Raw genomic sequence first — 435758 nt, forward strand, 5'->3', positions numbered from 1 at the left:
CATCCGGAATCGTCTCGTGAGTGGCTGCACCTCGCCTCAGTGCGGGGTGCAGTTTCTTTTCGTAATCCAGCTTTAGACATGACGCGTAAGATAGCATTGGGCTCAAGGCAGTCATCTGAGTCTTTTGGTCAGGTGACTGCTTAGAATGGGAAAGCGGGCTTAGAGTTTTGCAAACCTTTAATTTGTACCACACAGAATTTTGCCTATCCACGCGGTCTCACTCCTAAATGGCCTATTGTTTGACCCGCCCCCAATCCCAACACTCAAATTAACAATGGAGGATAAAATGGGGGATGAATATAAGACATATACTATTAATATATTGATTTAAAATAATTAAATTGAGTTTAATGGCGGAGACGAAGGGATTCGAACCCTCGAGACGGTTTCCCGCCTACTCCCTTAGCAGGGGAGCGCCTTCGACCACTCGGCCACGTCTCCGCTGGCCGGTATATCCTCGGCGGTGGACCAGATACAAGGCGATTTTCCCGTGCATCGTCAATTTTCTGGAAACCGGCACCTATTTGATATCCGTCGTCCCGAAACCTCTGCCAATCCTATGAGAATAGGTCTGAAGATCGGGGCGAATTATGGCCTCCTCGGACGAGCAAAAGTAACCAACTTGCCAAAACCACGGTGTTTAAGGCATATTTGGCTAGACATATTTTCAGCATCAATAAAAAACACGCGATTTTCCAGAGGCTAAAACCGGGCAGTGAGCGCATCGCTCACGACATAATCTATTTGGGGGAATAGAAGCTTGGCCTGGTTCAGAGTATTCATAATTGTTTTGTGTATTTCGCTGGTGCCCGCAACGGCATTTTCCAATATCGGCACGGTTATCGGCGTCAAGCAGGGCGCCGAGATAACACGCGCTGGAGAATCACGGCCGCTTCAATCCGGTATGGAGGTCGCATCAGGAGATGCGATTTCAACAGACGGCAATGGATTGGTCCAACTCGTTTTCGTGGATGAGACCAAAATCGCCATTGGTCCGAACGCCAGCATGATTCTGGACGTGACGATGCTGCGCGGCAACCGCAAGGCCAAGTCTTTTGCGGTTCAAGCCTTGGGCGGCAGCTTTCGTTTCATCTCGGGCAAAAGCAAGAAACGGGCCTATTCGATCCAAACACCGACAGCGACAATGGCCGTTCGTGGCACGACGTTCGACATGTGGGTGGTGCCCGGCACCCAAAGTGCAATGTTGGTACTGGAGGGCAACGTTGAAATGTGCAGCCTGAGTGGAAGCTGTCGGTCAACCGGGCGCCAGTGCAGCCTGTTTGCCACGAGCCAGCAGGGAAATGTCGGGCGCCCCGTGGATCAGGAGCAATATGAACTGGCTCTGCAAAACGGTTTCCCCTTTATCCAATCGCAGGAAAACCTGCTTAGTCCGCTGCAAATCGATATTGGCGGATGTGCCGGAGAGCTTGCGCCTGTTCCGGTCCTGAAATCTGACGCACCGGTTCCAACACCTGTACGGCGGCAAAGGGCTGCATTCCGAGAAACCCCGGCCCCCACCAGCAGGCCACAGTCGCCTGAGCCTCGGTCACCTGAACCTCGGACGCCAGAGCCGCCTACACCTGAACCACCCACGCCAGAGCCGCCGACGCCAGAGCCACCGACGCCAGAGCCACCGACGCCGGAACCGCAAACCAAGACAAACCGCTCGGGTCACGGGGACGGCAGCAATCCGGGTGGGCAAAACAGAAACGCTCGTGGCTTTGGGAACCCCGGAAAGGGCAAAGGGCCGGGCAACGGGAAGGGGAAAGGCAATCAAGCAGCGCGTTAACATGGGCATCGCCCAGTGACTTCGGAGGTTAACGTGACCGTGAAGCCCAAAGAAAAGATTGGCCGGAGGCGCGGCTTTCGGTTGGTGGGTCTGGGCCTGATCCTGATCGGCTGTTTCATCAGGGTCATGGACCCCTACCCCGTGCGAATGACCCGGCTGATCTACTTTGACATTCTTCAGCGCATCATGCCGCGGGAATACAACCCGGATTTGCCGGTCCGAGTTCTGGACATCGACGAAAAGTCACTGGCGAATTGGGGCCAATGGCCGTGGCCGCGAACAATTCTGGCACAGATGGTTGAAAACCTGGGCGAATACGGTGCCGCGGCGATTGCGTTTGATATGTTGTTTGTTGAACCAGACAGGTATTCGCCGGCTCGGTTGCTTAACGATCCTGCCCTCGCAGGCGTTCTTACGGTAGAACGTCGCGCGCAAAAGATGGACTACGATGTTCTGTTCGGGCTGGAAGTCGCCAACTGGCCCGTCGTGATGGGAACAGCGGCGCGGCTTTCGCATGAAGGCAGTCAGGTGACCCCGAAAACCGGAATTATCGAAATCGGTGAAAACCCGACTGCCGGGCTGATTGCTGTCCCCTATTGGACTCCGATCGCGCCGCCGCTCGACCGCAGCGCAGCCGGGATCGGCGGAGTGAATGTATCCCCGCTGGGTGGAACGGGAATTGTGCGGCGTGTTCCGGTGCTGTGGGGCGGCCCAAATGGTCCCCTCCCCGGTCTGGGGATCGAAGCCTTGAGGGTTGCAATCGGCGCACCATTCATTCTGGCCGAAGGTGCGCCCGATGAAAAAGGGATCATGCTGGCGGTCGAACTGGGTGATTTTCGGTTGCCGACGACCGAAAACGGCGAGGTCTGGGTTCGGTACCGGCAAGACAGGCCCGAACTTTACCTCTCGGCCGATGATGTCATGCAAAACCCGGACGACCCTGCGCTGAGGGCGGAAATCGAGGGCCGGATCATTCTGGTCGGCACTTCGGCGGCCGGTCTGTTCGACATGCATCAGACGTCGCTGGGGGAATCTGTCCCGGGCGTTTCGATCCATGCACAGATGCTGGAACAGATAATAACCGGGGAAATGCTCAGCCGTTCGGACGTCACCGCCGCGCTCGAATTGCTGTCCTTCGTGCTGCTTGGCCTGATTGTAATCGCGGTCATGTCCAGCTTTGGTGCGGTTGCCTCTTTTGTCGCGGGCGGCGCGGCCGCCGCAGTTGTTCTGGGCACCAGTTGGCTGGCCTTCCAGAACCAGCTTGTCTTGTTCGACGTGACATTTCCACTAATGGGTGGGATGGCCAATTTTGGCTTGCTCGCCGGGTATCTGTTCGTTTCGACCGAGCGGGAAAAACGGGAAATCCGACAGGTCTTTTCGCATTATGTCGCCCCCGAGATACTGGATGAGATGGAAATTTCAGGCCACAGTCTGCAACTGGGCGGCGAGACTCAGGAGATCACGGTGATGTTCTCGGACATCCGGGGGTTCACACCGCTGTCCGAGTCCGTGTCGGCCACCGACCTTGTCGCGTTGCTGAACGAGCTTTTTTCACAGGTGGGCGACCAGATTTTGAAGGAAAGGGGTACGATCGACAAGTTCATCGGGGATGCGGTCATGGCATTCTGGAACGCGCCCCTTCCGGTCGAGGACCATCCGTGTCGGGCTGCGCACGCAGCGCTGTTGATGCGCAAGGCGCTGGTGAGGTTCAACGCGTCGGACGTCATGCAGGACCGGCCGCCCATCGCCTTGGCAACAGGATGCGCGACAGGTCAGGCGTGCGTTGGCAATATCGGCTCGCGCAGCAGGTTCAACTATACCGTCATTGGCGATGTCGTGAATGTCGCGGCACGGATCGAGCAGAGTTGCCGTCATGTCGATTACGATATCTTGGTCTCAAGCGCGGTCTACCGGGCAGCACGGCAGGATTTGGCCATGCTGGAGGCAGGGTTTGTCGATCTCAAGGGCAAGTCCGACCTCGAGGCCGTGTATGCTCTGGTCGGTGACAGAACCCTGATTGACAGTCCAGAATTCCAAAAGCTGTCACAGGCACATGCTGATCTGATCGCGGCAGTACGCGAGCGCCATTCGCACTTGCGTATCGAACGGATGTGCCACCGTTGCGCGGCAATGGCGGCGGATATCGAACCCGGCCTGCGACAGTTTTATCTGACGCTACCGGGGCGGGCTGCGGATTTCCGGTCGGATGTCCAGTCGAGTCAGGTCGTCTTCAGCCATCACGGTCACGCACGGCGACCCTCTGCCTGAGCCGAGGCGTCCAGTACACTCCAGACATCCCAAAATCGGCGAACCCTGCCGCCTGCGACGCGCCGTCTTAGCGCGGTTCGTTCAGACCGAGTGTATTTTCAACGAGAAACTGGGCTGCTGGCTCCAATTCTTCACCGATCAATATCGAGCGGAACCGGGAGTTCAGCACGTCCGTTTCCCAAGACTTCGCGGCAAGGGCAATCCAGACAGCAAGCGAGGCGTCTTTCTCCAGCTCACGCTCGAAGATTCTAAGGATTTGAGCTTGATGCTCGAACCGGGCGGTCCCACCATCTGTCAGAGCTTGAACCAAATCCCGCTTGGCTTCGAGCGCGTGGTTGGATTGCGTCAAGGCACCGCCAATCGCCTCGATTGCCTCAGAGCCATCCACCTCGATGCCTGCAAGCGCCCAATCATAAAGGTTCAAGTCGCCGACGCGCAGCGCCGTGCGGTACCGCGTTCTGACCGCCTGCGCAGCTTCGGGGCCGGATTGCAGGCCCAGCAACCTTATGATCGCCGGGGCATACGCGAGGCGGTTTCTATCATTCAGCTCATGCAACAGCGGAGAAATCGGGTGCGGAACGCGCAACTGCCTGACAATCTCATAAGGTGCGCGGTGAAACTCGATCAGTGCCGCGTTCCGCAATACGGCGTCTTCGTGCCCCAGAAAGCTGCCGAAGAACGACACACGGGCAGGATCAGCCGATTGTCCAAAAGCCCAGGCGCGTCCCTGTTCGCGTATCGCCGATACGAACTCCGCGCGTTCTGGTGTCATCAGGAACCCTTTGCTCCAGCCTGTTGAAAGGCTGCGACCGGCTTTGTCCCGCAATCCGTCTCCATAGATCATGAGAACGGTTCTGTTCGGATCTACGCGAAACGCGGATCTGGTCACGCTGTCGACCAGATACGGAATGTCCGGCAAGCCAGAAACCTGCTTTGGCGTCCCTTTCAGGATCGAAACAGGCGAATACCTGAAGGGGTTTTCCGGTGTTGGCGCCGCCAGCACGATCACGCGCGCCGACAGGATGCGGTCAGCCAACGAATATTCTGGCAGGGTGATGCAGACAGGACAGGCCAACGTCGGACGCGGAGCGACAACGCCACCCGCGAGGAACGCCAAGACCGAAACCGTCAGCAACGCGGATCGCATCGCTTACCCTCCCTTGTCCTTGCCCGGAGTGCGCGACGGCATTCTCGGGCCACGGGAACAGGCTACCCGATCACTGGCATCTGGGCGACAGTTCTGTGCAGGTGATCAGACGGGTTGAGAAATCCGTGCCCGCTCCTCCTGCCGTCCGCAAGGCTACATCAGGTCGTTTTCAACATCCTCGGCTGAGATACCAAGCGAATCCAGACCATTCTCAAGGTGGTCCGACAGGTGCGGCGTTCCGATCAGATAGTCCGCGCACGGAGTAGACGCCTCGGCCTTGGCGGTTGCGATGGCTTCGGCCAGATCCTCGGCGAAAAAGCTCTCGCGCCCGATCCACATGACGGCAACCAATTCGGCCTGTTCATCCTCGCTCATCCGGTCGATGAAAGCGCGCAATTCGCCCTCGGCCCGGTTCAGTTCCCGCCCCATCATGGCGACCTGAGCGACTTTTCTTGCCGAGATTTCCAACATGACCCAACTCCTTCGTGTTCGCGGTTTCCATTCTACCACAAACACTCGGCGTGGCCTGAGTCTTTGATCTTACGCAAATAACGCCCGCTTATGGCTCGCGGACCCGCGAGATTGGATGTTCCGGGACAGGAGCGGTACGAAACGGGCGAAACCGGGCCTTTTTCAGTTTCAGTTTCAGCGCCTGCCACAGGATCAGGACAAACGCGCGCCGCGCGCCAAACGGTCTGCGTATCAACGACCAGAGGATCGCTCGGTCCGTCAGCGCAGCACGTGGGCCGGTAAGCGTTGCAATCAGCCCGCCATTCTTGCGTCCGTAATCTATCCAGACGCCAACCCTGTCGGCACGGAAGTCAAACCGGAACGTATAGGTGCCTTCGATCTTTTGGAACGGAGACACATGCATCAGCTTGTCGGCCACAATCCGGTCCGACGGTTGAATCGGCGCAAAGTTTGGATTGTGGCACAGATAGCTGTGGCGCGTGCTGTAGGTATTGGTCACTTCGGCCACAACAGCATAAAGCACGTCTTCCGCGTCAAAGCAGAACCAGAAGCTGACCGGGTTGAACACATGGCCGAAAACGCGCGGCTGGGTCAACAGCATGATCCGGTTCGGCTGTGTGACCCCGAGGTCATGGAACTGCTCGCGCAGCCACGCGGCACCGCGCCCTTTGCCGGGCTCTCCACCGTGATCGCGATCCCGCCAGTTCGTTACGTTTGCCCCGTTGACAGAGAACAACGCGGGCGTGGGCCCGGTATTTTCCGGGTCCAGCAAGATGTAGTCGAGCGAATACCGAAAGGCGTTTTCAATCGACCCTTTCCGCCCGTGATACGTATGCCCCGCAATGTGATCGACCCGCTTCATGCGACCTTTTCCATTCTGTCTGTAAACCGTTCAAACGGCGGCCTTTTCCTCAGACCTTATACAGATATTCTACGAAGCGAATGCCCATATGGATTATTATTTGCCACAGAAAGTGATCCGCCTTGGGCAGCCCCGCGTAATGTGGTTATGTTTACCGAGATCGATACCGCGAGCTTGGATGAACCGGTGGCCGACGGGCCCCTAGCAAAAACCTGGCACGCGAAAGAACGTACCAGGGGCAGGCCGGTGAACGAAGCAAACGGCAGTTGCAATACCAAGACCGAGTGGGTTGGACATGTGACCCGCATTCGGGATGCGCAGGATCAGGCGGCCTTTGCCGAGCTGTTTCAGTACTTTGCGCCGCGCATCAAGGCATTCCTGATCAAATCGGGGTCTGATGCGGCGATGGCCGAGGAATGCGCGCAAGAGGTGATGGCGACCTTGTGGCACAAGGCGCATCTGTTCGACCCCTCGCGCGCGACCGTGGCCACTTGGGTCTTCACGATCGCACGGAACAAACGCATTGACGTCCTGCGCAAGCAACGGCGGCCGGAACCCGAGGATTTGGGTTGGGGTCCCGAGGCAGAACCGGAACAGCATGACGTCGTTGCGTTGCAACAGGAAACCGCGCAACTGCGCGACGCATTGTCAGCGTTGCCAGAAGCACAGAGAGAACTGATCGAAAAGGCGTATTTCGGCGACCTGAGTCACCGAGAGATTGCGTCTCAGACCGGGTTGCCCTTGGGAACGATCAAATCACGCATACGGCTGGCGCTGGACCGCTTGCGCCACGCGATGAACTGAGATGATGACGATGAGCAACAAGATCAAACATCACCTGACAGATGACCTGCTGATGGCCTATGCCGCAGGCGGTCTGCCAGAAGCATTCGACCTGATGGTCGCAACGCACCTGTCGTTGTGCGACCACTGCCGCGCGCGCGCCGAAAGTTTCGAGGCTGTCGGCGGGTGTGTCTTGCAGGATCAGGATGATAGTGCGGCGCTGAGCGACGGTTCGCTGGCCGCGACCATGGCGCTGATCGCCAAGGGTGCACCCGTTGCCAAGCCTGCGCGCCCCGGCTGTTCCGTGCTTCCCGCGCCGTTGCAGGATTATGTCGGCGGTGACGTGAATGCCATCCAGTGGCGCTCGATCGGGATGGGCGTTAAACAGGCGATCCTGCCCACAACGCGCGAAGCGACAGCCCGATTGCTGTTTATCCCGGCAGGGGCCGCCGTGCCCGATCACAGTCACAATGGCATGGAACTGACGATGGTCCTGCAAGGGGCATTCTCGGACGAAGTCGACCACTTTGCACGCGGCGATGTCGAGATTGCGGATGAAGACCTGCACCACATGCCGACGGCGGACATCTCTGAGGATTGCATTTGCCTGGCCGTGACGGATGCGCCGCTAAAGTTCAGCAAGCTGATGCCGCGCCTGTTCCAGCCCTTTCTACGCATCTGACCTGAACAGCCGTTTTGTGCTACACTGAGACTTCGACCCTGCAATCGGAGGATGTAGTCATGAAAGCACTTGCCCTGACCCTTGCCTGTATCGGGTTCGCCACGTTTGCCAATGCACAGAGCGTTGCCGACGTGAAGTTTGAGACAGGCAACTATGGCACAATGGTCAACGGAACCGTTACGGGCAACGAGTATTTTGACTACCGACTGGGTGCGAAAGCCGGGCAGGAACTGTTCGCAGAACTTCAGGTCAGCGACACCAACGGGTATGGTGTAATCTATTTTAACGTCCTGCCGCCGGGCAGTGACGGCGCAGCAATCTACAACGGGTCCATCAACGGGAATACCGCGCGGGTTGAACTGCCAGAGGACGGAGATTACACGATCCGCGTATACCTCATGGGCAATGACCGGGACACCGACAAGACGGTTGGGTACAATCTGGACCTCTCGATCCAGTAGCGCTTAAGCCTCACTTTTACCAAGCGGCACCACGTTGGCGTGATCGTCCGGCGCGAGTTCCTCGAAATCAAAATTGTCCAGACGCTGCGCGCGACGTCCGGCTTTTTCGGCGCTGATCTTGATATCCGAGATATCCTTGGCCGCCTGTCCAAAGTGACGGTCCAGATTGGCCACGCGATCGCCCAGCCGTTCGACATCCTTGTGCAGCATCCCCAATTCCTTGCGGATGGCCCCCGCCTGTTCCCGCATCCGCGCGTCTTTCAGGATCGCGCGCATAGTGTTCAGCGTCGCCATGCAGGTGGTGGGCGAGACGATCCAGACTCGTTTTTTGAAACTCTCCTGCACCAGTTCGGGGAACTTGGCATGCAACTCGGCATAGACAGCCTCGGACGGTAGGAACATCAGCGCGCCGTCGGCGGTTTCGCCGTCCAGAATATATTTTTCGGCAATATCGGTGATGTGTTTGCGCACCGTGCTGCGGAACATCTGAACGGCGGCCTTCAGCTCCATGTCATTTGTCGCACCGATCAGCGCTTCATACGCCTCCAACGGGAATTTGCTATCGATCACGATCGGCCCCGGCGGGTTCGGCAAATGGATCAGGCAATCCGCCCGACGTCCGTTCGACAGCGTCGCCTGCAACTGAAAACTGTCCGAGGGCAGCGCCTTGGACACGATATCGTTCAACTGAATCTCACCAAACGCACCGCGCGTCTGCTTGTTCGACAGGATATCCTGCAACGACAGCACATCGCCCGACAGTTTGGTGATATTGTCCTGCGCCTTGTCGATGGCGGCCAGCCGTTCCTGCAATTGCGTCAGCGAGGTCGCGGTCTGTTTCGACGAACCATGCAGCGATTCCTTCATCCTCTCCTGCATCTCGGCCAGCGCGCGGGCGGACTTCATCGCGTTGTCCGCCAGCCTGTCATTCATCTGCTGCTGGACCGAGGACAGCCGCGCCTCAACCGTCTGGATCACCTGAACCTGCGCATTGGCCTGCGTGTCCGAGACATGCTGGAGGCCGCCGCGCAACTGTTCCTGCCCTTGCCCCAACTGCTGCACATTCTGTCCCAGATGCGCCATCTGCCGCGCCAATGGCTCTGCCATTCGCGCCGAGCGGTTGGCTGCACGCAAAGACAGGAAAAGCAATAGCAGGATCAGCGCGACAATGCCGCCGCCGATCAGGATCACGGGGTCGTTCAATGCAATCTGGGTGCCAGCAATCTCGATCATGTCGCCTCGGGTGTTCTTGTTTTATTCTTTTTACCGCGCAGCGCGCGCGGGATCAACTGCGCCCGAACAGACGTTCGATATCGGCCAGTTTCAGTTCAACATAAGTTGGCCGCCCATGGTTGCACTGCCCGGAATGGGGCGTCGCCTCCATCTCGCGCAGCAAGGCGTTCATCTCCTCTGCCCGCATCCGACGGCCCGACCGGACCGAGCCATGGCAGGCCACCCGGCTGAGGATCGCCTCGATCCGCGCCTGCACGGTTTGGCTTTCGCCCTGATCCGCCAGCTCATCAAGGATATCCAGGATCATCGCGCGGGCATCGACCTCACCCAGAATGGCAGGGGTTTCGCGCACGGCGATAGCCCCGCCGCCAAAGGGCTCCAGCGTCAGGCCAAGGCGTGTCAGGTCGTCGGCCACGGCCATCAGGCGCGCGCAGTCGCTTTCGGACAGCTCCACGATCTCGGGGATCAGCAGCGCCTGCGCAGCCACGCCATTTTCAGCCATCTGACGTTTGAGCTTTTCATAGACCAGACGTTCATGCGCCGCGTGTTGGTCCACGATCACCATCCCGTCGGCAGTCTGGGCAATAATGTAGTTCTCATGCACCTGACCGCGCGCCGCGCCCAACGGCAAGTCCTGCGCCGGAGGCTCTTCTGTGACCACGGGCGCAGGTTCCACAATACTGCCACTGTAGTCCTGCGACAGTTCGGCAAACCCCGGTGCTTGCGCCTGATATGCCACCTGTCGCGCGACCTGAGAAGGGCGGTCCATCTGATAAACGCGCGCTGGTGCAGGCTGCGCCGGTTCGGGCTTCATCGCGCCCAGAGTGGCATTGGCCACGGTTGAGGATGCCCGGTGCCCTGCCTCGGCCAGCGCGTGCCGCAAGGCCGAAACGATCAGCCCCCGCGCCACGCCCGGATCGCGAAACCGAACCTCGGATTTCGCCGGGTGGACATTCACATCCACCAGCGTCGGGTCACAGTCGATGAACAGCGCCGCAGCCGGGTGGCGGTCGCGGCTGAGGAAATCGAAATACGCCGCCCGCAGGGCGCCGGTCAGCATCTTGTCGCGCACAGGGCGGCCATTGACGAACAGATACTGCGCCACCGCCGCGCCCCGAGAATAGGTCGGCAAGGCGGCATACCCATACAGCCTGATCCCCTCGCGCGTGGCGTCGATCTGCAGGGCATTCTCGGCAAACTCGCGCCCGATCACGCGGGCAAGCCGGGCGTGCAGCGCATCGAACAGGTCGCCATTCTCGCGGTCGGCGCGAAACGTCACGCGCCCCTCGCCCCCGCCCGAGACATCGCGCAGGGTGAAGGTAATCGCAGGCTCGGCCATCGCCAAACGCTTGACGGTGTCGGTGATCGCCTGCGCCTCGGCCCGGTCGGTGCGCATGAATTTCAGGCGCGCGGGCGTGGCAAAGAACAGGTCGCGCAGTTCAACCACCGTACCTGCACGCAGAGCGGCGGGTTTCACGGCCTCCATCTTGCCGCCCGCGACATGGATCGAAGCGGCCTCATCCCCCGCTACGCGGCTGGTGATTGTCAGCCGCCCTACCGCGCCCAACGATGGCAGCGCCTCGCCCCGGAACCCGAAAGTATGAATGTTCAGCAGGTCGGACCCGTCGATCTTGGACGTCGCGTGGCGAGACAGCGCCAGTGGCAAATCCTCGCCGGAAATACCACACCCATCATCGGTGACGCGAATGAGTGTCTTGCCGCCGTCGGCAATATCTATCGCAATTCGTGTCGATCCCGCGTCGATCGCGTTCTCGACCAGCTCTTTCACAGCAGAGGCTGGCCGTTCGACAACCTCACCCGCCGCAATACGATTGATCGCCGCGTCGTCAAGCTGACGAATGATGGGTCGCGTTTCGCTGATATTGTGGTTTGCCTGCGCCATACCCCTAGAGCTAGCACAGCCGCATACGATTCTGCCACAGGTTTGGGATGGTCAATTTTCTGGCGAGGGGGCGTTCGGACAATCGCGTCGCGTTTGCGAGAGGCGGCGAACATCGTCGCAATTGTCCGAACGAACCGTTGTGAGTGGTGGACGTTCTTTAGCAATACGTGGTTCGTAGCACGAAGAACCGCGTGTGACTCTTAAACTCTGGACAGCGTCATATCTTGGGCGGAGATCAGCCGATAAACCATATCCTGACACAGCAAGATCATGCCGAATCATGCAGCGCCGGGCGCGCCGGTCCGTGTCCGGCACGGCCCCCAAACAGCGGTACAGGCAAGGATCAGGCCGGATACGGTCGCAATCATTCCGGCCGCGCTGACCGCATCCGTCGCGCCCAGCCACAAAGGTCCGTAGCCTGCCAGAACATACCCGGCAACGGCCGAAATCACCGCGAAAACCACGCTCCACCCGATTTGAGTTTCCAGCCGGTTGGTCATCATGCGCGCCGCCGCAGGAGGGCATATGAACATTGCGATCACGATGATCGAGCCTACCGCATCAAACGCCGCAACAGCCGCAATCGCCGCGACAATCACCAACGCCATGCCAAGGGCTCCGGTCCTGATGCCGATCGTTCGGGCAAACCCCTCGTCAAAGGTAGAGATTTTCAGCGGCCGCCAGAACAGCCAGGTAAACAAGGTGACTCCGGCCAAGGTCAGCGCGATGCGGGGCAATTCCGGCGGCAAGCCAGCCAGCGCCTGAATATCCCACAGTGATGTCCATCCCACCGCGTCCAACCAGATCAGGCTTTCCAGATTGCCATACAGTGCGTGTTCGACGTCCAGATGAACGGTCGAGGTGTCGGTTTGTTCCAGCAGCAGCACCCCGCCCGCAAACATGGTGGTGAATACAACCCCCATTGCCGCACCGGGTTCAATCTGGCCCAACCGCCGTATGGCCTCGATCATCATAACGGCGACAACCGCCGCGCCTGCTGCGCCCAGCATCATCGGCCAGGTCGAGATTGCTCCGGTCAGCAGGAACGCCACAACGATACCAGGCAGAACAACGTGGCTGATCGCATCACCGATCAGCGCTTGTTTGCGTAGCACAAGAAAGTTGCCCGGCAGGGCGCAGGCGATGGCCGCGAAAGTCCCGATCAAAAGCGGCGTCAGGGATAGGGGGACGAATTCTTCTCCGCTCATGGGTTCACTCCCTGCGGCCCACCGATCTGACGGTCAATTTCGATGATCTGATCCCGTGTCAGAACGGTTTCAATGTCGCGCAACCCGTCATACAGAACCGCCGTGGCCTCATGCGCCTGATCCGCGCGGACGATCTCCCACCGTTTTTCGTCGCGCAGCGCCTTCGCTGCGCGCGCCCTGCCCGCCTCTGTCGCAACCCCATCGGCCCGTACCAGCCCGGCGCTGCGCAACAGCCGAAGCGTCAACGGTTCGTATATCTTTTGCCCCTGCGCCAGCGCCAAAAGACCTTGCCTGATGTGAACCTGGCGCTGAAAGCGCAGGTGGCGAAGAACGGCAGCCAGAACGCCCCTGACAGGCGCAAACAACAGGGACAGGGCAAACAGGGCGAAACTGACCAGAACGATGATCGGTCCCGTGGGTAAGTTGGGGGCCGAGGCCGACAGCGCCGCACCCAGATAGCCCGAAAGCCCGCCGGTCAGCCCGGCCAACAGCACAACACGCTCTGATCGCTCGGTCCAGAAGCGCGCAGCAACGGGTGGGATGATCAACAGCGCAACGATCAGGATCAACCCGACGATTTTCAGCCCCACAACCGTCACGGCCATGACCAGCCCCATCATCGCAAGATCAATGCGATGCACCGCATGCCCTTGTGCCGCAGCATATTCCGCGTCGAACGCCACCAGTGTCATGGGACGGCGAATGATCAACACCAGCGCCAGCGTCGCTGCCCCTCCGACGGCTATGATCAGAGCGTCGGCCCACAGCATTCCCGCGGTCGAACCCAGCAGAAACCCCTCCAGCCCCGCCTGACGGCCCACGCCCATCGTCTGAATCACCGTCAGCAGGACGATACCGAACCCAAAGAACACGGACAGGACTGCGCCGATTGCGGCGTCCTCGGCCAGCCTCGTGTACCGGGTCAGCCAATTCATACAAAGAAGGCCAACCCCGGCGGACAGAGCCGACCCAACCAGAAGGCCAATCAGGTTGCGCCCGTCGCCCCCAAGCGCGACCAGAACCATAAAGGCCAGACACACGCCCGGCAGGGTCGCATGGCTGATCGCGTCGCTGACCAAAGCGCGCTTGCGTAGAAACAGAAAAGTTCCGGTAACCCCCGCAGAGATTCCCAACAAAGTCGCACCGACAGCGACCAGCGTGGCATTATAGCCAAGCTGCAGGGTCAGGGCATCCCAAAGCATATTTACCCCAGCGCGCGTGAGATCTGGTCGATTTGAGCGGTGGCCAGACGGCCTCCATACGCCGATTGCAGAGTTTCGGCGGTGAACGCCTCGGCCACCGGCCCTTCGGCCACTTTACGCGTGTTGATCAGGAAGACGTGGTCGAAATAATCGGTGACGGTCGCCAGATCGTGATGCACGGCGACGACTGTCTTGCCGGCCTCTCTCAACGATTTCAGCACGGCGATGATCGCCTTTTCCGTGGCCGCGTCAACGCCTGCGAAAGGCTCATCCAGCAAATAGAGATCGGCATCCTGTGCCAAGGCACGAGCCAGAAAAACACGTTGCTGCTGCCCTCCCGACAACTGACCGATCTGGCGATCCGCAAAGTCACGCATGCCGACACGCTGCAGACAGTCCATCGCACGCGACATATGGCGTGCCCTGATCCGGCCCAACAGACCGAGTTGTCGCGACAAACCCATCAAGACCACGTCAATCACACGGGTCGGAAAATCCCAGTCGACACTGGCCCGCTGCGGGACATAGGCGATCCGTTCGCGCTGTTTTTCCAGCGGTTTGCCGAACACCGTGACCTGCCCCGACAACGGTGAGACAATACCCAAAGCCGCCTTTAGCAGTGTCGATTTCCCCGCGCCGTTCGGCCCGATAATCGCGGTCATAGCACCCGGCTGCACGGTCATGTCTACCGAAAACACCGCCGGTTTCTGACCGTATGAGACCGTCAGGCCACGAACAGCCAGAGGGCTTTGGTCAAGGCCGTGCTCTGATTTTGAAAAACCTTGTTCAGCCGCCAGCTCGAGCATCACTCAAAACCCCGCCGACAGCTTTCCGTTCATGCCGCGGTCAGGCACATCCGCGCCCAGCGCCCCTGCAATCACGGTAATGTTGTGATCCAGCATCCCGACATAGGTGCCTTCGTAGGTTCCCGGCTCGCCCATCGCGTCAGAGTATAGCTCGCCGCCAACGCCGACCTCATGACCCTTTGCAGCAGCACCTTCAATCAGGGCGCGCATCGACCGGTCAGAAACCGAGCTTTCGACAAATACCGCCGTAAGCTGTTGATCCACAAGTGTGTCGACCAGTTCACCAATCCGGTTCAGACCGGCCTCGGACTGGGTCGAGATCCCCTGAATACCCATCACCTCGTAACCGTATTCAGCACCGAAATAGCCGAACGCATCATGGGCCGTGACCAGAACGCGATTGTTTTCGGGGACAGAGGCAAGAGCCTCGGCAGCATAATTTTCAAGCTGGGAAATCTCGGCCAGATGTACCTGAGCATTGACGGCAAAGATGTCTTTGGCTTCGGGTCGCGCCTCGGTCAGCGCCGCCTGAACCTCGATCACTACGTCACGCCACAGGGCTGGGCTCATCCACAGGTGAGGGTCGAATTTGTCGGCATAGTCGTCATGCGCGCGCAGCTTGGACTTTTCAACGCCCTCTGCAACCGCCACGACAGGACGTTTGCGGCCAAGATCGTGAAAGAAATCCTCCATCTGCGCCTCAAGATACAGCCCGTGCCACAGGATCAGATCGGCCCGCGTCATGGCGACAATGTCACTGCGGGTCTGCCGATAGGCGTGCGGGTCCACACCGGGACCCATCAGACCCTTGACCTCAACGTGATCGCCGCCGATCTGACGTGCAGCATCAGCGATCATACCGGTTGTGGCGACCACTTTCAGCGGTGCTTCGGCCCAAGCCGTAAATGGCAGTGCAGCGGCAAACGCCAACGCTGCAAGAAAGGTGCGACGAATCATGTAAGACCCCGATTTGGTATCCCCTTGAGAATGAATATGCGAACCATTCGCAACTAAGTCAACGCTATTGCGAATTATTCGCAAGAAAACGCCCAAATTTGTCCATCTGGTCAAAAAAGTTGCCTGCGAGAGACCGGTTTGCCTTTCATTTAAGCGCAACCCGTGCGAATTTGGCCCGAAATTCCCAAAGGATGTGAAGATGGATACGCAGAGCTCAGACAGCCCAGTGCGCACCGCGCATCTGCCGCAAGTGACCGAACCCAGAAACCCCGGAATGGACCTTGATCTGGACTGGGTGCGCAGTGTTCAAGCCAACACCTCGGCTATTGAACGCCGCGCCGCCACTCTGCCCGGTCGACGGTCGGTCAAGAAAGACTACCAAGCCGCGTGGCTGCTGAAGGCGATCACGATGATTGACCTGACGACTCTGTCCGGCGATGACACTGTGGGGCGCGTGCGCCGTCTGTGCGCCAAGGCCCGGCAGCCGGTCGCACCCGCGCTGTTGCAGGCGATGGACATGCCGCCGATCACAACCGGGGCCGTCTGCGTCTATCACGATATGGTCGAAACCGCCGTAGATGCCCTAAAAGGCACCGGCATCCCGGTCGCCGCCGTCTCAACCGGGTTTCCGGCGGGACTGTCGCCATTTCACCTGCGCGTGGCCGAGATTGAGGAAAGCGTCAAAGCGGGGGCCGAGGAAATCGACATCGTTATTTCTCGCCGCCACGTCCTGTCGGGCGATTGGCAGGCTTTGTATGACGAGATGAAGGCGTTCCGAACCGCCTGCGGTGATGCCCACGTCAAGGCCATCCTCGCGACCGGAGAGCTGGGTAGCCTGCGCAACGTCGCGCGCGCCTCGGTCGTGTGCATGATGGCAGGGGCGGATTTCATCAAGACGTCGACCGGTAAAGAAAGCGTCAACGCCACTCTGCCCGTCACCCTCGTGATGATCCGAGCGATCCGCGATTACTATGACCGCACCGGCTATCGCGTCGGTTACAAACCTGCGGGCGGGATTTCCAAGGCGAAAGACGCTCTGGTCTACTTGTCGCTAATTAAGGATGAGCTGGGCGACCGCTGGCTGGAACCGGACCTGTTCCGCTTTGGCGCGTCATCGCTGTTGGGCGATATTGAACGACAGTTGGAACACTATGTCACCGGGGCGTACTCCGCTAGCTACCGCCACTCCATGGGCTGAGGAAAGAACAATGACAGTCAAAGAAATCTTCGAGACCATGGATTACGGCCCCGCCCCCGAAAGCGCCGCCGAGGCGTTGGCATGGCTGGTCGATCAGGGCGGGAAATTCGGCCACTACATTGACGGTGCCTTCACCAAGCCGGGCAAAGGCTTTGAAAGCCGCAACCCGGCGACCGGAGAGGTTCTGGCCAAGCTGACCCAAGCCAAGCAAGGTGACGTGGACGCCGCCGTTTCCGCCGCCCGCAAAGCCCAGCCAAAGTGGGAGAAACTGGGCGGTGCTGGCCGTGCACGATACCTCTATGCCATTGCGCGGCTGTTGCAGAAACATTCGCGCCTGTTCGCGGTGCTGGAAAGCCTCGACAATGGCAAGCCGATCCGGGAATCGCGCGACATCGACATCCCTCTGGTCCAGCGGCATTTCTACTATCACGCAGGCATGTCCCAGTTGATGGAGAGCGAGCTGCCCGACGCGCAGGCCTTGGGTGTGTGCGGTCAGATCATTCCGTGGAACTTCCCCCTGCTGATGCTGGCGTGGAAAGTGGCCCCCGCTTTGGCGATGGGGAACACGGTGGTTCTGAAACCGGCCGAATATACCTCGCTTACCGCGCTGCTATTTGCCGATATTTGTTCGCAAGCAGGGCTGCCCAAGGGCGTGGTCAATATCGTCACCGGCGACGGTGAGGTGGGCGAGATGATCGTCGCCTCGGATGTGGACAAGATCGCCTTTACCGGCTCGACCGTTGTGGGGCGGCGCATCCGCGAAGCCACGGCAGGCTCGGGCAAGGAGCTGACGTTAGAGCTGGGCGGCAAGTCCGCATACATCGTCTTTGACGACGCGGATATTGATTCAGCCATCGAAGGGCTGGTTGATGCGATCTGGTTCAATCAAGGTCAGGTCTGCTGTGCAGGCTCGCGTCTTCTGGTGCAGGAAGGCATTGCTGATCGCTTTCATGCCAAACTGCGCGCGCGGATGGACAACCTGCGCATTGGCGACCCGCTGGATAAATGTATCGACGTCGGCGCGGTCGTGGACCCGGTTCAGTTGCAGACCATCAAGGGAATGGTCGAAAGCAACACCGCAGGGGACCTCTACCAAACCAATAGCGCGCTGCCCGAGAATGGCTGCTACTACCCGCCGACGCTGATTTCGGGGCTGGAGACATCCGATCCGCTGATGCAGGAGGAAATCTTTGGCCCGGTTCTGGTGTCGTCCACCTTCCGCACCCCGACCGAGGCGGTCGAGCTGGCCAACAACACACGCTACGGGCTGGCCGCGACGGTCTGGACCGAGAATGTGAACCTCGCGCTGGACATCGCGCCAAAACTGGTTGCAGGCGTGGTCTGGGTGAATGCCACCAACCTGTTTGACGCCGCCGCCGGTTTTGGTGGCGTGCGCGAAAGCGGGTTCGGGCGCGAAGGCGGCTGGGAGGGTCTGACCGCCTATACCAAGCCCAAGGGCAAGACCAAGGCGCTGACGAAACTTGACGCCACCACCGGCGAGGGTGCGCCAGTCGATCCAATCGACCGCACCGCAAAAATGTATGTCGGCGGCAAGCAGGCGCGGCCCGACGGAGGTTATTCCAAGCCCATTTGGGGCAAATCCGGCCTATTGGGGCATGTGGGTCTGGCGAACCGCAAGGACGTACGCAACGCGGTCGAGGCTGCGGCGGGTGCAAAAGGCTGGTCCGAGACCACGGGCCACCTGCGGACGCAGATCCTGTATTATATTGGCGAAAACCTCTCGGCCCGAGCGGATGAGTTCGCCGCACGGATCGACGCCATGACCGGCGGCAAAACCGGCGCGTCAGAGGTCGAAGCCTCGATTCAGCGCCTGTTCACTGCAGCAGCATGGGCCGACAAGTATGACGGTCAGGTTCACGGTGTCCCGATCCGGGGCGTGGCCATTGCGATGAAGGAACCCGTGGGCGTGATCGGCGCGCTTTGCGCGGATGAGGCACCATTGCTGGGTCTGGTCTCGGCCATGGCACCGGCGATCGCGATGGGCAACCGGGTGGTTCTGGCCGCGTCCGAGCCTTACCCGCTGGCTGCAACGGATTTCTACCAGATCCTTGAAACCTCGGACGTGCCCGCAGGCGTGGTCAACATCCTGACCGGCAGCCATGTGGAACTGGCGAAACCGCTGGCATCGCATCTGAACGTGGATGCGGTCTGGTCGTTCTCATCCTCGGACCTGTCAAAAGAGATCGAGGTCGTCTCGGCCGGAAACCTCAAACGCACATGGGTCAACAACGCCAAGGCAACCGATTGGAGCGTGGACCATACGCGCCGGTTCCTTCAGGCTGCGACCGAGGTCAAGAACATCTGGGTGCCCTACGGAGAATAGGGCTCCCGCCTAAAGGCAGGCGTTGATCAGATCACCCGCACCCTGTCCATGGAATGGGGCGTCGATGTCCCCATTGGACGATGGGGCACCGTTCAGGACGTGGCCAATGCCTGCCTGTTTCTCAGCTCGGACATGGCCAGCTATATCAGTGGGACTGTTCTATCCTTGGATGGCGCACTTTATCAGCGCGGGTCGGGAAAGTTCGGGCAGATGCTGCGCGCTGCCGCAGGGAAAAAGGGCTAAGCAACGCTCAGCCCCGTTTGCATCAGTTCGTCGTTTCCAGACCTTCAGGCTTGCCGACAACGGTGAAATGCAGCCCTTCGGGGTCAAGCAATTCACTGGCCACGCGGTTCACGTCTTGCAGCGTGACCGCGTTTACCTTGTCGTTGCGGGTCGAGATGTAGTCAATCGGCAGGTCGTCCATCTGCATCCCGACCATGATGCTGGCAATCTGGCCGTTCCCGTCAAACCGCAGCGGATACGCCCCGGTCAGATAGGTCTTGGCATCATCCAGCTCTTTCTGCGTCACCCCTTCGGACGCCGCGCGTGCCCATTCGTTTCGGATCACGTCAACCGCCTCGGCGATGCGATCATTCGCGGACGACACCGACCCCAGATAGACCGAGGCCAGGTCCTTGGGCACGAGATAGGTCGCCACGCCATAGGTCAGCCCACGCTTTTCACGCACTTCCTGCATCAGGCGGCTTTCAAATCCACCGCCACCCAGAATGTGGTTCAGAACAAACGCGGCAAAGAAATCGGGATCGTCGCGATCAATTCCTGCATGCCCGAACAGGGCGACTGACTGCGGAGTGTCAAACTCAACGACGCTGACACCGCCGGGAATAGTAACCTCGGCACGGTCAGGAATTGGCTTTCCGGTCTCGGGCAGATCGGCCAGCAGTTTATCCAGCAGAAAACCAAGCTCCTCGGCCGTGATGTCCCCTACGGCACCTACATACAGTCGGTCCTTCGCAAACACGTTCGCAAAAGCGGTGGCAACGTCATCCCGCGTCAGAGCGGTCACACTGTCGATGGTGCCTTTCCCCTCGGACCCATAAGGATGATCCCCATAGGCCATGCGCGCAAAATTGCGCCCAGCGATGTCATTTGGGTCTGTCTGGTCCGAACGCAGACCCGATAGGACCTGCGCCCTGACACGATCGACGGCATCCTGATCGAACCGAGGTTCGTGGAGCGTGGTGTGCAGCAGATCAATCACGTCATCCCGGTTTTCGGTCAGAAACTGAGCTGAAACCGAAACCGTGTCGTCGCTTGCGTTATATCTGAACGAAGCCGCCAACGATTCCAATTCGCGCGCATAGGTGCGAGCGTCCATGTCCCCGGCCCCTTCTTCGATCAGGCCGCTCATCAGATATGTGGCCCCGCGCTTGTCGGGATCATCCAGAGACGTACCCCCCCGAAAGCGCAGTTCCAGCGCGGTGAAGGGGATCGAGTGATCTTCGACCAGCCAAGCCGTGATCCCGCCGGGTGACGTGACCTCCTGAATCTCAATCTCGGCCCATGCGGGCAATGCGATGACAAATGCGATCAGGGTTGCGAAAATCCGTTTCATTGCGTCACCTCGTCGTCACGCATCAGCCAACCGGTTACAGAAGCCTCGGGCTGGAACACTTCACGGGCCGCAGCGATGATCTCGTCACCAGTCACGGCCTGAAGGATATCGGGCCACGCCTGCACATCCTCGACCGTCAAACCGCTGGTCAGGGCACGGCCATACCGGTTGCCAATACCATCCACATTGTCTCGCGCATAAGTTTGCGAAGCGCGAAGCTGCATCTTGATCCGGTCCAGATCCTCTTGGTTCACACCTTCGGCAATAAAGTCAGCCACGGCCTGATCCATAGCATCTTCTGCTTCCTGCAAGGACACGCCCTGTGCGGGTACGATCAGCAGGTCAAAGGTTGTATCGTCCAGTGACACGCCGCGATAGAAAGCGGCTGTATAAACGGCTTTCTGCTGCTCGAATTGCAGCTTTTCGTTTAAATAGGCTGTGTTTCCACCGCCCAGCAATTCTGCCAGCAAGAACAGCGCGGCCGCTTTTTCCTGCGCGCCGGGGTCACGCTCGGGCGCGAGGTAGCTGCGCTGAACATAAGGCTGCGACACGCGCGGGTCTTTGTAGGTCAGGCGACGCTCAGCGGTTTGCGGTGGTTCCTGAGACCGAACCCGTTCGGGCAGGTCCGGGTTGGCGGGGATCACGCCATAATACTGATCCGCCAGTGCCTTGACCTCGTCAGGCTGCACATCACCAGTGACCACAAGGATCGCGTTGTTTGGCGCATAGTGGGTCTGGTAGAAGGACAGCGCGTCCTCCATGTCCAGCGTTTCCATCTCATGCCGCCAGCCGATGATCGGAACGCCGTAACGGTGGTTCAGGTACTGCGCGGCGTTCATCTGTTCGCCAAACAGGGCACGCGGGTTGTTTTCGGTGCGCTGGTTGCGTTCTTCAAGGATCACGTCACGCTCGGTGCGGATATCTTCGTCGGACAAGCGGATGTTGCGCATCCGGTCCGCTTCCATCTGCATCATCAATTCCAACCTGTCGGCTGCAACACGCTGAAAATAGGCGGTATAGTCATACGACGTGAACGCGTTGTCATTGCCGCCATTGGCAGCGACGGTTGTAGAAAACTCACCCGGAGCCAGCGTATCCGTACCCTTGAACAGCAAATGTTCCAGGAAATGGGCGACGCCGGACGAGCCTACGGGCTCGTCAGCTGACCCTGCGCGATACCAGACCATATGCTGCACGACCGGAGCGCGGTGATCTTCAACCACGACGACATCCATGCCGTTATCCAGCGTGAAGGTGGTGACCGCCTCAAGGCCATCTTCGGCAAAAACCGGTGTGGCGGCGATCAGGGCGGCCGACAATGCCAAGGCCCGAACCATAGGGCATCCTCCGTTTCGTTTTGTGATGTTCAAACTACGGTGGTGCGGCGCAGGTTCAAGGCCGATGACGAAAAGTTAAGGATTATTCATCGACCGGTGGCGAGGAAGGCGTTTCTATACCCGCACGCCGCGCAGCTTCGTTCTGAAGATCGGCATCAAGGGCTTCGCGACGATATATCTGCGAGTAACGGTCCACCTTGAACAGGCGCAACCGGGTCCAGCGACCCTGCTTCTTACGGAACGCGGCGTCTTCGGATTCAACGACCTGCCGTGTGTTCGATGGCACACCATAACGGCTTGAGGCGGTCACAAGCGCCGCATCAGTCGACGGGATAGGCGTGTTCGGGTTCAACGCCGCGGCACTACCGCCCAGCGCCACGACCGCGTCCGCGTTGGGCGTCGGGTCCGTCAGATTGCCACCCCCGGGTGTCGGGGCTGGCAGAAACTGGTAGTCCTTTGGCTGCGTCAGCGGCTTGACCGGCAAGACCGAGAATTCATCCGGCCCCGGGCCCGGCGCCTCAAGATGGCGCAAGCCGATATCGGAACATCCCGCCGTGGCAACGGCCAATGTCACTGCAATAATGGAACGCGGCAACCGCATCAAAGTCTCCAGCCTGTTTGAGGGGCTTTTATCGCATTTCCCCGGGCGCGTCACGAGTGCTTTTTGCCATCGAACAGCATCAAACCGATCGCTCCTGCAAAAATGAAGACATCTGCAAGGTTGAACACAAAGGGATTGTCGATACCGCAGCAGGACATGTTCAGAAAATCCAGAACATAGCCGTAGAGAACACGGTCAATGACATTTCCCAACGCGCCTCCAATCAGAAGCCCGCCGGACAGCAGCACTATTCGCGAAGGGGCAGAGCGTAGCAACCAGATCAGAACGGCGACGGAAATCACCAGTGAAATGCCGATCAGAGCCCACCGAGAAGCGTCGCTGTCCCCTTGGAACAACCCGAAATTGATGCCCCGATTCTCGCCGTACTTGAACACCAGCAGGGGCGGCAGAACATCGATACTGCCCTCGGCCACGCGCATGACATGCACGACCAGATACTTGCTGATCTGGTCGATCGCAATCGCGCCTAGCGCGGCCCAGAGCAGTAGACGATACCCCATCAGTGGCGGAAATGGCGCATGCCGGTGAAGACCATCGCAAGACCGGCCTCGTCCGCCGCTGCAATCACCTCGTCATCGCGCATCGAGCCGCCGGGCTGGATCACGCAGGTCGCGCCAGCTTCTGCCGCCTCCATCAACCCGTCGGGGAAGGGGAAGAACGCGTCCGACGCCACCGCCGAGCCGATGGTCAGCGGTTGGGCCAAGCCCAGCACGTCGGCCATGCGTTCAGCTTTCTTGGCCGCGATCAGGGCCGAGTCCACGCGGCTCATCTGGCCTGCGCCCACGCCTACGGTCGCGCCATCCTTGACGTAGACGATGGCGTTGGATTTGACGTGCTTGGCCACTTTCCACGCGAACAGAAGATCGCGCATCTGTTCCTCGGTCGGGGCCTTCTTGGTGACGACTTTCAGGTCGTCCATGCCAACAAAGCCGTTGTCCTTATCCTGCACCAGCAGGCCGCCGGCCACCTGACGCACGGTCTTGCCGCCTGCGGTCACATCCGGCAGCGCCTCGGTCGTCAGCAGGCGCAGGTTCTTCTTTGCGGCGAAGATCGCCTTGGCTTCGTCCGAAGCGCCGGGGGCAATCACGACCTCAGTGAAAATCCCGGTGATCTCTTGCGCGGTTTCCGCGTCCAGAGGCTGATTCAGCGCAACGATCCCGCCAAAAGCCGAGGTGCGGTCGCAATCGAAGGCAGACTTGTATGCCTCTAGCAGAGTTGCGCCCGTAGCAACGCCACACGGGTTGGCATGCTTGATGATGGCGCAGGCCGCCCCTTTCGCCGGGTCAAACTCAGCCACCAATTCAAACGCCGCATCGGTGTCATTGATGTTGTTATAGCTCAGTTCCTTGCCCTGATGCTGTACGGCAGTCGCCACGCCGGGGCGGTTTGTGCCGTCCGTATAAAACGCGGCCAGTTGGTGGCTGTTCTCGCCATAGCGCAGAGTTTGCTTCAACTCACCGGCGAAGGCACGGCGCTTAGGCGCCTCAAGCTGCAATGCATCGGCCATCCAATTCGACACGGCGGTATCATAGGCAGCGGTTCGGGCATACGCCTTTTGCGCCAGCCATTGACGGAAGCCCAGTGAGGTCTTGCCGTAGTTTTCCTCTAGCTGATCCAACAGCGACGTGTAGTCTTCGACATCGACCACAACATTCACAAAAGCATGGTTCTTGGACGCCGCGCGGATCATCGCCGGGCCGCCGATGTCAATGTTTTCGATGCACTCATCATAGCCCGCGCCCTTGGCGACAGTCGCCTCAAACGGATAGAGATTCACCACCAGCAGGTCGATCGCGCCAATGCCGTGTTCCTCCATCGCCGCGACATGGGTGTCATTGTCGCGCAGGGCCAGCAGCCCGCCATGCACCATCGGATGCAGGGTTTTCACCCGGCCGTCCATCATTTCGGGAAAACCGGTAACCTCGCTGACATCCTTGACCTCAAGCCCCGCATCCCGCAGCGCCTTGGCGGTTCCGCCGGTCGACAACAGCTCGACCCCGCGCTCGGCCAGCGCCTTTCCCAGGTCAATCAGCCCTGTCTTGTCGGAAACGGAAAGCAACGCGCGGCGCACGGGGTGAAGATCGGTCATGGGTCCAAAGGTCCTTTTGGCGTCAGTCGAATACGGGCTCGTCCCGGTGCACGTCGCGCACGGCATAGGCTGTATCCTGCGCCTTGCTAAACGTCCACTGGATGCGCGTCGCATACTCCATCGCGCGGCCAGATAGAACGATCTGTTTTGTCGCGCGTGGCTTCAGACGCCCTTTCTCAAGGTAAACGCTTGGTTCAACAGATAATTTAGAAACCCCGTCGTGGCGGAATACCCAAATTTCACCACTCTTGAGGGCCATCGACACCGCCGCACCACCCAGATCAATGGCCGCATCCACATCAGGATGCAGATGAAACCTAACGTCAAACTCGATTCCCTGGAGTTTCGAGGCATCCATCGCCTTGTTGAACTGACGCTTGGCCTTGTCGGTCGCGGTCAGCAGGATGTCTTCACCCGTCAATTCACGCCCGTCAAAGCGCAACTCGAACGTGCGCGCATGAGTCAGCCCGAAAACCTTGGCATAGCCATCGTGCCCTGCCATGAACCGTCTGCCTTCAAAAGCGTCCTCGAACTCGACCGGCACGTCCTGCGGCGCGTCAACCAGAGCCTCTTTTTCGGTCCCCGCGACCGGGTCCGTCAAGCGAGCGCTGGAATAGCCGTCCAGACACAAAGTCGAATGAGACGGCGTAGCGCGCCCGGCCCGACGCCATTCAAGCCCGAAACTCTCACCCGCTCCGCAATTTACGATCAGCGGCCGCCGACCGGACGTCATTTCAAACGCCAATGTCGACGCATGTGCGTTGTAGGACGCAGTCCCTTTCGGAGGCGGGCTGGCATCGACGATCACGCTGGTCCGTGCCGCGTACAGCCTGGCGAACCCCATCGTCAGCCCGTCCGCATGTTGGGGCCGAACCCCGCTTTGGGCCAATGCTTGATCCAGTCTCCCCTCCAACCCGCGACCGCCCCCATGAAACCGCGCCAACGCGCCGTCCGAATGTCGTAGATTTCGCAAGGTGGGCGCGATCCGTTTGATCGCGTCGGCCTGTGCTGCTGGCGTGCCCCGGCCCAACTCACTGAGCGCAGCCGATGTCCAGGCAAGCAACGTAAACACTTCCAGCAATTCTTCGGGGTTTCGCGTCGATATACCGCCCTTTTGGTCAATCTGCTTTTCGCATTCTCGCGCAAGGGCGCGAAGGGCCGGATCAGCCATCTGCTCTAGGCCCTGCAGCGCCAGCCCCGCCTGCACCAGCCCCGCCAATGCCTCGAACCGAGGCAGCCCGGGTGTCGCGGCCCGCCACCGTTTGGACAGGAACCACGATTGCTGTGCCAGAGACCGAAAGAATGCTCGGGTCTGCTTTTCGTCCATTCCGCGCAGCAGAAACGCCGAATGGTTGATCCAACGTAAAACGCGTCGACCTGTCAGGTCCGGTGCCCAGCCCGGCCCCTGACCGCGACCATGCGCGTCAATCCAGCCCCAAATCCAGCGTTGCGCCTTTTCGCGCGCCCGCATATCCCCGACGGCGGCCAGATCATCCAACCATGCAAACCCGTGGCGTTCGCTATCGAAACCGGCACTTGGTGCGGTCACGTCCCACAAGCCGGTATCCTGCGCCTCGACCAGAAATCCGGCGAACAGCAGGTTACCCGCCACAAGCTGCCGACCGCGTGCGAACGAGCCTACTGTGCGCGGCTCGGGCTCTCTCACAAACCCGGCGACGGCTTTACGCCGCTGACTAAACCGCGCGTAAATACGGTTCTGAAACCGCGTCCATCGATTGGCCATGGTATCTGAGTTCGACATGCCGCTCGTTACTCTGCCTCTTGCGCTCTGCTGGCGCCTGAGACCCAACGATAGACCGCCCCGCCCGTCAAGTCACCGAAAAGCGTCGACCTATGCCGATTTGTTCAGACAGGCGATATAGAACCCATCCATTCCACCGCGATCCGCCCAGTAATCGGGACGCAGACGCAGGCCGCCTTCCTCAGTGATCCAGTCATTTTCGACCCCAGCCACCATGACGGCCTCGCGATCGACCTGCATGTCGGGATATTGGGGCAACGCCTCCTCGATCTGAACCTCACCCTCGTCGGGCAACAGGGAACAGGTGCAATAGACCAGCCGCCCGCCCGGTTTCAGCAGGGTCCAGGCGTGTGCCAACATCTGGGCCTGAAGCTCAATCAGCCCGCCGAATTCCGATCCGTCCTTGGCAAAGGGCAAATCAGGGTGCCGACGAATGGTGCCGGTAGCGGAACATGGCGCATCCAAGAGAATGGCATCGTACTGGCCCTGATGCTCCAACGCATCCCCGGCGATGACTGTGGCCTTCAGCCCGGTGCGCACAAGGTTTTCCCGCACACGCTCGAGCCGCGACTCCGAGATGTCCAGCGCCGTGACTTCGGCCCCTTCTGCGGCCAACTGCAAAGTCTTGCCGCCCGGTGCGGCACACAGGTCCAGTATTTTCTCGCCCGGTTTGGGTGCCAGCACGCGAACCGGCAGCGCCGCAGCCGCGTCTTGCACCCACCAGTCGCCGCGATCATATCCCGGCAGCGCCGAGACCTGACCCGCATCACGCACCCGACGCGATCCGGTCGGCAAAGCCTCACCCGGACCAGCGACATTAGGTTTGGCGGATATATCCAGCGGAGCGCCGTCGAAATGTGCCTTTTCCATACCAGCTACCGCCTCGGCACCCCAAGCCATGACAAGCGGATCGCGCAACCATTCGGGCAGGCGCGGCACACGCATCTTTGGCCAGGCGTCCGGCCCTTCGGCTGCGACTTTGCGCAGAACTGCGTTCACCAACCCCTTGAGGCGGCCGTGCTTGCGCGAGCGGCCCACAATTTCGACCATGGAATTGACGACACCATGCGCCGCCTCACCGTGGCACAGCTCAACCGCGCCAAGACGCAGGGCGTTGTGGACCGTCAGCGCAGGTGTCCGGTTCAGGTGATTGTCCAGCAGACGGTCGGCCCGCTCTAATCCGCGCAGGGTTTCCAGCGTCAGGCGCTGCGCCCGCGCGCGATCTTCTGGGCCCAATCTGTCCAGTGCGCCGGCGGCCAGACACTCGGGCAGAAGCCGTCCTTCTCCTAGGATCTGATCCAGCAGATAGATCGCGCTGCGTCGCGCTGCCGTTGCGTTGTCGGACATGGAATCGCCTTTCGATACGCCGCGCTTGCATTGCCAAGCGGGGACGGGGGCGTATATCAAGCCCAAGCACGGAAAGGAACCCGATGTCATGAGCGACGACAGCAAAGACCTGCCCCCTGCCGCCCAGCGCGCTTTGGCCGAAGCCGAAGAACGCCGCCGCAAGGCCGAGGCCAAGGGAAAAGAGATGCCAAAGGAGCTGGGCGGGCGCGATGGCCCCGATCCGGCGCGTTATGGCGATTGGGAAAAGAAAGGCATCGCGATCGACTTTTGATTGCCTAGCCGCGCAGCGCTTCCAGAAAATCCCATATGAGGGCGCGTTGCTTTTTTGACTTTAACCGATCCTCTGGCCAGGTCAGCCAATACCCGTCTCTGGTTTCAAGCTCCGGCAAGTCCAACCGGCATAGCTGACCGTTCTGCAGGTTGCCCCGGGCCAATGGGACAGAGCCCAGAACAACCCCCATTCCCTGCCGCGCAGCGACAATGGCGTGGCCCATTGAATCAAAGCTCACCGGCATTGGCGGCAGGTCTTCCACTCCGGCTTTTCGCGCCCAATCCCGCCATCCCGGTCTTTCACCGCGCTGATCGACAAGAGGGGCACCCCATTCAACACCGGGCGCAGCCATGGGAACCAGCACTTCTTGCGCGATCAACGCCGCTTCGCGCCCCGGCCAAGCCCCTTTGCCGTACCGGATCTGCAACCAGGTCTTTTCTTCATTCAGTGATGACCTGCGGGCCATTGAATCCGTCAACACCCGGACCTTGGGGCGCATTTCCAGAAAACCTGGAATACGCGGCAATACCAAGGCGTAAATATGCGAGGATAACCCCGCCACGCGCAATTCGCGCGGCGATTTTCCGAAAAGATCCTCGGTATTACGCTCTAACGCCTGAAGGCTTTCCTGAACCAAGGGCAGATAGCTTTCCCCCTCAACCGTCAGCGACACACCGCGCGCCTCACGTACGAACAAGGTCCGGCCCAACCACGCCTCAAGGTTCCCGATGCGCTGACTGACGGCCGCCTGCGTCAACCCGAACTCGCGCGCTGCGGCTGAGAACCCTCCCAGTCGTCCGGCTGCCTCGAACACGCGCAGCCAGTCCAAAGGCGGCAATCCGATCTTTTTCTTAGACATAAGATTTTCCAACCCTCAGTAGAAATAAGGATTAATTGTGGTAATGCCATAACAGGCGTATCTGCTCAACCAGAGACCGCGCCGAACAGGAGAGACCCCATGCTGCGCTCCGTCACCCATGAACCTTCCGTCGTGACCGTTGAATTTACCGACGGGACCAGATCGCGTTTTCATGCCATCTGGCTGCGCGACAATGCCCTTGATCCAGAAACGCGCGCGACTGGCAATGGCCAGCGCCTGATCACCATAGGCGACATACCGGCCGAGACCTCGGTCAGCGCAGCCGAAATTGCAAACGGCGATCTTCGGGTCACGTTCCAGCCCGAGGATAAAACCGTCTCTTTTCCGGCCAACTGGCTTGCCACCCACAGCTATGACCGGGACCGGAAAGGCACTTTCGGGCGCATTTCCCCAGACCTGACGACTTGGGAGCGCGGCATGGCAGCGCCCAGCGCAGACTGGACCGAGGTGCACACCGACCCCGCGATCAAGCGCGACTGGCTGGCCTCTGTCGCCGAATACGGGTTTGCCAAACTGACCGCAGGCCCGACCGAGCCTGAGTCGCTGCTCAAGGTGGCGGAACTGTTTGGATATGTGCGTGAAACCAACTACGGCCCATATTTCGAGGTTCGGACCGAAGTGAACCCGACAAACCTGGCCTTTACCGGCCTCGGGCTTCAGGCGCATACCGACAACCCCTATCGCGATCCTGTGCCGACACTTCAAATTCTCTACTGCCTCGAAAACAGCGCCGAAGGCGGGGATTCGATCGTGGTGGACGGGTTCCGGGCCGCAGAACGGCTAAACAGGGAAAATCCCGAAGGGTTTGCATTGCTGGCGGGCTACCCGGCTCGGTTTGAATACGTAGGTTCCGACGGGGTTTGCCTGCGCTCACGCCGACCCATGATCGAGCTGTCACCGGACGGAGAGCTGATCGGCATCCGTTTCAACAACCGCTCGACCGCGCCTCTGGTCGATGTCCCGTTCGACAAGATGGAAGCGTATTACACCGCCTACCGCCAACTGGGTGCGATCATCGACGATCCTGCGATGGGCGTGTCGTTCAAGCTGGAACCCGGCGAGAGCTTTATCGTCGACAATACCCGCGTCCTTCATGCGCGGCTGGGATATTCTGGGGCGGGGTCGCGTTGGTTGCAGGGCTGCTACGCGGACAAGGACGGCCTGCTGTCGACCTTGGCGGCAATGGACATGGGACAACAGGAGGCAGCGGAATGAAACCGGATTTCTCAACCCTGAACCGCGATAACATCGTCGCGTTCATCGGCGATATCTTCACGCGTCGGGGCGGCGAAGAGTATTTGGGCGAGCCCGTCACGATGGCCGAGCATATGCTTCAGGGCGCAACGATTGCCGAACAGAACGGCATGGCCGAAGAAATCATCGTCGGGGCGTTGCTGCATGACATCGGTCATTTCACGTCCGAGTTCGGCACCTATCATCCTGACGACACCGAAGACCGCCACCACGAGGATGCAGGCGCAAAGGTGCTAGAGCAGTTCTTTCCCTCGGTCATCACCGATTGCTGCCGTTACCACGTTGCCGCCAAGCGGTATCTATGCGCCACAAAGCCGGACTATTTCAGCCGTCTGTCCGACGCCTCCGTTCACACTCTGGAATTGCAGGGCGGACCGATGAGCGCCGAGGAAGTCGCCGAATTTGAAGCCAATCCAAACCTGAAAGAGATCGTTCAGGTCCGGTATCTAGACGAGGCCGGCAAGCGGCCAGACATGGAAACACCCGATTTTTCCCATTTTGCGCCGATGGTGCAGCGCATGGTCGACAAGCATATGGAGGTCGCATGAACGCCCCGGAATACATTTTTGAAGCCAGCTCCAAGCCCTCGCTACCCTGGCACGAAGTCCCTCTGATCCGTGCCACCGATGAGTCGGTCAAGGGCTATGGCTGTCTGGTCGATGATCCCGAGGGGTTCGAGATCGAAATCACCCGCTGGCCGCAACAGGGCTGGCGTCCCATCGACGAAGGAACGGGTGACGAAGGCGGCTGGGTCGAAGGCACATTCAGCGGCGAGTGGAAGGGCGATGTGCTTTACGGCAAGAACGAAGCGGTGGGCGGTCACTATGTTCTCGGCTGGTCGACGGACCCGCAGCAGGCACAGGCGGACAGCCAGACTGCTCCGCGTGATCAGGTGTTGCTGTGGCATATGAACTACCACCCGGACGGGGGGCAGATGTTCTGGCCGCTGGACAACAAGCCCTTTATCGTTCCCGCGGCCCTACCCGGCGACAACCTGACGCCAGACAAGGTTGTGGCGTTCTGGTGCGACGGTTCGCGCGGGCTTTATATCCATCCCGGCATCTGGCACGAAGGGATTTTCCCCGTGGAAGACAACCAGCGGTTCCTTGACAGACAGGGCGCAGTTCATGCGCGGGTCAGCGCGGATATCGGAAAGGAATTCGGGGTTTACCTCGCCTGCCCACTTCGTGCGGACAAGATCAAGTCGCTTTAGGGTTCGACCACAGAACAGCCTGTCGACCGAATTCAGTCGAAGTTCAGCTCGGTTATCGCCGTGTCCTCGTAGTGGGTACCTGGGTAGATATCCGTGATCTCGAACAAGATCCACGAAACAGGCCCGTATTTGGCCAGCGCCGAAGTGCTCTGCCAGTCGGGAGTGTCATCCAGCGTGAAGAATGTCTGACGACCATCAGAGAATGTCAGCCGCAGTTTCCGCACCCGGCTATTGCGTGAAAATGACTTTTGCGACTTGGCGTAGCCGTTGCGCAGGCTCCAGGTGTCTACTTGGGTCGGCTCGTCGAAGACCAACACAAAGGCTTCGCCGACGCCTTGGCCCGACGCGCCTTCGACCCAGGCGGTTTGATGATCTCCGTCCGTTGCGGATGAAGGGCCATATCTGTTGCTGCCCTGAGCTGCCAGAACCGAACTGAAACACAGGTCTGCCCAGCTCCCGAGAACCGCGACACCGGTACAACTTCCCATGGCCCGGCGGGGCGGTGGCGGCGCTGCTGGCTCGGGGGGCTGAACAGCCGGGGTCGTGTCGGCCGGTGCCTGCCCCTTGCGCCGCATCCATCCGCGTTCGACCGCCGCAAGACGCTGGTGTTGTGGCGGGTGGGTGGACGACCCTTCTGGCGGCAACGTCGCCCAGAGAGACTGCGCCTCTATCAGGGTCGCGCCCAGCGCGGCCAGCACGAAGCCGGCATACTCGTCCGCCTCAAGTTCAGTCGGAGGACGCGAGCCGCCTTCCGTGATGGTATGGCCCTGTAGGTGATGACCAACCTCATGCGCTATGACACCATAAAGCTGCCAGTACGCATTCGGGTCAGCCTCGTATTGCGCCAGCCAATCGGGATTGAAGGCAAGAAACCGTTCTTCGCCCAGGATAACCGCAGCGGCGTTGCCTACCTCGTAGGTTTCCACAACCTGGAAATTCGGCAACAGCCCCGACACGGACAGGATCTCATCCACTACGCCCCAGACCTGCTGCACCGAGAAAGCGCTGGCATCGCTGTAGCGCGGTTTTTGCAGCGAAATTTCCTTGCACCCTTCCACCGTGCAAGCCACCTGCGGCTGAGCAGTTTCATCCGCCCGGGCGCCACCTGCGATCACCGCAAGCACAAACGCCATTGCGACAGTTCTGACCAAATCACTCTACCTCTCTACATAGCAACTCGGGTTTGGCCGAGTATCGGAAGAAGGTAAAGCCAAATTGATAAAATCCTTTGGTTGTGTGGAGTTAAAGCCCCAGTACATCCACCATGTCATACTGACCCGGAGCCTTCCCCTGCCCCCAAAGCGCCGCCTTGAGCGCGCCTCGGGCAAAGATGGCGCGGTCGGTGGCGAGGTGGCGCAGGACGATGCGCTCGCCGGGGGCGGCGAACAGGACGTCATGTTCGCCGACAATGTCGCCACCGCGAATGGCGTGGAACCCGATATCCCCACGCTTGCGCGCACCGGTGATCCCATCGCGGGCGCGGTCAGATACGTCGGCCAGATTGACACCACGCCCTTCGGCGGCGGCCTCACCCAGCATCAAAGCCGTGCCCGAGGGGGCGTCGACCTTGTGGTGGTGATGGCCTTCGATCACCTCGATATCGAAATCTTCGTCCAGCGCGGCGGCGACCTTTTTGGTCAGTTGCACCAGCAGGTTCACCCCGAGGCTCATGTTGCCCGCCCGAACAATCACAGCGTGGCGTGCGGCAGGCTCCAGCGCGGCGATCTGTTCGTCCGTCATCCCCGTGGTGCCGATCACATGGACGCAACGTGCCTGCGCCGCCAGCGCAGCAAATTCCAGCGTCGCTTCGGGCGCGGTAAAGTCGATGACGGCCTGCGCCTGTGCAAATGCCTCAAGCGGATCATCTGTCACAGTCACGCCCAGCGCCTGCCCGCCCATGGCCGTACCGACGTCCTGACCGATCCAGTCATGGCCCTTACGCTCGACCACGCCGACCAGACGCGCCTGATCGCTGTCCGTCACGGTCTTGATCAGCATCTGACCCATTCGGCCCGAAGCCCCTGTGATGACGATCCCCGGAATATGGGTCATGGCGTTCTTTCCCTGTTTCTGTCGGCTCAAAGCCTCCTACCCGGTTCGGGGCCGCTTGGCAAAGGCCGGATTTGGGCTTAGATCGAAGACATGGCAAAGAACAAATTCCACGATGGCCCCGGCCCGTCCCAACGACAGCTACGCGTCGGCGAACTGATCCGCCGCACTCTGTCCGAGGTTCTGGCGCGCGGAGATGTCCACGACCCTGACCTGAACCGCATGTCAATCACCGTGGGTGAGGTGCGCACCTCGCCCGATCTGAAGATCGCAACTGCCTATGTGCTGCCCTTGGGCGGCAAGGGGCAGGATGATGTGATCGAGCTGCTGGCCCGCAACAAGGGTGAGCTGCGGCGCGTGATCGGCAAGAAGCTGAATCTGAAATTCTCGCCCGATCTGCGGTTCCGTCTGGATGACACGTTCGACCGTCTGGACGACACCCGCCGCATGTTTGAACAGGACGCGGTGCGCCGCGATCTGGACGAGTGATCCGCACGCTGGCCACGATTTGCGCGGTTTTCTGGGCCTCGCAAGCCTCGGCCGTGACCTGTGAAAAGGTGACCCACGGGCAAAAGCGGTACACCATCTGCGAAGTGGATGCCGCCAACGAAGACCTGCGTTTGTTCCTCAAGGATGAAAGCGGCTCTGTTCTGGGTCATTTTTCCTCGGTGAACGATGCGCTGGCCAGTGAGGGCAAGCGACTGGCCTTTGCGATGAACGCCGGGATGTATCACGACGACCGCTCACCCGTGGGCCACTACGTTGAGAATGGTCAGGAACAGATGCGCGTCATCGCCAATCCCGGCCCCGGCAATTTTGGCCTGCTGCCCAACGGCGTGTTCTGCATCCGCGAGGGCCGCGCAGATGTGTTCGAGACGTTGGATTTCGTTGATCAATCCCCTGACTGCGCGTTCGCGACCCAATCCGGCCCCATGCTGGTGATCGACGGAGAGTTGCATCCACGGTTTCTGCCCGACTCGACCTCTCGCTATGTACGCAATGGTGTGGGCACCAGTTCCGATGGCACGCGGGCTGTGTTTGCGATCTCGGACGACTATGTCACCTTTCACGAATTCGGCAGCCTGTTCCGGGATGTGTTGGAAACTCCGAACGCGCTGTTCTTGGACGGTAATATTTCGCGGATGTACGAAAGGGCCAGCAATCGGTCGGACGTTGGCTTTTCGCTTGGGCCGATCGTGGGCGTGGTCGAGGATGCACCCTGAAATTGACAGGGCTTTTATGATCCGCTAACTCGCGCGCCTTAGCAAGATTCAGGGTGCGATATGGGACGCAAACGCAAGGGCCGCGACATTTCCGGTTGGCTGGTGGTGGACAAGCCTGCTGGCATGACCTCGACCGCAGTGGTCAACAAGGTGCGTTGGGCAATGGACGCCAAGAAAGCGGGTCACGCAGGCACGCTGGACCCCGAGGCAACCGGCGTTCTGGCCGTGGCCTTGGGCGAGGCAACCAAGACGGTTCCCTATATCACCGACGCGTTGAAAGCCTACACGTTCACCGTGCGTCTGGGTCAGGCCACCAATACCGACGATGCCGAGGGCGAGGTGATTGCACAAAGCGATGCACGCCCTTCGGACGACGATATCAAACAGGCGCTGGCCCCGTTTCTAGGCGATATCATGCAGGTGCCGCCGAAGTTTTCCGCCGTGAAGATCGACGGCCAGCGTGCCTACAAGCTGGCCCGCGATGGCGAGGATGTGGAACTGTCCGCCCGCCCCCTGTGGGTTGAGGAACTGATCCTTGTCGATCGCCCCGACGATGATCATGTCGTGCTGGAAATGACCTGCGGCAAAGGCGGATATGTCCGCTCCATTGCCCGCGATCTGGGCGCGGCTCTGGGATGCCAGGGCCACGTCAAAGAGTTGCGCCGCATCTGGTCCGGCCCGTTCGAGGTGGAAGATGGCCTAAGTATCGAACAGATCGACGAGATGGCGAAGACCACTGCTTTGGACGACTACCTGCACCCGCTGGAAACCGGCCTCGCCGACCTGCCTGAATTGAAATGCACTCCCGAGGGTGCCACCCGTCTGCGCAACGGCAATCCGGGCATGGTTCTGGCCTCGGACGTGGAATACGGAGACGAGGCATGGGCATCTTTGGATGGCAAAGCCGTGGCGGTTGGCGTCTATAAATCCGGCGAACTGCATCCCAGCCGGGTGTTCGTCGCCTAGGCGCCGTGTTAGGCCGTGGGCATGATCACCCGAACGCATACCAAGGGCGATGCGCCCTCGACCGCCATCTATTCGGATTGCGAAAACTACCGCTATAGCCTGACCCGCGTCTGGGATGAGGGCGGACGCAAGGCGCTGTTCGTTATGCTGAACCCGTCCACCGCGACCGAGGTGCAGAACGACCCAACCGTCGAACGCTGCGAACGCCGCGCGCGCGCGTTGGGGTTCGGGGCGTTTCAGGTCACCAACATCTTTGCTTGGCGCGACACCGACCCGCGCAAGATGCGCGCCGCCGCCGATCCTGTAGGGCCGGAAAATGACGCAGCCATTCTGGACGGTGTGCAATGGGCCGATCAGGTCATCGCAGCATGGGGAACCCACGGCGCACATCTAGACCGTGGACCGGCGGTTGAAACCTTGCTGCGCGGCACCGGGCAACCTCTGTTTCATTTGGGGCTGACCAAGGACGGCCACCCCAAACACCCTCTGTATATCGCATATACCCAGCAGCCCGAACCATGGTGATCAAAGGTTAACCACAAGCTCAAATCAGCTTTGACCAACCAACTGGCAACATGAGACAAATCACCCTCGATGCAGCGCGCTTGCGGAGGGATGTCATGTTTCTGTTCGGATTGCTGGGCCTTGCCGCAGTCGGCGGCGCCGCCTTCGCGATAAGCGATGTTTTTGAGGCCGACGACGACCTTGAGGACGAGGAAATCGTCGAGGATGAGGCTGAGGACGTTTCAGAAGGCAACCTGCTGGATGTTGGCGAAAACATAGACACCCCCACAGAACCGTCGACCGGGACAGTGATATCTGAATTCCAGGATGATCTGATCATTGCAGGCTCAGAGGGTCAGGATCTTTTGACGGGGCAGGACGGCAACGACCAGATCAACGGGTACGGCGGCAACGACAGTGTAATCGGCGGGGAAGGCAACGACACTCTGCATGGTGGGGCCGGTGAAGACCACGTTCTTGGCGAAGGCGGCAATGATGTCCTGCACGGCGAAGGCGGGGCAGATCAGATTGCCGGGGGCGCGGGGGATGACGCGCTGTTTGGGCATTTCGGCGACGACATTCTGGACGGTGGCACGGGTAATGACGAGCTATATGGCGGGCAGGACGACGACACTCTGACCGGTGGCGAAGGCGATGATGCTCTGCATGGCGGCTATGGGGACGATCATCTGGACGGTGGCAAAGGGCAGGATGTCCTGTTCGGCGGAGATGGCAACGACGTCCTGATGGGTTCGGACGGTAGTGTGGATTTCCTGAACGGCGGCACCGGGGATGATACGATTTTGGCCGATAGCAACGACATCGTGACAGGTGGTGAAGGCGAAGACGAAGTCGTCGTCCAAGCGTCTCAGGACGGCACGGCTGCGACCGTGATGGATTTTCAACCCGGTCAGGACAAACTTCTGGTTTCATGGGAAGGCGAAGAAAATCCGGTTGTTCAGGTCGAGCCTGATGCCGAGGATGAAAACCTGACAAATGTGATGATCAACGGCCAAAACGTCGCTCAGTTGCTTGGGGCCGAAGGTTTGACCCCGGATGATATTCAGTTGATCGGCGCATTCGACCTGACGCAGCTAAGTGCGCTGGGCTGATCCAACAGAATCCTTTTGCCATTCGCCGCAAATACGCTTATACGCGCGCATCCGTACCGGAATCGGTGCGGTTTTCTCCATGGGCCTGTGCTGGACGACATCCCGGCCTGCGCCATCAACTCTAACCTTTTACAAGGAGACCCCGATGTCGATTACTGCCGCTGATAAAGCACGCGTCATGAAAGAATTCGCAACCAAGGACGGCGACACCGGTTCGCCTGAAGTTCAGGTTGCAATCCTGACCTCGCGCATCAACACCCTGACCGAGCACTTCAAGACCCACAAAAAAGACAACCACGGTCGTCGCGGTCTGCTGAAAATGGTCGCCCAGCGTCGTAAGCTGCTGGACTACCTGAAGGGCAAAGAAGAAGCGCGCTATCAGGACCTGATCAAAAAGCTGGGCATCCGCCGCTAATCGCCACTTTGCGCGATTATCCGGGCCAGACCCCAGATTTACGATTTGTACGCCCACCCTTGCGGTGGGCGTTTTCATTTTTTAGCGCGTCGTGATTGCCCCCTGATCCGGCAGCGTGTTTTTCAGCATCAAATCTCACGAATTTTTTCGCAGGCGACCACAATTCCTTTGCCGGCATTTGCGACGGCCCTATGATTCCAGTTAGTCCGAAAAACGGGCCGCCATGTAAAATGTGAATTGTTTGAGGAGAGTTTGAATGAGGAAATTTGCCCTCTTGTCCCTGATACCATTGGTGCAGGTGGCTCCTGACTTGGCGTATGCGGACAATTCTGCGGCTGCAAGCGCTTTTCAGGGCGCATATGCGGGATTGGAACTAGGGGCAGCAACAGCCGACGGAATGACTGATTTCCCAGTTTTGTCGGGCGGCACGAGGAACACTTCATTCGACCCTGACACAGGCCGCAGTTTCGGGGTGGCGCTGGGATATAATATGCAGCGCGGCGACATGATCTACGGTGCGGAAGTCAGGTACTCGAACCTGTCGCACGTTGTGGAAAAGGGCAACCCGGAAACACGCGAAGTCATGGACTTTGCGGACTTGCGCGGTAGGGTCGGCTACGTGAACGGTGATTTCATGTTTTACGGCGCCCTTGGCTGGTCGTGGTCCAGGCTGCGGGTCCACCCAAGCGCTCAATTTGACCGGGACAGCCAAACCACGCTGGACGGGTTCAACATCGGTCTGGGCATGGAATACAACATCAATGACCGGTGGTCCTTGGGCGCAGATTATACCTATAGGGACGTAAGCGGCGAGTTTGACGACGCGCCCAATGACTCGGATTTCGACCTCAGCACGCTCACCGCCAGAGTCGCCTATCGGTTCTGAGCGAACACCCACGTGGCAGGCCAGATGTTGTCTGGCCTGCCACGTCACCCGACGACACGAATTCGGCGCAGTCCAAACGGATCATTCGGTTTCCCTGCGCCATGATGGAAGTCCAATGCCCATATTTCCGAACATCAAAGTGATATTTGTACACATCCCGAAATCGGGCGGCTCAACGGTGACGACAGTATTGAAGCGTGATCGCTTCTTGGGGCGGCGGGTGAACCCAAGAGATCCGCGCGATACCGACATCGACTATATCTCGCAGTATTTCGATTTGCTTGGGAATGAAGCCAACGACTATTACAAGTTCAGCTTTGTGCGGAACCCTTGGGATCGCTTCGTGTCTGGCTATCACTACGTCTGTCAGCGACGGCCGGAAATCACAGAGGTCAGCTCTCACGGATCATTTGCCGAGTTTGTTCACGCCTTTTCGCAAGAACCGGACAAGTTTCTCAAAATCCGCTATTTTCAACCACAACATATCTACCTGACCGACAGTTCAGGAAAGATGCCCATTGATTTCGTGGGCCGCTTTGAACGGTTTGACGAGGACCTCAAGGTCGCCTTGAAGCAGATCGGTATGCGAAGGGCGCTTGTTCGCCACCGAAAACAATCAAAACGCACTGACTACCGCGACTACTACGACCAAGAGACTCAGGACATCGTTGGGCGCGTTTATGCGAAAGATGTGGACCTGCTCAGCTACAAGTTTGATGACGGTCGCCGCCGCGAGAAATCAGGGCTGTTTGGGATGCTGAAATAGCCCAGCGACCCCAGTTGCTCTCGCGCTTCTATCAGCGACCGCAACAGCCGAAATCATCTGCTGCGTAAATGGTACCCGTCACTCGACAAACGGAAGGCTGGTGTATGCACCGACTTCGTTATTTCCCGATCGTTCGTTGAACGCCTCGATCATGTCGTTGGTGGCTTTTGCGGCATCCAAATCAATACTCTCAAGGTCGAACTCGGAGAACGGGAACTCAGCCGCAGAATCTGGCGGCTGTTTGACCATCTGAACTGGCGCGGGAAAGGATTCTTCGTTGGGGATGCCCTGGCGGGTGCGGATGCTATCTTTGGTGACGTTCCACGTCATGAAATCGGTCGCCAGATCAAGCGGGCCGTCATAGGTTTCCCGAATGGCCGAGTAGACCGCCAACGCAATGTCGTGGTCGTTCTGAAAATGGTAACAGACAGCCAGTCTTGGCTCTGTATCTGACATGATTTTGCCAAATGCCTGCGCAGCGGTGTGACCTTGCGATCCGACAAAAATCGCCTCGGAGGGCGCAAAACCGTATTTTTCGATCATGAATTCAGGAGGCGTGAAGCACTCGTGAATCGCGAGGTCCGCACCGGCCGCGTGTTCTCTCCACCACCGGGTCGGCAGCGTGTCGGAAGAAAAGGCAAATGTCAGATCGTTCCATTCCAGAAGAAAGCTGACAGCCTGTTCGCCGTGAATAGCGGGAAGGGTTCTGACCTGAACGCCATTTTCGTCATAGACGACGTTGTTCACAGCCTTCCAGTCGAACTCATTCACCTCAAGCTGCAGGCCGCGCGGATCAACGGCTGCGCCTCTGGTTGCTTCTTCCCATGCCCACATCTTCATCATGTGATCGGCCCAAGCCTTTGTACCCCATTCAGGCTTAATGCCTTCCGGACCCCAAAGGCGCACAGGTGTGAGGCGGTTATTCACCGGGCCGGTGAAGTAGAACGCGGGGAAATCGCCTGCGTGGTCAAGATGCAGGTGACCCAGGAACACCTTGTCGAGTTGATCCAGAGGAATTCCAAGCGCCATGATCCGTTCAAAGGACCCTTCCCCCATGTCGAAGATGAATTTGTCGCCGTTCCCCAGCTCGACCAGGAAACAGGCCGCAGCCTGTTTCAGGCGCGGCTGTGGCATGCCCGTTCCGCAGGCAACGACCCGCATTTCGTCCGGACCCAGCGTTTCAGTGCCGGGATAGTAAACGGTTTGGTTGGGGTAAGGTTCGGTGCGCGACCATGCCTTGGGTTCAGAAGATTGTGCCATTGCTGTTCCTGTCGCGGTGACAGCAAACGCCGCGCCAAATAGCGCTGCTCTGATCAGTCCTGTGTTCAAACGCATCCAAAATCCCCCCACGCAACCAAACGTAATGCTCAAAGATATGAGAGCACTATATCAACAACCGGGAATTTTTGAATACTTTTAGCAGCTATACGCGATGGAAGCGCCCGCCATAGGACAGGCGCTTCGCTTTGTTTCGTTTGGCCTACATTTTGGCTTTCTCTGATTTCAGCGCCAGCCACAGGCAATAGCACATGACCAATACGACCAACGTAAACGGAATACCCGTTGAAACCGCCGCACCTTGAAGGGCAACCAAGCCGCCTCCCAGCAAGAGGGCGATTGCGACCAGCCCTTCCAAAGTGCACCAGAACACGCGCTGGATCACCGGGGCATCCATCTTGCCGCCCGCGGTAATCGTGTCGATCACCAGTGAACCGGAATCCGACGAGGTCACAAAGAACACCACGATCAGGATCAACGCGATTGGCGCGACGATACCATAGAGCGGAAGCTCTTTCAGGAAGCCAAACAGCGCGCCTTCGGGGGCATAGCTGTCGATCACGGTGGCGCGGACACCTTCTGCTCCGCCTGCGTTCAGCATGTCAATCGCGGCACCGCCGAAGGTTGACATCCACAGGGCGCAGACCGCCGTGGGCGCCAGCAACGCGCAGATAACGAACTCTCGCACCGTGCGGCCCTTTGAGATACGCGCGATGAACATGCCCACAAACGGCGACCATGCAATCCACCACGCCCAGTAGAAGGTCGTCCAGCCGTGGAAATAGCTGGTGTCTTCACGCCCGAACGGGTTGGACAAGGCCGGCAGGTGCAGCACGTAATCCGTCATCACGTTGAAGTACCGTGCGATGGCCGTTCCAATACCGGTGACTGCGATCACGAACAGGAATAGGCCGACGGCCATGATCATGTTAATCTCGCTCAGCCGTTTGACACCTGCATCCATGCCCAGAAGGACCGAGCCCAGCGCAATCATTGTGATCCCGATGATGAGAAGCACGACAACCGTCGGGCTGGGTTCGATGCCGAACACCTCGTAAAGGCCCGCGGCTACCTGCTGCGCGCCCAATCCAAGCGAGGTTGTCAGGCCGAACAGCGTAGCAAATACGGCCAGGGTATCAATGATGTGACCCCACCAGCCCCAAACGCGTTCACCCAGGATCGGGTAGAACGCCGACCGCAGGGTCAACGGCAAGCCAAGGTTATAGCTGAAGATGGCCAGCGCAAGTCCGACGGCCGCGTAAACGGCCCAGCCCTCAAGCCCCCAATGGTGGATCGTACCGACGATACCTGCATATTCATTGCCGGGCACCGCAATATCAATTCCCAGTGGAACAGCATTCCCGTCCTCGGCAAAGTTGTAGTACACCGGCTCCATCACGCCGAAGAACAGCAAACCAATCCCGATCCCGGCCGCGAACATCATCGCGATCCAGCCAGCATAGGAATAGTCGGGCTTGGCGTCCTTACCGCCGATCCGCACCTTGCCGACGGGTAAGACGATCAGCACCAGACAGAACAGGGTGATTGCATCCACGGAAAGAACAAGGAACCAATCGAACGTACTGGTCAGCCATGGCCGGAGCCATCCAAAGAAGGTCGCTGCGGCCTCCTGATTGGCCAATGCGATCAGGACGAACGCAAAAATGAGGATACTTGAGATCAGGAAAACCGGGTTGTGGATGTCCAAACCGAACGGTCGGACGTTGTCTTGCCCAAGTTCGTATTCGGTTTCAAAGTCATAGATCCGGGGATCCGGATCCAGCATTTTCTTTGTCTGAGCCATTCGACTGCCCCTCTGTCCGCTAGGTGCAAACGCCAAGGTATTCGGTCGACTGACGGATATGAGTATTGTACCCCCTTGGCGCGTTTCCGTCTTTTCGACCGCGGGTTCAGTGGTAACATCTTACACTGACATCATATTTTTACAAAACGCATTCAAGTTATCGCATTTGTTTGGTCAAATTCACATAAAAGCCTGACTATCTCGACAATGCTGTTCCAACCGGTGGAATGGCCGTCAACTGTGCCACTATGCGGTTTCTCTTTCCTTTGAGAGGAATCTCATGTATGCGCGCAGCATCTGAGACGTTGTGCCCTGACCCCGGCACTCGAACGGAAGATAAAATGGGGTCGGCGGCAATGGGGCCGCCATGCAAAACGGGAGACCCGGAGGGCCGGGAGTGCTCCCTTTTAGGATACGCAAATGTTTGATGTAACAAAGAAATCGATGCAGTGGGGCGAAGAGACGCTCACGCTGGAAACCGGCAAGGTTGCGCGTCAGGCCGACGGCACCGTGATTGCCACGCTGGGCGAAACCAGCGTCATGGCGAACGTGACTTTTGCCAAGCAACAAAAGCCCGGTCAGGACTTTTTCCCGCTGACCGTGCACTACCAAGAGAAATACTATGCCGCCGGTAAGGTTCCGGGCGGCTTCTTCAAGCGCGAGGCGCGCCCGACCGAGAAAGAGACGCTGACCGCGCGTCTGATCGACCGTCCGATCCGCCCGCTGTTCGTTGACGGCTTCAAGAACGAAGTTCTGGTGATGTGCACCGTGCTGTCTCACGATTTGGTCAACGATCCCGACATCGTTGCGATGATCGCAGCATCCGCTGCTCTGACCATTTCCGGCGCGCCGTTCATGGGCCCGATCGCCGGTGCCCGCGTTGGTTTCGTCGATGGCGAATACGTCCTGAACCCGACCGTGGACGATATGCAGGACCTGCGCCTGAACCCTGAACAGCGTCTGGATCTGGTTGTGGCCGGTACCAAGAACGCCGTGATGATGGTGGAATCGGAAGCGTACGAGCTATCCGAGGCCGAAATGCTGGGTGCCGTGAACTTTGCGCACGAGCAGATCCAGCCGGTTCTGGACCTGATCATTGATCTGGCCGAAGAAACCGCGAAAGAGCCGTTCGACTTCCAGGCCCCGGATTACTCGGACCTGTACGCCGCTGTTTCGGCTGCCGGTGAAGAGCAGATGCGCGCCGCCTTCGCAATCACCGACAAGCAAGAGCGCACCGCCGCTGTTGCCGCTGCGCGTGAAGCGATCAAGGAAGCGCTGACCGAGGAACAGCTGGAAGACGCCAATCTTGGCTCGGCGATGAAAAAGCTGGAAGCCGGCATCCTGCGCGGTGACGTCGTCAAAGGCGGCAAGCGCATCGACGGTCGCTCGACCACCGACATCCGTGGGATCGAAGCCGAAACCTCGATGCTGCCCCGGACGCACGGTTCGGCCCTGTTCACCCGTGGTGAGACACAGGCGCTGGCCGTGACCACGCTGGGCACCGGTGATGATGAGCAATTCATCGACGCGCTGCACGGCAACTTCAAATCGAACTTCCTGCTGCATTACAACTTCCCTCCGTATTCGGTGGGTGAAGTGGGCCGCGTGGGTGGCCCCGGCCGTCGCGAGATTGGCCACGGCAAGCTGGCATGGCGCGCCCTTCAGGCGGTTCTGCCTGCGGCAACCGACTTCCCCTACACGATCCGCATCGTGTCGGAGATCACCGAATCCAACGGTTCCAGCTCGATGGCGTCGGTCTGCGGTGGTTCGCTGTCGATGATGGATGCAGGCGTTCCGTTGAAAGCACCGGTTGCCGGTGTGGCCATGGGTCTGATCCTGGAAGATGACGGCAACTATGCCATCCTGTCAGACATTCTGGGTGACGAAGACCACCTGGGCGACATGGACTTCAAAGTGGCGGGTACCGAAAACGGCATCACCTCGCTGCAGATGGACATCAAGGTCGCAGGCATCACGCCCGAGATCATGGAGAAAGCCCTGGCGCAAGCCAAGGACGGCCGGATGCACATCCTGGGCGAGATGGGCAAAGCCCTGTCCGAGACCAACGAATTCTCGGTTCACGCCCCGCGCATCGAGACCATGAACATCCCGACCGACAAGATCCGCGAAGTGATCGGCTCGGGCGGTAAGGTCATCCGCGAAATCGTCGAGGTTTCGGGTGCCAAGGTCGACATCAACGACGACGGCGTGATCAAGATCGCCTCGCCGGACGGAGAGTCGATCCAAAAGGCATACGACATGATCTATTCGATCGTGGCCGAGCCGGAAGAAGGTCAGATCTACACCGGTAAAGTGGTCAAGATCGTCGACTTCGGTGCCTTCGTGAACTTCTTTGGCAAGCGCGACGGCCTGGTCCACGTGTCCCAGATCGAAAACCGCCGCCTGAACCATCCGTCGGATGTTCTGAAAGAAGGTCAGGAAGTAAAGGTCAAGCTGCTGGGCTTTGACGACCGGGGCAAGGTGCGCCTGTCGATGAAAGTCGTCGATCAGGAAACCGGCGAAGAGATCGTGCCCGAGAAGAAAGAAAAGAAAGAAGACGCAGAATAATCTGCGCCTCTTTCTGAACAGCGAAAGACCCCGGTTTTGGCCGGGGTCTTTTGTTTAGTGCGCCACGCCGGACGGTCCATGCTTCATGATATGCCACTGGCCGAAGCTGTCGTTCAGATCCAGCTTGATCGCGGCATTCGCCTTGGTCGACGCACTGCCAATTTCCGCCAGAGTGAATTCGATCCCGCCGGGAAGGTCGATCCGAACCCGATGCTCACCGCCCCCATGCGGTGCCTGAATCGGGCGACCGGTCGAGTTTAGCACATCGCCTATAGTGACCTTGGCCGTGCGGCCTTCCATATCCATCTCGAAATCAATTGGCAGATACAGCGTCTCGTGAACGGTTTTGCACATCGCCCGAAAGACGAACCAATGGGTCGCCATTTCTTCGGTCTCTTCGCCGTGAAAGACCTTTTCCAACGCAGATCGCTGCGCGTCCGAGGCGCTTGGGTCGATGATAACCTGCATCTCACCACCGCCCTCAAATATCGGACCGGGCCAAGCGTAAATCAACGCAGCCTTCGCCCCGACAAGGTCCGTGTCGCCGAAATGTCCCTTGGAAATATTCAGAACTTCAAACCCACGGCAATTCCCATGGGTCGGCACTTCCTCGAACTGGCAAGGGCAGGCATAGCCGCAATTGCAGTTCCCGAAAGCCTCACCTTCGACATACCAATCTGTAAATGCCATCGTCTTCTCCTGTGATGCACAGTGTGAATGCTCGATGTTTGTGGCCTTGCGCCTGTAGCTCTGCTGAACAGACATACCCTACCATAACTGGCTGGATTCACGAACCGAGCAACATTTCCCGATGCGAGAAAGGCACCCGGGAATGAGTTCTAAAACAAGGTCATCCAGTCCCTTCGGCACGCCATTCGCACATGTCTTGGGTGAAATCCTGCGTCCACCAAGACCTATGATTGTATTTTGGCTCTCTTACCCACTTGTTTCTCTTTCCCAGATTGCGCTCGTGTTCTATGCACTTGGGCATGCGCTCTTTCGTAATTCACATGTCCTCAAGTACGGCCCGGCGGCCTAACGCAGAAAAGCTGTGCGCTGACCTGCCAAACGCCGAGTTGTTCGAGGCCGTGAATGGGCGGAATTCTGACCAGATCGCGAATGTCGAGCTGTTTCCCGGCAATTTGCATCAGCCCGAATACCCGTTCAATTTGCGACCTGCTGAAATTGGTGTTTTTGAAAGCCACCGCCGAATCTGGCGCAAGCTGGTCGATGAAAAGATAGACATGGCTATCATCACCGAGGACGACCTGCGCGTTGACCCGTGCCGGATGACCGAGGCGCTAAAGATGCTCGCGCCGATCGCAACACCGGATCACTATATCCGCATTCCCGTGAAACAACGTGAGATCGCCGCCCAGGTGCTGGTGAAACACAACGACATGCGATTGATCCTGCCCAAAGTGATCGGGCTGCAGTGTGTGTGCCAGTTGGTCGGTCGGCGCGCGGCCGAACGGCTGCTTGAGGCAACCAACAAAATCGACCGTCCGATTGACACGTTTCTGCAAATGCACTGGTTGACGGGCCAGCCGATCCTGGCACTGCTTGGCAGCGGCAATCAGGAAGTTGCCAACGAGATTGGCGGGTCAACCATTCAGGCCCGCCCTCCGCTGGGCGACAAGATATCCCGAGAGTTCAAGCGCGCGGCTTATCGCGCGAAGCTCTACCAACACCCACAGCGACCGGCCGCCTGATACGCAAAGTGGTCAACCGGGGCATATAGCCCCGCTTTCTGTCTTAGCTGGGCGCTTTGGTCTTGCGCAGGTACGGGAAGATCGTCTCAAACTCGCCGAACTTTTCCTTGGCTTCTTCGTTGGAAACCGCCGGAGGGATGATCACGTCTTCGCCCGGCACCCAGTTTGCAGGGGTCGCAACGCCCTTGCTGCTCATCTGCAAACCATCCAGTGCGCGCAGGATTTCCGCAAAATTGCGGCCTACGGTCATCGGATAGGTCATCGACAGCTTCAGTTGCTTATCGGGACCAATGATAAAGACCGAACGAACAGTGGCGCTGTCAGCCGGTGTACGGCCATCCGGCAGGTATGCTTCGGCCGGTAGCATGTCGAACGCCTTCGAGACAGCCAGCCCGTCATCCGCGATGATGGGGAAACCGGGGTTGGCATTGCCATATGCCTCAATGTCCTTTTTCCACTTCTTGTGGTCCTCGACTCCGTCGACGGAAACACCCAGGACTTTCGTGTTTCGCGCGGCCCATTCGTCGTTCAACTGAGCAACAGCCGAAAATTCGGTGGTGCAGACAGGGGTAAAATCCTTGGGGTGCGAAAACAGAATGGCCCAGCTGTCACCAATCCAATCGTGGAATTGAATGGTGCCCTGATCCGTTTCTGCCGTGAAGTTGGGAACCGTGTCGTTGATGCGCAAACCCATGAGGCATCTCCTTTTCTGCTGATGAGCGTGATCGGTTGGTGCAAACTTAATCACTTTGCAATCAAGTTAAACCGTTCTTTTGTGACTTGCCGGATATTTCCCTAGCCCAACGCGCAGCGTCACGTTGAATTGTTACTTGCCCCTTTTGGGACAGAGTGACAGAGTGCCCCACAAAACCGACCGGGCGGTCGAAATAACTCAGTTCAAAAGGTGGAGCCATGATCGACAAACGCAATTTCTACATCAACGGACAATGGGTCGCTCCGGCGCAGGCCAATGATTTCGAGGTGATCAACCCCTCGACCGAAGACCCGTGCGCGGTCATCTCACTGGGCGGGGCAGAGGACACAAATGCAGCCGTCGCCGCAGCCAAAGCCGCATTGCCCGGATGGATGGCCACTCCGGTTGAGGACCGCATCGCGCTGGTTGAAAAGCTGGTTGAGATCTACCTATCTCGCTCGGAAGACTTGGCGCAGGCAATGTCGCTGGAAATGGGCGCTCCGATTGACATGGCGCGTACACAGCAGTCTGGCGCCGGTGTCTATCACCTGAAAAACTTCATCCGCGCCGCCAAGGCGTTTCAGTTTGATCGCCCCTTGGGGGATCACGCCCCCAACGACCGGATTATCTACGAAGCCGTGGGTGTTGCCGCCCTGATCACGCCTTGGAACTGGCCGATGAACCAGATCACGCTCAAGGTGGGCGCGGCTGCGATCGCGGGTTGTACCATGGTTCTGAAACCGTCCGAGCAAAGCCCGCTGAATGCGATGATCTTTGCCGAGATGATGGACGAGGCCGGGTTCCCCGCCGGTGTGTTCAACCTTGTAAACGGCGACGGCGTGGGCGTCGGCTCGCAACTGTCGGCGCATCCGGATGTGGATATGATCAGCTTCACCGGCTCGACCCGCGCGGGTACGGCGATTTCCAAAAACGCCGCAGATACGTTGAAGAAAGTGCATCTTGAGCTGGGCGGCAAGGGTGCAAACGTGGTCTTTGCCGATGCCGATGAAAAGGCCGTCAAACGCGGCGTGCTGCATATGATGAACAACACCGGTCAAAGTTGTAACGCCCCAAGCCGCATGCTGGTGCAGCGCCCGATCTACGATCAGGCGGTCGAGACGGCCGCGCAGGTGGCCAACATGGTGTCGGTCGGGAACGCTCAGGAAGAAGGGCGGCACATTGGCCCGGTTGTGAACGAGCTTCAGTGGAACAAGATTCAGGATCTGATCCAGAAAGGGATCGACGAAGGCGCGCGCCTTGTCGCGGGCGGCACCGGTCGGCCCGAAGGTCTGAACAAAGGCTATTATGTTCGCCCCACGGTCTTTGCCGATGCCAACAACCAGATGACCATCGCGCGCGAGGAAATCTTTGGCCCAGTTCTGACCATGATCCCCTTCGATACCGAGGAAGAAGCCGTCGAGATCGCCAACGACACGCCGTATGGGCTGACAAATTATGTCCAGACGCAGGACGGAAGCCGTGCCAACCGCATGGCGCGTGAGCTGCGTTCGGGAATGGTCGAGATGAACGGCCAGTCGCGCAGTGCGGGGTCTCCGTTCGGTGGGATGAAACAGTCCGGTAACGGGCGCGAAGGCGGCGTCTGGGGTCTTGAGGATTTCCTTGAGGTCAAGGCGGTCGGCGGCTGGGCCGCTGAATAACCGCGTACTTACATGATCCAGTAGTGAGGCACCCAAGGGTGCCTCGCTTTATTTTCAGGCATCTGCTTGCGCTGCTTCATAGGCAAGCATGGCGCGTTTGACCGGCAAGCCCCAGTGATACCCGCCCAGACCGCCTGACTTCCGCAAGGCGCGGTGGCAGGGGATCAACCAACTGACCGGGTTGCGCCCAACTGCCGTGCCCACGGCGCGGACGGCTTGCGGCGATCCCACCCGCTGCGCAATCTCGGAATAGGTCGTGACCTGACCGGACGGGATATGCATCAGCGCCTCCCACACTTTTATTTGAAGCGGTGAGCCGATCAGGTAGAGAGGTGTCGGCTCCAAACGGTCGCTTACCGATCCGAATGCGCTTAGCACCCAAGGACGCAACCGCATCGGATCCTCTACGAAATCCGCAAGGGGCCAGCGTGAGAGCATATCCTCCATCGCCGCTTCCTCACCGGATTCTGCGGCAAAGGCCATGCCGCAAATGCCATTGTCTGTTCCCATCACCAACGCAGGCCCAAAGGGGCTTTCAAACCAGCCCCAGTAGATCGTAAGACCCGCGCCCTTGCGAGCGTATTCGCCGGGGCTCATGGATTCCCATTTCAGAAACAGATCATGCAGGCGACCGCTGCCAGACAGACCTACGTTATGCGCAGTCTCAAGGGTCGTGAACCGTTCGCGCAGCAACGCCTTTGCATGGCCCAGCGTCAGATACTGCTGATACCGTTTCGGCGACACTCCGGTCCAGCGCGAGAACAGACGTTGGAAATGGGCTGGGCTCATATCCATCTGACGCGCCAACTCCTCCAGAGACAGGGATTCTCCGCCCTGATCAATCAATTCGATCGCGCGGCGCATGACGTTATAGTGGTATCCGCTTTCGGGGGTCTGGACGTTCATTTCGCACCTCATCTGCTGAACCGAACCATAGCGCGTTGGTCGTATCCGAGCGACCCGGAACGTGCGCATTGGCTTAGGGCTTGTGTCACCAGCCCTTGGGCGGCATTAAGGCCTTGATGGCAAAGCAACTCGATTATCATACGATCCGCGAGATCTTTACTCGTTTTCAGGACGCCGACCCCGAACCCAAGGGCGAGTTGGAGCATGTGAACGTCTATACTCTTGTCGTGGCCGTGGCGCTGTCGGCGCAAGCCACCGATGCGGGCGTCAACAAGGCCACGCGCGAATTGTTCAAGATCGCCGACACGCCGCAAAAGATGCTTGATCTGGGCGAAGAAGGTCTGATCGAACATATCAAGACCATCGGCCTGTTCCGCCAGAAGGCGAAGAATGTCATCAAACTCAGCCGTATACTGGTCGAGGATTACGGCGGCGAGGTGCCCAATTCCCGCGCCGCGCTGCAATCGCTGCCGGGTGTCGGGCGCAAGACGGCCAATGTGGTGCTGAATATGTGGTGGCGGCAACCGGCGCAGGCGGTGGATACGCATATCTTCCGCGTCGGCAACCGCACCGGCATTTGCCCCGGCAAGGACGTGGACGCGGTCGAGCGTGCCATCGAAGACAACATCCCCGCCGATTTCCAACTGCACGCGCATCACTGGCTGATCCTGCATGGCCGCTATCACTGCAAGGCGCGCAAACCTTTATGCGGAACCTGTATCATCCGCGATCTCTGCCAATTCGAGGACAAGAACCTATGAAAACCTACCAGCTCACCGGTATCGGCAACGCCGTCGTGGACGTGATCTCTCAGGCCGATGACAGTTTTATAGAGCTGATGGGCATCGAGAAGGGCATCATGCAACTGATCGAGCAGGAACGCGGCGAGGTTCTTTATGCGTCGATGGAAGGGCGCGTGCAAACGCCCGGAGGTTCGGTCGCCAACACCATCGCGGGTGCAGGTGCGTTGGGTCTGGATTCGGCGTTCATTGGACGTGTGCACGACGATGCATTGGGTCGGTTCTACGCGGACGCGATGAACGAGGATGGCGTCGATTTCGTGAACCCTCCGGTCCCAGGTGGGGAACTGCCAACCTCGCGCTCGATGATCTTCGTGTCGCCGGATGGTGAGCGGTCGATGAACACCTATCTGGGGATTTCCTCGGAACTGTCATCGCAGGACGTGTCCGCAGATGTGTCGGGCAACAGCCAGATCATGTTCCTTGAGGGTTATCTGTTCGACAAGGAAAAGGGCAAGGCTGCATTCCTTGAGGCCGCGCGCACCTGTCACAAAGGTGGCGGCAAGGCCGGGATCGCCATTTCCGATCCGTTCTGCGTGGAACGCCACCGGGTCGATTTCCTTCTGCTGATCGAGAACGAATTGGACTTCGTGATTGGCAATGAGGCCGAGATCAAATCCCTGTTTGAAACCGATGACCTTGAAGATGCGCTGGCGAAAACCGCCGCGATCTGCCCTCTGGTGGTGTGCACACGCTCGGGCGATGGTGTGACGGTGTTGCATGAGGGACAGCGCATCGACGTGCCCGTTGAAAAGGTTGTGCCGGTCGACGCCACTGGCGCAGGCGATCAATTCGCCGCCGGGTTCTTGTTTGGTATGGCCACAGGCCGCGACTACGAGACTTGCGCCAAAATCGGCAATGTCTGCGCGCGCGAAGTGATCAGTCACATCGGCCCGCGCCCCGAGGCAAACATGTTGGAACTCCTGCGCGAAGAAGGCTTGCTGTGATTCATCAGAACCGCGTCCCGGGCTCAGGGACACCCAAGCGATTGCTGTTCGCGATGACGGCTGTTTTCATGATGCCCGCCCTTACACCCGCACAAGCGGTCGATGGCCCCTGCGAAGGCTGGAAGGAAAGCGGCGACAAACCCTATTGCGGCGCGTTCCTTGAATGGTTGCCGCAATTCGCCGAGGATTTCGACATTCGGAACACCGAAGGCAGATATGCCGTGGACTGTTCGGCCCCCGGTGGCATCGAACTGTCCGGCACAGGTCCGGGTGAGACGTTTGGGCTGGTTGTGGATGGCGCGCGCATCCCTGATGTGGAAATGTGGGTCAGCTACTACGGCAACCAAAGCAACCCGATCACCTTTGTATACGGCCTGTGGCCAGAATCTTTTTCTTACGGGCTGGTTGTCAACGGCGATCAGGGCGGGTTCTACATTCTTGAGGACAAAGAGAGCGGACACCGCCTGAGCCAGTGCCTCGACTAAGGCTACGATCCGGTTGCTGCGTCGTTCAACGCCCAGTCATATTTGTAGGCACTGACGCCTGACACTTGCTGCAACCGCGCGCGCAGTTCCGGATCTGCCGCCGACTGGAGGTAGGCCAGAACCGATTTCTCATCCCGCCCAAAATCCTCGCGGAACCAGATAAAGATTTTGGACAGGATCAGCCGTCCGCGATCATCGAAACGCACTCCGCGCGGGTCGTTGATATAGGTGCGCCCGGCTGCGGCAAGATCGCGTTCCAGAGTTTCAGCCTGCCATGCGCGCGCCATCAGGTTCGGGCACCCGACAGCCGCACAGTTCAGGGCATAGTGGATGCGCGGTTCCTCATAGTTTGGACGAATGACGCGGTGTTCTATGTCGTTCAGGCTCAAGCTGTTCCCGGAAACCTGCACCAGAGGACGGTTCCACGGACCAATAGAAAACGGCCCGTCTTTAATATCTCTGATCGATTCAACCGGATAGCTGTCCAGAACCACAACCACCGTTGCCGCGTTGTAGAGGTTGATCCAGTAGGCCAGTTGCTGTTCGCGGGTCAGGCGACCGGGATCGACGGATTGAAGCTGGGTCAAATACCCATCCAACGCGTCCCGATCAGCTTGCGTCACCTGCCCATAAGCCAATCGGTTCACACCCTGCGCATCCTGAGAAATGTAGCGGCCCAGAAATACCGTCCATGCCGTGTGATCCACTTTTTGCCCCGCTTGAGTGGAGGCACGGGTCAAAGTGGTGTCCGGCAAAGGGGTGGCCGAGGGCAAAGCCAGACGTTCAACGCTGGCACAGGCAGCAATCAGAGGCAGCAGTAAGATCAGTAGTATACGCATAAGGTGGCCCCCGATCATTGACGATAGACCGGGGGCAACGCCGCAAGGTCTGGCGGATACTCATCAGTTAGAGGCAAGCCCCGGACAGGGCCACGCCCCCTCACGCCAACGTGCAGGACGGTGATCGCATCACCCGCAACATCCGCCTGATTGACGTGTCTGGACCGATGTGGGGGCTTCGTTCTGGTTGGCTCCTCGGCCTAACCAGGTGCGGTCGGCCAGATAGAAATCTGTGAACCGAACGGCAAAATCTTCGGATACCGACTTTTGAGGAATCCCCGTCGCCATCACAGCCTGTTGCCATGCCTTGACCCTGGGATAGTGCGCCAGCATGTCATGACCACTATGCGCTTCGACAATCGAGGCGCGGTGCAGCAACGGCAGCCACGCCATATCGACATTGCCCAGCGCCTCTCCGCCAAAGAAGGGGCCGCTGCCCAATGTCTGTTCAGCCCTTGCAAAGGCGGCGTTCAGTTTTGACATACGCTCGGCAAACGTCGCCATATCGGTGCTTTGCATCGCGCTGCACTGGACAAGATAATGCTTGCTGGCCTGATAGCTCCAGGCGCGGTTCAGGGCGCGTTGCTCGGGCATCAAGTCGGATTGCAAAGGCGCTGAGATGTCATCGAGATATTCCGCAATCGCATCAGACTCGAAAAGTGGCGTGCCGCCATCGGTGACCAGAACGGGCACCTGACCTGTAGGCGAGAGCTCAAGGAACCAGTCGGGTTTATCGCTGAGACTGATGTAGTCGATCTGGTAAGGTATCTGCTTGGTCTCAAGCAACGCGGTTACGCGCTGCACGAAAGGGCAGATTTTAAAGCTAACGATACGGATCATCTTTGTTTCCTTTTGGTGGTTTCATCTGTCAGACGAAGCCCGCGCCAAAAAGACGACGTTCAGATCAACATTTTTTGCAGCTTTCCGATTTTTCCTGCACATCCGCGATGTTTCCACGCGCATCCATCGTGATGTCGCAGCAGTTTTCAAACGCTTTGCGCAACTCGGCCCGACCTTTCTGCACGCGGGATTTGAGTGTCGAATACGGGAGACCATGCGCCATCGCGTAGTCATTCTGAGACATGCCGTTGATGTCGATGGCCATCAGCATATCCGCCGTTTCCGCGGGAAGACCGCGAATAAACGGCTCGACGCAGCGTTCCAGATCCTGCCGGGTTTCGGGGTCATCGCGGTGATACCACAGGTCATCCGGGTGCGCCTGCGCGCGGCCGGACTTACGGTAATAGTCTATGATGGTGCGATCAGCGGTCTGAAAAAGCCACGGCTGCAACTTGGACGGATCATTCAGCGCAGGCAAACCTGTAAACACTTTGACCGAAATCTCTTGCAGCAAGTCGTCCACATCTGCCGCATTCGAGACACGAGAGTGCAGAAACGCCTTCAGGCGCGCACGGTATTTGGGCCAGATATCCTCGATGCGCATGGCACTTTATGACAGGTGTTCGGCAAAGGCGGCAACCACCTGCTGGTAGACCTCACGCTTGAATGGCACGATCTCGTTGATCAGGTTGCCTGGCTCCTGCCATTTCCAGCTGGTGAACTCGGGGTGTTCGGTCTGAATGTCGATTTGATCATCGCGCCCGGTAAAGCGCAGAAGGAACCATTTCTGTTCCTGCCCACGATAGCGCCCTTTCCAGATTTTCGGGACGATATCATGGGGCAGATCATAGGGCAGCCATCCGGGGGTTTCGGCCACAACCTGCACCAGATCGGCGGTGACGCCGGTTTCCTCCCAAAGTTCACGCAGGGCCGCATCGCGAGGGTCTTCGCCCTTGTCCACGCCACCTTGCGGCATCTGCCAGGCCTCGGCGTGGCGGTCATTGCGCTGGCCCACGAAAATCTTGCCCTCGGCATTCATCAACATAAGCCCGACGCAAGGACGGTAGGGCAATTTGGCAATCTGGTCCGGGGTCATTGGCGGCCTCATATCGGTGTCCCGGTTCGTCTGTATCAAGTGCCGCAGCGACAGCAAAGACTTTGACGCTAGGTTTCGCGTGACAATGTTGACGCGAAGGTCAATCTAACGCTGCAATTCCGGGAGGGAGAGTTCGCCATGACTGCGTACCCAAATATGCTGGCCCCGCTTGATCTGGGCTTTACGACCTTGAAAAACCGCGTGCTGATGGGCTCGATGCACACTGGCCTTGAAGAAACCGGCGATTGGAACCGGGTGGCCGAGTTCTATGCCGATCGCGCCCGCGGTGGTGTGGGCCTTATGGTGACAGGCGGGATTGGTCCGAACCTTGAGGGTTCGGTCCTGCCGGGCGCATCAATGATGACCAATGACAAAGAGGTGGCGAACCATTCCATCGTCACCCAGCGTGTGCATGAGGCGGGCGGCAAAATCGCCATGCAGATTCTGCATGCGGGCCGCTATGCCTATGGCCCCAAATGCGTGGCTCCCAGCCCGGTGAAATCGCCCATCTCTCCTTTCCCGCCGAATGAACTGGACGAGGACGGGATCGAAAAGCAGATCAGCGACATCGTCAACGCTGCTGCGCTGGCCCAAAAAGCGGGCTATGACGGGGTCGAGATCATGGGCTCCGAAGGGTATTTCATCAACCAGTTCCTCGTGACGCACACCAATAAGCGTGAGGATCGCTGGGGTGGCTCGTACGAAAACCGCATGCGCCTACCGATCGAAGTCGTGCGCCGCACGCGCGAGGCCGTAGGCACCGATTTCATCATCATCTATCGCCTGTCGATGATCGACTTGGTCCCCAACGGCTCGACCTATGATGAGGTGGTCGAGCTTGCACAGCGAATCGAAGAAGCGGGCGCCACGATCATCAACACTGGTATCGGCTGGCACGAAGCGCGGATTCCGACCATCGCCACCAGCGTACCCCGTGCGGCCTTTGCCTGGGTTACGAAAAAGCTGATGGGTCAGGTGAACATTCCGGTAATCACCTCGAACCGGATCAACACGCCCGAAGTCGCCGAAGAGGTTCTGTCGACCGGCTGCGCCGACATGGTATCGCTGGCGCGCCCAATGCTGGCGGATGCAGATTTCGTGAACAAAGCCATCGCAGGACAGTCTGCCCAGATCGCACCTTGTATTGCCTGCAACCAAGCCTGCCTTGATCATACGTTCGGCGGCAAATTGACCTCGTGTCTGGTCAATCCACGCGCCTGTCATGAGACCGAGCTGGTGATCGAACAGGCCGAAACCCGCAAGACCATCGCCATCGTCGGCGCAGGTCCGGCCGGTCTGTCCACCGCAATGACAGCCGCCCAGCGCGGACATGACGTAACCCTGTTCGACCGCGCCGCCGAAGTTGGCGGGCAGCTCAACATGGCCAAGCAGGTTCCGGGTAAAGAGGAATTCTGGGGTCTGGTCGACTGGTATCGCACCATGATCGCTGATCTGGGTGTGAAGGTCGAACTGAACCGCGAAGTCAGCGCCGATGACCTGACCGGTTTTGATGAAGTCGTCATCGCCACCGGCGTCAACCCGCGCGACCCGGAAATCCCAGGGCAAGACCGCGAGAATGTCATCAGCTACATCGACGTTCTGCGCGACAAGGCCGAGGTCGGCAAATCCGTCGCGGTGATCGGTGCCGGCGGCATCGGGTTCGACGTGTCCGAGTTCCTGCTGGAAGACGGTCACAGCATCACCACCGACCTGCCTGCGTGGATGAAGGAATGGGGCGTGACCGACCCGGCCAAGCACCGCTCGGGCCTGGCCCCCGAAGGACCGCAGCCAGCGGCCCCGGCGCGCGAAGTGACGTTACTGCAACGCAAGAAACAGGCGCATGGTAAGGGTCTGGGTAAAACCACCGGCTGGATTCACCGCGCGACGCTCAAGATGAAAGACGTGAACTTCGTTGGCGGCGTCAATTACGAGCGTATCGACGACGACGGCCTGCATGTCAGCTTTGGCGAGGAGCGCGCGGACCCAACCGTTATCGCGGCAGATACAGTTGTTCTGTGCTCCGGTCAGGTCTCGGAACGCAGCCTTGCGGATGCGCTGATCGAACGCGGCATCACTCCGCATGTGATCGGCGGCGCGGATTTGGCCGCGGAACTGGACGCAAAGCGCGCGATCAACCAAGGCACACGCTTGGCCGCTACTTTCTAACGCGACGATAACTTTTGCACCCAGCGAAGCCGCCTCGAATGGGGCGGCTTCCTAATGTTCGTCTGCTATTGGCAGAGGTGCAGAGTGACCCTTCGCGATCTGATCAAGCAAGGCGGAATGCGCGCCTCCTACTCGACCGTGATCGTAATCACATCTGACACAATCGGCGTTGCGTGCGGCACATGCCCGGCATCGCCAAGCACCAGTTGCAGCGTATGCTCGCCCGCGGCAAGGTCCAGTGTCACTTCGGTTTGTCCACCGCCGAAATGGATGTGGTTGTCATCGGCAGGCAGACCATAGGCCAACTCATCTGCGCCATCTTCCCCCTCGCCCAGCGGCGGACGGTCGATCAGAAGGTGGTGGTGGCCCGTGTTTTCTTTCTCTGTACCGGCTGGGGCGACGCCCATTCCGCTTAGGCCGAACACGATCGTTACCGGTGAGTTTACGGTATCTCCATCCGACAAATTCACGAAATAGACCGTGGCATCCGGATTGGAAGGCGTCTCACCCCCGGCCTGAGCAAACGTGGCTGAAAGGGTCAGGGCGACGATGGCGAAAAAGGCTTTCATGATCTCCTCCGTGGTCACAAATTTGCCATTCTCATCCTAACATATTCACGCAAAATCTACTAAAACCCTACATGTATTGAGTTTGTGGCGATTTAAGAAACCACCGTTTCCGCGTTTCCTATACGCAAACGATCCGAATTAAATCCCTGATATTATCCCATGTCTGCCCAGTTTCCGCCCAGATTGGCCAGCAAGATCGGTCAACGAACCAAGACCTGGGGAACGAGTATGGACAGACTGACCGAAATGGAAGCCTTTGCCAATGTGGTGGACCAGGGTGGCTTCACGGATGCGGCCAAGAAAATGGGCATCTCCAAGTCGGCCGTGTCAAAGCACGTATCGAGCCTGGAAGCCCGCCTGGGCGCCCGCCTGTTAAACCGCACGACACGCCGCGTTTCGCCGACAGAAATCGGCCTCGCCTACTATGACCGGGCACGTCGTGTTCTGAATGACGCGGGCGAAGCCGACGCTTTGGTGACCTCGATGCAATCCGCACCATCCGGGCTACTTAGAATCAGCGTCGCGACAGATTTCGGCGTGAATCACCTGTCACCGGTTTTGTCAGGATTTCTGGCGGCTTACCCGGATATCACGGTGAACATGGTTCTGAACAACCGGTATGTAGAGCTGATCTCGGAAGGCTTTGACGTGGCTGTACGAATCGGTGAGCTGGAAGACAGCACCCTACGCGCTCGCAAGCTGACCGAAACCGTTAAACGCATGGTCGCCGCCCCAAGCTATATCGAGAAATACGGACGCCCGCAGAAGATCGACGACCTAAACGAACACAAGCTGTTGCACTATTCCAGCCAGTCGTCGGGCAACGTGTGGAAGCTGACCGCGCCTTCGGGTGAAAAACGTCAGGTCCGCACCGCAGGGTGGTTGAGCGTCAACGACGGTCAATCCCTGCTGAACGCGGCGATCTCGGGCCTTGGGATCGCCCATCTGCCCAGCTATCTTTATGCCGACGCGCTGAAAACAGGTCGCGTTATGGACGCAATGCCGTCACTGCCCGACGAGGTTCAAGGCGTCTATGCTGTCTACCCGCCAGGCCGTTTCACGCAGCCCAAAGTACGGGCATTCATTGATTTTCTGGTCGAGTCCTTCAACGACAAAGGTCCGATGGATTGGTAATTTCTCCCCGGTGAAGACTGTACGACCCGCGCTTCCTGTGCGGGTCTTTTTTTATTCAAACGGCACCGTCAAACCCATATCCCGTGCAACTTTGCGCAGAGATTGCGTCAGAATATTTCGGCCTTGCAGGTCGTCTTCCCCTCGGCGCGCCAACAACGCGATATCGCGGTTGGCATTGGGAATGGCCAAGGGGCGCAACCGAACCTCATCGCGGTAGATCCCCTGCCGGCGCGCGTATAAGTCGGGCAAAACGGCAACGCCAACTCCCGACGCAGCCATCAGAACGATCGAATCCAGCGTTGTTCCTTCATATTCGTCTGACACCACCCCACCGCATTCGGCAGCCAGAGCGTACACGATCCGGGACAGGCGATGGCTTTGATCCAGCGTCAGAATCAAACGGTCGCGCAGGTCTTCGGCGGTGACGCCGTGCAAATCCCGCGCCAGCATGTCGTCAACGGCCACGCCGATCCACAAGGTTTCGTTGAACAGACGTTGCTGCATCGTATTCGGATGATCCTCGGGCGTCGAAATGATCAAGTCAAAGCGCCCTGATTTGAGTCCTTGCTCAAGGTCACGCGTGTTTTCCTCACGCACCACGATACGCAGGCCCGGACGCTCCTGATGGATTTTCTTGATGGCCTGCGGCAACAGATAAGGACCGATTGACGGCAACACGCCCAGTCTCAAACGTCCACCCACCGGCGCATCGCTGGTCACGGCGTGGCGTAGGTCCTGAACCTCGGCCAATATCTTCTGGGCGCGTGAAATGAACTCCTCTCCTTTGGCTGTTGCGTGAACGCCGCCCCGATTGCGTTCAAAGATGCGCAGGCCAAGCTCTTGTTCTACAGCCGATATCTGCGCCGAAAGGCTGGGCTGACTGACATTCAGCACGTCCGCCGCAAGCCCGAACCGGCCAAGGCGACTGACTGTGACGACATATTCAAGTTGGCGCAAGGTTGGGCGCATTTCATAGCCTTAAACTATATTAAATTTAGTAAGATAATATTGGGATAATGCAATTCGGCAAGGCACCTAGCCCAAAAACCGGGACAGGAGCCGCAAATGCCCAGCGTAATCGAAACACTGTCCAGCAATTTGCTGGTGCCTACGATCCTTTTCTTCGCGCTGGGATTGCTGGCCGCCTTTGTGCGCAGCGATCTTTCGATTCCCACGGGCGCGGCCAAATTCATGTCTCTGTATCTGCTGCTGGCCATCGGATTCAAAGGCGGCAGCAATCTGGCCGAGCATGGCATCCACCTGGACTTGTTTCTAACCTTGCTGGGTGGTGTGGCGCTGTCCTTCGCCATTCCGTTCGTTGCCTTCGGGTTGCTGCGGGTCATGACCCGGCTGGACCCGCTGAACGCGGCTGCGGTCGCCGGGCATTATGGGTCGATTTCGATCGTTACCTTCGTGACCGCCACAAGCCTGCTGGACCTTGTCGGTCTCAGCCATGACGGGTTCATGGTCGCTGTCGCTGCGGCGATGGAGGTGCCCGCCATCCTGTCCGCGCTGTGGCTTGCCCACAGATCAAATGGCAACGGCATCATGGACAAAGGGCTTTGGCGCGATCTTCTGGCGAACGGGTCCATTGTTCTGCTGACCGGCGCCTTCCTCATCGGAGCCATCACGGGCGGTGAAGGCATGCAAATGATCGCGCCGTTCATCGTGACGCCCTTTACCGGAATCCTCTGCCTGTTTCTTCTGGACATGGGCCTTTCAGCCGGGCGGAGCCTGCTGAGTAACCGCGATAAACTGTCGGTGGGGCTGTTCGGCTTTGGCGTGCTGATGCCCCTGATCGGAGCGATGATGGCCTGGGTCGTCGGTGCAATGATCGGCCTGTCCGAAGGCAGCCTGTTCCTGCTGATGGTACTGTCTGCGTCGGCCTCTTACATCGCGGTGCCAGCGGCAATGAAGATCGCGCTGCCCAAGGCCGAATCCGGGATTTACCTGACCCTGTCACTGGGCGTTTCGTTCCCGTTCAACATCACGGTTGGTCTGCCGCTTTACCTGTGGTGGGTGATGTGACGGATCAGTTGACCAGCAAAATCGCCTCGACCCGGCGGTTCAGGTCCCTGCCCTCGGGCGTGGCATTTGAGGTCAACGGGGCAAGATAACCGATGCCGCGCGCCTCAAGCCGGTCTGCCACGACACCGTATTTTTCAATCAAACGGACGCGAACCGCCTGCGCCCGGCCCGTGCTGACCGAGATGTTTGCCTCGAGCGTGCCGGTGTCATCTGTGTTACCCACAAGCGCCATCCGTACGTCCGGGTTTTCTTTCAGGTATGCTGCGATCAGGGCAAGCGACGCAAAAGGGCCGTCGCCCAGAGTGATCTCACCGGTGCGAAAATGCAGATCGTCCAGAATGACATGGCCGTTCTGTTCGAGATCAGCCAGCAGCCCCTGCGACTGCTCCACCGTCTCTTCGATGACAAGCGGCGGAGGGGCTTCGGCATCCGCAGGTGTAACGCGGATCATCTGAACATAGCCATCTGGCGGGTTGCGGCTGACCAGAAGGCTCAGCGCCTCGTCCCCGCGGGTGGCGGACAGAAAGCGATAGTCCTGAATGGCCACATACATGTCTGGCGTTGGCACGACCTCGGTTCCAAAACGAAAGTCAAAGCCGCCGCAGGTGCGCGCCTCGCATTCAAACAGCACGTCGAACCCTTGCGCCTGAATCTGATCCCGCAGCGGCTCGAGCAACTGCAGCGTCGTGCTGGACCCCGCCTGCAAACGCCACGTCAAACGCTCGACCCGGCCCTCGACCGTTCGGACAGGCACAGAGCCATCGGCAAAAACCCCGGTCGGCATGTCATAGCTGTCCAAGGCACTGGTCCGGTCGCTGACCTGACGCGCACCAGAAGGCAGTGTCAGGTCTTGCGCGGCAACCGGCCCGACCCAAATTAGGGCCAGTATGAGGGTGAGGTTTCGGATCATCGGGCCTGCGCGTGATACTCATCATTGGGGGCCATCGCCGTGGCGCTGGCAACCCGGTTCGACATGTTGAAAAAGCCGGTCACATTGGCGATGTCCCAGATATCACGATCCGAAAAACCCTCGTCGCGCAAGCGCTGACGATCAGGTTCTTCGATCTCGGTACTGGCGGTCGTCATCTTAGCCGCAAAGTCCAGCATCGCGCGCTGACGCGCATTCAAAGGGGCGACACGGTAGTTCATCACCAACATCTCACCCAATTTCGGATCGCCCGATAGTTGCCGGACCGCCGCGCCATGGGCTACAAGACAGTAAAAACACTTGTTGATGGCCGAGACCACAACGGCGATCATTTCACGTTCCAGCTTGGACAGCCCGCTGTCGCCCAGCATCAGGTCGTTATACATCCCGGTAAAACCGTTCAGCTTGTCGATATCGAAGGCATACGCCTTCAGCACGTTTGGCACGAAACCCAGCTTTTCAACGCAGATATCAAAGTATTTTTGGGTTTCAGGCGGCAGCGGGTCGGCCATCGGCAGGTTCAGCGCGGTTGGTAGTGTTTGATCGGTCACGTCGGGCTCTCTCCTTGGGTAAGCTGACGGTAATGGTATTCTCCGACGATCTCCATCCCGAGCGCATGATAGAGACCATTGGCCCCATCATTGGCCTTGGTACAGATCACGCTGAGCGTTTCAACGCCTTGCTCCTGCGCCCAGAACGCCGCAGCGCGCATCGCCCACCGACCCAAGCCGTGACGACGGTGCGACGGCAAAATCTCTAACGCGTGCACCATGGCAATCGAGCCATGCACCGCGACAAAGGCAGTACCCGCAGGCTGATCCGCGCGGCGCAACAGCAGTCCGGTTTTCGGCCCGGGTGCGCGATCCATCACGGCCAGACGGCCGGGGCCGATACCTCCCTTTGCCCAGATTTCATTCATGATTGCCAACGGATCCCAGATGGCAAAGGCCGTGACACGGGGGACTGGAATACCCGTCAGATGCTCGACCGGGCAGGAATAGATGTTGACCGGATCAAGTATGTCGTATCCACGGTCGGCAAGCTGATGATCCAGCGCCTCGTCGCCCGGCCAAATACAGAAAATCCGCTTTTGCCCCATGGACCGCATCGCGGCTTCGGCGGCGTCGATCTCAGTCTCGCTCGCTTCACCCAAGGCGCTTGCGGCCGACACGCGCGATCCCCCGCCCAATCCTTGCCGCAGCCGGAATGGACCCAGCCGATCATAACGCGCGGCAGGCCATGTGCCATCGACTACATCCGCCCAGCTCGGGGTCACAGGTCCAGCTCTTTCGCCAGTCGGATAGTGGCCGCGTCAACCTGCGCACCGTCGGTTCCGCGAATGACGACGTTTGACCCGAACACGCCGTTGACCTGAAACGGATAGCTGCCAATGGAGAGGTCCGGGAAGTCATCGGCCAACACGGATAATGTTCCGGCGATATCCCCTTCGCCCCGGTCTACCCGCAAGGTTTGAGACAATAGCGGTCTGCCTCCGCTCAGGCCGTGCAGAACGCTTGCAACCATGGCCTGGAAAACCGTCGGCACCCCGGCCATGACATGCACATTCTCAAGTGTAAAACCCGGCGCGGTCGAAACCGGATTGTCGATCAGCTCTGCCCCGTCCGGGATACGGGCCATGCGCAAGCGGGCTTGGTTCAGTTCCAGACCCGAGTTCTTGTAGTGCGTCTCTAGCAGGGCGCGGGCATCCGCGCGCACGTCGATTGACGCCCCAAAAGCTGCTGCGATGCAGTCAGCCGTGATGTCATCATGGGTCGGACCGATGCCACCGCTTGTAAAGACGTGATCATGGGCACCTGACAACGCCTTGACCGCAGACTCGATCGCGGCAGCATCATCGCTGACGATACGCACTTCCTTGAGGTCGATGCCCAGCTTGGTCAATTCTCCGGCAAGGTAGTGCATATTGGCGTCCCGGGTGCGTCCTGAGAGAATTTCATCCCCGATCACAAGCATTGCAGCGGTTGGATTGGCCATGGCGCGTGCCCCCTCTTGATCGACCCTTGGGGCAGGTATAGGCCGTTGGACATGCGATTTGAAACCCCTCTTGTCCCCGCCCGCCTGATCCGCCGCTACAAACGCTTTCTGGCCGATTGCACACTGGAAGACGGGCGCGAGGTGACAGCCCATTGCGCCAATCCGGGGTCAATGATGGGGCTGGCAGAACCAGAGCAGAAAATCTGGCTGGAACCCAACGATGACCCGAAGAAAAAGCTGAAATACGGCTGGCGGCTTGTGGATCACGAAAACGGTCACTTTACAGGGGTCGATACCTCGGTTCCCAACAAAGCCCTGCGCGCGGCACTGCTGGCGCGTGAAATCTCCGAACTGGCTGTCTATGAAACCATCCGGCCCGAGGTGAAATACGGCGAAAACAGCCGCATCGACTTTCTGCTGACCCAACCCGGCCTGCCGGATGCCTATGTCGAGGTCAAAAGCGTGACCCTGTCGCGCCAACCGGGTCTGGCCGAGTTCCCCGACAGCGTCACCGCACGCGGCACCAAACATCTGGGCGAACTTTCGGCGATGGCGGCACAGGGCCACCGGGCGATCATGCTGTATCTCGTGCAGCGCACCGATTGTGACCGGTTTGCATTGGCCGCCGATATCGACCCGGCTTATGCCGACGCCTTCAAGGCTGCACAGGCACAAGGGGTTGAGCGCCTTGCCATCGGCACCCGGATTTCATCCGAAGGCGTTTGGGTAGATACGAAGCGATTCAACTATGAACGCGGCTAGCTGACTGACCCAAAGCTCTGTTGCGTTCAACTTGGCGCGCGACATACAAAGGTGGTGGACGCAAGCGGCATCGTCATATCGCTGGCCTCAAATTGCGACCGAAGCGCCGACAGCAATTCGGTCACAACCTCGTCCGGGTCGACACCCCCGCGCGCCCTGATTTCGTCAATCATCGGGTTCCCGTAAACCAGAGCAGTGGCAAACCTCTCGGGATCAACGATCGGTTTGTTGATCCTGATGGTTTCATGAGTGACGTCCTTCCATCCTGCTTCCCGCAGATCCTCAAGGACAGCTTCCGGGTCGCCATAGTGAAACGGAACCTTGTAAAATCCCGGCGGGTCATCAGGGAAGAACCGCGCCGCCGCATTGTGCGCCGTCTCTGAGAAAGGGTTCTCTGCCATAGAGTTCCAGACGTTAAAGACATAGCGGCCGCCGGGTCGCAGGACACGCGCCGCCTCACGGTAAGACTCGGTTTTGTCCGGAAAGAACATCACGCCGAACTGACAGACCATCAGGTCGAATGAATTGTCGTCAAATGGCAACTCCATTGCGTTGGCGACCGAAAACTCAACATTATCCCGGTCTGAAAACTTGCCTTTGGCTATTTCAAGCATCGGAGCGTTCAGATCGGTAACAACCAGCGAGGTCTGCGGGTGCAACTGATCCCGCAATTTACGGCTGACAATCCCTGTCCCCGCAGCAAGTTCAAGTACCTGCCGCGCGTCCAGCCCGCCGCACAGCGCTGCAATCTTATCTGCATAATCCACGAATATATTTGGACCCAGTCCTTGATCGTAATGGGCCGGAATATCACCAACAAATTCTGCCGAATTACCTGACATGACCACCCTCCCAAGTGTTCGCAACCAGTTAAAAGTCGCTAGTCTATCCCAGTTTCCGAGTTTAGGCGAACACAGCAGGCCGCGTCCGGCCTTGAACTTTGCCCTGTCAGAACCATTTGAACGGTTGAAAAAGCCCGCGACCCATCGCCCTCTGGTACTTTCTGCACAAGCAGCGTAAAAGAAATGCCGCGCGAAACATTTGGAGCCTCGCACCGATGAAGGAACATCGTGGCCGTCTGACAAAGGACGGTATCCGCATCTATGAACAGGGCGACTTTGCCGGCATGCACGCGGCAGGGGCCTTGGCTGCGCGGATTCTGGATGACATTGCAGAGCATGTCTTTCCCGGTCAAACCACCGGCGCGATAGATGGCATGATCACCCAGATGGTCGAGGACGCAGGCGCGACATCGGCAACCATCGGTTATAAAGGCTATCAGCACGCAAGCTGCATCAGCGTCAATCATGTGGTCTGCCACGGCATTCCCGGCGACAAGCGGCTGAAGGATGGCGATATCCTGAATATCGACGTCACCGTCATCGTCGACGGCTGGTTCGGCGACACGTCGCGCATGTATGTGGCGGGCAAACTGCCTCGCAAGGCGGAACGCCTGATCCAAGTGACACACGACGCCCTGTTCAAGGGGATTGAGATGGTCAAGCCGGGCAACACGTTCGGCGATATTGGCCACGCGATTCAGGCGTATGTCGAAGCACATCGTATGAGCGTTGTGCGCGACTTCTGCGGCCATGGACTGGGCCGTGTTTTCCACGCGCCGCCCAACGTCCTGCACTATGGCCGTCCGGGGACCGGGGCGGTTCTGGAAGAAGGCATGTTCTTCACGATCGAGCCGATGGTGAATCTGGGGCGGCCTGAAACCAAAACCCTGTCCGATGACTGGACAGCAGTGACGCGGGACAAGTCCCTGTCCGCGCAGTTTGAACATTCGGTTGGCGTTACGGCAGATGGGGTAGACATCTTTACCCTATCACCGGGCAACAAGTACCATCCGACCTATTCGTCCTGATCGGCGGCCTGATCCCGCAAGAGTTTCAACAGCAGTGTTTCAGCCCCCCACGGCGTCACCGCGTCGTGGATGAAGATAGGCGCGCGCATCGGTGTGCGCTCGGGGCCGGTATCGGCTGCGGCCACCTGTGACGATGCCCAGATCGAAGGGGTCAATGCGCGGTCCATGAACGCAGCCTAACACATTCGGTCGACTTCCCCAAAAACCCGGACGCGGCACGCAGGAAAGCCCGGCCTCATGCGTCCGAGGCACCCTTCCACATCAACGTGATATGCGTATCGCCATATTTGCGGCTGTCCTGCAGTGAAAACCCCTCGGGCGGCTGCATCGGGGCGTTTTCTTCCCACACGATCAGCGCGCCTTCGGATATCCATCCGCCGGACAAAGCGGCCAGAGCCTTCTGTCCCATGGATTTCCCATAAGGAGGGTCCAGGAAAATCAGGTCATAGGGCGCGTCTGGGTTTTCGCCCAACCGGGTCGCGTCGCGGCGGATCAGGTGGGTCTGGCCAGAGCTACGGGTCAGGTCGATATTCTTGCGGATCAACCCCTGCGCCACACGCCCGTCATCCACGAAGGTCACATGGCTCGCGCCGCGCGACAGCGCCTCCAGCCCCAGCGCACCTGTGCCCGCGAACAGGTCCAGCACGCGCAGACCGTCAAAGTCGATCTGATGGGTCAGCACGTTGAACAGGCTTTCGCGGACACGATCCGTTGTGGGCCGCAGATGTGCGCCCGCGTCCCCTTTGCCGACCGAGGCCAATGCGCGGCCCCGGAATTCTCCGGCGATGATCCTCACGCCTTGAGCAGCGGCTTGAGGTCCGCTTCGGGGTCGGCAACCACGGCTGGATCGGCGGTTTTTCCTGCGTCGATCAGGCGTTTGCCGACCATATAGGCGCGCGGGTCGTTCATCGCGTCCACAGCGATCAGCTGATCGCCTTTGTAGTACCAGAAGGACACCGTTGCGCCCTCACCCTGCCGCGTCACAACGCGATCATAGCCGGTGTTCAGCCCCGCGATTTGTAGTTTGACGTCATACTGATCCGACCAGAACCACGGTGTCGCGGTATAGTCCTTTGCCGCGCCCAACATGTTCTGAGCGACGACCTCGGCCTGATCAATCGCGTTGGGCACGCTTTCCAGCCGGATACGCCCCCCGGCATGGGGGAAAGACGCGCAATCGCCCGCCGCCCAGATCGAGGGGTCCGAGGTGCGGCCATGGGCATCGGTCTTGATGCCATTGTCCAGCTCCAGCCCGGCCAATTCCGCAAGAGCGGTCGAGGGGGCGATACCCACGCCAACGACGACAAAATCGACCTCTAGTTCGGTCCCGTCCGTCAGGATCGCACCTGTGACCTTGCCGTCCTCGCCCACCAGACGATCCAGACCGACGCCCTCGCGGATATCCGCCCCGTATTGCGTGTGCAGGGCGCGGAAATAATCGCTGGTCTCTGGCGCGGCGACACGTTGCAGGATGCGGTCGGCCATCTCGACCAGAGTCACCTTGACCCCGCGCTTGGCACAGACCGCCGCGGCCTCAAGCCCAATATAACCGCCGCCCACGATCAACGCGCGGGCACCGTTGGTCACGCGCGGTTCCATCTCGTCGATATGGGCGAGATCGCGCACCACATGTACACCCGCCAGATCGCCACCGATGGCAGAAGGCAGGCGGCGCGGGTCAGACCCGGTGGTCAAAGCCAGTTCGTCATAAGAAATGACCTCATCACCCAACGAAACGGTCTTGGCCTGAGGATCGATCCCGGTCACGCGCTGGCCCAGACGAAGGGTGATGTTTTTCTCGGCATAAAAGCTCTCGGGGCGCAGAAACAGGCGTTCCAACTCCATCTCGCCCAGCAGATAAGCCTTGGACAATGGGGGGCGCTGATAGGGCAGATGCGGTTCGGCCCCGATCAGGGTGATGCCACCTTTGAACCCGTCTTTGCGCAGCTTTGCGACAAGCGATGCGCCCGCTTGTCCGGCACCGATTACGACAATATGGCTCATCTTCCCCTCACCCTGTCGAATTCCCGTGGTCTCCTCCACGCGTCCACCTATATTGCGGCAAAGCCCGACTCTGCAAATCCAAATGACAGGAGCACAAAAATGATTTCAACAGGTGATATGCTGCCCGACGCCACGCTGATCCAGATGGGTGCAGATGGCCCCGAAGAAGCGCGGGTTTCCGACAAGACCAAAGGGCGCAAGGTCGTAATTTTTGCCGTCCCCGGCGCGTATACTGGAACCTGCACAACCGCGCATGTGCCAAGCTTTATCCGAACCAAGACCCAATTTGACGCCAAGGGCGTTGACGAAATCATCTGTATCTCGGTCAACGACCCGTTCGTCATGGGTGCATGGGGCGAGTCGACGGGTGCGACGGCCGCCGGGTTGTCGATGATGTCCGATCCCGCATCGGAGTTCACCAAGGCCATCGGAATGGACTTTGACGCCCCGCCCGTGGGCTTGTTCGGCCGCTCAAAGCGCTATGCGATGCTGGTCGAGGATGGCAAGGTTACCGCCCTGAACCTCGAAGAAAACCCCGGCGCATGTGAGATTTCGGCCGGCGAGGGTCTGCTCGAGACGATCTAAGCAAGCATGGCCCCGGCCCCGGTCGGGGCCATGAATTCTATTTAACTTGATGCAACGCCCTGATGCGCGAATACTGATCCTATTCGTTCAGGGAGTTCTGTGATGAAACTAAGGGTATTTACTATCTTCCTCGGCGCGGCAGGCGCTCTGGCGGCCTGCGGGCCTGCCCCCACTCCACAGCAGCAAGCGGCGCGACAGCATGAGATCGCCTGTCTCAGCGGTACGCTGGGCGGTGCACTGATCGGAGGAGCCATCGGCAACCAGTTCGGCGGCGGTTCGGGCCGCGACATCCTGACTGCGGCAGGCGCCGTTGCAGGCGGCCGGGGCGGTCAGCTTTACGCATGCTGAGGAGGACGAAGATGAGACTTGGATATGTGGCGCTTGCTGCCATTTTGGTGGCCGGGGCAGTTTCAGCCGAAACAGCGGCCGAGCTGCACGAACAGCAACTGAACGCGATCGACGCGAACAATGACGGATTTCTGTCCAAAGACGAGTTCAACGCCTTTTCCGACTATGCGTTTCAGGCGATGGATGAGGACAAGAACGGAACCCTCGGGCTGAATGAAGCCAAGCCGTTTCTGGACATAAAACAGTTCCAAAGCGTTGACCGCAATCGGGACAACCTTATCTCTCGTGCAGAATACGACGCGCAGATGAATGATGATTTTACATCCGCGGATCAGGACGGCAACGGGCTGTTGGACTAGCACCCGTCGAACCGAACAGGAGCGTGCAATGAACAAATGGATTTCTCTGGGCGTTCTTGGCGTGCTTGCGGCCTGCGATGTGCCACAAGCACCCGTGGTCACAGGTCCGGGCGGCCAACAACAGATCCAGATCAGCACCAGCGGTCTGACGTGTTATGAGTCGCGCTGCCTCGACATCAACCCGGCCGCCCGGTCCGTGCGCATGGTCGGGAACCGAAGAACCGGAATTCCCGGCAACATCGATGTCAGCGACGGCACGATTACCCCTGCCGAATTCAGGCGTCTGGGTGAAGTCGCGAGCCTTGCCGGAGGCATGGGCTCACGCGGGGATCGCGGCTAGGCCAGACTGTCCATCTTGCGGGCAAGTTTTGCGTCAAGCGACGACAACCCGCCGACGTCATGCGTTGAAAGTGTCACCTCGACCGTGCGGTAGACATTGAACCATTCAGGGTGGTGATTCCACTTTTCAGCAAAGATCGCCACCTGCGTCATCCAGCCGAACGCGTGGACGAAATCCTCGAAAATGAAGGTTTTTGTAATCGCATCCCGGTCCTTGACCATGGTCCAGCCGTTCTTGAACAGCGGGTCCAGAAGGGGGCCGCGGGTCTCGGTCGACAAAAGTTCGGTCATTGCTGTTCCTCCGGGTTCGATTTTCTGAACGGACCGTAATCCGTTAGAATCTCGATCTCTTCTCCCACTGCGGCTGCCTCGGCGTCCAGATATTTCTTGATCGCATCGGCAAAGCCGGGGTCGTTCACCCAATGCAGGCTATGCGTGCGCGTGGGCAGATAGCCGCGTGCCAGCTTGTGTTCCCCCTGCGCACCGGCTTCGACCCGCGCCAAGCCCTGTGAGATGGCGAAGTCGATCGCCCTATAATAGCACAGTTCAAAATGCAGGCAGGCATGGTGTTCGACGCACCCCCAATAGCGGCCAAACAAAGTCTCGCGCCCGATGAAGTTCAGCGCTCCGGCAATCGGGTATCCGTCGCGCTCGGCCAACACCAAGGCCATGTCACCAGTCATGGTTTCATGGGCGATATCAAAGAATTGCCGCGTCAGATACGGCATCCCCCATTTGCGCGAGCCCGTGTCCTGATAGAACCGCCAGAACGCATCCCAATGTTCAGGCCGCAGGTCATCGCCGGTATAGGTGCGGATCTCACCGCCAAAACTGCAAGCCTGTGCGCGTTCCTTGCGGATATTCTTGCGCTTGCGCGACGACAGCGCCGCAAGAAACCCGTCAAAGTCACCGTATTCGTCATTCAACCAGTGGAACTGCTGGGAATGACGAACCATCAGGCCCATTTCTTCGCCCACAGCGGCCTCTGCTTCGGTGCAGAAGGTCGCGTGGATGGATGAGACCTGATTGTCCGCCGCCAGTTGCACCGCCCCCTGGACCAAAGCGGACATACCGACGCCTTCATAGCCCGGCCGCACCAGAAACCGCCGCCCCGTGGCGGGCGTAAAGGGCACCGCGATCTGCAGCTTGGGGTAATAGCGCCCGCCCGCGTTTTCATAGGCATGCGCCCAGTTGTGGTCGAAAATATACTCGCCCTGAGAATGCGACTTGGCATATATCGGTGCCGCACCGATCAGCATCCCATCCAGATAGGCAGTCAGATATTGTGGCTGCCAGCCGGTGCCACGCCCGACTGAACCGCTTTCCTCCAGCGCCAGCAGAAACCGATGCGTGGTGAAAGGATCAAACGGGCGACCCCCGTCCAAGGCTTCGGGGCAGGCGCAACTGTCCCATTCAGCCGCAGGTATCTGCGCGAGTGAATTCAGTACCCGAACCTCGATCTGTGCCTGATCCATGTGCCCTCCGCGTCTGGTCTTTATCTGTGACGGACGGGGTTGGGTTCAACCCGGATGGGCGGCCAAATACCCCTCGAAGGTCACATTATCGGCAACCTTGCGGGCCTCTGCCTCTTGTTCGGGCGTGCGGATGGTCCAGCACAGGATCGGAACGCCCTGCGCCTTCAGCTCGGCCACGCGGGGGCGCATGAGGTCGGCGGCTTCGTGACTGATAAAGCTGGCTCCGACCCGGTCGAAATCCGGAATGCCACGCAGATGGTCGCACACATCCTGCGGTAACAGCTCGACCTTCGGCTCATAGGCGCAGGTTGTGATCCCACGCGGCAAGCGCGGAGCCAGACGCGCAAGCTCCGCCACCGAATTGGGGTTGAACGACATCAGAGCCACCGGGCCTTCATAGCCCAGCAAGGCGCGGACAGTGTCGTGCTCTAACGGGCCGATATTAGGACCCATCGCGCCATCCTGATCCTTGAGCTCGATCAAAAGGGGAACCTGACCCGCAACGATGTCCAACACCTCGTCCAGTGTTGGAATACCGTCATCGCCAAACAACAATGTCAGCTTTGAGGCCTCAGCCGACGAAACCTGCCGGATGGGACCCGACTGGCCGGTCAAACGCGTCAAGTCATAGTCGTGGAACACCACAGCCCGGTCATCTGCAGTCAGTTGCAGGTCGATCTCAATTCCATACCCAGCCCGGATCGCCGCACGAATGGCCGCCCGGCTGTTTTCCGGGCGGTTGTCCGAGATGTCATGCAAGGCCCGATGCGCAATCGGAGCCCGCAGGAAAGCGGCTGGTAGGGCAGGCGTCATGCGATCTCGAAGATACCTTCGATCTCAACCGCAACGCCCAGAGGCAGCGACGCGGCGCTGACAGCCGAGCGCGAATGACGGCCCGCTTCGCCCAGCGCCTCGACCAGAAAATCGGATGCACCGTTGATGACCTGCGGCTGCGCAGTGAAATCAGCGGTCGAGTTCACGAACCCGGTCAGCTTGATCACGCGCACCAGCTTATCGATATCCCCGCCGCAGGCCGCCTTGACCTGCGCCAGCAAGTTGATCGCGCAGACCTTGGCGGCGGCGGCTCCGGCCTCGACACCCATATCATCGCCCAGCTTGCCGGTGATCAGGTCGTCATCCTTGGAAATCTGGCCCGAGACATAGACAATGTTCCCGACGCGCACGAAAGGGACGTAATTCGCCGCCGGAGCAGGCGCGTCCGGCAAAGTGACGCCCAGGCTTTCCAGTTTTGCTGCGATGCTCATGTGATGATCCTCACCTAAATTCGACTCGGTCGGACGCTAACCGGGTTCAGGGATTTGGAAAAGCACGAAACCGGCAGTTTTGTTGCTGCCCGCGCACTAAGCATAACTTCTCTTATTCGGGACGCTTCCATTCTGGTCACTTTACCTTGACCCTAAGCGCAGGTTAAACGCTGGCTGTTTCTGTGTATTTGTGAAACATCTGAGTGACGTCGAATTGTGCCGCCTCAAACGGCCAAAGGCAGTATTGATTAAATGTTCGGGCGCATCGTCCCCGAACAGGTTGGAGTGGCAAAACCCGTGTTGAGCAGAATTCGCTTGAAGCCCCTGATCGTCCTGTCCGTTATGACAGTTCTTGGTGCATGTGCCACGCGCCCGCCCGAAGGAACGCCTCCGGGGGAAACATTCGATCCGTATGAAAACGCCAACCGGGGCATCCACAAGTTCAACCTTGGCGTCGACCGGTTTTTGTTCCGTCCGGCCTCGAAGGGCTATGTCAAGATTGTGCCCGATCCGATGGTCACCAGCTTCAACCATTTCGCCGAAAACCTGACGATGCCGGGTCAGGCGCTGGATTACCTGCTGCAAGGCAATATCAAACAGTCCGGGAATGCTCTGCTGCGGTTCGCGATCAATACGACGGTCGGCGGCGCGGGCCTGTCCGATCCCGCCAGCGAATTGAACCTGCCGCCGGTGGACACGGATTTTGGCGAGACATTGCACCTGTGGGGCGTGGGTGAAGGCGCTTATGTCGAGCTGCCGTTCTACGGCCCGTCAACCCAGCGGGATTCGATTGGCGTGATCGTCAATCTGTTCTCGAACCCCATCAACTTTACGCCCGTTCGCCCGGTCGACAATATCGGCGTCTACGCCGAGGTTGTGCGTCGCATGGGGGATCGCGGCCGGTTCTCGGATACGGTCGATTCGATCCTGTATGAAAGTGCCGACAGCTACAGGCAGGCACAGACCATCTACCTGCAAAACCGGCGCTTTGAACTGGCAAGAGACGATGAAGACGCCTATTTGGGTCTGTATGATGACCCCTATGCCGAAACCGGGACCGACCCAGTCAGGGACCCCTACCTAGACCCTTACGAGGACCCCTATGCCGAGTAACCACTTGAACCGACGCGGTTTCGTCGCCACTGGCCTTGCCGGTGCGCTGATGACCGCCCTCCCCGCTTTCGCCCAGACCGAAGCCAGCGCCAAGGCTTTGGTTGTCAGCGTCGTGGACGAAATCAACCGCGTGATCGCCTCGGGTAAGTCCGAAAAAGCGATGATCCGCGATTTTGAGAAAATCTTCGTCAAATATGCCGACGTTCCGATTATGGCGCGCTATGTGCTGGGCGCTGACGGCCGTTCGGCCAGTTCATCGCAGCTAAAACAATTCACCAGGGCGTTTCAGGGCTATATCTCAACCAAATACGGCCGCCGTTTCCGAGAATTCATCGGTGGTCAGGTTACAGTTCGGAACGCCCGCAAGATCAAGGCCGGGTACGAGGTTCGTACGTCGGTCAAGCTGCAGGGCTCGTCCCCGTTCGAGGTGACCTTTCTGGTGTCCGACAAGTCCGGGCGTGATCGGTTTTTCAATATGTTCATCGAAGGGGTGAACATGCTGCTGACAGAACGGACCGAGATCGGCGCTATGCTGGATGCGCGTGGCGGTGATCTGAACCGACTTATCAAGGACATGAACCAGAATAAGCTCAGCTAAACTGGCCCATAGATGCAAAAAGCGCCGCGCGCCCCAATCGCGCGGCGCTTTTTCGTTCTGCTGCCTTAGTTCAGGCGCTCACCGGTTTCCTTGGCGAAATAGGAAACTTTGCTCATGTCAAAGGCCAGATTCAACATCTTGCCCGCCCGCGCGCTGGTTTCCGCGTGAAGGCGCGCGGTGACCTGCTTGCCTCCCAGTTCTGAGACCACATAGGTGTCAGCCCCCGCCGGTTCGACCATATCGACAAGGCACTCGGCTTCTTGCACGCCATCGCCTGCGCGGAACCCGGCCTCGGCAATATCCTCGGGGCGCAGGCCAAGGATCACATCCTGCGGCAGCGACAGATCGCGGGCATCGTTCAGCACCAGAGTCTCACCACTATCGCGTGCGATGGCGATCTGGGTACCCGGTCCGTTCTTGCGCGCCTGCGCCGGGATCAGGTTCATCGCGGGGGAGCCCATGAAATCGGCCACGAACAGGTTGGCCGGGTTGTTGTATATCTCGGCCGGGCTGCCGATCTGCTGCACGATTCCACCCTTGAGAACAACGATCTTGGTGGCCAGCGTCATCGCCTCGATCTGGTCGTGGGTGACGTAGACGATGGACGCATCCAGTGTTTGATGCAGTTTCTTGATCTCGGTCCGCATCTCGACCCGCAGCTTGGCGTCGAGGTTCGACAGCGGCTCGTCGAACAGGAACAGCTTGGGGTCACGCACCAGCGCCCGGCCCATCGCAACCCGCTGACGCTGACCGCCCGACAACTGGCTGGGGCGGCGGTTCAGCAGAGGTTCAATCTGCAACAGTTGGGCAACCTCTTTCAGCTTGGCGTCCTGCGTCGCCTGATCGACCCCGCGCACCTTCATACCAAAGGTGATGTTCTTGGCGACGGACATGGTCGGGTACAAAGCGTAGGACTGGAACACCATCGCAATGTCACGGTCCTTGGGGCTGACATGGGTCATGTCGTTCCCACCGATGGACAACGTCCCGCCGGTGATAGGCTCTAGACCTGCGATACAATTCAACAGGGTGGATTTGCCGCAACCCGATGGGCCGACCAACACCAGGAAATCACCCGGTTCGATCGAGATGTTGATGTCCTTGAGAATCTCGGTCGCGCCGTAATTCTTGTACAGGTTTTGGATATCGAGGATCGGGGCCATGATTTATCCCTTCACGGAACCAGCGGTCAGACCGCGGATGAAATACTTACCGGCAACGACATAGACGAGCAGCGTCGGCAGCCCCGCGATGATCGCGGCAGCCATGTCGACGTTGTATTCTTTGACGCCGGTGGTGGAGTTTACGATGTTGTTCAGTGCCACGGTCACGGGCTGCGTCCCCGCTTGGCTGAAGGACACGCCGAACAGGAAGTCGTTCCAGATCTGCGTGAACTGCCAGATCACGGTCACCACGATGATGGGCAGCGACAGCGGCAGGAAGATCGACCAGAAGATCCGCAAGAACCCGGCCCCATCGACGCGCGCAGCCTTGGTCAGCTCGGCCGGGATGGTAACGTAGTAGTTGCGGAAGAACAGCGTAGTGAAGCCCAGCCCGTAGATGACGTGAACAAAGATCAGTCCCGGAATGGTTCCGGCGATCCCCATCAAGCCCAGCAGGCGCGCCATCGGCAGCAGAACCACTTGAAACGGGATAAAGCAGCCAAACAGCATCAGCGAGAAGATGATGTTCGCCCCTTTGAACCGCCACTGCGCCACGACATAGCCGTTTAGCGCGCCCAGCAGGGTCGAGATCGCCACCGCAGGCACTGCAATCAGGACCGAGTTCCAGAAATAGGGCCGCAGACCTTCACACTGAATACCGGTGCAAGCGCCGGACCATGCCGTTTTCCAAGCGTCGAAACTGACCTCACGCGGTAGAGAAATCAGAGACCCGGTTCGGATTTCCTCAAGGCTTTTCAGCGACGTGGTCAACATCACGAACAGCGGCATCAGGTAATACAGCGCAAACAGGCCCAGCAGGACATACAGCAACCAACGCAGGGCAATCTTGCCAGCGGCACTTTGGCTACGGGGTTGAGTTCGGGATTGGGGCATCGACAGATCAGTCATTTTTCGCCCTCAGCTCTGAGTAAAGATAGGGAACCACGATGGCAAAGACGACCAGCATCATGATCATCGCAGACGAGGCCGCCTGACCAATATCGCCGCGCGAAAACGCCATTGCGTACATGTAGGTTGCCGGTAGATCGGTCGCGTAGCCCGGACCGCCGCCTGTCAGGGCAATGACCAGATCAAAGCTCTTGATCGCAAGGTGCGCCAGCACGATGAAAGCCGACAGGAAGATCGGGGCCATCGAAGGGATGATGATCGCGGTATAGATGCGCCATGTGGGGATGCCATCGACCTGCGCGGCCTTGATGATCTCACCATCCACGGATCGCAGACCGGCCAGGAATAGCGCCATAACGAAGCCCGAGCTTTGCCAGATCGCGGCCATCACGATGGTGTAGATGGCGTAATCTGGGTTCACCAGCCAGTCGAACTCGAAGTTTGTGAACCCCCAGCCCTGCACCATGGATTCAATGCCCAAACCGGGGTTCAAAATCCACTTCCACGCCGTGCCGGTTACGATCATCGACAGCGCCATAGGGTACAGGTAAATCGTGCGGATCGCCCCCTCGACGCGGATTTTCTGATCCAGCAGGATGGCCAGCAACAGGCCCAGCACCATCGCGATCACGATGAACAATGCGCCAAAGATATACAGGTTGTTAATCGCCGTATCCCAGCGGGGCGAGTCGAACAGGCGTTCATACTGAATGAAGCCCTTGATCTCGTATTTCGGCAGCAGTTTCGATCGAGTCAGCGACACCCAAGCCGTCCATCCGATAAAGCCGTAGACAAAGATCAATACGGCAATGAACGACGGTGCCAGCACCACCTTGGGCAGGTGGTTTTCCAGCCATTCGGACATTTTTTCCTCCGGGAGAAAAGAGGCTCTGCCCCACAGTATAGGGGCAGAGCCGGTTCGGATCAGTAGCTGTTTGCCACCGCGTCCGCCAGTTGCTGAACCGCGTCAGCCGAGGACATTTCCGAGTTGAAATGTGCGGTTACAACATCGGTAATCGCACCGGACTGAGACCCGCGCAGTGCCATGCCATGCGCATAAGACGGCAGCAGCGACCCGGCCGCCGAGGTCGAGCCCATGTCTTCGGCCGACAGGTTGGCGCAGATGTCGAAATCATCCAGCGCCACGTCGGTACGCGCCGGGATCGAGCCTTTGTTCAGGTTGAACACCTTCTGGAAGTTCGGCGCGACGATCAGCTTGGCCAACAGATCCTGTCCGGCTTTCTTGTCATCTCCGTCCACGTTGAACATGGCAAAGCTATCGACGTTGTACAGATAGCCGTCACCGGGGGTCGAGGCACACAGGAAGTCCTCACCCGGCTTTTTGCCAGCCGCCAGGAACTCACCCTTGGCCCAGTCACCCATGATCTGGAAGGCTGCTTCGCCGTTCATCACCATGGCCGTCGCAAGGTTCCAGTCACGGCCCGAGAAGTTTTCGTCCACGTAACCGCGCAGGGTGCGCATCTGGTCAAACACCTGCACCATTGTGTCCGAGGTCAACGCCTCGGGGTCCAGATCGACCAGCGCCTTTTGATAGAACTCAGGCCCGCCGATGCCCAGCAATACCGCCTCGAATACGGTCGCGTCCTGCCAGGACTGGCCACCATGGGCCAGCGGGATCACACCGGCATCCATCAGCTTGACGGCAGCCGCGTTGAACTCGTCCCACGTGGTCGGCATTTCGATTCCGTTGGCGGCCAGAACGTCCGCATTGGCCCAGATCCAGTCCACGCGGTGAACGTTTACAGGCGCGGCGCACCATGTACCTTCACACATCATATGACCCGCGATCGAAGCAGGCAGAACATCGGCCCAACCTTCGGCTTCTGCAACGGATGAAATGTCGGCCAGAACGCCCTCTTCATACCATTCCTGAATCGCCGGGCCCTTCAACTGAACAGCGGTCGGCGCGTTCCCAGCCAGAACGCGGGCACGCAAGGCGGTCATCGCAGCATCACCACCACCACCGGCAACCGGCATATCGGTCCAGGTGCCGCCATTCGCTGCAAACTCCTCCTGCAGAACGGCTACCGACTTGGCCTCACCGCCCGACGTCCACCAATGCAGAACCTCGGCCTCGGGTCCGGCCAACGCTGTCGACCCGGCAACCACGGCCAATGTCGAAACGGTAGCAAATGCAATACGCTTCATTTCCTGTCTCCTCCCTGGAAATTCGGAGCCGCTGTCAAAGCGGCGATGACGGCCATACTGATGCGCACAGGCCGTCTGGCAACGTGGAATCTTTCGCAACATGCAGAAATAGCCCAAATTTTCACCGCTTTTGTTACAGCGTGTTACGTTGACATTGAATCCGTTTCCGTTCGTTACAATTGACGACGCCGGAGGAGCAGAAACAGGGAGGACAAGCCGCGTGAGCATTCCGCGACTTTTGGTGGTGGACGACGACCCAGAGATGCGGTCGATGATGACGCAGTTCATGCAGCAAAATGGTTTCATCGCCCTGCCCGCCCGATCTGAATCCGAAATCCGTGATCATCTTACCTCAGGCCGTATCGACCTGATCCTGCTGGACGTGATGCTGGGGGATGAAAACGGAGTCGAGATTTGCGCCCGTCTCAGAGCCGAACAGGATGTGCCGATCATTCTGGTTTCAGCCCTGTCCGCCGATCACCAAAGAATGGCCGGATACGAGGTCGGGGCCGACGACTATATCGCCAAGCCGTTCAACCCCCAACTGCTGCTGGCGCGTGTTCGCGCGGTAATGCAGCGCGCACGTCGGACGCCTTCGCTGGCCTATCGCCGCCGCACACGCAGTTTCCGGTTCGACGGGTGGCTTTATGACGGCAAGCGCGACGAAGTCTTCTCGCCCGAAGGTTATCTTGTTTCCCTGTCGCAACGGGAAACCGCGCTGCTCAAGGTTTTGCTGGCCAACCCCCACATTCCCCTGACCCGCGACGAGATCGTGGCCGCTCTGGACGTGACAGGCGACAGCGACAAGCCCGAAGCGCAAGGTCGCGCGATTGACATGCTTGTCGGGCGATTGCGATCCAAGATCGAGGCGAACCCGAAAGATCCACAGATGCTGCGGACAGAACGGGGCGTCGGATATGTCTTTGCCGCCGAAGTCTCGGTGCAAGAGGAATGACATGGCGTCTGCGCAACTTGGGCTGGCTGTGGGTTCTTTCGGCCTTTGCCGCAGGATTGCTTTCTGCCGGGTTATGGTTCGCCTCTGCCCGTGCCTGGAACCAATTCCTGACGCGCTCTTTCGTCGCCGGATTCACCATCTATGAAGACCTGCGCACCGGTATGGCCTCGTCCACTGCGTTTTCAATAGAACCCCTGTCACCGCAGGATTCGTCCCTGGCGGAATCGGGTGATTTTCAGCAGTTGCCGGGTTTCGCCGGCCGGCGTTTGGTGACCAATCTTTCTATCCTGACAGACAGTTCATCCCCGCTTAGTGGGCGCGAGCTGACTCTGGCTATCCTGTCCGACCGGCTGGTCTATCCGGTATCGGACATCGTCTCTGGCACGGATCAGACCGGCCCCGAGAAGATGGGCAATCTGACCCGTCTACTGGCCACCTACTGCAGCGAGCCGATACTGATCGCCCAATTCGGACGCGGGCGGTGGTACAGGGTAGACGGAACCTCGATCTGGGGCTGCGGGGCCGCTCCGGTTGATCTGCGTCTGCCCGCCATCTTGTTGGGCATCGTTGCGCTTGCCGTGATCCTGACCTCGGTGGGCAATGTGTCCGATACGTTCACCCGCTTTGCCCATGCCCTGCGCGAGAGGCGGCGGCGCGGTGGACCGGAAAGCTATGACACGGATGGCCCCGAAGAGTTGCGCGACATCGTCTCGGCCGTGAACGCACATCTTGAAGCCGAGCGCATCCAGCTTGAAAAACGCGCCACTGTCCTGTCCGGGGTCAGTCACGATTTGGGAACTCCGGCGACCCGCGTTCGCCTGCGCGCCGCCCTGATTGCCGATGACGAACTGCGCGAAAAGCTCGAGGCTGACGTCGATCAGATGACCGGCATGATCGAAAGCGTCCTGACCTACACGCGGTCCGAGCTGAGCGTCGAGGAACCGCGACAGATCTCGCTGACATCGCTGGTCGAGTCGGTCGTGGCCGACTATCAGGACATGGACCTGCCCGTCACGCTGCAAAAGGTTGATCCGGTCGCGGTCGAGGGCGCTCCGTCGGTCTTTATGACCCGGCGCGGACATGGATCGCTGCCGGAGACTCGGCGCATGTTGGTTACTGGGCGCCCGATCTCGCTGAAACGCGCGCTGACCAACCTGATCGACAACGCCCTGAAATATGGCCGCCACGCCGAGGTGCAGCTGGAAACTGATGCGCACACAGCAACCATTACCGTCGAGGACAAGGGTACGGACTTGTCTGTCACCGACATCGAAGCGCTGATGGCCCCGTTTCGGCGCGGCTCGAACACCGGATCGTCTGACGGGTTTGGCCTTGGCCTGACGATTGCCGCCACAGTCGCCGAGCAGCATGGCGGCGAACTAACCTTCGAAGCAGGAGATCGCGGGCTACGCGCGCGCCTCCAGATCACCCGGCAATAATCCTTCAGCTCATATAGCTGCGCACCAGCGCTCCTGCGATCAGGGACCACCCATCCGCGATGACAAAAAACGCCAGTTTGAACGGCAGTGATACCGTTGCCGGCGGCACCATCATCATCCCCATCGACATCAGCACCGCAGCGACAACCAGATCAATAATCAGAAAAGGCAAAAAGATCAGAAACCCGATCTGAAAAGCCCGAGCAATCTCGGACAGCATGAAGGACGGCATCAGGATCGAAAGCGGAGCTTGCGGCGACAACGCTGCGGTGTCGCCCTCGGGCCGCAAGGCTGCCATCGCGTGAAACGTATCCGGGTCCAGGCGCGCAGCCATAAAGACGCGAAACGGCTGAATGGCTCGTTCCAGCGTCAAATCCACTTCCAGTGTCTCTTCGACCATAGGCCGGATACCGATCGTCCATGCTTCGGTAAAGACCGGCTCCATGATGAAGTAAGTGAGAAACAACGCCAGACTGACGATCAGCATGTTAGGAGGCGATTGCTGAAGCCCGATGCCTTGCCGAAGGATCGCCAAAACAGTGATCAGGAACGGAAAACACGTGATCATGATCGCCAGTCCCGGCGCAAGGCTCAGCACTGTAACCAACAGGATCAACTGAATGGTCCGTGCTGAAATCGAACCGCCTTCCCCCAGCGAAAGCGACACCTCCTGCGCCGCGGCCAGCGACGGGCACAACATTACCGTTAAAGCGATCAGCCCGGGCAACCAACGCATCAGCCGATTCCGTTTTGCAAATCCGCGATTTCAGTCAACCGCACGGCCAGTTGCCCTGCTTGATCGCCCTCCATTTCTTCAAGCAGACCCCGTGCCACAAGTTGATCCCCGACATAGAGTTCAACCGGATCCTCAATACGTTTGTCCAGGGTCAGCACGGCATTCTCGCCCATGCTCAACAGATCGCGGATCAGCGGTCGCGCGCGCCCGACCGAGACGGTGACCTCGATAGGGACATTTTCAAACGGGTTCGTTTTTTCGGGTCGCTGGGTCTGGGTATCACTCATTGGTCAATGCCTTTTTTGCCTCGAATACATAGGCGTCGAACGCCCCGGAAATGGCGGCAAGCAGATCGGTGCAATCCACCTCGCGCCTGTGCACTCCGACCTGCAACCTTGCCTGCCCTGCCTCCAGCGACGGGTCTTCAACGACTTGGGTGGACGGGGACAGCTCTGCCGGAACCATCTCGTCAACTTCCGCCACGCAGCCAACGGGCACAAATATCTGCATAGGCTGGCCAATGTGGTCGCGCGCCATTTCGGTCAGTTGTTCAGCCAGTCGCGTTGCAAAACCTCGATCCAACGTTTCAGGCAGGACAACCTCAACAAGACTGTGGAACATGGGTTTCAGCGACATGGTCATCCTCGCCAAGGCTTCCTGGTAGGTGAACGACATATCTCCGAGCGCTTTGGCTAGGTCCGCCGAGACCTCTCCCTTGTCCTGTGCCTGCGCCTTTACCGCGTCTTCCCAACCGGCGCTGTAGCCTTGCTCGAATGCTGCAAGCCGCTGTTCTTCAAGCGCGTCTTCATCCAGAAGGAGCACTTTGGCTGTGCCGGCCTGTAGTGTAAAATCCTCAAGAAGGTGGGCAATCGACATCAGACGCGTTCCTCACCTTCTTCGAGCCAACTGCGCAGGATTTCTACGGTTTCCTCCTGCTTGTCGCCAATCATTGCGCGCAACCTTTCGACGGGATCAGCGCTCTGCTGCGCTGTAGGCGCGGGAAGTTCTTCCTGTGCAGCCTGTCCCGGAAGCGACGTGAAACGACCGGCTTCGTCCGTGGCAATCTCTCCGGTCAGAATGGTCTGGGGGTCAGAGGGCGCAGCCGCAGGTAACAAGGGGGGCGCCGCCTGAGGTTTTGTCAGGATCGGACGGATCACGAACAGCCCGAGAACCAAAGAGACAATGGCCAACACCGCCATCTGGATCAGCGACATCGCGTCAAAATGCACGTTCTGCCAGATCGAAGCCGACGCAAGCGTTCCCTGTGGTTCAACCGACGGCAGATCCATGGATTTCAACGTGATCACATCTCCACGTTCTGCGTCAAAGCCGACCACCGAAGCCACCAGCTCTTTCAGGGCTTCCATCTCAACCTCGGGCATCGGGACAAAGGTTTCGACACCGGCAGCGTCCGTTTCCCGCGACCCGTTCACCAGCACGGCCACCGTTAGTCGCCTGATCGCGCCCGGGGCATTGTGCACCTCAAACTCGGTCTCTGATACTTCGTAGTTCACACGTTCACGCGTCTGGGTGGCATTCGAGTTTGATTCGTCGCCTCCCGCTCCGTCCCCATCCGGCAGGTTCGATGCCACAGTGACATCGGCGGATTGGTTGCGCGCACTGTCCGAACGCTCTTCGACATCCGTGCTGATGGCAACACGACCATTGGGATCAAAACGCCGTTCGCGGATGGATTCCGTCTTGGTGACAGTATCCACGCTGACCTCTACCACGGCATTTCCGGCCCCGACCCGCGCTTCGACCAAACGTAGAACACGCTCTCGCATTTGACGCGACTTGTCGTCAGCCGTATCGGATGCAACCGCGTTCTCCTGCGCGCCGATCACTGATCCATTGGAATCGACAACTGTCACATTCTCGGGCGCAAGGCCGCTGACAGCCGACGAAACCAGAAACCGGATCGCCTTGGCCTGATCCGAGGTGATGTCCGCACCAGACGATACCAAATAGATCGACGCCGTCGGAGCAATGCTGCGCTGAAACGGGTTCGTCGATCCATTCGCAATATGCACCCGTGCCTGGCTGATATGAGGGCTGCCAACAATCGTCCGGGCGAGCTCACCTTCTTTCGCGCGCCAATAGGCGGCATCGAACATCTGCGACGTGGTGCCGAAACCGCTGAGTGAATCCAGCAACTCATACCCTTGGTTTCCGTTCGCAGGCAGTCCCTCACTGGCAAGAGTCATACGCAGCTCATCCCGTTGCGACCCCGGGACGTAAATTGAACCGCCGCGAATCTCGTAAGCCACTCCGCGCTGATCCAACGAGCGGACAATGTCCCCCGCAGCACCACTTTCCAGCCCTGCATAAAGAAGGGTCATCGACGGCGTGGCGACCAGCCGCGACATCGCAAGCACCCCCAGAAACACCAGCACAACCGCACCGGCAACGATGATTTGTTTACGCCTGTCCAAATTAGCCCAGACAGTTCCGATCTGCTGCACGCTCACCTCCGACTCGCCGACATTCTGCCCGGCGCATCCCCTGTTTGGACGATTGCCCTTAACAATCGGTTAGTCCCTGCCGGGTTATGACAATTGCAGAACGGATGAATGAGGACGTCATGACCGACGCGACCGCTGAACAGGCAGAAGCCCCTAAGAAAACGGGGAAAAAGGGAATGATCATCGGGCTGATTCTGGCGGTGATTGGCGCAGCAGGCGGGTATTTTCTGACCGCCTCAGGCGCGCTACCGATTGGGAGTGAATCCAGCGCGCAAAATGCCAAGGATAAAAAGGATGACACGCCTGAAAAGGCATTGCCCGACGTCGGATTCGTCGATCTTCCACCGGTGATTGTATCGGTGAATACAGGTGATTCCCGCCACCTGAAATTTCACGCTCAGCTTGAGGTGAACTCCGAATATCTGGGCGACGTCGAAAAAATGAAGCCGCGAATCATGGACGTCCTGAACGGATACCTGCGCGCAGTCGAAATCTCTGACCTCGAAGATTCGCTCGCGCTGATGCGCATCCGCGGGCACCTGCTGCGGCGCATCGGCATTGTCGTAGGAGAAGATCGCGTGCGCGATGTTCTCGTGATGGAATTTGTACTGAACTAGGAGGCAAAGTTGGAATTGATCGCGGATATCTTGCTGGTTGCCGGAGCTTTGGGCGCAGGCCTCTATTGTTTCGTCCTGTCCCGGCGCCTCAAACGCTTTGCTGACCTCGAAAAGGGCGTTGGCGGTGCGGTGGCTGTTTTATCGTCACAAGCAAACGAACTGAAACAATCGCTGAATGCGGCACGCGAGGCGTCCGATCAATCGGGGGTCGCCCTGAAAGACCTGACAAATAGGGCAGAATCAGTCGCGCAACGATTGGAACTGATGATGGCGTCAATGCATGACGTCATAACCGAAGAAACAGCCCCGGACGAGCCGGTCAGAGACGAGGAAACCGCCCCGCCGGATGAAATCATTCAGGAAGAATCCGAACCGAAGCAGGCAGTAAAGCCGGAAAGCACCCAATCGGCCAAGCGGCCCGCCGGGTTGATGTTCATGAGGCATGGACGCAAGTCTGATGAGGCCGCAGCATGACGGGAAAGCCCACAAAGCGACCTAAAAACGGTGTTCTTGCGGTGATCTCTTTGTTGATGATCGGTTCCGCTGTGATCCGCGTGGGTCTGGAAGCTGGTCCTGCGCCTGCCAAAAGCTCTGATTCTCTCACGTTAGAGCCTGAAATTGCGCAAAGCGACAAACCCGGTGCGCAGGAATTGTTGACCCAGTTGCTGCGCCGCGAAGAAGCATTGGCAATTCGCGAAGCCGCCCTGCGGGACAAGGAAAAAGCCCTGCAAATTGCGGATCAGGCAATCGAAGGCCGATTGGCTGCACTGCAAGAGGCCGAAGAGAGTTTGCGCGAGACGCTGGCCTATGCCGAGAAAGCGGCCGAGACCGACCTGACGCGCCTTACGGACGTCTATCAAAACATGAAGCCAAAAGACGCAGCGGCCTTGTTCGAGACGATGGATCCAGGGTTCGCGGCGGGTTTCCTATCCCGCATGCCGCCTGACGCCGCCGCTGGCGTGCTGGCTGGGCTCAGCCCCGAATCTGCGTACACAATCAGCGTCATCATGGCCGGTCGAAACGCAACCGCGCCTCAGGAATGACTGACGACGTCTATCAACCCCGCTTTTGCCTCTCTGGAGATCGCACATGATCGGATTAATCGGAATTGTCGTCATTTTCGCCATGGTTTTCGGCGGCTATCTGGCTGCGGGCGGCAAAATGGCCATCATTCTCAAATCACTCCCGTTTGAAATGATGATGATCGGGGGTGCGGCTGTCGGTGCCTTTCTGATCAGCAACGACATGAGCGCGGTCAAACACACCGCCAAGGACATTGGAAAAGTCTTCAAGGGTCCCAAATGGAAGCCCGAAGACTATCGTGATCTGTTGTGCCTCTTGTTTTCACTTATCCGCGTCGCCAAGGCCAACCCGGTCGAACTGGAACAGCATATCGAAGACCCCAAGGCGTCGTCACTGTTCTCGGCCTATCCAAAGATTCAATCGGACAAAGAAGCGGTCGACCTGATCTGCGACACGATGCGCTCGGCCTCAATGAACTATGACGACCCGCATCAGGTTGAGGAGGTGCTGGAGAAACGGATGGAGGCCAATTTCCATCACGCCATGCACTCAAGTCACGCGCTGCAAACGGTCGCAGATGGACTTCCGGCCCTGGGTATCGTGGCCGCTGTTCTGGGGGTGATCAAAACGATGGGATCCATTGACCAGCCCCCCGAGGTTCTGGGCAAACTGATTGGCGGAGCGTTGGTCGGAACGTTTCTTGGCGTCTTCCTGGCCTATGGGCTGGTCGGGCCGTTTGCCGGAAAACTGAAGGCTGTGGTCGAAGAAGACAACCACTTCTACCAGTTGATCAAAGAGGTGCTGGTCGCAAACCTGCATAACCACAATCCGGCTATGTGCATCGAAGTCGGGCGTCAGAACACTCCAACACATAACCGCCCGGGATTTCCGAACTTGAAGACGCGCTGAAAGAGCTGAAACAGGCTGCGGCATGAAGAAGTTGGGGTTTCTTGTTGCTGGCTTTTTGGCGATCGCAAACTTGGCAAACGCGCGATCGGTGACCGTTAGAACCGGCGAGCACGACGGCTACACGCGGCTGGTCGTTCAAGTTCCAGCTGGTACTGACTGGACACTGGCGCAAACTAGGAACGGCGCAAGATTGAGTGTGGCGCTGGAAGACGTGACCTTTGATACGGGCTCTGTTTTTCAGCGACTCACGCAAAACCGGCTGGCGGCCATATCGCAGAAAAGCCCCGGTGAGGCTTTGGAGATGCAGTTTGGCTGCGACTGTGTCGCGTCATCTTTTCTGTACAAAGACACGATGATCGTCGTCGATATCACCGCGGCTAAAATTCAACCGGCGATCAGCTCCGATATTCCTCCGCCCCTGCTGCCCAAAGCTGTACCAGCCCCAAATCCCCTGGACAGTGCGCAGCCTTTGAAGGCGCTGTCATTACCCGTTGTGAACTTGAACGCACGGCTCCTTGAAAGTCAGCTTTCCACGCGGCTGCTGCAAGGCGCTGACCGTGATCTCGTAGACCTTGAACTCGCTCCGGTCGGTCCAAGGGCATCGATTGCCAAAGACGTACAGCAACCGGCGTTTGATCTGAACGCGAATATCAACGTGACCTCGATTGCCGACGAACTGAACGATCAGTTCGGCGCGCGTTTGATGCCCATTGAACGGCATCCCGCGTGTTTTACCAGTGCTGACCTTGGTTTCGGCAAATGGTCTGAGGCAGATCCGTTTCCGTTGCAGTTGGCCGAACTCCGCACCACATTGTTTCAAGAGTTTGATCACCTCGATGCAGATTCGGCCCTAAAACTTGCAAAACTGTACGCGTTTCACGGGTTTGGCGCAGAATCGCTTCGGATGCTGGAGCTTTTGGGCAAGGTATCATCGCCCGAGACGACGCGGATCGCCGCGATTGCGCAATATTTGGATCGCGGTGAAGTGTCTGAGGCCAACCCGTTTGCAGGCATGCAATTTTGCGACAGTGACGCGGCATTGTGGTCTGTGCTCACCGAAGGCGTCTTGGCGGAGGATGCAGCGCTCAACGCCATCGAGCAGTCCTTTGCACGTTTGCCCCGCCACTTGCGACGTCACCTTGGCCCCGAACTGTCAGAGATTTTAGTGAAGGGCAAGGAACTGGAAGCCGCCCGGCGGGTAATGCGCGGTGTTGGCCGCGTCCAAACCAATCCCAGTGCAAGCGCATCGAATGCCAATGCCAAAATCGCGGCTTCTGACGGCGACGGGCCGCTGGCTGAAACGCTGCTGACCGATGCTATGTCTGCACCCGGATCCACGTTGGAGGCTCCGGTTGCTCTGGTTCGCCTTGTCGACAAACGGTGGACGGATCGGGGGTCGGTTTCCGCCAAGGAGGTGGCTCTGGCCGCCTCATTCGCGGCCGAGTTGCGCGAGTCTTCGCTTCAGCCAGTGCTTCAACGCACGCATGCGGTTGCCCTTGGTTTAAGCCACGAATTTGATCAGGCTCTGGATTTTCTGGAGGAGATTCCGAAAGGGCCCGAACACGACGCGGGGCTAAACCAGATCACGCAGGTTCTGACGGAACGCGCCGACGATACAACTTTTTTACGGCGCGTTTTGACGATGTCAGCGGAACATAGGAATGCTCTGACGACCAGCACGGCCATAGCCGTGGCAGATCGATTGGTATCTCTTGGTTTTGCGCGCCCGGCGCATGTTTTGGCCAGCCGATCTCAAGACAAGGCTCGCGCTGCAGATCGGGCACGTTTGCGCGCACATTCCGCCCTGCTGTCCCGCCGCCCGCATCAGGCTTTGCTAGAGTTGGCCAACGACTCGTCAGAGACAGCGACGCAAATCAAGCTACAGGCACTCCAGTCCGTCAATGACTATGCGACGGCCGGAAGTCTTTCCTTGGCGTTTGGCAACTACGACGAAGCCAACCGCTTCTTTTGGCTGGCCGATCTGCCCGATGAAGTCGACGCGGTGCAAGGTCCACGATTTGGCCGGATAAGCCAAACAACCCAAAACCTGTCAAGGCAACCTGGTCGCATGCCCGGAAAACCATTGGCTGATGCCAGAACCCTGCTGCAAGACAGCGCAGAAACCCGGCAACAAATCGCGGAACTATTGGCAGCGGTTGTCAGATAGAACTCGCAGTTTTGCAGAATTCAGCCGTGTTAGAGACAAAAACTCAGTGTTTGAGCCTGCATTTCGCCTATTGCTCGATGGGATCAAAAAGCCATTGCGCAAGGTCGGTATACCGGCTTTCTGGGTCGCTCCAGCCCAAGATGGCATCTCGGATCGCGTCCGCACGGGCGCGCCCGAGGACCGGCTCGGTGAACTCCGTGTACTTGCCGATCACCTCATCACGGCGGATGGGCGCTTCGGGGCCGCCGCGCGCATGGATATCACCAGATTCGAGTACTCGACCATCTGTGGTTTCGATCCTGACATCCGCCCATCTACCATTTGGAAAGCGCGCGGAATGACGTTCAGCACTGGATACTTGGATACGCCGCATGAAGTCGGCCACATCAAGATCGGATAAACCAGACCCCGAAATATGCTCGACCCCGATCCGGCCGTAAATCGCCTGAACCGCAACGGCGAAGGGAAGGGAATACTGCGCCTGAGACGTCGTTTCCGGCATTCCAGCGTACAGGCACGCTGCTTCGTGAAAGCTGTTGATCCGTATTGACTGAATCTGATCGTGTGTCAGGCTGTTCGACGTCATGACCGCGCGAACCGCGTCAATCGCCGCATGTGCCCAACGGCAGATCGGGTAGGGTTTTATATATTGATGTTCGACCTGCCAGAACTGCCCCAGATCGGCCCAATGAGACGCCGCAGACTGGGCTTCGATCGTGATGGCCGGAGCGCCGGTAAATCCCTTTTCGGCAAGAACCGCAGCGGACAGGCCAACCAGCGCACCCCAGCCAGAGCCATCGTGAAGCATCGTCGGGTTCGCAATTTCCCGCATCATCTGACTGCGCGGGCCGTGATATTCGGCGATCCCCATCGCCTGTCGCAATTGTTCCGGCGTATGCCCTCGCAGGCGCGAGGCCATTGCCGCCACACCCAGCGCATTCCACGCACCCGATGTGTGATAGTCGCTGACCGACGCGTGCAACGACAACCCGGCGCGCCCGGCAACCTCGTACCCGGTGATCACGGCGGCCAGCGCCTCGGGCCCGGTCAGGTCGGGGCAATGCTCGGCCAAGGCAACAAGCGCAGGCAAGACGACAACCCCGATATGCCCCTTGGTCGGGTTGTACCCGTCATGCCCGTCCAGATTGTCGGTCTGAGTCGCCATGGCATAAGCCGCCCCTGCCATGCTGACCCGTCGACCATCGAACATCATGCGCGCGCTATACGCTTCCTGCGTGCTGGCATACAGCAAAGACGCCGTTTCACGGGCGATCACCCCAGCCTCCATCGGACCAGAGGCGATCAGGATACCCATCGTGTCCAGCATCATCAGAGAGGCTGCGTCCATCGCGCTTTGCGGCATCTGATCCGCTGTCCGGCGTAGCGCAAAATCCGCGACTTGGTCGAACGTCCCTGTCATTTTACCGGGTCCATGACCGGTTGCTTCACATCCCGAAGGCGCTGACCAGACGGGTCAAAAGGCGGCTCGGACAAAATCGTGGCCTTGTGCGGTTTTCCAAGGATGAAAATAGTCACCGTATCTCCGGGTTGGGCAACCTTGGGGTCGGCATAACCAATCGCCAGAGACTTCCCGACGCTGTAGCCATATGCGCCAGAGGTCACCCGCCCAACCGGTGTTCCATCCGGGGTGAATATCGGCTCGCCGCCGGATGCATCGGCATTGGTTGCGTCCACTTCAAACATCGACAAAACCTCACGCGGGGCATTGTCTTTGACGGCCAGATACGCGTCTTTGTGCAAGAAGTCCTTGTCCAACTTGATCAGCCCGGCCAACCCAACTTCTTGCGGCCAATATTCCTGAGTATACTCCCGCCCCCAGGAACCGTATCCCTTTTCAATCCGCAATGACCCCAACGCGCGACCGCCGACTGGACCCCCACCCAAGTCATGCGCGGCTTCCAAAAGCGCTGTATAGAGCCTGATCTGGTCTTCCTCGGCGCAATGAAGCTCCCACCCCAAGTCACCCGTAAAGCTGACGCGGATGGCTAGGCAGGGCACACCTGCAACCTCGATCCGGCGGGACCGCATAAAGCGGAACCCCTCGTTTGAAAGGTCCGCATTCGTGAGGCGCTGCAACACGTCGCGCGACTTTGGCCCTGCCACGTTGAACCCTGCAATTCGGTCTGTGGCGACGTCGAGCGTCGTACCTTCGGGCAACTCGATCATGTTGAAGAACCGCTGGTGATAGCGTTCGGCCATGCCCGAACCGATCATCATGTACTCATCCTCGGCGGTTTTGGTGATGGTGAAATCGCCCGCAACGCCCCCACGGACCGAGATCAGAGGGGTCAGACAGGACCGCCCGATCTCGGTCGGCACGCGGTTGGCGACCAGACGATCCAGCCAAATATAAGCGCCGGGTCCCTTGATGACGTAGTTGGCGAAGTTCGAGATGTCGATCACGCCCACATGGTTGCGCAGCATCCGCGCCTCGCGGCCCACGGGTTCCCACCAGTTCTGGCGTGTAAAGCCGTTGGTGTCGGTCGCTCCGGGTTGGTCGGCAAACCACAGCGGATGTTCCCACCCGCAGTTCAGGCCAAAGACGCAGCCCATATCCTTTTGCAACTGATAAACGGGGCGCACACGGGCGGGACGGCCTGCGCTGCGTTCTTCGTTTGGGAAATGGATGGCGAAGCGGTGCGTATAGGCGTCTTGAACCCGTGCCTTAGTGAATTTCTTGTCGGCCCAATCGCCAAATCGCGCCAGGTCCCACGCGAACATGTCGTATTGCGGCTCACCCTCGATCATCCATTGCGCAGACAGCAAGCCAAGACCACCAGATTGCGAGAATCCGGGGATGATCCCGGTGCAGCAGAAATAGTTCTGCAACTCGGGCACCGGCCCCCAGATCGCGTTGGAATCGGGCGACCAGATCATCGGGCCGTTGATCACTCGTTTCACCCCTGCGGTCGCGGCGACTGGCACACGTTCGGTGGCACGAATGACGTTTTCCATGATCCGGTCCAGATCGTCGGGGAACAGATCGTGGGCGAAATCCAGCGGTGTGCCGCTTTCGGCCCAGAACTTCATGTCTTTCTCGTAAGCACCGATCAGCAGCCCGTTGCCTTCCTGCCGGAAATAATACTCACCGTCCCTGTCAGCGATGGACGGCAGGCGGCGACCCAAGGCTGCGACCTCATCAATGGCTTCGGTGACGAAATACTGATGCTCGGTCGGTTGCAAAGGCAGTTCAATCCCGGCCAGCGCCGCAACTTCACGCCCCCAGAGACCGCCTGCATTGACCACCCATTGCGTGTGGATGTCCCCTTTCTCTGTGCGCACGATCCACGACCCATCCGGCTGCTGTTCAGTCCCTATTACGGGGCAAAACCGCTCAATCGTGGCCCCCATCGCGCGGGCACCGGCGGCGTAGGCATGCGTCACACCCGAAGGATCGACATTGCCGCCATCGGGTTCAAACATGATGCAGCGAATGTCGTCGAACTGCGCCAGCGGGTGCAGTTCCAACGCCTGTTCGCGACTGATCTCATGGAAATTCAGACCGTAGAACTTCGCCTTGGCCTCTTGCAGACGCAGTTGGTGTTCGCGGTCCTCAGTCTGCGCCAGATAGAGCGATCCCGACTGGAAAACACCACAGCCCTGCCCGGTTTCCTTCTCCAGCTCTTTATACAGGTTCATCGTATAATGCTGGATGCGGGTGATGTTGTTGTTGTCGTGCAGCCCGTGGATATTGGCCGCCGCGTGCCATGTGGACCCGCTGGTCAGTTCATCGCGTTCCAGCAGGACAACATCGGTCCAGCCGAGCTTGGCCAGATGATACAGGATCGAGCAGCCGACCAGCCCCCCTCCGATCACAACGGCCTGAGCGTGGGTTTTCATGGGCTGACCTCCTGCTTGCGAACTTGGCGCTTGCAGGAAAGTCAGCCACAGGTCAGGGGCGGCTTATGCTCTGTTCCCGACGTGAAATGTCGAAAACAGGGCGTGAATGGCCGGTTTTGATCAGTAGGGTGCCTCGACATCGTTCATCGAGACATAGACGGTCTTCATCTCGCTGAAATGGTTGATCGCCAATTTCGAGTTCTCGCGCCCGACGCCCGACATCTTGGAACCGCCGAACGGAGCCTCAACCGGGGCCAGGTTGTAGGTGTTGATATAGCAGGTGCCCGCCTCAAACCCGGCCACGATGCGATGGGCGCGGGTCAGGTCGTTGGTAAAGACGCCGGCGGCCAGGCCGAACTCGGTATCATTGGCGCGGGCCAAGACTTCTTCTTCGGTGTCGAAATCCAAAACGGACATGACGGGGCCAAAGATTTCCTCACGCGCGATGGTCATGTCGTCAGTGACATCGGCAAAAACGGTGGGCTGCATGTAAAAGCCGTCGCCCTTGATCCGCTCGCCGCCATAGACCAGCCGTGCGCCCTCGGCTTTGCCTTTTTCGATATAGCCCAGCGCGATGTTCATCTGGTTTTCGCTAACCATAGGGCCGAAATTCACGCTCTCATCCAGCGGGTCGCCGATTTTCGCGGTGGCCAGACGTTCGGACAGGCGAGCGAGGAATTGTTCCTTGATGCCTTTCTGTACAAAGACGCGCGTGCCGTTGGAACAGACCTGGCCCGAGGAATAGAAGTTCCCCAAAATCGCGCCCGAAACGGCGTTTTCGATATCGGCATCGTCAAACACGATCATCGGGGACTTGCCGCCCAGTTCCATCGTCACGTGTTTCATGTCAGCTGCGGCGGCGGCATAGACCTTGCGACCGGTGGGCACCGATCCGGTCAACGAGACCTTAGCCACGCGCGGGTCCGTCACCAGCGACGCGCCGACATCTCCGTACCCTTGCACGACGTTGTAGATGCCTTTTGGGGCACCGGCTTCAATCAGAATCTCGGCCACTTTCAATGCGGACAAAGGCGTGGTTTCCGACGGTTTGAACACCATCGCATTGCCACAGGCCAGCGCGGGCGCACCCTTCCAGCAGGCGATCTGGGTGGGATAGTTCCACGCACCGATACCAACACAGACGCCCAGCGCCTCGCGGATGGTATACACGAAGTCACCACCGCCCAGCGGGATATGCTCACCGGTCAGCGATCCGGCCAACCCGCCGAAATATTCCAGCGCATCGGCCCCGCTGGTGGCGTCGGCGACCAGCGTTTCCTGCAGAGGTTTTCCTGTGTCGTGCGTTTCAAGGAGGGACAGCGCGCGATTGCGTTCGCGCATGATGTCAGCGGCACGGCGTAGAACCCGGCCCCGCTCGGTTCCCGATAGCGCAGCCCATTCGTTTTGAGCCGTTTTTGCGCTGTTTAGAGCCTGTTCAACAACCTCTGGCGTGGCGGAATGCAGCCGGGCGATAATCTCTCCGGTTGCGGGAAAGATAACGTCGATGGGGGCACCATTGGTGTCTTCGACGTATTCACCATTGATGAAATGGCTCGCCTTGGGCTGGAATTTCATGACCGGGTCCTTTTCAGAAGTCTTTCCACCGGCTTTAGCTTTTGTTGATTGATCAGTCAATAAACGTGAATACGGCAAACTCTCGCCGATGTGAATCACCGTCCTCTTGAATAGAAAAGTTAATGTTCCATTTATGTTCTACATGGTCAGAGGAACATTCCGATGTCTTACGCCACTCAAAATACTGCTCTGAACGGCCCGTCGAACGACTATCATCTGCTGCCTGTCACCGATCGGCAAATGCGCTATGCGCGCGCGATCGCTCAACAAACAGCTTTGGAAATCCCCGTCGAGGCGCAACGGGATCGCTGGGCCATGTCACAGTGGATTTCAGCACACAAACCGCATGATCCATCGCCCTTTGCCAATTATCCAACCGGCAAGCAGGTGGCCTATGCCGAGCGCATTGCCCGCGGCAAACGCAGGCAAATCCCGCAAGAGTGTTTTCGCGACAAACACGCGATGTCGCTATGGATCGATCACAACAAATAGCGGATCAGTTGTCGCTGTGTGAACGGGCGTAAAGCCCAACCGCTGCGGCCACAAACAGGCCCAACAGGATATAGCCGGTGATAGCCTCGGCCACGGCCAAACCGCGACACATTCCGGCAGGGTGCAAATCCCCGAACCCAACCGTCGTGAAGGTCACATAAGAGAAATACAAAACGTCCGTTGGGCCGCGCGCGCCTACGACGCACAGGTCGTAATAGCCGAACGATCCATAGACAGCCGCGAATAGAAAGGGGACGACCTGAATGAAGGAAATCCCCATCAACAGCAGTTGCCGACGGGGTGATTTGACCTGAGTCATGTAGTACCAGGTCTGCGAAACAAGCCAGATCGTCAGCAGAACCGTTGTAGCTGTGCCGATCTTGTCGCCTGCCGTGGTCTCGCTCAGCCGCGACAGCCCGTACCACGCGATGAAACTGGCGACCACCAATCCCAAGGCGGCGACCAAGGTTGATTTCCACTCTTCCAGAGTAGTCGGGTCGCGGTGCATGAAACCTCCGTCAACATAAGACACGGTCAATCATCGGGTCAGACGCGCATACCCGCAACCTGAAAAATCAGAGGTTTAGGTCGTGCCCAGATGCTCATGCCCGCGTTGACGCGCCAGACCGATCTGTTTCTGCCGCTCGCGAAAGCGCATTTTGTCAGCCTCGGACGTTTCATTGATGCACCGGTGGCAGGACACGCCATGCTCGTATTCCGGGCGCTTCATGTCTTCGGGCAGGATCGGACGTCGGCAGCCGTGACACAGATTATGTGGCCCCTCGACCAGCCCGTGTCCGACGGACACGCGGTTGTCGAACACGAAACACTCGCCTTGCCACGTGCTGTCTTCGGCAGGCATTTCCTCAAGATAACGCAGAATGCCACCTTTCAGGTGATAGACATCCTCAACCCCCTGCCCCAGCAGGAAGTTGGTCGATTTCTCACAGCGGATGCCGCCGGTGCAGAACATGGCAACGCGCTTGTTGTGGAAGCGGTCCTTGTTTTCCTCCCACCATGCCGGGAATTCGCGGAAACTGGCGGTTTCAGGGTCTATTGCGCCTTCAAACGTACCAATCGCAACCTCGTAGTCGTTGCGCGTGTCGATCACCACCACATCGTCCGAGCGGATCAGGTCGTTCCAATCCTCAGGCTCGACATAGTTGCCAACGCGGGCTCGCGGATCGACATCCGGCTGGCCCATGGTCACGATCTCTTTCTTCAGGCGCACCTTCATCTTGCCAAAGGGCGGATGATCGGCGGTGGCCTCTTTCCACTCAAGGTCCACGCATCCCGGCAAAGCCTTGATATGCGCCAGCACCGCGTCGATTCCGGCGCGGGGGCCAGCAATGGTGCCATTGATCCCCTCTCGCGCCAGCAGCAGAGTGCCTTTGACAGCTTGCGCGCGGCACAGCTCGAGCAATGGCTCGCGCAGGGCAGCGTGATCCGGGAATCGGGTGAAGTGATACAGAGCAGCGATGGTATACATGCGCGCGGTCTAAACCTGCATTCAAAGAGTCGCAAGGGACCGGATTGACGCCCCCCTGCTTGCCGCCTACCGATAGGACAACGCAAGGAGGCCGCAATGACCCACGCCCTGATCGTAATCGACGTCCAGAACGACTTTTGCCCCGGCGGTGCGCTGGCCGTGCCCGGCGGAGATCAGATCATCGCCCCCATCAACGCGATGATGGGTGATTTCGACGCGGTGATCCTGACACAGGACTGGCATCCGGCGGGACATTCGTCTTTTGCCAGCTCTCATACGGACAAAAACCCCTTTGACGTGACCGAGATGCCTTATGGCCCACAAGTGCTATGGCCAGATCACTGCGTTCAAGGCACTGAAGGCGCCGCGTTTCATCCCGATCTACGCACTGATGGCGACTTGATCATCCGCAAGGGGTTTCGCAGAGCGATCGACAGCTATTCGGCCTTTTTCGAGAATGACCAGACCACACCAACGGGTCTTGACGGCTATCTGAATTCACGAGGGTTCACGAAACTGACGATGGTTGGATTGGCCACCGATTTCTGCGTCCATTTCTCAGCGGTCGACGCGGCTCGGCTTGGATATGACGTGCAAGTGCGCATGGACGCGTGCCGGGCGATTGATCTTGATGGATCACTGGGTGCAGCCGAAACCGCGATGCGCGACGCAGGCGTTACACTGATCTAGGGCGCTGACCCCGATTCAGCCAGGTACTTGAGGATTACGAAGATAACCACTGCCAACCCCAGCGCCAGCCCGATCCGGGCCGGAACCGTGCGGCGTTCGGGCTTTTCCATAGAGCCACTGCGCGGCTTGGGCGTCCAGTCCGCGACTTGCCGACGCTGACCATTGCGCGGCCGGGCGGTTTTGACATCCATTAGAAACTGCCTGAAATCGAACTCACCACAATATTCGCCTTTCACTCCCATCTCTCGGATATTGGCGAACAGGGCACGCAGAATTCTTTCGCGTTCTGCTTCGTCGCGAGGGCGATACAACCCGCTGGACAACTCGCTTCCGGTTGCGTCCAGGCCAAAGCCTGCATCCTGAAAAATCTTGCGAATTTTAGGTGAGGTAGCACGCAATGCATCAGCCGTTTTCACGTTGCGAAACATCGCACGCAAAACCGGTTTTTTCACAAAACCGTCACGGCCGGACTCTGCCCCCCCATCCCCCGGGTCGACTACAACGATGTCAAAATCGTACTCGAGAACCATTCACTATTTAAACCTCGTCTTCCCTTCCCACTTCTCACTAACAAGCGAAAAGATTTCACAATATGCTCGCTTTGTGACCTGACATTGTCATTGTCCCCAAACCAGCGACTCTTGCCATTCAACGCACCGATTGATCTAACAACGGAAATCGCAGGAGTTCCCCATGGTCGATATTGCGGCGCGCGTGTACAATCATAAATGGCAGATTGACCCGATTGTCCGGTCTTTAATCGACACAGATTTCTACAAACTGCTGATGTGCCAGTCAGTGTTTCGAAATAAGCCCCAAACGGATGTGGTGTTTTCGCTGATCAACCGGTCGAATCACATCCCCCTCGCCCAGCTTATCGACGAAGGTGAACTGCGGGAACAGTTGGATCACATCCGCTCGTTGAGCCTCAGCCGAGGCGAAAGCACATGGCTGCGCGGCAATATGTTCTACGGCAAACGGCAAATGTTCCGCTCGGATTTCATGGAGTGGTTCGAGAACCTGCGCCTGCCGCCCTACCATCTGGAACGCAAGGGCGACCAATATGAGCTGACCTTTGAAGGGAAGTGGCACGAGGTCATGCTGTGGGAAATTCCCGCTCTGGCCGTTCTGATGGAGCTGCGGTCGCGCGCCGTGCTGAACGACATGCGCCGGTTCGAGCTTCAGGTGCTCTATGCCCGTGCGATGACCCGCGTTTGGGAGAAAATCGAACAGCTCCGCGGGATTGAGGGGTTGGGCATCGCCGATTTCGGAACGCGTCGCAGGCATTCCTTTCTTTGGCAGGACTGGTGCGTCCAGGCCATGATCGAAGGGCTGGGACCTGCGTTCAGCGGCACGTCGAACTGCCTGATTGCCATGCGGCGCGAAGTTGAAGCCATCGGCACCAACGCGCACGAGCTGCCTATGGTTTACTCGGCGCTGGCAGAAACCGATGAGGCACTGGCGCAGGCCCCTTATGATGTCCTCAGTGACTGGCATGACGAACATGACGGTAATCTTCGCATCATCCTGCCTGACACTTATGGCACACAGGGTTTTCTGGATCGCGCCCCTGATTGGCTGGCCGGATGGACAGGTATCCGCGTGGACAGCGGCGATCCGGCCACTGGCGCAGAAACTGCAATCCAATGGTGGAAATCACGCGGCGAGGATCCAATGGAAAAGCGGGTGATCTTTTCTGACGGGCTGGACGTAGACAAGATCCGCGAGCTACACGGCCAGTTTGCAGGACGCACCAAGGTGTCGTTTGGTTGGGGCACGCTCTTGACCAATGATTTCCGCGGACTGGTGCCCGATGACGCGCTGGCCCCGTTTTCACTGGTGTGTAAAGCTGTTTCGGCCAATGGCCGCCCAACGGTCAAACTGTCGGACAACCCTGAAAAAGCCATGGGTCCGGCAGAGGAAATCGACCGCTACAAACGCGTGTTCGGAGTAGGCGCGCAAGAGTCGATCGAGGTGATCGTTTAGGCTCTAACCATGGAAACTTGCCACTGTTTTGAGTTGTGAGAACCCAAACAGCGCCTCAAATCCCTTTTCGCGGCCATGCCCGGATTTTCCCACCCCGCCAAAGGGCAGTTCCACACCGCCACCGGCCCCGTAATTGTTGACGAAAACCTGACCCGAGCGCAGACGTTTCGCCAATCGCATCTGACGCGCACCATCGCGGGTCCAGATGCTGGCCACTAGGCCATAGTCGGTTCCGTTGGCAATCCGCACGGCGTCTTCCTCGGAATCGAAGGGAATCAAGACCTGCACGGGGCCGAATATCTCGTCCCGGGCCAGCGCGTGTTCAGGCGGAACGTCAGCAAACAGAGTCGGGCAGACATAAGCCCCATCAGTCGGTGCGTGTTCAACAATGCGACCCTGCGCGGCGATTTTCAGGTCCGCACCCTTGGACAGAAACCCTTCGACGATATCCTTTTGACGGGCTGAAATTAGGGGGCCGACGCGCAAATCCTCATTCGCTGGCCCAACGGTTAGATCGGTGTAGGCGTCGGCCATGCGGGATTTGACCTGCTCATACACCCCACGCTGCACCAGAATCCGGGACGAGGCCGAACAGGTTTGTCCCGCGTTTTGAATTCCTGCGTTCACCAGAAACGGCAGGGCGGCGTCCAGATCAGCGTCGTCAAACACCAGTTGCGGGGACTTCCCGCCCAGTTCCAGCGTCACCGGCACCACATTGCGGCCAGCCGCCTGTTGTACCAGCGCACCTGTGGCGACCGACCCGGTGAACGAAATATGATGCACGCCCGGATGACCGGACAATGCAGCACCAGCCTCGGCACCCAATCCGGGCACCACGTTCAACGCACCTGCTGGCAACCCGGCCTCTTGCGCCAGATGTGCGAAGGCAAGCGCCGTCAGACAGGCTTCTTCGGCAGGTTTCAGGACACAGGCATTGCCCATCGCCAGCGCCGCCCCGACCGAGCGGCCAATGATCTGCATGGGGTAATTCCACGGCACGATGTGACCCGTCACCCCATGCGGCTCGCGCAAAGTATAGACGGTATAGCCCTCCAGATAAGGAATCGTCTCGCCCATGACCTTGTCGGCGGCACCGCCGTAAAACTCGCAATACCGCGCCAGCGCCACGGCATCGGCGCGGGCCTGTGTCAGCGGCTTGCCAACATCCATCGCCTCCAAAGCTGCCAGATCATCGACCCGTTCCAGAACCAACTGACCCAGACGCGTCAGGATGCGGCCCCGCTCCAGCGCTGTTTTACGGCCCCAGTCGCCGTCCAGGGCCGAGTGCGCAGCCTGAACCGCACGGTCGATATCTGCGGCCTCACCGCGGGCGATGCGACAAATCTCAACCCCATCGGAAGGGTTAACCAAAGGCAGCGTGGACCCCGAGGCAGGATCGACCCATGCGCCTCCAATCAGGCAATGGGTTGGGTTGAACCAGAGAGGATTGGGCATTTCGATCTCCTATTTCGGCTCTAACATTGGGGTTTGGGCCACCTGACTGCCAATATCTGGCAGGATGGGCGCGGCGTTGATCAGGGTTCGGGTATAGGGATGCTGCGGATCAGAAAAGACCTGCTCGGTCTCACCCTGCTCAACAATTTTACCGGCCTGCATCACCATAACGCGGTCGGTTATCGTTCTGACAACGCTGAGATCGTGGCTGATGAACAAATAGGTCAGGTCATACGCCGCGCAAAGCTCGGCCAGAAGGTCGAGGATTTGCGCGCGTACGGACACGTCGAGCGCCGAAACCGCCTCGTCAAACAGGATCAACTCGGGCCGGATGATCAAGGCGCGGGCAATGGCAATGCGCTGCCGCTGACCGCCGGAGAATTCGTGGATGTACTTATCGGCATCTTTGGGGCTGAGGCCCACGGCACTTAGCATTTCGGCGATCAAGTCCTGACGCTCGGTCCCTTTGGGGGGAGTGTCCAATACGTGAAACGGCTCTGTTATCAACCGCGCGACCCGGTGACGGGGGTTGAAACTGCCGTAAGGGTCCTGGAACACCACCTGCATTTTTCGCCGAACGGCTGGGTTGGGCTTGTGGCCCGCAAAAACGGGTTCTCCGTCCAGTCGGATTTCCCCGGCCTGAACCTCCTCTAGCCCCAATATTGCCCTTGTTAGGGTCGATTTTCCGCACCCAGACTCGCCGACCAACCCCAAACGCTCGCCACGATTGAGGGTGAAACTGACCTGATCGACGGCGCGGTGATGACCGGGTGCATTGAACAAGCCTTTCCGGGGAAGGCGGTAGTCGCGGACGACCTGCGCAACCTCCAGCAACGGGCGCGGGCTTATCGTGTCGGGCAGGGAAACCTTGTGGCCAGACGCCTCGAACAGCATGCGCGTGTAGGGGTGCTGCATGTTGCGCAATAGGTTTTCCGTGGCCCCTTCTTCAACAACTTCGCCGTGACGCATAACGACGATCTTGTCGGCCAGATCCGCCACAACCGCCAGATCATGGGTGATCATCAGCAGACCCATGCCATACTCGCTGACCAACCCCCTAAGCAGATCGAGGATTTGCGCCTGCGTGGTGACATCCAGCGCTGTCGTGGGCTCATCCGCGATCAACAGCGTTGGGCGCAGTGCAATGGCCATGGCGATCACGACGCGCTGGCGCTGACCGCCCGACAACTCGTGCGGATAGCGGGTCAGGGGGAACCGATCAGGCGGCAGGCCCACGCGGGTCAGAACCTCCTCGGCGCGTTCGCGGGCTTGCGGGCAGGGCATCGCCTTGTGGATCAGGATTGTCTCCATCACCTGATCCCCGATGGTCTTGACCGGGTTCAGAGCGGTCATCGGCTCTTGAAACACCATTCCGATCGAGGCACCGCGCAGGGCGCACATGTCCGCCTCGGGGCGGGTCAGCAGGTCAAGACCGTTCAGCCGGATCGCGCCCTGCGTTTGCGCCCCGTTTGGCAGCAGGTTCATGACGGACAGGGCCGTCATGGACTTGCCCGAGCCGCTTTCACCCGTGACGGCCACGATCTGACCCGGGTCAATGGACAGGCTGACCTGTTTCAGGATTTCAACCCCGTGGATCGACAGGGACAGGTTCTTGATGTCCAGCAAGCTCATGCGCGCGCCACCCTTATCCGCGGATCCAGCCAATCACGTAGGCCGTCCCCCAAAAGGTTCAGGCCCAGCACGGTCACGATAATCGCAAACCCCGGAATCAGAGCCAAATGCGGGGCAAAACTGACCATTGTCTGTGCGTCGGCCAGCATCCGACCCCAACTGGGCGTTGGCGGTTGCGCCCCCAGGCCGACATAAGACAGGCCCGCCTCGGCCAGTATCCCAAGCGAGAACTGAATGGTCCCCTGAACGATCAGCAAATTGGCGACATTGGGCAGGATGTGTTCGGCTGATATCCGGGCCGCGCCCTTGCCCGACACGCGCGCGGCGAGGATGAACTCACGCTCCCACAGGGACAGCGCCGCGCCGCGAGTGATGCGGGCGAAGACGGGGATGTTGAAAATGCCAATCGCTATGATCGCGTTGACCGCTCCGGCCCCGAACACGGCGGTGATCAGGATCGCGATGACCAGTGAGGGAAACGCAAATACCAAATCGTTGCCGCGCATGATTAGCTCATCCAGCCACGATCCTTTGCGCGCTGCTGCCGCCAATCCAAGCGGCACGCCAAGCGCCATACCGATTCCCACCGCGACCAAGGCCACTGCAATCGACGTTCGGGCTCCGACCATGATCATGGAAAACATGTCACGGCCAAAATGATCCGTTCCGAACCAATGCTGCGCATTTGGCGGTTGCAGCTTGTCCGGGATGCTCAGCGCCGCATAGTCGTAGGGTGTCCAGACAAACGAGACCAACGCCGCCAGAACAACCAGCGACGACAAAGCCGCGCCAAGGATCAGGTTGCGGCTCATGTCCGGCTCCTCAGGCGGGGATCGACGGCGGCATAGGCCAGATCGACCAGAAAGTTCACGGTGATGACTGCAAACACCAGCAGCATGACCACCGATTCCACCACGATCAGGTCCCGGGCAGAGATCGCCTGAAACACCAGCCGCCCGAGGCCCGGAAGGTAGAACACCTGTTCGATGATGATCGAACCGGCCAGCAGGAAAGAAAATTGCAACCCGATAATCGTCAGCACCGGAATCAGCGCGTTGCGCACGCCATGCCTCCACAATGCCTGTCGGCGCGATAACCCCTTGGCACGCGCCGTCCGCATGAAGTCTTCGCCCAGAATATCCAGCAAGGATGACCGCATCACCCGCGCGAGAATCGCCGCTTGCGGTAGGGCCAGCGCGATGGCGGGCAGGGTCAGGGAATGCAGGCCAATCCAGAACCCGGTGTCCCACCCTGCGAACCCTCCGGCGTTAAACCAGCGCAGGTTGATGGCGAAGATCAGCACCAGCATCATCGCGAACCAGAAATTGGGGACCGCGATGCCCAGTTGCGTCGCGCCCATCACGGTCAAATCCCCCGGCTTGCCCCGGCGCGCGGCGGCGTAGATACCAGCGGGAAAGGCGATCAGGGTCGACAGGGTCAGCGCGTATAACGCCAAGGGCAGCGACACCCACAACCGATCTGCGATCATCTGTGAAACCGGTGTGCGATATGTGTACGAGGTTCCGAAATCCCCCACCAGCATCCCGCCAACCCAGCTAAAGTACCGCTGAAGTTTCGAGCCATCCAACCCAAGTTCTTCACGCAGCGCGGCCAGCGTGTCCTCTTGCGCGTTGACGCCCAGCATAAAGGACGCGGGATCGCCGGGGGCAACCTCGATCACCGCAAAAATGACCACCGAGGCCACAGCCAGGCTGATCATCAGAGACATCAGACGTTTCAAAGCATAACGGAGCATTGAAGCCACGTTAGGGTCACATATGGCGCGGGTCCAGCACCTAAGGTATCAGAAGATAGGCAAAAACCGCGTAACCGACGATGGCCGCATAGCCCAGCGGGTAAATCCACTTGATCGCATAATTGTCCAGTTTGCGCGCACCGTTTTCCCGACCTGATACTTTCAGCTTTCGCAGGGCCACGTTGAACACGATCAAAGCCCCGGTCATCAGGAACATGCACTGCAGAACGAAATCCAGGAAGGTCAGGTATCCCAGCTTGGGCAGATCGGCCGAGATTGCCCAGTTAAAGGCCACAAACACCAAAAGGTTGCCTCCGGCGATTTCGATCCGCCTGCGGTATTCGTCCAGAAAGAACAGCGCCCAGCCGACCGTGATCAGCACCAGCATCGGCAGGAAAACACGGATCACATAGTAGGTCAGGTGACGGCTGCCTTCAAAAACCAGCGCAATCTGATCACTTTCCTGCCCCGACAGTCCCGGAACCGTCGATACTTCGACACGGGCATTTCCAAGAACCCATTCTTCCTCGCCCAGCATGTCGCCCAGGCCCGAGTGGTCCTCAAGTGGATAGTAGGACACGTAGTCCGAGGGAAAGATCGAGACGACTTCAAAGAAGAAATCCTGCGTGTCGAACGGGTATTTGCGAAAATCGAAATGCGGAGCCTGCAACGTCAGATTGGACTTCTCGACATAGACCACCCGACCGTCATACCGCAGCGAGGCGGCGGACTCGTGTATCCACTTGTTGGATTGCTGGTTGTGAATGACAAAGGCGGGCAGCACGGCCCCGATATTTGCCGCATGGTCGGCAAGGGCAGGCGGACTAAAAACCCTGATATCACGACCCAATGCCTGTTGATCAAAGGCTAATGCGGGGTCCGTCCATTCCACGCGCAACACAACAACCGCGCCGTAATTCTCGGCCTTCTGATCGACGCTGGTGATCTGGTCGATCCAGATGCCGATGCCAACCTGCAGTGGGTTTTCCGGCGTGCCCGCCAGCGCATCCAATCGCCCCCCAAGCGCGTTTTGCGCCTGAACCTGACCGAGAGACGAAAAGGTCAGAAACGCGGTCGCAACAAATAGGCAGAATATGCGAAATACCGTCATAGCAAGGCTTTTTCGGCAATTGCAGTTTACCGGGGCCGCCTATTGCGGCCCCGAAGCGATTACTCGGACCAACTGATCGCCGTCAGGTCAATGGCGGCCGTTGGCGCGTTTTCCCACAGACCCTGAACCCCGGCTTTGGCGACGCCGAGTTTGGCAAGCTGGAAAAGGTATCCGTTGACATAGTCATTTGAGATCAGGCGCTGAGCTTCACCCAGCAGCTTTTTACGCGCATCCGGATCAGTGGTGCCGTTCAGAGTCTCCATCAATGTCTGGAAGTCGACGCTGTCATACTGGAAATAGTAGTCAGGCCGCGCATAGATACCGATGTCCATCGGCTCGGTATGGCTGACAATCGTCAGGCCAAAATCCTTACCCTTGAACACGGATTCCAGCCATTGCGCCCATTCCACGTTGATGATTTCCGCCTGTATTCCAACTTCGGCCAGTTGGGCGGCGATGATCTCTCCGCCACGGCGCGCGTAGGAAGGGGGCGGCAGGTGCAAAGTGGTTTCAAACCCGTCTGCGTACCCAGCCTCAGCCAACATCTGTGCCGCCATCTTCGGGTCGTATGCCGAGTTGCCCGTCAGATCGACATAGGCCGGGTTGTGCGGAGCAAAATGAGTTCCAATCGGCGTTCCGTAGCCAAACATGGCTCCGTCGATTATGGCCTGCCGGTCAATCGCATGAGCCATTGCCTGCCGCACCAAAATGTCATCGAAGGGTGGCTGCTTGTTGTTGGTCGAAAGGATGGTCTCACCTTCGGTTGATCCAACGAGCACCTGAAACCGCGGGTCGGCCTCGAACTGAGGCAAATTTTCAGGCGCTGGGAAGTTGTCAAACACATCCACATCTTCGGCCATCATCGCGGCAAAGGCGGCGGTGGGGTCCGAAATGAATTTGAATGTGGCAGTCTCAAGCGCTGGTTGTTCGCCCCAATAATCCGGGTTGCGGTTCAGCGTGATGCTGTCGCCCTGAACCCATTCGCCAAAGGTAAATGCGCCAGTTCCGACAGGGTTGGTCTTGATATTATCGATACTCTCGGGGGCCACGATCACCGCGTCACCCCAAGCCAGATTGAACAGAAAGTTCCCGTTCGGAGCCGACAGCGTGACCTTAACGGTCAGGGGGTCCACGACCTCGACGCTTTCGATGCCGGCAAACAGGGCTTTTTGCGCGTTGGCGCTGTCTTCGGCGGTGGCGCGATCAAGGGTGAACTTGACGTCTTCGGCATCCATCGCCGTGCCATCATGAAACGTAACCCCGTCATGCAGCTTGAAGGTGTAAACCGTGCCGTCCTCGGAAATCTCCCAGCTTTCGGCCAGGCCGGGCACGACAGAGCCATCCCCCATGAACCGCGTCAGACCTTCAAATATATTCGTGTACACAACCGAATCGATAGCCTGCGCCGCGGCGCTGGTCGGGTCCAGATGCGGTGGTTCCAGTTGCATGGCGATGGTTATGTCGGACTTGGCCAAACCCTGCGTCGCGAACAGGCTGACGCCCACCGCAAGGGCCGAGGCGAAGGACCGAAACATCTGCTTTGTCATAGAAATAACTCCCCACTGAATATCCGCGGCCCCGTATTTTTTCGGGCCTTTCCAAGACCAATGTCACTTTAAACCTTAGGTCAATCAAGGGATTGTTGGCGCAACCGGGGTTTCTTAGCCCGTGTCCGATCTGCTATGCCGCGCTGCAACATGAATCCCGGAGGAGCGATCATGAGCGCCACCGCCCGCAAAAAGGCACCAAACGCAGAGGATATCCGCGCCCGCAAAGGGGGCGAACCTCTGGTCAGCCTGACCGCCTATACCACGCCGATGGCACGGCTGATGGATGACCATTGCGACTTTGTTCTGGTGGGCGACAGCGTCGGTATGGTGCTGCACGGTCTGGAATCGACCCTTGGGGTGACGATGGAGATGATGATCCTGCATGGTCAGGCCGTCGCGCGCGGTTTGAACAACGCGATGATGGTCATTGATATGCCTTTCGCCAGTTACGAGCATTCGCCAAACGAAGCTTTCCGCAACGCTGCCCGCCTGATGGCTGAAACGGGCGCGGGCGCGGTCAAGTTGGAGGGCGGCGTCGAGATGGCGGAAACCATCCGCTTTCTGGTCAAACGTGGCATCCCGGTGATGGCGCATATCGGCCTGACGCCGCAATCCATCAACACGCTGGGCGGCTACAAGGTGCAAGGCCGGGACGACCAGGCCGAAGCGGTGCTGGCCGATGCCCGCGCCGTTGCCGAAGCAGGCGCGTTTTCCGTTGTGCTTGAAAAAGTTCCACAACGGCTGGCCGACCGAATTACGGCTGAAATCGCAATCCCCACGATCGGCATCGGTGCCTCTGCCGGGTGCGACGGTCAGATTCTGGTGGTGGATGACATGGTCGGCTTTTTCACCGCATTCAAACCAAAATTCGTCAAACGCTATGCCGAGCTTGGCCCGCTGGCGGAATCGGCCATCGCTGAATACGCCGCCGACGTCCGTGCGCGGGCTTTTCCGGCCGAAGAACACGTGTTCTCAGATCAGGCTCCGGCCAAAGGACAAACTAAATGACTGCCCCAATACTGCACCGCCTGACGGATCTGCGCGCTTTGACAACTCAATGGCACAATGATGGTGAAACGATCGGCGTCGTACCCACGATGGGCGCACTGCATCAGGGGCATCTGTCGCTGGTCGCGGCGGCCAAAGCGGGCTCGGACCGGGTGATCGTGACCATTTTCGTGAACCCCAAACAATTCAACAATCCCGAGGATCTAGCCAAGTATCCGCGCACCGAAAACGAGGACGCGCAGAAACTGGTCCCTTACGGCGTCGACGCGATCTACGTGCCCGAGCCCGAGGAAATCTATCCTCAGGGATTCGCCACCACCGTTTCCGTCGCAGGCCTGACCAATGTGATGGAAGGCGAGTTCCGTCCCGGCCATTTCGATGGCGTGGCCACCGTGGTCGCCAAACTGTTTCTGCAAACGCAGGCGGATCGCGCGTATTTCGGGGAAAAAGACTATCAACAACTGATGGTCGTGCGCCGCATGGCACGTGATCTGGACATTCCGGTCGACGTGATCGGCTGCCCCACGGTTCGCGAACCCTCGGGGCTGGCGATGTCGTCGCGCAATCTGCGCCTATCACCGGAAGGGTTGGACATTGCCGCCAACAAACACCGGATCATGCGCGACCTTGCTAAGGAATTGGCCGATGGTGCGCAATTTGACACTTTGGGCGCTCGGGCCGAAACCGAACTGCTGGCCGCGGGGTTTACGCAGGTCGAATATATTCAGCTACGCTGCGCCGAAACGCTTGAGCCCTTGACCCATGCATCACGCCCGGCGCGCCTGTTTGCAGCAGCCTGGGCGGACGGTGTTCGGTTGATCGACAATATTCCTGTCTGATCGCTCTGGTAGGTTCGTAACCGTTTGCGCTAAAGTCCCGCAAAACGAAACGGGAGGGACGCAGGCGTGACCTTTATTCTTGCCATTGATCAGGGCACTACATCATCGCGGGCCATTTTGTTCGACGCGGATATGCAACGCGTGGACACCGCTCAGCATGAGTTCACGCAGCACTTTCCGCAGGAAGGCTGGGTCGAACACGACCCCGAGGAAATCTGGGACAGCGTTCTTCGCGTCTGCCGCGAAGTGATGGACAGTGCCGGTGTGACGCCGGATCAGATCGCAGGGATCGGGATCACCAATCAGCGCGAAACAACCGTCGTATGGGATCGCGCCACGGGCAAGCCGATCCACAATGCCATCGTCTGGCAAGACCGCCGCACCGCCGAGATATGCGCCCGTTACAAACAAGCTGGATGCGAAGACGATATCACCGTCCAGACTGGTCTGCTGCTGGACCCGTATTTCTCGGGAACCAAGGTCAAATGGTTGCTGGATACCGTGCCGGGTGCGCGGGACAAGGCCGAAGCCGGAGAGCTGATGTTCGGCACCATCGACTGTTTCCTGATCTGGCACCTGACCGAAGGCCGCAGCCACGCCACCGACGCCACCAACGCCGCCCGAACCCTGCTGTTTGACATACACAGGGGCGAATGGAGCGCCGAGATTTGTGATCTGCTGGATGTTCCGATGAATATGCTGCCCGAGGTGCACGACTGCGCCTCGGACTTTGGAACAACAACCCTGTTGGGCGGCGAGATTCCCATTCTGGGCGTTGCAGGTGATCAGCAGGCCGCGACGATCGGGCAGGCGTGTTTCAAACCGGGCATGATGAAATCCACCTATGGCACCGGGTGCTTTGCGCTTTTGAACACCGGGTCACAGCCGGTGGAATCCAAGAACCGCTTGCTGACAACCATCGCGTATCAGTTGAACGGTCAACGCACTTACGCTCTGGAGGGGTCAATCTTTGTTGCCGGTGCCGCCGTGCAGTGGCTGCGCGACGCGTTGCAGATCATCGAGTCTGCAGCCGAAAGCGGTGAGCTTGCGCTGCAGGCGGACCCAAACCAGAACGTCGTGCTGGTGCCTGCCTTCACGGGGCTGGGTGCGCCCTACTGGAAACCGGATTGCCGGGGTGCTGTTTTTGGTCTGACGCGCAACTCTGGTCGCGCCGAATTTGCACGCGCCACACTTGAAAGCATCGCCTACCAAACGCGCGACCTATGGCACGCCATGCAAGGGGACTGGGGCCAAGACACCAAAGTCACACTGCGCGTGGACGGCGGGGCCAGCGCATCGGACTGGGCCATGCAGGGTCTGGCTGACTATCTTGGCGCAGCGGTCGACCGCCCTGTCATGCAGGAAACGACGGCGCTGGGTGCTGCGTGGCTGGCCGGAATGCGTGCGGGTATTTACCCAAAACAGCATGAATTCTCAGAAACTTGGGAGCTGGACCGCAGATTTGAACCCGAACTGTCCGAGGAAGAAAGGGATGCCGCTTACGCCCGCTGGCAGCGCGCAGTTTCCGCAGCAATGGCATTCTAAGGCAGCAGAAGGGTCAACTGTGATCCTTCAGCAGCCGCTGCTTTTGACGTGACCAGTCGCGCTTGGCCTGCGTTTCGCGCTTGTCGTGGGTCTTTTTACCCTTGGCGATACCGATCTTAATTTTCGCGCGGCCCTTGTGATTGAAATACAGAACCAGCGGCACCAGCGTCATGCCCTTGCGCTGAGTCGCGTTCCACAGGTTCGACAGATCTTTGCGCGATACCAGCAGCTTGCGACGGCGGCGTTCCTCGTGCTTGAAGACTTTGGCCTGCTCGTAAGGCGCAATGTAGCTGTTGATCAGCCATAACTCTCCGTCGTCGACCGACGCATAGCTTTCCGCGATATTCGATCCGCCAGAGCGAAGCGATTTGACCTCGGACCCCTCCAGCACGATGCCGCACTCGATATCTTCCTCGATCGCGTAATCGAAGCGCGCACGCCGGTTTTCGGCGATCACTTTGTAATTCGGGTCTGTCTTCTGCTTGGCCATGACGCGTTGATTTAGGCGGCTTGGCCGGACCTTGCAAGCCCAGAGCGGCTTGCGATCGTTCTGGACGGTAAGACGTCGCCTCTGCCTATCGCCTTATCCGAAAACTCGTCCAAGGTGAAACGCCAACCCAAAAAAGCGCTCAGGACTTGGCCGAGATGATCAGATCGGGGCCAAATATGGTGTCAGCGTGGTTGTGAAGATATATCTTCAGCCACGGCGTGAACCGGGCCGGATGGCGCTGAACCTCTGCCAGAAGATCGTGATAATCGATCCATCGGGTGTCCATCACTTCGTCTGGATTGGGCTCTACTTTCAACGGGCCGCGGACATGGGCCAGAAAAATATCGACCACCTCATGTTCGATCATGTTGTTGCCGACATCCGCGTGATATTCCAGCCGGTGCCGGTACTCGGGGTATAGCCCGGTGATCCCCAGTTCTTCACGCAGACGACGAACAGCACATTCCGAGGGCGTCTCACCCCAGTCGGGATGGGTGCAACATGTGTTGGCCCAAAGGCCGGGTGTGTGGTACTTGCCCATCGCCCGACGCTGCAGCAGAATTTCTGTCCCTCGGACGACAAAGACAGATACCGCCTTGTGCCGCAGTCCTTTTTCGTGCGCCTCGAGCTTGTCCACAGGGGTCAACTCGCCATCAACCCAGGCCGGGATCATGATTCCCATTTGGTGTCTCCTGCTGCCGATCCCTCTGAACGGCCGGGTTTCATATTCTGGCCGTGACCGGACCGACTTGGCTTTGCGGCTCCATGCGCGGGGCGCATGTTGAACCGCGCAAAACCAAGGTGGCGCTGATCCATCTGGTTATCAACCGCACGAAAGGCCGCAGGTGCTGCGGCCTTTTGGTTTCTTACAGGTTGCCCGGTTTCAGACGTTATTCACCCGAAACGCTGACGATATAGGCGTAAACGTCCTCGGCGCCCGACTTCAATCTGAACGTCATCTTGGACTTTGCAGACGTTTCATCCAAATAGGATTTCAGGAATGCCTTGGGGTCCTGCGCGTACTCGACAAAGGTCGTTTCGTCCCAGACCAGACCCTTTTCACCTGCGGCAACAAGGCTGTCACCGTATTTGAACCCGTCGACAGTGCCCGCTGTGCGGCCCGCGATACCATAAAGGTTCGGACCGGTTTTGCCGCCTTTGACAATCACTTCTCCTGCAGGGTCGGCGATCAGGTGGCATGACTTGCACTTGTTAAACGCCTTTTTGCCTGCTTCTGCGTCGCCTTCAGCATAAGCGGGGATGGCCAGCAGACCCATAATTGCGGTGGCGAGGATGCGATTCATTGCTTTGCTCCGATACAAATTGGCTGTTCCGAATGGAACCCTGCACAGGCACAGAGTCAACGCGCAGATTGCCGCGTACGAAGGTCGGATTTCGCTTGCGTCACGAGGTGGAATCGTCCTGGCCATTGTGCTCGGACCAGCACGGCAAAAGGTCTCCTGGCGCGGGCGTCGCCAGATAAACGGCGCGGGCGATTGCGCGCGCCAGGCAGATCGAAGCCGCATGACCTATCATACCCAACTCGGAAGGATCATGGCCAATCTCGCGCGATCCAGTGCTAACCCCAAATACCAAATCGCCGTCCCCTGGCGTATGCGCCGGAACGATGGCCCGTGAGATACCGTCATGCGCGGCTACGGCCATACGCTGACATTGTGTCTTGGACAGAGCGGCATCCGTCGCGACGATCGCGATCGTCGTGTTCGCGTCTTCTGGCGAGGCCGGATGCATGGCTTGCGCCTTGCGGCTGAGAACTGCCCGCCCCAGACCCGAGGAGCTGTCAGGGCCGCACCCGCCGAATTCATCCTCGATTTCAAAGGGAGCGGCCCAGAAATGCCGCTCGCCCGGCGTGGTGACACTGCCCAAGGGGTTCGCAGCGACCAAGGCACCCACGGTCACACCGCAGGACAACACAAGCGAGGCTGATCCCAATCCACCTTTATGCATCGCTGCCAGCGCCCCGGTTCCTGCACCGACACTTCCCAGTTTGAACTGTTCTGCGGCGACTTGAAATGCGCGTTGTCCCAATCCTCGGTACGGATTTTCAGCCCATGTTTTTTCGCCGCCGTTCAGCAGGTCAAACAAGATTGCGCCGGGTACGATGGGGACGACGGCGCGACCCACCTGGAACCCGCGTCCTTGCGCGTGCAGCATGTCCGAAACGCCGGAACAAGCGTCCAGACCAAAGGCCGAGCCACCGGACAGAACAATCGCATCCACCCTGTCCACGGATTTGTCCGCAGCCAGCAGATCAGTCTCGCGCGTGCCCGGTGCGCCGCCCATGACATGAACTGACGCTGTAAACGGCGACTCGGCGGTTAAGACGGTCGCGCCGGATTTCAGGGTATGATCCTGCACGTTGCCGACCAAAAGGCCGGGGACATCGGTGATCAGGTTCTTTGGTCCAGGGGTCATGTGTTTCTTTGACGTTCAGGCCAGTAAGCGCGCAAGCGCGCTGCCTCCGGCGGGGATATTTTTAGCCAGATGAAGCGCGGATCAGATACAGCGGCCACCGTCGACCTCCAAAGCGGTACCGGTGATCATGCTGGCCTCGTCCGAGCACAGGAAACACGCTGCGTTTGCCATGTCTTCCGGTGTGGAAAACCGGCCCAGCGGTATCGTTGACAGAAACTTGGCGCGTTTTTCGGGCGTGTCCTCGCCCATGAAGGATTTCAGCAGGGGCGTTTCCCCCGCGACCGGGCAGATCGCGTTGACACGCACGCCTGAGGGCGCAAGTTCCACAGCCATCGTTTTCGTTGCAGTGATCATCCATCCCTTTGACGCGTTATACCAGTTCAGGTTCGGTCGCGGTGATAATCCGGCGGTCGAGGCTACGTTCAATATCGCGCCTTGCTGTCGCGTCTTCATTTGCGGAACAAAGGCGCGAGCGGTCAGGTAGACTGACTTCATATTCACGCGGTAGACCCTGTCAAAGTCGTCCTCGGCCACATCCTCGAGCGGGGTCGGCAGATGCGTAACACCCGCGTTGTTCACCAAGATGTCCAGATGCCCGAATGTATCTGCCACAGTGTCCGCCATTGCCTTAACGGACGCGCCATCAGCCACATCGACCTGTTGCGCGCTGGCCTGCGCCCCGAGTGACGCAGCCATGTCATGGGCTGCTTCGCCGTTGATATCAGCGATCATCACGCGCGCGCCTTCGGACAGGAACTTTTGGACGATACCTGCCCCAAACCCCGAGGCACCGCCGGTCACGATAGCGGTTTTTCCTTCTAGCCTCATAACCTTGCCTCCCAGTCGTCTTTGCGCGCCAGAGTAGCAAGGCACCGCGAACTTTCCAGATTAATCTTCCGACACCCGACCCCGCAGCGCCTTAACGTCAGAGCGTGCCTTTTTCGCTGCCAGTCGCCGTTTCACCGAACCGTAAGTGGGTTTTGTCGCGATACGCCGTTTCGGTTTCACAAGCGCGCGCGCGATCAGTTCTGCCAACCGAGCGCGGGCAATCTCTCGATTGCGCGCCTGCGATCGAGTTTCCTCGCATTGAATGATGATTGCGCCATCCTTGGTCCACCGACGCCCGGCCAGCCGTTTCAGTCGGTTTTTGACTGGATCAGGCAACGAGGGCGAGCGCGCCGCCTCGAACCGCAGTTCAACCGCAGTTGAAACCTTGTTCACGTTTTGCCCACCGGGACCGGATGAGCGGACGAAGCTCTCGGTCATTTCCCAGTCTTGCAGGATTATTTCGTCGGTAATGCGCAACATGGGGCGGACCTTAACGGGCGGACACGAAAACAGAAAGGGCCGCCCCGATGGGACGGCCCTACGAAAGTTCAGGAGGTGGGTCGGTTAGATCAATCGACCAGCCGAAGCGAGCGCTCCGCCAAGGGCTGCCTTAACAGGCGATCCCCCCGGTTGTTCCGACACCTCTCTCCAATCTCTTTCTCGACACTGGATCACCTCCTTATCTATCTGTTGCGGTTGATAAGGATGGTGACACAAGATGCGCCATTCTCAAAGCACTTTTTACGCGGGCTGCGCGGACAACCGCGCAACGATCACTTTGAACGGGATCAGTGCGATCAGCGCCAGCGACAGTTTCACCAGCCAATCAGCAAAGGCCAGCGTGACCCACAGCGGCGCCATCGGCCCCGACAGCATGAAGGGCACCGGTTCCCACGCCCAGTTGATCGCGGCATCGGCATCTGCGCCGAAGAAGGTGACCGAGGCTGAGAAGGCCAGGGTGAAGAAGATCGCGGTGTCCAGCGCAGATCCGACCAACGTCGAGACCAGCGGCGCGCGCCACCAGCGACCGCCGCGCAGCGAATTGAACACGGTGACGTCGGTCAGTTGGGCGATCAGAAAGGCAGTGCCCGAAGCCACGGCGATGCGCAATGGCACGGCGGCATAGGTAAAGCCGTCGCCTTGCAGCATGATCTGGCTGCCGATCAGCGAACAGATGATGCCGGTGACAAAACCAGCGAATACGACCTTGCGGGCCGGACCCACGCCATAGACGCGGTTCATGATGTCAGTGACCAGAAAGGCCAGAGGATAGGTGAAAGCACCCCAGGTCAACAGACCGTCCAGGATGAGGAACTGGACCAGGATGTTCGAGGCCACAACAATGGTGGCCATGGCAAGAATGCCGGGTAGATAGCTGCGTTGCATTTTCAGATGCCCGTTTTGACAAGGTAGCGGCGACTTGGCCAAGGGACCGTCCCAAGGCAAGCCGCGCTTCTAGACGCTTGATCGGTGGCTGTCAATCAGGCAGCAGGTATTCCACCAGTTCGGTGCGCTGCAGCGCGAGGAAGTTGTCATCTGACACCATAGTGGCGCGCAGGCGGTCTTGATCGTCGCGCCAGATCGACAAGCCTTCGAGGTTGTCATGCTTGCCCGCGCCAGTCGTGAACAACACCTCTTCTCTGGTTGGCATGTCAGCTTCAATCTGCCACCGGCGCAGGCGTGAGCGGAACCCTGTCACAAACACCGAACGCTCCAGAACGTAGAGACGCCCGTCAGGGCCGAAATCGGCGGAAACAGGCAGGAACTTTCCCCTTTGCGGCAAAACAAATGGCGTCGACCAACCTTGCCCGTCCCAGCGATAGACCGGTATGTCCCCGTCCTCGGTCCGGCTTTTTTCAGTCAGTGTAAACAGCCGCCCCTGACCGTCGATCGCCAGTCCCTCGAACGCGCCGTTAAGACTCAGCTGATCCCACGCTTCTGGGCGGGGCAGCACATGCGCCTTTGATCCGGGGGCCGAATAATGAGCGACGCGATGCACGCCTTCAAAAGAGATGTAATAGCTGCCGTCGGCGATGGTCGCCAGCCCTTCGGAATCTCCGGCGATGCCGGACAATCGCTGGCCGGTGCTGGACAGAACTGGCCAATGTCCCGTGATCTCAACACCTGCGATACCATCGCCCTTGCGCTCGATTTCGGCGTGCACAAGCCGCGCCCTGTCACTCAGCGCGATCAGATGCCGACCATTATCCGAGAGGTGGAGAGCGGAAAATCCACCGAACCACTCATCCAGATGGTGCCAGGCAAAGGTCCCATGTTCCGAGGCCGATTTGACTTCGACTGCCCAGATGGGTCCCGCCAGAAACAGCGCGGCTATCAGTTGGATTGTAAAACGGTGGTACATTGTTGGGGCAGGTCCGCCATACGATATTCTCTACGCTTTTTGGGTGCAGGTGCATTTGGGTCGGGAGGCGGCGGGTTCAGGATGTTGTTCACCCACTGCTGCGCTTCGGCGCACCCGTCACCCTTGGGCGGTGGGTCCTGATTGACGCACCCTCTGGATCCGCGTGGGCAGGCAAGCCGCACGTGGAAATGGTAGTGATGTCCCCACCATGGCCGGATCTTGCGCAGGTAGGCCCTGTTGCCTTTTTCCTCTTTGCACATCTGCACCTTCGCACCGGGAAAGACGAATATTCGGGCAACCCGTTTATCCTTGGCCGCTTCACGCAGAACGGCGTGATGCTGCTTGGTCCAGTTGCCATTGACGAACGCCCCGTTTGCACGGCGCAGGGAAATGGACGAGATATTCTCACGCGCCTTTCGGCTGAGCCGCATGTCATTGCCCGGAAGCATCCAGATATCGATATCTAGACCCAGTTGATGCGACCGGTGCCCCGATGTCATCGGCCCGCCCCGAGGCTGGCTGATATCCCCGATATAGAGACCATTCCACCCCGGTTGCTTGGCCGCAAACCGGCTGAGGTCTTGCACATAGTCAATCGCCACCGGGTGCCCCCAGTTGCGGTTGCGCGACAGGCGCATGGCCTGCCATGTCGGGCCTGTTTCGGGCAACTGCACCGACCCGGCAGCGCATCCGCGCGAATAACTGCCGAAAGCGGCGGGTTTTTGTTGTGAACTTTGCTTTTGAGCTCCGAATAATTGCTTGGCCAGGGGTTGCGCCCCTGCGGAGCCTGCCAGTGTGATTAAGGCCAAAATCGCCAAAAAACGCTGTAATATCATCTGCTCTGATCCCCTTCCGGTTTCACCCAGCGCATCAGTATTAGACCCAGAATAAACAACAGAATGATCGGTGACACCCCCAGACGCGCGCTGCCGGTCACGGTTGTGGCAATCCCGATCAATAGAGGTGCGGCAAAGGCCGTAGCGCGACCCGACAAGCCATAGAGACCAAAGCTTTCCACCGGGGTTTTGGGATCGGTGTGACGCACCATCATTGACCGGCTGGCCGACTGCAAAATGCCGCCCATGCCGCCAATCAGGATGCCGCAGGCAAAGAACACAAGATCCGGCAGTCCCGATCCCTCGGGCAAAGCAATGCCGAAAACCTGTGTCCGGTCCATGGAAACGATCGTGACACAAACCAGGATCAGAACCCAGATACTGACCAGAATGACCGGTTTAGGGCCGTTTTTCTTGTCCAGCTTCCCGCCTACCCACGAAAAGGCGGCGGCGGCCAGAACGCTGACGATCCCAAAGACGCCGATCTTGATGAGGTCCCATTCCAGCACCAGCCGGGCATAGACACCGCCAAAACTGTACAACCCATTCAGCGCATCGCGGTAGAACATGGACGATCCCAGATAGCTGGCAAGACTGAGCCGGTGCCGCAAGTTGGAAATCGAGTGTGCCAGCAGGCCCAGCGCGTCGCTGACCGAGCCGCGTTTCTTGGCAGATGAATCGTCTCGCACCCACAGGAAATACGGCACCATAAACAGGATAAACCATCCCGCAGTGAACGGACCGACGAACCGGGTGCCCTGCTGCTGCGCTGCATCCAACCCAAAAGCGGGGTCCAGTCCGATCAGCGTTTTGCCGTTGGCCTGCTCGACAAACAGCAACAGCATGATCGCCAACGAGATCAGCCCTCCGAAATAACCGAAGGCAAAGCCCGAGCCGGAAATTTCACCCACTTCCTTGTCATCGCCCAGATCGGGCAACTGCGAGTTTATGAAGATCAGCGCATATTCCGCGCCGACAAATCCAAGACCAAAGGCCGACAGCATCAGCCACATGTTTGAACCATCCGGCAGCGTGTACCACAGCGCCGCAGACCCCACGACATACATGACGGAAAACCCGAAGATCCACGGAATGCGCCGCCCTGACACATCTGCCATCGCGCCCAAAAGCGGCGCACCAAAGGCGATGATCAGCCCGGTGATGGTCAGGCAGTTCGCCCAAACCGTCTGCGCCCGTGCAGCCGCAGCTTGTGAGTCCAGTCCGGTTCCTGCGAAATACCCCGCAGCAACCCCGGCGAAATAGGGTCCAAAGACGAAGGTGACCAGAAGGCTGTGATATGGCTGCGTCGCCCAGTCGAAAAACCACCAGCCCCAGATGCGCTTGCGCTTGGAAATCTCTGCCATGACCGCCCCTGTTCTTGTTATTTTTCATAAGACGGGGCTTTGGACGGTTTCGCAAGCGTTCTGTTGGCGCAGACTTGCTCTTTGGAGCGTGGGCGCTTACGTCTCGTCTGACGCAAATACCGGAGGCCCCATGCTGTCACTGATCCAAATCCTGCTGCTGATCCTGGACATTGTCTGGTTCATCATTCTGGCCCATGTGATCATGAGCTGGCTGATCAACTTTCAGGTTCTCAACCTGCACCAGCAGTTGGTGGCGCAAATCTGGTTTGGCCTGAACCGGATACTCGAACCCATCTACGGCCCGATCCGCCGGGTTCTGCCGAATATGGGCGGTCTGGACCTGACGCCTCTGGTCGTTCTGGTCGGCGTCTATGCGCTGCGGATCATCCTGATCAACAATATGGTCTATTTCGTCTGACCTCTTGTTCACCGAATCTTAGTATGTGATTGTCCTGCCCTAAGAGCAGACAAACCTAAAAACAGGGCAATCCCCACATGTTCGACGCCGCGCCCCTGCTGCGAGATGTCTTTGGATTCGACGACTTCCGACCGGGTCAGGAGGAGATCGTCGATGCCGTGACTGTGGGCGAGAACGTGCTGGCCATCATGCCCACGGGCGGCGGAAAATCCCTGTGCTTTCAACTGCCTGCCCTGTTGCGCGATGGCCTGACGGTGGTGATTTCACCACTGATCGCCCTGATGCGCGATCAAGTGCGCGGGTTGCAAGAGGCCGGGGTCGAAGCTGGCGCTCTGACTTCTGGCAACACTCCTGCAGAAACCGACGCGGTGTGGGAGGCGCTGGAGGCCGGGCGGCTCAAGCTGCTCTATATGGCGCCCGAACGTCTGGCCGCCGGGTCCGCGCTGGGGATGCTGCGGCGGATCAATGTCAGCCTGATCGCCGTGGACGAGGCGCATTGCGTCAGCCAATGGGGTCACGATTTTCGCCCGGATTACCTGCGGATCGGAGAGCTGCGGCGCGCGTTGAACGTGCCCTTGGCCGCCTTCACCGCCACAGCGGATGCGGAAACGCAGGATGAGATCGTCGAGAAACTGTTCGACGGCACCGCGCCCCGCAAATTCCTGCGCGGGTTTGACCGACCCAACATCCATCTGGCCTTTGCCGCCAAGGACGGGCCACGCAAACAAATCCTCGATTTCGCCGCCGCGCGCAAAGGGCAATCTGGCATCGTCTATTGCGGCACCCGCAATAAGACCGAAGTGCTGGCCCAAGCCCTACGCGCCGAGGGGCACGTCGCCTGCCACTATCACGGCGGCATGGACCCCGAAGATCGCCGCATCGTCGAAACCCGCTTTGCGCGTGAGGACGGGCTGATCGTCGTCGCCACCGTTGCTTTTGGCATGGGGATCGACAAACCCGATATCCGCTGGGTCGCCCACGCTGACCTGCCCAAATCCATCGAGGCTTATTATCAGGAAATCGGGCGCGCCGGGCGCGATGGCGGCCCGGCCGAGACACTAACCTTGTTCGGCCCCGACGACATCCGCCTGCGCCGCTCGCAAATCGACGAAGGGCTGGCCCCGGCTGAGCGTCGCATGGCCGACCATGCCCGTCTGAACGCTCTGCTTGGATTGGCCGAGGCGCTGGCCTGCCGCCGCCAGACCCTGCTGGGCTATTTCGGCGAACAGGCCTCGCCTTGCGGCAAATGCGATCTGTGCGACACCCCGCCCGAGGTGTTCGACGGCACCACGCCGGTTCGCATGGCCCTGTCCGCCATCCTGCGCACCGAAGAATGGTTCGGGTCGGGCCATCTGATCGACATCCTGCTGGCCAATGAAACCGACAAGGTCCGCGCGCGACGCCATGATGCTCTGTCCACATGGGGCATCGGCAAGGACTGGTCCCGCCCACAGTGGCAAGCGATTTTCCGGCAGATGATGGGGCACGATCTGGTGCGCCCCGACCCTGACCGCTACGGCGCGTTGCGCATGACCGAGGCCGCCAAGCCCATCCTGAAAGGCGAGGCGCAGATCAACTTGCGCAAGGACACGATCCGCAAAGCCACCCGCCGCTCCGCCGTCAAAGCGATGGTGGCCGAAGAAGACGCGCCGTTGCTGTCGGCGCTCAAGGCCAAGCGTCGTGCACTGGCGGAATCGCAACGGGTGCCTGCCTATGTCATTTTCCCCGACCGCACCCTGATCGAGATGGCGGAAACCCGCCCCATGACTCTGGACGACATGGCCCGGATCGGCGGTGTGGGGGCGAAAAAACTGGAACGCTATGGCGATACGTTCCTCGAGGTCATCACCGGAGAGGTTGAGGCAGTACATCCCGCCCGCCGCAAACTGGCGGGTCGCGAACAGGGTGACATCTACGATCAACTGCTGGCCGTGCAGAGCGATCTTGCACGTGGGCCCGAGGGGATCGACAAGCCGCTGACCTGCTCGGCCGCGCAACTGGCCAAGGTCGCGCAACTGCGCCCCGGCGATCAGCGCGGGCTGGAACAGGTGCTGGGGGATCGTCGGCACGAAAGGTTTGGGGCCGCTTTTCTGGACGTGCTGGAACAGGCGGGCTAGGTACGCACTATAAGGCAAGGAGTTAGGGCGGATATGCTGGTAGTGATTTCCCCGGCCAAACGGCTGGACTGGGCCGAGCGCGATGTGACGGCGACTCAACCCGATTTTCAGGACGACGCGATCCGGCTGTCGAAAACCGCCCGCAATCTGACGCTGGGCGATCTGAAAAAACTGATGGACCTGAGCGACGATCTGGCCCGCCTGAACCGCGACCGTTACCGCGCCTTTTCCGATGCGCCGGAGGGTGACCAGACCCGCCCCGCTGCGCTGGCCTTTGCCGGTGACACCTATCAGGGGCTTGAGGCTGCATCCCTGGATGCCGATGAAATAGCCTGGGCGCAGGACCACCTGCGTATCCTGTCGGGCTTATACGGCGTGCTGCGCCCTTTGGATGCGATTCAAGCCTATCGGCTTGAGATGGGCAGCAAGCTGAAAACCCGGCGCGGCAAGAACCTTTATGAATACTGGCGCGATCACCTCAGCAAGGCGCTGAACGCGCAAGGCGCGCAGATCGGGTCGGACGTGCTGGTGAATTGCGCCAGTCAGGAATATTTCGGCGCGGTCGATCCCAAAGCGCTGAAACTACGGGTGGTCACGCCTGTTTTCATGGAGGACAAAGCCGGCACACCCAAGATCGTCAGCTTTTTCGCCAAGAAAGCACGCGGCGCAATGGCGCGATACATCATCCAGCACCGCCTGACCGATCCGGCGGGGCTGTTGGATTTCGACTCCGGTGGCTATGAATACCGGCCTGATCTGTCGACCGAGGACAAACCCGTTTTCGTGCGCCCCTATCAGGCCTGAGTCAGCATTGACTGGTCGTAGGCGACCAGTTCAACCGTGTTGCCCTCGGGGTCTTCGGTGAAAATGCCGCGCCAGCCAATCCAGCCGAATTGCTCGACCCGGTAGGGCTGTCCAATGTGTTCATACCAACGCAGGACGGCGTCCTGTTCTTCAAAGGGCAGCGACAGGGCGATGTGATGCAAAGCCGACGCGCCGCCGGTCACCGGGGATTGATCACCTGTGGGATGCAGGCCGGGACGTGGCGCGGCTGTATGGTGGAACAGGGCCAAAACCTGAGTATGCCCGCCAAAACCCTGCGCGATCTCAAAGAAAACGATCGCGCTGTCATGGTCGCCGCTGAGACGCCGCAAGCCGATCACTGTTTCGTAAAACTCGACCATCGCCGGCATATCGGCGCATCGAATGGCAATCTCGCCCAGCGCGCGAGGCTGAAAACCGCGTTCATCTGACATACGCTCAGCCTAATTCGGTTAGGGCTGTCCGGCAACGACTGCCTGAGTGCCCTCGGGTTGATGCGTCAGGATTGTCTGATGGATTTTCTGTTTTTGCAGAGGTTTGGTCAGGTAATGGTCCAAACCTGCCGACAATATCCCCTGATCATCCCCTGACATCGCATGCGCGGTCAGCGCAACAATCGGAACATGGCGGCCCGTCTCAATCTCGCGCCGCCGGATTTCACCGGTGGCCTGCTTACCGTCCATTTTCGGCATTGAGATATCCATGAAGATCAGATCCGGATCGAATTCACGATGGGCTTCAACAGCTTCAAGCCCGTTTCCAGCAAATCGCAGGTCGATGTTCAGATCCTTGACCATTTTTTCCAGAATCAGTTGATTTGTCCGGTTATCTTCAGCGGCCAGAACGCGCATCACACGCCCCTGCGAGGCCGCCTGAGACTGTTCGACCTCATCGGTTTTCGGGATCACCTTTGAAACGATAATTGGCCGTGGTTTTTGGGCCAAGGCGGTCAGACTGGAATACAGCTCGGCCCGGGGAATAGGTTTTTGCAAAACACCTTCGATCAGGTGGCGGGCCGGGTTTGCGTGGATGACGGCTGGGTTGGCCGACATCACCACAACCGGAAGATCATTCCAGCCGCGATCCTTCAGGGTGGTTGCCAATTCCAGCCCATCCATGTCCGGCAGGTCGTGGTCGCACAAAAGGAGGTCCACGGTTTCGTCAACTGCGGTCAATGCTTCTCCGCCAGAAGAACACACGGTGACGCGCGATCCCAATCGGCCGAGCTGTTTCGACAGAATGGCCCGGTTCACCGCCAAATCCTCGACCACCATCACATGGTGCAGCCCCCCGCCCAGATCCGGAGGGGCAGGCTGCACACCTTCAACCGTCGGCATCGGCACGCGGAACCCAAAACACGACCCACGCCCCGGTTCGCTTTCGACCCAGATCGTGCCGCCCATCAGGGTGATAAGGCGTTTCGTGATAGCCAGACCCAGCCCGGTCCCCTCGAACTGGCGGTTCCGCTCATCTTCGACCTGATTGAACTCACCAAATATGTGGTCGATCTTGTCCTTTTCGATTCCGATTCCGGTGTCTTCGATGGCCACGTGGATATCGCAGGTCTTGGTATCAGAGTTGGGCACCCCGGTGACGCGGATCAGCACATGGCCGTTGGCGGTGAACTTCACCGCATTGCCCACCAGATTTGTCAGAACCTGACGAACACGCCCCGGATCGCCCACAAATAGCGTTGGAAGAAACAGGTCGTAGTCAACCAGCAGCGTCAGACCCTTGTCGCGGACACTTGGCTGTAACAACATCGCAACCTCAAGAATACAACGCTCAAAGTCGAATTGTTCAGGGTGCAGGATCAGCTTGTCCGCCTCGATCTTCGAGTAATCCAGAACGTCGTTGATGATGACCAGCAACGCCTCGCCCGAATTGCGGATCGTATTGAGATAGAGCCTTTGTTCTTCGTCCAATGGGGTCTCGGTCAGCAGGTCGGTCATCCCGACAATGCCGTTCATCGGAGTGCGTATCTCATGGCTCATATTGGCCAAAAACGCGGATTTGGCACGGTTGGCGGCTTCGGCGCGTTCGCGTGCTGCCGTCAACTCGGCCTCATGCCGGACCGAGGCCGAGATGTTCAGAGCCAGACTTACAACATCGCCACCATTGCCCCGCTGGTCCATCAGCTTGAAATAGTGTCCGTTCCAAAGGCGGATAACTTCCGCGTTCAGGTTCGGTTGCGCCCATCTTTCAAGCATCCTCTCAATCCAGTCCGATGCGGCCTCGGACCCGAGATCAATCAACCCCTCAACCGTCAGAATCTCAAGTATCCGTGGATATGCGATGCCCGGCGCAATTTCGTCGATCCCGTCAAACAAGCTAAGGTAGGCCGTATTCGCCCCGATCAGGCAGTTTTCCCCGTCAAAAAAGGCGAACCCGTCCTGAAACGTCTGAATCGAATGCCACAAGCGCCGTTCGGCCACTTCGATCTTGGCATTGGCCAGCGTCAGGTCGGATTTGACCTTTTCGTTCTCACCCCGAACCGTTTCCACCTCGGCCTGCGTTTCGCCGATGCGCTTGGTTAACGCCATCGCGTGCAGGCCCAGCTTGCGGTTGGCAGCAGACAATTCGGCCTGCTTCATTTCCAAAAGACGCTCTGCCGCCAGACGTGCGCGTCGTTCCTGTGCCAGTTTTGCTGCAAGACTCATCTTTGGTGATCCCGAACTATCCCGACATCAACATCCAGTCAGAGCATGAAGAAGTGTTTAAGCGATCCCTGGGCAGTTCGGGTCACAGGTTTGGGCCGTCAGCGACGCCCCTCGCGCAACCAACCGCCCAGCAGGAAGCCGCCTGCAAGAACCAGCGCCAACCACGGCGGCAGCAGACCGGCCTGCGTCACGTCCCGGGTTTCGTAGGCGTCGCGCGGCGTCAGGCCAATCCAACCACGCCCGGATGCCGGTCGTCCGGCCCGCACGTTGCGAATGGCGGGCAGACCATCCTCTAGCGTGATCGCCCCACCGCGCAACTCGGCCAGCAGCGGATCCAGAATGTCCGAGGTTGCGATGGTGCGCTCAAACTCTTTCGGCGCGGCCGGACCCAACCCGATAACGGCGGACAACTCGCCTTCCTGCAAACGGTAAAGTCCGATTTCTGGCCCGAAATACTGTGCCTCAAACCGGCCGGGAGAGATCATGTCCAGCGTGATATCCAGCGTTTCCCCATTCGGGCGCGTGACCGTGACCGGCCCGACCTCATCCTCAAGGGTCTGCCGAATGATCCGCATGATCTGGCCGTTGGCTTCGGCCCACAGCGCTTCTTCCTCAAGCTCGGGTTCCTTCATCATCCAATGCGCCAACCGACGCAGCAGTTCAAGTTGCGGCCCGCCCCCCTCGAACCCGCGACTCCAGAGCCACGCGTGATCCGAGGCCAGCATCGCCACGCGGCCTTCGCCAACACGATCAAGGACCAGCAGCGGCCGGTCATCAATCCCGGTCATCAGCAACTCGCCCGAGCGGTGCTTTACGTCGATCTGGCGCAGCCAAGCGCCCCATTGTTCGGAATCCCCAAGGTCGGTCGTAACCGGATGGCGATGCCCCAGACCGGTCACCATCGGGACAAAGCGTTCCTCGATCACCCGCGCGGTTGGCTGCGCAGGCAGGATCGGGGCCAGAGGGGAACGAAAGATACTGTCCGCGCTGGCAAAGTCAGGCCCAGCCGCGATCAGAACGGCACCACCTTCGTTGATATAGTTGTTGACGTTGTCCAGATAGATCGCCGGCAGAATGCCCCGCCGCTTGTAACGGTCAAAGATGATCAGGTCGAAATCGTTGATCTTTTCCAGAAACAGCTCTCGTGTCGGGAACGCGATCAGCGACAACTCTTCCACCGGAACGCCGTCCTGTTTCTCGGGCGGCCGCAAGATCGTGAAATGTACCAGATCGACCGAGCTGTCGGATTTCAGCAGGTTGCGCCAAGTTCGGCCGCCGGGATGAGGCTCGCCCGATACCAGCAGCACGCGCAAACGATCACGAACACCGTTCATCTGGATCAGCGCCGTGTTGTTCCGATCTGTCAGTTCGCCTTCCGCTTCGGGTACCGTGAACTGAATCACATTGCGCCCACCATGAGGAAGGCTGACGGGCAATTCCACGTCGACGCCAATGGGGATCGAGAATTGCTGAGGCTCGGCCCCGTCGACCGAGATTTCAAGCGGGGCGCTGGTCGCGCCAGCAGGGGCTGCGCCGCTATCCTCAACGCGCAAGGTCAGGGTCACCGGCTCGCCGATAATGGCAAAGGCCGGGGCATTGCGCACAATCAGGCGGCGGTCCCAGTCGGTGGCACGCCCGGTTTGCAGCAGATGCATCGGCGCTGGCAGGTCAGGTGCCTGATCTGCATCGTGCACAATCCCGTCCGAGACCACGAGAATTCCCGCAATCCGCGCGCGCGGTTCCTCGGCCAACGCCTCGTTCAGCGCGGCCATGACCTGCGTACCTTCGTCGCCGTCACCATCACCGACTTTGATCCGGCGCAGCTCGGTATTGTCGCGCGACTCGATCTCGGCGGCCAGTTCTTCAGCCGCCAGCGCGGTCTGCTCGGCCCGGTCCGAGAGGGTCTGACTGGCGCTTTCATCCTCGATCATCAGCACGATGTCCGTCAGGGGCGCGCGGTCCTCGATCTGATAGACCGGACCAGCCAGCGCCCCAATCACGACAAGGGCCGCCAATCCGCGCAAGGCCCACCCGGACAGCCCCCGCCACAGGGCCAGAACCACCCCAGCAAGGGCAATCGCGGCAATGGTGGCCAAAACGGGCCACGGGATCAGGGGATCAAAGATAACGGTTCCTGTCATTGTCCCAACCTGTCCAGCAAGGCAGGCACGTGCACCTGATCGGATTTGTAGTTCCCGGTCAGAACGTGCATGACCAGATTGACACCAAAGCGGTTGGCCAGCTCTCGCTGACGCTCACCTGCATAGCCGCGTCCGACGGGCAACAACGCCTGACCGTTGCGGTCAACAGCCCATGCTCCGGCCCAGTCGTTGCCACCGATCACCACCGGCGTCACGTTGTCGTTGAGGTTGCGGAACGGCATCCCCTCGATCTGTTCGGCATCCAACGGCGCGGCCTCGACCCAGACCTCGGTTCCGGCGTAGCGCCCCGGAAAATCCTGAAGCAGATAGAAAGCGCGCGTCAGTACATGGTCACGCGGAACAGGCTCTAACGAAGGGATGTTCAAAGGCGCGGCCAACTGCTGCAACTTGCGCCCATTGGGGCTGGAGGCGCCAAATCGCGCCACGTCCGAATCCCGCGTATCAAACAGGATCATCCCGCCCGAGCGGAGGTAAGCATTGAGCTTGGCATATGCCTCGTCGGACGGTTGCGGCTGCTGAGGGGTAATGGGCCAGTAGAGCAGCGGGAAAAAGGCCAGTTCGTCCCGTTCCAGATCAACGCCGATCGGCTCGGCCGGTTCGACAGACGTGCGATAGAACAGGGTTTGTGCAAGACCCCGCATTCCGGCACCCGCAACGTCATCGACCTGCGCGTCACCCGTCAGGACATGCGCCAGCACCAGTTCCTTGGTGGCGTTCAGGGCAAAATCGGTGTCCGCTGGCGACTGTGCGTCTGCTTGGGGCACAAACAACAAAACTCCGACCGCCGTGGCCGCAGCCTTGGCCAATCCCAACCGTCCTGACAGCGCCAGAGACGCAATGACATCCACGGTCAGCAACAGCAGCGCAAGGCTTAGCAAGATACCCCCGATGGGCGTTTCGGTACTGACCTCCTGCCCCTTGATGGGCACATCCGGCGGCCAGATAGCCGGGCTGAGTACCGTGTCGCTGGTCAGGACATTCAGCGCCAGCTTTTGCTTGCCGCTTTCGTACAGCCCCGGACGCAGATCCGGGCCAATTGCACCGGACACAAGATCGACACCATCGACGCCCGACAGATTGCCAGCATCAGACAAGGTGCCAAACCCATCCATCACCTGAATTGGCTCCCACGTGGTGCCTTGCAACTGGGACTCCTGCCGAGACTTCGCGGCCGAGGCGACGGCCAGCCGATCCAGCATTTCGACAAACAGACCAGACAGGGGAAGGCTGGACCATTCTGCGTCAGCCGTCACGTGGAACAGCACAACTTGACCCAGCCCAAGCGCCTTGCGGGTCACCAGTGGCGTTCCGTCCGACAGCGATGCAATCACGCGATCCGCCAGATTAGGGTCTGGTTGCGCCATGACCTGCGTGGTGACAGATACATCTCCGGGCACTTTCAGCCCGTAAAAGGGAGAGCTTTCGGGGAACGGCGCCAGCCCCTTGGCCTCACCCCAGCTCATCGCGCCGCCGACGGAGCGGCCACCGCTGCGCAGGCGGACAGGCAACAGGATATCTTCCTCGTCACGGCCCAGATCGCTGGCGGCCATGCGCGGCCCCGCAAACCGCAGCAACAAGCCGCCTTCTTCGACCCATTCGACCAGCGCCGATTGTTCGCCCCCGGACAGTTTGGCAACATCAGCCAGAACGATCACATCCGGGTTGGCTGGCAGTACATCCAGCAAACCGCCATCAACAAAATCCGCAGTCGGGATCAAAACCTGCGTCAGATAATGCAGCGGTGACAGCAGCTCCAACCCCTCGCGATTCAGCGTTCCGGCGATCAAGGCAACTTCGCGCCGCCGCAGGCTGTCATCGGTCAGCGTCACGGCCCCGGCAGACCGCTGGCCCTGAATTTCAAACCGCGTGATCCGGGCGCGCAGCTCTGACGGCAGGGCCAGTTCTATCTGGGCCTGGGTTTCGTCACCGGCAAATTCCACCTCGGCGGATTGCAACACCCGCATCGCCCCCGCCGGATCGCGGCCCTGCGCCAGAACCGTGATGCGCTCAGCCGAGCCAGCCTCGGCCCGTTGCGCGGTCAACTGAATGACACCGTCCTGATAGCCAGCCGGCAATAACCCAACAACGGACGAGGGCGACTGATACACGGTCACACCGCCGCGCGCCTGCAAAGCCGCAAGCATCGCATCACTGCCCTCAAAGGCCAGACGATCACTGAACCAGTGCGTTTCAAACCCACCATCCACCTGATCCAACGCGGCCAGAGCCTGTTCAATCTGTGCCACCGTGGGCTGCCACGGCATCGGAACCAAACCCGGCAATCGACCGCTCCACGCCTCGGCAGCCTGGAATACAGGAACTTCGGGATCTGTCAGGTTAAGGATCGCGACCGTGCGCCCGGCACGCCCGGCCTCGGTCAGTTGCGCGTCGATCTGATCCAGCGTCGAAGACCAGCGGGTTGCGCCCGCCCAGCTTCCGTCAAGCACCAACATCAATGGCCCTGATCCGGCTTGCTCTCGCGATGGGTTCAGAACTGGGCCGGCCAACCCGATGATAATCGCCGCCGCCGCCAGCATGCGCAACAGCAGCAACCACCACGGGGTGCGGTCCGAAACGCTTTCTTCATCCTTCAGCCCAAGCAGTAGCGTGACCGCCGGAAACAACCTGCGGATCGGCGCGGGTGGCACGGCGCGCAGGATCAGCCACAGGATGGGCAGGGTCAAAAGACCCAGCAACACCCACGGTGCGGTAAATCCAATACCCGCCAGAACCGTCATGCCGTTCCCCCGTCCAGCGCACGATAGAGCCACAACAGAGCCGCTTGCGCGCTGTCACCCGTGTGGTGCAGACCAAGCTGCCATCCGGTCGCGCGACACAGTTGCGTCAGCGCGTCCTTGCGACTGGCGAGCCGTTCAAGATAGCGATCCCGCAGCTCTCCGGCCTTGAGGGTTTCGTGCCGCGCTGTGCCGCCAACGCTTTCAAATATGGTCCGCCCACGATAGGGAAAGCTCTCCTCGGTCGGGTCCAGAACCTGCAACAGAACACCGCGCACGCCCCGGTCGGCGGCTTTGGTCAGGGCCAGTTCGACCTCATCCATTGGCCCGAGGAAATCGGAAATGAAGACGGCGCGTGCGTGTGGGATCATGGCCCTGTGTTCGGGCGGGGCGTAATCGGCCTCGGCATCTTCGGACCATGCCTGCGCCAGCCGCACGATCTGCGCGTTGCCGCGCCGGGGCGGAAGGGTTGTTCCGGTCAGACCAACGCGTTCCCCGCCGCGCACCAGCAGGATCGCCGTTGACAGACCAAGCAGGCGCGCCCGGTCCGCTTTGGTGTGCAGGGATTTGTCGGACGCAAACCGCATCGACGCGCCCTGATCGACCCAGAGCATCACCGATTGCGCGATCTGCCATTCGCGTTCGCGCACAAATTGCTGATCCCCCCGCGCAGATCGCCGGTGGTCGATCATCCGACGGCTGTCACCGATCTGGGCCGGACGGTATTGCCAGAAATCATCACCCAGACCCGAGCGTCTGCGCCCATGATCGCCCAACAGAACGGTTCCCGCCAGATGTTCGGCGCGCGCCAACAGGGGCGGTAGCCGGGACGCCTCGGCCTCGGATCTTTCGCGAAGGGTCAGCGCGGCATTCACGCCGCGGCCTCGGCACGGATCAGGCCGGCAGCGGTGGATTCGATCAGGTCTGCAAGGCTGTCACCCCGCGCACGCGCCGCAAAGTTCAACGCCATCCGGTGGCTGAGGACAGGGCGGGCCATATCCAGCACATCCTCGGCATTCGGGGCCAGCCGCCCTTGCAGCATCGCTCGTGCCCGCACCGTCATCATCAGCGCCTGCGCCGCTCGCGGACCCGGTCCCCATGCGACGGTTTCGGCAACACGTTCCGACACGCCAGCCTCGTCCGGGCGGAAGGCGCGGACCAGATCGAGGATCAGCTCAACGACCGAGTCGCCCACCGGCATCCGACGCAGCAGCACCTGAGCGGCCAGCAACTCCTCTTTGGTGAAAATCTCATGCGCGTCGTCTTCCTCGACGCCCGTGGTGGCCAACAGAATGTCACGCTCGGTCTCGCGATCCGGGTATTCCACGTCGATTTGCACAAGAAAGCGGTCCAACTGCGCCTCGGGCAGCGGATAGGTGCCCTCCTGCTCGATCGGGTTCTGCGTCGCCAGCACGTGAAACGGCGTTCCAAGCGAACGGTCTTCACCAGCGACCGTCACCGTGCGTTCCTGCATCGCCTGCAACAGCGCCGATTGGGTCCGGGGGCTGGCACGGTTGATCTCATCGGCCATCAGGAGCTGGCAAAAGATCGGGCCGGAAATGAACCGGAAATGACGGCTGCCATCTTCTGCGGTGTCCAAAACCTCGGACCCCAGAATATCGGCAGGCATCAGGTCCGGCGTGAACTGTATGCGATTGCCGTGCAGACCCATTACGGTCGACAGCGTCTCAACCAATCTTGTCTTGCCCAGACCGGGCAACCCGATCAGCAGCGCATGCCCACCGCACAGCAGCGCGGTCAGCGTCAGGTCCACGACCCGTTCCTGTCCGATAAAGCGGCGGGTGATCGAGGACTTGGCCTCTTGAAGTTTCGATTCCAGCGCTTCGATCTCGGACACGAGGTCGGCAGGTTCGGTCATGACTTTCCCTTCCGTGAACTAATATGGTTGAAGTGTATCGCGCGAAAAGGAAATGGCAAAAGTAATGAGCGGACAAAAACCTGTGACACCTTCCCCTGATGGCATTGCGGCATCAGTCAAAGCCGCCAAAACCAAGGGCTTACCCCCGGTTCACCTGTGGAATCCTCCGTTTTGTGGCGATCTGGACATCCATATCGCCAAAGATGGCTCTTGGTCTTATCTAGGGTCACCGATCAACCGGTTCGAGCTTGTGAAGCTTTTTTCCTCAATTCTTAAGAAAGAAGAGGGGAAATATTACCTCGTCACCCCGGTCGAGAAGGTGGGAATCACCGTCGAGGACGCTCCCTTTGTGGCGGTCGATTTCGATGTTGCGGGCACAGGCGCGGCGCAGGTGCTGAAATTCACGACCCATGTGGGCGATACCGCCGTCGCAGGGGCGGATCACCCGATCCGCATTGTCATCGACCCTGAAACGGAAGAACCCGCGCCCTACATATTGGTGCGCGCCAACCTCGAAGCGCGGATCGACCGCAAAAGCTTCTACCGGCTGGTCGACATTGCCGAACACAATGGCGAATGGTTTGGCGTCTGGTCAGATGGGCAGTTTTTCCCCCTGATCCGGTCCGAGGACCTGCCGGATTAAGCCCGGCGCGCCACCCGACGGTCTTGCGCCAGCACTACGGCCACAGCCACGATCCCCGCGCCCAGCGCGCGGGTCCAGTTCCACTCGTCCCCCAGCACAAGCATGATCAACATCACGTAAAACGGCGCGATGTTGATGTGGAAAGACGCCAGCGCCACGCCGAGTTTCCCGACCGAGGCGATAAAGAACACCTGACTCAGCCCCATCGAGATCAGCGCATAGATCACCAGCATCCCCGCCTGCTGCATGTCGACCCGAGCTGTGGGGATGACGTCCAACCCCAACTGCCCTGCCGTGAAAAACAGGATGACAGCCACGACCAGCCCGCCCACGAATGTAATGGTGCTGCGCCCGGTCTGGCTGAGTTCTGGAAAGTCCCGCGCGGTTGCCATGCTTGCCCAACAAAACAGCCCCGTCGACACAATGGCACACCCCGCGCCCAGCCCCAGTTGCGCAGGGGCCACCGCGCTGGTCGCGATCAACCCTCCGACGATCGACACGACGACTCCGATGGCAAAATTCCACCGCAAGCGTCGCGCGCCCGTCGCCAGCTCAAGCAGAGTCGCAAACAAGGGCGCGCACGAGGCGATGATGGCAACGGTCACCGGGTCGGTCAGCTTTTGCGCCAGAATGATCAGGAACATCCCCGCCCCCAGCGTTCCGCCGACCAGCATCGCATGTCCCCAGCGGGCGCGCAGCACCCGTGATGGTCCGTCAAACAGCACCCAGATCGGCACCATCACCAACACCGCAATCGCTAGCCGCGCCACCAAAAGCGCAACCGGCGGCCAGCTTTGCAACAGCACCTCGGCCGCCGGAAAACCAGCCGCCCATGTCAGCATGCTGGCCACGGCCAAGCCATTGCCGGGCAAGGCAGAACTGCGCCCGGCAGACACAGAAAGAGTGTTCCCGCGCACGGGGTCAGGGCTCATTGCCATGGTGTCAGACCTTCTGTTGGAACGGCGACCGAAAATGATTCGCCGCATTGTCCCGAATGTCTCTGAATTGCCGCGGGCGATCTGGCCGATTTTCGACAATCTGTCGTTTTCAGTCCCTTTCCCTGAAATCACCCGACAGCTATGGTCCGGTCACCAAATATCCGGACCTGCCAATGCCTAAATTTGCCGCAAATATCTCACTGCTTTTTGCAGAACTTCCCTACCTCGACCGGTTTCAGGCGGCGGCGGAGGCCGGATTTCAAGCCGTTGAGATTCTGTTTCCCTATGATCTGGCCGCCAAGGAAACCCGGCGGGCCTTGCTGTCCAATGGGTTGGATCTTGTCCTGATCAACGCGCCACCACCGAATTACACGGGCGGACAGCCGGGCTATGCGGCGGTCCCCGGCGGCGAAGCGCGGTTTCAATCGGATATTCGTCGCGTGATGCGTTACGCCGATGTTCTAAAACCGGGGCTGATCCACATCATGTCCGGCTATTCTGCCGGGACGGACGCGCTGGACTGTTTCGTAAAGAACCTGAAATGGGCCGCCGATTTCGCACCTCAGCAACAGTTCACGATTGAACCGCTCAACCCGGTTTCACAACCAGACTATTTCCTGAACGACTATGATCTGGCAGCGGATGTTCTAAATCGCGTGGACCGTCCAAATATCGGCCTGCAATTCGACAGCTTTCACGCCCACATGATCCACGGCGACGCGCTGGGCGTGTGGACCCGGTTCCACGCAAATGTGGTCCACGCCCAGATCGGGGCCGCACCGGACCGGTCCGAACCCGGGCACGGACCGACAGATTTTCCCACCCTGTTCAACGCTATCGACGATGCAGGCTACAAAGGATGGGTCAGCGCCGAGTACCTGCCTTCGACACCGAAAACGGCTGACAGTCTGGACTGGATGCGCGCCTAGCACTGGAATTTTTGCGAAAAATCCCTCAGATGAATGGCGTGGAGTCCTTTAGGAATTGACCAATGATCCCTAACCGCTATGCCCGCGCTCTGTTCAGCCTGATCATGTCGGGCCTGATGTCGTGCATCGTGACGGGAATTGCGACGGTTAAGGCCATCGGGTTTGGACCCAGCACGATGGGCGACTGGATGGCATCGTGGGCCTTTTGCTGGCCAATCGCATTCTCGGTCATTCTGATTCTCGGGCCTGCCGTGCAACGGTTGGTCAATCGCCTGGTCAGGCCGCAGGACTGACGCGCTGCGAAGAGGGTCCATCGGACCTGATGAGAAGCGCCCCGCCGAACCTCAGTGCGCCTCGGCCCAGTTCGCCCCCTGCCCGGCATCAACGCTCAGCTTGACGTCCAGCTTCACCGCCGGGTCCGATGCGCCTTCCATCACGTCGCGCGCGACGCCGATCACCTGATCCACCGCATCTTCGGCCACTTCAAACAGCAATTCGTCATGCACCTGCAACAGCATTTTTGCAGGCAGCCCGTTGATGGCATCTGGCATCCGCACCATCGCGCGCCGGATCACATCCGCCGCCGTTCCCTGAATCGGCGCGTTGATCGCCGCCCGGCGCGAGAAGCCTGCGTGCGGCCCCTTGGCGTTGATCTCAGGCGTGTGAATTTTGCGACCAAACAGCGTCTGCACATACCCATGCTCTTTGGCAAAGGCGACCGTGTCGTCCATATAGGCTCTGATACCCGGGAATCGCTCGAAATATCGGTCGATAAAGCCCTGCGCCTCGGCCCGCGGAATACGCAAGTTGCGGGCCAGACCAAAGCCCGAAATCCCATAGATCACACCAAAGTTGATCGCTTTGGCCTGACGGCGGATATCCGGCGTCATCTCGTCCAGAGGCACGTCAAACATCTCGGACGCCGTCATGGCGTGAATGTCCAACCCATCCGCGAACGCCTGTTTCAGCGCCGGAATATCAGCGACATGGGCCAAAATCCGCAGCTCGATCTGGCTATAGTCGAGGCTGACCATCACGTTACCCGGCTCGGCGATAAACGCCTCACGAATACGGCGGCCTTCTTCGGTGCGCACCGGAATGTTTTGCAGGTTCGGATCGGTCGAGGCCAGACGGCCCGTGTTCGCCCCCGTGATCGAGTACGAGGTATGCACCCTTCCCGTATCTGGATTGATATGGGTCTGCAGCGCATCCGTATAAGTCGATTTCAGCTTGGAAAGCTGCCGCCAGTCCAGCACCCTGCGCGGCAACTCGTGTTCGGTGGCGAGGTCTTCCAGAATATCGGCCCCGGTCGAGTATTTCCCGGTTTTGCCCTTCTTTCCGCCCTCAAGCCCCATCTTGTCGAACAGAATCTCACCCAACTGCGCGGGCGAGCCGACATTAAAGGTCTCACCGGCCAGCTCGTGAATTTCAGCCTCTAACCCGGCCATTTTCTGCGCAAAGGTGTTGGACATACGGCTGAGGACATCGCGGTCAACCTTGATGCCGTGCATCTCCATTTCTTTGAGAACCGGCACCAGAGGGCGCTCCAGCGTCTCATACACCGTTGTCACCTGCACCTGATGCAGTTGCGGCTTGAACAGTTTCCACAGGCGCAGCGTGATATCCGCATCCTCGGCGGCATAGGCGGTGGCCTCATCTATCGGCACCTTGTCGAAAGTGATGGCCGATTTGCCCGAGCCCAGCAGCGGCTTGATCGGGATCGGCGTGTGGCTCAGATAGCGCTCGGACAGAGTATCCATCCCGTGCCCATGTTCGCCACCATGCATGGCGTAGGACATCAGCATCGTGTCGTCGATCGGCGCCACTTCCACGCCATAACGCGCAAAAATCTTGGCATCATATTTCATGTTCTGCCCGATTTTCAGGATCGACGGGTCCTCAAGCATCGGTTTCAACAGTGTTAGAGCCTCATCCAGCGGCATCTGCCCTTCGGCCAGCGCATCTGACCCGAACAAGTCATCGGCGGCCCCGTCACGGTGCGTCAGTGGGATGTAACAGGCCGAACCCACCTCAACGCACAGTGAAATGCCCACCAGATCGGCGATCATCTCGTTCAGGCCCGTCGTCTCAGTATCGACGGCCACCCATCCGGTTTCATAGGCGCGGTCGATCCACGTCTGCAAAGCCGCCGCATCCCGCACACATTCGTATTTTGAGGCATCGAACGGAACCGCCTCGGCCTCTGATACAACCTCGGGCGTGGGGGCTTCCGGGATCACAGGAGAGTCAACACCGAGCTTATCGGCAATCCGCTTCGTGAGGGTGCGGAACTCCATCTCGGCCAGAAAACCCATCAGCGTGTCCGGCTCGGGGTCTTTCACCTCAAGATCGTCCAGCGTGAAATCCAGAGGCGTGTTTTCGTCCAACTGCACCAGCTTCTTCGACAGCTCGATCTGGTCGCGCTTTTCGATCAGGGTCTGGCGGCGTTTGGGCTGCTTGATCTCTTCCGCGCGGTCCAACAGGGTTTCCAGATCGCCGTATTCATTGATCAGCAAGGCGGCAGTCTTGACCCCAATGCCCGGAGCGCCCGGCACGTTGTCCACAGAATCCCCGGCCAGCGCCTGCACATCGACCACGCGTTCCGGCCCAACGCCAAATTTCTCGAACACGCCATCGCGGTCGATGCGCTTGTTCTTCATCGCATCCAGCATCTCGACGCCGTCGCCCACCAACTGCATCAGGTCTTTGTCGGAGCTGACGATGGTCACCCGCCCGCCTGCCTCACGCGCCTGCACCGCAAGCGTCGCGATGATGTCATCGGCCTCGTAGCCTTCCAGTTCCTTACAGGCGATGTTGAAGGCGCGCGTCGCCTCGCGAGTCAGGGGCATCTGAGGGCGCAGATCCTCGGGCATCGCCTCGCGGTTGGCTTTGTAAAGGTCATAGAGGTCATTGCGGAACGTGTGCGAGCCTTTGTCAAAGATCACCGCCACATGCGTCGGCGCATCAGGGCCATCATTCCCTTCGACATATTTCTGCAGCATGTTGCAGAACCCCGAGACCGCCCCGATCGGCAGCCCGTCAGATTTGCGCGTCAGCGGAGGCAGCGCGTGATAAGCCCTGAAAATAAAGGCCGATCCGTCGATCAGATGAAGGTGACACCCTTTTCCGAAATTGCTCATGCGCGCTCTCCCTGTCGGTCAGATGTGGTTCTGCCACAGGGGCGCGTAGGAGACCAGCCAAGAACGTGGGTTGACGATCAAACCGATCCCGCGGGGCCTTAGGCTTCGCTGAACGCTCGGGCTGCCTTGTCCCAATGCAATCCGGTCTGCGTGGCGATCAACTGCATCTGCTTGTTCAGGGACCGATCGTTCAACCGGCGGCTCAGGCTACGCAAGGGCACAAGATTGCGCTCGCCATAGCCGTCGATCAGGACAAACATCGGCACATCGTCGCGCAGACCGTAAACCACGTTCTGCGCATGGATATCACGGCCCACGATTTGAAAATCAAACAGCTTTTGCACAAAGCTGTTCAGCTTGGCCAGCGTCTCGGGGTCAAGCGGACCTTGCGCGCACAGCGCCTTGAGGTCATGCGCCAACGCACCATCTGCGCCATCCATCCGCTCAACCACAACCCCCGGCCCGACATCTGTCTGCACCACACCAAATGATCGCGCCAGAGGCAGCCGGGCGACATCAAGCCCGCTTTTCAACGCGGCTTTCATCTCGCACTCCAGCTCTTTCAGCGCGTTGCGATAGGTTGAATCCGGCAACAAACGCCGCACCAGTCGCTTGGAAAATGACCGATTTCGCCGTGTGCGCGGCCGCGTGACCTTAACCAGCAAGTCAGGATGATCGGGGCAGGCGTAAACATTCCGGTGCCCACCCGTGGCCACAAGGTCATGATCCGTCAGGTGCAACAGGCGCACTGAAAAAGGCATTTGGGATCCGTTTCAAAAAACACAAAATCTAGAGGGCTTGGTACACCAAATCCTGCCGAGCGTCAGCCTCTGTAACAGTTTTGCGTCAGAAACGTTAATCCTTGCCCTTCAGGACATATTTGCAGTCGCAATAGGGGCATTCGACCCAGCCGGTATCTTCTGGGATTTGCAGCCAGACACGCGGATGGCCCAACGCACCTTCGCCGCCATCACAGGCAACTCGGGTGGATTCCACGATTTTGGTTTCCGGCGCTTCGATGGTCACGGCTGGCGATCCTTCTTCGGTTGTCGGCCTCGCGGGGCATATATCACTGCGTTTATGAGCGATGCGCAAACCGGGGGCAAGTACCGCATGCGCGATGCGGCAATCAGGATCATCGCTGGTTGGCAAAGGCATGTAGCTGCGCCCTCAAACAGGTTAAATGCGGTCGATCCGCGCCTGGTAGCAGTTGTTTCGCGCAGACCGAACGTGAATATAGGCGACATCTGACCGGGCGAATATCCCCTCAACCGCTGTCGCGATGCCCTGCGCCGGGGCAATCACCCCGGTGCCATAGACAATCCGGTCGTCCCCTCCATACCCCTTGATCAGATAGTCCGGCGCGGTGGTCAGGATTTCGGGCATTGCGTCGCCTTCGTACCGGTCGCACGGGCTGCTGCACAAAAAGATCGGGCCGGTTTCTGCGTAAGAATGTGTCTCTAAAAAGGGGCGATACGCCAGTATCAACATGCCTTCGCCCTCCGGAATGTTCTGCAAACAGTGCCGGCAGGGATTGCCTGCACCGGTTGAAATGGCCCGTTCGGGCGCAGTGCCGTAAGCGTCCGGCCCACCGGCTAGGAGGGCGCGCACCTCGTCGGTGGGCAGTGCAGTGATCTTGAACATGTCAGGCCTCTCTTTTTGCCCACCCTGCCCAGCGTCGCAAAGCCAAGCGACCCGTTTCCTGCGCAAAGGACTCGAAAAAGAACAAAAGGTGAATATAATATGGAATCGCCATGTATGCCGAGCTGTCGATCACGTCGAATTTCACCTTCCTCACCGGAGCGTCCCACCCCGAGGAATACATGGAGCGTGCCGTCACCCTGGGCCTGCCCGCCATCGCGATTGCCGACGACAACTCGGTCGCCGGGATCGTCCGCGCCCACACCCAAGCGCGCGAGATCGCCCGAAAGGTGCGCGAACGGTTGGAGTGGGAGGCGCAGAACACCTCTGTCGGCCCACCCTGCCCCGATCACATCCCCAAACCGCCTTCATACCCAATCCACGCGGTCCCCCGCCTGATCCCCGCCGCGCGGCTAATCTTTACAGACGCGCCCACCGTCACCGTCCTGCCCCTGAACCGGCAGGGCTGGGCCAACCTGTGCCGCATCCTGTCCGCAGGTCGCCTGCGGGCCGAGAAAGGTGACTGCATCCTGCATCTGTCCGACCTGATGGAGTTTTCCGACGGCCTCCACCTGCTGCTCTGGCCACAGGCGACCCCGTCACAGGGCGGCGCGGACGGATGGCGGACACAGGCGCAGCAGTTGACGCGCCGCTTTGCCGGGCGGATGCATCTGTTGATGCATCCCAGGTATGACGGTGCGGATAGCACATATTTTCCCTTATTAGAGACTGAATCAAGGCAACTGAGCATCCCCACCCTCGCCAGTGCCGCGCCGATGATGCACCACGGCACCCGCCGCAAGCTGGCCGATGTCCTGACCGCCATCCGCCTCCGTCGCAAGGTCGATGATCTGGGCCGCAATGCGCTGACCAATGGTGAACAGCGCCTGCGATCCGAGGCCGAAATGCTACGTATCTTCAAGGGTCATGAGGGCGCTGTCACCCGCGCCCATGCGCTCAGCGAGCAGCTCACCTTTTCACTCGATGAGCTGCGCTATGAATACCCCAGCGAGGGCAGCGAACAGGAAACCCCGACCGAACGCCTTTACCGACTGGCGCATGAGGGGTTGAAATGGCGCTATCCGGCAGGCGCATCGGAGAAAGCGCACAAAATGCTGGCGCATGAGCTGACCCTGATCGGCAAGCTGAAATATGAACCCTATTTCCTGACCGTCCGCGATATCGTCCATTTCGCCCGCTCGCGCGGCATCCTGTGTCAGGGGCGCGGTTCAGCGGCCAATTCGGTGGTCTGTTTCTGCCTCGGCATCACCGAGGTCAGCCCCGAGATGGGCACGATGGTTTTTGAGCGTTTCGTCTCTGAGGCACGGGACGAGCCTCCCGATATCGACGTCGACTTTGAACATGAACGCCGCGAAGAGGTGATCCAGCACATTTATGACCGCTATGGCCGCGAACGCGCGGGGCTCTGCGCCACGGTCGTGCACTATCGCGGCAAGCGCGCCATCCGTGAGGTCGGCCGCGCGATGGGCCTGACCCAGGATACGATCTCGGCACTGTCCTCGCAGCTCTGGGGGTTCTTCTCGGCCAAAGGGATCGAGGCCGAACGGATGCGCGAAATCGGCCTCGACCCCGAGGATCGACGGCTGAAACAGACTCTAATGCTGGTCAATGAGATCGACGGCTTTCCCCGTCACCTCTCGCAGCATGTGGGCGGCTTCATCATCACCGAAGGACGCTTGGACGAGCTTGTCCCCATCGAAAACGCCACGATGGAGGACCGCACGGTCATCTGCTGGGACAAGGACGACATCGACAGCTTGGGTATTCTGAAGGTCGATGTGCTCAGCCTTGGGATGCTCACCTGTATCCGCAAGGCGTTTGACCTGATCACACAGCACCACCAGACGGGCTATACCCTCGCCACCCTGCCGCCCGAGGATCCGACGGTCTATGACATGCTGTGCAAGGCGGACAGTGTCGGCGTGTTTCAGGTGGAATCACGCGCCCAGATGAACTTCCTGCCCCGGATGCGGCCCCGTAACTTCTATGATCTGGTGATCGAGGTCGCCATCATCCGCCCCGGCCCCATTCAGGGCGACATGGTCCACCCCTATATCCGCCGCCGGAACGGAGAGGAGGAGGTCAGCTTCCCCTCGGACGCGCTGGGCGAGGTGCTGGGCAAAACGCTGGGCGTGCCGCTGTTTCAGGAACAGGCGATGCAGATCGCCATCGTGGGCGCGGGGTTCACCCCGGAACAGGCCGACCGGCTGCGGCGATCGCTGGCGACGTTCAAAAAGCACGGCAATGTCAGCGAATTCCGCGCGCTGTTCCTGCGCGGGATGAAGCGGAACGGCTATGACGACGACTTTGCCGAGCGCTGTTTTTCCCAGATCGAGGGCTTCGGCTCCTACGGCTTCCCCGAAAGTCACGCGGCCAGCTTTGCGCTGCTGGTCTATGCCTCGGCCTGGATCAAATGCCACCATCCGGGCATCTTTGCCTGCGCGCTGCTGAACTCACAACCGATGGGGTTCTATGCTCCGGCGCAAATCGTGCGCGATGCGCGTGAACATGGCGTACAGGTGCGCCCGGTCTGCATCAATGCAAGTTTCTGGGACAATGTGATGGAACCCGACGGCCATGGCGGGCTGGCCCTGCGGCTGGGGTTCCGCCAGATCAAGGGCCTGAGCGAGGAAGACGCCAGTTGGCTGACCGCCGCGCGCGGCAATGGCTACCATCAGGTCGATGACGTATGGCGGCGCGCCGGGCTTGGCCCTGCGGTGATCGAAAGGCTGGCCGAGGCTGATGCCTTCGCCGCCTGCGATCTGACCCGGCGCGAGGCGTTGTGGCAGGCCAAGGCGATTGCCACCGCGAAACCCCTGCCGCTGTTCTCGCAGGATCTGGAGGGCGAGGCGCTGGATGAACCCGAAGCCTATCTGCCGCAGATGTCTTTGGGCGAGCAGGTGGTCGAGGATTACGTGGCCACCCGCCTCAGCCTCAAGGCGCATCCGGTGGCCCTGATCCGGCATCTGCTGACGCCCGAGCCGCGCGACAAAACCACGCCTGTTGACTAAACGCACAGCCGGGTATCCCCGAAACAGAGCCGAAACCCGAGACACAGATGACCCGACCCACCCTGCCGCCGCGCTTCCCTGCGACACCGGACCAGATCAACGCACAGGTCCGCGCCTTCTATGCCCGCGTGCGCGAGGATGCGGTGCTAGGACCGGTCTTCAACAAACACGTCCACGACTGGCCCGCGCATGAGGACAAGATCGCCGCCTTCTGGCGCAACGCCATCCTGTATGAGCGCAGCTATGACGGTAATCCGCAGCGGGTTCATATTGAACGTCCAGACGTTCAACCCGAGATGTTCGCCCATTGGCTCGACCTGTTCGAGGAGGTCGCTGCCCATACCCTACCGCCTGAAACCGCCACCCCGTGGGTCGCGCTGGCGCGCAGAATCGGCGTGGGGATGAAGGCCGGGGTGCAATCCGCGCGCCAGCCAAAGGACGCGCCGCCGATCCTGCGATGACCACAGATCATGGCGGCTTTGCCATGTTAGCGATAAAATAAGGGCTATGCGCCTCGCCAAATTGGGTTTAATCAACACAAAAGACAGCCCGGGGAATTCGTCCGCGCTGTAATGGCAGATCGCCGCCACACCGACCCAGTGACCGAGACCACAGCAATGAGCACTCAGAACACCACCCTCCGGGGACTTGGCTACGCGTTTCTTGGCTTTGCGGTTTTTGCCAGCCATGACGCGTTGATCAAGGTGCTGGGTGGCACCTACTCGGTGATGCAGATCATCTTTTTCGCCACGCTTTTCTCGTTCGTGCCAATGGCGGTGACGATCCTGACCGACCGGACCACCGGGAATTTCCTGCCGCACCACCCGTGGCTGGTGCTGTTGCGGTCCGGCCTGATGGTTACGGCAATGTCCTGCGCGTTCTACGCCTTTTCAGTCCTGCCACTGGCCGAGGTGTACTCGCTGCTGTTTTCCTTCCCGCTGATCGTAACAGTCCTGTCGATCCCCATTTTGGGAGAGGTCGTGCGCGCCCAGCGCTGGGCCGCTGTCGGCGTTGGTCTGATCGGCGTGCTGATCGTTTTGCGCCCTGGGGCGACAGACATCACGCTTGGCCATCTTGCCGCCCTGACAGCCGCGTTTTGCAGCGCGTTTGCGTCCGTTCTGGTGCGCAAAATCGGGAATGAGGAACGCTCGGCCGTGCTGATCCTCTACCCGATGCTGCTGGCCATCGCGGTGATGAGTCTGGCCCAACCCGCCGTCTACCTGCCGCCCTCGCTGTTGCATCTGGCGATGATGGCGCTGGTTGGAGTGTTTTCAGTCATCGCCCAGCACCTGATCATTCTGGCCTACCGCGCCGCGCCCGCCGGAGTTGTCGCACCCAGCCAGTACAGCCAGATCATCTGGGCCACACTGTTCGGAATGATCTTTTTCGGCGAACGACCCGACGGCTGGGTCGCGGTCGGGGCCAGCATCATCATCGCCTCGGGCGTCTTTGTCGTCTGGCGCGAAAGTCGGGCGAATACCTCATCGGTCAACACTCCGGTTCTGCGGGTGCGCTCGCCTCGGTCGGATACGGGGGCATCGCGACCGGGGTCATGAAGTAAGATTGAAAACGTCTCTTCCGCTAATTACCCATATGCTGGAGAATCTGGATCCCGGATTTTCACAACAATCTAAAGCCGACAACTTCCATTCTAGGTCTTCGAAATTGTCCCAATCTGTATTCGCGTAAATGAGAAGTTCATCAACGTTCGAGCTACACTTCTTTGCTTTTGAATAAATTGCCTTCTGAACCAGCCTACGAAAGTTACATTTTCGCTCTGGGTTCATTAAGTCAATTTCGCGAGTTACCGGATCGATGCTGGATTGAGCTCTTTTTTCAAAGGCAGTCCATTCTGCTTGTTCACTCGGATCGCTGGCCTCAACAACTTCAATTCCTATTTTACAATCCCGATTGATTAGTAGGAAATCTGGGTTTTCGCTCTCTTCAACTCGCACAGGGAACTTTAACATGTTGTTGTTGTTCTGAAACTCTAACAGAATCCGAAAGCAAAACCTTTCGAGCTCTTTCTGCCGCCCCCGGCGCTGCAAACGTGGAGGAGCCGAGATCCCCCACGTTTTTAGTACCAGCCTCAGTTCGTCGCTGTCACGCGCAACGAAAGCCTCAGTCATCAGTATACTACGACCGACCGGATGCTCTCACCCTTATGCATCAGGTCGAACCCGTGGTTGATGTCGTCCAAACCCATGGTGTGCGTGATCATCGGGTCGATCTCAATCTTGCCGTCCATGTACCAATCGACGATCTTGGGCACGTCGGTCCGGCCACGCGCACCGCCAAAGGCCGTACCGCGCCACGACCGCCCGGTGACCAGTTGGAACGGACGGGTTGAGATTTCGGCCCCCGCAGGTGCCACGCCGATGATGATTGATTCACCCCAGCCCTTATGCGCCGATTCCAGTGCGGTGCGCATCACGCCCACATTGCCGGTGGCGTCAAAGGTGTAGTCACCGCCACCCTTGGTCAGATTAACCAGATAGGGCACCAGATCGCCCTCGACCTCGGCCGGGTTCACGAAATCGGTCATGCCGAATTTGGTCGCCATTTCCACTTTGGCGGGGTTCAGGTCAACGCCGACGATCTGATCGGCCCCGGCCAGACGCAAGCCCTGAATCACGTTCAGGCCAATACCGCCCAGACCGAACACGATGGCGCGGCTGCCGATTTCCACCTTGGCGGTGTTGATGACGGCTCCGATACCGGTGGTCACGCCGCAGCCGATATAGCAGATCTTGTCGAAAGGCGCGTCCGGGCGCACCTTGGCCAGCGCGATCTCGGGCAGAACCGTGTGGTTGGCGAAGGTCGAGCAGCCCATGTAGTGCAGGATCGGATCACCATCCAAGGTCGAAAAGCGCGAGGTGCCGTCTGGCATTAGACCCTTGCCTTGCGTTTCGCGGATCGCCTGACACAGGTTGGTCTTGGGGTGCAGACAGTATTCACACTCGCGACATTCGGGGGTGTAGAGCGGGATCACATGGTCGCCCGGCTTTAGGCTGGTCACACCCGGACCGACCTCAACCACGACTCCGGCACCTTCATGGCCGAGAATGGCGGGAAACAAACCCTCTGGGTCGGCACCCGACAGGGTGAATTCATCCGTGTGGCAAATACCGGTGGCTTTGATCTCGACCAGAACCTCACCCGCTTTTGGGCCTTCAAGGTTCACTTCCATCACTTCCAAAGGTTTGCCCGCCTGAACGGCGACGGCGGCGCGGGTACGCATTGTACTTATCTCCGTGTCTGATTTGCCCCGACCCTGCGTTAATTGCAGGGTATTTTCAACTATGCTTTCGTGACAGATTGGCTAATTGTTTGATATTGCAGTAACGACGTTGTCAGTAGGAGAAACGCCAATGCATCGATTTTTTCCCGCGCTGGTCCTGTTGGCAGCCTGTGCTGAGACACCCGCGACCGAAGATGCCGCGACCCAGCCCGAAGCCGCGCCCGTTGATCTGGCCTTCTGTCAGGGCGAGGCATTTGCCGATTCCGTCGGCCAACCGGTCTCAACCATTCAGGCGCAGTTGCCGGAACGGTCGCGCGTTCTTGGCCCCGATGATATTGCCACGCAGGATTACCGTATTGACCGGTTGAACGTGTACATCAATGGCGCAGGGATCATTCAACGCCTGACCTGCGGGTAAGCGTGGACTCGGGGCGTGATTCTCGGATAAGAACAAAATGGGAACATTTTGATGTCTGCCGATGCCCAAACGCCGAATACTCTCACTCTGGTTCCCCCGTCTGGGGGCTGAACGGCTGGTACGCGCTGCGCGGGGGCTGCAGGATGGGCCTTTGGTTGTGGTGGCTGAACAGTCGAACATGCAGGTTGTCACCTCGCTGAATGATCAGGCGCAGGCCGCCGGGTTGCGCGTGGGCCAACCGGTGCGTGATGCCCATGCCATGTGCGCCGCCCTGATCACCCGCCCCCGAAACGCCCCGGCCGAGGCTGCCTTTCTGACCGCGCTGCGCCGCTGGGTGGGCAAGTTCAGCCCGTGGGTGGCCGAGGAAGCACCGGATGGCCTGATCGTTGACCTATCAGGCTGCGCGCATCTGTTCGGCGGGGAAGAGGCGTTGCTGAACGTGATCGAAACCGACTGCGCCGATATGGGTCTGAGCGTACAGATGGGCATCGCCGACACGCTGGGTGCGGCCTGGGCGCTGGCGCGATACGCGGGGCAAGAGGCCACGTCCGACCGCAATGGCGACGCCATCAGCCAAGAGGCCCGCGCCACCCGCGCCCGTGCCACCAAGCGACGGCACTGGACCAAGGGCGGGGCCGCACCGCAGGTGATGGCATTGGGCGGGGGCGCACGCATTGCGGCACCGGGGCAATCTTATGGCGCGCTCAGCCCCTTGCCCATCGCAGCGCTGCGGCTTGAGGATCAGGTGGTGGCACAGTTGAACCGTCTGGGCCTGCGCCGGATCGGGGATTTGCTGGGCCAACCACGCGCGTCATTGGCGCGGCGGTTCGGGCGGGGGCTGGTATTGCGGCTGGATCAGGCGATGGGCAGCGCGCCCGAGCCGGTCTCACCCGCCCGCCCGCCACATCACTTTGCGGTGCGGATGACCCTGCCCAACCCGATTGGCCTGACCGAGGATGTGATGGCCGCGATCGACCGGGTTCTGCCGACGCTCTGCACCAAGCTGGAGGAGAAAGCGCGCGGGGTACGAACATTGCGGCTTGAGGCGCATCGCGCGGATCAGGCAGCCGAGGTTATCGAGGTCGGTCTGGCCCGTCCGACTTATGATAAACACCGTATTCGGCCTTTGTTAGAGATGAAAATTGACAAGATCGACGCGGGCTATGGCATCGACATGTTGCGGCTTGAGGCGGTGCAGACCGAACCGATCCACGCCCGCACCATGACGGGCCATGCCGAGGCACGCCGCGCCGTGCGCGAGCGGCTGGACGGCAACACCGCCGTCGAGGATCTGATCGGCAAACTGGGCGCGCGGGTCGGGCTGGAGGCGATCACACGGCGGCACCCTGCGGCCTCACACATCCCCGAGAAGACCGCGCAGATACTGGCCGCCGCATGGTCAGAGCCCGCGCGCGACTGGCCTGCGCCGCCGCGCCCGCGCCCCTTGCAGATGTGGCAGCCCGAACCGGTGATGGCCCCGGACACTCCGGACGTGCCCAGCGCCTTTCGTTGGCGTGGGCGCGACTGGCAGTTGGCGCAGGCGACCGGCCCGGAACGGATCGCGCCGGAATGGTGGCTGGACGATCCCAACTGGCGCAGCGGCGTGCGCGATTACTGGGTGGTGGTGACCGAAGAAGGGGAACGGCTCTGGCTGTTCTACGGACATGGCGGCACCATGTCAGCGGGTTGGTTTTGCCACGGTCAGTTTTGTTAGAGTCTATTTTCCGCGATAAACAAGAATATCCGGCAGATAGTCGATCAATCGGATCACCCAAGAAAACGGAGCCGGGAAATCGGTGCGGAACCGACGCCGCGACATTGCCTTGACCACGCGCGCGGCCGCATCCTCGGGCGTCATCAGCATCGGCATCTTGAAACTGTTCTTCTCGGTCAGGCGGGTTTTGATGAAACCCGGATTGACGATCCGCACCGTTACGCCGGTTCCAGCCAGATCGTGTCGCATGGTTTCCGCCAAGGAAATCAACGCCGCCTTGCTTGCCCCATACCCGATAGCGGCCGGCAGACCGTGATAGCCCGCCAAAGACCCGATCAGGGTGATCTCACCGCGACCGGCTTGAACGAATCCCGGGACAGTTTCCCCCAACACCCGAACGGCACCCAGATAGTTGACATCGCTCATGGCCAAGGCCGCTTCGGTGTTCCAGTCAGCACTGCGCATCGGATCATAGGCGCCCGCATTATAGACCAGCCCATCGACAGGCCCGGCCTTGGCCACTGCGCCACGAACAGAGTCTAAATCGGTTACATCCATCGGAATCGGCCGGGCATTTGGAAGCGCTGCGCAGATTTCGTCCAAACGGTCCGCATTGCGCGCGGACAGGATCAGATGCGCCCCCTGACAGCCAAGCGCGTCGGCCAGAGCACGCCCCAAGCCTTCGCTTGCGCCGATAATCCAATAGGTTTTTCCATCAAAGCTGCTCATGCGCCGACCGTTTCGTTCCGTGTGATGCTTTTACGGCCACGCCAAGGCAATGGATCACGCGCCGGGACCGGAAATGGGCCTCAACGCCTAAAGATTTTGCAGTGCTCATAGCTGAATTTCTCATAACCCGATTGATCCACCCCGGCCCAGTCTGCGTATCTTATTGTAAAATGTCACATAACGAGGCTTGAATGTTCGATGAATCCCGGGGCGTCCGGAAAAAAATCGCAGTAATTGGCGCAGGAATCTCAGGTCTCTCCGCAGCTTACTACCTTTCAGAAAACAACGACGTGACCGTCTTTGAGGCCGAGCCCAGACTGGGTGGCCACGCCAGAACGGTGATGGCGGGCAAGAATGGCGATCAGCCGGTGGATACCGGTTTCATCGTCTTCAACTATGTGACTTACCCCTATCTGACCAAACTGTTCGATGAGCTGAATGTTCCCGTCATCAAGTCGGAAATGAGTTTTGGTGCGACAATCGACAATGGCCGCATCGAGTATGGCCTGAACAATCTGCGCACGTTGACGGCTCAGAAACGCAATCTGGCGCGTCCGGCTTATTACAAGATGATCGCGGACATCCTGCGGTTCGGCAAAGAGGCCCCCATCGCCGCGCAGGACGATGACACCACTATTGGTGAGCTGGTCGACCAACTGCGTCTAGGTCACTGGTTCCGCCACAATTACCTGATGCCGATGTGCGGTGCGATCTGGTCCACGCCAGTCGAGTTCGTGGATCAGTTCCCGGCGCGGTCTCTGGTGCAGTTTTTCCGCAACCACGCGCTTTTGGCCAGCGGACGCGCCAAACAGCACCAGTGGTACACGGTCAAAGGCGGCAGTATCGAATATGTCCGCCGCATAGACGCCGCCTTGCGCGGGCGCGGCTGCGACATCCGCCTGGCCGCACCCGTCGATCACGTGCAGCGCGACGATACCGGTGTCACGGTTCACAGCCAGGGTCAGATCGACCAGTTTGACGAGATCATTCTGGCCACCCACTCTGATCAATCGCTGGCCATCCTTGGAGACAGCGCGACACCGGCCGAAAGGGACGCTTTGGGCGCGATCCGGTATCAGCCGAACACCGCGATCCTGCATTGTGACCCCCGCCAGATGCCCCGGCGACGCGCGTGCTGGTCCAGCTGGACCTATCGCTCGCAGGCTGGAAACGTGGGCGTGACATACTGGATGAACCGCCTTCAGAACATTCCCGACAGCGATCCATTGTTTGTATCGCTCAACGCGGGTTCAGAAATTCCTGCGGATAAAATCTATGACCAGGTCGAGTTCGCCCATCCGGTGTTCGACAAGGCAGCCCTGAAAGCACAAGGGCAAATCCGCGAGATGCAGGGACAGAACCGAACCTGGTTTGCCGGTGCTTACAACCGGCACGGTTTTCACGAAGACGGGATCGCCAGTGCGATGCATGTCGTCGGGCTTTTGAACGGCGCCCCGCAAACCCTCGGAGCTGAAAATGGCATTCTTGCAAAAGATCCGGCCATCCCTGTCTCAGCGGATCTGTGATACGTCACGCGCTGCGCTGGTCTGCCTTGTCGTGCTGATACCGGGCGGGCTGGCGGCCTCGCCGATCTCGCAAACCCTATCCAGCCCGCAGCAGATCGGCAGCGCGACCTTCCGGTTTCTGGGCATACCGGTTTACGACGCCCAGCTTTTCACTCCGAACGGCGCGGCGTTCAGTTGGGACGCCGATTTTGGCCTGAAGCTGACATATCGGAAGACGCTAAAGCAAAAGGCTCTGGTCGAGTCCACGTTGGAGGAGATGGCGCGGCAGGGAAACCCCGCGCCGTCGCAAAGCGCGCTTCAGCAGTGTTACAAGGCGGTCGGCAAGGGCGATAGCTATATCGCGATATCCGAAGGCCCCAACAAGGTCGGGTTCTGGCGCAACGGCCAAAAGACCTGCACCCTGTCCTATCCCGGCGCAAAACGCGCCTTCATGTCCATTTTCCTTGGCGCAGACACGCGAAGCGCCAGCTTTACCCGCCAGTTGAAGGGTCAGTGATGCTGTACCCGCGCGTCAGTCTCTATGCGCTGATGCTCGCTGCGGCGGGTATTCCGCTGTACATTCACCTGCCGCGTTTTGCTGCCGTCAATCTGGGCATTGGGCTGGGGGTCATCGGAACCGTGCTTTTGGTAATCCGTCTGGTGGACCTGATACAGGATCCGCTGATCGGCTGGGCCATAGATCGCTGGCCGCGGGCGCAGGCGCTGTTTGCGACACTTGCCGCACTTGGCCTCGCTGTTGGGTTTCCATTGCTGTTTTCCCTGCCCGATGGGGCAAAGCTGCCTGTGTTAGTGTCTGTTTTGATACTTCTCTTTTCCGCCTACAGCCTTGGGACCATCCTTCTATACGGCCGCAGCGCGACGCTGGCGAAACGCGCGGATGCCAAAGACCTGATGACCCTTGCGGCCTATCGCGAAGGCGGGCAACTGGCCGGAGTCGTTCTTGCCGCAAGCGCACCCGCCCTGTTTGTGGCCTTTGGCGCAAGTGCGCAGGGCTACCCTGCTTTCGGTCTGTTTCTGGGTGTTCTGGCAATCGTCACGCTGATCGTGACCTTTCCCATCTGGCAGCGCACCCCGATCACCGGTCAGGGATTGTCGCTTACCGGGCTAGGACAGTCCGGAGCACTGCGTCTGCTGGCGCTGGCACTGATCAACAGCTTGCCCGTTGCGATAACCTCGACTTTGTTTCTGTTTTTTGTGGAAGACCGTCTGCAACTGCCCGGCAAGGCCGGTCCACTGCTGATCCTGTTTTTCCTCAGCGCCGGGGCAAGCGTTCCCTTGTGGGCACGACTCAGCAATCGAATTGGCCCGAAACAGACTCTGATGATCGCGATGCCACTGGCGATTGCGGGGTTTATCGGCGCGGCCTCGTTATCCGCCGGAAACCTGACAGGATTTGCCCTGATCTGCCTTGCCTCAGGCGCGGCGTTGGGCGCGGACATGGTCGTGCTGCCCGCTATGTTTTCGGTCGCCCTGACCCGTGCTGGTCTGAACGCGTCCGCTGCGTTTGGCATTTGGTCTTTCGCTGGCAAGCTGGGCCTTGCGCTCGCGGCCTTCTTCACTCTGCCGTTGCTGGAACGCAGCGGCTTTACACCAGGACAAACCAATTCGGCGGCGGCGTTGCAGACGCTCAACCTCGCCTATGCCGTTCTGCCCTGCATCCTGAAACTCGGCGCGTTTGGAATGGTCCTGACGCTGCCAACTGAGGTATCAGCCAAATGACTTTCATTGCCGCCCTTCTACTCACCATCCTCGCCTTTCTCATCGCCAGAGGCCGCTTTCTGAGCTTTCGCGCGCAGTCGCCTGCGGACTATGCCGGGACCGGACCCACGTTCAAAATGAAAGAGGCTCTCAACGGAGAAATCCTGTCCGAAGGTCTGATCTATGGGCCCAACGGCAAGATGTCGAACAGCTTTGTCGCCCGCATGGTCGGGGAATGGGACGGAAACACCGGAACGCTGTCCGAATACTTCACTTACTCCAATGGCAAGGAAATGACCCGCAAATGGTATCTGACACTGGGCACCGGGAACACCTTTACCGCAACAGCGGATGATATCGTGGGCGAGGGGAAAGGCACGATTTCGGGCGCGACCGTCAAACTGACCTATCGCATCATGCTGCCAGAAGACGCCGGAGGACATACGCTGGATGTAACGGACTGGATGTACCTGACCGAAAACGGGGTGATCATGAACAGGTCCGAGATGCGAAAATTCGGCTTCAAGGTCGCTGAACTGGTCGCAACGATGCGCCCCGCACCCGAGGCAAAGGCCGCCCATCTGAACGGCGCGAATGGGTATGACAACGCGTCAGAAGCGAGGGCGGTTCAATGAACTGGCGGCGCTTTCTGATCTCGGCGATTGCAATTGTCGGCGTGACCGTTCTGGCATCCTGTTCGGCCAAACCCCGCGTGCCCAAAACCTTCTTGTCTGATCGCCAGTTGAACCTCGAGGAGTTTTTTGAAGGCAAGACCGTTGCATATGGCCAGTTTCAGGACGTTCTGGGCAACGTCCCCCGCCGGTTCACCGTCGATATCCAAGGCACTTGGGACGGTGAAACTCTGACGCTGGTTGAGGATTTCGTCTATGACGATGGGGCCACGGAACAGCGGATCTGGACGCTGACCAAAACGGGTGATGACACCTGGACCGGCACCGCACCCGGCGTTCTTGGAACCGCCAGCGGAGTAGAGCGTGGAGACACGTTCAACTGGAAATACAAGATCGACCTGCCCGTCAAGGACGGCACGATGCGGGTCAATTTCGATGACTGGATGTGGCTGCTGTCGGACGATCGCCTGCTGAACCGCGCCTATGTCTCTCGGTACGGCGTCCGACTGGGCGAGGTCATTCTCTTTTTTGAAAAGAAGTAGAAGGTTGAAACAAGAAAGGGCGGGTCCGAAGACCCGCCCTTGAACCTTGATGGTTCAGGTCAACTTAGAAGTTGAACTGAGCACCGAAGTCAGCACGGATACGGCCATCGTCGTCACCGTCCTTGATTTCGCCGACTGCGCCGCGCAGCGATGCACCGCCGCCCAGGTCGTAGATGGCGCCAACACCGATGTTGCGGGTGTCGTCGTCAGCCGAACCGTCGCCGTAAACCAGCTGCAGGGTGGTCGCTGCGCCCAGGTCGTAAGCAACCGAGAAACCGTATGCGGTGCCGTTTTCTGCGTCTTCGATGACGTCATCGTCTGCAACGAACAGGGTGCCGTAGAAGTCGCCCAGTTCAGCGCCCAGCGTGAAGACGGTCAGGCTTTGGTCTTCGCCGTCAACCAGATCGGTTTGACCGTAGGCCAGCGATGCGGTGATGTTGTTGAAGACGTAGCTTGCGAAGATGTCCCAACGGTCTGCGTCTTGCGGTTGACCCGCCAGAGCCAGGGTGCGCTGGTCATACGAAGCACCGAACGACAGGTCGCCAACTGCGTACTGGAAGAACACGCCGTTTGCGCCCGAACCGGTCGAGCTGTACTCGAGGAACGAGTAGTTAACGCCCGAGTACTGACCCAGGAACTGCTCCAGGCCCGGCTCGGTACCGAAGTAGTCACCCAGGTTGTCGAACGAACCCGAGACGTTGCCAGCGTCAACACGCAGGCCGCTGTAGATGACCGAGAAACGTGCGCCGTTCAGACCGGCTTCGTTTTGCTCACCATTGCCCGCGTCGTCGTCAGCTTGCAGACGAACACGACCCTGGAATTCAACGCCGCTGTCGGTTTCTACGTTTGCGTCGATGTTCAGACGGAAACGCGAGACCAGGATGGTGCTGTCGGTGTCGACTTCTGTGGCTACTGCGTCAGGGTCAGCTACACCGCCGGCTCCGCGGACGATGTCGCCGCTTGCGGTGGTGGTGAAGTTCGCAACTGTACCAGTGCGATCTTCTTCATAGCCAAGACCGAAGCGGCCGTAACCGCTGAACCGGATTTCCGCTGCGGCAACGCTTGCGGTTGCAAGCAGCGCAGTCGATGCAAAGAGAACTTTTTTCATGGTTAGTCCATAAGTTTTTTGAGAGGAGTATAGCCGCGCTAGAGCGGCTGCCCGCGTATTCGTTCAAATTCGCCATGCGCACAATGGACGCGCACAAATTCTTTCCCTCGGCGTCGGATTCTGTTGCAACCTTGCACATACCCATAGTCCACACCGCGGAAACCTAAGCGCATGTTTATATAGGGTTTTTCCTGCATCTATGCGATTGTTACAAAAAGTTGACTAAAAAAATATGATACCCCCTCTTTAAATCACTTTGGGACTACCAGTGTTACGCCAAATCGGAGTTTGTGATCACAAGCGTATAAGGCGAAGAACATCGTTAAAAACAAGATTCGTGGCGTCGTGCAGCCAGAGCGACGGTTCGACTGTCGCAGCGGGTAAGACGCGTTACGACGCAAGAGTCAGAGCATAGTCAGTTACTCGTATAGAAAAACGACAACTTGCGGCTCGCACCACCTGGCGGAGGTGGAAATGGAGACGCCGCGCGCACCTGTGCCTTGGCCGCCCGGTCAACCTCGGGTGATCCTGAACTGTCCACCACGTCGACCCAGGCCAAGGTGCCATCTGGATTAATCTCGAAAAAGACCTGCGCAAATCCACGAGCTGACACGAACACGACCGGTGCCCTGTTGAGATGCACCAGAACCCGCCCCGCATAGTTGGTGGTGTTCGAGTTTCCAGGGCCGCGGCCACCTGAACGTGTTCCGGTATTTCCCGAAGTGAAAGCGTCAATCCCCCTCCGCTGATAGGTCGTCAAAGGTGACTCGATCTCTTGCGACGGGAACCGAAGGTTGCTGAAGTCCCGCGCCCCGTTCGGAACCCCTTGCCTTTGTGTGGCAGCGCTGCGTTCGGGGCGCTGTGGTCGTATCGAAGATGTCACGGCCAGCTCCGAGGCTTCGTCTGCCGTTTCCGGGTTTGATGCGTCCGGTACGTCCGGTTCAACGGCCTCACTTTCCAGCGGAACAGCCGGTACCGTCGAAACCTCCGGAATAGGAGCCACTTCTGGCGCTGGTAAAGCCGCGAGTTGCTGCGAGGGTGCGACCGGCTGGGTTTCATCCGGACCGGCTGCGGAGTCAGGCTCACCTTGTGGCGTTTCAACCACCTCCTGCGGCGCAACCGGCGGTGTTTCGTCGATGTCCTCGCTGGCGGTCTTGTCACCATCGGACGTGCTCTCGGTTTCGGCAACGTCAGGCTCGACCGGTTCGGTCGCCACGGGGTTCACCACCTCTGCAGAGCCCAGATCAGGCGAGGGTGTAACTTGCGGGTCCTCCGACGCCACGAGCGCTTCGCTGACGGGGACTTCCGGCGGTTCCGGGGGTTCTTCGGCCAACGGCTCGGGGGCTTCATTCGGTTCTGGTTCAACCGGCTCAATGCTGTCTTCGGCCAACTCCTCGAACGAATTTCCCAGCTCGACCTTGTTGTCCGGGCTTGCACCTGCCGGTTGCTCGGCCAGTCTTGGCGCAGTGAATGTCAAACCCATCACGTGCAGAAGCAGAGACACAAGTATGGCGACAGCCGCTATGACGACCGATCGCCGGATCATTCCAGCGCCTTTTCAGTAACGACATACACGGACGTTGCACCCAGCCTGCGCAAATCCCCCGTCACCTCGACCAGACGCGGACCAGAGGCCGCCCGGTCGGGCACAATACGCACCGCTCCGGGTTCGCGACCGTCCATATAGCTTTGAAGGTCGATGTCCTTGCCGCGAAAGGTGATCCGACCGTCCCTGTGAAGAACAAGGGCGTCCGGCGGCTCTCGCCCCTGAAGGTCCGATGTGTCCACGAGATTCAGGTCGGGATCAAGCGGCGACGCCACGGTTCCCGCGATGAGAAAGAAGATCAGCATCAGAAATATGACGTTGATCATGGCAATGGTAGAGTCGCGCTTGCGGCGAGGGCGTTTGAAACGGATCATTCCAGCACCAGAACTCTAAGCCCATCGCGTCCGCGCAGCCGGACCAGCAGGTCAACCAATCGCTGCGCCGTCGTGTCGGGGTCAAGGCTGACAAGGACCTGCCCTGTTTCCACCTGATCGCCCAGCTCATTCAATGTTATAGGCGCGCCGTTCAAGTCCAGCCGTTCGGCACCGAGCTGCACGAAATGCCGTTCGGCCTGTGCCTCGGAAGCGGCTCCGCCGCCTGTCGCATTGCTCAGCTCGATCTCGCCGTATTTGGAGAATGTCGAGGATAGCATGAAAAACAGCAGCAGCAGAAAGATCACGTCGATGAGCGGAGTCATCGACAATGGCCTACGGACAAAGGGTGCCCGGTTACGCATGTTCAGCCGCGGCTAGCGCGGCTTTGGTCTCGGCCGGGTTGGACATACCCTGACCCGGCACCAGCACCGTGCGCAGCGCCTTGTCCGCGAAAACCCGTTCCCGGGCCGTGCGGCTTTCAAACCATGAAAGAACCATCGACGTGGGCATCGCAACCGCAAGTCCGACCGCCGTTGTCACCAGCGCGACCCAGATGCCTCCGGCCAGCAAGGATGGATCAACCGATGACCCCGCAGACTGAAGGCTCTGGAAGGCTTCGATCATCCCAAGCACCGTTCCGAAAAGCCCCAGCAGGGGCGCAAGCTGCGCCACCGTGTCCAACAGTCGGAACCCGCGCTCAAGCCCGGCAAGGGCAAGCCCCGCCTCTGCATCCAGTCGTTGATCAAGACCGGGCGCGGCAGGTGCATCCATAGCGGCCCCAACCAAGGGGGCAAGGTAGCTGCGGCTTTCGGCCAATCGCGCCCGAGCACCCTGCGTGTCGCCGTTGTCCCATGCAGCCAGCGCCTCAGACAGAACACGGTGGCGACCGACACCCGAAGCCGCAAACTGCCATAGTTTGTAAAGGGTAACCGCAAGCGTCACCACGGACATTGCGATGAGAATTCCAACGACCGGCCCGCCAAGGGCCAGTATATCACGAAGGGCGATCAGCGGGCTCATCCAAGCAACTCCACATCAGTCCGGCTATTCAGCTTTAGCGCGTCATCACAAAGCTGACTGTCTGTCCCGGCAACAACACAGGTGTTTGCCCCATTGATCAACGCTTGGCCCAGCCCATCACAGGTCAGACCCGGCAAATCAAACTGGCGCACACGGGGTCGGTCAACCGGCAGGTCACGGAAATTGAACAGCGACAAGCGGACCACACTGCCGGACGCATCGAAAATCACCGTTTCAAAACTGACCGAGTCGATTGCCTCTCCGGTCTTGTTGTCGACCAGAAAGGTAAGCCGGCAGGCACCCTCGACATCCTGAACGGTATTCAGCTCCATCAAAAGGCCGGACTGCGCCGCCCCTTCGGATTGCGCCTGCGCTATCATTGGAAAAGAAACGGTTATCGCGGCAAGAGCCAAACGGCGAAACGTCATTTATGCGCTCCCAGTTGTGCAACACAGGCATGGACGACCGGCGCGCATCGCCGACGCTTTAACCGTCATATCCAAGACGAACAGAGCGCGAAAGGGCAACCGACGCCATTGTGATTAAAGGCACAAGACAGATGTTTCACAAACCACAGCGCAAGCCGTCCAAAGGGGGCCGTGCGCAGGGGTACAAGGCTGGCTGAATTGGCGCGAATGAAAGGTCGGGCAGCGTCACTTACCCATGATTTACTGCGACGGCTCCTGGGCTTGATAATTGACCATTGCGCAGGCAATCAGCCATTCCATCACGTTGGCCTTGATGTCATGCTCTGACGCCTTTGCGATCGTTCGGCTTTCAAATATCTGAGCGTATATCGGCCAGGCCAGTTGGTCAGCCGGATAGATCGACCCTTCTGTCTTGTGGCGCTCCCATTCATACAATGTGCCGCCTGTCACTCCAAAGCTGATTAGGCCAGGAATAGGCGGTTTTCCCCTTCCGTCGAGATACAGCGGGTCGGCATAATCCCTATGCCCCAACCCCTGAACGAAACTCACGTTGGAAGGATTGCAGCCTAGCCCGAACCACATACCTTCGATCACGGCGTCCCGCATTTCAGCCGGAATCTCACCATTGGCTGCGTAGTACAGCGCGTAGTGCGCAGCCCTCCAGTTAGAGCCCGGCCCGAAACGGAGCCATCCAAGACCCCATGGGTATGTGGCCGTACTGTGCAGCCCAAAATCACGACCCATGCGTTCCGAGTTCTTGATGCGATTTACTGTCCACCATTTGATCGCATTGACGATATCGGGCTTGGTGGGCCTGCCTTCCTTGGCGGCCTGCAGATATTCGAAATAGGAAAACTGAAGGACTTCCCGTTTTATGTACTCAATCGGCTCGTCCGACATCGGGGCAAAGGGATTGTAGTCCTCAAATACCTTCTGGGCGGCCGCGTCTCCGCTGGCGCGAAAGACACCTGCCGCAGCAGCGACGCGCGCCCGTGAAACGACGCTGACCCATCTTTCGCGCTCTGGGTCGGGTTCTTGTTGCGCGGTCGTATCCTGAGTCTCTGACGCCTCCTGCACAGGTTTGGAAAGCGCGCCGTAGGGATCCTTGGACAGAAATTCCTGTTCTGCCCAATTCCATGCGCGCAGAGATTCCTGTATGAGCTCATCGCCAAGCGCGTGGTCGCCGCACACCTGCTTGATCACAAGCCCAAGCTTTGCCGCACTGCGTGCAAACAGATATCCAGCCCAATCTTCCGGCCCGTAGCAGTAGGTAATCTGAACGGGATTCCACGAAACAGAGCCGAAAATCCCAGATTTTGAGTACTCAACACCGCCGCTGACTCCGCCGTCTTCGCGCTGTGTTCTGCGCCAAAGCGAAATACCCCAAAGCGCCTCGTGAATGAGATCAGGCAGAACCGTTTCTCCGTCACCCCGATCCGAGTCATTCTTACGTGCCTTGACGCTGTCGTCGGCAAAGGACCTGCCGCTTTCGGGGATGTTCAGATCCAGAGAACGCGCATACTCGAACGTCTCGATGATATGAGCCATGTGATAGATGACTTCCGTATGCTGAATACGGCGATCCCAGTCTCCGGCGTCGTGCCAGCCGCCCCAGGCGTTGGGATTAAGGTGCTCGGACCAAGCTGCTGTTGCCCCCTGCGCACCGCTGTTCCCGTGTGGTTGTTCACGCAGCGCCTTTTCTGAACTGGCCTCGCCGTACCCGTCGGTCTTATTTCCAATCAGCACATCCGTCTGCCACACCAGTAAACCGTCTTCGGGGTGGCCGTTGCGAGGGCGCGTTCTGCCTTCTCCGTATGGTTCCGCAATTTCGCATCCTGACCGCTGATGAAAATACCATCGCGCCACCAGCCTAAGCGCCTCGGCATAAGGAGCAGCCGAAATCTTGAAGGGGAATGAGACTCCCAGCTCATTCACTTGCAAACGGTATTCGCCTTCACCATCCAGATCCGAAAAGTCAGCCTCGTAAATATCACAACCGTTGAAGTTGTCCTCGCCCCGGTGCGGCTCGGTCGCTGGCTTTGCCAATTCAAGCGTTCCCGTGCGCACAACCGTGCCATCTTGTTCGTTTATGACGCTCCACCCGGTTTGGTTTGAAAGGATTGCATCGGTGTTACCGCTGTTGCCGTCCTTGTCATGCCCCCACCACTCTCCGACATATCCCTTTTTGGGTCCGGTCAGCGGGTATCCGGCGTGGCAGACATGTACGGCTTCGCTGAAGGCCGTTTTTGACTTTTGGCTTTCGATTTTTGAAACGGATGGGCCTTCCACCGAGATGGTAGCGCCGTCCGGCACCGGTCGGTCCAGAATAAATGTCAGGATGTGCCGCTTGGTGCTGTCCCAACGGCCCACATCCAGAGCCACAGTGCGAATTGGAACGGATTTGCGATAGACCACCAGGACATTGACTGCTGCGCCGTCGACGAGAACCGTCCATTTCGAGGGCTGGTCCGCCAATGATCGCTTCTGGTGCGGTTCGGGTCCGGTGCGAAAGCCTGACAGCCTGCTTCCCGGCACCTCTGTCGGCCAGGCCATGAACAACTGGGGCTGCGTCACGTTCGCGTCGCCCGAGAAATACCCCTTCTGCCCATTGAGCCGGCCGACAGAGCCGAACGAGTCGTAAGGATCAGGAGCCCATTCCCGCGTATCACCCGGTTTTACCTCGACACTCTGCGGGTGATCAAAAAGCGTGTCTACCAAGGTGACCTGGACGATGTCACCCCCAACAAAGCTGATCGCGGGTTCAACCGAAATACCCGGATTCAGGACTGAGGCCAACGCACTGGCGAAGGGCGCGGCAAGTGCCAGCGCGGTGCCCTGAAGCAAAATGGCACGTCTAGAAAACGTCATCTGCCGCATCCTCCTCTCGGCTCAAACTCTGTGACCCTAACTTATTTCCCTGTTCGCTCCAAACTCTGCAAAAAGCGCCAGATCAAACGGGGGCGCAAAAGGCTGTCAGGGTACAGAACGGCCCCGCACGCGCCTTCAAAAAGGGCGGTCGACTTGCGCCCGTATTGGTATTGATTGCGGACACCCGACCAGAACACGTCGATCTGTCTGGCTCGCAAAAGGGACCCGAGGCGCGGACCAAACCTTTCCTTCATTGACGGGTTCACTGCCACTTTCTCGATACACGGCGCTCGATGTGCAAAGACCGGGCCGCGCGCGCGGAAATTCGCGCCGCTGGCAACTTGCCGATAGTTCAACAGCGCCGGTCCCGGAACTACGGTGAAAACACCCAGAAGGGCGACGCGGCACCAGAACTCCCAATCCTCGCCATTGACAAGGGCTTCATCAAACCCGCCGCTTTGCCGCGCGATGTCCGTCCTAAGAGCCAACGCTCCTCCGTTGACCACAAAGTTCTTTCGCAACAACGCGGCCAGTTGATCCTGCGCGGGAACAAGCTCACGGTTATCCGCCCCCCGCATGGGTTGCCCATTCACGTCTATCCTTTGCACACCCGCCACCGCCCCGACCGCGTCAGTTGTCGTCAGTGACGATTGGAATTCGTCCAGCGCCCGCCGATGCAACAGATCGTCGGCGTCCAAGAAAAGCACGAAACGACCTTTGGAAAGCTCTAGCCCCATGTTCCGAGCCGCACTGACGCCCTTGGCCGGACCTGCCACCGCACGAAACCTGCTATCCAGTTGCGCAAAATTGTCAGCGATCTGGCGCGTCCCATCCGTTGACCCGTCGTCGATGCAGATGACCTCGAATGCGTCAAAGGTCTGGTCACGCACGCTCTGCAGCGTTTCCTCAAGAAATCGTTCCATGTTGCGCGCGGGAACAATGACCGAAAATACAGGGTCCGAGGATGCCCGAGCCATTCTCATCCCTCCTCTACCCGATCGACCTTGACGGCCGTGCTGCTGTATTCAGCGAAGTTGAAATGCAACAGACCTGCGACCATGCCAGCCCCCCTCAGAATTTCGAGCCAACCCCGATACCATCTGGCCCGAGAACCGAAGCCAAGGCAGAGACACATGATCCCGCCCCACCCAAGGGCCGCAACACTTTTCGCGGCGCGCAGCGCAACGCCCTGCCGCCTGATCAACGCAATTCGGCTTAGCGTATTGCCCATGCGGAACCACCTTCGACCCAGCCAACGCAAGGTCGTCCGGTTTTCGGGCACGTCATCCCAGACCAGCGCACCCGCAGCCGCCCTGATTGTTCCGCCACCGGCGCACAGTCTCGTGAAAAATTCCTCGTCTTCACCGCCGGTTATGTTGAAACGCGGGTCGAACCTGAATCCCCGCTCACGAATGACAGAGGCATCAACCATCGAATTGTTTGTTGCCGCAGACACCAGCTTGGCCCCTTGGTCATAGGGACCCATGCGAAACAGGTTCAGCGCCTCGATCCAATCCGGTGGCTTTTGCCGGTATCGCGGCTCAACCGGGCCTTGGACGGCCACGGTGTCTGGCAACCCCATCGTATCCAGCATCTGGATCAGCCAGCCCTCAGACGCTTGTTCGTCATCGTCGAGAAAGGCGATGAAGTCCGCATCCATCGGGGCTTCGCTTAACGTTCTGTTTCGCGCTGATACAATTCCACGCTCGTATTCAAAGACATAAACAACCGGCCAACGGCTGAGCTGCTGAATATCACCCAGCATGCCGCTTGCGGGCGTTTCTGGGGCGTTGTCGGCGATCACAAGTGTCACCTGAACATTGCGACCCTGCATGTCCTGCCTGTTCAGACTTTCAATGAGGGATTGCAAACCCTGCGGCCGCAGAAAAGTGGCGACACAAATGGCGATATGCGGCGCAGCGTTGTCCCGACGGCCAGAGGTCATCGCTGCCACACCTCGCTGATCTCGCGGCTGGGGCCATTGGGGCCGACGCTGTCAGAGTTTTGAGCCGCCAATGATCCCTGCATCACTATCCCTTTTGCTCGGCACTGGCCGGCCGCGTTTCGCTCCAAGTGGACCAGGGCAGGCTTTGGCGGCCGGTCAGTTCCGCCACATATTCCATGTCGGGCCTGAACTGGTTCGCAAGCATCTCACGTGTCTCTGACGTTGGCGGCGGGACCATGATCTTCAGATGCTGCTTGTTCATCGACAGCACCTGCTTCAACCCCGGAAGGGCTTTGAGTTTTTTCACCCCACCTTCCATACCCAGAGATCGCATAACATCGCCTCCGAACCGCAACGACTTTTGAAGAGTCTGGTTCTTGTAGGTGACGTTTTCGTGAAATCTTTCTGAAATCGCATCCGAGCCGGATCCGGGCGAAATACCAAGATGCTTGCAAATTTGGTCATACGACTCGTCTGGATTTGCGGCGACTTCTTCCGAGAACAAAACCAGCAACGCATCCCGGTCAAAATAGGTCAGCCAGTTCTCTAGATTTGCCTTGTACTGGCTTTGCTGCACATAGGCGGGGTTGCGCGCCAAACCTGCTTCAACCGACGTTGACGGCGCGATGTGGCCCTTGCGAATTTCATGCAGGTGATTGGAAAAAACCCGCCCGATCGGATCCCGGAGGATGCAGATCAGCTTGAGGTCCTTGTTATAGTCGCGGGCGCGGCGAGGCGCGTCAGAGCTGAAGAAATAGGTGGGCGAACATTCTCCGCATAAATTGCCAGAAGGGGAATCCGCGAAACAGCTTTCATACCACGTGTAGCCGCGATCATAGTTCGCCGTGAAGAAGTTCAGTTCCTTGGCTTCGTTCGTCGTTACGGACTCGTGCTCTGAAAGAACATGGTGCAGCCAAGTCGTTGCAGCCTTCTGCGCACCAATTCCTATGAAGTCCACCTTCGCCACACAAAATCCCCTATGAACAAATCAACCTACAAACACCGCTGGCAAACGTCGGGATATTCTGCTTGGCCAGCCTTTGCGCACCTCATCACCGCTGGGTGCGTTTGAACACATCTTTCTTCAGGACAATGCCCAGCGCGCGTGGGAACCTGTTAAAATGCCTCTTGCGAATATGCCCAGGACCGGTCGCGGTGCGATGCAGCCATTCTAACCCAATTTTCTGCATCCACACAGGCGCGCGCGCGTAATCTCCGACGACATAGTGAAAACAGCCGCCGCAGGTCACAACCCAGGCACAATGCGTCAATCGGGGCGCGATGCGGGTGGAAAAAAGCTGTTCCTTCGGTTTGCCCAGCCCAACCCAGAGGATGTCAGCCTTGCTTGCATTGATGTCATCAATGACCAATTCGACTTCGGATTCATCAAAGTAACCGTTTCGCCGTCCCGCGATTTTCAGACCGGGATGAAGTTCGGTCAGCTTTTCGGCACAGGCGCGATTGATCTCTTCGGTGCTGCCCAGAAGATAAAATCCCACGTCATTCTCGGCAGCCGCGGCCGCGGCGGAATGGATGAAATCGGTCGTTGCGGTGCGCTCTGGTATTGCGTGCGACCCACGCTTTAACTTGGAAGCCCAGACCACGATCTGTCCGTCGGCGTGAACGATGTCGGCCGAATCTATGACCTCGGCGAATTGCGCATCTTCGTCATAAAGCGATATGCCGTATGCGTTAGCATCGAAAACCGTCAACGCCCGTTGGTTACGGCCGCTTCTGCGCCCTTCGACATCGTCCAGCATGGCAGAGGTCAGTTCAGCGTCGCTGACCAGTGCGACCGGCATTCCTGCTACAATCGTATGCGACAAACGTTTGTCGATAATCTGATTCATCTCACAACCAACTCGTCAAAATAACAAATACGCGCACAGGTTATCAGTATTGCCGATTCTCGCGAATACCTTCTCACCGCATTGCCAAGTTTATCGGTGCACATGGGACCAAAACGGCAATCGGGCCTAATATCCTATCTTTTAGTCGCTAAACGTGGTTTTCTAGGCCCATTGTTGACGCCAAATGTTGTTTTCACTGTTGATGTAGGGCCACTCGCCGTATGTTTGGACCTATCCATACCGCACGTTGTTATTAGTTATGACTGATCAGTATCGCAGAGGATTGGACGTGGAACTCTCGGGGGTGGGCCTAGCTGCGGCAGGTGACCCAGAGCTTAGAACGCTGTCCAACATAGCATGGGCCATCAGACGTTCGCTGCCTTGGGTCGTGGCACTTGGGTTTATCGGCGCGGTCATAGCTTATGTTCTGACTTACACCTTGGACACCAAATATACGTCCAGTGCGAAAGTCATGATGGAGACGCGCGTTCAGACCGAAACGCAGTTCACGCCGCATGTTTCGGGCCTGCCGCTGTCGCTGACTTCATTGGAAAGTGAATTGGAACTGCTGCGTTCTACGGATCTGATCGAAAGCGTTGTCGACCGGATGCAGCTGCAATCGGACCCGGAATTTTCCGGAGAAGGCACAGGCGTCAACCTGTCTCCGATCACGTTGGCGCGCCAGATCAAGGATAGTTTGGTCAGCGCCTTGAGCGGAGGCGAACAGACTGAAACCGAGCTGGGCTCTGAAGAAGAACTGCTCCGCGAAACGACAATCGAGAACCTGTCGCAAGCCACCCGCATCGAACAGGTGGGTGAAATTTCGGCGGTTTACCAGATCCGCGTTACGTCCAAGTCACCACAAAAGGCCGCCGACATCGCCAATAACCTGGCGGGTGAATACCTGTCGAACCTGACCGCGATGAAACGCAATGATCTCGGCCAATCTCAAAGTTGGCTAACCACCCGGATCGGGCAATTACGCGAAGATCTGAACAAGTTGAGTTCCGACCTCGAAACCCATTCCATCGAAACGCCTTATTCCCCGGATGAATACGCGACCATCAAGGCGCAGCGGATTAAATCCGAAAGGCGAGCGGCGCTTGCTGAAAAGGAACTGGCCCGGATTCGGGAACAGGCGAATACAATCCAAACCCTTCGGGCGCAGGGCAAGTCGCAGGACGCGATTGAGTTTGCGACCCAGATCGGGATGTTGCCCCCGGATATCAGCGAAGCGGCCGGCTCGGAAGAGGCGCTGCAGCGCCTGAGCGCGGCGCAGGACATCGCCGAAAAGCGGGTAGAGCAGTTGGAAAACCAGCTGAACGATCTGACGCGAAGCATTGAAGTTTTCAAAGAGCAACAGGCCGAACAGGTCCAGCACGATTCTGTCACCAAACGGATTGAAAACGAAATTCTGGTTACAGAAGCGATTTATCGTGACTTTGTATCCCAGCTTGGACGCCGGGCGGAACAAGGCGATTATCTGGACGCCGGGGCGCATCTTATTGAGCGGGCGCGCGTATCTGTCGATCCGTCAGAGCCAAAGCGGTCGCAGACATCCATCGCCGTTATGTTCGCGATTATTTTCCTTGGTCTGGTCTGGACCGTACTCCGCGAAATCTTTCAGAAGCGGCTTAGAACCACGCACGAATTTGAAAGTGCAACCGGGGTAAAGCTGTCGGCCATCCTTCCTGAAATCAAACATGTCCCGCAGTTTGAAGCCTTCTTCACCAGCGAAGGCAGGCTGGACCCAGAATTCATGCGCTACGGAAAGAAACTGCTGGCCAGCAGCGATGTCGGGCTGCGGTCGTTGCGGCAACAGGATGAACCTTCATTTTCGCAGGCTGTCGAGTTCTTTTCAAAGAGCCTGGATGGTAAGCCCAACCAGAACTTGCCGAACAATGGATGTGTGATCTTCTCGGGGGCATCCGCATTGCCGGACGAAGGTAAAACGTCTTCTCTGTTGCTGATCGGGTCTGTCTGCGCCAAGACCAAATTCAGAACCTTGATCATTGATTGCGATACCGTCTCGTCTGCGTACCAGGACTTGTCGCAGCTTTCAGTTGACGAGCTTAAATACTGCACGTCGAACCCTGCGTCTTTCATGGATCACATCGTTGCAACCCCCCAGGACGGGCTTGATATCCTGCCGCTTGCGGGCAGTCAGGATACGGGCACGCAGGTCGCTCTGGTGGAAGAATTCCTGCGGTCTCCGGGATTCATCAATCTCTTGATTGCCTTGTCGGATGTGTACGAAGTCATCCTGCTGGATACTCCGCCCCTTTTGGCAGCCGTGGAATCTGCGTATCTGTCCCAGCTTTCTCAGCGTGTCATTCTGTTCACCCGGTGGAACAAAACGCACAGAAATGCCGTTTACCAGGCAATTCGAGAGCTGGACAACGCTGACGTGCGACCATCAGCTTTGGTGGCGACGCGGGTCGATATGAAGCAAGCCAAACGGTATGGCGACCCAAATCTTGGTTAACGAAATGCGGTTTGCGCGATCCGTTGGCCTCGAACGCCAAGGCGCGCTTTTATTTTGCGGCTTTTTTGGCCCCCAAGATCCGGCGCGAAAATAGAAAGTTGATGATCATCCCGGCAAGGGTCGACGGCACCAAGGCCAGAACCGGATAGGCACCAGCTATTTCGTTAAGCCGGATCAACGCGACGAATACCGCGTAATTGACCGCAAGACCGAAACTCATGGCCAGAACGTAGCTTACGAACTCTTTCAAAGTGGGGCGGCTTGCCGTTGTGAACGTGTATGTCCGGTTCAGGTACCAAGTTGTCGTTACCGCCCCGAAGAACGAAAAGATTCGCCCTATCTCGGGCGGCAGGTTCAACAGTTCGGTTGTAATCAACAACAAACCAGCGTCCACGAGGAAAGCGACCCCGCCGACAATCATGAATTTCAAGAACTCTGAGGAAGGCATTTTCCGAATTCCGCCCCCGCAACTGATATTAGCTTCTGCACGTGATCCCGTTTCGCATGTGCCCCACAAAGCAAAGCAGGAGGATCGCAGCAAATTGGTCTCATCAAGGGTTAGAGCTTTGACCCTTATGTCAATTTTTCTTTTGGCATATGTGATTATCTGGTATCCCAAAACATATTCTGTCAATCCATGAATTTTCGATTTTTTGGAGGAAGGATACTGTGTTTAAAGAGGAAGTGACGTCAAATCTGCAGGGAGGCATCCCGGATCATGTTGCTTCTGATGACGCGTATCGGATTGCAGTCATTCTGCCCTGCTACAACGAAGAAGCCGCAATCGAACTCACCGTTTCCGAGTTCAAAACCGCGCTGCCGGATGCAGACGTCTACGTGTTCGACAATAACTCGTCAGATGCCACAATCGAAGTCGCGCAAAAGGCAGGCGCGACCGTCCGCTCCGAACTCAACCGGGGCAAGGGCAATGTGGTCCGGCGCATGTTTGCTGATGTCGAGGCCGACGTTTACGTCATGGCGGACGGCGACGCCACATATGACGCCAGCAATGTCGGTGACCTGATCGCGCTTTTGCGAAACAACAATCTGGATATGGTGAACGGCGCGCGAAAACACTCTGACGACGCCGCGTACCGCCCTGGACACAAGTTCGGAAACCGTTTGCTGACGTTTATGGTCAAGCTGTTTTTCGGCAGGAATCTGGGCGATATGTTGTCGGGGTATCGGGTTTTCAGCCGACGGTTTGTCAAAAGCTTTCCCAGCATGTCCAGCGGCTTTGAAATCGAAACGGAACTGACTGTCCACGCCCTTCAGATGCGGCTTCCGATTGATGAGGTTCAGGTCAAGTATCGGGCGCGGCCCGAAAACTCGGTCTCGAAACTGTCCACCTATGGGGACGGGCTGAGAATCCTGAAAATGATTGGGTTTCTTGTGAAAGAAGAAAAACCAATGCTGTTCTTCTGCTCGTTGGCAGGGCTGGTTTTCATACCCTCCGGCCTGGTGTTTCTTTCGGTGTTCCTGGAGTTTCTTGAAACCGCGGAAGTCGACCGCTTTCCGTCGCTATTCGCGGCCCTGACAGGTTTCCTGGTTTCGTTTATGTGCGTTGCCTGCGCTCTTATCCTGGACACAGTATCGCGCGGCAGGCGAGAGGCGCGCCGCCTGAGTTACCTTCAACTAAGCGCGCCCAAGCCCTAGATGTTCGGCGGCGGGTCTTCCCACACCCAAAACCGCGCTCGTCACCACAGCCCATACTTTGCCTGTCATCAGACAGGGTTCCACAGAATGATCAGGTTGGGTTTACTCGGTTAACGGAGCCTCGGGCGCCATTTCCTCCACCGAAATTTCCAAGCTGTCGCCGGGAAGTAGCCGGGTCAGCTTGTCCGCCGGAAATAACTTCAGTTCACCGTCAACAAGGCGGTAAATCTCGACCGTGTAATCGATGTCCGTGATCAGGCTGTCTACACCGATCTCGCTGGATGCTCCGGCCAGATATTTGGCGATCGTGTCCATTTGCAAACTGGCATCTCGAATGGCCAGGTTCGCGACCCGCCGTTCTTGCAAAAGCCGCAGCGACCGTTCCTGTTCGTATTGCTCGCGATCGCGCCTCAACCTGGTCAGAACCAGACTGGTTGTTGCAAGGTCTTCTTCCACGTCCAAAAGCCGCGTTGCGGACAGAACCGTCGTGCGGCGTGTATCCGCAATACGAGACCCCGGAGCCAACCCACGGTCAACAAGGCTTATCACCCTTGCCTCTTCTTCCTCATCGGCGGCGAGTGCCTTGGCCAGCTCGAATTTCTGTTTCTGCAGAATCGAAATCCGCTGCCCCGCCTGTTGTTGAGCTTCTTCAAAGAAGTGCCGCTCACCGGTTTCGTTGGCAAGGTTTATGGTGCGAATCTTGACTTGCTCGGTGATCAAGTCCTCGAGGACCTTCTCTGACACTGACACATGATCAATAAGCGGCTGTGGATGCGACATGTCATCCAAGAGCTCCGAGGTGGTGCGCCACTTCTGAACCAGGGCTTCCGCATGATCCAGCGCGGCCTGACCATAGGCCGTCTGCCACCGCATCAACTGGATGGGATCAATGCTGACATCATCCGTCAAAAGCTGGCTTCTGACGCCACCTGCCAGCGCAACAGCTTCGCGCGCGGTGACGCCGGGACGGTAATCTACCTGACCAGTACGCGCGACGTCGCCACCGATGATGATTGGCCTGTACCCGTTCCGGGAAATCTCGACTTCATCACCATCCAACTGAATGATGAAAATCTGCCCGTCACCGTTGTATTGCTTTACAATCTTCCCTGCAGCGTCCAGTCGGACACGCTGCTCCAACTCTTCCAGGGATATACCTTGCGCTTTGAACTGCCCCAGCCATTGCAGGTTCACAAAACCATCCACGTCAATCAGCGATTCAAAAGACAGGGCAGACAAGCCAGTAAACGTCACCTGAACCGTATCACCGGGCTCAAGATCAAAATCCGCCAGAGCGGCCCCGGCGTTAAACAGGAATAAACCAAATACCGCGCCACGACCCAGAAACCGAAATTGATTTCCAACCCAGTCCGACGCTTTTCCTAACAAATCACTCTGTACCAATTTCATAACGGTCACCACGTTTCCTACTGGCAACACTTCCCGCACATTCAGTATCCGGTTGCGTTGCAGACCGCCCCTACGGTGCGGAACAGTATTTTCAGATCAAACCAGAACCCAATTTTCCGGGCATAGTCGCTGTCAAAAACTGCGCGATGCGAAAACTCTACATCGTTGCGGTCCGACACCTGCCACAGACCGGTGATGCCCGGCTTCATCAGGCCATATTCCCGGCCCGGATAAAGAACTTGCTGCTCGGGCAGCATTGGCCGTGGACCAACAAGGCTCATGTCGCCGACAAGCACATTCCAAAGTTGCGGCAGCTCGTCCAAAGAGGTCATCCGAATGAAACGACCGAATTTCGTGACGCGCGGATCATGCTCAAGCTTTTGATGCTTGTGCCATTCTGCCGCAGCCGCCGGACACTCTTTGAGATGCTTTTCCAACATCAGATCCGCATTCGGCACCATCGAACGGAACTTGAGAAAATCAAATTCCTTCCCGCCGATTCCAATGCGTCTTTGACGATAGATGGCAGGACCGCCATCCAGTTTAACAAGTATCGCGATGCCCAGAATAAGCGGCAAAACGAATGGAGCGCCGACAAGGATGAGAAAAATATCCAGCAGACGTTTGCCTTTGACGGCGTAGAAACTTTTTAAATTGTAGAACTCGACAACTTCAGAAATAGAGCCTTGATTTGGTTTGCAAATTTCAGAATCTTCTATCCGAATAGAACTTCGAACATGGTTCATAATAACCCCCAGGACAACACAACAACTACACGGCGCGCGCATTCAAAAGACACAACGCAAAACGCCTCGCTGCGCGCTTGGCCCTTAAGCTAGGCTGCCGCGGCAACGTATTAATATTATTTGCTCGATATTGGGGTCTACGCACCAAGTGCGAATTCCCACCCACGTATTCCCCGACTCAGCTATAACGCTTTCCGGGATATTTGCCCCGCGATATGATCGCACTTATACCTAAAGGAAACAACTTATTTGTTGGGGATTTGCGCTTGTCTTGGGCATTTGCCCATTTACCGGGCAGCCGTCAAACCGGCCTAAAACACGAGGTCGATCCAACGTCCCGTTTACGGCTTTCTAACGGAGTTTCGCCTGTTCTCTCACTGCCCGATTTTCGAGGGCAGTTTTCTGAACACTTTCAAGCGCATCTTGCGGCTGAACGCGAATTGCAGCACAGCAACCAAAAGCGGTGTCAGGCATCCGATGATGAGACTGCCAAACACAAGTGTCCCGGTGCTTGCGCCGGAAAGATAAAACGCGACGAAGCACAAAAAAGCGACCAGCGGTCCTGAGAGTAGGTATACTATAACCATCTAGTACGTTGCTCTTTTTCGGTCTTTCTCATTTTCTTCTGCACCTGCCCTTGTTGACCTCATGCTCTCGTGTTTTCGGGCGGCTTGGTTTGATTATAGATCAACCCGCCTGATTGGCCATGAAGTGACACAAAATCTTGAGGTCAGTGACAATCTAACATCATATTCAGCCAACCACGAGGCGTCTCACAGCCTGAGCCAAGAAACGCATTGGAACTGGGCAAGAATACGCCAATTCATGGCAAAAACATTGGCATCACCTATGTTAACGGATTGTTAACAAAACATTATTTTTGAGATGCGGATTTGGCTAGGAAACGCGGAATCTTGCTCTTTCCCAAACCGTCACAGCGGCAGTCTGGCGAATGGCAACCAGAACCGCAAACATGACCAATGTGCCCAGCACGAGCAATGCGAATTGAGTCGTCAGTTCAGAGGACGATTCAGCCAACAGGCCGAACGGCACAAATACCAGCGCGGCAACCAAGGCTTTGGTCAATTCCTGAACCGGCACTTTAAGTGGATCAACCTTGCGCCCAACATGGTAGTAGACGAGGAAACTAACGAACGCGCTGAACAAAAAGGCGTAAGACGCGCCGGGTGCACCGAACAGATAGATCACGCCTAATGACAGCAAGGCGTGCACGATCAGCGTACCGAACGTGATTACCAATTGCAGCCCGGTCTTTTTTGACCTCATGAACGAATAGCTGAAATAGGCGCCTTGCAGCCCGGTGACAAAGGCCGCGATTGCCAACACACGCAGGTAACCAGCGGTTTCCACAGCAAAGCCCTGATCAAAAAGCAAGTTCGCGAACACGTCGGCCGCACTGATCAAGGCAGCAACAATCGGTATCGAAATCAGCATCAGAAATGAAAAATACCGCTCAAGAACCCTGTCGGACTGAGCGATACCCTTAACTTCATGCGCCTCGAACACAGAGGGTGCGACCACGTTTGAAAGCGTGCTCATCGTCAGCACCAAAGACCTCATCGCCAGGGCTTGCGCAGCAGCGAAATAGCCTGCGGCCTCAATCCCAACGAGAACCGCAAGCAGGGATTGCGTGGACATCTCGCGGAAAACCGAAGCAGAGCCGACAACGGCAAGCGGAAAGCCGAAAAACAGATAGGTCTTTGCTTCGGTGCGTTTCGGAAAGTAAATGCCGGATCGCTTGACGGTTATTACCAACGCGTAAACCCCGGTCAGAGCGGCACCCAGCGACATGCCGATCACGGCACTCTCGTAGCCGCCACCGTTCATGATGAAAGCGACCGCCAGAGACACGCCCAGAGCGTGCCTCAGCAACGTAACAGCGGCAAATCTCGGCCCTTCTTCATATTGCCGCAGGCACACCGCACCAATTTCGTGAACCGCGTGACCGAGGCAGAAAACGGCTGCGAACAAAAAGCTGTTTGCCCGGTCAATGGGCAGGACCAGGTAAGCCAGACCGACAATCGCCGAAAGAAAAAGCGCGACAAGTATGGCAGAGCCAAGAACTGTTCCGATTGTCCGGCCTTCAAACTCTTTGGCGTGGTGAAACCGGCCCACCGATATAACCAGCCAGAAAAACGTGAAGGAAAACAGAAGCATCCCCACCAGTAGGGTCAGTGTATAGCGACCGAACTCGGCCGGGCCCAACACGCGCGTCATGACCACGAGAATCGCGATCGCCATGAATGCGGACACCATCCTGGGGACAAAGTACCAAGTCATGAAAGACCGCTTAGCATGATCAGTGGCAATGCACTCATTAAACAACCCAATGGCCAGATGCCGAAATCGACTCAAACAAAATAAACTCACCACTGCCCAAAACGCCCAGCCGCGCCGAATTGACCAGGGTGTTTGCCGTGCTGGGGAAACGCGTCGCGACAAACCTTGGCAGAAGCCGCGTTCGTTAAATCATATTCACTGCTGATTGTCGATTTTCCGATTGCGTCGGTCGGGTTGGGTTTCGACCCAAAGTCCGCGCGGCACTTCGCGACGAGATAGACAGGTCCACGTCAGATTTGTAAGTTTTGCTATATAGAGATCATTCTGATCTGCTGAATCGCGTTTTTCTGAGTTTTGTTTTGCTGGGTGTGTTTACTGTGGAATGACGATTTCCCATCGAAATATCCCTTATCAGCAGACCGTGGGAACCTCGTTCCATCACGTTGTCCTGGCGGTTTGCATGGTATTTCTGATCATTGTCGGGACAGATATCCTTGGCGTTATCCTGTACGGCAACACCATCGCCAACAAGATTGAGATCCTGACCACCGTTCCAATACTGGCCACTACGATGCTGTATTACCGGCACCTCCTCAGAGGCGCTTTTGCCTCGCCGGAAATCGCGATCATGATCATTCTGGTTGTCCTGTCGACGTTCTGGAGCAACTACCCATTGCTGACGATGGAGCGTGCCGTTCCCCTTGTCGTAACGACACTCTTTGGTCTCGCTCTGGGCAGCATGATGTCCCTGCGTGGCTTGCTTTTGTTTCTTGCAACCTATTTCGCGATCTCCATGTTTTTGTCGCTCGCCGCCGTTATTGCGCTGCCGCAGGCCAGGGGCCTGGATACTTGGGAAGGATTCTGGACCGGTATCTTTCTGCACAAGAACGAGTTGGGCGCGAACTCTTTGCTGGCCATTCTGACATGCTGGTTCGCAGCCCAAAAAACAAAAGGAAAACTACGCACTTTCTTCCAACTGACAATTGTTGTCGCCGTCGTTCTATTGATCGCATCCGATTCCAGGACCTCACATATTATCGGCGCTTTCCTTCTTTCCGGATTTTTCATCAGCAAGATCGCACCGCGTTTGGAATACCTTTGGGCATCGGCGTTCCTTCTTTTTTCGGCTTTTGTGATTGGCTTTTCCGCTTTGATCCTCGCCTCGGACATAGCCGATCCGCTTTTTGCGTTGATCGGACGACAGCCGACCTTGTCCAACAGAATTCCTCTGTGGGAAATTGCGTGGCCCTATCTCATGGATCGATTTTGGCTCGGATACGGGTATGCAGCATACTGGCACAGCGAGGCGCCATATATGCGAGTATACGAAAGCCAGGCCAAACTGGGGTTTTCGCCTCACTACTCTCATAACGGGATGCTTCAGACCTGGTTCCATATCGGGTTTATCGGAGTGGCTTTGCTGTTCATTGCATTGATCCGGTTTTTTGGGTCCATTTTTTACTGCATGCGCCACTTGAAAGACCGGGACGATCTGGTTCTTCTGTTTGTTCTGGGCCTGAGCTTCATCTTTTTGAACATCACAGAAAGCTCTGTCCTAAGCCGATTGAACGGCCAGTGGATTATACCGGTTATGTATATGACCAAGGCGAATCTCATCGCCAAAGCCTTACGTGCCAGCAGTCGCTTGCGGGTGAGAGAAGCCGCATGAACATTAAACTGCTTGTCATACCACGAGAACGAAAATCAAAGAGTCGTTATTTTACTCACTGTTTCCCAACCCAGAACAATTTCCATTGTCGCTCGGGCCTTCAATGATTGACAGCAACCCGTTCTGTGTTGTGGACTTTATCCATTCGTACTTTTGAATCTTTTGCCAGTTCTTGTATCCGTTGGGGAGGCACCATTGAAAACAGCCATTTTTGCAGGTGGTAAGGGGTCTCGTCTGATCGAGGAAACCCGCGTTCGCCCCAAGCCACTGGTCGAGATCGCCAACCGGCCGATCCTGTGGCACATCATGCAGCATTACTCGACCTATGGGCATAATGAATTCGTGCTGGCCCTTGGCTACATGGGCGACCTGATCAAACGCTATGTTTCCGATCTCTGCCAATACGACGGGAATCTCAGGATCGACTTCGCCAAGCGCGAGCTGTTTGGCGAACCCGACTATCACAACAGTGTTCTGGACGCGCAGATGCCGCCCTGGACAGTCGATCTGATCGACACCGGGACGGAAACCATGACCGGCGGGCGGCTGGCCCGTCTGCAACCGTATCTGGGCGACGACACGTTTATGCTGACATACGGGGACGGTGTTTCAAACGTCGATCTGGACGCGCTTGTTGCCTTTCACAAATCGCATGGAAAGCTGGCCACGATCACGATGGTGCGCCCGCTGACCACGTTCGGGCATCTGCAGGTGCGCGAGGACGGATTGGTGGAAGGATTCGTCGAAAAACCCGAAACTGCAGCCGACTGGATCAATGGCGGGTTCTTTGTGCTTGAGCCCGAGGTTTTCGACGCCGTCGCCAGCGTGAATGGCGATGAGATCATGTGGGAAGAAGGACCCCTGCCCAAGCTGATGGAGTTGGGTGAGTTGATGGCCTACCGCCATCCTGGTTTCTGGTATTGTATGGACCATCTGGCGGACAAGCGCCGGCTTGAGGAGATGTGGAAAAATGGCAACCGACCGTGGGCAACATGGGAGCATTCAAAAGGTCCTGTTAACGGGTCATCTCGGCTACGTGGGGACGGTCACCGCCCCGGTATTGGCCGAGGCGGGAATCCAGGTGACTGGGTGCGATATAAATCTCTTTGACCGGGCTGATTTCGCGCCCGGCGGTGCTGTTCCCACGATCCCGAACCTGGGTAAGGACATTCGCGACCTGACGGTTGACGACCTCAAAGGCTTTGACGCGGTGGTGCATCTGGCGGCGCTGTCGAATGATCCGTTGGGACAGCTTCGCCCCGGCCTGACGCAGCAAATCAACCACGAAGGCACAATCCATGTGGCGAAACAGGCCAAGGCCGCTGGTGTGCGGCGGTTTGTTTTCGCGTCATCCTGCTCGAACTATGGTCGGGCCGGAGAGGATTTTGTCGACGAAGACGGCCAGCTTAACCCACAGACGGATTACGGCGTGTCCAAAGTTCTGGCCGAGCGGGATCTGAAACCGCTGGCAGATGACAGCTTCACGCCCACTTTCCTGCGCTTTGCCACCGCCTATGGTGCAAGTCCCCGAATGCGGTTCGACATCGTACTGAACAACCTGATTGCACATGCCTATACTTCGGGTCGCATCCTGATGATGTCGGATGGCACGCCGTGGCGTCCGATCATCCACGTCGAAGACATGGCCCGCGCCTTCCTCGCCACGCTCCAGGCCGACCCGGCCGAGATTTCGGGCGAGGCGTTCAACGTCTGCCGAACCGAGAACAACTATCAGATCCGCGATCTGGCCGAAATCGTGGCCGACACGGTTCCGGGTGCGAAAATCGACTATGCGGCCGATGCCGGACCTGACAATCGATCATACCGGGTCAGCTCGGCCAAGATCGAAAAATCTATCCCGGGCTTTCAACCCAAATGGGACGCGGTCCGGGGGGCGCAGCAATTATATGATGCGGTCAAAGCCTGCGACCTGCAGGTCGAGGATTTTGAAGGTCGCAAATACAAACGACTGGCCCAGTTGGAGGCCCTATTGCGGGAAAACCAACTGGATCAGGACTTTCGCAGAACCGTGCCGATCGCTTCGTGATCGGCGCGCGCTGCGTTAGACGGCCTGAAGTTCTTGAATGACGTTACGGGCGCCGCGCTCACCGGATTTGAACGCCTCGTCCGTCCACTGATAGCCCCATTCTCCGAACCGTCCGACATAGGTAATGCCAACCTCGTCCAGCCACTTGTGAACGATGGGCAGCACCTCTTCGCGATCAAGATCGAAGATGATGTTGGCGTGGGTAATCAGACGGGCATCCGTGTGCAGAATCTTTTCGTCCTTGGCGATCAGGCCGATCTTGACGAGGTCATCGATCACCGGCTGGATCAGTTCTTCGGGCGTGACGTCCAGCGGTCTGTATTTATGTGAATAGTAGCATTCCGCCTGAATAGAGCCACATCCCGGCGGGCAGGTCTGGGTCGACATCTTGTGCGGGAAGCTCAACCGGGTAAAGACGATGTCCTCGTCATAAATATATGTCCAGGTTGCAGGCGTGAAATCATCGCGCGCCAGCCCGATATTCACAGTTACACAGGTGGTACAGGCCAGTTTTGCCGCCGCATCCAGAACATGCTGGGGCGCACCTTTGACCATGGGGATCAGATCAGGCAGCGGGATGGATGAAATCAACTTGCCATATTGTTCGGTCACGCCGTTTTCAAAACGGACAGTTTTTGCAACGGGATCAATGGCAACAACCTTGTGATCCAGATGCAGGTCGGTCTTTTTCATGAACGGCTTGAGATAGGAAATGAATCCACCTTCGGTCGGGTAGCGGAAGTCGGTGATATAGTGCACATCCGGCGTTTCCGCGAAAACCGCGCCGCGGATCACCTCTTCCATCGACGGGCGGTACAAACGCGGCCCCATCCAAACCGTGCTCATCTGATCGGCGTCGACGGTATGGTATTTCTTGCCATAAACTGCCGGGAAATGGGTGGCGAACGTCTCACCAAAGACGGAAATCAGCCATTCCAGATAATTGGCGGGTTTTTCCACCACGTCCTGCTTTGAGGCTTCGATAAAGTCCAAAATACACTGGGTTTTCAGCTCATCCGGCAGGTTGTGCAGGTTCGCCTGAGCCGGATGTTTGACCCATGCGCCGTGGTAATAATTGTTCACGTAAGCCTGCAGTTTCTCAAACTTGCCATCCACATTGCTTGAGAACAGCTCTTGAATGCGGGGGTCTTTCGAGAACGAGATATGCGGACCGTCGTCAAAGATGAAACCGCTGTCATGGGCGAAGGTCGCGGTATGACCACCGGGGAACGGGTTCTTGTCATACATTCTGCTCGAAACGCCCTGAGCATGCAGATGATGCGCCGCGCCGAGTCCGGCCATGCCGGAGCCAAGGATAACTATGTTCTCGTTACTCATATCAGGTTTCTTTCACAATTTCGCGGCGCCACCATGCGATGGTATCCGCAACTCCGTTTTCCAAATTATACTTCGGGGACCAGCCCAGTTCACGACTCAGGCGCGTGTTGTCGGCCTCGACCAAAGGCGGATCACCCGCCCGGGCTTCGCGTGCGCCCAAGCGAACCAAATCTTCGGCACCGATCTGTCGGGCGATCTCGGTTATCAGGTCGGCCAGCGGGATCGCGGTGCCGCTGCCGATATTCAGCGGGCCTTCCAGATCGCTGCCCAGCAGATCAACCAGTGCGCGGGCAACATCGTCAACATGCAGGAAGTCCCGTTTCTGACGGCCATGCGTGCACAGGGCTTCGCGCCCTTCCAGCAGCGAAACAATCACATCCGCCGCAAGCCGCTTTGGGCTTTCGCCCGGCCCGTACAGGAAGAACGGCCGCGCCCATGCTCCAGATAGCCCCAGCGCAGCACACATCCGGTCAAACGCAACCGAAAGGCCAGCCTTGGCCGCTCCGTATTCCGTTGCCGGAACCAGCGGTGTCACACCTTCGCGCAGTTTGACGGGCGCGCTCCAGTCATACTCCATGCACGAGCCGCAAAACACGACGCGCTGTCCCCCGGCCTCGGCGAACGAGAACAGCAAATCAATCGAATGCTGTATCCAGCGGAAGTTTTCCAGCGACTGCTGGTTGCCCGGCCCCATATACCACGCCAAAGCCAGCAAATGGCTGGGCTGCTGGCGCTGCAACAAGTCCCCGACTGCAGCGGTATCCGCCATGTCGATCTTTACCCATTCCACATCGCCATCCATTGGCGGGGGCGGATCGGTTCGATAGGTCGCGATAACCCTGTACCCTGCGTCAGCAAGGTTTCGCACACAGGCCCGACCGATAAAGCCAGAGGCACCAGTGACCAGCACTTTTGAATTTTGGGCCTTCAAATTCATCTGGGTTCAAGCTCCGGTCACAGAATCTGTGGGCTGTTACGTTTCAAGCAAAGGCCAGGATGCATCCTTTTCGGAAACAATCACGGCAGAAATGGGCCATTGTATCCCAAGCGCGGGATCATCGTATCGAATCCCCCCCTCCACTCCGGGTGTGTAGAATTCACTGGCCGAATAGAACGCCTGCGCACCGTCCGTCAGTGCAAGATAGCCATGCGCAAACATCTCTGGCACATACAGAGCGCGACGGTTCTGCGCGGACAGCTCAATTCCGAAATGCTGGCGATAGGTCGGGCTGCCCGGTCTCAGGTCCACAATCACGTCGTAAATCGCACCCGAGATACAGCGCATGAACTTGGCCTCAGCCGCAGGCGCTTGCTGGTAATGCAACCCACGGATCGTTCCCTTTTTCTCATTGAATGAAAGGTTTACCTGCGCAATCGTCGGTTTGAGGCCATGCCGCTCGAATTCTTCAGCGCAAAAGGCGCGGGCAAAAAAGCCGCGATCGTCCGAGATTTCCTGAAGGTCAATTACGAACGCGCCCTGCAAAGGCGTTTCAGTAAAAATCATAAACCACCCGCCTGTTCCAACGGCCACCAAATATCCATCGGCCCGCATCCTGAAACCAGGCAAGGATCCCAAGTAAAACTGACCCTTGAAGAAAGCCCGTACAGCGAACCGGACGCAAAAATCTAATCAGACAACGCATATTATTTCCATAGTTTTTGAACGGGGCAGCCGATATCGTTCCGGCAACGCTCAAATCCCGGTCACTGGCTTTGATCATTCGATCAAGGGGAAGGTTTTGAGGAAAAATTCTTTGAATAGGCGATCATCTGATTGTGAAATAGATTCGATCTGGAATTCTTTAAAAGGAATACGCGTTTGACCAGCCCATCCCAGCCCGCAGAAACGCCCAGAGAGGTCTTGATTTTTTCCCAGCGGAGCTTGAACGACAACGTTTCACGTTGTTCCGGGTTCGAGTTTGAAGACGTCATAGCCGAAATCGAGAATGCCGAGGTACTGGCCCCAAAACACGTCAGGGAGCGCCGCTTTCCGATTAACCCCAAGAGATGGCTGTCCAAACGCACCGATCTTTTCAGGTACTGGCCGTCCGGCGTACAAAAAACCAATCTGGATCGCGACTACGATGTGTTTTTCTGCGATGCCCAGAAACCAGAGGAGCTTTTGGCGCTTGATGCCGTGCCAAATTGGCGGGAACGGTGCCGTCTTGCCGTATGCGTTCTCGAGGAAGTTTGGACGAAAGAGCTGGACCTCCACGCACCGCTCATCACGTCACTGGCGCAGTTTGACCTGATATGCTGCGCGTTTGCCGAAACCTGCGATGAGCTTCAGCGCAGGACGGGCAAGCCGGTCATTCACTTGCCGGGCGCGGCGGACATGGTTCGATTTGTTCCCGAATCTTTGACCGCCGACAGACCAGTGGACGTCTACTATATGGGGCGCAGACGCCCTGAATTGCATGACAGATTGCTGCAAAGGATCAAGGAACGCGCTGGTTTCTACCTGTATGACTCCGCGACCAAGCCTCCGATCACGGCTCAACATGCCGTGCATCGGGATTTGCTGGCGAACTTGGTTCAACACGCCAAGCTGTTCATGGTGGATATCGCCAAGATTGGGCACGCGGATCAGGTCAAAGGAAATATCGCGTGGGGGCCGCGCCACGTCGAGGGCATCGCAGGCGGTGCCGCCCAGGTTGGGTACGCGCCCAAAACGGACGACTATGTTCAATATTTCGACTGGCCGGAATCGGTGGTTCGATTGCCAGAGGACCCGGACGCCGCCATTGAGAAGATCGTAGCCCTTCTTGACGACAGCGCCGAACTGGATCGAATGCGCAAGGTTAACTTGGCTGGCGCTTTGCGCAAACACGACTGGTTGCACCGGTGGGCTCAAATTCTGAGCCATCTGCAACTCCCCGAGACTCAGGCGATGGTCAATCGGCGTCAGCGTCTTGCCGAAATCGAAGCTGGTTTGCTGGCCGGTGCAGGCGCACAACCTGATTTGGCAACAGTCGCTTCCGCGACCTGACACACAGGCCACCGCCCTAGAGTATTATCTGCGATAAGGTGGAAAATCGCGGGGCGGCAAGTTGCACTCTACAACCCCCTCTGACCAGCTAAGAATAAACTGGTACGCGCTCAAAACCATAACATGCCGCCCACATGAAGATGATGACATTGTGGCAAAACTGTGTCCACGATTCTTGCGGAAACGGATTGTTGCCAATTTGGAAACGCTTATTTTTCAGAGTCCTACTTTGAAAACGTGGTACCATCCAAACGGTCGATTCGCAGAATGAATCCATTCGTGAATTACTGTTGCCATTCAGAAAACAGTTAGCGTCACCAAGGGGCTTGAACACGCAGCACGGGTGAAAGGTGTTCGCCTATTCACCGGTCATATACTTGTCTACCAATGCCTTTGTCCCTCGGATATTGCCTGCGCTGGAGGCCCCGAACACGATTGATTCAACGCCTGGAAGTTCTGAAATCCAGTGGATTGCTTCATCGGCCGGGATCGCTCCTGACGCGTAAACCGACATGGCAACGGCACGCAAACGGCCGGATTTCAGCGCATCCAGATAGGCATCAAACCCTCCGGACATCCGAAAACCGATCTTGTTGATATTGGAACAGATTATCGGGCGCTCGATACCCTGCCCCTCAAGAACGTCCAGAAGCATAGGCATATTCATCGTGATATAGGCGGGTTCCGCGCCGTATTTCTCTTGTATGTGATCGTGGAAGATGCGGAACGCCCGGTGGAATCCCATGCCCATCAACAAATCGGCAAAAACATTCTGAATAAAGATGACCGGGGTTTTCGTGCCCGCGAACATCTTCATTTCCATGTCGATCATCACCTTCGCGATGCCGTCCACTTCTTTCGAGGCCAATGCCTTTGTCCCTGCAAGCGCAGTCGTCAACAGCCCGTCATTGGGGATAAAGCTTCTGACGGCCCCCAACATTCCATGCTCGGTCACGGCATTCGCGTATTTATGCGCGTAGGGCATGCACGGGTAAAACTGAAAGTCGCCATAGCGCTCGGGATTCGCGCGCACACGATCGGCCACGTTTGCAATACGATCATGCGTCGTGCACATGAACGTACGGATCCCTTCGTCATAGGCTACATCCAGAACGTCCATGATTGCGTCTGTCCGCTGAAAGCGCATGGCCTGCGCCCGAGCCTTTTCTTCGGACATGTGGTTGATACCGAAGAACTGATTATCGCCGAAAAGCAACTTGTCCACGTCTTGCACTCCTTAACGACGAAACCATCCGCGCCGTTTCGCGGGTGCGGGCTGTGTGACTGTTGGGGCTTCACCCGTGGGCGTACCGGTATCGGCATTGGCAAGAATCATCGACATGGTCTTGTCCGTCTCGGTGGCAGACGCAAAATCATTCTCAACCGGAGCTGACTTGCCTTGGGCCACCGCAGTGATGAAATCATCAAGCTGGGCCGAATACTCCTCGCCACGCAGATAGAACCACGCGTCTTCTGTCAGTTCCGTTGTGTATTTGACATTCCAGCCTTCGGTATAGCCCGGCAGAGCGGGATCAGCACTGCGCAGATAAACCTGGCACTCCTGCCGGTCTGCAAACAGGCGCCCTTTGGTTCCGATCATCGTGATCTTGGTAGACATTTTGCGATGACTTTCGTCAGACCAGTTGACCGAAAGCTGCGCCGTCGGACCATTGTCCCAGCGCAAAGTCGACATCACCTGATCATCCGTGCCTTCGGAAAAAATCTGGGTCAGCACTGATCCCGATACCTGCGACGGAGCGCCGAAATACCAGTTCAACAGGTTCAAGGGATGGGCCGCGTAGTCGTACAAGCATCCACCACCCTCGGCCTTGTCCGTACGCCAGGTCGTGCGCTTGGGGCGCAGAACCACGGGGCCATATGCCTCGGCCTGAACGTGCGCGATAGTGCCCAGCGCTCCTGAGTCCAGGATCTTTTTCACCTCTTGGAAAGCGCCAACATATCGGTAGTGATAGCCGACTTGGTTAACGACGCCTTTTTCTTTGGCGATCCGCGCAAGGCGCTCTCCGTCCTGCCAGTCCAGGCAAAACGGCTTTTCGCAAAAGACATGCAAGCCTTTGTCCAGGGCAGACGTCACCATAGGGGCATGCAGACGGGACGGCGTCGCGATCACGACCGCATCCAAGTCCTGAGTGGCGAGCATCTCGGCGTAGTCACTGTGAATGGTCACGTCGGTGTTCTTGGTCAGCACATCACGAATGAACCGAGCACCATCACAAGCCACCGTATTGGCCAACGGATGCATATTGACCATCGCGAAATGCGACAATCCCATCTTCCCGAGGCCGACCACGGCAATGTTGATTTTGTCCGTCATCTTCCGGCGCACCCCAAACTCGTTAAGAAAAACACAGTATGTTACCGCGAGGGTAGCACAAACGCAGAGAATTACAGTATTTTACACTACTAAACGAGTTTCAAAGTGTCATGCAGAGTTGTTTTCGGTCCCACGCCTCTCGGGGTGCCTATTTCTACTACACAAGTCTGCCGTTCGCAGACCATGCAGGACCGGCTGCCAATCAAAGTCGTGAATTTTCAGGCTCTGCTAACCTGTACGGTACTTCGCCCCTCGAAGTCAGCCAACGCACAACCCCAGAGCGGCCTTCGCCACTTTGTCCTCTGCCAATCCAGTTGCCGCGGAAACGACGACCTAAATTTAGAAACAATACAAAGATTTTTTCTCACTATGTATCTATTTAAGAAACACAAGAGAGCAGAATCACCCACAGATGCCGACTGAAAATCTACCACCAGTTTCTCGCGCGGTAATTTGTTAAACGTCGCGAAATGTGCCGAGCCTGCAGAAATCGGTTTCGTCACTCGTGCCCCCGTTAGTTGTGAAACGTCTTAGCTCCGTCGGCGAATTCATACAATTCCTGGGGTTATCAAATGCTCAAAAAGTCCAAAATCTTCTCATCGAGATTTCGAGGCGGCGCTCATGGCTGCCAAATCAATCATCGCCACGGGCTTGGTTTGCAACGCGGTTACGCTGCTAGACGGTATTTTTGGCAACAAAGTGAAGCTGCTTCAGCGTTCGTATAGGTCATTCTTTGCCAATATGCAGACTAGGGCAGAAGATTTGTCGGCTCATAGCCAAAATGTTCGATTTCACGATGGAACACACGTCTGATGATATCACTTGCCTCATTGCTAATCTTTGCCGTAAAACTTGGTCAGGTCGCTGGTTCTTCCGGGTCGCTGTTCCGACTTCATACGGGTATTTCCAATATCGAAAAACGGAATCCTATCGGCTGCGGCAAGTTCAAAGAGTTGCTCGCGCAGTTGAGAATATTCCAGCACGATGTCGACTGCGATTTGCCCATTTGCCGAGTAAAGGCCAAAGTCACTGAAGTGTCCCAAACGCGGGCCAGACACAAAATTGAAGAACTGTTCCTCAACGGTTTTACCGGGAAATGTACCGCGCCGTTTCGTGAGCCAAAAAAAAGCGGACACGGCTTTGTCCCACGGGTTTCGTTCAACGCAAAATCTGAAATACCCTTGCGTGTCATCAGAGAAGTATGTGTCGATAGTCGAAACAGGTAAGTGTGGATTTCGCGGACGGACATCTTCTATGCGCGTTCGTAACTGCCGTGCAAAAGAACGCGCCAAGCGGTTCGCCCGCTTGTCATGCTCTTTTAACGGAGACAACCAGTCATTCCGCGCTAAAAGCGGTGCCAGAGCAACTTCGATTGAAGTACCTGCGGTTTTCCTTGTTTTGATGAAACAGAAACGAAACGAATGAGATACTATCATTTAGGCCCGTTTAAATTCGCCCCTTTGTTTCGACATGAATGACAGAATACACTCTCTTTGAACAGCTCTTCTAGTCGGTGATGTACACCATCTTTCATAGGTGCGCTTTTTTCGCGCCGTCGGCATCTTCGGACAATCGCAAGGTCCCTTTGAAAGCCCCGCTCCTTCCCGTTCAAGTACCAGGTACCGCCCTTTTTTCCCGCTTTCGGTTTCTATGTCGTAGTGCACGATCAGGTATCCATTGTTGACCGAAAATCCGACGTCCTCCTCAAATACGCCCGGCAACTCGACGGTAATGTGATAGGCTTTGTCATCAGTCGACGCAGCACTGGCCGATTTCAACCAATCTGCCATTCTGTACCCAAAGTTGTGCAGCGAGTCTTACCGGGGATCGAGTAGCGAGGGCCAGCGGCTATCCTCAGAATGTATCTCGATCAGAACCTTCAGCGTTATAGCGATCCACTAGGCACACATCAGTTTATGCTGCAGCGCTTCCGTATTGATTCCGGCCGCCCGCAAATCGCGTAGTACGGTCTACTCGATCTTAGTTAAACATGTTCTTTCATGTAAAAAAGTGGTGAGCCGTGCAGGATTCGAACCTGCGACCCACTGATTAAAAGTCAGTTGCTCTACCAACTGAGCTAACGGCCCACTCTTTTGTTTGGATCTTTTCGATCCGTGGCGCTCTCTAAGGCATTTCCCCAACCGGGTTCAAGACCTTTTTTGCACCTCGTTTCGCCAGCAATTTCTTGCGTTTCGGCGTCCCGATAGGCGGCCTAATTAGGCAGGTGGCGCGGGGGGGTCAACCCCTTTTTTGAGGAATCTGCACCGCAGGGTGGATTCCCGTCTTGCGCAGCGTTATATGCCCGCCATGCAACAGAATCTGCACACCGGGTTGCCCTTCATGAAAATGCACGGGCTGGGCAATGACTTTGTCGTTGTGGACGCACGCGCGCATTCCGCCGAAATTTCCCCCTCACTGGCAAAAGGAATCGGCCACCGTCAGTTCGGTGTTGGGTTTGACCAATTGGCCGTCATCGAAAACGGCGAATCGGACGCGCATCTGGTGTTCTACAATGCGGATGGGTCGACCTCGGCGGCTTGCGGCAATGCTACGCGCTGCATTGCGCGGTTTCTGATGCAGGAAACCGGAAAATCCGCCCTGACCCTGACAACCGAGCGTGGGACGCTCTATGCGCAAGATGCAGGTGATGGCCTGACGTCGGTCAATATGGGACATCCTCAAACCGATTGGCGCGACATACCATTGGCCGAGGATGTCGACACGCTGGAACTGCCAATCGAAGGCGGGCCAACGGCCACGGGCATGGGCAATCCGCACTGCACATTCTTTGTCGAGGACGCCGAAGCCATTCCTCTGACCGAATTCGGCGCGCGCTACGAATATCACCCGCTCTACCCCGAACGCACCAACGTGCAAGTGGCACAGGTGATCGGTACAGATCGCATCCGTATGCGAGTTTGGGAGCGGGGCGTAGGCATCACTCTGGCCTCAGGTTCGTCATCCTGCGCCACGGCGGTGGCCGCCGCACGGCGCGGCCTGACAGGGCGCAAAGTTCAGATTGAACTCGATGGCGGTACGATCTGGATCGACTGGCGCGAGGACGGTGTCTGGATGACCGGTCCGACCTGCCACGTGTTCTCGGGCACCCTGACGCCCGAGTTCCTAAGGACGCTTGGATGAGCGCGCCCAAATTCACCACCTTGGGCTGTCGCCTGAACGCCTATGAGACCGAGGCGATGAAGGAACTGTCGCAGCAGGCAGGGCTAAGCAATGCCGTCGTGGTGAATACCTGCGCCGTAACCGCAGAGGCCGTTCGTAAAGCCCGACAGGAAATCCGAAAGCTGCGCCGGGAAAACCCCGATGCGCGCTTGATCGTGACCGGCTGCGCCGCCCAGACCGAACCCGAAACCTTCGCCCGGATGGATGAGGTCGACGCGGTCATCGGCAACACCGAAAAAATGCAGCCCGACACCTGGAAAGGCATGGCCGCCGACTTCATCGGCCAGACCGAGGCGGTGCAGGTTGATGACATCATGTCCGTGACCGAGACCGCTGGCCACCTGATTGACGGCTTCGGCACCCGCTCTCGCGCCTATGTGCAGGTTCAGAACGGCTGCGATCACCGCTGCACGTTCTGCATCATTCCCTACGGCCGCGGCAACTCGCGCAGCGTCCCTGCGGGCGTGGTGGTGGACCAGATCAAGCGGCTAGTGGACCGGGGCTACAATGAGGTGGTGCTGACCGGCGTAGACCTCACCTCATGGGGCGCCGACCTGCCAGCACAGCCCAAACTGGGCGATCTGGTGATGCGTATCCTGAAACTGGTGCCAGACCTACCGCGCCTGCGGATCAGCTCCATCGACTCGATCGAGGTGGACGAGAACCTGATGCAGGCCATCGCGACCGAGCCACGCCTGATGCCGCACCTGCACCTGTCGTTGCAACATGGCGACGACCTGATCCTGAAACGCATGAAACGCCGCCACCTGCGCGACGACGCCATCCGTTTCACCGAAGAGGCCCGCAAGCTGCGCCCCGACATGACCTTTGGGGCAGACATCATCGCAGGCTTCCCCACCGAATCTGACGCCCATTTTGAAAACTCGCTGAAACTGGTCACGGATTGCGACTTAACCTGGCTGCACGTCTTCCCCTATTCCAAACGCGAAGGCACCCCGGCAGCCCGCATTCCGCAACAAATCAACGGCAACATCATCAAAGCCCGCGCCGCCCGCCTGCGCGCCGCCGGAGAAGCTCAGGTCGCCAATCATCTGGCTGCCCAACTGGGTAAAACCCATCACATCCTGATGGAAAACCCCACCATGGGCCGGACTGAACAATTCACCGAAGTCACTTTCGCCACCCCCCAAATCGAAGGCCAGATCGTCACCGCCACGATCACGGATCACACCGACAGCCAACTCAAAGCCTGATCCGCGCTTCATCTGGCCAAAAATATCCCGGGGATGAATTGGCCGCAGGCCAAGAAGGGGCTGGCCCCTTCACCGCGCCCTCAACAAAAACCCCCGCTACCGGATGGCGCGGGGGTTCAAATTTTTTAGCTGTCGAAAACCTTAGACGGTCTTCTTACCTTTCACACCGGCCCACAAGCGCTTGTTGACCAGATACAGAAGCACCGACAGAACTGACAGGAACAACACGCCGACAAAGCCGGAATATTTGCGCTCCATCATTTTCGGCTCAGCCGTCCACATCAGGAACGCAGCAATATCTTCCGACATGGCTTCAACCGTGGCCGGGTGACCATCGGCAAACTCCACCTGATCCTCGGCAAGCGGCGGTGCCATCGAGATCCATCCACCCGGGAAGGCTTTGTTCTCATAAAGGACTGTACCAGCTTCTTCCTTTTCCTCACCGGTATAACCATCCAGCAACGAGGCGATGTATTCCGCACCGCCCATACCTTTGAACAGCTGGTTGATGCCCAGACCATAAGGGCCGTGGAACCCGGCGCGCGCCTTTGCCATCAGGCTCAGGTCAGGCGCGCCGACGCCGTTGTTCTCCGGGAAGTGGTCGGTCGGGATCGCCGGGCGAAAATCATCCAGCTCGGGATCGAACACTTCAAAGTTGGACGCAGAATACGCGATCACTTCGTCTTCCGAGTATCCCAGCGCTTCGAGATCACGCAGAGGTACATATTTCAGACCGTGGCAAGCCGCGCAGACCTCGGTGTAGATCTGAAGACCGCGCTGCAACTGGTTCTTGTCCCAGGTGCCGAACGGACCTTCAAACGAAAAGTGGAAATCCTCGATATGCTGCTCGCCGCCGCCTGCCGCGAAAGACGCAGCAGGGGTAAGGGCGATGGCAAACGCGGCACCGATTGCAAGTTTCTTGAACATGTTTCCGGTCCCTCTTCTTACTCGGCCGGCGTGGCGTCGGCGTCAGCCTTGCCATAATGCGCGTTGAAGTCTTCTTCGATCGTCTCCGGCTGGGCATCGGGTTTTTCGATGACACCCAGGATCGGCAGGATCACGAAGAAATAGGCGAACCAGTAGGCGGACGCGATCAGCGAGAAGGTCGCATAGGGCTCCTCGGCGGGCATCGCACCCAGCCACATCAGGGCAAAGAAGTCGATGATCAGCAGGTAGAACCACCATTTGAACATCGGACGGTATTTGCCCGAACGCACGGTCGAAGTGTCCAGCCACGGGGCCAGCGCCATCGCCAGGATCGCACCGAACATCGCCAGAACACCAAAGAACTTGGCGTCGATGATGCCACCAGTGATGAAGCTGGCGAACTGCACAACCCAGACCTCGCCGGTGAAGGCACGCAGGATCGCGTAGAACGGCAGGAAGTACCATTCAGGCACGATGTGAGCAGGCGTGACCAGCGGGTTGGCCTCGATATAGTTATCGGGGTGGCCCAGATAGTTCGGCATAAAGCCTACAACCGCCCAGAACACGACCAGAATGACAGCCAGCGCGAACAGGTCCTTGATCACGAAGTACGGCCAGAACGGAAGCGTATCTTTCTCGGCCTCGGCTTTTGACCCGCGGCGCACTTCAACACCCGTGGGGTTGTTGTTGCCAGTGGTGTGGAAAGCCCAGATATGCACGATCACCAGCGCCGCAATCACGAACGGCAGCAGGTAGTGCAGCGAGAAGAAGCGGTTCAGCGTGGCGTTATCCACGGCGGGTCCGCCCAGCAGCCATGTCTGGATCGCATCACCCACAAACGGGATCGCACCAAACAGACCGGTGATCACGGTCGCGCCCCAGAAGGACATCTGACCCCAAGGCAGAACATAGCCCATGAAGGCGGTGCCCATCATCATCAGGTAGATCAGCATCCCGATGATCCACGTGATCTCACGCGGGGCTTTGTACGAGCCGTAGAACAGGCCACGGAAAATGTGGATGTAAACCGCAACAAAGAACAGCGACGCGCCGTTCATGTGCAGATAACGCAGCATATAGCCGCCATTCACGTTGCGCATGATGTGTTCAATGCTGGCAAAGGCCAGATCAACATGCGGGGTATAGTGCATCACCAGAACGATACCGGTGACGATTTGCAGCGCCAGGCAGAACGCCAGGACGATGCCCCAGATCCACCACCAGTTCAGGTTCTTGGGGGTGGGGATCATGATGGTGTCGTAAATCAGGCCGACGATGGGCAGGCGGCTGTTCAGCCACTTCTCGCCGTTTGTCTTCGGCTCGTAATGATCGTGGGGAATTCCGGACATCTGGGTCTCCCTTAGCCGAGTTTGATGGTGCTGTTGTCTGTCCATTCCGCAGGCGGAACAGGCAGGTTTTCAGGCGCGGGACCCTTGCGGATACGACCGGCAAGGTCATAGTGCGAGCCGTGGCAGGGGCAGAACCAGCCGCCAAAGTCACCGGCATCGCCCAGAGGCACACAACCCAGGTGCGTACACACGCCCATCTGAACCAGCCACGCGCCGGGTGCCTCACCTTCGGGCGACGGCATCACGCGGTTTTCGTCGGTCGCGGGTGCATCTGCTGCAATATTAAAGTTGCGCGCCAGCGGATCAGGCAGGGCGCCAACGCCTTCTGCGTCCTGTTCCTTGGCTTCCTGAATCTCGGCACCGGTACGGTGACGGATGAATACGGGTTTACCCAGCCACTTCACCGTTAGCTGCGTACCCGGCTCAACTCCGCTTACATCCACGCGGATCGAGGACAGCGCCTGAACGTCTGCCGAGGGGTTCATTTGGTTGATCAGGGGCCATACGGCTGCACCCGTCGCAACGACACCTGCGCCGCCAGCGACGTAGTAGAGGAAATCTCTGCGGGTGCCTTCGTGGTCTTCTGCGTGGGACACGAGGTTTTCTCCGATTCCGGCGCCCGCGGTTGCGGGCAAACATGCATCAGCACCGCATCAAAGCGGCGTCTCATCGCGGCTATCTATCCGGGAGAAATCGGTTCGTCCAGCGGTCATAGGCGCGCACTACGCCGCATCTGGGCATTCATGTCACAACGTAACGACAATTTTTCAAGATATAGGCTGGTTTTGCAGACAAATTCCGATGTTCCCCACAGCGTGATTCGTACCCTGCAACACCACGCAACCGACCGCGCCGCCAGAGCCCGGTGCATCGGACAATCTGGTGCTACCGGTTTTCGCCCCAGAAGTGGCTATCAATCGCTCTACCTTTACGAGCTTTTGGTGCCTTTAAATATTGAATTTAAAATAGATATTTCTCACGCCCTGAAAACTGAAAATTTCGATTGCACTTTAAACGGGAATGGGTGAAAGGCCGCAAAAGATACTCGCTTAGCAGGACGTTTCCCATGTCAAAGCACTTGGCCCCCCTCGTGATCTTCGCACTGACCGTTTCTTCCCAAGCCACCGCCAGCGGTGACCCGGAAAAAGGCGAAAAACTATATAACCGCTGCTCATCCTGTCATGCGATCATCAAAGACGGTGAAGTTCTGGTCAAAGGCGGTATTACCGGGCCGAATCTTTACGGCGTCGTTGGCCGGATCGCTGGGTCCGAACCCGACTACCTGAACGGAAGCGAGCGTTTGCCAATCGGGATGTTCACCGACGACATGATCCGGGCAGGTCAGGAAGGGCTGGTCTGGACGCAGGAAAACATCACCGCCTATTCCGAGAACCCCATTGAATTCATTCAGGACTATCTGAACGACGACTCCGCACGACCGAACATGAGCGTCAAACTGAAAAAAGGCGCCGAGGATATAGCGGCATATCTGGCCACCTTCACCCATTGAATTGGGCTGCCTTCAAGTTTCCCGCATGAGGGCAGCCAATTCCCGAACCTCGATGCCTAAGCTGTCAGCTTCCACATGTTCGGCGGCGGCGGCGCGCGCGCTATCCGGCTTGTTCTGGTTCAGCTTCCAGGTGCCCTGAATATCATCAACCCGCATCCGGCAGGGCACGATCATGCGCTTCATCCGTTCCAGAGCGTCGGGCGTCATCTTCGCAGCACTCCAAGGCGGTTTGGGCAGCAAGCGGCCTTCGTAAAACGCGGATTGCCGGTCAAGCAGGTCGCCCAGTTCGGCCTGCGGTCTCAACTCCAACTGGCCCGACAGATGAACGGCCACATAGTTCCAAGTCGGCACCTGATCGTCGATCCCATACCAGTCCGGCGACACATAGCCATCCGGCCCTGACACAGCGATCCGGGCAGCGCACGGTGTATTCAGCACTCGGACAATCGGATTCGACCGCACCAGGTGCAGTTCGGCCACCGATCCGTCCTCGCTCAGCAGAAAAGGAACGTGACTCAGCAAAGGGGCGGTTTCCGCTGAAATCGCCAAAACCCCAAAGGCGCGGTCTCGCGCAAAGGCAATGTGGCGGGCGCGGTCCTCGGCGCGAAAAGCGGGATTTGGGTGCATGGCATGTCTCCTAACGGAACGCCTTGCAGATTCGCTTGGTCCTTGGCAAGGTCTGCCTCGTTCTCAGGGCGGGGCGAAATTCCCCACCGGCGGTATGCGGGCCATGACCCGTAAGCCCGCGAGCGGTCCCGGACCATCCGGGATGACAAGCAGATCTGGTGAGAGACCAGAGCCGACGGTTACAGTCCGGATGAAAGAGAACGTGCAGTGCGCCGGCCTTGCCGCGCGCCTGCCCGTGATCGCCTTGGGTGACGTGTCTGTTGCGAAAGGAGATCATAATGACACACACCCGCTATGCTTTTGTCAAAGCCAACTGGCATTCCGATATTGTCGATCAGGCGTTGGAAGGATTTCAGCAGCTTATCCCCGCCGATCAGATTGACGTTTTCGACGTGCCCGGCGCGTTCGAGATGCCATTGCTGGCCCGCGATCTGGCCCAAACCGGCAAATATGCCGCGGTTGCCTGTGCCGCTTTCGTGGTGGATGGCGGCATCTACCGGCACGATTTCGTGGCGCAAGCCGTGGTTGACGGCCTGATGCGCGCCGGAATGGATACGGGCGTTCCGGTCCTGTCCGTCTCGCTCACACCCCACCAATATCAGGAAACCGACCACCACAACGCCATCTACCGCGCGCATTTCGTGGAAAAGGGCCGCGAAGCCGCGCAAGCCGCGCTCAAAATCACCGAAACCCGCGCGGCACTCCTGGAGCCGGCCTGACCCTTCTTCTGTTCAAAAATACTTCGGGGGAATCGCGGCTTGCCGCGATGGGGGCAGCGCCCCCTCCCCACGCCTCGGACGCAAATCCGCTTGAGGCCCAAGGCTCTCCCCGCTAATCACAACCCTCAAAGGAGCACGCCCCATGTCGATGAACAGCTTTGGACACCTCTTTCGCGTCACCACTTGGGGTGAAAGCCACGGCCCAGCCTTGGGCGCCACGGTGGATGGTTGCCCTCCCGGTGTCACCATCGACGAGGCTATGATCCAGCACTGGCTGGACAAGCGCAAACCGGGTCAGAACAAATTCACCACCCAGCGGCGCGAGCCCGATCAGGTGAAAATCCTGTCAGGCGTATTCGAGGGCCAGACCACAGGGACCCCCGTGCAGCTTATGATCGAGAACACCGATCAACGCTCCAAGGACTACGGCGATATCATGGACAAGTTCCGTCCGGGTCACGCCGATATCACCTATTGGCAGAAATATGGCATCCGCGATTATCGCGGCGGCGGGCGCAGTTCCGCACGTGAAACCGCGTCGCGCGTTGCTGCGGGTGGGCTGGCGCGCGAAGCGATCAAACAGATTGCCCCCAATGTGCAGGTCACCGGCTATATGACCCAGATCGGCCCTCACAAGATCGACCGCGCCAAGTTTGACTGGTCGCAGATCGAACAAAACCCTTTCTGGACACCCGATGCCCAGGCCGCTGACGATTGGGCCGCTTATCTGGACGACCTGCGCAAGTCCGGCAACTCGGTCGGTGCCGTGGTCGAGGTCGTGGCCCGCGGCGTCCCCGCCGGGATTGGTGCTCCGGTTTATGCCAAGTTAGACACTGATCTGGCCGCCGCGATGATGTCGATCAACGCCGTAAAAGGCGTTGAGATTGGCGAGGGCATGGCCGCCGCCGAACTGACCGGCGAGGCCAACGCAGATGAGATATTCATGGGTCAGAACGGCCCGCAATACAGCTCCAACCACGCGGGCGGTATCCTGGGCGGCATCTCGACCGGGCAGGACATCGTGGTGCGGTTTGCCGTCAAACCGACCTCGTCGATCCTGACCACGCGCAAAACGATCACCAAATCGGGTGAAGAGACCGAGATCATCACCAAGGGCCGCCACGACCCCTGCGTCGGCATCCGCGCGGTGCCGGTGGGTGAGGCAATGATGGCCTGCGTGATCCTTGACCATCTTCTGCTGCATCGCGGTCAGATCGGAGAAAACCGTGGAAGGATCGGCTGATCTACGCAGCCGATTGCGCAGCATTGTTGCGCAACGGATGGAGACAGACCCAGCGCACGATCTGGCGCATCTGGATCGCGTCTGGGTGAATGCCAGGGCAATCGCAAGCGACACGACCGACCTGCGGGTGCTTTTGGCCGCAAGTTACCTGCATGACCTTGTCAATTTGCCCAAGAACGACCCGGACCGTCACTTGGCCTCTCGCCTTTCAGCCAAGGATTCAGAGTCTATTCTAGAGAATTTGGGCTATTCCCCGCGCGAGATCCAAGCGACGCAACACGCCATCGCCGCACATAGTTTCTCGGCCGGAATCCCCCCAGAAACACTCGAAGCAAAGAGTCTGCGCGATGCTGACAGGTTGGACGCGTTGGGCGCGATCGGCATAGCGCGCACATTCTCGGTGTCCGGTGCGCTTGGCCGGGTTCTCTATGATCCCGCTGACCCGTTTGCGGAGAACCGGCTATTAGACGATCTGGAATTCTCGATTGACCATTGGAAAGTGAAACTTCTGGCTTTGTCTCAGGACATGCTGACAGACGGCGGCAAGGCTCTTGCCAAGGAAAGAACGCACCGAATGATCCGGTTTCTGGAAGACTTCGCCGAGGAAATCGGTAGTTCGCTGCCCGAAGACTGGTTAAAACTCAGCCCTTCGCGTTGATATTTGCGCCTCAAAAGCGCAGGGTCGCGCCAATGGCGAAACCCCTCACATCACATAGGCCAATGTTGGCCGTGGCGCTGAAACTTAGCGCCCTTTTTTTGTTCATGGTGATGCAAGCGCTGGTCAAAGCTCTGTCCGATGACTTTCCTCCCGGTGAAATGGTGTTCTTTCGCTCGCTCTTTGCCGTGCCTGTCATCATCGGCTGGCTGGCCTGGCGCGGAGAGCTTTCGCAGGGCTTGGTGGTCAAAAAGCCAATGGGCCACTTCTGGCGCGGAGTGTTGGGCACCAGCGCCATGGGCCTGACTTTTACCGGCCTCAGCCTGCTGCCTTTGCCCGAGGTAACGGCCATTGGCTATGCCACGCCGATCTTCACCCTGATTCTGGCGGCGATCATGCTGGGGGAACGCATTCGCATGATCCGCATTGGTGCGGTGGCTATTGGTTTGCTGGGCGTATTGATCATGATCTGGCCACGTCTGGGCGGCAACAACATGGATACGGCCGCGACAATCGGTGCGCTGTGCGTGCTGGCCGCAACGATGGCGCGGGCCTTTGTGCAAATCCACATCCGACAACTGGTTCAGGTCGATCACCCCGCTGCGGTTGTTTTCTACTTTTCGATTACTGCGACGCTGCTCTCGGCACTGACCGCCCTTTGGGGATGGGCAATACCAACCTTGGAACAGACCCTAATACTGGTCGTTATGGGATTGATCGGGGGTGTCGCACAAATTCTGGTGACATCTTCATATCGGTTCGGACAAGCCTCGATGCTCGCACCCTATGACTACACCACCATGTTGTTCGCCATTGTCATCGGATATGTCTGGTTCGACGAATTGCCGACACTGGTCATGTTGGGCGGGGCCGCTTTGGTCATCGCCGGAAATGTGCTGCTTATCCTGCGCGAGCGGCAACTGGGATTGGACCGAGGCAAGGCGCGTCAGGCAACGGACCCCAAAGCCTGATCTTTACCTTTTGAGAACTTCACCTAGTTTGGGTCCAAAATCAAAAAAGGTTCCCAAGATGAGCGACGCAAAAGACCACAAGGAAAAGATGCAGAAGGTGCAGGCCCAGCACCGCAAAAAGGTATCCGAGGCCGTCGATCCCGAACGCGGACTGGTGCTGATCAACACCGGCAAAGGCAAAGGCAAGTCGTCGGCGGCGTTCGGCGTGGTCATCCGCGCTCTGGGTTGGGGTCAGAAGGTTGCCGTGGTCCAGTTCATCAAGGGCAAGTGGAAAACCGGCGAGAGGCGATTCTTCGAGGAGCGGGATCTGGTGACCTGGCACACGATGGGAGAAGGCTTCACCTGGGACACCCAGGATCGCGAGCGCGACATCGCCGCCGCCAATGCCGCCTTTGACAAGGCGCGGGCGCTGATGGCCAGCGGCGACTACGATCTTGTGGTTCTGGACGAAATCAACATCGCCTTGCGCTATGAATACCTTTCGGTCGAGCAGGTGATTGATGGGCTGAACGGTCGGTCAGACAAAACCAGCGTGTTTCTAACAGGCCGGGACGCGCCGCAGGCGCTGCGCGACTATGCCGACCTGGTCACGGAAATGACCGAGGAGAAACACCCGTTTCAGGCCGGAATCAAAGCTCAGCGCGGTGTGGATTTCTGAGGTTTAGACTCTATTCGACGCCCTGACCAGCGGCCCGAGCCTATCATTCGGATCGGCTGGCGTTCGGCTATCGGGTAGTTGGCAGGCCGCCGGATTCTATCGCCAAGGCCCCCTCGTCCCAGCCATAGAAAAACCCCCGCAAAATGCGGGGGTTCTTCAATAATCCAACTTCGATCAAGCGCGAACAAGCGCCTCATAGTCCTGCGCGATCTCGCGCGTGATATCGCCAACCTCAAAGGTGTAGTCGCCAATCTGACCCACCGGGGTAACCTCGGCCGCTGTGCCTGTCAGCCAGCATTGCTCAAAATCAGCCATTTCTTCGGGCATGATGTGGCGTTCGTGAACGGTGATGCCTTTGTCTTTCAGCATCTGGATCACGGTCTGACGGGTGATGCCGTTCAGGAAGCAATCGGCCAGCGGCGTGTGGACTTCGCCATCTTTGACAAAGAACACGTTGGCACCGGTCGCTTCGGCGACATAGCCCCGGTAGTCCATGAACAAAGCATCCGAACAGCCCTTGGCCTCGGCCTTATGCTTGGAGATGGTGCAGATCATATACAGACCCGCAGCCTTGGCGTGAACCGGGATGGTTTCGGGGCTGGGGCGTTTCCATTCCGCAATGTCCAGCTTGGCGCCCTGCATCTTGGCGTCGCCGTAATAAGCGCCCCACGGCCAGACGGCGACGGCCATGCGAACCGGGTTCTTGGCCGATGCCACGCCCATGTCATCGCCCGACCCGCGCCAGACAAGCGCCCGGATATAGGCGTCCTGCAATCCGCTGGCCTTCAAAGCCTCTTGCTTGGCGGCTTCGATCTGATCCACCGTATAGGGCATCGGTATATCCAGTGCCTCGGCCGACGCGATCAGACGCTCGGAATGCTCACGGCTTTTGAAAATCTTGCCGTTATAGGCACGCTCGCCCTCGAATACAGACGAAGCATAGTGCATTGCGTGCGTCAGAATGTGCACCTTGGCGTCGCGCCATGGCACCAGCTCACCATCCAACCAGATGACACCGTCACGATCGTCATACCCCGCCATGCGCAACCTCCTGATCCGGGCTTGATTTATGATTATTGCGCCAATTAAGTCCGAACCGGACATAATGTTGCGCAAAAACTGCGATTCGATACCTGCCCACTCTTGGAATGTCAATAACGCTGACATAAACTCGGTACCGAGTAACCAATGAGGCCAAATATGTCCGACACCCGTCCCGCTCAGGTCTTTGGCGGTGAAAGCCTGTTGTTTCTGACAGATGAGCAACTGCGGCAGGGTATCGAAGCGATGTTCTTCGCTTATCGCGGTTTCACGGCGGACCCGGACCGCATCCTGTCTGAACTGGCCTATGGTCGGGCGCATCATAGGGCCATCCACTTTGTCAACCGAGCGCCGGGAACAACCGTAAACAACTTGTTGGCGATTCTAGGTGTCACCAAACAGTCCTTGAACCGCGTTCTACGCACCCTGATCGACGATGGTCTGGTGGAAAGTCGCGTGGGCACCGTGGACAAACGCGAAAGACACCTATTTCTGACAGACAAGGGAAAAGAGTTGGAGGCCATACTGTCCGAAGCCCAGCGCGTGCGGATGCGTGCCGCCTATAAGGACGCCGGCCCCGAGGCCGTTTCGGGTTTTCGCAAAGTACTTGAAGCGATGATGGATGCTGATATGCGTCATGCCTATAAGAAACTGCGGGATACCACCTCATGAGCGATATGGACGCCCATCTGCTGATAGTTGACGATGACGAGCGCATCCGTGATCTGCTCAAGAAGTTTCTGATGCGGAACGGTTTTCTTGTCACCGCCGCGCGGGACGCAGCCCATGCGCGACGTGTATTGTCAGGTCTGGATTTCGACCTGATCGTTCTGGATGTCATGATGCCCGGCGAAGACGGTGTCAGCCTGACCAAGGCGCTGCGCGAGACACATGCAACCCCGATCCTGCTGCTGACCGCGCGCGGTGAAACCGAACACCGCATCGCGGGGCTTGAGGCTGGGGCCGACGATTATCTGGCCAAGCCGTTCGAGCCGAAGGAACTGTTGTTGCGCATCAACGCTATTCTGCGGCGGATGCCCGAAACACCTGCACAGGAAGCGGCAAGCAAGATTCTGATCCTTGGGCCGATCCGGTACGATGTGGAACGGGGCGAGATGTGGCAGGGAGAAGAGCCCGTGCGTCTGACCGCAACAGAAAGCCAGCTGATGAAGATTTTCTCGGCCCAGCCCGGAGAACCCATCAGCCGCGCCAAACTGGTCGAGGATCTGGGCCGCGACAAAGGGCAGGCACAGGAACGCGCGGTGGATGTCCAGATCACCCGGCTGCGGCGCAAGATCGAACAGGACCCCAAGCAACCCCGTTATCTGCAGACGGTCCGCGGGGCGGGATATATGTTGGCCCCGGATTGATTTTGCCGCTGCGCGGCGATTTTATGCCTTCGGCGAGGATATTTTTAGCCAGATGAAGATCGGATCCTGATGAAGACTGCTCTGTTGACTCACGCGGATTGCCTTGAGCATGTGACCCCGGACGGACACCCCGAACGGGTCGCGCGGCTTGAGCATATTCTTCATGCGCTGGAATCGCTGGATCTGGACCGAAGGACGGCTCCGCTTGCTGCGGATGATGATCTGCTGCGCATTCACCCCGAAAGCCATATTCGGAATATTCGCAGCAGTCGCCCGACGGAAGGGTACAGGCAGATAGACGGCGATACATTCATGTCGCCGGGATCGGTGGATGCAGCGTATCGTGCGGCGGGCGCTGTGGTTCGGGCGGTCGACTTGGTCTTGAGTGGTGACGCTCCGAATGCGTTTTGCGCGATCCGACCGCCGGGGCACCACGCCGAATCCGAGACGGCGATGGGGTTTTGTCTGTTCGGCAATGCGGCGCTGGCTGCCAAACATGCGCTGGATCACCACGGGTTGAAACGCGTGGCCGTGGTGGATTTTGACGTGCATCACGGAAACGGCACGCAGGATTTGTTGTGGGACGAGGCCCGTGCCCTGGTCATAACCAGCCAGCAGATTCCGTTGTGGCCCGGCACGGGACGTCCGGATGAAACAGGGGCCCACGATACGATCCTGAATATTCCGCTGCCGCCCCGATCCGGTGGGGCAGAGATGCGTGCTGCCTATGAATCCCAAGCCTTCCCGCGGCTGCGTGCGTTCAAGCCCGAATTGATCATCATCTCGGCGGGTTTCGATGCGCATCAGGACGATCCGCTGGCGGAGCTTAACTGGTCGACCGGCGATTTTGCTTGGATCACGGCTGAGCTGTGCAAGATTGCCGGTGAAGTATGTGACGGTCGTATCGTCTCGACTCTGGAAGGCGGGTATGATCTGAACGCACTGGCCGAGGCCACCCGCGCCCATGTGGAAGAATTGATGAAGGCAGCCCGATGACCGATACTCCTGTAGATCAAATGACTTTTGAACAAGCGATGAAAGAGCTTGAGGCCGTCGTCGGCCAGCTTGAGCGCGGCGATGTAGCACTGGATCAGTCCATTGCCCTGTATGAACGCGGAGCGGCCTTGAAAAAGCGCTGCGAAGACGAGTTGAAGCGGGCCGAAGAAAAGGTGGCCGCGATCACGCTGGACGCGGATGGTCAGCCAACCGGGACGTCTCCTGTCGAAGGTCTGTAAATGTTTCAGGACATTCTGGCACGGGATGCCGCGCGGATTCAGAAGCAGTTCGATCTGGTTCTGGGCGCGCTGGATGATCTGGATGTGACCCGTGCGATGGCCTATGCCACCGAAGGCGGCAAGAGGCTGCGCGGGTTTCTGGTTCTGGAAAGCGCACGGCTGCACGGTGTGGACCCGGCGCAGGCCATTTGGCCCGCAACGGGGATTGAAGCGCTGCACGCTTATTCGCTGGTTCACGATGATCTGCCTTGCATGGATGACGATGACCTGCGCCGGGGGCGTCCGACGGTCCATGTGAAATGGGATCAGGGAACGGCGGTTTTGGCCGGGGATGCGTTGCAGACCCTCGCGTTTGAGATGTGCACCCGGCCCGAGGTCGGGTCGGCCGGGATACGCGCGGAACTGGCTCTGACATTGGCCAAGGCAAGCGGTGCCCAAGGCATGGTGCTGGGTCAGGCGCTGGATATTGCTGCGGAAACAGCAAAATCGCCTTTGTCACTGGACCAGATTACGCGGCTTCAGGCTGGCAAGACTGGTGCATTGATAGAATGGTCAGCCTGCGCCGGTGCGCGTTTGGCTGGCGAGGATCCCGACCCCCTGCGCCGATACGCGCGGGATCTTGGGCTTGCTTTTCAGATCGCTGACGACATCTTGGATATTGAAGGAGACGCGGCGATCGCCGGAAAACGTCTTCAAAAGGATGCAGAGGCGGGCAAGGCAACCTTTGTGTCGCTGCTGGGTTTGGACACCGCCAAGAGCCGGGCGGCCGAGCTGGTGGATCGGGCCTGCGACGCGCTTGAAGGTTACGGGGCACCTGCGGAAACCTTGAAGGACGCCGCGCGCTTCGTTATTGCCCGGGACAGCTAAGCCAGGAACGCGCCAAATGTCAGATCGCCCGAACACGCCCCTGCTAGACCTTGTGAGCCGCCCTGCGGATCTCAAGCAGTTCTCGGATGCGCAACTCTGTCAGGTTGCGGATGAGCTGCGGGCGGAAACGATCTCGGCCGTGTCGGTCACTGGCGGGCATCTGGGCGCAGGGCTGGGCGTGGTGGAACTGACCACGGCGCTGCATGCCGTGTTTGACACACCGCGCGACAAGATCATCTGGGATGTTGGGCATCAGTGCTATCCCCATAAAATCCTGACCGAACGGCGCGACCGCATCCGTACTTTGCGCATGAAAGACGGGTTGAGCGGTTTCACCAAGCGCAGCGAAAGCCCGTATGACCCGTTTGGCGCGGCGCATAGCTCGACCTCGATCAGTGCCGCGCTTGGTTTTTCGGTCGCGCGTGATCTGGGCGGCGTCACGCCCGAAGGATTGGGCGACGCGATTGCCGTGATCGGTGACGGTTCAATGTCGGCGGGCATGGCGTTCGAGGCGATGAACAATGCAGGTCACCTCAAGAAACGCCTGATCGTGATCCTGAACGACAACGAGATGAGCATCGCCCCACCGGTTGGCGCGCTGTCCAGTTACCTGTCGCGGATTTATACCGAGGCTCCGTTTCACGACCTGAAAGCCGCTGCAAAAGGTGCTGTTTCTCTGCTGCCAGAGCCTTTCCGAGAGGGCGCGAAACGGGCCAAGGAAATGCTCAAGGGTATGGCGGTCGGCGGCACCTTGTTCGAGGAGCTGGGGTTTTCCTATATCGGCCCGCTTGACGGTCACGATATGGACCAGTTGCTACCGGTTTTGCGCACGGTCAAGGCGCGGGCGACCGGTCCGATCTTGATCCATGTGCTGACCAAGAAGGGCAAGGGATATGCCCCTGCGGAACAGGCGCGCGACAAGGGCCATGCAACGGCCAAGTTTGATGTCGTGACGGGCAAGCAGAAGAAAGCGCCGTCAAACGCGCCCTCTTATACCTCGGTCTTTGGCAATACGCTGGTGGATGAGGCCGCGCGGGACGACAAGATCGTTGCCGTAACCGCCGCGATGCCGGATGGAACCGGCCTGAACCTGTTTGCCGAACGCTACCCCTCGCGCTGCTTCGACGTGGCGATTGCAGAACAGCATGGCGTGACTTTTGCTGCGGCCCTTGCCGCAGGCGGGATGAAACCGTTCTGCGCGATGTATTCGACCTTTTTGCAGCGCGGCTACGACCAAGTCGTCCACGACGTGGCCATTCAGCGCCTGCCGGTGCGGTTCGCGATTGACCGCGCGGGCCTTGTGGGTGCGGACGGAGCGACCCATGCGGGGTCGTTCGACATCGCCTATCTCGCCAATCTTCCCGGCATGACCGTCATGGCCGCCGCGGATGAGGCCGAACTGGTGCACATGGTTGCCACGGCAGCGGCCCATGATGACGGGCCAATCGCTTTCCGCTATCCGCGCGGTGAAGGGGTCGGCGTGGATCTGCCCGAACGCGGCGAGATTCTGGAAATCGGCAAGGGGCGCGTGATCCGGAAAGGAGCGCGTGTGGCGCTGCTGTCGTTTGGCACCCGTTTGACCGAAGTGCAAAAGGCGGCCGAGGCTCTGTCGGCCCGCGGGATCACGCCAACAATTGCAGACGCCCGGTTTGCCAAGCCGCTGGACCGCGAGTTGATCCTGGACCTTGCGGCCAATCACGAGGCGCTGATCACCATCGAAGAGGGTGCGATTGGCGGTTTTGGCTCTCATGTGGCGCAATTGCTGGCGGACGAGGGCGTGTTTGATCACGGCCTGAAATATCGGTCGATGGTTCTGCCCGATATCTTCATTGATCAGGCAAGCCCGGCGGACATGTATGCCGTGGCGGGAATGAACGCGGAACAGATCGAAGCCAAGGTTCTTTCAGTGCTGGGCGTCGCGTCAATTGGTGAAAAGCGCGCCTGATCACGCTGCGTTCACTTGAATGTACTGAGGAAAGTGGTGCCTCAAGAGGGCACTGAACAAAGTAATCACCAAGCGTCATTGTCCATCACAAGGTCAGAAAATTTCGCATAATAATAAAGTATTTATAGGATTACCCCGTCACAGTGCGTCAAGATACATCTTGATACCGCAGAAAAAAGAGGGGATAAAGCGGGGGATAAGAAGCGCCAAGAGGGGATATGGCCGGAAGTCTCTATAAGCTGAGCGCCGCAAAGGTTCGGAGCGCGGGCATTGGCAAGCACAGTGACGGGGGTGGTTTGTACCTGTACCGGCTGGCCACAGGTAACCAATGGGTGTTTCGCTTCACTATCTCAGGAAAGCGCAAGGAAATGGGTCTAGGTGGCTTCCCTGGCGTGTCGTTGGCGCAGGCCCGTGAAATGGCTGATGCCTATCGCTGGATCGTTAAAAGCGGCGGCAACCCGATAGAGGTACGGAAAGCAGAGAAAGAACAGGCTGCGGCGGACCAGATAGCCAATGATCCGAAGGCCCGCGAAGAGCGACTGCTGAAGAATATCGCCCCCTTGGCCTTTGAGGCGCGCAAAGTGCAGCTAAAAGGTGATGGGGAAGCTGGCCGCTGGTACAGCCCGATTAAGACCCATGTACTGCCCGCGCTGGGCGATACGCCGGTCGAGTATATCACCGGCACCGCGATAGCCGATGCACTACGCCCGATTTGGCATACCAAGACTGACGTGGCCAGAAAGTCACTAACCCGGCTCAAAGCCTGCCTGAGCTATGCAAGCGCCAAACGATACGAAATCGACCGTCATGCGGTAGAGGATGCCCGCGAACTGCTAGGCAAACAGATTCACAAGCCCGAGAACATACCGTCGATGAATTGGAGGGATGTCCCGGCGTTTTATCAGAGCCTTGAAGGCGGCGGCACGGTTCAACTCGCTTTGCAATTGCTAATCCTGACAGGGCTACGGTCGAAGCCTATCCGGTTTGGGCAAATTAGCCAGATTGAGAACAACCTCTGGATCATACCGGCAGAGCTTGTGAAAGGCCCGCGCGGCAAAACGGATGATTTCCGCGTACCGCTGTCAAAAGAAGCAATACGGATCGTGGAATTGGCTGAGAAGACTGCCCGCGATGGATTTTTGTTCCCTGGAGCGCGCAAGGGCGTCATCAGCGATGCCAGCATGTCCCGATATATGGAGCGGTTGGGGCTTGAGGAGCGACCTCATGGATTCCGCGCCAGCTTCAGGACGTGGGCTGACGAAGCGACCAGCACGGATTATGAAATCAAAGAGACCGCGATAGGCCATAAGGTCGGATCAGCCGTTTCGCGCGCCTACCAGAGATCTGACTACTTTGACGAACGTCTGCTGTTGGCTGAACGTTGGGCCGCTCACGTTACAGGACAAGAGGTCGTTTCGATTCGGGGGACTGCGAATGCGTGACCATTGGCCAATTAACCACGGCTTATCCACAGCTTATCCGCAAAATCGACCCTTAATCCCCCTGTATATTGTGGAAATCATGTAACCTGTCATCAAGGTGTTGCGGTCCAAGATGCGCGGGGTTTATGGTAACAGTACACTTCACGATTGCTTATGAAGCATCATCGCAGAGGGTCGCCCTCACCTTCCAAAGTTCCGGCGACTCCCCTGCTCCAACCGAAACCTTAGCGAAAAGGCCTCGAATAGAATGCAATTCTCAGGAGAACATCGCGGCTCAAAATTTCAGCCGACTATTCTTTGCTTCTCCCTCTCGTCATACGTTTTTATGACGACTGCGAGAAAAATTGGCAAGGATAAATGTCCGCTGTTGCGGACACTATTCTTGTCAATGTCCTTGGGAATTCGGCGTTCTATTCCTGGTTTTTTCCTTTTTTTCAAGGAAAACTAGATGGCAGAGCAGAACACAAATACCGCAAACCTGATCCGTCTTACGGACGCTATCAAGCGTTACTCGTTGAGCCGGTCCACATTCGACCGAGCAGTCAAAAAGGGTGCCATTACAAAGCACACCGTAGGGCGTGCTGCGTTCGTGGACACCCATCAGATTGATGCCTGGATCATGGGTGAAAGCCTGAGCGCATAACGAAAACCCGCGCCAATGGGACGTCATCGGACACGGGTGATTTCGTTTTCACACTGTAGAAAATCTACACTCGAAATCTATCGTGTTTCGTCCCTCCGCGCAAGCGAGGACAGAATACATGAAAATAGTAAGCAACTACGACTCAAAACAGGCCGCTTCCAAGAAACCTAACGAGCGCCGATACTACTGGTCGCCTTTGAGTCATTCGGTTGAACAGGTGATCGTACGGAAAGGACGGGTCGAGCATGGCTAATATGTCCTTTTTCAAGTCGAATTGTACCAGCAACGACAGGGGGCCAGCCATTGGCCCTCTTACCCGAGCCGTTCATCGTGAAACTGCTGAGAACTACAGCGGCGAAGTTTTTCGCCATTTTGTCTTCCGCGTTGCCGTCTGCCGGGACGTCATCCAATGGCTGTTTCAGCGTCAGAGACCCCAAATTTCGGCCGGGGGAGCGTCCTGGGACACGCTCCGGTACTGTCCGTCCAGATCCGGCCTAATCCGGCTCGTCCGGGCACATATCGGCTGTGACATACCCGAACTGCATACCTTGCCTGAGCACTTCCAGCGGAGGTGTCGCGATGAGTAGGCGCCGATCTCCCAAAGGCAAACGGTCAGATGAGGGCCAGTTCGTCTATCTGCCCTACGCCATGATCAAGTCCCCGGCTTGGCGGGCTCTGTCCGGACCTGCAGTGAAACTCTGGCTGGAGCTTCACACCCGCTTTAACGGCGGCAACAACGGCAAGGTGTTTCTGTCGATGAACGAAGCGGCAGGGATCTTGGAAATAGGCAAGGCCACGGTTCAGCGGGCTTTCGAAGATCTGCAGGACAAAGGGTTCGTTGTGCTCGAGCAGGAAGGCAATTGGTATCACCGGCGCGCCCATGAGTGGCGGTTGACCACCAAGGCTATGCAGACCCGGTCCGGCAAGAAAGCCGCCACCCATGACTGGCGGTTCTGGCAGCCCCAAAAAACAAAAGGCGGTTCTGAGACGGACCCGTCAGCGTCCTCTGTGGTTCCGTTTGAGAACCCAAAGACCTCCCATGGTTCCAAATCAGAACCCGTTAGGCCGGTTTCTCTCCGGTCCTTCGGTTCTGATTTGGAACACTAATACTAACCACTCTGTGAGAAGCAAAAAGACATACGAAGGAACAATGAAGGTCAAGCAAGGAGTAGGCCAGCGCATCATCTCAACGCCGGGGGGGTGGGTCAGTCATCGTCGCTTTCGCACTGCATACCGACCCATCCGCTGTTTACACATATCCGCAATTCAGAAATTCGAGGTACAGAATGCCCAGACCAAAGACACCACTTGGCAAGGCGATCCTGACAGGCGCCGCAAAGAAAGACCCCCAGCGGTACAGAGGACGGAACGAACCGGAAGGTCTAGGCGAGCTCGGTGGGCCGCCGGATTATCTCAACGAGACTGAAAAGACGGCTTGGCGCGCCTTTGCAGAGGAATTGCCTTGGTTGGTGTATAGCGATCGCGCCTTGCTGGAATCGGCGTGTATTCTGAGGGCTAGAGTACAGGTCCATGAGGACCTCAGCGCGGCGCTATTGAGAGAACTTCGTTTGCACGTGAGCGCATTGGGTGGGTGCCCAACCAACCGTAGCAATATTCAAGTTCCTAAAACGGAGGCGGAATTCAATCCATTTGATCGGTTCGCGTAGAGTAAAAGCGTTAAGGATATCCAGTTTTGGAGGCTGCTTTCTCGCGAGAGGCAGCCTTTGATCAACGAGCAGCGCCAAAAATTAGGCAGATATTTCCAAGTTTGTAGGTATGGAAGTCAAAGAAGGTGGGCAGGCATTTTCGGCAACGTCAAAACTGGGGGGCGGCACGATGACAAAAAGTAGCAGCAACCTCATGGACCCTACGAAACTGTTCAGGAATGCGCCCAGATGCGCAGCCACAGCAAAGTCTACCGGCCAGCGATGCCGCGCTCCTGCCGTTCAAGGTTGGAGTGTCCGCGGCATGCATGGCGCCAAAGCGGTCATTGAAACACCGCGCAGCGAATGGCTGCTTGGAGCCCAAACCGACACGTTAGGTTCAGTGATTTAGAGGTCATTGCGATGCACCCTTCCATCCTTCATGACAAAACGGATGATCGACGGGAATAACCTAGATTCGGTTAGGATTTACACAATCCAGAATTTTCTGAGCAGCTAACTGAACCGACTTTCTCAACTGCATGATCTCTGAGTTCGCAGCCAGCCGGGCCTTCATCTCCGCGTCCCCAAGGAGTTGGTTAATCGAATTATCCAACTGATCCGGTGTCCAATCCCATCGATTTACCCTGAGTCCGACACTGGTCTCAACTGCCCGCTGGGCGTTATCGTGTCCGTCCCAGCAATAGGGAAGGATCAGCGACGGGACCCCGAAATACAGCGCTTCGCAAAAGCTGTTGTTGCCGCCGTGGTGAATAAACAGATCGCATTGTTCAACCACGGAAGGCTGCGGGAACCATTCCTGCAGATGAACATTGTCTGGGACTCTGGAATAGGCATCGATTTGGGCCCCGACATTGACCAGAAACCTCATGTCCATTGTCTTGAATACGTCGAACAGGCTCTCAAAGAATGGGACATCCATGGCGCCCAGACTGCCAAAACTCACGTACACCAGAGGCCCGTCGTTACGGGGCATTTGAGGTACACGGTAAGGACCTTCCTGGCGAACGCAGCCTTCGAGAAAGGTGAATTGTCCAGAGTCCAGCACCTGATCACGATCATGGCGAATGATAGATGGCGCTAAAAGAAGGTTTTGATGCGGTGATGTTTCTAGGAACTCACCTTCAGGCAATAGCTCAAGCCCCTTATCCTGGCGAAATTTGTTGTAGCGAGCATGAATTGGGCCAAGGGTCTCCAGGTACTGGTCTCGAAATGCCGCACACCCGGCAGCGTCAGATGCCAGCAGACCGGACAGGTACGGCGGTAGGCAGTTGTCTGGCAACTCGGTTTCCGCGCAAGAAATAACCCTGACCCATGGGCACTCGGATCGTACGATGGCCGGGAACATGATGACGTTGTCGAGGACGACGACATCTGGGTTGATCCGCTCTAGCGCCGTTTCCAACCCCTGTTCGACCGATTCCGCTGTCTCGACGATTGCGTTCCAAACGGGCTCTACATAGGTGGTTAGTTGGTCAGTTGGATGCATGTTAAAATGCGGCAGATGATGGCTCAGGAATTCCTGCCAGTAGGTCTGGGTTTCCTCTTCTGTCAACTCTGACTGAACAGGGACGGCGAACTCGTCAAAACCGTAATCTGCGAATACGCCACCAAAGCCACCGTGGGTGAGGAAAACGGGGTGTGCACCCATTGCGCGAAGTTCCTGAGCGATCCCCACACAATTCAGTGCAGCCCCAAAACTAGCTTCGGGGAAAAACGCGATTACGGGTGCTTCCTTGCGGTTCATCATTCACTCACCGGATTGACCCGCGGGTTGCTTGGACTAGCGCCGGAGCACCACGATTGGCGACGCTGGGCCTTTGGTGCATTGAAAGCCGCAAGTGCACCCTCATCTGATCCGCCGCAAGATCGAAATGATCCTGTTCGATGAAATCAAGGATACGCAGATGTTCATCGAGCGCCTGCCTCATCCGAAAGTCGATCATACCGAATGATCCGCCTGGCAGGTGGCGCAACCCATGATGGGCCATGAGAGCAGAAGCTAGATACTGGTTTCCGGACGATCGAGCGATGAGCTTGTGAAAGGCAAGATCCGCGTCTTGGAAATCCTGGCTATTGAAAGAGTTTTCCGACTGCGCCAGAAGCGCTTCGGTCTGGCTGCGGACCAGATCGGCGCGCTTGGTGTCCAACTTGAAACCGTCGGACAGAATGGCCTGCGGTTCCAGTATCAGACGAAATTCGTAGCTCTCTATTCGTCCGGAGCGGTCTCCCGGCATGCGCGTAAAAACCCAGGATTGACCTTCGGCTTTCTGAATCACGCCTTGGGCCAGGAGGGCTTCGAGCGCACGCTGTGCAGCGCTGCGGGAAACCGAATATCTGCGGATCAGGTCTGTGACATTGATGGCACCGTCCAGGCGTCGGGCGCCGCGATCTCGTAGGATGGCACCAGCGAGATCCACGCCTGCTCTGACCGCATGCTGGTTGAGTATCGAATGCCCCTTTTCGGGTTCGCATTCTAGGACAAACCCGCCTTCTGCCGCTTTGCGTGCCATCCCCTCCTTTTCCAGCAGCCTCAATGCGGATCTAACCGGAGTGCGAGAGACGCTGCACGAATCAGCAAGGGTTTTTTCCACCAGTCTGTCGCCCTGATGCAAATCGAGATCCATCGCAACATCCAGTATTTTTTGAGCAAGTTTCAAGTATTTGCTTGGTGGCATAAGAAGACGGCTTTCGTCACACTCAGTTAATATACAATAAAAACGGTATCTTAAATGGCTTCTCCGGGCCATACAAAAATGATTCAAAAAATTGTTGAGTTTTATTTCATCAAAAAATACCGTGATTGCATTATATATCTCGCCCCAGAAGCGAGCGCGGATGTCAAGGGAGGAAGACATGACCAACAAGTTCACCAATTCGTTCCGTTTGCCATTTGCTTGGCTCACCGCCGGGGCGACCTGCGCACTCAGCGTATTCGCCGGAGCGGCCCAAGCAGAAAAAATCGTGATCTCGAACTGGGACGGCTACATGCCGCCGGACCTGCTGGAGAATTTCACCAAGGAAACCGGTATCGAGGCCGAGCTCTCGGTGCATGGCACTAACGAAGAAATCATGGGCAAGGTCGTAGCCGGTGGAGGAAAGGGCTACGACGTTCTTTTCGTCTCGTCGCCTTTTGCCGAGGCGTTAAACAACCTGGGGCTGGTGGCTGCAATCGACCACGACAAGGTTCCGAATGCCTCTAACCTGTACGGCGAAGCTAAAGAACTAGCCCATGATCCGGGCAACAACTATTCAATGCCATACGCTTGGGGCACGACGGGCTTATGCTACCGGTCAGACCTGATGCCAGAGCCAACTTCGTGGAACGATCTGCTCAAACCCTCTGACGACCTTAAAGGCAAAGTGACAATGCTCTCGACGGATCGCTGGCTGATGGGGGCTGCTGCGCTAGCCCTCGGAAAGTCGCTGAACGATACGTCGGATGAGACGTTGGCGGCTGCAAAGGACCTGCTGGTTGCGGCGAAGCAGGATCTGCTGGCCTACGACGACGCAACTTTTTATCTGAAGTTGGTATCGGGCGAGGCAACGATGGTTCACGCCTGGGATGGCTGGTGCAACTACGGCATCGGTGAAAACGCGGACATCAAGTACACGATACCATCAGAAGGATCGGATCTGTGGGTAGATGCGCTAGTCATCGCGGATGCATCTGAAAACAAAGATGCGGCGCATGCCTTTGTGAACTATGTCTTGGGCGCGGACGTCGGTGTCTGGGTTGCCAGCAATATCCTTTACAAAACGCCGAACAAGGCTGCAATGGAGGCGCTGGACCCCTCCTTGATCGAAACCTTCCCGAACATGGGAATGTCGCCTGCAGACCTTACCAAGTATGAGCAGTTGCGCGATCTCGGCAATGGCCAGAAACCCTTTGCACGGACCGTGACCGAAATCATGGCCGCACAGTAAGTGATCAAACCCTGAGCAAAACCCGACCCGAACAAAGGGTCGGGCCTGTACGACATCACTCCACAGATTGCCAAGAATATGACCAATCGACTGAAATCGGTGATCTTGCTGGGGCCGGGCTTGGGCTGGCTTGCGCTTCTTATGGTGGTGCCGTGTGGTCTTATTTTTACCTATGCGTTTTTTGAACGCGGTATCTATGGCGGCATCGACCACGTCTTTACATTTGAAAATTTTGTGCGGGCCGCCGATCCTCTTTACCTTGGGATCTTCTTACGCTCGGCCAAGATCGCATTTCTAGCCACGATAATCGCGATCCTGATCGCCTATCCGGCGGCCTATGCCATCACGCTGGCGCCGCGCCGTTGGCAGACCGGTTTACTGATCTTGGTGATCCTGCCGTTCTGGTCCAACTACCTAATCCGCACTTACGCCTGGATCGTGATGCTTAACCGCGAGGGCTTGATCAATAATACTCTCCAGGGGGCAGGCTTGATCGATGAGCCGCTGTCTCTGCTTTATAACAATTTCGCGGTGATCGTTGGGCTTGTCTACAACTACACCCCCTTTGTGGTTCTGGCGATCTATTCGTCGCTGAACCGCATAAATGTCGAAACCATAGAAGCCTCGGAAGATCTTGGAGCGCCCGCTTGGACCACTTTCTACCGGGTGATACTGCCACAGACCGTTCCCGGCATTGCGGCAGGTGGTGTCTTTGTTTTTGTATTGTCGATCGGCAATTTCATTACGCCCGATTTGCTTGGTGGCGGGCGACTTCAGATGGTTGGAAACCTGATCTATGACCAGTTCCTGAGCGCCCGCGACTGGCCGTTCGGAGCAACGCTGTCGATGTTCCTGATTGCGATTATGATGGGGCTTTTGTTCGCACAGGCGGTATTGGCCAATCGAGCAGCGGGACAGAGAGGGCAGGACTGATGCGGGACCGATCCAACATGGGCCTGAAGCTGCACCTGGTTTTGTTTTACACCTTTCTCTATGTGCCGATCCTTGTGCTCATGGCGTTAAGCTTTAACCGGGCCGGACTTCCAACTGTATGGACCGGGTTTTCGTTGGAATGGTACGGCAAGTTGTTTACCGCGGATCCAATACTGTCGGCGGCGCGCAACACGCTAATCGTGGCCTTAATCTCGACCGTTCTGGCGACAATAATCGGCACGCTTTTGGCGGTCGGTGTCGAGACACGGCGTAATTCTTCAGTTCTAGACGCGGTTCTGTTCGCACCGATGATCATCCCCGACATAGTTCTGGCCATCGCGCTCTTGTCCTTTTTCACCCTACTCAACATGACGCTGGGGCTTCATTCGATCATCCTCAGCCATGTCGTTTTTAACATAGCCTTTGTTGTCGCCGTGGTGCGTACGCGGATGCGCAATTTCGACCATTCGATACTTGAGGCCAGCGCCGACCTTGGGGCCAGCGAATTTACCACCTTTCGCCGCATCCTGCTGCCCGCCATCGCGCCGGGGGTTATCGCCGGGGCGCTGTTGTCTTTCACCCTGTCTGTGGACGAATTCATTATTGCCTTCTTTACCGCCGGTGCTGGGCAATCCTCGACCACGTTGCCGATGCAGATTTACGCAATGATCCGATTTGGCGTCACGCCGGAAATCAATGCGATGGCTACCATCGTCATGTTCGTTTCGTTCACGCTGGTCTTCTTCGCGCAGCGTGCCGACAAAGAGGTTTTCAGTCGATGAGCCAAGGGATTCAACTCAGGAATATAACAAAGCGATACGGTTTGGTGACCGCGATCGACAATGTTTCACTGGATATTCGCGATAACGAGTTCTTTGCACTTTTGGGCCCATCGGGCTGCGGCAAGACCACACTATTGCGGACGCTGGCAGGATTCGAAACGCCACAGGAAGGACAGGTAATCGTTGCCGGGCAGGACGTGACAAACATACGTCCCAGCAGGCGGCCCCTGAACCTGATGTTCCAATCCTATGCCTTGTTTCCGCACATGAGCGTCGAAAAAAACATCGCCTATGGGTTAGAAATGGAGAAATTACCCATGGACGAAATAGCCACGCGAGTGGCCGAGGTTCTGGAAAGTGCGAAACTTTCGGGATTTGCCGGGCGCAAGCCGGATAAGCTTTCTGGTGGGCAGCGACAGCGGGTTGCTTTGGCGCGCGCGCTGGTCAAAAGGCCAAAAGTCCTGTTGCTGGATGAGCCCCTTTCAGCTCTGGACAAGAAACTACGAGAAGAGATGCAGCTGGAGCTCAAACGGTTGCAGCACGAGGTGGGGATTACATTTCTAATTGTGACCCATGACCAGGAAGAGGCCCTAGTCATGGCCGACCGGATCGCGGTCTTGCATGATGGCAAGCTGGCGCAGGTCGGTACTCCTCACGAGCTCTACGAACACCCCGGATCGCGCTTTGTTGCAGATTTTATCGGCGTGATGAACTTTCTGGATGGTAACGCCGTCGACGGCGGTGTCGATGTCGACGGGGCGGGAATGCTGAGGGGCGTTTCCGAGCTGCGCGGTGCTGCAACGATCGCTGTGCGCCCGGAACGGGTCAGCCTGATGCAGACCGCCCCTCAAGATGGACGCAACTGCCTTCCCGGCACTGTTGAAGAAGTCGCCTATCACGGGTCAGACCTGGGTGTGCATGTACGCGTTTGCGGCGGGAGGAGCACCCTTTCCGCCCGCGTTCCCGCCAGCCAAGCCGACCGTGAAAATATCCAGCCGGGTCAGGATGTCCACTGCGTATGGGACGCGAAACATTCCCGCATCCTTCCCAACTGCTAAGCCAAATCTAACCGGAGACCTACAATGTCACAGAAAACCATCGCCTTCTTCCCCGAAGCTGCCTTTGGCCCTGCGCTGAATTCGGTTGGCATCGCGCAGGCCTGCGAGAAACTGGGCCATAAGGCTGTATTTCTAAGCGATCCCGGCTTTGTCGAGGTATATGAAGGTTATGGGTTTGAGGCGCATCCTGTTGCCCTGTCCGAGCCGATGGAACCCGAGGCGATGGCAAAGTTCTGGGAGGATTTCATCAACGGTCACATCCCAAATTTTCGCAAAGCCCCGATCGACCAGATCGATAACTACGTCAAGGATTGCTGGGAGGCGATCGTCGACAGCGCAAAATGGGCGCAAAAAGATCTGCCCGAGGTATTGGCAAAAATCAAACCAGATATGATCTGCGTGGATAATGTCATTATGTTCCCAGCCATCAAGCAGTTCGGCGTACCGTGGGTGCGGATCATCTCATGTTCCGAAAACGAAATCCCGGACCCGATTGTGCCGCCGCACTTGTCGGGCTGCCGGGTGGATGACCGCGAGGGCATGGAGGCCTATGAGGCAAAGTTCCACGATGTGATCAAGCCGATCCACGACGACTACAATGCGTTCCTAGCCAGATGCAACGAAGACGCCTATCCGATTGGAGAGTTTTTCGAAGCGTCGCCCACAATGAACCTTCTGCTTTATCCCGAGCCGGCAAAGTACGAACGGCAGAACCCACTGGACCCAAACCGGTTTCAGTATCTTGAAGGTTGCGTGCGCGAAGAAGAACCCTTTGAGGTGCCAACGTTTAAGTCCAACAATGACAAACCACTTCTCTATGTATCTTTCGGGTCGCTTGGCGCAGGCGACACCGACCTGCTAAAGAGGATCATTTCGACCATTTCCAGGTTGCCCTACCGGGCGCTCGTAAATGTCGGGGATTACATTGACGAATACACAGACATTCCCGACAACGTGCACATACAGAGCTGGTATCCCCAGCCTTCGGTAATTCCGCAGGTTGACGCGGTGATACATCATGGCGGTAACAACTCGTTCACAGAGTGCCTATATTTCGGCAAAGCAGCAATCATTATGCCCTATGTCTGGGACGGCCACGATAACGCCACCCGTGTTCAGGAAACCGGCCACGGGTTCGGGTTTCACCGATACGACTGGACCGATGATGAATTGGCTATTGCCCTCGACAAATGTATCAACGATCCAGGAATGCAGGCGAAGATGGCGGCAACCTCTGCTCACATGCAGTCACGGCATGGCCCGACCAAGGCAGCTGGCATTCTCGACGAAATCCTGAAAGCCGCGGAATGAGCAGCGCCCCGCATCTTTCGGAAATCTCGACCCGCACCGACCTCACGGACTGGGGGCTACAGCCGGACATGATTGAAGGCCAGTCGCATTCATCGGGTATGCTGGTTCACAAGGGTCCTGACAACCGGCCGGAGATCGGCGCATGGGTCTGTACTCCAGGCCGCTGGCGCCTAACGATACCGCGTGACGAGTTCTGCTATTTTGTGCAAGGCCGCGCGGTCTATCGGTCGGATGCAGGCGAAAGCATCGAAGTTACGCCCGGAACGGCCGTACTATTCCTCGCCGGTTGGGTAGGGGAATGCACTGTCGAGGAAACATTGCGCAACACCTACTACCTAACGGATCGCGAACCTGAAACATGACCACGCCACGTATGCAAAACCCGCTCCAGCAGACTGATCTTGTCGATTGGGGGGTAATCCCGACGATGATTGAAGGGCAATCCCGCACCTCGGGAAAGTTGATCCACAAGGGGCCTGACGGCCAGTCAGAATGCGGCCTTTGGGTCTGCACTCCCGGTAAGTGGGAATGTCACGTCACCAAGGACGAGTTCTGCCACTTTCTGGAAGGCCGCTGTACCTATGTCCATGAAAGCGGCGAGGTAATTGAGATTACGCCCGATACGGCGGCCTTTTTTCCGCAGGACTGGAAAGGCGTTTGCACTGTCCACGAGACGGTCAAGAAAGTGTACATGATCCGCTAACGGCTCAATGCCTGTCAAATAAGGAGGCTGCCAAATGCGTGACCCGTTCAAATCCAGCTACTACCTTAACCCCAAGCATGTGCCATTGGAGGGTGGTGGGACCACTCTGTTCAACCCGTCTACCTTGCAGCCCGTCGGGGTTTTTGGTGAACCGTCGCCGCAGATCGTGGACCAGGTTCTGGACCGGGTCAATGCGGCGCAAAGGAAGTGGTCTGCAATGGACTGCAAGTCTCGCGCGCGGGTATTGCACCAGATCGCCAACGACATCGATAGCGGCGACATGACTGAGATCGCCCGCTTGATGACACTGGAAACGGGCAAACCTTACCCTGAATCGATCGGCGAGATTGCGAACATCCCGCCGGTTTTCCGGTACTATGCCGAGATGGCGCGCAATGACGCTGGCAAGATCGCCGGCACGATGCAAACTGGATCTTTTCAGTATCAGACATTCGAGCCCTACGGCGTATCCGTGCATGTGGTTCCGTACAATTTTCCCCTCATTCTTGGCTGCTGGTCGATGGCCGCATCACTTGCCGCAGGTAACGGTGTAGTGTTGAAAGCCTCACCCGCAGGAACTTTGTGCACGATGGCGTTCATGGAGTTTTTTCGAGCGTTGCCCCAAGACCTGATAGCTTGCCTGCCGGGGGGGGCAGACGTGGGCAAACAGCTGATTGCCAGCCCCAAAACCCATGTGGTCGCTTTTACAGGGTCCGTGCCGACAGGTCGTGCAGTCGCAGTGGCCGCAGCAGAGAACCTGAAACCCGCAGTGATCGAGGCTGGGGGAAGCGATCCACTGATCGTCAGTAAACACGCCGACATCGCGGTCGCTGCCGCCGGGGCGGTTACCGCTGCATTTTTGCAGTCGGGCCAGGTTTGCACATCGTCTGAACGGATTTTTGTAGTGGATGACGTGTACGACGATTTTGTCGATGAATTCGTGACCCGAACCCGGAAACTGCGCATCGGTGACGGCATGGGGGTGGCGGAAATCGGACCTTTGGTCTCCAAGAGGGTGCGCGACAAGGTCGAGCGGCTAGTGCGCGATGCAACTGAGAAAGGCGCGGTGGTTGAGGTAGGAGGCGGTATCCCGGATGACGTCGGGCCGGGTTGGTTTTTCGAACCAACGATCCTGACCGGCGTCACGACGGACATGGCGCTAACTCAGGAAGAGGTCTTTGGGCCAGTCGCCTCGGTCATTCGGGTGAGCGACTTTGACCAAGCGCTTGAAATGGCAAACGCGTCACAATTCGGTCTTGGCGGATGCCTGTTTACCGGCGACTTGGACGAGGCATTTCAAGGGGTGAACAAGCTACAGGTGGGGATGGTCTGGGTCAACAACCCGCTCGTAGACAACGATGCCTTGCCTTTTGGCGGCGTCAAGAATTCTGGGCTTGGGCGCACGCTAGGCCTTCAAGGCCTCGAGGCTTTCAGACGACCCAAGATGGTCGTGATTGATCCAAAGGCGAAGGAGGCGGATTGGTGGTATCCATATCCCGACGACTGGTTCTATTCAGATGACGTACAGGGCGGGAGAAAGCACACCGGCTAGGGTGATCGGTGCGACCTGATCGACTCTACAACTGAAGATGAGATAACGGCAGGATTGTCCGCGTAGCAGACATTCAATGAATTCTGCCGAACGTCTGCTCCGAGCCCGGTGCGGACGCCCGACCCAAGTCAATTGAAGGTGTTTCGCAGAAAAGTCAGTCTTCATAAACAGGCTTGGTATTTTGGGTCGTCGGTTGGCCACAGGTGGGGCAGCGATCGACCTGCGGCACCGTTTCGGCATGCACGCGATTTCGTATGTGGTCAGCAGCGCGGCGCGACAGGCCCAATTGCTTGCGAACGGCGTCAATAACGGCCTCGTCCGCCTCACAGATATCGCCGTCTTCTAGGGCTTTTCGAAATTCACGCTCTAGGCTTGCGCGTCGGCGGTGCAACTGGTCATTTAGACCGCTTGCGATGATCCCTGCAGGCAATGCGGCCATACCTATGCCGATCACCGTGATCGCTGCTCCGAAGACCTTCCCCGCGACCGTGACCGGGGTCACGTCGCCATAGCCAACGGTCGTAAGTGTCGCCATAGCCCACCACATTGCCGCCGGGATTGAGCCGAACGCATCTGGTTGCACCTCATGCTCTGCCAGCCAAGCACCGCTTGCGGCAAATATCAGCATCACCATCAAGATAAAGAAACCGGCGAAAAAAGCGCCAGCCTCTTCTTCAAATACAGCGAGAAGCATGCCGAGCGCAGGCGAGTACCGAGTGAGTTTGAGTAGCCGCAACATACGGAAAGTTCGAAGCAGTCGCAGGTCAACCGGAAAGATCAGGTAAAGCAGCGCAGGCAGCACAGCCAGTAAGTCGATGATCGCGATCGGAGACACAGCCCAGGAGGCGCGCGTTTTATAGCTTGGGTTCTCGGTCGAGACCCAAAGTCTGGCAACGTATTCGACCACGAACACGAACAAGGAAAGGCCTTCGAACAGGTTAAGCGCGAAACCCCAACGAGCATAGATGGAAGCGACCGTCTCAAGGATAACTGCAGCTACGTTCAGCGTGATCAGTGCGATCAAAGCTATTTCCAACAACCAAGGGCCTGTGGCTGCCCGGTCTGGGCGCTCCAGCCACCAATAGACCCTCTGCCTCAAATAGCTTGAATCTGTCACAACCTCACTCATCTCGGAACTTCATCCATGCGCGCGTCAAAGGTATCGCGATCTGTGATAGCAAAGCTGTCCCCCAGATCAGGTTACCAACCAATGAAGGAACATGTGGGACGATATAGAAACAGGCAATTGCCAGAACGATCCCAAACACTCGGATATCCCAGCGCCCGAAGTCTGAGGCCAAGCGGTGCTCAATGACGTTCTGAAGCACCCAAAGCATGGCTATGTAACCTGCAAGACCAAAACAGCCAATGGCTGCATATTCGGTTGGGTAAGGTTCCCAAAACCCGACCTTGACCTCCGCTGCAAGTGCCACGCCAACCATGACTCCGCACAACATCAGTACCAGATGCGCAAGCCACCAGATTACTAATGTCGACACTTTTTTGTCTTTTGGTTTGGCATTACCGACAAAGTCGAAATAAATCCAACACATCACAAACATCGAAACGCCGCCGATAACAAAGTTGACCAGAACGTCAGGCGAAACTTTATAGATTCCCTTCTCTGACAGAGTGACGACCAGTTTGAAGAACCCTTCGCCTAAAACGATCAGTGTCAAAAGGGCAAACCGCTCGGCCATGTGGCCAAGGCGTGGGACGAAGCGCTCAAAGCGCAGAACAGTGACGCCGGGGATCATGTACATCGCCTGCGTGGCAACCATCGCGGCCGCAAACACCCAATACGCAAGTGGTGCGGGAAGAAACGCCGTGATGGCAAAGATCACTGCAAAGACCGAGAAGTTGCGGATCTGCGCCGTCGACATCGACTCGCCTGATGAATTGGCCCGCCTGGCGCGATAATACAACGCCGCGATCATGCCCCGGTTTGCGGCAAAACCCAACGCAAAGAAAACCCAGCCTTTGCCGTCGATGGCCGGGATCGCCGCGGCCATAAACATCACCGTGCAGATCATCACGGCCATGACCAGGCGATGCCAGAAATCAGTACTGACGTAGATCGAGTTGAAAATACTGAGCTCACCCCACGCGTACCAGAGCGTGATGAAGACTCCGGCGAACACAAGAAACCCATGCAGATCGAGGTGATGTGACAGATAGTTGCCCAGCAAGAATATCGTCACGACATGGATCAGGTCATAGAACAACTCGGCCCAGTGGACATGGTCATGCGCGTGGTCGAGGTCTTGATGATGTTGCGGCTTTCGCCACATGGGGTGGTCATGCAGTGCCATAAATTGGAAACTCTTGAAAGTTGGCAGACTGTAGTGGCCGGCATGCGGCCACTTTGATTGAGTTGCTATTTAAAGACGAAGGTTGTCGTGGAGACCAAGACCTTGCAACCCCCGTAACGGTTGTTAAGCGAGGGCATGCCGGACGACATCAATCTAATCGCGCGGCAATCACGCAACTCGGGCCTGTACTCACCGGCCTCACGCGGCCCTGTTATCTTGCAGATGTATCAGGATGCGGGCGTAGTTTTCTTCGCCTTGCGCACCAGTTACAAGGTGACGTTGGTCGAACACCATTGCCGGAACACCTTGAACGCCTTGGCGGATCCAGAACTCCTCTTTCTGGCGCACGCCGTCGGCCCGTTCTCCGCTTTGCAACATGGCCAGCGCATTGGCGCGGTTCAGCCCGATGCCAGCGGCCGCGTCGGCGAGAACCTGCATGTCCGAGACATCCTCGCGGTGCGTAAAGAAGGCCGCAAAAAGGGCCTGCTTCATCTCGTGGCCTTTGCCCTGCTCTGTGGCCCAGTTGATCAACTGATGCGCGCGGAAGGTGTTATACATCCGCATGTCATCGGCGTAGTTGAACGTGAACCCAAGTGCTGCGCCCATCTCGGTGAGGCGGGCACGCGCCTTGATCGATCCTTCCAATGTGGTCCCGTATTTTGCCGCCAGGTGTTCGCGCAGGTTCTCCCCACCCTCGGCCATCTGCGGATTCAACTCGAATGGATGCGAATAGATATCCAGTTTGGTCTGGGTGTCGCGCGCGGCTTTGGCAAGTTGGTGGTAGCCGATCACACACCAAGGGCAAACAACGTCTGACACGATATCGACGCGAATGGGCAGAGCAGCTTGCACGGTTCAGGTTCCTTTCACATCGCTGGAAAAGCGCGACGCGTTTTCCTTGGCAAAGGCGCTGGCATCTGCGTTGGCATCCCAGAATTGGGGGTTGGCCTTTGGGATGGTCAACGCACGCTGCACGGCCGGCCGGGCATCAATGCGGTCGAACCAAGCATTCAGATGCGACAGGTCCGACACATCTACCCTTGCCCAGACATATGCACGAGCCCACGGGTACAGCATCATATCGGCAATGGTGTATTCGTCTGCAGCGATCCATTCGCGCCCGTCCAGACGCGAGTTCATCACCTCCATCAAGCGGCGGCTTTCATCCACGTAGCGGCGGATTGAGAACGGCTCTTCATGGCCATTGGGCGCGGCGATGTGCTGGAAATACATCGCCTGTCCCATCATCGGTCCTACGTGACCAACCTGAAACAGCATCCATTGCATGACCTCGGACCGTTTGACCGGGTCCGATGGCAGAAATTTTCCGTATTTTTCGGCCAGATACCACAGGATCGCGCCGGATTCGAAAATCGCGCGCCCTTCCGAACGGTCTTCGATGGTCGGGATCTTTCCGTTCGGGTTCAGCGCCAGATAATCCGGCGCTTTTTGTTCCTGTTTGGAAAAGTTGATGTGAGTCAGGTCGTAGGGGATCCCTGCCTCTTCCAAAAAGATAACTGGCTTGTAGCCGTTCATCGTGCCGGCGGTATAAAGATGGATATCAGGCTGGGACATGTTCAACCTCGGCAAATGTGGTTTTCAGATGCTTGTCAAATCGAGCGAAATCGGCGTCGATTTCCGGGTTCTTCATAACATCGAACGCAGCAAAGGTCGGCAGGGGCTGCATGGCAAGGAATTTTGCGTTCAGATGCATCGGCGTCAGCAAGTCGTCGACGCTGCCACCGGCAAAGAACGGCTCGGATTCATTGTTAAACGCTTCTTTCGGGGCGTTGAACGTCACTGAAAGCATGTAAGTCTTATCGCTCAGCGCGCCTCCCATCCCATAATTGGCCTTCGGTGCTTCTGCCGTCCGACCGTCACCGGTACTTAGCCGTCCATCCATTCCAGCGGTGTAAACTTCATCCATGTATTTCTTGAAAACCCACGGAACTCCCATCCAATTCACCGGAAACTGCATGATGACTGTGTCGGCCCATAGGTGCGCCTCAACCTCAGCATTCGCGTCATAGCCTTCGGCGACAGTTGCCACGCGTACCTCGTGACCCATTGCGGTCAGCATGTCGCGCGCGCGCTCTGTTAGGCTGGCGTTCAACTGTCCGGGGGCGAAGTCGTAGGGCTGCGTACCGTTCACGATCAGGATTTTGCTCATGTCCATATCCTATTTGTGTAATCTTGAACCCTTGACTTTCTTGGGGCTCAGAGAGCATTTGATGGTACAGGTGTTGAAAATCAACTAGTATACTTTTGGTAACCTAGCTATCTGGGCGAAAGGACGACGATGCGGGCACGAATTGATGAGGATGCAAAGGGGCGCCGGAAGGTCACGGAGGCCTGTCTGGAGCCATGTGCAATCGAACGCGGTATGCGGATCATCGGCGGAAAATGGACTGGGTCTATCTTATGGCACCTCAAAGATGGTCCTGTGCGTTTCAACGATCTGTCGCGCATGATCGGCGGGGCAAGCAAGAAGATGATCACCGAGCGATTGCGTCAGCTTGAGGAGCAGGGCCTGGTGCGTCGGCAGGTTATGGATACGTCACCTGTTTCAGTGCAATACTCGGTGACCGAGTTTGGTCAGACTGCTCTTTGTTTTCTTGATGAACTTCGAAAGTGGAGCGAAGAGCTGCCTAACGGCTTACAATGATGACTTTAGTCAGTGTTCAATGATCTGAAGGCTGGGGTTTTTCTGACTGCGTACCGAACGAGGTTTCCACAAATTTGCGGATGAAGTGACAAGGTTACTTGCAACAGTAGTCCAAGAGTTTGCTTTTTCGAAGAAAGTAGTGCGAACAAATTTCTGCCGGCCGCTCAGTGCCATTTGAACCGACAGGTGACGTAACAGCTGTCCCGCAGGAAACTAGGTTTATTGAACTAGGTTCTGGTATCCACAGCGAACGGCTGCTTTGGCGGCCGCACCGCGGCAGCGGCTTTGCCAAGTAAGCGGCAGCAAAGACCGGTCGATATGCATTGCGATTTCCGCTTTGTCCGCAAAGCAGTCATTCATGACAAGTGCAGCGAACGACTGTTTTGAGCCCAATGTGACCGATGCTTCATGGCAAACAATTTTCGGAGTGGGTGAAATGCAGACGTTCGCTACACTTTGTCATCTCCCAGCAAAGCGGGACAAACTGGTCGCCATCCGAATTCAGCTCAATCTTTCAATGTTGCGAGATATGCAATGATATCCACGCGATCTTTTTCATTTTCAATTCCGAGCATCACTTTGGTCGTCCCGGGTACAAACTGATATGGGCTAGCGAGATAGCTATTCAGTGTATCTGCATCCCACACCAAACCTAATTCGCGCAAATAACTTGAATAAGAAAACTCGGGATCGGACGCAGTGGGTCGTTCGAATACTCCCCAAAAGTTGGGCCCATTATCACCTGTTATCCCCGTCGACGAAGGTTTGCCGTGGCAGACTTCGCACCCCTTGGCTAGAAACTCTCCATTTGAAACATTGGCACCTTGCAACTTATCGGCAATCGGTTGGCTCTCTACTCGCTGTGGCGCTCCCGCTTCGATGAGCACCTCGGCGATTTCCATGTGCCCCGCTCTCAGCGCCTGATGCAAAGGAGTTGAGATATATGGTTCATAGCTGGCTGGATCCGCCCCAGCCTCAATGAGCACTTTTACTACTTCGATATGACCATACCCGGCCGCATGGTGGAGAGCGGTTCCAACCGTATAAATATCATTTCCCTGATAGAAAAAAATTGTGGGATCGGCACCTCGCTCAAGAAGAAGTTCAACCAACTCAGTATGGCCGAATTTTGCCGCAACAAAAAGCGGTGTAACGCCCGGTGCACTTGTCATGTTCGTACTGCGAAGTTCGAGCGGCACACCCTTGTCTAGCTCTGCGAGAACGCCCTCAATATTTCCACGTTTGGCGTGAAGATGGATGATTTCCGCCAATGCCTTCTCAAACGGAAAGATGAACAGCGACAGAGTAACTATAATTAGTCGAAACATATGCGCCTCCGAATTCAACGGCTTAAGCCAATCATAAGCAGATTGAGTCGTTGTACCAAATTCTACGGAAGAAATGGGTTCCTGTGCGACGTTCGCGCCAGTTCGTCAGCTTTGTGGTCGCTCGCAAAAGAAGTATTACCACCATCGCAACGCATGATGGCTAAGCGGGCTGCATCCGCAGCAATTGAGTCAATTTATGGATGTCGGCTCGGAGTCAATTTCGAGGGCCTGCTGCTTCGCACAGAACGACAGCATTTTCCGCACTGCGGTCGTTGAGTGGAATTCACTCAAAGTCTCCACTGAGCCCAAAGTACCGGATACTGCGCAACGATCACTTGGCGGGTTCTGCACCGTAGTCTGCCTCCGATCGGTCTCAGGTCGAAGGTGCAACATTTTTGGTGCATACTTCCCTGCCTGTTTGCATTTGCGCGCGCTTACATCGCCGTGTGCTAGCTACAACTGCGTGACACCGGCACCCGGCTCTGTTTATCCGTCGAGCATCGCGAGCACGGCGTCGCGTTCGGACAGGACCAACAGCAAGGCAAGATCACCCGGTTCCAGCTTTTCCAATATCATCGAGGCAGCTAGAGAGGGCGAAGATGCTCTCAGGACTTGTTGCGCGTCATATCCCTGTTCTAAGGCGGATTTTTTGATCAGGTCCGGGATTTCTCCCAATTCGCGACCTCTTAAATACCCTTCCAGTTCGGCTGCGACGACCACGTCGGGCTGGAAATTTAACGCCGTCGCGGTAACGTCCCGAATATCCTGATCCGACCGATCGCCAGCATGGCTGAGCATAATGTAACGCCGTTTCGCCGGTAGGCTTGACAGCGCATCGCAAACGGCCGAAATCGAATGCGGGTTATGCGCAAAATCCACAAAAACACGCGCATTATTGTAACTAAACTCGTTGCAGCGTCCGGGGTTGTCCTTGGCGTCGGGTTTGAACCCGGCCAACCCATCCCGAGCCCCCTGAACGGGCAAGTCCAGTGCCAAGGCAAGGCACAGGGCCGCCAGCGCGTTCAGGATATTGTATTTCGCAGCGCCGCCCATGGTCAGGGGAACATCGGAAACTGCAATGACTACCTGTTCGACCGCACCGTCGAAAAAGACGATATCTCCCTCCTGCACATAGGCGCAGCACTTGCCCGCATCACGCGCCTGACGGACAAGGTTGTTCTGCGCATCCAGCGAGAACCACCAGATATTTGCGGATGTATTTTCCGCTTCTGCGCGGACATACAAGTCATCGGCATTCAGTGCTAGCACGCCACCCTCGGCCAGCGTGCGATGCACGGCGAATTTGGCCTGAGCCAGTTCCGGCACCGTGTTGACCCCGTATTGCCCCAGATGGTCGTTTGCCACATTGGTGACCGCCGCTGCCGTTGCCGCGCGGGTCGGCAGCCCCCGGCGCAGGATTCCTCCGCGCGCGACTTCCAGACAGGCGACCTCCAGCCTTTTGTCACGCAACAGCATTCGCCCGCCGCCGGGGCCGGAATAATCGCCACGGTCGAGAATGTCGTCTCCCACCCGCACAAATTCGGTCGAGGTCAGCCCGGCAACCTTGCCCGAAGCGCGCGCGATCGCCTCAAGTAAACGGGTTGTGGTTGTTTTGCCGTTGGTTCCGGTTATGAAGGCCACCGGGATATTGTGCAGAGCCGACCAGTCCAAGTCATCGGGGGTAGGCAGCGCATCGACCGGCCAGGTCTGACTGCCAGTACCGTGCCCGATCGACACTTCGTCATCATCGCACAGGATATCCACACCATGCGCTTCTGCTGCCGCAATCAGGGCGATCAGCGCGGGATTGGCTTCTTTCTCCATAACGCTTTTGACATCCGCAACCATCTGATCGAAATCGCCGGGCTCGGATGCCAACAGTTCGGCAGCACAGAAATGCCAGACGGTTTGCACCGCGAAGATAGCGGAATAGAGCTGATCCATCGGTGCTGAAATCGCCAGATTGACGCCACCGGTGAAACTGCGGTGGGTTACGTCCTGATCCTGCCAGCCAAGTGCGTCCAGCACGCGGCGCGCGTGTTTTTCCCACAAAGCAGTGACCTGCGCGGTGCCGGTATCGGTGAAAAACACATCCATCACCGCGCCGGGGCGGTTCCACAACAGTCCCGGCCCAGTCAAGCGTCGGGCATCGTCTACCCGGACATGATCGGCGTACGCGCTTTCAATTGTCAGCGCGTTTTCAAGCTCTTCTATCCGGTCCATTCCGGTACCCCCGCTTAATCCGCGTCTTCGCTGATGTCGCGGGCTAGGCGCACGCCGCGCGCATCCCGGATCAGGTTCTGGTCGCTTTCGAACATGTCCTCGAACGAGGTGTCGATGGGGCTTGCCACCGGCGCAGCCTCTGTGACCGGCGCTTCGCTATCGGAGTTGAAATAGATGATCTGCTTCCAGCAGCGCGTTGTGTCATCACCGAAAATCACCAGCAGATCGCCCGGTGCGGCCCGTTCCAACGCTGCAGTCACCGCTTCGACCTCATCCGGGATGATCGTGATCGCGGCATCATCGACGCCGTTGTCGATCAGGGCCTGCCGCATCATTTGCGGTACTTCGTCGTGTCCACGGCCCCGGCGGCGGTCATCTGCCTTGCAGATGAAATGATCAAAATGCCCGGCCAATGCGGCGGCCCCGTCGATGATATCCTCATCGCGCCGGTCGCCGGGCATCGCAACAACGCACAGCCTTCGGCCCTTGACCTCCAACTGATCGGCCAGAGCCGCCATCGCCTTGAGCGCGGCAGGGTTGTGGCCATAGTCGAGGATCACCTTGAAGGGATGCTCGTCATAGACATTCATCCGCCCGGGTGCCTGGAAATAGCTGGTGTCGAAGGTGCGCAGCCCATGGCGGATATTGTCCAGATCCACTCCGAAACTATAGGCCATCGCGGCGGCGAACATCGCGTTCTGGACGTTGAAAATGGCCTTGCCTTCCAATGCCGCCGGGATCAGATGCGACCACAGCACCGGGATATGAAGACCGTTGTCATAAATGGTCAGCATGTCACCATTCATGCCCTTTTCAAGCACAATTGCCTTGCCGCCTGCCTTGATATGTTCCTTGACCAGGCTGTGCCCCGGATTGGTGGTGACATAAAAGATCTGATCTGCACCGGCATAGTCGGCCATTTTCAAACAGTTGATGTCATCGGCATTCAGAACTGCCGTGTCGGTGGCGCTTTCCACCACCACGCGTTTGACAACGGCCAGTTCCTCAACCGTGTTGATGCCGCCAAGACCCAGATGATCTGCCGAGACGTTCAGGCAGGCCGCTACGTTCGAGCGCTGATAGCCCAGACCCGAGCGCACAAGTCCGCCGCGTGCGGTTTCCATCACCGCAAAATCGACAGCCGGGTCGCGCAGAACGATCTGTGCCGACTTAGGTCCCGTCATGTCGCCCTTCACGCTCAGCTTGCCGTCAACATAAACGCCATCGGTCGAGGTCATGCCAACGGTCTTGCCGCTGGTTTTCATGATGTGCCCCAGCATCCTTGAAGTGGTCGTCTTGCCGTTGGTTCCGGTGATTGCCGCGATGGGAATGCGGGTTTCCTCGGTGGCCGGAAACAGCATGTCGATCACTTTGCCCGCCACGTCGCGCGGCTGACCTTCGGACGGTGCCACGTGCATCCGGAAACCAGGGGCGGCGTTCACCTCGACAATCGCGCCGCCGATATCCTTGTAGGATTTGGTGATGTCGTCGATCAGGAAATCGACGCCGCCCACATCCAGCCCGACGGCCATGATGGCACGCTCGGCCATGTCACGGTTGTCAGGGTGCACCACATCCGTCAGATCTATGGCCGTGCCGCCAGTCGACAGGTTCGCGGTTGATCGCAGATAGAAGACCTCGCCGTCAGGCAGCACAGTTTCTTCCGTCACGCCCGCATTTTCCATCAGGCGGTTGGCCTGATTGTCGATCTCCAGCATGGTCAGCACTTTTTCATGCCCGATGCCACGGCGCGGATCCTCGTTCACGATATCGACCAGTTCGGCAATCGTGTGCGTGCCATCGCCCACCACATGGCCCGGCACGCGCTTGGCTACAGCGACCAGCTTGTTGTTCACCACCAGCATCCGGTGATCGAACCCGGTGATGAAGCTTTCCACCAGAATGGCGCGGCTGCGGGAATGTTCCTTGGCTTCGGCAAAGCCTGCCTCGACCTCTTCATCCGAGTTCAGGTTGATCGAAACACCACGCCCATGATTGGCATCGAGCGGTTTGACCACCACCGGGTGCCCGATCCGCGCGGCGGCGCGCACGGCTTCACGCGCGGAATAGATCATGCGTTGCTGCGGCACAGGCAGGCCCAGATCGTTCAGCAGATTGTGGGTGTCTTCCTTGTCGCAGGAAATCTCGACCGAGATATGCTTGGTCTCAGAGGTTATGGTTGCCTGAATGCGTTTCTGGTATTTACCGTGCCCGAACTGAACCAGTGACCCAGAATTCAGCCTGATCCAAGGGATGTCACGCTCTTGCGCGGCCTTAACCAATGAGCCGGTTGAGGGACCAAACTCCTTGCGCTGCGCCCGCAGCACAAAGCTACGCAACTCGTCATCCCAGTTGAATTCCGGGTCGAAGTCGTAGTCCACCTGTTCCTTGAGGGATTGCGGCAATAGATGCATCAGCAGCCGCATTGCAAGCTTGCCTGCGTCCAGACCAACATCGCGCTGGCGGTATTCGTAAACCATGTTGTATTGGCCGGGTTCGCCTGTGCCGCGCGTGCGGCCAAAGGTTACATCCGAACCGGCCACGTTCTGCACTTCGATGGCACAATGTTCCAAAACATGACCAAGCCAAGTGCCTTCATCTTCGCGCAATCGGCGGATGAAACCACCGGGTTCGCGGTAGGAACAGCCATGTTCCGCCAGACCGGGAAGGGCCTGGGTCAATGCATCAATAAACTCGGAACCAATTTTGGCCGAAGGCCAATCTTCCAGAACGCCCAGATCAATGACGTGGCGAATGACCGGAAAACTTGCCCAGACATTCGGGCCGACAAAGATATTGGTCGAGATTATTTTCATGAGGCTCCCCGTTGGTTAGCTTATTGTTTCCCCCCGTTGGCGGCCTCATCCTCGGACAGATCCGGCAATGTGCAGAACGCCATATGCTCATCTGGCGGAAAAGCCTGGCGAGCCGTCAGATCATAACGGCACCCTTCACCCAGAACGTCAAGCCGAAGTCCAAGAAGGCTGAGTGCTTCGCCGCGACGGGCATCCCACATCGAAGAATGGGTCAAATGGCTGGCATCCACCACGGTAACCGTTCCGCTGCCGATTACTTCAAAGACGTTATCGGGCCCAATGAAGGCCGCCGTGTCTTCGTCAACGCCCAATCCGATTAGAAAAGGGTTAAAAGATGAAGCGGTTAGCAATCGACCCAGGCGGTTGCGTTGGGTGAAGTGCTGATCAATGATGACGGCGTTGGTCAGACCCATACCGGGAGCCAGCGTGATGTTACCTTCGGCTGGACCAGAGTTGCTGCTGCCACCTGCTACCATATGCTCGGACATGATCGAAGCACCGGCCGATGTTCCTGCAACCGGCACCCCTGCCGCGTTTCGGCGCCGGATTTTCTGGGCGACCAGCGTGCCTCCAAGAATCGCTGACAGGCGCAACTGGTTCCCACCGGTCATAAAAATTCCGGTAGCACGATCCAGCATCCCCGCGTAATCCGGGTTGTCGCAATCGGCGCGGCGCGAGATAGGCAGGAATTCAACCTTGCCTGCACCAAGCTCGGAAAAGATGCGGTTATAGTCCGGTCCGGTTTCTTCCAGCATCGAGGCTGTCGGGATTACGACGATATCAGCGTCGGCACCGCCGGACAGTTCTACGAACTTTCGGTGAATCTGCATTTCCTTTACGCGGTCTTCACCGCCGCCGATCGGAATGATGAACCCGCGCGGGGTTTCTGCATCAACGGGTGCAGGGCACATATCTTAACTACCTTCCGGTGCTATAGCGGGCAGCCACCGGGGACCGCGCGGACGCTCAAACCTGTTCATACATGCCGCGTCGGGCTATCTGGCCGTCGCGTACATGCCATTCCCCCCGGGCCATCACATGCCGCACGGCAGTGTTTTCGTCAAGAACGACCAAATCAGCGTCCATACCCACGTTCAGACGACCTTTTTGGTGCAGCTTCAGCAGGTCGGCGACATTTGAGGTCAGCGGAGCCAGCGCTTCGGGCATTGGTACTCCTCTGTTGGTGAGTTCGCGCAGCGTGTCCGGCAAAGTGTCCGACAAACCCACACCAAACCGTGTCAGATTGCCTTCATGGTCAAAGGCGGGCAGGCAGCCACCACCGTCAGAGCTGATGGTGAACCGGTCGGCGTGACCGCCCAAATCGCGAAACTGAATGTAGGCCTCAGTAGCAGAGATGCCCGGCTCGACATGTCCGCAGGGGAATGCGGTAGCGTCGATGTAACATCCGTGCCGTGCTAGCGCCACGGCCTGTTCGAAGAGTGGTTTGTTGCGATTGACATGGGTTGGATTGAAGACGCGTGCGGGGATTTCGCAGGTCGCGATAGCTTGTTCCAACATTGACAGCCCTCGCTCGCCATCTCCCATATGGCAATGCACAATCCCCGCCTTGCCAGTCATCAGGCCTGCGACATGCGCTTCGCTTGCGATCCGCAGAAACTCGTCCAATGTCGGTTGGCTCGACCGGTGATCACTGATCGCCAGTTCCCCAACACCGATGACCGGATCAAGGAACACAATGTCTCCACGGGCTGAACCGGTGAGGGTGGTCAGTGGGACGTGATAGCCACCGGTGTGACACCAGGCTGAAAGTCCTTCTTCGCGCAACCCATAGGCCTGTTGCACCAGCGTCTGCGTGTTGCGGGTCAGATCGTCCGTGCCCAATACTCCAACGACTGAAGTGACACCGGCACGCGTGAAAGAGGACAGGACAAGCGGCGGCACCCGACTGGCTGGTCCGGTTTCACCGCCACCGCCAGTTATATGCGCATGCCCATCAATAAAACCCGGAACAACCGCTGCGCCTTCGACGTCAATGATCTCTGCCTGAAGCTGGACAGGCAATTCGGGTTTATTGCTGCCGAGGTAAATGATGCGTTCACCCGCAGTGAGAATATGGCCCAAACCAACAGGTTCAGGTGAATAGAGGCGCGCATTCTTGATGAGCTTCAACACGTTGCAAATCCGTCAGTAGGAGCGAAGACGTCCTTCTTTGCACCAAATGGCAGCAGAATAACCATCCCCTTTTTCGGGGAAAGCGTAGATGTCGGTCGTACGCCACTAGCAGACAATGAGAAAAATGAAGCGGATGGCAAGGTTGTCCGCGAAGTAGTCGTGTTTAAGGGTTGCGGCGAACGGTTGCTCCGAGCCCAATCTGTCTTATGCTGCGGAACAGCCGAATGTCCGCTTTTCTCCCGGGCGACCATCACGGTACGCGCCATCGCAATGACCTTAAGCCAGCGTGGAATAAACCTCGGCAACTCGCTGAAAGGTCCAATAGCAGGCGATAGCCGCACATCGTATACCGTTTGGGATCCGAGAACGTCTAGGGTGAATTCCAAATCCGGATTCCTGGACCCAAAACAATTGAGATTGTAGAAAAATTACGTCGCTTTCAGCCTCTTAGGTCGAAAACAGCGTAGCGCCATCTGTGCGTTTTGGCAAAATCCAGTTCCAATCAAAAATGGTGTACAGAATGCTGGAAGTTCATTCGATTCCCGGTGCATTTACCGCGCGGGAATGTGAGCAGATTGTTGCTGCATCACAAAAAGCCCCGGCGAACGAGGCTCTGCTTGTCGGGCAAAACAAGGATCATAATCTGCGCAGAGCGGATGTGACCTGGCTGGACGACGTCGAAGGCTCTGATTGGGTGATGTCACGCCTGATCAATGTTGTCCGTCGCTCCAACACCGACAAGTTTGGCTTTGATCTGAGCGAGTTCGCCGAAAGTCCGCAGATTGCCTGCTATAAAGCATCAGATGGTGGTCATTTTGCGTGGCATTCCGATATCGGCGACGGGCCTGTTGCCCGAAAAAGAAAGCTGTCGCTGGTGGTTCAACTCAGCAAACCCGGAATGTACGACGGCGGAGACTTGGAGATAATGCCGGGCGCTTATGCTGTAACGGCCAGCCGACATCAGGGCAGCGCGACCATCTTTCCCAGCTTCTTGTTGCATCAGGTGACACCGGTTGAGAATGGTGATCGGTATTCGTTGACGGTCTGGGCGCATGGCCCGACGTTTCGGTGATGATTTCCGTACTCGTTTGATTAAGAGTCCGAGACTACAAGGCTAACGGTTCCTTTCGTGTAGGAAACAGAGTCGAAAGAGTTAAGCTTGCCTTTAACACATTCGCTGAAATGGCATTTCTTGTAGTCCAACGTCTCTGCTAAATCCTAGAAGCTGCACGGTACTGACGCCTGAGTTGCTTTGGTCACTCAATGGCTGGCTTCTATTATGTATCAGTCGGTAAGCGACTGGCGACTGATTTCTCATGGACTAAGTTTGGCAGGCTCACCATATCAGAAGCAACTTTGCCAGCTTCCTTTGAAGTACTTTCGATAGATATGCGTGTCTGGCCCAACCGGGGGTGCAGCTTACGAGCCAGAACCCACGTCCAAAGCAAACCTGCGCCACCCGCAGCGAACACGCCAGAGAGCGGTGCAGCGAGAAGAACCAGCCAGGCGGCACCAGGTGTAATAATACCCGAAACGTCGCGAAAGCTCGCGTATATTGCTGACATCTCAGTTCGTTCGGAAGGTTTGACTGCGAGAAGGAACGGCAAACCAGCGGAAACATCGAGCAAGATCAGGAAAATCGAGCCCATCATTAAGAATGCGATTGTGACTTCAGGGATTCCGAATGGAACTCCAGCAAAAAGAAACAGCAGCCCGGACATGAGGAATCCGGTTCTGACTGCTGCGCGTACCGAACTGCGCTGCATGAAACGAAGCATCAGTGGGGTGCAAAACAGGGCGGCATTGGAAATCGATAAAGCAATCCCTCCAAGCTGGCTGCCTAGCCCGTTCTGAACCGCATAGATGGGCAGGTATACGACATAAATCCACCACCCACAGGAACGAACGACCGCGAATACCCATCCGGCAACCAATCGCGGTTGCGCAAAAAACCTCCCGAAATAGGCGAACGGATTTGCGGGAGCGCTTTGGCTTCTGGTGATGAGCCTGCCGTTTCCGAGGCGCATAACAAGAAAGATGAGCAGCATGACAATCGCCGCACCGGCTGCAATCAGGAACGGCGCTGGTCGCCACCATTCGTACAATATCGCGCCAAGTGCAGGCCCAGCCGTCCAACCCAGCGCACTGTAAAAAAGCCGCGATGTCTCAAAACGTCCCAGTTCAATCCTGGCAACATGGTCGAGTACATAGGCGTTGAAGCACACAAATGTCGTCACAACGGCGAAAGTCGTGAGTGCGAGCCCCGCAATAACGGCAGCAGGGGTCGCAACGGTCGTCACAACCGCACCCGCGACGTACGAAAGAGTGCCGAACACATAGACCCATCTCCGTGGGACAAACCGGATCAGGTAGGGAACCAGAAGACCGATCAAGAGTGATACCGCGCCAATGGCGAAATAAATTTCGGATACAAATCGCGCATCCTTCAGCGCGTTGTACATCGCTACCGGAAAGACAGAGATCAAAATACCCCTGGCAATCGCCTCCGTTCCCGCCAGAATGGCGAATCCCCGCACGCTGGGTGCTGGCGCATGGCGAAGCCATTCTGGTATTCGACGTTCGTGCATGAGAAGTGCTCAATGGACTGGGAACTAGTCAAACCTGTTTCCTCATTTTATCTTTCCTGCCAGCGACCCGATGTCGTTTTTGCTAATCGTGCAAGTTACAAAAATTCAAAAACGGAATTTCGTTTTCTCTTTTTGGGAGCCCGCTTCGCTGGCGTTCAATTTTCAACGCTGATTACACCGAAAGGATAGCTTGAACTCGGGCTGGATTGGCCCAGTAGAATGGCCGCAAACCGGAAATCATTGTTCGACCGAAAAATCTACCGCTGCGGATGCAAGCACTTTCAGTATGAGCAATAGTCGTGGCTACAAAAGTCGGTTTTGTCCGCAAAGCGGTCAGTTAAAGTCGGGAGTGCGATACCCGCCCGATCCAGGTATGGATGAAAGCCTTTGTGGCGCGCGGTCAGAGTGGCCTGGCAAGGTCACCAATATCCCAGAAAAGACCGGCCATTGCCCGCAATGCATCACGCGACACCGACTTCAACACGTGTTCGTTTGGCGCGTGCTGTGAACAGCCACGATAGGAATGAGGCACCCAAATCGTTGGGAGGCCGAGCACATCGGAAAAGACCTCATTGGGCAGGGAACCGGCGAGATTTGGCAGAATATGTGGCCGCTTTCCAGACGTTTCTTCCAGCGAACGCGCGACAAACGACACCCAAGAATGCTCCGGCGATGTCCGCGTCGCATCGAAAAATCCGCGGTCGTGAGGTTTGATCTTAACGATCTGAAATCCTCTTGCATCAAGGTGGCGACGAAGGGCCGACAGGATACCGGCTTGATCGGTGCCAACAACGAAGCGGAGCTGACAGGCGGCCTTGGCATATCCCGAGATCGCGTTAACCGGCTCTTCGGGGACACCGCTTTTCATTGCGAGGATCGCAAAGCTGTTCCAGCCAAAGACCCGTTCGGCCGGTGTCAGACTTTCTTCGCCCCAGTCTTCGTCAATCTTCGGACCGCCATCTCCGCCTACCGGCAAATTGCGCAGGGTATGCCGGATGTCTTCGGTTAGGCTGGTCGGCCGCCACTCTGGTATTTGGATTTGGCCCCTCACATCGGTGATCGTCGAGAGGGCTTGCGCAAGGATCATCGCGGGGTCGGCAAGCAAACCGCCCCAGTTACCGGAATGATGCGCGCCGTCTCGAAGGTCAACGATGAGGTCGAACGAATTGCCGCCCCGTGCACCCATGAACATCGTCGGCGTGTCTGACTGAAGGCGTGGTCCGTCCGATGCGATCAGGACATCCGCGGCAAGGTTTTCTTTGTGCGTGGCGCAAAACTCCGACAGCCCCGGCGACCCCATCTCCTCACCCATTTCAATAAGGATTCGAATGTTGAAGCCGAGTGATCCACGAGCGTCGATGACGGAGCTCAACGCAGCCAAGTTGATGAGGTGTTGTCCCTTGTTGTCAGCGGTACCGCGTCCGAAGAGGCGATCGCCCTCATCCACAAGACGAAACGGGTAAAGCCCGTTGCGCCACTGATCGGTTTGGGCGCGGATCACGTCGCCATGCCCATAGGACAGGATCGTTGGGCCTGTGTCGTCCTCGATGCGTTCAGCGACAAGGATAGGACCTGCATCTGGCACAGGGTTCGGGTGTATTGCACAGGAGAACCCAAGACTGTGCAGGCGCGGAACGAGGGCTTCTTCAAGATAGCGCGGAAGTTCCGCCGCTTTCTCTGGTGTCTGGCTCTCCGTCTCATGGGCAACCAGTTCGCTAAGATCGGTTGCAAATCGACCGCTGTCAAAATATTCGGCGACGTTGTCTATGGCAGCAGCGCGGGTCATGTTCACTTTCCCTCAGACAGGTGGGCGCACGTCTGCAGGGATCGGACATGTGTACGGCGTTTCGCCCAGATGGTCTTGATGCGTCGCGCGCGCAGCATCGATGCGTGACGGGTCCTCAACCAGTCGACAGGCTGTCGCGGCCATTGCCTTTGCGGCGTAGATCATGCCTTTGTGCGCTGCGGGTGCCTTGCCTTGTGCAACTGTTTGCCAGGTATGAAATGGCGTTCCAATTGCGCAGGTCGCGACCCGAGCCTGAACCGTCGGAACAGCCCAACTCACATCCCCGACATCTGTTGAGCCTTCGCCACCATCGCTGTGGCGATCAAGAGGTGCGATGAAGTCGCAGAGTGCGAGATCCTTTCTGGGCTTAGCTCCGATCCGCTTGAAGGTCGTGTTGATGTCAGCCGTGGTCAATGTAGTCTGAATCTCACGGGCAAAGCTGAGGTCTGACTCGTCAAAGGCGACGGGTCCGAGTTTCTCTAGCTCGTGCTGCATGGTTTCTTCCAAAGGACGGTTTCCAAGCAGGTTTGAAACGCCGGAAAAGACCTGACTTGTGACCTGCGTTCCGGTCATCAGCGCCGCACCATCTGCGATCTTTCTGACACGCGTAACCAGATCGGCGAGGTCGGGTAGCGAACTGGCGCGGACGAGCTGGCGCACCGTGGCCTTGGCCTGCACCACGTTCGGCGCAACACCACCTGCATCGAGATAGGCGTAGTGCACCCGGGCGCTGTCGGGCATGTGCTCGCGCAGGTAATTTACACCGATGTTCATCAGTTCAACCGCATCAAGCGCCGACCTACCCAATTCCGGTGCACCCGCCGCATGGGCAGCTTTTCCATGAAAAGTGAAATCGATCCGGGTGTTTGCGAGCGATCTGGCCTCATTCACGCCTGTGAAGGTCGCTGGATGCCACGAGATGGCTGCGTCGACATCATCGAACAGTCCTTCACGCACCATGTATGTCTTGGCCGCGCCCCCTTCTTCAGCGGGGCAGCCATAGTATCGCACACGGCCCTTGATGCCGTTTTCGGCCAGCCAGTCTTTCACCGCCGTCGCGGCCAAGAGTGCGGCGGCCCCTAACAGATTGTGACCACACCCATGCCCGTTGCCGCCCTCTTCAAGCGGCTGATGTTCAGCCACACCCGGCGCCTGGCTCAGATATGGCAGCGCATCGAACTCACCGAGGATGGCAATCACCGGACCCTCGTCTCCTGCTTCGCCAATCACGGCCGTAGGAATGCCAGCTGCGTTCTCTGTTATCTTGAACCCCTGAGCGCGTAACATCTGCACATGTTCGGCGACGGACTTGTACTCGGCATAAAGCGTCTCGGGCGTGTCAAAGACTCGATCTGACAAGGCGATAAAATCATCACGATGGCGGTCGACGTGGTCCCAGATCGGATCGGCGTTTTTCAAGGGGCTCTCCAGCTTCTCGTTCAAACGGTTTCGGCGTGTTCCAGCAGGCAAGCCGTTTCGCGCCCGCCGCGCCCCGCTTTCAGTTCAGGAACAGTGGTGCGGCACTCAGCGGTCGCCACGGGGCAACGCGGGTGGAAGGTACATCCAGATGGCGGATCTAGCGGCGACGGAATTTCCCCCTCAATCGGGGCAAAATCACGCCGGCGCTGATCAAGGCGCGGAGCCTCTGCAAGCAGCGCTTTCGTGTAGGGATGGCGCGGGTCCGAAAAAATTTCCTCAGTCGATGCGCTCTCGACAATGCGGCCCAGATACATGATCGCCACGCGGTCGGCGATGTGTTCGACGACGCTCAGGTCATGGCTGATGAACAGATAGGTCAGGCCCAGCTCTTCGCGCAGATCCATGAACAAGTTGATAACCTGCGCCTGGATCGACACGTCCAGCGCAGCGATGGCTTCGTCGCAGACAAGGAACTTCGGCTTCACGGCGAGCGCACGTGCAATTCCAATCCGTTGCCTCTGACCGCCGGAAAACTGATGCGCGTAACGCCGCTTGAGCGACGGGTCGAGGCCGACCTTGCGCATCACGTCGTCCACGTATTCCGCACTCTCTGCTTTGCTGACGATCCCATGCATACGCGGTGCTTCGCCGATGATATCTTCGACGCGCATTCGCGGATTTAGGCTGGCAAAGGGGTCCTGGAAGATCATCTGAATTGCGAGGGTCGCCGCGCGTTTGTCGGTGCCGTTCAACGTCGCAACATCTTTGCCTCCGTAGAACATCTGTCCGTCACTTGCAGGGTGAATGCCGGCAACAACACGTCCCAAAGTGGACTTGCCGCAGCCGGATTCGCCGACCAATCCCAGAACCTCACCCTTTTGAATCGACAGGTTCACGTTATCGACAGCATGGACCGTTTCTTCCCGGATGTTTGCGCCAAGTCGCTGTGCGATTTTCCCCGCGACGTCCAAACGTTTGGTGAAGCGCTTCGAAACGCCTCGGATTTCAACGAGCGGCTCAGTCAAAGCGTCGTCTCCTTGGTGCGTTGCGGATTGAAACAGCGAAGGCTGCGGCCATCCACGTCCTTAATCGGGGGGCGCTTGGAACACGCTGCCGTTAGGGCCTGACAACGCGGTCCAAAGGCGCATCCTTCAGGCAGGGCGAGCATGTTTGGCGTCATCCCTTCGATCTGGAACAAACGCTGCCCACGCCGGTTCGCCGTCGGAACCGATCCGAGAAGCCCGACCGTATAGGGATGCAACGGACGGTCGATAACATCGTCGATACCGCCTTGCTCAACGATCCGTCCTGCGTACATCACCGAAATCCGGTCCGCGAGCCCTGCCACAACGGCAAGGTCATGCGTGATCCAGATCATCGCAGTTCCCGTGCGTTTCGTCAGCTTCTGTGCCTCGTGGATGATCTGCGCCTGAATTGTCACGTCGAGCGCTGTCGTCGGCTCGTCGGCAATAATGAGGTCCGGCTGGTTCAAGAAGGCTGTCGCAATCGCCACGCGCTGCCGCATCCCACCGGAAAGCTGATGCGGATAGGCTTGCAATCGCTCTTCCGGCGATGGGATGCCAACCAAACCAAGCGCATCACGGCTTCTTTCCCAGGCGGTTTGGCGGCTTACGTTTTCATGGGCGAGAATGGCCTCGATCATCTGCGTATCGACGCGCAGGACCGGGTTGAGCGTCATCATCGGATCCTGAAAGATCATCGAGATTCGGTTGCCACGCAAGGTCTTGAGTCGCTCTTCCGGTGCGTTCGCGATCTCGTCACCATTAAAACGGATTGACCCATCGACGATGCGCCCGGGAGGTTCGATCAGCCCAAGGATGGAAAACCCGGTGATCGACTTGCCCGACCCGGACTCACCCACCAGACCCATTACCTCGCCCTTGGAGACGGTGAAATCCACACCATCTACGGCCTTGACCACACCCGCGTGCGTGAAGAAGTGGGTCTTCAGCCCGCTGACTTCGAGTACTTCAGTCATCTCTTCAACCTCGGGTTCAGAACATCGCGCAAATGGTCGCCAACAAGGTTGATGGACACCACCGTCATTAACAGCGCGACGCCGGGAAAAACGGAAATCCAGTAGCGTCCTGAAAGCATGTATTCGAATCCATTTGCGATCAGCACCCCGATCGACGGCTCAGTCTGTGGAAGTCCTACGCCAAGGAACGAAAGCGTCGCTTCCAATGAGATCGCACTGGCGGTTTGTACCGTGCCAACGACAATCAGAGGCGCCATGCAATTCGGGAGAATATGCCGAAAGACGATCCGCGAACGCGAAATGCCGAGACATTGTGCGGCTTCAACATATTCCTTTCCACGCTCGACAAGCGCGGTCGCGCGCACCGTGCGGGCGTAGTAGGCCCATTGGGCAATTACGAGGGCAAGAATGATCTTGTCGACACCCTTACCAAGTGCCGCAACCATCATCAGCGCAACCAGCGATGCCGGGAACGAAAGTTGAAGATCCACGATGCGCATAATGAACGCTTCGGTCCGGCCACCAGCGTAGGCCGCGACCAGACCGATCGCCATACCGATCAGAAGGGCAATCACTCCAGATGCAAGCCCAACGGTCAGAGAGATACGCAAACCATAGAGAATTGCCGAGTAGAGATCGCGCCCAGACCCGTCCGAGCCGAGCCACATTGTATATCCGTCGAAGGCTTCGGAACCTGGCGGCAAGCGCCCATCCATGACGCTGACCTGACCAAGATCGTAGGGGTTCTGCGGTGTGATCCAGGGTGCCAGGATGGCCAAAAGAACGATGATCAGGAATATGCCGAGCGCCGCTGTCGCGATCCTGCTTTCGAAGAACTCGGCCCGAAATCGCTGGAACGGCGTCTCGACCTTAGGGGATTTGGCGGTGGTCAGCGAATGATCTGTGACGGTGTCGGTCATGCGCCCTGATCCTGCAAACGAACCCTCGGATCGAGGATCGAGTAAAGTATGTCGACGATCAGATTGATCAGCACGAAGAACAGTACGATGATCATCAGATAGGCGACGACGACAGGCCGATCCAATTGCAGTATTGCGTCGATCAGCAGTTTGCCCATTCCCGGCCACGCGAAGATTGATTCAGTCACCACCGAGAACCCGATCAAACTGCCGAATTCGAGGCCCATGACGGTCACTACCGGGATCATAATGTTCTTCATTACATGCACCAGAATGATGCGTCGGGTCGAAAGCCCTTTGGCCCGGGCATATTTAACGTAATCCTGTCCCATCGCTTCCCTGACACCCGCTCGGGTGAGACGGATTGCCAGCGAAATCTTAAGAAGTGCCAGGTTGAGAGCAGGCAGGAAGATGTGGCTCAACCCATCGAGCGTAAAAAGGCTGCTGTGAATCCCAAGAAACGAGCCGATGTCGCCACGACCTGTCGCAGGGACCCATCTAAGTTCTACGGCAAACAGCATGATGAGCATTAGTCCGACCCAGAAGGTCGGCAGCGAGAAACCGAGAATCGAGCCAGCCATAACGCCTTTGGAAAGCGGGCTGTCGGGATAGAGCCCGGCATAAAGCCCCAATGGAATTCCGATCACGATGGCAAGAAAGAGTGCACTGAAGGCCAGTTCCATCGTGGCAGGCATATGGTGCAGGATCAGTTTGAGCGCGGGCTCACCGAAGACGAAGCTATCGCCGAGGTCACCCTGTGCCGCACCTTTGAGGAACAACCAGTACTGTTCCCAAATAGGCCGATCCAATCCAAGCCGTCGAATGGCCGCTTCGATGTCAGCCTGATCCGCGTCGGGGCTTACCAGCATGTAGACCGGGTCACCAACGATGTTGACGCCAAAAAAGACAATCACCGACATCAGGAAGACAACAAGCATTGCTTGCAGCAATCGGCGAATGACAAAAACGGTCATGAGGACATTCCCTGGGCAAAGGCTGCGGGCCGCTGCGAAGGCGGCCCGGATGCATTGCGGTTACTCTTTCACGACGCCTGTCGCGAGAGTGTATTCGTCGGTCCGAGGGATGTAGCTCAGACCTTTTTTGGCCGCCCAGGTGTTGACCTGGAAGTGCGTCGGAATGATCGCCACGTTCTCGATCGCGCGCTCTGTTGCCGCGGCGAGCAGTTCCTGCCGCTTTGCGTCATCGACTGTTCGCAGGGCTTCTTCGATCAACGCGTCGGTTTCAGCATCCGAGTGTCGGCCACGGTTTGATGATCCAAAGCCCGCATCCTTGTCATGGGTGTGGATCAGCGATTTGAGAGGCGAGGACGCTTCGCCGGACCCCGCGCCCCATCCGACGAGGATAAAGCTGAACTCCGGCAGACCCTCTGGGCTGCCTTTGGAAGCGCGCCCAAAGTATACCGAACGCGGCATGGTTTCGACGGCTGTCTTGATGCCAACACGGGTCAACATTTGCGCAATTGCCTCGGCAATTTTGGCGTCGTTGATGTAACGGTCATTCGGCCCATGGATTGTCATTTCAAATCCATCGGGATAACCGGCTTCAGCCAGAAGCGCTTTAGCACCGTCTGGATCATAGGCCACGACGTCCAAATTGTCAGACACGCCAAAGAACCCCTCGGGCAGAAGCTGACCGGCGGGCAGGGCAACCCCTTCCATGACACGCTCAACGATTGCATCGCGGTTGATCGCCATGCTGATCGCCTTACGGACGCGGACGTCCATGAGGGGGTTCTTGATATCGCCGCCACCGTTGGCCTTCACAAAGGGTGAATCCTCGCGGAATTGGTCCATGTGAAGATAGATCACTCGGTTGGACACGCCCTGGCTCAACTGAATACCGTCATTGCCCTGAAGTGTTGTGATATCGGTCGTTGGTACGCCCGATATCATGTCCACATCACCGGCAAGAAGCGATGCAACACGGCTCGGACCGGACGTGATTGGGCGGAATTCCACCTCGGACCAGATCGGTGCATCACCCCAGTAGTCGTCGTTCCGTACCAGCACGATGCTTTCACCCGGCGTGTAACTTTGGAACTTGAACGGCCCTGTGCCGATGGTGGCCGTACCCGCGTTGAAGTCTTCCGTCGTTGCTTCGCAGCCCACTTCTGAGATCACAGGGATCGTGGAAATGTCGTTGCCCATTAACGGATAAGGTGCGGCCGTTTTGAAATGCACCGTGTAGTCATCGATTTTGACGACTTCCTTACCCTTGAGATAGGTGCCGTATCCCGATGGAGAGTTCGGTACGTCCGGCGCGCGCGCCATGGTGCAGACTACATCGTCTGCCGTAAAGTCACTTCCGTCGTGAAACTTTACGCCCTCACGCAGCTTGAACTCCCAAGTCAATTCATCAATCGGCTCCCATGACACGGCAAGACCCGGCGATAGGCGCTGCTTCTCATCCTGCGCGATCAGCCGGTCAAAGATGTGCACGGACATCGCGTTGTTCGGACCCAGGTTGTGAAAATGCGGATCGAGTGACGTCGGCTCCGAAGCGAGGCCGATCGTTAGTTTTTCGGCCGAAACAGCACTGGCGCCGAAAGCCAAAATGCTGACAGCGACGGCTGTCGCAGATGTGAGTTTCCTCATCAAAAAGACTCCCTGTTTGTTTGGCGCTTGTGAATGGGCGAATCTTTGGCCGATCCCGCGCCCTATTAAAAAAGGCTAGCTACCGCAAAAATCATTGCCAATACTTATTGCTATGCGTCTTTGCATAGACCAATCCAAGAGTTTGGATGTTCAGCCGCTCGTACCGGGGGAGTAATGTAGCATGACAGAACACAGACACAGACTGCGCGAGTTCGAGTCGCTAAGAGCCGTGATCACGACTGGGACAACCATCGGCGCCGCGCGGCGTCTCGGGATTTCGCAGTCTGCCGTGAGCCGGTCCTTATCACAACTCGAGGCCCGTGTTGGGCGATCGCTCTTTCTCCGGCGATCGGGACGTATCGACCCAACAGACGAAGCCTTGCGTCTCAACGAAAAACTGGACCCAATTTTCGAGACGCTGGCGGACATTGAGGGCGCAGAATGGGCTACTCCGGATAACGAGCCGTTACGCCTGATCGTGCCGCCGACTCTGGCACATCACTTTGTCATCTCCAGGGTGGCCAGTTTTCTCAAGAAGAATGAAGGAAAGCAGCTTCAATTGGATATTCAGGCCACGGACGTGCTGGTCGCCGGCATTCTCGACCTCCGCTATGATCTTGGTTTGACGAGTGCGATGATCCAAAGAACTGGTGTTCATCTCATGCCTTGGCGCCGCAGTCAGGTGGTCTGCGCCATGCCGAGCAACCATCCGCTATCGGAAAAACGAGTGGTGACGCCGCACGACCTTGAAGGCGTCGCGCTGATCGAGTTTCTGCGAAGGCTGGGGACGCGAGCGATCACAGAAAAGATCTTTGCGCGCGCTGGAATTCGGCCGAAACAAGTCGCAGAAACGGCAACGAACATGGCCGCACTGGAGCTCGTCCGCGAGGGTTTGGGCGTGACGCTGATCAATCCCTTCCCGTTGTTGTCGTCAGGGATGGAAGGTGTCGTCGTCAGGCCATTTGACGCCGCCATTTTTTATGACACGAGCTTTGTACTTCCATCAGGCAGGCCACCTTCTCAGCTTGCCCGCCAGTTCATGCAATTTGTCAAGTTGACGACGCCGCAGGACAAATACTCAGAGCCCGTCTAGCGCAGCATCTTAGCCGACCACGAGGTGTCGACGTCCATCGGAAAGTTCGGTCGTGGCAAATTCGCAAACGGCCAGCGGTCGTGAACTGGCGACGTAAGCCCGCCCGTGTCGACCTCAAATACCTGGTTTGGCCCAAACCAGTTGGAAAACCCGGCCCGAAAGTGGCCTCTGGATTTCACAACAACAGTCCGGGCAGACGCAATATCCAGCCCGAACATATGAAAGAACACGGGGTCGGCAGTCTGTGTGCGATCGGTGATCACCACCACGGTGATACCACCAATACGAAGCGCAGCGGATGGCCCTAGGGCCAATCTCCGACCTGCCGTCATGCCCAGTTCACCTACCACATCTCCATTATGGAGACCCAAGACCTCTGCATCCGCCTCAAAAGGCACATCCCATTGCGCCCAGAAAGCGCTGGAATCGGAAGACCGGTTGAATCGTGCCCTGAATTTGCCGCCGACACCGATGCCATGGGCTTCGTTCGCAAGTTCCGGATCACAAAAGGAACCGAATAGGCATACTTCGACTTTTGCCGCATGAAGAGCGGCTAACAGTTCCGTCGTCCTGCCACTGCCGCCGCCACCAGGATTGTCACCGGCATCGGAGAAAATCACAGGCGTGCGCGCTTGGTCAGCGGAAATTGAGATCGCTTCCGTCACGGATGTCAGTTTCCGAACGAAATCCTTCCTCAATGACCAGGCCATGTCTGCCAATTCTTCCGCCAGTGCATTGGCCGCCTTCTGGTCCTCACGCGCGGTGACAACGATGCTCAGACCGTTGTCGGGCGTGTCGGAGAAAAGGAAATTACCGAAGATCGATACGTTTAGAATCTCACCTCGACCTTCGGCTTGTCGTCGCTGACCATGGTCGATCAGCGTGCCATACGGGTGCTCGGCACTTAGCAGGGTCACGGATGCCGGAACAAGAGGCAGTTTGACATGCGCGGTTTGGGGCCGGACGCCCGACGCCAAAACCCGGCGCAGCGAAAAGGCGGCTTCCTCGCCACGTTCTATCTGATCGACGTGAGGATTGGTCCGATAGCCGACGATCAGGTCACAGGCATCGACCATCCGTTGTGAGATATTTGCATGCAGATCGAGTGTCGCAATGACAGGTATGTCCGGTCCTACAACTCCCCGAATGTGTGACATCAACAAACCGTCAGGGTCGTGGTCATGCTCGGCAACCATCGCGCCGTGGTTGCAGATGTAGACTGCGTCAACAGGGCCAGCTGAGCGCAGCATGTCTTCCGAAGTCGCTATGACCTCTTCGATTACAGATTTTCGTACTGGACCCGCCGGGTGGCTGGCTGCCAAGATACAGGGTACCGGCGTCCAGTCGCCCGTAGCATCCATCGCCCTGACAAAGGCTGCAAATTCTATTGCCAGCTTTGGTGTCGCGGATCTCGCTTCAGACATCAAAGCATCGCCTGAAAGCCATGTCAGAGACTTAAAGTCCGACAAATCAGCCGGCGGTGCAAAACGATTTGACTCGAGAATCGCGCCAAGGAGGGCGATCTTTGGAACCTTCATGCGAGAGGCCTTTGGAAATGCAACACAATGCGATGAAACATGAGTAGGTGATTTCAATCAAGGTATCATGCGTCTTCTCTTTTCTAGGAAAACCCCTGCCGCCCTGCGTCTTTCCTATAACGCGACGCGCAAACGATCAGTGCCACCCGTTATGCTGACAGAAGTTTCCGGAGAATTCGTAAAGATTGTTTGGGCCGATGACCCAGACGTTCACCTCATGCGCGGCGCACCGGATCGCCCACCCGCCCGGTTCAATCGCCGGGGGCAGGACGCTTTGTATCTGAGCCCTGATGTCGAAAGCGCAAAAGTCGCTATTGGTCAGGACGTCAGGAAGGATGATCGCCCGCGGGTTGTGTTGACTTTCGAGGTGGAACGATGCGCGTTGTTCGATTTGCGCAGCCCCGAAGCCGCAGATATCTATGCGCTTGCCAGTCAACCCTGGCGCAAACTCGTAGCTGCCGGTAGGGATCCGTCCTCATGGTTCGCTGCTGATCGGATCAGAGCAGACGGGCATATCGGATTGATTGATCCCTCACGAAGGCGCCCGGGCCTTTGGCACATCACTCTTTTTCGATGGAACGAGGCGAGCGCACCTGGCGTATTTCGGCGTAGTGAAGTGAAACCGGTTACCGTCCTGCTGGACTATCGATGACTTTTCGCTTTGCTTTTTCCTGTCGCAGCGAATGGCGGCTTTGCGGATTGCGACCGCAGTAATGCTAAAGGCTGCTGATAATCCGTTAAGGGCCTATTTTGTTGAAAAACTCCTGTTTTGCGCAGTTCCGAGTGAAAAATTGCCCGTACAGGCCCGGAAGAATTTTTCAGCTGAGGGGTCGGCCAACATCTGATGCTGGCGGCCAGCGGCCGTCTCAAAGCCCGCCAATGATGGTGGCAGTGGACTTTCTCGATTGGTCGCCGTTTCGCGAAAATCGCCGCTTTCTGTATTTTGGAGTTTTTCAACAGTATCGGCCGTTTGTTGACGTTGAGGCTTGCGACCCGACTGTCTTGTTCGTCCGCTAAGCAGACGCTGTGTCAGTTTTGGCGAAGGTCCGCTCCTGAGCCAAAGCGGACGTGCTAAATAGTATGGCCATTCTTACAGTGGGAAGTGGGCGATGGGCATGGAATTGAAACCAACCCAGTATCATCAGGCATCAACAAAAATTCGGGGGACAAATCAGGGGATGATTATCAATCTTATCATAAAAAGTTTAAAAATTAATACATTACAATGATATTTGGTGCCTCAAGAGGGACTCGAACCCCCGACCTTGTCCTTACGAAGGACCTGCTCTACCAGCTGAGCTATTGAGGCTTTCAGGCCCTACTATGGCCCTATTAGTTCTATTTCATTGCCGCTAACTCATTGGCTTCGCGCGCTATTCTAGCGAGGACTCGCTAATTACGAAGGACCTGCTCTACCAGCTGAGCTATTGAGGCAAGCGAAGGATCGTTTAAACGGTCCCGAAGTGGCGTGCAAGTCTTCATCCGCTGGATTTGGCCCACCGATCCGGCTTGCGCTATGCTCTCGGTCTTCGATTGTGAATTTTTTGTAACGATACAGTTCAGACGTTGCCGACTCATCTATATTTCTATATTTCATGAAATATGATAGAACAGATAACCAACCAACTTGCCATTCTGGGCCACCCGCAACGCATTTCGGTGTTTCGCATGTTAATGCGACGATTTCCTGACTCGGTCCCGGCAGGTGAGTTGGCGGCGGAACTGGGGATCAAGCCCAGCACCTTGTCGAACTACCTGAACGCGCTTCAGCGGTCGGGTTTGGTGACGCAGGACCGGTCGGGCACCTCTCTGCTCTATTCGATTGAAATGAAGAATGTGCAGCACATGCTGGATTTCCTGCTGAACGACTGCTGCCGTGGACGACCTGATATCTGCATGCCCTCACCGCAAGGACCTGAGAAAATGACGGATCGGAAATTTAACGTTCTGTTTCTATGTGTGGGGAATTCTGCCCGCTCGATCTTTGCTGAATCCCTTCTGCGGACATTGGGCGGGGATCGGTTCAACGTCTTTTCCGCAGGCACGCAACCTACGTCAGAACTCAACCCTTTCGCCGTTCAGGTACTCAGCGACAAGGGACACGATACGTCGACCCTTCGATCAAAGCACATGTCCGAGTTTGCCGCAGAGGACGCGCCCGAGATGGATTTCGTCTTTACGGTCTGCAATCAGGCGGCCAACGAAGAGTGCCCGGCTTGGGAAGGCCAGCCCATCAGCGGCCACTGGGGTATGATCGACCCGGTCAAGGCGACCGGTACGGATGCCGAGAAAAGCCTCGCCTTCCAAAACGCCTATGGCGCATTGAAACGTCGGATCGAGGCGTTCACCTCTCTGCCGGTCGAAAGCCTGGATCGGATCGCATTGCAAACTGCTGTCGATGACATCGGCAGAACTCCTGTTGAGGAAACGAAATGACCACTTTCGCGGTAAACGGCCTTGGCCGGATGGGAAAACTGGCCCTGAAGCCCCTACTGGAAAAGGGTGCCAAGATCGCTTGGATCAACGACGGGGTCGGTGACCCCGAGATGCACGCGCATCTGCTGGAGTTCGACACGGTGCATGGTCGCTGGGATGCTGAGTTCGCACATGATGCGGACAGTGTAACCATCAATGGCACGCGCCTGCCGTTTACTGGCACCAAGGATTTGAACGACCTCCCGTTGGACGGCGTCGATGTGGTGATCGACTGCACCGGTGTTTTCAAGACCGAGGCAAAACTGGCGCCCTATTTCGAGGCCGGTGTGAAGAAGGTTGTCGTCTCGGCCCCGGTCAAAGACGGCCCGACCGCCAATATCGTGATGGGCGTGAATGAGGGCACCTATGACCCTGCCGCGCATCACATCGTGACGGCGGCGTCCTGCACCACGAACTGTCTGGCCCCTGTGGTCAAGGTCATCCATGAAAATCTGGGCATCCGTCATGGCTCGATGACCACGATCCACGATGTGACCAATACACAAACCATCGTGGACCGCCCCGCCAAGGACCTGCGGCGCGCGCGCTCGGCGCTGAATTCGCTGATCCCGACCACCACCGGCTCGGCCACAGCGATCACGCTGATCTATCCCGAACTGAAAGGCCGTTTGAACGGCCATGCGGTGCGGGTGCCGTTGCTGAACGCCTCGCTGACCGATTGCGTTTTTGAGGTCGAGCGTGAGACCACCGCCGAAGAAGTTAACGCCTTCTTCAAGACCGCAGCCGAGGGCGAACTGAAGGGTATTCTGGGCTATGAAACGCGGCCGCTGGTCTCGACCGACTATACCAATGACGAACGGTCTTCGATCATCGACGCGCCTTCGACCATGGTGGTGAACGGAACGCAGGTGAAAATCTACGCGTGGTATGACAACGAGATGGGCTATGCGCATCGTCTGGTTGATGTGGCGCTGATGGTCGGGGCCGCGCTGTGACCGACCGGCCCGAAGGACTGTCGGCCTATATTGCGGTCACGGCGGCCTATTGGGCTTTCATGCTGACCGACGGAGCCTTGCGGATGCTGGTGCTGTTGCACTTTCATACGATGGGGTTCTCGCCGGTGCAGCTGGCGTATTTGTTCGTTCTGTATGAAATTGCCGGGATGGTCACAAATCTGGCCGCCGGTTGGATCGCGGCACGGTTCGGCCTGACCTCGACGCTGTATGCAGGGCTTGCGCTACAGGTCGGGGCGCTGCTGGTGCTGACACAACTAGACCCTAACTGGGCGATTCCGGTCAAAGTCGTCTTTGTGATGATCGTGCAGGGCGCTAGCGGAGTGGCCAAGGATCTGGCCAAAATGTCGTCCAAGTCTGCCGTAAAGCTGTTGGCCCCATCAGCGGGCGGAGGGCTGTTTCGCTGGGTCGCCCTTCTGACCGGGTCGAAAAATGCGGTCAAAGGGTTGGGCTTTTTGCTGGGGGCCGGCCTGCTGGCAACGGTAGGCTTCATGTGGGCAACGCTGACGATGGCCATTGTTCTGGCACTCATTCTGGTTGCGGTCTTTGTGTTGATGCCACCCGGCCTGCCGCAAGGACGCAAGGGTGCCAAGTTCTCCGAGATCTTTTCCAAATCCGCAAACGTGAACTGGCTGTCAGCAGCGCGTGTCTTTCTGTTTGGCGCGCGGGATGTGTGGTTCGTGGTTGGTATCCCGATCTATTTCTACGCGGTCCTGTCCGACGGGACCGAAGGAGGAAACCGCGCGGCCTTTTTCATGATCGGTACCTTCATGGCCGTCTGGGTCATCCTTTACGGAGCGGTTCAGGCCAGCGCACCGAAAATCCTGAACGCGTCCAAACGGACCGAGGGCGACCTGATCCGGGCGGCCCGTAGTTGGGCTTTGGCCCTGTTCTGCGTCCCGGCTGCGTTGACGGTCGCTGTCCTGATGTCTTCGGGACCAGAACCTTGGCTGACCGTGACGTTGATTCTTGGCCTGCTGGTGTTCGGGGCGATATTCGCGGTCAATTCCTCGCTGCATTCCTACCTGATCCTTGCCTTCACCAAATCCGAGCGGGTCACGATGGATGTCGGCTTTTATTACATGGCAAACGCGACGGGCCGTTTGCTGGGCACTGTCCTGTCCGGCCTGACTTATCAGATCGGCGGCCTTCCATTAGTGCTGGGAACTGCTGCAATTATGGTCGCGCTTGCAGCACTAACCTCTGGCAAGCTCAGCGATCAGACGAACGAGGCGTACTCATGAGCATTTTTGAACGTTACCTTACCGTTTGGGTCGCCCTTGCCATGATCGCAGGCGTGCTGATAGGTCTGGCAGCCCCCGGTCTGGTGGCATTGATCGCATCGGCCGAGTTCGCCAGCGTCAATCTTGTGGTGGCCGTGCTGATCTGGGCCATGGTCTTTCCGATGATGGTCAGCGTCGATTTCGGCGCGGTCGCAGGGGTCGCCCGTCAGCCCAAGGGTCTTATCGTCACGCTAGTGGTCAACTGGCTGATCAAGCCGTTCACAATGGCTTTGCTGGCTGTTTTGTTCTTTGACTACGTGTTTGCGCCGTGGATCAAACCTGAAGACGCCGCGCAATACACCGCTGGCCTGATCCTGTTGGGCGCGGCCCCCTGTACGGCGATGGTGTTTGTCTGGTCTCAACTGACCAAGGGGGATGCGACCTATACGCTGGTGCAGGTGTCGGTGAACGACCTGATCATGGTCGTGGCCTTTGCCCCGATCGTCGCGTTCCTGCTGGGGGTCACTGACATCTCGGTCCCGTGGCAGACCTTGGTTCTGGCAACGGTTCTCTATGTGGTACTGCCGCTGATTGCCGGTCTGCTCACACGGCGCAAACTGGGAACGCAAGAGGCCATTGACGCATTCTCGGCCCGGGTAAAGCCGTGGTCCGTGCTGGGCCTGATCACCACGGTGGTCATCCTGTTCGGCCTGCAAGGGCAAACCATTCTGGCCAAGCCGCTGGTGATTGTGCTGATCGCTGTGCCCATTTTGATCCAAAGCTACGGCATTTTTGCACTGGCCTATGGCGCGGCCTATGCGCTGAAAGTGCCCCATCGCATCGCTGCTCCCTGCGCCATGATCGGCACGTCCAACTTCTTTGAGCTGGCCGTGGCCGTCGCCATCAGCCTGTTCGGGCTGAACTCGGGCGCGGCCCTGGCAACCGTTGTGGGGGTTCTGGTCGAGGTGCCGGTGATGCTGTCACTCGTGGCTTTTGCGAACCGCACGCGCAACCGGTTTCCTGATCCGGCAGTCACGCAAAAGGCATGACCGCGCTTAGAGCACCGAAACAAAAAACGGTTTGAGGTCGTTACCCCGTTCCAGCGAAGCAAGAACAGCCGCCGCCGTATCCAGAGACTCGCGGATCGTGACGTCCATATCCAGATAGCGATAGGTTCCCAAACGGCCAACAAAGGTCACGTTCGCGGTCTTGTTGGCCAGCTCGACATATTCGCCAAGCAGTGCTTTTTCCTTCACCTGCCGGATCGGATAATAGGGAATGTCGCCCGGCTCGGCGGCGCGTGAATACTCGCGATAACAGACCGACCCGTCATGTGTCTCCCACGGGGCAAAGTGCTTGTGTTCGGTGATGCGCGTATAGGGAACGTCTTCTTCGCCGTAGTTCATGACGGCACAGCCCTGATAGTCGCCGTCATAGGTAAAGCGTTCAAAATCCAGCGTGCGATACCCCAGACGCCCAAGCTCATAGTCGAAATAGCCGTCCAGCGGCCCCGAGTAGAAGACGTGGTCAAACCCCTCGGCCATGCTGCGGTCAAAGGTCGTGTTCAGTTTGACGGTGATCGAGGGATGATCAAGGATACCCGCGATCATGTCGGTATAGCCGTTTTCGGGCATCCCCTGAAATTGATGGAAAAAGTAATTGTCGTCGTAGTTGAACCGCACCGGCAGACGTTTGAGGATCGACGCAGGCAGTTCGGACGGGTGACACCCCCACTGCTTGATCGTGTATCCTTTGAAGAACGCCTCGTAGAGGTCACGCCCGACGAACCGCATGGCCTGCTCCTCAAAGCTCTGCGGATCGGTGATCGAGGTGTCGGCCTGTTCTTCGGTGATAAAGCTGTGCGCTTCATCCGGGCGCATCGTCTTGCCAAAGAACTGGTTGATCGTGTGCAGGTTGACCGGCAGCGAAAAGACCTGCCCCCGCGAGGTTGTCTTCACCCGGTTCTTGTAGGGCAGGAAATTGGCGTACCGGTTGACGTAGGCCCAGACCTCTTCGTCATCGGTATGAAAGATATGGGGGCCATAGACATGGATCATGACACCCGTGTCGGCGTCGCGCTGCGTATGGCAGTTGCCGCCGATATGGTCGCGGCTATCAACTATCGTGATCTCATGACCTTCCTCCGCCAGTGCACGACCAATTACGGCACCGGACAAACCGGCACCAACCATAAGAAATCGACCCGCTTCCATTCAAACACCTTCTTGTCTTGGTGATATCGTCGTCATGTCCAAGGGCTTGATCAACTGCCGCCGCGCAATTTTCAGAATGCCCGCGCGCGCTTCTCCAGCATCGCGAAAGCTGGACATCATCGAAAGCCAGCCACGACACATACGCCACCCCAGTTGAATCCTGCCTGAAACAGGCTGCCCACCTTGCAATATTCCGGCAAAGATCACGGGAACAGTGCGCCGGGACAGATCGAACATCTCTTTCAGGACGGCTTCTTCTTCTTCGGAACTGAGGTTGCCCGTCTCGGCCATAGCCGCCTTTAGGTTCTTGCCGACCGGTCGCGTGTGGTGCATCGCGATCTCGTCCAGAATGGCTGTTCGGAATGCTCCGGCTTCGGCCCAGCGGCACCAGATATAATCCAGCCCGAAGCCGCTCATGGTGTTTTGGAACAGCGGCAACGCCTTTTTCAGAATGTCCCTATGCATGCATGGGGCCATGATCTCGATATAGTTCGTATAACGCAGCACGAAGCCGGGGCATTGGCTGAACACAAAGTGCGAAAAGTAGCTGTTCGGGCTAAGAGACGGCTGCGCGATGCGCAAACCGTAGAACCGCATCGCTTCGAACAGAGCGTTCACATCCTGTGCGCTGATGTCCAGATCGTCATCAGGCAGCCAATAGTATTCATATTGATCCAGATCCCGGTCCGAGAGAGTTTTATACAACCCGTCCCATTTTCCGCCTTTGACCAATACTGCGTCCACGCCCGGCTCCGGTACGAATTCTGCATATGCTTCGTCTGAAAAATAGCTGATCAAAAGATCGTAGTTGCGATCATCATGAGGGATTTCCAGCCACCGACTATGCAGCGACTTGCTGCCTGCCCGGACAACCACAAGGCTTTTGTTCATACGTGGTTCCGAATATGGCTATCGGTCCGCAAAAGGGGGCCAAGCCCGTCAATCATGTCCGGGTTCAGCGGGTGGCTCAGTCGACCGTGGGTGAATTTCGCCTGATACACGAGATTGCGGACAAAGCGTTCAAGCCGCGAGCCCGGTTTGGCTTTTCTCCGATGGGATTCAATGTTGCTGTCTTGCGAATTCCGCTCGGCCACCATTTGCTTGCCCAAGGTCAGAATGGGCACTTTATGCTCCCAATAGAATTTCAGGTCGATATCAACAGGGCGGGCAATCGGCGCATCTACCTGCAGCAACCGAGCCGCGGCCCGGCGACCAAGAATATAGCCCGTGGTTCTGGGTGGCAGGATATCTGACAAGACAAGGTTCTGATCGGCGAACTCTTTGATGACCTGAACATTTTTGCCCGGTACGCCATCCAGTTTGATCATCACATCTTCAAAACACTCGGGACATTCTGAAAGCGCGCTCAGGAACGATCTGGGATCCCGAATAAACGTTGCATCATCTTCCAGGACAAGACCGACACAGTCATCGGATGCTGCGATGTGCTGCCAGATTTGTCGATGTCCCAGAGTACAGGCAACTTCGTTGCGGCTTAGGGGACGCTTGAACTTGGCGCGGTTCATCTCGGCATCGTAGATGCGCTTCAGTTCGGACCCGCCCAACTGGTCGCCAGATATGGCATCAGAAAATTTATGCTGCACGCCCAGACGTGCAAGCTCTGCTTCGCAGAAACGTCGCCGCTCTACATCTTTTGGCAGGCTGAGGATAACGGCCGTGATCGACACTATCTTGATACCAATTGAAATTACCGCGTCGCTAATACTAACATTTAAGCAGCAGAAACGCGAAAGAACGAGTGTTTTTTTTGAAAGACGTACCAAAAGCCCACAGCGGCAAAAAACCGCGCAATTTCAAACCCCAATCCGGCACCTGAACACCTCCACCGCCTGGGCCTCGGCGTCGGAGTAAGCCGCGCTGCTGGTAACACACTGTAAAGTCAGGAAAAGCACTTAGCCGACCGCACGACCCGGCACGGCAATCTCAAAAAAATAGCCATATTTTTCAGCCCCTTATCTGGGCGCGCGATTCACGTAAGTCACAGGCACGCGCGCCGGGGCGACGAAAAGCCGCTGCAGGCCGCCCGTGAGGATTATCTATGTTTTCGCCAGCACTTGCCCAATACGGTACGGATACCTATCTGGCACGGGCGCTCGTCATGCTGTCGAAACGGACCGTAAGGTCATTTCGTTTCATCTGCACTTTAGAGAAGAACGGTTATAGGTTATCTGAGCGAGCGCACAGTTTCACGATCTGGAGAACGCAATGATAAAGCGCGCCTGGGACAATTGGCGGTCGGGCTATATGGGCCGCCTCATCAGCGAGAGCTTCTTTGCCCAGGGTGGGCTGTACGCCGTGGCGATTGTTGCGATGATCGCGGTTGCGGCAACCACTGCAGGGTCCGCCTACATGATGGAATACATCGTGGACGCCATGACCAGCCCAGAAATGCGCGGCTGGGCCCATCTGATTGCTCTGGGCGTCATCGCCCTGTTTCTTGTGAAGGCTCTGGCGTCATATGTTCAGGCGGTGTTTCTGGCCCGTGCCGGAAACCGGATCGTGGCAGCGCAGCAGGAAAAAGTTTATCGCAAACTACTTAGGCACGGAGTCTCGTTCTTTTCGGACAACGATTCGTCGAACCTGCTGATGCGAACGACCAACGGGGCGCAGTCCGCCAGGAAACTGATCGACGTTCTCGTGACCGGCTTTGTCCGCGACGCGCTGACATTGGTGGGCCTTGTCATCGTGATGGTGTACCAACAGCCGGTTCTGTCCGTCATGTTCTTTGTCGTTGGTCCCATTGCTCTGGTCGGGGTGCGGTACCTGTTGAAAAGCGTCCGTTCGATCATGCAGGCCGAATTCAAGTCCCTGGCAGAGATCATTCGCGTTCTGCAGGAAACCTCGGCCGGCATCAAAGTGATCAAGGTTTTTTCTCTGGAAGACCGGATGATCAATCGAATGGACACAGCGATCCGCTCCGTCGAGAAGCGGGCCAACGATATTGCGCGGCTTCAATCCATCGCCAGCCCCCTGATGGAGTTTCTCGCAGGTTTGGCCGTCGCCGGCGTCCTGATCGTCAGCACAACCGGAATCGCAGGCAGCGAACAGCCGACGGCCGGTCAGTTGATGTCGTTTATTACCGCGCTGCTTATGGCTTATGAACCGGCAAAGCGGCTGTCCAAGATGCGCGTTCAGATCGAAACAGCTATGGTCGGCGTTGGTCTGCTGTTTGGGCTTCTGGACCAGGAAGACTCGATGCTGGAAAGCCCGGACGCCCATGACCTCGGCGACGGACCGGGTGAGGTTGTACTGCGCAATGTCACCTTTGGGTATCAAGGTTCGGTGCCTGTGATCGAAGACATGAGCCTGACATTCCAGGCCCGCAAAACAACCGCTCTTGTGGGTCAGTCCGGCGGGGGAAAATCGACGATTTTCGGTTTGATCATGCGCTTTTTTGACCCGGACGAAGGCAGTGTCGAAATCGACGGAAAGGACGTGCGGCACGCCAGTTACTCATCGCTGCGGCGCAAGATTTCCTATGTTGGTCAGGATACATTCCTGTTTTCCACTTCGGTCATGGAGAACCTGCGTTGTTCAGCGCCGGATGCAACCGACGAAGAAGTGATCGCTGCCGCGAAAGCCGCACACGCACACGGCTTTATCACCGAGCTTTCCAACGGTTATGACACCCCCGTTGGTGAAAACGGCACGTTCCTGTCGGGCGGTCAAAAACAGAGAATCGCTATCGCCCGCGCGATTTTGCGCAAAGCTGAGATTCTGCTGCTGGACGAAGCAACCAGCGCGCTGGACGCAAAATCCGAATCTCTGGTTAAAGAAGCACTGGATGCGCTGACAAAAGACGTCACGGTTGTTGTGATCGCACACAGGTTGTCCACGATACTTGAGGCCGACACGATCATGGTCGTTCAGGACGGCGCAGTGGTCGAACAGGGCAATCTGGAAGAACTCATGCAAAAGAACGGCAATTTCCGCAGCCTGTTTGAAGAACAATTCAAAAACCCCGAGGCGAAAGCGGAAGTCGCAGAGTAATACGGCCCAGCAGCGCAGAAGCAGGTTGATATTCGGGCGGATGAACCTGCTACCCGGACTTTGCGGGCATCAAAGGGCTGATTTGCAGGTTCCGGCTGGCGACCCCGGCAGGATTCGAACCTGCAACCTGCCCCTTAGGAGGGGGCTGCTCTATCCAGTTGAGCCACGGGGCCATACTTTAAAAACAACGGGTTATGAATATTCCCGCAGTTATTAGTTAGCGTCCGCTTAGGAAACAGTCGCTGAACTATTCAATAGTGGAATGTTCGCACAATTCCAAGGCTTTGCCTTTACGGAACCGCATTTTTCGCCGGAGGGCCGCAGCGGTCACGAACAGTCCAGCTTCCTCGCAGTCAAGAAGCTTTGCATCCACAAACGGGTGAAGCCTACGACCTTCGAGGTAACGCATGATCTACGGCTGTTCAACTGCCGAATTTACTCGCGACGCGTCGTTACCGAGCTGAAATTGGTTCAGTTGTCGATGGGACAGATCCTGAAGTTCACCGTATAACGCGGTAGCCTCCTTCAGCAGAGCGGGATCGTAGCAGTCCGTCTGCGTCTGGTCAGCGCCGGATCGAAAGTAGCTGCTAAGATCCAATAGCCCAATATCTAGCTTAAGGGCCAAGCAGAGCGAACTCATTGTCTCGACCGGATTCGACCGAAGGTCGTCCTGCAGCACCAAGATACACTTAGCGTCATTCTTTCGCACATAGCGGAAAGCGTGCAACCAGTAATCGAGCCAGTAGTCCGGTGACGAGGGATCATAGTTACCGATTTGGAACCCTGGGAACATGAGCGGCTTATGGATCAGGCCAAACTCGAAGTGGCCGATATCGCGCATATAGCGTTGAACAAAGGGCTCGTCCGCCTGCAGCTTGAGGAAATTATTGTGCTGTCGCATCAGCGATGCAGCGTGGCTTTCCGGGCGCCGCACGGGTACGACAATCCGGCAGCCGGGGAAGCTTTCAGTCAGATAAGAAATGCGAGCAATGTTGGCATTGTTTTTCGAGCAGTAGACGGCTTGGCCGGCCCCATCAGTCTTGCCTGAAGCTAGACGCGCAGCGACGATCTTGGTCATGTGCCGCGCGATGAAATGGTCGGCCTCAGGCTTCCGGTCCGCGCTACCCCACATCCTGATGCCGTCAGCACGATATTTCTCTGGCCAGAATAACTTCCAGAAGATCTCTTCGAAGGCTTCGGGAGTGTCGAGATCAATCTCCAGACCATCTCCATGTGCGCGAGGTTTGCGGGCGACCTGACGTTTGTTTCCTCCCGAAAGCCTGTCCCAGAGCCTGGGGGCGGAGATGAACGGCATATCCCTATAGGTATGGGTCGCTACGCCAGGGATGTCGTGCAATGCGTTGAGCAGCGCTGTCGTACCGCCACGCGCGATCGAGGTCACGAAGATCGGTGGCGCTGACGGCGTTACGCTCGTTTCAGAAATTAGCCGATCTTCCAGCCAAGACGCGGCCGTCTGAACCCGCGGGCTGGAGAAGGCCATTGCATGGATGAACTGTTCAGATGGTGAGTATCGATCCGGATCGGTACCGTCTGCCTCGGCAGCGGGTCGGAGTTTTCGGTAAACTACGCCAAGGATGATCGCTAAAAGCGAAGCAACGACTATGAAGTCCAATCTGAGCATCAAACCCATCACAATATCGGCGCTGACGAACCCCACGAAATCAGTGAGCAAGATCGGAAAGGCGGCTGCAGCCAGAACAAACGCAAACCGCAGCGCGATCGACAAGGCTGCCTTCAACAGAGTGAACGCTGCGGCTCTTACAGCGACCTCTTTAGCGGTGTCGTCGAGCTCACTGTCCACCATTGCCGACAGACCAGTAAACGCGCTCGCAATCGCTTCTCGCGAAACCAGAATGATCCTACTCCTCCAGATTGCTACCGCGAAGGCAGCTACCGCAACCAATGATACAGCAAGAGCAATGATCATCAGCTCTTGGGCGGTCCTTCACCCTTTTTGCGCCTCTTTAGTACGCGCTTAAGAGGGTACCACACCAGCGCAACCACGAGCAGTAATAAACCAACGACGAGCGCGAGCGTGATGGCAATTGCACCGGCCCCAGCGCCGGGACCGATATATGCGTGGGCCGGAGATACCATCATAGCCGTCGCTGCCAAGCAGGCTGTCATGCCGGCTGTCCAAGCTAGGAACTTTGTCATCATTTGCAGGCCTCTTTCTGTGCGTCGAAGAACATCTCGTCCATATTCGCAGGCAGAACCATACCGATAAAGGTTCTACCGTTTCTACCATTCGACAGACGATTGTCATATCTCCAGACGAGTTCTCCCGACGCGGTGTATTCAAGCAAACGACCGGCATCGCTTTCATTGACAAGAATATTCCCATTCGTCAGACGTTCATGCGTGCCCATTATATTGGTGAAGAACGGCTCTTCGATCGATCCATCCAGCACGACGGTCTGCTCACCCGTTCTTGCATTGATTTCGACAATTCGGCTGGCTGCCGGCCCATAGCCACTTGCTATCGTAAAGTTTCGATTGTCAAAGATCGAGATTCTGTCGCCAGGCAAGAAGTCCGGATCATGATGTCGCACGACGCCGCCTATTGTCATGAATTTCAGCTTAAGGCTATCGGGCTCAACAACGAGCACCGCGTTGATGTTGCGAAGTGACAACATCAAATCTCCAGGAGAGAAAACCGTAGATTCGATACCATCTGGGAAAACATCAACATCATTTAGGTGCAGTGTATCGCCAAGGACGACATACGGAGCGCTGTTTTTCAAACTCGACATATAAAGTAATCCCATCAAGTCATTTTCAACGAGAATGTCGAAAACAGAGATGTCCCGCATAACTTTTCCCTCTTGATCAAGTTGCTGCAATGTCCAGGAGCGTAGCGGGGCTTCGTGGAGTGGGTAGCCAGTCGGGCCTGATTCAATTAATTCTTCTGCAGTTACCCAGACTGTATCATCATATGCGAAATGCACCGCATGATGCCCTAGATTGTCCAGCTTCCAATTAACCCGACTACAAACATCGATACGGAAAGTGCTCAGATGTTCGAAGTTAGCAACCAAACTCCCATCGGGTAGAATATCTAAGCCATGCAGATACATTCCTTTCTCCGGAAGTCTACTGGCCGGGAAGTCACCTTCACCATCCGGCCAGACTTCAGACCAGACGAGTAACCATTCCTGGAATACATTACCAGCACGATCAATGATCTTCACGCTTGTATTACGCCCATCTTCAATACCTGCCACCATAACAAGTCCTGGTTGAAGCGCGTCTAGACGGTGAATTTCGACCGACGAGGCTTCCAGAAGTTGGTCGGTTTGGAGTATTCTGTCGCTTGCGTCGAAAAGTTCTTCGAGCATTTCTTTAGTCGCCCGAATGGCCGGTACCGGCTGGAGCTCATGCATATATGCTAGCACTCCGTAGCTAAAAGCCCCACCCAAACCAACGGTGATAATGGACACAATGAAGAGGAATTTTGAAAGTTTTTCAGAAAAAGGCATGAGTAAGATTAGGTTACGCACGTAAAGGGTGCAACTAAAGCCCTTCTGGCCAAGAAATTCCCTGCGCTGTGCGGCTCGGTGCAGCCGCTGGCCGATTGATAGTAGGGTTAGATGGATGGAGCTAAGCTGGACTATGGAGAAACCAACGCAAGCGTCGATGCCGTCATGTTTTCAACCTAGTCTTGAAACACGCTTGGTTTTCCCAAATTCCTATAGCTTAAGCGTCCGTTTCGGGCAATTTCTTACGCCCGTGCCGACCTTCCTTAGTCACCTTCTCGGCCCCACGCGCTCGATTATTCCGCGCCACACGTCGTAGCCGCCGTTGAGAGGGCACGGAAGGTCGATGTGCTAAATGCGACGATCCTCACTGTCACAATTCAGTGGTCTCGATACGCCAGTTTTGCCAAGTTGCAAACAGGCACGAAGCTGCTCGGCCTTCATAGTAAGCCCCCGCGGATGATACAGCAGTGTCCCCAGTGGTAGTGGAAACCATGTGCAAAGCCTCCAGTGTAGCGCAGCACGCTGCCGACGGAAATACCGGCCGCCATCGCCGGTCTTCGGAGAAGGGTCGGGTTGCGAAACTTAAAAGCAAACCCGGAAACGACGATGATTGACGATAATAATATGGCTCTGCACCAGCTTGTTGAACAGCGGGCTAGTGGCGACTGTATTCGCGAGTTGCCGGCTTTTGATCTCGAACGGGTCGCGGAGGCGGAGGTTGAGGCCCGGACGGGTGCGGCCACGGATGCGGGCGGCAAGTCTAAGAGCCTGGTCAGCCGGCTTTGCACCGAGATCGGTGAGCGGGTGAACGCGTTCCTGGCCCGGCCGCTCGAAGAGGTGTGGTACTATCTGTAGTTCGATGCGACCTATAGGAAGGTGCGTGACTGTGGCCGGATCGTTGGCCATGCGTGATTATCGATGTCGCTGTGAACCAGGACGGCAAGCGTGAGGTGCTGGGTGTCGCTTTCTATACACTCGCGACGCCCTGCATGGGCTCCTAAGCATAGGCCCCGGGCGGAGAGATGAGATACAGGGGGTGGCGTTGGTGCCCGTCAAACTCGTAACGTCCAATGCAAAGGTCGTAGAGTTTGAGAAGTGATTTGAAGGCTCCTCATCTAAGCCGACATGCTGTTCTAAGATTGCACGAACACGTATTGCGTTGTAGAAGAGTTCAAAGTCTTCGAGGCGCCACATGACCGCTGTATCTCTTGAAAATATTGATGATTTCACTCCGGGCTTGTTGGTGGTCGACCTTGATGGAACGCTCTTGCGCAGCGATATGCTTCACGAGAGTTTCTGGTCCGCCTTCGGGCGTGACTGGCGGAGTCCTTTCCTTTCGATGGCTGCTCTGACCAATGGCCGGGCATCGCTTAAGCGCCATCTGGCAGTGGCTTCTACCGTCGAGGCCGCAACTCTCCCCTACGATCTTAAAGTGATTACCTTCGTGCATGAGTGGCGCGCGTCTGGCGGCAAAACAGCGCTTGTGACTGCCAGTGATCGTGATTTCGCCGAAGCAATCGCTGGGCACCTCGGGATCTTCGACGAAGTCCACGGATCGGATGGCAAGCTGAACTTGAAGGGCGACCGAAAAGGGCAATTTTTGGAGGAGAGATTCGGGTCAAAGGGTTTTACCTATATGGGCGATGCGATGGCTGATCTGCCGGTCTGGAAGCGGGCAGCTAAGGCGATCACCGTGAACGCCTCGGCGACCCTGCGCCGCGAAGCTGAACTAGTCTGTGACAGCGTCGAGCATCTCGTAACTGATAGAAAGTCAGTCAAACCCTACATCAAGGCGTTGAGACCGCATCAATGGTTGAAAAATTTGCTCGTTTTCCTGCCCATGCTGGCGGCGCATCACTTTAACAGTCAGACTTTTCTCCTGTCATTGCTCGCCTTCGTCTGCTTCAGCGTGGTGGCTTCGAGCGTCTATGTGCTTAATGATCTTCTCGATCTCGCTGCCGACCGCGTGCACCCGCGCAAAAAACTGCGACCCTTTGCTTCCGGCAGCGTTCCGATTGTTCACGGCACATGGATGGCAGGAGGGCTACTGATCCTGGGCGGCCTGCTGGCGATCTGCATCAGCCCTTCATTCCTGCTAGTCATGATGGCCTATTACATTCTGACAACCGCCTACTCCCTAAATCTCAAACGCCGGATCGTCATCGACATCTGTGTGCTGGCTGGGCTCTACACGGCCCGGATCATCGCAGGCGGTGTCGCCACTGAAATTTCGTTATCAGTCTGGCTGCTCGCGTTCTCGGTGTTCTTCTTCCTGTCTTTGGCTGCTGTTAAGCGTCAAGCAGAGCTGATCGACAGTGCTGATCGCGGCAGCCTCAAGGCCAGCGGACGCGGTTACCATGTGGATGACCTGCCAATCATCTCAATGATCGCGATCGGGGCGGGCTATGTGTCTGTACTCGTGATGACGCTCTACGTCAATTCGCCAGCGGTGATCGAACTCTATGCACATCCCGAAGCCCTTTGGGGCGTCTGTGCGGTGCTGCTTTACTGGATAACCCGAACTGTCATGGTTACCCATCGCGGCTATATCCACGACGATCCAGTTGTTTATGCAGCGACAGACCGGATCAGCCAGATGTGCTTTCTAATTATCCTTGGCTTTGTCCTTGGGGGTGTGCTGGCATGACCTTGCAGGCGCTTATCACCCGCTATGCCGCCTTTGCCATGATGGCGACCCTCGCCAACCTCGCCACCCAGCGGTTTGTCCTGCAGTTCGGGGAAACAGGCATCTATTTCACGGGAGCTGTCGGTGCAGGGACCATCGTCGGGTTGGTGATTAAATACGTGCTCGACAAGCACTGGATCTTCTACGACGTCGAAACCGGCGTAGTAAACCACAGCCGGAAGTTCTTGCTCTACACGGCTATGGGGCTGGTCACGACGACGATCTTCTGGGGCACGGAAACAGCGTTCTGGTTGATCTGGAAAACCAACCCGATGCGTGAGCTTGGAGCGATGCTAGGGCTCTCGGTCGGCTATGTTGCGAAGTACAATCTTGATCGACGGTTTGTATTCACAGACAAACAACTGGCGACGTCGGCATGAAGTTGTCGGGATGGGGGCGATATCCGGTGCTGGAGGCGCGGACGCATCAGCCGCGCAGCATGGACGCACTGCAGGCTCTGGTCCTCGCCGAGCCTAACCTTATTGCCCGCGGCAATGGTCGTGCCTATGGCGACAGTGCTATAAATACCTCCGCCACATTTGAGACGCGGCACCTCAATAAGATGATAGCCTTCGACCCCGCTTCTGGTGAGCTAGTTGCCGAATCTGGTGTCCTTTTGGGCGATATCATAGCTGCCTTTCTGCCCCGGGGCTGGTTCCCAATGGTTACACCGGGGACCAAGTTTGTCACGCTGGGCGGCGCGATCGCAGCGGATGTCCACGGCAAGAACCACCATCGGGACGGAAGCTTCCGCAGCTGCGTCGACTGGATCGATATCATGGGGCCCGATGGACAAACACGGCGCTGCTCCGCCAATGACGATGCTGAGCTGTTCGCCTATACGTTGGGCGGCATGGGCCTGACTGGCATCATCCTGCGCGCGGCAATTCGTCTGCGGCCGGTTGAGACCGCCTGGATCCGCCAGACTACTGTTGCGACCCCGAACCTTAAGGCCGCCATGGCTGCATTCGAGGCCTCGCATGATGCGACCTATTCAGTGGCCTGGATTGATTGCCTCGGAACTAACGGTAATCTCGGCCGCTCCCTTTTGATGCTCGGGGAGCATGCGGCCCTTGCTGATCTGTCACCAAGGCAGTTGCAAGCGCCTTTCCAAATCAAATCCAAGCGCAAGCTCAGCGTCCCGATGGACTTCCCCGCGTTTACACTTAACAGCCTAACGGTACGGGCCTTCAATGCCCTCTACTACTGGGCCGGAGCACGAAATACCGGCACGAAAATGGTGGACTGGGACAGCTACTTCTATCCGCTTGATGCGATCCTAGGGTGGAACCGGATCTATGGCCGGAAGGGGTTTGCGCAATTCCAGTGCGCATTGCCTTTGGAGCAATCGGAAGCCGGACTCACGGCGCTGCTCTCCGAGATTGCGAAGGCCGGATCCGGGTCCTTCTTGGCCGTGCTCAAGCGCTTTGGCAAACAGGAAAGCGCTTTCTCCTTCCCGATGGAAGGCTACACGCTGGCGCTCGATTTTCCCGTCAACTCCAAGACCCTCGCGCTGCTCGAACGCCTCGACCAAGTCACGATCGCACATGGTGGCCGCTTCTACCTAGCGAAGGACAGCCGGATGACCAGTGCGACGCTGCGCGCGTCAGATCCTCGCGCCGCAGACTTTCAAGCCAAGCGCGACAGCGAAGGGTTCACCAGCCGGTTCCGGTCGGCACAATCAGAAAGGCTGGCCCTGTGACAAAACCCCCGGTTCTTATTCTCGGCGCCCGATCAGATATCGGCAAAGCCGTCGCACACAAGTTTGCTTCACTCGGACACTTCGTTCAGTTGGCTGCGCGCGATGTCTCCAGCCTTGAAGCCGACAAAATTGACATGGAGTTGCGCTACGGAGTATCGGTAAGCACGCATGAATTCGATGCGCTGGCCACGGAGACGCACGAGGCCTTCATCGCAGATTTGCCAGCGCTGCCTCAGATCGCGGTCAGTGCTGTCGGTCTAATGGGACAGCAAACAGAGAATGAACGCTGCGTTACGGCCGCAGCCCGCGTCATGCGAAGCAACTACGAAGGTCCAGCCAGTATTCTGGCAATCCTGGCAAATCGATTTGAGGACCGCGGCAATGGCACGATTGTCGGCATCAGTTCGGTCGCCGGGGACCGCGGTAGGGCTACGAACTACGTCTATGGTTCCGCGAAGGCAGGCTTCACAGCTTACCTCTCAGGCCTGCGCAACCGTCTTGCCAAACGCGGTGTCCACGTTGTGACAGTCCTACCTGGGTTTGTTGCGACGCAGATGACCGCGGGTATGGACCTGCCAGCCAAGCTGACCGCTGAACCGAACGAAGTCGCGGATGCCATAGCGCGTGCTGTCGAACGCAAGAAGGACGTGATCTACGTCCGTCCGATTTGGCGCCTGATCATGTTCATTATCCGGAACATTCCGGAGCGGGTTTTCAAGCATATGGAGATATGATGCGCGAACAATCCATGGCATCCAATACATCAGGTCGTCCGTCAAGGTTTAGAACTCTAGCTGACGTATTTCTATCTCTCAGCTTTACATATATTTCGCTCAGGGTTGTTTATGACTGTCTAATAGGCGGGAACGAATGGAAGCAGGGTGACTGGCTCATTAATAATGCGGCAGGCCTCATAAGGCGAGGTCCATTTGGATCAGGCATCATCTCAATTTCAGACGTACTTGGTATAAATCTACTCCTGCTTGTTTCGGTCATCCAGATAGCACTCCTTGCCGTACTCTTTATTGCTTATCGACTGCTTATCACGGAAATTCGCAACCCAAAGATATCTTTGCTTTTTTTTGCTTCTCCAGCAATTTTTACAGTATTTTGGGTCGCTGACCCTCAGGGTTCTGTTCGAAAAGAGCTTATCGTTTTTGCGGGCGTTTCCATATATGCCCTCGGCGCATTGCGATCGAATTACGTACTTCTTTGGTTAGGGGTTGTTTTATACTGCGTTAGTACATTGTCGCACGAAGCGATGACTCTGTTCGCACCAACTTTACTTGCGATAGTTTACTTATGCGAATTGCATAAAGATTCAGTGACACAATTTGCGATCACAATCGCAACCATATTGTGTTTTTCGATATTTGCATTTTTCTTTGCCATTAGCAATCCGGGAACAGAAGACATCAATAAGATTTGCTCTGCGCTTACCGATAGAGGTCTCGATGACTCAATTTGCAGCGGAGCAATTTCGTGGCTGAGCTACGACAGCGCGTTTGCTTTCGAACGGGTCATTTCAAGTCTTGACGCGCAAAGTCTTGGGGGCTTCTTGATTTCATATGTTGCAGCTCTTGCGCCATTTTCTTATCTTATTTGGCTCAGCGACCGCAGGGTGACGAGTGGCATATTGCTGGTTCTATTAGCTCTACCTTTTGTCCCACTATACTTTTTCGCAGTTGATTGGGGCCGCTGGATGAGCTTTCATGTGTTTTCTATTAACATTGTCCTTGCCTGTGCAATTATCAAGAACCGCGTTGAAATACAGAGAGCTGCCAATGACTTTTGTGTATTGGGTTTAATGACCCTTGCAATTCTAATTTCACCATCGCACACGATTGGAATTATTTGGGGCGGTGCTGCACGACGGGCAGCATCAGAATTCTGGCGGTTGCTCAGTTGAGCATCTAGCGCCCGGGAAGTTAACATGACGAGCCACGGGTTTCCCAAAACAACCCCAATAGTTTGAGGGTACCATTCGGGCAATCCCGCCAATCATGGGGACCTTGCTCCCTCGCTTTCCCGGCCTCGCGCACGCTCACGGCTTCAACGCTGCGGGTGGCTGGCCGCGTTGGCGGCCTTGACCACGAAACGAATGTCCGCCGGACCGAATCTCAAACTATGCTCCACGCAGTGGGTTTCGGGCGGTATTTGGGGAGAGTTGCTCGGGTTCATGTTCCGAGCGAAACGGGTTCTTCATTCGCGCGCCCTCTTACCAGACTTGGCACAGCAACCTATGAGGACCGGCCAACACTATGTGGCAATAGGATACGCTTGGTCATGGGTGGCACAAAGGGAAATTTTACGCCAACCCATTGTTTTAATTTAAGTAAACCCCCATCAAAGGGGAGCAGAAATATTATTTCTACCCGACAATCACCATCGACTCAGTGTCTTTTGGCATGGGGAAGCGAAGTCACCGGAAGGACGAATGTTGTTGCCGTTCACCACAATCACCGTTCGTGGCTGTACGTATTTCACCGAACTCGCACCCAACACTCGGTCGGAGTATTCGGCACTGGTCAACGCAGCATTCAATGCGTCGCTATCAATGTCTTGTCCGCGATGGGTGTTGTCGAATACCAGCAACGGAATGTCCGCGGAGATGTACGGCAGCATAGACTTCCGCATCTCCTCTTGGTCCGTAGACCATCGGGCCGCAGTCGCGTATTTGCCCAATACGCCAGCACTCACCATGTTACCGAAGGTCGTCTTCCCTGCCCCCCTCTGGGCCGCACTCACAACGTAGGCAGGACGCTCACCGGGCAACACCATGCGCTGTATCATGCTCAGCATCATAGACACCCCGACGATGAACCCGGTCCAATCGGTTTCTACATCGCACAGCCACACGTCCCGCAACCACATCAGCGCATCCAATGCCTCGTCGTTAGATGGTGTGTGTTGGGGCATAGAGCGCAGCACGTCAGGTTCCAGGCGGTAGATCAGCCCGGTTTCCCGGTCCAATCCTTCGCCGTGCATCACCGTGCCATCAGGCAAAAGGAATGGCAGGGTACAGACCCCCTTGGCGACCGGAAGCATAGACTTCTCAGGGTGTAGCTTTCGAAGTCGGTTAGCATGAGGATGGGGCAACCGCACATCCAGAATGTCGCCTCGGCGGGTGATCTTGTAGAATTCAACATGCTGCTCCACCAACGACAGCACGTCGTTCATCTCCAGCGGAACCAATGTCGGAGCGGGAGGAGCGGGTTTCTCTTCCCCTTCACCATCACCAGTCCCGAGTTGGTGTAGACCAGCCGGAACCCGGTTCTGTACCTCTACCAACTTGCCCTCTACATCCCGCATGGGTGGTTCTGGGCTGTCGTCTTCAGAAAGAACACTCTCAACCAGATTCAGCGTCGGGCCGAATGGTGCGTCGGCCTCTGGCACAACGAACCGGGGCAACCCGGTGGCTCGTTCTTCGGCTCGGCGTTCAGCTTCCGCTCGTCGTTGCCGACTGCGCTCGTTGTTCACTGCCTGCGTCAGTACACGCGAACCGATGCTTGTTTGCGCAATGGCGTATTCTTCGGTTGTCCTTTCAGACATCAAAGAGTGCCTCGGCCGATCCTGCCAAAGACGGGTCGGGGCACTTTCTATGCGGCGTCTGATTCAACTTCGGCTGCTTGTTACAATTCATCCAGCCATTCACGCGCATCCTTCACGTGAACATAGACGCGGCGACCCAGCTTGAAGGTCTTTGGGCCTTTGCCCTCTTTCCGCAACTGCTGCATGGTCGAGATCGGAAGTCCGATCTGTAATGCGAAGTCGTCAATGGGCACCGCACCATAGTTCTGCGACACGAATGATTTGATGACTTCACCGTTCACACGGATGATGTCCTGTAGAACCTCCTCAACGGTCCACATACGTTCTTTTTCTCTAGGCATTCCAAGCTCCTGCGTGGGTCATACCCCTGCATAGCTCGTGCCGTTCAGTACCTAGTATACCAGAAGTACCGCTAAATTTTCCCCCTCATCAGAAGGAGTTGGCGGATGTAAGACGCCTTGTATTCCTTGCCAAGCTCGGCACTAACCATGGGTGTAATCTTCTCGGCGGCTTGGGCCTTGCTCATGGGCTTGGTTATACGGGCAGCGTTCAGCCGATCTTCTATCTGCCAACACAGCTTGGCGATCTGCTCCTTGCTCATGGTAGAAGCGTTACGAATGGCCGCGCCACGCGCACCATGCTGTCGGCGTTGTTCAGCCAGAAACTGTTCACGCCACTCCGCTTGTACAGCCTCACCAATGCGCAACTGCGTCGCTCGGCTCAGGCTCTTAAACTCCTCCCATGGCAACGCCTCGGCTGCTGCGAACCAGAACGCATCGCTCAAGACCATGTCTTCAAAGTCCTTGTCAGTCACTGAACCACACCTCCAAGTCCTGCTTCACGAAGTTGGCGTATGTCGCCTCAATCATCTCGAGCGACGTTCCGCAGTTCTGGGCGATGGCCATGACCGGGACCGACCGAGATAGATGCCGGGTGATGTAGGAATGCCTAGCACAATAGAAGGTCGTGCCTTCCGGCAGATCAGCCTTCGCAATGCTCCGGTCTATCGGCCCACGCGAATGGTCATGGTGCCAGCGGTCTCCGTTCTCGTCTACCAGCAGCGCCCGGTCGGGATCGTTCACCCCCTTCACCAGCGACCGAAAGAACGCATCGGCCTTTGGCGACAGTACAATGGTCCGGCGTCCGGTCTTGCCGTCAACAGTCAGTCGGCGGGAGGCAAGGTCTTTTACGTTCGCGGCCACCAATTCACCGTACCGAGCGCCCGTGTAGAATGCCGCCAGCCACAGGTTACGCACCTCACCCGATTCACAAGCGTCGTAGAGCCTCTGTTCTTCGGCCAATGTCAGAACCACGACACGCTTGCCGAAGGCGTCAGCCTTGGCGAAGTTCTTCACCTTGCCCCAAGGCCGGGCAGCGTCTGGCAGGTTTCTGTCAGCCGCGAAGTTCAGCGCCGCGCGGAGCGTGTTCATGTCCCGGTTGGCGGTAGCTCTCCGAGCGCGCAGACGGTCCTCCGCATGGCCTTCAAGGAAGGAGTCACGGTAGCGTTCAATGTCGCTTACAGTCAGGTCCAGGACCAACATGTCGCCGAACCATCTTTTGGTCCGCAGGACATAATTCATGGTGCTGTGTTCCGCTCTGGGCTTCATGCCCCGCGCCAGCTTGTCGGCAAACCAGTCGTCCAGCGCACGAGCGACCGTGATGGCCGTAGGAGCCGGAGCGAAGATGTTGCGCGCAGCTTCGCAGGCTTGGTCGAAATTCAGCACGTCGTTGCCGTTCGCAGGCTCAAGATCGTCAGCCACACCGGGGATGCGCTTCTGCTTAGACACCCCGTCGGCGTCCAGCATTCTCACCGTCCATAGACCGGGCAGTTTGGCTCCTTTTCTGTAGCCAACATGTAGCTTGTCGGTCAGCCGCCGGAAGTGGGCATTCGGCGACGGATTCAGCTTCGCGCGGGATGCGCGAGTGGTGATGGGCTTGTCCTGTACTGTACGTGCCATGGCTAGTCCTAAGTCATCCATGCCCTCTCGGGGCTTAAGAATGGCTTAGTATAATAACCGGGCTTAGTAAAGGGTGGTCCGGGCTTAACCGGGCCTAACACACTGTTTATTAGTCTTTCTTGTAAAACAGCGCCTTGTTTTGTTGGTGTTGTAACCCCTTAGGAGGGGGCTGCTCTATCCATTTGAGCCACGGGGCCGCGCAAGGCTCTCTCTACCTGTGTTTTTTCTGGTTGTCATGACCTTTGCGCAACAGTTGTAAAATGCGTTCTGTTCACGCTACCATTCCTCAAAACAACAACGCAGGTGCCCCAGTGACGACAGATACAAAACGCCCGCTTACCCTTCGCGATGTCTCTGAGGCGTCCGGCGTATCCGAGATGACGGTTAGCCGAGTTCTGCGGAACCGCGGGGATGTGTCCGACGCCACCCGGACCCGTGTTCTGGCCGCCGCGAAAGAGCTGGGTTACGTCCCGAACAAAATCGCAGGCGCGCTGGCGTCAAGCCGGGTCAATCTGGTGGCGGTCATTATCCCGTCGCTGTCCAACATGGTCTTTCCCGAAGTTATGACCGGCATCAATCAGGTCTTGGAAGATACCGAGTTGCAACCCGTGGTCGGCGTCACCGATTACCTGCCGGAAAAAGAAGAAAAAGTTCTGTACGAGATGCTCTCGTGGCGGCCCTCGGGCGTGATCATCGCTGGGCTGGAACACACGGACGCGGCCCGCGCCATGCTGGATTCGGCCGGGATACCGGTGGTCGAGATCATGGACACCGACGGCAAACCAGTGGATGCGATGGTCGGGATCTCGCACCGTCGGGCCGGGCGTGAGATGGCTCAGGCGATCCTCAAGGCCGGCTATGAACATATCGGGTTCATGGGCACGAAGATGCCGCTGGACCACCGTGCTCGTAAACGGTTTGAGGGCTTTACCGAGGTGCTGGGCAAGAACGGCGTCGAAATCGAAGATCGCGAGTTCTACTCTGGTGGTTCTGCGCTGGCCAAGGGGCGCGAGATGACGCAGGCCATGCTGGAACGCTCACCCGAACTGGATTTTCTGTATTATTCCAACGATATGATTGGCGCGGGTGGCCTGCTTTACCTGCTGGATCAGGGCATCGACGTGCCCGGCCAGATCGGTCTGGCGGGGTTCAATAATGTCGAGCTTTTGCAAGGTTTGCCGCGCAAGCTGGCCACGATGGATGCGTGCCGGCTGGAGATCGGGCGCAAAGCGGCCGAGATCATCGCCGCGCAGCTTGCCGACCCGAATGCCGAGGTCGACACCCGCGTGACCCTGACCCCCAAGATCAGCTATGGCGACACGTTGAAACGACGCTGACCTGATGGCGCTTCGTCAACTGGACAACCGAACTGCGCGGGCCGTGTTCATGGATCGGCACGCGCTTCTTGAACCGCCGACAGGCCGCGCCAAAGGTGCAGACCTTCTGGACCTGATCCAGAGGTTGGGCTTTGTGCAACTGGACAGCATCAACACCGTGGCCCGCGCCCACGACATGATCCTGTTTTCCCGCAGACCCAGCTATCGCTCGAAGAATCTGAAGCATCTGTACGAACGCGACCGGGCATTGTTTGAACACTGGACTCATGACGCTGCCGTTATCCCAATGGAGTATTACCGGCATTGGCATCTCAGGTTTCAACGAGACGCGGATTTGTTGAAATCCCGGTGGAAGAATTGGCGCCGTGATGGGTTCGAGCAGCGATTTGAAGCCGTCTTGCAGCATATCCGCGACCACGGGCCAGTGTCCTCGTCAGACGTCGGCAAGGACGAAAAGAAAGGATCGGGCGGCTGGTGGGACTGGCACCCATCCAAAACGGCGCTGGAGTTCCTCTGGCGGTCCGGGGCATTGACCGTGATTGGACGGCAGGGATTTCAGAAACGCTATGACCTGACAGAACGTGTGATCGACGACCACCTTTGCCCCGGGGCGCTGCAGATCGACCCGGAGGAAACCGTTGACTGGCTGTGCAATGCGGCAATGGACCGGCTGGGGTTTGCAACCTCGGGCGAGCTGGCCGCGTTTTGGGATACGGTAAGCACCACCGAAGCACGGGAATGGTGCAAACGGGCTCTAACAAAAGGGGAACTGGAAGAAATCGAAGTCACCTGTGCCGATGGCCGGACGCGCAAGATGCTGTCTCGGCCCGGCGCGGAAGACGTAGGCCAGTTGAGCAAACCGCCGGGCCGCATCCGAGTGCTTAGTCCGTTTGACCCCATGCTTCGCGATCGCAACCGGGCCGAAAAGCTGTTTGGGTTTCACTACAGGATCGAGGTGTTCGTACCCGCCCCAAAACGAACCTATGGCTACTACGTGTTTCCGCTGTTGGAAGGCGACAGAATGATCGGTCGCATCGACATGAAGGCCCACCGGGACGACGATGCACTGCGGGTCAGTGCAGTGTGGCCGGAACGCTCGGTTCGCTGGTCTGCGGCGCGGACAGGACGGTTGGAATCAGAACTCGATCGGGTACGCAGGTTCGCCGACCTTGAACGCGTTGAGTTTGCGGACAACTGGCTAAAAGACCCTGTTTAGGGTCTATTCCGCCGCAGAAAGGGTCAAGCTTATCGGTTGCAAACCGTCAATCACGCCCTCCAGCCTGTCACCGTGTTGAACCGGCCCAACGCCCGCCGGGGTACCCGTCATAATCAGATCGCCGGGGCGCAGATGGTAATAGCCTGAAAGATGACTGACGATTTCGTCGATCTTCCAGATCAATTCGTGCAGCGTTGCGTCCTGACGCACATCGCCATTCACGCTTAGAAAGATACGCTTGTCGTCATCCGGCGACCAGTCCGTAGCCCGTGTCAGGGGGCCGAAGACTGCACCGTTCTCAAGGTCTTTGCCCAGATCCCAGGGGCGCTGTTTGTTTCTCTCTCGTATCTGCAGGTCTCGGCGGGTCATGTCCAATGCGCACCCGTAGGCATACACGGCATCTGCGGCCTCAGCTTGGGACGCACGAAAAACGGGTTTGCCGATTGCCACGGCCAGCTCCATCTCGTGATGAAAGTTATCTGTTCCCGGTGGAAAGGGCACTGTGGCCCCGGACAAAACCGCATTGGCGGCGGATTTCGTGAAATAGAACGGTGCTTCGCGATCAACCTCATGGCCCATCTCGGCCGCATGCGCCGCGTAGTTGCGCCCGACGCAGAAAATGCGCCCCACCGGATAAGGGGTCGAGAGGCCCTCAATCGGGATTGCGATCGGCTTGGGCAACAAGAACAAACTATCTGGCATCATCGACCCTTTTTCGGTTGAGAGACCTGCATCTTAGGCGACAAACCCGCCAGAGCAAGGCATGTCAGCGACCAATCCCCCCTTCCCGCGCAGAGGCTGCATTCGGCAGCGCGGTTTATGTCACGCCGGCCCCTTGGAATCCTGTCACATCGGGCTAGATGCGGCATGTAACGCGGTTATAATATCAAAAAAACATGAATTCCGCCTGTGGCAGCCGACTGTCCACAGGCAAGGACGACCGTGACCCGAACAGGCCGCGTCACGCGACCTGACCCGGGCGCATAAGTTTCGGAGAACCATGGCCAGCGTTCCTTCCCCTTAGGGGTTCTGTGCCGAGCGTCATCCATATTTTCAGGTTGGCCGGATCTTCGGAGCGTGAGCCGTTCGCAGGGGAATACCCGGCGCTTCGGCCACGGGCCAGACACGCAGTCCAGTCTTCGTCTGGCCAACCCCGCCAGAGGGTGCCCCCCTATGCCTCTGGCGGGGTCTTAATCCGTATCCTCAGTTTTAAAGTCGTGCAGATCATTGAGAAGATCCAGCAATGCCTCGTGCCGCTCTGGTCCCAATTGGGCTTTGATTTCCTCTGCAAGCTGCAGCGTCACATCGATGTTGTCCTTAATGATCGTTGCGCCCCGGTCCGTGATTTCCACAATCTGGCGGCGTTTGTCACCCGGATGGGTATGGCGGCGGATCAACCCCTTGGTTTCCAGCTTTTGAAGGATTCGCGTAAGGCTTGGCAACAGCAGGCATGCACGTTCCGCAATATGTGTCGGCTCTTGCGAGCCTTCCTCTTTGAGCACGCGCAGAACCCGCCATTGTTGCTCGGTGACACCTGCGTCTGACAGCATTTTGCGAACGGGGCCCATCACGCGCTCCCGCGCACGCAGCAAAGCAATAGGTAAAGAGCGGGATGTCAGGGGCAAATCGCTGGTCATGAGGAATCTTGGACGAATTCACATCAGACTGCAACCGGCCCCTGAATCGGGGAATTCACCGTATTAGAGCCTATTTCGTCAGTCATGCGCCGTCGCGCGGATTGAAGACACTCTGAATACGATTGACCTTTGGCATCGAATGACCATCACTTGGACTGCAGCTATCACAGCCAGGTTCTAGGTAAGGCTGAACGGGTGGAGATTGGTATGAAATGGGATGAGTTTTCGGACTGGGGTAAGAAAGTCTCGGAGTGGACTCAGGATTATCACCTGACCGTTGGCGACAAACCTGTCCGGGCCCAAACCCAACCGGGCGACATTCTGAACGCACTGCCAGAACGCCCGCCAGAACACGCGCAGGCGATGGAGGACATCTTTTCGGACTTTGAGCAAGTCGTGATGCCCGGAATCACGCATTGGCAGCATCCTCGGTTCTTTGCCTATTTCAACTCGAATGCATCTGCGCCGTCTGTCCTGGCCGAGTTTTTGGCCAGCGCGATCGCGCCTCAATGCATGCTGTGGCAGACCTCGCCTGCCGCGACCGAGATGGAAACACGCATGATGGATTGGCTACGGCACGCTTTGGACCTGCCAGATGGGTTCGCCGGGGTTATTCAGGATTCGGCCTCCTCGGCAACGTTGGCGGCCGTTCTGACGCTGCGGGAGAAAACGTTGAAATGGCAGGGCAACCAGCAGGGGCTGTTCGGGCAAAAGCCCCTACGGGTATATTGTTCCGCCGAAGTTCACACGTCGGTGGATCGCGCCATCTGGGTTGCCGGGATCGGACAGGACAATCTGGTCCGCATCCCAATCAAGGGCGACTGGCGCGGCATGGACCCGGCGGCATTGGAAGCGGCGATTTTGTCCGACTTAGACTCTGGTTTGCATCCAGCCGGAGTTATTCTGTGCGTCGGCGGAACAAGCACAGGCGCGGCTGATCCGATCGACGAATGTCTAAAGATCGCCCGGAAATACGGTCTCTATTCCCACGTAGACGCGGCCTGGGCGGGATCGGCCATGATCTGCCCTGAATTTCGCCACTACTGGCCCGGAATCGAGCAGGCCGACAGCATCGTGTTCAACCCACACAAGTGGCTTGGGGCTCAGTTCGACTGCTGCGCGCATTTCCTGAAAAACCCCGATGATCTAGTTCAGACGCTAGCAATCAGCCCGGAATTCCTCAAGACCCATGGTAAGGACGGGATAATCAACTACTCGGAATGGTCCGTCCCTTTGGGCCGTAGGTTCCGGGCGCTCAAGTTATGGTTCGTGATGCGGGCCTATGGGCTGGAGGGGTTGCGAAAGCGGCTGCGAAACCATGTGCAATGGTCCGTTGATCTCCATCACCGATTGGCGGCCGAACCGGATTTTGAAATTGTCACACAGCCGATGTGGTCGCTCTGGACGTTTCGATATGCCCCTGATGCGCAGGCCGACCTGGACGAGCTGAACCTGCGGCTGGTCAACGCCATCAACGATGATGGCCGCATCTACCTGACCCAAACCCGCGTCGATGGTACGCTCGCGATCCGCTTTCAGGCCGGTCAGTTTGAAACCACCGAGGAGGATGTCCGCATGGCATTTGACGTTATAACTGAAATCGCCCGCTCTCTGACTTGAAGGTTTCGACATGCCCACGCCCACAAATACCTTTAAACAGGCTCTGAAAAACGGCGATCGCCTGATCGGTTGCTGGAGCAGCTTTGCCGAGGCTGTCACCGCCGAGATCATGGGCACGGCCGGATTCGACTGGCTGGTGATTGATGGAGAGCATGCGCCAAACGACATCCGATCCATTCGCGATCAGCTAATGGCGTTGTCGTCCAGTCCCTGCCATCCTGTTGTCCGGGTGCCCGTAGGTGACACCGCTTTGATCAAGATGGTGTTGGACGCCGGGGCGCCAACGATACTGATTCCGATGGTTGAAAGCGCACAACAGGCGCGGGAATTGGTGCGCGCGTGCCGCTACCCGCCTCAAGGTGTGCGGGGCGTCGGGGCCATGGCGTCGCGTGCGACGATGTACGGAACGGCTACCGACTATATTCAAACCGCAGACGCCCAGATATGCCTGCTGGTTCAGGTGGAAAATCGCGCGGGGATAATGGCTCTGGACGAAATTCTGCAGGTCGAGGGCATCGACGGCGTGTTTATCGGGCCTGCGGATCTGTCCACCGACATGGGTTTTCAGGGCGACAGTACCGCACCCGAAGTCCGCGCCGTGATCGCCGATGCCATGACGCGGATCAGGGCTGCGGGCAAGGCTCCGGGCATTCTGGGAACAACGGATGAGGCCAATCAAGCCTATCTGGATATGGGTGCGCAGTTTCTGGCGGTTGGCATTGATGTCATGTTGCTGGCTCAGGCCGCGCGTGCACTGGCTGCGCAGTGGAAAGGGAAATAACGCCTCAGCCCTGCATGGCGGCTGCCGCCTGAGCATATCCTCCGGATGCGCCGTCCACAAAGTGAACGTGGTCGTCGCGCGTGGCCGAGGGAACAAAGCAGGTTATCATCGCCTCATCCTGCGCATGCAGGCCATAGCGGATCTTTCCCTGTCCACGGGCCTGTTCAAGCATTATCCGGATTTGCGACAGGGTCGCCTCGTCGCAATCCAGCGTCATCTTCAACCCGTCGTCGAATTTTCGGTAATCCGCGTTGCGGCTGACCATCTGCTTGTAGTGCTCGGGCTGGAAGTTGCCCATAGGCCGCCCAGCCTTGAACAACAAGTAAATCAGCAGGTTCTGCACCAGCAAGCCCAGTTTCTGCACTGTGACATTGCGCCCCCGTCGGGACACATGCGCGTCGATATCCAAACCCGGCGGAGGCCAGTTTATCGGCGGGCCACTCACTGGCACAGGATGGCCAGCCCTCTCCAACCCTTCTGACGCGGCCAGAACGGATTGCGCCAGATCCGCAAAATCGCTCTCGGTCGCGTGCGGGGTCGGCTCGATCACCAGTGATACGATCCGACCATGAGCCGCCTTGATATTCGACCATCGACAGGACAGGCCAGTCAGATCCGGTTGAGCGCCGGGTTCCGCAACAGACGCGGCAAACGCGCCCGCCTTCATCTGAGACTCGGCCCAAGCCAACCCACCGCCCGAGAACATGGCATAATCGACGCCATCAGAGGGTGCATAACGGGCGACACGCAGATCCCGGTCCGCCGCACGGATTTCAGCAACAGGCATCAACGCGGCACGCAAGGATATCCCAAACTCCTCCTCCGCCCAGCGCCGCAAGGCGGCCAGCGTGGATTGCGCGTCATCGGCGGCGCTTGCGGGGACGGCAAAACCCGCACCGTCTCCGCCGAACACATAAGGGAAATCGTTGCCCTTCATGGCGTTGATCATGGCAGAGATGACAGCAGCACCGACCATATTCACGGTCTTGTAGCGGCCCTTAGCAATTTCGCCCGTTGAATCAACAATATCCGCCACCCCGACGACCCAGTCGTCAGGAAGCGCTGAAAACTGCACGGGATCGGCAAGCCGGGCAAAGTCGCGCAGCAAAGGAAGACTGTCATAAAACGCGGCCTGAGCGTCTTTCATAATCGCCTCAATCAGAAATTAACGCTTAGAGTAGTGCGATCGCGGTTGCTGTCCCGTGAAATCGTCACGACACACGTGCTTGTGTGCAGCGGTTGGACGTGCCAATCAGGTCCGGTCAGCCGTTGGGGAAGAGGGGCGATACATGAAGGCAGGTCTGGTGGTGTTGTGTCTGGGCTATGTGCTCAGCCAGTTTTTTCGTGCTTTCCTTGCCGTTCTCACCGTCGATCTTGGCCGCGACATTGGCGCAACGCCCGAGGATCTGGCCTTTGCATCGGGTCTTTGGTTTCTGGTCTTTGCGGCCATGCAACTGCCCGTGGGCTGGGCATTGGATCGGGTCGGTCCCCGCCTGACGGCTGCGGTTTTGCTGCTGGTCGGCGGAGCAGGTGGCGCGGGCCTTTTTGCCGTGGCCACCACACCGTTTCACATTACCGTTGCGATGGGGCTGATCGGCGTTGGGTGTTCTCCGGTCCTGATGGCCTCTTATTACATCTTCGCGCGTGAGTTTCCGCCTGCCAAGTTCGCGACCCTTGCGGCTTTGATGATGGGAGTCGGGTCGGTCGGAAATCTGGTGGCCTCATACCCGACAGCGCTTGCCGTGGAATTGATGGGGTGGCGCAATACGCTTTGGACGCTGGCCGTGGTTTCGGCAATTGTGGCGCTGGGTATTCTTTCAACGGTGCGCGATCCCCAGCGGATCGAAACTGAACAAAAAGGGTCTGTGCTAGACCTGCTCCGGGAACCGGCGCTTTGGACCATACTGCCCTTGATGCTGGTGGCCTATGCGCCTTCGGCTGCGCTGCGCGGTCTGTGGGCAGGCCCGTACCTGCAAGAGGTGTTCGGACTAACCACGTCGCAGATCGGTCAGGCGACTTTGTTCATGGGGGCCGCGATGATCGCGGGCATCTTCGTCTATGGACCGTTGGACCGCGTGTTGGGCACCCGGAAATGGGTTATTTTCGGCGGCAACGTCCTCAGCAGCCTGGCGCTGACGGCGATGTGTTTCTGGATTGAAGCATCCGTCTGGCTATCCGTGGCTTTGCTGGCCCTGATCGGCTTTCTTGGCGCGGCCTTCCCGGTCATCATGGCACATGGGCGCGCGTTTATCGCGCCGCATCTGGTGGGGCGCGGGGTTGCGTTGCTCAATCTTTTCGGCATCGGGGGCGTTGGGCTGGCACAGTTTGCCTCGGGGCGGATCCACGCGGCGACGGTGGACATGGGCGCAAGCGCACCTTACACAGCAATATTCGGTTTTTTTGCCATAGCCGTCGCGCTTGGCTGCGTGATTTACCTGTTCAGCCGCGATAGCCTGGACTGAGACCCTTCGGGAGAGCCCCTTTGACAGACCCGCGCGTCATCGCCCCCAATCTCAAACGCAGGCTGTCGGGCGTGACAGCGACGATTGCGCGACTGGTGCCACTACAGGTGCAGTGGATCGACATTGCCGCCACCGGTCCGGGCCTGCCCGCGGACATCCCACACATCCCTCTGGGCCGCCTGCCCTTTCTGTCGCGCAAAACCCTGCGTGTCTGGCACGCGCGCCGCAATACCGAGATGCTGTTGGGTCTGTTCCTGCGCAACATCCTGCGCCTGCGGTTGAAGCTGCTGTTCACCAGCGCCTCGCAACGCGCCCATACCGGCTATACCAAGTGGTTGATCGAAAAGATGGACGCCGTGGTCGCCACCTCGCGCAAGACCGCCGGGTATCTGGACCGGGACGCGCAGGTGATCATGCATGGCATCAACCTGCAGGATTTCACCCCGCCCGAGGATAAGGCGGCGGTTCGCGCCCGTCTGGGTCTGCCGGATGGTCTTTTACTAGGCTGCTATGGCCGCATCCGTCATCAGAAAGGCACCGACGCTTTTGTCGATGCGATGATCGACCTGTGTGGCCGGTTCGATGACGCCCACGGCATCATCATGGGCCGCGCGACCGAGAAACACACCGCTTTTCTGGCCGAATTGAAAGACAAGGTCGCCGCTGCGGGCCTGTCTGACCGCATCCTGTTCATGCCCGAAGTCACCGTGAACCAAATCGCTGAATGGTATCAGGTGTTGGACCTCTTTGTCGCTCCGCAGCGGTGGGAAGGGTTCGGCCTCACCCCACTAGAGGCGATGGCCTGCGGCGTTCCTGTTGTCGCGACTGACGTCGGAGCGTTCTCGGAAATTGTGACCGACCCCGCGCTGGGCCGTATCATCCCGCCGGACGATATCCCCGCCATGGTTGAAGCCAGCGCCGAAATGCTGAAGAACCGCGATTCCCTCGCCCAATCCGGCCTCGCCGCCCGCGCCCATGTCGAACAGAATTTCGATATCAACGGCGAGGCAAAGGCCCTTGTCGCCCTCTACGAACGGCTTCTGACCGAAAACTGAGGCGATGCGCCGCGTCAAATCGGTGTCTTTGCGCGAAATATGCCCCGAAAACTCTTTTTTCTTTGCTGCAACGCGGCTATGAACGCGCGTCCTTAACTTTGGAGACATGAAATGGGCTATCGCGTCGTTGTCGCCGGCGCCACGGGTAACGTGGGCCGCGAAATGCTGAACATCCTGGCGGAACGCCAGTTCCCCGTCGATGAACTTGCTGTTCTGGCAAGCCGTCGTTCGCTGGGCACCGAGGTAAGCTTTGGCGACAAGACACTGACCACCCAGGACATCGACACCTTCGATTTCACCGGCTGGGACATGGCGCTGTTCGCCATCGGCTCGGACGCGACCAAGGTCTATGCGCCCAAAGCGGCTGAGGCCGGCTGCGTGGTGATCGATAACTCGTCGCTGTATCGCTACGACCCGGACATCCCGCTGATCGTTCCGGAATGTAACCCGCAGGCGATCCACGACTACAAGAACAAGAACATCATCGCCAACCCCAACTGCTCGACCGCGCAGATGGTTGTCGCGCTGAAGCCGCTGCATGACCGTGCCAAGATTAAGCGCGTTGTCGTCTCGACCTACCAGTCGGTTTCCGGCGCGGGTAAAGAGGGGATGGACGAGCTGTGGGATCAGACCAAGGCTGTCTACAACCCCACAACGGACGTGCCGCCGAACAAGTTCCAGAAGCAGATCGCCTTTAACGTCATCCCGCAGATCGACGTCTTCATGGAAGACGGTTCGACCAAGGAAGAGTGGAAGATGGTGGTCGAGACCAAAAAGATCGTCGATCCGTCGATCAAGGTCACAGCAACCTGTGTCCGCGTGCCGGTTTTCGTTGGCCATTCCGAGGCCGTGAATATCGAGTTCGAGGAATTCCTGGACGAAGACGAAGCCCGCGACATCCTGCGCGAGGCTCCGGGCATCATGGTGATCGACAAGCGCGAGGCCGGTGGCTACGTCTCGCCCATCGAATGCGCGGGCGATTTCGCCACATTCATCAGCCGCATCCGTCAGGATTCAACCGTGGAAAACGGCCTGAACCTGTGGTGCGTCAGCGACAACCTTCGCAAAGGTGCCGCCCTGAACGCCGTGCAGATCGCCGAACTGCTGGGCCGTGAGGTTCTGAAAAAGGGCTGAGGCAACTAAAAAGCAATGCTTTGGAAACCCCGCTGTTTTCGCAGCGGGGTTTTTTGTCACCCGATTGAGCTTCGGCGTGAAACGATCGGCTCACAAAGCCTGACCCTCTGCGTCAAAGAACTGCAATTTCTCGGGCGCAAAGTGCAGACCGATCTGCGCCCCAGCCTTGATTTCGGTATCTCCACCAAGGCGGACGGTGACTTTTTCTTCGGCGCCACAATCGACGATGATGAACATGTCAGCGCCAAGGTATTCGACAACCTCGACCACGCCGTCGCTATGGCCCGCGCCGGGTGCGACCACGCTGATATGTTCGGGGCGGATGCCCAGCCGTGTCGCCTTTCCCGTCCGATCAAAAGGACCGCTGCCGCCGTTTTCCAGACGGAACTGATCCCCGGCCACGGTACAGGGCAGGACGTTCATTTTCGGGCTTCCGATAAACTGCGCCACAAACAGGTTGGCCGGGCGTTCATACAGCTCGCGCGGGGTGCCGACCTGCGCGATTTTGCCGAACTCCAGCACCACGATACGGTCGGCCAGTGTCATCGCCTCGACCTGATCGTGGGTCACGTAGATCATGGTCCGGTTCAGGCTTTGATGCAGCTTGGCAATCTCGTATCGCATTTCGACCCGAAGGGCGGCATCGAGGTTGGACAGGGGCTCGTCAAACAGGAAAGCCGTCGGGTCGCGCACGATGGACCGACCGATGGCCACGCGCTGACGCTGTCCGCCGGAAAGATCCTTGGGGCGGCGCTCCAAATAAGGCTCTAACTTGAGGACTTCGGCCGCTTTTCCGACACGCTCGGCGATATCAGCCATGGACACACCTGCCACTTTCAGCGAGAAGCCCATATTCTCGGCCACGGTCAGATGGGGATACAGCGCGTAGGACTGAAACACCATCGTCAGCCCCCGTTTCGAGGGCGGGTGATCGGTCACGTCCGCCCCGTTGATCAAAAGCCCCCCGCGCGAGATGTCCTCGAGCCCGCCGATCATGCGCAGCAGGGTGGACTTGCCACACCCCGAGGGGCCGACAAAGACGACAAACTCACCTTCCTGAATCTGCAGGTCGATCCCTTTGATCACCTGCACCTCGCCGAACCATTTCTCGACGCTTTTGAGTTCGATGCTGCCCATCAGTTCCTCCCTGCCCAGTGCAGCCAAACGGCAGCGGTCCATGTAAATGAATTGCCACCCGCGGGACCGCCAGTAAGCGGATCGAAATATTCGGCAAACCCATGTCCGGCGATCAGGCGCGCGGTCTTCAGGCGCAGGGCTTCGGCCTCGACCCCGTGGCCCATTTCAGCCATTCCAAAGCCGGTCAGCATGTTCATGAACGCCCATGTCGGACCACGCCAGTATCGGCGTTCGTCGAATTTGGGCATGTGCGGGTCATAGCTGGGAATGGGATGCGGCACGGTGGTCAGAACTGTCTTGACGCGTTCCAGCATCCGGGCCGAGTCAATCCCCGCATACCAGCACAAATAGCTCGCGTTAGAGACACTTTCTGCCCATTCGCCGGTATGCGCATCGCGCGCGTCAAACGCACCCAGCGCCTCATTCCAAAGGGACCGCGCACCAGCCTCAAGCCGGTCGATATCGGCGCTGAGACCCTCGACCTCAAGCCCAAGGTTTCTACCTACGGCCAGCAAATCTCGGGCGGCACGCAGGGTGGTGAAGCTCATGGTCGGGTCGGCCACGCGGAACGGGTTCAGCTCCAGCAGCTTGGCCTGATCCCAGCCGGCCTCACGGCCGATATTCACCAGTTTGATGTAGCGGTCATAGTCGTATTTCGTCGGGCGGTCGGCGCTGTTGACATGGCATGTGTCACGACGCTGATACTCACCCACGTCCGAGGCATCAATCGCCGCCATCGTATTGTCCCAGTCCGGGGCGTTGTCGCGCCCGGCCTCCCACGGGTGGGTGGTGCAGACCGCGCCGTGATCGTCCAGCCGCCACGCCATGATCCAGCGATGCCAGGCCAGCATCTTGGGGAACAGCGCGCGCATCCGTTCTTTTCCAGACACCGGATCCATATCCAAAACGCGACGGGCCATCGTTGCCGCTAACGGAGGCTGAATGATCCCCGAAGACGGGATCGGCCCCGTTCCGCCCCACACGTCCGGCCCCGGAAAATAGCCCGGATCGGGCTTGTGGAACAGGATATGCGGAACCATGCCATCCGCCCACTGACCCGAGAACAGCGTCTCAAGCTCAACCCACGCGCGGTTGATGTCGAACTCGGCAAAGCCCAGCGCAGCGACCGCGCTGTCCCAGTTCCATTGGTAGGGATACAGGCCACTGGTGGGGATCGTGTAGCCGCCCCTGTCATTGGCAATCAGGATGTTGCGGGCCGATTCACTCGGCGTGGTATAGTAGTTCATGTCAGTCATCCTTTGACCGAGCCTGCCGTCAGACCCTTGGTCATGAAACGTTCAAGCCCCAGAAACAGTGCCATGATCGGAACGGTGGCAATCACCGCCCCGGCCATCAGGTGTTGGCGGGGAATTTCCGAGGAGTTCAGCATCGTGACCCCTCGGGTCAGGGTGAATTTCGACGGGTCGTCCAGCAGCATGAAAGCCAGCAGGAATTCATTCCAGGCGATCATGAAGACATAAAGCGACACCGACGCCAGCGCGGGCAGGCTAAGCGGCAGGGTGATCTTCCAGATCACCGCCAGACGCGACAGACCATCCATCAGACCGGCCTCCTCGACCTCGGTCGGCAACCCGCGGAAGTAACCTTGCAGCATATAAAGCGCGACGGGGATCGTGGTGACCGGGTAGATCATCACAATGCCCAGAATCGAGTTGCGCAGGCCCGTCAGCGAGAAGGCGATATAGATCGGCAGCGCCAAAACGATCATCGGCACCATGTAAATCAGCAGGATCGAGCGCGAGAACGCCTTTTGCCCCTTGAACCGGAACCGCGCCACCGCATAGGCGCCGGGGACGCTGAACAGCAGGGTGATGAACACCGTCAGGACCGACACATAGAAAGAGGTCCACAGGTAAGTGCCGAAATTGAAGTCGCGGAACAGCTCGGTATAGCTGCGGAACAGCGCCCAGCCCTGCGACAGGTCGACCGAGAAATCCAGCGGGTTCTGCAACAGCGCCTGTTGCGACTTCAGGCTTGTCATCACCATGACGTAGAAGGGAATGACGACGATAGCGGTGAAGAAGATATAGCCGAACCCGGTGCAGAACCGGATCACCGCATCCTCGAACTCGTGCCGGGTGAGGTCCCCAAAGGGCGTATCCCGCAAGATCGCGGCCAACGACAGGTGCGTGACGATGGCCATGGCAAGAACCGTGACCAGCACCGCTTGCGAGGACGTGTCCGAACCGATCAGGACAGGCCCGAACCCGGTCAGGGCGGCCAGGCCCAACAGGGCAGAGGCCCCCAACCGCGCCGGTGCGCGCTGTGCCGGAAACCGGACATAGATCAGCCCGACCACCGCGCCCCAGATCAGGCAGAGCAAGACCTGCGGACGAAACGCCGCCCCGGTCGAGAAGGACATTGTGATGGCAACCGTTGTGGCAATCACCACCAGCCAGAGCGCGCCCAGAACCGGGCCGGTAATATAGCCTTTGCGCATCACAGGCCCTCCTCTCGGCTGATAAAGCGGAAGAAGACAAAGCTGAAGGCGATCAGGCACATCAGGATCACTACGGCCACCGCTGCGCCTGCCCCGATATTGGAGATCGCAAAGGCCTGTTCATAGACATTCACAGTCAGGGTGCGCGTACCCGCATTGCCGCCGGTCAGCAGAAAGATGTCGTCGAACTTGTTAAACGTCCAGATAAAGCGCAGCAGGAACAGCACTGACAGGATGCCCAGCAGTTGCGGGATGCTGAGCAGCCAGAACTTCTGGAAGGGCGACGCCCCGTCCATATCCGCCGCCTCATACATGCTGGAATCGATGGACTGCATCCGCGCCAAGATGAACAGGAAGGACAGCGGGAAATACCGCCAAATCTCGAACACAGTGACCATGATCAGTGCAAGAGGGCGTTCACCGAAGAAATTGATCGGCTCGCTGCTCAGCCCCATCTGCACCAACAGCGCATTGGCCGAGCCTGAGAACGGGTCAAACAGCGTGACCCACGTAAAGGCCACCGCGATCACCGGGGCCACGTAGGGGAATAGGTAAAGCCCCCGTATGATCCCCTGGCCTTTGAAACTTTTGTTCAGCAACAGGGCCGCGAAAAGGCCCATCACCAAGGCTCCGATGGTGCCGAAAACCGTGTAGAACAGCGTGACCCAGAGAACGCCCCAGAACTCATCCCCGTCGAAAACGCGGGCGAAGTTCTCCAGGCTGAACTCGAAATTGGTCAGAACGCTTGGGCCGCTGCCGGTCACGTCGGGTTCAGACCCTTCGATCAGGTCTTCAAAGGCGCCAGGGTCTCCGTCCACGGTGACGGGAATACGGATGCGTTCGCGCTGACCACCCTCCAACGCGCCGAAGTCACAGAACAAGTCCTGCCCGTCCAACACACAGGGGGCCAAGACTTCGCCCGCCGTTACGCCATCAGGCAGCACATCTGACACGGTCACGCCTTCAATGGCGATCTCTTGGCTTGAGTTGCGCACGCGGTATTCGATCCGCAGATCATCCCCTGATCCGCGCAGGCTTTCACGCACAACGGGCGCGGGTGGACGCAGGTCAGACAGGGTGAACGGCTTGAAACTGATCCAGAAAATCGCCAGCAAAGGCAGGATCACCACAAGCGATACACTGATCACGGTCGGGGAAAGCAACGCCCAGGCCAGACGCGCCTCGCGTTTGGCAAGCGCCCCGGTTCCGGTCGGTGGGGTAGCCGAAGACATGGGTGGACCTCAGAGGGTTAGGTGCAGCGGCGCGCACGCCGCTGCAGATGCCGGTCAAGCAGGGGTCTACTGAACCTTGGCAAGCTCTTCGTTCATCGCAGCCACAGCAGCGGCGGCGTCGATCTCATCGTCGATATACTGACGCACGATCCGGTTGATGGCCTGAGAGTTGATCATCTTGGACGCCAGCGAAAGCTGCCCTTCGGCCACGCCCCAACGCTGTGCCACGTCCAGACCGCCGACGATCTCGTCGATCATCGCCTGATCGTACAACTCACCCAGCGGGGCTTTGCGATCGACGCCGACAGGCAATTCCGCCCACGCTTCGGCAAAGGCCGTTGGGTTGTCCGCAGTGCCGCGACGCACCGGGAACTTGCCCTCGGGCGCGATGGCCAGCGTTTGGGTATAGCCGTCATCCATGGCGAATTTCACGAACTCCATCGCCGCGTCGGTGTCGGCATCGTTGGTGATCCCGAAATACCGCACGTCCCCCCATGCCGCGCCATCCGGGTTGGACGGGCCTGAGAAGTTGGTGACAATCCCCGTTTTCGACGCCAGATCGCGCGAGGTCGGATCATCGTTGATGGTTGGCGGCGCGCTGTCGCGCAGACCGGCCAGCTCGTCCAGAATGAAGGGCGACCAGATGATCATCGCGGCCTTGCCATCGAAATACAGTTCGCGCGATTGCTTCCAGAACAGCTCACCCGGAGGTGAGGCTTTGGAAATCGCCTTGTAGAAATCCAGAACTTCGGTGGTCTTGGCCTCGTCCAGAGGCTGGAACCCATCGGGGCCAACGGGCGAAACGCCGTTGGCGAGGAAAACATGCTCCAACACCTGGCTCATGAAGTTCTCGTCAACCTTTGTGGCCGAGACAAAGCCGTACATTTCCGGCGGGTTATGCAACTTGTCCAGCGCAGCCAGAACATTTGCATAGGAACTTGGGGCCTGCAGACCGGCCTCGTCGAACAGGTCTTTGCGGTAGACGACCATCTGGGTCCAGCCATCAACCGGGACCGAGGCGGTTTCGCCGTTGAACGCCGCCATTGCCAGCGCGCCGGGGGCAAATGTGTCCGCGCCCAATTCCTCGATCACTTCGGTTGCTGCTTCGGTATCCAGAATACCCGCCTCGGCCCAGGGCAGAGCGTATTGCAGCGTGTGATAGACGACGTCCGGCAGATCACCGGCAGCAAAGGCTGCGGTTGCTCGGGTGCCCAGATCGCTTTCGGTGACAGGGATCACTTCGACCGTCGTTCCGGTTTCAGCTTTGAACTGGTCGGCCATCTCTTGCTGCTTGGCCAGACGTTCTGGCTGTTCCTCGGTGGTCCAGAAGCGGATCGTATCCGCCTGCGCCGACAGCGCGCCAAGCATCACTGCCAGCGAGGTGCCCAGCATCAGGTGGGACATCTTGGGTGTAAGTTTCATGATCGGTCTCCCCGGTTATGATTATTGTCAGTCTGTATTATTCGCGCCAATTCCTGTGGCGTTCGTGTTGGCGACCCGTCCGACCCACCCTCGACCAGAGTGGCTTCGGTCAGTTCGCGTAAACCTGCGGGGTCGTCGCCCCGGACTTGCCGAATCAGCATCGTCGCCAAACGCTGTCCGGCCATGTGTGAATCCACCGCAAAACTGGTCAGAGCCGGGCGCGCGTATCGGGATTCGGGAATGCCGTCATAGCCGATGACGGACACGTCACGCCCGATCTCAAGCCCCAGATCCTGCGCGACCGAATAAAAACCCAAGGCCGCCAGATCCGTGGCAAAGACAATCGCCGTCGGAGGCTGTTCGACCTGCATCAGAGCCTTTGCCTGCGCTGCACCCTCATCCCGCGTTCTGGCACCGTCGCGGATCAACTCGGGGTCCAAGGGCAATCCAGCCTCGTGCAGACCTTCGGCATATCCGTCACGGCGCAGGTGGCTGTAGTTGAACTTGAGGTCGCTGCCGACATAGCCGATGCGCGTATGCCCAAACCCGGCCAGCCGCAAAACCGCCTTGCGCATCGCCGTTTCGCCCGCAATGTCGAACCACGAGGTTTCCTCCCACGTGTTCGGTTGCCCGTAACCGGTGCGACCGTAAAGGATATGCGGAACTTCAAGGCTGCGCAGAAGGCCGATCCGGGCGTCCTTGACCGCGGTGCGGGGCAGAATGAAACCATCCGCCTTGCGCTCCTCGAACAATCTGCTGAGGACGGTCAGCGTGTCCCGTTCCGAGGTTGCAGTTGAAATCGTCATGGTCCAGTCAAGGTGGCTGGCGGCCTCGCACGCGCCGGCCAGAAAATCCTGCAGGAATGGGTTATGGCGGTCAGGTTCGTCGCTGTTCAACACCATCGCAATCGCGCGGACCTGACCGGTGCGAATGGCCTGCGCATGACTCAGGGGCCGATAGCCCAGCTTGCGCGCCGCCGTTTCCACCCTGGCGCGGGTGACAGCCGAAATATCCGAATACCCGTTCAGCGCGCGCGACACCGTGCTTTTCGACAAGCCCAGATGCGCGGCCAGTTCGTCCAGCTTGACGCGCCCTGAAACCGAGGGGCGGTTAGCGACGTCGCGCGACCGATATGAAAGATTCGCTGTCATTCTTCACATTTGTTCGCACCGAAACCGGTTTCGGCAACGAAAAAGTTAAAAAAAGTGCAGAATGACCAAAATTTAAGTTTTCTAAAAAAGGTGCGAACTGCCAAAACCAAAGGTCAAAACAGGCTGACCCACCCCGAAACAAAAAACGGCGCGGCAATATATCCACGCCGTCTTTGTTTTTCGTGCGCCTTGGAAATCCGGCGGCGATACGTGCTTTTGCCGTCAGGTGCTTGGCTGCATGGCCATTGTTGGCATCAAGGCTGGTAGGGCAGTGACGAGTGATGCAGCACAATTTTCAGCGTGCCATCAGCGTCTTTCTTGTAGCCAAAGCTCTTGTCCACTTGCGTGACGTTGCCGTCCTTGTCCGTCAGAATGACAGCACCCATCCACAAACCAACGTCGCCTTCGACGAAAGTGGCGGATGTGACGCTTTCCATCGCGCGCCAGCCTTTAATTCCGAACCCGCCGTCTAGCGGATACTCGGCATCATGCCCGACGAAATAGGCCAACGCGCCTTTTTGAGTTGGGCGAAACGTCTGATCCCCGGACGCCATTGTCGGCTTGAAAAGAACCGGTCCTAGAGAATAGCCATAGGCCGCATTCAGCACACCCTCGGCAACCGTGCGCGCTGCGTCTATGCCGCCGTCTTCATAAGCCTTAGAGATTGCGATCAGCCCTTCTCCCCAGGTTTCGCGCGCGGCGGTCAACTCATCAGTGGTAATTGGCATCTTCTTGTCCCCTCCGCCTGAATTCGGGCGGTAAATGGCAGCTAGAGAATATCAAAGCAAGTATTACCACGCCGGCGAGGGTCTCAGATCCCCAAGCGGCGCACCATGTTGATCGGGCACTTCGCCGCGTCCGTTGGCACGGTGAGATCAGCGGCCCGCCTGAATTCTAGCTAAATTCGAGACATTATCCCCCTTGGTCGCAAGGTTTTGCAAAGGAATTCAACGCCACATTCCGATTGTACCGTGGGGGTATAGTGAATTGGGGAATATGTGGTGGAAAAGATTATCACGCTTGAACACAAAGAAACCGTCCGACTGGACCCGGATCGCCTGAACGGGTTGTACCGGCAGCTTGGGGAAAAGAACGCGTTGGACGTGTTGTGCCGCACGGTCGAAGAGTTGGCCGTTCGCCTGTCGAATTGCGAACGGTTCTGGCGGCAGCGCGATTGGGCCGGGTTGCGTAAATGTTCGCGGTCTTTGGTGGCAATCGCAGAACAGATCGGCATGACAGCTTTGGCCCGCGTCGCAGGCGACGTGGCCCGGAACGTGGATGCCGGCGACGCCGTCGCCACTGGCGCCACCCTGTCGCGCCTGATCCGCGTGGGTGAAAAATCCCTGACCGTTATCTGGGATCAGCAGGACCTTTCGGTCTGACGGGGGCTTGCGGATAGAGTGTGGGCGACTAGGCTGGGCGCAAATCGAACCAGCCGAGTTACCCATGACCCTGACTTTTGCCTCGCCCTCTGACCGTTCTGTCCCGCTGCACGTGATCGCCCAACCCGATCTGGAGGATTGGGTGAAGGATCAATCTGACGCGGTGCAGGCCTGGGTCTCGAACAACGGTTTTACAGGGGCGATGGGCCAAACCTTGTTGGTTCCCGGAACCGGCGAGGCTCCGCTTTGCGCGCTGGCGGGGTATGGCAAACCCGCTGGCCGCGCCCGCAAGCGTTTTCCACTGGCGGCTGCGGCCGAGGCGCTGCCGGAAGGCACCTATCACATCGCATCGGGCGTTCCAAAGGATGCGCTGGAAACCGAATGCCTTGGCTGGCTGATGACCGGGTACGCGTTTGACCGCTATGCCAGTCAGTCACCGGCCAAAGCCCGGCTGGTCGCACCCGATGGCGTTGATGCCGCGCGTCTTGAGATTTTGGCAAAGGCCGAGGCCCTGATCCGGGATCTGGTCAACACACCTGCGTCGGACATGGGACCGGAACAGTTGCAGGCCGCCGCCGAGAACCTCGCGCTGGAATTCGGCGCGTCCTGCTCGGTGATAACGGGCGATGCGCTGCTGGATCAGAACTTTCCGATGATCCACACGGTTGGCCGCGCCGCAGCACAAAAGCCGCGACTGATCGAGATGAACTGGGGTACGGCGGGGCCAAAGCTGACCTTGGTCGGTAAAGGTGTGTGTTTCGACACGGGCGGCCTGAACCTGAAACCCGGCGCGTCGATGGGGTTGATGAAGAAAGACATGGGCGGTGCCGCCAATGTTCTGGGTCTGGCCCGGATGATCATGGCGCTGAAGCTGCCGCTGCAACTGCGCGCTCTGATCCCGGCTGTCGAGAATTCGGTGGCCGGAAACGCCTTCCGGCCCGGCGACATCCTGACCTCGCGCAAGGGTCTGACGGTCGAGATCAACAATACCGATGCCGAAGGGCGGCTGGTGCTAGCCGACGCACTGGCGCTGGCTGACGAAGGGAAACCGGACCTCGTGATCTCGATGGCGACGCTGACCGGGGCCGCGCGCGTGGCGGTTGGAACCGATCTTGCGCCCTATTTCACTGACAGTGACGACGCGGCAGACGCGCTGACCCGCGCCGCGCGCAAAGCCGCTGATCCGGTCTGGCGCATGCCATTCCATGACCCTTATGAAGGGCTGATCGAACCGGGCATCGCCGATCTGGACAACGCCCCTGCGGGTGGATTTGGCGGCTCAATCACCGCCGCGCTGTTCCTGCGTCGCTTCGTTGGCGACAGCCGCTACATGCATTTCGACATCTTCTCATGGCAGCGCAGCAGTGAGCCCGGCCGCAGCAAGGGCGGGTTTGGTCAGGGGCCGCGCGCCTTGTTGACGGCGTTGCCCGAGATGCTGGGCCTATGACACGCCAACGCATCATCCAACCGGTCACAGACCTGTTACGCGAACCCGATGGCCCGCGCGATCGGCAGTTGCTTTTTGGTGACGTTGTCGAAACCTCGGATCAGGCAGATGGCTGGAGCCGGGTCACCGCGGAAAAAGATAGCTACGCGGGCTGGGTTCGGTCGGAACAGCTTGGCCCGGAGCTGAGCGCAACGCATTGGATCACTGCGCCAGCAACCCACCCCTATGTGCGGCCAGACATGAAAAGCCCCGACCGGACGTCCCTGAGTTTTGGCAGCAGGATTGCGGCCACATCCGAGGTGAATGGGTTTCTGGAAACCGAGCTTGGGTTCATCCCATCCGTTCACGCCAAACATGTTGGCGTTACGCTGACCGATCCTGTTGCAGTGGCCGAACTTTTTCTGGGCACGCCCTATCTTTGGGGTGGAAACAGCCGGTTCGGGCTGGATTGCTCGGGTCTTGTACAAGCCGGGCTGCTGGCCTGCGGACAGCCCTGCCCGGGCGACAGTGGTGATCAGGAACGCGAAGTTGGTCACCTGCTGCCCCAAGGCACACCGCCTCAGCGCGGCGATCTGCTGTTCTGGAAGGGGCATGTGGCATGGGTCTATGCCGAGGACATGCTGCTGCACGCCAATGCCTTCCACATGGACGTGACATTTGAACCTTTAGAGCAGGCGATTGCGCGGATTATGGAACAGGGTGACGGGCCGGTGACGGCCCACAAACGGCTCTAACCAAGGTCAACCGAGCGGATCAGCTTACGCTCGAGCACCCGTAGCACCGTGCGCAGGTCGTGGCCGCGTTTCAGGATACGGCCATCCATACCTACGACCGAGTACATCCCTTGCTTTTGCCGAAGGCGGGGATGTTTTTCGACCCGGTAGATGGGATGTTCCGCAGTTCGGCGAAAGATCGAGAACACGGCCATATCTCGCAGGTTGGAAATACCGTAATCGCGCCATTCTCCGGCGGCGACCATCCGGCCATAGACGGACAGGATATGGGACATCTCATGCCGATTAAACGCGACGGGCATCTGGGCCGAGTTTGCAGAGAACCGGCTGGGAGGCTGCATGTTCATACCCCAAGCCTTGCCGGAAATTGCGTGTAAATCAAGCCCACCTACTACGGGGTGTGGTATTTTTGGACCGCCCTAGCGCCTCTGGCCGACCTGCCGACAGATCAGGATGACCGGTAGCAATCCCACCGCCAGAATGACCAGAGAGGGGACCGCGGCCCCTTCAAGACGTTCGTCCGAAGCCAGCCGGTACGCCTGAACTGCCAACGTGTCAAAGTTGAACGGCCGCATGATTAGCGTCGCAGGCAGCTCTTTCATCACGTCCACGAATACGATCAGAAGGGCGGTCAGCAACGAAGGTGTCAGAATAGGCAAATGCACCCGGCGCAGAGTGCCCAACGGTGTCTGACCCAAAGACCGCGAAGCCGCGTCCATATTCGCATGTACCGTGCTCTGCCCGCCTTCATATGCGCTGAGGGCAGCAGCCAGAAAGCGCACCATATAGGCTGCGACCAGCAACCAGATGGACCCGGTGACCAGCAGCCCGGTCGAGACGTCGAATGTCTGCCGCATCCACGCATCCAACGCATTGTCGAAACTGGCAAATGGCACCATCAGTCCAACGGCGATCACGCCGCCCGGAACCGCATAGCCCAGCCGCGCCATATAGCTGGTGCCAGACGAAACCCGCCCCGGTCGCAATCGCTGAAAAAACCCAACGCAAATTGCCGCGCAAACGGTCACAACAGCCGTCACACCTGCCAAAGTCAAAGAGTTCTGGATGAAACCTATATAACGCCGCGACAGAAGATTCTGCTCGGATTCCAGCCCCATCTGAACAAGGATAAACACTGGCAGCAAAAACCCAAACAGGACAGGGATGGCGCAAAGGGTAACGGCGGCGGCCGATTGCCAGCCCTTCAGTTGCGCTGAGGGCAACGATGCGTGGCTTTTCCCTGCCTGATAGTATTTCGCCCTGCCGCGCTGCATACGCTCTGCTACGGCCATCACCAGCGCAAAACCCAGCAAACACAGGGCAAGCTGGGCTGCGGCGGCTCTGTCTCCGATCGAAAACCAGCTTGTGTAGATACCTGTGGCAAAAGTCTGAACACCAAAATAGGCGACTGTGCCAAAATCGGCGATGGTTTCCATGATCGCCAGTAGAACACCTCCGGCGATTGCGGGGCGCGCCATTGGCAGCGACACGTGCCAAAAGGCCAGCCACGGGCTTTTGCCCAACGCGCGGGCCGCCAGAAATGCCGTGGCGCTTTGCTGAAGAAAGGCGGCACGGGCCAGCAGATAGACATAAGGGTACAGAACGAGGATCAGCATCACAGCAGCCCCCTCGGTCGAGCGGATCTCGGGGAACCAATAATCGCGGGGGCCCCAGCCGGTTATATCCCGCAATGTGGTCTGCACGATACCGGGATGGTCCAGAATAAACGTGTAGGCATAGGCCAGAACGTAGGCAGGAAAGGCCAGCGGCAGAACCAGGGCGATCTCAAGAAACCGCACCCCAGGAAAGCGCGTCATCGTCACCAGCCAGGCCGCGCCCACTCCGATCGAGAAGGTTCCGGCAGCCACCAGAACGACAAGGATCACGGTGGTCAGCGCATAACGCGGAAGAACCGTATTCATTAGGTGAGAGATCGTTTCGGTGCCACCCGTTGCCGAGGCCAGAACAACGGCCACCATTGGCAGAAGACAGGCAGCCGCAACAAGGCAGGCCATCGTACCAACCAGCCGAGTGCCAAACGCGCCGCGATTGCGCGCTCCGTGTTCTGAAAGTTCGATTTCGGCCATGTTCCCGGCTTGTACCTGGCTAGAGCGCAGAGTTGATCTTTAATCGACCAAAACGCTAAGAAACACCAGTAGGCCGGAGGACAAATCTGCGACACATACTGCCGCAGACCTGATAGTTTATCATTCGTAGACGCGCTGATCCTCGATCACCAACCCGTCTCTGGGCAGCGAGCCGGGGGCGACGACCTCAATCGCGCCCTTCAACTTCAGCACTTCGACAACGGATTTGGCATAGACCATATCGTCCCCACCCGTGCTTTCGATCTGAACGGTCATCGTATCCATCTCGCCCTGTCGGGCGGCAATGACCCGCGCCTTCACGATCTCGGCATGTTTGTCGACCAGCGCGGCAACCTGCTCGGGGCGCACGAACATGCCCTTGATCTTGGTTGTCTGATCGGCGCGACCCATCCAACCCTTGATCCGCGCATTTGTGCGTCCACAAGGTGACGTGCCCGGCATGATGGCCGACAGGTCACCGGTGGCAAACCGGATCAGCGGGTAATCAGGATTAAGAGAGGTCACCACAACCTCACCCACGTCTCCAGCCGCCACCGGTGTTCCGGTGCCCGGAGTGACAATCTCGACGATGACATGCTCGTCTATGATCATCCCCTCCATCGCGGGGCTTTCATATGCAATATTACCTAGATCAGCAGTAGCGTAACATTGCAAACAAACAATGCCCCGATCTGCATAATCCTGACGTAGAGACGGAAACAGCGCACCCCCGCCCACGACCGCTTTCGAGAAGTTGAGCGCAACGCCCATCTCGTCGGCCTTGTCGAGGATCACTTTCAAATAGTCCGGTGTGCCCGCGTAGGCGGTACAGCCCACGTCGCGCGCGGCTGTCACCTGCAATTCCGTCTGGCCGGTTCCGGCGGGCAGAACGGCCGCACCAACCGCCCGTGCACCGCTTTCAAAGATCATGCCCGCAGGCGTCAAGTGATAACCGAAACAGTTTTGCACGATGTCGCCATGGCCAACCCCGGCCGCATGTACAAAACGGCCCATGCGCCACCAGTCATGATCTGCGCTGCCCGGCTCGTAAATCGGCCCAGGGGACTGGAAAACATGGTGGAAATGCCGCGCCGGTTTGACGGTGAACCCTCCAAACGGAGGGCGCGCCGCCTGCGCCTGCGCCAGATCGGATTTCCGCAGAACAGGTAGCTTTACCAGATCTTCGGCCGTCATCACGCCGCCGGTATCTACGTCGCTCAGGTGCGACGCAAATCCGGGGGCAGACAATGCCCGATCAATCTGTAGACGCAGAGCCTGACCCTGTTCGTCGGCACGCTTGTCTGCTGATCGGGTCTCGAGTGCGTCGAAGTAAGTCATCTCCAGATCCTCCATCCGCTTACAACCACCTCTTGCGGCGGCGGTATGAGCGTACATCTCGGAAACTTTTTCGGCCTTCATCGGACATGCCCAGATAAAACTCTTTCACGTCCGGGTTTTCGCGCAATTCGGCGGCCGGGCCGTCCATCACGACGCGGCCGGATTCCAGGATATAGCCGTAGTGCGCAAACCGCAGGGCCACGTTTGTATTCTGTTCAGCCAGCAGGAAGGACACGCCCTCTTTTTCGTTCAAATCTTTCACGATGCCGAAAATCTCTTCGACCAACTGCGGGGCCAGACCCATCGAAGGTTCGTCCAGCAGGATCGTTTCCGGCCGCGACATCAGCGCCCGGCCCATGGCAACCATCTGTTGCTCACCGCCCGAGGTATAGCCCGCCTGCGACCGGCGACGTTCAGCCAGACGCGGAAAATAGGTGTAGACCAGATCAAGGTCTTTCTGGATCGCAGCCTTGCCGTCCTTGCGGGTATAAGCTCCGGTCAGAAGGTTTTCCTCGACCGTGAGGTGTTCAAAACAGTGGCGGCCCTCCATCACCTGGATCACGCCTTTTTCAACCAGATCGGCCGGGTCGCTTTCATGCACGCTTGACCCGCGATACTTGATCGATCCTTTGGTGACTTCGCCCCGTTCCGAATGCAGCAGGTTCGACACCGCCTTGAGCGTCGTCGTCTTGCCCGCGCCATTACCGCCGAGCAGAGCAGTAATACCGCCTTTGGGAACGGTCAGGCTGACACCTTTCAGGACGAGGATCACATGGTTGTAGATCACCTCGATATTGTTGACCTCAAGCAGGGTTTCCGCCTGCACGTCAGTGGTTTGAGCCGCATCCAGCATCAGCGCGTGTCCTCGTGCGAGTGTTGGGGTCGGGACGGCGGTCTGCCGCCGCCCCGGGTTTCAGTGCATCGGATCAGCAGCGCGATTCGATGTTGTTTTCGGTGGCATAGGCGCTCGAGTCTTCGTCGATCAGCGGGCCGATCACGTCACCATCGGTTGCCTTGAACTCGGAAATCAGGCTCCAGGTTTTGTTGGCCGCATCCCACTGGGTTACACCAACCAGAGCGTCACCGCCGTGGTTCTCACACGAGACCGAGAATGCCGGACCAAAACCAGGCAGACCCAGTTCGGTCATCTTGGCTTCGGTGATTTCCAGCGCTTCCATACCGTCGCGCATCATCGCAGCGGTGATGTCGGCAGTCCCGTGGATTTCCTGCGCTTTCTTGGCGGCTTCAGCCGCCAACATCGCCGCATAAAGACCACGGTTGTAGAGAACCGTACCAACCTGATCGCCAGCACCGGCAGCTTTGCCCGCGTCGACAACATGTGTCTTCAGATCGTCAAAGACCGGGAAGTCCGTGCCCACGTTGTGGAAGGTCAGCGCCTTATAGCCGTTTGCGGCCTCACCCGCTGGCAGCACGTCGTTTTCCGAACCGGACCACCAGATGCCGATGAAGTTTTCCATCGGGAAGCGGATGTTGGCAGCTTCCTGAACGGCCACCTGGTTCATGACACCCCAGCCCCACATCAGGACATAGTCAGGACGGTCGCGACGGATTTGCAGCCACTGCGATTTCTGTTCCTGACCCGGGTGGTCAACCGGCAGGGCAACCAGTTCAAAGCCATGCTTGGCCGAAAGCTCCTCCAGCGTGCGGATCGGCTCTTTGCCGTAGGCCGAGTTGTGGTAGACCAGCGCAATTTTCTTGCCGTTCAGGTCTCCGCCATTCTCTTCCAGCAGGTAGTTCACCGCGCCCGAGGCACCATCCCAGTAGTTCGCAGGATAGTTGAACGTGTGGCTGAACACATCGCCGTTCTTGGCAGACGTACGGCCATAGCCCATCGAGTGAATCGGGATGTTATCCACGGTCGCCTTGGGGATCAGCTGATAAGTGATACCGGTCGACAGCGGCTGATAAACCAGAGCGCCTTCGCCCTTGGTCGACTCATAGCATTCCACACCCTTTTCGGTGTTATATCCGGTTTCACATTCGATCACCTTCGCCGGAACGCCACCGATCCCGCCATCACGCTCGTTCAGCAGGGTAAAGTAATCCGCATAGCCATCCGCGAACGGAATGCCACCCGCCGCATAAGGCCCGGTCCGGTAGCTGAGTGACGGGAACACGAGGTCGGCCATAACCGGTCCTGCCGCCATTACGGCGCCCAGCGCCACGGTTGCCAGTTTCAATTTCATCGGGTGTCTCCTCCCTTGGTTGGTCCGATGTTGGGCTCGGGCTTTGCACCCGTTATCTGATTGGGCCTGCCCCTAGTGCGGGAACGGCCAGAGTCTGAGTTTCTCTTTGGCGACGCGCCATAGCTGCGCCAGCCCATGTGGTTCGAGGATCAGGAACGTGATGATCAGCCCACCGACGATCACCAGCTGCAAATGCGCCACGATATCCGTGGGCCAGCCCAGCATGTCGGCACCGACCACTTTCAGGACCACCGGCAGCAGCACAAGAAACGCCGCACCCGCAAAAGATCCGAAGATAGAGCCCAGTCCGCCGATAATGATCATGAACAGAACCAGGAACGACTTGTTGATGCCGAACACCTCGCCGACCTCAACCGCGCCGAGGTAGACTGCGAAGAACAGCGCGCCCGAAATGCCCACGAAGAACGAGCTGACAGCAAAGGCGGTCAGTTTCGCCTTGAGCGGGTTTACCCCGATGATCTCGGCCGCGATATCCATATCGCGGATCGCCATCCACGTGCGCCCGGTAGTGCCGCGTGTCAGGTTGCGTGCGATCAGGGCGCAGACGGTCAGGAAGATCAGGCAGAACAGATACGTCGCCCATGCCGGAGCATTCGGCCCAGTGATAATGATCCCGAACACATCGCGTTCCGGTGCGTTGATCTGACCAGAAGCCGAGTAGTTGTAGAACCACGGCACACGGTTGAACAGCCACACAAGGAAGAACTGCGCGGCCAGTGTCGCCACCGCCAGATAGAACCCCTTGATCCTCAGCGACGGAAGACCGAACAGAACGCCGACAATGGCCGTGATCCCGCCAGCGAGAATGACGTGGATGAACATACTGACATCGGGGAAGGCCGTCATCAGCTTGTAGCAAGCATAAGCCCCCACCGCCATAAAGCCGCCCGTACCAAGGCTGACCTGTCCGCAATATCCCACCAGGATGTTCAGGCCGATCGCCGCGATCGCGTAGATCAGGAACGGCAGCAAAAGAGCGTTGGCCCAATAATCGTTGATGATGAATGGAATGATCCCAAACGCCACCGCCAGAACCACGTAGTACCGATACCGGTCGAACTTGATCGGGAAAGTCTGGCTGTCATCCACATAGGAAACTTTGAAGTCTCCGGCCTCACGATAGAACATGTGTCACTTTCCCCATTGTTCCTGCGCCCGGTTCCGGGCTGCCGCGTCCAGTTGGTTGGACCCTTTTGCATATCCGCTCGCCTCTGACGCGCGCACCAGTTTCATGTAGGCCATGATGCCCGTGACCAGCCCGGCAAAGGCAAGGATCGCCGCGACGACAAGTTGGCTCGCCGTCAGATCGTCCGAGGTGACGGCGATATAGCCAAAGGCCCAGAACCCCGCCCATGCAATCACATTGATGATGGCGATCACCTTCTGCATCGCTACACCCTCTCGATGATCTTCTCACCGAACAGACCCTGCGGCCGGAACACTAGGAAGATCAGCGCCAGAACATAGGCGAACCAGTTCTCGGTCGCGCCACCGACCATCGGGCCGATTGCGAATTCAAACAGCTTTTCACCCACACCGATGATCAGCCCGCCCACGATCGCTCCGGGGATCGAGGTGAACCCGCCCAGCATCAGCACCGGCAGCGCCTTGAGCGCGATCAGCGACAGCGAGAACTGAACGCCCGACTTGGTGCCCCACATGATCCCGGCGACCAGCGCGACAAACCCCGCGACCGACCAGACCATGATCCAGATGAAGTTCAGCGAAATACCCACCGACAGCGCGGCCTGATGGTCATCCGCCACCGCGCGCATGGCCCGGCCCTGCTTGGTGTACTGGCTGAACACCACCAGCGCAGCCACCAGCAGCGCCGCGATCACGGTCGCCACGATGTCGAGGTTGTCGATGAAGAAGCCATAGCCAAAGATGTTGAACGTGGTCTCGTCGATCCACAGGTTGATGCCCTGCGGCAGACCCACATCCAGCGTCTTGATCTCGGACCCCCACATCAGGTCGGCCACGCCTTCAAGGAAATAGGCCAGACCGATGGTCGCCATGAACAGGATGATCGGCTCTTGGCCAACCAGATGGCGCATGACGAACCGCTGCACCGCCCAGGCCAGAAACACCATTACCGCCATCGTCAGAAGGATCGCCAGCAGCGCCGGGACATTCCAACCGAAGTAATGGATATGCGTCCCGAAGATCGCGTTGATCAGGTGCGAGAACGGCACTTGCCCATTCATGATCCCGACAAGGGTCATGGCCGCGAACAGGGCCATAACACCCTGAGCATAGTTGAAAATCCCCGAAGCCTTGTAGATCAGCACAAAGCCCAGCGCGACCAGCGCATAAAGAACCCCTGCCATCAGGCCATTCAGGATGACCTCCATCGCGAAAATCAGCTGATCAGGCATGTGCGCCCCCTCTCATGTCTGTCAGTTGGTCAGTCATGGCTCACCCCCAGATAGGCGTCGATGACTTCCTGGTTGTTGCGCACCTCATCCGGTGTGCCGTCCCCGATCTTCTTACCGTAATCCATCACGACCACCCGGTCGCTCAGATCCATCACAACGCCCATGTCGTGTTCGATCAGGGCGATCGTCGTGCCGAACTCGTCATTCACATCCAGGATAAAGCGGCTCATGTCCTCTTTTTCCTCGACATTCATGCCCGCCATCGGTTCGTCCAACAGCAACAGCTTGGGTTCGGCCGCCAGCGCGCGTGCCAGTTCCACGCGTTTCTTCAAGCCGTAAGGCAGGCGCGACACCGGTGTTTTCCGAATGTGCTGGATTTCGAGAAAGTCGATGATCTTCTCGACGGCCTCGCGGTTTTCGGTTTCTTCCGCCTCGGCCTTCCCTTTCCACAGCGCCTGTTGGAAAATGTTGGTCTTCATGTAGCCCAACCGCCCGGTCATGACGTTATCCAGAACGCTCATGCCTTCAAACAGCGCGATGTTCTGGAAGGTCCGCGCGATCCCCTGCTGCGCCACCTCAAAGGGCCGCATCGCCGGGCGTTTGGCACCGTGGAACCAAACCTCACCTTCCTGCGGGACATAGAACCCCGAGATCACATTCAGCATCGAGGATTTCCCCGCCCCGTTCGGACCGATAATGGCGCGGATCTCACCTTCGCGGATGTCGAACGAGATATCCTTGATCGCGACCACACCGCCGAAACGCAGCGTGATGTTTTTCATCTCCATCACCACGCCGCCGATCTTGCGGCCGTCCTCGGTGACATATCCTTCGGAATTATCCAGCATCAGTCACTCCCTGACTTGCGCAAAAACGGGACGGAGGGCGGGGCGACGACCGCAGGTCGAGCGGCGCTCGAACGGCCCTCATTCCGCCGCCACCTTGTGCTGTGTCGATGGCGCAACCGCAGCGTCGACGATATCCAGCGTTGCGCTGATCGAGCCCTTGCGCCCATCCTCATAGGTCACTTCGGTCGTGGTCGAGACACTGGGCGAGCCGTCATAAAGTGCGGTGATGATGTCGTTGAACTTTTCCTCAACAAACCCACGGCGCACCTTACGAGTCCGGGTCATTTCACCGTCATCGGCATCCAGTTCCTTGTGCAGAACCACAAAGCGATGCACCTGACAGCCCGACAGCATCTCGTCTGCGGCGATCGACTTGTTCACCTCTTCCACATGGGCCTTGATCGTCTCTAACACGCGCGGATGACCGGCCAGTTCCTGATAAGACGCATAGGCCACGTTGTTGCGCTCGGCCCAGTTGCCGACCGCTGTCAGGTCAATATTGATGAAGGCTACGCAGCGATCCTTGCCATTGCCGAACAGCACGACCTCAAGGATGTCGGGATAGAATTTCAGCTTGTTCTCGACATATTTCGGCGCGAACATCGACCCGTCGGCCATCTTGCCCACATCCTTGGCGCGGTCGATGATCCGCAGATGGCCGCTGCTTTCCTCGATAAACCCGGCATCCCCGGTGGCCACCCAGCCTTCGGCGTCCTTGGTCGAGGCAGTCGAGTCCGGGTTGTTGTAATACTCAACAAACACCCCGGGCGAGCGGTAGTGGATCTCGCCCTTGTCGTCGATCTTCAACTCGACCGCAGGCGCAGGCACGCCCACCGTGTCGGCGCGGACCTCACCATCGGGCTGGATGGTGATATAGACGGTCGCTTCGGTCTGGCCGTAAAGCTGTTTCAGGTTGATCCCCAACGAGCGATAAAAGTCGAAAATCTCGGGCCCGATGGCCTCACCCGCCGTATAGCCCACGCGGAACCGGCCATAACCCAGCGTATCCTTGAGCGGGCCGTAGACCAGCATATTGCCCAGCGCGTATTTCATCCGGTCGGCAAACCCAACCGGTTTGCCGTCCAACAACAGGCCGCCCACTTTCTTGGCGTGGTCCATGAAGTGGTGGAACATGCGCTGCTTCAGCTTGCCTGCGTCCTCCATCCGGATCATCACATTGGTCAGCTGAGTCTCGAACACGCGCGGCGGCGCAAAGAAATAGGTCGGACCGATCTCGCGCAGGTCGGTCATCATCGTGTCGGCGCTTTCGGGGCAGTTCACGCAGAACCCGCACCAATAGGCCTGAGCGATCGAGAAGATGAAATCCCCCACCCACGCCATCGGCAGATAGGACAGGATGTCTTCATTCCGGGTCAGGTGATCAAAATCCGAGGAATTCTTGGCACTCTCGATCACGTTGCGGTTCGACAGCACAACGCCTTTCGGCTTGCCCGTGGTGCCCGACGTATAGAGCATCACGCAGGTGTCATCATACGAAATTTCGGAAATCCGCTTGTCCAGCTCGGCGTCAAAACGAGCGTGTCCCGCGCCACCTTCGGCCATGATGTCCTCAAGCGCGTTCATCTGGCTGTGGTCGTATTTCCGCATCCCGCGCTTGTCGGTATAGAGGATATGTTTGACCTGATGCAGGTTTTCCTGAATCTCGATGACCTTGTCGACCTGCTCCTGATCGCCGCAGACGACATATTTCGCGCCGCAATGTTCCAGAACATAGGCCATCTCTTCGGCGACCGAGTCCTGATAGAGCGGAACCGGAACCGCGCCCACCATCTGGGCTGCGACCATCGACCAGTAATGCGCCGGACGGTTGCGCCCGATTACGGCAATATGGTCACCCTTTTCCACGCCGATTTCCAGGAACCCCAGCGCCAGCTTGCGGATTTCAACTGCGGCCTCGGCCCAGGTCCAGCACTGCCAGATTCCGAATTCTTTTTCCCGGTAGGCCGGGGAATCCCCGAACTGCGTCGCATTGCGGTGTAGCAGCGCCGGAAGGGACTTCATCCCATCGGCGCCCGACTGCGTCTGAGCCAATCTCTTTCTCCTCCCAATCCGACCCCTCCCCGGGCCGGAAACGGCAAACCCGGACCTCAGCCCGAACGCCAGCGCTCCGATAAGGAGCTTGGGCAAGATCAGCGGCAAGTTTTGCCTGATGTTTTCTCAATTCTTACGAATTGTAACAGGGGTGGAGTGGAGATTTCCCGAGCGATAAAAATTACTTGGCATCCACGTAGTCCTGAATATCCATTGGCAGACAACAGATGAGTTCTGAAATGAAGCCATTAACAAACCGCGAGAAGCGTGCATTAAAAAGTGCATTGGCTTCAAAGACTGCATTCTTTGCAATTTCTGCCTGCGCATTCGCCACCCAATTGAGCATCGCGGGCGCAGTATTCTGGATCACGTTCTCAGCGGTTTTTATCTACGCTGGCAATGTTGTTTCTCATCGGATTTTGGGAACAGATATCGACTGAACTCTATTCTTGCTGAAAGATCTTTCTGAACCTAACACTCCTCGGGGAAGATTTAGTTTTTCCACTACAACCAATCCCGCAAAATCGGGATCAGCGGCACATCCGCCGCAGGCATCGGGTAGTTCCGCAGATCATTCGCACGCACCCATTTCAGCGCCTGCCCCTCTTTCGACTGCGGTATCCCCTCCCATTTGCGGCAGGCAAACAGCGGCATCAGCAAGTGAAAATCGTCATAGCTGTGGCTGGCAAAGGTCAGCGGTGCAAGGCACGAGGCCCAGGTGTCGATGCCCAGTTCCTCATGCAATTCGCGGATCAAGGCGACCTCGGGGGTTTCGCCGGGTTCGATTTTGCCGCCCGGAAACTCCCACAGGCCAGCCATGGATTTCCCTTCCGGGCGCTGCGCCAACAGCACCCGGCTTTCGACGTCGATCAGGGCGACGGCCGACACCAAAACGGTCTTCATGAACGATAATCCGCGTTGATTTCGATATAGCCATGGGTCAGGTCGCAGGTCCAAACGGTCGATGCGCCCTCGCCCAGCGCCAGATCGACGGCGATCACCAGATCCTGACCTTTCATATAAGCCGCGGCGTCTTCCTCGCGGTAATCGGGGCTGACCCAGCCTTTCTCGGCCACAAGGATGTCACCGAAAGAAATGCTCAGAAGGTCGCGGTCGGCGGCGGCACCGGATTTGCCGATGGCCATGACCACACGGCCCCAGTTCGGGTCTTCACCCGCAATCGCCGTTTTCACCAGCGGCGAGTTGGCAATCGCCAGACCATGCACCTTGGCATCCGCGTCCGAGGCCGCGCCGGTCACGCGGATTTCCACGAATTTCGTGGCCCCTTCCCCGTCGCGCACCACCTGCTGTGCAAGGTCCAGCATCACTGTCTCAAGCACCTGCGCGAAAGCCGCGTTGCCGGTTGCATCCACGCCCGAAGCCCCGGTCGCGCACAACAACAGGGTGTCCGAGGTCGAGGTATCGCTGTCCACGGTGATACAGTTGAAGGTGCGATCCGTCTGCGCGCCCAGCATCGCTTGCAGCGCTGATTGTTCGACCTGCGCGTCGGTGAAGATGTAAACCAGCATCGTCGCCATATCCGGCGCGATCATGCCCGACCCCTTGGCAATCCCCGCAATAGAGACTGTTTTCCCGTCGATCTCGACCTGCGCCGAGGCTCCTTTCGGGAAGGTATCGGTGGTCATGATCGCCCGCGCCGCGTCTTCAATCGCGTGGCGGCTGAGGCCCGACTTCAGCGCCTCAAGCTGGGCCGTGATCTTGTCATGGGGCAGCGGCTCACCAATCACGCCAGTCGACGAGGTGAACACCCGTTCCACCGCCACGCCAGTGGCTTTGGCAACGGCCTGCGTCACCTCGGCAACAGAGGTCTGACCGTAATGTCCGGTGAAGGCATTGGCATTGCCCGAATTCACAAGGATCGCCGCCGGGCCATCGCTGGCGCCGCCGATCTTGTCCTGACAGTCCAACACGGGGGCCGCGCGTGTGGCCGAGCGTGTGAACACCCCAGCCACAGACGTGCCGGGGTCCAACACCGCCAGCATCACATCGGTGCGGCCCTGATAGCGCACACCCGCCTCGACGGTCGCAAATCGCACACCGTCAATCGCTGGCAATTCAGGAAACGCCGCCGGAGCCAGCGGCGAAACTTTGGTGATCGTCGCCACGGTCGCTTACTCCTGAATCAGCTCGATCTGGCGAACAACATCGGGGCTTACCCCTTCCAGTTCGGGCCGCTCGATCTGAGCCGCCTGAGTCAATTCTTCGATGCGGGCTTGAATCGCCTCGTTTTGAATCGTCTGGGCCAATTCATCGCGAATGTCGTCCAGTTCAGGGGCTTCGGACTTGCGTTTGTCATTCAATGTCACGACATGCCAGCCGAACTGGGTTTGCACAGGGTCGGAAACCTGACCTTTTTCCAGTGCAAGAACGGCGGCCTCAAACTCGGGCACCATCTGGCCTTTGCCGAACCACCCCAGTGAACCACCATTGGGTCCGGACGGACCTGTCGATTTCTCTATGGCCAGTTCAGCAAAATCTGCGCCGTCGTCCAACAGTGTCTTGATCTCTTTCGCTTCGTCTTCCGTGGCCACAAGGATGTGGCTGGCGTCGAACTCATCCTCGCCCTCGAACTCAGCGAATTGCGCGTCATAAGCAGATTGGATGGCCTCGTCGGTGACGGCATCTTCGACCAGCGCATTCACGGTCTGAACTGCCAGCAACGAGCGGGTCTCATTCGCCAGCGCAAGAGCGTTCAATGCCGTCAGCGCCTCCTGCTGCTGTCCCAGAAGTTGCTGCTGGATCAGTTGTTCGATGACGAAATCATACAAAACGTCGTCTTCGATCTGTTGATAGTTAGGCGGCAGGGTCGCAACCGTAGCGATGACGTGACCCAAAGTGATCTCGTCCCCGTTTACGCGGGCCACAACCGTGCTGGCATCAGGCTTGGTTTCGGCGGCCAACGGCAGGGCCAAAACGGCAGCAAGCGCCAGAGATGGCAGAAAAGTGAAGCCTTTGGGCATGGAATCATCCTATTTCTTTGCCGCGACAGGGCGCAGCGTTGACACTCAGGAACCTGCCGCTTACATCGCTTTGAAGCCTTGGACAGGGCCGCCTTTCACCCCCCGTATCTATGGGTTGCGCGCAAGGTGGGCAAGCCTGTCGCAACCAAGACAAGAACAGATCCGCTGGAGTGAACATGCTGGGACTCGGAACGCTCGCCAAAAAGGTGTTCGGAACACCGAACGACCGCAAGATCAAGGCGACCCGCCCGTTGATCGAACAGATCAATGCGTTGGAACCCGAGTTCGAGAAATTGTCCGATGAGGGTCTGATCGAAAAGACCGCCGAGCTGCGCAAACGCGCACTGGACGGCGAAAGCCTGGATGCCCTGCTGCCCGAAGCCTTTGCCAACGTCCGCGAAGGGGCCAAGCGCGCGCTGGGTCTGCGCGCCTTTGACGTGCAGCTTATGGGTGGTGCCTTCCTGCATCAGGGCAATATCTCGGAAATGAAAACGGGTGAGGGCAAGACGCTAGTCGCCACCTTCCCCGCCTATCTGAACGCGCTGACCGGCAAGGGCGTGCATGTGGTCACGGTGAACGAATACCTGGCCAAGCGCGACTCGGAATGGATGGGCAAGGTGTTTGGCGCGGTCGGCATGACCACCGGTGTCATCTGGTCGGGCCAGCCCGATGCCGAGAAGAAAGCCGCCTATGCCTGTGACGTGACCTACGCCACCAATAACGAACTGGGCTTCGATTATCTGCGCGACAACATGAAGGCCGATCTGGCCGAGATTTATCAGGTCCACCACAACTTTGCGATCGTGGACGAGGTTGACTCGATCCTGATTGACGAGGCGCGGACGCCGCTGATCATCTCGGGCCCGTCGCAGGACCGGTCCGAGCTTTATACCGCCATTGATGCGTTGATCCCGTCCTTGCAGGACGACCATTTCTCGCTGGACGAGAAATCCCGCAGCGTGACCTTTACGGATGAGGGCAACGAGTTCCTCGAACAGCAACTGATCGCCGGCGGGCTGATCCCTGAAGGCCATTCGCTGTACGATCCCGAAAGCACCACGGTTGTTCACCATGTCAATCAGGGTCTGCGCGCGCATAAACTGTTTACGCGCGACAAGGATTACATCGTGCGCGATGGCAACGTGGTTCTGATCGACGAATTCACCGGCCGTATGATGCCGGGGCGCCGCCTGTCGGAAGGTCTGCATCAGGCCATCGAAGCCAAGGAAGGCGTACCAATCCAGCCGGAAAACGTGACGCTGGCCAGCGTGACGTTCCAGAACTATTTCCGCCTGTATGACAAGCTGGGCGGCATGACCGGCACCGCGCTGACAGAGGCCGAGGAATTTCAGGAAATTTACGGTCTGGGCGTGGTCGAAGTTCCGACCAACAAGCCGATCGCTCGTGCGGATGAAGACGATCAGGTCTATCGCACCGCCGGTGAGAAATACGGCGCGATGATCCAGGAAACGAAGGAAGCGCAGGAACGCGGGCAACCTGTCCTGCTGGGCACCACCTCGATCGAAAAGTCCGAGCTTCTGAGCCAGATGCTGACCAAGGAAGGTGTCGAGCACAATGTTCTGAACGCGCGCCAGCACGAGCAAGAGGCGCAGATCGTTGCCGATGCAGGCCGTTTCGGAGCCGTCACCATCGCCACCAACATGGCGGGCCGTGGCACCGACATTCAGCTGGGCGGCAATGTCGAGATGAAGGTTCTGCAGGCACTGGCTGAAAACCCCGAGGCCGATCCAGCCGAGCTGCGCACCGCTGAAGAATCCCGCCACGCGGAAGAGAAAGAAAAGGTACTAGCCGCCGGTGGTCTGTACGTCATGGCGTCCGAACGCCACGAAAGCCGCCGCATCGACAACCAGTTGCGCGGCCGTTCCGGTCGACAGGGTGATCCGGGCCGCACCGTGTTCTACCTGAGCCTTGAGGATGACCTGATGCGCATCTTCGGCTCGGAACGTCTGGACAAGGTCCTGCACACGCTGGGCATGAAGGAAGGCGAGGCGATCATTCACCCGTGGGTGAACAAATCGCTCGAACGCGCGCAATCCAAGGTCGAAGGGCGCAACTTCGACATGCGCAAGAACGTCCTGAAATTCGATGACGTGATGAACGACCAGCGTAAGGTGGTCTTTAGCCAGCGGCGCGAGATCATGTCGTCGGACGACCTGTCCGATATCGTGTCGGATATGCGTGAACAGGTGATTGACGACCTGATCGACGAATACATGCCGCCGAAATCCTACGCCGATCAGTGGGACACCGACGGCCTTCACGAAGCAGTCAAGGACAAGCTGACCATCGACGCCCCCGTACAGGACTGGGCAGCCGAGGAAGGCGTGGACGACGAACAGGTGCGCGAACGCCTGATCAACGCCTCGGACGAGATGATGGCGCAGAAGGCCGCGGCCTTTGGCCCTGAAAACATGCGCAACATCGAAAAGCAGGTGCTGCTGAACACGATCGATAGCAAGTGGCGCGAGCATCTGCTGACGCTCGAGCATCTGCGCTCGGTCGTGGGTTTCCGCGGTTACGCCCAGCGCGACCCGCTGAACGAATACAAGAACGAAAGCTTCCAGTTGTTTGAAAGCATGCTGGACAGTCTGCGTGAAACCGTAACCCAGCAATTGTCGCGCGTCCGCCCGCTGACCGAGGAAGAACAGCGCGAGATGTTGGCGCAAATGCAGGCACAGCAGGCACAGGCGCAACAAGCCGTCGATCAGGCGGTGGACGAGGCCGAAGCCGTGGCCGAGGCCGAAGCCTCGGGCGATGCGCGCCCCGGCTTTGTCGAGGACGACCCAAGCACCTGGGGCAACCCGTCGCGCAATGACAGATGCCCCTGCGGATCGGGGAAAAAGTTCAAGCATTGCCACGGCCGCCTGACCTGACGCCGACGTAATTCAGACACAATGAGTCCGTTTCGCGGCCACATATTGGCCGTGATTCGCGGACAATATCCGACTCGCTCCTTCAACTGGGGAGGGTGTCTTGTTTATTATTAAGAACTACGTAACCACCGGAGGCACGGTCGCCTGTGCCCTTGCGATCGGTTACCTGATGCAGAATGGAACGCCTGTGCAGCCGAACGGTGCGCAGACGGCTGCCAATGCAACATCAATAACTGACCATGCTTCGATCATCGTCGGGCTGGAGGATATTGTTCTGACCTCCTCGTCTTCAGCCCCGGATGCGACCGATTCCAGTCATCCCCAGCAGCGCACCCTGCAACCCAGCCGGTCGGCCCCCTCAGAACCGGCGAATTGCGGCCTGAGCGCGCGCGCAAGAGCTGTGCCCGGCGCATCTGCTGTACTGACGATCAAGGCACCCTGCCATGCGAATGAGCCAGTCGATGTGCTGCACAGCGGCTTGACGGTTACGCAGATGACCGATGAAAACGGCGCGATGGAACTGACGATTCCAGCGCTGTCGGAATATGCGATCTTTTTGATCTCGGTCGATGACCAGAACGGGACAGTCGCCACGACTCATATTCCCGACCTGACCGAATATAACCGGATTGCCCTGCAATGGGCCGGTGATACAAACCTGCAAATCCACGCTCTTGAATTTGGTGCCAGCTATGGCGGCAAAGGCCATGTCTTTTCGGATCCAGGCGCGCAAGGCGCAGGCAGCGTCGTATCGCTCGGGTCGGCCGGTTTCGACGACGCCCAGAACGTCGAGGTGTATTCGTTTCCATACGGTCAGACTGATCGAACCGGCTCTATCGCCCTGACCGTCGAAGCCGAGGTGACAGACGTGAACTGTGACCGCGACCTGATCGTTCAGTCTTTTGAACTGCGCGCCGATCAACGTCTTCGGTCGCGGGAACTGACACTCAACCTTCCGAATTGTACGCAGGCGGGTGAGTTTCTGGTGTTGAATAATCTGATCGAAGACCTGACAATCGCGGCCAACTAAAATCAGGCAGCAGGCTCGGGCAACTTATGATTTTCTTTCGTGCGGCGGCGGCTGCACTCGTTTCGTTGGCACTGACGTCAGGCGCGTCAGCCCAAGACATCACCCTCACCTCTCATGACGGCAAAGTCGAAGTTGTCGGCAACTTGCTTGGATTCGATGGTGAATTCTACAGGGTGGACACCAAGTTCGGACACCTGACCGTCGATGGATCAGGCGTGACCTGCGAGGGTCCTGCCTGCCCGAACCTGACCGATTTCGTGGCCGAGGTTCGGTTTTCGGGCTCGTCTGTCATGGCCGAAAAAGTTCTGCCCGCCCTAATCATGGGATTTGCAAGGCAAGAGGGGCTTTCGGCCGTACCGCAGGATTTGAATTCGGGAAGCTTGGCGTACACGTTTCACAAACCCGAGCGGAACGCGCCGCTAGGCCGGTTCTTTTTAAGCCCGCACAACACGGGTCAGGGCTTCTCCGATCTGACCAACAACGAAACTGACATCGTCATGGCCCTGCGCGAAGTGCGCCCAGCGGAACAGAAGGCCGCAGATGACGCAGGCTTAGGGGACCTGACTGGCGCACGCCGGTCACGTGTCGTCGCACTGAATGCGTTGGTACCGATTGTTGCGACTGAAAATCCTGTTCGGCAAATTTCACCTTCTGATCTGGCGCGGGTGTTTGCTGCCCAGATCACCAACTGGTCCGAGCTTGGCGGCCCAGACGCGCCGATTTCGTTGCACTTGCCGGATGCTGGGTCGGGCCTGGCCCAATTCGTCGAGGATCAGTTGCTTGCACCTTCCCAAGCGGTCTTATCCGACGAGATCACTCGGCACGGTCGTAGTGCAGAACTGGTACGCCAAGTTGCGAGTGACCCTTTCGCGATCGGCATTGCAAGTCAGGCCGAACTGGACTCAGTCCGCGCACTGCCGCTGACCGGAGGCTGCGGTCATGCGCTTTCAGCCACGCGGCAAACCATCAAGACCGAGGATTATCCGCTGACCTCGCCCATGTTCCTGTATCTGCCCAACCGCCGCCTGCCCCGGATCGCAAGGCAGTTTCTGGCCTATACCCAAAGCGACGCGGCGCAGTTGCAGATCCGAAACTCTGGCTTTGTTGATCAAGCGCCCGAAACGATGCGGATCGGGTTACAGGGGGACCGTCTGGCAAATGCCGTGGCGTCTGGCGGCCCCGAGGTTGGGCTGGACGAATTGCAGCGCATGATCGAAACCTTGCGACCCCTGTCACGGTTGTCGCTGTCCTTTCGGTTCGAGGCAGGATCGTCCCGGCCCGATGCGCAGTCACGATCCAATATCCGGCAACTGGCGCAACAGATTGAATCCGGGGCGTTTGATGCGCGCAAGCTGACATTTGTCGGGTTCAGCGACGGCGACGGCCCCGCCGCAGGCAATGCGCGTATCGCCCTGCTGCGCGCGAAAACGGTGCGCAATGCGGTGCTGGCAGCCGTCGAGACCACGGTACCAGACAGCGTCGAATTGAATGTGGATGCATTTGGCGAGGCGATGCCAATGGCCTGCGACGACACGAATTGGGGCCGCAAAGTCAATCGCAGGGTCGAGGTTTGGGTCGACTAAAAGCTACAGATAGCCTTCGGACCGAAAACTCAACTCATTCGATTTTCCGATGATCAGGTGATCGTGCAGCGTCAGCCCCAAAGCTGTGCACGCATCCTGAATTCGGTTTGTCATGTCGATGTCCGATTGCGACGGCGTCGGATCACCCGAGGGATGGTTGTGCACAAGAATCAGCGCCGAGGCGTTTAACTCAAGCGCGCGTTTGGCGACCTCGCGCGGATAGACTGGTACGTGGTCTACCGTGCCCTTGGCTTGTTCCTCATCCGCGATCAGCACATTCTTACGATCCAGGAAGAAGACCCGAAACTGTTCAGTCTCGCGATGCGCCATCGTTGTGTGGCAATAGTCCAGCAACGCATCCCAGCCCGATATCACGTGCCGCTGCATCACCCGCGCCCGTGCCATCCTGTGGGCGCAGGCTTCGAGTATCTTGAGGTCCGTGATCACCGTATCGCCCACGCCCTTGATCTGCCGCAACCGTTCCTCGGGCGCAGTCAGCACGCGGTTGAAATCACCGAATGTGTCCATCAGGGCGCGCGCCAAGGGCTTCACATCCTGCCGGGGGATCGAGCGAAAAAGAACCAGTTCCAGCAATTCGTAATCTGGCATGGCAGCCGATCCGCCCGCCATGAACCGCTCGCGCAGCCGTTTGCGGTGGTCCTTGATATAGGACGGCAACTTCCCCTGTGGCAAAGGCTGCACCGGGGCTTCATCAGTTTCAAACAACGAGGGGGCTTCGGCAAAGGCGTCCTGAGTCATACCTCAGAGACTGGCTTAGAATCAGTTTCTGAAAGGTTAACGTGCCTCACCCGCCATGCGTGCGGTGGCCCGTCGGACGATCAGGTGTAGAAGGATGGAAAACACACCCAGCGTCAGCATTGCGGCAAACATCAGATCAGTCTTGGCGCGCCCATTGGCCAACAGCATCAAATAGCCCAGCCCCTGCGATGACCCGACCCATTCGCCAATCACGGCCCCGATCGGAGCATAAACGGCCGCCAGCCGCATCCCCGAGGCCAGCGAGGGCAGCGCGGCGGGAATACGAATGTGCCACAACACGGCGCGGGGGCTGGCCTGCATGGTGCGCGCAAGATCCAGATACCCTTGTGGCGTCCGCATCAGTCCATCAAAGAAAGATGACGTGATCGGGAAGTAGATGATCAACACGGCCATGGCGACCTTGGACCACAACCCGTATCCCAGCCAGAGCGTCAGCAAAGGTGCCAACGCGAAAACCGGCAAAGCCTGCGTAAAGACCAGCATCGGCTGCACCAACACCCGGGCCGCACGTGAATTGGCCAGTTGCAGGGCGGTCAAAACGCCCAGAACTGTCCCGAAGGCCAGACCGATCACCACCTCGACCGCCGTGATCCACGTGTGCTCCGCGATGATCCAGCGGTTCTGCCACCAAGTTTCGGCCACCAGCGCCGGGCCGGGCAGGATGAACTTCGGCAACCCGGTCAGGCTGACGATCGCCTGCCATATAGCCAGCGCAAACACGGTTGCTGCAAGGGCCGAGAGGATCTTCATGCCGCCTCTCTCAGCAGTCGCAACAAGGCACCCTGCGTTTCCAGCGTTTCCAGATCATCCACGTGGCGCGGCGCAGGCGCGGCTGGCGGTTCGCATGAGGTCAGCCCCTGCGGTGTCATCACCACAATGGATTGACCCAATCGCGCGGCTTCGCCCGGATCATGGGTCACCAATAGAACGGTCCTGCCCCTCAGCGCATCAGCAGCAAGGTCTTGCATATCGGCACGTGTACGCGCATCGAGGGCCGAGAACGGCTCGTCCAGCAGAACGATGGGCCGATCCTCCATCAAGGTACGCGCCAACGCGACCCGCTGGCGCTGCCCGCCGGACAGCTCTGACGGCTTCTTGGCCATGTGATCCTGAAGGCGCATCCGTTCGATCAAACGGTCCCTGCGTTCGATATCGGGGGTCTCACCGCGCAGCCGTGCGCCCAGTGACACGTTCTGCGCAACTGTCGCCCACGGCAACAGCAGATCGTCCTGCGCCATATACGCGACGCGATCCGCTACGGTCTGACCATCGCTTGCGGTAATCTGACCGTCGAAATCCGCGCCCGTTTCCAGCCCTGCGATCAGACGCAGGACCGTTGTCTTTCCAACACCCGATCCCCCCAGCAAACAGGTCCACTGCCCCGACCCAAGGGTCAGGCTAAGCGGGGCGAACAGCGTCGCGCCGTCAATGGTGGCCCTGCCGCTTATGGTCAGATCGGGTGCAGGGGTCATGGTGTCAGGCCCATTTGCCAGAAATTGACCTCTAGCTCTGTGGCGGTTCGGAAGGTCTGGCACAGCCTGCCCCACCGGGGTGAGGTTTCAAATTCCGGCCCAAGACGCCGTGTTAGAGCCTGATCCAGCAATGATCCCACCGCCTTGCACGCCTCTTGATAGTCGGGTCCTGCATAGGTGTTGATCCAATCACGATAGGTCTCGGACGTGGCCTCGGACGCCAGGCGCGCTCCGATCTCGCCATAGCCCATCACGCAAGGCGCAAGGGCCGCCAGCAGGTCCAGCAGATCGCCGCTATAACCCGCCTCAAGCACGAACCGCGTATAGGCCAGATTCTCGGCGCGTTCGGGGGTGGCGAACAGTTCCTCGCCCGAGATGCCTTCGGCCTCGCAGATACCGATATGCAGTTGCATTTCCTCGGCCACCAGCGCGTTCACAGTGCCAACGGCGGTCAGCATCTCGGAATGGGTTTCCGACTTCACCACCGCCAGCGCCCAGGCACGGGAGAAATGGATTAGAAACACATAGTCCTGACGCAGATAGTGCAGGAAGGCCTCACGCGGCAGGCTTCCATCTTTAAGCCCTTCAACAAAAGCGTGGCGGGTATAATCCCACCACGGCCCTTGCGCCGCGTCGCGCATCAGCGCGAAGGCTTTGCCGTACTCGCTCATTGCGCGGTCACGTCGATGGTGATGTCGCTGACCGGGTTGATGCTGTCGATCATGCCGCTGTCCTTGAGGAATTCCTCGAACCGGGCATAACGGCCGGCGTCAAATCCCGCTGGACGCAGCGCGAAACGGGGCAGAGTGTCGACCCATGCGCGTGCATTCAGCTCATCCTGCAGCTCGGACGAGGTGGCGGCGAAAATCTCCCAGCTTTTTTCGGGGTTGTTGACGATGAACTGGGTGGCTTTCTCGGTCGCAGCCAGAAAACGCGCGATCATGTCGGTGTCCATCTTGTCGGGGTTGGCGACATAGATCAGCTCATCATAGGGCGGAACGCCTTCTTCTTCGATATAGAAACAGCGGCCTGCGACGCCTTCGATATCCATCTGGTTCAGCTCAAAGTTACGGAACGCACCGATCACCGCATCGACCTGACCGGTCATCAGCGATGGCGACAGCGAGAAGTTCACGTTGATCAGCTCGATATCGTCCAGCGAAACACCATGCGCGTTCAGCATCGCCGTCAGGATTGCTTCTTCCACGCCCGCGACCGAGAATCCGACCTTCTTGCCCTTAAGGTCGGCAAGCGACTTGATCGGGCCGTCCTCAAGCACCAGCAGGCAGTTCAGCGGGGTCGCGACCAGAGTGCCCACACGCTTGAGCGGCAGCCCCTCGTGGATCTGCAGATGCAGTTGCGGCTGATAAGACACGGCCAGATCCGCCTGACCCGCAGCGACCAGACGCGGAGGCGCAGACGGGTCCGCAGGCGGAACGATCTCGACCTCAAGCCCCTCATCCGCGAAGTAGCCATTTTCCTGAGCGACGATGATAGGACCGTGATCAGGGTTGATGAACCAGTCCAGCAGCACGGTCATCTTGTCTTCGGCCCATGCAGGCGCGGCGGCCAGCAGAGCGATGGCTGTGATCAGCTTTTTCATGTCTCGCGTTTCCTTCTGTTCACGAGGTTGCGGCCGCGACGAGGACAATCTCGCCGGACCAATCCGGTTGTATTTCTTCAGCGGCGCGCCACGCACGCAAACCTGTGGCGCAGCACAAAGCCAGTGTTTGACCTTTGTTAGGCTCTGATTTTGGGGTGGTGAGCGGCAGACGCTGCACATTCGGATGCACGGGCTTCGGTGCTTCGTCTTCGCTGCGCAGCTCTATGATCAAATCGTCCTCGGTCAGTTCACCTGCGGAGACAAATCTGAAGTGCCGCTCGGGTTCGGGCGCATTGTCGAAACGAAACGTGGTGCTGCGCAGTGTTCGTGCGTCGAACTGAACCATCTGGCCCAAGGGCGAGGGGTCCAGCCCCAAAATCAGGTTCAGTGTCATCTGCGCCTGCATCGCCCCAATCAATCCGACAACTGGACCCAATACGCCCGCAGTTGCGCAGCTTGCCCCACTGTCTGGCGCATCCGGGAACACCGCGCGCAGCGACGGGGCACCGCCGCAGAACCCGCCGACATAACCAGACAGACCCAGAACCGATGCGGTGATCAGTGGTTTTCCTGCGCTAAAACACGCGTCGGACAGGATATAGCTGGCGGCGTAACTGTCAGCACAATCCAGAACCACATCCGCCTGCGTCACCAAGTCGGCGGCATTTTCGCTTGTTAGAGCCTGTTTTTCCGCAGATACGTTGATTTCACCATTCAACGCGCGACACCGCTCGGCGGCGACGATGGCTTTGGGCCGCCCGCAATCTGCCTCGGTAAACAATGTCTGGCGGTGCAGGTTTGACAGGGCAACCGTATCGCCATCGACAATCGTGATCTGCCCGATACCGGCCCCGGCAAGTAGGGGAAGAACCGGGGCCGCCAGACCTCCGGCACCAATCACCAGAACCCGCGCGTCGGACAAGCGCGCCTGACCTTCGGCCCCGACTTCGGGCAACAGGGTTTGGCGCGCGTACCGGCTCATCGCGTGACCTCGATCCATTGGCGCACGCGGGCTTCGGGGTCGTCATTCAGGGTGATGTCGGTCACGGCCGAAACAATATCCGCACCCGCCTGCAACACGCCCTCGGCGCGTTCAACGCTCATCCCGCCAATACCGACAAGGGGAATGTCGCCCACCCGTGCTTTCCACTCTGTCACGCGCGGCAAACCCTGCTGTTCCCATTTCATTTTCTTGAGGATGGTCGGATAAACCGGGCCAAGCGCCACATAATCCGGGTCCATTGCCAGAACGCGTTCCAACTCATCATCGTAGTGGGTGGACACACCCAGTTTGAGTCCTGCCTTCCGGATGGCTTTCAGATCGGCGTCGTCCAAATCCTCTTGACCCAGATGAATCCAATCACACCCCGCATCAATGGCAGCCTGCCAGTAGTCGTTCACCACCAGCACCGTGCCGTGTGTGCGGCAGAGGTCACGTGACGCGGAGATCTGCTCCCGAACCACCTCATCCGGCTGATCCTTGATCCGCAGTTGAACCAGCCTCACCCCCAGCGGCAACATGCGCCGCAACCAATCGGAATGATCGAAAATTGGATAGAACCGGTCCAGCGTCATGACAGGAACGCCTTTCCGATCACCGGGGTCGAGGGTTCGGCCATATCGCGCGCCTCGATCGGATCGGCCTCATGCGCCAGTTGCCCCGCCTCAATCGCCAACATCATCGCCCGCGCCATCGCCGCCGGATCACCTGCCCGCGCCACCGCTGTGTTCAAAAGAACGGCGTCATAGCCCAGCTCCATCGCGTGTGCCGCGTGACTTGGCAGGCCGATCCCCGCATCAATGACCAACGGCACATCGGCAAATTCAGCCCGCATTGCGCGCAGAGCGTATTCGTTGTTCAGCCCGCGCCCCGACCCAATCGGAGCGCCCCAAGGCATCAGCACCTCGCACCCAGCCCCCAACAAGCGTTCCGCTACTATCAGATCGTCGGTGGTGTACGGGAAAACCTGAAACCCATCGTCGGTCAGAATGCGAGCGGCCTCGACCAACTGAAACACGTCCGGCTGCAGGCTATCGGTATGACCGATCAGTTCAAGTTTAATCCACCGGGTATCAAACACCTCGCGTGCCATATGCGCAGTGGTCACGGCCTCTTTGACTGTATGACAGCCAGCGGTGTTGGGCAGGACCAATACGCCAAGATCGCGGATCATTTGCCAAAACGTCTGCCCGGCACCGGACTCACGCCGCAAGGACACGGTGGCGACCCCGGCCCCGCTTTCGCGAAATGCCGTCTCAAGTATCGCCGGACTGGGATACTGCGCCGTCCCCAGCATCAGTGGATTTGGCAGCTTGGTGCAATAGAACGTCTTCATCTTCAGCCCCCCTGCATCGGCGCAACAACTTCGACCCTGTCGCCGTCGGTTAGTTTATGGGCGACGCGCAGGGACGAAGGCACGAATTCTTCGTTTACAGCCGTCGCAACACGGCCGGTAAATCCACATTCCAACAACACGTCCGACAAGGTTTCGGCACGCACCTCGCGCGACTCACCGTTAAGCACGATCTTCATCGACCATCTCCGAATGTTTGTTTTCAAGCGCCAGATCAGCCACACCCTGTGCAAGCGCCGGAGCCAATAGGTAACCATGACGATACAGGCCATTGGCATAGATCGTATGCCCCAGACGCCGGATACGCGGCAGGTTGTCCGGGAAAGCCGGGCGCAGATCGACACCGATTTCCAGTACCTCGGCTTCTCCGAAGGCGGGGTTCAGCGCGTATGCAGCGCTCAGCAATTCCAACATAGATCGCGCGGTGATGCGGCTGCTGTCTTCGGATTCGATCATTGTTGCGCCCAGCATGTAGACGCCATCGCCGCGTGGCACGATGTAAAGCGGCATCCGCGGGTGTAACAGGCGCACGGGGCGAGACAGGGTAACATCAGGACACCGGATCACGAGCATCTCACCCTTGACCCCGCGAAGGTCATGCAATGTCTCGCGCGCGTGCAGCCCCCGGCAATCAATAGCGTTCTTCAATCTGGCCGGGGCCAGTTTCTGATGAAACACAACCCCCTCTGCGTTCAACTGCCGATACAGATCCAGCAACGCCCGGCGCGGATCTAAATGCGCCTCATCCGAAAAGAACAAACCCTTGGAAAAGCCTGCCAAGTCAGGCTCTAATTCCGGGATTTCTGCCTGATTTACATCCTTGAACCCGTGCGTCCGGCGCGAGAACCGGCGCAGATCAGGCAGGTCTCTTGAATTGGCAACAACCAGAGTACCGCGCCGATGGACCTGAGTGCGCGAGCCCCACCACTCCAACGCGCCTTGCCCCAGACGCAGCACTGGTTCCTCGGCGTTTTCAAACTCGCACCACGGAGCCAACATTCCGCCAGCCCACCAGGAACACCCATGGGCACCCGGAGGTCCGCCAGGATCAAAAACCTGCACCTTCACGCCGCGTGACACAAGCTCGCTGGCGACGGTCAAACCGGCAACACCGGCCCCTATGACCGACCAGAGCGTCACGCCGTCCACACCCGATGAAAGTGATGGACCGGCCCGTGGCCCTGCCCGACATTCAACTCATCCGCCTTGGCGATGGCCCGCTGAAGATAGTCATGCGCCTGTGCGACCGCATCGGACAACGCCAGACCCTTTGCCAACCCCGCAGCAATCGACGACGACAACGTGCAACCGGTGCCATGCGTGTTGCGCGTATCCACACGGGGGGCCGTGTATTCACCTAAGACACCCGAAGCGTCCAGCAGGATATCGTGACAAATATCCCCTGCGCCATGCCCGCCTTTCATCAATACTGCCTTTGCCCCCAATGCGCACAGGCGACGCCCCTGATCCGCCATCTCTACAGGCGACGTGGCCGCTACGCTGTCCAACAGACACGCAGCCTCCGGCAGATTTGGCGTCAAAACCGAAGCTCGGGGTAAGAGCACATCACGCAAGGTCTGAACTGCGTCCTCCGCCAACAAGGAATCGCCGGACTTCGCTATCATCACGGGGTCCAGGACGATCGGACCTTCAAAAGCTGCGATACTGTCGGCCACGGTGCGGATAATCTCGGGCGTCGCCAACATTCCGATCTTGATGGAACCAACGTCCAAATCAGTCAGAACCGCATCGATCTGCGCTGCGATAACGTCCAACGGTATTCCATGCACGGCAGTCACCGCGCGGGTGTTTTGCGCCGTCACCGCCGTGACAACACTCGCGCCAAACACGCCAAGAGCCGACATCGCTTTCAGGTCGGCCTGAATTCCAGCCCCTCCGCCGCTGTCCGATCCTGCAATTGTCAATGCAATAGGCGCCATATGATTGCTCCGGTTCAATTGGGGCAACGGTGGCGTCGAAAACGTCTGTAAAGTGTACGACCGTTCCCTCCGCCGGTATTGCCCGGATCAGGTTCGATGGGTTGACGCGTTCGCACCTCTCAGCCCTGTGAACAGGGCACCCCAACGGTTGGCGCGGACCATCTCAGGGAGGTCCGCAAGAATCAAGTATTTTTTGCGAGGCTCTGCCTCGCGCTCCGGGATATTTGGGGCCAGATGAAGTACGGATCCCCTGCTTCATCTGGCTAAAAATATCCCGGGGGAGTCTCCCGAAGGGAGGCGGGGGCAGAGCCCCCTAACCGAAGGTTCAGCCTTTCATCCCGTCCCAGAAGGATTTAACGGATGAAAAGAAACTTTTGGATTCCGGGTGATTGTCTTCACCGAGATCGTCGAACTCTTTCAGCAGCTCTTTCTGGCGGCTGGTCAGGTTTACAGGTGTTTCAACGGCCAGTTCAATGAACATGTCACCAACCCCACCGCCGCGCAGGGCAGGCATACCCTTACTGCGTAGGCGCATTTGGCGGCCTGACTGACTGCCAGCCGGAATCTGCACGCGACCGCGGCCACCGTCGATTGTCGGTACTTCGATCGAGCCACCCAGCGCTGCCTTGGCCATACTGACCGGCACCCGACAATATAGGTTTACACTGTCGCGCTCAAACAGCTTGTGATCTGAAACTTCGACGAAAATGTAGAGATCACCCGGAGGACCCCCGCGCATCCCGGCCTCACCCTCACCCGCAAGGCGGATACGGGTACCGGTTTCAACGCCGGCTGGGATGTTCACGGATAGGGCACGCTCTTTTTCTACGCGGCCTGCACCCTGACAGGACTTGCAGGGATTCTTGATGATCTGTCCCAGGCCCGAACAAGTCGGACACGTGCGTTCGACGGTGAAGAAACCCTGTTGCGCCCGCACTTTTCCCATGCCCGAGCAGGTCGGGCACATCGTTGGCTCCACGCCACCTTCGGCACCCGAGCCATCACAGGCTGAGCAAGCAACGGCAGCGGGGACGTTGATAGTTTTCTGAAGTCCCGAAAACGCCTCTTCCAGAGACACGCGCAGGTTGTAGCGAAGGTCTGATCCGCGTGCTGCACGACGGCCGCCACCAGCACCGCCACGCTGACCGCCCATGAAATCGCCGAACAGGTCGTCAAATACGTCAGAGAATGCGCTGGAGAAGTCGCCCTGGCCAAACCCGCCACCGGGACGACCGCCGCCCATGCCGTTCTCAAACGCGGCGTGACCAAAGCGGTCATACGCGGCCTTTTTCTCGGCATCGCGCAGTACGTCATAGGCTTCGTTCGCCTCTTTGAACTGCGCCTCGGCATCCGGGTTGTCCTTGTTGCGGTCGGGATGCAATTCCTTGGCTTTCTTGCGAAAGCCTTTCTTGATCTCGTCCGCCGATGCGCCCTTTGATACGCCGAGCACATCATAGTAGTCGCGTTTTGACATCAGTATTTCCTTCTGCCTCAACGTAATCGGGCCGGCCCGACAACCGGACCGGCCCGAATTGGCCCGGTTGCCCGTTAGTTACGCTTGTCGTCGTCCAGATCTTCAAACTCGGCATCGACGATGTCATCGTCGCCCGGAGCTGCGTCTGCCGCTGCGGGCTCATCTTCGGCCTCGTCCGACTGCGCCTTGTAGATCGCCTCGCCCAGCTTCATAGCCGCTTCGGTGACGTTCTGGATGCCCGACTTGATCTTGTCGGCATTCTCGGTTTCCAGTTCGTCCTTCAGTGCTGCGATCGCCAGCTCGATGGCTTCGATGGTGGTCGGGTCGACCTTGTCGGCGTGTTCCTCCATCGACTTTTCGGTCGAATGGATGAGGCTTTCCGCCTGGTTCTTGGCGTCCACCAGCTCGCGACGTTCCTTGTCGGCCTCGGCGTTTTCCTCGGCGTCTTTGACCATCTTTTCGATATCCGCGTCGGACAGACCGCCCGAAGCCTGGATCGTGATCTTCTGCTCTTTGCCGGTGCCTTTGTCCTTGGCCGAAACCGAAACAATACCGTTGGCATCGATGTCAAACGTCACCTCGATCTGAGGCATGCCGCGCGGTGCGGGCGGGATGTCTTCGAGGTTGAACTGACCCAGAATCTTGTTGTCCGCAGCCATTTCACGCTCACCCTGGAACACGCGGATGGTCACGGCGTTCTGGTTATCCTCGGCAGTCGAGAAAACCTGAGACTTCTTGGTCGGGATCGTCGTGTTGCGGTCGATCAGACGGGTGAACACGCCACCCAGCGTCTCGATCCCCAGCGACAGCGGGGTCACGTCCAGCAGAACCACGTCTTTGACGTCGCCCTGCAGAACACCGGCCTGAATTGCGGCGCCCATGGCAACCACTTCGTCCGGGTTAACACCTTTGTGCGGCTCTTTACCGAAGAACTTGGTAACTTCTTCGATGACTTTCGGCATCCGGGTCATACCACCGACCAGAACAACCTCGTCCACGTCAGCAGCGGACAGACCCGCGTCTTTCAGAGCGGCCGCGCAGGGCTTCATCGACTTCTTGATCAGGTCGCCAACCAGAGATTCCAGCTTGGCACGGGTCAGTTTCATGACCATGTGCAGCGGCTGACCGTTTGCGCCCATCGAGATGAACGGCTGGTTGATCTCGGTCTGCGAGGTCGAGCTGAGCTCGATCTTGGCTTTTTCAGCGGCTTCTTTCAGACGCTGCAGAGCCATCTTGTCGCTGGACAGATCGACGCCGTGTTCCTTTTTGAACTCATCGGCCAGGTAGTTGACGATGCGCATGTCAAAGTCTTCACCACCCAGGAAGGTGTCACCATTGGTCGATTTGACCTCGAACAGGCCGTCGTCGATTTCCAGAATGGTCACGTCAAAGGTACCGCCGCCAAGGTCATAAACCGCGATGGTTTGCGTTTCTTCCTTGTCCAGACCATAGGCCAGCGCAGCCGCTGTCGGTTCGTTGATGATCCGCAGCACTTCCAGACCGGCGATTTTACCGGCGTCTTTGGTGGCCTGACGCTGTGCGTCGTTGAAATAGGCTGGAACGGTGATGACCGCCTGCGTGACTTCCTCACCCAGATAGCTTTCAGCGGTTTCCTTCATCTTACCCAGAGTGAAGGCCGAGATCTGGCTTGGGGAGTACTTTTCACCACGGGCTTCAACCCACGCATCACCGTTGCCGCCATTGACGATGGCATACGGCACCATTTTCTTGTCTTTTTCGACTTCTGCATCATCCACGCGACGACCGATCAGACGTTTGACGCCAAAGATCGTGTTGTCGGGGTTGGTGACCGCCTGACGCTTTGCCGGCTGACCGACCAGTCGCTCATCTTCGGTGAAGGCGACGATCGAGGGCGTGGTCCGCGCCCCTTCTGCGTTTTCGATGACCTTCGGCTGCGAGCCGTCCATGATGGCCACGCACGAGTTGGTGGTTCCGAGGTCAATCCCGATTACTTTACTCATATGTTCAATCCCTTTCTCTTCAAGGCGATGTCCGAGGTCCGGACCCGTTATGGCACCCGGCCCCGATCTGATTTGCGCAACAGCCCTACACCATTACGCGTCCCGGCGTATATAAGGGCGGGACCAAAAGCCTGCAAGCGGTGTAAATCGCAGGTTTTCGGGATTCTGTGGCCTTTTTTCGCAAGGTTTTGGCAAGGATTGAGGATTCTTCGATGGCGCGGCTTATTTTGCGCGATTTCGACATCAGAAAAGCCTATTTGGACAGCACTGCGCAAACGCAACTGATCGAGGTACTGCGTCCGATTCTGAAATCTGCACCTTTGTTCCGGCCCGTTACGCCCTCGGGCAAGGAAATGTCGGTTCGCATGACTTCGGCCGGGTCGCTGGGTTGGGTGACGGATCGCGCGGGCTACAGGTATCAGGCGCAGCATCCCAAAGGGGGTGGCTGGCCAGCAATTCCAGAACCCATTCTCGATATCTGGCGCGATCTGGCCAGCGCCGAACGGGACCCGGATTGCTGTCTGATCAACTACTACGGCGAAGGGGCCAGAATGGGTTTGCATCAGGACAAGGACGAGGCGGATTTTTCATGGCCCGTCCTGTCGATTTCTCTTGGGGACGACGCGCTGTTCCGCATCGGCAACAGCACCCGAGGCGGCAAGACCGAGTCGATCTGGCTGAACTCGGGCGATGTCGTGATCATGGGCGGACCGGCCCGCCTGACCTATCACGGCGTGGATCGCATCCGGTTCGGGTCATCCAAGCTATTGCCCAAGGGTGGGCGGATAAACCTGACCTTGCGCATCGCCAGTTAACGGCGCGCGCCCCAGCTCTGCGAGATTTGCTTGCGGGTGTAGAAAATTCCCAGCAGACCAATCATCAAAAGCGCCAACCCCACCCACAGCGGGTATTCCCAGTTGGTGTTGCGCGGAAAGTAGTTGCGAAAAACAAAACCGCGACACTGGTCGATGATGTGAAACAAAGGGTTCCACGCGAACATTGTCAGCATGAACCCGCCCAGCGCGTTCGCGACGAACATCTTCCCCGAGAAGATCATGTTCAGCCTGCGGTAAATCGTGTTCAGAATAGTTGATGTTGTTGGCAGCCAAGGTTTCATCGCCATGAAAACCACGCCAACCGCGCAACCGGTAAACCACGCCAGAACCAGCATGTAGAACGCGCCGCCGGGGTCTTGAATTTCCAGCGGAGCGACTAAGACCATATACCCAAACAGGATCACGAAAATCGAGACGAGCTGCGTATAAAGGGTTCCAAAGGCCGAGGCCAAAAGAACCACCATCATATTCATCGGAGAATGCAGCATCATCGGATTATCGCCCGTTCCCACTCCGGCCACGGAACTGACGGATTTGATGTGCGTCATGAACAGGAAAACGCCAGACAGCAGGAACAGGATGAATTCACCCCGGATTTTGGCGACCCGTGTGCCCATCAAACTCAGCAGCAGGTAGAAAACCGTCACCAGCGCCAAAATCTGGACGATGTTCATAACGATCGCGATCACGGCGTTGGAATGGCGCGACCGAATGTTTCGCACAACAGCGTGAAACACCAGTTCAGCCGTCGTGAACGCGCGCCCCAAAAGCGTCTGATTTCGCTTAAAATAAAACACCCGCGCGCTCTTTCCCGCTTAATCGCCTGCAAACTGACACGAAATTCTTGCCGATCCGTAACCGGCACATCATAAGGCCGTCAGCATATTCTATCAACAAATCACAGGAACGGAGCATTTTTGTGACCTACGACGCCCTTATCCCCGTCATCCGCCGTTTGGCTTTGGAAGCTGGCGACAAGATCATGCAGATCTACAATTCGGATGATTTCGACGTGAAGGTCAAATCCGACTCCAGCCCCGTGACCGAGGCGGATGAGGCCGCAGATGCCCTGATCTCGGCCGGTTTGCGCGACGCTTTCCCCGATATTCTGCTGGTGACCGAAGAACAGGCGGCCTCGCATTCGGAAAAAGGTGACACGTTCCTGATCGTCGATCCGCTGGATGGGACCAAGGAATTCATCAACCGCCGCGGTGATTTCACCGTGAACATCGCGCTGGTTGAAAACGGCACACCAACCCGTGGCGTGGTGTATGCCCCAGCCAAAGGACGCATGTTCTACACGCAGCCCGACGGACAATCGGTTGAGGAAACCGGCGCGCTGGACAGGGAAAATATCGGCGAGACAACTCCGATTTCAGTCTCTAAACCAGACAATTCCGCACTTTTGATCGTAGCCTCGAAATCCCACCGGGATCAGGCGACCGAGGATTACATCAATAAGTATCAGGTGCAGGACAGCAAAAGCGCGGGCTCATCGCTCAAGTTCTGTCTGGTGGCTACGGGCGAGGCCGATCTCTACCCCCGCGTCGGCCGCACGATGGAGTGGGACACAGCCGCAGGCCATGCCGTTCTGACGGGTGCCGGCGGCAATGTGGTTCGCTTTGATGACCATACACCCCTGACCTATGGCAAGGATGGCTATGCAAACCCGTTCTTCATCGCCTACGCTCCGGGTGTTGACTTGAAGGAGGCCTGATGTCCGTTCTGATCGCCATTCCCGCCCGCTATGCCTCGACCCGTTATCCGGGCAAACCTCTGGTTCCGCTGACCGGCGCAAGTGGCAAGTCCATGACGCTGGTTGAAAGGTCCTGGCGCGCGGCCTGTTCCGTATCCGGAGTGGACAAGGTGGTTGTCGCCACCGATGACGACCGCATCCGCGAGGCGGCGGAAGGGTTCGGGGCCGAGGTTGTCATGACCTCGGACTCCTGCGGCAATGGCACCGAGCGCTGCGCCGAAACTCACGCCAATCTGGGTATGGGCTATGATATCGTGGTCAATCTTCAAGGCGACGCGCCGCTAACCCCGCATTGGTTCGTCGAAGACCTGATCGCAGGGCTGCGCGCCGCACCGGATGCCGGCGTCGCCACGCCGGTGCTGCGCTGTGATGGCGATGCGCTGAACAGCCTGCTGAACGATCGCAAGCACGGGCGCGTCGGCGGCACAACCGCCGTCTTCGCCGCAGATCACAGCGCCATGTATTTCTCGAAAGAGGTCGTTCCTTACACCGCTCAGACCTATGCAGAGGCAGACGAGACCCCGGTGTTCCACCATGTCGGCGTTTACGCCTATCGCCCTGATGCGCTGGCCGCCTACCCCACATGGCCCGTTGGCCCGCTAGAGCAGCTGGAGGGGCTGGAGCAACTGCGCTTCATGGAAAACGGGCGCAAGGTTCTTTGCGTCGAGGTCGAGGCCAAGGGCCGCCAGTTCTGGGAACTGAACAACCCGCAGGACGTGCCGAAGCTGGAGCAAATGATGGCCGCCATGGGGCTGGACTGATCGCGTACCTATTGAATTTAACAGCCCTTTTGGGCGGCAAGACAAACTGGAATTTTGAATGACTAATATCCTTGTGACCGGCGGTGCCGGCTACATCGGGTCGCATGCCTGCAAAGCGCTGTCGCAAGCCGGATACACGCCTGTGACCTTTGACAACCTGATTACTGGTTGGCAAGACGCTGTGAAATTCGGCCCCTTTGAACAGGGCGATCTTTTGGACCGCGCCCGGCTGGACGAGGTTTTTGCCAAATATCAACCCGCCGCCGTGATGCATTTCGCTGCCCTCAGCCAGGTGGGTGAGGCGATGTCGGAGCCAGGCAAGTACTGGACCAACAATGTCACCGGATCGCTGTCTCTGATCGAGGCTGCCGTTGCCGCCGGATGTCTGAACTTTGTGTTCTCGTCGACCTGCGCTACCTATGGCGAACACGACAATGTCGTGCTGGACGAAAACACGCCGCAGGAACCGCTCAACGCATATGGCGCGTCCAAACGGGCGATCGAGGACATTCTGCGCGACTTTCAGGCGGCGCACGGTCTGAACCACGTGATTTTCCGGTATTTCAATGTGGCTGGCGCTGACCCAGACGGTGAAGTGGGCGAATTCCACCGCCCTGAAACGCATCTGGTGCCCTTGATGCTGGACGCCATCGACGGCAAGCGCGACGGCCTGACCGTGTTCGGCACCGATTACGACACGCCAGACGGAACCTGCATCCGCGACTACGTGCATGTCTGCGATCTGGTCGATGCGCATGTTCTGGGTCTGAACTGGCTGGAGCAGGGCAAAGGCAGCCGTGTGTTCAACCTTGGGACAGGCAGCGGTTTTTCTGTGATGGAAGTTATCGGCCATTCCAAGTCCGTCACCAATCGCGACGTGCCTTATTCCATCGGACCGCGCCGGGCCGGGGACTGTACCAAACTGGTGTCAGGATCGGTGCGCGCCGGTGAGGAACTTGGCTGGACGCCCAAAAGATCCACGTTAGAGACGATGATCTCGGACGCGTGGCGCTGGCACCAAAACGGTCACTACGAGAAATGAGCCCCCTGTGACCGGTACCGAGGATACTCTGCCGCCCCTGTCATGGGTGCAGAAGTACCGGATACGCCTGAAACGGCGGCGACTGTTATGGAGATCGTTTCGCAGCCGCCGTCAGTTGACTCCGCTATTGGATCGAACCCGCGCGATCAAACCGGGCGACATTCTGGCCTTTACCACCCTTCGGAACGAGATCACCCGCCTGCCCTGGTTCCTGCGGCACTACCGGGCCTTGGGTGTGGATCAGTTCTTGATCGTGGACAACGGCAGCGATGACGGGTCGGTCGCGTTTCTTCACGACCAGCCGGACGTGTCGCTATGGCAGACGCATGCCAGCTATCGCAATGCACGGTACGGGCTGGACTGGCTGACCTGGTTGCAGATGCGGCATGGGCACGGGCACTGGACGCTGATGGTGGATGCAGATGAGCTGTTGATCTACCCGCAGCACGATACGCGTTCACTGCCCGATCTGACGTCCCTTCTGGACCAACAAGGCCGCGACGCCTTTGGCGCGCTGATGCTGGACCTTTATCCCAAGGACCCGCTTGGGGTTCAGGACTACGACCCCGACACTGACCCAACCGCAGTTTTGAACTGGTTCGACACCGGTCCCTACCGCGCTAAACGACAGTCTCCTATGGGAAATCTATGGGTGCAGGGCGGCGCGCGCGAACGCATGTTCTTTGCCGACACCCCTCAGCGGTCCCCGACATTGAACAAGCTTCCTCTGGTTCAGTGGTCCCGGCGGTATGCTTATGTAAACTCGTGCCATTCGGCTTTGCCGCGTAAACTGAACGCGGCCTATGACGGTCCGGGCGATAGCAGGCCGTCGGGCGTATTGCTGCACACCAAGTTTCTACCCGAGGTAATCGAGAAATCGAAGATCGAGAAAACCCGGCAGCAGCATTTCCACAACCCTGACCAGTTCGCGGGCTATTATGACGGGATAATTAATCGCCCCTTAATGTGGGCACCCCAATCAGAGCGCTACACAGGCTGGAGGCAGCTTCAGCAACTCGGGCTGATGGGCAATATTGATTGAAAATTCGGCATCTTCGGCTAACGGCTTGTAAATGCGTTGCCTCGATAGATGAAAAAATGGCATAACCCGATAATGACCCGGCACCACTCTGGCTGATCCAGGCCCCGGGTATGCTCGCGTAAATTAAGAGGTAGGGCAGTCACGTGAGCCTGTTGGATTCTTACCGAATGAGATTGCGGCGCAAGCGCCGTATTTTGCGTTCTCTGCGCAAACGTCGTGATCTTTCAGCAGTTTCCAATAAAACCAGAACCATAAAACAGCGCGATGTCCTGTTGATGAGCGTGGTACGAAACGAAAAAATTCGCCTGCCGTTCTTTTTGGATTATTACCGCCGTCTGGGGGTCAATCACTTTCTCTTTGTGGACAATGACAGTGATGACGGCACACGCGAATTTCTGGCCGATCAACCGGATGTTTCTGTCTGGCGGGCAGATGCAAGCTATAAGCGGGCCACATTCGGTATCGATTGGTCGAACTACCTGCTGCGCAAATACGCGCATGGTCACTGGGTTCTGACAGTCGACCCGGATGAGTTCTTCATTTACCCGTTCTGCGACACACGCCCCGTGCGGGCGCTGACCGACTGGCTGGACGGATGCGCAGTGCGCAGTTTTGGCACGATGCTGATCGACATGTACCCACGTGGCCCGGTTGAAGCCGAACCCTATCACGAAGGTCAGGATCCGTTTGAAATCGCCCGCTGGTTCGACTCGGGCAACTACATGATTACCAAGAACCCCGACTACGGGAACTTGTGGATTCAGGGCGGCCCTCGGGCGCGGGTGTTTTTCCGGGATAACCCGTCCAAGGCACCGGCGCTGAACAAGATACCCTTGGTAAAATGGGACCGGCGCTACGTCTATGTCAGCTCGACCCATTCGCTTTTGCCGCGAGGTTTGAACCAAGTTTATGACGAATGGGGCGGCGAAAAGACCAGCGGTGCTTTGCTGCATGCCAAGCTGATTGACACATTGGGCACCAAGGCCCGCGAGGAAATGGAGCGGGGTCAGCACTATCGAAGATCAGGCGAATACCGCGCTTATGCCCAAGGGCTGGACGATCAGCCGGTATTCTGGTGCGACTGGTCCGAGAAATACATCAACTGGCGTCAGCTTGAAATCCTGGGCCTGATGTCAAAAGGAAACTGGGCATGAGCAGTCTTGGCGTTGTCATGCTGGTCCATACCGCTCTGCACCGGGTCGAGCAGGTCGCTCGTCATTGGGCCGCTGCTGGTTGTCCGGTTGTTATCCACGTGGATAAGAAAGTTTCGGACAGCGCCTATTCTGATCTTGTCTCCTCGTGTGCCGACAACTCCATGATCCGGTTCTCGGATCGGTACACATGCGATTGGGGAAGGTGGAGCATCGTTGAGGCCACGCAGGCCGCCTCTGAACTGATGCTCGACGCGTTTCCCGATGTACACCACGTGTATTTGTCCTCGGGTGCCTGCCTGCCGCTGCGCCCGGTTTCCGAACTGGTGGACTACTTGGTACAGCGCCCCCGCGTCGATTTCATCGAAAGTGCCACCACTGCCGACGTAAGCTGGACGATTGGTGGTTTGGATCAGGAAAGATTCACGCTCAGATTTCCGTTTTCGTGGCGCAGACACCGCAAACTGTTCGACAGCTACGTGAAACTGCAGCGTGCCCTGGGAATGCGCCGCCGTATCCCAAAGGGGCTGGTGCCGCATATGGGCAGCCAATGGTGGTGTCTGACCCGTCAGACTCTGTCCGCTATTTTGCAGGATCCCAAGCGCAAGGTTTATGACAGCTATTTTCGTCGCGTCTGGATACCTGATGAAAGCTATTTTCAGACGCTGGCTCGACTCTACTCGACCCATATCGAAAGCCGATCACTCACCCTGTCCAAGTTCGACTATCAAGGGCGGCCGCATATCTTCTACGACGATCACCTGCAGCTTTTGCGCAGGTCTGACTGTTTTGTTGCCCGCAAGGTCTGGCGCGACGCGGATCGGCTGTATCAATCCTTTCTCACGGATCAAACTGGTGCAATGAAACCGGCAGAACCCAATCCGGGGAAAATCGACCGCGTATTCTCGAAGGCGGTCGAGCGCCGGACACGTGGGCGGGATGGCCTATATATGCAAAGCCGCTTTCCCCGCCACGGAAGCGAGAATGGCCTGACCTGTTTTCCCTATTCCGTGTTTCAGGGCTTTGCCGAGTTGTTCGAGGATTTTGAGCCATGGCTGTCAGAAACGACTGGCGCGCGCGTGCACGGCCACCTATTTGCACCCAACCGGGCAGAGTTCTCGGGCGGTAAAACCATCACGAACGGTGCACTAAGCGATTGCGCCACGCTGCGGGACTATAACCCTACGGCCTTCCTGTCGAACCTGATCTGGAACACACGAGGAGAACGGCAGTGTTTGCAGTTCGGGCCGCGCGATACCCAGGCAATCAATTGGTTCCTGGCGCGTGACAAGAATGCCCAAATCTCAGTCATTACCGGCGCATGGGCGATACCGCTGTTCCGATCAAACCTGAACTTCTCGGATATCCGCAACGAAGCCGCCCGGTTGCAGCAGATCGAAACCAAACAGCTTGAAGTTCTGAACTCGGTCTGGACCAAGGCCCGCCTTCGGACCTGGTCGTTGGCGGATTTCATCGAAACGCCGATGGAGCCGCTGCAAGAAGTGATCGGAGAAATCGGGATTCAGCATCAAAGCCACCTGACAACGGCCCCAACCATGGTTGACCTTTCGGGCTTTGGTCAATTTCTGCAGAACCTCAAGAACCAGGGGATGCATCCCTATCTCATGGGTGACTTCCCCACGGACGATGTGTTTGGAAAACAGGTCAGGCCATACCGAAAACCATATTTGGTGCAATAGTCCGAGATGCGTTCAAAATTCGACTATTTCGTCATTCTCGCGGCCATGCGCACCGGCTCGAACCTGCTCGAGGCCAATCTGAATGCCTTGGAGGGGGTCACCAGCCACGGTGAGGCTTTCAACCCGCATTTCATAGGTCGGCTCAAGACCGAGGAGTTGCTTGGTATTACTCTGGAGGACCGGGATAGAAACCCGGTCGATCTGCTGGACGCCATCCGAGAAGCACCGGGCAAGCTGAACGGATTTCGCTTTTTCGACGGTCATGATCCGCGCGTGTTAGAGCCTGTTTTGAGCGATCCACGCTGCGCCAAGATCATCCTGACCCGAAACCCCCTGGACAGTTTCGTATCACTGCAGATCGCGCAGGAAACGAAGCAGTGGCAGTTGAAGAACGTCAAGCGCCGGCGCGAAGCGCGCGTTGAATTCGACGTGGCCGCATTCGAGAGCTACCTGGATCAGCAGCAGGACTTTCAGTTGATGCTTTTGCATCACCTTCAGGCGACTGGCCAAACCCCTTTCTACATCGCATATGACGACTTGCTCCGCCTTGACACATTAAATGGTCTGGCGGCATGGCTGGGTATTGATAGCCGGTTATCGGCCCTTGATGACTCGCTGAAACCACAAAATCCTGAACCGCCCTTGTCCAAGGTGACAAACCCGGACCGGATGGAGCAGGAATTGCCCGCGATCGACAGGTTCAATCTGCATCGGACCCCCAATTTTGAACCCCGACGTGGTCCGGCAGTCGCCAACTACGTGGCTGCTGCTAAGACACCGCTGATGTATCTGCCCGTGCGCGGCGGGTTAGAGGCACAGATTTCACAATGGCTGGCCGATCTGGACGGGGTGGGCACAGACGCCCTGATCACCAATCAGAACCGAAAGCGGACGCGGAACTGGATGATTTCCCACCCGGGCCACCGGAAATTCACAGTGCTGCGGCATCCGCTGGCCCGTGCCCATTCAGCCTTTTGCTCCTATATCCTGAGCACCGAGCCGGGTGCTTATCTGAAAATCCGAAACATGTTGCGCAATCGGTTCAAGGTTCCCATTCCCGGGCAACTGCGTAAAGACAACTACCCTCTGGGCCAGCACATCGAAGCGTTTTCCGCCTTCTTGCAGTTTCTACGCCAGAACCTTGCAGGGCAGACACCCGTTCGTGTTGACGGAGTTTGGTGCAGTCAGGCGCAGGTTTTGGAAGGAATGGCGTCCTTTGCCCTGCCCGATATGATCCTGAGGGAAGACGAACTGGCATCGTCCCTTCCCGAACTGGCCCGGACTTTCGGGCACGAAACCCCGCCGGTGCCAGCCGCAGCCGAACCTGACAGTCCATACACGCTGGGTGATATCTACGACGAAACGCTCGAGACGCTGGCGGCAGAGGCCTACCAGCGCGACTATATGCAGTTCGGTTTTGGAGCGTGGAAACCCGTTAAGGGCGCAGAGTGATCAGCGTTCCGCGATTTACCATCGCGTAGATTTCTTCGATCTCGTCATTCTTGACCGCAATGCATCCGGCAGTCCAATCCGGCGTCTTTTTCGCGCGTTTGCGTTCAGATCGCTTGTTAGGCTGGCCGTGAATAAAGATATCGCCGCCCGGATCAACACCCGCTGCCTTCGCCTGCGCAACGTCTTCTGAGTTCGGGTAAGAAATCCCCAGCGACAGATGATAGCTGCTGTTTGGATTGCGACGGTCAATCAGGTACGTGCCTTCCGGCGTGCGGCCGTCCCCGCGTTTGGTCTTGGTTCCAGCGGGCGCAAAACCCAGATCAACCTTGTATTCCTTGAGAACGTGTTCGTGATGCAGAAGATACATCTTCCGCGCACTTTTGTTGATGACCAAAGAGGTCACCTCAGGTCCATCATATGTCAGAAATCTGGGGCTTGCCGAGGCACAGGCCGATAGGCCCAGCGTTGCCATAGCACCCAATCCAAATGCTCGACGATCCATGTTTCACTGCCTGCTGCTCTGTTTTTTTCAGGATTATGCCAGAAATCCGGAAAACTGAAATCACTTTTTGATGTTCGATTGCTCAATTAAGCGGCGCTCGATGGATTCGAGACGCTCCAGCACCTCATCACGATAGGCGTCAGTCTTCACTTCATCCTCGGCATGGTGGGCGTCCTGCATCGAGTTCACGATCAAACCCACCAGCAAGTTCACGACGGCAAAGGTCGTGACCATGATGAAGGGCACAAAGAACACCCATGCATAGGGATACACCTGCATGACCGGACGCACGATGCCCATCGACCAGCTTTCCAGCGTCATGATCTGGAACAGCGTATAGGCCGATAGGCCAAGATCACCGAACCAGTCCGGGAAAGACTGCGAGAACAGCTTGGTCGAAATCACAGCGCCAATATAGAACAGGATCGCCATCAGAAGGAACACACTGGCCATACCCGGCAGGGCTGAAATGAACCCTTCGACCACCCGGCGCAAACGGGGCGCAACCGAAATCACACGCAGCACCCTGAGAATGCGCAACGCCCGCAGGACTGACAGGCTGCCTGCACTGGGCACTAGGGCGATGCCAACGATCAGGAAATCAAAGTTGTTCCAGCCGTTCTTGAAAAAGTTCCGCCCCGTTGCGATCAGTTTCATCGAGATTTCGGCAACAAAGATGGCCAGACACAACTGGTCCAACGTGACAATCACCGGACCCGCCATCTCCATCAGAGTCGGAGATGTCTCCATCCCCAGCAGGACCGCGTTGAACAGGATGACTCCGGTGATGAAATGCCCAAAAGTCGGGGCGTCGATGATGGTCTGCAGGCGTTGGGTGATCCCCATTCGGGTGCTCTCCTGTCAGGGTTTTGAGTTCAGAGTAAATCGCGCGGCAAGTTCGACATGTGACGACCACCGAAATTGGTCAACCACTTGTACCCATTCAAGGGTGTAGCCCGCGTTAACCAGCGTTTTTGCGTCACGGGCGAATGTAACCGGGTTGCACGAGACATAGGCTATCACTGGGCGTTTTGCCTGCGCCAGCTCGGACACCTGCGCCTCGGCCCCCGCGCGCGGCGGGTCCAGAACGATCGCGTCAAAATGCCAGAGTTCATCCGGCATCAAGGGGCGGCGGAACAGGTCGCGCGCCTCGGTCGTCACTCGCTTCAGCCCCTTGGCCTTGCGCCACCCCTGATCCAGCGCGGCGGTCATGTCGGCCTCGCCTTCAACGGCGTGAACTTCGGCGGTCTGCGCCAGTGGAAGTGAAAAGGTACCGCTGCCCGCGAACAGGTCGGCAACGCGCTTTGCGCCCTCAGTTGCCTTCAAAACGGCCTGTAATAGAGCCTGTTCTCCATCCTTGGTGGCCTGCAGAAACGCTCCCGAAGGAGGCACGACTTCGGCCGCCCCAAAGCGTTGAACCGGCTGCTGCCGCGTGGCGATCACCTCACCCTCCCAACTGAGCCGCGCAAGACCGTGGTGTTCGGTTGCCTGTGCCAGAGCCAGCTCAAGCGGGCCGTCCAGCGGCTTGCCGCCCTTGACTGCTACGTCCAGACCACCCTCGGACAGGGTCAGGGTCACGGCCAGAACCCCTTTGCGGCTGCCGCCCAGCAGGGCCAGCGCCTCGGCCACCGGGATCGCGGCGATCAGGTCGGGATGCAGCAAGTGACAATCCGGGATCTCGGTAATCGTATCGGATGCGCGGCCATGGAACCCGGCCAAAGTGCCCTTTTTCGTCCGCCGCACGGCAACGGTTGCCCGACGCCGGGACCGTTCGGGTGAGGTATGGATGGGGCGCATATCCGCTTCGATCCCCTGCGCATCAAGCGCCTTGCGCACAATTTCGACCTTCCAGTCGGCGACAAACGCGTCTGATGCATGTTGCAGTTGGCATCCACCACAAGACTTGTAATGGCGACACGGCGCCTTGACCCTTTGATCCGAGGGGGTTTCGACCCGGATCTCGGTCAAAAGCTGCCCGACTACCGTGCCGCTGACCACTTCGCCCGGCAAGGTGCGCGGCGCAAAAACTGGCCCCTCGGCAATGCCATCCCCCTGATGGCCAAGGCGCGATATGGTGAATGTCTGAGTCATGGAGCGCCTGATACCGGGGCTTTGCCCGCAACAAAACCCCTTAGACACCACCAAGGTCGGCTTGAACAAAAATACGCCGTTGGTGCCGGCAAAACACTCACGCTGTGCACCCTAATCAGCCAAGCGCTATTCCGCGGCCTCAGCTTGAATGAAACCGCCTGACTGACGGTGCCAAAAGCGCGCGTAAAGGCCGCCCTGCTCTAGCAGATCGTCATGAGTGCCGGATTCCACAATGCGCCCCTGATCTAGAACGATAATCCGGTCCATCTCACGCAGAGTCGAAAGCCGGTGTGCAATCGCCAGAACGGTCTTGCCCCGCATCACACGGTGCAGGGCGGCTTGGATCGAGGCTTCAACCTCGGAATCCAGCGCAGATGTCGCCTCATCCAATACAAGGATCGGCGCGTCCTTCAGTATCGCACGCGCCAAGGCGATCCGCTGCCGCTGGCCCCCGCTGAGTTTTACACCACGCTCACCCAGATGGGCATCATACCCCGTGCGACCATGGGCGTCCTGCAGGCCAAGGATAAATTCGTGCGCCTCGGCCTTTCTTGCAGCGGCGATCATCTCGTCTTCTGTGGCGTCAGGACGGCCGTACAGGATGTTTTCACGCGCGGATCGATTGAACATCGCGGTTTCCTGCGTGACCATACCGATATGCCGGCGCAGGCTGTCCTGTGTCACTTGGCCAACGTCCTGACCGTCGATGCGAATTGCGCCCTTTTCCCCGTCATAGAGCCGCAACAGAAGCGAAACCAAGGTCGACTTTCCCGCCCCCGATGCGCCGACGATGCCCAGTTTCTCAGCCGGATATACGGTCATGTTCACATCGCTTACGCCGCCAACATCGCGCCCATAGGCAAAGCTGACATGGTCAAACTCAATCCGACCATCCGGCACCTGCAGATCAAACGCGTCCGCCATATCCTCAACCCGGTCCCGCTTGGCCAGTGTCTTCATTCCGTTCTCAACTTCACCAACATTCGCGTAGAGGCCCATCAGTGTGAAGCTGACCCAGCCTGTCATCTGGGCGATACGGATCGAAACCGCGCCCGCCGCTACGATATCACCCGCCGTCGCGCTTCCCGCCTGCCACAACCATAGCGTGGCACCCATCAGCAGAACTGGCAGCACCCCGGCCAGCGTCATCAGAATAAACCTGAAACTGGCAGACAGGCTGCCGAACTCCAGCGACCTCTCTCGCAGATCAACCATCGCATTCCGGGCGGCCTGATCTTCATAGGCTGAATGCGCGAACAACTTGACGGTTTTGATATTTGTGATCGTGTCGACCACCTGTCCCGACACCATCGCCCGCGCGCCAGCCCGCGCGGCCGAGCGTTTTCGGATACGCGGCAAGTACCAGCGGATAAGCAAGAAATAGACGGCAAGCCAAGCCGTGAAGGGCAGCATAACAAGCGGATGAATAGACCCTAACAAAAGGAATGAGCCCACAAGCGAGGCAAGGGCAAAGACAATCGCGCTGATGGTTTCGGACACGACCGACGCCATAGCATTCGAGGTTTGCATCTGCTTCTGCGCGATCCGACCCGCGAAGTCGTCGTCGAAATAGGTGACAGACTGCCCCAGTGTCCAACGGTTCAGCTTGGCCAAAACCAGCGGCGTGATATTAGGCATCACGATGTAATTGTTCGACAGTGAGGACAGTCCGAACAAGGCCGGACGCAACAGCATGAAAAACGCAACTGCGCCAAGGATCATCCACATATTGCTGGCGGTCAGAAAGTTCTCGGGCCCGCCCGAGGTTGCGACGTCAACCACCAATCCCAGAATCCAGGCGGTTCCGGCCTCCATCGCGCCTGCGGTTGCGGAAAAGAAGGCCGCGACAAACAGCATCGGCCACGCGCCGGACAAGCACCAGCGAATGAACGCCCCCAGCGTTTGCGGCGGGGGCGTTTCGATGTTTTTGAACGGGTTTATGAGGTCAGCTATCCTCATTCCGCAGCCTCCGGGTTCAGGAAACCGCCAGATTGCCGCGCCCAGAACTGGGCGTAAAGCCCGCCTTGGGACAGCAGCTCGGCATGGCCGCCCTGCTCTACAATGCGACCGCCATCCATGACCAGAATGCGGTCCATCTGGGCAATGGTGCTTAGCCGGTGGGCAATGGCGATCACGGTTTTTCCTTGCATCATGCCGTAAAGAGTTTCCTGTATCGACGCTTCGACCTCGGAATCTAGGGCGGATGTCGCCTCATCCAACAATAGGATCGGCGCATCTTTCAGGATCACGCGCGCCAAGGTCACCCGCTGGCGTTGCCCGCCGGACAGTTTCACGCCCCGCTCACCCACATGCGCGTCATAGCCGGTGCGCCCTTGTGGGTCTTGCAGATCGAGGATGAACTCATGTGCTTCGGCCTGTTTCGCAGCGGCGATCATCTGCGCCTCGGACGCGTCGGGACGACCGTAAAGGATGTTGTCGCGGACCGAACGATGCAACAAGGCACTGTCCTGCTGCACCATACCGATATGGCTGCGCAAACTGTCCTGCGTGACCTGAGCAATGTTCTGATCGTCGATCAGGATCGCGCCCTGCTCGACGTCGTAAAACCGCAAAAGCAGCTTTACTAGGGTCGATTTTCCGGCACCCGACCTGCCGATCAAACCGATCTTTTCGCCCGGCTGAATGGTCAGATTGATGTGATCCAGACCCCCAGTCTTGCGCCCGTAATGGTGCGACAGATCGCGGATGTCGATCTGTCCGTTGCTCAGGTGCAGAGGCTTGGCATCGGGGGCGTCCAGCAAGTCGATGGGTTGGGCAATCGTCTCCATCCCCTCGGCCACAACACCAAGCTGACGGAAGAAACTGGTGAGCGCCCACATGATCCAGCCAGTCATCGCGTTCAACCGCAAAGTCAAAGCCGTTGCCGCCGCGACCACCCCGACGGACGCGCTGCCCTGCATCCACAGGGCAATCGCCCATCCGACAACGCCGACGATCAGCAGACCATTCAGGGCAACCAGAACAGCGTCCATAATGGTGAAGATCCGCATCTCGATCTGGAACGTGCGGCGCGTTTCCTCGATGGCTTCGCGGGCATAGTCCAGTTCCTGCGCGTCATGCGCAAACATCTTGACCGAGTGGATGTTGGTGTAGCTGTCCACCACCCGGCCCGTCACGGCAGACCGCGCATCGGACGCCGCCTGCGATGCGGGCCCCACCCGCGCAACCGTCCAGCGCACCAGCAGACCGTACAGAACGAACCAGGCCAGCAATGGCAGCAAAAGGCGCGGATCAGCCGCCATAAGCAGCACCGCAGCACCGATCAGATAGGCCAGCGAGAAAGAGATCGCGTCGAACACCTGAAACACCGCCTCGCCTGCTGCCGGGGGCGTCTGCATGATCCGGTTGGCGATACGGCCCGCAAAGTCATTCTCGAACCAGCCCACCGACTGACGCAGAACGTGTTTATGCGCGCGCCAACGGATAAGGGTGCCAAAGTTCGGCAGGATCGTGTTGTTCAACAGAAGAACGTCCACGACATGCAACAGGGGCCGCAGCAAAAGAACAAAGACAGCCACCAGGATCAGCTCGGTCCCGTGCACCTGCCAAACCTCGGCGGGCGGACCGGACAACAGGTCAACCACGCGGCCCATATAGTAGATCAGCCCGACCTCAACCGCTGCAACGACGACCGAGATCAGCCCGGCCCAGAAGAACACCCGATAGAACGGCTTTGAGTATTCCAGCATAAAGGGCCACAACCGCGTGGGCGGTGTGTCAGATTCCTTGTAGGCGACAAAAGGGTCAACGAGGTTTTCAAAATAGCGAAACATGGAGAGTGCTCCGATTGAGCAGAAAATAGGTCATGCGAAGAAAGATGGCGCCAGAACACCACCCTTACGGGTCAATGTGTCCCGGCTTTAGCCGAACCAGATCCCGTAATACATTCGCATCCCTCCATTTATGTGACAGGCGAACGTAAGCACAAAGACCGCAACTTGTCATCCCTTTTTGAGACTTGGGTTTAGCTGCCCAGCAAATCGTCACGGGTCAGGGCAAAACCCGAAGCAATCCAGCGGGCCTCAAGCTCGGCCAGTTTCCGGCCCAGCGCGGGACCGGTGAATTCGGGGATCAGGTCTGAGGCGCTGATTGGAAAATCAGCCTTGGCCCCTGCGTGAAGGTCGGTGCGCATTTCATCGGACCAAGACTGTTCCAGAAAGGCGCAGCGCAGCAGCACTTCGTGCAAACCGCTTTCTTCTCCATAGCGGAACCCAAGCTCGGCAACGGATGCAGTCCCGCTTGCCTCGTCCCGCATCCGGGTAAGGCGCTGAAGCTGCGCCTTACTCAGGCGCAAGGTCTTTGCAATTTCGGGCGTTGCAATCGCGGCGAGCCGTCGGATCGGCTCTGGCGCGGTGCCAGCCTGCTGCTCTAACATGATCAGGGGCGCAAGAGCACGATCATCCGCCCCCGGCAAAAGCTGCGCCAGAACACCGACACTGCGCATGGCCGCAACAGACGGTGCAGGATCGGGGGCGCCCAGCAATTTCAAAAGCTCGGCCCCAACGCGTTCGCGGGACAAGTCGGACAAGCCCTCCAGATTGGACGCAATCGCCGCCAAAGCGTCGGCGTCAAACCCAGCCTCAGCATCACCGTACCAAGCGTGGAACCGGAAATAGCGCAAAGACCGCAGGTAATCTTCGCGGATGCGGTGTTCGGCGGTTCCGATGAAACGCACTCGCCGCGCCCGCAAGTCCGGCAAACCGTTCAGCGGATCCAAAACCGTCCCTTCAGGCTGCGCATAAAGCGCGTTCATGGTGAAATCCCGGCGCGCTGCGTCTTCTTGGATATTGTCGGAAAACACCACCACCGCACGTCGGCCATCGGTTTCGATGTCACGGCGGAAGGTGGTGATCTCGTGCGGGATGCCGTCACAGACTACCGTGATGGTGCCATGGTCAATCCCGGTTGGGATCGCTTTCAGCCCCGCATTCTGCGCCAGTTTGACAACCTGCTGTGGGCGGGCGTCGGTTGCGATGTCGATATCGGACACGGGTGCGCCCAAAAGCGCGTTTCGGACACAGCCGCCCACAAACAACGCCTGCGCTCCGCCACTCGTCAAAGCCGCACAGACCTTTTGCGTCGCCGGATCAGACACCCAGCTTTCGGAAATTTGCGTCATTCGCTCACCCGCGCGGCCAGACCCCGCAACATGCGGGCCGTCGCGCCCCAGATATAGTAGGGGCCGAACGGCACCGTGAAATAATACCGTTTCTGGCCCCGCCAGCGGCGGGATTCAACGATATAATTTGCAGGATCAAGGACATGCGTCAGCGGGACCGAGAACACCTCATCCACTTCGCCCGGTTCCGGCACTGGTTGGAACCTGTCCCGTAGAATGGCGATCACCGGAGTGACCGTGAAAGATGTCACCGTCTCATGGGTCGGCAAATGACCCAGAATGTCCGGCAGGTCCGGGGGCAAACCGATCTCCTCCTGCGCTTCTCGCAGGGCGGTGGCGGTGACATCAGCGTCACCCTCATCCTTCTTGCCGCCCGGAAAGGCGATCTGACCCGGATGATGCTTGAGCGCCGACGAACGCTTGGTCAGGATCACGCGCGGGGTGTTTCCAACAACGGAAACCGGAACCAGCACTCCGGCCGGGCGCAGCTTGCGCCCTTCCGGCAGTGCAGTGTCGGGATTCAGGTCAAAATCGCTTGACCCGTGGCCGGGGCGACTCAGCGCCGCCCGCAGCAAGTCTGTCGGATCAGGCCCGGTCAGCATCAAAGCCAACGGTGCTGGGATCCAACACATAATGTGCGCCGCAGAACTGGCAGTCGGCTGTAACTTCGCCTTCGGGCGTCGTCATCTTCTCGATGTCCTTCGCCGAATAGATCGACAAGCTCTGCCGCACGCGATCCTCGGAACAGGTACACCCGAACTGCACCGACTGCGCGTCATAGACGCGGGGCTGTTCCTCGTGGAACAAACGCACCAGCAAATCGGTCGGCGCAATTGACGGGCCGATCAGTTCCAGATCCTCGACCGTATCCAGCAGGATATTGACGCGGCCCCAGTTTTCACCCTCTTCGCCGTCGACCAGATCGCTTGCCGTCAGGATGTCGCCGGTGCCTTCACCCTTTGCCGCAAAAGGCGAGGCTTTGGGCATATGCTGCAGCATGATCCCGCCCGCGCGCCAGTGTTCGCCAACGCCGGGTTCGGTCGACTTCCCAAAGCTCAGCGAGAACCGGGTCGGCAACTGCTCGGACTGGGCGAAATAGGCTTCGGCACAGGCGCTGAGCGACCCACCGGCCAACGGAGTGATCCCCTGATAGGGATGCGTGCCCTCGCCCTGGTCGATCATGATCGCAAAATACCCTTCGCCCACCTGATCAAACGGGCTGGCATCGGTCAGCCTGTCCCGGTCAAAGCTGGCATAGGCCCGGATGCGCGCCGGTTCACCTTCCTCAGAGGGCGCATAATAATCGGTGGCAATCATGCGGACGGCGCCCTTGGACTGAACCTGAAGGGACAGCTTCCAGCGCAATGAAACCGTCTGACCGATCAACGCGGTCAGCAGCGCCATCTCAGCGACCAGAGCTTCGACCTTTTCGGGATAGTCGTGTTGTTTCAGGATGCCATCCAGCACCCCGTCCAGACGGGCCACACGGCCACGCATGTCCGATACATCGAGTTGAAAGGGCAGGACGGTATCGTCCCACGCGATTTTGGTTCCAAGAGACATGGGGTTTCCTTACACGCCACAGGTTGGCATACCGCCACCATATAGGTCGAACAAATCGGGTTGTAAGGGGCCATACATGATCAGACGGTTTGGTGAAACCCCACAAGCGGGGCGGAAATACACACGGCGCGTTGGCGTCTACGCATTGCTTCCCCGCGGTCGGCACCTTTTATTGACCTGCCAAATGGAACCCGGACCCGATCTGCAACTGCCCGGTGGCGGCATTGATCCCGGCGAGTCGCCCGTCACGGCCCTGCACCGAGAGGTTTTCGAGGAAACCGGTTGGCTGGTCGCAGACCCGCGTCGTATCGGTGCGTTTCGCCGGTTCACCTATATGCCGGAATATGACCTATGGGCAGAAAAAGTTTGTCTGATCTACCGCGCGCGTCCCGTCCGCAATGTCAGTGCGCCGACCGAGCCTTTTCACGAGGCGCTTTGGATGGACACATCCGACGCAGTTCAGATGTTGGGGAATGCGGGGGACCGCCATTTTGCCGGCCTGCACCTGCAAGCACTTTAGGGGCCGCCGTATTCAAAGTAGACGGCCGAGACATCGTCATCCATACCCGGTCCCGGCTTCATCGCCCGAGTCAGCCGCGTGAACATGGTATCCAGAAACTCGGACCCATCACACAGCGCGGCACATTCGGTCGCCATCTTGCGCAAACCCTCTTCTTCAAGAAGGCTTCCATCCGCCATGCTGCATTCAGTAAAGCCGTCCGAGTACAACAGCAGCTTTTCGCCGGGCTTCATGTAGGTTTCGATCCGCTGAAATGTCGCGTCCGGCAGCAACCCGATCGGTAGCCCACCTTCGCCAAGGAATTCGGTACTGCCGTCCTCTCGCAACAAAAGGGGATGAGGGTGCCCGGCCTGAACCATTTTCAGGTGACCGTTGCGCAAGTCGACAATGGCATAGACCATTGTAAAATACTCCTCGATCCCTGCATCCGCCATCAATCTTGAATTCAGCATCTCTGCCACTTGCTCGGGTGGTAAAAGCGCATAGAATTTGTCGAACCGCTTTTCCATAGCCACGTTTTGCTCGAAATGCTTGCTGGACAGGTACCCCCCTAGGCGTGCCGTCATCATGGCCGAAGTGATGCCGTGGCCCGACACGTCAATGCTGTAGAACCCAAGCCTGTTCACACCCGGCGAGAACATTCCCACGAGGTCACCGCCGATATGTCCACAGGGTTTCAAAAGAACGCTGACACGCGACTTTCCTACATCTCGCGTCAGCTCTGGGACCAGAGATTCCTGAATCTTACGGGCCTGAATCAAATCTTTGTCGATCGCGTCATGCGCCAGTTTCAGGTCTTCCAGCGCGGATTCGATCAGGCGATTTTTCTCGGACAATTCGCGCTGCATATCCAGAATCCGCGCACCCGCCGAAATACGTGCGCGCAACTCGTCCGCCTCAAGCGGTTTGATCAGAAAGTCGTCTGCCCCGGCGTCCAGTCCCCGCGCCACCTCCTGCTTTTCGCTTTTGGAGGTCAGAAGGATGAAATAGCTGTATTGCTCGCGATTCAGCGCTCGGAATGCCCGACAGAATTCCAGGCCGCTCATCCCCGGCATGACCCAATCGCTTAGAACCAGGTCCGGTGGTTCGTTTGCACAGATTTCCAACGCCGCATCGCCGTTGTCCGCCTCGAGAACCTGAAACCCCCATTTCTTGAGCGAAGCCACGAGGATACGACGCTGCAGCCGGCTGTCATCCACGACAAGCACTTTTTGGATGACTCCAAAATCCAGTTCAGTCCTGGTTTCTGCTTGACTGACCTCTGCCACCCGAATCCTCTGTTCCGTAGCCATCTCCCGCGCAAGAAGACCCTAAGTGTGGGCTGTTTAACATCAGGTGAAGGTCGATCTTCGCATCGCTTAACCTGCCCTTTACCGGCAAAGCGCTAGCAAATTCACATCGCGATTTTTGTGGAGAATGCGGACATGATCAACTGGTCCAGGGTCATTCAGTTGCGGAACGAGGTCGGCAACGCAGAGTTTGATGAGGTCGTTCAAATCTTTCTGGACGAAGTTCAAGAGGCGATCGAGCGCTTGGAACAGGACAAGGCGCGGCGCGATCTGGAACAAAACCTGCATTTCCTCAAGGGCAGCGCCCTGAGCCTTGGGTTTGATCACTTCTCGCGGCTATGCCAGGACGGTGAGCGGTCGGCGGCCTCTGGCCACGCTGTCGATGTCGACCTGCCGGAAATTCTGGCAGCGTTTGAAGAGTCGCGCACATATTTCCTGTCGGAAAAGACGCAAAAACTGGCTTAGATGACAAACTGCGCCAGCGTCTCGTCGTCCGTGATGTCGGTATAGGTGAAACCCGCTTCGTCCAGATGCGCGAACAAACGCGCAAAGTTCTCGGGCTTCCGGGTTTCGATACCGATCAGGACCGAACCGAAATTGCGCGCCGATTTCTTCATATACTCAAACCGGGCAATATCGTCGTCCGGGCCAAGGATATTGAGAAATTCCTTCAACGCTCCGGGACGCTGGGGCAGCCGCAGAATAAAGTACTTTTTCACGCCCGAGTAGCGCTGCGCCCGCTCTTTCACTTCGGGCAGACGCTCAAAGTCGAAATTCCCGCCCGAGGTGACGCAAACCACGGTCTTGCCGCGAATGAAGCTTTGCACATCGGCAACCGCCTCAACCGCGAGGGCGCCGGCGGGCTCCAGAACAATGCCTTCGACATTCAGCATTTCAATCATCGTGGTGCAGATGCGATCTTCGGACAGAACCAGCACATCCGAAAGATGGCGCGACTTGAGCAATTCAAACGGCTTGGCACCAATCCGGCCTACCGCGGCACCATCAACGAAGTTGTCTACGTGATCCAGCGAAACGGGGTGACCCGCTGCCATCGCCGCATGCAGGCACGCCCCACCCTTGGGTTCCACAAACAGGCAATGTGTTCGGTCCCCGAACCACGTCGCCACACCCGATGACATTCCCCCGCCCCCAACCGGCAGGATGACGTGATCCGGTACGCGGCCCAGTTGCGCTTCGATCTCAACAGCAAGGGACGCCTGCCCCTCGATCACGTCCTCATCGTCGAAGGGCGACAGGAAATAGCCGCCCTGCTGCGCGCACCACTGCTGCGCCGCCGCCAGAGTGTCGTCGAAATAGTCCCCGGACAGATGAACCTCGATATTGTCACCGCCGAAGATGCGGGTTTTCTGGATTTTCTGCTGCGGCGTCGTCACCGGCATGAAGATCACACCACGCACGTTCAGATGTTTGCACATGAACGCCACGCCCTGCGCGTGATTGCCCGCGCTGGCACAGACGAACAGGTCCCGCCCCTGCTGCTTGCGCATGGCATTGAACGCGCCGCGGATCTTGTAGGATCGTACCGGGCTGAGGTCTTCTCGCTTGAGCCAGATATCAGCCCCATAGCGGTCGGACAGGTGAGCATTGCGCTGCAAGGGAGTCGGCGGAAAAACCGATCGCATTTCCTGTTCGGCGGCGCGGGCACGGGTCATGAAATCACTCATGCCGGTTTCAGTGCCGCATCACCGCCGAAAGCGCAAGGAATACATATGTGTACGAGCCGTTAAGCCAGTTCACGCTTTTCGATGAAGACGCCAAACATCGTGGTCAGAATACTGACGTTGATCAGGGGCAATACCAAAGTTCCGAAGAACAGGGTCAGCAAGATGCCCAGCAACGGAACGAACGCGAGCGCGGTGAACAAAAGCTGTACCAGAAACTGAAACAGAAAGTTCACGATCAGAAGAACGACAATCGCTCCGGTCGTGCCTTCGGTGCTTTTCCAGACGTCACCAATGGTTGCCTGATGGCCGATCGCGGCCGCTGGTAGAATAATGGAGAGGCGATAGAAACAAACAACCAGAAAAATGGCGTAGACCGCAATGACCGCGAAGGCCAACGCTCCGCTTCCCAAGGCCGCGACGACCAAACTCAGCGGCAAAAAGGCGATGGCCATAAAGATGCCAAGCATCAGCACGCGCCCCAGATACGCAAGAATTCTGTCGAACCTAAAGGTCGGGAAGATCCCGCGCGGGTATTCTTCCAACAGGATAAAGCGGTGCCAGGACACGGCAATCCAGAACATCGTAACAACCGTCACGGCAACCAGCCCGATGATAAAGACGACCAACGAGCCGTAGGACGTACCCGGAGGCAACTGACCCGATTCCGGGTCGAATTGATCCAACGGAACGTCCAGAACCAAAAACAGTGCAACGATAACCGCCGTAGCCACGAGCGCAGGCCCGAAAGTGATCTGCAATACCTGCTTGAGATTTCCAAAGACCATCCGCACCGAATGCGTAAAAATCTGCCAACCCAACATTGTCAAAACAGCCCTTTCAACCAATCCTTGTACAATACAAGAATGTTTCACCTCAAATCGCTGCCTGCGTCAACGCTGATAACTTGCCCCCGCTTTCAAAACCCGTTAGGGGCCAATCGTTCTACGCATAAAGGGAAGTCAGATGTCCGCGCCCAAGAAAGTTGTTCTGGCCTATTCCGGTGGCCTTGATACCTCGATCATTCTGAAATGGTTGCAGACCGAGTATGGCTGTGAAGTTGTGACCTTCACCGCCGATCTGGGTCAGGGTGAGGAGCTGGAACCGGCACGACAAAAGGCCGAGATGCTGGGGATCAAACCCGAGAATATCTATATCGAAGACATCCGCGAGGAATTCGTCCGCGATTTCGTCTTCCCCATGTTCCGCGCCAATGCTCAATACGAAGGGCTGTACCTGCTGGGCACGTCCATCGCGCGTCCGCTGATCTCGAAACGTCTGGTCGAGATTGCCGCCGAAACCGGTGCCGACGCTGTGGCGCATGGCGCAACCGGCAAGGGCAACGATCAGGTTCGTTTTGAACTGGCCGCTTACGCCCTGAACCCAGACATCAAGGTGATCGCGCCGTGGCGTGAATGGGACCTGACCAGCCGCACCCGTCTTATCGAATGGGCCGAGGCGCATCAGATTCCGATCGCCAAGGACAAGCGCGGCGAGGCTCCGTTCTCGGTCGATGCGAACCTGCTGCACACCTCGTCCGAGGGCAAGGTTCTGGAAGACCCCGCAGATATGGCGCCTGACTACGTCTACCAGCGCACCGTCCACCCCGAAGACGCGCCGAACGAGCCTGAATTCATCGAGATCGGCTTTGAAAAAGGCGACGCGGTCAGCATCAATGGCGAACCGATGAGCCCTGCCACCATCCTGACCAAGCTGAACGAATATGGCGGCAAGCACGGCATTGGCCGTCTCGACCTGGTCGAAGGCCGGTTCGTTGGCATGAAATCGCGCGGCATCTACGAAACCCCCGGCGGCACCGTCCTGCTGGAAGCACACCGTGGCATCGAATCCATCACCATGGACCGTGGCGCGATGCATCTGAAAGACCAACTGATGCCGCAATATGCGGAACTGATCTATAACGGCTTCTGGTACTCACCCGAACGCGAAATGTTGCAGGCGGCAATCGACAAGAGCCAGGAACATGTCACCGGCACCGTGCGGGTGAAGCTGTATAAAGGTCTGGCCTCGACCGTGGGCCGCTGGTCGGATCACTCGCTCTACTCCGAGGAACATGTGACCTTTGAGGATGACGCGGGCGCGTATGATCAGACAGATGCGGCAGGCTTTATCCAGTTGAACGCCCTGCGCCTGAAACTGCTGGCAGCCCGAGACAAGCGTTTGTCCAAGTGATCGAAGACGACGGCATCGGTGATGAGCTTGATCTGTTCATCGAAGCGCAGGACACGGTCTGGTCCGACGTCCTGCGCGAGCTGAAGCAGGGGCAGAAAACCAGCCATTGGATGTGGTTCGTCTTTCCGCAACTGGCCGAGCTTGGCCGATCCGATATGGCGCAGCTATATGGAATTGAAGATCTCGATGAGGCAACCGCCTATCTGGATCATCCAGAGCTGCGCCAACGCCTGACGGAAACAGCGCGGTTGATGCTGCTACACAAGGGGCGCGACGCTTCGGACATTCTGGGCGGGATTGATGCCAAGAAACTACGGTCATGCATGACTCTGTTCTCGTCTGTACCCGGCGCACCACAGGAGTTTCAGGCCGTTCTTGACGCCTTCTATGACGGCCAGCGCTGCGAACGCACCGTCCAGCTTTTGCAACGCTCGTAGCCTCGGGTTCCCGTTGCGTCATCCTTGCTTGGTTAACCTGTTTAGCTTTACGCACAGGTCAACCAAGGAGAGATACCATGATGCAATCTATTGCAGACGACATTCAGAAAAACCTGGTTGGCAAGAGCTTTGAGGGATCGCTGAAATTCGATTGTGGCGATGACGGCGTAATCGTCCTGTCCGACAATCAGGCCACCACCCTGGATCAGGACACCGACTGCACCATCCGCATCTCGCAGAAGAACCTGACCAAGCTGCTGACCGGCAAACTGAACCCTATGACGGGCGTGGCTTTGGGCAAGCTCAAGATTTCGGGAAATATGGGCGTTGCGATGAAACTGGGGCAGTTGCTGGGATAAACTCCTCTCACCAGCGCGTGACAAACGATGTCAGGTGATTGCGCAGGGCGAAAAGACAGGGCAGCCTGATCTTGGAAGGAGACCTGCCATGACCCGCATCGCTTATCTCGACTACGTCAAACCGACGCTTCTGTTTGTCTTGATCGCAATTGCCGCACTGTTGCGCGCAACCCCGGCACCCGCCGCTGGAACTGAAACCCTAACAGTGGCTGGCGGGTGTTTTTGGTGCGTCGAATCCGACTTTGAATCCGTGACAGGCGTGACAGGGGCAGTTTCCGGATATACCGGCGGCACCACTGCAAGCCCGACCTACGATCAGGTCACAAAAGGTGGTACAGGTCACTACGAGGCCGTTCAGATCACCTTTGACCCATCGGTCGTTTCCCGTGAAACCCTGTTGAACCTCTTCTTCCGCTCGGTCGACCCTACCGATGCAGGCGGTCAGTTCTGCGATCGGGGCGACAGCTACAGAACCGCGATTTTCGTCTCTAACGCAGGCGAAAAAGCATCTGCTGAGCAGGCCAAAGCCGATGCACAACGTGCGCTGGGGCAGGCTGTGGTTACTCCGATCCTGCAGGCGGGCGCGTTTTACCCAGCCGAGGCGTATCATCAGGATTACTACAAGGGATCCAAGCTGGTTCTCACGCGGTTTGGCCCCAAACGTCAGCACAGCGCGTACAAGGCATACCGCAAAGCCTGCGGTCGGGACGCCCGAGTGAAACAGCTTTGGGGCAGCGACGCGCCGTTTGCCGGGTCTTAATCGAACTGCGCGTCCCGGACCTCTTTCAAATCCGGGATGACATCGGCTGTACCGTGCCGCGTGACCATCAGGGCCGCGGCACGATTTGCTTGTGAAATCGCCTGCGCCATCGGCATCCCACGATCCATCCCGGCCAGAACATAGCCGGTGAACGTGTCCCCCGCACCGGTCGTATCCACGGCCTGCACTTTGTGCGCCGGGAAATCCGACGCCGCAGCGCGATGATAGTATCGCGCACCTTTCGATCCCAAGGTGACGATCACATGCTCGACCTTCAAATCCGTGACCGATTGGCCAGTGGCCTGAAGCAGTTGTTCGGCCTCAACCTCGTTCAGGATCAGGAAATCCAGATAGGGCAGCACGGCCTGCACCGCCTTAGCCTGAAACGGTGCTGCGGCGTAGCAGACGGTCAAACCCATCTCGCGTCCCATCTTCGCAGCCTCAACCTGAAGGTTGGTTTCGTTCTGCATCACCAGCAAGTCACCCTGCGAGGCTGAAGACAGCGCCTGCCCCAACTGATCGGTTGAAATGGCGTGGTTCGCCCCCTGAAACAGGATAATGTTGTTCTCACCCTTGGAATCCACGGCGATGATGGCGTGGCCTGTCGGCACATCAACCACAGCGATACGGCGCGTATCCACGCCATATTCCGTCAAACGATCCAGCGCCCAGCGCCCGTCCGACCCCACGGCCCCAATATGCGCCACCTGCGCGCCAGCCCGGGCCGCGGCCACGGACATGTTCGCCCCTTTGCCGCCAAGATAGCGATCCAAACGGTTGGCCGAGAGCGTCTCCCCCGGCCCGGGAAGGTGCGGCACGTCGTAAATCATGTCCGCGTTGATCGAGCCGAGGTTCCAGATCGTCATGGCTTATCCAATGTCACAAGACGCCAAAATAGCCATGTTCAGGATGTCATTCGCCGTCGAGACGGTGGAACAAATCTGAATCGGCTTGTCGACACCCGATAGGATCGGGCCAATGACGGTCGCACCGCCCATTTCCTGCATCAGCTTGGTCGAGATCGACGCCGAGTGGCGCGCAGGTACGATCAGGATATTCGCAGGCCCCGTCAGACGCTGGAACGGATAGCTGGCCTGCTGATCGACATTCAGGGCAACATCCACGGTCATCTCGCCCTCATATTCAAAATCAACGCCGCGCTGATCCAGAACCGCAGGTGCGCGGTGCATTTTTTCAGCCCGCTCCGACACCGGATAGCCGAAGGTCGAAAAGCTGACGAAGGCCACGCGCGGATCAAGCCCCATGTGGCGTGCAACGGCAGCCGAGCGTTCGGCGATAGTGGCCAGATCATTCTCATCGGGCCATTCATGGACCAGCGTATCGCCGATCAGCACGATCCGCCCTTTGTGCAGCAACGCGGTCACGCCAGCCGCCCCATGCGCTGCATCCGCATCAAACACGTGATTGATCCGGTCCAGAACATGCGCCGATTTGCGCGTGGCCCCGGTCACAAGACCATCGCCATGCCCATGCGCCAGCATCAGCGAGGAAAACACGTGACGGTCCCGCGCAGCAAGGCGGTGAATGTCCTTGCGGTCGAAACCCTTACGCTGAAGCCGTTCGTACAGGAAGTTCGAGTAGGTATCGAGATGCGCGGTGTTGGCGGCGTTGACCACCTCAAGCTCGCGCACGGCATCGCCCAGACCGGCCTCTTCCAGCTTTGCCTTCACGTCGTCAGGGCGACCCACAACCAGCGCCTTGCCAAAGCCCGAGCGTTGGTAGGTGACAGCGGCACGCAGGACACGGGGATCGTCGCCCTCGGCAAAGATCATCCGGCTTTGCGCCTGACGCGCACGGGCGTTCAGACCACGCAGGATGCTGGCGGTCGGGTCCATGCGGGATTTCAGGCTCAGTTCGTACGCGTCCATGTCGATGATCGGACGGCGCGCGGCACCGGTATCCATCCCGGCCTTGGCAACGGCGGGCGGAATGCGGTGGATCAGGCGCGGATCGAACGGCGTGGGGATGATATAGTCGCGACCAAAGGTCAGCGACTTGCCATACGCCATCGCGACCTCATCCGGCACATCTTCGCGCGCCAGACGTGCCAACGCGTGGGCGCAGGCAATCTTCATCTCATCATTGATTGCACGCGCGTGGATATCCAGCGCACCGCGGAACAGGTAGGGGAAGCCCAGCACGTTGTTCACCTGGTTCGGATAGTCACTGCGGCCCGTGGCGACGATCGCATCTACACGAACTTCGTGTGCTTCTTCCGGGGTGATCTCGGGGTCTGGGTTGGCCATGGCGAAAATCACCGGGTTGTCAGCCATCGACTTAACCATCTCTTGGGTCACGGCCCCCTTGACCGACACGCCCAGAAAGACATCCGCGCCCTTCATGGCGTCTTCCAGAGTGCGCAGATCAGTGGTGATGGCGTGGGCCGATTTCCACTGGTTCATCCCCTCGGTCCGGCCCTGATAGATCACACCCTTAGTGTCGCAAACGATGCAGTTGTCGTGCTGCGCGCCCATCGCCTTGAGCAATTCGATACAGGCGATCCCCGCAGCACCTGCACCATTGAGAACGATCTTCACGTCCTCGATCTTCTTGCCCGAGATATGCAGTGCATTGATCAGACCTGCCGCACAAATCACCGCCGTGCCGTGCTGGTCGTCATGAAAGACGGGGATGTCCATCTCTTCCTTCAGGCGCTGTTCGATGATGAAACACTCGGGCGCCTTGATGTCTTCCAGATTGATGCCGCCAAAGGTCGGCCCCATCAGCCGCACGGCGCGACAGAACTCATCCGGGTCTTCGGTGTCCAACTCGATATCGATCGAGTTTATGTCGGCGAAGCGCTTGAACAGGACGGATTTTCCTTCCATCACAGGCTTCGAGCCCAGCGCGCCCAGATTGCCAAGCCCCAAAACGGCCGTCCCGTTCGAGATCACGGCGACCAGATTGCCCTTGTTGGTATAGTCATAGGCGGTCTCGGGCGCTTCGGCGATGGCTTCGCAAGGAACGGCCACACCGGGGCTGTAGGCCAGCGACAGATCGCGCTGCGTGGTCATGGGAACGGTGGCCTGCACCTCCCACTTGCCGGGGGTGGGGTCCAGATGAAAGGCCAGTGCCTCTTCTTTGGTGATCTTCGTTTTGGGCATCTTGTCGGTCGTTTCCATGAATTCGGGGCTGATGCGTCATAACGCAGGCAGGGCTGCGCCTCAACGACAATACGTTTTCACCTTTCGTCGCGGATGGGGGATTTGTAAGGTCGCGACCGGAATACGCCAGAAGGGGGCCGCTTTTGTCCACAGTCACGCCGATGATGGCGCAATATCTTGAAATCAAAGAGGCCCACGCCGACGCCCTGCTGTTCTACCGCATGGGTGATTTCTACGAGATGTTTTTTCAGGACGCTGTGAACGCGGCCGAGGCGCTGGACATCGCCTTGACCAAGCGCGGTAAGCACAATGGAGAGGACATCCCCATGTGCGGTGTGCCGGTCCATTCGGCCGAGGGGTATCTGCTGACCCTGATCCGCAAAGGGTTCCGCGTCGCCGTCTGCGAACAGATGGAAAGTCCGGCTGAGGCGAAGAAAAGAGGCTCTAAATCGGTGGTTCGGCGCGATGTTGTGCGACTGGTGACGCCGGGCACGCTGACCGAAGATGCGCTGCTAGAGGCCCGCCGCCACAATTTTCTAGCCGCCTACGCCGAGGTTCGGGATGAGGCTGCTTTGGCCTGGGCCGATATTTCAACCGGCGCGTTTCACGTGATGCCTTTAACGTCCGTACGGCTCAGCCCCGAACTGGCGCGGCTAGCCCCGTCCGAACTGATTGTGGGCGACGGGATGGAGCAGGCGTTGAACGAAACGGTGCGCGATCTGGGCATTTCCCTAACCCCGATCGGACGCGCCAGTTTCGATAGCACGGCTGCCGAAAAACGCATCTGCGGGCTGTTTCACGTGGGCGCTTTGGATGCGTTCGGATCATTTGGCCGGGCCGAAGTGTCGGCCATGGGCGCGCTGATCGACTATCTTGAGATCACGCAAAAGGGCAAACTGCCGCTGCTGCAAACGCCACTGAAGGAATCCGAGGATCGCGTGGTGCAAATCGACGCCGCCACGCGCCGCAACCTGGAGCTGACCCGGTCGCTCTCCGGTGGCCGCGCCGGATCACTGCTGTCGGTGGTTGATCGCACTGTTACGCCGGGTGGCGCACGGCTGCTGGAACAACGCCTGTCCAGCCCGTCGCGCAATCTGGATGTGATCCACGCCCGGCTGGATGCGGTGAGTTTCGCCGCTGAGGACAGCCTGACCACCTCGGACTTGCGCGAGGCGTTGCGCAAAACCCCCGATCTGGACCGTGCTCTGTCACGCCTATCGCTCGAGCGCGGAGGCCCACGCGATCTGGCCGCCATCCGCAATGGGCTGACACAGGCATCGGCAATCGCTGAATTGTGCGAAAGTCAGGATCTTCCCGTCCTCTTGGCGACCGCAGTGCAGAACCTTGTCGGCTTTGATGATCTGCTGAACCTTTTGGACGAAGCCCTCGTCGCTGAACCACCCTTGCTGGCCCGTGACGGCGGCTTTATCGCGCCCGGCTTCGACACAGACCTAGATGAGGCCCGCACCCTGCGCGACGAAGGCCGCTCGGTCATCGCGGGATTCCAGCAGAAATACGCGGAACACACCGGTATCACTTCGCTGAAGATCAAGCACAACAACGTGCTGGGCTATTTCATCGAAACCACGGCCACCCATGCCGAAAAAATGCTGAACCCGCCATTCAGTGAAACCTACATCCACCGCCAGACCACCGCCAATCAAGTGCGGTTTACCACCGTGGAATTGTCTGAGATCGAAACCCGCATCCTAAACGCGGGCAATCTGGCGTTGGAGATCGAAAAACGGCTCTATCAAAGGCTTTCTGGCGAAATTCTAGCCCTCGCCGCCCGCCTGAATCAGGCCGCCCGAGGGCTGGCTGAGCTTGACCTGACCACAGCACTCGCTGATCTGGCGCGCGGAGAAAACTGGTGCCGCCCGCAGGTAGACAATTCGCGTGTGTTCGACGTAAAAGGTGGTCGCCACCCGGTGGTCGAACACGCACTGCGTCAGCAATCGGGCGACGCCTTCATCGCCAATGACTGCGATCTGAGCGCGGATCAAGGCGCGGCGATCTGGTTGCTGACCGGCCCAAACATGGCCGGTAAATCTACTTTTCTCCGCCAGAACGCCCTGATCGCGCTATTGGCGCAAATGGGCGGCTATGTCCCGGCTGAGCAGGCTCATATCGGCATCGTCAGCCAACTGTTCAGCCGTGTCGGAGCGTCGGACGATCTGGCCCGCGGGCGATCAACCTTCATGGTCGAGATGGTTGAAACCGCCGCAATCCTGAACCAGGCCGATGATCGCGCTCTGGTCATTCTGGACGAAATCGGGCGGGGAACGGCCACCTATGACGGCCTGTCGATCGCCTGGGCCACGCTGGAACATCTTCACACCGCAAACCAATGCCGGGCGCTGTTCGCCACCCACTACCATGAACTCACCGCTTTGGCGGGCAAGCTTGAAGGTGTCGAAAACGCCACCGTCGCCGTCAAGGAATGGGAGGGCGAGGTCATCTTTCTGCACGAGGTCCACAAAGGTGCCGCCGACCGCTCCTATGGTGTTCAGGTCGCGCAATTGGCCGGGCTTCCCGTGTCCGTGGTCGACCGCGCCCGCGTTGTTCTGGACCAATTGGAAAAAACGGAACGCGAAGGCGGCAAACAAAAGGCTCTGATCGACGACCTGCCCCTGTTTTCCGCCGCGCCGCCGCCTCCGCCCCCCGCGCCCAAGGCGTCCCCGCTTACGGACATGCTGGACGAAATTCTACCTGATGAACTGACACCCCGAGAAGCGCTCGACCTGGTCTACAAACTGAAAGAGGCGGCCAAATCCTGACCGCCCCTTCTTCTGTTCAAAAATACTTCCGCCGGAGGCTTGGCCTCGCAGAGGCCAATCAGCTTGCAGGTGTCGAAGACACACCCACCTGTGCCGGACGAAGCAACCGGTCATGCAGCATGAAGCCTTCGGCGGACACCTGAATAATATCACCGGCACGGGTGCCAGGAACAGGAGCCTCGAACATGGCTTCGTGGAGATTCGGGTCAAACCGGTCGCCAACTTCCGGAGTAATCACTCGAATCCCGTGTTTCTGGAATACGTCCTTTAGGGCACGCATGGTCAGCTCGACCCCTTCCAGAAGTCCGGCGGCAACCTCTTTCTGCTCGTCTGTTGCTGCCTCCAGAGCGCGCTTCATATTGTCGTAAACCGGCAACATATCCCGAGCCAGTTTCGATCCGCCATACTGTTCGGCATCACGACGCGCCTTGTCACCGCGTTTGCGCGCGTTTTCGGCATCTGCCAGCGCGCGCATGAACTTGTCCTTGAACTCGTCTCGCTCAGCACGCAGCGCTTCAAGCTCCAGCTCTTCTTCGCTGATCTCAGCAAATTCTTCCGCCAATTCTTCCGCTTCGGCGGTTGCGATATCGTCCAGGAAATCTTCGTTTTTGGGTTCTGCCATCTCTTACCCTCTAGCTCCGGTCGGAAATCAGCTTGCCGACCAGTTGCGCCGTATAATCCACGATCGGTACGATCCGTCCATAATTCAGTCGCGTAGGTCCGATAACCCCGACCGCACCGATTATCTTTCGATCAGCGTTCATATATGGAGACACCACCAAAGAGGAACCCGAAAGTGAGAAAAGTTTGTTCTCAGAACCAATAAAAATGCGAACGCCTTCACCTTCTTCGGTTAATTCCAAAAATTCGGCAATATCGCGCTTACGTTCCAGATCGTCAAACAAAGTGCGAATGCGATCCAGTTCCTCTTCCTGACCTGAGTCGCCCAACAGATTCGCGCGTCCACGCACGATCAGTCGGGCCGAGTCTCCGCCGTCTCCGTCCCAGGCCGCCATACCGCTTTCGACCATCTCGCGGGCCAGCACGTCGATCTCTTGCTTGCGGGCGGCGATCTGTGTCTGCATCTGGCGCCTGACCTCGCCAAGCGTCCTCCCCTCGATCAAAGCGTTCAGGAAATTCGCCGCCTCGCGCATGGAACTGGGCGTTTGCCCCGGAGGAGGTGTAAACAGGCGATTTTCCACATGCCCATCCGCAAATACCAAAACGACCAGCGCGCGGTCATGGGCCAGTGAAACAAATTCGATGTGCTTGATCTCGGACTCTTGCTTGGGCGTCAAAACCAATGACGCGCCATGTGACACGTGTGACAAAGCCGATCCCACCCGGTCCAGCATCCCGCCCACATCGCCTGCGTTAGAGCCTAAAGTCTCATCCAGCTTTTGCCGATCATCCGCCCCAAGATCGCCGACCTCAAGCAATCCATCGACAAACATCCGCAACCCCTGCTGCGTCGGAATCCGACCCGCAGAAACATGCGGACTGTCCAGCAATCCCAGAAACTCTAGGTCCTGCATCACGTTGCGTACCGTCGCGGCGCTGACTTTTTCCGACAGGGTGCGTGTCAGGGTCCGACTGCCCACCGGCTCACCGCTTTCCAGATAGCTTTCGACAATCAACCGAAACACCTCACGCGACCGGTCGTTCATCTCGTTCAGAATTTTGCTTGCTTCGCTCATCGGCGGTCCCCTGCTGGGTCGTCATTAAATCGCAGGCAAATGAAAGGTCAATCGGGGTTGCATCGTAACGCCACGGGGCGGTATCCCCAACCCAGCAAACAAAGGATTTTCCATGCGACCCTCAGGACGTGATCTAAACGAAATGCGCGCCGTTTCAATCGAGACGGGCTTTACCAAACATGCCGAAGGTTCCTGCCTGATCAAAATGGGCGACACCCATGTGCTGTGTACCGCCACGATCGAGGATCGCGTGCCACCCTTCATCAAGGGCTCCGGCCTGGGTTGGGTGACGGCGGAATACGGCATGCTGCCCCGCGCGACCAACACCCGGATGCGGCGTGAGGCCGCCAGCGGCAAGCAAGGCGGCCGGACCGTGGAAATCCAACGCCTGATCGGTCGCGCCCTGCGCGCCGGTGTGGATCGGGTTGCGTTGGGTGAACGTCAGATCACCGTGGACTGCGATGTCATTCAGGCCGATGGCGGCACCCGCTGCGCCTCGATCACCGGAGGTTGGGTTGCGCTGCGTCTAGCGGTGAACAAGCTGATGAAAGCGGGCGATGTGATCTCTGACCCGCTGGTCGATCCGGTGGCCGCCGTATCTTGTGGCATTTATGCCGGTCAGCCTGTACTGGACCTAGACTACCCTGAAGACAGCGAGGCTGGCGTCGACGGTAACTTTATCATGACCGGATCGGGCAAGCTGATCGAAGTACAGATGAGCGCCGAAGGCTCGGTCTTTAGCCGGGCGCAAATGGATCAGTTGATGGATCTGGCCGAAAAAGGCGTAGGCGAACTGGCAGCCGCGCAAAAGGCCGCCACCGCATGACCCGCAAGTTCGACGGCGACAGGCTACTGGTGGCCACGCATAACAAAGGCAAGCTCGAGGAGATGGCGCATCTTCTCGAACCCTTTGGCGTGACCGTTGTCGGCGCAGGCGAGATGAACCTACCCGAACCGGAAGAAACCGAGGATACTTTCGTCGGCAACGCCCGGATCAAGGCCCATGCCGCGGCCAAGGCCACCGGACTGCCTGCCCTGTCGGACGATTCCGGGATTACGATTGATGCGCTGGACGGTGCACCCGGCGTTTACACGGCGGATTGGGCTGAAACCGGCAATGGCCGCGATTTCCTGATGGCAATGACCCGTGCGCATGATGAGCTGGAAGCAAAAGACGCAGCCCATCCAAGAACGGCCCAGTTTCGGTGCACTCTGGTATTGGCCTGGCCCGATGGCCATGACGAAGTGTTCGAGGGCATCGCCCCCGGCCACCTTGTCTGGCCGATCCGGGGTAGGGACGGGTTCGGCTATGACCCGATGTTTGTCCCCGACGGGCATGACATTACCTTTGCCGAAATGGATCGCTGGGAAAAGAACAAGATCAGCCATCGCGGTCGCGCGGTTGAAATGTTCGTGAAAGGCTGCTTTGGCGGATGATTGGCGCAACGGGGGCTTTGGCCTGTATGTGCATTGGCCCTTTTGCGAGGCCAAATGCCCCTATTGCGACTTTAACAGCCATGTTTCTAAAAATATCGATCAAAAACAATGGCTTAACAGTTATCTAGACGAACTGCGCCGCTCTGCTTTGGACACGCCAGATCGGGTGCTGAATACGATCTTTTTTGGCGGTGGCACACCCTCGCTAATGCACCCGGACACCGTTGCTGCCGTTATTGATGAGGCCCGCAGCCTGTGGCGGCCTGCCAATGACATGGAAATCACGCTTGAGGCCAATCCCGGCTCGGTCGAGGCTGGACGGTTTGCCGCCTATCGCGACGCGGGGGTGAACCGGATCTCGATGGGCGTACAAGCGCTGAATGACGACGATCTGCGCCGATTGGGTCGAATCCACTCGGTCGCCGAAGCACGGGCTGCGTTTGATATCGCCAGAGCCTGTTTCGACAGGGTCAGCTTTGACTTGATCTACGCCCGCCAGCATCAAACCCTGGCAGCTTGGCGCGCTGAACTGTCTGACGCCTTGTCCATGGCCGTTGACCATTTGTCTTTGTACCAACTGACCATCGAGGAAGGCACCGCATTCGGCGACAGATACGCCGTTGGAAAGCTGCGAGGTCTGCCCGAGGATGACAGCGCCGCCGATATGTACCTTGCCACGCAAGAAGTCTGCGAAGCGCATGGCTTGCCCGCTTACGAAGTTTCCAATCACGCGCGACCCGGAGCGGAATCTCAACACAACCTGATTTACTGGCGGTACGGCGACTATGTTGGAATTGGCCCCGGCGCACATGGTCGTATCACCCGCGACGGAAAGAAACTGGCAACCGAAACCTACTTGTCTCCGAACAGGTGGCTACAAGCCGTCGATCAAGGTAGCGGAGAAAAGGAACGAACAGAGCTTTCTGCGCAGGATCAGGCCAATGAATACCTTATGATGGGGCTAAGGGTATCCGAAGGTCTAGATATTGATCGATTTAGTTCTTTATCCGGCCAGCCTTTGCCAAAATCAAAACTGGATCATCTAACCGATATCGGCATGATCGAACAGAAAGATGGACGCTTGATCGCCACACAAGACGGGCGCGCTGTATTGAACTCGGTCATCCGGGAACTTTTGGGTTAGCGGATGCAATATCTCTGGGCAGCATTGGGATTATTGAGCGTTGCCCTTGCGGTGGTCGGTATTGCCTTGCCTTTGCTTCCAACCGTCCCTTTCCTGCTGCTGGCTGCGTTTTTCTTCGCTCGGTCGTCGTCCCGCCTGCACAACTGGCTTATCACTCATAAAACCTTTGGCCCAATGATCTTGGATTGGCAGGACTCCGGCGCCATACGCCCAAAAGCAAAAAAGGCAGCAACCCTCTCGATTGCCGCCGTCTTTGGAATTTCAGTTCTTATCCAAGTGCCCAATCACGTGCTAATCATTCAGGCGATTGTATTAGGTGGTGTGATGACCTTTATCTGGACCCGTCCTAACGGCTGAGCTTTGCGCACAGGTCATCAAGTTGATCCAGGTTTTCATAGGTTAGAACAACCTGCCCTGACTCTGTCCCGGCCTTGTGATTGATCGCCACCTTCATAGCCAGAATCGCAGAAAGATCCTTTTCCAACGCGCGCGTATCTGCGTCTTTTCCTGCATTCAAATTCCGGGATTTCGGCACGGATTTAACAGGATCGGCCTGCTCTTTCTTCACAAGCGCCTCAGTCGCCCGAACGGAAAGACCGTCGCGCACAACAATTTTCGCCAATTCAGAGGGGTTTTCCGCTGTGATCAATGCACGCGCGTGTCCAGCCGACAGCTTACCTTCGACGACAAGTTGCTGCACATCCATCGGTAGGGAAAGCAAACGCAGAAGGTTTGCAATATGGCTGCGGCTTTTGCCCAAGGCTTCGGCCAGCTTTTCCTGCGTGTGTCCGAAACGATCCATAAGCTGCTTGTAGCCGGCCGCTTCTTCAACTGCATTCAGGTCAGCACGTTGAATATTCTCGATAATCGCGACTTCCAGCACTTCGGTATCGTCGAAATCACGAACAATGACGGGAATATCATGCAGTTGCGCCATTTGCGCTGCACGCCAGCGGCGCTCACCCGCGACGATCTCATAATCGCCTTCCGCTATCTCGCGGACGATCAGAGGTTGGATGATCCCTTTTTCCTTAACCGAAGCCGCAAGTTCATCCAGTTGGTCACGCGAAAAGGTGCGGCGCGGCTGGTTTGGGTTCGCGTGCAGCTTTTCAATCGGAACTTTCATATCCGGGCGGCGAGGTTCTGACGGTCTAAGCCCTTCCGTCTCTTGCGTGACATCCGCCATCAAAGCAGACAGGCCGCGACCCAATCCCCTGGGTTTTGATTTCTTAGCTGCCACTGGACCCTCCTACTGCCGCTTACGCGACATTTTTATTCTTATGCATGACTTCGCGGGCCAAATGACGATAGGCCATCGCGCCCAGAGACCCAGAATCATATTGCAGCACAGGCAGCGCGTATGACGGCGCCTCGCTGACCCGCACATTTCTGGGTATTTTGGTTTTAAATACCATCTCACCCAGATTGTCACGCGCGTCTTTTTCGACCTGACGGGACAAGTTGTTGCGGTTGTCATACATGGTCAACACAACACCTTCGATTCTCAGGTCGGGATTCGCGGTTTGGCGGACCTCTCGAATCGTCATCATGAGTTGCGACAAACCTTCAAGCGCAAAGAACTCGCTTTGGAGCGGCACAAGTACGGAATGAGCTGCAACCATCGCGTTGACGGTCAGCAAATTCAGGGATGGCGGGCAATCTATCAGCACGAAGTCCAGCTCAAATTTGTCGATTGCTGTCTGCCTGAGCGCATCGTGCAACAGATAACTGCGCTTTTCGTTCGAGATAAGTTCGATATCTGCTGAACTCAGATCCACCGTTGCCGGAACAACGTATAGACCACCAATTTCTGTTTCCTGAATGACAGCTTCAAGAGGTGCGTCATCCAGTATCAGATCGTACGTCGTCCAATCTCTGTCTTCCACCCCCAGCCCGGTCGAAGCGTTTCCCTGCGGGTCCAGATCAACAACCAAAACCCGGCAACCGGCCTCTGCCAGGCCCGCTGCAAGATTAATCGCTGTTGTGGTTTTGCCTACTCCGCCCTTCTGATTGGCAACGGCGATAATCCGGGGCCCTGAGGGACGAGACAGATCAACCACGTGATACTCCTTTAATTTTAAGGATAACGGCCTGAGGTTCAGTTAAACTTGTAATCGGCTCAGCCTGGAAATTCCATTCTTTGCGCGCGTCGTCCAGTTCTTTTTTCCAGGTTGCGCCTTTAGGCAACAGCGCGACACCTGAATCCCCTAAATGTCTGTCACAAAAGGACAATAACACGCCCAGCTCAGCTAACGCTCGGGCGGATAGAATATCTGCGCCAAGCGGATCGACCGCCTCAATCCGTTTGGAAATGACCCTGCAATTTGCCTGACATTCACGGGCAACGTTGCGCAAAAAGGCTGATTTTCGCTGATCGCTTTCGATAAGTGTAAACTGTGCACTTGGGTTTTCTTCAATGGCCACTATTGCGCAAACCATTCCCGGAAAACCTCCGCCGCTGCCCAGGTCTACCCAATTGGAAAAGTTACCGGCATAACGATAAACCTGAACGGAATCTTTGATATGACGGGTCCAGATGTCATTCAGACTATTACGCGATACCAAATTGATCTTTGGATTCCATCGTTTTACCAGTTCGACATATTTAGTCAGACGCTCGAATGTTTCACGTGAAACATTCAGATCATCCAATACTCCTTCACTCATACTTTTCTGACCTTTTGTTCTCGGCGGAGCTTCGCAAGAACAAGCGTCAAAGCTGCTGGAGTAACCCCTTCGACCCTACTTGCTTGGGCCACGTTCTCTGGCCGCGCGTTTGAAAGCTTCTGCTTCATCTCAGATGATAGACCATCCAGGGCAAAATAGTCGAAATCAAGTGGAATTTCGTAGGATTCATCACGCTTCATTGCTTCGACATCCCGTTTCTGACGAGCAATGTAGTTTGCATATAGCGCGTCTCTCTCGACTTGCTGGCGTATCTCAGGATCTACGTTGCCAAGTTCCGGAATTAGCGGAAGCAAGTCGGAGAATGAAACATCAGGAAACGCCAAGATTGCCATTCCATCACGACGATTTCCATCCTGATTGACACTTATACCGACAGAGCGCATTTCCTTCGGAGTATAGGTTCGTTCTGAAAGCCTGGATTTGACTTCAGTCAGCTTTTCGATCTTTTTGGAGAACGATTTTATTCTGGCCTCTCCTACACATCCCAACTCCATGCCGATTGGTGTTAGTCGTTGATCTGCATTGTCAGCGCGTAGAGATAATCTGAACTCTGCTCGAGATGTGAACATACGGTAGGGTTCGGCAACACCGCGTGTCGTCAAATCATCAATCATCACGCCAATATAACTATCAGCTCGTGTGAACTGGATCGGATCTCGCCAAAAAACAGACAGTGCCGCGTTCAGACCGGCCACCAATCCTTGGGCAGCCGCCTCCTCATATCCTGTTGTTCCATTGATTTGACCCGCAAGATATAGACCTGGAACTTCTGGGACGGCCAGAGATGAAGTTAAAACGCGGGGATCCACATAGTCATATTCGATCGCATACCCAGGCTGGAGTATCTCGGCTTTTTCTAGCCCTTTGATCGACCGAACATAGTCCAGCTGCACATCTTGTGGCAAAGACGTCGAAATACCGTTGGGATAAATCGTGTGGTCGTTGACGCCTTCTGGCTCGAGGAATATTTGGTGAGACTCTTTATCGGCGAACCTTACGATCTTGTCCTCGATCGAAGGGCAATACCTGGGGCCGACGCCATCAATATGTCCCCCATACATTGCCGATCGACTTAGGTTCTTCTCAATAATTTCATGTGTTCGCGCATTCGTGTGTGTGATTCCGCAGGAAATCTGAGGCGCTACAACAGCCGAGGACATAAATGAGAACAGCGTTGGATCATCATCGCCATCCTGTCTTTCCAAATCTGACCAATCTATCGTGCGCCCATCAAGCCGGGGTGGAGTCCCAGTTTTCAAGCGTCCAAGTGGGAATTGAAAGCTATCCAATCTCTCGGCCAGCTTGACGGACGGCTTGTCCCCCATCCTCCCACCCGGGCGCGAAACGTCCCCTATGTGTATGACACCACGCAGGAAAGTTCCCGATGTCAAAATAACCGCCTTCGCGCCAATTTCGGACTCATCCGCGAGTTTTACCCCTGCGACGCGATGACCATCCATAAGAAAGTCAACAACTTCTCGGGTAACTATCGAAAGATTAGGCTGGGCACTGGTTTCCTTCTGCATGGCAGCTCGATACAACGCGCGATCTGCCTGTGTTCTTGGCCCCTGTACCGCTGGACCCTTTCGCCGGTTCAAAAGTCGAAACTGGATGCCGGCCTGATCAGCCACACGCCCCATAACACCGTCCAGCGCATCTATCTCGCGAACCAGATGACCTTTTCCCAGCCCACCGATTGCCGGATTACAGGACATAACGCCTATATCCGCTGATGAAAGCGTAACCAAAGCAGTTTGGGCACCCATGCGGGCCGCTGCATGCGCGGCTTCAGTTCCAGCATGTCCAGCACCAATCACTACAACGTCGAATCTCGAATGTTTCACGTGAAACACTCCTTATTTTCCAAGGCAGAAACTTGAAAATATCTCATCCAAGAGGTCTTCAACACCGATCCTGCCTACCAAAGCCTCTAGCGCACGAATGGCCGTGCGCAATTCTTCCGCTGCGATATCATACAAATCCGGGCCCGATTCCAGAACAGACATTGCAGCACCTAGTGAATCTCGGGCGTTATTAAGGGCGATACGGTGCCGTTCCCGCGTAGCTATACCATAACTAGTGGTTCTATGATTCAAAATACGCGATATATTGTTTACCAGTTGATCCAATCCCTGACCCGTTTTACCAGATATTCCATCACCTGACCCTTTTCTAAGATCAGCTTTGGGCAAAACTTGGATATCACCCTCGCGCATGGCTACGCCCAATTCCGAAGGATTCTCTGTCAGAAAGACTCGTAGATCAGCGGTTTCAGCGCGTTTTCGGGCCAGCTCGATACCAAGACTTTCGACATGGTCCTCAGTCTCGCGCAGCCCTGCCGTATCCAACAAAGTAACAGGCAATCCATCGAGGTCCATTCTAACCTCAATCACATCACGGGTCGTCCCTGCATATTCTGACGTAATAGCAGCATCACGCCCGGCCAGAGCATTCAGTAGTGTGGACTTACCCGCATTTGGAAGTCCAACGATTGCGACCTCAAACCCAGTCCGGATACGCTCAGCGATCCGTACTCCTTCGGCCTCGCGTTGAAGGTCTGACATAACGCCGCTCACCAGTTGACGAACTTCTGGGGTTACATCTGTCGGGACTTCTTCATCCGCAAAATCAATCACGGCTTCCAGCAAGGATGCAGCACGGATCAGGTCACCTCGCCACCGTTCCGCCAAAGAGCCGAGCTCCCCCGCGAGGATGGTCTGAGCTTGTTTCCGCTGTGCCTCAGTTTCAGCGTCGATCAGGTCAGCCAGACCTTCAACTTGCGTAAGATCCATCTTGCCGTTCTCAAGAGCCCGGCGTGTAAATTCGCCCGGCTCTGCAAGACGCAAGCCTTCTGTATCGGAGAGACAGCGGATCACAGCATCCACCGTGGCGGTGCTGCCGTGAATCTGAAATTCAACTACATCCTCGCCAGTGAAACTCGCAGGTGCTTGAAATGTCAGCACTAGGCCGTCATCCAGACGCGACCCATCGGATGCGTGAAGTGACCGAAAGCGCATACCACGGGGCGGCAGCGGATGACCGGTCAATTCAGCAGCAGCAGAATGCGCCAAAGGACCAGAGAGGCGGATGACCGCCACCCCGGCTTTGCCCTGCGCGCTGGCCAAGGCGAATATCGTATCCATTCGTAGGCCCCGCGTTGGTTAAGACCTGTATCAGGTGTTCATCGAATCGAAGAACTCACCATTCGTCTTCGTCTGCTTTAGTTTGGACAGCAGGAATTCGATCGCGTCGGTCGTGCCCATCGGGTTGAGGATACGGCGCAGAACGAAGGTTTTGGCCAGATCGCCCTTGTCGACCAGAAGATCCTCTTTCCTTGTACCGGATTTGAGGATGTCGATGGCCGGGAACACGCGCTTATCAGCGATCTTGCGGTCCAGAACGATTTCCGAGTTACCTGTGCCTTTGAATTCTTCAAAGATCACCTCGTCCATCCGGCTGCCGGTGTCGATCAGCGCGGTGGCGATGATGGTCAGCGAACCGCCCTCTTCGATATTCCGCGCCGCACCAAAGAACCGCTTGGGACGTTGCAGAGCATTCGCGTCCACACCACCGGTCAGAACTTTACCCGAGGATGGGACCACGGTGTTAAACGCCCTACCAAGTCTTGTGATCGAATCCAGAAGGATCACAACATCTCGTTTATGCTCGACCAAACGCTTGGCTTTTTCGATAACCATTTCCGATACGGCCACATGGCGGGTTGCCGGTTCGTCAAAGGTCGAGGACACAACCTCACCCTTTACCGAGCGCTGCATGTCCGTCACTTCTTCCGGTCGTTCATCAATCAGCAGAACGATCAGGTAGCACTCAGGATGGTTCTGTTCGATCGAATGGGCGATGTTCTGCAAGATCACCGTCTTACCCGTCCGCGGAGGCGCCACGATCAGCGACCGCTGACCCTTACCGATGGGCGCAACCAGATCGATCACGCGGGCCGACTTGTCTTTGATGGTAGGATCTTCGATTTCCATCTTCAGACGCTCGTCGGGATACAGAGGCGTCAGGTTGTCGAACAGGATCTTGTGCTTGGCCTTCTCAGGCTCTTCAAAGTTGATCTTCGTGACTTTGATCAGCGCAAAGTACCGCTCATTGTCATCAGGCGCTTTGATCTCACCTTCGACCGTGTCGCCGGTCCGAAGGGAATGCTGGCGGATCATGTCAGGCGAGACATAGATGTCGTCTGGCCCCGGCAAATAGTTCGCCTCGGGCGAGCGAAGGAAACCGAACCCGTCCTGTAGAACCTCCAGAACGCCGTCTCCTCCGACGGTCCAGCCCTCATCCGCGCGTTCGCGCAGAATCTGGAACATCATCTCGCCCTTCCGCATGGTCGAGGCGTTTTCGATCTCCAGCTCTTCGGCCATGGCCAGAAGGTCTTTGGGGCTTTTGGCCTTCAGATCGGCCAGATTCAGGGATTCAGTAGACATGATACAAACCTTCACCGCTGTCAGCGCGGCACGAAGTGGAATTTCAGTACGGAAGATACGCCGCCCGGACGGGCGTGTTGACCCCTACATAAGCGTGGCGTCTGGCGGAGTCAAACCGCCCGTCTGACCCTTGCGCTTAAAAACGCCCTCAGAACTTCAGAATGACCGCCAGAACGATGATTACCATCAAAACGGTCGGAACCTCGTTCATCATGCGATACTGCCGCCCAGTGAGCTTGTTTCGCCCCTCTAAGAAGTCTTTGCGGCGTGCCATCAGCCAATGATGAAACCAGGTCATGCCAATGACGGTCGCACCCTTGACCCAAGGCCATGCAAAATCCCATCCGACGATGCCCGGCGTAAACACCATGATCAGGCCACAGACCCAGGCCACGATCATCGCGGGGCGCATGATCACGCGTAGCAGCTTTTCTTCCATTTCAAAGAAGATTGGTTCTGCCTCATCGACAGCCTGTGCTTTTTCGACGTGATAGACGAACAGCCTGGGTAAATAGAACAGTCCTGCCATCCACGAGATTACCGCCATGATGTGAAGTGACTTCACCCATGGGTAAATCGTGAAAAGAAGATCCGTCATCTCGGCTCCGAAGGTTGCTCGGAACTCTCCCTAATAAAAAAATAAGAAAAGAAAAAGGAAGATGGTTTTGTAGGGTGAACAAAATCCGTGGATTACTTTTTTACACAAGTGTTTTCCCCAGGTGGATAGAATCCCCCCAAGAACAGGTGATTCTGTAGAAGGAATTTATTTCACAATAAGATCAGGTACTTATATCTTCATTAAGAGTGGAAATCTGGGGATAACTCTTTGGGTAACGTATGAAAAATCGCTTATCCCCGTGTTCCAAGTTATCCTTGTCCCGTTTGGACAGTGTTCGGGCGAATCTGGGAAGTTTGACGCGAAAATCCCGGGCTTGCGTGTCAACTGGAAAACCATACAAACCATCCCGGAATAGCTAACGGTTTACTCAAGGGGTTTTCCACATGTCTGTCCCCATCATTCTGGCCTCTGGGTCGTCGATACGAGCGCAGCTTCTTGAGAATGCTGGCGTGCCCTTCACCGTGCAAACCGCGCGCGTGGACGAAGAGACGGCTAAGCGGGCATTACTGGCCGAGGATGCAAGCCCGCGCGATATTGCGGACACGCTGGCCGAAATGAAAGCACGCAAAGTCAGTGACAAAACTCCGGGCGCGATGGTGCTGGGCTGTGATCAGGTGCTGGACTTTGACGGTCGGCTGCTGTCCAAGCCTGAAACGCCAGCGGATGCACTGGCGCAGCTCAGGGCGATGCGCGGTAAGCGGCATATGCTGTTGTCCGCCGCGGTGATCTATCAGGACGGGGAACCCATCTGGCGACATGTGGGTCAGGTGCGATTGCGGATGCGGATGAGCTCGGACGCGTATCTGCGTGACTACGTTGATCGCAACTGGGACAGCATCCGGCACGCGGTCGGGGCATATAAATTGGAAGAAGAAGGCGTGCGTCTGTTCGCAACCATTGACGGAGACTATTTTAACGTCTTGGGTATGCCCCTATTGGAGCTATTGAATTTTCTGGCGGTCAAAGGGGTGATTGATCAATGAGTAAAGACCGTATTCCTCTGGCAGGCGTGATTGGGCACCCGGTTGCGCATTCAAAATCCCCAACACTTCATGGGCATTGGTTAAAATCCTACGGGCTGGCTGGGCACTATATTCCAATGGATGTTGCCCCGGATGATCTTGAGATTGTCCTGCGCAGTTTGCCCAAGGCGGGCTTTGTTGGGGCAAATGTGACAGTGCCTCATAAAGAAGCCGCCCTGCGGTTGGCGGATAACGTATCGGATCGGGCAAGGAAGATCGGTGCCGCGAACACGCTGGTCTTTCGCGAAGATGGTACAATCCACGCCGACAATACCGACGGCTACGGATTTATGGAAAACCTGCGCAGCGGGGCCCCGGATTGGACGCCGGGCGACGGGCCGGCCGTGGTTTTCGGCGCTGGCGGAGCCGCTCGCGCCGTCTTGCAAGCCTTGGTCGAGGCCGGAGTGCCTAAAATCATGCTGACCAACCGAACACGGGCCAGAGCGGACAAGTTAAAGGATGAATTCGGACAAACCATCACTGTGGTCGATTGGGTGCAGGCCGGAAACGTGATTGAAGACGCCGAGCTGGTGGTCAACACGACGTCACTCGGGATGCAGGGGCAGCTTGAGTTGCGGGTGCCTCTGGATGGGTTGCAGCCGGGCGCTGTTGTCACCGATCTGGTTTACGCGCCGCTGAAAACCCACCTTTTGCAAACGGCCGAAGAAGCCGGATGCACGGTGGTGGATGGGCTGGGTATGCTGCTGCATCAGGCGGTTCCCGGATTTGAAAGCTGGTTCGGGGTAAGGCCCGAGGTAAATCTGGACCTGCGCGCGGCCGTTTTGTCATGAGTTTTGCACTGGGCCTGACCGGTTCGATCGGGATGGGAAAAAGCACGACGGCTCAGATGTTCGTCGACGAAGGCTGTGCGCTATGGGATGCGGATGCCGCCGTACATAGACTCTATTCAAGGGGCGGAGCGGCTGTTAAGCCGATGCAGGCCGCTTTTCCAGACGTAATCATCGATGGCGCGGTCAGCCGTGATGCGTTGAAACAGATCATTGCGCGGGACGTGTCTGTCCTGAAACAGATCGAAGCGATCGTTCACCCACTGGTCGCGGCAGATCGCGCGGCATTTCGGCAAGATGCGACTGCGGATATTCTGGTTTTCGACATCCCCTTGCTGTTTGAAACCGGGGGCGATGCAGCAATGGATGCTGTCGCCTGTGTATCGGTCTCGGCTGATGAGCAAAAACGTCGCGTGATGGATCGCGGCACAATGACCGAGGCGCAGTTTGAACAGATCCGCGCAAAGCAGATGCCGAATGAAGAAAAATGCGCACGATCGGATTTTGTGATCGTGACAGACAGTCTGGACCATGCCCGCGCGCAGGTGCAGGATGTGGTCAAACAGATACGAACGGGGCTGGCAGATGCGTGAGATTGTACTCGATACCGAAACCACAGGGTTTGATCCCGAAAGCGGTGACCGGATCGTGGAAATCGGTGCCGTCGAACTGTGGAACCATGTGGCGACTGGCGAAACCTACCACGTCTATATCAACCCTGAACGCTCGATGCCCGAAGAAGCCTTTGGAGTGCACGGCATCGGGCCGGACCTGCTTGAGAACCCGCGCCCGCCGGAAAAGGGCGAGGTAACGCTGAAGGACAAGCCGGTTTTCGCCAAGGTCGGTCAGGGATTTCGCGACTTCATCAAGGATTCGCGGCTTGTGATCCACAACGCCTCGTTCGATATGAAATTCCTGAACGCGGAACTCAAATGGATGGGTCTGCCCGCGATTCCGATGGAGCAGGCGTTGGATACGCTGGCCATTGCGCGCAAACGGTTTCCCGGCTCACCTGCATCATTGGATGCGTTGTGTCGCCGGTTCAATATCGACAACTCGAACCGAACGCTGCACGGGGCGCTGCTCGACTCTGAGATTTTGGCCGAGGTATATCTGGAACTGATTGGCGGGCGACAGCCGGATTTCGGATTGTCGACTGCGGCGTCCTCATCTGCGGGCGGTGCTGAGGAATGGCGGCCGTCGGCGCGTCCAAACGCGCTTCCATCCCGGATTACCGAAGACGAACGCGCCGCGCATGATGCTTTCGTGGAAAAACTGGGCGAAAACGCCTTGTGGACCCGCGCCTGAGAAATATCCCGGCGCGGGACCGGAACTTTAGGCTTCGGTTTTCTGGGCTTCGGCCTGACGACGCATCAGTTCGTTGCGGTACAGGCTGACAAAGTCGATATTGTCCAGATTTACCGGCGGGTAGCCGCCGTCGCGGGTCACATCGCTGACGATGCGGCGCAGGAACGGGAACAGCATCCGGGGGCATTCGATCATCAGGAACGGATGCAGCTGATCTTCGGCAACGCCTTCTACGTGGAACAGGCCACAATAGTCCAGCTCACACAGGAACAAGATGTCTTCCAGACCCTTGGCCTTGGACTTGAGGTTCAGCTTGATCGACACTTCGTACTGATGCTCGGCCGGGCGCTTTTTCGCATCCAGATTGACCTGAACTGCGATCTCGGGCTGGACATCGCCCGATACGCCCTTTTGGGCCATCACGTTTTCAAAAGACAGGTCACGAATGAATTGTCCCAGAACGCGCATCTGGATTTGCGGGGCGGCCTGGGCCGCAGTGTTTTCTTTGGCGTCTTCGTCGGCCATGGATCTACTCCGAAAATAAAATTCGTCACTGCTTAACAAGTTGGGGCAGACACCTCAATGCAGGTCACGGCCCTTCGACCCATTTCGATGGCTTTGACGGGTCCTGACGTGGATGAACTTCGGTAAACTTGCCATCGATTACGTCATCCTGTTGAAATGGATCGGGTCCGGTGCGGAATTGAGCGCCAGTTCCCATCTGAAACTGCGTGATGGTAACTTTGGATTTCAGATACCGGAACACAGCAACCCGAACACCGGGAATTAACAAAGCAAAACCAACGGCATCAGTGAAAAACCCCGGCGTTAGCAACAATACGCCCGACAGCAGGATCATTGCGCCATGGGCCAGCGGCTCGGTCGGGTCATCCAATTCGGCAAAAGACCGCTGTAGGTTTTCCAGCGCCATGCGACCTTGTGTCCGAACCAAAACGGTGCCCAGAACGGCCGTGAGGACTACAATCGCCAGTGTGGGCCATAGGCCGATCAAACCGCCAACCTGAATGAACAGGACGATCTCTATGATCGGGACCAATAAAAATGCCAGGAACAGGTACATTCGTGTTTTCCTTTACCGTGGTCCGGGCGGTGGACTTGCCCGGAACTGTCACCTACATAGTGGCATGAGGCTGCGTATACAAAGTCGTGGCCCGAAAAGAGGATGAAATGAACGAACCGATGATCCAGTTGCTGGTCCTGGCCGGAATTGCCGTTTTCCTGATCCTGCGCCTTAAAAGCGTGCTGGGTACGCGTGAGGGTTTTGAAAAGCCCCCGGTTCAGCAGCAACCAGAGGCGCACAAGTCGCGCCGTGACTTCGAGGTGATCGAAGGCGGCCCGGATCACGACATCACCGACCACGTCGCCGAAGACAGCGAGCAGGCGCAAACCCTGACCGCGATGAAGCGGGTTGAGCCCAGCTTTTCCGTCAGTGAGTTCGTGCAGGGCGCGCGCGGTGCCTACGAGATGATCGTCATGGGGTTTGAAAAGGGCAACCTGGATGAAATCCAACCCTTCCTGTCCGAAGAAGTGTTCGACACCTTTGTTTCCGTCGTTGCCGATCGGGAAGACAAGGGGCTGACCATCGAGGCCGAGTTTATTGGCGTGCGCGAGACATCCCTTGCCGATGTGAAGTTCGACAAGGATACGAACGAGGCTGAGATCACCATGAAGTTTGTCGGTGAGCTGACCTCGGTCGTGCGTGATCGCGGCGGCGATATCATCGAAGGCAACCCCAATACCGTCAAACGCCAGAAGGACAGCTGGACCTTTGCCCGCGTCATGGGCGCGGACGATCCGAACTGGCTGCTTGTCGCCACGGACGCATGATTGCTGCGCTTCGGTCGTTTTTGCTGGGGGCTGTGATGGCAACCTCTGCCAGCGCCGAAGCGACGCGTTCCATTCTGACTTTTGACGATCTTGATGGCTGGGCCGAGGATGACCACGGCGCAGCCCTATCGGTATTTCTGAACACATGCGGTGATCTGAACGACCCAGACTGGCGTGCGCTGTGTGGTGTGGCCCGATCCTATGAACCCGATGCCGCCCGATCGTTCTTTGAGCTGTTCTTCCGTCCGGTTCTGGTTGAAGACGGTAAGGATGCCTTGTTCACCGGCTATTTCGAGCCCGAGCTGGACGGATCCCTGACCCGATCCGAGCGTTTCAGATACCCGATTTACAAGATGCCGCCAGAAGCACGCGCCGAAGGCCCGTGGCTGAGCCGCCGAGAGATACTGACCGGCGACAGCATGACTGGCCGAGGTCTGGAGATTGCGTGGGTCGATGATCCGGTCGAACTGTTTTTTCTACAAATTCAGGGTTCTGGTCGAATTCGGCTGCCGGATGGCGGCGCAGTTCGCGTTGGGTATGGCGGGGCGAACGGCCACCCCTATAGGTCCATCGGGGCGGAACTGATCCGCCGCGGTGCGCTGGGCGCGCATCAGGTCAGCGCCCAGATGATCCGGGCGTGGGTGCGCAAGAACCCCGAAGCGGGCGCGGAATTGCTGTTCCACAATCCGTCATACGTGTTCTTCCGCGAAGTAAACCGCGTCGCGCCAGAGCTGGGTCCGCTGGGCGCAATGAACCGGTCCGTCACCACAATGCGCAGTATTGCGGCTGATCCGTCCTATACGCCTCTGGGCGCGCCGGTCTGGGTTGAGAAAAACGGCAAGACTCCGTTCCGCCGATTGATGATGGCGCAGGACACAGGCGCCGCCATCAAGGGCGCACAACGCGCGGACATCTTCTTTGGCACGGGGGATGAGGCCGGGGAAGCCGCCGGTCGATTGAAAGATCCCGGCCGGATGGTGCTGTTGCTGCCGATTCAACGCGCCTATGCGCTGTTGCCGGATGAGTTCTGATGTCGCGCCGTAAACTGACCCCGGAAGAGATTGAGCTGTGGCGCAAGGTGACCAATCAGGCCGAGCGCCTGCATCCCGAAATACCTCAGTCTGTCCACCCGACCACTTTACCCAAGCCCAAGCCAAACAAGACCCCCAAGGTACGGATTGAGCGGTTTGAAGTCGGGCAGAACGCCTTGGGCAAACCTGCGCGAAATGCGTTGAAGCCCACCGTGACCGAAAGCCTGCGTGCGACGCCGGTTCAGATGGATACAAAGGCCTTCGGCCGCATGAAACGGGGCAAGCTGAAGCCCGAAGGCAAGCTGGACCTGCACGGGATGCGCGTAGATACCGCGCACCCGGCATTGATCCGGTTCATCCTATCGGCGCAGGCATCAGGCAAGCGTCTGGTTCTGGTCGTGACCGGAAAGGGCAAGGATCGTGATGAGCCCGGCCCCATTCCCACACCGCGCGGTGTGTTGCGCAATCAAGTGCCGCAATGGTTGTCCTTGCCGCCCTTGGCGCAGGCTGTTCTGCAAGTGACACCTGCCCATATCAGCCATGGCGGTGACGGGGCTTATTACGTGTATTTGCGCCGCATTCGCTAAAGAGTCTGAACGGCTCTGGCTATGCCAATGCGCGTAAGGACGCAGACCAGAACAAAAAATCCGCCAATCCACAGGAACTGGATGTCCAGCGGCATCCCCAGATCGATCAACACGCCGGTTAAACCCGGCCCGATGGCCGACCCCAGAACCATGACTGCTGTTGCCATAGCTTTGATCGCGCCGATATGCCGGGTGCCGTAGAACTCGGCCCAGAACGCGCTGGGCAAGGTGCTGTTGGCACCAACCGTCAGTGCCAGAAACATCAAGGCCAGCGTTGCCCCTCCGATCGACGACGTCAACCCCACGATCCCAAACCCAACGGCCATTGGCAGTTGATAAAATGGCATGATCCTAGCCGTGCCCCATTTATCCAGCGCCCAGCCCGCCGCAAACATCGACAGCAGGGAGACGCTGGTAAAAATCGGAAACAAGGCAACCAGCTCGATATGCTGCCAGCCTTTTGTGTCCGCCAAATGGACCTGATGAAAGAAGAAGGCGGTGATAAAGGCAGATGGACCCAGCAAGGCCGGTGCCATGAACCAGAACAGCGGATGAAAGATCGCTTCTTTCCGGGTCCAATGGCGGTCCTCCATGCCCGTAGCCGAATATTCGCTGGACAGGCTTTGCGGGGTTCTTTCCTGACGGAGCAGGCGTAACAGGATTGGGATGCCCAAAAGGGTGACACCGGCAGCAATCACCCAAAGCCACCGCCAGTCCAGCAAGGCCATAGCAGCCACGAAAGTGACCGGCAGCAATGCTTCGCCCACCGAAAATCCGACAGACGCGATCGCCAGTGCCTTGCCCCGTGTGGCGGTGAACCACCTCGCCATTGCCACCAGCGCCAGATGGGTGCTCATCCCCTGCCCAAAAAGCCGCAACAGAAACACCACGACAGGCAGCAGGACAAGCCAGGTGTTCATTGCCATCGCCACGGTTGCCAGTGCCAGACCTACCAGAACCGCCGGGCCTAGAACCCTAACTCGAAAGATGTCGGTTAGCCCTCCGGCCCAGATCATCACGACAGCCGATACGGTGGTGCCAAGCGAATACAGTCCGCCCCACGCGCCATGGCTAAGGCCAAAGGCGGCGCGGATTTCTCCGGAAAAGATCGAAATGAAAAAGGTCTGCCCAAAGCTGGACATAAAGGTCAGCAAGACCCCTGCACCCAACCATGTCGCGTTTTTCCGAAGGTATTGGCCCAAACGGAACCCAGTCACGGAGAGCTGACCCGCGCCTGCCCCGTTTCGCTCAGTACGATTTCAGTTGCCCCGGTTGGGTTCCGAATGCTGGTCGGTGCGATTATGTCAAATCCACGCCCATCCGGGTCGAACGTGCTGCTGACCCTGCGGGCGGAATTGATGATGGCCAAAAGCGCGGGCGACGTCGCAGCGACGAAATGCGAGGACTCGGCATCCCGGTTGAAGGCCGTCGTGTCCAGAATGTTGATCTTGTAGTCGGCCAACGCCTCAGCAGAGTCGATATTGCCAAGGCGTTTACCCTCTTCAACGCCGCGCAGCCGGGCCGAGATGTTCAGCAGCTTGTCTTTCTGTGACACCATAACGATGAAAGGGTCGGGCGGCGTTTTGATCGTATCCATTTGTGACCGGAACAGATCAATATCCAGGTCAGGGGCGATCAGGACGACACCTTCGATGTTTTTGCTGGACCAACCGGGTTCTCGCAATTCGGCTTGCCGCATCATCTCCATCGTCAGGGCCGTTCCCATCGAGTGCGCCACGAGCACGACGCGCCTTATGCCCATCGCCTTTAGGTTCCGAACAGTCTGTTCCAGCCCATCGCGGGCAAAAAGCATACTGTCCAGATCATAGGCATACCCGGCACCTTTGGCTTGGCTGGGCCAGGAATACACCATGATGGCGCCGGGAATGTTGACGTCTCGGCTAAGCTGCGCCGCGCGGAACGTGGTCTCGAACTGGGTCGTGTTGTAGCCGTGGATAAAGATGGAAACCTCATCTTTACCCCCCAATCGGGCTTTCATCTCACTTGGCCCTTTCAACTCGTCCACACTGGCCATGACGAACTGCTTTTCAGGGTCGGGATTGGAATAGGAAAAATCAAGCGTACCGGGCGTGTGATTGGGTGGAATCGACACCGTCATTTCCAGATATTGCAGCGTCTCGCCACGCCGAAATCCGTAGGAACCGTCGGGCTCTCGTGCTCGAGTCGTTGTCGCAAATACGGTTTCGGGACTTCCTACAGACAGCGCGGTTGGCACCGTTTCGGATATCGTTCGGTCAACACAAGCGGTCAGGGGCACCGCCAACAGGAAAATGAAAAAATAGCGCAGCACAGGGTTGGCCCTCGGGACAATATGCGCCCACGCTATCGGATTTTTGTCTAAGGTCCAGCGGTGCCGCACAGAAATTCCGGCGGAAACCGGCTGGACATATCACAAGACGTAACGGCTGAGGTCTGTGGACTTGGTCAGTTCGCCCAGATTGTCATTGACGAATTGCGCGTTGACCGTGATCTCGGCCCCTGCCTGATCCGGGGCAGTGAAGGAAAGTTCCTCGAACACGCGCTCCATCACCGTATAAAGCCGCCGCGCGCCGATGTTTTCGACGCTTTGGTTCACGTCCGCTGCGATTTTAGCCAAGGCTGCGATGCCATCTTCGGTGAAGCTGACCGTGACCTCCTCGGTTCCCATCAGGCCGGTATATTGGCGGGTCAGGGCGTTGTCCGTCTCGGTCAGGATACGTACAAAATCCTCCTCGGTCAGCGCGCGCAGTTCAACCCGGATCGGCAGACGGCCCTGCAATTCGGGCAACAGGTCCGAGGGTTTGGCGATGTGGAACGCACCGCTGGCAATGAACAGGATGTGGTCGGTTTTCACCGGGCCGTGTTTGGTGCTGACAGTCGTGCCTTCGATCAGGGGCAGCAGATCGCGCTGCACCCCTTCCCGGCTGACATCGCCGCCGCGCGCATCAGATCGTGCGCAGACCTTGTCGATCTCATCCAGAAAGACGATCCCGTTCTGTTCAACCGATTCCAAAGCCACGCGGTTGACGGTTTCATCATCCAGCAGCTTGTCGGCCTCTTCCCCGATCAGCGCGTCATAGCTTTCGGCGACAGTCATCTTCTTCTTGACCGTACGACCGCCGAACGCCTTTCCGAAGATGTCGCCCAGGTTCATCATACCCATCTGGCTGCCGGGTTGACCGGGAATGTCGAACATTGGCATCGGGTTCGAGCTGTCGGACAACTCCAGCTCGATCACCGTATCGTCCAATTCGCCCGCTTTCAGTTTCTTGCGGAACATCTCACGCGTGCCTTCCCGGGCATCGGTGCCGGCGATGGCTTCGATCACGCGATCTTCGGCGGCTTGATAGGCACGCGCTTTTACATCTTCGCGCATATACTCGCGGGTCTGGATAATCGCGGCATCCGCCAGATCACGCACGATCTGTTCCACGTCGCGCCCTACATAGCCAACCTCGGTGAACTTGGTGGCCTCGACCTTGATGAACGGCGCACGGGCGAGTTTTGCCAGTCGGCGGCTGATCTCGGTTTTGCCAACACCGGTCGGGCCGATCATCAGGATGTTCTTGGGGTAGACCTCATCGCGGATGTCATCCGCCAACTGCTTGCGCCGCCAGCGGTTGCGCAGCGCCACGGCGACCGCGCGTTTGGCGTCTTTTTGCCCGATGATAAAACGATCCAGTTCCGAGACAATCTCGCGCGGGGTCAGGTCAGTCACGGGGGCGGTCCTTTCGGTCGGCGTGGGTCAGATGCGGCTTAGGTAGTCACCGCGTGGGCGAAAACAACCAAGCTACTTTCATTGTCAGCGTTGGTTAACAACCGTCCATCCGGTTTGCAAATGCTTTCCATAGGTGAAACGCGCGCCCTCTGATACAGTGATTTCAAGGCGTTGAGGGTCAGGAGCGCGGATATGACGAAAATTGCGAAGATCACCCTGTTGTTCGTTGTGTTTGTTGACCTGATTGGACAAGGGCTGGTCTTTCCCATCATCAACTCGCTGATCATGGAGACGAAATCCGGATTTCTGCCCGAGAATACTCCGATGGGTCGGCGGCATTTCTACTATGGGCTTGTGATCGGCTGCTTCTTTTTGTCGTGGTTTCTTGGCGTGGTTTATGTGTCCAAGGTTTCGGACTCGATCGGGCGCAAGAATGCGCTGCTGGTCTGTCTGGGAGGGGCGCTGGCCGGCTATGCGATCACCATAGCGGCGCTGTATATGAACAGCCTGCTGCTGTTGATCCTTGGGCGTTCGATCACTGGGTTTACTGCGGGGAACCAGCCTATCGCACAGGCCGCCATGATTGACGGCAGCACCGATGCGGCCGACCGCGACCGAAATATGGGATATATCGTGACCGGCGTCAGTTTCGGACTGGTCGGCGGGCCGATAATCGGGGCGGTCCTGTCCGACGCCGCCCTGCTGGGCAGCATAGCCACACTGAAAACGCCATTCTACGGCGCGTTCGTTCTGGTTCTGATCGCCATTTTCCTGGTCCTGTTTTTCTTCAAGGACACACGAACCGAACGCGCTGCCTTTGTCTTTCGCCCACGCGATGTTACCGACAGCCTGATCGCGGTGAAGGGTCACCCGACGGTGTTGAAAATCCTGCCCGTCTATTCGTTCTTCATGATAGCCAACGTCACGTTTTACGTATTCGTTGACAATTTCCTGACCAGCAAGTTCGGCTATGGCGTGATCGGAGGCAGCGTGGCGATGGTGGTCATAGGCGTGGCACTGGCGTTTTCCAGCACCTTCCTTGTCAAACCCGCGCAGGAAAGGTTCAGCAAGCACAAGATCATCTATGCGTCGCTGATCGTGATGGTGATGTGCGGCTTTGCCTTCGCCTTCAGCCCCAGCGGAGTGTTCAGTTATGTCCCGGTCTTTTTCTTCTATTTCCTGTTCGGCGTGGCCTACCCGACCCTTCTGGGCCTGTTTTCGTCCAGCGTCAGCGAGGCGGATCAGGGCTGGGTCATGGGCGTGACCACAGCCGTCTTTTGTTTGGCCGGAGGCGTCATGTCCCTGATCGGTGGCGGGCTGATGAGCATCGACATCCGGGTGCCGTACTACATCGTGATCGTCGCCGCGATATGCGGCCTGATTGGAATGCACCGGCGCTGGAAAGGAAAAGAGATCAAGGCGCTACTGGCCTGAGATTTCCTCAACCGTCAGGTTGCCATTGGTATAAACGCAGATATCGGCGGCAATCGCCATGGCCTCACGCGCCACCGTTTCGGCGGGTTTGTCGCCGTCCATCATCGCGCGCGCAGCCGCCAGTGCGAAATTGCCGCCCGATCCGATGGCAGCCACGTTATGTTCGGGCTCAAGCACGTCCCCTGCCCCGGTGATCACCAGTAGATCGTTTCCGTCGGTGACGATCAGCATCGCTTCGAGCTTTTGCAGATATTTATCCGTCCGCCAGTCTTTCGCCAATTCGACCGAGGCCCGGGCAAGTTGACCGGGTGTGGCCTCCAGCTTGGCCTCCAGCCGTTCCAGCAAAGTGAAGGCATCGGCTGTTGATCCGGCAAAGCCTGCAACAACCTCGAACCCGCCCGGAGACAGGCGGCGCACCTTGCGGGCGGTGCCTTTGATGACCGTCTGACCCAGACTCACCTGCCCGTCCCCGGCGATCACCACCTGGCCGCCTTTCTTGACGCCAATAATCGTTGTGCCATGCCAACCGGGAAATTCGCTGTCTGCCATGAAAGCCTCCGTTTTTTTCTTGCACCCTATATGGGCCGGACCCATCGACAGCGCAACAGTTCACAAATCGCCCAAAAGATATGCAAGAAATGCAATTCGGGGTTACCGGACTAGCAATTGTGAGACTCAGCCAATGCTCCTACATGAGCCTCACAACCGACAAGAGGTCGGCTGTTTCAGTTACAAGGAAATGCGCAAATGGCAACTACTGCAAATATCCATGCGCCGCTCGGAGCAGCTACCATCCTGCATGTAGTGGACGCGTTCTTCGGAACATTTGAAAAAGCAACCGCGTGGAATGAATCCCGCAAAACTCGCAAGGCCCTGTCGGTCCTCAGCGACGCGCAACTGGACGACATCGGCCTGAGCCGCGCGGATATCAGAAACATCTGATCCGCGAGACATTCGACAGTTAAGATGAGCCGCTCGTCCGAGCGGCTTTTTCTTTGTCAGGACAGTTTAAAAAGCCCGTCCATATCGGGAAGAAATGCCTCAACCGCAGCAGTTGCGATGACGTGGCGCGTGCCGTCCTCGGGGTCCTCTACATCCAGTCCTCCGGTGACCGCCCGTACTTCGGCGCGACCGCGTGGAAGATCGCCTGCGACAAGTTCGCAATCCACGGCATCTGGCTGTTGAACCCCTATTGTTACCCGCACACGCATCTGATGGTGGTCTACGCCCAGCTTGGAAAACAACGTGATCGACGAATGATGCAGCGCGTCCTGTACGGCCCGCCGCGCAGCTTTGGTATAGTCTTGTCCGTACAGATCGTTGCCGGTTCCCATTTCCAGAATGATGCGTTTTTCCATCACAGTTCGGCCTCCATGTCGAACGATACGATGATCGCCGCATTTGCAATTACCGTGTGGCCGGCGGTTTCCGGTTTCTTTATGTCCAACCCGCCCTGCGTCACGCGGATGTTTGGTTGGCCATATGGAAACACCGCCATCAGCACTTCGGTGTCGACCTTTTCTGGGTGGGCGACCCCGATTTCGGCGTCGATAATCATGGCCTCTTTGGGAAAGCCGAATAGCTCTGCCATGTTGACCGAATTGTGCCACAGCGCGTCTTTGATGGCCCGCAAAGCGGCCTCGGTATAGTCTTCGCGGCGCAGCGAGGTGCCCATGCCAAACTCAACAAGAACGCGTGTTTTCGCCATGTGACCCTCCGGCATGAAAAAGGCGCCCCGGATGAGGCGCCCCCGATCTTTGCGTATCCAAACGGATCAGATGGATTCGTCAATCCAGCTTTGCAGGGCGGCCTTCGGCGCGGCACCTGCACGGTTCGAGACCACCTGACCATCCTTGAAGATAAACAGCGCAGGAATACCGCGCACGCCCATCGCGGCAGCGGCGTTGGGGTTACTGTCCACGTCAACCTTGGCGATCTTGACCTTGTCGCCATACTCAACCGCCAGCTCTTCCAGGGCGGGACCGATTTGTTTACAGGGGCCACACCACTCGGCCCAGAAATCGACAACAACGGGGATGTCGGAATTCTTGACTTCGGCGTCAAAGGTATCGTCGGTTACGGCTACGGTCGACATATTCTGTCTCCTGAATGGGGAATGCTTGGTCACTGAAACTAGGTGCGGGGTTTTCCAAGGTCAAGGCATCGACGCACGCGTCAGCGCATCCGTCACCAGATCGTGTGGCAACCACATCAACCGAGCCGTTCTGGTCCACAGGATCGCAGTTTTGATGTCGCGATCAGGGTAAATCTGTGACAGCGCACAGGAATACGCCCCCATCTGTCGCAGCAGGCCGTCAGGACACGCGGCTGCGGTGTCCGGCACAATCATATTCGATTTGAAATCAATGACCTGAACGTCTTTGTCCGTTACGACCAACCGGTCGATGACCCCGTGCATCCGACGCCCGTTCAGATCGGCGGATACCGGAACTTCGGCCAGAGACTCGGGGCCGAATATGTCCTGCAGATGGTCTGCGGATAGCACGGCCCGCGCCTCGGAAAACAGCGCATCGCGTTCCGAATCCTGCATATCGGGAAGAACCCTTGCGCAAAGCTGCGGCCAGAATTCGGACGCAACCGAAGGCAAGTGTTCGAGAAGAAGGTGCAGCCGGGTTCCGCGCAGTTTGGCGGCCTCCTCATCCTGCCCACTGTCGCCCGGCAAGGCCTTCGCGCCACCCAGATCCGACGGGCTGAGCGTTTCGGTCTCTGGCTCGGGCGTGGCTGCCTCAGCCAGAAATGCCTGCGGAATGTCTACACGCTCAATCGTTGGTTCTGCATGTTCGATCAGAGGCGGGTCAAGCCATTCACCATGCGACAGCCTTAGCGTCTCTGAACCCGGCTCTGAAGTGGCACCTGCCCGTTCCATGGCGGTCTGAACCATCTGGTACCAGCTTGACCCATCTTTGCCGACATCCCCGGCTGCGGCCACGATCAACCACTTCTCGGCCCGTGTTAGAGCCACATAGAGCAACCTCAACCGCTCGTTTTCTTCCCGTTCGCGTGCTTCTTGACGGGCGCGGGCAATCGGGGCCGGTGATCCATCTGCCGGGACTTTCCACAAGGGCGTCCCCTCTGCCACCATGATCTCGGCATCGCGCGGGGCTTGCCGTTTGCCAGTGTCGGGCAGGATTACGATTGGCGCTTCCAACCCCTTTGATCCATGCACTGTCATAACCCGGATCATGTTGCCGACACCGCTCATCTGTCGCTTGATCTCAAGGTCATCGGTCTGCATCCACACCAGAAACCCGGTCAGGCTGGGAATATCGGTGCGCTCGTAGGCAAGCGCCTGCGACAACAGCGCGTTGATGCCGTCTTCGGCTTCGGCCCCCAACCGCCCGAGCAGTTTGCGCCGCCCGTCATGGCGGGTCAGGATACGTTCGATCAGGTCGTATGGGCGCAGAAAGTCGATCTGCCCGCGCAGGTCGTTCAATACGGCAAGCGTGTCGGGAAACTCATCGGCGCGGCGGCGCAGCGCGGCCCAAAGAAACGGGTCTGTTCGGCGGTGGGCCAGATCGAAAAGCTGCTGTTCGGTCCACCCCAGTAACGGAGATTTGAGTACCGTCGCCAACGAAAGGCTGTCTTCCGGCGTTGCTAGAAAGCTGAGCAGCGCGGCCAGGTCCTTCACCGCCAATTCCGCGCCGACTTTCAGGCGGTCTGCCCCTGCGATTGGCAGGTCAGCGGCTTTGCACGCCCGAATGATTTCAGCGAACAGGTCCGAGCGGCGCTGAACCAGGATCAGGAAATCCCCTGGCTGCACCTTGCGTCGTACAAACTCTCCCGGTGTTTCACTATCATCGGGAATGGTTTCGCCGCGCTCGATCATCGCCTTGATCGACTCTGCTACCTGTTGGGCCAGAATAACGGTGTGATGTCGCGCGCCGGGTCGATCCACAGGGTCGGTCCAGTCACCGTCTTCGTCTTCCTCGACCTTTTCAACCACGGGCCACAGATCGACCCGCCCCGGAAGATCGGCTTTGAACGCACGGTGAAGGCTTTCTTTGTGGAAGCCTGCCTCTACTTGGTTTTCAAACAGAATATCCACCAAGGACAGGATCGCGCTGGAGGACCGAAACGAGTACTCAAGCGTGGAATCCCACAATTTAGAGCCTGATTCAGTCAGCTTCCGCCCGAATTCAAGCTGCATCCGGTCAAAGGCTTGCGGGTCGGCGCCCTGGAAGGAATAGATCGACTGTTTCTTGTCGCCGACCACGAAAATCGTCCGCTCAATCCCCGATCGGGCGCCCTCTCCGCTGGTGAATTCCTGGGCTAGCTTCTCGATCACGTCCCATTGGTCGGGGCTTGTGTCTTGCGCTTCGTCCACAAGGATATGGTCGATACCTCCGTCCAGTCGATACAGCACCCACTCCGCGACCGCCGGATCGTTCAGAACTTGGCGTGCACGCAGGATCAGGTCGTCAAAATCCAACCATCCCCTTATTTGTTTGCGCCGTTCGTATTCCGGCAGGAAAGCCGCTGCAAACCGATGCAGTACATGTGTTTTGCGCCCGGCCGTCAAAGCCAGCCGTTGCTCTCGGGCTGCCTCAACCCGCAACATGAAGGCTTCGAGTTGCGACATTCGGTCTGCCAGAACCCCTTCGCGCAGCGCTTTGGTCGGAAAGTTGTTGATTTTGGCTGAAAACGGTTCCTTCGCCGACTTTCCGGTTAGGAAGACCCCTTCCAAAGTTGGCAGGATGGTGGTTCGCGGCTCAGTGAATCCGGCCAGCTTTGCTGCGGCCTTCGCGTTATTTCCACCGCTTTCAAGCATGGCGGGCAGGATCGAGCGGATCAGATCAACCTCGCCGCCCAGAAAAACGCGAGACAGCAACGTCTCTTCGTCAAACCCTTCGGGAAGGGCGAATTGTTGTTGAATCTCGTCCCAATTCAGGGGCTTCGCAAACAGGTTTCGCTTTTGCGTTATTGCGGCCGTCAGCTTTTCAAAACCGGTATCCGTCACGAACCGGGCCACATCTTCGATCAGCGCGGCTTGCGGCCCCTCTGCAAAATCTTCGACAATTTCTTCGCGCAGCAGCGCGGCGGCGCGGTCCTCCATTTCGGAAAATTGCGGGCTGACGCCAGCCTCAAGCGGAAAACGGCGCAAGAGAGACGCGCAGAACGAGTGGATTGTCTGTATTTTCAACCCACCGGGCGTTTCGATTGCGCGCGCAAACAGCGTGCGAGCCTGCGCCAGCCGGTCAGGGTCGATGACACCCGGAACGCCCAGATCGGTCAATTGCGCCAGTAGCCGGTCATCGTCCAGCATCGCCCACTCACCCAGTCGTTTGAACAGGCGGTTTTGCATCTCGCTGGCGGCGGCTTTTGTGTAGGTCAGGCACAAAATATGCTGCGGCTGAATACCGTCCAGCAACAATCGCGCCACTCGGTCGGTCAGTACCCTGGTTTTGCCCGAACCAGCATTTGCCGCCAACCAAGTTGAGGCTTCGGGTCGCGCGGCCTGTACCTGACGTTCGGTCGCGTCGTTTCGCGGGCTCATTTCAGATCCTCGGGGTTTGTTTCGTGCGTCCGGTCCCACTCGCCAAATCGTGCGAGGTGATCATAGTCGCCAATGTCGGTGTCCTTGTGCAGCATCCGGCGCGAAGAATAGCCTTGTTCAGGCTCTAAATAAGCTGAAATCAGCTCTTTCAGCTCAGCCAGAACCTTGTCGGGCGGTTCCTTGCCAAGTGGCGCGGGAACTTCCTTATAAGCCCCTCCCATACCGACAAAAATGGCTTCTGCCACTGGCAGTGGGTCAATTCCCTCAATCCCGCCCTGCTCGGCCATTGCAGCTTCGATCAGCAATTGTTTGTCAAACTTGGCTTGCTGGCTTTCGCTAGGCGGAGTGCCGGTTTTGTAGTCGACCAGTCGTAGCGCACCCCTGCTGTTCAAGTCGATCCGATCAGCGCGACCCGAAATCGTAAAGTCCAGAGGCGACAGTACTAGTTTCATCGCAGCCTCAAACGCCACGGGGCCACCATCGCCGTGCCGCGAGGTTTCCGCTTTCAAAAAGTCATCTGCAATCCGTTCAAGTCGCGCCAGCCAGAGCTTGCGGGCTGTCGGCCATGCAACATGCTGTTCCAGCAGGCTTTCAGCGCGTTTCAAAAAGTTGTCACGCGACAGAAGCGCCGAGTCCAGCAAGCTGTCCTTGACGAAATGCTCAAGGATTTCATGGATCACGATCCCGCGCAGCAACGCGTCCGGTGCCTGCACCAGAGGGTCCAGAGGCTTCAGGCGCAGCACGTGTTTGGCATAGATCGCATATGGATCGCGGATCAGGCGCTTGATTTCCGTAACGCTCAGACGGCGCGGGCGCGACGCAACCGGCGGGCGCGGCGACGGTCGTGGGGCAGCTTTGATATGCGGGGCGGTTTCAAGCTGCTCGGACCAGCGCAGCCATTGCCGACCACGGGAACGCATGCCGGACAACGCGTCGCGGCCACCTTGATCTGGCAGACCCTGCAACAAGTTTGTCAGCCGGTTCAGCCATCGTGAAGGCACTGTTTCCGCGTCATCGGACCGGATCGCGCGCGTCAGCCAGACCTCGGGCGCGCCAATAGCCTGCTGAAAGTCATGCGCCGAAAGCCCGATCCGCCGTTCCGGTAGCAAAAGCCCCGCTTTGTCGCGCATCTGGCGGTTCAGCCACGGGTCGGGTGCGGCGGCTTCCGGCCAGCTACCTTCGTTCAGGCCGCCGAGAATTAGCAGATCGGCCCCTTGTACGCGGGCCTCAAGCGTTCCCCAGATCATGATATGTGGATGCGGCGCGTCCCGATCGCGCACTTCTTCTCCGGCCAGTAATGCCCCCAGCAGGTCCGCGAAGTCATGCGCGTTCATTGACCCACCATGGTGTGCCTCGGACTCGAGTGAGGTGAGAACGGATTGCGCCTTTTGACCGGCGTTTTTGTCCCAAAGCGTTCCGGTGTCGCCCGCACTGCCGGCTGAGATAGCTTCGGCCAACGTCCGCAGACGGGCAACCCAATCCGACAGGGGCAATTCGGTCGAGATATCTTGGTCGCAGAAATGCCGCGCGAGCCATTGCATCCAGTCACCCGGAACCTCTTTGCGGATGGCGAAAGCGGTCAGGCTGGCGCTGTCTGGAAACGGAGGACCGTGACGCCGCAGGTCCAACTCAAGATCACGGGTGTGCAAAAGATGCTCACCCCGACCCCCGCCATCGTGACAGAGGGGGTGCTTCAGCAGCGTCAGCAGAGCTTCACCATCCAGACGTCGTGCGAACAGGTTGGCAACGTGCCGCAAAAACCGTCCGGGCGGAGAAAGTTGCAGGGGCAGACCGGCGCTGTCATCGGGCAGGATGTTCCAACGATCCAGCGCGGCACTGACCTGACGTGTCAGCATCCTGTCCGGGGTTATCAGGGCAGCGGTCTGACCGGTCTCGGCGGCCTGACGCAAACGCAGGGCAATGGCCAGCGCCTCGGCGCGGGGAGATTGGGCTTCGACCAGTGTCAGGTCGTTTGTCGCGCGGTCCAAATCCCTCAGCATTGGGCCTTCGGACATCCAGGCATCCGTGATCGGTGCTGGGCGTAATGCCAATGAAACCAGCCGGTTACGGGCAGGCGAGGGGGGCGCGTCCGGTGTCCAAGGTTCAATCTGATCTGGTTTCACCCCGAGCTGGGTCATCAGCTTTCGGAACCTGTATTGCGGGTGATCTTCCGACGTCAGCGCATCATCCAGATCGTTCCAGACACACTCGGGCTGGTCAAAATCAAACCCCGGCAGGATCAAGGCACCTTGTGGCAATCGCGCGACGGCTTCCATCAGCATTAGGGTTGTCCCCCGAGACCCCGTAGACCCCGCAAGAAGCACAGGGTGACGCGGTGGATCATCTCGCCAACGCTGGATCAGGTTCTCTACCACGCGACGCTGCCGGGCCTGAGCGTCCAGCGCATCGCCACCGGGATTGATAAAGCTATCTGCAATTCCGATAAACGCTTGCGCCCGCGCCCAGTGACCGGAAAGGTCGCTGACGTCCAGTTTTCGGATCGCATCGGGCGATACGCCTTCACCCTGCATTTCGTCTATGAGCGCGGCTAAACTGTCAGAAAGGTCAAACAAGGAAGACCGCGCGGCCAGATCGGGCTGTTGGTCCAAGAGTTTGGAAACCAGTTGTGTCAGCTCCAGCCTGCGTCGGAGGGGCGGGATGGCTGGTGGGACACTGGCAAGATCGACGCTTTCACCCAGATCAGTCACCAGCGAAAGCCGGGGCAACAGGCAAGCCGGGCCTTGATCGAACAGGCTGCGTACCCGGCGGGCCATGCGTCGGGTGTTGACCACAAGCTGAACCCGGGCCAGCGCTTCGGGTGGCTGATCCGCGCACCGGGTTCTCAGCCCCTGAACCAGTGCCTTGGGAAAGTCCGTGCCCGGTGGGACGGCAAAAACACGGGGCAGGTCGCCGGGCTTAAACATCGGCCAAAAGCCCTTCAGCCAAGGCGATCCCGTCCGGGTGGCCGACGTCACACCAGCAACCGGGATACGAAAGCGAAAACAGACGGTTCTGCTGCAGCATCCGGTCCCAGAGCAGGTTCAGTGAAAAAGACTTCTGAGGGAATTCTTTCAACCTTTCGGTCTTAGTGATCTGTACGCCGCCATAGATCAAACCGGGGCCGCGGGTGATCCGGCCTGTAGCGTCGGCGGTGAAATCGCCTGTCCCGCTGTAGCCGATCGTCTGGGCAACGGGCACGCACATCAGAAGGGCATCCATTCGCTCGGGATCCCACGCATTGCGCAGCAGCTTCAGCGGGTTCGGACCGGACCAGATCGCGTCTGAATTCAGGGTGAAAACCGGCTCAGACCCCAGTAAGGGCAAAGCGGCGCGCAATCCGCCCCCGGTGTCTAGAATGTCCGGCTGTTCCAGCAACAACTGCACACGTTTCGGGGTCAGATGCGCTTCAAGTTGATCCGGCAAATAGTGCAGGTTAGCGACAACCCGCTTTGGGTGCAGTTCGTCCACAAGATCAAGCGCGTGGTCGATCAAGGCCCGGCCCGAAACTTTTATGAGCGGCTTGGGCGTGTCTTTGGTCAACGCGCCCATACGTGTGCCGAAACCTGCTGCGAACAGCATGACAGCATCAGGAGATCGGGTCATGCTTGTCTGAGCCTTTCCAAAGCTTCGGGTGTCGGTGCGGGCAGGGCGTCGCGTAAAAGATCTGCAACCGTCACCAGGGCGGGATGTTCGAGATCCCGCATCAGGTGGGCCCAGGTCGCGGGGATCAGGTCTAAATATTGCGGCTTTCCGAACTCGGTCGCCAAACGCGCGAATACTCCGAGTATCCGAAGGTTCCGCTGTGCACCTAGAACGGCGTAAGCCGTGCGGAAGTCATGATCGTTGACCCCTGTTGCCGAGATGTATCGGTCGACCATCCGCATCTCGGTGCCCGGTGCCACGTCGCGGCGGACGTCCTGCAACAGCGAAACCAGATCATATGCGGGATGTCCCAGCATTGCTGTTTGAAAGTCCAGAAGACCCACGCGCTGCACACCGTCGCGTTCGGGCAGCCAGATCAGGTTTTCGGCATGGTAGTCACGCTGAACAACGACCTTCTGCCCAGATGCTTCACTGTGCAGGATGTCCGAGAACCGATGCTCGAACCGATCCCGCGCGTCTTCGTCATAACTGCCCTGAACGGCCTGCGCGTATTTTGTGAACGAAAGAGCGGCCAGCTCGGTCATCAACGAGGGACCATAAGATGGCAGCGACAGGGTCGGCGCATCATGTAGCGTGATCAGAACGTCTGTTGCCGCTTCGTACAGTTCACGTTCTTTCGGCGGATATTGCCGAAGAACGCGCGCGAACAGATCATCGCCCAAATCTTCAAGCAACAAGAACCCGTATTCTGTGTCTTCGGCATAGATTTCGGGCGCGCTCAGGCCAATGGACCGCAGATATTCGGCCATGCGGACAAATGCCTCAACAGGTTCGGCCTGACTCGGAGGGGAATCCATCAGAACGGCGGTTTTGCCGGTTTTCGGGTCAGTCAGACGCTCGTACCGGCGGTTCGAGGCATCCCCGGCCAGAGGCGCACGCTGCGCGTCGGCCCAAGGCGTCTGTGCGATCAGGGCTTCGGCCAGAACAGCACGGTTGGTCATGAGCAGGACTCCAGCCTTTGGGCCCATTTTGGGTCCGACCACGATAGGGTCAGTATTCGTTTTTCCATTGTGTCAGGGTCTGTTTCAAACGTCATTGTAAGGGCGGCATCAGGTCGAAGCGGACCCAGCTTTTCCGGCCATTCTATCAGGCAGATCGACGAGTCCAACGCTTCGGTCAGGCCAAGCTCTTCTACTTCTTCTACGGCGCTCAGACGGTACAGGTCACAATGCCAGATCTCTGTGGACTCGGTGTCGTAAACCTGCACCAGCGTAAACGTCGGAGAGGGCACATCCTCGGGGGTGGTCAACAGTGACTGGATCAGACCGCGCGCGAAATGGGTTTTGCCGCTGCCGATCTCACCTTCAAGCAACAGGGTGTCTCCGGGCAGCAAAGTCGAACCTAACCGAGTGGCAAACCCGGTTGTTTCTTCTGGGGAATTCAGGGCAATCGTCAGCGGTGTCGTCGTCATGGCGCCACAATGGCCCTGTGTCCGGTTGGCCGCAACCCGGTTCAGGCGCTGATCTGCCGTATCTCTGCCGGTTGCAGAGCGTCCGCGTCCGAGGAAAAGCGTATAATTGTGGCACCGTTTTGCAGCGGGCTGATCATGCAAGTCAGATGCGTGCCGTTGCGCATTTGCAAAGTTCCATTCCATTCGACGCGGTTTTCGCGCATTTCAACGAAATCGCGAATTTCGCCCAAGATGGGCGTCGCCGTGCACTGTGTCTGCCAGCCTCGCGTCACTTCGAGCACAGTGTCCGAGTCAAACCCCACGTCAGATGGTTCGCCCCAAAGCTGCTGGTAGGCAAAGTTGGTGAATGCCAGCGTGCCATCATCGCCAAAAACGGCGATGGCGTCGGCCAGTTTGTCCAGAATCGATTGCATCAGGTCCATCTCTGAGCGGAACCGCCGAGTCAGCGTGATCTCGGCCGTGATGTCCTCGAACAAAAAGGCCACCGCGCCGTCTGGGTGCGGACGCCCGCTGACCGAATAGACTGAGCCTGAGGGCAATGACCATGTCTCATGGTAATTTCCGTCCTCTGCCGCTTCGAGCAGGCTGTTCATTTGGCTCCGCCAGCTACGATAATTCTTGGGCTCGGGCATCATGTGCTGGTCGCGCAGCCGGTCGAAAAAACTGGACAGGCTTGGGCGGCAACTTAGAAAATCAGGGGGTAGGGCGGTCAGGTCGATCAAGGCCGGGTTGAACAGTGCAAGTTGGCGATTGCGGTCGAATATGGCCAGCCCGATCGAAAGCTGGGCAAATGTTTTCGTCATTGTCTGAACGAATTTTCGTTGCGCGGTTTCGGCATCGACAATGGCGTTGATGTCCACGGCATAGCACAAGTACCCTTCCGGGTGGTTTACCAGTGTCAGGTCGAACCAGAGCTTGTTTGCACTGTCTTCCGGCGAGATCGAAACTCGCGTCTTGGTGCGCAACCCCGTGTTGCCCTCCGCGCCCGGAAACAACGGAGCCGTGAGGTCGGTATCCTGACCCCGAACCTTGCGCACCAATGACACATACGCCGCGTTACACCATCGGACATTGTCCTGTTGATCAAGCAGCCAGACGGGATAGGGCGCACGCTCCATCGCCATGCGAATAGGGTCACTTGCCCCCAGAGGAACAGCTTGCTGACCACCCCTGTTGTCGCGCAGCCGGACGCGGACGACGCCGTCTATCCATTCGCACAGCACGTCACGCTCGACCGTGCAGTCGATAGCCGGAATCACCAGATTTCCTTCCTTCCGAATTCGATCCGGGGTTTCGGGAAATGTCGGAAAGTCCCGTTTCAGCAGGCGTTGCAGGTCGGCCCATTGGCGAACCTCTTCAAACCCATCAAGGGCGATGTCCGAGTGGCTAATCAGCCGGTCGCCATCAAACAAAAACACCACGTCATAGAATGAGGAAGGCGAGGACAGGCCGAAATTGTCGCCCCGATGCCTGCGGCGCGGCAACAACCACTGCGCGGCAAGACCGGCAGATACCAAGCTGATAAAGGCTAGAATGATCCAGTCCACCATGCGCGCCCCGCAACGAAAATCACGGGTACAGATTATGGTTTCCAATGGTTAACGGGGTCTTAACTCAGACCTGAAAGCGTTGATTTGCACCAGATGGAACAGGGGTATCTCCGATCTGGGCGTCCACCAGTTTGCGAGGCCATGTGACCTTGACGATCGCGCCTCGGCGCTCGGGGTGGTCGGACAGGGTTTGATAGGGGTCCGAGCCGTTGGCGAATTCCAGCTCTGCGCCGCTCCGTTCCAGAAGGGTCTTGGCGATGAACAGACCCAGGCCCATGCCTTCGTATTCTGGCCGCGCACGTTGTTCGGTCTCGGCGCGGCGACGGCGCATGAAAGGGTCTCCGATCCGGCCAATCATCTGTGAAGGATAGCCGCGCCCGTCATCCATGATGCCTACTGTGATCTGATCAGGGGTCCATTCGGCCTCAACCCAGACATTGGCGCGCGAAAAATCCACGGCGTTTTGAATCAGGTTTCGCAGGCCGTGGATAATCTCGGGTTTTCGCAGGATTGACGGTTGCTGCACGTCGCCTTCGCCTGCGGGACCTTCAGCGAAATGAACGATCTTGCCGCGATTGATATGAGGCTCGGCGGCTTCGTGGACGACCGTGGACAAGGGCGCCTGCCGAAGATGCAGATCGTCTTTGCCCGCGCGCCCCATGTCCCGCAGGATGTCCCTGCATCGGTTGGCCTGCTCACGGATCAGCGCAGCATCGTCTTTCAGGTCCGGCCGGTCGTCCAACTCTTCGATCAGTTCCGAACTGGTCAGCTTGATCGTGGCCAGGGGTGTCCCAAGCTCGTGCGCGGCAGCGGCTACGACCCCGCCCAGATCGGTCAGTTTCTGTTCGCGGGCCAGCGCCATATGCGTGGCCGAGAGCGCCTCGGACATGGACTGCACCTCGGTACTGACGCGGTGGGAATACGCACCAAGAAAGACGATCGCGATAACGATGGCGGCCCAGTTTCCGAACAGCAGGATATCGGGGATGTCCAGATCGACACCCACCGCCGTGCGCAAGGGCACGTGAAATTCCGCTAGCAGGGTGGTTAGGGCAATGGCGACACCGCCGATGATCATCGTCGAGCGGGTGCTCATGACACTGGCCGAGATCGTCACCGGCCCGACCAGCAACAGTGCAAAGGGGTTGTTCAAGCCGCCGGTCAGATACAGCAGGATCGTAAGCTGAAGCAGGTCGAACAGAACCATCAGAAAGTTTTCAAACTCTGACAGCCGTTTGTTTCGCGGAAACACAAGAATAGCCGTCAGGTTGCCCATGATCGACACGCCGATTGCCAAATAGCACAGCATGGCGTCCAACTGCACCTGATAGGTCTGCTGGGCGACGGTGATCGCCGTGATCTGACCGATAATGGCGACCCATCGCAACAGGATGAGGGTGCGCAGGCGGATCCAGCTACTGCGTTCCTGACCGCGCCATAATGTGATGTTGGAAATTGCCATTTGTCCATTATGTCCCGTTGCATCGGCTGTTCATCTTGATAGGTGTCCCGGCCGAAACGATCAACAACCCCTTTTTGGTCAGGAAACCCGTCATGATCCGCCTGTATGCCATTCTTGCGACCGTTGTTCTGGCCATCGGTATAGGTGCTATGTGGCTGCTGACACAGGGCGGCGGGTCAGATGACAAGTTTGCTCAATGCCGTTCCAGCCAGATTGCTGGAGGGTCGGCCGCGATTGGTGGACCCTTCGAGCTGATCAACGGAGCAGGCGAAACGGTCACCGACACGGATGTGATCACTGAGCCGACTTTGGTTTATTTCGGCTATACCTTCTGCCCGGATATCTGCCCTTTTGACATGTCGCGGAACGCCGAAGCCGTGGACATTCTGGCCGAGCGCGGCCAATCGGTGACGCCGTTGTTCATCTCGATCGACCCGGACCGGGATACGCCCGAAGTGGTGGGTGATTTTGCCTTCAATCTTGGCGGCAAGACCATCGCGCTGACCGGATCTCCCGAGCAGGTCAAGGCGGCCAGCCAAGCCTACAAGACCTATTACAAAGCCCATGACAAAAGCGATGAATACTATCTGGTGGACCACTCGACCTTTACTTATCTGGTGACGCCACAGGATGGTTTTATCGAGTTTTTCAATCGCAACGATACCGCCGAACAGATGGCCGACAAGGTGGGTTGCTTTCTGGACCAGCTCTAACCCGCGCTGGGCACGAAACTCTGTTCAGTTTTTGGGTCGATTGGACCATATTCACACAGTTTCTATCTAAAATTGGGCGGCCTGCCCGTTTAATTGCAGAAACAAACCCGCGCGAAGTGTATTGAGGTAACGACACGTGATTTGCCGGTCTACGCCCGGCGACTGAACCGGGTGCGATGAAAGATGGGTTTTGTATTAAACATCAGTGAGGTGGACGGGTTCACCGGCAGCGGTGAGCAGGGTCTGGATATCTGGACCACCACCGCGGACCTCAGCGATCCCAGTGTGACAACGGTCTCGGGCGATTTTGATCTGGATAACGACCTGGATGGCGTCGGAGAGGGTGAGGCGCCAGGCGGTTACGTTTTCAGCCCGCTTGTCACGCCCTACGGTACTTTGGTGACAGACACCGCCACCGGCGAGTTTACCTTTTTCGTCGATCGCGCTGCGGTCATTGCTTCGGGATCAGATCAGGTCATAAGTTTCACTGTCACGGCCACCGGCTCGTTTGGAACGAGTGACACGGACACCGTGGTTATCGAGCTGTTGATCTGTGTCACCAAGGGCACTTTGATCACCACCCCCAGCGGTGAGCGCTTGGTCGAAGACCTGATGATCGACGATGAGGTTCTGACAGCAGACGGGCGAGCCGAGAGGATTCGCTGGATCGGAAGCCGACGCATTGAAGCCGAAGAACTAGCCAGCAACACCCGTCTTTACCCTGTTAGGATCTGCCGGAATGCAATAGGTCCGGGGCAACCCAAAAGCGACCTGCTGGTTTCCCCGCAACACCGGGTGCAGCTTAGCGATCCGCTGGCTGAAATGTTGTTCGGCCATCCGGTTGTCTTGGCTCCGGCCAAGGGCTTGCTAAACGATTCCACGATCACGGTTGATCGGAAGGTATCGGAAGTCGAATACTTCCATCTGGCGTTCGATCAGCACGAAGTCATGGTTACCAATGGACTCGCGACCGAGAGTTTTCATCCCGGACCGACCAGTCTGGAAGGCATTGACCTTGATGCGGTCGAAGAGCTTTTTGAAATCTTCCCGAATCTAAGGAACAACTCGCGCAGCTTTGGCCCTTCGGCCTTGCCCGGTCTCAAGCCGTGGGAAGCCGCCTTGCTTAACAAAAACCCTGATTTAGCATGAAAAAAATACTTGATGCCTCGGGTAAACCTCTGCCGCGAGAAGAAGCGCCGGACGCGAAACTCCTGCGCGCCTATGGTGACGCCATGTTTCTGGCCTTTCGTAGCAGTTATCACAATCGGATGAGTGTCGCGAACCTGAGACTGGCGTTTGAACCACCCCTTGTATTGGGCCAGTACAGGATTTTTCGATTTGACGAGGTTCCCCGCGCGATCTTCACTTGGGCCTTTCTGTCACCCGAGGCGGAAAGAAAACACGTTCAGGGAAAACCGCTGATGCCAGAGGACTGGAAAGCGGAAGGAGGGCGGATGTGGGTGATTGATCTGATCGCCCCGTACCGCAAACTCATGCCCAGCATTTGGAATTGGGCGATGGTGCCGGGCAATGTCAGCAAGGACGGTTTTCGGTTCTGCCGTCACAAGACCGAAGACAGAGACCGCAAGATCGTAGACATTGACTTTGGGCGATCGGGCAAGACACAGCGCATCCTGACGGATAAAGACTTTTCTTGAAGGTCTGGTCAGAGACACTTCGGGAATAGGACAGAGCGGCCCGGGACCATTCACCTGAGGTCATTTGACCGCACAGGCTGCACGGCTGGTCCCCAGCGGGAAACAAATCGGAGAAGATCATGCTCAAGTACAAGCCGGGTGACGATGTGGGCGCGCTTGATCCTTGGCCATTCGACGATCCAAGAAGCGACTACGTAATTGTTGAGGGCGCACCACAAGTCTTTGGGCGTCTGGACGCAGGTGGTCCGGGTTACACGACACGGGCAGGTATCTGGCGATGCACGCAAGGCGTTTTTGAATGTACGGAACAGGGCGATGAGTTGATGACCATTTTGTCCGGTAAGTGTCGCCTGACCGACAAGACGACCGGACAGGTCAGCGTCCTGAGCGCCGGCGAAAGCCTTTTTGTCCGCGATGGCAGCCGTGTGGAGTGGAACATTTTCGAGGACGTGACCAAGGTATTCTTCGGCCACAAGCCGGATGGATTCTGAGAGCGTACACGATTCCTGAAAAGCTGGGTGATTGGTTACTATGCCGATACTTTCGGGGCGCTATTGATCAGAACCTCGCGACATGTGTTCCGGCCAAATTCACTGGACGAAGCGACCGGGTCGCAGCGATGCTAAGCCCCTGGAATCACTTTTCATTTCTCTGTTGATGTCCGACGTGTTTCAGGCGGTAAAAGGCGCTGAACATCTGTGAAAATTTGACTTTGTGTCGAAATTATGTCCATAATTCGATCTTACCCGTTCATTTTCAATTCATTTTCAATTCATATTGGGGTAAGTTGTTTAAAGATTTTTAGTGTTCTGATTGTGCCAAAATGTTCGGCCGAACCAGATGTGTGTGAGTGATTGACATGGTTACGAAATGGAAAAAGCCCTCTGGGCGCTTTGTTTCAGGGTCCCAGATTAAAGCAAGTCACAAAGAACAAAACCGGGTTAGCAGTCTGTTGCTGCGGTTCCGCAAGCAGACAGACGGTGCTGTCATGGTCTTTGTTGCGGTTATGCTAATTCCTATGATGGCTTTTGTTGGGTTCGCGATGGAAATTGCCCTGACCGAGCACCTCCGGGTCAGGCTCCAGAACACAACGGATTCAGCAAGCCTCGCATCGGCGGATTTGGAACAGGTTCTGGACCCCGAGGCCGTGGTCAACGACTTCTTTGCCAAGGCTGGTCTGGCGGACAATCTGCAAAACGTCACCATTGTGAACACCGCCTTTGAGAGAACGGTTTCTGTTGAAGCCGAAGCACATCTTCCTGCCTTGCTTACAAGGGTTGTGGGGCGCACGGGCTGGGATGTTCCAGTTATCGGGGCCGCGACCGAGTCTCGCCGCGATCTTGAGATCGCGGTCGCGCTGGACAATTCCGGTTCGATGTCCTGGGCGCCCGGATCAACCAGCGGACCGGCAGCGAACCCATCGCGTATGGACCTGCTTATCCCGGCTGCAGAGGCTTTTGTAGACGCGGTGCAGCCCAGGCCAGGGCAACCGGGAACCACGACGATCTCTCTTGTTCCGTTCGCCACTCAGGTTTCTGTTGGCGCGGACTTGCTGAGCAATTTCACGGTAACGTCCGAGCACACGACATCCCACTGTGTGACCTTCAACTCAAATTCCGACTACGGCGTCACAGCCGTACCGACGGACACCTTGTTGACCCGAACGGCGCATCATGATCCGGCGACCTCGGGCTGGGACCTAAGTTCGTACAGCACCGTTTGCTCCACGGATTCGTCTGTGCGCGATATCTTTGCTTGGTCAGAGAACCCCGAACTTCTGAAAGCCCGTATCCGGGCGATGGAACCATACGGATATACCTCGATCGAAATGGCCGCCAAATGGGGCGCGGCGATGCTGGACCCTTCACTGCGACCCGTTTTGTCGTCCATGTCGGGACGAGCGGGGTATGAATACCTGTCTGGGCCTGCTGGTCGCGGTATGCCGTATGATTACGACAACCCGGACGCTCTCAAGTACCTGATTGTGATGTCTGACGGTGAAAACACACTGAACTACGACATCAAAGCACCGTATCGCGAGGGCGACTCACCGCTGTTCCGTTTGCCCGGTTCAAACAACTACGTCTATTACCGCAACCGAAGCGGGACGAGCCGGGATTTCTACCGAGTGTCTGACAGAGAATGGAGCAGGACGGCAGGCCGAGGGGCAAGACGGATGACTTGGCAGCAGGTCTGGGCCGATATGCCTGTGGAACGGTTTGTAGACAGCATCCTGTCCAGAGCCGACACCCGGCGCAGCGCAGACGCCCATTATGACCGGATCGTTCAGGTAAGGAGTGGTTCGTGGAAAAACAACCGAACCTCGCAGATTTGTCAGGCAGCAAAAGACAACGGCGTTGTTGTCTTCACGATCGGAATGGACACCTATGGGCAGGGTGACGCAACCCTGGCTGATTGCGCCTCGTCCCCCGCATATTTCTACGACGTCAACAGCCTTGATATTGCGTCGGCCTTCGCGTCGATCGCGCGTCAAATCAATAAACTGCGCCTGACGCAGTGACCGAGCCGGAGATTTGATGTCATGAAACAATCCCGTCGCGATACACAGCCTTCAGGTAAACAGACAATTTCGTCGCTTGCCAGCCGCCTCAAAAACGGATGGCGAGACGAAACCGGCACCACGCTTGTCGAATATTCGCTTTGCCTTCCGGTGCTTCTATTGTTCCTCTTTATTACACTCGAGTTCAGCTACCTGATCATGCGGCAGGTTTCACTGGACCGCGCAACCGACGAAACCTTTCGCGAATTGCGGCTGGGCCTGATACCCGAGCCGGACCACGAAAAGGTCAAGACCGCGATCTGCACAAAACCGCTGGCGCGGATCGTGTTGTGGAGATGCGATGAAAACCTGCTTTTGGAAGTGCGGCAGGTCGAAAAGTCCGACTGGTCATTGAATCTGGCTGACGTCCTTTGCATCGATACAACGCCGCCCGACGGCTATGAGCCGCCCATCGTTTTCAGCGCGGGAATCGAAAACCAATTGATGATTGCACGCGCATGTTTGGTTCAGAATTCCATTTTTCCCCCGATCCCGATGCTAGCTTCGCTTCCCCGATATGACGACTTAGGCAATTTCGCTCTGGTGTCGAGGTCGGCCTTTGTAAACGAGCCATTTTGATATGTTTATCCGGTTTAAGAGTATTTCAGTCCGAATTCAGCGCTCGGTACATCGCTTTATCCGCGACACAAGCGGTGCCGCGCTTGTTGAAATGGGGATCGCCCTGCCGATGCTGATCCTTCTGACCTGCGGTGCACTGGTCGTACAGGATGCTGTCAGGATGTCTTACCTGCGATCAAAGGCGGCTTACACCGTATCAGATATGGTCAGCCGTGAAGACAGCCTGATCGACTCCGATTACTTTGATGGGTTGAACAGTGTTTTCAAGTACATACTCGGTGACAAACACCCCAGCGAGCTTCGCATTTCGACGATTGAATGCACGGCCGATTGTGAAAACGAGGCCGAGCGTGTGCTCGAGTTCTGCTGGTCCCATCCCTCCTCCGGCTTGCGGGCTTTGACCAACGACGAGATTGCATTCTACGCAGCAAATACGCCGCTTTTTACCGAAGGTGACACGCTTCTCATGACCGAGGCGTTTTTGGATTACACACCAATGTTTGGCGACTTCATCCTGTCCCGGCGTACCTACGAGACGCTGGCGTTTACACGTCCACGCATTGCCGGACAGATCAAATTCGATACCGGTGCAGTGGACACAGATGGAAATGCGATCATTAGGGACTGCTTTAACAACTAGTAAACCCTTCGGCAGCTTATGGGCTGCCCCACTGCTGTTTTCCCCAAGATTTCCGCCGGCCAGAGGACCAAATTTCAACACGAGATTTTAAAGTCCGTGCCGCAATCAAGCGCTGTTTGACCTTTCTCATGGCGCTGCTATTACTCTTGTTCAAGCCAAAGGCGTGAAATAGCGGAAAGAATAGAATATGGCGGACAGCTCTGATCTCGATATCGGCCCGGACAAATCCCTGCTTCTGGTAGATGATGACGAGCCGTTTCTGAGACGTCTTGCCAAGGCCATGGAAAAGCGCGGCTTTGAGGTTGAAACCGCAGGGTCGGTCGCCGCAGGCCGCGCCATTTCCACGGCACGTCCACCTGCCTATGCGGTTGTGGATTTGCGGCTTGAGGATGGCAACGGGCTGGATGTGGTCGAAGTGCTGCGTGAAAAGCGCCCCGACAGCCGGGTCGTGGTTCTGACCGGGTACGGTGCCATTGCCACGGCTGTGGCCGCCGTCAAGATCGGCGCAACGGATTACCTGTCCAAACCCGCCGACGCCACGGACATCACCAACGCGCTGCTGGCCAAGGGCGACGAACTGCCGCCACCGCCCGAAAACCCCATGAGCGCGGACCGCGTACGTTGGGAACATATCCAACGCGTGTATGAACTGTGCGACCGCAATGTTTCGGAGACCGCGCGCCGCCTGAACATGCACCGCCGGACGCTGCAGCGGATATTGGCGAAGCGCAGCCCGCGCTAGCGGGCATCGCTTTTTGATCTGATACCCTGAAGCGCTTTGACGTAAGCCTGCTTCTGAAAACTTACCGCAGAACAAGGATACTCTCATGATCGGTTATGTGACCATCGGCGTCTCGGATATCGAGCGCGCAAAGAAATTCTATACCGACCTTTTTTCGGATCGCGACGCGAAAGTGATCATCGACGCAGGCCGCATTGCCTTTATCGGCAGCAAACCCGGTGAGCCGATGTTGGCCGTTTGCGAACCCTATGATGGCGGCGATTGTTCGGCTGGAAATGGCAGCATGATTGCCTTTGCCGCCCAGTCCAAAGAAGAAAGCAAGGCGCTGTACGACAAGGCCATCAGTCTAGGTGCAACCGACGAAGGAGAGCCCGGTCAACGTGTGCCGGACCGCTTTTACGGATCATATGTTCGTGACCCGGACGGCAATAAGCTGTGTTTCTTCGTATTCGGCTAAAGCTGACGTAGCAGGTCGGCATGTCGGTCCGTATACGCCTGCCGCACCTCAACCGGTGGGCGTAAAACGATCTCTAGCCCCTCCATCACGGTCTTGTCCGGACGGCCAAAGAACTTGGTCGCTTCGGTTTCTGAAAACCCTGCGATCTGGGTGGCCTCCATCCAGGCGCTGATCTTGTCGGCCTTTTTGATTTGGCGCTTGACCGTTTTGGGCACTGCGGCGGGTAGGCCGAACCGAATGTGGATCGCAGCCGCCAGCCGATCATCCAGCGCGCCGTAGTCGGGGCCGACAGCGGACTTGACCGGTGAGATCATATCTCCGATCACATATTCCGGCGCATCGTGTAACAAAGCCGCGAGCTGCCATTTGACGGGCGCTTTGGGCGCGATCCGGCGAAAAAGCTCCTCGACCAGCAGGGAATGTTCAGCAACTGAATAGGCAAAATCGCCGGCTGTCTGGCCGTTCCAGCGCGCTACAAAGGCCAGACCGTGCGCGATATCTTCGATCTCGATATCCACGGGGGTCGGGTCCAGCAGATCCAGCCTGCGACCTGACAGCATCCTCTGCCACGCTCTGGGTTGTGTTGCCATTATGCCATGCCCCATATGAACAGCCGCGATTGCGCCGCATTTTTGTGGTATGGTTTACCTGTCAAGATCACCTGCTGCCAACTTTTTCTTGAGCATTCGTGCTTTGAACAGGCGCGTGGTGATACCGACATCTAGTACCGAGGGGGGCGCACGCTCCTCCCGGTGTGCCCCTCTCGATCGTAACTCGTATCGAAAGGAGCTTGCTATGTTCAAGCGTTTGTTGGGAATTGCCTGTGCCTTTGGCATGGCCGCGACTGCACCCCCCGCTTTTGCACAAAGCTGCGCCCAGCGCGAGCATGTGATCGCCAAGTTGCAGGACAGCTATTCAGAAGAACTGACCTTTGGCGGTTTGCAAAAGTCCCAGAGTGGGCGATCCGTAATGGAGGTTTGGACCTCAAAGGAAACGGGAAGCTACACCGTTCTGGTAACCCGTCCTAACGGCATCAGTTGCATTGTCGCCGTGGGCACTGACTTTTTCGAGGCGATCCCCAAGATAAAGGTTGAGGGGACGCCAAGTTAGTCAAAAAAAGGCGTGATTTTCCCGTTTCCGGCTGTCCTCGTTGCCACCTTCACAAAGGGATGCTAGTGGCAATCTGGAGTTAATCTTACCGGAATGGAGCACCTGATGGCCGGGGACTATATCGTCAAAGACATTTCGCTGGCCGGGTTCGGCCGCAAAGAGTTGGACATTGCCGAAACCGAGATGCCGGGCCTGATGGCCCTGCGCGCGGAATACGGTGAAAGCAAGCCTCTGTCAGGTGCGCGGATCGTTGGATCGCTGCACATGACCATCCAGACCGCAGTTCTGATCGAAACACTGGTAGCGCTTGGCGCGGATGTGCGCTGGGCGTCGTGCAACATCTTCTCGACCCAGGACCACGCCGCCGCCGCGATTGCAGAGGCAGGCATCCCTGTTTTCGCCATCAAAGGCCAGACGCTGGAAGAGCATTGGGATTATCTGGACAAGTCCTTCCTGTTCGACGAAGGCCCGAACATGATCCTGGACGATGGCGGCGACGCGACGCTGTACATCCTGCTGGGTGCTCGCGCCGAAGCCGGCGAAGACATCATCCCAGTTCCGGGTTCGGAAGAGGAAGAGGTGATCAAGAAGCAGATCGCCAAGCGCATGGCGGCTTCGCCCGGCTGGTTCACCAAGATGCGCGACCAGATCCAAGGCGTGTCCGAGGAAACCACCACCGGTGTGAACCGCCTGTATCAACTGGTCAAAGATGGCCACTTGCCGTTCCCTGCAATCAACGTGAATGACTCGGTCACCAAGTCGAAATTCGACAACAAATACGGCTGCAAGGAATCGCTGGTCGACGGTATCCGCCGCGCCACCGACACGATGATGGCCGGTAAGGTAGCTGTGGTTTGCGGTTACGGTGACGTTGGCAAAGGCTCGGCCGCTTCGCTGCGTGGTGCAGGCGCCCGTGTGAAAGTCACCGAAGTAGACCCGATCTGCGCGCTGCAAGCTGCGATGGACGGTTTTGAAGTCACCCTGCTGGAAGACGAAGTTGCCGGCGCAGATATCTTCATCACCACCACCGGCAACAAGGACGTGATCCGCATCGAGCATATGCGCGAGATGAAGGACATGGCCATCGTCGGCAACATCGGACATTTCGACAACGAAATTCAGGTGGCCAGCCTGAAGAACCACAAATGGACCAACATCAAGGAACAGGTGGACATGATCGAGATGCCCTCGGGCAATCGCATCATCCTGCTGTCCGAAGGCCGTCTGCTGAACCTCGGCAACGCCACCGGGCATCCGTCTTTCGTGATGTCGGCCTCGTTCACCAACCAGGTTCTGGCGCAGATTGAGCTGTTCTCTAAGGGGGATCAGTACGAAAACAAGGTCTACATCCTGCCCAAGCATCTGGACGAGAAAGTGGCCCGCCTGCATCTGGACCGTATCGGCGTGAAGCTGACCCAAATGGACAGCGACCAGGCGGCCTATATCGGTGTAAAACCCGAAGGCCCGTATAAGCCGGAACACTATCGCTATTGATTTTGGCGAAAAACGGAATTGAAACGGCGGTCTGTAGGGCCGCCGTTTTTTTGTGCCTGATACTCAGCGCAGGGCCGGAAAGAAATCGCCACGACCCTCGGGAGTCAGGTCCAGAATATTCCAAAGCGGGCATGCGGCATCTACGTGCCGGGGGTGCCAATCACTGGGCTGGAAGAAAAGCTCGGAACTCCAGAAATGGTGGATTCCGTCCTGTGCACGCCGAAAGACGTTCAGAATGGGTAATTGGCTTCCGTCTTCGGCTTCGGCCAGATAATCGCGCTGATACTCGGTGCCAAGCGCAGAAAATAGCGGCAGGTCGTGCCATCCCATTTTTGCTTTCAGTGCCGCCAGTTTTTCCGGTGTATTCTGGGCAACCACGGCAAAGCTGATCTTCTTTGAAAGGTGAGCAACCTGTCCGTTCAACCCGTCCAGAAAGGCCGAGCACATCGGGCAAGGCAACTCTGCATCTGGGCCATACATCAGCGAATAGATTGCAAGCGTGTCATGTGAACCAAAGAGCGAGGACAAAGGCGCATCATCGCCCTGAAGGTTTCGGAACGCATAGTCCTGTGGAATCCGGCCACCCGATGGAAGTTGGCGGCGCAGATTGGCCACGTCTTCTATCTTGGCGCGCAATTCCACTTCGGCGGCCAGCAGGCGGTTTCGTGCCTCTCGGTACGCGGGGCTTTCGTTGGGCAAGGAAACGGTCATGGCGATCTCCTGACTTTGTAATTTAACATTGATGTTAAATAAAGGGTGGCGTGAAATCAAGACCCTGCGCTTGAGGGACGGGTCTAGGGAGAACGCCAGAGATTTTCCCCTTTGAGCAAACCCGCTCGGCCTTTACCGTGATCGGTGTGATGGGGAATTTCAAATCTACCCAATTCAGGAGACGACTATGGGAAAACGCGATGAGCTGATTGCCAAGTATGCAGAGGACCTGAAATCCAAATGCGGCATGGACGCGGATATGGATTTGCTGACCAAAGTCACCATCGGTTGTGGACCAGCGATCTATGACGCTGATGCGTCAACGTTTGCGGCCACTCAGGAAGGTGAGCTTGAAACGGTCAAGAACAACTTTTTGATCAAGAAACTGGGCCTGTCTGACGGCCCCGAACTGATGGAAGGCATCAACAAGGTTCTGGAAACCTATGGCATGTCCGAGCGCAATAAATATCGCGCGGTCGTTTACTACATGCTGACCAAGCATTTCGGGAAAGAGTCGGCTTACGGATAAGGTGCCGTGACACGGTCGCGCCCGCCGTACCAAAAGGGCGACTTAAATTTTAGATACTTGAGGTTTGTACCCGGCCCGATACTTCGGCTAGTGTCAGGGTGTGGCCAGGACGGTCAGAACCAGACATTTCCATACGCGTGTGGTGAGTAGGGAGCACGCGGGGTAGGGAAGGTTCTGCATCCGTCAGAGCCTTCCCTTTATTAGTCCGCTTGCGTCTGCCCCAGATCGCAGATCACCTGCCATTCCGCCTCGCTGACCGGTTGAACGGACAGTCTAGAGTTCTTGACCAACACCATATCGCCCAAACGCTCATCCGCTTTGATATCGTCCAGGGTCACCTGCGTCGTGAATGGCCGCACTGCCTTGATGTCCACACACTCCCAACGGTCGTCATCTGTGGTGCTGTCGGGGTGGGCCTCGGCGCAGACTTCGACGATGCCGACGATCGCCTTGTCTTTTTGCGAGTGGTAGAAGAACCCTCTGTCGCCGACCGCCATCTGTCGCATGAAATTGCGCGCCTGATAGTTGCGCACGCCGTCCCATTCTTCGCCTGCGTCCCCTTTGGCGACCTGCTGGTCCCAGCTCCAGGTCGATGGCTCGGATTTGAACAGCCAATACGCCATCAGCCCACGACCTTTTTCCACGCGATCAGGTCAACGGACTGGAATAGGCCGGCCTTGGCATAGGGGTCATTGTCGGCCCAGGCTTGGGCGGCGGCCATGTCCTCGACCTCGAGAATGATCAACGAACCGATCATCGCGTCCCCGTCCAGCAAAGGCCCAGCCTGTGCGACAACGCCGGTTTCCTCGATATAGCCGAGATGTGCGGCGCGGTTGTCCAGACGGGTTTGCAGTGCGCCGTCTTTGTCGCGGGCGATAAGGGCAATGAGCATATTATTCCTCCTTCAGGGGTCGGTTTAGCAGGGATTGAATGGCCTCGGGTACACTGTAGGCACCCCGGCTCAAGTCGGCCACCGTTGCGCTTATGGGCATATCCAGCCCTTCTTGTGCCGCGATGTCCGACATTGCGCGCGCAGTGGCGACACCTTCGACAGTGGTCGCGGCGTCAAAAGGCAGATTTCGACCCAAAGACAGGCCAAAACGGTAATTTCTGGACAATTCGGACGAGCAGGTCAGGACCAGATCCCCCAGACCGGACAGCCCCATCAGCGTGTCGACCTGTGCACCGCGCATAAGCGCAAAACGCTGCATTTCGGCGAAGCCCCGCGTCAAAAGGGCGGCACGGGCGCTGTCCCCAAGCCCCGCACCAATGGCGGCCCCGCATCCGATGGCCATCACGTTTTTCAAAGCCCCGCCCAGTTCGGCCCCGGTGACGTCCGTCGTGCGATACAGGCGCAGGTTGGACGTTGTCAGGGCGTGCTGCAGGGTTTGACTTAGTTCGTGGTCGGCACATGCCAGTGTCAGGGCCGTCGGCAAACCGCGCGCGATGTCGTCGGCAAAACTCGGTCCGGTCAACAGGGCAGGGTGCGCATTCGGGATGGCCTGCTGAATGACCGAGATCGGTCCAAGCCCTGTCGATAACTCAATGCCTTTGCAGCAAGCGACCAGGGTCTTTCCCGACAGCGCAGCGGCGTGGTCCAAAAGAGCACCGCGTAGTTTCTGCATGGGCACGGAAACCAGCAGAATCTCGTTCTGCGCCGCCTCTGCGATGTCAGAGGTAATGGAGATCGCGCCGGGCAAGGACACATTCGGCAGACGCGCCGTGTTTTCGCGGTCTCTTTGCATCAAACGCGCTTGATCCGCGTCGCGCGCCCAAAGAGTGACTGTCCCTTTCCCTGCCAACGAAATCGCCAGCGCTGTCCCAAAGGCACCAGAACCGAGGACCGAAATACTCATGCCTTGGCACCTTTCTTACCGCTGCCCAGCATGGCAGGGCTGGTTTGGTCCAGAGGCCAACGCGGGCGTGCGGTCAGGTCCAGACCATCGCGGGCACCGGTGCGAAACCGTTCGATCCCGGCATAGGCGATCATCGCGGCGTTGTCGGTGCAAAAGCGCAGCGGGGGCGCGGTAAAACGGGCGCCGCATTCGGCAGAAACAGTCTCTAACGCGGATCGAATGGCAGAATTGGCCGCGACCCCGCCCGCAACGGCAATAACGGGATCAGACGGGCTTTCCTGCAGATACAGGTCAATGGCCCTGCGTGTTTTCTCGGCCAGAGTATCCACGATCGCCTGTTGAAATCCGGCGCAAAGGTCTGCCCGGTCCTGACGGGTTAACCCACCTTTTTCCGCAGCAATCTGGTCGCGCATACGCATAAGGGCCGTTTTCAAGCCAGAGAACGACAGGTCGCAGCCGGGCTGATCCAGCAGGGGTCGGGGAAAACGGAACCGTTTCGGGTCACCTGTACGCGCTTCGGCCTCGACCGAGGGGCCGCCGGGCTGTGGCAGGCCCAAAAGACGTGCGGTTTTATCAAATGCTTCGCCGGGGGCATCGTCAATCGTACCACCCAACCGCGTGAACTTTTCCGGGCCGTGGGCGATCAGATACTGACAATGCCCACCCGACACGAGCAGCATCAGATACGGAAACGCGATCCCGTCTGTCATCCGAGGTGTCAGCGCGTGACCGGCCAGATGGTTCACACCGATCAGCGGCAGGCCGGTTGCCGCGCTGATGCCCTTGGCGCACATGACGCCGGACATGACCCCGCCGATCAGACCCGGACCGGCGGTCACGGCGACGGCGTCGACGTCATTCAGGGTCATCCCTGCGGATTCAAGCGCCTGCATCACGCAGGTATCCAGCTTTTCGGCGTGGGCGCGGGCCGCGATCTCGGGGACGACACCGCCATACGCGCTGTGCAGATCCGTCTGGCCAAAGACAACCGACGACAGGACTTCGGCCGCTGCACCGTCACTTTGGCGCACGACTGCGGCTGCTGTGTCGTCACAACTGCTTTCCAGCCCGAGGACAGTAAGTGTTTGCACCATTGGCCTGATCCGTTACACCTTGATTGCAAAGCGGGGTATCACCCTGCGCGGATGCAAACAATCCCAAGGCCAAGGGCACCGCCGTTGTATTTGTTGATGACCCGCCCTCGCGCCGCCTCGGAAAGGTTCGTTGCGCAATTACCGACCCGCATCAGGTCACGGGTTCAGGTCATCTATTCCCCGATCCTCGAAATCAAGCCCTTGCCGGTTCAGGTAAACGACACGGATGTGCGCGGTCTGATTTTCACTTCGGCCAATGCGGTCAACGCCGCCGCGTCGATGGGCGTGGATCGCGAACTGCCAGCTTACTGTGTAGGTCCAGCGACCACCGGAACAGCCATAGGTGCGGGGTGGCAGGCGCAGATGGTGGGCCAGACCGCCGAAGAACTGGTTGCCGCGCTGTTGAAAGCCAGACCCGACAGCCCGCTTCTTCACCTGCGTGGAGAGCATACGCGCGGAAGTGTCGCCGAGCGGTTGACCGAATCCGGCCTCACCGTGCGCGAGCTGCCCGTGTATCAGCAGCGATTGTTACCGCTGACATCCGAAGCGATCGCCGCCGCGTCCGGTAAAGTACCCGTAATTGCCCCTATTTTTTCCCCCAGAACAGCGCGACAATTTGCCGACATCTGGCGCGGATCGGCGCCTTTATTCGTGGCTGCAATCAGCGCCGCGACAGCGGAACCCCTTTATTCCTTGGGCTATCAGCGCCTGAAGATTGCCAAGGAACCTACGCCCAAGAAAATGCGGAAAGCCATTAAAAAGCTTGTGAAACATGCGTTGCGGGTTGAGGGCGGCGAGGCCACAGATTAACTTAGTCAGGTCTGTTGTTCAGGTAATTTTGGATTCGTTAGGGGGAATATTGCGTTGGCTGGTAAAGACAAAACCGATCAAAAGCCGGTGGACGACCCCAAGACGGACGACGTGGCCGAAGTTGGCGTCACTGCAGAAGACACACCGGTTGACGAGTCTTTGCCCGTAGAAGAAACCCTTTCCGAAGCCGAAGCCGAAGCCGAAGCCGAAGCCGAAGCCGAAGCCGAAGCCGAAGCCAACCTTGAACGATTCAAGGAAAAAATTACTGAGCGCAGCACCAAAAAACGCAGTGGTTTTTTGCCCGCGTTGCTGGGCGGTGCAATTGCCGCGGCAATCGGTTTTGCGTTAGGCAACAGCGGCATGCTGACCTCTGGCGATGCGGATGCGATTGCAACGCTGGACGCTAAACTGACGGATCAGGCGAACCAGATCGACGCGTTGGCCAAATCTTTGGCGGATGGCGCGGGGCTGTCCTCGAAAGTGGATGCGCTGACGGCTCAGGTTGCGCCTCTCTCTGCTGATCTTGAGGCTGTAAAGTCCAGCGTGGCTGGGTTGGCTGACACGGTCGCCCCTTTGTCGTCGCGGCTTGCCGAGCTTGAGGGTGGAGCCTTGACCCAGGGCGCGTCACCCGAAGCCACTGCTGCATTTGAAGCGGAGTTGAAAAAGCTGCAGGATTCGCTGGCCGCCCAGCGCGCCGAGGTCGAAAAGATGGTGGCTGATGCTCAGGCGCTTGAGGCCAAAGCCTCGGCTGATGCGCTGGCTGCGACCAATGCAGCAATTCTTACGAAACTGCGTAGCCGATTGGACACCGGTCAGAGCTATGCCGACCTTGTCGCTGAACTATCGACCGGAGGGGTTGCCGTTCCGGGTGAATTGTCTGCACCTGCGGACAAGGGCGTTGCAACGGTGGCTTCGCTGCGCGAGACGTATGAACCCTCGGCACGTGAGGCCCTTGCGGATGCGCGCGAGGCGGACAAGGGAACGGGTTTGGTCGCTTTCTTTCAGCGTCAGACCGGCGCGCGTTCTGTTACACCGCAGGATGGCGATGGCCCGGACGCAATCCTGTCCCGCGCGCAGGCTGCTCTAGCGGATGGCGACGTGTCCGGCGCGCTGAATGAACTCAAGTCCCTGCCCGAAGCGGCAAAGCCTGCGATGGCTGATTGGGAACAAGCGGCCCAAACGCGGGTTTCCGCGGTTGATGCCGCAGATGCGCTGTCCTCTGGCGCAAACTCGAACTGAAGGACCTGCCATGCTGTGGTCACTTTTAAAAATCCTTGTTTTCGTTGCGATTGTCGGCCTGCTGGCCGTGGGCGCTGGGTTCCTGATGGAGACCAGCGGTGGCGTACAGATCACCGCAGGTGGGATGGAATACACGCTGGGGCCGTTGCAGTCGGTTATTGCGCTGGGCGTGATGGTCGTTGCGATCTGGCTGTTCTTCAAGCTGCTGACCCTGCTGATCGCCACGCTGAAATTCCTCAACGGGGACGAAACCGCGTTGTCGCGGTATTTCGACCGCAGTCGGGAACAGCGCGGGTATCAGGCATTGGCCGACGGGTTGATGGCGCTGGCCTCGGGTGAAGGTCGCGTTGCCATGAACAAGGCGACCAAGGCTGAAAAGCTATTGAACAAACCCGAACTGACGAACCTGCTGGTTGCGCAGGCCGCCGAGATGAATGGTGACACCAAGAAAGCGTCCGAGACGTATCGCAAGCTGGTCACAAATAACGCCACCCGCTTTGTCGGTGTTCGCGGTATCCTGAAACAGAAACTGGCCGAAGGCGATGATGACACCGCCCGCAAGCTTGCGGAAAAGGCGCTGGCGATCAAGCCGCGGCATCAGGAAACGCAGGATATTCTGTTGGGACTGCAAACCAAGTCGCAGGACTGGGCCGGAGCCCGATCAACCCTGACCGCCAAGCTGAAGGCCGGCCATTTGCCGCGCGACGTGTTCAAGCGCCGCGATGCGGTGCTTGCATTGTCCGAGGCCAAAGGGATTCTGGACGAATCCGCTTCGGTCGAACAGCGCGAACACGCGATTGAAGCCAACCGTCTTTCCCCTGATCTGGTGCCAGCGGCAGCAATGGCCGCGCGTGCCTATATCGAAAAAGGCAAGCCGCGTTCGGCAACCAAGATCCTCAAGAAAGCGTGGGAGGTTCAGCCCCACCCCGATCTGGCCCATGCCTTTGCCGAGATCGCGCCGAATGAAACTCCGGAAGAACGCATCAATCGCTTTACGGCGCTGACCCGCGTGCATCCGCAGGACATGGAAACCCGCCTGATCCTGGCCGAGCTGAACATCGTGGCCGAAGACTTTCCCGAAGCCCGGCGTGCGCTGGGCGATGTCGTCGAAAAGCAGGCAGATGCGCGGGCTTATACTCTGATGGCAGCAATCGAACGCGGCGAGGGCGCGTCGGACGCGGTCGTGCAGGGGTGGCTGGCCAAAGCTCTGAACGCGCCACGCGGCCCGCAATGGGTCTGTGACAACTGCCATGACATTCAGCCCGAGTGGGCTCCGGTCTGTCAGAATTGCGGCAGCTTTGACACGCTGAGCTGGCAAACCCCGCAAACGCCCGAGATCGCCTCGGCCACCGGGGTTCACATGTTGCCGCTGATCGTCGGTGCGCTTGAGGACAAACCCGAGCCGGAGGTTGACGAACCGGAAGAAGAGGGTACGCCTGACGTGATCGAAATGGAGGCCGAGCCCGTGCGCTCCGATGTTGAGCCAGCGATCGAAGAAAAGGTCTGAGGACGAGCTTCAACAGACCCTTTAGAACCCTAACACCGTTCATGTGTCGCTGGGCAGATACGTCCAGCGGTACTTTGGCGGGGTTGGCCCTTTGTTTCGGCCACCCTGCTGAGTTTGTTCCCACGCATGGGCAAGAATGCCGACGGACCGGGACAGGCAAAACAGGCCGCGCGCCAGCGGTGCGTCAAAACCAAGCTCGGCATAGATCACTGCTGTGGCACCGTCGATGTTCATCGGAACGGGTTTGCCTTTGCGTCGGGCCAGTTCCCCTTCGATGTCATTCGCAACGGACTTGTAGCGCCCGTCACAAGCGCCCGCCTCAACCGCGTCGTCCACAAGGCTCATCAAACGAGGGGCGCGCGGATCGGTTGGGGTGTGAAAGCGGTGACCGAACCCGGGCAGAATTTTTCCCTGCGCGGCGATCCAGTCATCCAATGCGGGGCCAACGGCGGATGGGTGTGCGTTGACGAACTGATACAAGGTCACGGCTTGTTCCCCAGCGCCGCCGTGGATGTCTCCCAGCATATTCACTGCGCTGGCCATGGCATTGTTGAGCGGTAGCCCACACGTCACCGCCATGCGTGCGGTAGCGATCGAAGGGGCTTGCGGCCCGTGATCCACGGCTGCAACCAAGGCGGCCTCGAACAATTTCAACTGTGCGGGGGAGGGCCTGTCACCGCGCACCATAAACCAGATCATTTCTGCAAAACCTACGGTGCCGATCAGGTCCTGAATAGGTGTGCCCCGCAGGTCTATTCGACCGGGTTCCATGTCGATGATGGATGTTGACCACCAGTCGGCGACGTCGCTCATATGACACCCTCCTTCACCAGCGCGTTGATTTCGTCACGGGTCAGGCCAAGATCGGACCAGATCGCCGCATTATCTGCACCCAAATCCGGCGGGGCGGTTCGGGGCATTCTGCGTTGACCGTCCATCACGACCGGGCTGCCGGTCAGTTTCAGCTCTTTGCTCTGAACCGGCAGAGATCCAATCAACCCGCGGCCCGCAAGCTGTTCGTCAGCCAGCGCCTCGGGCACGGTCATCACCTGTCCGGTTGGAACGCCAATCGCGTTTAGCTCACCAACCCAGTCCCGGGCGGGTCGAGTGCGCAGGGTGGTTTCCAGATCGTCCCTGAGGGCGTGGCGGTTCCTCTTGCGATCTTCTCGCGTGGCATAGTCAGGATTGTCCAGCAAATCGTCACGCCCAAGGTGTCGGGCAAGTGCCTGCCATTGCTCGTCGCGGTTGGCTGCGATGTTGATCGGGTTATCCGCAGTGGCAAAGGTTCCCGACGGCGCAGACGTGGTGTTTTCGTTCCCATGCGCCCCCGGCGTGACGCCCCCGATCAGGTAGTTCGACACCACCCAGCCCATGGTCGAAATTACCGCCTCGGACATTGCGATATCCAAAAACGCGCCGCGCGGCTTGGCGTTCAGGGCGGCACTGATTGCGAAGGCAGCCGTCAGCCCTCCGACAGTATCGGCCAGCGGGTATCCGACGCGATAGGGCGCTGTATCGGCCGCTCCGGTTATCGACATGACGCCGCTGATGCCCTGAACGATCTGGTCGTAGGCCGGATCTTTTTTGCGCGGGCCGTCCTGCCCAAATCCACTGATCGCGCAATAGATCAGGTTGGCGTTTTCACCGCGCAGCACGTCATAGCCAAGACCAAGGCGATCCATCACGCCGGGCCGGAAGTTTTCGACCAGCACATCGGCGGTTTGCACCAGCTTCTTCAGCAAGGCTTTGCCCTTGGCGGATTTCATATCCAGCGTGACGGATTTCTTGTCCGCGTTCTGGGCAAGAAAGCTGATGCCCATCCCGGCCCTGTTGCGATCCGGGTCAGCCCCCAACACCCGAGCAAGGTCGCCGCCCTCGGGACGTTCGACCTTGATCACTTCGGCCCCCATCAGGGCAAGCTGATAGCAGCAATACGGGCCTGCCAGAACATTCGTCAGGTCAAGAACCCGTATCCCTGCCAGAGGCTCAGTCGCCATCGGCGATACCGGCAGCCCGCGCCCGTGCGCGGCGCGCGCGATAGCTGGGCAGCAGCACCAGCAGCGCGGCGATCACCAGCAGACCCAGTGTCATGGGACGTTCCCAGATAAACGCGATCCCATCATAGAGCTGCATGGACCTTGCAAAGTTGTCCTCCATCATGCCGCCAAGGATGAACCCGATCAGAAGCGGGGCCAGCGGATAATCGGCAAACTTCAAAGCCGTGGCGCAGACGCCGAAACCGACAAGGATCAACAGCTCGGTCGCATTGTTCTGGCCGATATAAGCTCCCATCAGGGTAAAGAACAAAATGAACGGGATCAGGTAATTGCGTGGAACCGACAGCACCTTGGCGATGTACGGGATCAGCGGCAGGTTCAGGATCAGCAGGACAAGGTTGCCGATGAACATCGACATGATCACCGCCCAAAAGATCTGAGGCTCGTCCAGCATCAGGCGCGGGCCGGGTGTCACGTTCAAGGCAATCAGCGCACCCAACAGGATCGCAGTTGTGCCCGAACCGGGAATGCCCAGAGTCAGCAGCGGAACGAAAGACCCGGTACAGGCGGCGTTGTTCGCCGTTTCCGGGGCCGCCAGACCCTTGATCGAGCCTTTGCCAAACTCTTCCTGTTCCTCTTTCGGGGCGATGTTGCGCTCGACAGCATATCCAAGGAAGCTGGCGATTGTCGCGCCCGCGCCCGGCAGAACACCGATGAAGAAGCCTTGCACGGATTGGCGACCCACGACAGGCGCGATGGCCTTGGCTTCTGCCCGGGTGATGCGCAGGTCCTTGATCTCACCATCGTCGCCTTTCAGGTCCTTTGGTTTCAGGACCAGAAACAACGCCTCGGGCAGGGCGAACATGGCCATGGCCAGCGTGATGAACCCAAAGCCGGATTGCAGGTCCATGATCCCCATGGTGAAACGGGGCAGGTTGAACAATGCACCTTCGCCAACGGTTGCCATGATCAGTCCAAGGACGGTCATGATGACGGCCTTGGCGACCTGTCCGCTGCCGGCAAATGCGGCGATGGCGGACAGACCGACAACCATCAGGGCAAAATACTCGGCCGAATGGAACAACAGCGCCACTGATGACAGGGCAGGGGCAAACACCATCAGCAGCACAGCACCCAGCGTGCCGCCGGCAAAACTGGCGATCGCGGCGATTGTCAGTGCCTTGCCGGCTTTGCCTTGTCGCGCCATCGGGTAGCCGTCGAAACTTGAGGCCACGGTGCCCGCGACCCCCGGCGCGTTCAGCAGGATCGAGGATGTCGAGCCGCCAAAGATCGCGCCATAGTAAACCCCGGCCAGCAGGATCAGCGCGGCGGACGGGTCGCCCATCGAGATCGCAACCGGGATCATGATGGCGATGATTGACATCGGCCCGAGACCGGGCAACATCCCGATGAACGTGCCGATGAGACATCCCGCGATGACCATCAGAAGGTTTTGGATTGAGAATGCCGTTTGCAGGCCGATCAGAAGTCCTTCAAGCATGTCAGCCTCCGAAAATGCCCGGCAGCGGGCGCATGTAGATGCCAAGAACTTCCTGAACCAGATACCAGACCGCCCCGGTTGCGATGAAGGCAACGGGCAGCATGATATGCCACTTGCGCTCGCCCAGAATGAAAGAGCCAAGGATCAGGAAGGCCGAAGTGGAAATCAGGAAACCGACAGGACGCAGGCACAGGGCGTAGATCACCATCAAAGCCAGCAGCATCAGCGCCTGATCCAAGTGGTAGTCGCCCAGACGCCGGTAGTCGATATCGGCCTCTTTCACCTCGGACTTTTCAAAGCCCAGCAGGATGATCGTTGTGGTGATGATTCCCAGAATGGACAGCACTTTGGGGAAGGTGCTTGGCCAGATGGGATTTCGTTGCATGAAAGGGGGAAGGCTACTGTCCATCGTGAACCAGGCGGCGTAGCCATATGTTAAACAAACACCCAGCAGAACGAGCGCGATCCAGCGATCCAACGCCATGATGCCCCCTCCTTTTTTGTTGTCTTTGGGGAAGGCAGAGCGGCGGACCGCTCTGCCAATTGTCAGTTAGAGAAAGCCCAGCTTCTTCATCAGATCACCGATCTGCTGTTCCTGCTGCTCGAGGAACGTCTGGAAGTCAGCGCCCGAGTTGTGGATGTTCACCCAACCGTTGCGTGCCCGAACTTCTTCCCATTCCGGAGTGTCATACATCTTGGCAATGGCATCCTGATAGGCGGCCAGCTTGTCTTCGGGCAGGCCGGGGGCTGCGAAGAAACCGCGCCAGTTGACGAAGGTGGTGTCGATGCCCTGTTCCATCATGGTCATCGCGTCAGGTGCGGCGTCAACACGTTCTTCCGCGGTTACGCCAATGATCTTGACCTCACCCGCATTTGCCAGATCGACGGCTTCCGAGAAACCGGTCGACAGCGCAGCGATCTCACCGGACAGCAGGGCTGCCATGGCTTTGCCGCCTGCGTCATAGGGGATGTATTTCACGGCCAGAGCGTCCTTGCCTGCCGCTTCCATCACCATGGCCGCAACCAGATGGTCCATTCCACCCGGAACCGAGCCACCGCCGATCGCCGTACCCGCAGGGTCAGCGTCAAAAGCAGCCAACAGATCCTCCATCGAGTTGATGGGGCTGTCCTTGCCCACAACAATCGCCGCATAGTCGCCGATCGTGCCCGACACCAGAGTCAGGTCGCGGAAATTATGCGGGAATACACCAGTCAGCGAGCGGATCACGATGGGGGTTGAGTTGACCATCAGCGTGCCGTGGTTGCTGTCGGCGTTTTCGATCAGAAAGCCGATGGCCTTGCCGCCGCCACCACCGGACATGTTTTCGTAAGACGCGGTTCCGACAAGACCCGCATTGGTCAGCGCTTCGCCCGTGCCGCGGGCCGTGCCGTCCCAGCCGCCGCCAGCGCCGCCGGGAATCAGAAAGTGGATGCTGTCAACGACCTGATGGCCGTCGGCCAGCGAAGGTCCGGCCAAGCCGAATGCGGCCACAGCTGCGATTAGGGCGCGACGGCCCAGTTTGAATGTCGTCATGGTTTCCTCCCGTTTGACAACCGGCCGCATGGCGGCTCAGATTGGACGGAACAAAAACACACCAACCTGACATCAACCTGTCACGCGGCAAAATACTGGTTGAGCCTGATGAAATTTCTGCTTGTCGAAGACAATTTGGACCTCGCGACTGCGATCAGTTCGCGTATGCGGCTGGACGGCCATGTTATTGATCATGCAGCGAATTTGGAAGACGCAACCGCTTTTGTCGAAACCGAGGAATATGACCTGATCCTGCTGGATATCATGCTGCCGGATGGGGATGGCCGAGACTTTCTGAAACGGCACCGGGCCAGCCGTTTGGACACGCCGGTGATCGTTTTGACCGCGCGCAGTCAGGTTTCGGATCGAATCGGTTCGCTTGATCTGGGTGCGGATGACTACGTGACCAAGCCGTTTGATCATGCCGAGCTTGAGGCCCGCTGCCGCGCGGTCCTGCGGCGAAAATCCGGCAGCGCGAAATCCACGATCGAGATCGGCGGTGTCGTGTTTGATCCGGTGGCCGGTCATTTGACCGTGGCCGGGGAAACCCTGTCGCTGCGAAATCGGGAACTGCGCATGATGGAGCTGTTCATCAATGCACCGGGTCACGTATTCTCGAAACAGAAGCTGGCCGACAGGTTGTTCTCTTACGACGACAGCGTGTCGGACAACGCGATCGAGGTTTACGTCGGGAGACTGCGCAGGCATCTCGAGCCTTCGGACCTGAAGATAACCACGCTGCGCGGTCTGGGGTACAGGTTGGACCATGACCACTAATCCCACCGTTTCAGGGTCACTGCGAAACAGGCTTGTGCTGGCCTTGATTGGCGGTGCGGCGGTTCTGGCTATCTTGTTGTTCTTTGCAGTTCGGAACTATGCGGCTCAGGTGGCGCAGCAGGGACAGGACAACATCCTTGAAGCATCCGTAACGTCCATTCTTGATGCCGCCGCGCTGAGGGACGGGGTGCTGGAAGTGGATATTCCCTATGCCGCGTTCTCGATGCTGACCACCCCGTCAGACGACCGGGTGTTTTACGCCATTTATCAGGACGGTGCGTTTTTGTCCGGATACAAAGACCTTCTTCTGGCAGGGGCGTCCGAACAAAGTGACTGGTTGTTCACATCCGGCGAACTGCGCGGGGAACGCATTCGGCAGGTCAGCGCAAGTCGAACACTTGTCGGGTTGGGACGGCAGACGGAAATTGCGGTCGTGCTGGGCCAGACGCAGGACGCGCTTTCGCAAACTCTGGACCAGATTTCGCGCAATGCCGCATTTCTGGGTCTTGGATTCTTTCTTCTGACTGCAGCGCTGTCTTTCTGGATCACGTCAACCACCATCGGGCAGCTCAACAAACTGACGACCTCGGTCACGCGGCGTGGGCCGCAGGACCTGAGCCCTTTCAAAAAGCCGGTGCCTCGGGAAATGGCGCCTCTGGTTTTGTCCCTGAACTCTCTGATGGGGCGTTTGGATCAATCCCTCAGCCAATCCGAAGATTTCATCGCCGAAGCCGCCCATCGCGTCCGCACGCCGCTGGCGACTGTGCGGTCTTATGCCGAGGCAACCCTGCACAGGGTCGAAAAGAAAGAAAATCGAGTGGCGCTTCGTGCGATGGTCCGCGCGATCGACGAAAGTTCGCGCGCGGCTGGACAGTTATTGGATCATGCCATGATCACGTTTCGCGCCGATCATCTTGAGAGGGAAGATGTCGATCTGGTCGAACTGATCCGCGAACTTGTGCAGCGGTTGACGCCGATTGCCGAAATGAAGGAGCTTTCGCTTTCCTTGAGAGGCGATCCCACGGTTCCCTATTCCGGTGACCCTATCCTGATACAGAACGCAGTGCGCAACATGATCGACAATGCGCTGAAATACGCGCCCGCTGACAGCATCGTCGAGATCGAGGTTACCGCCACACCAGAAGTCGAGGTCAAAGTCAGCGACTCGGGTCCGGGTTTTCCAGCCGAAGAGATCGAACAACTGACGCGCAGGTTCGAGCGCGGCAAAAACGCGGCCGGAACAATTGGGTCAGGTCTGGGGTTGACCATCGCTCAGGACGTGGCGACGGCCCATGGCGGAACCTTGGTTTTGACGAACAAGCCTACGGGGGGCGCATGCGTTATCTTATCGCTTTAGCTCTGCTTTTGTGCCCCTGTTTGGTGTGGGCGCAGGATTGGGAAGACCAGTTGATTTTCAACGAGGGCGCAGAGGGCGCGCGCCTTCGAGTTATCTCAAGCACGGACACGGTTCTGTTTGCGCCTTTGATAGAAGGCTTTGTCGCTCGGAACCCCTCGATAAGTGTTGAATACCTCGTTTCGGGAACGGCGGATATCGACCGTCGCGTTCGCGCAGCGCCGGGTGATTTTGACGTTGTGGTATCCAGCGCAATGGACCTGCAACTGAAGTTGGCGAATGACGGCTTTGCGCTGGCGCTGGACGACATCGAAACTCCGCCCTGGACACAGTGGCACCACAGTTTGTTTGCTTTCACGACCGAACCCGCCGCCATCGTCATCAACCGCGCAGCGTTTGAAGGTCAGGATATTCCGCACACCCGGCAGAGTTTGATCGAAGCGCTGCGCAAGCGACCGGAGGAGTTTCGCGGCAAGGTCGGCACCTACGATGTCCGTGAATCCGGGCTGGGCTATCTATTCGCAACGCAGGACGCGCGCGCCTCGGAAACCTATTGGCGGCTGATGGAGGTCATGGGCGGTCTTGATGTGCGACTATATTGCTGTTCGGGGGAAATGATAAACGACTTGGCAGACGGAAAAATCCTGGTCGCTTATAACGTCCTGGGGAGTTACGCGGCAGTCCGCGCCGAGCGTAAGGATGCGCTTGAAGTGATTTTGCCGACGGATTTCCAAACAACGATGATGCGAACGGCCTTGGTCTCAAGGGAAACGCAGAAGCCGGACGCAGCCGAAGCGTTTATCAGCTATTTGGTCGCTGAAAAGCCTGTGCCGCAGGACAGCCAGTCTTCACTTCCGCCACTGACGTCTCAGAGCGGTGCGACCGATCGTGAGACAATAGGACTGAACCCGGCGCTGTTGACATTTCTGGATGACCTAAAGCGCAAAAAGTTCCTGTCAGCATGGGAAAATGCGGTCATTCAGTAGACGAACGACGATCGGTTTCGTGTTGGGTGTGGACGGTTTCAGCGTCTGGGCGGGCAGCAACCTGATATTCACAGCACGCAGCAATTGTCCCAATCAAATCCGTTTGCTAACGTCGCCATCGCGTCGGGGAGGGCGCGCAAACCGAAATGCTGGACTACTCGCATAACGCCTGGCTTGTGGCGGCATCCTTGGCCGTTGCGATGATGGCCGGATTTACCGGTCTCTACCTCACGCATGGGGCGTCCAAGCTGGATGATCAAAGGCGCAAGTTCATTGTCGCTTTGGCAGCTATCATTCTGGGCGGCGGCATTTGGTCGATGCATTTCGTCGCCATGCTGGGGCTGCAGTTACCGATCCTTTTCTACTACGACGCGCTGATCACCTTGATCTCGGCTTTGGTTGCGATCCTGATGGTTGGATTAGCGCTGCTATTGCTTCACTTCCGGCCCAGAACGATGCAGACGATCATCGGCGCAGGCGTAATCGTCGGGCTGGGCATTGTCGTGATGCACTATGTGGGCATGGCCGGAATGGAACTGTGCCGCCCAGTCTACACCGGATGGGATGTGGCGATTGCGACGTTGGCCTCGGTCGTGCTGTCCGTGCTGGCGATTTGGGTGGCATACGACAATCGCACACAGCGCAACATCCTGCTGGGAACTGCGTGTTTTGGTTTGGCGGTGTTCACAATGCATTTCGTGGCGACGGGACTGACCGACTTTGTGGCCAGCGACGCCGCCGGAGGAGCCGGCCCCGCGCTGAACAATCAGGTATTGGCAATGGGCGTCACAGTCGCCGTGTTCCTGATCTGCGGTGCGTTCCTTTTGACCGGGGTCACCTTTATCGAACCCAATGCAGACATGACGCAGGTCAGACCACCGGAACCCGAACCGCGACCAAAGACCCTAAGGGCAGGTGTTCCGTTCGAGCGCGAAGGCCAGACCTTCTTTGCCGAACCCGAGCGCGTCGCCGCTGTCCGGGCCGAGGGGCACTACACCGTCCTCTACATGGGAAGCGAAAAGCTGTTTTGTCCTTGGTCCATTACTGAGGCTGAAACCCGCCTGAAGCCAAACGGGTTTCTTCGCGCGCATCGCAGCTATCTGGTGAACCCCAAACATGTCTCGAGTTTCGAGCGCCACAAGGACAACGGCACCTGTTACTTCGATGGTGTCGACGCCTTGAACAAGGTTCCGGTCAGCCGATCCCGCCTGAATGACATTCGCGACGCGTTGGGCCTTTGATCGCAACTCGTGCAGCTCATTCGCATTTCGTGAAACAAGCTACGCGCCCCGTTCCCCTTGGCTGGAACGGCTGATGTGACCGTTCTTTCCTTACCGCAGGTCCCCCAAGGCATATCGCTCGGACCCAGGGAGGAAAAACATGATACCAGCCGGTTTTGAGTATCACCGGCCAGGCGACATCGCCTCGGCCATCGGCATTTTACAGGAACACGGAGACGAGGCGCGCGTAATCGCGGGCGGGCACAGCCTGATCCCGATGATGAAGCTGCGCATGGCCGAGATGGGCCATCTGGTCGATCTTCAGGCCATTGACGAGTTGAGGGGGATCGCTGTCGGTTCCGATACTGTGACGCTTGGCGCGATGGTTACGCAGCACGAGTTGATCACCCATGACGGGCTGGCCGCGACCATCCCTCTGATCCGCGAGGCGGCGTTGCAGATCGCCGATCCGCAGGTGCGCTATGTCGGGACTGTCGGCGGCAACGTGGCCAATGGCGATCCGGGCAATGACATGCCGGGGCTGATGCAATGCCTGAACGCGACGTTTGAGCTCTCCGGCCCCGATGGGTCGCGCAGCGTGGCCGCGCGCGAGTTCTATGAGGCCGCCTATTTCACCGCCCGCGAAGATGAGGAAATTCTGACCCGTATCTCGATCCCGGTACCCGGTGCGGGTGTTGGACAGGCTTATGAAAAGCAAAAGCGCAAGATCGGGGATTATGCCACCGCTGCGGCTGCGGTGATGGTTGGGGGTGGCACGGCCTCGGTCGCGATGACCAATCTGGCCGACACGCCGATCTGGTCCGAAGGCGCAAGCGCTGCTTTGGCAGATGGCGATGTGAATGGCTGCGTCGCGGCGATGCTGGATGCGATCGAGCCTGTGGCCGACAACCGCGGCCCCGTTGAATTCAAGAAACATGTGGCGGGCGTGATGCTGCGCCGTGCCATCGACCGCGCGCAAAGCCGCGCGAGTTGAGGAGGGGAAACCATGTCTAAAATGCACGTCAAACTCACCGTGAACGGGCGCGAGGTCGAAGGACTGGCTGAGCCGCGCACGTTGTTGATCCACTTCCTGCGGGAAGACTTGAAAATCACCGGCCCTCATATCGGCTGTGAAACCAGCCATTGCGGGGCCTGCACCGTGGATATCGACGGCAAGTCCGTCAAATCCTGCACGACCTTTGTGGCGCAGGTAAACGGTGCCGATATCACCACGGTCGAAGGGCTGACCAACGAGGATGGCAGCCTTGGTGTGTTGCAGGAGATGTTCCGCGAGCATCACGGGCTGCAATGTGGTTTCTGCACGCCGGGCATGATCACCCGCGCGCACCGTTTGCTGCAGGAAAACCCGAACCCGACCGAAGAAGAAATTCGCTTTGGAATGGCCGGGAACCTGTGCCGCTGCACGGGATATCAGAACATCGTCAAGGCGATCTCGGCCTCGGCTGACATGCTGAACGCTCAGAAGGAGGCCGCGGAATGAACGACCAGACACTGACCCCCGAAGAACGCGCCGCCAATCTCAAAGGCATGGGCAGCTCGCGCAAACGCGTCGAGGATGTGCGCTTTACCCAAGGCAAGGGCAACTATGTCGATGACATAAAGCTGGACGGGATGCTGTTCGGCGACTTCGTGCGTTCCCCCTACGCACATGCCCGCGTTGTCAGCGTGAACAAAGAGGCCGCGCTTGCGCTGCCCGGCGTGATTGCGGTTCTGACTGCCGAGGATCTGTCACCGCTGGGCCTGCACTGGATGCCGACCTTGGCGGGTGACAAGCAGATGGTGCTGGCCGATGGCAAAGTGCTGTTCCAGGGCCAGGAAGTGGCCTTTATCGTAGCCGAAGATCGGTACATCGCGGCGGATGCCGTGGAGCTGGTCGAGGTGGAATACGAAGAACTGCCTGTTCTGACCGATCCGTTCGAGGCGCTGAAATCCGATGTGGTCCTGCGCGAAGACTTGGAAGGCCAGACCGAAGGCGCACACGGGCCGCGCAAACATCACAACCACATCTTCACTTGGGAACAGGGCGACAAGGACGCGACCGAGGCTATTCTGGCCGAGGCCGACGTCGTGGCCGAGGAAATGGTCTATTACCACCGCACCCATCCTTGCCCGCTGGAAACCTGCGGGTCAGTGGCCAGCATGGACAAGGTGACCGGCAAGCTGACGCTGTATGGCACGTTTCAGGCTCCGCACGCGATCCGGACGGTTGTGTCGCTGATCTCGGGCATTGCCGAGCACAATATTCGCGTGATCAGCCCCGATATCGGTGGCGGGTTCGGCAACAAGGTCGGGGCTTATGCGGGCTATGTCTGTTCCGTCGTGGCCTCGATCGTCACCGGCAAGCCCGTGAAGTGGGTCGAGGACCGGATGGAGAACCTGATGTCCACCGCCTTTGCCCGCGACTACTGGATGCAGGGCAAGATCGCCGCCACCAAGGACGGCAAGATCACCGGTCTATGGTGTCATACCACGGCAGATCATGGCGGTTTTGATGCTTGTGCCGACCCGACCAAGTTCCCGGCGGGGTTCATGAACATCTGCACCGGGTCCTATGACATCCCGACTGCGTATCTGGCCGTGGATGGGGTTTATACCAACAAGGCTCCGGGCGGGGTGGCCTATCGCTGTTCCTTCCGCGTGACCGAGGCCGCCTATTTCATAGAACGGATGATCGAGGTTTTGGCCATCAAGCTGAACATGGACGCGGCCGAGCTGCGCCGGATCAACTTCATCAAGGCCGATCAGTTCCCCTACCAGTCGGCGCTGGGCTGGGAGTATGACTCGGGTGATTATCACACCGCCTGGGACAAGGCGCTGAAGGCCGTTGACTACGAAGGTCTGCGCGCAGAGCAGGCGCAGCGGGTCGAGGATTTTAAGGCTGGCAAGACCCGTAAACTACTTGGCATTGGCCTGACGCATTTCACCGAAATCGTCGGGGCCGGGCCGGTGAAAAATTGCGATATCCTTGGGTTGGGGATGTTCGACAGTTGTGAAATCCGCATTCACCCCACGGGGTCTGCGATTGCGCGGCTGGGGACGATTTCTCAGGGTCAGGGCCATGCCACGACCTTTGCCCAGATTATCGCCAGCGAGATCGGCCTGCCTGCAGATGACATTACGCTGGAGGAAGGTGACACCGACACCGCGCCTTACGGTCTGGGGACATACGGGTCTCGGTCCACGCCTGTAGCGGGTGCGGCGACGGCGATGGCCGCGCGCAAAATCCGCGCCAAGGCGCAGATGATCGCGGCCTATTTGCTTGAGGTCCACGACGACGATGTCGAATGGGACGTGGATCGGTTCTCGGTCAAAGGCGCGCCCGAGCGGTTCAAGACGATGAAAGAGATCGCCTTTGCCGCCTACAATCAGGCGATTCCGGGGTTGGAGCCGGGTCTTGAGGCCGTGAGCTACTACGATCCGCCGAACATGACCTATCCGTTTGGGGCCTATATCTGCGTTATGGAGATCGACGTGGATACCGGCGAGTGGGAGGTGCGGAAATTCTATGCGCTGGACGATTGCGGCACCCGGATCAACCCGATGATCATTGACGGGCAGGTCCACGGCGGCGTGACCGAGGCGCTGGCCATCGCCATGGGGCAAGAGATTGCCTATGACGATATGGGCAATGTGAAGACCGGCACGCTGATGGATTTCTTCCTGCCCACCGCGTGGGAGACGCCGAACTATATCACCGACTACACGGTCACGCCGTCTCCGCACCATCCGATTGGCGCGAAAGGTGTGGGTGAAAGCCCGAACGTGGGGGGCGTGCCCTGTTTCTCGAACGCGGTGCATGATGCGTTCCGGCCGTTTGGGTTGGTGCAAAGTCACATGCCGCATGACCATTGGCGGATTTGGAAAATTGCCAACGGGCTGGGGATGCATGGGTGATGGGGTTCGGACCGGCTGGTGCCGGTCCGACCGAACGGAGGGGGCCAGCCCCCTCCGAACCTCCCCCGGGATATTTTTAGCCAGATGAAGAGTGGATCCTGGTTTTGACTTTGAGTGATGTGCAGATTGGATTGGCCGCGCAGGGATATGTTGCTGATGATCGGTTGGCGATGGCATTGCACTTGGCGCAGGCGCTGGGGCGGCCATTGTTGCTGGAAGGTCCGGCAGGGGTCGGCAAGACCGAGGTGGCCAAGGCGATGGCGGCGTGGAAGGACACGCGTTTGATCCGGTTGCAGTGCTATGAAGGGCTGGATGCCAGTCATGCTATTTATGAGTGGAATTATCAGCGTCAGTTGTTGGCCATTCGCGCGAGTGAAGCGCAGGGAGGAACCAGCGAAGCGCAGTTGTTCTCAGATGAATATCTGCTCAAACGGCCTTTGTTAGAGGCTATTCGCGAAGACAAACCTCCGGTTTTGTTGATTGATGAGATTGACCGGGCGGATGAGGAATTTGAAGCGTATCTTCTGGAAATCCTGTCAGACTTTCAGATCACGATTCCGGAATTGGGGACGATTGAGGCGCGGGTTCGGCCAATCGTGATCCTGACGGCAAATGGCACGCGTGACTTGTCGGACGCGTTGCGGCGGCGGTGCCTTTACAGCTTTTTGGATTATCCGTCGCGCGAGACGGAATTGGCGATTTTGCAGGCGCGTATGCCTGAAATCGAGGGTGCTCTGGCGCGGCAGATTGTGGGTGTGGTGCAGGCGCTTCGCAATGAAGACCTTGAGAAGACGCCCGGTATTGCGGAAATGCTGGACTGGTCCGCGGCGTTGGCCGGGTTGGGCGTGAATGATTTGGCAAAGGCGCGGGACGAGGTTCAGGCAACGCTTGTCTGCTTGCTGAAAACCGCGGCTGACTATGATGCCGCCCCTCCCGAGGTGATGGATCGTTTGATTGGAAAGGTCGCGTAATGCAGGTCACGCGGTTTCCTTCCCGTGCCTCTGGCTTTGCGGATCGCATGTCCGACTTTGTCGCGCATCTGAGGATGAATGGGATGCGTGTGGGGCCGAAGGAAACAGCGGGCGCTTTGAGCGCATTGTCCTTGATTGATGCCACGGATGCAGGGCAGGCCCGGCGTGCGTTGTGCGCCGTTCTTGCGGGTGACGCCGATGACTGGCGTCGGTTTGATGACTTGTTTGACTCATACTGGTTCAACGCCGGGAAACAGCGGGAAGGGTCGGCCAAATCGACCCATGTTCGCGTGCAATCGGCCAAGCCGATGATCTGGCAGCAACAGGATACGGCACGTGACGATGCGCTATCTGGACCAGATCAACCCACCACCCCTGATCCGGGCGAGGGAGACGCTGAGGGGGTGGATGGCAAACTGGTTGCGACTCGAACGACAAACTTGTCGCGCCGGGATCTGCGCGAATTGATGGATGATGAGGCTCTAAATCAGGCGGAAAGGGCTGCGCTGTCGATCGCTCGCGCTATTCGTGACCGCCGGTCGCGTAGGCGCAAGCAGGCGTCAAAGGGGCCGGCGCTGGACTTGCGGCGCATACAGCGGGCCAGTCTTGCGCGCGGCGGAGAGCCGATGGACCTGTACCGTCGCACGCGCCCTCCGCGTCCGATGCGGATTGTTGCGTTATGCGATGTCAGCGGGTCCATGACCGTCTATTCCCGCGTGTTCCTGGCCTTTCTGAAGGGGTTGATTGGCAGCGGCACGGAAGCAGACGCCTATTTGTTCCACACGCGCCTGATGCGTGTCACCGATGCGCTGCGCGACCACGATTCATTGCGTGCGGCGGGGCGGTTGTCGCTGATGGCCGAAGGGTTCGGGGGCGGTACCGATATCTCGGGCAGTTTGGAGCGGTTCGTGTCAGGCTATGGTGCACGCGCGTTGAATGGTCGAACGATCGTGCTGATCCTGTCAGACGGGTATTGCAGTTCGGACCCGCAGGCGCTGGGCGCGGTTTTGGCGCGCATCCGGCGAAAAGCGCGGCGGATCGTTTGGTTGAACCCGTTGAAAGGGTGGGAGAACTATCAACCCATCGCGGCCGCGATGCAGGCGGCCGAGCCCTATCTGGATGCCCATCTTCCAGCCAATACGCTTGAGGCGCTTGCAGCGCTTGAACCGCAGTTCCGGAAATTGTGAAAGGAGCCCCGAATGGCAAATTTCGACATATTCGACACGATAGATGAGCTTCGCCGGACAGGCGATGCGTTCTGCGTGGCGACGGTTTTACGAACGGCGGATGCGACCTCGGCCAAGGCGGGTGGTAAGGCGGCGATCACACGGGATGGGCGGATACTGGGCCATTTGGGTGGCGCGTGCGTTCAGCGTGCGGTCAGGACCTCGGCGCAGGATGCGCTGGCCAGCGGTGCCCCGCAGATGATCCGCATCAAACCTTCGGACAAGGTGGTGAACATGACGGACCCGGATGGCGTGCAGACTTTCAAAAGCGGCTGCCCCTCGGGTGGAACGGTTGACCTGCTGGTGGAGCCTTATCAGCATGCGCCGCGCGTGGTGATTTTCGGCGGGTCGCCAATCGCGTCCGCCCTTGCCGATCACGCAGCGCTGGCCGGGTTTCGGGTCTGCGTCACCGAAACCGGCGGCACACACACGCGTTTTGAACCGGATTCGGTCAATGATTTGGGGCTTGAGGCCCGGGATTTCGTGGTCGTGGCGTCTCAGGGGCGCGGTGACGCCGTGGCGCTTGAGGCTGCTCTGAACACACCGGCGCGGCGTGTTTCTATGGTTGCCAGTCGCCGCAAGGCGGACGCGCTGATCGACAAGCTGGTGGCAAATGGGCTTGATCCGGTGCGAGCGGGTCAACTTAAATCCCCGGCCGGATTGGATATCCACGCCATTGATCCGCATGAGATCGCCCTGTCGATCCTGGCCGAAATCGTCATGTGGCGGAACACGGACAAGACAAGGGAGGTGTCTGAGGATGAAAAACTTGCTTAAACACATGTGGGCATTGTGGCCGACGCGCATCGAACAAACCCCTAAACAGGCGACGGAAACCGCGCTTTTGGTTTTCCCGAAATGTTGTTGAACAAAGGAAATGTGAATGGAACTGTCTGACGAAATCCGCATCGCGGCCCCTCGGGATGTTGTATACAAGGCGTTGAACACGCCCGAGATTCTGCAGGAGTGTATTCCCGGCTGCGAAGAACTGATCCAGCATTCACCCGAGGAACTTGAGGCCAAAGTGGTCCTGAAAATCGGCCCGGTCAAAGCTCGGTTTTCCGGACAGGTCACGTTGGACAACTCGAATGCGCCCGGTGGGTTTTCTTTGACCGGCGAAGGCAAAGGGGGCGCTGCTGGCTTTGCCAAGGGCGGGGCCCAAGTGACGTTGACTGAAGACGGGGCCGAGACCGTGCTGGCCTATACCGCCAAGGTCGAGGTTGGCGGCAAGATCGCCCAGCTTGGCAGCCGATTGATTGCTGGCACGGCCAAGAAGCTCTCGGGCAAGTTCTTCACCAAGTTTGGTGAGCTTGTATCGGAACAGGCTGTTTCCTGACTGGATTGGTCTGGTCGGGCCAAGTGCCCGGCCAACTCGGACGCAATTCAGTTGACGGCAAACGCAATCGGCGCAATCACCATAGCTATGGACGGGATGCTCGTGGCAGGAGGCTTCGGTGAAGAACAGCGCGGTGCTGGAACAACTGGAAAACTGGATTGCGGTCAGGCCGGGTGACTTGCAGGCGATCCGCCGTCTGGTCACGCTAATGGATATGTCAGATGGCAGGCAGAGCGCTTCCGGTGTCTTTGGACGGGCCCAGTCCAAGGTTGCATCCACACTGCCCAAAGACTGGCAACAGACGTTATTGGACCCGTCGAAATGCGCTCAGGCGTATGGAGGATGGCTGAATATTCTGAATTCCGCGCGCATCAAGCACGCAGTGCCGGTTGCTCAGGTTTTTTCGGGGCAGGTGTTGAAGGTTCGGGGCGAAACCCCTTATTGCGACGCGCGGTTGAAGTTCTTTGCTGAAACCAAAGTAATCCCCGCTCTGTGCCACGGTTGCTATAAGGTGCAGATATTGCCCGAAACATTCGAGAAGATGATCCAGGCCTATCTGTTGCTGCTGAACCTTGATCTTCCGGGTGACAACACCAGAAAATGCATGATCGAACTGCGCGACGGGGTCAAATACCCGTACAAGGGTTACATCTATTGCAACAGCGCGGATGAAGCCAAAGCCTGCCTTGCGGCGTTTCAGGTCAAGCTGGCAGAGTTTGGTGTGACGGGCCTTCATTTGAAGATCTCTCACGGCTGTTCGGAATACGGGCTTGAATACCCTGCGTTCAAGTATTCTGAGAGTTCGGAACAAACCGAATTTGAAACGCCGACAGATTGGGCGGAAATTGAAGAGAAATACTTCAAGGGCATGAAGTTTCCCAAACCGCAGGCCAAAGCCTACTCAAAGCCCTTCGTCAGTCTGCGCGACGTGTTCGTTTTGCGAACCTGGACCAAATATGCCGAGTTGATCGGGGATGACACGGCAGGTGCCTATGCTGCTCAGGGCGGCCCTGATTTGCCAGTTCAGTTCGCGAAGCGGGTCAAGGCGCAAGCATCGAAGCGAAACGCCGAGCTGACAGAGCTTGCCGCGATGTCCTGAGATTTGGCAGGCCAATTCAAAAGACAAAAAAGCGCTTTTTTTACAGTTGTTGTTATAAATTTTCGGGGGATTTGGTGCCCAGGAGAGGCACATGCAACCTGTTTGAGGTTGTCCGCTCCTGTGCAGATTATCATTCTATTACAATGATTTAGCCTATTAAACTGTCCGAACTTGTCTTGCTGCGTTTGGCACCATCCAATAGGGTAAGGTGGACATCAGGGTGGATAGAAATGCGGGCAATAAACCGACTTTCAGCGCCCTTTGTAAAATCTGCACCGGTGGGTAAACACTGCGATGGCGCTGGGCTTTGGTTTATAAAACGTGAAGATGGTGGCGCGCAGTGGATGCTGCGTGCGACTGTGCATGGCCGAAGGCGTGAAATGGGTCTGGGTGGCCAGGTACCCCAACCATTTTTTCCGATGCTGCCGTTTTACAACCAGTTTTCCTTGAAGCCGTTTCTGGAGCCTCATTACTATTTCGCGAGCTTCTTCCAGCTGACCCTGAAGCGGTTTGTTTAAGTCAAACTTGATCGTCACCTCGTGCGGTTCAAGCCACGTTGAAAGCTGTGCGGCTGACAACCCATGAACGACTTCAAGCACTCCTCTAACGCTTAAATGACGTTGTGCTCCATTGATCAAACGCCTCTGCTTTGAACGTTCACTACGCGGCAAGATTGCTCCAGCAGGTTGTGAGCCGATACGTGGGTTGGGAATGCCGAGATAGTCAAACTTCTCTGAAGCCTCCCGCTTGAAATCCTCTGTCCCGAAGGCAAGAAAACCTGCATCTCTGGGGGCTAAAGCACCCAAACTATCGGAGGGATTGCTCACAGTGTCGCGGCGCAAACTGCAAACGGATGGCGGAGCTGGGCTTGAATGAGAGCGGCGAACCGCTGCCTAAGGCAGAACGTCCGAAGTGCGGCGCAAAAACACGTAACGGCGGCCAATGTCAGGCCCGAGTAGTTCCTGGCAAACGGCGCTGTCGATTGCATGGTGGGTTAAGCACGGGGCCGAAAAAGAAGAGAAGAGTTGATGTAAATCATGAGCTAGACAGCAAGTGAACGGATGCGATGCGACGCCGCAGTAGCTCCACCGCCAGGCTTTGAAGCCAAAAACGGGCTTAGACTTCAGCGACAGCTATGCAAAGTCGCCATTGGCTCTCCTCGCTGCACCCGCTGAACTGGGTTCATCGAATGACTGGAAATCGTGGCTTTGCGGACATTAAACGGAACGGGTTAGTTGACTGCTCTGAGCTGAGAGTAGAAATTAAACAGATAGTGTTCAATGGCAGCTAAGCCCGCAAAGCCGTCAATAATGCGCTGCACAGCGAACGACTGCTCTGCGGACTAAGCTGCCCTTAGCTGCGCTGCGGCGCGTTTGTTTTGCTTGAACAACTGCTCAGCGGATAACGCGGACACGCCGCGTAAGAAAATATTCGATCGAACAGAGCGCATCGCCGTTCAGATGACAGTTCGGACATATTGCACAATTGTGTGTATGATGCCGCCGAGCCATACGCTCAAACAATTTCGGACAATATTTAATGTGGAGACGATAGATGCAGCATTTGCATACCAAAGCCCGCAATACTTTTGTCGCTTGTATTAGCTCGCTTTTTGTTTTCGTGCCCGCAGTCTCAGCGGAGGCTAATTTCCAGACGACATGCAACCCAAAAGCGGACCAGGCTTTCAACGAAGGTCTGAATCTCATTCACAACATGATGTACATTCAAGCCGAAGAAGCGTTCAACGAAGCAGCGTCTGCGGATCCAACTTGTGCCATTGCACAGTGGGGCATCGCGATGTCGAACTTTCACCCTCTTTGGCCGGGCACTCCCAGTGAAGCCGAAACAGAGAGAGGGTCTGCTGCAGCGGAAAGACTCGCGTCAATGTCCTCCGAAAGCGCCGTTGAACAATCATTGATCGACGCCGCCGTTGCTTTCTACGCCTCAAGCCAGGAAGACTACCGCGCTCAGCTTAAATCGTGGGCGGAGAAACAGGTGGCAGCTGCGGACCACCATGCAGACGACTTGGACACCGCGGCGTTTGCGGCGCTGGCACGCCTTGCAACGGCGCCGCGAGGGGCAGACGGAATCAAAGTAAAGTCGCAGGTGGGTGATACGCTCGACGCGCTTCATCAAAAGGCACCAGAACATCCTGGCGTCATTCACTACGCGATCCACGCCTATGACAATCCGCCACTCAAGGAGCGAGGCAGGCCGTACGCCGAGATTTACGATAAAACGGCTCCAAGCGCTCCACATGCGCTGCATATGCCCGCTCATATCTTTACACGAACTGGAGAATGGGAAAGATCAATTGATCTGAACAGCCGGTCCGCTGAAGCAGCTCTTGAGCAATCAAAAGACGTGGTACAAAGCCACTATGCGCATGCGATCGACTACATGGTTTACGGCCACCTACAACTTGGGAATACAGACAAAGCTGCAGGACTGGTCGACGAGATGCTCGCAATTCAAAATCATCAGGCCAGTTTCGGAAGCGCTTATGCGTTAGCGGCTGCACCCGTTCGGCTGCCTCTTGAGCAGGGACAATGGGACGTCGCGGCGGCACTGTCACCTGAGATGCATCCGGTCATTCCGTGGGAGAAATTTCCACAAACTGTAGCCATGCGGTGGTTCGCGATCGGTATCGGCGCGGCCCGTAGCGGTGATGTCGATACAGCGCAGAGCGCGCTTGCCGAGCTCAAGTCTTTGCACGCTGTGATGAAGGAGCGTGGGCAGGGCTATTGGGCGCAGTTGACCGAAGCACAGATCATGTCGGTGGAAGCCTGGATTGAACTGGCGGGTGGGGGCTCTGAGACCGCAGTTGCTAAGCAGGCGGCCGCGGCTGATCTCGAGGATAAGATTGGCAAAAGCCCAGTCACACCCGGCCACGTCCTTCCGGCACGAGAACTTCTCGGGGACATGCTGATGGAGCTTGGAAAACCCAATGAAGCTGCGGTCGCTTATCAGGCGACGCTGGATCTTTCTCCAAACAGAGCAAGAAGCCTCGCGGCACTTCAATAAGTGGCAACAACACACTTGGTCGGTGCTTTGTAGTTTTTGCAGCAGCATCTACCGATTTGGGCAAAAGCAGCCGCATGGCGATCATGGCCCGAACGACTGCCATGCGGACAAAGGATGAATTCGCTGCGCTTGCACCAAGGCCTGCAACTTTGAGTAACCGGCGGCATATGTGCGGCCGGTCTTTCGATTTGCTGATCCTTGAGGAGATTTCCAGGTCAACTCTGCTTCACCGGTGGGTGAGACATTCAGCCGGGCTCTCCAAATCCATTCGGTACTGGCAGATCAGGCAATGTTGCTGCACGTTTTTGCAAGGCCTTGGCAGAACCGGATCGGTGCGGGAAAGACGATCGTGTAGTCCTGATCGAAGTCAGGGCGGTCAAACGCGAAATCAACGCCTCTGACCGGAACCTCGTGCCCCGCCAGCCAAGACATGAGCCTGTGGGCAAGTTTGAGGATCAGCATATGCCCAAACCGCTGAACTTGTGCCGCGCCTTGTGGTTTCAGGGTCAGCACCAATGCGCCTTCGGCATCCTCCAGATCAAACTGATAGTCATCCAGCAGCAAATTCCAGAAGGTCGAAAACCGGTAGAGTGCAGACGCAAGAGAAGTTGCCTCTCTGACAGTCGTTAAAAGATGTTGCAGGGCTCTTGGCCGGATGGGTCTGCTCCAAAGCCCCATCATTTCATCGCCGGTCTCAATAGCGGCAAGTTGATAGAGACATACGATCTGATCCAGCGTGACGCGACCATTCGGCGAGCTCGTGTCCACGTTCAGTCCGGACCGGCTAAGCAGCGACGCCATCTGCGCATCTGGGCACAGGGTACGCAGCGCTTGCAGCCAGTCATCGACAAACTGGCTGGAAACCGTGGAAAGGATCGTTGGAGTGGCATTGGTCACAACGATCAGGGAGGTATCACCAATTCCGGTCGACATGAAACGCAGGCTTGCAGATGGCGACCTTCGCAGATGACAGAAAGTTAATGTCTCAACCAGAGAACGCTCTGTTTGTCCGCATTTCGGTCATTTAGATGAATTGCGGCAAGTAAGCGTTGTTTGAAAATTTTTGATATTGCCGACTTTTCTCGCGTGTGGCGAAACTCAGATACCGACGACTTGGTCTTTGAGGCTATATAGAATGTACAAAACCTCTTCTTGCTCCCTTTGGTCGGCGTCGTTGGCCTTTAGGGCGTTCATGGCGTCGTCCAGAACTGCGACAAACTCATCTCCGCTGATGTTCATGTGCCGATGCGCAGCAATCATATCCTTGCCGGTATAGATCTCAGGCCCGCCAGAACCAGTTACGAAGAAGTCTGCTGCCATTTGCTTGAGGTGCTCCATATCAGTTCCCGCAAATCGAGCAGAGACAACTGGGTTTTTGGAGTGATTGTCCACCAGCGTGTCGACTATTCGCCGAATACCATCCGTTCCCCCCAGACGTTCATATAGTGTCTTTGACATAGTGCCTCCCGTGTCTCGCTCACCTCAAACTTCGATCGCTTGTGAATGCTAGCACGCCGCACTGATGGGCGCCAAATCTATGGCATTCAGGCGATGCCTATGTTCGCAACCCATCACCAAATGCGATGTCTGCTTGGGGGCTCTAGTAGGACGATCGCCGCACTATATTTGAGTGACTGCTTACTTCGCACTAGCAGTCATATGGGAGTGATGTCACCTCAGCTACTGACCTGAGCCCGGCGACCAAATCCAAAAGTACAAAATTCTAAGAGGGTATGGTGCACGTTCACTCGAGCGTTCTGCAATGATCCTCGCGATCTACGTGGAGGTAAGGTCCATAACAACCTTCTACGCCGTGACCATGCCAATTGCCGCGGTGGTGCCTGCCCGTACACCCTAACAACGCAATCACTAGGGCAAAGCATGCCGCTCTGCGCGAGTACATGATCCAATGGTTCTGTTCCATGTGTCAAACAACTTAGCAACAATCCAGCCACCTATGCTTTGACGCAGGTCAACTCCCCATTGCGGCAGCTTCTACGCAGCAGCAGTTAGCTGGCGATGCGCTAACCTGAAGACGCATAGGAAACGTCAGATTTGTCCGCTTGGCAGGCGTGCAGTCAAATTTGTCAAGCATCCGCATCGAACCCAAAGCGGAAGCGCTGCGCTTTAGCAGCTTTTGATTTCGCACCGCCACGCTTCGTTGAGGCGCCTGGCAGTTTGTCAGGAAGAAACCTGTTGCCAAAGTATATCCAACATGTTGCGGTGAGACCGGCGGAGTTTTCTATGGATTGAGGTGAACGATGGGCAATCAGCTGTATGCCTTACGTCTCATAGCACTGCTTTCAGTCTCTATGTTGCTTCCAACGGCCAGCTCGGCAGGATCGATTTCAGAAGAGATAAAGGGCGTCCTTGGCCTTGCCGGTTCCACGGAATACTCCGTGTCCGATGCTCACAGCCTCGATGCTGAAATCTTGGTGCCACGTTTTTATGAACAACGAGGGTTTTCTGCAGCCTGGTCTGAGCCTGAAGGCGTCGAAGATTTGTTCCGGGCATTGGATCTGGGTGTTCAGCAGGGTTTTCAGAAGTCTGACTTCGATATTGCGAATCTGCAGGCGCTTCTTGAAGACGCGAGAAAAGGTGGTGAACAGGAACAGGCCATCTTTGATGTAAGGGCCACAGACGCTGCGGTAAAACTAATCCATCATCTCGTATTTGGAAAAGTTGATCCCGAAACATTGGATGAGGACTGGAACTTCTCAAAGCCTATCATCGAACAAGATCCGGCAACTGTGCTCAACACATATTTGGATGGAGATGGTATCGGCGCGCTCATTTATGAGATTGCAATCGATAACCCGCAATATGAAATGTTGGTTGGGGCTCTTGCAACTTACCGTGCGACTGCCGAACAAGGCGGTTGGCCAATCGTCCCTGACGAGACCGTTCTGAAGCCGGGTATGGTCGATCCAGCAGTCGCGGATTTACGTCAGCGTTTGGCTGTTGAGCGAGCGCTGACTCCAAGATCAACCCAACAATCCGCCCCAGTAACAACGAACGCGGATTGGATATACGACGCGCAGCTTGAGGAGGATGTGCGAGCATTCCAATCCCGTCATGGTCTAAAAGCCGACGGGGTTATCGGTGCGAGAACGTTTGCATCGCTCAACAAACCAGTGGAAGACCGCATCGACAAGCTGCGTCTGAGCCTTGAGCGCGGGCGCTGGCTTATGCGTGAGCTGGATAAGGACTTTGTATTGGTCAATATCAGCGATGGGTTTGCGCTGCGATAAACCAAGAGACAAAATACAAAACGGCGGGTGTAGACCGCTCTTTGGCGATTAGACGCTTTGTGGTTGTATCGAGTGTTCGCTTTGGACTCATTGCAGACGTTGAATGGCCCCCAGGACACTTCTTTCCGTCTTGTGAAAACTACCGTTAGCTGAAGGTCGACCATCACGTTTCCAGCGTGTCCCAGAGCACACTACAATCAGTGTCACTGGCGGCTATTCAGGAACTAAAAGAAACGTCAGAGTACGCGCGCAAGGAATGCCTTAGTGCGGGCTTCTTGCGGTGAGGCGAAGAGCTCCTCGGGTGGCCCCTGCTCTAAGATTCGGCCTGCATCAAGAAAACACACCTTATCTGCCAGTTCCCGAGCAAAGCCCATCTCATGCGTGGCAAGCACCATCGTCATACCCTGCTGCCGCAGATCACGTAATACGTCGAGAACCTCGCCCACCAGTTCAGGATCAAGTGCGCTTGTGATCTCGTCAAAGAGCATGATCTGAGGGTCCATTGCCAGCGCTCGGATGATCGCCACGCGTTGCTGTTGCCCACCTGACAGTTGGTCGGGATAATGCTCCATCCGGTCGCTAAGCCCAAAACGTGAGAAAAGCTGTGCTACCCGGGGGCGCAAATCCTCTCGGCTCAGGCCTCGCACGCGGCGCGGGGCGAGCATGACGTTCTCTGCCGCAGTCATGTGGGGAAAGAGGTTGTAGCTTTGGAAGACAATGCCGATCTCTTGGCGCACTGGCTGTGGGTCTAAGCCCGGCTCGGATATGTCCCTTCCATCCAGCCAGATCGTCCCATCATCGATGGGTTCCAGCAGATTCATGCAGCGCAAAAGGGTGGACTTGCCCGAGCCCGAAGCGCCGATCAGACACACCATCTCGCCCTCGGCCACATCGAGATCAATGCCCTTGCAAACTTCGTGATCATCGAACCGCTTGCGGATACCCCGTAACGACAACTTCGGTTTCATCTGCGTGCCCGGTTCTGCTTGTTCATCAAGTAATCCGCATATCGCGTCGCGGGAACGGTCAGCGCCAGGAAGATGAGTGCCGCGCCTACATAAGGCGTAAAGTTCGCGTAAAGTGACTTGTAGACTCCGGCCTGACGGAAAATCTCTACCGGACCGATGAAAGACAAAAGTGCCACATCCTTCTGCAAGGCGATGAACAGGTTCATATTGGCGGGCACCACGTTTCGAATGGCTTGCGGCAACACAACAAAGCGCATCGTGTCTTGATCGCTCAGACCCAATGAGACGGCGGCGGAACGCTGCGACTGGTGGATCGAGTCGATGCCAGAGCGAATAACCTCAGCGACATAGGCTGAGTAGACCAATACCAGCGCCAAGGTCCCCCAGATATAGGGGCTGTTCCAAGGCCTTGGCAGGCCCAGCCCGGGCACGCCGAACCCGATGATGTAGATGACAAGAACCACCGGCAGGCCACGAAAGATGTCTGTGTAGGCAATCCCAAACAGGCGAAGTGGAAAAAGCGCGGGCGCACGGGTGTCCCTGCAGAGCGCGATAGCGAGGCCGGTGATTGCGATGAGCGGGGCCGACCACGCAAAAATCATCACGTTCAACAGAAATGCATCAAGCAGCCCAGGAAACGTCGCTACAAAGACCCGACCATTGAAGAAGGCACGCTGCACCGCATCCCAACCGGGTGAGAGCGGAACTAGAACGACAATGGCCAGCACCACGCTAATGGTAGAGATTAGCGCGATGCGGTTCGAGCGTCGACGCACTCCGGCTTCATAGACCTCGCGGCGCGTTGGCGCTGCGGCAGACCGCCTGGCCGGTCTGTTCTGCACCGATGTTTCGTCCATTTATTTAATGACCGGAACACCTGTGGCCTCGGCCAGCCACTGGGTCTCAATCGCGGCAAGTTCACCGCTTTCGGTCAGTTCCGAGATAGCAGCGTCGACACACTCCTTGAGCGGGTTGCCCTCTTCCATCAGAAGGCCGAATTGGTCGGGGCTATCTGATTGCTCCGGCGGGAATTGGCCCAGCAGCACACCGCCTTCTACAACCACTGCCGACAGATAGAGTGCAGTGGGTAAATCATAAAGAGCAGCGTCGATCTGACCGGCCATGATTGCAGCATTCACGTCGGAATTGTCGTTATAAAGTAACGGGTCACTTGCTGGCTGAATCACATCGTTGAGTATTGGAAGCGCTGTGGTGGTGGCCACGGCCCCCCAATTCAATCCCTTGAGGCTATCCAGCGTCGCCTCGGCCCCAGCATCGACCACATTTTGGGTTGTCAACACCGCCATGGCAGAGCTGTAGTATGGCAGACTGAAATCAACCATTTCCTCCCGTTCGGGGGTAATAGAGTACTGCTGGATGTTAAAGTCAAAGTTCTTTGCACCCGGTTGTATCGCTTCATCAAAGCTCGTGCGTACCCAAGTGACATTGTCCGAACTGAATCCCATTTTATCAGCGATGGCATAGGCTACCGCAGCTTCGAACCCCTCGCCGCTTTCGGGCGTGTCGTCCATTACCCACGGATAGTAGGCTGGGTTGCCTGTGGCGATGGTCAGAGTTCCTTCTACAAGGGTCTTGTCCGCCGCGCAGGCCCCATGGCCCGCGGCGTGTGCCATCGTCGCAGAGACAATCAAGGCCAGAGCTGTGCTGGAAAGCAGTTTCATCAAAGCGTCTCCCTGTTTTCTGATTGGCGACAGGTTCCTACGGGTGAAGAGATTTGTCTAGTGTGAGGACAAGTTGGACAGGGTGCCTGCGAAACTCGCGCCCGTATATCTTCGCAAATTCGTCAAAAACAAGCTCTCGCCGCTGTTGCGCGCTCTGCCATAGAATGCCGGGGGTTTGATGCCCGCCAAGCGGCCAGCGTTCTACGTAGACGAACCAAGTCCACTGAGCGCATATGACTTGATGTGTTCGACTAGGAATGAAAATCCAATACGAAACCAACCTCACGTGGGAAGCGTCAGATGAAAAATCTTGTTCTAGCGTGCTGCTTTGGAACCATTTCCCTAGCGTTCATAGCGTTTCCGTCGGTCGCACAGCCTAGGTTAGGCTGGGCGGATCATACGGTAGCAAGGTGGGCAATGCGGACAAACCTGCCGTTACTCATTGTTCTTTGCTGGACCAATCGTCTTTCCCTCTAGCCTGTTAGCAACGCGATCCTCCGAAAAAGGTGGAGTAGGTCCGGAACTTGGCTCGCCCACAGCAACCCAGCGAGATGCCATGCGCGGATCTTCTTCTGTTCTAATTCTGGGTAAGTCGTCGTGTATGTCGACCCAAGGGATTTGACTTTCGACACCATAGTGAAGCTCAGGCGGAAAATCAGCTGGATTGTCGAGCGTCCCCACACGGATCGAATAGTATCCGATATCTTTGATGTCGGTATAAATGCTCGTCCCGCAATTTTTGCAAAATGCGCGCTCAGAAAGCTTTGAGGAGGCGTACAAACCCGGTTCTTCGCCTTCGAATGTCACATTTTGCTTCTCAAAAATTGCCCATGCATTCAATGGT

421 protein-coding genes, 4 tRNA genes, 2 pseudogenes and 2 riboswitches are annotated in these 435758 nt (G+C 57.9%); of the genes and pseudogenes, 187 read left to right on the top strand and 240 right to left on the bottom strand.

The genetic code is table 11. The features are described from left to right. Positions 1–351: 351 nt before the first annotated feature. Positions 352–441, bottom strand: a tRNA-Ser gene (locus ACR0B7_RS08630). Between the two features lie 319 nt (positions 442–760). Between ACR0B7_RS08630 and ACR0B7_RS08635 the strand changes: the two genes are divergently transcribed. Together ACR0B7_RS08635 and ACR0B7_RS08640 are read left to right on the top strand one after the other, a co-directional pair. Continuing rightward, positions 761–1789 (top strand): FecR family protein, encoded by a 1029-nt coding sequence (locus ACR0B7_RS08635; RefSeq protein WP_480681282.1) that lies wholly within the window; start codon positions 761–763, stop codon positions 1787–1789. Positions 1790–1822: 33 nt separating this feature from the next. Beyond that, complete coding sequence (locus tag ACR0B7_RS08640; RefSeq protein ID WP_480681284.1) at positions 1823–4057, top strand: CHASE2 domain-containing protein; 2235 nt, start codon at positions 1823–1825, stop codon at positions 4055–4057. A 67-nt stretch (positions 4058–4124) separates the two neighbouring features. On the opposite strand, the gene ACR0B7_RS08645 is transcribed toward ACR0B7_RS08640, so the two are convergent. The 3 genes from ACR0B7_RS08645 to ACR0B7_RS08655 all read right to left on the bottom strand — a co-directional run bounded on the left by ACR0B7_RS08645 (position 4125) and on the right by ACR0B7_RS08655 (position 6537). After that, complete coding sequence (locus ACR0B7_RS08645; protein WP_170483673.1) at positions 4125–5204, bottom strand: hypothetical protein; 1080 nt, start codon at positions 5202–5204, stop codon at positions 4125–4127. A gap of 153 nt (positions 5205–5357) precedes the next feature. Then, positions 5358–5675, bottom strand: coding sequence for a DUF3775 domain-containing protein (locus ACR0B7_RS08650; RefSeq protein ID WP_170387622.1), 318 nt, complete (start codon positions 5673–5675; stop codon positions 5358–5360). Positions 5676–5763: 88 nt separating this feature from the next. Then, positions 5764–6537: a DUF1365 domain-containing protein gene (locus ACR0B7_RS08655; protein ID WP_170576757.1), complete on the bottom strand. Its 774-nt coding sequence runs from the start codon at positions 6535–6537 to the stop codon at positions 5764–5766. A 246-nt stretch (positions 6538–6783) separates the two neighbouring features. On the opposite strand from ACR0B7_RS08655, the gene ACR0B7_RS08660 reads away from it, so the two are divergent. The 3 genes from ACR0B7_RS08660 to ACR0B7_RS08670 are packed head-to-tail and all read left to right on the top strand — an operon-like array spanning position 6784 to position 8463. Then, positions 6784–7341 carry a sigma-70 family RNA polymerase sigma factor gene (locus ACR0B7_RS08660; RefSeq protein ID WP_480681287.1) on the top strand — a complete coding sequence of 186 codons (558 nt, stop codon included), beginning with the start codon at positions 6784–6786 and terminating at the stop codon, positions 7339–7341. Between the two features lie 10 nt (positions 7342–7351). After that, positions 7352–8002 (top strand): ChrR family anti-sigma-E factor, encoded by a 651-nt coding sequence (locus ACR0B7_RS08665; RefSeq protein WP_170483669.1) that lies wholly within the window; start codon positions 7352–7354, stop codon positions 8000–8002. 59 nt (positions 8003–8061) lie between these two features. Then, entirely contained in the window at positions 8062–8463 is a 402-nt protein-coding gene (locus ACR0B7_RS08670; protein WP_170483666.1) for a hypothetical protein, read from the top strand. Positions 8464–8466: 3 nt separating this feature from the next. Here ACR0B7_RS08670 and ACR0B7_RS08675 read toward each other — a convergent pair whose 3' ends face one another. The 6 genes from ACR0B7_RS08675 to ACR0B7_RS08700 all read right to left on the bottom strand — a co-directional run bounded on the left by ACR0B7_RS08675 (position 8467) and on the right by ACR0B7_RS08700 (position 15772). After that, positions 8467–9696 (bottom strand): DNA recombination protein RmuC, encoded by a 1230-nt coding sequence (locus ACR0B7_RS08675; protein WP_170483664.1) that lies wholly within the window; start codon positions 9694–9696, stop codon positions 8467–8469. Positions 9697–9748: 52 nt separating this feature from the next. After that, positions 9749–11599, bottom strand: a complete 1851-nt coding sequence (gene mutL / locus ACR0B7_RS08680) for a DNA mismatch repair endonuclease MutL (protein ID WP_170483662.1) — start codon at positions 11597–11599, stop codon at positions 9749–9751. A 278-nt stretch (positions 11600–11877) separates the two neighbouring features. Continuing rightward, positions 11878–12807: a metal ABC transporter permease gene (locus ACR0B7_RS08685; protein ID WP_170483660.1), complete on the bottom strand. Its 930-nt coding sequence runs from the start codon at positions 12805–12807 to the stop codon at positions 11878–11880. After that, positions 12804–14009, bottom strand: a complete 1206-nt coding sequence (locus tag ACR0B7_RS08690; RefSeq protein ID WP_170483658.1) for a metal ABC transporter permease — start codon at positions 14007–14009, stop codon at positions 12804–12806. Before ACR0B7_RS08690 ends, ACR0B7_RS08685 begins: the two co-directional genes overlap by 4 nt. Before the next feature lie 2 nt (positions 14010–14011). Beyond that, a complete protein-coding gene (locus ACR0B7_RS08695; RefSeq protein WP_170483715.1) occupies positions 14012–14815 on the bottom strand; it encodes a metal ABC transporter ATP-binding protein in 804 nt (267 codons plus the stop codon). Positions 14816–14818: 3 nt separating this feature from the next. Beyond that, positions 14819–15772, bottom strand: a complete 954-nt coding sequence (locus tag ACR0B7_RS08700) for a metal ABC transporter solute-binding protein, Zn/Mn family (RefSeq protein WP_170483656.1) — start codon at positions 15770–15772, stop codon at positions 14819–14821. Positions 15773–15971: 199 nt separating this feature from the next. Here ACR0B7_RS08700 and deoC point away from each other — a divergent pair, with 199 nt between their 5' ends. From deoC to ACR0B7_RS08715, 3 genes are read left to right on the top strand one after another with little or no spacing between them, the layout of a single operon-like run. Beyond that, complete coding sequence (deoC, locus tag ACR0B7_RS08705) at positions 15972–16970, top strand: deoxyribose-phosphate aldolase (protein ID WP_170569782.1); 999 nt, start codon at positions 15972–15974, stop codon at positions 16968–16970. 10 nt (positions 16971–16980) lie between these two features. Continuing rightward, positions 16981–19314: an aldehyde dehydrogenase family protein gene (locus tag ACR0B7_RS08710; protein ID WP_170576754.1), complete on the top strand. Its 2334-nt coding sequence runs from the start codon at positions 16981–16983 to the stop codon at positions 19312–19314. Between the two features lie 48 nt (positions 19315–19362). Then, positions 19363–19557, top strand: a complete 195-nt coding sequence (locus ACR0B7_RS08715; RefSeq protein ID WP_480681291.1) for an SDR family oxidoreductase — start codon at positions 19363–19365, stop codon at positions 19555–19557. A gap of 22 nt (positions 19558–19579) precedes the next feature. Here the strand turns inward: ACR0B7_RS08715 and ACR0B7_RS08720 are convergent, their stop codons facing one another. From ACR0B7_RS08720 to ACR0B7_RS08750, 7 genes are all read right to left on the bottom strand, one after another. Further along, entirely contained in the window at positions 19580–20890 is a 1311-nt protein-coding gene (locus ACR0B7_RS08720; protein WP_170576753.1) for a M16 family metallopeptidase, read from the bottom strand. Further along, positions 20887–22227, bottom strand: coding sequence for a M16 family metallopeptidase (locus tag ACR0B7_RS08725; protein WP_170483648.1), 1341 nt, complete (start codon positions 22225–22227; stop codon positions 20887–20889). Before ACR0B7_RS08725 ends, ACR0B7_RS08720 begins: the two co-directional genes overlap by 4 nt. 82 nt (positions 22228–22309) lie before the next feature. After that, positions 22310–22828, bottom strand: coding sequence for a DUF3035 domain-containing protein (locus ACR0B7_RS08730; protein WP_170387650.1), 519 nt, complete (start codon positions 22826–22828; stop codon positions 22310–22312). A gap of 50 nt (positions 22829–22878) precedes the next feature. Continuing rightward, positions 22879–23349: a signal peptidase II gene (gene lspA / locus ACR0B7_RS08735; RefSeq protein ID WP_170483646.1), complete on the bottom strand. Its 471-nt coding sequence runs from the start codon at positions 23347–23349 to the stop codon at positions 22879–22881. Beyond that, a complete protein-coding gene (gene purH / locus ACR0B7_RS08740) occupies positions 23349–24938 on the bottom strand; it encodes a bifunctional phosphoribosylaminoimidazolecarboxamide formyltransferase/IMP cyclohydrolase (protein WP_170569788.1) in 1590 nt (529 codons plus the stop codon). Before purH ends, lspA begins: the two co-directional genes overlap by 1 nt. Before the next feature lie 22 nt (positions 24939–24960). Beyond that, the gene (locus ACR0B7_RS08745; RefSeq protein WP_170576752.1) at positions 24961–26700 is read right to left on the bottom strand and encodes a heparinase II/III domain-containing protein; all 1740 of its coding nucleotides are present in this window, start codon (positions 26698–26700) and stop codon (positions 24961–24963) included. 90 nt (positions 26701–26790) lie between these two features. After that, complete coding sequence (locus tag ACR0B7_RS08750) at positions 26791–28047, bottom strand: transcription antitermination factor NusB (RefSeq protein WP_170483640.1); 1257 nt, start codon at positions 28045–28047, stop codon at positions 26791–26793. Between the two features lie 88 nt (positions 28048–28135). Between ACR0B7_RS08750 and ACR0B7_RS08755 the strand changes: the two genes are divergently transcribed. After that, positions 28136–28318 (top strand): DUF1674 domain-containing protein, encoded by a 183-nt coding sequence (locus ACR0B7_RS08755; protein ID WP_170483638.1) that lies wholly within the window; start codon positions 28136–28138, stop codon positions 28316–28318. A 4-nt stretch (positions 28319–28322) separates the two neighbouring features. Here the strand turns inward: ACR0B7_RS08755 and ACR0B7_RS08760 are convergent, their stop codons facing one another. Then, entirely contained in the window at positions 28323–29177 is an 855-nt protein-coding gene (locus ACR0B7_RS08760; RefSeq protein WP_170483635.1) for a LysR family transcriptional regulator, read from the bottom strand. Positions 29178–29276: 99 nt separating this feature from the next. On the opposite strand from ACR0B7_RS08760, the gene tmpA reads away from it, so the two are divergent. The 3 genes from tmpA to ACR0B7_RS08775 are packed head-to-tail and all read left to right on the top strand — an operon-like array spanning position 29277 to position 31665. Next, on the top strand, positions 29277–30413 hold the full coding sequence (tmpA, locus tag ACR0B7_RS08765; RefSeq protein ID WP_170569791.1) for a 2-trimethylaminoethylphosphonate dioxygenase: 1137 nt from the start codon (positions 29277–29279) through the stop codon (positions 30411–30413). Next, complete coding sequence (gene tmpB, locus ACR0B7_RS08770) at positions 30410–31000, top strand: (R)-1-hydroxy-2-trimethylaminoethylphosphonate oxygenase (protein WP_170483631.1); 591 nt, start codon at positions 30410–30412, stop codon at positions 30998–31000. Before tmpA ends, tmpB begins: the two co-directional genes overlap by 4 nt. Beyond that, on the top strand, positions 30997–31665 hold the full coding sequence (locus ACR0B7_RS08775; protein WP_170387667.1) for an ureidoglycolate lyase: 669 nt from the start codon (positions 30997–30999) through the stop codon (positions 31663–31665). Before tmpB ends, ACR0B7_RS08775 begins: the two co-directional genes overlap by 4 nt. 32 nt (positions 31666–31697) lie before the next feature. Here the strand turns inward: ACR0B7_RS08775 and ACR0B7_RS08780 are convergent, their stop codons facing one another. Together ACR0B7_RS08780 and dapB are read right to left on the bottom strand one after the other, a co-directional pair. Continuing rightward, positions 31698–32798, bottom strand: a complete 1101-nt coding sequence (locus tag ACR0B7_RS08780) for an NADase-type glycan-binding domain-containing protein (RefSeq protein WP_170483629.1) — start codon at positions 32796–32798, stop codon at positions 31698–31700. A gap of 109 nt (positions 32799–32907) precedes the next feature. Then, a complete protein-coding gene (gene dapB / locus ACR0B7_RS08785) occupies positions 32908–33717 on the bottom strand; it encodes a 4-hydroxy-tetrahydrodipicolinate reductase (RefSeq protein ID WP_170387671.1) in 810 nt (269 codons plus the stop codon). 90 nt (positions 33718–33807) lie between these two features. Here dapB and rbfA point away from each other — a divergent pair, with 90 nt between their 5' ends. The 8 genes from rbfA (at position 33808) to ACR0B7_RS08825 (ending at position 39586) form a co-directional block, all read left to right on the top strand. Next, complete coding sequence (rbfA, locus tag ACR0B7_RS08790; RefSeq protein ID WP_170387673.1) at positions 33808–34203, top strand: 30S ribosome-binding factor RbfA; 396 nt, start codon at positions 33808–33810, stop codon at positions 34201–34203. Then, a complete protein-coding gene (locus ACR0B7_RS08795) occupies positions 34200–34937 on the top strand; it encodes a phosphodiester glycosidase family protein (protein ID WP_170483627.1) in 738 nt (245 codons plus the stop codon). Before rbfA ends, ACR0B7_RS08795 begins: the two co-directional genes overlap by 4 nt. A gap of 60 nt (positions 34938–34997) precedes the next feature. Beyond that, positions 34998–35903 (top strand): tRNA pseudouridine(55) synthase TruB, encoded by a 906-nt coding sequence (gene truB, locus ACR0B7_RS08800; protein WP_170576751.1) that lies wholly within the window; start codon positions 34998–35000, stop codon positions 35901–35903. 21 nt (positions 35904–35924) lie between these two features. After that, the gene (locus tag ACR0B7_RS08805; protein WP_170387679.1) at positions 35925–36428 is read left to right on the top strand and encodes a DUF1643 domain-containing protein; all 504 of its coding nucleotides are present in this window, start codon (positions 35925–35927) and stop codon (positions 36426–36428) included. Between the two features lie 95 nt (positions 36429–36523). Further along, a complete protein-coding gene (locus tag ACR0B7_RS08810) occupies positions 36524–37519 on the top strand; it encodes a calcium-binding protein (RefSeq protein WP_170483622.1) in 996 nt (331 codons plus the stop codon). A 145-nt stretch (positions 37520–37664) separates the two neighbouring features. Beyond that, positions 37665–37934, top strand: coding sequence for a 30S ribosomal protein S15 (gene rpsO / locus ACR0B7_RS08815; RefSeq protein WP_050605082.1), 270 nt, complete (start codon positions 37665–37667; stop codon positions 37932–37934). 256 nt (positions 37935–38190) lie between these two features. Next, on the top strand, positions 38191–38820 hold the full coding sequence (locus ACR0B7_RS08820; protein WP_170569800.1) for a porin family protein: 630 nt from the start codon (positions 38191–38193) through the stop codon (positions 38818–38820). A gap of 115 nt (positions 38821–38935) precedes the next feature. Continuing rightward, positions 38936–39586, top strand: coding sequence for a sulfotransferase family 2 domain-containing protein (locus tag ACR0B7_RS08825; RefSeq protein WP_170483618.1), 651 nt, complete (start codon positions 38936–38938; stop codon positions 39584–39586). Positions 39587–39664: 78 nt separating this feature from the next. On the opposite strand, the gene gntH is transcribed toward ACR0B7_RS08825, so the two are convergent. After that, a complete protein-coding gene (gene gntH, locus ACR0B7_RS08830; protein WP_170483616.1) occupies positions 39665–40921 on the bottom strand; it encodes a guanitoxin biosynthesis MBL fold metallo-hydrolase GntH in 1257 nt (418 codons plus the stop codon). A gap of 145 nt (positions 40922–41066) precedes the next feature. Beyond that, positions 41067–42668: a BCCT family transporter gene (locus ACR0B7_RS08835; RefSeq protein WP_170387687.1), complete on the bottom strand. Its 1602-nt coding sequence runs from the start codon at positions 42666–42668 to the stop codon at positions 41067–41069. A 420-nt stretch (positions 42669–43088) separates the two neighbouring features. Here ACR0B7_RS08835 and pnp point away from each other — a divergent pair, with 420 nt between their 5' ends. Beyond that, positions 43089–45236, top strand: a complete 2148-nt coding sequence (gene pnp / locus ACR0B7_RS08840) for a polyribonucleotide nucleotidyltransferase (protein WP_170387689.1) — start codon at positions 43089–43091, stop codon at positions 45234–45236. A gap of 54 nt (positions 45237–45290) precedes the next feature. Here the strand turns inward: pnp and ACR0B7_RS08845 are convergent, their stop codons facing one another. After that, entirely contained in the window at positions 45291–45926 is a 636-nt protein-coding gene (locus tag ACR0B7_RS08845; RefSeq protein WP_170483614.1) for a DUF1326 domain-containing protein, read from the bottom strand. 299 nt (positions 45927–46225) lie between these two features. Here ACR0B7_RS08845 and ACR0B7_RS08850 point away from each other — a divergent pair, with 299 nt between their 5' ends. Further along, positions 46226–46948, top strand: coding sequence for a glycosyltransferase family 25 protein (locus ACR0B7_RS08850; RefSeq protein WP_170483612.1), 723 nt, complete (start codon positions 46226–46228; stop codon positions 46946–46948). A gap of 43 nt (positions 46949–46991) precedes the next feature. Here ACR0B7_RS08850 and ACR0B7_RS08855 read toward each other — a convergent pair whose 3' ends face one another. Continuing rightward, positions 46992–47642, bottom strand: coding sequence for a peroxiredoxin (locus ACR0B7_RS08855; protein WP_170355987.1), 651 nt, complete (start codon positions 47640–47642; stop codon positions 46992–46994). 218 nt (positions 47643–47860) lie between these two features. On the opposite strand from ACR0B7_RS08855, the gene ACR0B7_RS08860 reads away from it, so the two are divergent. Continuing rightward, on the top strand, positions 47861–49300 hold the full coding sequence (locus ACR0B7_RS08860; RefSeq protein ID WP_170387695.1) for an aldehyde dehydrogenase family protein: 1440 nt from the start codon (positions 47861–47863) through the stop codon (positions 49298–49300). A gap of 54 nt (positions 49301–49354) precedes the next feature. On the opposite strand, the gene ACR0B7_RS08865 is transcribed toward ACR0B7_RS08860, so the two are convergent. After that, complete coding sequence (locus ACR0B7_RS08865; protein WP_170483610.1) at positions 49355–50206, bottom strand: bifunctional helix-turn-helix domain-containing protein/methylated-DNA--[protein]-cysteine S-methyltransferase; 852 nt, start codon at positions 50204–50206, stop codon at positions 49355–49357. Between the two features lie 116 nt (positions 50207–50322). On the opposite strand from ACR0B7_RS08865, the gene nth reads away from it, so the two are divergent. The 3 genes from nth to ACR0B7_RS08880 are packed head-to-tail and all read left to right on the top strand — an operon-like array spanning position 50323 to position 52438. Further along, positions 50323–50967 carry an endonuclease III gene (nth, locus tag ACR0B7_RS08870; protein WP_170387699.1) on the top strand — a complete coding sequence of 215 codons (645 nt, stop codon included), beginning with the start codon at positions 50323–50325 and terminating at the stop codon, positions 50965–50967. Beyond that, positions 50964–51953 carry an adenosine kinase gene (locus ACR0B7_RS08875; RefSeq protein ID WP_170576750.1) on the top strand — a complete coding sequence of 330 codons (990 nt, stop codon included), beginning with the start codon at positions 50964–50966 and terminating at the stop codon, positions 51951–51953. The genes nth and ACR0B7_RS08875 overlap by 4 nt, the downstream gene beginning before the upstream one ends. After that, positions 51950–52438 (top strand): hypothetical protein, encoded by a 489-nt coding sequence (locus ACR0B7_RS08880; RefSeq protein ID WP_170483607.1) that lies wholly within the window; start codon positions 51950–51952, stop codon positions 52436–52438. The genes ACR0B7_RS08875 and ACR0B7_RS08880 overlap by 4 nt, the downstream gene beginning before the upstream one ends. Before the next feature lie 2 nt (positions 52439–52440). Here ACR0B7_RS08880 and ACR0B7_RS08885 read toward each other — a convergent pair whose 3' ends face one another. The 4 genes from ACR0B7_RS08885 to ACR0B7_RS08900 all read right to left on the bottom strand — a co-directional run bounded on the left by ACR0B7_RS08885 (position 52441) and on the right by ACR0B7_RS08900 (position 55213). Beyond that, positions 52441–53277: a DUF547 domain-containing protein gene (locus tag ACR0B7_RS08885; protein ID WP_480681300.1), complete on the bottom strand. Its 837-nt coding sequence runs from the start codon at positions 53275–53277 to the stop codon at positions 52441–52443. Positions 53278–53406: 129 nt separating this feature from the next. Then, positions 53407–54117, bottom strand: coding sequence for a glutathione S-transferase family protein (locus ACR0B7_RS08890; protein ID WP_170483603.1), 711 nt, complete (start codon positions 54115–54117; stop codon positions 53407–53409). 64 nt (positions 54118–54181) lie between these two features. Further along, positions 54182–54721, bottom strand: a complete 540-nt coding sequence (gene sigZ, locus ACR0B7_RS08895) for an RNA polymerase sigma factor SigZ (RefSeq protein WP_170483601.1) — start codon at positions 54719–54721, stop codon at positions 54182–54184. A gap of 6 nt (positions 54722–54727) precedes the next feature. Then, complete coding sequence (locus ACR0B7_RS08900) at positions 54728–55213, bottom strand: RNA pyrophosphohydrolase (RefSeq protein ID WP_170483598.1); 486 nt, start codon at positions 55211–55213, stop codon at positions 54728–54730. Positions 55214–55351: 138 nt separating this feature from the next. On the opposite strand from ACR0B7_RS08900, the gene ACR0B7_RS08905 reads away from it, so the two are divergent. Further along, complete coding sequence (locus tag ACR0B7_RS08905; protein WP_170569809.1) at positions 55352–57379, top strand: NADPH-dependent 2,4-dienoyl-CoA reductase; 2028 nt, start codon at positions 55352–55354, stop codon at positions 57377–57379. A 128-nt stretch (positions 57380–57507) separates the two neighbouring features. Here the strand turns inward: ACR0B7_RS08905 and ACR0B7_RS08910 are convergent, their stop codons facing one another. Further along, positions 57508–57948, bottom strand: coding sequence for a DUF4399 domain-containing protein (locus tag ACR0B7_RS08910; protein ID WP_170483594.1), 441 nt, complete (start codon positions 57946–57948; stop codon positions 57508–57510). 228 nt (positions 57949–58176) lie between these two features. Here ACR0B7_RS08910 and ACR0B7_RS08915 point away from each other — a divergent pair, with 228 nt between their 5' ends. Further along, complete coding sequence (locus ACR0B7_RS08915) at positions 58177–59082, top strand: LysR family transcriptional regulator (RefSeq protein ID WP_170387716.1); 906 nt, start codon at positions 58177–58179, stop codon at positions 59080–59082. A gap of 51 nt (positions 59083–59133) precedes the next feature. Here the strand turns inward: ACR0B7_RS08915 and ACR0B7_RS08920 are convergent, their stop codons facing one another. Further along, positions 59134–60051 (bottom strand): hydrogen peroxide-inducible genes activator, encoded by a 918-nt coding sequence (locus tag ACR0B7_RS08920; protein WP_170387718.1) that lies wholly within the window; start codon positions 60049–60051, stop codon positions 59134–59136. A gap of 96 nt (positions 60052–60147) precedes the next feature. On the opposite strand from ACR0B7_RS08920, the gene ACR0B7_RS08925 reads away from it, so the two are divergent. After that, positions 60148–61110 (top strand): sodium-dependent bicarbonate transport family permease, encoded by a 963-nt coding sequence (locus ACR0B7_RS08925; RefSeq protein WP_170483592.1) that lies wholly within the window; start codon positions 60148–60150, stop codon positions 61108–61110. A gap of 4 nt (positions 61111–61114) precedes the next feature. Here ACR0B7_RS08925 and ACR0B7_RS08930 read toward each other — a convergent pair whose 3' ends face one another. The 4 genes from ACR0B7_RS08930 to ACR0B7_RS08945 are packed head-to-tail and all read right to left on the bottom strand — an operon-like array spanning position 61115 to position 64033. Then, entirely contained in the window at positions 61115–62020 is a 906-nt protein-coding gene (locus ACR0B7_RS08930; protein ID WP_170483590.1) for an OmpA family protein, read from the bottom strand. Then, on the bottom strand, positions 62017–62589 hold the full coding sequence (locus ACR0B7_RS08935) for a peroxidase-related enzyme (RefSeq protein WP_170483588.1): 573 nt from the start codon (positions 62587–62589) through the stop codon (positions 62017–62019). The genes ACR0B7_RS08930 and ACR0B7_RS08935 overlap by 4 nt, the downstream gene beginning before the upstream one ends. Next, positions 62586–63314 (bottom strand): GNAT family N-acetyltransferase, encoded by a 729-nt coding sequence (locus tag ACR0B7_RS08940; RefSeq protein ID WP_170483586.1) that lies wholly within the window; start codon positions 63312–63314, stop codon positions 62586–62588. The genes ACR0B7_RS08935 and ACR0B7_RS08940 overlap by 4 nt, the downstream gene beginning before the upstream one ends. After that, positions 63311–64033, bottom strand: a complete 723-nt coding sequence (locus tag ACR0B7_RS08945; RefSeq protein ID WP_170483584.1) for a molybdopterin-binding protein — start codon at positions 64031–64033, stop codon at positions 63311–63313. The genes ACR0B7_RS08940 and ACR0B7_RS08945 overlap by 4 nt, the downstream gene beginning before the upstream one ends. 51 nt (positions 64034–64084) lie before the next feature. Between ACR0B7_RS08945 and sfsA the strand changes: the two genes are divergently transcribed. After that, a complete protein-coding gene (sfsA, locus tag ACR0B7_RS08950; RefSeq protein WP_170483582.1) occupies positions 64085–64795 on the top strand; it encodes a DNA/RNA nuclease SfsA in 711 nt (236 codons plus the stop codon). A 26-nt stretch (positions 64796–64821) separates the two neighbouring features. On the opposite strand, the gene ACR0B7_RS08955 is transcribed toward sfsA, so the two are convergent. Further along, entirely contained in the window at positions 64822–65637 is an 816-nt protein-coding gene (locus tag ACR0B7_RS08955; protein WP_170483580.1) for a class I SAM-dependent methyltransferase, read from the bottom strand. Between the two features lie 215 nt (positions 65638–65852). Here ACR0B7_RS08955 and map point away from each other — a divergent pair, with 215 nt between their 5' ends. Continuing rightward, positions 65853–66665 carry a type I methionyl aminopeptidase gene (gene map, locus ACR0B7_RS08960; protein ID WP_170387731.1) on the top strand — a complete coding sequence of 271 codons (813 nt, stop codon included), beginning with the start codon at positions 65853–65855 and terminating at the stop codon, positions 66663–66665. Here map and ACR0B7_RS08965 read toward each other — a convergent pair. The 3 genes from ACR0B7_RS08965 to ACR0B7_RS08975 all read right to left on the bottom strand — a co-directional run bounded on the left by ACR0B7_RS08965 (position 66653) and on the right by ACR0B7_RS08975 (position 68669). After that, a complete protein-coding gene (locus tag ACR0B7_RS08965; RefSeq protein ID WP_170483577.1) occupies positions 66653–66832 on the bottom strand; it encodes a hypothetical protein in 180 nt (59 codons plus the stop codon). The two genes, map and ACR0B7_RS08965, sit on opposite strands and share 13 nt — an antisense overlap. A 68-nt stretch (positions 66833–66900) precedes the next feature. Then, a complete protein-coding gene (gene rsmD, locus ACR0B7_RS08970; RefSeq protein ID WP_170387735.1) occupies positions 66901–67461 on the bottom strand; it encodes a 16S rRNA (guanine(966)-N(2))-methyltransferase RsmD in 561 nt (186 codons plus the stop codon). Beyond that, entirely contained in the window at positions 67458–68669 is a 1212-nt protein-coding gene (locus tag ACR0B7_RS08975; RefSeq protein ID WP_170576749.1) for an NAD(P)/FAD-dependent oxidoreductase, read from the bottom strand. Before ACR0B7_RS08975 ends, rsmD begins: the two co-directional genes overlap by 4 nt. Positions 68670–68768: 99 nt before the next feature. Between ACR0B7_RS08975 and ACR0B7_RS08980 the strand changes: the two genes are divergently transcribed. The 4 genes from ACR0B7_RS08980 to ACR0B7_RS08995 all read left to right on the top strand — a co-directional run bounded on the left by ACR0B7_RS08980 (position 68769) and on the right by ACR0B7_RS08995 (position 70301). Beyond that, on the top strand, positions 68769–69254 hold the full coding sequence (locus ACR0B7_RS08980) for a peroxiredoxin family protein (RefSeq protein ID WP_170387739.1): 486 nt from the start codon (positions 68769–68771) through the stop codon (positions 69252–69254). Between the two features lie 102 nt (positions 69255–69356). Beyond that, the gene (locus tag ACR0B7_RS08985) at positions 69357–69602 is read left to right on the top strand and encodes a glycine zipper 2TM domain-containing protein (RefSeq protein WP_170387741.1); all 246 of its coding nucleotides are present in this window, start codon (positions 69357–69359) and stop codon (positions 69600–69602) included. An 11-nt stretch (positions 69603–69613) separates the two neighbouring features. Next, complete coding sequence (locus ACR0B7_RS08990; protein WP_480681306.1) at positions 69614–69961, top strand: EF-hand domain-containing protein; 348 nt, start codon at positions 69614–69616, stop codon at positions 69959–69961. 28 nt (positions 69962–69989) lie between these two features. Beyond that, positions 69990–70301, top strand: coding sequence for a hypothetical protein (locus tag ACR0B7_RS08995; protein ID WP_170483571.1), 312 nt, complete (start codon positions 69990–69992; stop codon positions 70299–70301). Here the strand turns inward: ACR0B7_RS08995 and ACR0B7_RS09000 are convergent. Genes ACR0B7_RS09000 through ACR0B7_RS09015 form a run of 4 tightly spaced genes read right to left on the bottom strand, consistent with a single transcriptional unit; the run spans position 70298 to position 73040 of the window. Then, positions 70298–70591 (bottom strand): 4a-hydroxytetrahydrobiopterin dehydratase, encoded by a 294-nt coding sequence (locus tag ACR0B7_RS09000; protein ID WP_170387748.1) that lies wholly within the window; start codon positions 70589–70591, stop codon positions 70298–70300. The genes ACR0B7_RS08995 and ACR0B7_RS09000 overlap by 4 nt on opposite strands. Next, the gene (locus ACR0B7_RS09005; RefSeq protein WP_170483569.1) at positions 70588–71775 is read right to left on the bottom strand and encodes a GNAT family N-acetyltransferase; all 1188 of its coding nucleotides are present in this window, start codon (positions 71773–71775) and stop codon (positions 70588–70590) included. The genes ACR0B7_RS09000 and ACR0B7_RS09005 overlap by 4 nt, the downstream gene beginning before the upstream one ends. Before the next feature lie 45 nt (positions 71776–71820). After that, positions 71821–72588, bottom strand: coding sequence for a glycerophosphodiester phosphodiesterase family protein (locus ACR0B7_RS09010; protein WP_170483566.1), 768 nt, complete (start codon positions 72586–72588; stop codon positions 71821–71823). Further along, the gene (locus tag ACR0B7_RS09015; RefSeq protein WP_170483563.1) at positions 72585–73040 is read right to left on the bottom strand and encodes a RidA family protein; all 456 of its coding nucleotides are present in this window, start codon (positions 73038–73040) and stop codon (positions 72585–72587) included. Before ACR0B7_RS09015 ends, ACR0B7_RS09010 begins: the two co-directional genes overlap by 4 nt. A gap of 342 nt (positions 73041–73382) precedes the next feature. On the opposite strand from ACR0B7_RS09015, the gene ACR0B7_RS09020 reads away from it, so the two are divergent. Both ACR0B7_RS09020 and ACR0B7_RS09025 read left to right on the top strand, forming a co-directional pair. Continuing rightward, positions 73383–74153 (top strand): MlaA family lipoprotein, encoded by a 771-nt coding sequence (locus ACR0B7_RS09020; RefSeq protein WP_170576761.1) that lies wholly within the window; start codon positions 73383–73385, stop codon positions 74151–74153. Then, positions 74143–74751: a Tgt2/MlaC family protein gene (locus ACR0B7_RS09025; protein ID WP_170483561.1), complete on the top strand. Its 609-nt coding sequence runs from the start codon at positions 74143–74145 to the stop codon at positions 74749–74751. Before ACR0B7_RS09020 ends, ACR0B7_RS09025 begins: the two co-directional genes overlap by 11 nt. Before the next feature lie 65 nt (positions 74752–74816). Here the strand turns inward: ACR0B7_RS09025 and ACR0B7_RS09030 are convergent, their stop codons facing one another. The 4 genes from ACR0B7_RS09030 to ACR0B7_RS09045 are packed head-to-tail and all read right to left on the bottom strand — an operon-like array spanning position 74817 to position 78992. Further along, on the bottom strand, positions 74817–75914 hold the full coding sequence (locus ACR0B7_RS09030) for a sn-glycerol-3-phosphate ABC transporter ATP-binding protein UgpC (protein ID WP_170387758.1): 1098 nt from the start codon (positions 75912–75914) through the stop codon (positions 74817–74819). A gap of 3 nt (positions 75915–75917) precedes the next feature. Continuing rightward, complete coding sequence (locus ACR0B7_RS09035; RefSeq protein WP_170483557.1) at positions 75918–76823, bottom strand: carbohydrate ABC transporter permease; 906 nt, start codon at positions 76821–76823, stop codon at positions 75918–75920. Continuing rightward, positions 76816–77688 (bottom strand): carbohydrate ABC transporter permease, encoded by an 873-nt coding sequence (locus ACR0B7_RS09040; RefSeq protein ID WP_170387762.1) that lies wholly within the window; start codon positions 77686–77688, stop codon positions 76816–76818. Before ACR0B7_RS09040 ends, ACR0B7_RS09035 begins: the two co-directional genes overlap by 8 nt. Positions 77689–77747: 59 nt before the next feature. Then, positions 77748–78992 (bottom strand): ABC transporter substrate-binding protein, encoded by a 1245-nt coding sequence (locus tag ACR0B7_RS09045; protein ID WP_170483555.1) that lies wholly within the window; start codon positions 78990–78992, stop codon positions 77748–77750. Between the two features lie 220 nt (positions 78993–79212). Between ACR0B7_RS09045 and ACR0B7_RS09050 the strand changes: the two genes are divergently transcribed. After that, entirely contained in the window at positions 79213–79947 is a 735-nt protein-coding gene (locus ACR0B7_RS09050) for a response regulator transcription factor (RefSeq protein WP_170483553.1), read from the top strand. Beyond that, positions 79944–81386, top strand: coding sequence for a sensor histidine kinase (locus ACR0B7_RS09055; protein WP_170483551.1), 1443 nt, complete (start codon positions 79944–79946; stop codon positions 81384–81386). The genes ACR0B7_RS09050 and ACR0B7_RS09055 overlap by 4 nt, the downstream gene beginning before the upstream one ends. A 4-nt stretch (positions 81387–81390) precedes the next feature. On the opposite strand, the gene fliP is transcribed toward ACR0B7_RS09055, so the two are convergent. From fliP to fliF, 4 genes are read right to left on the bottom strand one after another with little or no spacing between them, the layout of a single operon-like run. After that, positions 81391–82122, bottom strand: coding sequence for a flagellar type III secretion system pore protein FliP (gene fliP / locus ACR0B7_RS09060; RefSeq protein WP_170576748.1), 732 nt, complete (start codon positions 82120–82122; stop codon positions 81391–81393). Further along, positions 82122–82409 (bottom strand): FliM/FliN family flagellar motor C-terminal domain-containing protein, encoded by a 288-nt coding sequence (locus ACR0B7_RS09065; RefSeq protein WP_170483547.1) that lies wholly within the window; start codon positions 82407–82409, stop codon positions 82122–82124. Before ACR0B7_RS09065 ends, fliP begins: the two co-directional genes overlap by 1 nt. Next, a complete protein-coding gene (locus ACR0B7_RS09070) occupies positions 82402–82998 on the bottom strand; it encodes an ABC transporter ATP-binding protein (RefSeq protein WP_170483545.1) in 597 nt (198 codons plus the stop codon). The genes ACR0B7_RS09065 and ACR0B7_RS09070 overlap by 8 nt, the downstream gene beginning before the upstream one ends. Continuing rightward, positions 82998–84587: a flagellar basal-body MS-ring/collar protein FliF gene (gene fliF, locus ACR0B7_RS09075; RefSeq protein ID WP_170483543.1), complete on the bottom strand. Its 1590-nt coding sequence runs from the start codon at positions 84585–84587 to the stop codon at positions 82998–83000. Before fliF ends, ACR0B7_RS09070 begins: the two co-directional genes overlap by 1 nt. A 119-nt stretch (positions 84588–84706) precedes the next feature. On the opposite strand from fliF, the gene ACR0B7_RS09080 reads away from it, so the two are divergent. The 5 genes and pseudogenes from ACR0B7_RS09080 to ACR0B7_RS09100 all read left to right on the top strand — a co-directional run bounded on the left by ACR0B7_RS09080 (position 84707) and on the right by ACR0B7_RS09100 (position 89303). Continuing rightward, on the top strand, positions 84707–85204 hold the full coding sequence (locus tag ACR0B7_RS09080) for a flagellar basal body-associated FliL family protein (RefSeq protein ID WP_480681311.1): 498 nt from the start codon (positions 84707–84709) through the stop codon (positions 85202–85204). A 9-nt stretch (positions 85205–85213) separates the two neighbouring features. After that, positions 85214–85678: a hypothetical protein gene (locus ACR0B7_RS09085; protein ID WP_170576747.1), complete on the top strand. Its 465-nt coding sequence runs from the start codon at positions 85214–85216 to the stop codon at positions 85676–85678. Next, positions 85675–86247, top strand: a complete 573-nt coding sequence (locus ACR0B7_RS09090) for a MotE family protein (RefSeq protein WP_170483536.1) — start codon at positions 85675–85677, stop codon at positions 86245–86247. The genes ACR0B7_RS09085 and ACR0B7_RS09090 overlap by 4 nt, the downstream gene beginning before the upstream one ends. A 46-nt stretch (positions 86248–86293) precedes the next feature. Next, a pseudogene (gene motA, locus ACR0B7_RS09095) lies at positions 86294–87162 on the top strand (flagellar motor stator protein MotA). Next, on the top strand, positions 87159–89303 hold the full coding sequence (locus ACR0B7_RS09100) for a hypothetical protein (RefSeq protein ID WP_170483532.1): 2145 nt from the start codon (positions 87159–87161) through the stop codon (positions 89301–89303). Before motA ends, ACR0B7_RS09100 begins: the two are co-directional and overlap by 4 nt. 67 nt (positions 89304–89370) lie before the next feature. Here ACR0B7_RS09100 and ACR0B7_RS09105 read toward each other — a convergent pair whose 3' ends face one another. From ACR0B7_RS09105 to betB, 3 genes are all read right to left on the bottom strand, one after another. Beyond that, the gene (locus ACR0B7_RS09105; RefSeq protein ID WP_170576746.1) at positions 89371–90723 is read right to left on the bottom strand and encodes an MmgE/PrpD family protein; all 1353 of its coding nucleotides are present in this window, start codon (positions 90721–90723) and stop codon (positions 89371–89373) included. Continuing rightward, entirely contained in the window at positions 90720–93164 is a 2445-nt protein-coding gene (locus tag ACR0B7_RS09110; protein ID WP_170576745.1) for an FAD-dependent oxidoreductase, read from the bottom strand. The genes ACR0B7_RS09105 and ACR0B7_RS09110 overlap by 4 nt, the downstream gene beginning before the upstream one ends. Positions 93165–93284: 120 nt before the next feature. Beyond that, positions 93285–94739, bottom strand: a complete 1455-nt coding sequence (gene betB, locus ACR0B7_RS09115; protein ID WP_170569821.1) for a betaine-aldehyde dehydrogenase — start codon at positions 94737–94739, stop codon at positions 93285–93287. Between the two features lie 162 nt (positions 94740–94901). Between betB and ACR0B7_RS09120 the strand changes: the two genes are divergently transcribed. Then, positions 94902–95231: a hypothetical protein gene (locus tag ACR0B7_RS09120; protein ID WP_170483524.1), complete on the top strand. Its 330-nt coding sequence runs from the start codon at positions 94902–94904 to the stop codon at positions 95229–95231. Between the two features lie 4 nt (positions 95232–95235). On the opposite strand, the gene ACR0B7_RS09125 is transcribed toward ACR0B7_RS09120, so the two are convergent. Both ACR0B7_RS09125 and trhO read right to left on the bottom strand, forming a co-directional pair. Continuing rightward, complete coding sequence (locus tag ACR0B7_RS09125; protein ID WP_170483522.1) at positions 95236–95739, bottom strand: potassium channel family protein; 504 nt, start codon at positions 95737–95739, stop codon at positions 95236–95238. 75 nt (positions 95740–95814) lie between these two features. Next, positions 95815–96720, bottom strand: a complete 906-nt coding sequence (gene trhO, locus ACR0B7_RS09130; RefSeq protein ID WP_170483520.1) for an oxygen-dependent tRNA uridine(34) hydroxylase TrhO — start codon at positions 96718–96720, stop codon at positions 95815–95817. A gap of 96 nt (positions 96721–96816) precedes the next feature. On the opposite strand from trhO, the gene pncA reads away from it, so the two are divergent. After that, complete coding sequence (gene pncA, locus ACR0B7_RS09135) at positions 96817–97410, top strand: bifunctional nicotinamidase/pyrazinamidase (RefSeq protein WP_170483518.1); 594 nt, start codon at positions 96817–96819, stop codon at positions 97408–97410. On the opposite strand, the gene ACR0B7_RS09140 is transcribed toward pncA, so the two are convergent. Beyond that, on the bottom strand, positions 97407–97940 hold the full coding sequence (locus ACR0B7_RS09140) for a hypothetical protein (protein ID WP_170387797.1): 534 nt from the start codon (positions 97938–97940) through the stop codon (positions 97407–97409). The genes pncA and ACR0B7_RS09140 overlap by 4 nt on opposite strands. A gap of 163 nt (positions 97941–98103) precedes the next feature. Between ACR0B7_RS09140 and pncB the strand changes: the two genes are divergently transcribed. After that, positions 98104–99396: a nicotinate phosphoribosyltransferase gene (pncB, locus tag ACR0B7_RS09145; RefSeq protein WP_170483516.1), complete on the top strand. Its 1293-nt coding sequence runs from the start codon at positions 98104–98106 to the stop codon at positions 99394–99396. Between the two features lie 3 nt (positions 99397–99399). Here the strand turns inward: pncB and ACR0B7_RS09150 are convergent, their stop codons facing one another. From ACR0B7_RS09150 to ACR0B7_RS09175, 6 genes are read right to left on the bottom strand one after another with little or no spacing between them, the layout of a single operon-like run. Next, positions 99400–100851 (bottom strand): aldehyde dehydrogenase family protein, encoded by a 1452-nt coding sequence (locus ACR0B7_RS09150; protein WP_170483513.1) that lies wholly within the window; start codon positions 100849–100851, stop codon positions 99400–99402. Positions 100852–100860: 9 nt separating this feature from the next. Then, positions 100861–102483, bottom strand: coding sequence for a dipeptide ABC transporter ATP-binding protein (locus tag ACR0B7_RS09155; protein WP_170483511.1), 1623 nt, complete (start codon positions 102481–102483; stop codon positions 100861–100863). Next, positions 102480–103295, bottom strand: coding sequence for an ABC transporter permease (locus ACR0B7_RS09160; RefSeq protein WP_170387805.1), 816 nt, complete (start codon positions 103293–103295; stop codon positions 102480–102482). The genes ACR0B7_RS09155 and ACR0B7_RS09160 overlap by 4 nt, the downstream gene beginning before the upstream one ends. Then, positions 103292–104239, bottom strand: coding sequence for an ABC transporter permease (locus tag ACR0B7_RS09165; protein WP_170483509.1), 948 nt, complete (start codon positions 104237–104239; stop codon positions 103292–103294). The genes ACR0B7_RS09160 and ACR0B7_RS09165 overlap by 4 nt, the downstream gene beginning before the upstream one ends. A gap of 40 nt (positions 104240–104279) precedes the next feature. Beyond that, on the bottom strand, positions 104280–105350 hold the full coding sequence (locus tag ACR0B7_RS09170; protein WP_170569827.1) for a ligand-gated ion channel: 1071 nt from the start codon (positions 105348–105350) through the stop codon (positions 104280–104282). Between the two features lie 59 nt (positions 105351–105409). After that, on the bottom strand, positions 105410–106897 hold the full coding sequence (locus ACR0B7_RS09175) for an ABC transporter substrate-binding protein (protein WP_170483506.1): 1488 nt from the start codon (positions 106895–106897) through the stop codon (positions 105410–105412). A 171-nt stretch (positions 106898–107068) separates the two neighbouring features. On the opposite strand from ACR0B7_RS09175, the gene panB reads away from it, so the two are divergent. From panB to glpK, 3 genes are all read left to right on the top strand, one after another. After that, a complete protein-coding gene (gene panB / locus ACR0B7_RS09180; RefSeq protein WP_170483504.1) occupies positions 107069–107908 on the top strand; it encodes a 3-methyl-2-oxobutanoate hydroxymethyltransferase in 840 nt (279 codons plus the stop codon). Then, a complete protein-coding gene (gene panC, locus ACR0B7_RS09185; protein WP_170483502.1) occupies positions 107905–108747 on the top strand; it encodes a pantoate--beta-alanine ligase in 843 nt (280 codons plus the stop codon). The genes panB and panC overlap by 4 nt, the downstream gene beginning before the upstream one ends. A gap of 66 nt (positions 108748–108813) precedes the next feature. Further along, on the top strand, positions 108814–110292 hold the full coding sequence (gene glpK / locus ACR0B7_RS09190; RefSeq protein ID WP_170483500.1) for a glycerol kinase GlpK: 1479 nt from the start codon (positions 108814–108816) through the stop codon (positions 110290–110292). Positions 110293–110305: 13 nt separating this feature from the next. Here glpK and smpB read toward each other — a convergent pair whose 3' ends face one another. The 10 genes from smpB to ACR0B7_RS09240 form a co-directional block, all read right to left on the bottom strand. Then, the gene (gene smpB, locus ACR0B7_RS09195; RefSeq protein WP_170483498.1) at positions 110306–110782 is read right to left on the bottom strand and encodes an SsrA-binding protein SmpB; all 477 of its coding nucleotides are present in this window, start codon (positions 110780–110782) and stop codon (positions 110306–110308) included. A gap of 139 nt (positions 110783–110921) precedes the next feature. After that, positions 110922–111464 carry an isopentenyl-diphosphate Delta-isomerase gene (gene idi, locus ACR0B7_RS09200; RefSeq protein ID WP_170387821.1) on the bottom strand — a complete coding sequence of 181 codons (543 nt, stop codon included), beginning with the start codon at positions 111462–111464 and terminating at the stop codon, positions 110922–110924. 208 nt (positions 111465–111672) lie between these two features. Further along, a complete protein-coding gene (locus ACR0B7_RS09205) occupies positions 111673–112086 on the bottom strand; it encodes a cytochrome c family protein (protein ID WP_170483496.1) in 414 nt (137 codons plus the stop codon). Between the two features lie 100 nt (positions 112087–112186). After that, the gene (locus tag ACR0B7_RS09210) at positions 112187–113218 is read right to left on the bottom strand and encodes a P1 family peptidase (protein WP_170483494.1); all 1032 of its coding nucleotides are present in this window, start codon (positions 113216–113218) and stop codon (positions 112187–112189) included. An 81-nt stretch (positions 113219–113299) separates the two neighbouring features. After that, positions 113300–114046: an SDR family oxidoreductase gene (locus tag ACR0B7_RS09215; RefSeq protein ID WP_170483492.1), complete on the bottom strand. Its 747-nt coding sequence runs from the start codon at positions 114044–114046 to the stop codon at positions 113300–113302. 60 nt (positions 114047–114106) lie between these two features. Beyond that, a complete protein-coding gene (gene arfB / locus ACR0B7_RS09220; protein ID WP_170483490.1) occupies positions 114107–114526 on the bottom strand; it encodes an alternative ribosome rescue aminoacyl-tRNA hydrolase ArfB in 420 nt (139 codons plus the stop codon). Between the two features lie 261 nt (positions 114527–114787). Next, positions 114788–115432 (bottom strand): queuosine precursor transporter, encoded by a 645-nt coding sequence (locus tag ACR0B7_RS09225; protein WP_170387832.1) that lies wholly within the window; start codon positions 115430–115432, stop codon positions 114788–114790. Between the two features lie 91 nt (positions 115433–115523). Then, entirely contained in the window at positions 115524–116408 is an 885-nt protein-coding gene (locus ACR0B7_RS09230; RefSeq protein ID WP_170483487.1) for an esterase-like activity of phytase family protein, read from the bottom strand. Continuing rightward, entirely contained in the window at positions 116381–117244 is an 864-nt protein-coding gene (gene mepA / locus ACR0B7_RS09235) for a penicillin-insensitive murein endopeptidase (protein WP_170387836.1), read from the bottom strand. The genes ACR0B7_RS09230 and mepA overlap by 28 nt, the downstream gene beginning before the upstream one ends. Continuing rightward, positions 117241–118608 carry an MFS transporter gene (locus ACR0B7_RS09240; protein WP_170412284.1) on the bottom strand — a complete coding sequence of 456 codons (1368 nt, stop codon included), beginning with the start codon at positions 118606–118608 and terminating at the stop codon, positions 117241–117243. Before ACR0B7_RS09240 ends, mepA begins: the two co-directional genes overlap by 4 nt. Positions 118609–118738: 130 nt before the next feature. On the opposite strand from ACR0B7_RS09240, the gene ACR0B7_RS09245 reads away from it, so the two are divergent. From ACR0B7_RS09245 to yaaA, 3 genes are all read left to right on the top strand, one after another. Continuing rightward, the gene (locus tag ACR0B7_RS09245) at positions 118739–119026 is read left to right on the top strand and encodes a YggT family protein (protein WP_170387840.1); all 288 of its coding nucleotides are present in this window, start codon (positions 118739–118741) and stop codon (positions 119024–119026) included. A gap of 77 nt (positions 119027–119103) precedes the next feature. Continuing rightward, positions 119104–121143, top strand: a complete 2040-nt coding sequence (recQ, locus tag ACR0B7_RS09250) for a DNA helicase RecQ (RefSeq protein WP_170576744.1) — start codon at positions 119104–119106, stop codon at positions 121141–121143. 33 nt (positions 121144–121176) lie between these two features. Beyond that, positions 121177–121947, top strand: a complete 771-nt coding sequence (gene yaaA, locus ACR0B7_RS09255) for a peroxide stress protein YaaA (protein ID WP_170483483.1) — start codon at positions 121177–121179, stop codon at positions 121945–121947. Here the strand turns inward: yaaA and ACR0B7_RS09260 are convergent. The 6 genes from ACR0B7_RS09260 to ACR0B7_RS09285 form a co-directional block, all read right to left on the bottom strand. Continuing rightward, positions 121938–122399 (bottom strand): VOC family protein, encoded by a 462-nt coding sequence (locus tag ACR0B7_RS09260; protein ID WP_170483480.1) that lies wholly within the window; start codon positions 122397–122399, stop codon positions 121938–121940. The genes yaaA and ACR0B7_RS09260 overlap by 10 nt on opposite strands. An 18-nt stretch (positions 122400–122417) precedes the next feature. Next, on the bottom strand, positions 122418–124625 hold the full coding sequence (locus ACR0B7_RS09265) for a response regulator (RefSeq protein ID WP_170576743.1): 2208 nt from the start codon (positions 124623–124625) through the stop codon (positions 122418–122420). Between the two features lie 98 nt (positions 124626–124723). Then, positions 124724–126766 (bottom strand): hypothetical protein, encoded by a 2043-nt coding sequence (locus tag ACR0B7_RS09270; protein WP_170576742.1) that lies wholly within the window; start codon positions 126764–126766, stop codon positions 124724–124726. After that, entirely contained in the window at positions 126763–129525 is a 2763-nt protein-coding gene (locus tag ACR0B7_RS09275) for a DUF4159 domain-containing protein (RefSeq protein WP_170483473.1), read from the bottom strand. The genes ACR0B7_RS09270 and ACR0B7_RS09275 overlap by 4 nt, the downstream gene beginning before the upstream one ends. Continuing rightward, positions 129522–130397, bottom strand: coding sequence for a DUF58 domain-containing protein (locus ACR0B7_RS09280; protein ID WP_170483471.1), 876 nt, complete (start codon positions 130395–130397; stop codon positions 129522–129524). Before ACR0B7_RS09280 ends, ACR0B7_RS09275 begins: the two co-directional genes overlap by 4 nt. Beyond that, positions 130394–131401: an AAA family ATPase gene (locus ACR0B7_RS09285; protein WP_170483469.1), complete on the bottom strand. Its 1008-nt coding sequence runs from the start codon at positions 131399–131401 to the stop codon at positions 130394–130396. The genes ACR0B7_RS09280 and ACR0B7_RS09285 overlap by 4 nt, the downstream gene beginning before the upstream one ends. 64 nt (positions 131402–131465) lie before the next feature. On the opposite strand from ACR0B7_RS09285, the gene ACR0B7_RS09290 reads away from it, so the two are divergent. Further along, positions 131466–132044, top strand: a complete 579-nt coding sequence (locus tag ACR0B7_RS09290) for a DUF1285 domain-containing protein (protein WP_170483467.1) — start codon at positions 131466–131468, stop codon at positions 132042–132044. Here the strand turns inward: ACR0B7_RS09290 and ACR0B7_RS09295 are convergent. Continuing rightward, positions 132041–132976 carry a DMT family transporter gene (locus ACR0B7_RS09295; protein WP_480681323.1) on the bottom strand — a complete coding sequence of 312 codons (936 nt, stop codon included), beginning with the start codon at positions 132974–132976 and terminating at the stop codon, positions 132041–132043. The genes ACR0B7_RS09290 and ACR0B7_RS09295 overlap by 4 nt on opposite strands. A gap of 179 nt (positions 132977–133155) precedes the next feature. On the opposite strand from ACR0B7_RS09295, the gene ACR0B7_RS09300 reads away from it, so the two are divergent. Together ACR0B7_RS09300 and ACR0B7_RS09305 are read left to right on the top strand one after the other, a co-directional pair. Continuing rightward, positions 133156–133911, top strand: coding sequence for a TIM barrel protein (locus tag ACR0B7_RS09300; RefSeq protein ID WP_170483463.1), 756 nt, complete (start codon positions 133156–133158; stop codon positions 133909–133911). Positions 133912–133973: 62 nt separating this feature from the next. Next, positions 133974–134204: a DUF2798 domain-containing protein gene (locus ACR0B7_RS09305; protein ID WP_170387865.1), complete on the top strand. Its 231-nt coding sequence runs from the start codon at positions 133974–133976 to the stop codon at positions 134202–134204. 51 nt (positions 134205–134255) lie between these two features. On the opposite strand, the gene polA is transcribed toward ACR0B7_RS09305, so the two are convergent. From polA to ACR0B7_RS09325, 4 genes are all read right to left on the bottom strand, one after another. After that, the gene (gene polA, locus ACR0B7_RS09310; RefSeq protein WP_170483461.1) at positions 134256–137051 is read right to left on the bottom strand and encodes a DNA polymerase I; all 2796 of its coding nucleotides are present in this window, start codon (positions 137049–137051) and stop codon (positions 134256–134258) included. Between the two features lie 98 nt (positions 137052–137149). After that, positions 137150–137812 carry a YrbL family protein gene (locus ACR0B7_RS09315; protein WP_170483460.1) on the bottom strand — a complete coding sequence of 221 codons (663 nt, stop codon included), beginning with the start codon at positions 137810–137812 and terminating at the stop codon, positions 137150–137152. 94 nt (positions 137813–137906) lie between these two features. Next, complete coding sequence (locus ACR0B7_RS09320) at positions 137907–138077, bottom strand: zinc-finger domain-containing protein (RefSeq protein WP_170412992.1); 171 nt, start codon at positions 138075–138077, stop codon at positions 137907–137909. A 153-nt stretch (positions 138078–138230) separates the two neighbouring features. Next, entirely contained in the window at positions 138231–138695 is a 465-nt protein-coding gene (locus tag ACR0B7_RS09325; protein ID WP_170483458.1) for a DUF1203 domain-containing protein, read from the bottom strand. 110 nt (positions 138696–138805) lie between these two features. Here ACR0B7_RS09325 and ACR0B7_RS09330 point away from each other — a divergent pair, with 110 nt between their 5' ends. The 3 genes from ACR0B7_RS09330 (at position 138806) to ACR0B7_RS09340 (ending at position 143280) form a co-directional block, all read left to right on the top strand. Beyond that, complete coding sequence (locus tag ACR0B7_RS09330; RefSeq protein WP_170576741.1) at positions 138806–141724, top strand: error-prone DNA polymerase; 2919 nt, start codon at positions 138806–138808, stop codon at positions 141722–141724. A 47-nt stretch (positions 141725–141771) separates the two neighbouring features. After that, positions 141772–142185 (top strand): group III truncated hemoglobin, encoded by a 414-nt coding sequence (locus tag ACR0B7_RS09335; protein WP_170483454.1) that lies wholly within the window; start codon positions 141772–141774, stop codon positions 142183–142185. A 156-nt stretch (positions 142186–142341) separates the two neighbouring features. Further along, complete coding sequence (locus tag ACR0B7_RS09340; RefSeq protein WP_170483451.1) at positions 142342–143280, top strand: DMT family transporter; 939 nt, start codon at positions 142342–142344, stop codon at positions 143278–143280. On the opposite strand, the gene ACR0B7_RS09345 is transcribed toward ACR0B7_RS09340, so the two are convergent. Next, the gene (locus tag ACR0B7_RS09345; RefSeq protein WP_170483449.1) at positions 143275–143853 is read right to left on the bottom strand and encodes a hypothetical protein; all 579 of its coding nucleotides are present in this window, start codon (positions 143851–143853) and stop codon (positions 143275–143277) included. The genes ACR0B7_RS09340 and ACR0B7_RS09345 overlap by 6 nt on opposite strands. Next, the gene (locus tag ACR0B7_RS09350; RefSeq protein ID WP_170412324.1) at positions 143853–144965 is read right to left on the bottom strand and encodes an S-(hydroxymethyl)glutathione dehydrogenase/class III alcohol dehydrogenase; all 1113 of its coding nucleotides are present in this window, start codon (positions 144963–144965) and stop codon (positions 143853–143855) included. Before ACR0B7_RS09350 ends, ACR0B7_RS09345 begins: the two co-directional genes overlap by 1 nt. A gap of 130 nt (positions 144966–145095) precedes the next feature. Between ACR0B7_RS09350 and ACR0B7_RS09355 the strand changes: the two genes are divergently transcribed. Together ACR0B7_RS09355 and ACR0B7_RS09360 are read left to right on the top strand one after the other, a co-directional pair. Then, positions 145096–145383, top strand: a complete 288-nt coding sequence (locus ACR0B7_RS09355; RefSeq protein ID WP_170483446.1) for an I78 family peptidase inhibitor — start codon at positions 145096–145098, stop codon at positions 145381–145383. Between the two features lie 61 nt (positions 145384–145444). Continuing rightward, the gene (locus ACR0B7_RS09360; RefSeq protein WP_170483444.1) at positions 145445–147097 is read left to right on the top strand and encodes a Y-family DNA polymerase; all 1653 of its coding nucleotides are present in this window, start codon (positions 145445–145447) and stop codon (positions 147095–147097) included. A gap of 3 nt (positions 147098–147100) precedes the next feature. On the opposite strand, the gene ACR0B7_RS09365 is transcribed toward ACR0B7_RS09360, so the two are convergent. Next, a complete protein-coding gene (locus ACR0B7_RS09365; protein ID WP_170483442.1) occupies positions 147101–147826 on the bottom strand; it encodes an SDR family NAD(P)-dependent oxidoreductase in 726 nt (241 codons plus the stop codon). A gap of 191 nt (positions 147827–148017) precedes the next feature. On the opposite strand from ACR0B7_RS09365, the gene ACR0B7_RS09370 reads away from it, so the two are divergent. From ACR0B7_RS09370 to ACR0B7_RS09390, 5 genes are read left to right on the top strand one after another with little or no spacing between them, the layout of a single operon-like run. Beyond that, complete coding sequence (locus ACR0B7_RS09370; protein ID WP_170483440.1) at positions 148018–149352, top strand: FAD-dependent oxidoreductase; 1335 nt, start codon at positions 148018–148020, stop codon at positions 149350–149352. Then, complete coding sequence (locus ACR0B7_RS09375; RefSeq protein WP_170483438.1) at positions 149303–149848, top strand: hypothetical protein; 546 nt, start codon at positions 149303–149305, stop codon at positions 149846–149848. The genes ACR0B7_RS09370 and ACR0B7_RS09375 overlap by 50 nt, the downstream gene beginning before the upstream one ends. Continuing rightward, positions 149848–151071 carry an MFS transporter gene (locus ACR0B7_RS09380; RefSeq protein WP_170483435.1) on the top strand — a complete coding sequence of 408 codons (1224 nt, stop codon included), beginning with the start codon at positions 149848–149850 and terminating at the stop codon, positions 151069–151071. Before ACR0B7_RS09375 ends, ACR0B7_RS09380 begins: the two co-directional genes overlap by 1 nt. After that, positions 151068–151685, top strand: a complete 618-nt coding sequence (locus tag ACR0B7_RS09385; RefSeq protein ID WP_170483433.1) for a DUF3833 domain-containing protein — start codon at positions 151068–151070, stop codon at positions 151683–151685. Before ACR0B7_RS09380 ends, ACR0B7_RS09385 begins: the two co-directional genes overlap by 4 nt. Further along, entirely contained in the window at positions 151682–152224 is a 543-nt protein-coding gene (locus tag ACR0B7_RS09390; protein ID WP_170483431.1) for a DUF3833 domain-containing protein, read from the top strand. The genes ACR0B7_RS09385 and ACR0B7_RS09390 overlap by 4 nt, the downstream gene beginning before the upstream one ends. Before the next feature lie 64 nt (positions 152225–152288). Here the strand turns inward: ACR0B7_RS09390 and ACR0B7_RS09395 are convergent, their stop codons facing one another. The 11 genes from ACR0B7_RS09395 to ACR0B7_RS09445 form a co-directional block, all read right to left on the bottom strand. Further along, the gene (locus tag ACR0B7_RS09395; protein WP_170483429.1) at positions 152289–153332 is read right to left on the bottom strand and encodes a porin; all 1044 of its coding nucleotides are present in this window, start codon (positions 153330–153332) and stop codon (positions 152289–152291) included. Positions 153333–153747: 415 nt separating this feature from the next. Then, positions 153748–154878 (bottom strand): energy transducer TonB, encoded by a 1131-nt coding sequence (locus ACR0B7_RS09400; RefSeq protein ID WP_170483427.1) that lies wholly within the window; start codon positions 154876–154878, stop codon positions 153748–153750. Continuing rightward, positions 154875–155252: an ExbD/TolR family protein gene (locus ACR0B7_RS09405; RefSeq protein ID WP_170387901.1), complete on the bottom strand. Its 378-nt coding sequence runs from the start codon at positions 155250–155252 to the stop codon at positions 154875–154877. Before ACR0B7_RS09405 ends, ACR0B7_RS09400 begins: the two co-directional genes overlap by 4 nt. After that, the gene (locus ACR0B7_RS09410; RefSeq protein ID WP_170483425.1) at positions 155249–155575 is read right to left on the bottom strand and encodes a biopolymer transporter ExbD; all 327 of its coding nucleotides are present in this window, start codon (positions 155573–155575) and stop codon (positions 155249–155251) included. The genes ACR0B7_RS09405 and ACR0B7_RS09410 overlap by 4 nt, the downstream gene beginning before the upstream one ends. Before the next feature lie 31 nt (positions 155576–155606). After that, on the bottom strand, positions 155607–156272 hold the full coding sequence (locus tag ACR0B7_RS09415) for a MotA/TolQ/ExbB proton channel family protein (RefSeq protein WP_170483423.1): 666 nt from the start codon (positions 156270–156272) through the stop codon (positions 155607–155609). Then, on the bottom strand, positions 156269–156700 hold the full coding sequence (locus tag ACR0B7_RS09420) for a hypothetical protein (RefSeq protein ID WP_170483420.1): 432 nt from the start codon (positions 156698–156700) through the stop codon (positions 156269–156271). Before ACR0B7_RS09420 ends, ACR0B7_RS09415 begins: the two co-directional genes overlap by 4 nt. 240 nt (positions 156701–156940) lie before the next feature. Next, a complete protein-coding gene (locus ACR0B7_RS09425) occupies positions 156941–159568 on the bottom strand; it encodes a cellulase N-terminal Ig-like domain-containing protein (protein WP_170483417.1) in 2628 nt (875 codons plus the stop codon). Positions 159569–159609: 41 nt separating this feature from the next. After that, positions 159610–160545, bottom strand: a complete 936-nt coding sequence (locus tag ACR0B7_RS09430) for a glycosyltransferase family A protein (RefSeq protein ID WP_170483414.1) — start codon at positions 160543–160545, stop codon at positions 159610–159612. A gap of 2 nt (positions 160546–160547) precedes the next feature. Next, complete coding sequence (locus ACR0B7_RS09435) at positions 160548–161513, bottom strand: glycosyltransferase (RefSeq protein ID WP_170483412.1); 966 nt, start codon at positions 161511–161513, stop codon at positions 160548–160550. Between the two features lie 85 nt (positions 161514–161598). Continuing rightward, complete coding sequence (locus ACR0B7_RS09440) at positions 161599–162480, bottom strand: sulfotransferase domain-containing protein (RefSeq protein ID WP_170483410.1); 882 nt, start codon at positions 162478–162480, stop codon at positions 161599–161601. 85 nt (positions 162481–162565) lie between these two features. After that, a complete protein-coding gene (locus tag ACR0B7_RS09445) occupies positions 162566–163363 on the bottom strand; it encodes a WecB/TagA/CpsF family glycosyltransferase (protein WP_170483408.1) in 798 nt (265 codons plus the stop codon). 259 nt (positions 163364–163622) lie between these two features. Between ACR0B7_RS09445 and ACR0B7_RS09450 the strand changes: the two genes are divergently transcribed. Beyond that, a complete protein-coding gene (locus ACR0B7_RS09450) occupies positions 163623–165848 on the top strand; it encodes a Wzz/FepE/Etk N-terminal domain-containing protein (protein WP_170483406.1) in 2226 nt (741 codons plus the stop codon). Between the two features lie 49 nt (positions 165849–165897). Here ACR0B7_RS09450 and ACR0B7_RS09455 read toward each other — a convergent pair whose 3' ends face one another. Then, on the bottom strand, positions 165898–166296 hold the full coding sequence (locus tag ACR0B7_RS09455; RefSeq protein ID WP_170483404.1) for a GtrA family protein: 399 nt from the start codon (positions 166294–166296) through the stop codon (positions 165898–165900). 221 nt (positions 166297–166517) lie between these two features. On the opposite strand from ACR0B7_RS09455, the gene ACR0B7_RS09460 reads away from it, so the two are divergent. Continuing rightward, positions 166518–167504 (top strand): glycosyltransferase family 2 protein, encoded by a 987-nt coding sequence (locus ACR0B7_RS09460; RefSeq protein WP_480681332.1) that lies wholly within the window; start codon positions 166518–166520, stop codon positions 167502–167504. Positions 167505–167606: 102 nt separating this feature from the next. On the opposite strand, the gene ACR0B7_RS09465 is transcribed toward ACR0B7_RS09460, so the two are convergent. After that, positions 167607–168914: a polysaccharide biosynthesis/export family protein gene (locus tag ACR0B7_RS09465; protein WP_170483402.1), complete on the bottom strand. Its 1308-nt coding sequence runs from the start codon at positions 168912–168914 to the stop codon at positions 167607–167609. 41 nt (positions 168915–168955) lie between these two features. Further along, on the bottom strand, positions 168956–169660 hold the full coding sequence (locus ACR0B7_RS09470) for a sugar transferase (RefSeq protein WP_170483399.1): 705 nt from the start codon (positions 169658–169660) through the stop codon (positions 168956–168958). A gap of 215 nt (positions 169661–169875) precedes the next feature. Here ACR0B7_RS09470 and ACR0B7_RS09475 point away from each other — a divergent pair, with 215 nt between their 5' ends. Beyond that, positions 169876–170226 carry a hypothetical protein gene (locus ACR0B7_RS09475; protein WP_480681334.1) on the top strand — a complete coding sequence of 117 codons (351 nt, stop codon included), beginning with the start codon at positions 169876–169878 and terminating at the stop codon, positions 170224–170226. Between the two features lie 331 nt (positions 170227–170557). On the opposite strand, the gene ACR0B7_RS09480 is transcribed toward ACR0B7_RS09475, so the two are convergent. After that, positions 170558–171961 carry an oligosaccharide flippase family protein gene (locus ACR0B7_RS09480; RefSeq protein ID WP_170569851.1) on the bottom strand — a complete coding sequence of 468 codons (1404 nt, stop codon included), beginning with the start codon at positions 171959–171961 and terminating at the stop codon, positions 170558–170560. Between the two features lie 460 nt (positions 171962–172421). Between ACR0B7_RS09480 and ACR0B7_RS09485 the strand changes: the two genes are divergently transcribed. From ACR0B7_RS09485 to ACR0B7_RS09495, 3 genes are all read left to right on the top strand, one after another. Beyond that, a complete protein-coding gene (locus ACR0B7_RS09485) occupies positions 172422–173630 on the top strand; it encodes an O-antigen ligase family protein (RefSeq protein WP_170569854.1) in 1209 nt (402 codons plus the stop codon). 195 nt (positions 173631–173825) lie between these two features. After that, positions 173826–174740 carry a glucose-1-phosphate cytidylyltransferase gene (gene rfbF, locus ACR0B7_RS09490; protein ID WP_480681336.1) on the top strand — a complete coding sequence of 305 codons (915 nt, stop codon included), beginning with the start codon at positions 173826–173828 and terminating at the stop codon, positions 174738–174740. Then, a complete protein-coding gene (locus tag ACR0B7_RS09495) occupies positions 174667–175677 on the top strand; it encodes an NAD-dependent epimerase/dehydratase family protein (RefSeq protein WP_480681450.1) in 1011 nt (336 codons plus the stop codon). The genes rfbF and ACR0B7_RS09495 overlap by 74 nt, the downstream gene beginning before the upstream one ends. Before the next feature lie 15 nt (positions 175678–175692). Here ACR0B7_RS09495 and ACR0B7_RS09500 read toward each other — a convergent pair whose 3' ends face one another. The 3 genes from ACR0B7_RS09500 to rfbC are packed head-to-tail and all read right to left on the bottom strand — an operon-like array spanning position 175693 to position 178519. Continuing rightward, the gene (locus ACR0B7_RS09500) at positions 175693–177015 is read right to left on the bottom strand and encodes an NAD(P)-binding protein (protein WP_170569857.1); all 1323 of its coding nucleotides are present in this window, start codon (positions 177013–177015) and stop codon (positions 175693–175695) included. A gap of 1 nt (position 177016) precedes the next feature. Further along, positions 177017–177952, bottom strand: coding sequence for an NAD-dependent epimerase/dehydratase family protein (locus tag ACR0B7_RS09505; RefSeq protein WP_170483387.1), 936 nt, complete (start codon positions 177950–177952; stop codon positions 177017–177019). A 36-nt stretch (positions 177953–177988) separates the two neighbouring features. Beyond that, complete coding sequence (gene rfbC, locus ACR0B7_RS09510; protein ID WP_170576740.1) at positions 177989–178519, bottom strand: dTDP-4-dehydrorhamnose 3,5-epimerase; 531 nt, start codon at positions 178517–178519, stop codon at positions 177989–177991. A gap of 378 nt (positions 178520–178897) precedes the next feature. Between rfbC and ACR0B7_RS09515 the strand changes: the two genes are divergently transcribed. Continuing rightward, the gene (locus ACR0B7_RS09515) at positions 178898–180004 is read left to right on the top strand and encodes a glycosyltransferase (protein WP_170483383.1); all 1107 of its coding nucleotides are present in this window, start codon (positions 178898–178900) and stop codon (positions 180002–180004) included. 358 nt (positions 180005–180362) lie between these two features. On the opposite strand, the gene ACR0B7_RS09520 is transcribed toward ACR0B7_RS09515, so the two are convergent. The 5 genes from ACR0B7_RS09520 to ACR0B7_RS09540 all read right to left on the bottom strand — a co-directional run bounded on the left by ACR0B7_RS09520 (position 180363) and on the right by ACR0B7_RS09540 (position 184426). Next, a complete protein-coding gene (locus tag ACR0B7_RS09520; protein ID WP_480681339.1) occupies positions 180363–181229 on the bottom strand; it encodes a hypothetical protein in 867 nt (288 codons plus the stop codon). 12 nt (positions 181230–181241) lie between these two features. Then, positions 181242–182339, bottom strand: coding sequence for a Gfo/Idh/MocA family protein (locus ACR0B7_RS09525; RefSeq protein ID WP_170483381.1), 1098 nt, complete (start codon positions 182337–182339; stop codon positions 181242–181244). Positions 182340–183172: 833 nt separating this feature from the next. Continuing rightward, positions 183173–183475 carry a hypothetical protein gene (locus tag ACR0B7_RS09530; RefSeq protein ID WP_170569860.1) on the bottom strand — a complete coding sequence of 101 codons (303 nt, stop codon included), beginning with the start codon at positions 183473–183475 and terminating at the stop codon, positions 183173–183175. Between the two features lie 300 nt (positions 183476–183775). Then, positions 183776–184129 carry an Hsp20/alpha crystallin family protein gene (locus ACR0B7_RS09535; protein WP_170483378.1) on the bottom strand — a complete coding sequence of 118 codons (354 nt, stop codon included), beginning with the start codon at positions 184127–184129 and terminating at the stop codon, positions 183776–183778. A 221-nt stretch (positions 184130–184350) separates the two neighbouring features. After that, positions 184351–184426: transfer RNA gene (locus ACR0B7_RS09540), tRNA-Lys, on the bottom strand. A 211-nt stretch (positions 184427–184637) separates the two neighbouring features. Here ACR0B7_RS09540 and dapF point away from each other — a divergent pair. Together dapF and mtaB are read left to right on the top strand one after the other, a co-directional pair. Next, the gene (gene dapF, locus ACR0B7_RS09545) at positions 184638–185480 is read left to right on the top strand and encodes a diaminopimelate epimerase (protein WP_170483376.1); all 843 of its coding nucleotides are present in this window, start codon (positions 184638–184640) and stop codon (positions 185478–185480) included. Then, a complete protein-coding gene (gene mtaB / locus ACR0B7_RS09550) occupies positions 185477–186733 on the top strand; it encodes a tRNA (N(6)-L-threonylcarbamoyladenosine(37)-C(2))-methylthiotransferase MtaB (RefSeq protein ID WP_170483374.1) in 1257 nt (418 codons plus the stop codon). The genes dapF and mtaB overlap by 4 nt, the downstream gene beginning before the upstream one ends. Before the next feature lie 141 nt (positions 186734–186874). Here mtaB and ACR0B7_RS09555 read toward each other — a convergent pair whose 3' ends face one another. Genes ACR0B7_RS09555 through petA form a run of 3 tightly spaced genes read right to left on the bottom strand, consistent with a single transcriptional unit; the run spans position 186875 to position 189605 of the window. Beyond that, complete coding sequence (locus tag ACR0B7_RS09555; protein WP_170387946.1) at positions 186875–187660, bottom strand: cytochrome c1; 786 nt, start codon at positions 187658–187660, stop codon at positions 186875–186877. A 17-nt stretch (positions 187661–187677) separates the two neighbouring features. Continuing rightward, a complete protein-coding gene (petB, locus tag ACR0B7_RS09560; protein ID WP_170387948.1) occupies positions 187678–189009 on the bottom strand; it encodes a cytochrome b in 1332 nt (443 codons plus the stop codon). An 11-nt stretch (positions 189010–189020) separates the two neighbouring features. After that, positions 189021–189605 carry a ubiquinol-cytochrome c reductase iron-sulfur subunit gene (petA, locus tag ACR0B7_RS09565; RefSeq protein ID WP_170387950.1) on the bottom strand — a complete coding sequence of 195 codons (585 nt, stop codon included), beginning with the start codon at positions 189603–189605 and terminating at the stop codon, positions 189021–189023. Positions 189606–189752: 147 nt separating this feature from the next. Here petA and ACR0B7_RS09570 point away from each other — a divergent pair, with 147 nt between their 5' ends. Further along, the gene (locus tag ACR0B7_RS09570) at positions 189753–190037 is read left to right on the top strand and encodes a hypothetical protein (RefSeq protein ID WP_170483372.1); all 285 of its coding nucleotides are present in this window, start codon (positions 189753–189755) and stop codon (positions 190035–190037) included. Positions 190038–190075: 38 nt separating this feature from the next. Continuing rightward, on the top strand, positions 190076–190519 hold the full coding sequence (locus tag ACR0B7_RS09575; RefSeq protein WP_170387954.1) for a cytochrome c family protein: 444 nt from the start codon (positions 190076–190078) through the stop codon (positions 190517–190519). Between the two features lie 12 nt (positions 190520–190531). On the opposite strand, the gene ACR0B7_RS09580 is transcribed toward ACR0B7_RS09575, so the two are convergent. Next, a complete protein-coding gene (locus tag ACR0B7_RS09580; RefSeq protein ID WP_170483370.1) occupies positions 190532–191146 on the bottom strand; it encodes an FMN-binding negative transcriptional regulator in 615 nt (204 codons plus the stop codon). A gap of 55 nt (positions 191147–191201) precedes the next feature. Continuing rightward, positions 191202–191352, top strand: a riboswitch (FMN riboswitch). Positions 191353–191424: 72 nt separating this feature from the next. Between ACR0B7_RS09580 and ACR0B7_RS09585 the strand changes: the two genes are divergently transcribed. The 5 genes from ACR0B7_RS09585 (at position 191425) to cobO (ending at position 195392) form a co-directional block, all read left to right on the top strand. Then, positions 191425–191865 carry a 6,7-dimethyl-8-ribityllumazine synthase gene (locus tag ACR0B7_RS09585; protein WP_170483368.1) on the top strand — a complete coding sequence of 147 codons (441 nt, stop codon included), beginning with the start codon at positions 191425–191427 and terminating at the stop codon, positions 191863–191865. Positions 191866–192007: 142 nt separating this feature from the next. Further along, positions 192008–193108: a chorismate synthase gene (aroC, locus tag ACR0B7_RS09590; protein ID WP_170483366.1), complete on the top strand. Its 1101-nt coding sequence runs from the start codon at positions 192008–192010 to the stop codon at positions 193106–193108. After that, positions 193092–193766, top strand: coding sequence for an HD domain-containing protein (locus tag ACR0B7_RS09595; protein WP_170576738.1), 675 nt, complete (start codon positions 193092–193094; stop codon positions 193764–193766). The genes aroC and ACR0B7_RS09595 overlap by 17 nt, the downstream gene beginning before the upstream one ends. A gap of 32 nt (positions 193767–193798) precedes the next feature. Beyond that, a complete protein-coding gene (locus ACR0B7_RS09600) occupies positions 193799–194734 on the top strand; it encodes a DMT family transporter (RefSeq protein WP_170576737.1) in 936 nt (311 codons plus the stop codon). Between the two features lie 58 nt (positions 194735–194792). Next, complete coding sequence (gene cobO / locus ACR0B7_RS09605; protein ID WP_170483359.1) at positions 194793–195392, top strand: cob(I)yrinic acid a,c-diamide adenosyltransferase; 600 nt, start codon at positions 194793–194795, stop codon at positions 195390–195392. A gap of 174 nt (positions 195393–195566) precedes the next feature. Here cobO and ACR0B7_RS09610 read toward each other — a convergent pair whose 3' ends face one another. Further along, positions 195567–196433, bottom strand: coding sequence for a branched-chain amino acid aminotransferase (locus ACR0B7_RS09610; RefSeq protein ID WP_170551118.1), 867 nt, complete (start codon positions 196431–196433; stop codon positions 195567–195569). 159 nt (positions 196434–196592) lie between these two features. Here ACR0B7_RS09610 and ACR0B7_RS09615 point away from each other — a divergent pair, with 159 nt between their 5' ends. From ACR0B7_RS09615 to ACR0B7_RS09660, 10 genes are all read left to right on the top strand, one after another. After that, positions 196593–197105 (top strand): MarR family transcriptional regulator, encoded by a 513-nt coding sequence (locus ACR0B7_RS09615; RefSeq protein WP_170576736.1) that lies wholly within the window; start codon positions 196593–196595, stop codon positions 197103–197105. Continuing rightward, on the top strand, positions 197102–197803 hold the full coding sequence (locus tag ACR0B7_RS09620) for a response regulator (RefSeq protein WP_170387972.1): 702 nt from the start codon (positions 197102–197104) through the stop codon (positions 197801–197803). Before ACR0B7_RS09615 ends, ACR0B7_RS09620 begins: the two co-directional genes overlap by 4 nt. A 69-nt stretch (positions 197804–197872) precedes the next feature. Next, complete coding sequence (locus ACR0B7_RS09625; RefSeq protein WP_170483354.1) at positions 197873–198799, top strand: histone deacetylase family protein; 927 nt, start codon at positions 197873–197875, stop codon at positions 198797–198799. After that, positions 198796–199038 carry an exodeoxyribonuclease VII small subunit gene (locus tag ACR0B7_RS09630; RefSeq protein WP_170387976.1) on the top strand — a complete coding sequence of 81 codons (243 nt, stop codon included), beginning with the start codon at positions 198796–198798 and terminating at the stop codon, positions 199036–199038. Before ACR0B7_RS09625 ends, ACR0B7_RS09630 begins: the two co-directional genes overlap by 4 nt. After that, positions 199039–199905 (top strand): polyprenyl synthetase family protein, encoded by an 867-nt coding sequence (locus ACR0B7_RS09635; RefSeq protein ID WP_170483352.1) that lies wholly within the window; start codon positions 199039–199041, stop codon positions 199903–199905. 16 nt (positions 199906–199921) lie between these two features. Continuing rightward, positions 199922–201850 (top strand): 1-deoxy-D-xylulose-5-phosphate synthase, encoded by a 1929-nt coding sequence (dxs, locus tag ACR0B7_RS09640; RefSeq protein WP_170483350.1) that lies wholly within the window; start codon positions 199922–199924, stop codon positions 201848–201850. Between the two features lie 218 nt (positions 201851–202068). After that, positions 202069–203292 carry a site-specific integrase gene (locus ACR0B7_RS09645; RefSeq protein WP_170576735.1) on the top strand — a complete coding sequence of 408 codons (1224 nt, stop codon included), beginning with the start codon at positions 202069–202071 and terminating at the stop codon, positions 203290–203292. A gap of 448 nt (positions 203293–203740) precedes the next feature. Beyond that, positions 203741–203935: a MerR family transcriptional regulator gene (locus tag ACR0B7_RS09650; protein WP_170576734.1), complete on the top strand. Its 195-nt coding sequence runs from the start codon at positions 203741–203743 to the stop codon at positions 203933–203935. Between the two features lie 118 nt (positions 203936–204053). Beyond that, positions 204054–204188, top strand: a complete 135-nt coding sequence (locus tag ACR0B7_RS09655) for a hypothetical protein (RefSeq protein WP_480681348.1) — start codon at positions 204054–204056, stop codon at positions 204186–204188. Positions 204189–204514: 326 nt separating this feature from the next. Beyond that, the gene (locus ACR0B7_RS09660) at positions 204515–205042 is read left to right on the top strand and encodes a helix-turn-helix domain-containing protein (RefSeq protein WP_170576733.1); all 528 of its coding nucleotides are present in this window, start codon (positions 204515–204517) and stop codon (positions 205040–205042) included. Positions 205043–206050: 1008 nt separating this feature from the next. Here the strand turns inward: ACR0B7_RS09660 and ACR0B7_RS09665 are convergent. Then, entirely contained in the window at positions 206051–207349 is a 1299-nt protein-coding gene (locus ACR0B7_RS09665) for a nucleotide disphospho-sugar-binding domain-containing protein (RefSeq protein WP_480681350.1), read from the bottom strand. A gap of 4 nt (positions 207350–207353) precedes the next feature. Beyond that, positions 207354–208472, bottom strand: a complete 1119-nt coding sequence (locus ACR0B7_RS09670) for a GntR family transcriptional regulator (RefSeq protein WP_170486030.1) — start codon at positions 208470–208472, stop codon at positions 207354–207356. Here ACR0B7_RS09670 and ACR0B7_RS09675 point away from each other — a divergent pair. The 8 genes from ACR0B7_RS09675 (at position 208456) to ACR0B7_RS09710 (ending at position 215865) form a co-directional block, all read left to right on the top strand. Further along, on the top strand, positions 208456–209526 hold the full coding sequence (locus ACR0B7_RS09675) for a polyamine ABC transporter substrate-binding protein (RefSeq protein ID WP_170486029.1): 1071 nt from the start codon (positions 208456–208458) through the stop codon (positions 209524–209526). The genes ACR0B7_RS09670 and ACR0B7_RS09675 overlap by 17 nt on opposite strands. A 78-nt stretch (positions 209527–209604) precedes the next feature. Next, positions 209605–210459, top strand: coding sequence for an ABC transporter permease (locus ACR0B7_RS09680; RefSeq protein WP_170463247.1), 855 nt, complete (start codon positions 209605–209607; stop codon positions 210457–210459). Continuing rightward, a complete protein-coding gene (locus ACR0B7_RS09685) occupies positions 210459–211241 on the top strand; it encodes an ABC transporter permease (protein WP_170486028.1) in 783 nt (260 codons plus the stop codon). The genes ACR0B7_RS09680 and ACR0B7_RS09685 overlap by 1 nt, the downstream gene beginning before the upstream one ends. After that, positions 211238–212299, top strand: a complete 1062-nt coding sequence (locus tag ACR0B7_RS09690) for an ABC transporter ATP-binding protein (protein WP_170486027.1) — start codon at positions 211238–211240, stop codon at positions 212297–212299. The genes ACR0B7_RS09685 and ACR0B7_RS09690 overlap by 4 nt, the downstream gene beginning before the upstream one ends. Positions 212300–212323: 24 nt before the next feature. Further along, on the top strand, positions 212324–213610 hold the full coding sequence (locus ACR0B7_RS09695) for a nucleotide disphospho-sugar-binding domain-containing protein (RefSeq protein WP_170486026.1): 1287 nt from the start codon (positions 212324–212326) through the stop codon (positions 213608–213610). Next, positions 213607–213972, top strand: coding sequence for a cupin domain-containing protein (locus ACR0B7_RS09700; RefSeq protein WP_170463251.1), 366 nt, complete (start codon positions 213607–213609; stop codon positions 213970–213972). The genes ACR0B7_RS09695 and ACR0B7_RS09700 overlap by 4 nt, the downstream gene beginning before the upstream one ends. After that, on the top strand, positions 213969–214313 hold the full coding sequence (locus ACR0B7_RS09705; RefSeq protein WP_010442245.1) for a cupin domain-containing protein: 345 nt from the start codon (positions 213969–213971) through the stop codon (positions 214311–214313). The genes ACR0B7_RS09700 and ACR0B7_RS09705 overlap by 4 nt, the downstream gene beginning before the upstream one ends. A gap of 34 nt (positions 214314–214347) precedes the next feature. Continuing rightward, positions 214348–215865 (top strand): aldehyde dehydrogenase family protein, encoded by a 1518-nt coding sequence (locus ACR0B7_RS09710; protein ID WP_170576732.1) that lies wholly within the window; start codon positions 214348–214350, stop codon positions 215863–215865. Between the two features lie 154 nt (positions 215866–216019). Here ACR0B7_RS09710 and ACR0B7_RS09715 read toward each other — a convergent pair whose 3' ends face one another. From ACR0B7_RS09715 to ACR0B7_RS09735, 5 genes are all read right to left on the bottom strand, one after another. Beyond that, on the bottom strand, positions 216020–216889 hold the full coding sequence (locus ACR0B7_RS09715; protein WP_170576731.1) for an ion transporter: 870 nt from the start codon (positions 216887–216889) through the stop codon (positions 216020–216022). 97 nt (positions 216890–216986) lie between these two features. After that, complete coding sequence (locus ACR0B7_RS09720; RefSeq protein WP_170576730.1) at positions 216987–218177, bottom strand: low temperature requirement protein A; 1191 nt, start codon at positions 218175–218177, stop codon at positions 216987–216989. Positions 218178–218375: 198 nt separating this feature from the next. Then, entirely contained in the window at positions 218376–219029 is a 654-nt protein-coding gene (locus ACR0B7_RS09725; RefSeq protein WP_480681356.1) for a DsbA family oxidoreductase, read from the bottom strand. A gap of 3 nt (positions 219030–219032) precedes the next feature. Beyond that, on the bottom strand, positions 219033–219752 hold the full coding sequence (locus ACR0B7_RS09730; protein ID WP_170559353.1) for a glutathione S-transferase family protein: 720 nt from the start codon (positions 219750–219752) through the stop codon (positions 219033–219035). Then, positions 219739–220347 (bottom strand): NAD(P)H-dependent oxidoreductase, encoded by a 609-nt coding sequence (locus tag ACR0B7_RS09735; protein ID WP_170559355.1) that lies wholly within the window; start codon positions 220345–220347, stop codon positions 219739–219741. The genes ACR0B7_RS09730 and ACR0B7_RS09735 overlap by 14 nt, the downstream gene beginning before the upstream one ends. 129 nt (positions 220348–220476) lie before the next feature. Between ACR0B7_RS09735 and ACR0B7_RS09740 the strand changes: the two genes are divergently transcribed. Beyond that, on the top strand, positions 220477–220842 hold the full coding sequence (locus tag ACR0B7_RS09740; RefSeq protein ID WP_170576729.1) for a winged helix-turn-helix transcriptional regulator: 366 nt from the start codon (positions 220477–220479) through the stop codon (positions 220840–220842). Positions 220843–221348: 506 nt separating this feature from the next. Here ACR0B7_RS09740 and ACR0B7_RS09745 read toward each other — a convergent pair. From ACR0B7_RS09745 to iadA, 5 genes are all read right to left on the bottom strand, one after another. After that, entirely contained in the window at positions 221349–222170 is an 822-nt protein-coding gene (locus ACR0B7_RS09745) for an ankyrin repeat domain-containing protein (protein WP_170576728.1), read from the bottom strand. 486 nt (positions 222171–222656) lie between these two features. Further along, positions 222657–224393, bottom strand: coding sequence for a Mur ligase family protein (locus ACR0B7_RS09750; protein ID WP_170387170.1), 1737 nt, complete (start codon positions 224391–224393; stop codon positions 222657–222659). A gap of 14 nt (positions 224394–224407) precedes the next feature. Beyond that, entirely contained in the window at positions 224408–227209 is a 2802-nt protein-coding gene (gene cphA, locus ACR0B7_RS09755) for a cyanophycin synthetase (protein ID WP_170576727.1), read from the bottom strand. Between the two features lie 20 nt (positions 227210–227229). Next, entirely contained in the window at positions 227230–228120 is an 891-nt protein-coding gene (locus ACR0B7_RS09760) for a cyanophycinase (protein WP_170387166.1), read from the bottom strand. Positions 228121–228175: 55 nt separating this feature from the next. Continuing rightward, positions 228176–229342: a beta-aspartyl-peptidase gene (iadA, locus tag ACR0B7_RS09765; protein ID WP_170387164.1), complete on the bottom strand. Its 1167-nt coding sequence runs from the start codon at positions 229340–229342 to the stop codon at positions 228176–228178. Between the two features lie 520 nt (positions 229343–229862). Here iadA and ACR0B7_RS09770 point away from each other — a divergent pair. Continuing rightward, entirely contained in the window at positions 229863–230414 is a 552-nt protein-coding gene (locus ACR0B7_RS09770; protein WP_170387162.1) for a 2OG-Fe(II) oxygenase, read from the top strand. 205 nt (positions 230415–230619) lie between these two features. Here ACR0B7_RS09770 and ACR0B7_RS09775 read toward each other — a convergent pair whose 3' ends face one another. The 8 genes from ACR0B7_RS09775 to ACR0B7_RS09810 all read right to left on the bottom strand — a co-directional run bounded on the left by ACR0B7_RS09775 (position 230620) and on the right by ACR0B7_RS09810 (position 240669). Next, positions 230620–231930 (bottom strand): MFS transporter, encoded by a 1311-nt coding sequence (locus tag ACR0B7_RS09775; protein ID WP_170387160.1) that lies wholly within the window; start codon positions 231928–231930, stop codon positions 230620–230622. A 400-nt stretch (positions 231931–232330) separates the two neighbouring features. Beyond that, positions 232331–233716, bottom strand: coding sequence for a M20 family metallopeptidase (locus tag ACR0B7_RS09780; protein WP_170387158.1), 1386 nt, complete (start codon positions 233714–233716; stop codon positions 232331–232333). A gap of 12 nt (positions 233717–233728) precedes the next feature. Continuing rightward, positions 233729–235135, bottom strand: coding sequence for an amidohydrolase (locus ACR0B7_RS09785; protein ID WP_170387156.1), 1407 nt, complete (start codon positions 235133–235135; stop codon positions 233729–233731). 20 nt (positions 235136–235155) lie between these two features. Beyond that, positions 235156–236160 (bottom strand): ABC transporter ATP-binding protein, encoded by a 1005-nt coding sequence (locus ACR0B7_RS09790; protein ID WP_170387154.1) that lies wholly within the window; start codon positions 236158–236160, stop codon positions 235156–235158. Beyond that, on the bottom strand, positions 236157–237134 hold the full coding sequence (locus ACR0B7_RS09795; protein WP_170387152.1) for an ABC transporter ATP-binding protein: 978 nt from the start codon (positions 237132–237134) through the stop codon (positions 236157–236159). Before ACR0B7_RS09795 ends, ACR0B7_RS09790 begins: the two co-directional genes overlap by 4 nt. Further along, positions 237131–238054 carry an ABC transporter permease gene (locus ACR0B7_RS09800; RefSeq protein ID WP_170387150.1) on the bottom strand — a complete coding sequence of 308 codons (924 nt, stop codon included), beginning with the start codon at positions 238052–238054 and terminating at the stop codon, positions 237131–237133. The genes ACR0B7_RS09795 and ACR0B7_RS09800 overlap by 4 nt, the downstream gene beginning before the upstream one ends. After that, complete coding sequence (locus tag ACR0B7_RS09805) at positions 238051–239028, bottom strand: ABC transporter permease (protein ID WP_170482633.1); 978 nt, start codon at positions 239026–239028, stop codon at positions 238051–238053. Before ACR0B7_RS09805 ends, ACR0B7_RS09800 begins: the two co-directional genes overlap by 4 nt. Positions 239029–239088: 60 nt before the next feature. Then, a complete protein-coding gene (locus ACR0B7_RS09810; protein ID WP_170387147.1) occupies positions 239089–240669 on the bottom strand; it encodes an ABC transporter substrate-binding protein in 1581 nt (526 codons plus the stop codon). A 181-nt stretch (positions 240670–240850) separates the two neighbouring features. On the opposite strand from ACR0B7_RS09810, the gene ACR0B7_RS09815 reads away from it, so the two are divergent. After that, positions 240851–241762 (top strand): LysR family transcriptional regulator, encoded by a 912-nt coding sequence (locus ACR0B7_RS09815; protein WP_170387145.1) that lies wholly within the window; start codon positions 240851–240853, stop codon positions 241760–241762. On the opposite strand, the gene ACR0B7_RS09820 is transcribed toward ACR0B7_RS09815, so the two are convergent. Then, the gene (locus ACR0B7_RS09820; RefSeq protein ID WP_170387143.1) at positions 241759–243300 is read right to left on the bottom strand and encodes a M81 family metallopeptidase; all 1542 of its coding nucleotides are present in this window, start codon (positions 243298–243300) and stop codon (positions 241759–241761) included. The two genes, ACR0B7_RS09815 and ACR0B7_RS09820, sit on opposite strands and share 4 nt — an antisense overlap. A gap of 67 nt (positions 243301–243367) precedes the next feature. Between ACR0B7_RS09820 and ACR0B7_RS09825 the strand changes: the two genes are divergently transcribed. Continuing rightward, entirely contained in the window at positions 243368–243952 is a 585-nt protein-coding gene (locus ACR0B7_RS09825) for an RES family NAD+ phosphorylase (RefSeq protein ID WP_170387141.1), read from the top strand. Positions 243953–244533: 581 nt separating this feature from the next. On the opposite strand, the gene ACR0B7_RS09830 is transcribed toward ACR0B7_RS09825, so the two are convergent. After that, positions 244534–244609: transfer RNA gene (locus ACR0B7_RS09830), tRNA-Thr, on the bottom strand. 293 nt (positions 244610–244902) lie between these two features. Between ACR0B7_RS09830 and ACR0B7_RS09835 the strand changes: the two genes are divergently transcribed. The 4 genes from ACR0B7_RS09835 to arsB are packed head-to-tail and all read left to right on the top strand — an operon-like array spanning position 244903 to position 249021. Further along, on the top strand, positions 244903–245736 hold the full coding sequence (locus tag ACR0B7_RS09835) for an arsenate reductase/protein-tyrosine-phosphatase family protein (RefSeq protein ID WP_170483323.1): 834 nt from the start codon (positions 244903–244905) through the stop codon (positions 245734–245736). Then, positions 245733–246731, top strand: a complete 999-nt coding sequence (locus tag ACR0B7_RS09840; protein WP_170569869.1) for an ArsJ-associated glyceraldehyde-3-phosphate dehydrogenase — start codon at positions 245733–245735, stop codon at positions 246729–246731. The genes ACR0B7_RS09835 and ACR0B7_RS09840 overlap by 4 nt, the downstream gene beginning before the upstream one ends. Further along, positions 246728–247993: an organoarsenical effux MFS transporter ArsJ gene (gene arsJ, locus ACR0B7_RS09845; protein ID WP_170483319.1), complete on the top strand. Its 1266-nt coding sequence runs from the start codon at positions 246728–246730 to the stop codon at positions 247991–247993. The genes ACR0B7_RS09840 and arsJ overlap by 4 nt, the downstream gene beginning before the upstream one ends. Beyond that, on the top strand, positions 247990–249021 hold the full coding sequence (arsB, locus tag ACR0B7_RS09850; RefSeq protein ID WP_170483317.1) for an ACR3 family arsenite efflux transporter: 1032 nt from the start codon (positions 247990–247992) through the stop codon (positions 249019–249021). The genes arsJ and arsB overlap by 4 nt, the downstream gene beginning before the upstream one ends. A 6-nt stretch (positions 249022–249027) precedes the next feature. Here arsB and glf read toward each other — a convergent pair whose 3' ends face one another. Genes glf through ACR0B7_RS09865 form a run of 3 tightly spaced genes read right to left on the bottom strand, consistent with a single transcriptional unit; the run spans position 249028 to position 251873 of the window. Next, positions 249028–250185, bottom strand: a complete 1158-nt coding sequence (glf, locus tag ACR0B7_RS09855) for a UDP-galactopyranose mutase (protein ID WP_480681364.1) — start codon at positions 250183–250185, stop codon at positions 249028–249030. Further along, the gene (locus ACR0B7_RS09860; protein ID WP_170483315.1) at positions 250186–251076 is read right to left on the bottom strand and encodes a hypothetical protein; all 891 of its coding nucleotides are present in this window, start codon (positions 251074–251076) and stop codon (positions 250186–250188) included. Beyond that, positions 251073–251873, bottom strand: coding sequence for a glycosyltransferase family 25 protein (locus ACR0B7_RS09865; RefSeq protein WP_170483312.1), 801 nt, complete (start codon positions 251871–251873; stop codon positions 251073–251075). Before ACR0B7_RS09865 ends, ACR0B7_RS09860 begins: the two co-directional genes overlap by 4 nt. A 538-nt stretch (positions 251874–252411) precedes the next feature. On the opposite strand from ACR0B7_RS09865, the gene ACR0B7_RS09870 reads away from it, so the two are divergent. After that, positions 252412–254196, top strand: coding sequence for an ABC transporter ATP-binding protein (locus ACR0B7_RS09870; protein WP_170483310.1), 1785 nt, complete (start codon positions 252412–252414; stop codon positions 254194–254196). A gap of 96 nt (positions 254197–254292) precedes the next feature. On the opposite strand, the gene ACR0B7_RS09875 is transcribed toward ACR0B7_RS09870, so the two are convergent. The 3 genes from ACR0B7_RS09875 to ACR0B7_RS09885 form a co-directional block, all read right to left on the bottom strand. Continuing rightward, positions 254293–254369: transfer RNA gene (locus tag ACR0B7_RS09875), tRNA-Arg, on the bottom strand. A gap of 239 nt (positions 254370–254608) precedes the next feature. Then, complete coding sequence (locus ACR0B7_RS09880; protein ID WP_170483308.1) at positions 254609–256144, bottom strand: sulfotransferase; 1536 nt, start codon at positions 256142–256144, stop codon at positions 254609–254611. Between the two features lie 229 nt (positions 256145–256373). Next, positions 256374–257717, bottom strand: coding sequence for an arylsulfotransferase family protein (locus tag ACR0B7_RS09885; RefSeq protein WP_170569872.1), 1344 nt, complete (start codon positions 257715–257717; stop codon positions 256374–256376). 585 nt (positions 257718–258302) lie between these two features. On the opposite strand from ACR0B7_RS09885, the pseudogene ACR0B7_RS09890 reads away from it, so the two are divergent. The 6 genes and pseudogenes from ACR0B7_RS09890 to ACR0B7_RS09915 all read left to right on the top strand — a co-directional run. Continuing rightward, positions 258303–258661 (top strand): annotated as a pseudogene (locus ACR0B7_RS09890) (transposase); the annotation flags it as partial. A gap of 227 nt (positions 258662–258888) precedes the next feature. After that, positions 258889–260343 (top strand): UbiA family prenyltransferase, encoded by a 1455-nt coding sequence (locus ACR0B7_RS09895; RefSeq protein ID WP_170483301.1) that lies wholly within the window; start codon positions 258889–258891, stop codon positions 260341–260343. Continuing rightward, complete coding sequence (locus ACR0B7_RS09900) at positions 260340–260762, top strand: GtrA family protein (RefSeq protein ID WP_170483299.1); 423 nt, start codon at positions 260340–260342, stop codon at positions 260760–260762. The genes ACR0B7_RS09895 and ACR0B7_RS09900 overlap by 4 nt, the downstream gene beginning before the upstream one ends. Beyond that, positions 260759–262084: an FAD-binding oxidoreductase gene (locus tag ACR0B7_RS09905; RefSeq protein ID WP_170483296.1), complete on the top strand. Its 1326-nt coding sequence runs from the start codon at positions 260759–260761 to the stop codon at positions 262082–262084. Before ACR0B7_RS09900 ends, ACR0B7_RS09905 begins: the two co-directional genes overlap by 4 nt. Further along, positions 262081–262818 carry an SDR family oxidoreductase gene (locus tag ACR0B7_RS09910; protein WP_170483294.1) on the top strand — a complete coding sequence of 246 codons (738 nt, stop codon included), beginning with the start codon at positions 262081–262083 and terminating at the stop codon, positions 262816–262818. Before ACR0B7_RS09905 ends, ACR0B7_RS09910 begins: the two co-directional genes overlap by 4 nt. Next, positions 262818–263993: a hypothetical protein gene (locus tag ACR0B7_RS09915; protein WP_170483293.1), complete on the top strand. Its 1176-nt coding sequence runs from the start codon at positions 262818–262820 to the stop codon at positions 263991–263993. Before ACR0B7_RS09910 ends, ACR0B7_RS09915 begins: the two co-directional genes overlap by 1 nt. Positions 263994–264466: 473 nt before the next feature. Here ACR0B7_RS09915 and ACR0B7_RS09920 read toward each other — a convergent pair whose 3' ends face one another. The 4 genes from ACR0B7_RS09920 to ACR0B7_RS09935 form a co-directional block, all read right to left on the bottom strand. Further along, positions 264467–265636 (bottom strand): hypothetical protein, encoded by a 1170-nt coding sequence (locus ACR0B7_RS09920; RefSeq protein ID WP_170483291.1) that lies wholly within the window; start codon positions 265634–265636, stop codon positions 264467–264469. 80 nt (positions 265637–265716) lie between these two features. Then, entirely contained in the window at positions 265717–265977 is a 261-nt protein-coding gene (locus tag ACR0B7_RS09925; protein ID WP_170483289.1) for a MerR family transcriptional regulator, read from the bottom strand. 71 nt (positions 265978–266048) lie between these two features. Then, positions 266049–266450 carry a hypothetical protein gene (locus ACR0B7_RS09930; RefSeq protein ID WP_170483287.1) on the bottom strand — a complete coding sequence of 134 codons (402 nt, stop codon included), beginning with the start codon at positions 266448–266450 and terminating at the stop codon, positions 266049–266051. Then, positions 266443–267594, bottom strand: coding sequence for a tyrosine-type recombinase/integrase (locus ACR0B7_RS09935; RefSeq protein WP_480681370.1), 1152 nt, complete (start codon positions 267592–267594; stop codon positions 266443–266445). The genes ACR0B7_RS09930 and ACR0B7_RS09935 overlap by 8 nt, the downstream gene beginning before the upstream one ends. A 311-nt stretch (positions 267595–267905) precedes the next feature. Here ACR0B7_RS09935 and ACR0B7_RS09940 point away from each other — a divergent pair, with 311 nt between their 5' ends. Both ACR0B7_RS09940 and ACR0B7_RS09945 read left to right on the top strand, forming a co-directional pair. Next, positions 267906–268931 carry a LacI family DNA-binding transcriptional regulator gene (locus tag ACR0B7_RS09940; RefSeq protein WP_170387201.1) on the top strand — a complete coding sequence of 342 codons (1026 nt, stop codon included), beginning with the start codon at positions 267906–267908 and terminating at the stop codon, positions 268929–268931. Between the two features lie 4 nt (positions 268932–268935). Then, positions 268936–270147: a DNA glycosylase AlkZ-like family protein gene (locus ACR0B7_RS09945; protein ID WP_170483283.1), complete on the top strand. Its 1212-nt coding sequence runs from the start codon at positions 268936–268938 to the stop codon at positions 270145–270147. Between the two features lie 3 nt (positions 270148–270150). On the opposite strand, the gene ACR0B7_RS09950 is transcribed toward ACR0B7_RS09945, so the two are convergent. Together ACR0B7_RS09950 and hpaR are read right to left on the bottom strand one after the other, a co-directional pair. Next, the gene (locus ACR0B7_RS09950) at positions 270151–270849 is read right to left on the bottom strand and encodes a fumarylacetoacetate hydrolase family protein (RefSeq protein WP_170576726.1); all 699 of its coding nucleotides are present in this window, start codon (positions 270847–270849) and stop codon (positions 270151–270153) included. Between the two features lie 488 nt (positions 270850–271337). Continuing rightward, on the bottom strand, positions 271338–271784 hold the full coding sequence (hpaR, locus tag ACR0B7_RS09955) for a homoprotocatechuate degradation operon regulator HpaR (RefSeq protein ID WP_170483278.1): 447 nt from the start codon (positions 271782–271784) through the stop codon (positions 271338–271340). Positions 271785–271991: 207 nt separating this feature from the next. Here hpaR and ACR0B7_RS09960 point away from each other — a divergent pair, with 207 nt between their 5' ends. Then, positions 271992–273404 (top strand): pyridoxal-dependent decarboxylase, encoded by a 1413-nt coding sequence (locus tag ACR0B7_RS09960; RefSeq protein ID WP_170483276.1) that lies wholly within the window; start codon positions 271992–271994, stop codon positions 273402–273404. Between the two features lie 10 nt (positions 273405–273414). After that, positions 273415–274185 (top strand): HpcH/HpaI aldolase family protein, encoded by a 771-nt coding sequence (locus ACR0B7_RS09965; RefSeq protein WP_170483273.1) that lies wholly within the window; start codon positions 273415–273417, stop codon positions 274183–274185. A 4-nt stretch (positions 274186–274189) separates the two neighbouring features. Here ACR0B7_RS09965 and ACR0B7_RS09970 read toward each other — a convergent pair whose 3' ends face one another. Next, positions 274190–275332: a DUF3095 domain-containing protein gene (locus tag ACR0B7_RS09970; protein WP_480681374.1), complete on the bottom strand. Its 1143-nt coding sequence runs from the start codon at positions 275330–275332 to the stop codon at positions 274190–274192. Positions 275333–275474: 142 nt separating this feature from the next. On the opposite strand from ACR0B7_RS09970, the gene ACR0B7_RS09975 reads away from it, so the two are divergent. The 3 genes from ACR0B7_RS09975 to ACR0B7_RS09985 all read left to right on the top strand — a co-directional run bounded on the left by ACR0B7_RS09975 (position 275475) and on the right by ACR0B7_RS09985 (position 278836). Beyond that, the gene (locus ACR0B7_RS09975; RefSeq protein WP_170483269.1) at positions 275475–276647 is read left to right on the top strand and encodes an MFS transporter; all 1173 of its coding nucleotides are present in this window, start codon (positions 275475–275477) and stop codon (positions 276645–276647) included. Positions 276648–276667: 20 nt separating this feature from the next. After that, entirely contained in the window at positions 276668–277702 is a 1035-nt protein-coding gene (locus tag ACR0B7_RS09980) for a glycosyltransferase family 4 protein (RefSeq protein WP_170576725.1), read from the top strand. A gap of 111 nt (positions 277703–277813) precedes the next feature. Continuing rightward, a complete protein-coding gene (locus ACR0B7_RS09985) occupies positions 277814–278836 on the top strand; it encodes an aspartate-semialdehyde dehydrogenase (protein WP_170387108.1) in 1023 nt (340 codons plus the stop codon). 90 nt (positions 278837–278926) lie between these two features. Here the strand turns inward: ACR0B7_RS09985 and ACR0B7_RS09990 are convergent, their stop codons facing one another. The 7 genes from ACR0B7_RS09990 to ACR0B7_RS10020 all read right to left on the bottom strand — a co-directional run bounded on the left by ACR0B7_RS09990 (position 278927) and on the right by ACR0B7_RS10020 (position 286967). Beyond that, entirely contained in the window at positions 278927–279973 is a 1047-nt protein-coding gene (locus ACR0B7_RS09990) for an ABC transporter ATP-binding protein (RefSeq protein WP_170483265.1), read from the bottom strand. Beyond that, a complete protein-coding gene (locus tag ACR0B7_RS09995; RefSeq protein ID WP_480681377.1) occupies positions 279973–281220 on the bottom strand; it encodes an MGH1-like glycoside hydrolase domain-containing protein in 1248 nt (415 codons plus the stop codon). Before ACR0B7_RS09995 ends, ACR0B7_RS09990 begins: the two co-directional genes overlap by 1 nt. 5 nt (positions 281221–281225) lie before the next feature. Next, the gene (locus ACR0B7_RS10000) at positions 281226–282434 is read right to left on the bottom strand and encodes a carbohydrate ABC transporter permease (protein ID WP_170483261.1); all 1209 of its coding nucleotides are present in this window, start codon (positions 282432–282434) and stop codon (positions 281226–281228) included. After that, positions 282434–283666, bottom strand: a complete 1233-nt coding sequence (locus tag ACR0B7_RS10005; RefSeq protein WP_170576724.1) for a carbohydrate ABC transporter permease — start codon at positions 283664–283666, stop codon at positions 282434–282436. Before ACR0B7_RS10005 ends, ACR0B7_RS10000 begins: the two co-directional genes overlap by 1 nt. A 66-nt stretch (positions 283667–283732) precedes the next feature. Beyond that, positions 283733–285088, bottom strand: a complete 1356-nt coding sequence (locus ACR0B7_RS10010) for an extracellular solute-binding protein (RefSeq protein WP_170483257.1) — start codon at positions 285086–285088, stop codon at positions 283733–283735. Next, complete coding sequence (locus ACR0B7_RS10015) at positions 285085–286239, bottom strand: LacI family DNA-binding transcriptional regulator (protein ID WP_170576723.1); 1155 nt, start codon at positions 286237–286239, stop codon at positions 285085–285087. The genes ACR0B7_RS10010 and ACR0B7_RS10015 overlap by 4 nt, the downstream gene beginning before the upstream one ends. A 254-nt stretch (positions 286240–286493) precedes the next feature. Next, positions 286494–286967 carry a phosphoribosyl-AMP cyclohydrolase gene (locus ACR0B7_RS10020; protein ID WP_170483252.1) on the bottom strand — a complete coding sequence of 158 codons (474 nt, stop codon included), beginning with the start codon at positions 286965–286967 and terminating at the stop codon, positions 286494–286496. A gap of 270 nt (positions 286968–287237) precedes the next feature. Between ACR0B7_RS10020 and ACR0B7_RS10025 the strand changes: the two genes are divergently transcribed. From ACR0B7_RS10025 to ACR0B7_RS10035, 3 genes are all read left to right on the top strand, one after another. Further along, a complete protein-coding gene (locus ACR0B7_RS10025; protein ID WP_170483250.1) occupies positions 287238–287621 on the top strand; it encodes a hypothetical protein in 384 nt (127 codons plus the stop codon). Positions 287622–287685: 64 nt separating this feature from the next. Then, a complete protein-coding gene (locus tag ACR0B7_RS10030; RefSeq protein ID WP_170483248.1) occupies positions 287686–289068 on the top strand; it encodes a M17 family metallopeptidase in 1383 nt (460 codons plus the stop codon). Then, positions 289065–289802: an NlpC/P60 family protein gene (locus ACR0B7_RS10035; protein ID WP_170483246.1), complete on the top strand. Its 738-nt coding sequence runs from the start codon at positions 289065–289067 to the stop codon at positions 289800–289802. The genes ACR0B7_RS10030 and ACR0B7_RS10035 overlap by 4 nt, the downstream gene beginning before the upstream one ends. Here the strand turns inward: ACR0B7_RS10035 and ACR0B7_RS10040 are convergent. From ACR0B7_RS10040 to ACR0B7_RS10085, 10 genes are all read right to left on the bottom strand, one after another. Next, positions 289799–290149, bottom strand: a complete 351-nt coding sequence (locus tag ACR0B7_RS10040) for a DUF2794 domain-containing protein (protein WP_170387086.1) — start codon at positions 290147–290149, stop codon at positions 289799–289801. The genes ACR0B7_RS10035 and ACR0B7_RS10040 overlap by 4 nt on opposite strands. A 72-nt stretch (positions 290150–290221) precedes the next feature. Continuing rightward, the gene (locus tag ACR0B7_RS10045; RefSeq protein ID WP_170483243.1) at positions 290222–291889 is read right to left on the bottom strand and encodes an ABC transporter permease; all 1668 of its coding nucleotides are present in this window, start codon (positions 291887–291889) and stop codon (positions 290222–290224) included. 120 nt (positions 291890–292009) lie between these two features. Then, positions 292010–293227 (bottom strand): acyl-CoA synthetase family protein, encoded by a 1218-nt coding sequence (locus ACR0B7_RS10050; protein WP_170483241.1) that lies wholly within the window; start codon positions 293225–293227, stop codon positions 292010–292012. 19 nt (positions 293228–293246) lie between these two features. Continuing rightward, on the bottom strand, positions 293247–294080 hold the full coding sequence (locus ACR0B7_RS10055) for an ABC transporter ATP-binding protein (RefSeq protein ID WP_170387081.1): 834 nt from the start codon (positions 294078–294080) through the stop codon (positions 293247–293249). 73 nt (positions 294081–294153) lie between these two features. Next, the gene (locus tag ACR0B7_RS10060) at positions 294154–295434 is read right to left on the bottom strand and encodes an ABC transporter substrate-binding protein (protein WP_170483239.1); all 1281 of its coding nucleotides are present in this window, start codon (positions 295432–295434) and stop codon (positions 294154–294156) included. A 72-nt stretch (positions 295435–295506) separates the two neighbouring features. Continuing rightward, positions 295507–296583: a branched-chain amino acid ABC transporter permease gene (locus ACR0B7_RS10065; RefSeq protein ID WP_170576722.1), complete on the bottom strand. Its 1077-nt coding sequence runs from the start codon at positions 296581–296583 to the stop codon at positions 295507–295509. 3 nt (positions 296584–296586) lie between these two features. Further along, positions 296587–296844, bottom strand: a complete 258-nt coding sequence (locus tag ACR0B7_RS10070) for a hypothetical protein (protein WP_170387075.1) — start codon at positions 296842–296844, stop codon at positions 296587–296589. Between the two features lie 2 nt (positions 296845–296846). Then, complete coding sequence (locus ACR0B7_RS10075) at positions 296847–297833, bottom strand: branched-chain amino acid ABC transporter permease (protein WP_170483237.1); 987 nt, start codon at positions 297831–297833, stop codon at positions 296847–296849. 29 nt (positions 297834–297862) lie between these two features. Then, positions 297863–298681 carry an ABC transporter ATP-binding protein gene (locus tag ACR0B7_RS10080; RefSeq protein ID WP_170387071.1) on the bottom strand — a complete coding sequence of 273 codons (819 nt, stop codon included), beginning with the start codon at positions 298679–298681 and terminating at the stop codon, positions 297863–297865. Positions 298682–298759: 78 nt separating this feature from the next. Next, the gene (locus tag ACR0B7_RS10085) at positions 298760–300703 is read right to left on the bottom strand and encodes an AMP-binding protein (RefSeq protein ID WP_170387198.1); all 1944 of its coding nucleotides are present in this window, start codon (positions 300701–300703) and stop codon (positions 298760–298762) included. A gap of 257 nt (positions 300704–300960) precedes the next feature. Here ACR0B7_RS10085 and ACR0B7_RS10090 point away from each other — a divergent pair, with 257 nt between their 5' ends. Then, positions 300961–301173 carry a hypothetical protein gene (locus tag ACR0B7_RS10090; RefSeq protein WP_170483233.1) on the top strand — a complete coding sequence of 71 codons (213 nt, stop codon included), beginning with the start codon at positions 300961–300963 and terminating at the stop codon, positions 301171–301173. A gap of 64 nt (positions 301174–301237) precedes the next feature. Here the strand turns inward: ACR0B7_RS10090 and ACR0B7_RS10095 are convergent, their stop codons facing one another. Genes ACR0B7_RS10095 through ACR0B7_RS10105 form a run of 3 tightly spaced genes read right to left on the bottom strand, consistent with a single transcriptional unit; the run spans position 301238 to position 303714 of the window. After that, a complete protein-coding gene (locus ACR0B7_RS10095) occupies positions 301238–301636 on the bottom strand; it encodes a (deoxy)nucleoside triphosphate pyrophosphohydrolase (RefSeq protein WP_170483231.1) in 399 nt (132 codons plus the stop codon). After that, positions 301633–302859 (bottom strand): bifunctional glutamate N-acetyltransferase/amino-acid acetyltransferase ArgJ, encoded by a 1227-nt coding sequence (gene argJ / locus ACR0B7_RS10100; RefSeq protein ID WP_170483229.1) that lies wholly within the window; start codon positions 302857–302859, stop codon positions 301633–301635. Before argJ ends, ACR0B7_RS10095 begins: the two co-directional genes overlap by 4 nt. A gap of 6 nt (positions 302860–302865) precedes the next feature. Then, complete coding sequence (locus ACR0B7_RS10105) at positions 302866–303714, bottom strand: peptidylprolyl isomerase (RefSeq protein WP_170483227.1); 849 nt, start codon at positions 303712–303714, stop codon at positions 302866–302868. A gap of 176 nt (positions 303715–303890) precedes the next feature. On the opposite strand from ACR0B7_RS10105, the gene secA reads away from it, so the two are divergent. From secA to ACR0B7_RS10120, 3 genes are all read left to right on the top strand, one after another. Continuing rightward, entirely contained in the window at positions 303891–306608 is a 2718-nt protein-coding gene (gene secA / locus ACR0B7_RS10110; protein WP_170483225.1) for a preprotein translocase subunit SecA, read from the top strand. 100 nt (positions 306609–306708) lie between these two features. Next, positions 306709–307638, top strand: coding sequence for a hypothetical protein (locus ACR0B7_RS10115; RefSeq protein WP_170483224.1), 930 nt, complete (start codon positions 306709–306711; stop codon positions 307636–307638). A 26-nt stretch (positions 307639–307664) separates the two neighbouring features. After that, positions 307665–309221 carry a phosphate ABC transporter substrate-binding/OmpA family protein gene (locus ACR0B7_RS10120; protein WP_170483223.1) on the top strand — a complete coding sequence of 519 codons (1557 nt, stop codon included), beginning with the start codon at positions 307665–307667 and terminating at the stop codon, positions 309219–309221. Positions 309222–309224: 3 nt separating this feature from the next. Here ACR0B7_RS10120 and radC read toward each other — a convergent pair whose 3' ends face one another. The 13 genes from radC to dnaK form a co-directional block, all read right to left on the bottom strand. Beyond that, positions 309225–309980, bottom strand: coding sequence for a RadC family protein (radC, locus tag ACR0B7_RS10125; protein WP_170387054.1), 756 nt, complete (start codon positions 309978–309980; stop codon positions 309225–309227). Positions 309981–310016: 36 nt separating this feature from the next. After that, positions 310017–310751: an ABC transporter permease gene (locus ACR0B7_RS10130; RefSeq protein WP_170483221.1), complete on the bottom strand. Its 735-nt coding sequence runs from the start codon at positions 310749–310751 to the stop codon at positions 310017–310019. Continuing rightward, positions 310748–311473 carry an ABC transporter ATP-binding protein gene (locus ACR0B7_RS10135; RefSeq protein WP_170483220.1) on the bottom strand — a complete coding sequence of 242 codons (726 nt, stop codon included), beginning with the start codon at positions 311471–311473 and terminating at the stop codon, positions 310748–310750. Before ACR0B7_RS10135 ends, ACR0B7_RS10130 begins: the two co-directional genes overlap by 4 nt. Beyond that, positions 311470–312144 carry a thiaminase II gene (tenA, locus tag ACR0B7_RS10140; RefSeq protein WP_170483219.1) on the bottom strand — a complete coding sequence of 225 codons (675 nt, stop codon included), beginning with the start codon at positions 312142–312144 and terminating at the stop codon, positions 311470–311472. Before tenA ends, ACR0B7_RS10135 begins: the two co-directional genes overlap by 4 nt. Beyond that, entirely contained in the window at positions 312141–313076 is a 936-nt protein-coding gene (locus ACR0B7_RS10145) for an ABC transporter substrate-binding protein (protein WP_170483216.1), read from the bottom strand. The genes tenA and ACR0B7_RS10145 overlap by 4 nt, the downstream gene beginning before the upstream one ends. A gap of 19 nt (positions 313077–313095) precedes the next feature. Continuing rightward, a complete protein-coding gene (locus tag ACR0B7_RS10150; RefSeq protein ID WP_170483214.1) occupies positions 313096–314058 on the bottom strand; it encodes a HesA/MoeB/ThiF family protein in 963 nt (320 codons plus the stop codon). Then, on the bottom strand, positions 314055–314651 hold the full coding sequence (locus tag ACR0B7_RS10155; protein WP_170483212.1) for a thiamine phosphate synthase: 597 nt from the start codon (positions 314649–314651) through the stop codon (positions 314055–314057). Before ACR0B7_RS10155 ends, ACR0B7_RS10150 begins: the two co-directional genes overlap by 4 nt. After that, complete coding sequence (locus ACR0B7_RS10160; RefSeq protein ID WP_170483210.1) at positions 314648–315412, bottom strand: thiazole synthase; 765 nt, start codon at positions 315410–315412, stop codon at positions 314648–314650. The genes ACR0B7_RS10155 and ACR0B7_RS10160 overlap by 4 nt, the downstream gene beginning before the upstream one ends. Before the next feature lie 2 nt (positions 315413–315414). Continuing rightward, on the bottom strand, positions 315415–315609 hold the full coding sequence (gene thiS / locus ACR0B7_RS10165) for a sulfur carrier protein ThiS (RefSeq protein ID WP_170483208.1): 195 nt from the start codon (positions 315607–315609) through the stop codon (positions 315415–315417). Further along, positions 315593–316570 carry an FAD-dependent oxidoreductase gene (locus ACR0B7_RS10170; protein WP_170483206.1) on the bottom strand — a complete coding sequence of 326 codons (978 nt, stop codon included), beginning with the start codon at positions 316568–316570 and terminating at the stop codon, positions 315593–315595. The genes thiS and ACR0B7_RS10170 overlap by 17 nt, the downstream gene beginning before the upstream one ends. After that, positions 316567–317370, bottom strand: a complete 804-nt coding sequence (gene thiD / locus ACR0B7_RS10175) for a bifunctional hydroxymethylpyrimidine kinase/phosphomethylpyrimidine kinase (protein WP_170483204.1) — start codon at positions 317368–317370, stop codon at positions 316567–316569. Before thiD ends, ACR0B7_RS10170 begins: the two co-directional genes overlap by 4 nt. 47 nt (positions 317371–317417) lie before the next feature. After that, positions 317418–317524: riboswitch (TPP riboswitch) on the bottom strand. A gap of 171 nt (positions 317525–317695) precedes the next feature. Further along, the gene (gene dnaJ, locus ACR0B7_RS10180; protein WP_170483202.1) at positions 317696–318844 is read right to left on the bottom strand and encodes a molecular chaperone DnaJ; all 1149 of its coding nucleotides are present in this window, start codon (positions 318842–318844) and stop codon (positions 317696–317698) included. Positions 318845–318918: 74 nt separating this feature from the next. Beyond that, positions 318919–320826 carry a molecular chaperone DnaK gene (gene dnaK / locus ACR0B7_RS10185; RefSeq protein ID WP_170483200.1) on the bottom strand — a complete coding sequence of 636 codons (1908 nt, stop codon included), beginning with the start codon at positions 320824–320826 and terminating at the stop codon, positions 318919–318921. Between the two features lie 212 nt (positions 320827–321038). Between dnaK and ACR0B7_RS10190 the strand changes: the two genes are divergently transcribed. Continuing rightward, positions 321039–321641 carry an alpha-ketoglutarate-dependent dioxygenase AlkB gene (locus ACR0B7_RS10190; protein WP_170483198.1) on the top strand — a complete coding sequence of 201 codons (603 nt, stop codon included), beginning with the start codon at positions 321039–321041 and terminating at the stop codon, positions 321639–321641. On the opposite strand, the gene ACR0B7_RS10195 is transcribed toward ACR0B7_RS10190, so the two are convergent. Further along, positions 321638–322459, bottom strand: coding sequence for an ABC transporter permease (locus ACR0B7_RS10195; RefSeq protein WP_480681392.1), 822 nt, complete (start codon positions 322457–322459; stop codon positions 321638–321640). The two genes, ACR0B7_RS10190 and ACR0B7_RS10195, sit on opposite strands and share 4 nt — an antisense overlap. Positions 322460–322581: 122 nt before the next feature. Between ACR0B7_RS10195 and cysQ the strand changes: the two genes are divergently transcribed. The 7 genes from cysQ to ACR0B7_RS10230 all read left to right on the top strand — a co-directional run bounded on the left by cysQ (position 322582) and on the right by ACR0B7_RS10230 (position 330566). Continuing rightward, the gene (gene cysQ, locus ACR0B7_RS10200) at positions 322582–323379 is read left to right on the top strand and encodes a 3'(2'),5'-bisphosphate nucleotidase CysQ (RefSeq protein ID WP_170564447.1); all 798 of its coding nucleotides are present in this window, start codon (positions 322582–322584) and stop codon (positions 323377–323379) included. Next, positions 323379–324179, top strand: coding sequence for a 3-deoxy-manno-octulosonate cytidylyltransferase family protein (locus ACR0B7_RS10205; protein WP_170387020.1), 801 nt, complete (start codon positions 323379–323381; stop codon positions 324177–324179). The genes cysQ and ACR0B7_RS10205 overlap by 1 nt, the downstream gene beginning before the upstream one ends. A gap of 58 nt (positions 324180–324237) precedes the next feature. Then, positions 324238–325221, top strand: a complete 984-nt coding sequence (gene galE, locus ACR0B7_RS10210) for a UDP-glucose 4-epimerase GalE (RefSeq protein ID WP_170483191.1) — start codon at positions 324238–324240, stop codon at positions 325219–325221. 7 nt (positions 325222–325228) lie between these two features. Further along, positions 325229–326263: a glycosyltransferase family 2 protein gene (locus ACR0B7_RS10215; RefSeq protein WP_480681395.1), complete on the top strand. Its 1035-nt coding sequence runs from the start codon at positions 325229–325231 to the stop codon at positions 326261–326263. Between the two features lie 167 nt (positions 326264–326430). Beyond that, positions 326431–327417, top strand: a complete 987-nt coding sequence (locus ACR0B7_RS10220) for a glycosyltransferase family 2 protein (protein ID WP_170483189.1) — start codon at positions 326431–326433, stop codon at positions 327415–327417. Further along, positions 327414–329114 carry a DUF5927 domain-containing protein gene (locus ACR0B7_RS10225; protein WP_170483187.1) on the top strand — a complete coding sequence of 567 codons (1701 nt, stop codon included), beginning with the start codon at positions 327414–327416 and terminating at the stop codon, positions 329112–329114. Before ACR0B7_RS10220 ends, ACR0B7_RS10225 begins: the two co-directional genes overlap by 4 nt. A 6-nt stretch (positions 329115–329120) precedes the next feature. Continuing rightward, positions 329121–330566, top strand: coding sequence for a sulfotransferase family protein (locus tag ACR0B7_RS10230; RefSeq protein WP_170483185.1), 1446 nt, complete (start codon positions 329121–329123; stop codon positions 330564–330566). Here the strand turns inward: ACR0B7_RS10230 and ACR0B7_RS10235 are convergent. The 8 genes from ACR0B7_RS10235 to hslO all read right to left on the bottom strand — a co-directional run bounded on the left by ACR0B7_RS10235 (position 330550) and on the right by hslO (position 339862). After that, the gene (locus tag ACR0B7_RS10235) at positions 330550–331068 is read right to left on the bottom strand and encodes a L,D-transpeptidase family protein (RefSeq protein ID WP_170387012.1); all 519 of its coding nucleotides are present in this window, start codon (positions 331066–331068) and stop codon (positions 330550–330552) included. The genes ACR0B7_RS10230 and ACR0B7_RS10235 overlap by 17 nt on opposite strands. A 60-nt stretch (positions 331069–331128) precedes the next feature. Beyond that, on the bottom strand, positions 331129–331914 hold the full coding sequence (locus tag ACR0B7_RS10240) for an ion transporter (RefSeq protein WP_170483183.1): 786 nt from the start codon (positions 331912–331914) through the stop codon (positions 331129–331131). Between the two features lie 15 nt (positions 331915–331929). Next, a complete protein-coding gene (locus tag ACR0B7_RS10245) occupies positions 331930–333159 on the bottom strand; it encodes a class I SAM-dependent methyltransferase (protein WP_170483181.1) in 1230 nt (409 codons plus the stop codon). A gap of 126 nt (positions 333160–333285) precedes the next feature. Beyond that, positions 333286–335118, bottom strand: coding sequence for an ABC transporter ATP-binding protein (locus ACR0B7_RS10250; protein WP_170483179.1), 1833 nt, complete (start codon positions 335116–335118; stop codon positions 333286–333288). Beyond that, positions 335115–336953, bottom strand: a complete 1839-nt coding sequence (locus ACR0B7_RS10255; RefSeq protein WP_170483177.1) for an ABC transporter ATP-binding protein — start codon at positions 336951–336953, stop codon at positions 335115–335117. Before ACR0B7_RS10255 ends, ACR0B7_RS10250 begins: the two co-directional genes overlap by 4 nt. A 191-nt stretch (positions 336954–337144) precedes the next feature. Continuing rightward, complete coding sequence (locus tag ACR0B7_RS10260; protein ID WP_170483175.1) at positions 337145–338299, bottom strand: CCA tRNA nucleotidyltransferase; 1155 nt, start codon at positions 338297–338299, stop codon at positions 337145–337147. Then, on the bottom strand, positions 338296–338931 hold the full coding sequence (locus ACR0B7_RS10265) for a CoA pyrophosphatase (RefSeq protein WP_480681399.1): 636 nt from the start codon (positions 338929–338931) through the stop codon (positions 338296–338298). The genes ACR0B7_RS10260 and ACR0B7_RS10265 overlap by 4 nt, the downstream gene beginning before the upstream one ends. Further along, a complete protein-coding gene (gene hslO, locus ACR0B7_RS10270; protein ID WP_170483173.1) occupies positions 338885–339862 on the bottom strand; it encodes an Hsp33 family molecular chaperone HslO in 978 nt (325 codons plus the stop codon). The genes ACR0B7_RS10265 and hslO overlap by 47 nt, the downstream gene beginning before the upstream one ends. 76 nt (positions 339863–339938) lie before the next feature. Here hslO and ACR0B7_RS10275 point away from each other — a divergent pair, with 76 nt between their 5' ends. After that, positions 339939–340382, top strand: a complete 444-nt coding sequence (locus tag ACR0B7_RS10275) for an NUDIX hydrolase (RefSeq protein WP_170412657.1) — start codon at positions 339939–339941, stop codon at positions 340380–340382. On the opposite strand, the gene ACR0B7_RS10280 is transcribed toward ACR0B7_RS10275, so the two are convergent. Then, positions 340379–341650 (bottom strand): PP2C family protein-serine/threonine phosphatase, encoded by a 1272-nt coding sequence (locus ACR0B7_RS10280; protein WP_480681402.1) that lies wholly within the window; start codon positions 341648–341650, stop codon positions 340379–340381. The genes ACR0B7_RS10275 and ACR0B7_RS10280 overlap by 4 nt on opposite strands. 156 nt (positions 341651–341806) lie before the next feature. On the opposite strand from ACR0B7_RS10280, the gene ACR0B7_RS10285 reads away from it, so the two are divergent. Continuing rightward, entirely contained in the window at positions 341807–342136 is a 330-nt protein-coding gene (locus ACR0B7_RS10285) for an Hpt domain-containing protein (RefSeq protein WP_170483168.1), read from the top strand. Here ACR0B7_RS10285 and ilvA read toward each other — a convergent pair. Both ilvA and ACR0B7_RS10295 read right to left on the bottom strand, forming a co-directional pair. Continuing rightward, positions 342133–343359 (bottom strand): threonine ammonia-lyase IlvA, encoded by a 1227-nt coding sequence (gene ilvA, locus ACR0B7_RS10290; RefSeq protein ID WP_170412666.1) that lies wholly within the window; start codon positions 343357–343359, stop codon positions 342133–342135. The two genes, ACR0B7_RS10285 and ilvA, sit on opposite strands and share 4 nt — an antisense overlap. A 59-nt stretch (positions 343360–343418) precedes the next feature. Continuing rightward, the gene (locus ACR0B7_RS10295; protein ID WP_170483164.1) at positions 343419–344180 is read right to left on the bottom strand and encodes a hypothetical protein; all 762 of its coding nucleotides are present in this window, start codon (positions 344178–344180) and stop codon (positions 343419–343421) included. A gap of 142 nt (positions 344181–344322) precedes the next feature. On the opposite strand from ACR0B7_RS10295, the gene ACR0B7_RS10300 reads away from it, so the two are divergent. The 4 genes from ACR0B7_RS10300 to msrA all read left to right on the top strand — a co-directional run bounded on the left by ACR0B7_RS10300 (position 344323) and on the right by msrA (position 347105). Continuing rightward, positions 344323–345549 carry an argininosuccinate synthase gene (locus ACR0B7_RS10300; protein WP_170483162.1) on the top strand — a complete coding sequence of 409 codons (1227 nt, stop codon included), beginning with the start codon at positions 344323–344325 and terminating at the stop codon, positions 345547–345549. Then, entirely contained in the window at positions 345546–345986 is a 441-nt protein-coding gene (locus ACR0B7_RS10305; protein ID WP_170483160.1) for a DUF1810 domain-containing protein, read from the top strand. Before ACR0B7_RS10300 ends, ACR0B7_RS10305 begins: the two co-directional genes overlap by 4 nt. Before the next feature lie 77 nt (positions 345987–346063). Further along, positions 346064–346345 carry an SCP2 sterol-binding domain-containing protein gene (locus tag ACR0B7_RS10310; protein WP_170576721.1) on the top strand — a complete coding sequence of 94 codons (282 nt, stop codon included), beginning with the start codon at positions 346064–346066 and terminating at the stop codon, positions 346343–346345. An 88-nt stretch (positions 346346–346433) separates the two neighbouring features. Next, positions 346434–347105, top strand: coding sequence for a peptide-methionine (S)-S-oxide reductase MsrA (gene msrA / locus ACR0B7_RS10315; RefSeq protein ID WP_170483158.1), 672 nt, complete (start codon positions 346434–346436; stop codon positions 347103–347105). Here msrA and ACR0B7_RS10320 read toward each other — a convergent pair. Beyond that, positions 347102–347971, bottom strand: a complete 870-nt coding sequence (locus ACR0B7_RS10320) for a ribokinase (RefSeq protein ID WP_170483156.1) — start codon at positions 347969–347971, stop codon at positions 347102–347104. The two genes, msrA and ACR0B7_RS10320, sit on opposite strands and share 4 nt — an antisense overlap. Before the next feature lie 3 nt (positions 347972–347974). Beyond that, a complete protein-coding gene (locus ACR0B7_RS10325; RefSeq protein WP_170564498.1) occupies positions 347975–350230 on the bottom strand; it encodes an NADP-dependent malic enzyme in 2256 nt (751 codons plus the stop codon). A 161-nt stretch (positions 350231–350391) separates the two neighbouring features. Between ACR0B7_RS10325 and mutS the strand changes: the two genes are divergently transcribed. Continuing rightward, positions 350392–353007 (top strand): DNA mismatch repair protein MutS, encoded by a 2616-nt coding sequence (mutS, locus tag ACR0B7_RS10330; protein WP_170483693.1) that lies wholly within the window; start codon positions 350392–350394, stop codon positions 353005–353007. 58 nt (positions 353008–353065) lie between these two features. Here the strand turns inward: mutS and ACR0B7_RS10335 are convergent, their stop codons facing one another. Both ACR0B7_RS10335 and hrcA read right to left on the bottom strand, forming a co-directional pair. After that, the gene (locus ACR0B7_RS10335; protein WP_170386960.1) at positions 353066–353629 is read right to left on the bottom strand and encodes a nucleotide exchange factor GrpE; all 564 of its coding nucleotides are present in this window, start codon (positions 353627–353629) and stop codon (positions 353066–353068) included. A 10-nt stretch (positions 353630–353639) separates the two neighbouring features. Further along, positions 353640–354704, bottom strand: coding sequence for a heat-inducible transcriptional repressor HrcA (hrcA, locus tag ACR0B7_RS10340; protein WP_170386958.1), 1065 nt, complete (start codon positions 354702–354704; stop codon positions 353640–353642). 112 nt (positions 354705–354816) lie between these two features. Between hrcA and rph the strand changes: the two genes are divergently transcribed. Genes rph through ACR0B7_RS10360 form a run of 4 tightly spaced genes read left to right on the top strand, consistent with a single transcriptional unit; the run spans position 354817 to position 357642 of the window. Then, entirely contained in the window at positions 354817–355530 is a 714-nt protein-coding gene (gene rph, locus ACR0B7_RS10345; RefSeq protein ID WP_170412685.1) for a ribonuclease PH, read from the top strand. Continuing rightward, positions 355527–356141, top strand: a complete 615-nt coding sequence (gene rdgB / locus ACR0B7_RS10350) for an RdgB/HAM1 family non-canonical purine NTP pyrophosphatase (RefSeq protein ID WP_170483152.1) — start codon at positions 355527–355529, stop codon at positions 356139–356141. The genes rph and rdgB overlap by 4 nt, the downstream gene beginning before the upstream one ends. Further along, the gene (gene hemW, locus ACR0B7_RS10355) at positions 356131–357285 is read left to right on the top strand and encodes a radical SAM family heme chaperone HemW (RefSeq protein ID WP_170483150.1); all 1155 of its coding nucleotides are present in this window, start codon (positions 356131–356133) and stop codon (positions 357283–357285) included. The genes rdgB and hemW overlap by 11 nt, the downstream gene beginning before the upstream one ends. 3 nt (positions 357286–357288) lie before the next feature. Next, positions 357289–357642: a YbaN family protein gene (locus tag ACR0B7_RS10360; protein WP_170483147.1), complete on the top strand. Its 354-nt coding sequence runs from the start codon at positions 357289–357291 to the stop codon at positions 357640–357642. Here ACR0B7_RS10360 and ACR0B7_RS10365 read toward each other — a convergent pair. The 7 genes from ACR0B7_RS10365 to ACR0B7_RS10395 all read right to left on the bottom strand — a co-directional run bounded on the left by ACR0B7_RS10365 (position 357632) and on the right by ACR0B7_RS10395 (position 365016). Further along, entirely contained in the window at positions 357632–358525 is an 894-nt protein-coding gene (locus ACR0B7_RS10365; protein WP_170569908.1) for a ParB/RepB/Spo0J family partition protein, read from the bottom strand. The two genes, ACR0B7_RS10360 and ACR0B7_RS10365, sit on opposite strands and share 11 nt — an antisense overlap. Positions 358526–358544: 19 nt before the next feature. Beyond that, the gene (locus ACR0B7_RS10370; protein WP_170576720.1) at positions 358545–359345 is read right to left on the bottom strand and encodes an AAA family ATPase; all 801 of its coding nucleotides are present in this window, start codon (positions 359343–359345) and stop codon (positions 358545–358547) included. After that, the gene (gene rsmG / locus ACR0B7_RS10375) at positions 359338–359952 is read right to left on the bottom strand and encodes a 16S rRNA (guanine(527)-N(7))-methyltransferase RsmG (RefSeq protein ID WP_170569911.1); all 615 of its coding nucleotides are present in this window, start codon (positions 359950–359952) and stop codon (positions 359338–359340) included. The genes ACR0B7_RS10370 and rsmG overlap by 8 nt, the downstream gene beginning before the upstream one ends. Next, entirely contained in the window at positions 359949–361817 is a 1869-nt protein-coding gene (gene mnmG / locus ACR0B7_RS10380; protein ID WP_170483140.1) for a tRNA uridine-5-carboxymethylaminomethyl(34) synthesis enzyme MnmG, read from the bottom strand. Before mnmG ends, rsmG begins: the two co-directional genes overlap by 4 nt. Before the next feature lie 12 nt (positions 361818–361829). Continuing rightward, positions 361830–363116 carry a tRNA uridine-5-carboxymethylaminomethyl(34) synthesis GTPase MnmE gene (gene mnmE / locus ACR0B7_RS10385; protein ID WP_170483138.1) on the bottom strand — a complete coding sequence of 429 codons (1287 nt, stop codon included), beginning with the start codon at positions 363114–363116 and terminating at the stop codon, positions 361830–361832. 30 nt (positions 363117–363146) lie between these two features. Further along, a complete protein-coding gene (gene rho, locus ACR0B7_RS10390; RefSeq protein ID WP_170412710.1) occupies positions 363147–364418 on the bottom strand; it encodes a transcription termination factor Rho in 1272 nt (423 codons plus the stop codon). Positions 364419–364566: 148 nt separating this feature from the next. Continuing rightward, positions 364567–365016: a CopD family protein gene (locus ACR0B7_RS10395; RefSeq protein ID WP_170483136.1), complete on the bottom strand. Its 450-nt coding sequence runs from the start codon at positions 365014–365016 to the stop codon at positions 364567–364569. 404 nt (positions 365017–365420) lie between these two features. Between ACR0B7_RS10395 and ACR0B7_RS10400 the strand changes: the two genes are divergently transcribed. From ACR0B7_RS10400 to dnaQ, 4 genes are read left to right on the top strand one after another with little or no spacing between them, the layout of a single operon-like run. Then, positions 365421–366020 (top strand): nucleoside triphosphate pyrophosphatase, encoded by a 600-nt coding sequence (locus ACR0B7_RS10400; protein ID WP_170483134.1) that lies wholly within the window; start codon positions 365421–365423, stop codon positions 366018–366020. Next, the gene (locus tag ACR0B7_RS10405; protein WP_170569918.1) at positions 366017–366850 is read left to right on the top strand and encodes a shikimate dehydrogenase; all 834 of its coding nucleotides are present in this window, start codon (positions 366017–366019) and stop codon (positions 366848–366850) included. Before ACR0B7_RS10400 ends, ACR0B7_RS10405 begins: the two co-directional genes overlap by 4 nt. Further along, positions 366847–367440 carry a dephospho-CoA kinase gene (gene coaE / locus ACR0B7_RS10410; protein ID WP_170576717.1) on the top strand — a complete coding sequence of 198 codons (594 nt, stop codon included), beginning with the start codon at positions 366847–366849 and terminating at the stop codon, positions 367438–367440. The genes ACR0B7_RS10405 and coaE overlap by 4 nt, the downstream gene beginning before the upstream one ends. After that, complete coding sequence (gene dnaQ / locus ACR0B7_RS10415) at positions 367433–368155, top strand: DNA polymerase III subunit epsilon (RefSeq protein ID WP_170483128.1); 723 nt, start codon at positions 367433–367435, stop codon at positions 368153–368155. Before coaE ends, dnaQ begins: the two co-directional genes overlap by 8 nt. A gap of 27 nt (positions 368156–368182) precedes the next feature. On the opposite strand, the gene secB is transcribed toward dnaQ, so the two are convergent. Continuing rightward, positions 368183–368680, bottom strand: coding sequence for a protein-export chaperone SecB (gene secB, locus ACR0B7_RS10420; protein WP_170386927.1), 498 nt, complete (start codon positions 368678–368680; stop codon positions 368183–368185). 64 nt (positions 368681–368744) lie between these two features. Further along, positions 368745–369236, bottom strand: coding sequence for an FxsA family protein (locus tag ACR0B7_RS10425; RefSeq protein WP_170576716.1), 492 nt, complete (start codon positions 369234–369236; stop codon positions 368745–368747). 107 nt (positions 369237–369343) lie between these two features. On the opposite strand from ACR0B7_RS10425, the gene ACR0B7_RS10430 reads away from it, so the two are divergent. The 3 genes from ACR0B7_RS10430 to ACR0B7_RS10440 are packed head-to-tail and all read left to right on the top strand — an operon-like array spanning position 369344 to position 371621. Then, positions 369344–370003 carry a Tim44/TimA family putative adaptor protein gene (locus ACR0B7_RS10430; protein WP_170386923.1) on the top strand — a complete coding sequence of 220 codons (660 nt, stop codon included), beginning with the start codon at positions 369344–369346 and terminating at the stop codon, positions 370001–370003. Beyond that, positions 370000–371034: a murein transglycosylase A gene (mltA, locus tag ACR0B7_RS10435; RefSeq protein WP_170483124.1), complete on the top strand. Its 1035-nt coding sequence runs from the start codon at positions 370000–370002 to the stop codon at positions 371032–371034. Before ACR0B7_RS10430 ends, mltA begins: the two co-directional genes overlap by 4 nt. After that, positions 371034–371621 carry a Smr/MutS family protein gene (locus tag ACR0B7_RS10440; RefSeq protein ID WP_170483122.1) on the top strand — a complete coding sequence of 196 codons (588 nt, stop codon included), beginning with the start codon at positions 371034–371036 and terminating at the stop codon, positions 371619–371621. Before mltA ends, ACR0B7_RS10440 begins: the two co-directional genes overlap by 1 nt. On the opposite strand, the gene ACR0B7_RS10445 is transcribed toward ACR0B7_RS10440, so the two are convergent. The 3 genes from ACR0B7_RS10445 to hslU form a co-directional block, all read right to left on the bottom strand. Further along, positions 371618–372838 carry an MFS transporter gene (locus ACR0B7_RS10445; protein ID WP_480681414.1) on the bottom strand — a complete coding sequence of 407 codons (1221 nt, stop codon included), beginning with the start codon at positions 372836–372838 and terminating at the stop codon, positions 371618–371620. The genes ACR0B7_RS10440 and ACR0B7_RS10445 overlap by 4 nt on opposite strands. Continuing rightward, positions 372835–373932, bottom strand: coding sequence for an alpha/beta fold hydrolase (locus tag ACR0B7_RS10450; protein WP_170483120.1), 1098 nt, complete (start codon positions 373930–373932; stop codon positions 372835–372837). Before ACR0B7_RS10450 ends, ACR0B7_RS10445 begins: the two co-directional genes overlap by 4 nt. Positions 373933–374031: 99 nt before the next feature. Further along, entirely contained in the window at positions 374032–375339 is a 1308-nt protein-coding gene (gene hslU, locus ACR0B7_RS10455; RefSeq protein ID WP_170576715.1) for an ATP-dependent protease ATPase subunit HslU, read from the bottom strand. Between the two features lie 192 nt (positions 375340–375531). On the opposite strand from hslU, the gene ACR0B7_RS10460 reads away from it, so the two are divergent. Beyond that, positions 375532–376773 carry an MFS transporter gene (locus ACR0B7_RS10460; RefSeq protein ID WP_170569924.1) on the top strand — a complete coding sequence of 414 codons (1242 nt, stop codon included), beginning with the start codon at positions 375532–375534 and terminating at the stop codon, positions 376771–376773. On the opposite strand, the gene hslV is transcribed toward ACR0B7_RS10460, so the two are convergent. Next, positions 376762–377322, bottom strand: coding sequence for an ATP-dependent protease subunit HslV (gene hslV / locus ACR0B7_RS10465; RefSeq protein WP_170483114.1), 561 nt, complete (start codon positions 377320–377322; stop codon positions 376762–376764). The genes ACR0B7_RS10460 and hslV overlap by 12 nt on opposite strands. A 198-nt stretch (positions 377323–377520) precedes the next feature. Between hslV and ACR0B7_RS10470 the strand changes: the two genes are divergently transcribed. Further along, complete coding sequence (locus ACR0B7_RS10470) at positions 377521–377715, top strand: DUF1127 domain-containing protein (RefSeq protein ID WP_170386910.1); 195 nt, start codon at positions 377521–377523, stop codon at positions 377713–377715. A 56-nt stretch (positions 377716–377771) separates the two neighbouring features. Here the strand turns inward: ACR0B7_RS10470 and ACR0B7_RS10475 are convergent, their stop codons facing one another. The 10 genes from ACR0B7_RS10475 to regB form a co-directional block, all read right to left on the bottom strand. Beyond that, complete coding sequence (locus ACR0B7_RS10475; RefSeq protein ID WP_170554266.1) at positions 377772–378134, bottom strand: Lin0512 family protein; 363 nt, start codon at positions 378132–378134, stop codon at positions 377772–377774. Beyond that, positions 378131–378481, bottom strand: coding sequence for a Lin0512 family protein (locus ACR0B7_RS10480; protein ID WP_170483111.1), 351 nt, complete (start codon positions 378479–378481; stop codon positions 378131–378133). The genes ACR0B7_RS10475 and ACR0B7_RS10480 overlap by 4 nt, the downstream gene beginning before the upstream one ends. A 66-nt stretch (positions 378482–378547) precedes the next feature. Beyond that, positions 378548–378868 carry a thioredoxin gene (trxA, locus tag ACR0B7_RS10485; RefSeq protein ID WP_170386904.1) on the bottom strand — a complete coding sequence of 107 codons (321 nt, stop codon included), beginning with the start codon at positions 378866–378868 and terminating at the stop codon, positions 378548–378550. A gap of 60 nt (positions 378869–378928) precedes the next feature. After that, positions 378929–382288 (bottom strand): double-strand break repair helicase AddA, encoded by a 3360-nt coding sequence (gene addA, locus ACR0B7_RS10490; RefSeq protein ID WP_480681418.1) that lies wholly within the window; start codon positions 382286–382288, stop codon positions 378929–378931. Further along, entirely contained in the window at positions 382285–385212 is a 2928-nt protein-coding gene (gene addB / locus ACR0B7_RS10495) for a double-strand break repair protein AddB (protein WP_170483109.1), read from the bottom strand. The genes addA and addB overlap by 4 nt, the downstream gene beginning before the upstream one ends. Beyond that, on the bottom strand, positions 385205–385891 hold the full coding sequence (locus ACR0B7_RS10500) for a nucleotidyltransferase family protein (RefSeq protein WP_170483108.1): 687 nt from the start codon (positions 385889–385891) through the stop codon (positions 385205–385207). Before ACR0B7_RS10500 ends, addB begins: the two co-directional genes overlap by 8 nt. Continuing rightward, positions 385888–386892 carry a phosphotransferase gene (locus ACR0B7_RS10505; RefSeq protein ID WP_170483107.1) on the bottom strand — a complete coding sequence of 335 codons (1005 nt, stop codon included), beginning with the start codon at positions 386890–386892 and terminating at the stop codon, positions 385888–385890. The genes ACR0B7_RS10500 and ACR0B7_RS10505 overlap by 4 nt, the downstream gene beginning before the upstream one ends. Then, on the bottom strand, positions 386889–387362 hold the full coding sequence (gene tsaE, locus ACR0B7_RS10510) for a tRNA (adenosine(37)-N6)-threonylcarbamoyltransferase complex ATPase subunit type 1 TsaE (protein WP_170483106.1): 474 nt from the start codon (positions 387360–387362) through the stop codon (positions 386889–386891). The genes ACR0B7_RS10505 and tsaE overlap by 4 nt, the downstream gene beginning before the upstream one ends. Before the next feature lie 41 nt (positions 387363–387403). Beyond that, the gene (locus ACR0B7_RS10515) at positions 387404–388912 is read right to left on the bottom strand and encodes a PAS-domain containing protein (protein ID WP_170483105.1); all 1509 of its coding nucleotides are present in this window, start codon (positions 388910–388912) and stop codon (positions 387404–387406) included. Positions 388913–388976: 64 nt separating this feature from the next. Then, positions 388977–390374 carry a sensor histidine kinase RegB gene (gene regB, locus ACR0B7_RS10520; RefSeq protein WP_170569929.1) on the bottom strand — a complete coding sequence of 466 codons (1398 nt, stop codon included), beginning with the start codon at positions 390372–390374 and terminating at the stop codon, positions 388977–388979. 92 nt (positions 390375–390466) lie between these two features. Here regB and ACR0B7_RS10525 point away from each other — a divergent pair, with 92 nt between their 5' ends. The 9 genes from ACR0B7_RS10525 (at position 390467) to ACR0B7_RS10565 (ending at position 397723) form a co-directional block, all read left to right on the top strand. Then, positions 390467–391087: an SCO family protein gene (locus ACR0B7_RS10525; protein ID WP_170483103.1), complete on the top strand. Its 621-nt coding sequence runs from the start codon at positions 390467–390469 to the stop codon at positions 391085–391087. A 183-nt stretch (positions 391088–391270) separates the two neighbouring features. Further along, entirely contained in the window at positions 391271–392236 is a 966-nt protein-coding gene (locus ACR0B7_RS10530; RefSeq protein ID WP_170483102.1) for a Hint domain-containing protein, read from the top strand. Further along, a complete protein-coding gene (locus ACR0B7_RS10535) occupies positions 392233–392745 on the top strand; it encodes a toxin-activating lysine-acyltransferase (RefSeq protein WP_170483101.1) in 513 nt (170 codons plus the stop codon). Before ACR0B7_RS10530 ends, ACR0B7_RS10535 begins: the two co-directional genes overlap by 4 nt. A gap of 119 nt (positions 392746–392864) precedes the next feature. Continuing rightward, positions 392865–393236, top strand: coding sequence for a cupin domain-containing protein (locus tag ACR0B7_RS10540; protein WP_170483100.1), 372 nt, complete (start codon positions 392865–392867; stop codon positions 393234–393236). Positions 393237–393733: 497 nt separating this feature from the next. Beyond that, positions 393734–395266 (top strand): pilus assembly protein TadG-related protein, encoded by a 1533-nt coding sequence (locus ACR0B7_RS10545; protein ID WP_480681452.1) that lies wholly within the window; start codon positions 393734–393736, stop codon positions 395264–395266. Positions 395267–395287: 21 nt separating this feature from the next. Next, on the top strand, positions 395288–395884 hold the full coding sequence (locus ACR0B7_RS10550) for a TadE/TadG family type IV pilus assembly protein (RefSeq protein ID WP_170483098.1): 597 nt from the start codon (positions 395288–395290) through the stop codon (positions 395882–395884). Between the two features lies 1 nt (position 395885). Then, on the top strand, positions 395886–396524 hold the full coding sequence (locus ACR0B7_RS10555) for a TadE/TadG family type IV pilus assembly protein (protein ID WP_170483097.1): 639 nt from the start codon (positions 395886–395888) through the stop codon (positions 396522–396524). A gap of 187 nt (positions 396525–396711) precedes the next feature. Further along, a complete protein-coding gene (locus ACR0B7_RS10560; protein ID WP_142637470.1) occupies positions 396712–397266 on the top strand; it encodes an ActR/PrrA/RegA family redox response regulator transcription factor in 555 nt (184 codons plus the stop codon). Positions 397267–397351: 85 nt separating this feature from the next. Further along, positions 397352–397723 carry a VOC family protein gene (locus tag ACR0B7_RS10565; protein WP_170569938.1) on the top strand — a complete coding sequence of 124 codons (372 nt, stop codon included), beginning with the start codon at positions 397352–397354 and terminating at the stop codon, positions 397721–397723. On the opposite strand, the gene ACR0B7_RS10570 is transcribed toward ACR0B7_RS10565, so the two are convergent. Next, positions 397720–398313, bottom strand: a complete 594-nt coding sequence (locus tag ACR0B7_RS10570; protein WP_170386875.1) for an HD domain-containing protein — start codon at positions 398311–398313, stop codon at positions 397720–397722. The genes ACR0B7_RS10565 and ACR0B7_RS10570 overlap by 4 nt on opposite strands. Positions 398314–398518: 205 nt before the next feature. Between ACR0B7_RS10570 and ACR0B7_RS10575 the strand changes: the two genes are divergently transcribed. Both ACR0B7_RS10575 and ahcY read left to right on the top strand, forming a co-directional pair. Continuing rightward, a complete protein-coding gene (locus ACR0B7_RS10575) occupies positions 398519–398833 on the top strand; it encodes a hypothetical protein (protein ID WP_170386873.1) in 315 nt (104 codons plus the stop codon). A gap of 105 nt (positions 398834–398938) precedes the next feature. Beyond that, positions 398939–400327, top strand: coding sequence for an adenosylhomocysteinase (gene ahcY, locus ACR0B7_RS10580; protein ID WP_170483094.1), 1389 nt, complete (start codon positions 398939–398941; stop codon positions 400325–400327). Between the two features lie 63 nt (positions 400328–400390). Here ahcY and ACR0B7_RS10585 read toward each other — a convergent pair whose 3' ends face one another. After that, complete coding sequence (locus ACR0B7_RS10585; RefSeq protein WP_170576714.1) at positions 400391–401038, bottom strand: DUF899 family protein; 648 nt, start codon at positions 401036–401038, stop codon at positions 400391–400393. Positions 401039–401225: 187 nt separating this feature from the next. On the opposite strand from ACR0B7_RS10585, the gene ACR0B7_RS10590 reads away from it, so the two are divergent. Further along, on the top strand, positions 401226–401567 hold the full coding sequence (locus tag ACR0B7_RS10590; RefSeq protein WP_480681426.1) for a DUF2853 family protein: 342 nt from the start codon (positions 401226–401228) through the stop codon (positions 401565–401567). A gap of 200 nt (positions 401568–401767) precedes the next feature. Here the strand turns inward: ACR0B7_RS10590 and ACR0B7_RS10595 are convergent, their stop codons facing one another. Genes ACR0B7_RS10595 through tsaD form a run of 4 tightly spaced genes read right to left on the bottom strand, consistent with a single transcriptional unit; the run spans position 401768 to position 404517 of the window. Continuing rightward, the gene (locus tag ACR0B7_RS10595; protein WP_170483089.1) at positions 401768–402190 is read right to left on the bottom strand and encodes an EVE domain-containing protein; all 423 of its coding nucleotides are present in this window, start codon (positions 402188–402190) and stop codon (positions 401768–401770) included. After that, positions 402190–402459, bottom strand: a complete 270-nt coding sequence (locus ACR0B7_RS10600) for a YciI family protein (protein ID WP_170386865.1) — start codon at positions 402457–402459, stop codon at positions 402190–402192. Before ACR0B7_RS10600 ends, ACR0B7_RS10595 begins: the two co-directional genes overlap by 1 nt. 1 nt (position 402460) lies before the next feature. Beyond that, the gene (locus ACR0B7_RS10605) at positions 402461–403423 is read right to left on the bottom strand and encodes an NAD(P)H-dependent glycerol-3-phosphate dehydrogenase (RefSeq protein ID WP_170483086.1); all 963 of its coding nucleotides are present in this window, start codon (positions 403421–403423) and stop codon (positions 402461–402463) included. After that, on the bottom strand, positions 403420–404517 hold the full coding sequence (gene tsaD / locus ACR0B7_RS10610) for a tRNA (adenosine(37)-N6)-threonylcarbamoyltransferase complex transferase subunit TsaD (protein WP_170569941.1): 1098 nt from the start codon (positions 404515–404517) through the stop codon (positions 403420–403422). Before tsaD ends, ACR0B7_RS10605 begins: the two co-directional genes overlap by 4 nt. 96 nt (positions 404518–404613) lie before the next feature. Here tsaD and ACR0B7_RS10615 point away from each other — a divergent pair, with 96 nt between their 5' ends. From ACR0B7_RS10615 to ACR0B7_RS10625, 3 genes are read left to right on the top strand one after another with little or no spacing between them, the layout of a single operon-like run. Further along, the gene (locus tag ACR0B7_RS10615; protein WP_170483081.1) at positions 404614–405327 is read left to right on the top strand and encodes a uroporphyrinogen-III synthase; all 714 of its coding nucleotides are present in this window, start codon (positions 404614–404616) and stop codon (positions 405325–405327) included. A 54-nt stretch (positions 405328–405381) separates the two neighbouring features. Beyond that, on the top strand, positions 405382–406566 hold the full coding sequence (locus ACR0B7_RS10620) for a COG4223 family protein (protein WP_480681430.1): 1185 nt from the start codon (positions 405382–405384) through the stop codon (positions 406564–406566). A 10-nt stretch (positions 406567–406576) separates the two neighbouring features. After that, a complete protein-coding gene (locus ACR0B7_RS10625) occupies positions 406577–408073 on the top strand; it encodes a heme biosynthesis HemY N-terminal domain-containing protein (protein WP_170576712.1) in 1497 nt (498 codons plus the stop codon). Between the two features lie 39 nt (positions 408074–408112). On the opposite strand, the gene ACR0B7_RS10630 is transcribed toward ACR0B7_RS10625, so the two are convergent. The 5 genes from ACR0B7_RS10630 to ACR0B7_RS10650 all read right to left on the bottom strand — a co-directional run bounded on the left by ACR0B7_RS10630 (position 408113) and on the right by ACR0B7_RS10650 (position 413105). Then, positions 408113–408886 carry a citryl-CoA lyase gene (locus ACR0B7_RS10630; RefSeq protein WP_170569950.1) on the bottom strand — a complete coding sequence of 258 codons (774 nt, stop codon included), beginning with the start codon at positions 408884–408886 and terminating at the stop codon, positions 408113–408115. Then, positions 408883–410070: a CoA transferase gene (locus ACR0B7_RS10635; protein WP_170576711.1), complete on the bottom strand. Its 1188-nt coding sequence runs from the start codon at positions 410068–410070 to the stop codon at positions 408883–408885. Before ACR0B7_RS10635 ends, ACR0B7_RS10630 begins: the two co-directional genes overlap by 4 nt. After that, a complete protein-coding gene (locus ACR0B7_RS10640; protein ID WP_170386849.1) occupies positions 410060–411571 on the bottom strand; it encodes a tripartite tricarboxylate transporter permease in 1512 nt (503 codons plus the stop codon). The genes ACR0B7_RS10635 and ACR0B7_RS10640 overlap by 11 nt, the downstream gene beginning before the upstream one ends. 1 nt (position 411572) lies before the next feature. After that, positions 411573–412055: a tripartite tricarboxylate transporter TctB family protein gene (locus ACR0B7_RS10645; RefSeq protein ID WP_170386847.1), complete on the bottom strand. Its 483-nt coding sequence runs from the start codon at positions 412053–412055 to the stop codon at positions 411573–411575. A 66-nt stretch (positions 412056–412121) separates the two neighbouring features. Then, the gene (locus ACR0B7_RS10650) at positions 412122–413105 is read right to left on the bottom strand and encodes a tripartite tricarboxylate transporter substrate-binding protein (protein WP_170386845.1); all 984 of its coding nucleotides are present in this window, start codon (positions 413103–413105) and stop codon (positions 412122–412124) included. Between the two features lie 108 nt (positions 413106–413213). On the opposite strand from ACR0B7_RS10650, the gene ACR0B7_RS10655 reads away from it, so the two are divergent. The 12 genes from ACR0B7_RS10655 to ACR0B7_RS10710 all read left to right on the top strand — a co-directional run bounded on the left by ACR0B7_RS10655 (position 413214) and on the right by ACR0B7_RS10710 (position 425989). After that, entirely contained in the window at positions 413214–413882 is a 669-nt protein-coding gene (locus ACR0B7_RS10655; RefSeq protein ID WP_170483073.1) for a response regulator transcription factor, read from the top strand. After that, complete coding sequence (locus tag ACR0B7_RS10660) at positions 413872–415239, top strand: sensor histidine kinase (RefSeq protein ID WP_170483072.1); 1368 nt, start codon at positions 413872–413874, stop codon at positions 415237–415239. Before ACR0B7_RS10655 ends, ACR0B7_RS10660 begins: the two co-directional genes overlap by 11 nt. Next, positions 415218–416222 (top strand): ABC transporter substrate-binding protein, encoded by a 1005-nt coding sequence (locus ACR0B7_RS10665; protein ID WP_170483071.1) that lies wholly within the window; start codon positions 415218–415220, stop codon positions 416220–416222. The genes ACR0B7_RS10660 and ACR0B7_RS10665 overlap by 22 nt, the downstream gene beginning before the upstream one ends. Positions 416223–416368: 146 nt before the next feature. Beyond that, positions 416369–417463: an MHYT domain-containing protein gene (locus ACR0B7_RS10670; protein ID WP_170483070.1), complete on the top strand. Its 1095-nt coding sequence runs from the start codon at positions 416369–416371 to the stop codon at positions 417461–417463. 139 nt (positions 417464–417602) lie between these two features. Continuing rightward, the gene (locus ACR0B7_RS10675) at positions 417603–418436 is read left to right on the top strand and encodes an FAD binding domain-containing protein (RefSeq protein WP_170483069.1); all 834 of its coding nucleotides are present in this window, start codon (positions 417603–417605) and stop codon (positions 418434–418436) included. 12 nt (positions 418437–418448) lie between these two features. After that, positions 418449–418943, top strand: a complete 495-nt coding sequence (locus ACR0B7_RS10680) for a (2Fe-2S)-binding protein (RefSeq protein WP_170483067.1) — start codon at positions 418449–418451, stop codon at positions 418941–418943. Then, the gene (locus ACR0B7_RS10685) at positions 418940–421357 is read left to right on the top strand and encodes an aerobic carbon-monoxide dehydrogenase large subunit (protein WP_170386827.1); all 2418 of its coding nucleotides are present in this window, start codon (positions 418940–418942) and stop codon (positions 421355–421357) included. The genes ACR0B7_RS10680 and ACR0B7_RS10685 overlap by 4 nt, the downstream gene beginning before the upstream one ends. 104 nt (positions 421358–421461) lie before the next feature. Next, the gene (locus ACR0B7_RS10690) at positions 421462–422328 is read left to right on the top strand and encodes an AAA family ATPase (protein WP_170483065.1); all 867 of its coding nucleotides are present in this window, start codon (positions 421462–421464) and stop codon (positions 422326–422328) included. Beyond that, entirely contained in the window at positions 422328–423515 is a 1188-nt protein-coding gene (locus tag ACR0B7_RS10695) for a VWA domain-containing protein (RefSeq protein ID WP_170483063.1), read from the top strand. Before ACR0B7_RS10690 ends, ACR0B7_RS10695 begins: the two co-directional genes overlap by 1 nt. A gap of 12 nt (positions 423516–423527) precedes the next feature. Then, positions 423528–424331 (top strand): XdhC family protein, encoded by an 804-nt coding sequence (locus ACR0B7_RS10700; RefSeq protein ID WP_170483061.1) that lies wholly within the window; start codon positions 423528–423530, stop codon positions 424329–424331. Positions 424332–424437: 106 nt separating this feature from the next. Continuing rightward, entirely contained in the window at positions 424438–424890 is a 453-nt protein-coding gene (locus ACR0B7_RS10705) for an SRPBCC family protein (RefSeq protein WP_170576710.1), read from the top strand. Between the two features lie 118 nt (positions 424891–425008). After that, positions 425009–425989 carry a hypothetical protein gene (locus tag ACR0B7_RS10710; protein WP_170483059.1) on the top strand — a complete coding sequence of 327 codons (981 nt, stop codon included), beginning with the start codon at positions 425009–425011 and terminating at the stop codon, positions 425987–425989. Between the two features lie 251 nt (positions 425990–426240). On the opposite strand, the gene ACR0B7_RS10715 is transcribed toward ACR0B7_RS10710, so the two are convergent. After that, positions 426241–426816: a hypothetical protein gene (locus ACR0B7_RS10715; RefSeq protein ID WP_170576709.1), complete on the bottom strand. Its 576-nt coding sequence runs from the start codon at positions 426814–426816 to the stop codon at positions 426241–426243. 26 nt (positions 426817–426842) lie between these two features. On the opposite strand from ACR0B7_RS10715, the gene ACR0B7_RS10720 reads away from it, so the two are divergent. Both ACR0B7_RS10720 and ACR0B7_RS10725 read left to right on the top strand, forming a co-directional pair. Next, positions 426843–427046, top strand: a complete 204-nt coding sequence (locus ACR0B7_RS10720; RefSeq protein ID WP_480681438.1) for an HGGxSTG domain-containing protein — start codon at positions 426843–426845, stop codon at positions 427044–427046. 497 nt (positions 427047–427543) lie between these two features. Further along, positions 427544–429013, top strand: a complete 1470-nt coding sequence (locus ACR0B7_RS10725; protein ID WP_170569959.1) for a hypothetical protein — start codon at positions 427544–427546, stop codon at positions 429011–429013. 282 nt (positions 429014–429295) lie between these two features. Here the strand turns inward: ACR0B7_RS10725 and ACR0B7_RS10730 are convergent, their stop codons facing one another. Both ACR0B7_RS10730 and ACR0B7_RS10735 read right to left on the bottom strand, forming a co-directional pair. Continuing rightward, positions 429296–429946: an AraC family transcriptional regulator ligand-binding domain-containing protein gene (locus tag ACR0B7_RS10730; protein ID WP_480681440.1), complete on the bottom strand. Its 651-nt coding sequence runs from the start codon at positions 429944–429946 to the stop codon at positions 429296–429298. Positions 429947–430111: 165 nt separating this feature from the next. Continuing rightward, the gene (locus tag ACR0B7_RS10735) at positions 430112–430471 is read right to left on the bottom strand and encodes a group I truncated hemoglobin (protein ID WP_170483057.1); all 360 of its coding nucleotides are present in this window, start codon (positions 430469–430471) and stop codon (positions 430112–430114) included. An 803-nt stretch (positions 430472–431274) separates the two neighbouring features. Here ACR0B7_RS10735 and ACR0B7_RS10740 point away from each other — a divergent pair. Next, on the top strand, positions 431275–432264 hold the full coding sequence (locus tag ACR0B7_RS10740) for a L,D-transpeptidase scaffold domain-containing protein (protein ID WP_480681442.1): 990 nt from the start codon (positions 431275–431277) through the stop codon (positions 432262–432264). Positions 432265–432500: 236 nt separating this feature from the next. Here ACR0B7_RS10740 and ACR0B7_RS10745 read toward each other — a convergent pair whose 3' ends face one another. The 4 genes from ACR0B7_RS10745 to ACR0B7_RS10760 form a co-directional block, all read right to left on the bottom strand. After that, complete coding sequence (locus ACR0B7_RS10745) at positions 432501–433232, bottom strand: amino acid ABC transporter ATP-binding protein (protein WP_170355770.1); 732 nt, start codon at positions 433230–433232, stop codon at positions 432501–432503. Then, complete coding sequence (locus ACR0B7_RS10750; protein WP_170355771.1) at positions 433229–434089, bottom strand: amino acid ABC transporter permease; 861 nt, start codon at positions 434087–434089, stop codon at positions 433229–433231. The genes ACR0B7_RS10745 and ACR0B7_RS10750 overlap by 4 nt, the downstream gene beginning before the upstream one ends. Next, positions 434090–434914 carry an ABC transporter substrate-binding protein gene (locus tag ACR0B7_RS10755; protein WP_480681445.1) on the bottom strand — a complete coding sequence of 275 codons (825 nt, stop codon included), beginning with the start codon at positions 434912–434914 and terminating at the stop codon, positions 434090–434092. A gap of 435 nt (positions 434915–435349) precedes the next feature. Further along, positions 435350–435758: GFA family protein (locus ACR0B7_RS10760; RefSeq protein WP_480681447.1), on the bottom strand; the 409-nt coding region annotated here is incomplete at its 5' end.

The sequence above is a fragment of the Ruegeria sp. BB6 genome (assembly GCF_056539385.1).

Bases quoted from the DNA above. Each gene is read 5' to 3' on its own strand.
- ACR0B7_RS08645 (WP_170483673.1), bottom strand. From the start codon at position 5,204: ATGCGATCCGCGTTGCTGACGGTTTCGGTCTTGGCGTTCCTCGCGGGT.
- ACR0B7_RS08650 (WP_170387622.1), bottom strand. From the start codon at position 5,675: ATGTTGGAAATCTCGGCAAGAAAAGTCGCTCAGGTCGCCATGATGGGG.
- ACR0B7_RS08655 (WP_170576757.1), bottom strand. From the start codon at position 6,537: ATGAAGCGGGTCGATCACATTGCGGGGCATACGTATCACGGGCGGAAA.
- ACR0B7_RS08665 (WP_170483669.1), top strand. From the start codon at position 7,352: ATGAGCAACAAGATCAAACATCACCTGACAGATGACCTGCTGATGGCC.
- ACR0B7_RS08670 (WP_170483666.1), top strand. From the start codon at position 8,062: ATGAAAGCACTTGCCCTGACCCTTGCCTGTATCGGGTTCGCCACGTTT.
- ACR0B7_RS08675 (WP_170483664.1), bottom strand. From the start codon at position 9,696: ATGATCGAGATTGCTGGCACCCAGATTGCATTGAACGACCCCGTGATC.
- mutL (WP_170483662.1), bottom strand. From the start codon at position 11,599: ATGGCGCAGGCAAACCACAATATCAGCGAAACGCGACCCATCATTCGT.
- ACR0B7_RS08685 (WP_170483660.1), bottom strand. From the start codon at position 12,807: ATGAGCGGAGAAGAATTCGTCCCCCTATCCCTGACGCCGCTTTTGATC.
- ACR0B7_RS08690 (WP_170483658.1), bottom strand. From the start codon at position 14,009: ATGCTTTGGGATGCCCTGACCCTGCAGCTTGGCTATAATGCCACGCTG.
- ACR0B7_RS08695 (WP_170483715.1), bottom strand. From the start codon at position 14,815: ATGCTCGAGCTGGCGGCTGAACAAGGTTTTTCAAAATCAGAGCACGGC.
- ACR0B7_RS08700 (WP_170483656.1), bottom strand. From the start codon at position 15,772: ATGATTCGTCGCACCTTTCTTGCAGCGTTGGCGTTTGCCGCTGCACTG.
- deoC (WP_170569782.1), top strand. From the start codon at position 15,972: ATGGATACGCAGAGCTCAGACAGCCCAGTGCGCACCGCGCATCTGCCG.
- ACR0B7_RS08710 (WP_170576754.1), top strand. From the start codon at position 16,981: ATGACAGTCAAAGAAATCTTCGAGACCATGGATTACGGCCCCGCCCCC.
- ACR0B7_RS08715 (WP_480681291.1), top strand. From the start codon at position 19,363: ATGGAATGGGGCGTCGATGTCCCCATTGGACGATGGGGCACCGTTCAG.
- ACR0B7_RS08720 (WP_170576753.1), bottom strand. From the start codon at position 20,890: ATGAAACGGATTTTCGCAACCCTGATCGCATTTGTCATCGCATTGCCC.
- ACR0B7_RS08725 (WP_170483648.1), bottom strand. From the start codon at position 22,227: ATGGTTCGGGCCTTGGCATTGTCGGCCGCCCTGATCGCCGCCACACCG.
- ACR0B7_RS08730 (WP_170387650.1), bottom strand. From the start codon at position 22,828: ATGCGGTTGCCGCGTTCCATTATTGCAGTGACATTGGCCGTTGCCACG.
- lspA (WP_170483646.1), bottom strand. From the start codon at position 23,349: ATGGGGTATCGTCTACTGCTCTGGGCCGCGCTAGGCGCGATTGCGATC.
- purH (WP_170569788.1), bottom strand. From the start codon at position 24,938: ATGACCGATCTTCACCCCGTGCGCCGCGCGTTGCTTTCCGTTTCCGAC.
- ACR0B7_RS08745 (WP_170576752.1), bottom strand. From the start codon at position 26,700: ATGTCGAACTCAGATACCATGGCCAATCGATGGACGCGGTTTCAGAAC.
- ACR0B7_RS08750 (WP_170483640.1), bottom strand. From the start codon at position 28,047: ATGTCCGACAACGCAACGGCAGCGCGACGCAGCGCGATCTATCTGCTG.
- ACR0B7_RS08755 (WP_170483638.1), top strand. From the start codon at position 28,136: ATGAGCGACGACAGCAAAGACCTGCCCCCTGCCGCCCAGCGCGCTTTG.
- ACR0B7_RS08760 (WP_170483635.1), bottom strand. From the start codon at position 29,177: ATGTCTAAGAAAAAGATCGGATTGCCGCCTTTGGACTGGCTGCGCGTG.
- tmpA (WP_170569791.1), top strand. From the start codon at position 29,277: ATGCTGCGCTCCGTCACCCATGAACCTTCCGTCGTGACCGTTGAATTT.
- tmpB (WP_170483631.1), top strand. From the start codon at position 30,410: ATGAAACCGGATTTCTCAACCCTGAACCGCGATAACATCGTCGCGTTC.
- ACR0B7_RS08775 (WP_170387667.1), top strand. From the start codon at position 30,997: ATGAACGCCCCGGAATACATTTTTGAAGCCAGCTCCAAGCCCTCGCTA.
- ACR0B7_RS08780 (WP_170483629.1), bottom strand. From the start codon at position 32,798: ATGGCGTTTGTGCTTGCGGTGATCGCAGGTGGCGCCCGGGCGGATGAA.
- dapB (WP_170387671.1), bottom strand. From the start codon at position 33,717: ATGACCCATATTCCGGGGATCGTCATCACAGGGGCTTCGGGCCGAATG.
- rbfA (WP_170387673.1), top strand. From the start codon at position 33,808: ATGGCAAAGAACAAATTCCACGATGGCCCCGGCCCGTCCCAACGACAG.
- truB (WP_170576751.1), top strand. From the start codon at position 34,998: ATGGGACGCAAACGCAAGGGCCGCGACATTTCCGGTTGGCTGGTGGTG.
- ACR0B7_RS08805 (WP_170387679.1), top strand. From the start codon at position 35,925: ATGATCACCCGAACGCATACCAAGGGCGATGCGCCCTCGACCGCCATC.
- ACR0B7_RS08810 (WP_170483622.1), top strand. From the start codon at position 36,524: ATGTTTCTGTTCGGATTGCTGGGCCTTGCCGCAGTCGGCGGCGCCGCC.
- rpsO (WP_050605082.1), top strand. From the start codon at position 37,665: ATGTCGATTACTGCCGCTGATAAAGCACGCGTCATGAAAGAATTCGCA.
- ACR0B7_RS08820 (WP_170569800.1), top strand. From the start codon at position 38,191: ATGAGGAAATTTGCCCTCTTGTCCCTGATACCATTGGTGCAGGTGGCT.
- ACR0B7_RS08825 (WP_170483618.1), top strand. From the start codon at position 38,936: ATGCCCATATTTCCGAACATCAAAGTGATATTTGTACACATCCCGAAA.
- gntH (WP_170483616.1), bottom strand. From the start codon at position 40,921: ATGCGTTTGAACACAGGACTGATCAGAGCAGCGCTATTTGGCGCGGCG.
- ACR0B7_RS08835 (WP_170387687.1), bottom strand. From the start codon at position 42,668: ATGGCTCAGACAAAGAAAATGCTGGATCCGGATCCCCGGATCTATGAC.
- pnp (WP_170387689.1), top strand. From the start codon at position 43,089: ATGTTTGATGTAACAAAGAAATCGATGCAGTGGGGCGAAGAGACGCTC.
- ACR0B7_RS08845 (WP_170483614.1), bottom strand. From the start codon at position 45,926: ATGGCATTTACAGATTGGTATGTCGAAGGTGAGGCTTTCGGGAACTGC.
- ACR0B7_RS08850 (WP_170483612.1), top strand. From the start codon at position 46,226: ATGCGCTCTTTCGTAATTCACATGTCCTCAAGTACGGCCCGGCGGCCT.
- ACR0B7_RS08855 (WP_170355987.1), bottom strand. From the start codon at position 47,642: ATGGGTTTGCGCATCAACGACACGGTTCCCAACTTCACGGCAGAAACG.
- ACR0B7_RS08860 (WP_170387695.1), top strand. From the start codon at position 47,861: ATGATCGACAAACGCAATTTCTACATCAACGGACAATGGGTCGCTCCG.
- ACR0B7_RS08865 (WP_170483610.1), bottom strand. From the start codon at position 50,206: ATGAACGTCCAGACCCCCGAAAGCGGATACCACTATAACGTCATGCGC.
- nth (WP_170387699.1), top strand. From the start codon at position 50,323: ATGGCAAAGCAACTCGATTATCATACGATCCGCGAGATCTTTACTCGT.
- ACR0B7_RS08875 (WP_170576750.1), top strand. From the start codon at position 50,964: ATGAAAACCTACCAGCTCACCGGTATCGGCAACGCCGTCGTGGACGTG.
- ACR0B7_RS08885 (WP_480681300.1), bottom strand. From the start codon at position 53,277: ATGCGTATACTACTGATCTTACTGCTGCCTCTGATTGCTGCCTGTGCC.
- ACR0B7_RS08890 (WP_170483603.1), bottom strand. From the start codon at position 54,117: ATGATCCGTATCGTTAGCTTTAAAATCTGCCCTTTCGTGCAGCGCGTA.
- sigZ (WP_170483601.1), bottom strand. From the start codon at position 54,721: ATGCGCATCGAGGATATCTGGCCCAAATACCGTGCGCGCCTGAAGGCG.
- ACR0B7_RS08900 (WP_170483598.1), bottom strand. From the start codon at position 55,213: ATGACCCCGGACCAGATTGCCAAATTGCCCTACCGTCCTTGCGTCGGG.
- ACR0B7_RS08905 (WP_170569809.1), top strand. From the start codon at position 55,352: ATGACTGCGTACCCAAATATGCTGGCCCCGCTTGATCTGGGCTTTACG.
- ACR0B7_RS08910 (WP_170483594.1), bottom strand. From the start codon at position 57,948: ATGAAAGCCTTTTTCGCCATCGTCGCCCTGACCCTTTCAGCCACGTTT.
- ACR0B7_RS08915 (WP_170387716.1), top strand. From the start codon at position 58,177: ATGGACAGACTGACCGAAATGGAAGCCTTTGCCAATGTGGTGGACCAG.
- ACR0B7_RS08920 (WP_170387718.1), bottom strand. From the start codon at position 60,051: ATGCGCCCAACCTTGCGCCAACTTGAATATGTCGTCACAGTCAGTCGC.
- ACR0B7_RS08925 (WP_170483592.1), top strand. From the start codon at position 60,148: ATGCCCAGCGTAATCGAAACACTGTCCAGCAATTTGCTGGTGCCTACG.
- ACR0B7_RS08930 (WP_170483590.1), bottom strand. From the start codon at position 62,020: ATGATCCGAAACCTCACCCTCATACTGGCCCTAATTTGGGTCGGGCCG.
- ACR0B7_RS08945 (WP_170483584.1), bottom strand. From the start codon at position 64,033: ATGGCCAATCCAACCGCTGCAATGCTTGTGATCGGGGATGAAATTCTC.
- sfsA (WP_170483582.1), top strand. From the start codon at position 64,085: ATGCGATTTGAAACCCCTCTTGTCCCCGCCCGCCTGATCCGCCGCTAC.
- ACR0B7_RS08955 (WP_170483580.1), bottom strand. From the start codon at position 65,637: ATGTCAGGTAATTCGGCAGAATTTGTTGGTGATATTCCGGCCCATTAC.
- map (WP_170387731.1), top strand. From the start codon at position 65,853: ATGAAGGAACATCGTGGCCGTCTGACAAAGGACGGTATCCGCATCTAT.
- ACR0B7_RS08965 (WP_170483577.1), bottom strand. From the start codon at position 66,832: ATGGACCGCGCATTGACCCCTTCGATCTGGGCATCGTCACAGGTGGCC.
- ACR0B7_RS08975 (WP_170576749.1), bottom strand. From the start codon at position 68,669: ATGAGCCATATTGTCGTAATCGGTGCCGGACAAGCGGGCGCATCGCTT.
- ACR0B7_RS08980 (WP_170387739.1), top strand. From the start codon at position 68,769: ATGATTTCAACAGGTGATATGCTGCCCGACGCCACGCTGATCCAGATG.
- ACR0B7_RS08985 (WP_170387741.1), top strand. From the start codon at position 69,357: ATGAAACTAAGGGTATTTACTATCTTCCTCGGCGCGGCAGGCGCTCTG.
- ACR0B7_RS08990 (WP_480681306.1), top strand. From the start codon at position 69,614: ATGAGACTTGGATATGTGGCGCTTGCTGCCATTTTGGTGGCCGGGGCA.
- ACR0B7_RS08995 (WP_170483571.1), top strand. From the start codon at position 69,990: ATGAACAAATGGATTTCTCTGGGCGTTCTTGGCGTGCTTGCGGCCTGC.
- ACR0B7_RS09000 (WP_170387748.1), bottom strand. From the start codon at position 70,591: ATGACCGAACTTTTGTCGACCGAGACCCGCGGCCCCCTTCTGGACCCG.
- ACR0B7_RS09005 (WP_170483569.1), bottom strand. From the start codon at position 71,775: ATGGATCAGGCACAGATCGAGGTTCGGGTACTGAATTCACTCGCGCAG.
- ACR0B7_RS09010 (WP_170483566.1), bottom strand. From the start codon at position 72,588: ATGACGCCTGCCCTACCAGCCGCTTTCCTGCGGGCTCCGATTGCGCAT.
- ACR0B7_RS09015 (WP_170483563.1), bottom strand. From the start codon at position 73,040: ATGAGCATCGCAGCAAAACTGGAAAGCCTGGGCGTCACTTTGCCGGAC.
- ACR0B7_RS09020 (WP_170576761.1), top strand. From the start codon at position 73,383: ATGACAGTTCTTGGTGCATGTGCCACGCGCCCGCCCGAAGGAACGCCT.
- ACR0B7_RS09025 (WP_170483561.1), top strand. From the start codon at position 74,143: ATGCCGAGTAACCACTTGAACCGACGCGGTTTCGTCGCCACTGGCCTT.
- ACR0B7_RS09030 (WP_170387758.1), bottom strand. From the start codon at position 75,914: ATGGCCCCGATCCTCGATATCCAAAACCTGTACAAGAATTACGGCGCG.
- ACR0B7_RS09035 (WP_170483557.1), bottom strand. From the start codon at position 76,823: ATGACTGATCTGTCGATGCCCCAATCCCGAACTCAACCCCGTAGCCAA.
- ACR0B7_RS09040 (WP_170387762.1), bottom strand. From the start codon at position 77,688: ATGTCCGAATGGCTGGAAAACCACCTGCCCAAGGTGGTGCTGGCACCG.
- ACR0B7_RS09045 (WP_170483555.1), bottom strand. From the start codon at position 78,992: ATGAAGCGTATTGCATTTGCTACCGTTTCGACATTGGCCGTGGTTGCC.
- ACR0B7_RS09055 (WP_170483551.1), top strand. From the start codon at position 79,944: ATGACATGGCGTCTGCGCAACTTGGGCTGGCTGTGGGTTCTTTCGGCC.
- fliP (WP_170576748.1), bottom strand. From the start codon at position 82,122: ATGCGTTGGTTGCCCGGGCTGATCGCTTTAACGGTAATGTTGTGCCCG.
- ACR0B7_RS09065 (WP_170483547.1), bottom strand. From the start codon at position 82,409: ATGAGTGATACCCAGACCCAGCGACCCGAAAAAACGAACCCGTTTGAA.
- ACR0B7_RS09070 (WP_170483545.1), bottom strand. From the start codon at position 82,998: ATGTCGATTGCCCACCTTCTTGAGGATTTTACACTACAGGCCGGCACA.
- ACR0B7_RS09080 (WP_480681311.1), top strand. From the start codon at position 84,707: ATGACCGACGCGACCGCTGAACAGGCAGAAGCCCCTAAGAAAACGGGG.
- ACR0B7_RS09090 (WP_170483536.1), top strand. From the start codon at position 85,675: ATGACGGGAAAGCCCACAAAGCGACCTAAAAACGGTGTTCTTGCGGTG.
- ACR0B7_RS09100 (WP_170483532.1), top strand. From the start codon at position 87,159: ATGAAGAAGTTGGGGTTTCTTGTTGCTGGCTTTTTGGCGATCGCAAAC.
- ACR0B7_RS09105 (WP_170576746.1), bottom strand. From the start codon at position 90,723: ATGACAGGGACGTTCGACCAAGTCGCGGATTTTGCGCTACGCCGGACA.
- ACR0B7_RS09110 (WP_170576745.1), bottom strand. From the start codon at position 93,164: ATGAAAACCCACGCTCAGGCCGTTGTGATCGGAGGGGGGCTGGTCGGC.
- betB (WP_170569821.1), bottom strand. From the start codon at position 94,739: ATGAAATTCCAGCCCAAGGCGAGCCATTTCATCAATGGTGAATACGTC.
- ACR0B7_RS09120 (WP_170483524.1), top strand. From the start codon at position 94,902: ATGTCTTACGCCACTCAAAATACTGCTCTGAACGGCCCGTCGAACGAC.
- ACR0B7_RS09125 (WP_170483522.1), bottom strand. From the start codon at position 95,739: ATGCACCGCGACCCGACTACTCTGGAAGAGTGGAAATCAACCTTGGTC.
- trhO (WP_170483520.1), bottom strand. From the start codon at position 96,720: ATGTATACCATCGCTGCTCTGTATCACTTCACCCGATTCCCGGATCAC.
- pncA (WP_170483518.1), top strand. From the start codon at position 96,817: ATGACCCACGCCCTGATCGTAATCGACGTCCAGAACGACTTTTGCCCC.
- ACR0B7_RS09140 (WP_170387797.1), bottom strand. From the start codon at position 97,940: ATGGTTCTCGAGTACGATTTTGACATCGTTGTAGTCGACCCGGGGGAT.
- pncB (WP_170483516.1), top strand. From the start codon at position 98,104: ATGGTCGATATTGCGGCGCGCGTGTACAATCATAAATGGCAGATTGAC.
- ACR0B7_RS09150 (WP_170483513.1), bottom strand. From the start codon at position 100,851: ATGCCCAATCCTCTCTGGTTCAACCCAACCCATTGCCTGATTGGAGGC.
- ACR0B7_RS09155 (WP_170483511.1), bottom strand. From the start codon at position 102,483: ATGAGCTTGCTGGACATCAAGAACCTGTCCCTGTCGATCCACGGGGTT.
- ACR0B7_RS09160 (WP_170387805.1), bottom strand. From the start codon at position 103,295: ATGAGCCGCAACCTGATCCTTGGCGCGGCTTTGTCGTCGCTGGTTGTT.
- ACR0B7_RS09165 (WP_170483509.1), bottom strand. From the start codon at position 104,239: ATGCTCCGTTATGCTTTGAAACGTCTGATGTCTCTGATGATCAGCCTG.
- ACR0B7_RS09170 (WP_170569827.1), bottom strand. From the start codon at position 105,350: ATGACGGTATTTCGCATATTCTGCCTATTTGTTGCGACCGCGTTTCTG.
- ACR0B7_RS09175 (WP_170483506.1), bottom strand. From the start codon at position 106,897: ATGACAAAGCAGATGTTTCGGTCCTTCGCCTCGGCCCTTGCGGTGGGC.
- panB (WP_170483504.1), top strand. From the start codon at position 107,069: ATGAGCGCCACCGCCCGCAAAAAGGCACCAAACGCAGAGGATATCCGC.
- panC (WP_170483502.1), top strand. From the start codon at position 107,905: ATGACTGCCCCAATACTGCACCGCCTGACGGATCTGCGCGCTTTGACA.
- smpB (WP_170483498.1), bottom strand. From the start codon at position 110,782: ATGGCCAAGCAGAAGACAGACCCGAATTACAAAGTGATCGCCGAAAAC.
- idi (WP_170387821.1), bottom strand. From the start codon at position 111,464: ATGGGAATCATGATCCCGGCCTGGGTTGATGGCGAGTTGACCCCTGTG.
- ACR0B7_RS09205 (WP_170483496.1), bottom strand. From the start codon at position 112,086: ATGAATCGCATCCTCGCCACCGCAATTATGGGTCTGCTGGCCATCCCC.
- ACR0B7_RS09210 (WP_170483494.1), bottom strand. From the start codon at position 113,218: ATGACCCCTGGACCAAAGAACCTGATCACCGATGTCCCCGGCCTTTTG.
- ACR0B7_RS09215 (WP_170483492.1), bottom strand. From the start codon at position 114,046: ATGAGGCTAGAAGGAAAAACCGCTATCGTGACCGGCGGTGCCTCGGGG.
- arfB (WP_170483490.1), bottom strand. From the start codon at position 114,526: ATGTTGCGCATTACCGACGAAATAATCCTGCAAGACTGGGAAATGACC.
- ACR0B7_RS09225 (WP_170387832.1), bottom strand. From the start codon at position 115,432: ATGCAACGCAGCTATCTACCCGGCATTCTTGCCATGGCCACCATTGTT.
- ACR0B7_RS09230 (WP_170483487.1), bottom strand. From the start codon at position 116,408: ATGTACCACCGTTTTACAATCCAACTGATAGCCGCGCTGTTTCTGGCG.
- mepA (WP_170387836.1), bottom strand. From the start codon at position 117,244: ATGATATTACAGCGTTTTTTGGCGATTTTGGCCTTAATCACACTGGCA.
- ACR0B7_RS09240 (WP_170412284.1), bottom strand. From the start codon at position 118,608: ATGGCAGAGATTTCCAAGCGCAAGCGCATCTGGGGCTGGTGGTTTTTC.
- ACR0B7_RS09245 (WP_170387840.1), top strand. From the start codon at position 118,739: ATGCTGTCACTGATCCAAATCCTGCTGCTGATCCTGGACATTGTCTGG.
- recQ (WP_170576744.1), top strand. From the start codon at position 119,104: ATGTTCGACGCCGCGCCCCTGCTGCGAGATGTCTTTGGATTCGACGAC.
- yaaA (WP_170483483.1), top strand. From the start codon at position 121,177: ATGCTGGTAGTGATTTCCCCGGCCAAACGGCTGGACTGGGCCGAGCGC.
- ACR0B7_RS09260 (WP_170483480.1), bottom strand. From the start codon at position 122,399: ATGTCAGATGAACGCGGTTTTCAGCCTCGCGCGCTGGGCGAGATTGCC.
- ACR0B7_RS09265 (WP_170576743.1), bottom strand. From the start codon at position 124,625: ATGAGTCTTGCAGCAAAACTGGCACAGGAACGACGCGCACGTCTGGCG.
- ACR0B7_RS09270 (WP_170576742.1), bottom strand. From the start codon at position 126,766: ATGACAGGAACCGTTATCTTTGATCCCCTGATCCCGTGGCCCGTTTTG.
- ACR0B7_RS09275 (WP_170483473.1), bottom strand. From the start codon at position 129,525: ATGACGGTTCTGGCGGGTATTGGATTTACCGCACCGTGGGTGTTGCTG.
- ACR0B7_RS09285 (WP_170483469.1), bottom strand. From the start codon at position 131,401: ATGACCGAACCTGCCGACCTCGTGTCCGAGATCGAAGCGCTGGAATCG.
- ACR0B7_RS09290 (WP_170483467.1), top strand. From the start codon at position 131,466: ATGAGCGGACAAAAACCTGTGACACCTTCCCCTGATGGCATTGCGGCA.
- ACR0B7_RS09295 (WP_480681323.1), bottom strand. From the start codon at position 132,976: ATGAGCCCTGACCCCGTGCGCGGGAACACTCTTTCTGTGTCTGCCGGG.
- ACR0B7_RS09300 (WP_170483463.1), top strand. From the start codon at position 133,156: ATGCCTAAATTTGCCGCAAATATCTCACTGCTTTTTGCAGAACTTCCC.
- ACR0B7_RS09305 (WP_170387865.1), top strand. From the start codon at position 133,974: ATGATCCCTAACCGCTATGCCCGCGCTCTGTTCAGCCTGATCATGTCG.
- polA (WP_170483461.1), bottom strand. From the start codon at position 137,051: ATGAGCAATTTCGGAAAAGGGTGTCACCTTCATCTGATCGACGGATCG.
- ACR0B7_RS09315 (WP_170483460.1), bottom strand. From the start codon at position 137,812: ATGCCTTTTTCAGTGCGCCTGTTGCACCTGACGGATCATGACCTTGTG.
- ACR0B7_RS09325 (WP_170483458.1), bottom strand. From the start codon at position 138,695: ATGTTCAAGATCACTGCACTGCCCACCGACGAGGTGCGCGCCCTCCTA.
- ACR0B7_RS09330 (WP_170576741.1), top strand. From the start codon at position 138,806: ATGTATGCCGAGCTGTCGATCACGTCGAATTTCACCTTCCTCACCGGA.
- ACR0B7_RS09335 (WP_170483454.1), top strand. From the start codon at position 141,772: ATGACCCGACCCACCCTGCCGCCGCGCTTCCCTGCGACACCGGACCAG.
- ACR0B7_RS09340 (WP_170483451.1), top strand. From the start codon at position 142,342: ATGAGCACTCAGAACACCACCCTCCGGGGACTTGGCTACGCGTTTCTT.
- ACR0B7_RS09345 (WP_170483449.1), bottom strand. From the start codon at position 143,853: ATGACTGAGGCTTTCGTTGCGCGTGACAGCGACGAACTGAGGCTGGTA.
- ACR0B7_RS09350 (WP_170412324.1), bottom strand. From the start codon at position 144,965: ATGCGTACCCGCGCCGCCGTCGCCGTTCAGGCGGGCAAACCTTTGGAA.
- ACR0B7_RS09355 (WP_170483446.1), top strand. From the start codon at position 145,096: ATGCATCGATTTTTTCCCGCGCTGGTCCTGTTGGCAGCCTGTGCTGAG.
- ACR0B7_RS09360 (WP_170483444.1), top strand. From the start codon at position 145,445: ATGCCCAAACGCCGAATACTCTCACTCTGGTTCCCCCGTCTGGGGGCT.
- ACR0B7_RS09365 (WP_170483442.1), bottom strand. From the start codon at position 147,826: ATGAGCAGCTTTGATGGAAAAACCTATTGGATTATCGGCGCAAGCGAA.
- ACR0B7_RS09370 (WP_170483440.1), top strand. From the start codon at position 148,018: ATGTTCGATGAATCCCGGGGCGTCCGGAAAAAAATCGCAGTAATTGGC.
- ACR0B7_RS09375 (WP_170483438.1), top strand. From the start codon at position 149,303: ATGGCATTCTTGCAAAAGATCCGGCCATCCCTGTCTCAGCGGATCTGT.
- ACR0B7_RS09380 (WP_170483435.1), top strand. From the start codon at position 149,848: ATGCTGTACCCGCGCGTCAGTCTCTATGCGCTGATGCTCGCTGCGGCG.
- ACR0B7_RS09385 (WP_170483433.1), top strand. From the start codon at position 151,068: ATGACTTTCATTGCCGCCCTTCTACTCACCATCCTCGCCTTTCTCATC.
- ACR0B7_RS09390 (WP_170483431.1), top strand. From the start codon at position 151,682: ATGAACTGGCGGCGCTTTCTGATCTCGGCGATTGCAATTGTCGGCGTG.
- ACR0B7_RS09395 (WP_170483429.1), bottom strand. From the start codon at position 153,332: ATGAAAAAAGTTCTCTTTGCATCGACTGCGCTGCTTGCAACCGCAAGC.
- ACR0B7_RS09400 (WP_170483427.1), bottom strand. From the start codon at position 154,878: ATGATCCGGCGATCGGTCGTCATAGCGGCTGTCGCCATACTTGTGTCT.
- ACR0B7_RS09405 (WP_170387901.1), bottom strand. From the start codon at position 155,252: ATGATCCGTTTCAAACGCCCTCGCCGCAAGCGCGACTCTACCATTGCC.
- ACR0B7_RS09410 (WP_170483425.1), bottom strand. From the start codon at position 155,575: ATGACTCCGCTCATCGACGTGATCTTTCTGCTGCTGCTGTTTTTCATG.
- ACR0B7_RS09415 (WP_170483423.1), bottom strand. From the start codon at position 156,272: ATGAGCCCGCTGATCGCCCTTCGTGATATACTGGCCCTTGGCGGGCCG.
- ACR0B7_RS09420 (WP_170483420.1), bottom strand. From the start codon at position 156,700: ATGACGTTTCGCCGTTTGGCTCTTGCCGCGATAACCGTTTCTTTTCCA.
- ACR0B7_RS09425 (WP_170483417.1), bottom strand. From the start codon at position 159,568: ATGACGTTTTCTAGACGTGCCATTTTGCTTCAGGGCACCGCGCTGGCA.
- ACR0B7_RS09430 (WP_170483414.1), bottom strand. From the start codon at position 160,545: ATGGCTCGGGCATCCTCGGACCCTGTATTTTCGGTCATTGTTCCCGCG.
- ACR0B7_RS09435 (WP_170483412.1), bottom strand. From the start codon at position 161,513: ATGACCTCTGGCCGTCGGGACAACGCTGCGCCGCATATCGCCATTTGT.
- ACR0B7_RS09445 (WP_170483408.1), bottom strand. From the start codon at position 163,363: ATGAATCAGATTATCGACAAACGTTTGTCGCATACGATTGTAGCAGGA.
- ACR0B7_RS09450 (WP_170483406.1), top strand. From the start codon at position 163,623: ATGACTGATCAGTATCGCAGAGGATTGGACGTGGAACTCTCGGGGGTG.
- ACR0B7_RS09455 (WP_170483404.1), bottom strand. From the start codon at position 166,296: ATGCCTTCCTCAGAGTTCTTGAAATTCATGATTGTCGGCGGGGTCGCT.
- ACR0B7_RS09465 (WP_170483402.1), bottom strand. From the start codon at position 168,914: ATGAAATTGGTACAGAGTGATTTGTTAGGAAAAGCGTCGGACTGGGTT.
- ACR0B7_RS09470 (WP_170483399.1), bottom strand. From the start codon at position 169,660: ATGAACCATGTTCGAAGTTCTATTCGGATAGAAGATTCTGAAATTTGC.
- ACR0B7_RS09475 (WP_480681334.1), top strand. From the start codon at position 169,876: ATGATCGCACTTATACCTAAAGGAAACAACTTATTTGTTGGGGATTTG.
- ACR0B7_RS09480 (WP_170569851.1), bottom strand. From the start codon at position 171,961: ATGACTTGGTACTTTGTCCCCAGGATGGTGTCCGCATTCATGGCGATC.
- ACR0B7_RS09485 (WP_170569854.1), top strand. From the start codon at position 172,422: ATGGTATTTCTGATCATTGTCGGGACAGATATCCTTGGCGTTATCCTG.
- ACR0B7_RS09500 (WP_170569857.1), bottom strand. From the start codon at position 177,015: ATGAGTAACGAGAACATAGTTATCCTTGGCTCCGGCATGGCCGGACTC.
- ACR0B7_RS09505 (WP_170483387.1), bottom strand. From the start codon at position 177,952: ATGAATTTGAAGGCCCAAAATTCAAAAGTGCTGGTCACTGGTGCCTCT.
- rfbC (WP_170576740.1), bottom strand. From the start codon at position 178,519: ATGATTTTTACTGAAACGCCTTTGCAGGGCGCGTTCGTAATTGACCTT.
- ACR0B7_RS09525 (WP_170483381.1), bottom strand. From the start codon at position 182,339: ATGACGGACAAAATCAACATTGCCGTGGTCGGCCTCGGGAAGATGGGA.
- ACR0B7_RS09535 (WP_170483378.1), bottom strand. From the start codon at position 184,129: ATGGCAGATTGGTTGAAATCGGCCAGTGCTGCGTCGACTGATGACAAA.
- dapF (WP_170483376.1), top strand. From the start codon at position 184,638: ATGCCCGCCATGCAACAGAATCTGCACACCGGGTTGCCCTTCATGAAA.
- mtaB (WP_170483374.1), top strand. From the start codon at position 185,477: ATGAGCGCGCCCAAATTCACCACCTTGGGCTGTCGCCTGAACGCCTAT.
- ACR0B7_RS09555 (WP_170387946.1), bottom strand. From the start codon at position 187,660: ATGTTCAAGAAACTTGCAATCGGTGCCGCGTTTGCCATCGCCCTTACC.
- petB (WP_170387948.1), bottom strand. From the start codon at position 189,009: ATGTCCGGAATTCCCCACGATCATTACGAGCCGAAGACAAACGGCGAG.
- ACR0B7_RS09570 (WP_170483372.1), top strand. From the start codon at position 189,753: ATGTCACAACGTAACGACAATTTTTCAAGATATAGGCTGGTTTTGCAG.
- ACR0B7_RS09575 (WP_170387954.1), top strand. From the start codon at position 190,076: ATGTCAAAGCACTTGGCCCCCCTCGTGATCTTCGCACTGACCGTTTCT.
- ACR0B7_RS09580 (WP_170483370.1), bottom strand. From the start codon at position 191,146: ATGCACCCAAATCCCGCTTTTCGCGCCGAGGACCGCGCCCGCCACATT.
- ACR0B7_RS09585 (WP_170483368.1), top strand. From the start codon at position 191,425: ATGACACACACCCGCTATGCTTTTGTCAAAGCCAACTGGCATTCCGAT.
- aroC (WP_170483366.1), top strand. From the start codon at position 192,008: ATGTCGATGAACAGCTTTGGACACCTCTTTCGCGTCACCACTTGGGGT.
- ACR0B7_RS09600 (WP_170576737.1), top strand. From the start codon at position 193,799: ATGGCGAAACCCCTCACATCACATAGGCCAATGTTGGCCGTGGCGCTG.
- cobO (WP_170483359.1), top strand. From the start codon at position 194,793: ATGAGCGACGCAAAAGACCACAAGGAAAAGATGCAGAAGGTGCAGGCC.
- ACR0B7_RS09610 (WP_170551118.1), bottom strand. From the start codon at position 196,433: ATGGCGGGGTATGACGATCGTGACGGTGTCATCTGGTTGGATGGTGAG.
- ACR0B7_RS09615 (WP_170576736.1), top strand. From the start codon at position 196,593: ATGTCCGACACCCGTCCCGCTCAGGTCTTTGGCGGTGAAAGCCTGTTG.
- ACR0B7_RS09620 (WP_170387972.1), top strand. From the start codon at position 197,102: ATGAGCGATATGGACGCCCATCTGCTGATAGTTGACGATGACGAGCGC.
- ACR0B7_RS09625 (WP_170483354.1), top strand. From the start codon at position 197,873: ATGAAGACTGCTCTGTTGACTCACGCGGATTGCCTTGAGCATGTGACC.
- ACR0B7_RS09630 (WP_170387976.1), top strand. From the start codon at position 198,796: ATGACCGATACTCCTGTAGATCAAATGACTTTTGAACAAGCGATGAAA.
- ACR0B7_RS09635 (WP_170483352.1), top strand. From the start codon at position 199,039: ATGTTTCAGGACATTCTGGCACGGGATGCCGCGCGGATTCAGAAGCAG.
- dxs (WP_170483350.1), top strand. From the start codon at position 199,922: ATGTCAGATCGCCCGAACACGCCCCTGCTAGACCTTGTGAGCCGCCCT.
- ACR0B7_RS09645 (WP_170576735.1), top strand. From the start codon at position 202,069: ATGGCCGGAAGTCTCTATAAGCTGAGCGCCGCAAAGGTTCGGAGCGCG.
- ACR0B7_RS09650 (WP_170576734.1), top strand. From the start codon at position 203,741: ATGGCAGAGCAGAACACAAATACCGCAAACCTGATCCGTCTTACGGAC.
- ACR0B7_RS09655 (WP_480681348.1), top strand. From the start codon at position 204,054: ATGAAAATAGTAAGCAACTACGACTCAAAACAGGCCGCTTCCAAGAAA.
- ACR0B7_RS09660 (WP_170576733.1), top strand. From the start codon at position 204,515: ATGAGTAGGCGCCGATCTCCCAAAGGCAAACGGTCAGATGAGGGCCAG.
- ACR0B7_RS09665 (WP_480681350.1), bottom strand. From the start codon at position 207,349: ATGATGAACCGCAAGGAAGCACCCGTAATCGCGTTTTTCCCCGAAGCT.
- ACR0B7_RS09675 (WP_170486029.1), top strand. From the start codon at position 208,456: ATGACCAACAAGTTCACCAATTCGTTCCGTTTGCCATTTGCTTGGCTC.
- ACR0B7_RS09680 (WP_170463247.1), top strand. From the start codon at position 209,605: ATGACCAATCGACTGAAATCGGTGATCTTGCTGGGGCCGGGCTTGGGC.
- ACR0B7_RS09685 (WP_170486028.1), top strand. From the start codon at position 210,459: ATGCGGGACCGATCCAACATGGGCCTGAAGCTGCACCTGGTTTTGTTT.
- ACR0B7_RS09690 (WP_170486027.1), top strand. From the start codon at position 211,238: ATGAGCCAAGGGATTCAACTCAGGAATATAACAAAGCGATACGGTTTG.
- ACR0B7_RS09695 (WP_170486026.1), top strand. From the start codon at position 212,324: ATGTCACAGAAAACCATCGCCTTCTTCCCCGAAGCTGCCTTTGGCCCT.
- ACR0B7_RS09700 (WP_170463251.1), top strand. From the start codon at position 213,607: ATGAGCAGCGCCCCGCATCTTTCGGAAATCTCGACCCGCACCGACCTC.
- ACR0B7_RS09705 (WP_010442245.1), top strand. From the start codon at position 213,969: ATGACCACGCCACGTATGCAAAACCCGCTCCAGCAGACTGATCTTGTC.
- ACR0B7_RS09710 (WP_170576732.1), top strand. From the start codon at position 214,348: ATGCGTGACCCGTTCAAATCCAGCTACTACCTTAACCCCAAGCATGTG.
- ACR0B7_RS09720 (WP_170576730.1), bottom strand. From the start codon at position 218,177: ATGGCACTGCATGACCACCCCATGTGGCGAAAGCCGCAACATCATCAA.
- ACR0B7_RS09730 (WP_170559353.1), bottom strand. From the start codon at position 219,752: ATGTCCCAGCCTGATATCCATCTTTATACCGCCGGCACGATGAACGGC.
- ACR0B7_RS09735 (WP_170559355.1), bottom strand. From the start codon at position 220,347: ATGAGCAAAATCCTGATCGTGAACGGTACGCAGCCCTACGACTTCGCC.
- ACR0B7_RS09740 (WP_170576729.1), top strand. From the start codon at position 220,477: ATGCGGGCACGAATTGATGAGGATGCAAAGGGGCGCCGGAAGGTCACG.
- ACR0B7_RS09745 (WP_170576728.1), bottom strand. From the start codon at position 222,170: ATGTTTCGACTAATTATAGTTACTCTGTCGCTGTTCATCTTTCCGTTT.
- ACR0B7_RS09750 (WP_170387170.1), bottom strand. From the start codon at position 224,393: ATGGACCGGATAGAAGAGCTTGAAAACGCGCTGACAATTGAAAGCGCG.
- cphA (WP_170576727.1), bottom strand. From the start codon at position 227,209: ATGAAAATAATCTCGACCAATATCTTTGTCGGCCCGAATGTCTGGGCA.
- ACR0B7_RS09760 (WP_170387166.1), bottom strand. From the start codon at position 228,120: ATGTGCCCTGCACCCGTTGATGCAGAAACCCCGCGCGGGTTCATCATT.
- ACR0B7_RS09770 (WP_170387162.1), top strand. From the start codon at position 229,863: ATGCTGGAAGTTCATTCGATTCCCGGTGCATTTACCGCGCGGGAATGT.
- ACR0B7_RS09775 (WP_170387160.1), bottom strand. From the start codon at position 231,930: ATGCACGAACGTCGAATACCAGAATGGCTTCGCCATGCGCCAGCACCC.
- ACR0B7_RS09780 (WP_170387158.1), bottom strand. From the start codon at position 233,716: ATGACCCGCGCTGCTGCCATAGACAACGTCGCCGAATATTTTGACAGC.
- ACR0B7_RS09795 (WP_170387152.1), bottom strand. From the start codon at position 237,134: ATGACTGAAGTACTCGAAGTCAGCGGGCTGAAGACCCACTTCTTCACG.
- ACR0B7_RS09800 (WP_170387150.1), bottom strand. From the start codon at position 238,054: ATGACCGACACCGTCACAGATCATTCGCTGACCACCGCCAAATCCCCT.
- ACR0B7_RS09805 (WP_170482633.1), bottom strand. From the start codon at position 239,028: ATGACCGTTTTTGTCATTCGCCGATTGCTGCAAGCAATGCTTGTTGTC.
- ACR0B7_RS09810 (WP_170387147.1), bottom strand. From the start codon at position 240,669: ATGAGGAAACTCACATCTGCGACAGCCGTCGCTGTCAGCATTTTGGCT.
- ACR0B7_RS09815 (WP_170387145.1), top strand. From the start codon at position 240,851: ATGACAGAACACAGACACAGACTGCGCGAGTTCGAGTCGCTAAGAGCC.
- ACR0B7_RS09820 (WP_170387143.1), bottom strand. From the start codon at position 243,300: ATGAAGGTTCCAAAGATCGCCCTCCTTGGCGCGATTCTCGAGTCAAAT.
- ACR0B7_RS09825 (WP_170387141.1), top strand. From the start codon at position 243,368: ATGCGTCTTCTCTTTTCTAGGAAAACCCCTGCCGCCCTGCGTCTTTCC.
- ACR0B7_RS09835 (WP_170483323.1), top strand. From the start codon at position 244,903: ATGATAGAACAGATAACCAACCAACTTGCCATTCTGGGCCACCCGCAA.
- ACR0B7_RS09840 (WP_170569869.1), top strand. From the start codon at position 245,733: ATGACCACTTTCGCGGTAAACGGCCTTGGCCGGATGGGAAAACTGGCC.
- arsB (WP_170483317.1), top strand. From the start codon at position 247,990: ATGAGCATTTTTGAACGTTACCTTACCGTTTGGGTCGCCCTTGCCATG.
- glf (WP_480681364.1), bottom strand. From the start codon at position 250,185: ATGGAAGCGGGTCGATTTCTTATGGTTGGTGCCGGTTTGTCCGGTGCC.
- ACR0B7_RS09860 (WP_170483315.1), bottom strand. From the start codon at position 251,076: ATGAACAAAAGCCTTGTGGTTGTCCGGGCAGGCAGCAAGTCGCTGCAT.
- ACR0B7_RS09870 (WP_170483310.1), top strand. From the start codon at position 252,412: ATGATAAAGCGCGCCTGGGACAATTGGCGGTCGGGCTATATGGGCCGC.
- ACR0B7_RS09880 (WP_170483308.1), bottom strand. From the start codon at position 256,144: ATGATCATTGCTCTTGCTGTATCATTGGTTGCGGTAGCTGCCTTCGCG.
- ACR0B7_RS09895 (WP_170483301.1), top strand. From the start codon at position 258,889: ATGACCGCTGTATCTCTTGAAAATATTGATGATTTCACTCCGGGCTTG.
- ACR0B7_RS09900 (WP_170483299.1), top strand. From the start codon at position 260,340: ATGACCTTGCAGGCGCTTATCACCCGCTATGCCGCCTTTGCCATGATG.
- ACR0B7_RS09905 (WP_170483296.1), top strand. From the start codon at position 260,759: ATGAAGTTGTCGGGATGGGGGCGATATCCGGTGCTGGAGGCGCGGACG.
- ACR0B7_RS09915 (WP_170483293.1), top strand. From the start codon at position 262,818: ATGCGCGAACAATCCATGGCATCCAATACATCAGGTCGTCCGTCAAGG.
- ACR0B7_RS09920 (WP_170483291.1), bottom strand. From the start codon at position 265,636: ATGTCTGAAAGGACAACCGAAGAATACGCCATTGCGCAAACAAGCATC.
- ACR0B7_RS09925 (WP_170483289.1), bottom strand. From the start codon at position 265,977: ATGCCTAGAGAAAAAGAACGTATGTGGACCGTTGAGGAGGTTCTACAG.
- ACR0B7_RS09935 (WP_480681370.1), bottom strand. From the start codon at position 267,594: ATGGCACGTACAGTACAGGACAAGCCCATCACCACTCGCGCATCCCGC.
- ACR0B7_RS09945 (WP_170483283.1), top strand. From the start codon at position 268,936: ATGGCGCTTCGTCAACTGGACAACCGAACTGCGCGGGCCGTGTTCATG.
- ACR0B7_RS09950 (WP_170576726.1), bottom strand. From the start codon at position 270,849: ATGCCAGATAGTTTGTTCTTGTTGCCCAAGCCGATCGCAATCCCGATT.
- hpaR (WP_170483278.1), bottom strand. From the start codon at position 271,784: ATGACCAGCGATTTGCCCCTGACATCCCGCTCTTTACCTATTGCTTTG.
- ACR0B7_RS09960 (WP_170483276.1), top strand. From the start codon at position 271,992: ATGAAATGGGATGAGTTTTCGGACTGGGGTAAGAAAGTCTCGGAGTGG.
- ACR0B7_RS09965 (WP_170483273.1), top strand. From the start codon at position 273,415: ATGCCCACGCCCACAAATACCTTTAAACAGGCTCTGAAAAACGGCGAT.
- ACR0B7_RS09970 (WP_480681374.1), bottom strand. From the start codon at position 275,332: ATGAAAGACGCTCAGGCCGCGTTTTATGACAGTCTTCCTTTGCTGCGC.
- ACR0B7_RS09975 (WP_170483269.1), top strand. From the start codon at position 275,475: ATGAAGGCAGGTCTGGTGGTGTTGTGTCTGGGCTATGTGCTCAGCCAG.
- ACR0B7_RS09985 (WP_170387108.1), top strand. From the start codon at position 277,814: ATGGGCTATCGCGTCGTTGTCGCCGGCGCCACGGGTAACGTGGGCCGC.
- ACR0B7_RS09990 (WP_170483265.1), bottom strand. From the start codon at position 279,973: ATGGGCAGCATCGAACTCAAAAGCGTCGAGAAATGGTTCGGCGAGGTG.
- ACR0B7_RS09995 (WP_480681377.1), bottom strand. From the start codon at position 281,220: ATGAACTACTATACCACGCCGAGTGAATCGGCCCGCAACATCCTGATT.
- ACR0B7_RS10000 (WP_170483261.1), bottom strand. From the start codon at position 282,434: ATGCGCAAAGGCTATATTACCGGCCCGGTTCTGGGCGCGCTCTGGCTG.
- ACR0B7_RS10005 (WP_170576724.1), bottom strand. From the start codon at position 283,666: ATGTCTTCGGCTACCCCACCGACCGGAACCGGGGCGCTTGCCAAACGC.
- ACR0B7_RS10010 (WP_170483257.1), bottom strand. From the start codon at position 285,088: ATGAAACTTACACCCAAGATGTCCCACCTGATGCTGGGCACCTCGCTG.
- ACR0B7_RS10015 (WP_170576723.1), bottom strand. From the start codon at position 286,239: ATGACAGCGAATCTTTCATATCGGTCGCGCGACGTCGCTAACCGCCCC.
- ACR0B7_RS10020 (WP_170483252.1), bottom strand. From the start codon at position 286,967: ATGCCAATTACCACTGATGAGTTGACCGCCGCGCGCGAAACCTGGGGA.
- ACR0B7_RS10030 (WP_170483248.1), top strand. From the start codon at position 287,686: ATGACCCTGACTTTTGCCTCGCCCTCTGACCGTTCTGTCCCGCTGCAC.
- ACR0B7_RS10035 (WP_170483246.1), top strand. From the start codon at position 289,065: ATGACACGCCAACGCATCATCCAACCGGTCACAGACCTGTTACGCGAA.
- ACR0B7_RS10040 (WP_170387086.1), bottom strand. From the start codon at position 290,149: ATGAACATGCAGCCTCCCAGCCGGTTCTCTGCAAACTCGGCCCAGATG.
- ACR0B7_RS10045 (WP_170483243.1), bottom strand. From the start codon at position 291,889: ATGGCCGAAATCGAACTTTCAGAACACGGAGCGCGCAATCGCGGCGCG.
- ACR0B7_RS10050 (WP_170483241.1), bottom strand. From the start codon at position 293,227: ATGACTTACTTCGACGCACTCGAGACCCGATCAGCAGACAAGCGTGCC.
- ACR0B7_RS10055 (WP_170387081.1), bottom strand. From the start codon at position 294,080: ATGCTGGATGCGGCTCAAACCACTGACGTGCAGGCGGAAACCCTGCTT.
- ACR0B7_RS10060 (WP_170483239.1), bottom strand. From the start codon at position 295,434: ATGAAATTGAAACTGGCAACCGTGGCGCTGGGCGCCGTAATGGCGGCA.
- ACR0B7_RS10065 (WP_170576722.1), bottom strand. From the start codon at position 296,583: ATGTTCTATCGTGAGGCCGGAGACTTCAAAGTTTCCTATGTGGATGAC.
- ACR0B7_RS10070 (WP_170387075.1), bottom strand. From the start codon at position 296,844: ATGCAGAAGGTGATCGCCATCATCAATGTGATTGCATGGGCGGGGTTC.
- ACR0B7_RS10075 (WP_170483237.1), bottom strand. From the start codon at position 297,833: ATGCCTGATCAGCTGATTTTCGCGATGGAGGTCATCCTGAATGGCCTG.
- ACR0B7_RS10080 (WP_170387071.1), bottom strand. From the start codon at position 298,681: ATGCTGGATAATTCCGAAGGATATGTCACCGAGGACGGCCGCAAGATC.
- ACR0B7_RS10085 (WP_170387198.1), bottom strand. From the start codon at position 300,703: ATGAAGTCCCTTCCGGCGCTGCTACACCGCAATGCGACGCAGTTCGGG.
- ACR0B7_RS10090 (WP_170483233.1), top strand. From the start codon at position 300,961: ATGAGTTCTGAAATGAAGCCATTAACAAACCGCGAGAAGCGTGCATTA.
- ACR0B7_RS10095 (WP_170483231.1), bottom strand. From the start codon at position 301,636: ATGAAGACCGTTTTGGTGTCGGCCGTCGCCCTGATCGACGTCGAAAGC.
- ACR0B7_RS10105 (WP_170483227.1), bottom strand. From the start codon at position 303,714: ATGCCCAAAGGCTTCACTTTTCTGCCATCTCTGGCGCTTGCTGCCGTT.
- secA (WP_170483225.1), top strand. From the start codon at position 303,891: ATGCTGGGACTCGGAACGCTCGCCAAAAAGGTGTTCGGAACACCGAAC.
- ACR0B7_RS10120 (WP_170483223.1), top strand. From the start codon at position 307,665: ATGATTTTCTTTCGTGCGGCGGCGGCTGCACTCGTTTCGTTGGCACTG.
- radC (WP_170387054.1), bottom strand. From the start codon at position 309,980: ATGACTCAGGACGCCTTTGCCGAAGCCCCCTCGTTGTTTGAAACTGAT.
- ACR0B7_RS10130 (WP_170483221.1), bottom strand. From the start codon at position 310,751: ATGAAGATCCTCTCGGCCCTTGCAGCAACCGTGTTTGCGCTGGCTATA.
- ACR0B7_RS10135 (WP_170483220.1), bottom strand. From the start codon at position 311,473: ATGACCCCTGCACCCGATCTGACCATAAGCGGCAGGGCCACCATTGAC.
- tenA (WP_170483219.1), bottom strand. From the start codon at position 312,144: ATGAGCGAGTACGGCAAAGCCTTCGCGCTGATGCGCGACGCGGCGCAA.
- ACR0B7_RS10145 (WP_170483216.1), bottom strand. From the start codon at position 313,076: ATGAAAAAGCTGATCACAGCCATCGCTCTGCTGGCCGCCGCGCCTGCA.
- ACR0B7_RS10150 (WP_170483214.1), bottom strand. From the start codon at position 314,058: ATGAGCCGGTACGCGCGCCAAACCCTGTTGCCCGAAGTCGGGGCCGAA.
- ACR0B7_RS10155 (WP_170483212.1), bottom strand. From the start codon at position 314,651: ATGACGCTGGACCGGTTCTATCCAATTTTCGATCATTCCGATTGGTTG.
- ACR0B7_RS10160 (WP_170483210.1), bottom strand. From the start codon at position 315,412: ATGAAGACGTTCTATTGCACCAAGCTGCCAAATCCACTGATGCTGGGG.
- thiS (WP_170483208.1), bottom strand. From the start codon at position 315,609: ATGAAGATCGTGCTTAACGGTGAGTCGCGCGAGGTGCGTGCCGAAACC.
- thiD (WP_170483204.1), bottom strand. From the start codon at position 317,370: ATGGCGCCTATTGCATTGACAATTGCAGGATCGGACAGCGGCGGAGGG.
- dnaJ (WP_170483202.1), bottom strand. From the start codon at position 318,844: ATGTCAAAACGCGACTACTATGATGTGCTCGGCGTATCAAAGGGCGCA.
- dnaK (WP_170483200.1), bottom strand. From the start codon at position 320,826: ATGAGTAAAGTAATCGGGATTGACCTCGGAACCACCAACTCGTGCGTG.
- ACR0B7_RS10190 (WP_170483198.1), top strand. From the start codon at position 321,039: ATGGCGCGGCTTATTTTGCGCGATTTCGACATCAGAAAAGCCTATTTG.
- ACR0B7_RS10205 (WP_170387020.1), top strand. From the start codon at position 323,379: ATGTCCGTTCTGATCGCCATTCCCGCCCGCTATGCCTCGACCCGTTAT.
- galE (WP_170483191.1), top strand. From the start codon at position 324,238: ATGACTAATATCCTTGTGACCGGCGGTGCCGGCTACATCGGGTCGCAT.
- ACR0B7_RS10220 (WP_170483189.1), top strand. From the start codon at position 326,431: ATGAGATTGCGGCGCAAGCGCCGTATTTTGCGTTCTCTGCGCAAACGT.
- ACR0B7_RS10225 (WP_170483187.1), top strand. From the start codon at position 327,414: ATGAGCAGTCTTGGCGTTGTCATGCTGGTCCATACCGCTCTGCACCGG.
- ACR0B7_RS10230 (WP_170483185.1), top strand. From the start codon at position 329,121: ATGCGTTCAAAATTCGACTATTTCGTCATTCTCGCGGCCATGCGCACC.
- ACR0B7_RS10235 (WP_170387012.1), bottom strand. From the start codon at position 331,068: ATGGATCGTCGAGCATTTGGATTGGGTGCTATGGCAACGCTGGGCCTA.
- ACR0B7_RS10240 (WP_170483183.1), bottom strand. From the start codon at position 331,914: ATGGGGATCACCCAACGCCTGCAGACCATCATCGACGCCCCGACTTTT.
- ACR0B7_RS10245 (WP_170483181.1), bottom strand. From the start codon at position 333,159: ATGACTCAGACATTCACCATATCGCGCCTTGGCCATCAGGGGGATGGC.
- ACR0B7_RS10250 (WP_170483179.1), bottom strand. From the start codon at position 335,118: ATGAGGATAGCTGACCTCATAAACCCGTTCAAAAACATCGAAACGCCC.
- ACR0B7_RS10255 (WP_170483177.1), bottom strand. From the start codon at position 336,953: ATGTTTCGCTATTTTGAAAACCTCGTTGACCCTTTTGTCGCCTACAAG.
- ACR0B7_RS10260 (WP_170483175.1), bottom strand. From the start codon at position 338,299: ATGACGCAAATTTCCGAAAGCTGGGTGTCTGATCCGGCGACGCAAAAG.
- ACR0B7_RS10265 (WP_480681399.1), bottom strand. From the start codon at position 338,931: ATGTGTTGGATCCCAGCACCGTTGGCTTTGATGCTGACCGGGCCTGAT.
- hslO (WP_170483173.1), bottom strand. From the start codon at position 339,862: ATGTCTCTTGGAACCAAAATCGCGTGGGACGATACCGTCCTGCCCTTT.
- ACR0B7_RS10275 (WP_170412657.1), top strand. From the start codon at position 339,939: ATGATCAGACGGTTTGGTGAAACCCCACAAGCGGGGCGGAAATACACA.
- ACR0B7_RS10285 (WP_170483168.1), top strand. From the start codon at position 341,807: ATGATCAACTGGTCCAGGGTCATTCAGTTGCGGAACGAGGTCGGCAAC.
- ilvA (WP_170412666.1), bottom strand. From the start codon at position 343,359: ATGAGTGATTTCATGACCCGTGCCCGCGCCGCCGAACAGGAAATGCGA.
- ACR0B7_RS10295 (WP_170483164.1), bottom strand. From the start codon at position 344,180: ATGTTGGGTTGGCAGATTTTTACGCATTCGGTGCGGATGGTCTTTGGA.
- ACR0B7_RS10300 (WP_170483162.1), top strand. From the start codon at position 344,323: ATGTCCGCGCCCAAGAAAGTTGTTCTGGCCTATTCCGGTGGCCTTGAT.
- ACR0B7_RS10310 (WP_170576721.1), top strand. From the start codon at position 346,064: ATGATGCAATCTATTGCAGACGACATTCAGAAAAACCTGGTTGGCAAG.
- msrA (WP_170483158.1), top strand. From the start codon at position 346,434: ATGACCCGCATCGCTTATCTCGACTACGTCAAACCGACGCTTCTGTTT.
- ACR0B7_RS10320 (WP_170483156.1), bottom strand. From the start codon at position 347,971: ATGACGATCTGGAACCTCGGCTCGATCAACGCGGACATGATTTACGAC.
- ACR0B7_RS10325 (WP_170564498.1), bottom strand. From the start codon at position 350,230: ATGCCCAAAACGAAGATCACCAAAGAAGAGGCACTGGCCTTTCATCTG.
- mutS (WP_170483693.1), top strand. From the start codon at position 350,392: ATGATGGCGCAATATCTTGAAATCAAAGAGGCCCACGCCGACGCCCTG.
- ACR0B7_RS10335 (WP_170386960.1), bottom strand. From the start codon at position 353,629: ATGGCAGAACCCAAAAACGAAGATTTCCTGGACGATATCGCAACCGCC.
- hrcA (WP_170386958.1), bottom strand. From the start codon at position 354,704: ATGAGCGAAGCAAGCAAAATTCTGAACGAGATGAACGACCGGTCGCGT.
- rph (WP_170412685.1), top strand. From the start codon at position 354,817: ATGCGACCCTCAGGACGTGATCTAAACGAAATGCGCGCCGTTTCAATC.
- rdgB (WP_170483152.1), top strand. From the start codon at position 355,527: ATGACCCGCAAGTTCGACGGCGACAGGCTACTGGTGGCCACGCATAAC.
- ACR0B7_RS10360 (WP_170483147.1), top strand. From the start codon at position 357,289: ATGCAATATCTCTGGGCAGCATTGGGATTATTGAGCGTTGCCCTTGCG.
- rsmG (WP_170569911.1), bottom strand. From the start codon at position 359,952: ATGAGTGAAGGAGTATTGGATGATCTGAATGTTTCACGTGAAACATTC.
- mnmE (WP_170483138.1), bottom strand. From the start codon at position 363,116: ATGGATACGATATTCGCCTTGGCCAGCGCGCAGGGCAAAGCCGGGGTG.
- rho (WP_170412710.1), bottom strand. From the start codon at position 364,418: ATGTCTACTGAATCCCTGAATCTGGCCGATCTGAAGGCCAAAAGCCCC.
- ACR0B7_RS10395 (WP_170483136.1), bottom strand. From the start codon at position 365,016: ATGACGGATCTTCTTTTCACGATTTACCCATGGGTGAAGTCACTTCAC.
- ACR0B7_RS10400 (WP_170483134.1), top strand. From the start codon at position 365,421: ATGTCTGTCCCCATCATTCTGGCCTCTGGGTCGTCGATACGAGCGCAG.
- ACR0B7_RS10405 (WP_170569918.1), top strand. From the start codon at position 366,017: ATGAGTAAAGACCGTATTCCTCTGGCAGGCGTGATTGGGCACCCGGTT.
- coaE (WP_170576717.1), top strand. From the start codon at position 366,847: ATGAGTTTTGCACTGGGCCTGACCGGTTCGATCGGGATGGGAAAAAGC.
- dnaQ (WP_170483128.1), top strand. From the start codon at position 367,433: ATGCGTGAGATTGTACTCGATACCGAAACCACAGGGTTTGATCCCGAA.
- secB (WP_170386927.1), bottom strand. From the start codon at position 368,680: ATGGCCGACGAAGACGCCAAAGAAAACACTGCGGCCCAGGCCGCCCCG.
- ACR0B7_RS10425 (WP_170576716.1), bottom strand. From the start codon at position 369,236: ATGTACCTGTTCCTGGCATTTTTATTGGTCCCGATCATAGAGATCGTC.
- ACR0B7_RS10430 (WP_170386923.1), top strand. From the start codon at position 369,344: ATGAACGAACCGATGATCCAGTTGCTGGTCCTGGCCGGAATTGCCGTT.
- mltA (WP_170483124.1), top strand. From the start codon at position 370,000: ATGATTGCTGCGCTTCGGTCGTTTTTGCTGGGGGCTGTGATGGCAACC.
- ACR0B7_RS10440 (WP_170483122.1), top strand. From the start codon at position 371,034: ATGTCGCGCCGTAAACTGACCCCGGAAGAGATTGAGCTGTGGCGCAAG.
- ACR0B7_RS10460 (WP_170569924.1), top strand. From the start codon at position 375,532: ATGACGAAAATTGCGAAGATCACCCTGTTGTTCGTTGTGTTTGTTGAC.
- hslV (WP_170483114.1), bottom strand. From the start codon at position 377,322: ATGGCAGACAGCGAATTTCCCGGTTGGCATGGCACAACGATTATTGGC.
- ACR0B7_RS10470 (WP_170386910.1), top strand. From the start codon at position 377,521: ATGGCAACTACTGCAAATATCCATGCGCCGCTCGGAGCAGCTACCATC.
- ACR0B7_RS10480 (WP_170483111.1), bottom strand. From the start codon at position 378,481: ATGGCGAAAACACGCGTTCTTGTTGAGTTTGGCATGGGCACCTCGCTG.
- trxA (WP_170386904.1), bottom strand. From the start codon at position 378,868: ATGTCGACCGTAGCCGTAACCGACGATACCTTTGACGCCGAAGTCAAG.
- addA (WP_480681418.1), bottom strand. From the start codon at position 382,288: ATGAGCCCGCGAAACGACGCGACCGAACGTCAGGTACAGGCCGCGCGA.
- addB (WP_170483109.1), bottom strand. From the start codon at position 385,212: ATGTTTAAGCCCGGCGACCTGCCCCGTGTTTTTGCCGTCCCACCGGGC.
- ACR0B7_RS10500 (WP_170483108.1), bottom strand. From the start codon at position 385,891: ATGACCCGATCTCCTGATGCTGTCATGCTGTTCGCAGCAGGTTTCGGC.
- ACR0B7_RS10505 (WP_170483107.1), bottom strand. From the start codon at position 386,892: ATGACCAACCGTGCTGTTCTGGCCGAAGCCCTGATCGCACAGACGCCT.
- tsaE (WP_170483106.1), bottom strand. From the start codon at position 387,362: ATGACGACGACACCGCTGACGATTGCCCTGAATTCCCCAGAAGAAACA.
- ACR0B7_RS10515 (WP_170483105.1), bottom strand. From the start codon at position 388,912: ATGGTGGACTGGATCATTCTAGCCTTTATCAGCTTGGTATCTGCCGGT.
- regB (WP_170569929.1), bottom strand. From the start codon at position 390,374: ATGGCAATTTCCAACATCACATTATGGCGCGGTCAGGAACGCAGTAGC.
- ACR0B7_RS10525 (WP_170483103.1), top strand. From the start codon at position 390,467: ATGATCCGCCTGTATGCCATTCTTGCGACCGTTGTTCTGGCCATCGGT.
- ACR0B7_RS10530 (WP_170483102.1), top strand. From the start codon at position 391,271: ATGGGTTTTGTATTAAACATCAGTGAGGTGGACGGGTTCACCGGCAGC.
- ACR0B7_RS10535 (WP_170483101.1), top strand. From the start codon at position 392,233: ATGAAAAAAATACTTGATGCCTCGGGTAAACCTCTGCCGCGAGAAGAA.
- ACR0B7_RS10540 (WP_170483100.1), top strand. From the start codon at position 392,865: ATGCTCAAGTACAAGCCGGGTGACGATGTGGGCGCGCTTGATCCTTGG.
- ACR0B7_RS10545 (WP_480681452.1), top strand. From the start codon at position 393,734: ATGGTCTTTGTTGCGGTTATGCTAATTCCTATGATGGCTTTTGTTGGG.
- ACR0B7_RS10550 (WP_170483098.1), top strand. From the start codon at position 395,288: ATGAAACAATCCCGTCGCGATACACAGCCTTCAGGTAAACAGACAATT.
- ACR0B7_RS10555 (WP_170483097.1), top strand. From the start codon at position 395,886: ATGTTTATCCGGTTTAAGAGTATTTCAGTCCGAATTCAGCGCTCGGTA.
- ACR0B7_RS10560 (WP_142637470.1), top strand. From the start codon at position 396,712: ATGGCGGACAGCTCTGATCTCGATATCGGCCCGGACAAATCCCTGCTT.
- ACR0B7_RS10565 (WP_170569938.1), top strand. From the start codon at position 397,352: ATGATCGGTTATGTGACCATCGGCGTCTCGGATATCGAGCGCGCAAAG.
- ACR0B7_RS10570 (WP_170386875.1), bottom strand. From the start codon at position 398,313: ATGGCAACACAACCCAGAGCGTGGCAGAGGATGCTGTCAGGTCGCAGG.
- ACR0B7_RS10575 (WP_170386873.1), top strand. From the start codon at position 398,519: ATGTTCAAGCGTTTGTTGGGAATTGCCTGTGCCTTTGGCATGGCCGCG.
- ahcY (WP_170483094.1), top strand. From the start codon at position 398,939: ATGGCCGGGGACTATATCGTCAAAGACATTTCGCTGGCCGGGTTCGGC.
- ACR0B7_RS10585 (WP_170576714.1), bottom strand. From the start codon at position 401,038: ATGACCGTTTCCTTGCCCAACGAAAGCCCCGCGTACCGAGAGGCACGA.
- ACR0B7_RS10590 (WP_480681426.1), top strand. From the start codon at position 401,226: ATGGGAAAACGCGATGAGCTGATTGCCAAGTATGCAGAGGACCTGAAA.
- ACR0B7_RS10595 (WP_170483089.1), bottom strand. From the start codon at position 402,190: ATGGCGTATTGGCTGTTCAAATCCGAGCCATCGACCTGGAGCTGGGAC.
- ACR0B7_RS10600 (WP_170386865.1), bottom strand. From the start codon at position 402,459: ATGCTCATTGCCCTTATCGCCCGCGACAAAGACGGCGCACTGCAAACC.
- ACR0B7_RS10605 (WP_170483086.1), bottom strand. From the start codon at position 403,423: ATGAGTATTTCGGTCCTCGGTTCTGGTGCCTTTGGGACAGCGCTGGCG.
- tsaD (WP_170569941.1), bottom strand. From the start codon at position 404,517: ATGGTGCAAACACTTACTGTCCTCGGGCTGGAAAGCAGTTGTGACGAC.
- ACR0B7_RS10615 (WP_170483081.1), top strand. From the start codon at position 404,614: ATGACCCGCCCTCGCGCCGCCTCGGAAAGGTTCGTTGCGCAATTACCG.
- ACR0B7_RS10625 (WP_170576712.1), top strand. From the start codon at position 406,577: ATGCTGTGGTCACTTTTAAAAATCCTTGTTTTCGTTGCGATTGTCGGC.
- ACR0B7_RS10630 (WP_170569950.1), bottom strand. From the start codon at position 408,886: ATGAGCGACGTCGCCGACTGGTGGTCAACATCCATCATCGACATGGAA.
- ACR0B7_RS10635 (WP_170576711.1), bottom strand. From the start codon at position 410,070: ATGGCGACTGAGCCTCTGGCAGGGATACGGGTTCTTGACCTGACGAAT.
- ACR0B7_RS10640 (WP_170386849.1), bottom strand. From the start codon at position 411,571: ATGCTTGAAGGACTTCTGATCGGCCTGCAAACGGCATTCTCAATCCAA.
- ACR0B7_RS10645 (WP_170386847.1), bottom strand. From the start codon at position 412,055: ATGGCGTTGGATCGCTGGATCGCGCTCGTTCTGCTGGGTGTTTGTTTA.
- ACR0B7_RS10650 (WP_170386845.1), bottom strand. From the start codon at position 413,105: ATGACGACATTCAAACTGGGCCGTCGCGCCCTAATCGCAGCTGTGGCC.
- ACR0B7_RS10655 (WP_170483073.1), top strand. From the start codon at position 413,214: ATGAAATTTCTGCTTGTCGAAGACAATTTGGACCTCGCGACTGCGATC.
- ACR0B7_RS10660 (WP_170483072.1), top strand. From the start codon at position 413,872: ATGACCACTAATCCCACCGTTTCAGGGTCACTGCGAAACAGGCTTGTG.
- ACR0B7_RS10665 (WP_170483071.1), top strand. From the start codon at position 415,218: ATGCGTTATCTTATCGCTTTAGCTCTGCTTTTGTGCCCCTGTTTGGTG.
- ACR0B7_RS10670 (WP_170483070.1), top strand. From the start codon at position 416,369: ATGCTGGACTACTCGCATAACGCCTGGCTTGTGGCGGCATCCTTGGCC.
- ACR0B7_RS10675 (WP_170483069.1), top strand. From the start codon at position 417,603: ATGATACCAGCCGGTTTTGAGTATCACCGGCCAGGCGACATCGCCTCG.
- ACR0B7_RS10680 (WP_170483067.1), top strand. From the start codon at position 418,449: ATGTCTAAAATGCACGTCAAACTCACCGTGAACGGGCGCGAGGTCGAA.
- ACR0B7_RS10685 (WP_170386827.1), top strand. From the start codon at position 418,940: ATGAACGACCAGACACTGACCCCCGAAGAACGCGCCGCCAATCTCAAA.
- ACR0B7_RS10695 (WP_170483063.1), top strand. From the start codon at position 422,328: ATGCAGGTCACGCGGTTTCCTTCCCGTGCCTCTGGCTTTGCGGATCGC.
- ACR0B7_RS10700 (WP_170483061.1), top strand. From the start codon at position 423,528: ATGGCAAATTTCGACATATTCGACACGATAGATGAGCTTCGCCGGACA.
- ACR0B7_RS10705 (WP_170576710.1), top strand. From the start codon at position 424,438: ATGGAACTGTCTGACGAAATCCGCATCGCGGCCCCTCGGGATGTTGTA.
- ACR0B7_RS10720 (WP_480681438.1), top strand. From the start codon at position 426,843: ATGGCGGAGCTGGGCTTGAATGAGAGCGGCGAACCGCTGCCTAAGGCA.
- ACR0B7_RS10725 (WP_170569959.1), top strand. From the start codon at position 427,544: ATGCAGCATTTGCATACCAAAGCCCGCAATACTTTTGTCGCTTGTATT.
- ACR0B7_RS10730 (WP_480681440.1), bottom strand. From the start codon at position 429,946: ATGTCGACCGGAATTGGTGATACCTCCCTGATCGTTGTGACCAATGCC.
- ACR0B7_RS10735 (WP_170483057.1), bottom strand. From the start codon at position 430,471: ATGTCAAAGACACTATATGAACGTCTGGGGGGAACGGATGGTATTCGG.
- ACR0B7_RS10740 (WP_480681442.1), top strand. From the start codon at position 431,275: ATGGGCAATCAGCTGTATGCCTTACGTCTCATAGCACTGCTTTCAGTC.
- ACR0B7_RS10745 (WP_170355770.1), bottom strand. From the start codon at position 433,232: ATGAAACCGAAGTTGTCGTTACGGGGTATCCGCAAGCGGTTCGATGAT.
- ACR0B7_RS10750 (WP_170355771.1), bottom strand. From the start codon at position 434,089: ATGGACGAAACATCGGTGCAGAACAGACCGGCCAGGCGGTCTGCCGCA.
- ACR0B7_RS10755 (WP_480681445.1), bottom strand. From the start codon at position 434,914: ATGAAACTGCTTTCCAGCACAGCTCTGGCCTTGATTGTCTCTGCGACG.